Origin of the sequence: Micromonospora sp. NPDC049107, assembly GCF_040648595.1 — a bacterium.
In the GTDB taxonomy this organism is placed as follows: domain Bacteria; phylum Actinomycetota; class Actinomycetes; order Mycobacteriales; family Micromonosporaceae; genus Micromonospora.
Map to the genome: position 1 here is coordinate 1 of NZ_JBEZEC010000009.1, position 367,065 is coordinate 367,065.

At 71.9% G+C, this 367,065-nt stretch carries 360 protein-coding genes, 2 tRNA genes, 1 other RNA gene, 8 pseudogenes and 1 riboswitch; of the genes and pseudogenes, 201 read left to right on the forward strand and 170 right to left on the reverse strand.

Annotated features, from left to right (window positions below; all coding sequences use genetic code 11):
- Positions 1-91 precede the first annotated feature (91 nt).
- Positions 92-1,603 (forward strand): dGTP triphosphohydrolase, encoded by a 1,512-nt coding sequence (dgt, locus tag AB0B55_RS21950; RefSeq protein ID WP_357119931.1) that lies wholly within the window; start codon positions 92-94, stop codon positions 1,601-1,603.
- A 60-nt stretch (positions 1,604-1,663) separates the two neighbouring features.
- On the opposite strand, the gene AB0B55_RS21955 is transcribed toward dgt, so the two are convergent.
- The 7 genes from AB0B55_RS21955 to AB0B55_RS21985 all read right to left on the reverse strand — a co-directional run bounded on the left by AB0B55_RS21955 (position 1,664) and on the right by AB0B55_RS21985 (position 9,877).
- Complete coding sequence (locus AB0B55_RS21955; protein WP_357119928.1) at positions 1,664-2,809, reverse strand: MBL fold metallo-hydrolase; 1,146 nt, start codon at positions 2,807-2,809, stop codon at positions 1,664-1,666.
- A 112-nt stretch (positions 2,810-2,921) separates the two neighbouring features.
- Complete coding sequence (locus AB0B55_RS21960; protein WP_357173347.1) at positions 2,922-3,923, reverse strand: serine hydrolase; 1,002 nt, start codon at positions 3,921-3,923, stop codon at positions 2,922-2,924.
- 108 nt (positions 3,924-4,031) lie between these two features.
- On the reverse strand, positions 4,032-4,994 hold the full coding sequence (locus AB0B55_RS21965; protein ID WP_357119923.1) for an SDR family NAD(P)-dependent oxidoreductase: 963 nt from the start codon (positions 4,992-4,994) through the stop codon (positions 4,032-4,034).
- On the reverse strand, positions 4,991-6,175 hold the full coding sequence (locus AB0B55_RS21970) for a zinc-dependent alcohol dehydrogenase (protein ID WP_357119920.1): 1,185 nt from the start codon (positions 6,173-6,175) through the stop codon (positions 4,991-4,993). Before AB0B55_RS21970 ends, AB0B55_RS21965 begins: the two co-directional genes overlap by 4 nt.
- Before the next feature lie 321 nt (positions 6,176-6,496).
- Entirely contained in the window at positions 6,497-7,258 is a 762-nt protein-coding gene (locus tag AB0B55_RS21975) for a succinate dehydrogenase/fumarate reductase iron-sulfur subunit (RefSeq protein ID WP_357119917.1), read from the reverse strand.
- Entirely contained in the window at positions 7,255-9,192 is a 1,938-nt protein-coding gene (locus AB0B55_RS21980; protein ID WP_357173350.1) for a fumarate reductase/succinate dehydrogenase flavoprotein subunit, read from the reverse strand. Before AB0B55_RS21980 ends, AB0B55_RS21975 begins: the two co-directional genes overlap by 4 nt.
- Before the next feature lies 1 nt (position 9,193).
- Positions 9,194-9,877, reverse strand: coding sequence for a succinate dehydrogenase cytochrome b subunit (locus AB0B55_RS21985; protein WP_357119912.1), 684 nt, complete (start codon positions 9,875-9,877; stop codon positions 9,194-9,196).
- Between the two features lie 83 nt (positions 9,878-9,960).
- Between AB0B55_RS21985 and AB0B55_RS21990 the strand changes: the two genes are divergently transcribed.
- Positions 9,961-10,893 (forward strand): LysR family transcriptional regulator, encoded by a 933-nt coding sequence (locus AB0B55_RS21990; protein WP_357119909.1) that lies wholly within the window; start codon positions 9,961-9,963, stop codon positions 10,891-10,893.
- A 52-nt stretch (positions 10,894-10,945) separates the two neighbouring features.
- Here the strand turns inward: AB0B55_RS21990 and hrpA are convergent, their stop codons facing one another.
- Entirely contained in the window at positions 10,946-14,998 is a 4,053-nt protein-coding gene (gene hrpA, locus AB0B55_RS21995) for an ATP-dependent RNA helicase HrpA (protein WP_357173354.1), read from the reverse strand.
- 119 nt (positions 14,999-15,117) lie between these two features.
- Here hrpA and AB0B55_RS22000 point away from each other — a divergent pair, with 119 nt between their 5' ends.
- Complete coding sequence (locus AB0B55_RS22000) at positions 15,118-15,486, forward strand: cytidine deaminase (protein ID WP_357173357.1); 369 nt, start codon at positions 15,118-15,120, stop codon at positions 15,484-15,486.
- 5 nt (positions 15,487-15,491) lie between these two features.
- Here the strand turns inward: AB0B55_RS22000 and AB0B55_RS22005 are convergent, their stop codons facing one another.
- Complete coding sequence (locus AB0B55_RS22005) at positions 15,492-15,851, reverse strand: YciI family protein (RefSeq protein ID WP_357119903.1); 360 nt, start codon at positions 15,849-15,851, stop codon at positions 15,492-15,494.
- Positions 15,852-15,970: 119 nt separating this feature from the next.
- Between AB0B55_RS22005 and AB0B55_RS22010 the strand changes: the two genes are divergently transcribed.
- The 5 genes and pseudogenes from AB0B55_RS22010 to AB0B55_RS22030 all read left to right on the forward strand — a co-directional run bounded on the left by AB0B55_RS22010 (position 15,971) and on the right by AB0B55_RS22030 (position 22,363).
- A complete protein-coding gene (locus AB0B55_RS22010) occupies positions 15,971-17,914 on the forward strand; it encodes a multicopper oxidase domain-containing protein (protein ID WP_357173359.1) in 1,944 nt (647 codons plus the stop codon).
- 60 nt (positions 17,915-17,974) lie between these two features.
- Positions 17,975-19,021, forward strand: coding sequence for an iron ABC transporter permease (locus AB0B55_RS22015; RefSeq protein WP_355050266.1), 1,047 nt, complete (start codon positions 17,975-17,977; stop codon positions 19,019-19,021).
- A complete protein-coding gene (locus tag AB0B55_RS22020; RefSeq protein WP_357173362.1) occupies positions 19,018-20,244 on the forward strand; it encodes an iron ABC transporter permease in 1,227 nt (408 codons plus the stop codon). Before AB0B55_RS22015 ends, AB0B55_RS22020 begins: the two co-directional genes overlap by 4 nt.
- A 20-nt stretch (positions 20,245-20,264) precedes the next feature.
- A pseudogene (locus AB0B55_RS22025) lies at positions 20,265-21,029 on the forward strand (ABC transporter ATP-binding protein); the annotation flags it as partial.
- A gap of 386 nt (positions 21,030-21,415) precedes the next feature.
- The gene (locus AB0B55_RS22030) at positions 21,416-22,363 is read left to right on the forward strand and encodes an iron-siderophore ABC transporter substrate-binding protein (protein WP_357173365.1); all 948 of its coding nucleotides are present in this window, start codon (positions 21,416-21,418) and stop codon (positions 22,361-22,363) included.
- A 93-nt stretch (positions 22,364-22,456) separates the two neighbouring features.
- Here AB0B55_RS22030 and AB0B55_RS22035 read toward each other — a convergent pair whose 3' ends face one another.
- The 4 genes from AB0B55_RS22035 to trmB all read right to left on the reverse strand — a co-directional run bounded on the left by AB0B55_RS22035 (position 22,457) and on the right by trmB (position 27,578).
- A complete protein-coding gene (locus AB0B55_RS22035) occupies positions 22,457-23,365 on the reverse strand; it encodes a hypothetical protein (RefSeq protein WP_357173368.1) in 909 nt (302 codons plus the stop codon).
- A gap of 175 nt (positions 23,366-23,540) precedes the next feature.
- Positions 23,541-24,185, reverse strand: a complete 645-nt coding sequence (locus AB0B55_RS22040; RefSeq protein ID WP_357173371.1) for a hypothetical protein — start codon at positions 24,183-24,185, stop codon at positions 23,541-23,543.
- A gap of 140 nt (positions 24,186-24,325) precedes the next feature.
- Positions 24,326-26,839 (reverse strand): DUF3516 domain-containing protein, encoded by a 2,514-nt coding sequence (locus AB0B55_RS22045; protein ID WP_357119885.1) that lies wholly within the window; start codon positions 26,837-26,839, stop codon positions 24,326-24,328.
- 118 nt (positions 26,840-26,957) lie between these two features.
- The gene (gene trmB / locus AB0B55_RS22050; RefSeq protein ID WP_357120777.1) at positions 26,958-27,578 is read right to left on the reverse strand and encodes a tRNA (guanosine(46)-N7)-methyltransferase TrmB; all 621 of its coding nucleotides are present in this window, start codon (positions 27,576-27,578) and stop codon (positions 26,958-26,960) included.
- Between the two features lie 214 nt (positions 27,579-27,792).
- Here trmB and AB0B55_RS22055 point away from each other — a divergent pair, with 214 nt between their 5' ends.
- Together AB0B55_RS22055 and AB0B55_RS22060 are read left to right on the forward strand one after the other, a co-directional pair.
- Complete coding sequence (locus tag AB0B55_RS22055) at positions 27,793-28,539, forward strand: hypothetical protein (protein WP_357120774.1); 747 nt, start codon at positions 27,793-27,795, stop codon at positions 28,537-28,539.
- A gap of 241 nt (positions 28,540-28,780) precedes the next feature.
- Positions 28,781-29,446 carry a class F sortase gene (locus tag AB0B55_RS22060; protein WP_357120771.1) on the forward strand — a complete coding sequence of 222 codons (666 nt, stop codon included), beginning with the start codon at positions 28,781-28,783 and terminating at the stop codon, positions 29,444-29,446.
- 202 nt (positions 29,447-29,648) lie between these two features.
- Here the strand turns inward: AB0B55_RS22060 and AB0B55_RS22065 are convergent, their stop codons facing one another.
- The 4 genes from AB0B55_RS22065 to AB0B55_RS22080 form a co-directional block, all read right to left on the reverse strand.
- Positions 29,649-30,524, reverse strand: a complete 876-nt coding sequence (locus AB0B55_RS22065) for an alpha/beta hydrolase (protein WP_357119881.1) — start codon at positions 30,522-30,524, stop codon at positions 29,649-29,651.
- A 69-nt stretch (positions 30,525-30,593) separates the two neighbouring features.
- Entirely contained in the window at positions 30,594-30,911 is a 318-nt protein-coding gene (locus tag AB0B55_RS22070; protein ID WP_355050256.1) for an antibiotic biosynthesis monooxygenase, read from the reverse strand.
- 49 nt (positions 30,912-30,960) lie between these two features.
- Positions 30,961-31,758 (reverse strand): exodeoxyribonuclease III, encoded by a 798-nt coding sequence (locus tag AB0B55_RS22075; protein WP_357119878.1) that lies wholly within the window; start codon positions 31,756-31,758, stop codon positions 30,961-30,963.
- Positions 31,759-31,830: 72 nt separating this feature from the next.
- The gene (locus AB0B55_RS22080; RefSeq protein WP_355050254.1) at positions 31,831-32,751 is read right to left on the reverse strand and encodes a PAC2 family protein; all 921 of its coding nucleotides are present in this window, start codon (positions 32,749-32,751) and stop codon (positions 31,831-31,833) included.
- Between the two features lie 401 nt (positions 32,752-33,152).
- Between AB0B55_RS22080 and AB0B55_RS22085 the strand changes: the two genes are divergently transcribed.
- The 3 genes from AB0B55_RS22085 (at position 33,153) to AB0B55_RS22095 (ending at position 35,056) form a co-directional block, all read left to right on the forward strand.
- Complete coding sequence (locus tag AB0B55_RS22085; protein ID WP_357119875.1) at positions 33,153-34,001, forward strand: peptidase M23; 849 nt, start codon at positions 33,153-33,155, stop codon at positions 33,999-34,001.
- 106 nt (positions 34,002-34,107) lie between these two features.
- Positions 34,108-34,254 (forward strand): hypothetical protein, encoded by a 147-nt coding sequence (locus AB0B55_RS22090; RefSeq protein WP_355237852.1) that lies wholly within the window; start codon positions 34,108-34,110, stop codon positions 34,252-34,254.
- A gap of 46 nt (positions 34,255-34,300) precedes the next feature.
- On the forward strand, positions 34,301-35,056 hold the full coding sequence (locus AB0B55_RS22095) for an EcsC family protein (RefSeq protein ID WP_357173374.1): 756 nt from the start codon (positions 34,301-34,303) through the stop codon (positions 35,054-35,056).
- A gap of 23 nt (positions 35,057-35,079) precedes the next feature.
- On the opposite strand, the gene AB0B55_RS22100 is transcribed toward AB0B55_RS22095, so the two are convergent.
- Positions 35,080-35,931, reverse strand: a complete 852-nt coding sequence (locus tag AB0B55_RS22100; protein ID WP_357173377.1) for a GDSL-type esterase/lipase family protein — start codon at positions 35,929-35,931, stop codon at positions 35,080-35,082.
- A gap of 190 nt (positions 35,932-36,121) precedes the next feature.
- Between AB0B55_RS22100 and AB0B55_RS22105 the strand changes: the two genes are divergently transcribed.
- The 5 genes from AB0B55_RS22105 to AB0B55_RS22125 all read left to right on the forward strand — a co-directional run bounded on the left by AB0B55_RS22105 (position 36,122) and on the right by AB0B55_RS22125 (position 40,750).
- Positions 36,122-36,385: a DUF6343 family protein gene (locus tag AB0B55_RS22105; protein ID WP_357119866.1), complete on the forward strand. Its 264-nt coding sequence runs from the start codon at positions 36,122-36,124 to the stop codon at positions 36,383-36,385.
- Positions 36,386-36,398: 13 nt separating this feature from the next.
- Positions 36,399-37,814, forward strand: coding sequence for an NADP-dependent succinic semialdehyde dehydrogenase (locus AB0B55_RS22110; protein WP_357119863.1), 1,416 nt, complete (start codon positions 36,399-36,401; stop codon positions 37,812-37,814).
- Between the two features lie 104 nt (positions 37,815-37,918).
- Entirely contained in the window at positions 37,919-38,884 is a 966-nt protein-coding gene (locus AB0B55_RS22115; protein WP_357119860.1) for a TIGR03885 family FMN-dependent LLM class oxidoreductase, read from the forward strand.
- Between the two features lie 37 nt (positions 38,885-38,921).
- Positions 38,922-40,496 (forward strand): Na+/H+ antiporter, encoded by a 1,575-nt coding sequence (locus AB0B55_RS22120; protein WP_357173380.1) that lies wholly within the window; start codon positions 38,922-38,924, stop codon positions 40,494-40,496.
- Positions 40,493-40,750 (forward strand): UBP-type zinc finger domain-containing protein, encoded by a 258-nt coding sequence (locus AB0B55_RS22125; protein ID WP_357119854.1) that lies wholly within the window; start codon positions 40,493-40,495, stop codon positions 40,748-40,750. The genes AB0B55_RS22120 and AB0B55_RS22125 overlap by 4 nt, the downstream gene beginning before the upstream one ends.
- Positions 40,751-40,753: 3 nt before the next feature.
- Here the strand turns inward: AB0B55_RS22125 and AB0B55_RS22130 are convergent, their stop codons facing one another.
- From AB0B55_RS22130 to AB0B55_RS22140, 3 genes are all read right to left on the reverse strand, one after another.
- On the reverse strand, positions 40,754-41,284 hold the full coding sequence (locus tag AB0B55_RS22130) for a GNAT family N-acetyltransferase (RefSeq protein WP_357119851.1): 531 nt from the start codon (positions 41,282-41,284) through the stop codon (positions 40,754-40,756).
- Between the two features lie 13 nt (positions 41,285-41,297).
- On the reverse strand, positions 41,298-42,527 hold the full coding sequence (locus AB0B55_RS22135; protein WP_357119848.1) for an MFS transporter: 1,230 nt from the start codon (positions 42,525-42,527) through the stop codon (positions 41,298-41,300).
- Positions 42,528-42,610: 83 nt separating this feature from the next.
- Positions 42,611-43,087: a DUF222 domain-containing protein gene (locus AB0B55_RS22140; protein ID WP_357173383.1), complete on the reverse strand. Its 477-nt coding sequence runs from the start codon at positions 43,085-43,087 to the stop codon at positions 42,611-42,613.
- Positions 43,088-43,244: 157 nt separating this feature from the next.
- Here AB0B55_RS22140 and AB0B55_RS22145 point away from each other — a divergent pair, with 157 nt between their 5' ends.
- Both AB0B55_RS22145 and AB0B55_RS22150 read left to right on the forward strand, forming a co-directional pair.
- Positions 43,245-43,901 carry an HAD family hydrolase gene (locus tag AB0B55_RS22145; RefSeq protein ID WP_357119842.1) on the forward strand — a complete coding sequence of 219 codons (657 nt, stop codon included), beginning with the start codon at positions 43,245-43,247 and terminating at the stop codon, positions 43,899-43,901.
- Positions 43,902-44,138: 237 nt separating this feature from the next.
- On the forward strand, positions 44,139-45,020 hold the full coding sequence (locus AB0B55_RS22150) for an aminoglycoside phosphotransferase family protein (protein ID WP_357173386.1): 882 nt from the start codon (positions 44,139-44,141) through the stop codon (positions 45,018-45,020).
- Positions 45,021-45,081: 61 nt separating this feature from the next.
- Here AB0B55_RS22150 and AB0B55_RS22155 read toward each other — a convergent pair whose 3' ends face one another.
- Positions 45,082-47,691, reverse strand: a complete 2,610-nt coding sequence (locus AB0B55_RS22155) for a glycoside hydrolase family 9 protein (protein ID WP_357173389.1) — start codon at positions 47,689-47,691, stop codon at positions 45,082-45,084.
- Positions 47,692-47,940: 249 nt separating this feature from the next.
- Between AB0B55_RS22155 and AB0B55_RS22160 the strand changes: the two genes are divergently transcribed.
- Positions 47,941-48,666 carry a protein phosphatase 2C domain-containing protein gene (locus tag AB0B55_RS22160; RefSeq protein WP_357119833.1) on the forward strand — a complete coding sequence of 242 codons (726 nt, stop codon included), beginning with the start codon at positions 47,941-47,943 and terminating at the stop codon, positions 48,664-48,666.
- Between the two features lie 7 nt (positions 48,667-48,673).
- Here AB0B55_RS22160 and AB0B55_RS22165 read toward each other — a convergent pair whose 3' ends face one another.
- Complete coding sequence (locus tag AB0B55_RS22165; protein WP_357173858.1) at positions 48,674-51,307, reverse strand: ATP-dependent helicase C-terminal domain-containing protein; 2,634 nt, start codon at positions 51,305-51,307, stop codon at positions 48,674-48,676.
- Positions 51,308-51,457: 150 nt separating this feature from the next.
- The gene (locus AB0B55_RS22170; protein ID WP_357119831.1) at positions 51,458-52,291 is read right to left on the reverse strand and encodes a SigB/SigF/SigG family RNA polymerase sigma factor; all 834 of its coding nucleotides are present in this window, start codon (positions 52,289-52,291) and stop codon (positions 51,458-51,460) included.
- A 379-nt stretch (positions 52,292-52,670) separates the two neighbouring features.
- On the opposite strand from AB0B55_RS22170, the gene AB0B55_RS22175 reads away from it, so the two are divergent.
- Positions 52,671-53,426: a hypothetical protein gene (locus AB0B55_RS22175; protein WP_357119828.1), complete on the forward strand. Its 756-nt coding sequence runs from the start codon at positions 52,671-52,673 to the stop codon at positions 53,424-53,426.
- Here AB0B55_RS22175 and AB0B55_RS22180 read toward each other — a convergent pair.
- Complete coding sequence (locus AB0B55_RS22180; protein ID WP_357173861.1) at positions 53,375-54,964, reverse strand: phospholipase D-like domain-containing protein; 1,590 nt, start codon at positions 54,962-54,964, stop codon at positions 53,375-53,377. The genes AB0B55_RS22175 and AB0B55_RS22180 overlap by 52 nt on opposite strands.
- A gap of 328 nt (positions 54,965-55,292) precedes the next feature.
- On the opposite strand from AB0B55_RS22180, the gene AB0B55_RS22185 reads away from it, so the two are divergent.
- On the forward strand, positions 55,293-56,150 hold the full coding sequence (locus tag AB0B55_RS22185; RefSeq protein ID WP_357173392.1) for an MBL fold metallo-hydrolase: 858 nt from the start codon (positions 55,293-55,295) through the stop codon (positions 56,148-56,150).
- A gap of 2 nt (positions 56,151-56,152) precedes the next feature.
- Entirely contained in the window at positions 56,153-56,662 is a 510-nt protein-coding gene (locus AB0B55_RS22190; RefSeq protein WP_357173395.1) for a MarR family winged helix-turn-helix transcriptional regulator, read from the forward strand.
- A gap of 220 nt (positions 56,663-56,882) precedes the next feature.
- On the opposite strand, the gene AB0B55_RS22195 is transcribed toward AB0B55_RS22190, so the two are convergent.
- The 3 genes from AB0B55_RS22195 to AB0B55_RS22205 form a co-directional block, all read right to left on the reverse strand.
- Positions 56,883-57,263 (reverse strand): hypothetical protein, encoded by a 381-nt coding sequence (locus AB0B55_RS22195; RefSeq protein ID WP_357119819.1) that lies wholly within the window; start codon positions 57,261-57,263, stop codon positions 56,883-56,885.
- Positions 57,264-57,483: 220 nt separating this feature from the next.
- The gene (locus AB0B55_RS22200) at positions 57,484-58,470 is read right to left on the reverse strand and encodes a pirin family protein (protein WP_357173398.1); all 987 of its coding nucleotides are present in this window, start codon (positions 58,468-58,470) and stop codon (positions 57,484-57,486) included.
- A gap of 11 nt (positions 58,471-58,481) precedes the next feature.
- Entirely contained in the window at positions 58,482-58,964 is a 483-nt protein-coding gene (locus tag AB0B55_RS22205) for a MarR family transcriptional regulator (protein ID WP_357119813.1), read from the reverse strand.
- Positions 58,965-59,121: 157 nt separating this feature from the next.
- Between AB0B55_RS22205 and AB0B55_RS22210 the strand changes: the two genes are divergently transcribed.
- Entirely contained in the window at positions 59,122-59,655 is a 534-nt protein-coding gene (locus AB0B55_RS22210; protein ID WP_357173401.1) for a GNAT family protein, read from the forward strand.
- A 65-nt stretch (positions 59,656-59,720) separates the two neighbouring features.
- The gene (locus AB0B55_RS22215) at positions 59,721-60,161 is read left to right on the forward strand and encodes a carboxymuconolactone decarboxylase family protein (RefSeq protein WP_357119807.1); all 441 of its coding nucleotides are present in this window, start codon (positions 59,721-59,723) and stop codon (positions 60,159-60,161) included.
- Positions 60,162-60,228: 67 nt separating this feature from the next.
- Here the strand turns inward: AB0B55_RS22215 and AB0B55_RS22220 are convergent, their stop codons facing one another.
- Entirely contained in the window at positions 60,229-61,116 is an 888-nt protein-coding gene (locus AB0B55_RS22220; protein ID WP_357173404.1) for a VOC family protein, read from the reverse strand.
- Between AB0B55_RS22220 and AB0B55_RS22225 the strand changes: the two genes are divergently transcribed.
- Positions 61,083-61,799, forward strand: a complete 717-nt coding sequence (locus AB0B55_RS22225) for a hypothetical protein (RefSeq protein WP_357173407.1) — start codon at positions 61,083-61,085, stop codon at positions 61,797-61,799. The genes AB0B55_RS22220 and AB0B55_RS22225 overlap by 34 nt on opposite strands.
- 11 nt (positions 61,800-61,810) lie before the next feature.
- Here AB0B55_RS22225 and AB0B55_RS22230 read toward each other — a convergent pair whose 3' ends face one another.
- The gene (locus AB0B55_RS22230) at positions 61,811-62,299 is read right to left on the reverse strand and encodes an FBP domain-containing protein (protein WP_357119799.1); all 489 of its coding nucleotides are present in this window, start codon (positions 62,297-62,299) and stop codon (positions 61,811-61,813) included.
- Positions 62,300-62,360: 61 nt separating this feature from the next.
- On the opposite strand from AB0B55_RS22230, the gene AB0B55_RS22235 reads away from it, so the two are divergent.
- Entirely contained in the window at positions 62,361-62,930 is a 570-nt protein-coding gene (locus tag AB0B55_RS22235; protein ID WP_357119796.1) for a WHG domain-containing protein, read from the forward strand.
- A gap of 67 nt (positions 62,931-62,997) precedes the next feature.
- Here the strand turns inward: AB0B55_RS22235 and AB0B55_RS22240 are convergent, their stop codons facing one another.
- Positions 62,998-63,414, reverse strand: coding sequence for a VOC family protein (locus AB0B55_RS22240; RefSeq protein ID WP_357173410.1), 417 nt, complete (start codon positions 63,412-63,414; stop codon positions 62,998-63,000).
- Positions 63,411-64,418, reverse strand: coding sequence for a hypothetical protein (locus tag AB0B55_RS22245; protein WP_357173413.1), 1,008 nt, complete (start codon positions 64,416-64,418; stop codon positions 63,411-63,413). Before AB0B55_RS22245 ends, AB0B55_RS22240 begins: the two co-directional genes overlap by 4 nt.
- Before the next feature lie 61 nt (positions 64,419-64,479).
- Here AB0B55_RS22245 and AB0B55_RS22250 point away from each other — a divergent pair, with 61 nt between their 5' ends.
- The 3 genes from AB0B55_RS22250 (at position 64,480) to AB0B55_RS22260 (ending at position 66,166) form a co-directional block, all read left to right on the forward strand.
- Positions 64,480-64,917 carry a helix-turn-helix domain-containing protein gene (locus tag AB0B55_RS22250; protein WP_357119787.1) on the forward strand — a complete coding sequence of 146 codons (438 nt, stop codon included), beginning with the start codon at positions 64,480-64,482 and terminating at the stop codon, positions 64,915-64,917.
- Positions 64,914-65,501, forward strand: coding sequence for a DUF1684 domain-containing protein (locus tag AB0B55_RS22255; protein ID WP_357120762.1), 588 nt, complete (start codon positions 64,914-64,916; stop codon positions 65,499-65,501). Before AB0B55_RS22250 ends, AB0B55_RS22255 begins: the two co-directional genes overlap by 4 nt.
- 104 nt (positions 65,502-65,605) lie before the next feature.
- Complete coding sequence (locus AB0B55_RS22260) at positions 65,606-66,166, forward strand: hypothetical protein (RefSeq protein WP_357173416.1); 561 nt, start codon at positions 65,606-65,608, stop codon at positions 66,164-66,166.
- Between the two features lie 119 nt (positions 66,167-66,285).
- On the opposite strand, the gene AB0B55_RS22265 is transcribed toward AB0B55_RS22260, so the two are convergent.
- Positions 66,286-66,876 (reverse strand): general stress protein, encoded by a 591-nt coding sequence (locus tag AB0B55_RS22265; RefSeq protein WP_357119781.1) that lies wholly within the window; start codon positions 66,874-66,876, stop codon positions 66,286-66,288.
- A gap of 119 nt (positions 66,877-66,995) precedes the next feature.
- On the opposite strand from AB0B55_RS22265, the gene AB0B55_RS22270 reads away from it, so the two are divergent.
- Together AB0B55_RS22270 and AB0B55_RS22275 are read left to right on the forward strand one after the other, a co-directional pair.
- Positions 66,996-68,828, forward strand: coding sequence for a glycoside hydrolase family 15 protein (locus AB0B55_RS22270; RefSeq protein WP_357173418.1), 1,833 nt, complete (start codon positions 66,996-66,998; stop codon positions 68,826-68,828).
- Between the two features lie 33 nt (positions 68,829-68,861).
- Complete coding sequence (locus tag AB0B55_RS22275) at positions 68,862-69,362, forward strand: metallophosphoesterase (RefSeq protein ID WP_357173421.1); 501 nt, start codon at positions 68,862-68,864, stop codon at positions 69,360-69,362.
- A gap of 9 nt (positions 69,363-69,371) precedes the next feature.
- Here AB0B55_RS22275 and AB0B55_RS22280 read toward each other — a convergent pair whose 3' ends face one another.
- Positions 69,372-69,596 (reverse strand): DUF3072 domain-containing protein, encoded by a 225-nt coding sequence (locus tag AB0B55_RS22280; RefSeq protein WP_357173423.1) that lies wholly within the window; start codon positions 69,594-69,596, stop codon positions 69,372-69,374.
- 96 nt (positions 69,597-69,692) lie between these two features.
- On the opposite strand from AB0B55_RS22280, the gene AB0B55_RS22285 reads away from it, so the two are divergent.
- Entirely contained in the window at positions 69,693-70,631 is a 939-nt protein-coding gene (locus AB0B55_RS22285; RefSeq protein WP_357173864.1) for an FAD-dependent oxidoreductase, read from the forward strand.
- A 15-nt stretch (positions 70,632-70,646) separates the two neighbouring features.
- Here the strand turns inward: AB0B55_RS22285 and AB0B55_RS22290 are convergent, their stop codons facing one another.
- From AB0B55_RS22290 to AB0B55_RS22300, 3 genes are all read right to left on the reverse strand, one after another.
- Complete coding sequence (locus tag AB0B55_RS22290) at positions 70,647-71,936, reverse strand: cation:proton antiporter (protein WP_357173426.1); 1,290 nt, start codon at positions 71,934-71,936, stop codon at positions 70,647-70,649.
- A gap of 107 nt (positions 71,937-72,043) precedes the next feature.
- On the reverse strand, positions 72,044-72,721 hold the full coding sequence (locus AB0B55_RS22295) for an HAD family hydrolase (protein WP_355053431.1): 678 nt from the start codon (positions 72,719-72,721) through the stop codon (positions 72,044-72,046).
- A 62-nt stretch (positions 72,722-72,783) separates the two neighbouring features.
- Entirely contained in the window at positions 72,784-74,916 is a 2,133-nt protein-coding gene (locus tag AB0B55_RS22300; RefSeq protein WP_357119765.1) for a SpoIIE family protein phosphatase, read from the reverse strand.
- A 198-nt stretch (positions 74,917-75,114) separates the two neighbouring features.
- Here AB0B55_RS22300 and AB0B55_RS22305 point away from each other — a divergent pair, with 198 nt between their 5' ends.
- Positions 75,115-75,978 (forward strand): hypothetical protein, encoded by an 864-nt coding sequence (locus tag AB0B55_RS22305; RefSeq protein ID WP_357119761.1) that lies wholly within the window; start codon positions 75,115-75,117, stop codon positions 75,976-75,978.
- A gap of 60 nt (positions 75,979-76,038) precedes the next feature.
- On the opposite strand, the gene AB0B55_RS22310 is transcribed toward AB0B55_RS22305, so the two are convergent.
- On the reverse strand, positions 76,039-76,392 hold the full coding sequence (locus AB0B55_RS22310) for a DUF6401 family natural product biosynthesis protein (RefSeq protein ID WP_357119758.1): 354 nt from the start codon (positions 76,390-76,392) through the stop codon (positions 76,039-76,041).
- 160 nt (positions 76,393-76,552) lie between these two features.
- On the opposite strand from AB0B55_RS22310, the gene AB0B55_RS22315 reads away from it, so the two are divergent.
- Together AB0B55_RS22315 and AB0B55_RS22320 are read left to right on the forward strand one after the other, a co-directional pair.
- The gene (locus AB0B55_RS22315; RefSeq protein ID WP_357119755.1) at positions 76,553-76,993 is read left to right on the forward strand and encodes a hypothetical protein; all 441 of its coding nucleotides are present in this window, start codon (positions 76,553-76,555) and stop codon (positions 76,991-76,993) included.
- Positions 76,994-77,092: 99 nt separating this feature from the next.
- Positions 77,093-77,290, forward strand: a pseudogene (locus AB0B55_RS22320) (hypothetical protein); the annotation flags it as partial.
- Between the two features lie 222 nt (positions 77,291-77,512).
- Here AB0B55_RS22320 and AB0B55_RS22325 read toward each other — a convergent pair.
- Positions 77,513-78,163, reverse strand: a complete 651-nt coding sequence (locus AB0B55_RS22325) for a TetR/AcrR family transcriptional regulator (protein ID WP_357173429.1) — start codon at positions 78,161-78,163, stop codon at positions 77,513-77,515.
- 58 nt (positions 78,164-78,221) lie between these two features.
- Between AB0B55_RS22325 and AB0B55_RS22330 the strand changes: the two genes are divergently transcribed.
- A complete protein-coding gene (locus tag AB0B55_RS22330) occupies positions 78,222-79,052 on the forward strand; it encodes an SDR family NAD(P)-dependent oxidoreductase (RefSeq protein WP_357173432.1) in 831 nt (276 codons plus the stop codon).
- A gap of 59 nt (positions 79,053-79,111) precedes the next feature.
- Positions 79,112-79,435, forward strand: a complete 324-nt coding sequence (locus tag AB0B55_RS22335) for a nuclear transport factor 2 family protein (protein ID WP_357173434.1) — start codon at positions 79,112-79,114, stop codon at positions 79,433-79,435.
- Positions 79,436-79,541: 106 nt separating this feature from the next.
- Here the strand turns inward: AB0B55_RS22335 and AB0B55_RS22340 are convergent, their stop codons facing one another.
- Positions 79,542-79,751 (reverse strand): hypothetical protein, encoded by a 210-nt coding sequence (locus tag AB0B55_RS22340; RefSeq protein WP_357119743.1) that lies wholly within the window; start codon positions 79,749-79,751, stop codon positions 79,542-79,544.
- Positions 79,752-79,908: 157 nt separating this feature from the next.
- Here AB0B55_RS22340 and AB0B55_RS22345 point away from each other — a divergent pair, with 157 nt between their 5' ends.
- Complete coding sequence (locus AB0B55_RS22345; RefSeq protein ID WP_357119740.1) at positions 79,909-81,180, forward strand: MFS transporter; 1,272 nt, start codon at positions 79,909-79,911, stop codon at positions 81,178-81,180.
- On the opposite strand, the gene AB0B55_RS22350 is transcribed toward AB0B55_RS22345, so the two are convergent.
- The 4 genes from AB0B55_RS22350 to AB0B55_RS22365 all read right to left on the reverse strand — a co-directional run bounded on the left by AB0B55_RS22350 (position 81,135) and on the right by AB0B55_RS22365 (position 83,480).
- Positions 81,135-81,386, reverse strand: a complete 252-nt coding sequence (locus AB0B55_RS22350) for a hypothetical protein (protein WP_355053421.1) — start codon at positions 81,384-81,386, stop codon at positions 81,135-81,137. The two genes, AB0B55_RS22345 and AB0B55_RS22350, sit on opposite strands and share 46 nt — an antisense overlap.
- 108 nt (positions 81,387-81,494) lie before the next feature.
- Complete coding sequence (locus tag AB0B55_RS22355; RefSeq protein WP_357119737.1) at positions 81,495-81,956, reverse strand: SRPBCC family protein; 462 nt, start codon at positions 81,954-81,956, stop codon at positions 81,495-81,497.
- Positions 81,957-82,003: 47 nt separating this feature from the next.
- Positions 82,004-82,420, reverse strand: coding sequence for a DUF2795 domain-containing protein (locus AB0B55_RS22360; RefSeq protein ID WP_007458076.1), 417 nt, complete (start codon positions 82,418-82,420; stop codon positions 82,004-82,006).
- 82 nt (positions 82,421-82,502) lie between these two features.
- On the reverse strand, positions 82,503-83,480 hold the full coding sequence (locus AB0B55_RS22365; RefSeq protein ID WP_357119734.1) for a YihY/virulence factor BrkB family protein: 978 nt from the start codon (positions 83,478-83,480) through the stop codon (positions 82,503-82,505).
- Between the two features lie 178 nt (positions 83,481-83,658).
- On the opposite strand from AB0B55_RS22365, the gene AB0B55_RS22370 reads away from it, so the two are divergent.
- The gene (locus tag AB0B55_RS22370) at positions 83,659-84,060 is read left to right on the forward strand and encodes a ChaB family protein (RefSeq protein ID WP_357119731.1); all 402 of its coding nucleotides are present in this window, start codon (positions 83,659-83,661) and stop codon (positions 84,058-84,060) included.
- A 66-nt stretch (positions 84,061-84,126) separates the two neighbouring features.
- Here the strand turns inward: AB0B55_RS22370 and AB0B55_RS22375 are convergent, their stop codons facing one another.
- Entirely contained in the window at positions 84,127-85,560 is a 1,434-nt protein-coding gene (locus tag AB0B55_RS22375) for an aldehyde dehydrogenase family protein (protein ID WP_357119728.1), read from the reverse strand.
- Between the two features lie 72 nt (positions 85,561-85,632).
- On the opposite strand from AB0B55_RS22375, the gene AB0B55_RS22380 reads away from it, so the two are divergent.
- Positions 85,633-87,243, forward strand: coding sequence for an NAD(P)/FAD-dependent oxidoreductase (locus AB0B55_RS22380; protein WP_357119725.1), 1,611 nt, complete (start codon positions 85,633-85,635; stop codon positions 87,241-87,243).
- A gap of 121 nt (positions 87,244-87,364) precedes the next feature.
- Here AB0B55_RS22380 and AB0B55_RS22385 read toward each other — a convergent pair whose 3' ends face one another.
- Complete coding sequence (locus AB0B55_RS22385) at positions 87,365-88,132, reverse strand: polyprenol monophosphomannose synthase (protein WP_355053415.1); 768 nt, start codon at positions 88,130-88,132, stop codon at positions 87,365-87,367.
- A 141-nt stretch (positions 88,133-88,273) separates the two neighbouring features.
- Complete coding sequence (locus AB0B55_RS22390; RefSeq protein WP_357119722.1) at positions 88,274-88,720, reverse strand: SRPBCC family protein; 447 nt, start codon at positions 88,718-88,720, stop codon at positions 88,274-88,276.
- Between the two features lie 200 nt (positions 88,721-88,920).
- Here AB0B55_RS22390 and AB0B55_RS22395 point away from each other — a divergent pair, with 200 nt between their 5' ends.
- Genes AB0B55_RS22395 through AB0B55_RS22430 form a run of 8 tightly spaced genes read left to right on the forward strand, consistent with a single transcriptional unit; the run spans position 88,921 to position 97,536 of the window.
- Positions 88,921-90,549 (forward strand): HAD-IIIA family hydrolase, encoded by a 1,629-nt coding sequence (locus AB0B55_RS22395; protein ID WP_357119719.1) that lies wholly within the window; start codon positions 88,921-88,923, stop codon positions 90,547-90,549.
- Positions 90,546-91,520, forward strand: a complete 975-nt coding sequence (locus AB0B55_RS22400) for a glycosyltransferase (RefSeq protein WP_357173438.1) — start codon at positions 90,546-90,548, stop codon at positions 91,518-91,520. The genes AB0B55_RS22395 and AB0B55_RS22400 overlap by 4 nt, the downstream gene beginning before the upstream one ends.
- Positions 91,505-92,722 carry a glycosyltransferase gene (locus tag AB0B55_RS22405; RefSeq protein WP_357119713.1) on the forward strand — a complete coding sequence of 406 codons (1,218 nt, stop codon included), beginning with the start codon at positions 91,505-91,507 and terminating at the stop codon, positions 92,720-92,722. Before AB0B55_RS22400 ends, AB0B55_RS22405 begins: the two co-directional genes overlap by 16 nt.
- Positions 92,722-93,402, forward strand: a complete 681-nt coding sequence (locus tag AB0B55_RS22410) for an SIS domain-containing protein (protein ID WP_357173441.1) — start codon at positions 92,722-92,724, stop codon at positions 93,400-93,402. Before AB0B55_RS22405 ends, AB0B55_RS22410 begins: the two co-directional genes overlap by 1 nt.
- Before the next feature lie 16 nt (positions 93,403-93,418).
- Positions 93,419-94,921: a PfkB family carbohydrate kinase gene (locus AB0B55_RS22415; RefSeq protein WP_357173444.1), complete on the forward strand. Its 1,503-nt coding sequence runs from the start codon at positions 93,419-93,421 to the stop codon at positions 94,919-94,921.
- Positions 94,918-95,619 carry an SDR family oxidoreductase gene (locus tag AB0B55_RS22420; protein WP_357119707.1) on the forward strand — a complete coding sequence of 234 codons (702 nt, stop codon included), beginning with the start codon at positions 94,918-94,920 and terminating at the stop codon, positions 95,617-95,619. Before AB0B55_RS22415 ends, AB0B55_RS22420 begins: the two co-directional genes overlap by 4 nt.
- Complete coding sequence (locus AB0B55_RS22425; RefSeq protein ID WP_357173868.1) at positions 95,616-96,569, forward strand: glycosyltransferase family 9 protein; 954 nt, start codon at positions 95,616-95,618, stop codon at positions 96,567-96,569. The genes AB0B55_RS22420 and AB0B55_RS22425 overlap by 4 nt, the downstream gene beginning before the upstream one ends.
- Entirely contained in the window at positions 96,553-97,536 is a 984-nt protein-coding gene (locus tag AB0B55_RS22430; RefSeq protein ID WP_357119704.1) for a DNA topoisomerase IB, read from the forward strand. The genes AB0B55_RS22425 and AB0B55_RS22430 overlap by 17 nt, the downstream gene beginning before the upstream one ends.
- Before the next feature lie 169 nt (positions 97,537-97,705).
- Here the strand turns inward: AB0B55_RS22430 and AB0B55_RS22435 are convergent, their stop codons facing one another.
- Together AB0B55_RS22435 and AB0B55_RS22440 are read right to left on the reverse strand one after the other, a co-directional pair.
- Positions 97,706-98,734, reverse strand: coding sequence for a helix-turn-helix domain-containing protein (locus tag AB0B55_RS22435; protein ID WP_357173447.1), 1,029 nt, complete (start codon positions 98,732-98,734; stop codon positions 97,706-97,708).
- A 10-nt stretch (positions 98,735-98,744) separates the two neighbouring features.
- Complete coding sequence (locus AB0B55_RS22440; protein ID WP_357173450.1) at positions 98,745-99,506, reverse strand: TetR/AcrR family transcriptional regulator; 762 nt, start codon at positions 99,504-99,506, stop codon at positions 98,745-98,747.
- 79 nt (positions 99,507-99,585) lie between these two features.
- Between AB0B55_RS22440 and AB0B55_RS22445 the strand changes: the two genes are divergently transcribed.
- Positions 99,586-101,175 carry an MFS transporter gene (locus AB0B55_RS22445; protein WP_357173453.1) on the forward strand — a complete coding sequence of 530 codons (1,590 nt, stop codon included), beginning with the start codon at positions 99,586-99,588 and terminating at the stop codon, positions 101,173-101,175.
- Here the strand turns inward: AB0B55_RS22445 and AB0B55_RS22450 are convergent.
- The 4 genes from AB0B55_RS22450 to AB0B55_RS22465 all read right to left on the reverse strand — a co-directional run bounded on the left by AB0B55_RS22450 (position 101,165) and on the right by AB0B55_RS22465 (position 104,625).
- The gene (locus tag AB0B55_RS22450; protein WP_355053404.1) at positions 101,165-101,668 is read right to left on the reverse strand and encodes a hypothetical protein; all 504 of its coding nucleotides are present in this window, start codon (positions 101,666-101,668) and stop codon (positions 101,165-101,167) included. The two genes, AB0B55_RS22445 and AB0B55_RS22450, sit on opposite strands and share 11 nt — an antisense overlap.
- Positions 101,669-101,753: 85 nt before the next feature.
- Positions 101,754-103,385 carry an ATP-dependent DNA helicase RecQ gene (locus tag AB0B55_RS22455; protein ID WP_357173456.1) on the reverse strand — a complete coding sequence of 544 codons (1,632 nt, stop codon included), beginning with the start codon at positions 103,383-103,385 and terminating at the stop codon, positions 101,754-101,756.
- 74 nt (positions 103,386-103,459) lie between these two features.
- The gene (locus tag AB0B55_RS22460; protein WP_357173459.1) at positions 103,460-104,410 is read right to left on the reverse strand and encodes a TIGR03557 family F420-dependent LLM class oxidoreductase; all 951 of its coding nucleotides are present in this window, start codon (positions 104,408-104,410) and stop codon (positions 103,460-103,462) included.
- A gap of 89 nt (positions 104,411-104,499) precedes the next feature.
- The gene (locus tag AB0B55_RS22465) at positions 104,500-104,625 is read right to left on the reverse strand and encodes a hypothetical protein (RefSeq protein ID WP_355053401.1); all 126 of its coding nucleotides are present in this window, start codon (positions 104,623-104,625) and stop codon (positions 104,500-104,502) included.
- A gap of 210 nt (positions 104,626-104,835) precedes the next feature.
- On the opposite strand from AB0B55_RS22465, the gene AB0B55_RS22470 reads away from it, so the two are divergent.
- Positions 104,836-106,329, forward strand: a complete 1,494-nt coding sequence (locus AB0B55_RS22470) for a glycoside hydrolase family 3 N-terminal domain-containing protein (protein ID WP_357119684.1) — start codon at positions 104,836-104,838, stop codon at positions 106,327-106,329.
- Between the two features lie 2 nt (positions 106,330-106,331).
- Here the strand turns inward: AB0B55_RS22470 and AB0B55_RS22475 are convergent, their stop codons facing one another.
- Together AB0B55_RS22475 and AB0B55_RS22480 are read right to left on the reverse strand one after the other, a co-directional pair.
- A complete protein-coding gene (locus tag AB0B55_RS22475) occupies positions 106,332-106,622 on the reverse strand; it encodes a GNAT family N-acetyltransferase (RefSeq protein WP_357119681.1) in 291 nt (96 codons plus the stop codon).
- Entirely contained in the window at positions 106,619-107,845 is a 1,227-nt protein-coding gene (locus tag AB0B55_RS22480; protein ID WP_357119678.1) for a cysteine desulfurase-like protein, read from the reverse strand. The genes AB0B55_RS22475 and AB0B55_RS22480 overlap by 4 nt, the downstream gene beginning before the upstream one ends.
- 75 nt (positions 107,846-107,920) lie before the next feature.
- Between AB0B55_RS22480 and AB0B55_RS22485 the strand changes: the two genes are divergently transcribed.
- The 7 genes from AB0B55_RS22485 to AB0B55_RS22515 all read left to right on the forward strand — a co-directional run bounded on the left by AB0B55_RS22485 (position 107,921) and on the right by AB0B55_RS22515 (position 112,278).
- Entirely contained in the window at positions 107,921-108,286 is a 366-nt protein-coding gene (locus tag AB0B55_RS22485; RefSeq protein ID WP_357119675.1) for a hypothetical protein, read from the forward strand.
- A 59-nt stretch (positions 108,287-108,345) separates the two neighbouring features.
- Positions 108,346-109,167, forward strand: a complete 822-nt coding sequence (locus AB0B55_RS22490; RefSeq protein ID WP_357173462.1) for a DUF1206 domain-containing protein — start codon at positions 108,346-108,348, stop codon at positions 109,165-109,167.
- Positions 109,168-109,249: 82 nt separating this feature from the next.
- A complete protein-coding gene (locus tag AB0B55_RS22495) occupies positions 109,250-110,437 on the forward strand; it encodes a mechanosensitive ion channel family protein (protein WP_357119669.1) in 1,188 nt (395 codons plus the stop codon).
- Positions 110,438-110,723: 286 nt separating this feature from the next.
- Positions 110,724-111,158 carry a phage holin family protein gene (locus AB0B55_RS22500; protein ID WP_357119666.1) on the forward strand — a complete coding sequence of 145 codons (435 nt, stop codon included), beginning with the start codon at positions 110,724-110,726 and terminating at the stop codon, positions 111,156-111,158.
- Complete coding sequence (locus AB0B55_RS22505) at positions 111,155-111,517, forward strand: DUF3618 domain-containing protein (RefSeq protein WP_357119663.1); 363 nt, start codon at positions 111,155-111,157, stop codon at positions 111,515-111,517. Before AB0B55_RS22500 ends, AB0B55_RS22505 begins: the two co-directional genes overlap by 4 nt.
- Positions 111,514-111,786 (forward strand): DUF4235 domain-containing protein, encoded by a 273-nt coding sequence (locus AB0B55_RS22510; RefSeq protein ID WP_007458126.1) that lies wholly within the window; start codon positions 111,514-111,516, stop codon positions 111,784-111,786. The genes AB0B55_RS22505 and AB0B55_RS22510 overlap by 4 nt, the downstream gene beginning before the upstream one ends.
- A 288-nt stretch (positions 111,787-112,074) precedes the next feature.
- The gene (locus AB0B55_RS22515) at positions 112,075-112,278 is read left to right on the forward strand and encodes a cold-shock protein (RefSeq protein WP_011905669.1); all 204 of its coding nucleotides are present in this window, start codon (positions 112,075-112,077) and stop codon (positions 112,276-112,278) included.
- A gap of 118 nt (positions 112,279-112,396) precedes the next feature.
- Here AB0B55_RS22515 and AB0B55_RS22520 read toward each other — a convergent pair whose 3' ends face one another.
- Entirely contained in the window at positions 112,397-112,591 is a 195-nt protein-coding gene (locus tag AB0B55_RS22520; RefSeq protein ID WP_357173465.1) for a hypothetical protein, read from the reverse strand.
- Between the two features lie 94 nt (positions 112,592-112,685).
- Positions 112,686-113,669, reverse strand: coding sequence for an aldo/keto reductase (locus AB0B55_RS22525; protein WP_357173468.1), 984 nt, complete (start codon positions 113,667-113,669; stop codon positions 112,686-112,688).
- An 82-nt stretch (positions 113,670-113,751) separates the two neighbouring features.
- Here AB0B55_RS22525 and AB0B55_RS22530 point away from each other — a divergent pair, with 82 nt between their 5' ends.
- The gene (locus tag AB0B55_RS22530) at positions 113,752-114,546 is read left to right on the forward strand and encodes a trans-aconitate 2-methyltransferase (RefSeq protein WP_357173471.1); all 795 of its coding nucleotides are present in this window, start codon (positions 113,752-113,754) and stop codon (positions 114,544-114,546) included.
- Positions 114,543-115,565 carry an adenosine deaminase gene (locus AB0B55_RS22535; RefSeq protein ID WP_357119649.1) on the forward strand — a complete coding sequence of 341 codons (1,023 nt, stop codon included), beginning with the start codon at positions 114,543-114,545 and terminating at the stop codon, positions 115,563-115,565. The genes AB0B55_RS22530 and AB0B55_RS22535 overlap by 4 nt, the downstream gene beginning before the upstream one ends.
- 321 nt (positions 115,566-115,886) lie before the next feature.
- Here AB0B55_RS22535 and AB0B55_RS22540 read toward each other — a convergent pair whose 3' ends face one another.
- Positions 115,887-117,290, reverse strand: a complete 1,404-nt coding sequence (locus AB0B55_RS22540; protein WP_357119646.1) for a HAMP domain-containing sensor histidine kinase — start codon at positions 117,288-117,290, stop codon at positions 115,887-115,889.
- A 29-nt stretch (positions 117,291-117,319) separates the two neighbouring features.
- Positions 117,320-118,009: a response regulator transcription factor gene (locus AB0B55_RS22545; protein ID WP_074318485.1), complete on the reverse strand. Its 690-nt coding sequence runs from the start codon at positions 118,007-118,009 to the stop codon at positions 117,320-117,322.
- A gap of 73 nt (positions 118,010-118,082) precedes the next feature.
- On the opposite strand from AB0B55_RS22545, the gene AB0B55_RS22550 reads away from it, so the two are divergent.
- Entirely contained in the window at positions 118,083-119,051 is a 969-nt protein-coding gene (locus AB0B55_RS22550; RefSeq protein ID WP_357173473.1) for an ADP-ribosylglycohydrolase family protein, read from the forward strand.
- Positions 119,052-119,147: 96 nt separating this feature from the next.
- Here AB0B55_RS22550 and AB0B55_RS22555 read toward each other — a convergent pair whose 3' ends face one another.
- The gene (locus AB0B55_RS22555) at positions 119,148-120,008 is read right to left on the reverse strand and encodes a DUF1775 domain-containing protein (RefSeq protein ID WP_357173476.1); all 861 of its coding nucleotides are present in this window, start codon (positions 120,006-120,008) and stop codon (positions 119,148-119,150) included.
- Between the two features lie 206 nt (positions 120,009-120,214).
- Between AB0B55_RS22555 and thrS the strand changes: the two genes are divergently transcribed.
- On the forward strand, positions 120,215-122,224 hold the full coding sequence (thrS, locus tag AB0B55_RS22560) for a threonine--tRNA ligase (RefSeq protein ID WP_357173479.1): 2,010 nt from the start codon (positions 120,215-120,217) through the stop codon (positions 122,222-122,224).
- A 24-nt stretch (positions 122,225-122,248) separates the two neighbouring features.
- Here thrS and AB0B55_RS22565 read toward each other — a convergent pair whose 3' ends face one another.
- Positions 122,249-123,079, reverse strand: a complete 831-nt coding sequence (locus AB0B55_RS22565) for a D-Ala-D-Ala carboxypeptidase family metallohydrolase (protein ID WP_357173482.1) — start codon at positions 123,077-123,079, stop codon at positions 122,249-122,251.
- A 176-nt stretch (positions 123,080-123,255) separates the two neighbouring features.
- Between AB0B55_RS22565 and AB0B55_RS22570 the strand changes: the two genes are divergently transcribed.
- Positions 123,256-123,768, forward strand: coding sequence for an HIT domain-containing protein (locus AB0B55_RS22570; protein WP_357120750.1), 513 nt, complete (start codon positions 123,256-123,258; stop codon positions 123,766-123,768).
- A gap of 34 nt (positions 123,769-123,802) precedes the next feature.
- Here AB0B55_RS22570 and AB0B55_RS22575 read toward each other — a convergent pair whose 3' ends face one another.
- Positions 123,803-124,285: a hypothetical protein gene (locus tag AB0B55_RS22575; RefSeq protein ID WP_357173485.1), complete on the reverse strand. Its 483-nt coding sequence runs from the start codon at positions 124,283-124,285 to the stop codon at positions 123,803-123,805.
- A gap of 97 nt (positions 124,286-124,382) precedes the next feature.
- On the opposite strand from AB0B55_RS22575, the gene AB0B55_RS22580 reads away from it, so the two are divergent.
- Positions 124,383-125,441, forward strand: a complete 1,059-nt coding sequence (locus AB0B55_RS22580) for an aldo/keto reductase (protein ID WP_357173488.1) — start codon at positions 124,383-124,385, stop codon at positions 125,439-125,441.
- A gap of 602 nt (positions 125,442-126,043) precedes the next feature.
- Here AB0B55_RS22580 and AB0B55_RS22585 read toward each other — a convergent pair.
- Positions 126,044-128,200, reverse strand: a complete 2,157-nt coding sequence (locus AB0B55_RS22585) for an elongation factor G-like protein EF-G2 (RefSeq protein ID WP_357173491.1) — start codon at positions 128,198-128,200, stop codon at positions 126,044-126,046.
- Between the two features lie 251 nt (positions 128,201-128,451).
- Between AB0B55_RS22585 and pgsA the strand changes: the two genes are divergently transcribed.
- From pgsA to AB0B55_RS22620, 7 genes are all read left to right on the forward strand, one after another.
- Positions 128,452-129,081, forward strand: a complete 630-nt coding sequence (gene pgsA / locus AB0B55_RS22590) for a phosphatidylinositol phosphate synthase (RefSeq protein ID WP_355053455.1) — start codon at positions 128,452-128,454, stop codon at positions 129,079-129,081.
- Positions 129,082-129,103: 22 nt separating this feature from the next.
- On the forward strand, positions 129,104-130,033 hold the full coding sequence (locus AB0B55_RS22595; protein ID WP_357120747.1) for a phosphatidylinositol mannoside acyltransferase: 930 nt from the start codon (positions 129,104-129,106) through the stop codon (positions 130,031-130,033).
- Positions 130,034-130,049: 16 nt separating this feature from the next.
- Positions 130,050-131,210, forward strand: a complete 1,161-nt coding sequence (locus AB0B55_RS22600; RefSeq protein WP_357119619.1) for a glycosyltransferase family 4 protein — start codon at positions 130,050-130,052, stop codon at positions 131,208-131,210.
- 83 nt (positions 131,211-131,293) lie between these two features.
- Positions 131,294-131,797 (forward strand): hypothetical protein, encoded by a 504-nt coding sequence (locus AB0B55_RS22605; RefSeq protein WP_357119615.1) that lies wholly within the window; start codon positions 131,294-131,296, stop codon positions 131,795-131,797.
- Between the two features lie 143 nt (positions 131,798-131,940).
- The gene (gene pdxS, locus AB0B55_RS22610) at positions 131,941-132,858 is read left to right on the forward strand and encodes a pyridoxal 5'-phosphate synthase lyase subunit PdxS (protein ID WP_357173494.1); all 918 of its coding nucleotides are present in this window, start codon (positions 131,941-131,943) and stop codon (positions 132,856-132,858) included.
- A 116-nt stretch (positions 132,859-132,974) separates the two neighbouring features.
- Positions 132,975-133,613, forward strand: coding sequence for a pyridoxal 5'-phosphate synthase glutaminase subunit PdxT (pdxT, locus tag AB0B55_RS22615; protein WP_357173496.1), 639 nt, complete (start codon positions 132,975-132,977; stop codon positions 133,611-133,613).
- A 258-nt stretch (positions 133,614-133,871) separates the two neighbouring features.
- Positions 133,872-134,624, forward strand: coding sequence for a YebC/PmpR family DNA-binding transcriptional regulator (locus AB0B55_RS22620; RefSeq protein WP_139587604.1), 753 nt, complete (start codon positions 133,872-133,874; stop codon positions 134,622-134,624).
- Positions 134,625-134,745: 121 nt separating this feature from the next.
- Here AB0B55_RS22620 and AB0B55_RS22625 read toward each other — a convergent pair whose 3' ends face one another.
- Entirely contained in the window at positions 134,746-135,762 is a 1,017-nt protein-coding gene (locus AB0B55_RS22625) for a helix-turn-helix domain-containing protein (protein ID WP_357119605.1), read from the reverse strand.
- A 252-nt stretch (positions 135,763-136,014) separates the two neighbouring features.
- Here AB0B55_RS22625 and AB0B55_RS22630 point away from each other — a divergent pair, with 252 nt between their 5' ends.
- Complete coding sequence (locus AB0B55_RS22630) at positions 136,015-137,055, forward strand: peptidoglycan-binding protein (protein WP_357119602.1); 1,041 nt, start codon at positions 136,015-136,017, stop codon at positions 137,053-137,055.
- A gap of 93 nt (positions 137,056-137,148) precedes the next feature.
- On the opposite strand, the gene AB0B55_RS22635 is transcribed toward AB0B55_RS22630, so the two are convergent.
- From AB0B55_RS22635 to AB0B55_RS22650, 4 genes are all read right to left on the reverse strand, one after another.
- Complete coding sequence (locus AB0B55_RS22635; RefSeq protein ID WP_357119599.1) at positions 137,149-138,096, reverse strand: permease prefix domain 1-containing protein; 948 nt, start codon at positions 138,094-138,096, stop codon at positions 137,149-137,151.
- Entirely contained in the window at positions 138,093-138,434 is a 342-nt protein-coding gene (locus AB0B55_RS22640; RefSeq protein ID WP_110564981.1) for a PadR family transcriptional regulator, read from the reverse strand. The genes AB0B55_RS22635 and AB0B55_RS22640 overlap by 4 nt, the downstream gene beginning before the upstream one ends.
- A 593-nt stretch (positions 138,435-139,027) precedes the next feature.
- The gene (locus tag AB0B55_RS22645) at positions 139,028-139,756 is read right to left on the reverse strand and encodes an RNA polymerase sigma factor (protein ID WP_357173499.1); all 729 of its coding nucleotides are present in this window, start codon (positions 139,754-139,756) and stop codon (positions 139,028-139,030) included.
- Positions 139,663-140,283 (reverse strand): L-threonylcarbamoyladenylate synthase, encoded by a 621-nt coding sequence (locus AB0B55_RS22650; protein WP_357173502.1) that lies wholly within the window; start codon positions 140,281-140,283, stop codon positions 139,663-139,665. Before AB0B55_RS22650 ends, AB0B55_RS22645 begins: the two co-directional genes overlap by 94 nt.
- Positions 140,284-140,426: 143 nt before the next feature.
- Between AB0B55_RS22650 and dnaE the strand changes: the two genes are divergently transcribed.
- Positions 140,427-143,957, forward strand: coding sequence for a DNA polymerase III subunit alpha (gene dnaE / locus AB0B55_RS22655; protein ID WP_357119591.1), 3,531 nt, complete (start codon positions 140,427-140,429; stop codon positions 143,955-143,957).
- A gap of 212 nt (positions 143,958-144,169) precedes the next feature.
- On the opposite strand, the gene abc-f is transcribed toward dnaE, so the two are convergent.
- The 5 genes from abc-f to AB0B55_RS22680 form a co-directional block, all read right to left on the reverse strand.
- Positions 144,170-145,807 (reverse strand): ribosomal protection-like ABC-F family protein, encoded by a 1,638-nt coding sequence (abc-f, locus tag AB0B55_RS22660; RefSeq protein WP_357119588.1) that lies wholly within the window; start codon positions 145,805-145,807, stop codon positions 144,170-144,172.
- 337 nt (positions 145,808-146,144) lie between these two features.
- On the reverse strand, positions 146,145-146,528 hold the full coding sequence (locus AB0B55_RS22665; protein ID WP_357119585.1) for a hypothetical protein: 384 nt from the start codon (positions 146,526-146,528) through the stop codon (positions 146,145-146,147).
- Positions 146,525-146,956 carry a hypothetical protein gene (locus AB0B55_RS22670; protein ID WP_357119582.1) on the reverse strand — a complete coding sequence of 144 codons (432 nt, stop codon included), beginning with the start codon at positions 146,954-146,956 and terminating at the stop codon, positions 146,525-146,527. The genes AB0B55_RS22665 and AB0B55_RS22670 overlap by 4 nt, the downstream gene beginning before the upstream one ends.
- Before the next feature lie 103 nt (positions 146,957-147,059).
- Complete coding sequence (locus AB0B55_RS22675; RefSeq protein ID WP_357173505.1) at positions 147,060-147,755, reverse strand: response regulator; 696 nt, start codon at positions 147,753-147,755, stop codon at positions 147,060-147,062.
- A complete protein-coding gene (locus AB0B55_RS22680) occupies positions 147,752-149,332 on the reverse strand; it encodes a sensor histidine kinase (RefSeq protein WP_357173508.1) in 1,581 nt (526 codons plus the stop codon). Before AB0B55_RS22680 ends, AB0B55_RS22675 begins: the two co-directional genes overlap by 4 nt.
- 90 nt (positions 149,333-149,422) lie before the next feature.
- On the opposite strand from AB0B55_RS22680, the gene AB0B55_RS22685 reads away from it, so the two are divergent.
- Positions 149,423-150,811, forward strand: coding sequence for a cation:dicarboxylase symporter family transporter (locus tag AB0B55_RS22685; RefSeq protein ID WP_357173511.1), 1,389 nt, complete (start codon positions 149,423-149,425; stop codon positions 150,809-150,811).
- 108 nt (positions 150,812-150,919) lie between these two features.
- Here AB0B55_RS22685 and AB0B55_RS22690 read toward each other — a convergent pair whose 3' ends face one another.
- Complete coding sequence (locus AB0B55_RS22690; RefSeq protein ID WP_357119570.1) at positions 150,920-154,093, reverse strand: hypothetical protein; 3,174 nt, start codon at positions 154,091-154,093, stop codon at positions 150,920-150,922.
- A 431-nt stretch (positions 154,094-154,524) separates the two neighbouring features.
- Here AB0B55_RS22690 and AB0B55_RS22695 point away from each other — a divergent pair.
- The 3 genes and pseudogenes from AB0B55_RS22695 to AB0B55_RS22705 form a co-directional block, all read left to right on the forward strand.
- Positions 154,525-155,655, forward strand: a pseudogene (locus tag AB0B55_RS22695) (serine/threonine-protein kinase); the annotation flags it as partial.
- A 591-nt stretch (positions 155,656-156,246) separates the two neighbouring features.
- Positions 156,247-156,744 carry an RICIN domain-containing protein gene (locus AB0B55_RS22700; RefSeq protein WP_357173871.1) on the forward strand — a complete coding sequence of 166 codons (498 nt, stop codon included), beginning with the start codon at positions 156,247-156,249 and terminating at the stop codon, positions 156,742-156,744.
- Positions 156,745-156,857: 113 nt separating this feature from the next.
- Complete coding sequence (locus AB0B55_RS22705; protein ID WP_357173514.1) at positions 156,858-159,005, forward strand: FUSC family protein; 2,148 nt, start codon at positions 156,858-156,860, stop codon at positions 159,003-159,005.
- A gap of 10 nt (positions 159,006-159,015) precedes the next feature.
- On the opposite strand, the gene AB0B55_RS22710 is transcribed toward AB0B55_RS22705, so the two are convergent.
- Positions 159,016-162,903: a COR domain-containing protein gene (locus AB0B55_RS22710; protein ID WP_357119561.1), complete on the reverse strand. Its 3,888-nt coding sequence runs from the start codon at positions 162,901-162,903 to the stop codon at positions 159,016-159,018.
- Between the two features lie 149 nt (positions 162,904-163,052).
- On the opposite strand from AB0B55_RS22710, the gene AB0B55_RS22715 reads away from it, so the two are divergent.
- Positions 163,053-164,090 (forward strand): aminotransferase class V-fold PLP-dependent enzyme, encoded by a 1,038-nt coding sequence (locus tag AB0B55_RS22715; RefSeq protein WP_357119558.1) that lies wholly within the window; start codon positions 163,053-163,055, stop codon positions 164,088-164,090.
- A 75-nt stretch (positions 164,091-164,165) separates the two neighbouring features.
- Here AB0B55_RS22715 and AB0B55_RS22720 read toward each other — a convergent pair whose 3' ends face one another.
- Positions 164,166-165,338 (reverse strand): acyl-CoA dehydrogenase family protein, encoded by a 1,173-nt coding sequence (locus AB0B55_RS22720; RefSeq protein ID WP_357119555.1) that lies wholly within the window; start codon positions 165,336-165,338, stop codon positions 164,166-164,168.
- A gap of 84 nt (positions 165,339-165,422) precedes the next feature.
- Here AB0B55_RS22720 and AB0B55_RS22725 point away from each other — a divergent pair, with 84 nt between their 5' ends.
- The 3 genes from AB0B55_RS22725 to AB0B55_RS22735 all read left to right on the forward strand — a co-directional run bounded on the left by AB0B55_RS22725 (position 165,423) and on the right by AB0B55_RS22735 (position 168,759).
- A complete protein-coding gene (locus AB0B55_RS22725; protein WP_357119552.1) occupies positions 165,423-166,088 on the forward strand; it encodes a TetR/AcrR family transcriptional regulator C-terminal domain-containing protein in 666 nt (221 codons plus the stop codon).
- Between the two features lie 77 nt (positions 166,089-166,165).
- Positions 166,166-167,620, forward strand: coding sequence for an aldehyde dehydrogenase family protein (locus tag AB0B55_RS22730; RefSeq protein ID WP_357119549.1), 1,455 nt, complete (start codon positions 166,166-166,168; stop codon positions 167,618-167,620).
- Positions 167,617-168,759 carry a zinc-binding dehydrogenase gene (locus AB0B55_RS22735; protein WP_357173517.1) on the forward strand — a complete coding sequence of 381 codons (1,143 nt, stop codon included), beginning with the start codon at positions 167,617-167,619 and terminating at the stop codon, positions 168,757-168,759. Before AB0B55_RS22730 ends, AB0B55_RS22735 begins: the two co-directional genes overlap by 4 nt.
- A gap of 62 nt (positions 168,760-168,821) precedes the next feature.
- Here the strand turns inward: AB0B55_RS22735 and AB0B55_RS22740 are convergent, their stop codons facing one another.
- Together AB0B55_RS22740 and AB0B55_RS22745 are read right to left on the reverse strand one after the other, a co-directional pair.
- Entirely contained in the window at positions 168,822-169,109 is a 288-nt protein-coding gene (locus tag AB0B55_RS22740) for a hypothetical protein (protein ID WP_355053485.1), read from the reverse strand.
- Positions 169,110-169,218: 109 nt separating this feature from the next.
- Complete coding sequence (locus AB0B55_RS22745) at positions 169,219-170,211, reverse strand: aldo/keto reductase (RefSeq protein ID WP_357119541.1); 993 nt, start codon at positions 170,209-170,211, stop codon at positions 169,219-169,221.
- A 180-nt stretch (positions 170,212-170,391) separates the two neighbouring features.
- Here AB0B55_RS22745 and AB0B55_RS22750 point away from each other — a divergent pair, with 180 nt between their 5' ends.
- Together AB0B55_RS22750 and AB0B55_RS22755 are read left to right on the forward strand one after the other, a co-directional pair.
- Entirely contained in the window at positions 170,392-171,060 is a 669-nt protein-coding gene (locus tag AB0B55_RS22750) for a TetR/AcrR family transcriptional regulator (protein WP_357120743.1), read from the forward strand.
- Positions 171,061-171,087: 27 nt separating this feature from the next.
- Positions 171,088-171,624 carry an alpha/beta hydrolase gene (locus AB0B55_RS22755; RefSeq protein ID WP_357173520.1) on the forward strand — a complete coding sequence of 179 codons (537 nt, stop codon included), beginning with the start codon at positions 171,088-171,090 and terminating at the stop codon, positions 171,622-171,624.
- A gap of 6 nt (positions 171,625-171,630) precedes the next feature.
- Here AB0B55_RS22755 and AB0B55_RS22760 read toward each other — a convergent pair whose 3' ends face one another.
- Positions 171,631-172,377 carry an aminoglycoside phosphotransferase family protein gene (locus AB0B55_RS22760; RefSeq protein WP_357173523.1) on the reverse strand — a complete coding sequence of 249 codons (747 nt, stop codon included), beginning with the start codon at positions 172,375-172,377 and terminating at the stop codon, positions 171,631-171,633.
- A gap of 112 nt (positions 172,378-172,489) precedes the next feature.
- Here AB0B55_RS22760 and AB0B55_RS22765 point away from each other — a divergent pair, with 112 nt between their 5' ends.
- Both AB0B55_RS22765 and AB0B55_RS22770 read left to right on the forward strand, forming a co-directional pair.
- On the forward strand, positions 172,490-172,855 hold the full coding sequence (locus AB0B55_RS22765) for a PadR family transcriptional regulator (RefSeq protein WP_357119532.1): 366 nt from the start codon (positions 172,490-172,492) through the stop codon (positions 172,853-172,855).
- Entirely contained in the window at positions 172,852-174,246 is a 1,395-nt protein-coding gene (locus AB0B55_RS22770; RefSeq protein WP_357119529.1) for a permease prefix domain 1-containing protein, read from the forward strand. Before AB0B55_RS22765 ends, AB0B55_RS22770 begins: the two co-directional genes overlap by 4 nt.
- A 237-nt stretch (positions 174,247-174,483) precedes the next feature.
- Here AB0B55_RS22770 and AB0B55_RS22775 read toward each other — a convergent pair whose 3' ends face one another.
- Positions 174,484-175,341: an SPFH domain-containing protein gene (locus AB0B55_RS22775; RefSeq protein WP_357173526.1), complete on the reverse strand. Its 858-nt coding sequence runs from the start codon at positions 175,339-175,341 to the stop codon at positions 174,484-174,486.
- 186 nt (positions 175,342-175,527) lie between these two features.
- On the opposite strand from AB0B55_RS22775, the gene AB0B55_RS22780 reads away from it, so the two are divergent.
- The 3 genes from AB0B55_RS22780 to AB0B55_RS22790 all read left to right on the forward strand — a co-directional run bounded on the left by AB0B55_RS22780 (position 175,528) and on the right by AB0B55_RS22790 (position 178,501).
- Complete coding sequence (locus AB0B55_RS22780) at positions 175,528-176,190, forward strand: transcriptional regulator (protein WP_357120740.1); 663 nt, start codon at positions 175,528-175,530, stop codon at positions 176,188-176,190.
- Positions 176,191-176,312: 122 nt separating this feature from the next.
- Positions 176,313-177,881 (forward strand): MFS transporter, encoded by a 1,569-nt coding sequence (locus AB0B55_RS22785; protein ID WP_357119522.1) that lies wholly within the window; start codon positions 176,313-176,315, stop codon positions 177,879-177,881.
- An 11-nt stretch (positions 177,882-177,892) separates the two neighbouring features.
- Positions 177,893-178,501, forward strand: a complete 609-nt coding sequence (locus AB0B55_RS22790) for a TetR/AcrR family transcriptional regulator (RefSeq protein WP_357119519.1) — start codon at positions 177,893-177,895, stop codon at positions 178,499-178,501.
- A 103-nt stretch (positions 178,502-178,604) separates the two neighbouring features.
- Here the strand turns inward: AB0B55_RS22790 and AB0B55_RS22795 are convergent, their stop codons facing one another.
- Both AB0B55_RS22795 and AB0B55_RS22800 read right to left on the reverse strand, forming a co-directional pair.
- Positions 178,605-180,524 carry a helix-turn-helix domain-containing protein gene (locus AB0B55_RS22795; protein ID WP_357119516.1) on the reverse strand — a complete coding sequence of 640 codons (1,920 nt, stop codon included), beginning with the start codon at positions 180,522-180,524 and terminating at the stop codon, positions 178,605-178,607.
- A 14-nt stretch (positions 180,525-180,538) separates the two neighbouring features.
- Entirely contained in the window at positions 180,539-181,321 is a 783-nt protein-coding gene (locus tag AB0B55_RS22800; protein ID WP_357119513.1) for a 3-hydroxybutyrate dehydrogenase, read from the reverse strand.
- 713 nt (positions 181,322-182,034) lie between these two features.
- On the opposite strand from AB0B55_RS22800, the gene AB0B55_RS22805 reads away from it, so the two are divergent.
- From AB0B55_RS22805 to AB0B55_RS22825, 5 genes are all read left to right on the forward strand, one after another.
- Positions 182,035-184,158, forward strand: coding sequence for an MMPL family transporter (locus AB0B55_RS22805; RefSeq protein ID WP_357132286.1), 2,124 nt, complete (start codon positions 182,035-182,037; stop codon positions 184,156-184,158).
- A complete protein-coding gene (locus AB0B55_RS22810) occupies positions 184,148-185,386 on the forward strand; it encodes an FAD-dependent oxidoreductase (protein WP_357132289.1) in 1,239 nt (412 codons plus the stop codon). The genes AB0B55_RS22805 and AB0B55_RS22810 overlap by 11 nt, the downstream gene beginning before the upstream one ends.
- A gap of 56 nt (positions 185,387-185,442) precedes the next feature.
- The gene (locus AB0B55_RS22815; RefSeq protein WP_357132292.1) at positions 185,443-186,390 is read left to right on the forward strand and encodes a hypothetical protein; all 948 of its coding nucleotides are present in this window, start codon (positions 185,443-185,445) and stop codon (positions 186,388-186,390) included.
- Positions 186,387-188,072: an insulinase family protein gene (locus tag AB0B55_RS22820; protein ID WP_357132295.1), complete on the forward strand. Its 1,686-nt coding sequence runs from the start codon at positions 186,387-186,389 to the stop codon at positions 188,070-188,072. The genes AB0B55_RS22815 and AB0B55_RS22820 overlap by 4 nt, the downstream gene beginning before the upstream one ends.
- 64 nt (positions 188,073-188,136) lie before the next feature.
- Positions 188,137-188,213 (forward strand) — tRNA-Ile (locus tag AB0B55_RS22825).
- A 90-nt stretch (positions 188,214-188,303) separates the two neighbouring features.
- On the opposite strand, the gene AB0B55_RS22830 is transcribed toward AB0B55_RS22825, so the two are convergent.
- Positions 188,304-188,765, reverse strand: coding sequence for a hypothetical protein (locus AB0B55_RS22830; protein ID WP_357173530.1), 462 nt, complete (start codon positions 188,763-188,765; stop codon positions 188,304-188,306).
- A gap of 291 nt (positions 188,766-189,056) precedes the next feature.
- Between AB0B55_RS22830 and AB0B55_RS22835 the strand changes: the two genes are divergently transcribed.
- Entirely contained in the window at positions 189,057-189,581 is a 525-nt protein-coding gene (locus AB0B55_RS22835; RefSeq protein WP_357173533.1) for a hypothetical protein, read from the forward strand.
- Between the two features lie 154 nt (positions 189,582-189,735).
- Here the strand turns inward: AB0B55_RS22835 and AB0B55_RS22840 are convergent, their stop codons facing one another.
- The 4 genes from AB0B55_RS22840 to AB0B55_RS22855 form a co-directional block, all read right to left on the reverse strand.
- The gene (locus AB0B55_RS22840; protein WP_357173535.1) at positions 189,736-190,557 is read right to left on the reverse strand and encodes a hypothetical protein; all 822 of its coding nucleotides are present in this window, start codon (positions 190,555-190,557) and stop codon (positions 189,736-189,738) included.
- Between the two features lie 187 nt (positions 190,558-190,744).
- Positions 190,745-191,311 carry a hypothetical protein gene (locus AB0B55_RS22845; protein WP_357173538.1) on the reverse strand — a complete coding sequence of 189 codons (567 nt, stop codon included), beginning with the start codon at positions 191,309-191,311 and terminating at the stop codon, positions 190,745-190,747.
- 5 nt (positions 191,312-191,316) lie between these two features.
- A complete protein-coding gene (locus AB0B55_RS22850) occupies positions 191,317-191,970 on the reverse strand; it encodes a hypothetical protein (protein WP_357173541.1) in 654 nt (217 codons plus the stop codon).
- Between the two features lie 131 nt (positions 191,971-192,101).
- Entirely contained in the window at positions 192,102-192,527 is a 426-nt protein-coding gene (locus tag AB0B55_RS22855) for a hypothetical protein (RefSeq protein ID WP_357132314.1), read from the reverse strand.
- 70 nt (positions 192,528-192,597) lie between these two features.
- On the opposite strand from AB0B55_RS22855, the gene AB0B55_RS22860 reads away from it, so the two are divergent.
- Positions 192,598-192,735: a DUF397 domain-containing protein gene (locus AB0B55_RS22860; RefSeq protein ID WP_357173543.1), complete on the forward strand. Its 138-nt coding sequence runs from the start codon at positions 192,598-192,600 to the stop codon at positions 192,733-192,735.
- A gap of 10 nt (positions 192,736-192,745) precedes the next feature.
- On the opposite strand, the gene AB0B55_RS22865 is transcribed toward AB0B55_RS22860, so the two are convergent.
- The 6 genes from AB0B55_RS22865 to AB0B55_RS22890 all read right to left on the reverse strand — a co-directional run bounded on the left by AB0B55_RS22865 (position 192,746) and on the right by AB0B55_RS22890 (position 195,427).
- A complete protein-coding gene (locus AB0B55_RS22865) occupies positions 192,746-193,198 on the reverse strand; it encodes an SUKH-3 domain-containing protein (RefSeq protein ID WP_357173546.1) in 453 nt (150 codons plus the stop codon).
- Positions 193,198-193,716: a hypothetical protein gene (locus AB0B55_RS22870; RefSeq protein WP_357173549.1), complete on the reverse strand. Its 519-nt coding sequence runs from the start codon at positions 193,714-193,716 to the stop codon at positions 193,198-193,200. The genes AB0B55_RS22865 and AB0B55_RS22870 overlap by 1 nt, the downstream gene beginning before the upstream one ends.
- Positions 193,709-194,203: a hypothetical protein gene (locus AB0B55_RS22875; protein ID WP_357173552.1), complete on the reverse strand. Its 495-nt coding sequence runs from the start codon at positions 194,201-194,203 to the stop codon at positions 193,709-193,711. The genes AB0B55_RS22870 and AB0B55_RS22875 overlap by 8 nt, the downstream gene beginning before the upstream one ends.
- A 3-nt stretch (positions 194,204-194,206) precedes the next feature.
- The gene (locus AB0B55_RS22880) at positions 194,207-194,473 is read right to left on the reverse strand and encodes a hypothetical protein (protein WP_357173555.1); all 267 of its coding nucleotides are present in this window, start codon (positions 194,471-194,473) and stop codon (positions 194,207-194,209) included.
- A gap of 58 nt (positions 194,474-194,531) precedes the next feature.
- Positions 194,532-194,951 (reverse strand): YbaB/EbfC family nucleoid-associated protein, encoded by a 420-nt coding sequence (locus AB0B55_RS22885; RefSeq protein ID WP_357173558.1) that lies wholly within the window; start codon positions 194,949-194,951, stop codon positions 194,532-194,534.
- 119 nt (positions 194,952-195,070) lie between these two features.
- On the reverse strand, positions 195,071-195,427 hold the full coding sequence (locus AB0B55_RS22890; RefSeq protein WP_357173561.1) for a hypothetical protein: 357 nt from the start codon (positions 195,425-195,427) through the stop codon (positions 195,071-195,073).
- Between the two features lie 174 nt (positions 195,428-195,601).
- Between AB0B55_RS22890 and AB0B55_RS22895 the strand changes: the two genes are divergently transcribed.
- From AB0B55_RS22895 to AB0B55_RS22905, 3 genes are all read left to right on the forward strand, one after another.
- A complete protein-coding gene (locus AB0B55_RS22895; protein ID WP_357173564.1) occupies positions 195,602-196,579 on the forward strand; it encodes a DUF6461 domain-containing protein in 978 nt (325 codons plus the stop codon).
- A 242-nt stretch (positions 196,580-196,821) separates the two neighbouring features.
- Positions 196,822-197,196: a YciI family protein gene (locus AB0B55_RS22900; protein ID WP_357132338.1), complete on the forward strand. Its 375-nt coding sequence runs from the start codon at positions 196,822-196,824 to the stop codon at positions 197,194-197,196.
- A 299-nt stretch (positions 197,197-197,495) separates the two neighbouring features.
- The gene (locus AB0B55_RS22905; RefSeq protein ID WP_357173567.1) at positions 197,496-198,704 is read left to right on the forward strand and encodes a serine hydrolase domain-containing protein; all 1,209 of its coding nucleotides are present in this window, start codon (positions 197,496-197,498) and stop codon (positions 198,702-198,704) included.
- Positions 198,705-198,740: 36 nt separating this feature from the next.
- Here the strand turns inward: AB0B55_RS22905 and AB0B55_RS22910 are convergent, their stop codons facing one another.
- Entirely contained in the window at positions 198,741-199,190 is a 450-nt protein-coding gene (locus AB0B55_RS22910) for a hypothetical protein (RefSeq protein WP_357173569.1), read from the reverse strand.
- 99 nt (positions 199,191-199,289) lie between these two features.
- Complete coding sequence (locus AB0B55_RS22915) at positions 199,290-199,829, reverse strand: helix-turn-helix domain-containing protein (RefSeq protein WP_357173572.1); 540 nt, start codon at positions 199,827-199,829, stop codon at positions 199,290-199,292.
- An 83-nt stretch (positions 199,830-199,912) separates the two neighbouring features.
- Here AB0B55_RS22915 and AB0B55_RS22920 point away from each other — a divergent pair, with 83 nt between their 5' ends.
- Complete coding sequence (locus AB0B55_RS22920; protein WP_357173575.1) at positions 199,913-200,803, forward strand: NmrA/HSCARG family protein; 891 nt, start codon at positions 199,913-199,915, stop codon at positions 200,801-200,803.
- Between the two features lie 4 nt (positions 200,804-200,807).
- On the opposite strand, the gene AB0B55_RS22925 is transcribed toward AB0B55_RS22920, so the two are convergent.
- Both AB0B55_RS22925 and AB0B55_RS22930 read right to left on the reverse strand, forming a co-directional pair.
- Positions 200,808-201,992, reverse strand: a complete 1,185-nt coding sequence (locus tag AB0B55_RS22925; protein WP_357173578.1) for an FAD-dependent oxidoreductase — start codon at positions 201,990-201,992, stop codon at positions 200,808-200,810.
- Positions 201,993-202,074: 82 nt separating this feature from the next.
- Positions 202,075-203,022: an RNA polymerase sigma-70 factor gene (locus AB0B55_RS22930; RefSeq protein ID WP_357132353.1), complete on the reverse strand. Its 948-nt coding sequence runs from the start codon at positions 203,020-203,022 to the stop codon at positions 202,075-202,077.
- A 129-nt stretch (positions 203,023-203,151) separates the two neighbouring features.
- Here AB0B55_RS22930 and AB0B55_RS22935 point away from each other — a divergent pair, with 129 nt between their 5' ends.
- On the forward strand, positions 203,152-203,715 hold the full coding sequence (locus AB0B55_RS22935; protein WP_357173581.1) for a Uma2 family endonuclease: 564 nt from the start codon (positions 203,152-203,154) through the stop codon (positions 203,713-203,715).
- Positions 203,716-203,724: 9 nt separating this feature from the next.
- Here the strand turns inward: AB0B55_RS22935 and AB0B55_RS22940 are convergent, their stop codons facing one another.
- The gene (locus tag AB0B55_RS22940; protein WP_357132359.1) at positions 203,725-204,927 is read right to left on the reverse strand and encodes a hypothetical protein; all 1,203 of its coding nucleotides are present in this window, start codon (positions 204,925-204,927) and stop codon (positions 203,725-203,727) included.
- 580 nt (positions 204,928-205,507) lie between these two features.
- Between AB0B55_RS22940 and AB0B55_RS22945 the strand changes: the two genes are divergently transcribed.
- Positions 205,508-205,777, forward strand: coding sequence for a hypothetical protein (locus tag AB0B55_RS22945; protein ID WP_355051350.1), 270 nt, complete (start codon positions 205,508-205,510; stop codon positions 205,775-205,777).
- Positions 205,777-206,814 (forward strand): hypothetical protein, encoded by a 1,038-nt coding sequence (locus tag AB0B55_RS22950; RefSeq protein WP_357132362.1) that lies wholly within the window; start codon positions 205,777-205,779, stop codon positions 206,812-206,814. The genes AB0B55_RS22945 and AB0B55_RS22950 overlap by 1 nt, the downstream gene beginning before the upstream one ends.
- Positions 206,815-206,823: 9 nt before the next feature.
- On the opposite strand, the gene AB0B55_RS22955 is transcribed toward AB0B55_RS22950, so the two are convergent.
- Positions 206,824-207,354 (reverse strand): SRPBCC family protein, encoded by a 531-nt coding sequence (locus tag AB0B55_RS22955; protein WP_357132366.1) that lies wholly within the window; start codon positions 207,352-207,354, stop codon positions 206,824-206,826.
- A 1-nt stretch (position 207,355) separates the two neighbouring features.
- Positions 207,356-207,667: a metalloregulator ArsR/SmtB family transcription factor gene (locus AB0B55_RS22960; RefSeq protein ID WP_357132369.1), complete on the reverse strand. Its 312-nt coding sequence runs from the start codon at positions 207,665-207,667 to the stop codon at positions 207,356-207,358.
- A gap of 97 nt (positions 207,668-207,764) precedes the next feature.
- On the opposite strand from AB0B55_RS22960, the gene AB0B55_RS22965 reads away from it, so the two are divergent.
- Positions 207,765-208,694: an LLM class F420-dependent oxidoreductase gene (locus AB0B55_RS22965; RefSeq protein ID WP_357132371.1), complete on the forward strand. Its 930-nt coding sequence runs from the start codon at positions 207,765-207,767 to the stop codon at positions 208,692-208,694.
- Positions 208,695-208,698: 4 nt separating this feature from the next.
- Here the strand turns inward: AB0B55_RS22965 and AB0B55_RS22970 are convergent, their stop codons facing one another.
- Complete coding sequence (locus AB0B55_RS22970; protein WP_357132374.1) at positions 208,699-209,121, reverse strand: hypothetical protein; 423 nt, start codon at positions 209,119-209,121, stop codon at positions 208,699-208,701.
- Between the two features lie 120 nt (positions 209,122-209,241).
- On the opposite strand from AB0B55_RS22970, the gene AB0B55_RS22975 reads away from it, so the two are divergent.
- Complete coding sequence (locus AB0B55_RS22975) at positions 209,242-209,994, forward strand: hypothetical protein (protein ID WP_357132377.1); 753 nt, start codon at positions 209,242-209,244, stop codon at positions 209,992-209,994.
- On the forward strand, positions 209,991-211,268 hold the full coding sequence (locus AB0B55_RS22980) for an FAD-binding protein (protein WP_357132381.1): 1,278 nt from the start codon (positions 209,991-209,993) through the stop codon (positions 211,266-211,268). The genes AB0B55_RS22975 and AB0B55_RS22980 overlap by 4 nt, the downstream gene beginning before the upstream one ends.
- Before the next feature lie 124 nt (positions 211,269-211,392).
- Here the strand turns inward: AB0B55_RS22980 and AB0B55_RS22985 are convergent, their stop codons facing one another.
- The 5 genes from AB0B55_RS22985 to AB0B55_RS23005 form a co-directional block, all read right to left on the reverse strand.
- Positions 211,393-212,544, reverse strand: a complete 1,152-nt coding sequence (locus AB0B55_RS22985) for a site-2 protease family protein (RefSeq protein ID WP_357173584.1) — start codon at positions 212,542-212,544, stop codon at positions 211,393-211,395.
- Positions 212,545-212,674: 130 nt separating this feature from the next.
- Positions 212,675-213,184: a hypothetical protein gene (locus tag AB0B55_RS22990; RefSeq protein ID WP_357173587.1), complete on the reverse strand. Its 510-nt coding sequence runs from the start codon at positions 213,182-213,184 to the stop codon at positions 212,675-212,677.
- Complete coding sequence (locus AB0B55_RS22995) at positions 213,181-213,441, reverse strand: hypothetical protein (RefSeq protein ID WP_357173589.1); 261 nt, start codon at positions 213,439-213,441, stop codon at positions 213,181-213,183. The genes AB0B55_RS22990 and AB0B55_RS22995 overlap by 4 nt, the downstream gene beginning before the upstream one ends.
- Before the next feature lie 2 nt (positions 213,442-213,443).
- Positions 213,444-213,623, reverse strand: coding sequence for a hypothetical protein (locus AB0B55_RS23000; RefSeq protein WP_357173592.1), 180 nt, complete (start codon positions 213,621-213,623; stop codon positions 213,444-213,446).
- A 137-nt stretch (positions 213,624-213,760) separates the two neighbouring features.
- On the reverse strand, positions 213,761-214,615 hold the full coding sequence (locus AB0B55_RS23005) for an alpha/beta fold hydrolase (RefSeq protein ID WP_357173595.1): 855 nt from the start codon (positions 214,613-214,615) through the stop codon (positions 213,761-213,763).
- 275 nt (positions 214,616-214,890) lie between these two features.
- On the opposite strand from AB0B55_RS23005, the gene AB0B55_RS23010 reads away from it, so the two are divergent.
- Genes AB0B55_RS23010 through AB0B55_RS23025 form a run of 4 tightly spaced genes read left to right on the forward strand, consistent with a single transcriptional unit; the run spans position 214,891 to position 218,329 of the window.
- The gene (locus AB0B55_RS23010; RefSeq protein ID WP_357173598.1) at positions 214,891-215,790 is read left to right on the forward strand and encodes an ABC transporter ATP-binding protein; all 900 of its coding nucleotides are present in this window, start codon (positions 214,891-214,893) and stop codon (positions 215,788-215,790) included.
- A gap of 3 nt (positions 215,791-215,793) precedes the next feature.
- Complete coding sequence (locus AB0B55_RS23015) at positions 215,794-216,537, forward strand: ABC transporter permease (protein WP_357132399.1); 744 nt, start codon at positions 215,794-215,796, stop codon at positions 216,535-216,537.
- A gap of 26 nt (positions 216,538-216,563) precedes the next feature.
- Complete coding sequence (locus AB0B55_RS23020; protein ID WP_357173601.1) at positions 216,564-217,700, forward strand: histidine kinase; 1,137 nt, start codon at positions 216,564-216,566, stop codon at positions 217,698-217,700.
- Positions 217,697-218,329, forward strand: coding sequence for a response regulator transcription factor (locus AB0B55_RS23025; protein WP_357132405.1), 633 nt, complete (start codon positions 217,697-217,699; stop codon positions 218,327-218,329). Before AB0B55_RS23020 ends, AB0B55_RS23025 begins: the two co-directional genes overlap by 4 nt.
- 10 nt (positions 218,330-218,339) lie before the next feature.
- Here the strand turns inward: AB0B55_RS23025 and AB0B55_RS23030 are convergent, their stop codons facing one another.
- Together AB0B55_RS23030 and AB0B55_RS23035 are read right to left on the reverse strand one after the other, a co-directional pair.
- Positions 218,340-219,251: a L,D-transpeptidase gene (locus tag AB0B55_RS23030; protein ID WP_357173603.1), complete on the reverse strand. Its 912-nt coding sequence runs from the start codon at positions 219,249-219,251 to the stop codon at positions 218,340-218,342.
- 76 nt (positions 219,252-219,327) lie between these two features.
- Complete coding sequence (locus AB0B55_RS23035; protein WP_357173605.1) at positions 219,328-220,773, reverse strand: alpha-amylase family glycosyl hydrolase; 1,446 nt, start codon at positions 220,771-220,773, stop codon at positions 219,328-219,330.
- A 275-nt stretch (positions 220,774-221,048) separates the two neighbouring features.
- Between AB0B55_RS23035 and AB0B55_RS23040 the strand changes: the two genes are divergently transcribed.
- The 5 genes from AB0B55_RS23040 (at position 221,049) to AB0B55_RS23060 (ending at position 228,940) form a co-directional block, all read left to right on the forward strand.
- Complete coding sequence (locus tag AB0B55_RS23040; RefSeq protein ID WP_357173607.1) at positions 221,049-222,683, forward strand: hypothetical protein; 1,635 nt, start codon at positions 221,049-221,051, stop codon at positions 222,681-222,683.
- Positions 222,683-224,146 (forward strand): NADH-ubiquinone oxidoreductase-F iron-sulfur binding region domain-containing protein, encoded by a 1,464-nt coding sequence (locus AB0B55_RS23045; RefSeq protein ID WP_357173610.1) that lies wholly within the window; start codon positions 222,683-222,685, stop codon positions 224,144-224,146. Before AB0B55_RS23040 ends, AB0B55_RS23045 begins: the two co-directional genes overlap by 1 nt.
- A 68-nt stretch (positions 224,147-224,214) precedes the next feature.
- Positions 224,215-224,793, forward strand: a complete 579-nt coding sequence (locus AB0B55_RS23050) for a thioredoxin-like domain-containing protein (protein WP_357132421.1) — start codon at positions 224,215-224,217, stop codon at positions 224,791-224,793.
- Positions 224,790-225,704, forward strand: coding sequence for a cytochrome c biogenesis protein CcdA (locus tag AB0B55_RS23055; RefSeq protein ID WP_357132424.1), 915 nt, complete (start codon positions 224,790-224,792; stop codon positions 225,702-225,704). Before AB0B55_RS23050 ends, AB0B55_RS23055 begins: the two co-directional genes overlap by 4 nt.
- A 92-nt stretch (positions 225,705-225,796) precedes the next feature.
- A complete protein-coding gene (locus tag AB0B55_RS23060; RefSeq protein WP_357173613.1) occupies positions 225,797-228,940 on the forward strand; it encodes a discoidin domain-containing protein in 3,144 nt (1,047 codons plus the stop codon).
- 60 nt (positions 228,941-229,000) lie between these two features.
- On the opposite strand, the gene serS is transcribed toward AB0B55_RS23060, so the two are convergent.
- The 5 genes from serS to AB0B55_RS23085 all read right to left on the reverse strand — a co-directional run bounded on the left by serS (position 229,001) and on the right by AB0B55_RS23085 (position 234,421).
- Positions 229,001-230,287 (reverse strand): serine--tRNA ligase, encoded by a 1,287-nt coding sequence (gene serS / locus AB0B55_RS23065; protein WP_357132430.1) that lies wholly within the window; start codon positions 230,285-230,287, stop codon positions 229,001-229,003.
- 96 nt (positions 230,288-230,383) lie between these two features.
- Complete coding sequence (locus tag AB0B55_RS23070) at positions 230,384-231,484, reverse strand: MerR family transcriptional regulator (RefSeq protein ID WP_357173616.1); 1,101 nt, start codon at positions 231,482-231,484, stop codon at positions 230,384-230,386.
- Between the two features lie 25 nt (positions 231,485-231,509).
- Entirely contained in the window at positions 231,510-232,784 is a 1,275-nt protein-coding gene (locus AB0B55_RS23075) for a saccharopine dehydrogenase NADP-binding domain-containing protein (protein ID WP_357173619.1), read from the reverse strand.
- 51 nt (positions 232,785-232,835) lie between these two features.
- Positions 232,836-233,978, reverse strand: a complete 1,143-nt coding sequence (locus AB0B55_RS23080) for an alcohol dehydrogenase catalytic domain-containing protein (protein WP_357173622.1) — start codon at positions 233,976-233,978, stop codon at positions 232,836-232,838.
- Positions 233,975-234,421, reverse strand: a complete 447-nt coding sequence (locus tag AB0B55_RS23085) for a hypothetical protein (RefSeq protein ID WP_357132442.1) — start codon at positions 234,419-234,421, stop codon at positions 233,975-233,977. The genes AB0B55_RS23080 and AB0B55_RS23085 overlap by 4 nt, the downstream gene beginning before the upstream one ends.
- A 181-nt stretch (positions 234,422-234,602) precedes the next feature.
- Here AB0B55_RS23085 and AB0B55_RS23090 point away from each other — a divergent pair, with 181 nt between their 5' ends.
- Positions 234,603-237,317, forward strand: a complete 2,715-nt coding sequence (locus tag AB0B55_RS23090) for a LuxR C-terminal-related transcriptional regulator (protein ID WP_357132738.1) — start codon at positions 234,603-234,605, stop codon at positions 237,315-237,317.
- A gap of 13 nt (positions 237,318-237,330) precedes the next feature.
- On the opposite strand, the gene AB0B55_RS23095 is transcribed toward AB0B55_RS23090, so the two are convergent.
- From AB0B55_RS23095 to AB0B55_RS23105, 3 genes are all read right to left on the reverse strand, one after another.
- The gene (locus tag AB0B55_RS23095; protein WP_355051378.1) at positions 237,331-237,879 is read right to left on the reverse strand and encodes a thioredoxin domain-containing protein; all 549 of its coding nucleotides are present in this window, start codon (positions 237,877-237,879) and stop codon (positions 237,331-237,333) included.
- Entirely contained in the window at positions 237,876-238,373 is a 498-nt protein-coding gene (locus tag AB0B55_RS23100) for a redoxin domain-containing protein (RefSeq protein WP_357132446.1), read from the reverse strand. The genes AB0B55_RS23095 and AB0B55_RS23100 overlap by 4 nt, the downstream gene beginning before the upstream one ends.
- Before the next feature lie 61 nt (positions 238,374-238,434).
- Complete coding sequence (locus AB0B55_RS23105; protein WP_357132449.1) at positions 238,435-239,121, reverse strand: BON domain-containing protein; 687 nt, start codon at positions 239,119-239,121, stop codon at positions 238,435-238,437.
- A 407-nt stretch (positions 239,122-239,528) separates the two neighbouring features.
- On the opposite strand from AB0B55_RS23105, the gene AB0B55_RS23110 reads away from it, so the two are divergent.
- Positions 239,529-242,279, forward strand: coding sequence for a cellulose binding domain-containing protein (locus AB0B55_RS23110; RefSeq protein WP_357173625.1), 2,751 nt, complete (start codon positions 239,529-239,531; stop codon positions 242,277-242,279).
- 170 nt (positions 242,280-242,449) lie between these two features.
- Here AB0B55_RS23110 and AB0B55_RS23115 read toward each other — a convergent pair whose 3' ends face one another.
- Together AB0B55_RS23115 and AB0B55_RS23120 are read right to left on the reverse strand one after the other, a co-directional pair.
- The gene (locus tag AB0B55_RS23115; protein WP_357132455.1) at positions 242,450-242,857 is read right to left on the reverse strand and encodes a hypothetical protein; all 408 of its coding nucleotides are present in this window, start codon (positions 242,855-242,857) and stop codon (positions 242,450-242,452) included.
- Between the two features lie 140 nt (positions 242,858-242,997).
- Positions 242,998-243,138, reverse strand: coding sequence for a hypothetical protein (locus AB0B55_RS23120; RefSeq protein WP_355051383.1), 141 nt, complete (start codon positions 243,136-243,138; stop codon positions 242,998-243,000).
- A 389-nt stretch (positions 243,139-243,527) separates the two neighbouring features.
- On the opposite strand from AB0B55_RS23120, the gene AB0B55_RS23125 reads away from it, so the two are divergent.
- Entirely contained in the window at positions 243,528-243,890 is a 363-nt protein-coding gene (locus AB0B55_RS23125; RefSeq protein WP_007463546.1) for an STAS domain-containing protein, read from the forward strand.
- Between the two features lie 17 nt (positions 243,891-243,907).
- On the opposite strand, the gene AB0B55_RS23130 is transcribed toward AB0B55_RS23125, so the two are convergent.
- Complete coding sequence (locus tag AB0B55_RS23130; RefSeq protein WP_357132460.1) at positions 243,908-244,087, reverse strand: hypothetical protein; 180 nt, start codon at positions 244,085-244,087, stop codon at positions 243,908-243,910.
- 73 nt (positions 244,088-244,160) lie between these two features.
- Here AB0B55_RS23130 and AB0B55_RS23135 point away from each other — a divergent pair, with 73 nt between their 5' ends.
- The gene (locus tag AB0B55_RS23135) at positions 244,161-244,613 is read left to right on the forward strand and encodes an SRPBCC family protein (RefSeq protein ID WP_357132463.1); all 453 of its coding nucleotides are present in this window, start codon (positions 244,161-244,163) and stop codon (positions 244,611-244,613) included.
- 19 nt (positions 244,614-244,632) lie between these two features.
- Here AB0B55_RS23135 and AB0B55_RS23140 read toward each other — a convergent pair whose 3' ends face one another.
- From AB0B55_RS23140 to AB0B55_RS23160, 5 genes and pseudogenes are all read right to left on the reverse strand, one after another.
- Positions 244,633-245,160 (reverse strand): hypothetical protein, encoded by a 528-nt coding sequence (locus AB0B55_RS23140; RefSeq protein ID WP_357132466.1) that lies wholly within the window; start codon positions 245,158-245,160, stop codon positions 244,633-244,635.
- A gap of 93 nt (positions 245,161-245,253) precedes the next feature.
- Positions 245,254-246,282 carry a hypothetical protein gene (locus AB0B55_RS23145; protein ID WP_357132740.1) on the reverse strand — a complete coding sequence of 343 codons (1,029 nt, stop codon included), beginning with the start codon at positions 246,280-246,282 and terminating at the stop codon, positions 245,254-245,256.
- Between the two features lie 53 nt (positions 246,283-246,335).
- Positions 246,336-246,467, reverse strand: a riboswitch (cyclic di-AMP (ydaO/yuaA leader).
- A 112-nt stretch (positions 246,468-246,579) separates the two neighbouring features.
- On the reverse strand, positions 246,580-247,497 hold the full coding sequence (locus tag AB0B55_RS23150; protein WP_357132469.1) for a cation diffusion facilitator family transporter: 918 nt from the start codon (positions 247,495-247,497) through the stop codon (positions 246,580-246,582).
- A 107-nt stretch (positions 247,498-247,604) separates the two neighbouring features.
- Positions 247,605-249,722, reverse strand: coding sequence for an AAA family ATPase (locus AB0B55_RS23155; protein WP_357173628.1), 2,118 nt, complete (start codon positions 249,720-249,722; stop codon positions 247,605-247,607).
- A gap of 215 nt (positions 249,723-249,937) precedes the next feature.
- A pseudogene (locus AB0B55_RS23160) lies at positions 249,938-250,840 on the reverse strand (alpha/beta hydrolase); the annotation flags it as partial.
- 150 nt (positions 250,841-250,990) lie between these two features.
- Between AB0B55_RS23160 and AB0B55_RS23165 the strand changes: the two are divergent.
- Entirely contained in the window at positions 250,991-251,650 is a 660-nt protein-coding gene (locus AB0B55_RS23165) for a carbonic anhydrase (protein WP_357132478.1), read from the forward strand.
- Between the two features lie 62 nt (positions 251,651-251,712).
- Here AB0B55_RS23165 and AB0B55_RS23170 read toward each other — a convergent pair whose 3' ends face one another.
- On the reverse strand, positions 251,713-252,042 hold the full coding sequence (locus AB0B55_RS23170; RefSeq protein ID WP_355051393.1) for a hypothetical protein: 330 nt from the start codon (positions 252,040-252,042) through the stop codon (positions 251,713-251,715).
- A 307-nt stretch (positions 252,043-252,349) separates the two neighbouring features.
- On the opposite strand from AB0B55_RS23170, the gene AB0B55_RS23175 reads away from it, so the two are divergent.
- Both AB0B55_RS23175 and AB0B55_RS23180 read left to right on the forward strand, forming a co-directional pair.
- Positions 252,350-252,841, forward strand: coding sequence for a DUF3145 domain-containing protein (locus AB0B55_RS23175; RefSeq protein WP_357132482.1), 492 nt, complete (start codon positions 252,350-252,352; stop codon positions 252,839-252,841).
- Positions 252,842-252,937: 96 nt separating this feature from the next.
- The gene (locus AB0B55_RS23180) at positions 252,938-254,671 is read left to right on the forward strand and encodes a glycoside hydrolase family 3 N-terminal domain-containing protein (RefSeq protein ID WP_357173631.1); all 1,734 of its coding nucleotides are present in this window, start codon (positions 252,938-252,940) and stop codon (positions 254,669-254,671) included.
- A 32-nt stretch (positions 254,672-254,703) separates the two neighbouring features.
- On the opposite strand, the gene AB0B55_RS23185 is transcribed toward AB0B55_RS23180, so the two are convergent.
- From AB0B55_RS23185 to AB0B55_RS23195, 3 genes are read right to left on the reverse strand one after another with little or no spacing between them, the layout of a single operon-like run.
- Complete coding sequence (locus tag AB0B55_RS23185) at positions 254,704-254,997, reverse strand: DUF1330 domain-containing protein (protein ID WP_357173634.1); 294 nt, start codon at positions 254,995-254,997, stop codon at positions 254,704-254,706.
- Positions 254,998-255,029: 32 nt separating this feature from the next.
- Entirely contained in the window at positions 255,030-256,463 is a 1,434-nt protein-coding gene (locus tag AB0B55_RS23190) for an MFS transporter (RefSeq protein WP_357173637.1), read from the reverse strand.
- Positions 256,460-256,918 carry a MarR family transcriptional regulator gene (locus AB0B55_RS23195; protein WP_357173640.1) on the reverse strand — a complete coding sequence of 153 codons (459 nt, stop codon included), beginning with the start codon at positions 256,916-256,918 and terminating at the stop codon, positions 256,460-256,462. Before AB0B55_RS23195 ends, AB0B55_RS23190 begins: the two co-directional genes overlap by 4 nt.
- Positions 256,919-257,017: 99 nt before the next feature.
- On the opposite strand from AB0B55_RS23195, the gene AB0B55_RS23200 reads away from it, so the two are divergent.
- On the forward strand, positions 257,018-257,236 hold the full coding sequence (locus tag AB0B55_RS23200; RefSeq protein ID WP_355051399.1) for a hypothetical protein: 219 nt from the start codon (positions 257,018-257,020) through the stop codon (positions 257,234-257,236).
- Between the two features lie 88 nt (positions 257,237-257,324).
- Here the strand turns inward: AB0B55_RS23200 and fabF are convergent, their stop codons facing one another.
- From fabF to AB0B55_RS23230, 6 genes and pseudogenes are all read right to left on the reverse strand, one after another.
- A complete protein-coding gene (gene fabF, locus AB0B55_RS23205) occupies positions 257,325-258,551 on the reverse strand; it encodes a beta-ketoacyl-ACP synthase II (RefSeq protein WP_357132496.1) in 1,227 nt (408 codons plus the stop codon).
- A 2-nt stretch (positions 258,552-258,553) separates the two neighbouring features.
- The gene (locus tag AB0B55_RS23210; RefSeq protein WP_007463517.1) at positions 258,554-258,793 is read right to left on the reverse strand and encodes an acyl carrier protein; all 240 of its coding nucleotides are present in this window, start codon (positions 258,791-258,793) and stop codon (positions 258,554-258,556) included.
- Positions 258,794-258,880: 87 nt separating this feature from the next.
- Positions 258,881-259,825, reverse strand: coding sequence for a beta-ketoacyl-ACP synthase III (locus tag AB0B55_RS23215; protein ID WP_357132499.1), 945 nt, complete (start codon positions 259,823-259,825; stop codon positions 258,881-258,883).
- Between the two features lie 38 nt (positions 259,826-259,863).
- Positions 259,864-260,778, reverse strand: a pseudogene (locus tag AB0B55_RS23220) (ACP S-malonyltransferase); the annotation flags it as partial.
- Positions 260,779-260,856: 78 nt separating this feature from the next.
- Positions 260,857-262,149, reverse strand: a complete 1,293-nt coding sequence (locus tag AB0B55_RS23225; protein ID WP_357132742.1) for a helix-turn-helix domain-containing protein — start codon at positions 262,147-262,149, stop codon at positions 260,857-260,859.
- Between the two features lie 20 nt (positions 262,150-262,169).
- A complete protein-coding gene (locus AB0B55_RS23230) occupies positions 262,170-263,009 on the reverse strand; it encodes a septum formation family protein (protein ID WP_357173643.1) in 840 nt (279 codons plus the stop codon).
- A 190-nt stretch (positions 263,010-263,199) separates the two neighbouring features.
- On the opposite strand from AB0B55_RS23230, the pseudogene AB0B55_RS23235 reads away from it, so the two are divergent.
- Together AB0B55_RS23235 and AB0B55_RS23240 are read left to right on the forward strand one after the other, a co-directional pair.
- Positions 263,200-263,735: pseudogene (locus AB0B55_RS23235) on the forward strand (hypothetical protein).
- A gap of 104 nt (positions 263,736-263,839) precedes the next feature.
- Positions 263,840-264,163, forward strand: a complete 324-nt coding sequence (locus tag AB0B55_RS23240; RefSeq protein ID WP_357173645.1) for a hypothetical protein — start codon at positions 263,840-263,842, stop codon at positions 264,161-264,163.
- A gap of 150 nt (positions 264,164-264,313) precedes the next feature.
- Here AB0B55_RS23240 and AB0B55_RS23245 read toward each other — a convergent pair whose 3' ends face one another.
- The gene (locus AB0B55_RS23245; protein WP_357173648.1) at positions 264,314-264,964 is read right to left on the reverse strand and encodes a hypothetical protein; all 651 of its coding nucleotides are present in this window, start codon (positions 264,962-264,964) and stop codon (positions 264,314-264,316) included.
- A gap of 238 nt (positions 264,965-265,202) precedes the next feature.
- Between AB0B55_RS23245 and AB0B55_RS23250 the strand changes: the two genes are divergently transcribed.
- Complete coding sequence (locus AB0B55_RS23250) at positions 265,203-265,829, forward strand: copper resistance protein CopC (RefSeq protein ID WP_357173651.1); 627 nt, start codon at positions 265,203-265,205, stop codon at positions 265,827-265,829.
- Between the two features lie 316 nt (positions 265,830-266,145).
- Here the strand turns inward: AB0B55_RS23250 and gltX are convergent, their stop codons facing one another.
- The 3 genes from gltX to AB0B55_RS23265 all read right to left on the reverse strand — a co-directional run bounded on the left by gltX (position 266,146) and on the right by AB0B55_RS23265 (position 270,266).
- Positions 266,146-267,555 (reverse strand): glutamate--tRNA ligase, encoded by a 1,410-nt coding sequence (gltX, locus tag AB0B55_RS23255; RefSeq protein ID WP_357132514.1) that lies wholly within the window; start codon positions 267,553-267,555, stop codon positions 266,146-266,148.
- An 87-nt stretch (positions 267,556-267,642) separates the two neighbouring features.
- Positions 267,643-268,920, reverse strand: a complete 1,278-nt coding sequence (locus tag AB0B55_RS23260; protein WP_357132517.1) for an MFS transporter — start codon at positions 268,918-268,920, stop codon at positions 267,643-267,645.
- A complete protein-coding gene (locus AB0B55_RS23265; RefSeq protein WP_357132520.1) occupies positions 268,917-270,266 on the reverse strand; it encodes a GH1 family beta-glucosidase in 1,350 nt (449 codons plus the stop codon). Before AB0B55_RS23265 ends, AB0B55_RS23260 begins: the two co-directional genes overlap by 4 nt.
- Before the next feature lie 188 nt (positions 270,267-270,454).
- Here AB0B55_RS23265 and AB0B55_RS23270 point away from each other — a divergent pair, with 188 nt between their 5' ends.
- Positions 270,455-270,898 carry an SRPBCC family protein gene (locus AB0B55_RS23270; protein ID WP_355051413.1) on the forward strand — a complete coding sequence of 148 codons (444 nt, stop codon included), beginning with the start codon at positions 270,455-270,457 and terminating at the stop codon, positions 270,896-270,898.
- 311 nt (positions 270,899-271,209) lie between these two features.
- Here the strand turns inward: AB0B55_RS23270 and aceE are convergent, their stop codons facing one another.
- Positions 271,210-273,948, reverse strand: coding sequence for a pyruvate dehydrogenase (acetyl-transferring), homodimeric type (gene aceE / locus AB0B55_RS23275; protein ID WP_357173654.1), 2,739 nt, complete (start codon positions 273,946-273,948; stop codon positions 271,210-271,212).
- Positions 273,949-274,123: 175 nt separating this feature from the next.
- Here aceE and AB0B55_RS23280 point away from each other — a divergent pair, with 175 nt between their 5' ends.
- Entirely contained in the window at positions 274,124-274,546 is a 423-nt protein-coding gene (locus AB0B55_RS23280) for a hypothetical protein (protein ID WP_357132527.1), read from the forward strand.
- Positions 274,547-274,572: 26 nt separating this feature from the next.
- Entirely contained in the window at positions 274,573-274,977 is a 405-nt protein-coding gene (locus AB0B55_RS23285; protein ID WP_355051416.1) for a secondary thiamine-phosphate synthase enzyme YjbQ, read from the forward strand.
- 51 nt (positions 274,978-275,028) lie between these two features.
- Here AB0B55_RS23285 and AB0B55_RS23290 read toward each other — a convergent pair whose 3' ends face one another.
- Positions 275,029-275,811, reverse strand: a complete 783-nt coding sequence (locus tag AB0B55_RS23290) for a helix-turn-helix domain-containing protein (protein WP_357173657.1) — start codon at positions 275,809-275,811, stop codon at positions 275,029-275,031.
- A 111-nt stretch (positions 275,812-275,922) separates the two neighbouring features.
- Between AB0B55_RS23290 and AB0B55_RS23295 the strand changes: the two genes are divergently transcribed.
- The 7 genes from AB0B55_RS23295 (at position 275,923) to AB0B55_RS23325 (ending at position 282,540) form a co-directional block, all read left to right on the forward strand.
- Positions 275,923-277,383 carry an MFS transporter gene (locus AB0B55_RS23295; RefSeq protein ID WP_357173660.1) on the forward strand — a complete coding sequence of 487 codons (1,461 nt, stop codon included), beginning with the start codon at positions 275,923-275,925 and terminating at the stop codon, positions 277,381-277,383.
- 96 nt (positions 277,384-277,479) lie between these two features.
- Positions 277,480-277,884 carry a MarR family transcriptional regulator gene (locus AB0B55_RS23300; RefSeq protein ID WP_357132744.1) on the forward strand — a complete coding sequence of 135 codons (405 nt, stop codon included), beginning with the start codon at positions 277,480-277,482 and terminating at the stop codon, positions 277,882-277,884.
- Between the two features lie 51 nt (positions 277,885-277,935).
- Complete coding sequence (locus tag AB0B55_RS23305; protein ID WP_357173663.1) at positions 277,936-280,386, forward strand: thiamine pyrophosphate-dependent enzyme; 2,451 nt, start codon at positions 277,936-277,938, stop codon at positions 280,384-280,386.
- Positions 280,387-280,498: 112 nt separating this feature from the next.
- A complete protein-coding gene (locus AB0B55_RS23310; RefSeq protein ID WP_132237238.1) occupies positions 280,499-280,936 on the forward strand; it encodes a DUF3052 domain-containing protein in 438 nt (145 codons plus the stop codon).
- An 86-nt stretch (positions 280,937-281,022) separates the two neighbouring features.
- Complete coding sequence (locus AB0B55_RS23315) at positions 281,023-281,487, forward strand: peroxiredoxin (protein WP_357132541.1); 465 nt, start codon at positions 281,023-281,025, stop codon at positions 281,485-281,487.
- Positions 281,488-281,554: 67 nt separating this feature from the next.
- A tRNA-Val gene (locus tag AB0B55_RS23320) sits at positions 281,555-281,626 on the forward strand.
- Positions 281,627-281,778: 152 nt separating this feature from the next.
- The gene (locus AB0B55_RS23325; RefSeq protein ID WP_357173666.1) at positions 281,779-282,540 is read left to right on the forward strand and encodes a hypothetical protein; all 762 of its coding nucleotides are present in this window, start codon (positions 281,779-281,781) and stop codon (positions 282,538-282,540) included.
- Positions 282,541-282,653: 113 nt separating this feature from the next.
- Here the strand turns inward: AB0B55_RS23325 and AB0B55_RS23330 are convergent, their stop codons facing one another.
- The 8 genes from AB0B55_RS23330 to AB0B55_RS23365 form a co-directional block, all read right to left on the reverse strand.
- The gene (locus AB0B55_RS23330) at positions 282,654-282,992 is read right to left on the reverse strand and encodes an immunity 53 family protein (RefSeq protein WP_357132547.1); all 339 of its coding nucleotides are present in this window, start codon (positions 282,990-282,992) and stop codon (positions 282,654-282,656) included.
- Between the two features lie 108 nt (positions 282,993-283,100).
- Positions 283,101-283,508: a hypothetical protein gene (locus AB0B55_RS23335; RefSeq protein ID WP_357173668.1), complete on the reverse strand. Its 408-nt coding sequence runs from the start codon at positions 283,506-283,508 to the stop codon at positions 283,101-283,103.
- A 286-nt stretch (positions 283,509-283,794) separates the two neighbouring features.
- Complete coding sequence (locus AB0B55_RS23340) at positions 283,795-284,190, reverse strand: hypothetical protein (protein WP_357173671.1); 396 nt, start codon at positions 284,188-284,190, stop codon at positions 283,795-283,797.
- A 168-nt stretch (positions 284,191-284,358) separates the two neighbouring features.
- Complete coding sequence (locus AB0B55_RS23345) at positions 284,359-284,571, reverse strand: hypothetical protein (RefSeq protein ID WP_357132556.1); 213 nt, start codon at positions 284,569-284,571, stop codon at positions 284,359-284,361.
- Between the two features lie 149 nt (positions 284,572-284,720).
- A complete protein-coding gene (locus AB0B55_RS23350) occupies positions 284,721-284,981 on the reverse strand; it encodes a hypothetical protein (protein ID WP_357173674.1) in 261 nt (86 codons plus the stop codon).
- A gap of 109 nt (positions 284,982-285,090) precedes the next feature.
- Positions 285,091-285,483: a VOC family protein gene (locus AB0B55_RS23355; protein WP_357173677.1), complete on the reverse strand. Its 393-nt coding sequence runs from the start codon at positions 285,481-285,483 to the stop codon at positions 285,091-285,093.
- A gap of 503 nt (positions 285,484-285,986) precedes the next feature.
- Positions 285,987-286,358 (reverse strand): hypothetical protein, encoded by a 372-nt coding sequence (locus AB0B55_RS23360; RefSeq protein ID WP_357132565.1) that lies wholly within the window; start codon positions 286,356-286,358, stop codon positions 285,987-285,989.
- Between the two features lie 48 nt (positions 286,359-286,406).
- On the reverse strand, positions 286,407-287,852 hold the full coding sequence (locus tag AB0B55_RS23365) for an RICIN domain-containing protein (RefSeq protein WP_357173680.1): 1,446 nt from the start codon (positions 287,850-287,852) through the stop codon (positions 286,407-286,409).
- A gap of 106 nt (positions 287,853-287,958) precedes the next feature.
- On the opposite strand from AB0B55_RS23365, the gene AB0B55_RS23370 reads away from it, so the two are divergent.
- Positions 287,959-288,798 carry an alpha/beta hydrolase gene (locus AB0B55_RS23370; RefSeq protein ID WP_357173683.1) on the forward strand — a complete coding sequence of 280 codons (840 nt, stop codon included), beginning with the start codon at positions 287,959-287,961 and terminating at the stop codon, positions 288,796-288,798.
- 13 nt (positions 288,799-288,811) lie between these two features.
- Here the strand turns inward: AB0B55_RS23370 and AB0B55_RS23375 are convergent, their stop codons facing one another.
- Positions 288,812-289,684, reverse strand: a complete 873-nt coding sequence (locus AB0B55_RS23375) for a class I SAM-dependent methyltransferase (protein ID WP_357132575.1) — start codon at positions 289,682-289,684, stop codon at positions 288,812-288,814.
- Positions 289,685-289,949: 265 nt separating this feature from the next.
- Here AB0B55_RS23375 and AB0B55_RS23380 point away from each other — a divergent pair, with 265 nt between their 5' ends.
- The 4 genes from AB0B55_RS23380 (at position 289,950) to AB0B55_RS23395 (ending at position 292,069) form a co-directional block, all read left to right on the forward strand.
- Positions 289,950-290,174 (forward strand): hypothetical protein, encoded by a 225-nt coding sequence (locus AB0B55_RS23380; protein ID WP_357132578.1) that lies wholly within the window; start codon positions 289,950-289,952, stop codon positions 290,172-290,174.
- 99 nt (positions 290,175-290,273) lie between these two features.
- Positions 290,274-290,825 (forward strand): DinB family protein, encoded by a 552-nt coding sequence (locus tag AB0B55_RS23385; RefSeq protein WP_357173685.1) that lies wholly within the window; start codon positions 290,274-290,276, stop codon positions 290,823-290,825.
- Between the two features lie 28 nt (positions 290,826-290,853).
- Positions 290,854-291,402, forward strand: coding sequence for a hypothetical protein (locus AB0B55_RS23390; protein ID WP_357173688.1), 549 nt, complete (start codon positions 290,854-290,856; stop codon positions 291,400-291,402).
- Between the two features lie 37 nt (positions 291,403-291,439).
- The gene (locus tag AB0B55_RS23395; protein ID WP_357173691.1) at positions 291,440-292,069 is read left to right on the forward strand and encodes an HAD-IA family hydrolase; all 630 of its coding nucleotides are present in this window, start codon (positions 291,440-291,442) and stop codon (positions 292,067-292,069) included.
- An 11-nt stretch (positions 292,070-292,080) separates the two neighbouring features.
- Here the strand turns inward: AB0B55_RS23395 and AB0B55_RS23400 are convergent, their stop codons facing one another.
- The gene (locus AB0B55_RS23400; protein WP_357173694.1) at positions 292,081-293,016 is read right to left on the reverse strand and encodes a phosphotransferase; all 936 of its coding nucleotides are present in this window, start codon (positions 293,014-293,016) and stop codon (positions 292,081-292,083) included.
- 120 nt (positions 293,017-293,136) lie between these two features.
- Here AB0B55_RS23400 and AB0B55_RS23405 point away from each other — a divergent pair, with 120 nt between their 5' ends.
- Both AB0B55_RS23405 and AB0B55_RS23410 read left to right on the forward strand, forming a co-directional pair.
- Positions 293,137-293,616, forward strand: a complete 480-nt coding sequence (locus AB0B55_RS23405) for an N-acetyltransferase (protein WP_357173697.1) — start codon at positions 293,137-293,139, stop codon at positions 293,614-293,616.
- A 63-nt stretch (positions 293,617-293,679) separates the two neighbouring features.
- Positions 293,680-294,822 (forward strand): polysaccharide pyruvyl transferase family protein, encoded by a 1,143-nt coding sequence (locus tag AB0B55_RS23410; RefSeq protein WP_357132596.1) that lies wholly within the window; start codon positions 293,680-293,682, stop codon positions 294,820-294,822.
- A gap of 7 nt (positions 294,823-294,829) precedes the next feature.
- On the opposite strand, the gene AB0B55_RS23415 is transcribed toward AB0B55_RS23410, so the two are convergent.
- Complete coding sequence (locus tag AB0B55_RS23415; protein ID WP_355051431.1) at positions 294,830-295,036, reverse strand: hypothetical protein; 207 nt, start codon at positions 295,034-295,036, stop codon at positions 294,830-294,832.
- Between the two features lie 82 nt (positions 295,037-295,118).
- On the opposite strand from AB0B55_RS23415, the gene AB0B55_RS23420 reads away from it, so the two are divergent.
- On the forward strand, positions 295,119-295,640 hold the full coding sequence (locus tag AB0B55_RS23420; RefSeq protein WP_357132600.1) for a DinB family protein: 522 nt from the start codon (positions 295,119-295,121) through the stop codon (positions 295,638-295,640).
- A 10-nt stretch (positions 295,641-295,650) separates the two neighbouring features.
- On the opposite strand, the gene AB0B55_RS23425 is transcribed toward AB0B55_RS23420, so the two are convergent.
- Positions 295,651-296,526, reverse strand: coding sequence for a PfkB family carbohydrate kinase (locus tag AB0B55_RS23425; RefSeq protein ID WP_357173700.1), 876 nt, complete (start codon positions 296,524-296,526; stop codon positions 295,651-295,653).
- Positions 296,527-296,681: 155 nt separating this feature from the next.
- Between AB0B55_RS23425 and AB0B55_RS23430 the strand changes: the two genes are divergently transcribed.
- Complete coding sequence (locus tag AB0B55_RS23430; RefSeq protein WP_357173703.1) at positions 296,682-299,969, forward strand: DEAD/DEAH box helicase; 3,288 nt, start codon at positions 296,682-296,684, stop codon at positions 299,967-299,969.
- On the forward strand, positions 299,966-300,856 hold the full coding sequence (locus AB0B55_RS23435; RefSeq protein ID WP_357173706.1) for an SWIM zinc finger family protein: 891 nt from the start codon (positions 299,966-299,968) through the stop codon (positions 300,854-300,856). Before AB0B55_RS23430 ends, AB0B55_RS23435 begins: the two co-directional genes overlap by 4 nt.
- A 4-nt stretch (positions 300,857-300,860) precedes the next feature.
- Here AB0B55_RS23435 and AB0B55_RS23440 read toward each other — a convergent pair whose 3' ends face one another.
- Positions 300,861-301,118: a DUF3040 domain-containing protein gene (locus AB0B55_RS23440; protein ID WP_234586377.1), complete on the reverse strand. Its 258-nt coding sequence runs from the start codon at positions 301,116-301,118 to the stop codon at positions 300,861-300,863.
- 430 nt (positions 301,119-301,548) lie between these two features.
- Between AB0B55_RS23440 and AB0B55_RS23445 the strand changes: the two genes are divergently transcribed.
- From AB0B55_RS23445 to AB0B55_RS23465, 5 genes are read left to right on the forward strand one after another with little or no spacing between them, the layout of a single operon-like run.
- Positions 301,549-303,672 carry a DUF1800 domain-containing protein gene (locus tag AB0B55_RS23445; RefSeq protein WP_357173708.1) on the forward strand — a complete coding sequence of 708 codons (2,124 nt, stop codon included), beginning with the start codon at positions 301,549-301,551 and terminating at the stop codon, positions 303,670-303,672.
- 8 nt (positions 303,673-303,680) lie between these two features.
- Positions 303,681-305,063, forward strand: a complete 1,383-nt coding sequence (locus AB0B55_RS23450; protein WP_357173711.1) for a DUF1501 domain-containing protein — start codon at positions 303,681-303,683, stop codon at positions 305,061-305,063.
- Positions 305,060-306,478 carry a ferredoxin reductase family protein gene (locus AB0B55_RS23455; protein ID WP_357173713.1) on the forward strand — a complete coding sequence of 473 codons (1,419 nt, stop codon included), beginning with the start codon at positions 305,060-305,062 and terminating at the stop codon, positions 306,476-306,478. The genes AB0B55_RS23450 and AB0B55_RS23455 overlap by 4 nt, the downstream gene beginning before the upstream one ends.
- 11 nt (positions 306,479-306,489) lie before the next feature.
- Positions 306,490-307,092 carry an FMN-binding protein gene (locus AB0B55_RS23460; protein ID WP_357173715.1) on the forward strand — a complete coding sequence of 201 codons (603 nt, stop codon included), beginning with the start codon at positions 306,490-306,492 and terminating at the stop codon, positions 307,090-307,092.
- A gap of 49 nt (positions 307,093-307,141) precedes the next feature.
- On the forward strand, positions 307,142-307,864 hold the full coding sequence (locus tag AB0B55_RS23465) for an FAD:protein FMN transferase (RefSeq protein WP_357173718.1): 723 nt from the start codon (positions 307,142-307,144) through the stop codon (positions 307,862-307,864).
- Positions 307,865-308,287: 423 nt separating this feature from the next.
- Here AB0B55_RS23465 and AB0B55_RS23470 read toward each other — a convergent pair whose 3' ends face one another.
- Entirely contained in the window at positions 308,288-308,959 is a 672-nt protein-coding gene (locus tag AB0B55_RS23470; RefSeq protein ID WP_355051440.1) for a bifunctional DNA primase/polymerase, read from the reverse strand.
- Between the two features lie 245 nt (positions 308,960-309,204).
- On the opposite strand from AB0B55_RS23470, the gene AB0B55_RS23475 reads away from it, so the two are divergent.
- The 7 genes from AB0B55_RS23475 to mctP all read left to right on the forward strand — a co-directional run bounded on the left by AB0B55_RS23475 (position 309,205) and on the right by mctP (position 316,088).
- Positions 309,205-310,434, forward strand: coding sequence for a helix-turn-helix domain-containing protein (locus AB0B55_RS23475; RefSeq protein WP_357173721.1), 1,230 nt, complete (start codon positions 309,205-309,207; stop codon positions 310,432-310,434).
- Positions 310,435-310,447: 13 nt separating this feature from the next.
- Positions 310,448-311,023 (forward strand): flavoprotein, encoded by a 576-nt coding sequence (locus AB0B55_RS23480; protein ID WP_357132629.1) that lies wholly within the window; start codon positions 310,448-310,450, stop codon positions 311,021-311,023.
- A 214-nt stretch (positions 311,024-311,237) separates the two neighbouring features.
- Positions 311,238-312,110, forward strand: coding sequence for a Nif3-like dinuclear metal center hexameric protein (locus tag AB0B55_RS23485; protein WP_357173724.1), 873 nt, complete (start codon positions 311,238-311,240; stop codon positions 312,108-312,110).
- The gene (locus tag AB0B55_RS23490; protein ID WP_357132632.1) at positions 312,100-312,837 is read left to right on the forward strand and encodes a C4-type zinc ribbon domain-containing protein; all 738 of its coding nucleotides are present in this window, start codon (positions 312,100-312,102) and stop codon (positions 312,835-312,837) included. The genes AB0B55_RS23485 and AB0B55_RS23490 overlap by 11 nt, the downstream gene beginning before the upstream one ends.
- 3 nt (positions 312,838-312,840) lie before the next feature.
- The gene (locus AB0B55_RS23495; protein WP_357132635.1) at positions 312,841-313,998 is read left to right on the forward strand and encodes a bifunctional RNase H/acid phosphatase; all 1,158 of its coding nucleotides are present in this window, start codon (positions 312,841-312,843) and stop codon (positions 313,996-313,998) included.
- A gap of 139 nt (positions 313,999-314,137) precedes the next feature.
- Positions 314,138-314,380, forward strand: a complete 243-nt coding sequence (locus AB0B55_RS23500) for a DUF3311 domain-containing protein (protein WP_357132638.1) — start codon at positions 314,138-314,140, stop codon at positions 314,378-314,380.
- A gap of 58 nt (positions 314,381-314,438) precedes the next feature.
- Complete coding sequence (gene mctP, locus AB0B55_RS23505; protein ID WP_357173727.1) at positions 314,439-316,088, forward strand: monocarboxylate uptake permease MctP; 1,650 nt, start codon at positions 314,439-314,441, stop codon at positions 316,086-316,088.
- Between the two features lie 863 nt (positions 316,089-316,951).
- Here mctP and AB0B55_RS23510 read toward each other — a convergent pair.
- The gene (locus AB0B55_RS23510) at positions 316,952-317,410 is read right to left on the reverse strand and encodes a MarR family transcriptional regulator (protein ID WP_357173730.1); all 459 of its coding nucleotides are present in this window, start codon (positions 317,408-317,410) and stop codon (positions 316,952-316,954) included.
- Between the two features lie 54 nt (positions 317,411-317,464).
- On the opposite strand from AB0B55_RS23510, the gene AB0B55_RS23515 reads away from it, so the two are divergent.
- A complete protein-coding gene (locus AB0B55_RS23515) occupies positions 317,465-318,697 on the forward strand; it encodes an MFS transporter (protein ID WP_357132647.1) in 1,233 nt (410 codons plus the stop codon).
- 18 nt (positions 318,698-318,715) lie between these two features.
- On the opposite strand, the gene AB0B55_RS23520 is transcribed toward AB0B55_RS23515, so the two are convergent.
- Positions 318,716-319,477 carry a sulfite exporter TauE/SafE family protein gene (locus tag AB0B55_RS23520; protein WP_357173733.1) on the reverse strand — a complete coding sequence of 254 codons (762 nt, stop codon included), beginning with the start codon at positions 319,475-319,477 and terminating at the stop codon, positions 318,716-318,718.
- Positions 319,478-319,651: 174 nt separating this feature from the next.
- Here AB0B55_RS23520 and AB0B55_RS23525 point away from each other — a divergent pair, with 174 nt between their 5' ends.
- The 4 genes from AB0B55_RS23525 to AB0B55_RS23540 all read left to right on the forward strand — a co-directional run bounded on the left by AB0B55_RS23525 (position 319,652) and on the right by AB0B55_RS23540 (position 324,312).
- Entirely contained in the window at positions 319,652-320,608 is a 957-nt protein-coding gene (locus AB0B55_RS23525; protein ID WP_357132653.1) for a threonine/serine dehydratase, read from the forward strand.
- A 108-nt stretch (positions 320,609-320,716) separates the two neighbouring features.
- Positions 320,717-321,133: RNase P RNA component class A (gene rnpB / locus AB0B55_RS23530), an RNA gene on the forward strand.
- 82 nt (positions 321,134-321,215) lie between these two features.
- A complete protein-coding gene (locus AB0B55_RS23535) occupies positions 321,216-322,874 on the forward strand; it encodes a DUF3883 domain-containing protein (RefSeq protein ID WP_357173736.1) in 1,659 nt (552 codons plus the stop codon).
- A gap of 898 nt (positions 322,875-323,772) precedes the next feature.
- A complete protein-coding gene (locus AB0B55_RS23540; protein ID WP_357173739.1) occupies positions 323,773-324,312 on the forward strand; it encodes a hypothetical protein in 540 nt (179 codons plus the stop codon).
- 176 nt (positions 324,313-324,488) lie between these two features.
- On the opposite strand, the gene AB0B55_RS23545 is transcribed toward AB0B55_RS23540, so the two are convergent.
- Positions 324,489-325,517 (reverse strand): hypothetical protein, encoded by a 1,029-nt coding sequence (locus AB0B55_RS23545; RefSeq protein WP_357173742.1) that lies wholly within the window; start codon positions 325,515-325,517, stop codon positions 324,489-324,491.
- 4 nt (positions 325,518-325,521) lie between these two features.
- On the opposite strand from AB0B55_RS23545, the gene AB0B55_RS23550 reads away from it, so the two are divergent.
- A complete protein-coding gene (locus tag AB0B55_RS23550; protein ID WP_357173874.1) occupies positions 325,522-325,815 on the forward strand; it encodes a hypothetical protein in 294 nt (97 codons plus the stop codon).
- A 54-nt stretch (positions 325,816-325,869) separates the two neighbouring features.
- On the opposite strand, the pseudogene AB0B55_RS23555 reads toward AB0B55_RS23550, so the two are convergent.
- A pseudogene (locus AB0B55_RS23555) lies at positions 325,870-326,412 on the reverse strand (GntR family transcriptional regulator); the annotation flags it as partial.
- Between the two features lie 212 nt (positions 326,413-326,624).
- Here AB0B55_RS23555 and AB0B55_RS23560 point away from each other — a divergent pair.
- The 4 genes from AB0B55_RS23560 (at position 326,625) to AB0B55_RS23575 (ending at position 329,010) form a co-directional block, all read left to right on the forward strand.
- Complete coding sequence (locus AB0B55_RS23560; RefSeq protein ID WP_357173745.1) at positions 326,625-326,954, forward strand: hypothetical protein; 330 nt, start codon at positions 326,625-326,627, stop codon at positions 326,952-326,954.
- Between the two features lie 91 nt (positions 326,955-327,045).
- The gene (locus AB0B55_RS23565) at positions 327,046-327,291 is read left to right on the forward strand and encodes a precorrin-4 C11-methyltransferase (RefSeq protein WP_357173748.1); all 246 of its coding nucleotides are present in this window, start codon (positions 327,046-327,048) and stop codon (positions 327,289-327,291) included.
- A 133-nt stretch (positions 327,292-327,424) separates the two neighbouring features.
- Positions 327,425-328,246, forward strand: a complete 822-nt coding sequence (locus AB0B55_RS23570) for a GntR family transcriptional regulator (RefSeq protein WP_357173751.1) — start codon at positions 327,425-327,427, stop codon at positions 328,244-328,246.
- Positions 328,234-329,010, forward strand: a complete 777-nt coding sequence (locus AB0B55_RS23575; protein WP_357173754.1) for a glycosyltransferase — start codon at positions 328,234-328,236, stop codon at positions 329,008-329,010. Before AB0B55_RS23570 ends, AB0B55_RS23575 begins: the two co-directional genes overlap by 13 nt.
- On the opposite strand, the gene AB0B55_RS23580 is transcribed toward AB0B55_RS23575, so the two are convergent.
- Together AB0B55_RS23580 and AB0B55_RS23585 are read right to left on the reverse strand one after the other, a co-directional pair.
- Positions 328,994-329,437 carry a hypothetical protein gene (locus AB0B55_RS23580; RefSeq protein WP_357173757.1) on the reverse strand — a complete coding sequence of 148 codons (444 nt, stop codon included), beginning with the start codon at positions 329,435-329,437 and terminating at the stop codon, positions 328,994-328,996. The two genes, AB0B55_RS23575 and AB0B55_RS23580, sit on opposite strands and share 17 nt — an antisense overlap.
- 49 nt (positions 329,438-329,486) lie before the next feature.
- Entirely contained in the window at positions 329,487-330,368 is an 882-nt protein-coding gene (locus AB0B55_RS23585; protein ID WP_357173760.1) for a DUF4231 domain-containing protein, read from the reverse strand.
- Between the two features lie 231 nt (positions 330,369-330,599).
- Here AB0B55_RS23585 and AB0B55_RS23590 point away from each other — a divergent pair, with 231 nt between their 5' ends.
- The 8 genes from AB0B55_RS23590 (at position 330,600) to AB0B55_RS23625 (ending at position 336,892) form a co-directional block, all read left to right on the forward strand.
- A complete protein-coding gene (locus AB0B55_RS23590; RefSeq protein ID WP_357173763.1) occupies positions 330,600-330,995 on the forward strand; it encodes a transcriptional regulator in 396 nt (131 codons plus the stop codon).
- A gap of 209 nt (positions 330,996-331,204) precedes the next feature.
- On the forward strand, positions 331,205-332,797 hold the full coding sequence (locus AB0B55_RS23595; RefSeq protein WP_357173766.1) for a cell division protein FtsK: 1,593 nt from the start codon (positions 331,205-331,207) through the stop codon (positions 332,795-332,797).
- Positions 332,794-333,036 carry a hypothetical protein gene (locus AB0B55_RS23600; RefSeq protein WP_357173769.1) on the forward strand — a complete coding sequence of 81 codons (243 nt, stop codon included), beginning with the start codon at positions 332,794-332,796 and terminating at the stop codon, positions 333,034-333,036. The genes AB0B55_RS23595 and AB0B55_RS23600 overlap by 4 nt, the downstream gene beginning before the upstream one ends.
- 5 nt (positions 333,037-333,041) lie before the next feature.
- Complete coding sequence (locus AB0B55_RS23605; protein WP_357173772.1) at positions 333,042-333,233, forward strand: hypothetical protein; 192 nt, start codon at positions 333,042-333,044, stop codon at positions 333,231-333,233.
- Entirely contained in the window at positions 333,230-333,769 is a 540-nt protein-coding gene (locus tag AB0B55_RS23610) for a DUF2637 domain-containing protein (protein ID WP_357173775.1), read from the forward strand. The genes AB0B55_RS23605 and AB0B55_RS23610 overlap by 4 nt, the downstream gene beginning before the upstream one ends.
- Complete coding sequence (locus AB0B55_RS23615) at positions 333,766-335,514, forward strand: replication initiator (protein WP_357173778.1); 1,749 nt, start codon at positions 333,766-333,768, stop codon at positions 335,512-335,514. The genes AB0B55_RS23610 and AB0B55_RS23615 overlap by 4 nt, the downstream gene beginning before the upstream one ends.
- The gene (locus AB0B55_RS23620) at positions 335,514-335,696 is read left to right on the forward strand and encodes a helix-turn-helix domain-containing protein (RefSeq protein ID WP_279519016.1); all 183 of its coding nucleotides are present in this window, start codon (positions 335,514-335,516) and stop codon (positions 335,694-335,696) included. The genes AB0B55_RS23615 and AB0B55_RS23620 overlap by 1 nt, the downstream gene beginning before the upstream one ends.
- Positions 335,696-336,892, forward strand: a complete 1,197-nt coding sequence (locus AB0B55_RS23625) for a tyrosine-type recombinase/integrase (protein WP_357173782.1) — start codon at positions 335,696-335,698, stop codon at positions 336,890-336,892. Before AB0B55_RS23620 ends, AB0B55_RS23625 begins: the two co-directional genes overlap by 1 nt.
- Positions 336,893-338,239: 1,347 nt before the next feature.
- Here the strand turns inward: AB0B55_RS23625 and AB0B55_RS23630 are convergent.
- Entirely contained in the window at positions 338,240-338,431 is a 192-nt protein-coding gene (locus AB0B55_RS23630; RefSeq protein WP_357132656.1) for a hypothetical protein, read from the reverse strand.
- 426 nt (positions 338,432-338,857) lie between these two features.
- Here AB0B55_RS23630 and AB0B55_RS23635 point away from each other — a divergent pair, with 426 nt between their 5' ends.
- The 4 genes from AB0B55_RS23635 to AB0B55_RS23650 all read left to right on the forward strand — a co-directional run bounded on the left by AB0B55_RS23635 (position 338,858) and on the right by AB0B55_RS23650 (position 341,601).
- Positions 338,858-339,259, forward strand: a complete 402-nt coding sequence (locus AB0B55_RS23635) for a hypothetical protein (RefSeq protein WP_357173785.1) — start codon at positions 338,858-338,860, stop codon at positions 339,257-339,259.
- Positions 339,260-339,421: 162 nt separating this feature from the next.
- Positions 339,422-339,979: an HNH endonuclease gene (locus AB0B55_RS23640; RefSeq protein WP_357173788.1), complete on the forward strand. Its 558-nt coding sequence runs from the start codon at positions 339,422-339,424 to the stop codon at positions 339,977-339,979.
- 225 nt (positions 339,980-340,204) lie between these two features.
- A complete protein-coding gene (locus AB0B55_RS23645) occupies positions 340,205-340,879 on the forward strand; it encodes a hypothetical protein (RefSeq protein WP_357173791.1) in 675 nt (224 codons plus the stop codon).
- Positions 340,880-340,920: 41 nt separating this feature from the next.
- Entirely contained in the window at positions 340,921-341,601 is a 681-nt protein-coding gene (locus tag AB0B55_RS23650; protein ID WP_357132668.1) for a hypothetical protein, read from the forward strand.
- On the opposite strand, the pseudogene AB0B55_RS23655 reads toward AB0B55_RS23650, so the two are convergent.
- Positions 341,580-341,693, reverse strand: a pseudogene (locus AB0B55_RS23655) (DUF397 domain-containing protein); the annotation flags it as partial. The gene AB0B55_RS23650 and the pseudogene AB0B55_RS23655 overlap by 22 nt on opposite strands.
- Before the next feature lie 5 nt (positions 341,694-341,698).
- On the opposite strand from AB0B55_RS23655, the gene AB0B55_RS23660 reads away from it, so the two are divergent.
- Together AB0B55_RS23660 and AB0B55_RS23665 are read left to right on the forward strand one after the other, a co-directional pair.
- Positions 341,699-341,875 (forward strand): hypothetical protein, encoded by a 177-nt coding sequence (locus AB0B55_RS23660; protein WP_357173794.1) that lies wholly within the window; start codon positions 341,699-341,701, stop codon positions 341,873-341,875.
- Positions 341,872-342,147, forward strand: coding sequence for a hypothetical protein (locus AB0B55_RS23665; protein WP_357173797.1), 276 nt, complete (start codon positions 341,872-341,874; stop codon positions 342,145-342,147). The genes AB0B55_RS23660 and AB0B55_RS23665 overlap by 4 nt, the downstream gene beginning before the upstream one ends.
- Positions 342,148-342,176: 29 nt before the next feature.
- Here the strand turns inward: AB0B55_RS23665 and AB0B55_RS23670 are convergent, their stop codons facing one another.
- Positions 342,177-342,971: a helix-turn-helix transcriptional regulator gene (locus AB0B55_RS23670; RefSeq protein WP_357173800.1), complete on the reverse strand. Its 795-nt coding sequence runs from the start codon at positions 342,969-342,971 to the stop codon at positions 342,177-342,179.
- A gap of 68 nt (positions 342,972-343,039) precedes the next feature.
- Between AB0B55_RS23670 and AB0B55_RS23675 the strand changes: the two genes are divergently transcribed.
- Both AB0B55_RS23675 and AB0B55_RS23680 read left to right on the forward strand, forming a co-directional pair.
- On the forward strand, positions 343,040-344,092 hold the full coding sequence (locus tag AB0B55_RS23675; RefSeq protein ID WP_357132680.1) for a zinc-binding dehydrogenase: 1,053 nt from the start codon (positions 343,040-343,042) through the stop codon (positions 344,090-344,092).
- 105 nt (positions 344,093-344,197) lie between these two features.
- Positions 344,198-344,800, forward strand: coding sequence for a hypothetical protein (locus AB0B55_RS23680; RefSeq protein WP_357173803.1), 603 nt, complete (start codon positions 344,198-344,200; stop codon positions 344,798-344,800).
- Between the two features lie 128 nt (positions 344,801-344,928).
- On the opposite strand, the gene AB0B55_RS23685 is transcribed toward AB0B55_RS23680, so the two are convergent.
- Positions 344,929-345,285 (reverse strand): hypothetical protein, encoded by a 357-nt coding sequence (locus tag AB0B55_RS23685; protein WP_357173806.1) that lies wholly within the window; start codon positions 345,283-345,285, stop codon positions 344,929-344,931.
- A 172-nt stretch (positions 345,286-345,457) separates the two neighbouring features.
- Here AB0B55_RS23685 and AB0B55_RS23690 point away from each other — a divergent pair, with 172 nt between their 5' ends.
- A complete protein-coding gene (locus AB0B55_RS23690) occupies positions 345,458-345,922 on the forward strand; it encodes a hypothetical protein (protein WP_357173809.1) in 465 nt (154 codons plus the stop codon).
- Between the two features lie 64 nt (positions 345,923-345,986).
- Here AB0B55_RS23690 and AB0B55_RS23695 read toward each other — a convergent pair whose 3' ends face one another.
- Positions 345,987-348,782 carry a TIM-barrel domain-containing protein gene (locus AB0B55_RS23695; protein ID WP_357173812.1) on the reverse strand — a complete coding sequence of 932 codons (2,796 nt, stop codon included), beginning with the start codon at positions 348,780-348,782 and terminating at the stop codon, positions 345,987-345,989.
- Between the two features lie 302 nt (positions 348,783-349,084).
- Between AB0B55_RS23695 and AB0B55_RS23700 the strand changes: the two genes are divergently transcribed.
- Positions 349,085-349,258, forward strand: coding sequence for a hypothetical protein (locus AB0B55_RS23700; RefSeq protein ID WP_357132695.1), 174 nt, complete (start codon positions 349,085-349,087; stop codon positions 349,256-349,258).
- Between the two features lie 214 nt (positions 349,259-349,472).
- Here the strand turns inward: AB0B55_RS23700 and AB0B55_RS23705 are convergent, their stop codons facing one another.
- A complete protein-coding gene (locus tag AB0B55_RS23705) occupies positions 349,473-350,312 on the reverse strand; it encodes an expansin EXLX1 family cellulose-binding protein (protein WP_357173815.1) in 840 nt (279 codons plus the stop codon).
- A 330-nt stretch (positions 350,313-350,642) separates the two neighbouring features.
- Between AB0B55_RS23705 and AB0B55_RS23710 the strand changes: the two genes are divergently transcribed.
- The 5 genes from AB0B55_RS23710 (at position 350,643) to AB0B55_RS23730 (ending at position 354,921) form a co-directional block, all read left to right on the forward strand.
- Entirely contained in the window at positions 350,643-351,089 is a 447-nt protein-coding gene (locus AB0B55_RS23710; protein ID WP_357173818.1) for a DUF3592 domain-containing protein, read from the forward strand.
- 191 nt (positions 351,090-351,280) lie between these two features.
- A complete protein-coding gene (locus tag AB0B55_RS23715) occupies positions 351,281-351,682 on the forward strand; it encodes a hypothetical protein (RefSeq protein WP_357173822.1) in 402 nt (133 codons plus the stop codon).
- A 1-nt stretch (position 351,683) separates the two neighbouring features.
- The gene (locus tag AB0B55_RS23720; RefSeq protein WP_357173825.1) at positions 351,684-352,352 is read left to right on the forward strand and encodes a haloacid dehalogenase-like hydrolase; all 669 of its coding nucleotides are present in this window, start codon (positions 351,684-351,686) and stop codon (positions 352,350-352,352) included.
- Positions 352,353-352,740: 388 nt separating this feature from the next.
- Positions 352,741-353,967, forward strand: coding sequence for an epoxide hydrolase family protein (locus tag AB0B55_RS23725; protein WP_357173828.1), 1,227 nt, complete (start codon positions 352,741-352,743; stop codon positions 353,965-353,967).
- On the forward strand, positions 353,968-354,921 hold the full coding sequence (locus AB0B55_RS23730) for a redoxin family protein (RefSeq protein WP_357173831.1): 954 nt from the start codon (positions 353,968-353,970) through the stop codon (positions 354,919-354,921). It abuts the gene before it with no gap.
- On the opposite strand, the gene AB0B55_RS23735 is transcribed toward AB0B55_RS23730, so the two are convergent.
- The gene (locus AB0B55_RS23735) at positions 354,908-355,792 is read right to left on the reverse strand and encodes a transglutaminase domain-containing protein (RefSeq protein ID WP_357132711.1); all 885 of its coding nucleotides are present in this window, start codon (positions 355,790-355,792) and stop codon (positions 354,908-354,910) included. The genes AB0B55_RS23730 and AB0B55_RS23735 overlap by 14 nt on opposite strands.
- A 66-nt stretch (positions 355,793-355,858) precedes the next feature.
- Here AB0B55_RS23735 and AB0B55_RS23740 point away from each other — a divergent pair, with 66 nt between their 5' ends.
- The gene (locus AB0B55_RS23740; RefSeq protein WP_357173834.1) at positions 355,859-356,470 is read left to right on the forward strand and encodes a GNAT family N-acetyltransferase; all 612 of its coding nucleotides are present in this window, start codon (positions 355,859-355,861) and stop codon (positions 356,468-356,470) included.
- Between the two features lie 118 nt (positions 356,471-356,588).
- On the forward strand, positions 356,589-357,455 hold the full coding sequence (locus tag AB0B55_RS23745) for an AraC family transcriptional regulator (RefSeq protein ID WP_357173837.1): 867 nt from the start codon (positions 356,589-356,591) through the stop codon (positions 357,453-357,455).
- Between the two features lie 19 nt (positions 357,456-357,474).
- Here AB0B55_RS23745 and AB0B55_RS23750 read toward each other — a convergent pair whose 3' ends face one another.
- A complete protein-coding gene (locus AB0B55_RS23750) occupies positions 357,475-357,972 on the reverse strand; it encodes an NUDIX domain-containing protein (protein WP_357132717.1) in 498 nt (165 codons plus the stop codon).
- A 59-nt stretch (positions 357,973-358,031) separates the two neighbouring features.
- On the reverse strand, positions 358,032-359,306 hold the full coding sequence (locus AB0B55_RS23755) for a M48 family metallopeptidase (protein ID WP_357173840.1): 1,275 nt from the start codon (positions 359,304-359,306) through the stop codon (positions 358,032-358,034).
- Between the two features lie 200 nt (positions 359,307-359,506).
- Here AB0B55_RS23755 and AB0B55_RS23760 point away from each other — a divergent pair, with 200 nt between their 5' ends.
- The 5 genes from AB0B55_RS23760 to AB0B55_RS23780 all read left to right on the forward strand — a co-directional run bounded on the left by AB0B55_RS23760 (position 359,507) and on the right by AB0B55_RS23780 (position 363,432).
- Positions 359,507-359,710, forward strand: a complete 204-nt coding sequence (locus tag AB0B55_RS23760) for a hypothetical protein (RefSeq protein ID WP_357132722.1) — start codon at positions 359,507-359,509, stop codon at positions 359,708-359,710.
- A gap of 82 nt (positions 359,711-359,792) precedes the next feature.
- Positions 359,793-360,680 carry a histone gene (locus AB0B55_RS23765; RefSeq protein ID WP_357173843.1) on the forward strand — a complete coding sequence of 296 codons (888 nt, stop codon included), beginning with the start codon at positions 359,793-359,795 and terminating at the stop codon, positions 360,678-360,680.
- Between the two features lie 167 nt (positions 360,681-360,847).
- Positions 360,848-362,278, forward strand: a complete 1,431-nt coding sequence (locus AB0B55_RS23770; protein WP_357173846.1) for an RNB domain-containing ribonuclease — start codon at positions 360,848-360,850, stop codon at positions 362,276-362,278.
- Between the two features lie 89 nt (positions 362,279-362,367).
- On the forward strand, positions 362,368-363,066 hold the full coding sequence (gene npdG, locus AB0B55_RS23775) for an NADPH-dependent F420 reductase (RefSeq protein ID WP_357132728.1): 699 nt from the start codon (positions 362,368-362,370) through the stop codon (positions 363,064-363,066).
- Positions 363,067-363,090: 24 nt separating this feature from the next.
- Positions 363,091-363,432, forward strand: coding sequence for a hypothetical protein (locus AB0B55_RS23780; protein WP_357173849.1), 342 nt, complete (start codon positions 363,091-363,093; stop codon positions 363,430-363,432).
- Between the two features lie 183 nt (positions 363,433-363,615).
- Here the strand turns inward: AB0B55_RS23780 and AB0B55_RS23785 are convergent, their stop codons facing one another.
- The gene (locus tag AB0B55_RS23785) at positions 363,616-364,866 is read right to left on the reverse strand and encodes a DUF222 domain-containing protein (RefSeq protein ID WP_357173852.1); all 1,251 of its coding nucleotides are present in this window, start codon (positions 364,864-364,866) and stop codon (positions 363,616-363,618) included.
- Between the two features lie 170 nt (positions 364,867-365,036).
- On the opposite strand from AB0B55_RS23785, the gene AB0B55_RS23790 reads away from it, so the two are divergent.
- Genes AB0B55_RS23790 through AB0B55_RS23800 form a run of 3 tightly spaced genes read left to right on the forward strand, consistent with a single transcriptional unit; the run spans position 365,037 to position 366,660 of the window.
- Positions 365,037-365,465, forward strand: coding sequence for a hypothetical protein (locus tag AB0B55_RS23790; RefSeq protein ID WP_357132734.1), 429 nt, complete (start codon positions 365,037-365,039; stop codon positions 365,463-365,465).
- Positions 365,466-365,488: 23 nt separating this feature from the next.
- Positions 365,489-365,686 (forward strand): helix-turn-helix transcriptional regulator, encoded by a 198-nt coding sequence (locus tag AB0B55_RS23795; protein WP_355051501.1) that lies wholly within the window; start codon positions 365,489-365,491, stop codon positions 365,684-365,686.
- Positions 365,683-366,660, forward strand: a complete 978-nt coding sequence (locus tag AB0B55_RS23800; RefSeq protein ID WP_357173855.1) for an NAD(P)-dependent alcohol dehydrogenase — start codon at positions 365,683-365,685, stop codon at positions 366,658-366,660. The genes AB0B55_RS23795 and AB0B55_RS23800 overlap by 4 nt, the downstream gene beginning before the upstream one ends.
- Positions 366,661-367,065: the final 405 nt, after the last annotated feature.

The window sequence follows — 367,065 nt, forward strand, 5'->3', positions numbered from 1 at the left end:
CCCCCCCGCGTCACCGCGCCGTCCTGCCTCCGCGCCCGGGCCGGGTCGATCCCTCGACCGCCCCGGCCGGGCCTGCGCTAGCGTGGCGATCATGGAATCACCTGCGGAGCCGCGCGCCCGACGGCTCTTCGGCGGCAGCGCCCGGGCCCTCGGCGACCTCACGGCCAACCCGTTCCGTGCCGACCGGGACCGGATCGTCGGGTCGCCGTTCTTCGCCCGGCTCGGCGGGGTCACCCAGGTGATCAGCCCGGTCGGCTCCGGGCTGCTGGTGCACAACCGGCTCACCCACAGCCTCAAGGTCGCCCAGGTGGCCCGGGCCATCGCCGAGCGGTTGACGGCCGACGGCAGGTGGCGTGACCTGCTGGACAAGCTCGGCGGCTGTGACCCCGACGTGGTGGAGGCCGCCGCGCTCGCGCACGACCTCGGCCACCCGCCGTTCGGCCACCTGGGGGAGCGGGTGCTCGACCGGCTGGCCCGCCAGCGTCTCGGCCTCGCCGACGGCTTCGAGGGCAACGCGCAGTCGTACCGGATCGTCACGAGCACCGAGATCCGGGGCGCCGCCACCACCGGGTTGGACCTGACCGCCGCCGTCCGCGCGGCGATGCTGAAGTACCCGTGGACCCGGCTGGACTACCCCGACCCGCACCCGCGCCTGCTGGACCCGCCGCCGCGGGGCGCCACCCCGCCGCCGGACGACCCGGAGAGCGGCTCGTTGAAGTTCGGGGCGTACCGCACCGAGCTGGACGACCTGCGGCAGGCCCGGGAGCCGTTCGTCGGCCGCATTCCGGACTGGCAGCAGACCGTCGAGGCGTCCGTCATGGACACCGCCGACGACATCGCGTACGCCATCCACGACGTGGAGGACTTCTACCGGGTCGGGGTGCTCCAGCAGGGCGCGGTGTCCGCCGAGCTGATGGCCTGGCAGCGCGAGAGCGGGCACTTCCGGGCGATCACCGACGCGGCGCTGGCCACCTCCGCCCGACGACCCGGCGCGGCCATCGAGCGGCTGCGCCGGCAACTGCACCGCAAGGACGCCTGGGTCGCGGACGACGACGCGTTCGCCGCCGCCGTCGAGCATGTCCGCGAGGAGTTGGTGGACGGGCTGCTCGCGATGCCGTTCGACGGTTCGATCGAGGCGGAGCAGTACGTGGCGCGGTTCTCCGCCCGCTGGTCCACCCGCTTCGTCGAGGCCGTCACCGTGACCGACCAGCCGTCGGTGCGCTCCGGGCACGTGCTGCTCGGCTGCGCGCAGTGGCACGAGGTGCAGGTGCTCAAGTTCGTCCACCACCGGTTCGTGCTGGCCCGCCCCGACCTGGCCCTGCACCAGCGTGGTCAGGCCCGACTGCTGGGCACCCTGGTGGAGGCGCTGTGGGAGTGGCTGCTCGACCCGGAGGAGGAGTCCCGCCTACCTCGCCGGCTGCACGACCTGGTCGAGTTGGCCGAGGCCGAGCTGCACCCGCGTACGCCGCACCGGATCGGCCGCGCCCGGGGACGCGCGATCGTGGACTTCGTCGCGCAGCTCACCGACGGCCAGGCGGTCGCCATGCTGGACGCGCTCTCCGGTCGCTCCGGCGCGCTCTGGACCGACGCCTTCGTGCTCTGAGATGTAAGGAAGGGCACCTTGTTATACGCCAGGCGTTAACAAGGTGCCCTTCCTTACATCTCAGGCGACGGACTGCCACCAGCCGTCGACCGCCGGTGGGTCGTCGACGACCACCCGCTCGCCGGGGCGGGGTACGGCGAGCCGCACGTCCCGGGCCTTCGCCTCGGCCCACAGTCGGTTCACCGGCTCCGACCAGTCGTGCAGGGCCAGGTTGAACGTCGCCCAGTGCACCGGGATGAACAGCCCGCCGCGCAGGTCGAGGTGGGCGTCGACCGCCTCCTCGGGGAACATGTGGATGGTCGGCCAGGCCCGGTCGTACGCGCCGATCTGCATCAGCGTGACGTCGAAGGGCCCGTGCTCGGCGCCGATCGCCGCGTACCCGGCGAAGTAGCCGGAGTCACCGGTGTAGAAGACCTTGCGTCGTGCCCCGGCCACCACCCAGGAGCTCCAGAGCGTGCCGTCGCGGCGCAGCCCGCGGCCGGAGAAGTGCTGGGCGGCGGTGGCGGTGATCTTCAACCCGTCGACCCGGTGCGACTCGGACCAGTCCAGCTCGATGATCCGCTCGGCGGGCACCCCCCAGCGATCCAGGTGGGCGCCCACCCCGAGCGGCACCACGAACGGCGCCGACTGCCCGGCGACCAGCGCCCGCACGGTGGGCATGTCCAGGTGGTCGTAGTGGTCGTGGGAGATCAGGATGGCGTCGAGCGGAGGCAGCTCGTCGATGCCCACCGGCGGCTCGTGCAGCCGACGCGGGCCGACCGCGCCGGACGGCGAGCAGCGGTCACTCCACACCGGGTCGAGCAGGACCCGCCGCCCCTCGATCTCGATCAGCGCCGAGGCATGGCCGTACCAGACGATGTTCAGCTCGTCGGCGGTGTCGGCGGCCGGCGACGCGCCGGGCCGCAGCAGCGGCACGGGCGCGGTGGGGCGGCGCTTCTGCTTGCCGAAGATCAGTTCCCGGACCAGGTTCCGACCCGGTTCGGCGGCGACCATCGTGCGGACGTCGGCCTGGTTGTGGAACGTGCCGTCGCGGAACTGCGGCGAGCGGGCCGCCCGCTCGGCCCGGGCCCCGGCGAGTCGCCCGCCCAGTGCCGCCGGGACGTCCCGTGCCATCCAGGCCAGGCCGGCCAGCGCGGCCAGTCCCGCCGTCGCCCGCATCCGTCGCCCGAGCGACCTCTGCCCGTCCGTGCGTTCCGTTGGCGTCATCGCCGTCCCTCCGCCGTGTCCCGCACTACACGGTAGTTCCCCCGTGCGGCTTCCGCCCCGGCGGTCGCCCGCACCGGGCCGGTCGTCCCCGACGACCGGCCCGGCAGCGGAGTCAGCCGCCGTTGCTGGGCCGCTGGAAGGTCGTCCGGTACGCGGTGCCCGCGCCCCCGAGGCGGTCCACCGCGGCGAGGACCTTCGGACCCATGGCGGCGCGCGCCCGCACCGCCGGATGGGTCGCACCGAAGTTGTCCGGGTCGGCCTGCCCGTCGGCGAACAGCGCGTAGGTGAGCACCGCAGCGCCGGACCGGTCGAAGATCACGCCGGCCTCGTGCCGGGCGTCGGCGAACCAGCCGGCCTTCGTGGCGATGCGGGCCCGATCGTCGGAGGACATGGTGCGACGGATCCCGTCGGTGAAGGCCACCGGGGAGCGCAGCAGCCCGAGCAGGTGCGCCGTCGAGGCCGGCGAGAGCAGCGTGCCGGCGACCAGGGCCCGCAGCAGGTCGTGCGTCTCCCGGGGAGTGCTGGTGCCGAGGAAGAACCGATTCGGGTTGGCGACCGGCTCGACCTGGGTGTTCGGGAAGCCCTTGGCGACCAGGATCGAGTTGATCTCGGCGGCCGGGGCGACCAGACCGCACAGTCGTACGGCGGTGTCGTCCGAGACGGTCAGCAGGTTCGCCAGCACGTGTCCCAGCGTCACGCTGCTCGGGTACGCGCCGTCCCGGCTGAAGATGCCGTCCCCACCCGGCACCACGATCGTCTCGGTCACCTCGACCCGCTGGTCCAGCGTCAGCAGCCCGCGGTCGACCTTGTCCAACACCGCCGTGGCCACCGCGATCTTGTTGACGCTGTACGCCTCGATCGTCCGGTCCTCGTCCGCCGCCACCGCGACGACCGGCGTGCCCGCCGGGTCGGCCACGCTGACGTAGGCCTGCCAGTTGCCGCCGGCCTCGGCGCTGTGACGCCCGAAGACCGTGGCGACCCGCCGGGCCGCCTGCGCGGGGTTGGTGGGTGTCGCCTCGGCGGCGCTGGCCGGAGTGGTCGCGGCGAGCACCGTACCGGCGGTGGCCACCGTACCCAGTCCGAGGGCGGTCCTGCGGTTCAGTCGGATGGTCAATCGTCTCTCCCGTCGTGGGGCGCCGGAGCGCCTGCCGGCCCCCCACGCTAGGCGAGTTGATCTATTCATAATGCCCCCGGAGAGAGTCCCGAACAGTCCCGAACAGTCTTACCCGGGCCGTCGGCGCAGCGCGGCGCCGATCGCGCCGGCCGCCGTCCCACGGAGCTGTGCCGCCGGCCCGGACACGGCCCGGGCGAGCTGCCGCAGGTCGGGCAGGTGACCGCCACGGACCGCCTCGCCGGCCGGGTTCGGGGCGAAGACCGAGCCGTCGTGCGCCGCGACCGGCCGGCCACTGAGGCCCGCGAGCCGCATCAACGGGCCGACGAGGACGTCGTAGACGCCGGGCAGCAGCGTGAAGCCGGCTCGCAGCAGCACGTTCAGCCGCCCCACCGACACCTCCCGACGCGGACTGTCCACACAGTCGACGATGGCCCGGGCCACCCGCTGCGGCCCGGCGACCGGCGGTGGAGGGCGGCCGACGCGACCCAGGTAGTTGGCCGCCTGCTGGTAGACGGGTGTGTCCACACTGCCCGGGTTGACCAGGCACAGCCGGATTCCCGGGCTGTCCCGCAGCTCCTGCTGGAGCGTCCGGGCCAGCCCCTGCAAACCCCACTTGCTGGTCACGTACGCGCTCATGTAGGGGGCGGTGATGTGCCCGAGCACCGACCCGGTGAGGATCAACGTCCCGGCGCCGGTGGCCCGGAAGTGCCGCAGCGCCACCCGGGCCGCGCCGGCGGCGGCCAGCAGGTCCGTCCGCACCACGTGGTCGAACACCCGCTCCGGCAGCTCGTCGAAGCGCCCGTAGGCCATCACCGCCGCGGTGTGCACCCAGACGTCGATGCGGCCGAACCGTTCGATCGCCGCCTGCGCCAGCGCGTCCAGCGCGCCCGCCTCGGTGACGTCGGTCGCCACGGTCAGCACCTCGACGTCCGCGCACTCCTCGCGTACCTCGGCGAGGGTCTGCGGCGCACGGGCCGCGAGGACCAGGCGGTCGCCGCGCTCGGCGAACGCCCGCGCCGTCGCCCGACCGATCCCGCTGGTCGCGCCCGCGACCACCACGACCCGACTCATGGAGCGAGCACGACCTTGATGCAGCCGTCCTCCTTCTGCTGGAACATCTCGTACGCGCGCGGCGCGTCGCTCAGCGGCAGCCGGTGGGTACGCAGATCCTCCACGCCCAGCGGGTCGTCGTCGCCGGAGAGCAGCGGCATGATCTCGTCGACCCAGCGGCGAACGTGACACTGCCCCATCCGCAGCTGGACACCCCGGTCGAACATCTCCATCATCGGCATCGGGTCGGCCTCGCCGCCGTAGACGCCGGAGATCGAGACGGTGCCGCCGCGCCGGACCGCCTTGAGCGCGGCGTGCAGGACGGCGAGCCGGTCGATGGCGACCCGGTCCGTCATCGTCTGGGCGAGCTTGTCCGGCAGCAGGCCGACGGCCGCGTGGGCGAGCTTGCCGACCGGCGAGCCGTGCGCCTCCATGCCGACCGCGTCGATGACCGCGTCCGGGCCACGCCCGTCGACCAGGTCGATCAACGCGCCCGGTACGTCGGACAGCTCGCGTACGTCGAGCACCTCGATGCCGTGCCGGCGGGCCAGCTCCAGCCGCTCGGGCACCAGGTCCAGCCCGATGACCCGCCCCGCGCCGAGGTGGCGGCCGATCCGGGCGCAGAACTGGCCGACCGGGCCCAGCCCGAAGACGGCGAGCGTGCCGCCGGGCGGGGTGTCCGCGTACTTCACCGCCTGCCAGGCGGTGGGCAGGATGTCGGAGAGGTAGAGGTAGCGCTCGTCCGCGCCGGTCTGCGGGATCTTGATCGGCCCGAAGTGGGCCTGGGGAACGCGCAGGTACTCGGCCTGGCCGCCGGGCACCGACCCGTAGAGGGACGTGTAGCCGAACAGCGCCGCGCCCTTGCCCTCGCTGGTCACCTGGGTCGTCTCGCACTGGGCGTAGAGCTGGCGTCGGCACATCCAGCAGTCGCCGCAGGAGATGTTGAACGGCACCACCACCCGGTCGCCGGGCTTCAGGCCGGTCACCTCCGGGCCGACCTCCTCGACGATGCCCATCGGCTCGTGTCCCAGGATGTCCCCGGGCTTCAGGTACGGCCCCAGCACCTCGTACAGGTGCAGATCCGAGCCGCAGATCGCCGTCGATGTGATCTTGACGATCGCGTCGGTCGGCTCCTCGATCCGGGGGTCGGGTACCTCCTCGACCCGTACGTCCCGCTTGCCCTGCCAGGTCAACGCCTTCATGTCCGGTTGCCCTCCCTCGGTCCTGTCTGACTGCTACCCCGGGAGAGGGGGTTGAACCGGCTTGCCGAGGGGTGTGCCTGCTTGCCGGCTCGCCGAGCCCGTCGTGGTGCCGTGATCGACTCGGGTTCCAGGAAGTCGCGGTGTGGTGGGCGCCCGGACCAGCCGACTTCCGGTATGCCGAGTTGATCTTCCCCGGGCCAGTCGCGGACCGGGCCGGGCCAGTCGCGGGCCGGGCCGGACTAGCGCGTTCGGTGGACGCCCTCAACGCCGGACCGCCGCGCCCGACGATCGGGGGCGCAGCGGTCCGGGTGGCGGGGAGGCTCAGGAGCCGGGGGTGTTGCCGCCCTTGGTGGTGGCCGACAGGTAGTCGCGGTTGAGCCGGCCGATGGTGTTCAGCGGGATGCCCTTCGGGCAGGCCACCGTGCACTCACCGGCGTTGGTGCAGCCGCCGAAGCCGGCCTCGTCGTGCGCGTCGACCATGCCGATCACCCGGGTGTAGCGCTCCGGCTGGCCTTGGGGCAGCAGCGAGAGCTGGGTGAGCTTGGCGGCGGTGAAGAGCATGCCGGAGCCGTTCGGGCAGGCCGCCACGCACGCGCCGCAGCCGATGCAGGCCGCCGACTCGAAGGCGGCGTCCGCGTTGGCCTTGGCGACCGGGGTGGAGTGCGCCTCGGGCGCGCTGCCGGTCGGCGCGGTGATGTAGCCGCCGGCGGCGATGATCTTGTCGAAGGCGCTCCGGTTGACCACCAGGTCCTTGACGACCGGGAAGGCGCTGGCCCGCCACGGCTCGATGTCGATCGTGTCGCCGTCCTTGAACTGCCGCATGTGCAGCTGGCACGCCGTGGTGCCGCGCTGCGGCCCGTGCGCGTCGCCGTTGATCATGAGGCCGCACATGCCGCAGATGCCCTCGCGGCAGTCGTGGTCGAACGCCACCGGGTCCTCGCCGGAGAGGATCAGCCGCTCGTTGAGCACGTCGAGCATCTCCAGGAACGACATGTCCGGGGACACGTCGTCGACCGGGTAGGTCACCATCCGACCCTTGTCCTCAGGGCCCTTCTGGCGCCAGATGCGCAGGGTCAGGTTCACTTGTAACTCCGCTGCGTGGGGTGGACGTATTCGAACTTCAGGTCTTCCTTGTGCAGCACCGAGGGCTCACCGGTGGCGGTGAACTCCCAGGCCGCCACGTACGCGAACTTCTCGTCGTCGCGCTGCGCCTCCCCGTCGGGGGTCTGGTGCTCAGCCCGGAAGTGACCGCCGCAGGACTCCTCGCGGTGCAGGGCGTCGATGCACATCAGCTCGGCCAGCTCGAAGAAGTCGGCCACCCGGCCGGCCTTCTCCAGCGACTGGTTCAGCTCCTCACCGGTGCCGGACACCTTGACCCGCTGCCAGAACTGCTCGCGCAGGTCGCGGATCTCGCCGATCGCCTTGCGCAGTCCGGCCTCGGAGCGCTCCATGCCGCAGTGCTCCCACATGATCTGGCCCAGCTCCCGGTGGAACGAGTCCACGGTCCGGTCGCCGTCGACCGCCAGCAGCCGCTGGATCCGGTCCTCGACATCGGTACGCGCCTCGACCGCCGCCGGGTGGCTGGCGTCGACCTTCTCGAGGGGCCCCGAGGCCAGGTAGTTGGCGATGGTGGTGGGCAGCACGAAGTAGCCGTCGGCGAGGCCCTGCATCAGCGCCGAGGCGCCGAGGCGGTTCGCGCCGTGGTCGGAGAAGTTCGCCTCGCCGATCACGAACAGGCCCGGGATGCTGGACTGGAGGTCGTAGTCGACCCAGAGCCCGCCCATCGTGTAGTGCACGGCGGGGTAGATCCGCATCGGCACCTCGTACGGGTCCTCGCCGGTGATCCGCTCGTACATCTCGAAGAGGTTGCCGTACTTGGCCTCGATGGCCTTGCGGCCCAACCGGTCGATCGCGTCGCCGAAGTCGAGGTAGACGCCGAGCTTGGTCGGACCGACGCCGCGGCCCTCGTCGCAGACGTTCTTGGTGGCGCGGGAGGCGATGTCGCGGGGGACCAGGTTGCCGAAGGACGGGTAGATCCGCTCCAGGTAGTAGTCCCGCTCGTCCTCGGGGATGTCCTTCGGGCTGCGGTCGTCGCCCTTGCGCTTGGGCACCCACACCCGGCCGTCGTTGCGCAGCGACTCGCTCATCAGGGTCAGCTTCGACTGGTGGTCGCCGGAGACTGGGATGCAGGTCGGGTGGATCTGCGTGTAGCAGGGGTTGGCGAAGTACGCCCCCTTGCGGTGCGCCCGCCAGGTGGCGGTGACGTTGCAGCCCTTGGCGTTGGTGGAGAGGTAGAAGACGTTGCCGTAACCGCCGGAGGCGAGCACGACGGCGTCGGCCATCTCGGTGGTGATCTCGCCGGTGACCAGGTCCCGGACCACGATGCCGCGGGCCTTGCCGTCGACGATGACCAGCTCCAGCATCTCGTGCCGGGCGTTCATCTCCACGTTGCCGAGGCCGATCTGCCGCTCCAGGGCCTGGTACGCGCCGAGCAGCAGCTGCTGGCCCGTCTGGCCCCGGGCGTAGAAGGTGCGCTGCACCTGCGCGCCGCCGAAGGAGCGGGTGTCCAGCAGGCCGCCGTACTCGCGGGCGAACGGCACGCCCTGGGCGACGCACTGGTCGATGATGTTGACCGAGACCTCGGCGAGCCGGTGCACGTTCGACTCCCGGGAGCGGAAGTCGCCGCCCTTGACGGTGTCGTAGAACAGCCGGTGCACGGAGTCGCCGTCGTTGCGGTAGTTCTTCGCGGCGTTGATGCCGCCCTGCGCCGCGATGGAGTGGGCCCGGCGCGGGCTGTCCTGGTAGCAGTAGGACTTGACGTGGTAGCCCTGCTCGGCCAGCGTCGCCGCGGCGGAGCCGCCGGCCAGGCCGGTGCCGACCACGATCACCGTCATCTTGCGGCGGTTGGCCGGGTTGACCAGCTTGGCCTCGAAGCGCCGCGTCTCCCAGCGCTTCTCGACCGGGCCGGCGGGCGCCTTCGTGTCGGCGATCGGGTCGCCCTCGGTGAAGAGTTCCATGTCAGGACACCAATCCGGTGAGTACGGCGAACGGGACCACCAGGTATCCGGCGCAGAGCGCCACGGCGAAGACCAGCGCGGCGGCGCGCGCCCGGCGCTCGCCCCGGGGCGTCTGCTGCCCGAGGCTGCGGAACGCGCTGAAGGCGCCGTGGCGCAGGTGGAAGCCGAGCGTGACGATCGCCAGGGTGTAGAAGAGGGTGACGTACCAGCGCTCCGGCGCGAAGTCGGCGACGACGTTGCCGTACGGCTTGCCCTCGGTCCCGACCGGGTTGAGCGTGCCGGTGGTCAGGTCCAGCAGGTGGTAGATCACGAAGAGCAGGATGATCACGCCACCCCAGCGCATGGTGCGCGCCGCGTAGCTGCCCCGGACCTTCTTGCGGTGGGCGTACTTCACCGGGCGGGCGGCGCGGGCGCGCAGCGCCAGCACGGTGGCGGCCACGATGTGGGCGACGACGGCGACCGTGAGGACGGTGCGCAGGATCCACAGGAACCAGACACCGGGCAGCAGTGGCTTGCCGATGTCGCGCAGCCAGTGCGCGTAGTGGTCGAACGAGGTCTCCCCCGTGAACACCTTCAGGTTCCCGAGCATGTGCGCGATCAGGAAGAGCACCAGCAGGATGCCCGTCACCGCCATGACGGCCTTGAGGCCGACGTTCGAGCGGATGGGCGACCGAGTTTTCGTCATTACCACGGGATCGACGCTAGGAGCACTTTGATCAGTCGTCCAATGCATCGAACTCGCAGCGTTGATAGCCATAAGCTATGTAGATGCAGCTCCATCAGCTCCGGTACTTCGTCGCGGTGGCCGAAGTACGACATTTCACCCAAGCCGCCGACATCGTTGGCATAACCCAGCCTTCGTTGAGTAAGCAAATTCACGCCCTCGAGACCGACCTCGGGGCCCCGCTGTTCGAGCGGGTAAGGGGCAACATCGCCCTCACCGCGGCCGGGGAGGTGCTCCTGCCGTTGGCGACCCGGATCCTCGCCGACGTGGAGACCGCGACCCGGGAGGTGCAGGAGCTGGTCGGCCTGCGCCGAGGGCGCGTACGCCTGGGCGCGACCCCGAGCCTGGCCACCTCGCTCGCCCCGCCGGTGCTGCGCCGGTTCCGCGACGCGCACCCCACCGTCGACCTCCGCGTCGAGGAGAGCGGTTCCCAGGACCTCGTCCGTGACCTGCTGCGCGGCGACCTGGACCTGGCGCTGATCATCATGCCGTCGCAGGGCGCCGACCCGGGCCTGCGCGTCGACCCGATCCTGCGCGAGAGCCTGGTGGTGGCCTCGGTGGACGAGGTGCCGACGGGCTCGGGGACGGGCGAGCTGCGCATCACCGACCTGCGTGACCAGCCGATGGTGATGTTCCGGGAGGGCTACGACCTGCGTGACGCCACCATCGCGGCGTGTCGGGAGGCGGGCTTCGAGCCCACGTTCGCGGTGGACGGCGGCGAGATGGACGCCGTCCTCAGCTTCGTCGAGGCGGGACTCGGCATCGCGCTGGTGCCGGGGATCGTGCTGGCCCGCCGGCCCGGGGTGCGCGGCACGCCGCTGGCGTCTCCCGGGGTGACGCGGACCATCGCGGTGGCCCGTCGCCGTGACGTGGTGCCGACGCACGCCGGCCGCGAGCTGCGGCGGATCCTGCTCGACTACGTCCAGTCCGCGATCGACCGGGGCGAGCTGCCGCCGGGTGTCGAGCCGCTGGGCTGACCCGGCCGGGGCCGCCGCCGCGAAGGGGCCGGCGGCGGCCGGGCCGGCGGGCTCAGCGGCCCTCGGCGTCGTCCATCGCGCGGTAGATCCGCTGCTCCGAGACGGGGTACGGGGTGCCCAGCGCCTGGGCGAACACGTTCACCCGCAACTCCTCGATCATCCAGCGGATCTGCCGGACAGCCGCCTCCTGCCGGCGCGCGGGCGGCAGAGCGGCGAGCAGGTCGTCGTACTCCTTGCGCACCGCCGCGATCCGGTCCTGCTGTTGGCGGTCGCGCTGCGGGTTGCCGCCGAGCCGGTCCAGCCGACGTTCGATGGCGGTGAGGTAGCGCAGCAAATCGGGCAGGCGGGCGTACCCGGTCTCGGTGATGAAGCCGGCGTGCACCAGCCCGGCGAGCTGCTTGCGGATGTCGGCCAGCGCCGCCACCACGGCCAGGTTGCGGGTCGCGCCGAGCCGCTGCTCGACCGCGTACGCGGCGGCGAGCACCTTGCGGACCCGGTCCATCACCTCGACGACGGTGTCGACCAGGTCGGCGCGGACCTTCTCGCGCAGGGCGGTGAAGCCCTCGGCGTCCCACGCCGGACCACCGGCGGCGTCGATCAGCCGGTCGATGGCCGCGCCGGCCGCGTCCTCGATCAGCTCCTGCACGCCGCCGTGCGGGTTGCGGCTCAACGCCAGCTTCGCCTCGTTGCTCAACCGACCCTGCAGGAACCGGGCCGGGGACGGCACGGTGAGCCGCAGCAGCCGGCGGGTGCCGGCCCAGTGCGCGGCCTCCGCCTCGGCGGGGGAGTCGAACACCTTCACCCCGACCGTCGTGCCCTCGTCGACCAGGGCCGGGTACGCGGTCACCGCGTAGCCGGCGCGGACCTGCTCGATGGTCCGGGGCAGCGTGCCGAGGCTCCACTCGCGCAGGCCGGTCCGGGCGACCTCCGGCGCGGCGGCCGCCACGACCTGGCGTACCTCCTGGCGCAGTTGACGTTGCAGGGCCGGCAGGTCCTTGCCCTCGGCGACCGGCTTGTCGTCGTCGCCGAGCACCCGGAACGTCACCCGCAGGTGGTCGGGGAGCTTGCCGGGCTCCCAGGCGTCGCGGGGCACGGTGACACCGGTCATCCGGCGCAGCTCACGGGTGAGCGCGTCCAGCAGCGACGTCTCGCCGGGGGTGATCGCCGCGAGGGCGGCGCGGGCGTAGTCCGGCACCGGCACGAAGTTGCGCCGGATCGCCTTGGGCAGCGAGCGGATCAGCGCGATCACCGTCTCCTCGCGCAGCCCCGGCACCTGCCAGTCGAAGCTCTCCGCCGGCACCTGGTTCAGCAGCGGCAGCGGGATGTCCACGGTGACGCCGTCGGTCGCCGTGCCCGGCTCGAACCGGTAGGTCAGCGGCAGGGTCACCCCCTGGGTCTGCCACTCGTCGGGGTAGTCGCTCTCGTCGACACCGCCGCGACCGTCGTTGACCAGCAGGTCGCGGGTGAAGGTCAGCAGATCGGGACGCTCGTGGCGGGTCTTCTTCCACCAGGTGTCGAAGTGCCGGCCGGAGACGACGTCGGCGGGGATCCGCTGGTCGTAGAAGCCGAAGATGGTCTCGTCGTCGACCAGGATGTCCCGGCGGCGGGCCCGGCTCTCCAACTCCTCGATCTCGCCCAGCAGTCGCTTGTTGTCGGCCCAGAACCGGTGGTGGGTCTGCCAGTCGCCCTCGACGAGCGCGTGCCGGATGAACAGCTCCCGGCTCAACGTCGGGTCGATCCGCCCGAAGTTGACCTTGCGGGAGGCGACCAGCGGCATGCCGTACAGGGTGACCTTCTCGTAGGCCATCACCGCGGCCTGCTTCTTCTCCCAGTGCGGCTCGCTGTAGCTGCGCTTGACCAGGTGCTGCGCCAGCGGCTCGACCCACTCCGGCTCGACCCGCCCGGCGATGCGCCCCCACAGCCGGGACGTCTCCACCAACTCGGCGGCCATCACCCAGCGCGGCGGCTTCCTGAACAGCGCCGAGCCGGGGAACAGCGCGAACTTCGCGCCCCGCGCCCCCAGGTACTCGTGTTTCTGGGCGTCCTTGAGGCCGATGTGCGACAGCAGGCCGGGCAGCAGCGACTGGTGCACCTTCGGGGTGTCGATCTCCTCCGGCAGGTCCGCGCCGCCCCGGCGGCCCGCGCCCCGGCCGGCGTCCGCCTCGGCCGGGGTGTCCCGCGCCGCCCGCCCGCCGCGCCGGTCGTTCTCGGCGGGGGTACGCAGCACCTGGCGCAACTGGCTGACGATGTCCTGCCACTCGCGGATCCGCAGGTAGTTCAGGTACTCCGCCTTGCACATCCGGCGGAACGCGCTGGACGACAGCTCCCGCTGCTGCTCACGCAGGTACCGCCACAGGTTCAGGTACGCCACGAAGTCGGACTCTTTGTCGGCGAACCGGGCGTGTGCCTGGTCGGCCTGGGCCTGCTTCTCGGCCGGGCGCTCGCGGGGGTCCTGAATGGAGAGCGCGGCGGCGATCACCAGGATCTCGGTGGCACAGCCGTTGCGCTCGCCCTCGACCACCATCCGGGCCAGCCGCGGGTCGACCGGGAGCTGGGCGAGCCGGCGGCCCAGCGCGGTGAGCCGCTTCGCCGGGTCGGTCTCGGTCGGGTCCAACGCGCCCAGCTCGTGCAGCAGGTTGACGCCGTCGGTGATGTTGCGCTTGTCCGGCGGGTCGATGAACGGAAACGCGGCCAGGTCGCCCAGCCCGATCGCGGTCATCTGGAGGATGACCGACGCCAGGTTGGTGCGCAGGATCTCCGGGTCGGTGAACTCGGGGCGGGACAGGAAGTCCTGCTCGTCGTAGAGGCGGATGCAGATACCGTCCGACGTCCGACCGCAGCGGCCCTTGCGCTGGTTGGCCGACGCCTGCGAGACGGGCTCGATCGGCAGCCGCTGCACCTTGAGCCGGCTGGAGTAACGGGAGATGCGGGCGGTGCCCGGGTCCACCACGTACTTGATTCCCGGCACGGTCAGCGAGGTCTCCGCGACGTTGGTGGCGAGCACCACGCGTCGTGAGCTGTGCGCGGCGAAGACGCGGTGCTGCTCGGCGGCGGAGAGCCGGGCGTACAGCGGCAGGATCTCGGTGCCCAGCAGGGACCGCTTCTTCTGCACCAGCTTGCCCAGCGCGTCGGCGGTGTCGCGGATCTCCCGTTCGCCGCTGAGGAAGACCAGGATGTCGCCCGGACCCTCGGCGGCCAGCTCCTCGACGGCGTCGCCGATCGCCTGGATCTGGTCGCGGACGTTCTCCTCGTCGGCGTCGCCCTCCTCGTCGCTCTCGGCGACCTCGACCAGCGGCCGGTAGCGGACCTCCACAGGATAGGTGCGTCCGGAGACCTCGACGACCGGCGCCGGACTGCCCTGGGCGTCGGCGAAATGCTTGGCGAAGCGGTCGGTCTCGATGGTCGCCGAGGTGATGATCACCTTGAGGTCGGGCCGGCGGGGCAGCAGTTCGCGCAGGTAGCCGAGGATGAAGTCGATGTTGAGGCTGCGCTCGTGCGCCTCGTCGATGATCAACGTGTCGTACTGGCGCAGCATCCGGTCGGTCTGCAACTCGGCCAGCAGGATGCCGTCGGTCATCAGCTTGACCAGACTGCGGTCGCTGACCTGGTCGGTGAAGCGCACCTTGTAGCCGACCACGTCGCCCAGCTCGGTACCCAGCTCGTCGGCGATCCGGTCGGCCACCGTCCGGGCGGCCAGCCGCCGGGGCTGGGTGTGCCCGATCAGGCCGTTGATGCCGCGCCCCAGCTCCAGACAGATCTTCGGCAGCTGGGTCGTCTTACCGGAGCCGGTCTCGCCGGCCACGATCACCACCTGGTGATCGCGGATGGCGGCGGCGATGTCGTCCTTGCGCTCGCTGACCGGCAACCCCACGGGGTACGCGATCGTCGGCACCGCCGCCCGCCGGTCGGCCAGCCGCTGCTCGGCCCGCGCCAGCTCGGCGGTGATCTCGGTCAGGGCCGCCTCCCGGCGCTGCGGGTCGCGCAGCTTGCGGGCGCCGTCCAGGCGTCGCTGGAGCCGGCGCTGGTCGCGGAACATCAGGGGACTGAGGCGGCGGTGCAGGTCGCGGACGGGATCGGTCGCGGCGGAGGAGGCTGGATTCTGCATGTCGTGCCCAAGGATAGGCAGCCCGGCGGCGGACCGCCCCTGGGTTACCGCGCGTGGGTGCTTCGGCGCGGGGACGGCGGTCTACAGTTGCGGCCGACGTCGAGCGCTGGGGGGCCGGGATGGAGCTGCGGGACACCGATCGAGCGCTGGTGCAGGCCGCCACGGCGGTCGCCAAACTTCGGTGCCGCAGCCGCCACCACACCGGCGCGTCGGCCGCCCGTACCGCCGACGGGCGGGTGTTCTCCGGGGTGAACCTGCACCACGACAGCGGGGACACCTGCGGGGAGTTGGTCGTCATCGGCACCGCCGCCACGCAGGGCGTGACCGAGCTGGAGACCATCGTCTCGGTCGCCGACCGGGGTCGTACGGTCGTCGGGCCCTGCGACAGGTGCCGGCCGGTGCTCAGCGCGTACTTCCCGGCGCTGCGGGTCATCGTGGGCGAGCCGGACGACCTGCGGGTGCTGCCGATCGCGGACCTGCCCGGCTGACCGCGTCAGTCGCCCGCCGCCGCCTCCAGCATCGACGCGGGGATCGGCACGCCCTCGTACCGGACGTTGCCCTCGGGCACCATCCAGCTCGCCACCCGCGCGACGAGCAGGCCGGCACGGACGGCCGGGTCGTCGGCGTAGAGCCCGCGTACCTCGTCCGGGGCGATGGAGAAGACGACGAAGCCCCGCATCCGGTCGTCGTCGGCGTGCAGGAGCGGGCCGGCCGCGAGCACCAGTCCCTGCTCCACGAGCCCTGCCTGGTGGGCCAGATGGGCGTCGCGTAGCCGGTCGATCGCCTCCGGTGGCAGCTCCGGCGGATCCGACGGTCGGGTCAGCAGGACGACCGTGTGCTGGTCGAATCGCATGCCCCACACCCTATGGTGCTCGCTGTCCCTCTTACGGGTGTTATCCGCCATCCGCCCCACTTGCCCCCGTCCGCGAAACTCATTCTCTTATCGAGGTCCGATACGAGTGGAGGTGCGGCATGGTCAGCAGACGACAGGTGCTCGTGGCCGGTGCCGCCGGGGGCGCCGCGGTTCTGGTCCCGGCCGGCTCGACGGCCGCGGGCCGCACGCTCGCCGCGGCGATGGTGCTGCGCGCCGCCGACATCCCGAAGTACGTCGCGCCGCTGCGCATCCCCCTGGCCATGCCCCGGGTGGCGAACGACCCCGAGCGGGACACCTACGTCGTCGGGGTGCGGCAGTTCCGCCAGCAGATCCTGCCGCTGTCCTGGCCGCGTACGACCGTGTGGGGTTACGGCTCCACCGCCCACCCCGACAGCTTCGGCTACCCGGCGCACAGCATCGTCGCGCGGGTGAACCGCCCGGTACGGGTGACCTGGGTCAACGAACTCGTCGACCACCGGGGCGACTACCTGCCCCACCTGCTGCCCGTCGATGAGACCCTGCACTGGGCCAACCCGGCCGGTGGCCGGAACGGCCGGGACGGGCACGGCCGCTCGGACGGCAGCCGCCGTGGCTACCGGGGGCCGGTGCCCCAGGTGGTCCACCTGCACGGCGGGCACAGCACGCAGGAGAGCGACGGGCACGCCGAGGCGTGGTACCTGCCGGTGGCCCGCGACCTGCCGGCCGACTTCGCCGTCACGGGCAGCGCGTACGGCGAGTTCCGGTCCCGCTTCGCCGAGGGGTCCGGCCTGCGCTGGGCGGCGGGTTCGGCCACCTTCGAGTACGCCAACGACCAGCGGCCCTGCACCCTCTGGTACCACGACCACACGCTGGGCCTCACCAGGGAGAACGTCTACGCCGGGCCGGCCGGTTTCTACCTGCTGGGCGGCGACGACCTGCCCGACGGGGTGCTGCCCGGCCCGACGCCGGGTCACGACGATCCGCCGGACACCGACTACCACGACATCCCGCTGCTCATCCAGGACCGCAGTTTCAGCGCCGACGGCGAGCTGGTCTACCCCGGGGGTCACCACGAGGGTCCGGCGTGGACGTCGGCGTTCTCCGGCACCACCATCGTGGTCAACGGCCGGACCTGGCCCAGCCTTACCGTGCAGCGTCGGCGCTACCGGTTCCGGTTGCTCAACGGCTGCAACAGCCGCTTCCTGATGCTCAGCGTCGCCGCCCACGCCACCGCACGGCCGGCCCGTCCGGTGCTGCCGGTCTGGCAGATCGGCAGCGACAGCGGCTTCCTGCCCGAGCCGGTGGCGCACGACCGCGTCATTCTCGGCCCCGCCCAACGGGCCGACGTGATCGTCGACTTCACCGGCGTGCCCGCCGGCACCGAGCTCTTCCTCGTCAACGAGGGGCCCGAGTGGGCGTACCGGGGCGGCCGGCCCGGGGTGGACTTCGCGCCGTCCGACCCGCGGACCACCGGGCAGGTGATGCGGTTCGTGGTCACCGAGGCCACCGGCGCGGACTCCAGCGTGCCGCCGGAGCACCTGCAACTGCCCGCCCACCCCCGGCTCGGTGCGGCGGAGCGGGTCCGGCGGCTGTCGCTCAACGAGCGGATGTCCGGCCGGTCGATGGTGATGCTGCTCGGCACCCTCGACGAGCGCGGCCGGGGTCGGCCGATGCGCTGGAGCGATCCCGCGACCGAACAGCCCCTCGTCGGCGCGACCGAGGTGTGGGAGGTGCGCAACTTCACCCGCAACGTCCACCCCGTCCACCTGCACCAGGCCCAGTTCGAGCTGCTGGGCCGTGGACGGTCGGGCCGGGCGGAGCCGGAGCCGGGGGAGCGGGGATGGATGGACACCGTGCTCGCGTACCCGTGGGAGGTGACCCGGATCAAGGCCCGCTTCGACCTGCCGGGCCGCTTCTCCTGGCACTGCCACCTGCTTGAGCACGAGGACAACGAGATGATGCGGCCCCTCAACGTGCTGCCGCGCGGCGCGGCGGCGGCCGGGGACGGCGGCTCGGTGCAGGTGCCGCACGCTGAGTCGGCGGCATCGACCGACGCCAGTTAGGTCACTTTCCGCAGGTCGGCTAAGGTTAGGCGAACCTAAGCTCGAACGTGCAGGAGTTTCGTGACCACCCTCGCCGCCCGGCCGACGCCGGCCCGCAACTCCTCCGGTGCCCGCACCGGTCGGCGGGTCGCCGTCACCGTCGGCGCCGCGCTGGTGTTGCTGCTCGCCGTACTGGCCAGCTTCGCGCTGGGCAGCCGGCAACTCGGAGTCGGCGCGGTCTGGCACGCCCTCGTCGCGCCGGACGGCAGCGACGCGAGCACCATCGTCCGGGAACTACGTATGCCGCGTACCGCGCTCGGGCTCGCCGTCGGGCTGGCCCTCGCCGTGGCCGGCGTGCTGTTCCAGGCGCTCACCCGCAACCCGCTCGCCGAGCCGCGCATCCTCGGCATCAGCGCCGGCGCGTCGTTCGGCGTGGTCCTCGCCATCTCCGTCTTCGGCATCGGCACGCTCGCCGGGTACGTCTGGTTCGGCATCGCCGGCGCGCTCGCCGCCGGCCTGCTGGTCTTCGCCATCGCCAGCCGGGCCCGCGAGGGCGCGAGCCCGGTCACCCTCGCGCTGGTCGGCGCGGCGCTCGACGCCAGTCTCGCCTCCGGGGTGTACGCGCTGCTCAGCATCGACGCCCGCACCTTCGAGGAGTACCGGTTCTGGGTGGTGGGCGGACTGGCCGGGCGGGACCTCGGCGTCACCGCCCAGGTGCTGCCGTTCGTCCTCGTCGGGCTGCTGCTCGCCGCGCTGGTGGCCCGGGGCCTGGACGCCCTCGCTCTCGGCGACGACGTGGCCCGTGGCCTGGGCCACCGCATCGGCCTGGTCCGCCTCGGCGGTGGAATCGCCGCCGTGCTGCTCACCGGCGCCGCGGTGGCCGCCGCCGGCCCGGTCGCCTTCGTCGGGCTGGCCGTGCCGCACCTCGCCCGTGCCCTGGTCGGCGCGGACCACCGCTGGACCCTCGCCGTCTCCGCCCTGCTCGGGCCCGCGCTGCTGCTCGGGGCCGACGTCGTCGGCCGACTCGTCGCCCCGCCCGGCGAGATACCCGCCGGCATCGTCACCGCCCTGATCGGCGCGCCGCTGCTGGCCGTGCTGGTCCGCCGCGCCCGGGTGGTGACCGCGTGACCGCCGGTCGTCCCGCCGAAGCGTCCGGCACCGCCGGCCCGGACCCTGCCGCTGACCCGGTCGCTGGTCCGACCCGCGCCGCGTCCGGCGCTGCTGGTCCGGCCCGCGCTGCTGCCCCGGCCGCTGGTCCGGCCCGCGTCGCGTCCGGCGCTGCTGGTCCGGCCCGCGCCGCCGATGCGCCCGGCGGCACGTCCCGGCTGCCCGGCCGGTCGTTGCTGCGGGTCGGTCCGGTCAGCCTGCTGATCCGTCGCCGCGCGACGCTGGTCGCCGCCGTGCTGACCGTGCTGCTCCTGCTGGCCGTCGTGCTCAGCCTCTCGCTGGGCACCCCGTACGTCGCCCCGGCCGACGTGCTCCGGGCGCTCTCCGGCGCGGGCACCCCGTACGACCTCGTGGTTCTTGATCTTCGCCTGCCCCGGGTCGTGCTGGCGGCGGTGGCCGGCGCGGCCTTCGGCGTGGCCGGCACGCTGATCCAGAGCGTGGCGCGCAACCCGCTCGCCAGCCCGGACGTCATCGGCATCACCCAGGGCGCCGGCCTCGCCGCGACCGTGGCGTTGACCAGCGGCGCGGCGGCGGTGCTGGTGGCGCCCAGCGCGCTGGTCGGCGGTCTGCTGGCGGCGGTGCTGCTGTTCGCCCTCGGTGCCCGGCACGGGCTGGCCGCGCAACGGTTCGTCCTCGCCGGGGTGGCGGTCGCGTTCGCCTTCCGGGCGCTGACCGAGGTGGTCATGCTCACCGCCGACCCGATCGACGGCCTGCGGGCGCAGATCTGGCTGATCGGCACCCTCGCCGGCAAGGGCTGGACCGAGGCGGCCTGGATCGCCGGCACACTCGCGGTGCTGCTGCCGGTGCTGGCGTGGGCCGGCTGGGCCCTGAACAGCACCGCCCTCGACGACGACACCGCGCGCGGCGTCGGGCTACGCCCGGTGGCCCGCCGGATCGGGCTCGCCGGCACCGGCGTGCTCGTCGCCGCGATGGTCACCGCCCAGGTCGGCGCCGTCGACTTCGTGGCGCTCGTCGCACCGCAGTTGGCCCGCCGGCTGGTCCGCGCCGAACGGCCCCCGCTCGTCTGCGCCGCGCTGCTCGGCGCGCTCCTGCTCGTCCTCGCCGACCTGGCCGGCCGTCGACTGTTCGCGCCCACCCAACTGCCGGCGGGCGTGCTGACCGCCGCGATCGGCGGCCCGTACCTGATCTTCCTGTTGCTTCGTGGACGGCCACGGTCGTCGTGACGCCTGTGAGGAGTCGTGTGATGCTCTCCACCCGCGACCTGGTCGTCGGCTACGACGAGCGGACCGTGCTCGACGGGCTGACCCTGGACCTGCCCACCGACGCGTTCACGGTGATCGTCGGCCCCAACGCGTGCGGCAAGTCCACCCTGCTGCGCACGATGGCCCGACTGCTCGCCCCGCGACAGGGCACCGTCCTGCTGGACGGCACCGCCATCCGTGACCTGCCCACCCGCGACGTGGCCCGCCGGCTCGGCGTCCTGCCGCAGAGCCCGCTGGTGCCCGAGGGCGTCACCGTGGCCGACCTGGTCGGACGCGGCCGGCAGCCGTACCAGCGGTGGTGGCGGCAGTGGTCGTCGTCCGACGCCGCGGCGGTCGACGAGGCGATGGCCCTGGCCGACGTGGCCGACCTCGCCGACCGGCCGGTGGACAGCCTCTCCGGTGGCCAGCGGCAACGGGTGTGGATCGCCATGACGCTCGCCCAGGACACCGAGGCGCTGCTGCTGGACGAGCCGACGACCTTCCTCGACCTGGCCCACCAGGTGGAGGTGCTGGACCTGCTGCACCGGCTCCGCGCCGAGCGTGGCCGCACCGTGGTCGCCGTCCTGCACGACCTCAACCAGGCCGCCCGCTACGCCGACCACCTGGTCGCGATGCGCGCCGGCGCGGTGGTGGCCGCCGGCCCACCCCGGGAGATCCTCACCGCCGAGCTGGTCCGGGACGTCTTCGGGCTGGCCTGCGTCGTCGTGCCCTGCCCGGTTACCGGCGCACCCCTGGTGGTTCCCGCGCGCACCGGCGGCCCGGCCCTTCCCACCGGCTCTACTGGCGTGGGCAACTCTGCCGGCTCTGTTGCGGCCGCCGGGTCTGCTGGCGTGGGCGGCCCGGAGGCCCCTGCCGCTGTCGGGTCCGCTGCGCCGGCCGCTGACGCTGCGCCGGCCGCTGACGCTGCGCCGGCCGCTGACACTGCGCCGGCCGCTGACACTGCGCCAGCCGCTGACGCTGCGCCGGCCGCTGCTGCTGGGCCTGCTGCGCCGGCCGCTGCTGCCGGGTTCGCTGCGCCGGCCGCTGGCCCTGGCGGCGCTGATTCGTCGACGGCGTCCGTACCGGACGCCCGATCCGCCGATGGCGACGCGGCCACCCCGCTCGCCGGCACGTACCCCTCGAAAGGACACTGATGCGTCGTCTCGTCGCCGCTCTCGCCGCGGCCGTCGCCCTCGGGGTCGGCCTCACCGCCTGCGGTGAGAGCGACCCGGTCGCCGGCTCCGCTACCGGGGAGACCCGGGAGATCACCCACGCCATGGGCACCACCAAGGTCCCGGCCGAACCCAAGCGCGTCGTCGTGCTCGACACCGACAAGATCGACACGGCGCTCTCGTTGGGCATCACGCCCGTCGGCGCGGCCACCGCCGGCGAGGCCAAGAGTTGGCCCACGTACTTCGGCGCGGACAAGCTCGCCGGCATCAAGGAGGTCGGGGTGCTCACCGAGCCCGACCTGGAGGCGATCAACGCCCTCAAGCCGGACCTGATCCTCGGTAGCAAGTTCCGCCAGGAGAAGTTCTACGACGAGCTGGCCGCCATCGCGCCGACCGTGTTCACCGACAAGGTGGGCATCACCTGGAAGGAGAACTTCCTCCTCGACGGCAAGGCGCTCGGCCGCGAACAGCAGGCCAAGGACCTGCTCGGCGCGTACGAGAAGCGGGCCAAGGACTTCGGCGCGACCCTCGGCGACGCCGCCGCCCGCAAGGTGTCCATCGTGCGGTTCATCCCGGGCAACATCCGGGTGTACGGCCCGGACTCCTTCTCCGGCATCGTCATCGGTGACACCGGCCTGGGCCGCCCCGAGCGGCAGTTGCTCGCCAACAAGGAGGACAAGCGCTTCGACCTGGTCAGCCCCGAGCGGATCAACGAGGTCGACGGCGACGTCATCTTCGTGACCGCGTACGGCGACAAGGCCGCCGCCGAGCAGAGCAAGGTGGCCGGCGGAACCCTCTGGAAGGGCCTCGGCGCGGTCAAGGCCGGCAAGGCGTACCCGGTCTCCGACGAGATCTGGATGACCGGCATCGGCGTCGGCGCCGCCAACAAGATCCTCGACGACCTGGCCAAGTACCTCCCCGCCACCTGACCCACCCGGGCCGCACGCCCATGATCGCGCTCGATGCAGGATGTAGTGGCTTCCCACACGAAGGGAGGCCACTACATCCATGTTCGAGCGCGATCATCGGGGCTCGCGGGAGCCTGAGCGTGATCGTAGGGCGGCCCGGACCTCAGCGAGGAACCCGTCGAAGTCGTCCCGGAGGCGCTTGGCGGTCACGTGCAGCACGATCCAGTCGCCGCCGAGCAGTCGGTTGAGCCGTCGACGGTCCCGGTGGAACTGCTCCGGGTCGTCGTGCCACAGCCCGTCGTACTCCACGGCCACCTTGAACTGCGGCCAGGCCAGGTCCAGCCGGGCCACGAACCGGCCCTGATCGGCCACGACCCACTGCGTCTCCGGCCGGGGCAGGCCGGCGAGCACCAGCCGCACCCGGGTGCGCGACTCCTGCGGGGACTCCGCGCCCGCGTCGACCAGGTCGATCGACCGTAGCAGGGATCGCCAGCCGCGTCGCCCTGCTCGACTCAACGCGTACTCGCGCAGAGCCGGCACGGTGGTCAGCCGCAGGGCCAGCAGAGCGTCGATGACGACCACCGCCTCCACCACGTCGAGCCAACGGGCCACGTCCCAGCAGGTCCGCGCCGGGCTGGTCACCGTTATCCCGGCCCGGTCCAGGATGTCGCCGGGGTCGATCTGCCCGTGGTGGACGCGGATGCCGTTGGTTGGACCGATTCGGGAGTCGGTGGACACCAGGACGTCGATTGGCGCGCCCGCGCTCGTGCTCGGACAGCCGTACAGGACCGCGGCGGCCAGTCCGGCGATGGCCGCGCCGGGCGGGACCAGCCATCGTCCGACGGCGGCGCATCTGATGGCGTGTGTGACGGTGAGCTGCGAGTCGGCGTAGACGTCGCGGAAGAGCGGTCGCCACGCCGAGATGCGCAGGTCGTTACGGGTCAGCAGACCGCGCGACACGGCGGTGGAGCCACGGAAGACCCGACCCCGCAACTGCGGCGGCCGACGAGGAGTTCTGGGCATGGTTTCAGGCTGGCCGAAGCCCGTGGCGTCACGCTGCCCCTGTGGAAAACCACCGTCACCACGGCGGCGTCGGTGCGCGCGGTTGTCCCCATGATCGTGCTCGAACATGGATGTAGTGGCCTCCCGAGAAGCGGAGACCACTACATCTTGGATCGAGTGCGATCTTGCGGTGTGGTTAGGCGGCGGTGGACCAGATGGCGCGGAAGGCGGCGGCTTCGCCGGCCAGCCAGCGTTCGATCTGTTCGGGCTTGGCGTCGGTGGGCATGCGGTGGGTCTGACCGCGCCGGACGTCGACCAGGACGGGCTCGGCGTGCGGGAGGACCGCGTCCATGTGGCGGGCCATCAGGTGCAGGGTGGCGAGCATCGATTCCTCGCTCGGCGGCGCCTCGTCGAAGTGCAGTCGGACCGCGTCGGCGTGACCGTCGGGGTAACGTACGCCGAAGTGAGGGTTGATCTTGACGGGTAGGTCGCCGAGCATGGCCAGGGCGTCGCGGGTCTGGGTCAGGTCGAGGGTGGCCGGATCGCCGAGGGAGTGCAGCCAGGCCGTCGCGCCGGGCACCAGCGCCTGGTAGAGCGGGCGCCAGCGCGGCTTGACGACGTCGACCACACCGGCCAGGTGGGTGCCGCCGGTGTGGAAGGCGATGTCGGCCTTGAGCGCCTTGACGAACTGGCCGTGCGGGTTGAAGCCGGAGCGGCTGGCGCGCTGCTTGCGCAGACCGCCCACGAAGGTCGCCTTGGTGGGGCCGGTGCGGTCGACGTAGCGGGTGAAGCCGAGCAGGGTGGTGTAGGGCGTCAGGGGCATGGAGGTGGGCGCGGTCACGGGCGTCCTCCCAGTTCAGAAGCGCTATTAGTACATACATTCTAATCGACACCCCTGACATCGCCCAGTGAAAACGGGGCGGCGGAAGACGCGACAAAGGGGGCCGTCCGGCAACCCGGACGACCCCCTCGCGGCGACCGCTAAAGCTGACCGACGTCCGTGATCCGGACGACCGCCGCGCCGACCTCGTCCGAGGCGGCGAGGTCGACCTCGGCGCTGATGCCCCAGTCGTGGTCGCCGTCCGGGTCGTCGAAGATCTGCCGGACGGTCCACTTCTCCCGGCCCTGCTCGATCATGAGCAGCGCCGGGCCGCGGGCGTCCGGACCCACCCCGATCGAGTCGTACGCCTCGAAGTACGGCGTCAGCGCGTCGGCCCACGCGTCGTAGTCCCAGCCGTCGCCGGAGTCCAGCTCGGCGAGCAGGTCCCAGCGGCGCAGCGCGGCCAGCTCCACCCGCCGGAACAGCGCGTTGCGCACCAGCACCCGGAACGCCCGCGCGTTGCGGGTCACCGCCGGTGGTCGGTCGGTCAGGGCGGCGTGCGCCTGGGCCACCTCGGCCACGTCGGACGGGTTGCGCAGCCGCTCCCACTCGTCGATGAGGCTGGAGTCGACCTGGCGGACCAGCTCGCCCAGCCACTCGATGAGGTCGATCAGCTCCTCGGTCTTGGCGTCCTCGGGGACGGTCTGGCGCAGCGTCTTGTACGCGTCGGCCAGGTAGCGCAGGACCAGGCCCTCCGAGCGGGTCAGCCCGTAGAACTGCACGTACTCGGTGAAGGTCATGGCCCGCTCGTACATGTCGCGGACGACGGCCTTGGGGGAGAGCTGGTGGTCGGCGACCCACGGGTGGCCCTGCCGGTACATCTCGTACGCGGCCTCCAGCAGCTCGGCGAGCGGCTTCGGGTGGGTCACCTCGTCCAGTAGTTCGAGGCGGGCCTCGTACTCGATGCCCTCGGCCTTCATCGCGGCGACCGCCTCGCCGCGCGCCTTGAACTGCTGCGCGGACAGGATCTGGCGGGGGTCGTCGAGGATCGACTCGATCACGCTCAACACGTCGAGGGCGTACGACGGGGACTCGGCGTCGAGCAGCTCGATGGTGGCCAGGGCGAGGGGGGAGAGCGGCTGGTTGAGCGCGAAGTCGAGCTGGAGGTCGACGGTGAGCCGGATCCGGCGACCGGTTTCGTCCGGCTCGGGCAGCTCCTCGACGACCCCACCGGCCCGCAGCGCCCGGTAGATGGCGATGGCCCGGCGGATGTGCCGGCGCTGGGCGGCGGGCTCCTCGTGGTTGTCGGTGAGCAGGTGCCGCATCGCCGCGAACGCGTCCCCGGGGCGGCCGATGACGTTCAGCAGCATCGAGTGGCTGACCTGGAAGCTCGACGTTAGCGGCTCCGGCTCGGCCTCGACGAGGCGGTCGAAGGTGGGCTGCCCCCAGCCGATCGAGCCCTCCGGCGGCTTCTTGCGGACGACCTTGCGGCGTTTCTTCGGGTCGTCGCCGGCCTTGGCGAGGGCCTTCTCGTTGTCGATGACGTGCTCGGGGGCCTGCACGACGACCCGGCCGATGGTGTCGTACCCGGCCCGGCCGGCCCGCCCGGCGATCTGGTGGAACTCCCGGTTCTTGAGCAGGCGGGTACGGACCCCGTCGTACTTGCTCAGGCCGGTGAACAGCACCGTGCGGATCGGCACGTTGATGCCGACGCCGAGCGTGTCGGTGCCACAGATGACCTTGAGCAGACCGGCCTGGGCCAGGGTCTCGACCAGGCGGCGGTACTTGGGCAGCATGCCGGCGTGGTGCACGCCGATGCCGTGCCGGACCAGCCGGGACAGCGTCTTGCCGAAGCCCGAGGTGAACCGGAAGCCGCCGATCGCCTGGGCGATCATGTCCTTCTCGGCGCGGGTGCAGACGTTGACGCTCATCAGCGCCTGGGCGCGTTCCAGCGCGGCGGCCTGGGTGAAGTGCACGACGTACACCGGAGCCTGTTTGGTCTCCAGCAGCTCCTCGAGCGTCTCGTGCAGCGGCGTCATCGCGTACGAGAAGATCAGCGGGACCGGCCGCTCGGCCGAGCGCACGACGGCGGTCGGCCGCCCGGTACGCCGGGTCAGGTCGTCGACGAAGCGGGTGGTGTCCCCCAGGGTGGCGGACATCAGGATGAACTGGGCCTGCGGTAGCTCGATGATCGGCACCTGCCACGCCCAACCACGGTCGGGTTCGGCGTAGAAGTGGAACTCATCCATGATCACCTGGCCGACGTCGGCCTTGGCGCCCTCGCGCAGCGCCAGGTTGGCCAGGATCTCCGCCGTGCAGCAGATGATCGGGGCGTCGGCGTTGACGCTGGCGTCGCCGGTGAGCATGCCGACGTTCTCGGCGCCGAAGACCTCGCAGAGCGCGAAGAACTTCTCCGACACCAGCGCCTTGATCGGCGCGGTGTAGAACGTCGTCCGGCTGTCGGCCAGGGCCGCGAAGTGCGCGGCGACGGCCACCAGGCTCTTACCCGAGCCGGTGGGCGTGTTCATGATCAGGTTGGCGCCGGAGACGATCTCGATGACCGCCTCCTCCTGATGGGGGTAGAGGTCGAGGCCGCGCTCCTTCGCCCAACCGGCGAACGCGTCGAAGAGGGTGTCGGGGTCGGCGCTTCTCGGCAGCGCGGCGGTGAGCGTCATAGCGTGTCCATGGTGCCTGGATCATGCCCTCCGGCGCCAACCAGGTTGTCGCGCGACCCGCTCAAGGCGTTAGGAAGGGCCCCTTTTACAACGCCAGGCGTTAACAGGGGGCCCTTCCTTACCGTCGGCGGTAGATGAGATCAGCGACCGGACGGCCCGCCGTGATCGCCCGCCGCTCGAACTTCGTCACCGGGCGGTGCGCCGGACGGGGCGCGTAGCCGCCGTACGCGTCGACCAACTCCGGATCCGCGTCCAGGGTCTCCCGCATCGCCTCGGCGTACTCGGCCCAGTCCGTCGCGCAGTGCAGCACGCCGCCGGGGGCCAACCGGGACCGCAGCAGGGCCACGTGCGACGGCTGGATGATCCGCCGCTTGTGGTGCCGGGCCTTCGGCCACGGATCCGGAAAGAACACGTGTACGGCGTCCAGCGCGCCCTCCGGCAGGCCGCCGACCAACTCCAGTGCGTCACCGCGAGCAACCCGGACATTCCCCAGGTCAGCGCGGTCCACCAGGTCGAGCAGGTTGGCGATTCCCGGCGTGTGCACCTCGACCGCCAGATAATCTCGGTCCGGGTCGGCGGCGGCCATCGCGGCCGTACTGTCGCCCATGCCCGAGCCGATCTCCAGCACCACCGGGGCCCGGCGGCCGAAGATGGCGGCCAGGTCGACGGGCTCGCCCGACACGTCCAGACCGTACGAGGACCAGAGCCGGTCCAACGCGTCGGTCTGCCGGCCGCTCATCCGTCCCCGGCGGGGGTGGAAGGTGCGGATCATCCGGCCCGTGGGCGGGACGGTGGCGGGGTCAGGGTCGTCGGTGATGGTCACAGCGACCCGAGCGTACGCGACTTCGTCTGCGGATCGGATGTGATGTGCGACCGGGAATGAGAGGATCCGATTGGTACGGCAGGCCGGGCGGTCCGCTGCCCGGCGCGGTTCGACGGCGTCGAGAGGGGGCATCGTGACAGTGACCCGCGGCGGCGTGCTCCTGTCGGTGGCGGCCATGCTCGCCATCCCCCTGCTCAGCACCGCTCCCGCGCTCGCCGCCCCGGCGACGCTGGCCACGCCGCCGGCCCTCGCCACTGCGCCCGGCGGGCCGTCCGACGCCCTGTCGACCGCCTCCGACTGGCCGCTCGATCCTCTGTCGGCCGTCGCCGCACCCGCCCGGCCGCTCGACGTCCTGCCGGTTGCCGCGTCCGCGCCGCTCGACGTCCTGCCGGCTGCCGCGCCCGCGCCGCAGCCCGGAGGCGTGCCGGGTGGCGCGCCACAGCCCGCTCCCGTGGTGGACGTCTTCGTCGAGGTGAGCCCCAGCACGGTGCAGCCCGGCTACCTGGTCGGCATTCGGGCCAGTTGCCGGGACAACTCGATCGGCGCCACCGTCGTCTCGGACGCGTTCGGCGCCGTCGGCGTGCAACCGCAGGGCGGCGTGCTCACCGCCGCGCCGATGGTGCGCGAGCGCACCCGCCCCGGCAACTACCGGGTCAAGCTGGAGTGCCGCGACGGCGAGACGGCGTCGACCATGTTGCAGGTGGTGAAGACGGTGCCCTCCCCCCACCCCAGTCGAGGCCCGGCGACCGGCTTCGGTGGCAGTGCCGGGGGAGTTACCGGCAAGCTGCTGCTGCCCGGCGGTGCCGCCTTCACGGTCGCCGGCCTGGTCCTCGCCGTGGTGGCCCTGCGCCGGCCCCGTAGCGTCGCGCGCCGCTGAGCCCGCCATGGAAATCTTCCGCCCCACACCGCCGCCGGCCGGATCCCGTCCGCCCACGGGTTCGCGCCCGTCCGCCGGCTCGTGGCTGCCCGGCGATGCCCGCCCACCCGCTGTCGCACGCCCGTCCGGCGATGCCCGGCAATCCGCTGCTGCCCAGCAGGCCGGCAGTTCGCGCCCGTCCGATGGCGCGAAGCCCTCGCCGGTGTCCCGCGCGTCGCATGTCTCCGGCGAGCGGCCGGCGGTGGCCGCCCGTCCGCCGACCGTCGTCGCTCCCCGGCGCAGCCGTCCGACGGGGCGTAGCCCCTGGTCGGTGCCGCTGGCCGTGATGCTGGTGCTGGTGGGCGTCTTCGCCACCGGCGCGGGACTGGGTCGTTCGGTCGGCCCGCTCGACCTGACCCCGGCCGGCGGCGAACGCCCGCCGCGCAGCGAGACGGTCGGGTTGTCGGCGAGCCGCCCGGTGCGCCTCACCGTCCCGGCGATCAAGGTGGAGGCGCCGGTGGCTCCGGTCGGGCAGGCGTCGGACGGCACGATCGCCGTACCGCCGCTGGAGAAGCACAACGAGACCGGCTGGTACGACCGGGGGCCGACACCCGGTGAGCCCGGTCCCGCCGTCATCGTCGGGCACGTGGACACCAAGAGCGGCCCGTCGGTCTTCTACGACCTGGGCAAGCTGAAGCCCGGTGACCTGATCGAGGTGGCCCGCGCGGACCGGTCGACGGTGGTGTTCAAGGTCGACACGGTCGAGCGCTTCCCGAAGGACCAACTGCCCGCCGAGCGCATCTACGGGCACGAGGGCCCCGCCGGACTCCGGCTCATTACCTGCGGCGGCCAGTTCATCGGCGGTCGCGCCGGCTACGCCGACAACGTGATCGCGTTCGCCACCCTCCAGTCGTCCCGCAAGCCCTGAGCCCGGCCGGGCTCGGCTTGATCCACACGACGTCGGTGATGTCGGGGTGTCCAGGTGGCGCTGACACCCCGATTTCGCCGAAGTCGAGTCGATCAAGCCCGGCGGTCAGGGCGTCAGGGGAACCCGCCTGGCGCGGATCGTGCGGGCGGGCGCTGGTCACCGCCCCGGCCCGACCCGGGCGAGCTGGTAGCCCGGCCGGGCGTCAGCGCAGGAAGTCCAGAAGTCGGTGGGCCGTCTCGTCGGGCGCTTCCTCGGGGATGAAGTGCCCGGCCGGTACGGGGCCGCCTCGTACGTCGTCGGCCCACTGCCGCCAGATCGCCATCGGGTCGTCGTAGAGCTTGGCGACCTGGCCGTGTTGGCTCCAGAGGAACAACAGCGGGCAGGCGATCTTCCGGCTCCCACGGTCTGCCCGGTCCTGGTCGTAGTCCAGGCTGGCCGCCGCGCGGAACTCCTCGCAGATCGCGTGCACGGTCTCGGGGTGCGTGAACTGCTCGACGTAGGCCGCCCGTACCTCGGGTGGGAAGGAGTCCTTCACCTCCGGCCAGTTCTCCAGCATGTAGTCGACGAGCACCTCGGGCGCGGCGGCGATGAACCGCTCGGGCACCGGCTCCGGCGCGGCCAGGAAGGACCAGACCCAGTAGGACAGGCTGAACGCCTTGTCGGCGCGGTCGTACACGTCGCCGATCGGCACGACGTCCAGGACGGCCAACCGGGTGACGACGTCCGGCGCGTCGAGCGCGAGTCGGTACGCGCACCGCGCCCCGCGATCGTGGCCGACCAGGTGGAACCGGTCGTACCCGAGGCTCCGCATCACCTCGATCTGGTCGCGGGCGATGGCGCGCATGCTGTACGGCTCGTGGTCGGCGCTGCTCGGCGGTGTGCCGCTGTCTCCCCAGCCCCGCAGGTCGGTGGCGACGACGGTGAAGTGCTCGGCGAGCCGGGGCGCGACCCGGTGCCACATGAGGTGCGTCTCGGGTATGCCGTGCAGCAGCAGAACGGGCGGCCCGTCACCGCCACGCCGTCCGTGGATCGTCGCGCCGGACGTGGCGATGTCGAACTCTTCGAAGCCGTCGAACATGGCCGGACGCTATCAGCGCAGATCGCCGTCGGGGCGGGGTTACGTCGAGCCCGGCAGGCCGGCAGGTGGTCAGGGCTGGGGGACCCGCAACGCCACCTCGAACTCCAGCAGGGTCGCGCCGCTGGAGACCGGCGGGCGGGGCGTCTCCCCGGGGGCGGTGGCGTGGGCGGCGCGGGCGGACCCCGAAGCCCAGGCCTGGTACGCCTCCTCGCTCTCCCACCGCGTATAGACGAAGTAGCGGGTCTCGCCGGCCACCGGGCGCAGCAGTTCGAAGCCGAGGAAGCCGGGGGAGCCCTCCACCGCGCCGGCCCGTGCCGCGAACCGCTTCTCCAGCTCGGGGCCGGCGTTCGGGGGAACCTCGATTGCGTTGATCTTCACGACTGCCATCTGCCCACCCTAGCCAGCCCCGGCGGCCGTGCGGCGGGAGCGCCGGAGGTCAGAGCCCCTCGACCGCCGGAACGAGGTCCGCGTCGACCACGATCGGCGCGTGGTCGGAGGGGCCCTTGCCCTTGCGGGCCTCCCGGTCGACGTACGCCGAGCGGACCGCGCGGCTGAACGGCGCGGAGGCGTACACCAGGTCGATTCTCATGCCCTTGTTCTGGTGGAACATCCCGGCGCGGTAGTCCCAGTACGTGAAGGGGTGCGGCCCCTTCATGGGCGTCGGCACCACGTCGTTGAGGCCCAGGTCGCGCAGCGCGGCGAGGGCGGCCCGTTCGGCCGGGGTGACGTGCGTGGAGTGGGTGAACACCGCCGGGTCCCAGACGTCGGCGTCGGTCGGGGCGACGTTGAAGTCACCGCAGACGGCCAGCGGCCGGCCGCCGGCCAGCTCCGCCTCCAGCGCGTCGCGCAGCGCCGCGAACCAGGCGAGCTTGTACGCGTAGTGCGGGTCGTCGGGCGCGCGCCCGTTGGGGACGTACACCGACCAGACCCGCACCCCGTCGCAGGTGGCGGAGATGGCCCGAGCCTCCGGCTCGGGAAAGCCCGGCTCGCCCGCGAAGCCGACGCGGACGTCGTCGAGGCCGACCCGGGACAGGATCGCGACCCCGTTCCAGCGGCCGTCACTGTGGCTGGCCACCGTGTAGCCCAGCTCGCCCACCTCGGCCACCGGGAACGCGCCGTCGGGGCACTTCGTCTCCTGCAGGCAGACGACGTCGGGACCGGTGTCAGCCAGCCATTCCAGCAGCCGGGGGAGCCGGGCCTTCACCGAGTTCACGTTCCAGGTCGCCAGGCGCATACGTCCACCCTGCCGTATCCGCCGCCCCGACGCCGCCTCACACAGGTGCCGGGTCGCCGGCACGCCGCCGGATCAGCTCCCGGGAGTGTCGCCGGGGCGGGTCTGTTCGGCCAGGAACCGTTCCAGCTCCGCGCCGAGTTCGTCGGCGGTGGGTAGCGGGCCGGCGTCCGGGGCGAGAAGGCTCCGCTCGCCGCGTCCTCGGGCGAACGCGTCGTACTGCTCCTCCAGGGCCTGGACCAGCGCGGCGGCGTCCTCGGTCTGGGCGACCTGCCGGTCGATCTCCACCCGGACCACCTCGGCGGCCGAGCGCAGGCCGTCGCCGGGCAGCAGCAGCCCGGTGCTGCGGGACACGGCGCTCAGCAGCACCTCGGCGGCGGCCGGGTACTCGGTCTGCGCCACGTAGTGCGGCACGTGGGCGGCGAAGCCGAGCGCGTCGCGGCCCTGCTCGCCGAGGCGGAACTCCAGCAGATGGCCGACGCTGCCGGGCACCTGAACCCGTTGCAGCCACGGCTCGTACCCGCTGATCAGCTCGGGACGGGTGGCGTGGGCCGTCACCCCGGTCGGCCGGGTGTGCGGGACCGCCATCGGGATCGAGTTGAGCCCGACGGTGAGCCGTACGTCGAGCCGGGCGGCGAGCCCCGCGACGGCGGCGGTGAACCGCTCCCACTGCAGGTCCGGCTCGGGGCCGGTGAGCAGCAGGAAGGGCGTCTCGTCGTCGTCGTGCAGCAGGTGCAGCTCCAGCTCCGGCGCGTCGAAGCTCTCCCAGTGGTCCTCGTTGAAGGTCATCACCGGTCGCCGGGAGCGGTAGTCGAAGAGCTGGTCCACGTCGAAGGTGGCGATCGGCCGACCCTCGAGCGAGGTGAGCAGTTGCTCGCGGGCCAGCCGGCTGGCGTTGCCGGCGTCCACGAACCCGGTGAGGGCCTGAATCAGGACCGGCTGCCCGAGGTCGGGCAGATCGTCGGTGAGCTGGTAGAGCTCGTGTGGGTCGAGCACCGGTGCGGACCTCCCTGGAATGTGCCTGTTCGGGTGCCGTCGCGACGGACAGCACTCGGTTCGGGCAACGTACCCGCCATCCTGGCGCATTCCTGCGTCGGGCGATCCGTCGCCCGCCCGGTGGGCACGATCGGACGAACCACCCGATTCCGCCGATCGGCCGATGGGCGGTTCGGCCCAAAGGCCGAGTTTGTCGATCATGTCGGGTCGCGCGGACCGATGTCCATCTCTGTCGCGGTCCGTGCCGGCCTGTACGCCCCGCCGCTTTCCTCCGGTACGCGAGGTTCGTTCCTCGGGCGGGTCGAGCGGCATCGCTCGTCCACCGGTGGCGCCTGTTTGTGTGGCGATGACCACGTGATCACCGTGCGTGATCGGGGCTTCGGTCTGCCTAGCCTCGGCTGATGCGTGACGACGGCACCCTCGACGACCCGTACGCCCCGAGTAGCCCCACTGCCGAAACAGCGGAAGGCACCTCAGCCGAACGGACAACCGCCGCGAGTCGGCTTCGGGCGTACGCCCGCGACCTGAGCGGCCGACGCCGCGCCCAGGTGGCGCTCGCCACCGGCGTGGTCTGCTGCCTCGGTCTGGCCACCGCCGTGCAGGTCCGGGACCAGGACGCCGGCGCGCAGTCGCGCGAGAAGACCGCCGGCGTCGAGCTGGCGGAGCGCGCCGAGCAGCAGACCGCATCCCGCGGGCTCGACCGATCGGCGGCCCCGTCCGCCACCCCGTCGACGTCCACCACCCCGGCCGACCCGGACGCCACCCCCCGCGCCCGCAAGGTCGCCCCGGCGAAGCCGACCCGCCCGGCGCCGGTCGCCGGTCTGGACGAGGACCAGATGGAGAACGCCGAGGCGATCGTCCGCGCCGGCCGCAAGATGGGCATCCCGCGCCGTGGCCTGGTCATCGCGGTGGCGACCGCCATGCAGGAGAGCAACCTCTACAACGTCGCCAGCGGCGTCCTGCCGGAGTCGCAGGACTACCCGCACCAGGGCGTCGGCTGGGACCACGACTCGGTCGGGTTGTTCCAGCAGCGCTCCAGCAGCGGCTGGGGTCCGGTCGGTCGGTTGATGGACCCGGAGTTCGCGACCCGGCAGTTCCTCACGGCACTCGAACAGGTGCCCGGCTGGCAGCAGATGCGCCTCACCGATGCCGCGCAGGCGGTGCAGGTCTCCGCGTACCCGGAATACTACCAGCAGCACGAATGGCGGGCCACCCGGGTCGTCGACGCCATCGTGCCGACGGGGCGGTAGCCTACCGACCACTATGGACGGTGAGGGTTGAGCCTGTCGCGTCCCGGGTACATCCGTTGCGGGTTCGGGGTACACATGACTGAGGGATCACCGACAGGAGGACGTTATGTCTCTGATGCAGCGGATCAGCACTTTCCTGAGATCGCCCAAGGGTCAGCAACTGGTGGACCGGGGCCGGCGCGAGCTGGCCAAGCCGGAGAACCAGCAGAAGCTCAAGGGGTTGGCCACCCGCCTGTCCAACCGCCGTCGCTGACCGCGCCACCGGCCGTCCTGCCCGTACCCACCCCTGGGGAGACCCGGTGACCGACACCCCGCCCACCGGCGGTCAACCCGCCGCGCCCACCCCCGAGCCGTCGGCCGACCTGCCGGTCGCGCCGCCGGCCACGCCCGAAGGCCCGCCTGCGCGGCTGTGGGACCGGATGCGTGACGATCCGCAGTACGCCCCGGAGCACCTCGCGCTGGAGGCGGTACGCCGACTCGGGCCGGAGGCCGCGCAGTGGGCCGCCCGGGCCCGCAACGACCACCCCGGTGTCTCGTCCGACGTCCTGGCCGACCAGGCGGTCCGCAAGTTCGTCAACCTGGCCCGCCTGTCCGGGGCGGTCTCCGGCGCGGCCGGGCTGCCCGGCGCGGTCCTCGACGTCGGCGTGCTGGCCTGGACCCAGGCGCGGATGGTCCTGCACGTCGCCGCCGCGTACGAGGTCGACCCGCTGCACAGCGACCGGGCCACCGATCTGCTCGTGCTCCAGCGGGTGCACAAGGTCGCCGAGAGCGCCCGCCTGGCGCTCGGGGTGGCCGCCGGCCGGGAACGCGCCGACGCGCTCTTCGGCCTGGGCGGTCAGCGTCCGCTGGGCCGGGTCATGTTGCAGCTCGGCGTCCGGCTCGCCCAGATGGCCGGTGTGCGGGCGGTCAAACGCGTCATCGCGAAGATCGTCCCCGGGGCGGCAATCGTGCTCGGCACCTGGGCCAACTCGTCCGCCACGAAGGACCTGGCCGAGCGCTCGCGGGCGCTCTACGGTCGCCGCGGCACCGCCGTTCCGGAGCCCCGCCACCCCTGATCGGTCCGCTCGCGCGGGCGGACTCAGTCGGCCAGTCCGGAGGCGCGCCAGGTCACCTCGGCCAGGCGGTCCTGACCGCTGGCGTTGGGGTGGAACCAGTCCAGCGGGTTGAGCAGGTCCAGGGTGAAGCGCACCCGGTGCGCCGCGCCGCCGTCGTGCCGGCAGCGCGAGCCGTACGCCCGGCAGGCCGCCACCAACTGCACGTTGTACGCGTCGATCCGTTCCCGGACGGCGGCCCGGCGGGCCTTGTCGGCGGCCGCGTTCGACGTCGCGTTGGCCAGCAGCGCCGGACAGATGCCCCGCTTCCACGCACGCGTCGCCCGACCGTCGGTGTGCCCGACCTCCCAGAGTCGGTACAGGTCGGGGATGCTCACCACCAGCACCCGGGCCTTCGGTCGACCGGTGCGCAACGCCCGCAGGCCCCGGTCGACGTCGGTACGGAACGTGGTCACCGGGGTCATCGCGTCCACCCCGCCCCGGCAGATGTCGTTGGCGCCGATCAGCACGGTGACGTAGTCGGCGCGGTCGCGTACCGCTGCCTGGGCCTGGCCTTCCAGGGCGTCGGCGCGGGCGCCGGGCCGTGCGTGGTTGTACGCCCGGCCACGGATCGCGGAGTCCTGGTCGAGCAGTCGCCGGTAGTGACTGTGTACCCGCAGACCGTCCCCGGTGGACCACGAGTTGCGTTCGCAGGAAGTGAGGACCAGGCAGGAGGCGAAGCCGGTGCTGATCGAGTCGCCGAGCGCGGCGATGCCGCCGGGGCCGCCGGACGACGGCGCGCTCTTGGTGGGGCGCGGCGCCGCCGATGTGCCACCCTCACAGGCCAGCGCCACCAGTGCGGCGAGGCAGGCCAGGGCAGCGATCCAGCGTCGAGGCATGACATCCCCTGTCTCGCAGCACAGAGCGACAGCGCGGTAACTCTATGCGCTGGACCCGGTTGGGCGGGAAGTTGCTGTCGGGTATGCGGCGAAGAGGCCTCGGACCTGCCGTCGGGATGCTATAAGTGCCGCCGCGCGTGGAGTCGTCGGCCACCGGTTAACACCCCCGATCGCGGGTAGATCGTGGGGTATGACGAGATCGCAGCCCCGGCGCGCCCGTGGCACGGTCGGGCACGCGTACAGCGCCCTCAACCTGCGGCTCACCCTCGCCAGCTTCGGACTGGTGATCATGGTGATCTTCGCGGTGCTGGCGTTCTGGGTCGGGATCGCCTGGCTCGGCGTGCTCTGCGCGATCCTCGCGGTGGTCGCCGTGGTCGATCTGGTCGTGATCCAACGCCGCCGCGCCGCCCGCCGCCGCGAGGAGCCGGGCGTACGACACTCGCTGTTCGAGTGACAGGAGAAGCGAAATGCCGCACATCGCCACCACCAACCCCGCCACCGGTCAGGTGCTCAAGACCTACGAGGCGATGTCCACCGAACAGCTCGACGCCGCCATCGAGCGCACCGATCTCGCGTACCGGCAGCTGCGCGGCACAGGCGTCGAGGAGCGCGCCCGGTGGATGAACGCCGCCGCCGACCTCCTCGACGCCGAACGGGACGAGATCGCCCGGATCATGACCACGGAGATGGGCAAGACGTACGCCGCCGCGCAGGCCGAGGTGACCAAGTGCGCCACGGCCGCCCGCTTCTACGCCGACAGGGCCCCGGCGTTCCTCGCCGACGAGCCGGCCGACGCCGCCGCCGTGAAGGCGACCAGGGCGTTCATCCGCTACCAGCCGATCGGCGTGGTGCTCGCCGTGATGCCGTGGAACTTCCCGCTCTGGCAGGTGATGCGCTTCGCCGCCCCGGCGTTGATGGCGGGCAACACCGGCCTGCTCAAGCACGCCTCGAACGTGCCGCAGACCGCGCTGCTGCTGGAGGACGTGTTCCGCCGCGCCGGCTTCCCGGAGGGCGCGTTCACCACCCTGCTGGTCGGCTCGGACGCCGTCGAGCGCATCCTCGCCGACCCCCGGGTACGCGCCGCGACGCTCACCGGCAGTGAGGCGGCCGGGCGGTCGATCGCGCAGATCGCCGGGCGGGAACTCAAGAAGACGGTGCTGGAGCTGGGCGGCAGCGACCCGTTCGTGGTGATGCCCTCGGCGGACCTGGACCGTGCCGCCGAGGTCGCCACCACCGCCCGCTGTCAGAACAACGGCCAGTCCTGCATCGCCGCCAAGCGTTTCATCGTGCACACCGACGTCTTCGACGCGTTCGCCGAGAAGTTCGCCGCGAACATGGCCGCGCTGCGCGTCGGCGACCCGATGGACGGCGACACCGACGTCGGGCCGCTGGCCAGCGAACACGGCCGCGACGAGGTGCACGCCCAGGTGCGCGACGCGGCGGAGAACGGCGCGACGGTGCTCTGCGGCGGTGAGCTGCCCACCGGCGACGGATGGTTCTATCCGCCGACCGTCGTCACCGACCTGACGCCGCAGATGCGGATGTGGTCCGAGGAGGTGTTCGGGCCGGTCGCCGGCCTGTACCGGGTGTCGTCCTACGACGAGGCCATCGAGGTGGCCAACGGCACGAGCTTCGGGCTCGGGTCGAACGCCTGGACCAGGGACGCGGCCGAGCAGGAGCGCTTCGCCACCGACCTGGACGCCGGCAACGTCTTCGTCAACGGCATGACCACCTCGTACCCCGAGCTGCCCTTCGGCGGCGTGAAGAACTCCGGCTACGGACGGGAGCTGTCCGAGCTGGGCATGCGGGAGTTCTGCAACACCAAGACGGTGTGGGTGGGCGAGGGGGCGGCGTCGGCCGGCGCCGGCGCGCACGCCGAGTAACACCTCCGCTTGAAAGGAAGGGCCCCTTATTAGACGCGGAGCGTTAATAAGGGGCCCTTCCTTTCAAGCATCAGAGGGCGTCGTCGTGGGTAGGAGATGCGCCCATGACGACGTTCGGGTTCCACGCCTCGCACGAGCAGATCAACCCCCGCGCCCTGCTGGAAGCGGTGATGCACGCCGAGCGGGCCGGCTTCGACGCCGCCATGTGCTCCGACCACTTCTCGCCGTGGAGCGAGCGGCAGGGTGAGTCCGGCTTCGCCTGGTCCTGGTTGGGCGCGGCCCTGCAGGCCACCGGCATGCCGTTCGGCGTCGTCAACGCCCCCGGCCAGCGGTACCACCCGGCGATCATCGCGCAGGCGATCGGCACCCTCGGCGCGATGTACCCGGGCCGGTTCTGGGCGGCCCTCGGCACCGGCGAGGCCAGCAACGAGCACATCACCGGTGACGTGTGGCCCCGCAAGGACGTCCGTTCCGCCCGGCTGCGCGAGTGCGTGGACGTGATCCGGGCACTGCTGGCCGGTGAGGAGGTCAGCCACGACGGCCTCGTCCGGGTCGACCGGGCCCGGCTGTGGACCCGTCCCGAGGAGCCGCCCGCGCTGGTCGGCGCCGCCGTCAGCGTCGCCACCGCCCGCTGGTGCGCCGAGTGGGCCGACGGCCTGATCACCGTGAACGCGCCCGTTGAGCACCTGCGGGCGATGATCGACGCGTACCGGGACGCCGGTGGCCGGGGACCGCTGCACCTCCAGGTGCACGTCTCCTGGGCGCGGGAGCAGGCACAGGCCGAGGCGATCGCGTACGACCAGTGGCGCAGCAACGTCTTCGCCCCTCCGGTCTGCTGGGACCTGGAGACCGTGGAGCACTTCGACGAGGTGTCCGCCGACGTACCCGCCCAGCGGGTCGCCCAGGTGGTGAACGTCTCGGCGGACCTGGGCCGGCACGTCGGCTGGTTGGAGGAGTACGTGGCGCTCGGCTTCGACCAGATCGCTCTGCACCACGTCGGGCAGGAGCAGCGCGGTTTCATCGACGCGTTCGGCGCCGAGGTGCTGCCGAAGTTGCGTCCGGCCGGCTGATCGGGCGTCGACCACCCGCCCCCTAGGCTCGTACCCCATGGAAAGCCTGTTTCCGGTCGTCGTCTTCCTGGCGATCGCCACCCTGGGCGCGGCCTTGGCCCGCCGGCTGGGCCTGCTCGCGCCGATCCTGCTTGTCGTACTCGGATTGGCCCTGTCCTTCCTTCCGGGCTTCCCGCAGATCCACCTCGAGCCGGAGTTGGTGCTGATCGGCATCCTGCCGCCGTTGCTGTACGTCGCGGCGCTGGAGACGTCGGTGCCGGCGTTCAAGAACAACATCCGGCCGATCCTGCTGCTCGCCGTGGGCCTGGTGCTGTTCACCGCGTTCGCGGTGGGCGTCGTGCTGCATCTGCTGCTGCCGCAGGTGCCGTTCGCGATCTGCCTGGCCCTCGGCGCGGTGGTCGCGCCGCCGGACGCGGTGGCCGCCACCGCGGTCGCCCGCCGCGTCGGGCTGCCCCGCCGGGTGGTCACCATCCTGGAGGGGGAGAGCCTCGTCAACGACGCGACCGCGCTGGTGCTGCTGCGGGTCGCGACCATGGCCACCATCGGTTCGACCGTCGGCACGGCGGACGTGGCCGTGGAGGTGCTGCGCGCGACCGGCGGCGGCATCCTGATCGGCGCGCTCGGGGCGGTCGTCTTCGGCTTCCTGCACCGGCGGATCAGCGACCCGCTGCTGGACAACGCGCTGTCGTTGATCATCCCGTTCGCGGTGGTGTTCACCGCCGAGCACGTGCACGCCTCAGGTGTGGTCGCCGTGGTCGTCACCGGGCTGGCCCTCGGCCACAAGCTGCCGCAACTGCTGTCGGCAGCGTCCCGGTTGCAGACCGGGGCGTTCTGGCGGCTGGTGCGGTTTCTTCTCGAAGGGCTGGTCTTCCTCCTGGTCGGGCTGCAACTGCGGGACGTGCTGCGGAACCTCGACGAGCCGGCCGGCTCCCTCGTCCTGATCACCGTGGCGGTGTTGGCCACCGTCTTCCTGACCCGCTTCGTCTGGCTCTTCCCGGCCACCTACCTGGCCCGGCTGGTCCCTCGGATCCGCCGCCGCGACGCGGCCCCCTCCCCGAAGATCCCGATCATCATCGGCTGGGCCGGGATGCGCGGCGTGGTGACGCTCGCTGCCGCCCTGGCCCTGCCGTTGACGCTGGCCGAGGAGGAGCCGTACCCGCGGGCCCTGTTCATCTGGCTGGCCTTCGCGGTGATCGTGGTCACCCTGGTCGGGCAGGGGGCCACCCTCCCGCTGGTCGCCCGCCGCCTGAAACTGCCCCAGGATGACCCCATGCAGGACGCGTTGTCCGCCGCTGGCGTACAGCAGCAGGCCAGCCGGGCAGCGCGGGACCGCCTGGAGGAGCTGGCCGACAGCGCGCCCGCCCCCGTGGTGGACCGGCTGCGCCGGGTGCTGGAGGACCGCACCAACATGGCCTGGGAACGGCTCGGCGGCGACGAGCGGGAAACCCCTTCACAGGCGTACGGTCGGCTGCGACAAGAGATGATCGACGCCGAGCGGGACGTCTTCCGAGCTGCCCGGGACTCCGGTCGCATTCCCGAGGAGGTACTGGTGCAGGCCTACCGTGACCTGGACCTGGAAGAGTCGCTGCTGCGGCAGGAGGTGGAACAGTGAGCTGTCAGCATCTGACCGAGGCCGGCACCGCCGAGCCGCTAACCCCCGACGAGTGCGCCGACTGCGTCGCCATCGGCAACACCTACTGGGTGCACCTGCGTACCTGCCTGAGCTGCGGGCAGGTCGGCTGCTGCGACTCGTCGCCGAACCAGCACGCGAGCAAGCACTTCGCGTCCACCGGTCACCCGGTGATCCGCTCGGCGCAGCCGGGCGAGGCGTGGCGCTGGTGCTTCGTCGACGAGGAGATCGGCTGACGTTCAGTCGAGCCGGCGCACGAGCAACTGCCCCGGCCACGGCTCACGCCCCGACCGGACCACGGTGAACGGTTCGGTCGGGGTGAAGCCGCAGCCCTCGTAGAACCGGACGAGTGCCCGGTCGTCGCCGCCATAGCAGTCCACCCGCAACAATCCCAGCCCGCGTGCCCGCGCCACCTCGGCGGCGTGCTCCAGCAGTCGGGCCCCGATCCTCAGCCCGGCGTGCGCCCGGTCGGTGACCAGCAGCCGGACGTACAGCTCCGGCTCGGTGGCCGGGGGCACGTGTTCGGTGGCGTCACCCACCACCAGCGCGCCGACGACACGGTTGCCCCGCATCGCCAGGTGCAGGCCGCCACTCGTGGCCCACTGATCGGCCCGGGCGATCTGGCCGGGATCGGTGGAGGGCTGCCGCGTGCCCCACTGCCCGGTCCGGCCGCGCTCCACCAGCCAGGCGGTGGCCACGTCGAGCAGCCGCAGCACGGCCGGGGCGTCGTCGGGGCCGCCGGGGCGGATGGTGATCGACTGATCGTTCATGCCCGGCATCCTGCTACACCCGGCGGGTGTTCAGCGCCCACCGGGTCAGCGCCGGGATGATCAGACCCGTCACGGCGAACAGCCCGGCGACGGCCAGCCAGCCGGCCGCCCCGCCGTCGATGATGACCAGGGTCAGCAGGGCCGGGGCGACGGCTCGGGCCAGGCCGGCGAGCATCCCGTCCACCCCCTGGTACGCGCCGACGGCTCCCGATGGGGCGAGATCGTAGGCCAGCCCGGCTCCCGCAGCGGCGTGCCACAGGTCTCCGGCGGTGTAGACGGCCGTGGCGAGCAGGAGGAGTGCGACCGCCGCCGTGGTGGGCAGGGCGACCGTGGTGGCGTACAGCAGCATCGCGGACGCCAGTACCAGGCCGGCGCGGCGCATCGTCGCCGCCGCGGGGACGGCGGTGTCCGCGCCCCGGCTCAGCCGCACCGCCAGCACGACGGTCAGCAGCGTGTTGGTCAGCAGCACCGCCGACACGACGGGCGGCGGCGCTCCGGCCACGGTCACCGCCCACAGTGGCACGACGAGCGTGAGAACTGTCTGGTGCATAGCGAGCAGCGCCGACGCGCCGCTCACCACGAGGAACCGGCCGTCGCGCAGCGCTCCTCCCCGGCCCAGGACAGCACCGGTCGCGACACGTGGCATCGGCGGGTAGGCCGGCAGTCGCAGCAACAGCGCCGCCGACACCAGGTAGGTGACCGCGTTGCCGACCACCAACAGTTGGTACGCCCGGTGCGTGTCGACGGCCAACGCGAACCCGGCCAGCCCGGCCCCGACGGCGATGCCCAGGTTCGCCACGGCGCGCAGCGTGGCGAAGGCGTGTACCCGCCGCTGCGGACCAGCGACGGCCGCGACCAACGCGGCGCGGACCGCGAGGTTGCCCGAGGCCAACAGCAGTTCGAGCACCGCGACGGCCAGGAAGACCGTGAACGAGTCGACCAGCAGGTACGTCGCCCCCACCGCCGCCTGGAGGACCTGCAGCGCGGCTCGCAGCGTGCGCGGGTCGCGCCGATCCGCCAGGGCGCCGAGCGGCACGCTGGCGGTCAGCCCGACCAGTCCGGCGACGCTGAGCCCGGCACCCACCTGGACGGGGGACAGCCCCACATCCCGGGTGAGATAGAGAGCCGCCCCGGTCAGCCACAGGCCCGCGCCGACCGAGTTCGCCAGGGTCGCGAGCGCGAGAGTGCGCAGTCGCCCCGCCGGTGGTGACGGCGCGACGCCGGTGTCGCCGATGACCGTCATGGTGGCGACGTTAGGCAGGACCTGCGGAGTCGGCAGTCCCGGACGACGCGAGGCTGGTCACACCAGCAGCCCGAGAGCACTTGTCACCACGGCCTGCCGCGGTCGGCCCGGCGCGCCTCGGCCTCCAGGGCTGCCCTGGCGGCAGCTTCGGCAAGCTCCGGGGCGACCTGGTCGAGGACCCGGGTGCCCAGCTTGCGCAGCACGGTCGGCTCGAACTTGCCGGCCCACTCGATGAGGACGCCGACCGCCTTGTCGGCCGTCTCGGCGTCAGCGGCCGTGTGCACCGGCAGGACGGTCTCGCCGATGACCCGCGCCTGCTCGACAGTGATGTCTCCGTGCGCTCCGGCATCGAGCGCCCCAGTGACATTGACCAGTCGGCGCGCGGTGGAACCGTCGAGCCGCAGCCGGTCCCGCAACCACACTGCCGTCGACGACGCGCCCTGGGGCGTGCCCCGGCCGTCCACCTCAGGCACCAGCGCCAGTTGCACGGCCGCCAAGCGTTGCGCGAGCCGGTGCGCGGCGTCGACGGCCGCGACGAGATCGTGCTCGGGAGGGCCCACACCGCCGCGTCGCGGCAGTCGGCAACCGCCGCCTCCGCCCGCGCCAACCCTTCCACCATGGACCGAGATTAGAACAGGTGTACGACAATCCAGGGCTGGGTCGGGCGTCGAATGCGCCTATGATCATCGATGATCGCAGCGGGACGGGAGAGATGGGTTGATCAAGGCGGTCTTCTTCGATGTGGGCGGGGTGATTCTCGACGAGTCCCGCGAGTTCGCGGCCTGGGCGGACTGGTTCGGCGTCCCGCGGCACACGTTGTCTGCCGTCTTCGGCGCGGTCGTCGCGAGGGGCCTGGACTACCGGGAGACGTTCCGGACCTTCCGGCCCGACTTCGACCTGGAGGTCGAGCTTGCCCGTCGAGCCGCCGCCGGGCAGCCGGAGACGTTCGGCGCGGAGGATCTCTATCCGGACGCGCAAGGGTGCCTCGCCGCCCTGCGCGATCAGGGTCTGCTGGTGGGCCTGGCCGGTAACCAGCCGGCCCATGCCGAGGCGACCCTTCGCTCTCTCGACCTCGAGGTGGACGTGATCGGCACGTCGCACTCCTGGGGCGTGGCGAAGCCGGCGCCGGCCTTCTTCGACCGGGTGGTGGCCGAAGGCGGCGGCGATCCGGCCTCGATCCTGTACGTCGGCGACCGGCCCGACAACGACGCCCGTCCGGCTCAGGAGGCCGGTATGAAGACGTGCCTGATCCGGCGCTCCCCGTGGGGGCACATCCTCGACATGCCAGCCGTGGCCGACCGGTGCCTGTTCCGCATCGACTCGCTGCACGAGCTGCCGGCCCTGATCGCCGCACACAACAGCCGAGCCGACTAGCCGCGCCCGACAGCCGAGCCGACTAGCCGGGCACACCGAGCCGCGCACACCGAGCCGCGCACACCGAGCCGCGCACACCAAGCCGCGCACACCGAGCCATGCACACCGAGCCATGCACACCAAGCCGGAAACAGCAGGCCGAGAACAACAAGCCGAGCATGCCAGGTCGAGCGGATCAGGCACCCGCCTCGCGCCGCTCGGCGCACGCCCACCGGGGCGCGGCCGTAGGGTTTTGCGGTGACCGTCAAGCGGATGCCCGCCGCGGAGATTCCCGTCTCTGTCGAACTGGTGCGCGGTCTGCTCGACCAGCAGCACCCCGATCTGGCGGACCTGCCGATCGAGATCCTCGCCAACGGCTGGGACAACCTCGTGTGTCGTCTTGGTGCGGAGTTGCTGGTCCGGTTGCCGCGCCGTGCCGTGGCCGCCGAGCTCATCGCGCACGAGCAGCGCTGGTTGCCGGAGCTGGCCGGTCGCCTGCCGTTGCCGGTGCCAGCGCCGGTGCGCGTCGGGCAGCCGACGACCCGCTACCCCTGGTCGTGGAGTGTCGTACCGTTCTTCCCGGGCCGGATCGTGGCGCTTTCGGCGCCCGGCGACCCCGGGGCGGCCGCGGCGACGCTGGGCGCCTTCCTGGACGCGCTGCACACCCCGGCTCCGCCGGAGGCTCCCGTCAACCCGATGCGTGGGATTCCCCTGCTCGGCCGCGCCCCGGGGGTCCTGAACGGGCTCGCGCATGTCGATCCGGCCGATCGTGCCGCCGCGCTGCGGGTCTGGGAGGTGGCCGTCGCCGCACCCGCGTGGGGTGGTCCACCGCTGTGGCTGCACGGGGACCTGCATCCCGCCAACATCCTCGTCGACCGGGGCCGGCTCAGCGCCGTGATCGACTTCGGCGACATCACCTCGGGCGATCCCGCGACCGACTTGTCCGTGGCCTGGATGCTGTTCACGGCTGAGCAGCGTGCTGCTCTTCGACGGGAGTACGGCCGTGCGGACGACGCGACCTGGGAGCGGGCGCGCGGCTGGGCGCTGGCCCTGTCCCTGGTGTTCCTGACGCACTCGCAGGACAACCCGCTGATGCGCGGCATCGGCGAGCGCGCCTTCCGCCTGGTGCTGGATTCGTGATGGCGGACGGGTGGTCCTGGTGGCCGCCCCCGGGGGGAAGGGCGGCCACCAGGGGTCGCGCTCAGGACAGCGAGCAGGCGTTCCCGTTGACGGTGACCAGCCCCGGGTTGGGGTTGGCGCCGCCGTTGGTCGTCGCGTTGAAGCCGAACGTCACCGTGCCACCGGGGACGATCTTGGCGTTGTACGACTCGTTCTTCGCGGTGACCGTCGCGCCGGACTGGGTGACCTTCGCCAGCCAGGCCTCCCGGACGCGCTGGTCACCCGTGAACGCGAACCGGGTGGTCCAGCCGTTGACGGCCGTGGACCCGGTGTTGCGGATGGTCAACTGCGCGGTGAACCCGGTGTTGCCCTGCCAAGCGCCGTAGTTGGCGTAGCTCACCGAGCAGGTGACGGCCGGTACGGCGCCCGCCTCGCCCTGGTCGGCCAGGAACGAGGAGATCCAGGCCAGCGCCGAGTTCCAGTTGATCGCCACCTCGTTCGTGGAGTACGAGTTGATGTCGTCGACGTAGCAGAACATCGGCTTGCAGCCGGCGAGCAACTGCGCCACGAAGGGGTCCTGCAACGCCGCGTTCGCGCCACCGGCGAGGGAGCCGGCGGGCGGACGGGGCAGGTTGGCGTCGAGCTGGTGGCCGAAGATCCGGCTGTGCTGGTTCTGCGCGGCGTGCTCGCCCCAGCCGGTGACGTACGAGATGTTCAGGGCGTTGCGGCCCAGGATGTAGTCCATCGCCTGCACGGCGCCGTCGCGGTAACGGGCGTCGCGGGTCAGGTCGAAGGCGGTGGCCAGGACGATCGCGTTGTTGATGATGCTGCTGTTCGCGCCCCAGAAGTAGCTGTCGGCGTCCCCGGGCATCGGCAGCCCGTACGCCTGCCGGCGCAGCTCGGCGAGGTACGCGTCGGCGGCGGCGGTGACCGAGGCGCGAACCCGGGTCAGGTCGGCGGCGGGCAGCCCGTTCGGCACGGTGGCCAGATCGAGTCGACCCAGCGCGGCGACGCTCTGCCAGCCGAAGCCACGCGGCTCGAACACGTTGCCGGTGTGGTGCGGCGACGCGGTCAGGTCGGTCAGGTAGGTCTGCGAACCGGTGGTGAGGTACAGCTCGACCGCCGCCCAGTAGAACTCGTCGGTGACGTTCGAGTCGTCGTACGCGCCGCCGCCGGTGCCGTCGGTCGGGCTGGCGTACACCGCGGGGTGTGCCTTCGCGGCGGCGTAGGCCGTCTTCGCGGCGGTGCCGCAGCGGGACGCGAACGCCGCGTCGTACGGGGCGAAGAGTCGCGCGCACTGGGCGGCGGTCGCGGCCATGTTGAGGGTGGCGGCGGTCGACGGCGGGTGCAGCTCGCGTGGCTGCGGGTCGTCCTGCGGGGCGAGCGGCAGGCCGGTCCAGTTCTTGTCGTGGATCTTGTGGTGGACCATGCCGGCGAGCGGCTTGCCGGCCGGCACCTGCATGCGCAGCAGGAACTCCAGCTCCCAGCGGGCCTCGTCGAGGATGTCCGGGACGCCGTTGCCGCGCTCGGGCACCCGCAGGGTGCTGTCGGCCAGTCCGGCGCCGCCGTTGGCGGTGGCGGCCGTCTTGGTCCGCTCGAAGGTGTTGAGGAGCTGGTAGGTGGCGATGCCGCCGTTGACCACGTACTTGCCGTGGTCGCCGGCGTCGTACCAGCCGCCGCGCACGTCGAGGGAGTAGTCGCAGACGCCCGGCTGGCAGGGCACGCTGGTGTCGCCCTGGTTGGGGGCGACGCCGAGGTGGCCGGCCGGGCGGGCGTACTCGTCGCCGATCAGGTCACCGTCGATGGCGATGCCGCTGCGCTGGGCGTAGAAGAACTGCATCGAGTCGGAGCGCAGTTGGTTGTAGAGGGTGCCGGAGATGTCGAACGGGTGACTGGTCTCGCCGTCGACGGTGAGCGTCAGCCCCGCGCCCGGGGTGCGGTAGCTGGAGAAGTCGACGGTCTGCACGTTCTGCCCGGAGGCGGCGTCCACACCACGCGTGGTGGTGGTGCCGCTGGCCAGGACGGCCCCGGCGGCCGAGTGGAGCTGCCAGGGCAGCGGCGTGGTCGCCTCGGTGACCACCGTGGCGTTCTTCGGCCCGCCGGGCAGGTAGCCGGCCTGGTTGACGCGGACGCGGGGCCCGGTGTCCGGCTCGTACGGCGCGGGGGGTTCGCCGCCGCGCAGCGACACGTCGTCGAGGCAGATGGTCTGCGCCTGCGCGCTGCCACCGACCTGGAAGATGAGCTGGGCGTTCTGGTTGTCGTCCGGGACGGTGAAGGTCGACTCGACGCGCTGGACGGTGCCGGTGGCGGCGGCGTCCACGGCCGCGTACGTGGTGTACGGGGCGCTGCCGAGCTGGAGCACGGCCTTGACGGCGGTGCCGGGGGTGGCGGTGATGTCGAAGCCGAGCGTGTACTCGGCGCCCGCGATCAGCGGCACGCCGTCCTGACCGATGCCGGCGTCCCACGGGTTGGCGAGTCCACCGGGGACGGCGGCGCAGAGCTGGCCGTCGGTGACCCCGAGTGAGTCGGTGCCGTAGGAGAACCACGGGCTCACGCCCGCGCTGAAGTCCCCGTTGTCGATCTGCTCGGGGGCGTCCGGTGGAGGGGCGGCGTAGGCCGCTCCGGCGCCCGCGCCGGTGAGGGCCAGGGCGGTCGCCGCGGCCAGGAGGAGGCGACGTTTGGATGGCGTCACGGGGTAGTCCTTCCGGGACGGGAGGTGAGGCAGGTGGCGGTGGCGACCTGGGAGCGCTCCCAGGTCGAAGCTCGATGTTTCCAGTGGTGGATCGTCCTGTCAATTGATCCGACTGGATGGGATCTGCCGTCCGACAAGGGCGGAGACGCGCGCCGCGGCCGAACGCGAGACGTGAGATTGGCCGCGCCACGCGCCGTCGTCCTGATCTCCTAGAGACAACTGCGCCCTTCGCCTGGCAGGCTGCCTCCCATGACCCTGAAGCTGCGCTCCGTGGGAACGAGCGACCGTGGGCTGATCCGCAGCGGAAACCAGGACGCCCTGCACGCCGGCACCTGGCTCGTCGCGGTCGCCGACGGCATGGGCGGAATGGCCGCCGGTGACCTCGCCAGCTCGCTCACCATCGACGCGGTCGCCCCGCTGGACGTGGAGACACCCGAGGACGCCCTGGTGGCCGCCCTCCAGGACGGCATCGCGTTGGCCACCGCCCGCATCCGGCAGGCGGTCGCCGACGACCCCGAGCGCCAGGGCATGGGCACCACGTTGACCGCCCTGCTCTTCGCCCGTACCGGTAGCTGCCTGGCCCTCGCCCACGTCGGTGACTCGCGGGCCTACCTGTTCCGCGAGGGTGTGCTCAAGCAGATCACCCGCGACGACACCTTCGTGCAGATGCTCGTCGACCAGGGCGTGATCACCCCGGACCAGGCCAGCAGCCATCCGCGCCGGGCCGTCGTGACCCAGGCGTTGCAGGGCGAGGACGTCTCCCCGTCGTACGCGACGATGGTGCCCCGGTCCGGCGACCGGTGGCTGCTGTGCAGCGACGGCCTCTCCAACGTCGTCCGCCCGGACACCCTGGCCGAGGTGCTCGCCGCCTACCCCGACCGGTCCGCCTGCGCCGGCAAGCTGATCGACCTGGCGCTGCACGCGGGCGCTCCGGACAATGTCACCGTCGTGGTGGCCGACGTCGTGGAGGAGTAACCCCTGCTCAGCGTCGTCGCGGCGCGGCCCGCCGGGTGGGCGTCGCCGTGTCCGGGTCTTCGGGCCACGGATGACGCGGATAGCGACCGCGTAGCTCGGCGCGGACCTGCGGATAGCCGGTACGCCAGAACGACGCGAGGTCCGCGGTGACCGCCACCGGCCGGCCGGCGGGGGAGAGCAGGTGCAGCAGCACCGGCACCCGGCCACCGGCGATGCGTGGGGCCGCCGGCCAGCCGAACGTCTCCTGGAGCTTGACCGCGAGCACCGGCGCGGCCGGGTCGGCGTAGTCGACGCGGATACGTGAGCCGCTGGGCACCTCGATGCGCTCGGGCGCGAACTCGTCCAGGCGCGCGGCCTGCGCCCAGGGCAGCAGCCGACGCAGGGCCGAGGTCACGTCGACCCGGCTCAGGTCGGCCCGCCGCCGGCCGGCGGCCAGCTCCGGCCCCAGCCAGGTCGGGGCGGCGGCGAGCAGCGCCTCGTCGTCGACGTCGGGCCACTCGGCGTCGAGGTGCAGCCGGCAGAACGCCATCCGCTCGCGCAGCCCCCGCGCCGCCGGGGTCCACGGCAGCAGTCCCAGGCCCTCCTGACGCAGGCCGGTGAGCAGCGCCGCCGTGATCTCCGCCGGGTCCGGACGGTCCAGCCGCCGCGTCACCAGTTCGATCGCGCCCAGTCGGGTCACCTCCCGGGCCACCACGTCCCCGTCGGACCAGCCGACCTCCCGGCGCGTGGACAGCAGGGGGCCCGCCGCCTCCCGGGCGGTCGCCTCGTCCAGGCCGGTGGCGCGGCGGATCCGCGCCGAGGGCGCGCCGGGGCGGCGGTCCGCGACCGCCACCGCCAGCCAGTCGGCGCCGGCCAGGCCCGAACCGGCCGCCAGCTCCGCGGCGGTCCCGCCCGTCATGAGGTACGACGATCCGCCCGGCCGCCGCACCCGGGCCAACCGCTCGGGGTACGCCAGACCGACGACCAGCCCGGCGGCGAGGTCATCGGTCAGCCGCTCGCGGTCAGCGGGTACGCCGGGCCGAGAAGTCGCGGCGGCACCGGTCGGTGACGCGCTACCGGTCGGCGGTGCGGTGCCGGGCGCGGCGGTTGCCCGGACACGTCCAGAACCGGCATGGTCGCCGTCGGGGGAGCCGGCGGGCAGGGCGGCGCGCAGGCGGCGTACCTCGGCCCGCCAGCGGGCGGTGGCCCCCGCGTCGACGCCGGCGCGCAACCGACGCCAGCCGGCCACCAGGTCGTCGCCGGGGCCGGCCGCGCTCTCCTCGGCGAGGAGGGCGACCACCTCGGCCGCCCGGTCGCCGCCGACCCGGTCGGCGGCGTCGAGCAGCGCCCGGGCCAGCCGGGGGTGCGCACCGGCGGAGGCGATCGCCCGTCCCCGCCCGGTGATCCGACCCGTCGCGTCGACCGCGCCAAGTGTTTCGAGGGTGTCCCGGGCGACGGTCATCGCCGCGGCCGGTGGCGCGTCGGGCAGCGCGAGTCCGACGCCATCCGGGCTGCCCCAGGCGGCCAGCTCCAACGCGAACCCGGTCAGGTCGGCGGTGGCGATCTCCGGCTCCGGCCGGGCGGGCAGCCGCTCGTGGGTGGCCTCCGACCAGCAGCGGTAGACGCATCCGGGCGCCTCGCGGCCGGCCCGGCCGGCCCGCTGGGTGGCGGCGGCCCGGGAGACCGGCACGGTGACCAACGCGCCCAGTCCCCGGGCCAGGTCGATGCGGGGCACCCGGGACAGCCCGGCGTCCACCACCGTCCGTACGCCCGGCACGGTGAGGCTGGTCTCGGCGAGCGCGGTGGACAGCACCACGCGACGCCGGTCGTCGGTCCGGGGGCGCAGCGCCGCGTCCTGCTCGGCCCCGCGCTGACGGCCGTGCAACGGCAGCAGCGCGACGGTGTCCCGCAGGTCGGCGAGCCGCCCGGCGACCGACGCGATCTCACCGGCCCCGGGCAGGAAGACCAGCACGTCGCCGGCCTGCTCGCGCAGCGCCCGGCGGACGGTGGCGGCCACCTGGTCGAGCAGCGCGCGGTCGACCGGGCCGGCCCCGGGCGGCGCGACGGGCCGGGGCGGCGGCGTCCAGATCCGCCGCACCGGGTGCAGCGCCGACTCGGCCCGGACCACCGGGGCGGGGGTGGCCCCGCCGAGTAGCGCGGCGAACCGGTCGGTGTCCGGCGTGGCGGACATGGCGAGGAGCCACAGGTCGGGCCGGAGCGTGGCCCGGGCCTCCACCGTGAAGGCGAGCGCCAGGTCGGCGTCGAGCTGCCGCTCGTGGCACTCGTCGAGCAGTACCGCGCCCGTGCCGGGCAACTCCGGGTCGTGGTGCAGCCGGCGGACCAGCAGGCCGGTGGTGACCACCTCGATCCGGGTGGCCGGGGAGACCCGCCGCTCGCCGCGTACGGCGTAACCGACCCGGTCGCCGACGCGCTCGCCCAGCAGGTCGGCCATCCGCCGGGCCGCGGCGCGCGCCGCCACCCGGCGGGGCTGGGCGATCACCACCCGGCCGTCGACCCGGTCGGCCACCGCCAGCGGCGCGAGGGTGGTCTTGCCGGTGCCCGGCGGCGCGACCAGAACCGCCGCGCCGGCCGCGTCGAGCGCGGTGAGCACCGCCGGCAGGGTGGGACGGACCGGCAGGTCCAGGGTCACGTCGGAGAGCACGGCCCAGTCTCGCACCGGGCCCCGGCGGGCTCGACGGGCCCGCCACCAACGCGAACGGCCGGGTCGCCGCCCCGAAGGGAAACGACCCGGCCGGTGTTCACACGATCGAGGACCGGGGCAACGCTGACCCGACCCTCGATCGTGAAGCCCCTAGTAGGTGCCGTCGAGCTGGCCCCGCAGCTTGGTCAGCGCCCGAGCGAGCAGTCGGGAGACGTGCATCTGCGAGACGCCGATCTGGTCGGCGATCTGCGACTGGGTCAGGTTGCCGTAGAACCGCAGGGTCAGGATCTTCTGCTCCCGCTCGTCGAGCGTGGCGAGCGCCGGGCCGAGGGCGACCCGCAGCTCGGCCAGCTCGAACTCGTTGTCCTCGCCGCCGAGCATGTCGCCCAGCTCGGTGGCCCGGTCACCGTCGCCGGTCGGCGTGGACAGCGACACCGCGTTGTACGCGCGGGCGCCTTCCAGGCCCTCCAGGACCTCTTCCTCGGTGATCTTGAGGTGGGCGGCGATGTCGGCGACCGTCGGCGAACGGCCGAGGGTCTGCAGCAGCGAGCTGTTGGCGTCGGAGATGGCGAGCCGCAGCTCCTGGAGACGACGGGGAACCCGGATGTCCCAGGTGCGGTCGCGGAAGTGGCGCTTGAGCTCGCCGATGATGGTGGGGATCGCGTAACCGGCGAAGTCGACGCCGCGCGACGGGTCGAACTTGTCGATGGCCTTGATCAGGCCGACGGCGGCGGTCTGCGCCAGGTCGTCGGTCGGCTCGCCCCGCCCGCTGTAGCGGTGGGCCAGGTGGTTGGCCAGCGGCAGCCAGGCCTCGATCGCGCGGTCCCGCAGAGCGGCGCGCGACGGGTGGTTGGCGGGCAGCGCGGCCATCGCGTTGAGGAGATCGGCGGCGCTGTCGGTGAGTGCGCGCGGGTCCAGCTTGGTGGTGCTCTTCTGCTCGGTAACCGTGGTGCTCGCCTGCTCGGTGATCGTTGACGCGGTCATGGTGGTCCTCCCTGCACCTCGTCCGCGGACAAAAATAAGGTGGCGCTTTGGTTTAGCTTCAGTTGGGCCGTTCGGGAGTCACCTTAACCTGATCGGCTCCCGGAAAGCTAGCCGAAAGGTTGATGTACTTAAGGTGTGTCGACCCACAAAACGCCCATAAGCGGCGACGATCGCGCAGGTGGCGAAGTCCCTTACCCGTTTTCGGGGCGATCCTGCGGTGTCCGATCAACCCGGCGGGTCCGACCGGTCGGTCCAGGAGCCTCCACCGACCGGTCAACATGAAATCCGACAACCGGGCAGGTGTGTCGACTATCCGTCGTTGTCCCGTCGGCGGGACCGGCCGTAGCGTCGCGGAGTAGACACCCGGTTCGGAGGCACCGTGCTAGATCCAACCGCTCCCCAGCTCGTCGTGAACAGCCACACCCTCTACTTCAGCTGGTTGCCGGCGGACCCCGACGCGGTCGCCGCCCTGGTGCCCACCGGGCTGTGCCCCCGTGCCGACCGACAGGTGTTCCTCAACCAGTACGTCGTCGAGGACGAGACGCAGACCTCCGGCTTCGGCGCTTACTCGCTGACGTACATCGGTGTCTCGCTGGCCGGCGTGGACGCTCCCGGCGGGCTCAGCCCCGGCGGCTGGTGGACCCACTACGTGGCCTCCAGTCGAATCGTCCGCGAGTACGCCACCGCGCGCGGCGCTCCCGTGCTGGCCGGCCTGACCACGATCAAGCTCAACGGCGAGGCGCTGCAATCCGAGACCGAGGCGGACGGGGTGCCGCTGATCCGCGCCCGGTGTCGGGTCGGGCAGACTGGGCACGTGATCAGCAGCGGGCACCACCGCTACTTCACCCAGCGTGACGGTCAACTGCTCAGCTCGGTCTACCCGTACGTGGCCGAGCCGGTCACGCCGTTCGAGATCGAGTCGGTGGAGTTCCTGCAGCCCCGACACCCGATGTACGCGCTGCGCCCCGCCAACCCGCTGATCATCGGCTTCGGCTACTTCTCACCGCGCTCGTCGTTCGCCTACCCGGGAGGGCTCAGCGTGCACCCGGGCGGGGCTGGCCTGCCCGAGCCGGCCCGGCCGGCTCACCAGGTGCCGGCCAGCCTCGCGCGCAGCGGCCTGCCGTCGGGGTCGTAGACCAGCCGGTACACCGGCAGCGCCCAGGCTCGCGTGAACCAGGGCAGCCGCTCCGGGCGGTGCGGGCGCAGCCGGCCGGGCGGACGCTCGCCGACCTGGCCGCCGTCGTACCACCGTTGCAGTTCGTCGGCCGCGGCCGTGATGGCCGCGACGGCGTCGGCCGGGTCGATCAGGTCGGCGTCGTCGGCGCCGTCGGGGTCGCGGTCCAGGTGCTCGCGCCAGAGCCGCAGCCGCAGGTCCCGGGCGTAGGCGCGGGCCCCGTCGCCGAGGCCCGCCGGGTCGGTGGGCGTCCGCTCGTCGCGCGTGTCGTCGAGTACGGCGCAGGACAGCTCGCTGTCGTGGGTCCAGGAGCGGCGGTTGAAGTTGTCGCTGCCGACGCTGGCCCACACGTCGTCGACCACGCAGACCTTCGCGTGGACGTACACCGGGGTCCCGGCGTGGTTCTCCACGTCGAACACGTGCACCCGATCGGGCGCGGCGCGCTCGCACAGCGACAGGGCCTGCTCGCGGCCGACCATGTTGGGCGGCAGGGCGAGCCGGCCGTCCACGTCCGGGTGCCGGGGCACCACGGCGACCAGGTGCAGCTCCGGGTTCTCCCGCAGCGCCTGGGCGAACAGGTTCGCCACCTCGGTGGACCAGAGGTACTGGTCCTCCAGGTAGATGAGGCGGCGGGCCCGCTGTACCGCCTTGGTGTAGCCCCGGGCCACGGTCCGCTCGCCGTCCGGGGCGAACGAGTAGCGCGGCCGCACGGCGGGGTAGGTGCGCAGCACCTGGATCTGGTGCGGCCCGCACTCGGGCGGGTCGGCGGGCTGGTCGGGCAGCGGGTCCGGTCGCAGGTCCGCGCCGCGCAGCCGGTCCCGGGCGTACGCCACCGGGTTCTCCGAGTCCAACGGCATCGGGTCGGTCCAGCGCTCCCGGAAGAGGGTGTCCAGCGCGCCGACCACCGGCCCGCGCACCGCGAGCTGCACGTCGTGCCAGGGCGGGTTCGGGCCGTACCGGGAGGACATCTGCACCGGCTGGGGGTCGCCGCCGTGCGCGGCGTCGTCGCGGCGGCTGTGGCACAGGTCGATGCCACCGGCGAAGGCGATGTCCCGCTCCGGCGCGTTGAAGTGCCGCAGCACCACCAGCTTCTGGTGGTGCGAGCCGCCCCGGCGCACCCGCTGGTCCAGCAGCACCTCACCGCCGGCCGCCGAGACCGTCTCGCTGAGGTTGCGGTTCTCCGCCTCGCTGTAGGCCAGCACGTCCAGGTGTGAGCGCCAGATCAGGCCCTTGACCACCACGCCGCGCTGGGCGGCCTGGGCGAAGAGCTGCGCCACGGTGGGGCCGTCCGGGCGCAGCCGCTGGTCCGGGTCACCCCGCCAGTCGGTGAAGAAGAGGTGGTCACCGGCGGTCAACGCCTCCACCTCCTCGACCAGCCGGTCGAAGTACGCCGCGCCGTGAATCAACGGCTCGGCGAGGTTTCCCCTGGTCCAGACGGGTAACCCAGAGACCGGGTTGGCGCGTTCCTGCGCGGTGAGGAACCACTCCTGCAACGGCACGTCCAGCCCTCCGGAGGTCGACAACGTCCTCACGGTAGGACCCCCGACGCGGGTCCGCATGCCAGGCCGCCCGACCGGTGACCTGGATGACGCCACGCGAGCAGCGACAACAGCCAGGGAGGCCACACCATGCCCCGCGAAACGACGAACCCCGTGAACGAGTACCGCGAGCCGGCGGTGGAGAGCGAACGGGGGGCGCTGGTAGCGGTCTTGGTGATGGTGATCCTGGGCGTCGCGGGAATCTTCGCGGTCTCGTAGGACGGCGCTGCGGGTCCTCCTAGCTCGGACGTTCTTGACTCGGATGTTCCTGGGTCGTACGGTTTCGGGCGTGGTCATCTCACCTTCCTCGTACTGGACCGGCCCGCTGCCCGAGGCGACTCCGCCAGCGGACCTGGCGCTGTACCGTCTGCCCACCGGCACCTACACGACGCGAGCGGCGTTCGCCGTGACCGGAGGGTCCATCCGGGACAAGCGGGATTTCGCGGCCACCGCCGTGCTTATCGCTCACCCGAAGGGCGACCTGCTCATCGACGCCGGGTTCGGCGAGCACGTGGCGGAGCACATCACGATGCTCGCGCGCGTGGAGCGTGCTCCCCACCGGCTCGGCCGGACCGTGGCGCAGCAACTCGACGCGGCGGGCTATGACCGGTCCCGGCTGCTGGGCGTGCTCGTCACGCACGTGCACTGGGATCACGTCAGCGGCCTGGACTCCCTGCGGGTGCCGGTGTGGATCAACGAGGCCGAGATCCGCTACGGCGCCGACGACTCGCACGGCAGGGTCTTCCGCGCGGTGTCGCAAGGCCTGGAGATCCGGGAGTACGCCTTCGACGGCCCGGAGTATCTCGGCTTCCCGGCGAGCTTCGACGTCTACGGAGACGGCTCGGTGATCGTGGCCCTCGCCGCGGGGCACACCTCGGGTTCCGTCGTCGTGTTCGTCACGCTGCCCGCCGGGAAGCGGTATGCGTTCATCGGCGACCTCACCTGGCAGCTGGACGGCATCTCCCGTGGTGCGGAGCGCCCGTGGTTGCTGCGCCGCGTCGCCGACGTCGACGCCAAGACGGTCCGGGTCGACCTGCGGCGCAGCATCGCCCTCAGCCGCGTGTTGCAGGTCGTTCCGGCACACGATGTCGCCGCCTACGACACCATCCCGCTCCTGCCGTCCCGGTTCCCGGCCGGGACACTGTGACCATGCCTGCCTCACCCGCGAGCCGCCCCGGTCCGACGATCGACGACGAGGCACCGCAGCGCCCCACTCTGGGGCCGGGGCCCGACTCCGAGCTCACGTGGCTGCTGCACCGGGCGGCCCAGCGGATGCACGCACTCGTCGGCGCGGAAGCAGAACGCCACGGACTGACGCTGCGCGACCACATCGTCCTCAGCGCTCTGCACAAGAGCGCCGATCTCACCCAGGTCGAACTCGGGCAAGCCCTCGGGATGGACAAGACGACTCTCACCGCTGAGATCGACCGGCTCGAGCGCATGGAACTCGTCTCACGACGCGTCAACCCGCGAGACCGGCGGGCCCGCATCGTCGCCATCACCCCGAAGGGCGACGCGGTGCGGGCGGCCATCGCCGCCGGCACCGAGGCCGGGGAGGCCGACGCGGTCCGGCCCATCCCGGCGGCCGAGGTCGCACAGCTACGACGGGCCCTCTACTTGATCATCGGCTCGGCCGAAGACCCGGGATCGTGCATCTGAACGCTTCCCCAGACGTGGCCGGCCGCAGCACCGCCGGCCGCCTCGGGTACGCCCGCAACCTCGCCGGGCCGGAGGACGAAGCCCAGAGCATGGTGGCGGCGCGAGCCGGCGCGGTCACCGCCGTCTGGCAGCAGTCCGGCCCCGATATGCCGGGCATGGCGTCACCTCACTGGCGGGCTCCACCAAAGCGCCGGTGGCCAAGTCCTGGCTTCTTCAGCGATCAGCCGGGCACCTCAACCCAGCGAGCGGCCGCGTCGAATGTGTCCGTCGGGGTGGCGTTGAATGCGATCGCCGCCTCGGGCGCATGGCGATGCACCAGGTTGACCACCAGCTCGAACAGTTCCGGCTGATTGCGAACCCCGCCACCAATGACGACGCATTCCCACGGCCGGGCGCGAAGGGCAGTGGTGACGACCGCCTTCACATCGTCGCTGCCGTCGAGGCCGAACAGGCAGAACTCCGCCCCCACGTTGTGCTCGACAAATCGGGCCCGCCCGGCCTCGATCCCGTCCGCGACCGGCTTGGGGTCCCACGGTCCCGGCACCCGATACGGATCCAACCCGATCACCAGCACGCGGGGTGTGAGGGCCGTTGTGTCCACTGTCGAAGACTACGTGGCGTGCTGCGGCGTCCTGCGGAGGCATGTCCGGGCGGTGATCCACACGAGATCGCCGAAGTCGGGGTATCTGAGGCCGGTTGATACCCCCAGATCGGCGAAGTCGAGTCGATCATGCCGCAGGAAACGGTCCAAGATCTCGCTGGTGGCTGCATCCAGCAAACGCGAAAGGCCCCCGGCGCGAACCGGGGGCCTTTCGCGTGGGTCAGGGACGCGGGCCCTGGCCGTTGGTGTGCGGGATGCGCTCGGTGGGGATGACGCCGAGTCGGCCGGCCTTGAAGTCCTCGAAGGCCTGGAGCAGTTCGTCGCGGGTGTTCATGACGAACGGGCCGTACTGCGCCACCGGCTCGCGGATGGGCTGACCGCCCATGATGTAGAGGTCGAGCGCCGGGGTGTTGCTGTCCTGCGTGGCGTTCGCGCTGAAGCGCAGCGCGTTGCCCGGCCCGTGCACCGCGAGCTGGCCGGTGTGGACCGGCCGGCGCTCGGCGCCGACGGTGCCGCGCCCGCCGAGGACGTACACCAGGGCGTTGAAGTTGGGGTTCCAGGGCAGGTCGACCTGCGCGCCGGGCTGAACGGTGACGTGGCTGATGGTGATCGGCGTGAACGTGGAGCCCGGCCCCTTGTGCCCGGCGATCTCACCGGCGATGACCCGGACGAGCGCGCCGCCGTCCTCGGTGGTGAGCAGCGCCGACTCGCGGCCCCGGATGTCCTGGTACTGGGGCGGGTTCATCTTGGCCTTGCGGGGCAGGTTCACCCAGAGCTGCGTGCCGTGGAAGAGGCCGCCGCTCATCACCAGGTGCTCCGGCGGGGCCTCGATGTGCAGCAGGCCACTGCCGGCCGTCATCCACTGGGTGTCGCCGTCGGTGATGGTGCCGCCGCCGCCCTGCGAGTCCTGGTGGTCGAAGACGCCGTCGATGATGTACGTGACGGTCTCGAAGCCGCGGTGCGGATGCCACGGGGTGCCCTTCGGCTCACCCGGCGCGTAGTCGACCTCGCCCATCTGGTCGAGGTGGATGAACGGGTCCAGGTCGGTCGTCGACACCCCGGCGAAGGCCCGGCGGACCGGGAAGCCCTCGCCCTCGAAGCCGCTGGGCGCGGTGGTCACCTTGCGGACCTTGCGGACCGTGGTGGCCTTGTGAAGCTTGGGCAGGCGGGGCAGAACGAGGACGTTGTCAACGGTGATCGCGGGCATCGCGGGGCTCCTTAGCGTGTGGCGTGGGTGTCCGACGTGGTCCCGGCCGCCCGCAGGCGGCGGCCGAGCCGGTCGAAGATCCGGGTGAGGCAGGCGACCTCGGCGTCATCGAGGTCGTCCATCAGATGGGTACGCACCGACGCCAGGTGGTGGGGTGCGGCCTCGGTCAGGGTGAGCAGCCCGGCGGCGGTGAGCACGGCTTCGCTGCCGCGCCGATCGTCCGGGCAGGGCTCCTTGCTGACCAGGCCGCGCCGCTGCATCGAGGAGATCTGGTACGTGAGGCGGCTGGGGGAGAAGACCAAACGGCCGGCCAGCTCGCCCATCCGCAGCCGTTGCCCCGGCGCTTCGGAGAGCAGGACCAGCACGTGGTAGTCGGCGAAGCTGAGATCGCTGTCGGCCCGCAGGTCGTCTTCCATCCGGGTGAACAGGCGCTGACTGGCCTCGATGTAGGCGCGCCAGGCGGCCGCTCGGGTGCTGTCCAGGCTCTCTGTCACGACCACGACACTAGCACTAGTTAAAAATTTAACTAGTGGTGTTCAGGGTTGCCTGCGTCACGTCTGTCTGGTTGCAGGCTCGCTTCGTACAGCTTTGAAGAAGGTCGTGGGTAAGCCGGCAGCGGGACCGGCGCGGAGTGTGTCAGACTCCGGCCTCGTGGAACACGTGGAGCTCGCCGCCGACGACCTGCTGTTGCGTCCCTGGCGGGACGCGGACGCCCCGGCGGTGCTCGACGCCCTGCGCGACCCGGCCATCGCCCAGTGGAACCCGCAGGGCGACGGCCCGATCGACGACCAGGTGGCCCTGCTCTGGGTACGTCGCCGGGCTGACTGGTCGGCCGGTGACCACGCCTCGCTGGCGGTGACCGACGCCGGTGACGGCGAACTGCTCGGCTCGGTGTCGCTACACCACATCCGGCACGGCGACGCCTCGATCGGGTACTGGACGATGCCGGCGGCGCGCGGGCGCGGTGTCGCGACGCGGGCCGTCGCCCGGCTCACCGCGTGGGCGTTCGACGACCTCCGGCTGCACCGGATCGAGCTGTGCCATGCCGTCGCGAACCCGGCGTCCTGCCGGGTCGCCGACCGGGCCGGCTATCGCGCCGAGGGGACGCTACGCGAGTCGTACCGCTACGGCGACGGCCGCCGCTACGACGAGCACCTGCACGCCCGCCTGGCCACCGACCGCTGACAGCCTGGTGTAGAAGGGGCTTCGAAACGCCGAATCTCGCCTGCTTCGTCCTGGTGGGTGAAAGAGTGAACATCGTGACGACGAACCATCCGCCATCTGCGGCGGCAGACTCGGGGTACGCCGCCGCGCTGGACACGGCTGAGCGTCTGCTGGGCTTCCGCTTGGAGCGTTTTCTTGGCGCCACGCCTGGTGAGCCAGCCAACGGCGCAGACTTCAAACGGATCGCGACGGTGCACGCATTTGGCGACGTCTGGCCGCGCACCGAGCACCTGGATACACGGACGCGGGCACTGGTGTCCGTCACCATCGCGGCGACACTCGGCGTCCTGGAGCCCCTCCGTGGTCAGCTCCGCATCGCGCTCAACGCCGGCGCCACCAACGAAGAGATCGTCGAAGTCTTTCTTCAGGTCGCGGCCTACGCTGGCGTAGCACGCGCGTTCGACGGCTACCAGGTCGCGGCCCAGGTCTTCGCAGAAAACGCCGAGCGCTCAGACCCCGGTAAGTGAGGCATTCAGAGGTTGGTGGCGCCGAGACCTTGTTTACCAGGGTCTAAGACTGGCCGGTCAGCCCGAACTACGAGCCGTCTCGGCCCTGCCAGGTCGTCACGCAAGCCTCGTTGCCCTCGATGTCGGCGAGAATCCAGAAGGCGGGAGCGCGGGACGCGGACACGAGTCGGCCGCCGGCCGCCAGCGCGGCCTCGATCCGCCGGGGTGCCTCGTCGTGTGGGACGCAGACATCGAAGTGGATGCGATTCCGGTCCGTGCGTGGCCGATCCATCTGCTGGAACCACATCGCCGGACCCTGCCCCACCGGGTCGACGATCGGATCCTCGGGACCGTCGGCTCCCGCCTCGTCCGCGTAGCCCAGGACGGCCTTCCAGAACGGCCGCACCGCCGCGATGTCGAGCGCGTCGACAGCGATCTCCACGAGCTGGACCGAACGCGGTGCTCCCGTACCGATCTCAGGCTCGGTCCGGTGCCCGAGGTTACGCACGGTGGCGGAGATCCGATGCGCGAGGTCGATGTCGCGGGCGGTGAGCGCCGCCTGATCCATCGACTGGAGGGTCAAAACGACCCGTTCCGACCGCAGATCAGCGCGCAGGTGCCCATCCGCGTCGTCACCGCACTCCGCGACCAGGCGCCCCACCACCTCGACCGCCTCGGCCAGCGAGCCAACGGGCACCGACGTGCGGAGCGCGCCCAGCAAATACCGCCATCCCTGGTCGCTGATCGCGTCCGAGGCCGCCCGCCGGCTCAGCACCTGCTCCATATAGGCATCCTTGCACGCGGCGGCGGTGCCGGTTTGCGGACTGCGGGCCCAGTACGAATATCGTTTACGCCAGCGCGGCCGGTAAATTGACCCCATCGCCGATAGTGGAATTCTCGATATTCTGGCGACGAGCGTTGAGATCGTATGGGGGATATGGGGTGAACGAGGAAGAGGCTCAGAAAAGTACTTCACCTGACAGTTCAGCTGATGTCCCCGACGAAGTCATGTCGCCCCCGGCCGCAGGCGGCAGCGAAGGCCGGCAACCCCGCTCTGCGTCGCGGCCGTGGGAGGCCGTGGCCGCAGTCTCTGCCGCTGCCGGGGTGATCGTGGCGCTCGCCGTCGGCCTGCCGAGTGTTCTGTCGGACAGGTCTGCCGAGTCCGATCGCCCCCCGGCCGCTGTGTTCCCGACGTCGGCCCCGGCGCAGGCGCCGTCGCCCAGCCCTGCACCGCCCGTCACGATCCTCACGCCGACGTCGACAGAGGGCGCCACCGTGGAGTGTGTGAAAGACGCCTGCGCCATCGAGGTGCGCGGCAGGACGCGCGCTGCGGCCGGGCTGCATTCGTATGTGCTGATCGCGCGCGAATGTTGCCCAGGAGACACGCCGCGGTTTTACGTGCAGTGGGATTCCACGAAAGAGGTCCCCGGTGGGGACTGGGTCGCTCTGGCCTATGTTCAAAAGCCGCCCGTCAACGCCACGTTTCAGATCAAGGCGATTCTCACGACCTCCGCCGTCCGGGCGACGCCCGGAGCCGATGACCTCATTGTCTGGTCCGACGACATGGCGGAGGCCGCCGGACTCGTCGCGGAGACCCCGACGGTCACCGTGAAAGTCGCGGACGTCGTCCAGGCGACCGCGTTCTGCGACTGCTCATAGCGGGACGCCAGTTACTCGGTGACCCGGCGCAGGAACGCGGCCAGGTGGCCGGTGGTGCGGTCGATCTTCTCGGTCAGGGTGATGGTCTCGTCGATTCGCCGCCCGGCCTCCTTCTTGCCCCGTACATAGAGCGAGCAGGCCAGGTCGGAGCAGACGTACGCGCCCACGGAGTTGCCCTGCCGGCCCTCGCGGCCCGCCTTGCGCGCGGTCATCAGCGACACGCCGTCGCCGGTGTGGGTGGTCAGGCAGAAGGAGCACATGCTGCGCCGTGTCCGCCCGGTCTGCTGCGGCGCCACCCGCAGCGCGACCCCGACGGGGCCGTCGTCGGTCTCGGCGACCAGGTACGCCCGCTGCGGCGCGGCGGGGTCCCGCCAACCGAGGAAGTCGAGGTCGTCCCAGGGGTACGTCTCCAGATCGACCGGTACGGCCATCCGCTTCGCCTCGCCCTGCGTGACGTTGACGAAGGAGGCGCGGATGGCGGGTTCGGTGATGGCTAGCATAGGTTGTAGCCTAGCTCTCCTAGGCAACCGATTAACAAGGCTAGTTTGAGGGGTGTGGCGAGTGGCACGTGCCGGCGTGACGGTCGAGCGGTTGACCCAGGTGGCGGCCGACCTGGCCGACGAGGTGGGCGTCGAGAACGTGACAGTCGCCGCCCTCGCGCGGCACTTCGGGGTGAAGGACGCGAGCCTCTACTTCCACCTCAAGAACGCGCACGACCTGCGCGTCCGAATCGCCCTGCTGGCGCTCGCCGAGCTGGCCGACCACGTCTCCGACGCGCTCGCCGGCCGGGCCGGCAAGGACGCGCTGGTGGCCTTCGCGAACGCGTACCGGGACTATGCGAGGCGGCACCCGGGCCGGTACGCGGCCATGCAGATCGACCTCGATCCCGAGACGGCCGCCGCGAGCGCGGGTATCCGGCACGCGGAGATGACCCGGGCGATTCTGCGCGGCTACCGGCTCGCCGAGCCGGACCAGACCGACGCCATCCGGATGATGCACAGCACGTTCCACGGATTTGTGAGCCTGGAGCGTACCGGCGGTTTCCGCCACACGCCGCGCCCGACGGACGACTCCTGGGCCCGTACCCTCGATGCTCTTGATGCCCTGCTGCGCAACTGGCCGCAACCGTGACGGGCGGGCATGGCCGCCAATGGCCGCCATGCCCGCCCGCCCGCGCCTGCCCGACTCCGCGCCCCGGTCAGGACGTCGAGGGCGGCGTGACGTTCACCAGCCAGTCGGTCCCGAACCTGTCGGTGCACCGGCCGTAGCGGGCGCCCCAGGGTGACCGCGCGAACGGCACCGTGACGCTGCCGCCCACGCAGAGCCGCTCCCAGTACCCGGTGAGTTCCGCTTCGTCGTCACCGCCCAGGGTGATCGACGGCGGGCTACCGGTCCCGTCGTCGCCGGGCTTGCGGTCCGAGCCCATCAGCACGATCCCGGACGCTCCCCGGAGAATCACGTGCGCGACCAGATCGTCGGTCGCCGCGTCGTCGGGTCCGTGCAGGTCGCCGAAAGTGGTGATCTGGAGACCGCCGCCGAACACGGACTGGTAGAACCCCATGGCTTCCCGGGCGTTGCCGGCGAAGCTGAGGTACGGGCTCACCCGGGCGGTCATCGGCCGGCCTCGGCGGCGAGCGGACGTCGCGGTGCGGTCCGCTGTCGGAGCAGGACGAACCCGAGCCCCGCCAGGAACCAGGCGGCGAGCACCGCGAGCGGCACCAGCGTGTGCGAGCCGCCGAAGTAGCCGAAGTTGTTCACCGCGCGGACGGCCGCGCCCGGCGGAAGCTTCGCCGAGATCGCCTGCGCCCAGCCCGGCAGCAGGTCGACGCCGATCGTCGCACCGCTCGTCGCGTTACCGATGGTGGTGAGGGTGAGCACGGCGAGCGCGATACCGATCGGCCCGAGCCATGCGCCGAGGGCCTTCGTGGTGAAGGCGCTGGCCGCCGACAGCAGGATGAGCGACAGGGCGAGCAGGGGGAACGGCGCCGTCAGTGAGCCGTACACCGGGCCGGCGACCGTGGCCGCGACCACGCCGATCACGACCGCGAACCCGCCCATCGCGTAGAGCCGGTGGCGCAGGCGCACCTTCGCGGTGGCGGCGGTGAGCCCCTGCGCGAGGACGAACGACGAGAGGGTGACCCCGAAGACCACGTAGAAGGCGGACAGCCCGCGACTGTCGTAGCCCGCCAGCGGGACGATGTCGTTCTCCTGGACGGTCATGCCCGCCTGCTTGCCGAGACCGGCGACGAGTTGCCGGGCGGCACCGCTCTCGCTGAACCCGCTCGCGCCGGCGTAGTCGAGGCGCAGGCTGTCGGGCGCGGCCGCGCTGAGAACCGCGACGGCGTCCCCGTCGTGGACCAGGGCGGCACCGTCGTCGACGCTGGTGACCTGGGTTACGGCGACGGCGTCGCCGAACCCGCCGTGGGCGGCGGTGGCCAGTTGCTCGCCGACGACCGCGATCGGCAGGCGGCTCGGTGCGGGATCACGTTGCAGCCCGACGTAGACGGCGATGAACGCCGTACCGATGATCAGCCCGGTGATCACCAGAGAGAGCCAGGCGGCACGCTGGGTGGTGACGGGCGTTTCCCGCTCGGTGGGTGACTCGGATGGCGACGTCATGGGTGCTTCCTCGGGTAGTGTGGTTTGAATGTCCAACCAGATGAACCGTAGCACCCCCGGTTTGAATTCCAAACCAGAGCGGGACACTCTCGCGGTGGCGCTCGACGCGGTCAACGACAGGTGGTCGCTGCACATCGTGCGCGCCCTCGCCTTCGGCGCGTCGCGGTACACCGAGATCCTGCGAGCGGTCGGCGCACCCCGGGACGTCCTCGCCGCCCGGCTGCGGAAACTGGCCGAAACCGGAATCCTGCAGGCCCGTGCCGCCGAGGACGGCAAGGTCGCCGGGTACGAACTCACCCAGAAGGGCCGGGACCTCGGTCAGGTCATCCTCGTGCTCAAGCGCTGGGGCGACACCTACAGCGATGCCGACGTGCCCCAGGTCGACTTCATCCACGACGTCTGTGGCGAGGTGTTCGTCGCCGAGGTCCGTTGCCAGGCGTGCGGCCGGCCCCTGAAGTCCGGAGAGCTGTCCCTCGACAAGGAGTCCCCCGCATGCTGACCGACCTCGAACTGGCCGACTGGCGGGAGCGGGTGGCCCGGCTCTACCTGTCCGACGTCGACCTGGCGGGCTTCCGCGCCGGCCGCGACGACCTCTTCGCCACCCACCCGCAGAGCCCCATCCCGCCCGACGAACGGCCCGCCTTCCGGGGCGTGCGGTACTTCCCACCCAACCCGGAGGCCGTGGTCGAAGCGCCGCTACGGCCGGCCAGCGGTGAGCTGAGCATCGACACCGGAGGCCCGGACGGCGTCGTAACGTACCGGCGGGTGGCGGTGGCCGAGACGTCGTGGGGGCCGCTCACGCTGTGGTGGATCGAGGCGTACGGGGGCGGACTGTTCGTGCCGCTGCGCGACGGCACCTGCGGACAGCAGACGTACGGCGGGGGCCGCTACCTCACCGACACGGTGAAGGGCACCTTCGGCCGGGGCGTCGAGCTGCTGCCCGGCGACCGCGTCCGCCTCGACGCTAACTACCTCTACAACCCGAGCTGCGCGTACGACGACCGCTGGGCCTGCCCCCTCGCGCCGTCGGAAAACCGGGTCGACGTCCCGCTGCGTGCCGGCGAGTTGGCGTACCACGACTGACCGGCGAGCGGGAGAACCGGTTACGAACACCGAGCTGACAGCTTCCTGACATGCCTGCGCCAGGGTGGGGCCGAATCGGTCACACGACGGGAAAGAGGCACAGCATGGCGAGGCAGCGCATGGCGTTCCTGGTGTTCGCGGCCGTCATCGTGGCGGCGACCGCCGGATGCGACCCCGGCGGCGCGAAGACCGGTGAAGAACAGCCCGACGTCGCCACCCTCCAGACGGCGACCGCCGCGTCGCCGTCGCGGAGCGCGTCGCCGACCGTGGAGGCGCCGAGGTTCCGCCTCGACGACACCGACGCGGACCGGGCCGCGAAGATGAAGCCCTACGACGACTGCCTCAAGCAGCACGGGCTCGACGTCATCGCCATCCGGCAGAAGCGCAAGCCCCCGCTCGGCGACGCCGCCCGGGAGGCCGCCAACAAGGCGTGCGAACCCCTCAACCCGCTCCCACCCTGGGAGGAGGACCCCGCCAACCCGAAGGCCCGCGACTTCACGTACGCCGTGGTCAAGTGCCTGAGGGCGAAGGGCGTGGACGTCGAGCTGTCACCCGACGGAGCGAGCTACGGCTACCGGGGAACACCCGACGACCCGGGCGACGTCGAGAAGGGCATGAGCCTCGCCCTCGTCTGTCGCCGCGAGGTCGCCAAGACCGACTACTAGCTGACCCCCGCCCGGCGCGCGCCGATCTTGCACTTTCGGTCACTGATATGCCCGCTCTGCGCCAATGTGGTAGCGCAGAAAGTGCAAGATCGGCGGCGGGGTGTCGACGGGTCAGCGGGTCAGCGGGTCGTTGCCGGGCGTGAGCCGGGCATCTGCATGCGGCCCAGGAGCTGCCTCGCCTGGTCGGCTAGCTGCGCGTCGACAGTTACCGCGTACTGGCCGGCGCGGAGCGAGCTGGCTGAGGTGAAGTCGCGCTGCCCGCCGGTCATGGCGTGCGCGACCGCGCCGAACACGGCGCCCCAGATCGCGCCGATGACCAGTCCGACCAGGATCACCGCCAGCCAGTTGCCGACGGTGAAGATGCCGAACAGCAGGCCGATGAAGAGCCCGAACCAGGCGCCGGTGCCGGCGCCGAGCAGGGCCGCGCGGCCCGTCGTCATCCGTCCCAGCACCGTCTCGACAAGCGTCAGGTTCGTGCCGACGATGGCGGTGTGCTCCACCGGGAAGCGGTTGTCCGCCAGGTAGTCGACCACCTTCTGCGCGGACGGATAGTCCGGATACGAGCCGATCGTCACGGTGGGTGGGCCACCTTCCGGCCCGTGCCCGTCCGCGCCGGGTGTCGACGGGCGGCCTGCCGGGCCGGACGGAAGCACGTCACCACTGGTTGCGCCGGGCCGCCAGGCGGCGGTCGGCTCCGGGGCTGAGGTCATCAGCATCCTCCCTCGTCAGCCGCCCGGTTTCCCGCAAGTGCCGAGTGGTAACGCCGGGCCGGCGGGCGGGTGCCGCGGCTCGGGAGGCATGCGTGGGGACGGCCCGGGTAGGCAGCCGGGTGCAGACCGCAAAGATCAGCGACCACGGCTTCCTCGCGGACGGCCGCAGCGCGGCTCTGGTGGACCACGCGGGGTCGGTGAACTGGTGGTGCCCGGGTCGGTTCGACGCCCCGTCGGTGTTCGCGCGGCTGATCGGCGAGGACGCCGGGCACTGGTCGATCCGGCCGGAGACCGACGACTTCACCGTCGAACGCAGCTACCTCGACGACACCCTGGTCCTGCGGACCGTCTTCCGCACCGCTGCGGGCGAGGTGGAGTTGACCGACGCGCTCGCCCTGGAACCCGGCGCGCGCGAGCACGACATCGGTTACCGCTCGCCACAGGTGCTGGTCCGCAGCGTGCGGGGCCTCTCCGGCGAGGTGCCGATGCGGGTGCACTACCGGCCCCGGTTCGAGTACGGCCGCACCACGCCGTTCCTCGTCGAGCAGGACGGCGCCCTGGATGCGGTCGGCGGGGCGAGCCGGCTCACCCTGGTCGGCAGCGTGCGGCTGACCTGCGGCGACGGCGAGGCCGCCGCCGCGTTCACCGTCCGCGCCGGCACGACGAACAACTTCACCCTCGGGTACGCCCCGACCTACGACTCGCCCCGGCCGCAGGTGCCCGACGCCGACCGGACCATCGCCGACACGGCCGAGGGGTGGCGCTCCTGGGTCCGCAAGCACGAGTACCAGGGGATCTACGCCGAGCATGTGCGACGCAGCGCGCTGATCGTGCAGGGCATGACGTACCGACCCAGCGGCGCGGTGGTCGCCGCCGTGACGACGTCGCTGCCGGAGGAGCTCGGCGGGGACCGGAACTACGACTACCGGTACGTCTGGGTGCGTGATTTCAGCCTGACCCTGCGGGCGCTCTGGCGGACGGCCTGCTTCGACGAGGTGCAGCGGCAGTTCACCTGGCTCGGCCGGGCGATGGGCCGGATCGACGAGGAGCCGGTGCCCATCATGTACGGGGTGCTGGGGGAGCGGGACCTCACCGAACACCGCCTCGACCAGCTCGCCGGCTACCGCGACAGCCCGCCCGTGATGATCGGTAACGACGCGTGGCGGCAGCGCCAGACCGACGTCTTCGGCGAGGCGATGGACGCGGCCTGGCTCATGCGTGACCGGCTGGAACCGTTGGAGCCGGACGTCTACCACCTGCTGCGGTCCCTCGCCGACAAGGCGGCCCGGGACTGGCCGCTGCCGGACGCGGGGATGTGGGAGGAGCGCGGGGTCGAACACCACCACGTGTCCTCGAAGGTGCACTGCTGGTCGGCGCTGGACCGGGCGGTCCGCTTCGGCGCCCGACTCGGGGAGCCGCAGGACGTGGCCCGCTGGGCGGCCGCCCGCGACAAGGTCCGTGCCGAGGTGCTGGAACGAGGATGGAGCGAGCGGGTCGGGGCGTACACCGGAAGTTATGAATCCGACGACCTGGACGCGTCGGTGCTGGTGATGCCCCTGGTGGGGTTCCTGCCGGCCGACGACGAGCGGATGCGCTCGACGATCCGTGCCGTGGAGGACAAGCTGTCCCACGACGGCCTGCTGCGACGCTGGGACGGCGACCCGGCGGGGTTCCTCATCTGCTCGTTCTGGCTGGTCTGCTGCCTGGCGCTGGCCGGCGAACGGGACCGGGCGCGCGAGTTGTTCGAGACGCTACTGGCGCGACTCAACGATCTGGGACTGTTCGCCGAGCAGATCGACCCGCTGACCGGGGAGCAGTTGGGCAACTTTCCCCAGGCGTTCTCGCACATCGGTCTGATCAACGCCGCTGGTGTGCTCAGCGACGTCGAAGAGGACTCGGCGCTGCGCAGCCTGGGCATGCCGCCCTCCTTCTTCACCCCGGCGTCGCGCTGAGCACGCGGCCCACGTCCGGGAGATGATGCCGGCATGAGGCTGGTGCTCACGGCGGACACGCATCTCCCCAAGCGGGCCCGGGACCTCCCGGAGCAGTTGTGGACGGCGGTCGAGGCGGCGGACGTCGTGCTGCACGCCGGCGACTGGGTCGACGAGTCGCTGCTCGACGCGATGACCGCCCGCGCGCGACGGCTCGTCGCGGTGTACGGCAACAACGACGGGCCGGCGCTGCGCGCCCGGCTGCCCGAGGTGGCCCGCGTGGACCTCGACGGGCTACGGGTGGCCGTGGTGCACGAGACGGGTCCGCGCACCGGCCGCGAACAGCGGTGCGCGGCCCGTTTCCCCGACGTCGACCTGCTGGTCTTCGGGCACTCGCACATCCCCTGGGACACCGTGGCCCCCAACGGGCTGCGCCTGCTCAACCCCGGGTCGCCCACCGACCGCCGCTCTCAGCCACACGCCACCTACATCGAGGCCGAGACGACCCGGGGGAGCCTTACGTCCGTACGCCTGCATATCCTGCCGCGTCGCTGACCAGCGCGCCTACTGGCCCCGGCCCGTCTCGGCCTGGAGCTCGTCGATCCGCTTGGAGGCCTCGGCCTTGGTCAGGTCGTCCGGGAGCGTCGCGTCCGCCTCCCGGGCCAGCGTGGCCAGGTACGACTCCTGGGCCGCCGTGGGCGGCTCGTCGCCGGTGACCCACTCGTCCGGGTCCTTGATCGCGCCGCGCGGGTCGGCCTGATCGTTGCTACGGTCCGTCATCCTCATCATCCTTTCTTCGAACAGGTGTGCCAGTACCCCGATTACCGCCGGTTCATGCCCCCGGACGACGCCTACGATCATCGGATGAGCGTTGACTCGGCGGGCGTGCTGGTGGTCGGGGCGGGCATCGCCGGGGTGGCGTGCGCCGTGGAGCTGACCCGCGCCGGGCTGCCGGTGCGGGTGCGCGAGCGGGGGCACGTCAGTGGCGGCCGGATGGCCAGCAAACGCTTCGACGGTCGCCCCGCCGACATCGGCGCCGCGTACTTCACGGCCAGCGACCCGGACTTCGCCGCCGTGGTCGACGAGTGGCGTGCCGCCGGCCTGGTCCGCGAGTGGACCGACACCTTCTGGGCGTACGACACGAACGGCCGGCACGAGGTGCCCGGCCCGCTGCGCTACGCCGCCCCACGCGGGCTGCGGTCGCTCGTCGAACACCTGGCCCGTCCGATGCCGGTGACCGTCGACCGGTTGGTGCTCGCCGTGGAACCCGGGCCGACGGTCGACGGCGAGGCGTACGACGCGGTCGCCCTGGCGATGCCGGGACCACAGGCGGCCCTGCTGCTCGATCCGGCCCTGGCCGACGCCACCCGCGTCGTGCAGGCGCAGACCTGGTCGCCGACCCTCGCCGCGGTGCTGCGCTTCGGTTCCCGGCGCTGGCCGACCTTCCGTGGCGCGTTCGTCAACGACCATCCGGTGCTCAGTCTCGTCTGCGACGACGGCGACCGGCGGGGCGACGACGCGCCGGTGCTGGTCGCGCACACCGTGCCGGAGTTCGCCGCCGGGCACCTGGCCCAGCCCAGCGCCGCCGGGCCGGCGATCGAGCAGGCCGTCCGGGACCTGCTCGGTCTGCCCGACGAGGCCGCCGACGTGCACGTGCACCGCTGGACGTACGCCAAGCCGACCGGCGAACCCACCGACGTCACCCACCACCTCGACGCCGACGGGATCGGCCTGGCCGGCGACGCGTTCGGCGCACCCCGTGTGCAGAGCGCCTGGCGCTCCGGCCGGGACCTCGGTCACGCGCTCGTCTCCCGCCTCGGCTGAGGAGTCCCGGCGCGCTCAGGAGTGCCCGGCGACGGCCACCGGCTGGGCCTCGGACTCGGACGGGTCCTCGGTGCGCTCGCCCTCGCGGTCCAGCAGCTGCATCACCGGGGTCGCGGCGACGCCGTGCACCACCACGGACACGAGCACCACCAGTCCGACGGTGGCCCACAGCAGCTCTGCCTGCGGGAAGTCCGCCTTCGTGGTGGCGTACGCCAGGTAGTAGAACGAGCCCACCCCACGGATGCCGAACAGCGAGATCACCCAGTGCTCCGCCGGACGACCGGGCGCGCCGCGCAGCGACAACCAGCCGACGACCGGCCGGATCAGGAAGACCAGCGCCAGCCCGACGGCCGCCGCCGGCCAGGTCAGCGGCGCGAGCAGGCCGCCCACGATCGCGCCGCCGAGCAGCAGCAACAGCACCAGGGTGAGCAGCCGCTCGACCTGCTCGGCGAAGTCGTGCAGCACCGAGTGGAACTCGTGGGTCCGCTCGGCGGCCCGGATGGCCCGCGCGGCCACGAACACCGCCAGGAAGCCGTACCCGCCGGCCACCTCCACCAGCCCGTACGCGAGGAACGTGGCGGCCAGCGCCAGGAACCCCTCGGCGTGCCGGGCCAGCCGCAACTCGCTGGGCGCCCGGAAGAACAGCTTGCCGAGCAGCCAGCCGATGAGCAGGCCGCCGCCCACCCCGACGCCGACCTTCCAGAGCACGTCGACGGTGAACCACTCGGCCATCCACGCGCGCGGGGCGAGGCTGGTCGAGGCGATGGCGATGGCCGCGTAGACGAAGGGGAACGCCAGCCCGTCGTTGAGGCCGGCCTCCGAGGTCAGGGCGAAGCGGACCTCGTCCTCGGAGTCCTCCACATCGGTCGGCTCGCCGACCTGCACGTCGGCGGCGAGCACCGGGTCGGTCGGGGCCAGCGCGGCGGCCAGCAGCAGCGCCGCCGCCGGCACCAGACCGGCCCACCACCAGCCGAGCAGCGCCACCGCCGCGATGCACACCGGCATCGCGATGGCCAGCAGTCGCCAGGTGGAGGACCACCGGGCCCAGCTCAACGGTCGGTCGATCTTCAACCCGGCGCCCATCAGGGCGACGATCACGCCGATCTCGGTGAGGTGGGTGGCCAGCTCGGGATGGGCCAGCGGGTCCGGCGTGGGCAGTTCGATCGGAAGGAGGAAGACCAGCATGCCGAGGGCGAGGAACGCGATCGGCATGGACAGCGGTCGGCGCTCCAACACCCGGGGCAGAATGCCCGCGAGCAGGGCGCCCACGCCCACCAACGCGAACGCCACATCTACCGGCTCCACGGACACCACCCTCTCGCCGCACCCGCACGGTGCGGGCAGGTGGCCACAGACCATGCCCCGCGAGACTGGTGGCTATGCGTGTCGACCCGGACGAACCGGAGTGGGGCTCACCTCGGGCGGGTGAGGGGGGAGTCCGCCAGCTCGGCCAGCAGCGCGGCCGGGTCGTCGTACACCGCCACCGCGCCGGCGCCGGCGAGTTCGCCGCGGCTCGTGCCGCCGCAGGTCAACCCGACGCACGGGATGTCGAGCTTGCCGGCCGCCGCGACGTCCCACACCGAGTCGCCGACGAAGACGACCCGCTCGGCGGCCAGCCCCGACTGATCGAGCGCCGCTTCGAGAATGTCCGGCGCGGGCTTGCTCTCCTTGGCGTCGGCCGACGACGTGACGGTGTCCACCACGTCGTCCGCGTTCAGTGCCCGGCGCAGCGCGCCCACCTCGTGCTCGGCGGCGGAGGTGGCGAGCACCACCCGCAACCCGCGCTCGGCGCAGGCGCGCAGCAGGTCCGCCGCCCGGGGCAGCGGCGTCAGCCGTTCCCAGTACTCGGTGTAGAGGGTGTCGTGCGCCTCGCGCAGCTTCGGATCCTCGTCGCGGTCCCGCTCCGGGCCGAGCAGGTGATCCAGCAGCTTGTCCGAGCCCATGCCGATCGAGCGGTGCACGGTCGCCATCGGTACCGGCCGGTCGGCTTGGCGCAGCGCCTCCCACCAGCTCACCGTGTGCAGGTACGTGGTGTCGACGAGCGTTCCGTCGACGTCGAAGAGCACCCCTTGGGGTTGTTCGTTGGCCATGGCCGCACTCCTACCCCTTCGGCGATCGGCTGACTCGCCCCGCACGGGTCGGTGGGTACGACTCAGTGTGGTTCGGCCGGTGGGACGAGGATCTCGAACCAGACCGTCGAACCGCGCACCGACGGATCGGTGCCCCAAGCGTCACTCAGCTCCTCGATCAGGCCCAGTCCACGCCCGCGACTGCTCAACGTGTCGGTACGGGCCCGGGTCACGGTGCCCCGGGTGCCGGAATCGGCGACCGAGACCAGCAGCCGCTCGGGGCTCAGGTCGATCTCCACCCGGGCGGCCGTGCCGGCGTGCAGCAACGCGTTGGTCGTCAGCTCGCTGGTGCACAATACCGCCGCCCCGATCACCGACTCGGGCACCTGCCACTCGGTGAGCTGACCGGTCATCCAGTGCCGGACCCGGCTCGGCGCGGTCGGCTCCGCCGGCATCTCCATCGCCGTCGACCGGCTCGGCTTGAGGGCGTGCTCGACCGCCAGCACCGCCACGTCGTCCTCGGTACCGCCGGCCACCGCCGCGGTCGCCACCGCGCAGAGGGCACGAGGGTCGCTGGTACCGGCCTTGGCCACCGCGTCGCCGAGGGCGTCCATCCCGGCGCTCAGGCTCTGCCTGCGCCGCTCCACCACGCCGTCGCTGAACAGCAGCAGGGTGTCGCCGGGCGGGAACGCGACGGTGACGGTGGTCGGTCGTCCGCCCAGTCCCAGCGGGGGAGCGGCCGGCACCTGCACGTACTCGGCGTGCGTGCGGCCGTCGGGCGCGCACCGGCGGATCAGGGGAGCGGGATGACCGGCGCTGGCCAGGGTCAGTTCCCGCCGCTCGGCGTCGATGACCCCGAACGCCACGGTGACGAACAGTTCGTGGCTGCCGGCCTCCGCGCCGAGGCTGGTCACCAACCGGTCCAGACCGGTCAGCACCGCGTCCGGCGCCGGATCGGCCAGGGCCAGCGCGCGCAGGGCCGCCCGCACCTGCCCCATCCGTGCCGCCGCCTGGACGTCGTGCCCGGCGACGTCGCCCAACACCACGCCGAGCGCGCCGGTGGGCAGCAGGAACGCGTCGTAGAAGTCGCCGCCGGCAGCGTTGCCGTCGACCCCGGGGTCGTAGCGGGCCGCGATCCGCAGCCGGGGCAGGTCGGGCAGGTGCTCGGGCAGCATGCTGCGTTGCAGCAACTGGGCGGTGCCGTGCTGGGTCTCGAACCGCCGCGCCCGCTCGGCGGCCTGGCCGATCAGCTCCGCCGCCGCGGCGAGCAGCGCGCGCTCGGCGGCCGACCAGGAGTGTGCGCCCTGGTAGCCGACCGTCAGCCCGCCCTGAACCACCGACGTGCCCAGCGGGAGCGTGGCCATCGAGCGGATCTTCTCGTCATGCCGGTCCACGGCGGTCTCGCGCAGCGGCTGGCCGTCGCGGATGAACCGGGCCTCGCCCGACCGGGCGGCCAGCGCGACGGGACCTTCCCAGTCGGCCGGCGCCCGCCGCCACAGCGGAGGCAGCCGCTCGTCTGCCTCGTCCATCAACTCGCCGCGCACCCGACGCACCATCCGCCAGCCGCCGCCACCCTCGTCGACCACGAACGCCACCCGGTCGGCGTCGAACATTCCGATGGTGTGGCGCAGCGCGACCCGGGCCACGTCGTCGAGGGTGAGGGTGCCGGCGAGCGCGGCGGCCACCTCGCTGAGACTCTGCAACTGCTCGGTGACGTGAGTGGTTTCGGCGGCCACCGTCAGGATTCCGACGATCTGCCCGTCGCTGTCGCGTACGGCCGAGTGACTGCGGGTGAAGACCACCTGTTCGGCGCCGCCGTTCTCCCCGATCAGGGGGAGCGTGGACTCCTTCTCCAGGAACGGCACACCCTGGCGGTAGGCGCGCTCGATCGCGTCACCGAAGCCGGGCAGGTCCCAGACCTCGGCGTGGACCTCGGCGGCGGGTCGACCGAGGGCGGTCGGATGCTTGCTCCCCAGCAACTCGGCGTAGCCGTCGTTGTAGAGCAGGACCAGGTCGTCGCCGTACGCCAGCGCCATCGGCATCGGCGAGGCGAGGATCAGCCCCACCACGGCCCGGACCGCCGCGTCCCACCCCTCAGGTGGGCCGAGCGCGGTGGCGGACCAGTCGTGGGCGAGCACGGCTGCCGCGCCGGGGCCGGTGGATGCGCCGGGGGCCGGAATTGATGGCGTGGGGACTCGCCCGACCGTTCCTGGCATGTTCGCAGCCTAGCCGGCCGTCGCTCAGCCGCATCCGATCATGCGCGCGGGTCGCCGACACCCCCGGCGCGGTTGCTGTTCGGGCAGGTCAAGGCCCCTGTTTGTCGACTTGTCGGAAAAATGGCAGTGAGCCGCCCGGACTGCCGTACCGGTGGCCGGGTATGCGCCCGGCGCAGTCCACGCGACAGGAGGGACATCATGCTGAAAACCCTCGCGGTGCGGCAGGCCGACATCGGCGACGCCATCGCCGACACCTGGAGGTCGGTGCTGCTCTTCATCCCGAAGGCAGTGGCCTTCATCGTCATCCTCGTGGTCGGCTGGCTTATCGCCAGAGCGGTCCTCAAGATCGTGGATGCGGTGCTGGAACGGGTGCGCTTCGACGAAGCGGTAGAACGCGGAGGCATCAAACGGGCACTTGAGAGAACGAAGTACGACGCCAGCGACATCCTGGCCAGGTTGGCGTACTACGCCGTCCTGCTGTTCACCCTGCAGTTCGCCTTCGGAGTCTGGGGGCCCAACGCGATCAGTGACCTGATCCGCGGTGTGGTGGCCTGGCTGCCGCGCGCGTTCATCGCGATCGTCATCGTGGTGGTCGCGGCCGCCATCGCCAACGCCGTCCGGGATCTGGTCACCGGGGCGCTGGGCGGACTCTCGTACGGCAAGGTCCTGGCGGACCTGACGGCGATCTTCATCATCGCGCTCGGCGTGATCGCCGCCCTGAACCAGGTGGGTATCGCCACCACGGTCACCACTCCGGTGTTGATCGCGGTCCTCGCAACGGTCGCCGGCATCCTGATCGTCGGCGTCGGCGGTGGCCTGGTCAAGCCGATGCAGAACCGCTGGGACGGCTGGCTGGACCGGGCCGCCCGGGAAGCCCAGGCGGTGCAGGAGCACCGGCGGGCCGCCTCGGCGGGGCGCGGCGACATGGAGCGGCAGATGGCCGACCGTGGCGGCGACCGGACCCAGGCCATGCCCCGGGTCGACGAGCAGTCGACGGTGGCCGGCGGACGTGGTACGTACCAGTCCGGAGCGGCCGACGAAACCCAGCAGTACCGCCCGTAACGGGGCGTGATCGTGCGAGGGAGGGCGTCCACGCGGCTCGCGTGGGCGCCCTCCGCGTGCTCAGGAACGGTCGAGCGAGCGGGCCAGCGCGCAGACGGCGACCAGCCGGGCCAGCGGCCACTCCGGCGCGCTCCAGTCCACCGACCCGCGCGGTGGGGCCCACCCGTGCTCCAGGGCGGCGTCGCGTACCCCCTCGGCGTAGCCGGCGAGCGCCGCGGCCGTCAACGGCCGGCGGTCACCGTCCAGGCTGTCGCGGACGGCGGCGGCGTGCTGGTCGACCAGCGCCAGCAGCCCGGGACGCGCGGCGGCGGCCGCGAGGCCGGCGGTGCCCACGGTGACGGTGAGGGCGGCCAGGGTGGACCGCGCCGACTCGACGGCGGTCGGGGAGGCGACCCGGTTGAACGGCACACGCATGGTGACCGAGGCTAACCGACCGGTGATCGACCGACCTCGGCCGCTCGGTGCTTGTGGGTTGTGCCACCGGACGAGCGACGCTGGCCGCGAGGGTTGATCCGGCACAGACGGGGCACCAGGCACTGGACGACGCAGGACGGCGCAGAGTGTGGGAGCGGCGATGGGGCAGCGGGCGGATGGGCCGGACGAGCAGCACCGGCGGCCGGCCGGGGTGAGCGACGAGACGGTCGCCGCGCTGGGCAAGCTCAGCGAGGCGTTGGAGTGCGTCGAACGGGCCCGCGGACACCTCTACTCGCTGCACCAGCTCATCGGGCACGCCGACCTGATGCTCGACGACGCGATCGAGACGTTCCGCGCGGCCGGGCACCACCGGATCGCCGAGCGGATCGACACCGAGCTGCTGGGCCGCAACGTGATCGCCGGCCGGTGGACCTTCCAGATCGTCGAGGACTTCGACGACGGCTACCACGCGCTGTTCCGGGAGCTGGACCAGCAGGCCCGCGACGAACTGGTGGGCGGGCGGCGACACCTCTACGAGGCGGAGATGAAGGAGCGCCGCCGCACCCGGGGCCAGCCGGGGCACGAGGCCCGCCCGGACTGACACTGGACTGGCGGACGCGAATGATGGGGCCTGATGGGCCGGTCCCCGTCATTCACAAGGAGCGTTCGTGGCCCTGGCCGCCGGACTGTTGCGCCGCTTCGGCTGGTGATCGACCGGGCCAGCCAGGACCTGGGCTGGGAGGGCGCGACCCACGGCACCAGCCTTACCCCCGACCGCACGCTGAAGATCGAGCCGGGCGAGACCGAGGTGGTCGCGAGGCTGTTCGTCGCCGTCCCGGCGACGACGTTCGCCGGCACGGTGGGGGCGTTGGAGCCGTGGTTGGCCCGCGTCGAGCCGCCGGCGGTCGGGGTGGACGGTCGGGGCCGGGGCGCTGAGCGGCGGCGGTCGTGCTGGTGAGCGTGATGCCGGTGAGTCATCTAGATGACTCACCGGCATCACACTCACCGGGGTGTTGTCACCGTCGGTCGCATGGCGTGGCGGTCGGAACGCCAGAGTTCGTCCCAGGCCATCGAAGGCCGCCCTACATCATTCTCCACCAAGATCCTTCGAAGACACGGCCTAACGGGCCAGGCGGTCCAGGAGCTCGCCGAGCAGCGCGTGTTCGCCGGGGGTGAGGTCGCCCGGGTCGTCGCCGACCAGCGCACGTAGCGTCAGCGCGGCGCTCGCACGAGTCGCGGGGGCGTCGGTGGGGGCCATGCGCAGGACTCCGGCCAGCGCGGTCTCGCGGACACGTCCGGACAGCTCGAGATCCGGCTCTGGCTGGCTGATCAAGGTGAGCGTGATGCCGACGTTGGCGGCCAACACCTGTTCGGCGGCATCGGCCGCCGGCACCTTGAGTCGGCCCCGGGCGGCGGTCAACCGGTCGCGCAACGCGGCGTGCGCGGGAGCGGTGACGGCGCAGGGCCTTCCCGGCTCTGCGCGGCCGTAGAGCAGCCCGTAGAACGACGGGTGCTCCAGCCCGAACTGTACGTGTCTGTCCCAGCCCTCGCGCAGGTCGTTCAGCGGGTCGCCAGAGTTCTCGATCGCCGTGTACTGGGTGAAGCCGTGGCTCGCCACGGCGTCGATCAGGCCCTGCTTGCTGCCGAAGTGGTGGTACAGCGTCGGGGCCTGCACGCCGGCGCGGTCGCACACCGCCCTGGTGGACACCGTGCCGCCGCTCTCCAGCAGTTCCGCCGCGGCGAGCAGGAGTCGATCTCGTGCGTTCTGCATAGTTGCTACATTAGCTCATGTAGCGCTACATTGCTCGCTATAGCGAAAGGAGAAGTCCATGGGGACTTGGTTCATCACGGGTGGGACGCCCGGCGGGTTCGGCCTCGTCTATGCCGAGGCTGCCCTGGAGCAGGGCGATCAGGTGGTGGTGACCGCGCGTCGGCCTGCTGAGCTGCGGGAGTGGGCTGAGTCCTACGGCGACCGGGTGCTGGTCCTGCAGCTCGACGTCACCGATGCCGACCAGGTGCGTGCGGCGGTCAGGGCGGCCGAGGAGCGGTTCGGCGGGATCGACGTGCTCGTCAACAGCGCGGGCCGTGGCTGGTACGGCTCGATCGAGGGTGCCCCCGACGAGACGATCCGCCGCACGTTCGACCTCAACCTGTTCGCCGTGGTCGAGGTGGTACGCGCCGTCCTGCCCGGTATGCGGGCACGCGGCGACGGTTGGATCGTGAACATGTCGTCGGTGGCAGGCCTCGTCGGCGCGCTGGGGTTCGGCTACTACGCGGCGGCGAAGTTCGCGATCGAAGGACTGTCGGAGACACTGCGCCAGGAAGTCGAGCCGTTCGGCGTGCGCGTGCTCGTCGTGGAGCCGGGAGCGTTCCGCACCAAGGCCTTCGCCTACTTCCAGAACGAGGACGTCAACGAGACCGTCGACGCCTACCTGCCGATGGTCGAGGGCGTCCGGGCGGCGTTCGTGGACCACAACGGAAAGCAGGCGGGAGACCCCGTTCGTGGAGTGCAGGCCGTGATCAGCGCCTTGAACGCACCCGTCCCGCCGAAGCGGATCGTGCTCGGCAACTCCGGCTACGACGCCGTTGTCGCGATGCACGAGAACGCGCTCGCGGAGCTGCGCGCGAACGAGAAGCTCTCCCGTGGAGCGGACTTCTGAGCCTGTCACACACCAGGACGCGCCCGCGTCCTGGCACCCGAGAAGACTGGAGAGAAGAAATGAACGACATCACTCTGCCCAAGGCCGTCGATCACTTCATCACGGCGACCAACGCGCACGATGCGAACGATCTGGCCGCGGTCTTCGGCGACGGGGCCACCGTGCGCGATGACGGGCAGACCTGGACCGGCGAGGCCGAGATCCGCGAGTGGATCCAGGGGCACCTGATCGACCCCAGGGTCGTGCTCACGCCGACCTCGTTCGCCCACGACCGGCTGGTGGCCTCCGGGGACGGTGATTTCCCTGGCGGGCCCCTGTCCTTCGCCCTCGTGTTCGACATCAAGGACGACCAGATCAGCGGCCTTGCGATCGAGCCCGTCTGATTCGTCGCCGGCCGGAACTGCCACAGGGCGGCTCCGGCCGGTGACCAGGAACGGGCAGCCAGCGGCACCAGCAGAGCGCCCCTGGCCGGAAGTGCGGTTGGCCGCTCTACTCGCTGGGGGCGTTGGCGGGCCGACGACGGGCGGCGTCGTCGGCGATGATCACGGTGGCCACCATCAGCGCGACGCAGACGCTGAACAGCCACGAGTCGTCGGAGACGAGCCGGGCCGACACCGGCGCCTGGAGCGCGGCGAGCAGGAAGCCGAGCCAGGCGATGCGGCGCTGACGCGTGGAGAGGATTCCGGAGCCTTGATGCATCCCGAAATTCTTACGCGAACACGCGCGTTTGCCGTCCCCCGATCGGCCGATTCTGACTGAGCTGTCCGCTTTCTCGACCGTCCGGACACCACTTCTTGTCGCAGCGGGCGGGCGCCTTCCGACGACGGTACGGTGCGCTGCGGCAGGATGCTGTCCCATGTCCACCTCGCCCCCGCCACCCCGCGCCGCGCTGCTCCTGCTGGCCTACCTCGCGTTCGTCAGCCTCGGCCTGCCGGACGGCCTGCTCGGCGTCGGCTGGCCGTCGATCCGGGCGGACTTCGGCATCCCGACCGAGGCCGTCGGGTTGCTGCTCACCGCGGGCACCGTCGGCTACCTCACCTCCAGCGTGCTGGCCGGGTTCACGCTGGCCCGCATCGGCGTGGGCGCGCTGCTCGCCGGAAGCACCCTGCTCGCCAGCCTGGCGCTGACCGGATACGCCCTGAGCCCCGGGCTGGCGGTGATCGTGGGCTGCGCGCTGCTGCTCGGGCTGGGCTCCGGCGCTGTCGACTCCGGGCTCAACGCGTACGCCGCCGGCGCGTTCGGTCCGCGCCACATGAACTGGCTGCACGCCTTCTTCGGCCTGGGCGTGGCGATCGGTCCACTGATCATGACAGCGGCGCTGAGCGCCGGACTGGCCTGGCGGTGGGGGTACGGCATCGTGGCCGCCGCCCAGCTCGCCCTCGCCACGGCGTTCGCGCTGACCGTACGCGCGTGGCGACGCCGCGATCCCGCTCCCGGGGCGGACGCGGAAACGTCCGACACCGCCGCGCCGGTCCGGGTGCCGGTCCTGGCCACCCTGCGGCTGCCGGTCGTCTGGTCGGGGACACTGGCCTTCGCGCTGTACGTCGCCATCGAGGTGTCCGCCGGGCTGTGGGCGTTCCTGCTGCTCACCCAGGGGCGCGGCCTGACCGGCGCGGTGGCGGGCGGCTGCGTCTCCGCGTACTGGGGGAGTCTCTTCGTCGGCCGGGTGGTGCAGGGGGTGGTGGCCGAACGGCTCGGGCCCCGGCTGGTGTTGCGGGTGAGCCTGGCGGGCATGGCCGTCGGCGCGGCGCTGATCGCCGTCCCCGGCTCGGCCGTGTTGGCCGTGCTCGGCCTGGTCGTGCTCGGTTTCGCCGCCGCGCCGGTGTTCCCGCTGCTCACCCTCACCACCGCCGAGCGGGTCGGCGCGGCGCACGCGGACCGCGCCATCGGGTTGCAGATCGGTGCCGCCGGTCTGGGCGCGGCGCTCGTTCCGGCGGGCCTCGGCGTGCTGATCAGCAACGTGTCGGTACAGGCGCTCGGCCCGTCCCTGGTGGTGCTCGCGCTGGCGCTGATCGTGCTCTACGAGCTGGGCGCCCGCCGGTCGTCCGGGGACGCCGGGCGGACCGGGCCGCCCGGCGTGGACTATCCGTTGTCCGGTCCGGTACGGCCGGTCGTGGAGGGACGGTAGGCGCGCTCCGGGTCGGTCGGCTCCCGCCCCGGCGCCTCGCCGCCCCGGTCGGCCGCAGCCGGCCCGTGCCCGAAGGCGGCCTCCTCGCCGGCGTCGTTGCCGGTCACGTCGTCAGCCTGCCCGTCGATGCTGGAACCCGCCACGGCGCGCTCCAACTCCTCCAGCGGCAGCCGCTCCTCGTCCCGCCACACCCTGTCGTCCGTCATGCCATCAGCGGTACCCGGGCGCGATGATCGCAAACAGGTGCGCCGCGGCCCGGAACACGACGATGGCCGCCGGGAAACCGGCGGCCATCGTTGATCGCGTACGCCCGATCACGGCTGCGGGCGGTCCACCGAGCCACGCCAGGCGCCGGTCTCCTGACCGCGCCGCTCGATGAACGTCTTGAACCGCTCCAGGTCGCCCTTGGCGCGCCGGTCGACGATGCCGAGCTTGTCGCCAGCCTGCTCGACCACACCGTGCGGCTCGAACTCGAGCTGGAGGGTGACCCGGGTCTTGCTCTCGTCCAGGCGGTGGAAGGTCACCACACCCGCCTGCTGGGTGCCGCCGGTCGAACGCCACGCGACCCGCTCGTCGGGAAGCTGCTCGGTGATCTCGGCGTCGAACTCGCGCTTGACACCGGCGATGTCCACCGTCCAGTGGGTCATCGTCTCGGAGAGCTGCCGGACCTCCTGCACGCCCTCCATGAACTGGGGGAACTCCTCGAACTGCGTCCACTGGTCGTACGCGGTCCGCACGGGTACGGAAACCTCGACGTGTTCGGTAACGCCACTCATCGGTCAATCCTCCTTCGGCCGCTGTCTGTCGGATCGGGGGGCGATCACTACCAGCGGGTTGTCTCGTTCTTGTGGCCGAGCGCGGCCCACACCTCGGAGACCGTCTGGTACTCGGTGCCCTCGGGCAGCCGTTCCAGCGCCGCCACGATGTCGTCGGGCGCCTCGTTCTCCCGCGCGCTGGCGATGAGCACCAACCGGTCGCCGGGCAGCGCGCTCATCGAGATGAACCGGCCGAGCCGGCTGCGCTGCTCCACGTCCGTGGAACTCATCCCCTGCGGGGTGCCGGTGCGCAGGTCGCCCGCCGGGGCCGTGGTGGTCTCCGGCTGGTCCTCACCGGCCGGCTCGGGCACCCGGGACTCGTCGACCCGTGAGCCGCCGGTGCCCGGCCCCTGCACGAGGCCGCTGACCTCCTGGCTCATCTGCTCGTCGATCCTCGGTCCGTGCTTGCTGTTGCCACGCTCCATGCCTTCTGCGCTACCCGGCACCCCGCCCGGTAAACCGGCACCCGGTCACGAACCGGCCCTCGGGCCGGACATCCGGTCCCTTTCAGTCCTCGGCCGGCCTGCGTGGCGGCAGCACCGGATCGTCCGCGTCCCGCTCGCCCGCCTGCAACTGCCGGCCGCGCTGCACCTCGGCGTTGATCTGCACGCCGAGCATCAGGGCGCAGTTGGACAGGTAGAGCCAGACCAGGAACGCGATGGCCGCGCCCAGGCTGCCGTAGGTCGTCTGATAGGTGGCGAAGTTCGCGACGTAGAAGCCGAAACCGAAGGACACCACCGCCCAGGAGAGCAGGGCCACCGCGCCGCCGGGGGTGAGCCAGCGGAAACGGGGTTGGCGCACGTTCGGGGCGATCCAGAACAGCAGGGACAGCAGCACCATCATCACCAGGGCGAGCACCGGCCACTTCGCGACGCTCCACACCGTTCGCGCCAGACCACCGGCGTTGATCAGGTCGCCGACCGCGTCGGTGACCGGGCCGCTGACGATCAGAGCGAGGGCGACCACCGCGAGCAGCACCAGCGTCACGGCGGCCAGGCCGATCTGCAACGGCCGCAGCCGCCAGACCGGCCTGCCCTCGGTCACCCCGTAGATGGCGTTGGAGGCGCGGGTGAACGCACCGATGAAGCCCGACGCGGACCACAGCGCGCCGAGCAGACCGAAGCTCAGCAGCACCTTGGCGTTGCTCTGCTGGACGACCACCGAGCGGATCACCCCGACCACGCCGCCGTCGTCGTCGGCCACCACCGAACCGGCACCCACCTGCTTGGCCAGGTCGACAACCGTGTCGAGGGTCCGCTCGCCCGAGGAGACCAGGCCGACCAGGGCCACCACCACGATGGCGGACGGAAAGAGCGCCAGCACCCCGTAGTAGGTGAGCGCGGCGGCCCAGTCCGAGCAGTTGTCGTTCACGAAGTTCTGCACGCTGCGGACCAGCACCCCGCGCCACGTCCGCCAGCTCAGTTGCCGGATCCGCCGGGGAATCCCCGAACCGGTGAGTGTCGTGCCGGGATCCGTGGTCGTCATGCCCGCTCCCTGTGCCCCGGCCACCGGATGACCGGTCGTCCGGTCTGGCCTGGACCGGCCGGTACCCAGGGCGGGAAATCGACAAACCCGCTCGGCGGCCCGCCGACGCCGCTAGGGTTTGCCGCCGCGCTCGCGGGGAACGGACACAGTGACTCTGTCGATGCATCAGGAGGACGAGATGCCCGCGCGCGAGGACATGCCCAGCACGCTGCGACGCTCCTCGGACAAGGCGCAGCGCACCTGGGAGAAGACCCACGACTCGGCGGTGGAGACCTACGGCGAGGGCGAGCGGTCGCACCGTACCGCCTTCGCGGCGGTGAAGCACCAGTTCGAGAAGGTGGGCGACCACTGGGAGCCCAAGGGTCGTAAGGGCCCGAGCGACCGCCAGGCCGCCGGTGGAGGCCCCGAGCGGCGTGCCCCTACCGCCGGTGGGGTGGACGCCAACGCCAGCAAGGACCACCTGATGTCGGTGGCCCGCAAGCTGGACGTGCCGGGCCGGTCCAGCATGACCAAGTCGGAGCTGGTCACGGCCATCGAGAAGGCCAACGACCGGGCGACCCGCAAGGCTCGCGGCGACTGACCCACGCGCAGCGTGGCACGGGGCGGACGCGCCACCCCTGCGTCCGCCCCGTGCCGCTTTGACCGCTCACCACCGCCCGCCGCCGGGCGCCTCGATGTGCACCGCCTTCGTGGCCGTGAACTCGTCCAGCAGCTCCGGGCCGTAGCCGAAGCCCTGCCCGCTGGACCGGCGCGGATGCGCGGCTCCGCCCGGCGCCCCACCGAACACCGCGTTGACCTTCACGGTGCCCACCGGCAGCTCCCGCCAGGCCCGCTGCGCGTGGCTCATCGACGCGGTCAGCACCGTGGCCGCCAGCCCGTACGGGGAGTCCGCCGCACAGGTCAGCGCCTCGTCGAACGAATCGACCACCACCACCGGGGCGACCGGCCCGAACGTCTCCTCGCGTACCAACGCCATGTCGTGCCGGCAGTCGGCGACCACGGTGGCCGGGTAGTACGCGCCCGGTCCGTCCGGCAGCTCCCCGCCGGTGCGTACCCGCGCGCCGGCCGCCACCGCCGCCGTCACCTGTCCGTGCACGTGGTCGCGGTGCCGCCGGTCGACGAGCGGGCCCAACTCGGTGCCCGGGTCGCGCCCCGGCCCGACCCGCAACGCGTCGGCCCGGCGCACCAGCGCCGCCACGAAGTCGTCGGCCAGGTCGCGATGTACGTAGATCCGCTCCACCGCGACGCAGATCTGCCCGGCGTTGGCGAACGCGCCGAGCGCGGCCTGTTCCGCCGCCCACTCGGGGTCGACACCCGCATCGACGATGAGCGGGTCGCTGCCGCCGTTCTCCAGCAGCACCTTCGCGCCGGTGCCGGCAGCGGCGGCGGCGATCTTGCGCCCGGTGGCGGTGGACCCGACGTGCGCGATCACGTCCACGTCCTGCGCGGCCAGCGCCGCGCCGACCTCCGGGCCGCCGGTGAGCAGGGACAGCACGCCCGCCGGCAACGCCCCGTCCAGGGCCCGGGCCAGCAGCCAACCCGTCGCGGGCGTCCGCTCGCTCGGCTTGTAGAGCACCACGTTGCCGGTGACCAGGGCCGCGCCGAGCAGCCCGCACGAGACCGCCACCGGGTCGTTCCAGGGGGTGATCGCGGCGACCACGCCGCGCGGCTGTGGAGTCATGAAGTCCACCGCGTCGGTCGCGCCGTGCAACGTCCGTCCGCCGCGCAGCGGCGCGAGTTCCGCGTACTGTCGCAGGGTGCCGATGCCCGCCTCGACGCCGCCGCGGGCGTCCGCGAGTGGCTTGCCCATCTCCGCGGTGACCGCCGCCGCCAGCTCGTCGGTGAGCGCCGCGACCGCGTCCGCGGCCCGGTGCAGGGTCGCCGCCCGCTCGGCCGGCGCGGTCGCCGCCCACTCGTCGGCCGCCTCGCGTGCCGCCTGGGCCGCCTTGCCGACCTCGTCGGCCGTGGCGACCGGCGCCGAGGTGACCGGTTCGCCGTCCGCCGGATCACACACGACCAGCTCGCCGCCGGACCCGCCCGCGCCCCACACCCCGCCCACCAGCTGCGCAACCGTGTACATGCGGCGCTGGATGCCCGGGTCCCGGCGAGACAAACGCGTTTCGCCCGGTTGCGCCCCGGGTAGGCGGGTCGGATGACTACCACCGGCGCGCAGGGCGCGGACGCCGTCGTCATCGGCGCCGGGCACAACGGCCTGGTCGCGGCGAACCTGCTGGCCGACGCCGGGTGGGACGTGGTCGTGCTGGAAGCGACCGCCGTACCCGGCGGCGCCGTCCAGTCGGCCGAGGTGACCGCGCCGGGCTATCTGAGCGACCTCTACAGCTCGTTCTACCCCCTCGGGTACGCCTCGCCCGTGCTCAACGGCCTCGACCTGGGCCGCCACGGGTTGTCCTGGCGGCACGCCCCGGACGTGCTGGCGCACCTGCTGCCCGACGGGCGGGCCGCGGTGATCAACCGGGACCCGGACGCCACGGCCGCCTCGTTGGAACAGTTCGCCCCCGGGGACGGGAAGCGCTGGCTGAACGCGTACACGGACTGGCTCGAGGTGGCCGAGCCGATGTTGACCGCGATCACCACGCCGTTCCCGCCGGTACGCGGCGGACTGGGTCTGCTGCGCCGGCTGCGGGTCGCGGGAGCGCTGCGGCTGGCCCGCCGACTCGTGGTGCCGGTGCGCAAACTCGGCGACGAGCTGTTCGACGGCGAGGGGGGCCCGGCGCTGCTCGCCGGATGCGCCCTGCACACCGACCTGTCCCCCGAGGAGGCCGGCTCCGGCGTGTACGGCTGGCTGCTGGCCATGCTCGGCCAGCAGGTCGGCTGGCCGGTGCCCGACGGCGGCGCGCGGCGGATCACCGACGCGTTGGTGGACCGCCTCGCCGAACGCGGCGGCCGCATCCTGTACGGCGCGCGCGTCGACCGGGTGCTCACCGCGCGCGGCCGGGCGATGGGCGTACGCACCGAGGGCGGCACGCTGTGGCGGGCCCGGCGGGCGGTCCTCGCCGACGTGCCGGCGCCCGCCCTCTACCTCGACCTCGTCGGTGCGGCGGTCCTGCCGTCGCGGCTCGTGGAGGACCTGGCGCACTTCCGGTGGGACGGCTCGACGCTGAAGGTGGACTGGGCGCTCTCCGCCCCCGTCCCGTGGACCAACCGGGCGATCGCCGGGGCCGGCACGGTGCACCTCGGCGCGGACCTCGACGGGCTGACCCGCTACGCCGGCGAGCTGGCCCGGGGTGAACTGCCCCGCGACCCGTTCCTGCTGGTCGGGCAGATGTCCGTGGCCGACCCCAGCCACTCGCCGCCGGGCACCGAGTCGCTCTGGTCGTACACCCACCTGCCGTTCCGGCGGAACTGGCGGGCCGAGGACATCGCCGAACACGTGCAGCGTATGGAGGACGTGCTCGAAGCGGCGGCCCCGGGTTTCCGGCAGCTCATCGTGGGCCGGCACGTGGCCGGACCGGCCGACCTGGAGAAGGGCGATCCGAGCCTGGTCGGTGGCGCGCTGGGCGGGGGCACCGCCGCCGCGTACCAACAGTTGTTCCTGCGCCCGATCCCCGGCCTGGGCCGCGCGGACACCCCGGTGGACCGGCTCTTCCTGGCCAGTTCGTCGGCGCACCCGGGCGGTGGGGTGCACGGCGCGCCGGGCGCGAACGCGGCCCGCGCGGCCCTGGCCCGCGACCGCGCCCTAACCGGCACCGCCTACAAGGCGGCCGTAACCACAGCCCACCGAGCGATCTACCCCCCCACCTGACGCGGTGATCAAGAGGTTTGCGTCACCGGCGGGCCGGATTCTGACGCAAACCTCTTGATCGACGCGGGGGGAGAGGGGGGGAGGGGGAGGGGGAGGGGGAGGGGGAGGGGGTTAGGGGGGGTCAGGGGGTGATGTTGCGGTGCTTGCTGCGTAGGCGGAACGGCATCAGGGCGCTCTCGACCTTGGTCGCGGTGGTCATCTTGGAGACGCCGTCACGCCGCTCCTCGAAGCGGATCGGGACCTCCAGGATGGTGTGCCCCAGCTTGGTGGCCAGGTAGTGCATCTCCACCTGGAAGCTGTAGCCGTTGGACTGCACCCGGTGCAGGCCGATGTCCTTCAGCGCGTCGGCCCGCCAGATCTTGAAGCCGGCGGTCAGGTCGCGGATGCGCACCCGCAGCAGCGTGTGCACGTAGAGGTTCGCCCAGCCGCTGAGCGCGCGGCGGTACAGCGGCCAGTTCTCGTCCAGCTCGCCGCCCGGCACGTACCGGGAACCGATCACCACGCCCGCCTGGGTGGAGAGCAGCGCGCCCAGCATCCCGGGCAGCGCCTCCGGCGGGTGCGACAGGTCGGCGTCCATCTGCGCCACGAACTCGGCCCCGCCCTCGAGCGCCCGGGTCATCCCGTCGACGTACGCCCGACCCAGGCCCTCCTTGCCGGCCCGGTGCATCACCTCGATCCGCTCCGGGTACTCGATGGCCAGCTTGTCGGCCACCTCGCCGGTGCCATCGGGGGAGTTGTCGTCGGCGACGAGGATGCGCAGCCCCGGCAGCGGCAGCGCGAGCAGCCGCTCGACCAGCGCCGGCAGGTTGCCCGCCTCGTTGTAGGTGGGCACGACGACTGTCAGGTGTACGTCTCGCCACGGCGACGGCAGCTGGACGGGCTCGATCATGTCGGACATCCTCGGTTTGCGGACACGGCTACCCCAGAGGGTAGCCAGTTGCCCGACCCGGATTGAAAAGGCTCCCCGTGGGTCCGGCCCCCCGCAGGTGGCGGCGCGCTCAGCGCGGGCGGCGGCGCACCACCGTCCGCGTCACTGCGGGCCCCTCTGCCGGGTGGCGATGTCGGAGAGCCGGGCCAGCGTCTCCCGGTTGCGCAGGTGCAGCACGAGGTCGTTGGCCTTGTTCCGGACCCAGCGCAGCGGACCGGCCGCGAAGTCCTCACCGAGCCGGACGCGGGTGGCGCTCCCGTCGACCGGTTCCAGGGTGAACGCGACGATCGCCTCCCCGGCCGGCCACAGCCCGGCGCGCAGCACCAGCCGGTGCGGCGGCTCGCACACCAGCACCGTCGAGGCGTCCTGCAACGAGAACGGCCACGGGCCGGCCCGGTGGTGCAGTTGGCTGCCCACCCGGGGCCACGCGTCGTCCACGTCGCGCACGTGCGCCGTACCGACCACCCAGTCGCTGTACGTCCACCCGTCGGCCAGCACGTCGAACACCTGCTGCGGGGGAGCGTCGATCACTTTCTCCACTATCGCCACTGGACTCCCATACCCCTGCGGTGACGGAGGCTAACGAGCCGGCGGGTTAGCTTCTTCCGGGCGGCGGGTAAGGCCGACCGGGGCACCGCCGGTGGCGTTGGCCCACGGCGCCGACGACGACGTTTACTCCTTCGGGCGCCGGGAACCCGCCGGCTGTGCGACAGGACCAGGAGGATCCGTATCAGCGCAGGTCAGCCCGGGTGTACGCCGGTGCTGGCCGGGTTGGTCGCGGGCCTGCCGCACCGCACGGTGGCGTCCTGTACGACGCGGTGCTGCTCGACCGCGACGGCACCCTGATCGAGGACGTGCCGTACAACGGCGACCCGGAGAAGGTACGCCCGCTGCCGGGCGTCCGCGCGGCGCTGGACCGACTGCGGGCCGCCGGTCTGCGCCTCGCGGTGGTGACCAACCAGTCCGGCCTGGCCCGGGGCTACTTCGACGAGGCGCAGATGCGGGCGGTACACGCCCGCGTCGAGGAGCTGCTGGGCGGCTTCGACGCCTGGCTGGTCTGCCCGCACGACGACGCCGACGGCTGCGACTGCCGCAAGCCGTCGCCCGGCCTGGTGCACGCCGCCGCCCGGCAGTTGGGCACGAGCGCGTCGCGCTGCGTGCTGGTGGGCGACATCGGCCGTGACGTGGGCGCGGCGCTGGCCGCCGGAGCGGCCGGGGTGCTGGTGCCCACGCCGGTGACCCGCCCGGAGGAGATCGCCGCCGCCGGCTGGGTGGCGCCGGACCTGCCGTCCGCGGTCGACGAGATCCTGCGCCGCCAGCGGGCCATGCAGCCCGCGCGAACCGCCGACGCAGTGGGCACCGCGCTGGTGGTGCGCTCCGACTCGGCCGGGGACGTGCTCGTCACCGGGCCGGCGATCCGGGCCGTCGCGGCCGGCGCGCGACGGGTGGTGCTGCTCTGCGGACCACGTGGGCGTGCCGCCGCCGAGCTGCTGCCCGGCGTCGACGAGATCATCGAGCACCCACTGCCGTGGATCGACCCCGCGCCGACGCCCGTCGACCCGGACGACATGCGACGCCTGACCGCCCGGCTCGCCGCCGTCGGCGCGGACGAGGCGGTGGTGTTCACCTCGTTCCACCAGTCGGCCCTGCCGCTGGCGTTGCTGCTGCGGATGGCCGGGATCACCCGGATCGCCGCGATCAGCGACGACTACCCGGGCGCGCTGGTGGACATCCGCCACCGGGTGCCGGCGGGTGTCCCCGAACCCGAGCGGGCGCTCTCCCTCGCCGCCGCAGCCGGTCACCGGTTGCCGGCCGGCGACGAACCCGTGCTGCGGCTCCGCGACGACGCCGTGGCGTCCCGCCCGGCCGCTGTCGGTGACCCCGGCTACGTGGTGCTGCACCCGGGCTCGGCCGCGTCGAGCCGGGCCTGCCCGACCGAGCTGGCCGCCCGCATCGCCGGGGCGCTCAGCGCGGCCGGGCATCGCGTGCTGGTCACCGGCGGGCCCGACGAGCGGACGGTGACCGCCCGGGTCGCGGCGGCGGGCGGCACCGACCTGGGCGGTACGACCGACCTGGCCGGACTGGCCGCGCTCGTCGCCGACGCCGCCGCCGTGGTGGTCGGCAACACCGGGCCCGCGCACCTGGCCGCTGCCGCCGGCGTACCGGTGGTGAGCCTGTTCGCGCCGACCGTCCCCTTCGGGCAGTGGGGTCCCTACCGGGTGCCCACCGTCCGGCTCGGCGACGCGAGCGCGCCCTGCCGTGACACCCGGGCGGCGGCCTGCCCGGTCCCCGGCCACCCGTGCCTGAGCGGCGTCGACCCGGCCGAGGTGGTCGAGGCGGTACGGACCCTGACCGCCAGCGGTGGTGGCGTCCGATGAACATCCTGCTCTGGCACGTGCACGGCTCCTGGACGACGTCCTTCGTGCACGGCAGTCACCGCTACCTGATCCCCACCACGCCCGACCGGGGTCCGTACGGCCTCGGCCGGGCGCGGACGTATCCGTGGCCGGACAGCGCCGTCGAGGTGGCCCCCGACGACCTGCCGGACGCCGACGTCGACGTGGTCGTCCTGCAACGCCCCGAGGAGATCGACCTGGCCGAGCAGTGGCTGGGCCGGCGTCCGGGTCGCGACCTGCCCGCCATCTACGTGGAGCACAACACGCCCAAGGGCGACGTCCCGCACAGCCGGCACCCGATGGCCGACCGTGACGACCTGCTCGTCGCCCACGTCACCGGGTTCAACCAGATCTTCTGGGACACCGGCGCGACCCGCACCGGCGTCGTCGACCACGGCATCGTCGCGCCGGCCGTGTCGTACACGGGTGAACTGGACCGGCTCGCCGTCGTGATCAACGAGCCGGTGCGGCGGGGACGGGTCACCGGCACCGACCTGCTGCCGCAGTTCGCCGAGATCGCGCCCCTGGACGTGTTCGGCATGGGCGTCGCGGGCCTCGCCGACCACCTCGGACTGCCCGCCGACCGGCTCACCAGCCACGACGACGTCCCGCAGGACCGGATGCACGCCGAACTGGCCCGCCGGCGGGCGTACCTGCACCTGTGCCGCTGGACCAGCCTGGGGCTCAGCCTCATCGAGGCGATGGCGATCGGCATGCCGGTCGTCGCGCTCGCCACCACCGAGGCGGTCACCGCCGTGCCCCCGGAGGCGGGGGCCCTCGCCACCCGGATGGACGTCCTGCTCGACGCCGCCCGCCGGTTCATCGCCGAGCCGGCGGCCGCACGTCAGGCCGGCGTGGCGGCCCAGGCCGCCGCGCGCGACAGGTACGGCCTCGACCGTTTCCTCGCTGACTGGGACCGGCTGCTGGAGGAGGAAGTATGCGGATCGCGATGATCTCGGAGCACGCCAGCCCGCTCGCCATCCTCGGAGGGGAGGACGCCGGCGGCCAGAACACGCACGTGGCCGAGTTGTCCGCCGCGCTCGTCGCCGCCGGGCACGACGTACGGGTCTACACCCGCCGCGACGCCCTCGACCTGCCGGTGACCGTCCGCGCCCCGGACGGGTACGACGTGGTGCACGTGCCCGCCGGCCCGGCCGAGCCGCTCGCGAAGGACGCGCTGCTGCCGCACATGCGCGAGTTCAGCCGGTGGCTCGTCGAGCGGTGGCGGGGCGGGGACTGGACGCCCGAGGTGATCCACGCGCACTTCTGGATGAGCGGCCTCGCCGCGTTGACCGCCGGCCGGCAGGCCGGCGTGCCGGTGGTGCAGACGTACCACGCGCTGGGCACGGTCAAGCGCCGCCACCAGGGCGTGCAGGACACCAGCCCGGCCCGGCGCATCGCCTACGAGCGGGAGCTGGGCCGCTCGGTGGACCGGGTGGTCGCCCAGTGCCGCGACGAGGTCGGCGAGCTGGTCCGGATGGGGGTGCCCCGGAACCGCATGGTGGTCGTGCCCTCCGGCGTCAACCTCGCCTCGTTCGCCCCGCTCGGGCCGGCCGCCGACCGGGAGCCGGGCCGCGCCCGCATCCTCACCGTGGGCCGGCTGGTCGAGCGCAAGGGCTTCCAGACGGTCGTCCGCGCGATGGCGCTGGTGCCCGACGCGGAGTGCGTCGTGGTGGGTGGACCGCCCGAGGGGCTGCTGGAGACCGACCCGTACGCCCGGCGGCTGCGGGCCCTCGCCGAGTCGTGCGGGGTCGCCGACCGGGTGCACCTGGTCGGCGCGGTGCCCCGCGAGGAGATGGGCCGCTGGTACCGCTCCGCGGACCTGCTGGTCGCCGCCCCCTGGTACGAGCCGTTCGGCCTGACCCCGCTGGAGGCGATGGCGTGCGGCGTGCCGGTCGTCGGCACCGCCGTGGGCGGCATCCGCGACACCGTCGTCGACGGTACGACCGGTGACCTCGTGCCGGCCCGCGACCCCAACGCCCTCGCCGCCGCGATCCGGGGACTGCTCGACGACCGGATCCGCCGCTTCCGGTACGCCACGGCGGCCCGCGAGCGGGCCCGGTCGCGCTACTCCTGGGAGGCCACCGCCGAACGCCTCGCCGAGGTCTACAACGAGGTCGCCGCCGTACGCCGGCCGACCCGGGTGGTGGCCTGATGGCGACGGTCAGCCCGCTCGAGGAGCACCTGACCAACCTCGCCGCCGCACTGGACCCGTACCGCCGGTGTGAACCGCAGTTGGCGCGCTGGGGCGCACACCTGGCGCACCGGCTGGCCGGCGGCGGACGACTGCTCGTCGCCGGCAACGGCGGCAGCGCCGCCGAGGCCCAGCACCTCACCGCCGAGCTGGTGGGCAAGCTGCGCGACGACCGCCAGCCCCTGTCGGCGATCGCCCTGCACGCCGAGACCAGCGCGGTGACCGCCATCGCGAACGACTACGGCTACGCCGACGTCTACGCCCGTCAGGTCCGCGCCCACGGCCGACCCGGCGACGTGCTGCTGCTGCTCAGCACCAGCGGCGTCAGCGGCAACCTGCTCAGCGCCGCGCACGCGGCGCGCGACGCCGGGCTCACCTCCTGGGCGCTCACCGGACCCGCGCCCAATCCCCTCGCGGACGCCTGCGACGAGGCGCTCGCCGTGTCGTCGGCCGACACCCAGGTCGTCCAGGAGCTGCATCTCGTCACCAGTCACCTGATCTGCGAGTACCTCGAGAAGGAACTGCCCGCGGCGCTGGCCGCCGTGGAGCCCGCGACGACCGGTCGGCTCGCGTCCGAGCCGGTACGCACCGGGGTCGAGGTCGTGCTCGACGGCCCGACCGCACAGCAGATCGACGCGTGAGCATGAGGAGGTAGGCGTGAGGGGACCCGTGGTGGTCGTCGGGGACACCCTGCTCGACCGGGACGTGGAAGGGGTGGTGAACCGCCTCTGCCCGGACTCCCCGGTGCCGGTGCTCGACGAGACCTCGGCCGTCGACCGGCCCGGCGGCGCGGGCCTCGCGGCGGTCTTCGCCGCCGCGCAGGGCGCCGACGTGGTGCTGGTCACCGCGCTCGCCGACGACGCCGGGGGCGCGCGGCTCAGCGCGCTGCTGGCCGCCGCCGGCGTGCGGGTCTACCCGCTGGCCCTGGCCGGCGCGACGCCGGAGAAGATCCGGCTGCGGGCCCGGGGTCGAGTGCTGCTGCGCCACGACCGGGGCGGCCCCTCCGGTGAGCCGGGCCAGCCCTCCGACGAGGTGCTGCGGGTGCTCGCCGCCGCGTCGGCGGTGCTGGTCAGCGACTACGGCCGGGGCGTCGCCCGCCAGCCCGCGCTGCGCGCCGCGCTGGCCGCCACCCGCGCGCCGGTCGTCTGGGACCCGCACCCGCGCGGGCCGGCCGCGGTACCCGGCGTGCACCTGGCCACGCCGAACGAGTCGGAGGTGCGCGAACTGGTCCCGACACTGCCCGGCGCGTCCCGGATCGCCGCCGCCTCCCAGGGTGCGCAGGGGCTGCGTCGCCGGTGGCGGGCGGGCGCCGTCGCGGTGACGTTGGGCGGGGACGGCGCGTTGCTCTGCCACGCCGGATCGACGCCGCTGGTGGTGCCCACATCGGGCAGCGCCGAGGGCGACACCTGCGGGGCGGGCGACCGCTTCGCCGCCGCCGCGAGCCTCGCGCTGGCCCAGGGCGCGCTCGTCTCCGAGGCGGTGCAGGCGGCCGTCGCCGAGGCCGCCACGTACGTGGCGGGTGGGGGAGTGGCCACGGCCCTGCCGCCCCCCACCGACGTGGTGAGCGTGCGCGGCGCCCGCCGGCCCGGCGTCGGCGCCGAGCGGGTGGGTGTCGCGGCCGTCGCCGCGCTCCTTTCCGAGGTACGCAGCGCGGGCGGCACGGTGGTGGCCACCGGAGGCTGCTTCGACCTGTTGCACGCCGGGCACCTGGCCACCCTGCAGGCCGCCCGGCAGCTCGGCGACTGCCTGATCGTCTGCGTGAACTCCGACGCCAGCGTCGCCGGGTTGAAGGGGCCGCAGCGACCCGTGCTGCCCGAGGGCGACCGCGCCCGGCTGCTGGCCGCTCTGAGCTGCGTCGACGCCGTCCTCATCTTCGACGAGCCGACGCCCGAGGCGGTGCTGTCCTGGGTACGCCCGGACGTCTGGGTCAAGGGCGGCGACTACGCGAGCGGTGTCGGCGACGAGGCCACGCTGCCCGAGGCGGAAGTGCTGCGTCGGTGGGGCGGGAACACGGTGGTGGTGCCGTACCTGGACGGCCGCTCCACCAGCGACCTCATCGCGCGCGCCGCCGCCGGACCGGCCCTCGGCACCGACAGCGGGCCGCCACAGCCGGTCGGCATCGCCGTCCCGGTCGCGACCACAGGGGAGCGGACCCGATGACCGCCACACGACCCGACGCCGGACCCGCCGTCCTGGTCACCGGCGGTTCCAGCGGGCTCGGCGCGGCGGTGGTCGCGGCGGTGGCCGCCGCTGGTGGCCGTCCACTCGTGCTGGACCGGCAGCCGCCGGTCGACGGCGTGGACTGGACCGAGTGCGACCTCGCCGACACCCGCGCCGCCGAGGTGGCCACCCGGCACCTCGCCGAGCAGGCCGGTGGCCTGGACGCCGTGGTGACGGCCGCCGGTGTGGACGTGCCGGGCCGGCTCGCCGACGTGCCGGGGGAGACGTGGGACCGGATCGTCATGGTGGACCTGCTGGCCACGGCCGCGGTGATCCGGGCCGCGCTCCCGTTCCTGCAGACCTCCGCCGGGCGCATCGTCACGGTCGCCTCGACCCTGGGCGTGAAGGCGGTCAGCGATGCCACCGCGTACTGCGCGGCGAAGTTCGGCGTCGTCGGGTTCACCCGTGCGCTGGCCGCCGAGCTGGCCGGTCAGGTCGGTGTCACCCTGCTCATCCCCGGTGGCATGCGCACCGCGTTCTTCGACGAACGCGATCCGCAGTACAGGCCGGGTCCGGACGCCATCCTCAACGACCCCGCCGACACGGCCGCGGCGATCATGTTCGCGCTCCAACAGCCGCCCGGCTGCGCGGTGCGGGAGATGGTGGTGTGCGCCGAGCAGGAGACGTCGTACCCGTGATCCTCGTGCTGCGCGCCCTCGGCGTCGGCGACCTGGTCACCGCGGTGCCCGCGCTGCGGGCGCTGCGGGCCGCGTACCCGGATCACGAGCTGGCGCTCGCCGCGCCCGGCGGCCTGGCCCCGCTGGTCGACCTGGTCGGCGGCGTCGACGAGCTGGTGGACACCACCGGGCTGGACGGGCCGCTGCGGCCGGGCCGTGCGCCGGAGATCGCGGTGAACCTGCACGGGCGTGGGCCGCAGTCGCACCGACTGCTGGCCGCCGCCCGTCCCGGGCGGCTCGTCGCCTTCGCCAACGCCGACGCCGGGTTCGGCGACGGTCCGCGCTGGCGCGACGACGAGCACGAGGTGGACCGTTGGTGCCGGCTGCTCTCCTGGTACGACATCCCGGCCGACCGCCGTGACCTGGGCCTGCGTCGGCCCGACCCGGCCGGCCTGCCGGTCGGCGCGACCCTGCTGCATCCGGGCAGCAACGTCCCCGCCAAGCGGTGGCCGGCCGAGCGGTTCGCGGCGTTGGCCCGGACGCTGCGGGAGCGGGGGCACCGCGTGCTGGTCACCGGCTCGACCGACGAACGCGGGTTGGCCGAGCGGGTGGCCGAGGCGTCCGGTCTGCCGCCGGCCGCCGTGCTGGCGGGCCGGACCGACCTCGGCGCGCTGGCCGCGCTGGTCGCCGACGCGCGGCTGGTGGTCAGCGGGGACACCGGTGTGGCGCACCTGGCGACCGCGTACGGGACCGCCTCGGTGGTGCTCTTCGGCCCGGTGCCCCCGGCGGCGTGGGGGCCGCCGCCGGACCGGCCCCGCCACCGGGCGCTCTGGGCCGGCGAGGGGGATTGGCCCAGGTGGGACGGGGTAGGAACCCACCCGACACTGACGGCTCTGCCGCTGGACGAGGTGCTGGCTGCGGTGAACGAGGTGGAGAGAGCGGTGCGGGTCTCCGGTGCGGTTACGGCGTAGCGACCCGGCTCGGCCCGGCTACGGGCGACGCCGGCGCGGCAAGGGCTGGACCTTCGTCGATCCCAGCGGCGCCGTCGTGCGCGATCCGGCCATCCGGGCGCGGCTGAACGACCTGGTGATCCCGCCGGCCTGGCAGGACGTGTGGATCGCGCCGCACGCGAACGGACACATCCTGGCCACCGGCGTCGACGCGGCCGGACGCAAGCAGTACCTCTACCACCCGGTGTGGCGGGAGAAGCAGGACGCGGCGAAGTTCGACCACATGCTGGAGGTGGCCCGACGGCTGCCGACGTTGCGCGAGCGGGTGGGGCAGGACCTCGTCGGGCGGGGACTGAACCGCGATCGGGTGCTGGCCACCGTGGCCCGCCTGCTCGACATGGGGATGTTCCGGGTCGGCAGTGACCAGTACGCGGCCGGTGACGATCCGACGTTCGGGGTGTCGACCCTGCGCCCGGAGCACGCGCGACGCCGGGGCGACTGCGTGGTCTTCGAGTTCCCCGCCAAGGGCGGTATCGAGCAGGTGCGCCGGATCGAGGACCCACAGCTGTGCGAGGTGCTGGTCAACCTGCGTCGGCGTCGCCGCAGGGCGGACCGGCTGTTCGGCTACTGGGACGGCCTCCAGTGGCGGGACGTGCGCAGCGACGAGGTCAACGGCTACCTGCGCGACGCCAGCGGCGGCGAGATGACCGCCAAGGACTTCCGCACCTGGCACGCCACGGTGCGCGCGGCGGCGGAGTTGGCCGCCGCCGACCCGGCCCGCTCGGTCACCGCCCGCCGCAGGGCGGTGGCCGCGGTGATGCGGGCGGTGGCGGAGCTGCTGGGCAACACCCCGACCGTGGCGCGCACGTCCTACGTGGACCCGAGGGTCGTCGACCTCTACCACGACGGGGTGGTGGTGCCGGTCGACCCGAGCGCCCCCCGCGAGGAGATCGAGCGGGTCGTGTTGGAGCTGCTGGAGAAGGCCTGACCGGCCCCGCCGACGATCCTGGGGGGGAAGCGACGGGGCCGGAGCCTCGGCCGGGGGCGACACCGGGCGGCCGCCCGCCGCGCGCCACGGCGGGCGCCTCGCCACGGCCCCCGTTCGCGGCCAATGCGGGCCCCGGGGTACGCGGGCGCCGCCTCTGCCGCGTCGGTTGTCAGTCTGCCTGGCCCGAGTTGACTCTGGACGCCAGGTCGTTGACGTCCCGTGCCGTAACCGGATCGCCGTCGCGGCACGCCTGCGGGCTCACCCCGTACGCCGCCCGGAACGCCCGGCTGAAGTGGGCCTTGTCGCCGAACCCCCAGCGTGCCGCGATGACCTGCACCGGCTGGGCCCGCAGCGCCGGGTCGGTGAGGTCGCGCCGGCACCGGGCCAGCCGAAGGTCGCGGATGTACGCCGCCACGGTGGTGTTCTCGGCCTCGAACAGGCGGTGCAGCGTCCGCAGCGAGATGTGGTGGGCGTCCGCGATGGTCTGCGGGCCCAGCGTGGCGTCGCCCAGGTGACGGTGGACGTACGCCTGCACCTGGGTGATCAGCGCACGGCGGCGGACCTCGGTCGGCACCGCGTCCTCGGCGACCAGGTTCCGGCCGAGCAGGGTGGTGGCCAGGTCGAGGCCCACCGCGCCGAGCCGGCCGGCGTCGGCGGCGTGGTACTGCTCGGGGTGGCCGGTCACCTGGATCAGGAACTGCGCCAGCAGCGCACCGAGCCCTTCGCTGCCGGACATCCGCCCGCCGTAGAGCGCGGCCATCCGCTTCGGCGGCAGCGGGAGCGCGGAGTGCGGGATCACCGTCGTGATCGAGGTGGCCCGGGTCCGTCCCGGCTCGCTCGCGTGGTGGCAGACGTCGTGCGGGCGCGAGGCGTCGTAGAAGGTGAACTCGCCGGCCAGGATGTCGCTGCGCCGACCGTCCTGGCTGGACGCGCCGACCCCGCTGGTGGTGAAGGCGAGGATGTACAGCTCCGGGTCCGACTGTCGGATCAGCTTGCGGGTGGCATCGAGTGAGGGGTACTGGTAGCTGACCAGTTGGATCGCGCCGAGGTCGATGAATTCGGCCCGGGCGGCGAAGTCGTCGGCGTACGGGGACTCCATCCGCAACGGCACGGACGTGCGCGCCACCAGGTCCAGCCACATCCCGAAGCGCTCGGCGGGCGGCAGGACGGTCGTGTCGATGGTGTTCCTGGCCAGCACCCGCGCCCCCTCACGCCGTCCGGCGGGCGATCAGGGCCTCGACGCCGTCGAGGATCCGGTCGAGGCCGAACGTGAACTCGTCGTCCGGATCATCGTCCTGGTCGAGGACGCCGGCGTCGAGCACCCGGGTCAGCGCGGGGAAGCGGGCCGGGTCGATCAGTCGCGCCAGCATCGCGCCGTACGCCGGCATCATGTCGCCCGGCTCGACACCGGCGGCCCGGCTGCCCTCGGCGATCTGGTTGGTGAGCATCGCCTCGTTGCGCACGTATCCGGTGACCAGCAGAAGGATCGACATCTTCGCGCCCTCCGGCAGCGGGGTGCCGTCGAGACAACCCAGCCCGTCCTCCATCCAGCCGAGCTGCTGGGGTGTGACGGGCGGCCCGGCGATCGGAATGTGCAGCAGCCACGGGCGCTGTCGCAGGACGTCGTGTTCGGCCCAGGCCCAGCGGGTCAGGCTGGCGCGCCAGTCGCCGTCCGGCGCGGCCGGGCCCGGTGAGGGGCCGTAGCCGGCGTCCACCATGAGCGTCAGCAGGTCGTCCTTCGAGCCGACGTGCCGGTAGAGGGCCATGGTGGCGGCGCCCAGCTCTTTGGCCACCCGGCTCATCGACACGGCGGCCAGCCCGTCGGCGTCGGCGACCCGGATGGCCGCGTCGACGATGCCGGGCACGGTGAGGCCCGGCCGGGGGCCCTTGGGTGGTCGCTCCCGCAGCCCCCAGGCGCTCTCGATGGCCGGCGGGAGCGCCGGGCCGCTGTCGTCTTTCGTCTCCGCCACTTTTCCTCCTTGCCCCGCCATCCTAGTTCTGCGTATGGTCTACGCATTAAAGCGTACGGCATACGCAGAAGGAGTTCTCATGACAGCGACGACCGCACCGGCGCCCCGAGCGGGCCGGCGGGAATGGATCGGATTCGCGGTGCTGATGCTGCCGCTGCTCCTCGTCTCGATGGACGTGTCGGTGCTCTACTTCGCCGTCCCGTTCATCAGCGAGGAGCTGCGGCCCAGCGCCACCCAGCAACTCTGGATCTTCGACATCTACGGCTTCGTGCTGGCCGGGCTGCTGATCACCATGGGCGCCCTGGGTGACCGGATCGGCCGGCGTCGGCTGCTGCTGCTGGGCGCGACCGCCTTCGGGGCGGCGTCCCTGCTGGCCGCGTACGCCGACAGCGCCGCGACCCTGATCGCCGCGCGCGCCGTGCTCGGCGTCGGCGGGGCCACCCTGATGCCCTCCACGCTCGCCCTGGTGCGCAACATGTTCCACGACGCCAAGCAGCGCGGCACCGCGATCGGCATCTGGACCGCCACGCTCACCGGCGGCATCGCCATCGGCCCGGTGCTCAGCGGCGTCCTGCTGGAGCACTTCTGGTGGGGCTCCATCTTCCTGATCAACATCCCGGCGATGCTGCTCCTGCTCCTGCTCGCCCCGGTCCTGGTGCCCGAGTTCCGCAACCCGGCGCGCGGCCGCTTCGACCTGGTCAGCGCGGCGCTGTCGCTCGGCACGCTGCTGCCGGTGATCTACGGCATCAAGGAGATGGCCCGCGACGGCGTCAGCGCGGCGCGGGGGCTGGCCGTCGTCGCCGGCCTGCTGGTCGGGGCGCTCTTCCTGCACCGGCAACGGACCCGGGCGTACCCCATGATCGACCTGGCGCTGTTCCGCCGGCACGGCTTCGCGGGATCGCTGGCGGTCAACCTGCTCGCGATGTTCGCCCTGGTCGGGTTCGCCATCTTCACCACCCAGCACCTCCAACTGGTGCTCGGGCTGAGTCCACTGCGGGCGGCACTGTGGAGCCTCGTACCGTCGCTCGCGGTCGGCGGCGTCGCCCCGGCCGCCGCCGCGCTCGCCCAGCGGGTCGAGCGGGCGTACCTGATCGGGGCCGGCTTCGTGATCGCCGTCGTCGGCTTCGCGGTGCTGACCCGGGTCACCCCCGAGACGCCGCTCTGGCTGCTGCTCGTCGGCGCGAGCGTGTACGCCGGCGGCCTGGTGATGGTGATGTCGCTCGTCACCGAGCTGGTGCTCGGCGCGGCCCCGCCGGAGCAGGCCGGTGTCGCCTCCGCGCTGACCGAGTCCAGCAGCGAACTGGGTGGCGCGCTGGGAATGGCCATCCTGGGCAGCGTGGGCGCCGCGATCTACCACCGGGAGGTTCTGGACGAGCTGCCGGCCGGGCTGCCGACGGGCGTCCGCGACGCGGCCGGCGAGACCCTGGGCGGCGCGCTCGCCGTGACCCGGGGACTGCCGACGGAGGTCGGCGAAGCGGTGCTGCACGCGGCCCGGTTCGCCTTCACCGACGGGCTGCACCTCGCCGCCCTCGCCGCCATGGTGGCGATGGCGCTCGGCGCGGTGACCGCGCTGCTGACGCTGCGCGGCGTCCGGCCGGCCGACCCCGCGGCGCTGGCCGCCGAGCCGACCGAACCGTCGCTGTCGGACGCCGCCCCGGTCAGTCGTTGAGCACCTGGGCGAGTCGGTCGCGGAACCGCCGCTCGGAGTCGCTGACCGACTCGCCGCCCAGGCCCAGCAGACCGCCGCTGGACGCCGCGCCCACGACCTGGTCGGCGATGGTCACCAGCCAGTGCTTGTACGCGCCGGCCTCGCCCTCGTCCACCCGGGCGGCCAGCAGCACGGCCGCCTCACGGGCCCGCACCAGCACGTCGTCGATGTACGCCTGCGGGTCGGCGGGCGCGATGACCGGCAGCTCCTCGCCGGCCTCGGGGTCGCCGACCCGGGTCACGATCTCCCCGGCCACGGCGGCGACGAGGGGGTTGGCCGACTCCCGGCCCGCCCCGATGGACTCCAGACCGGCCGCGTTCTCCGCCATGGTCCGGCGGGTGCCGTCGGACTCGGCGGCGCTCGCCGCGGTCAGCACCGACTGCGGCAGGCCGACCAGCAGCCCCCACTCCTCGTCGGAGAAACCGAAACCGGTGTACGCCGGCTGCTCGATCACGGCAATGCCCCTTCCGCCCTGCGCTGTGTGGTCAATCGGTGCTGCTTGAGTCGATCCACCGGGCCCGTGTGGTGCCCGGGTCAGGCTAGTCGAGGGTCAGCAGACCCTGCTCGGACACCACGCGCACCGAGAGGGTCTTGTACCCGACCTCGTCGAAGAGGACCGTCATCTTGTCGTCCTCGTAGCTGAGCACCAGGCCGCGCCCCCACTCGCCGTGCCGCACCTGACTGTGCACCGGGAACGGGCCGACCGCGCCCTCGTCGGCGGTGCTGGTACCCCGGTGGCAGTTGTCGCAGTGCGCGCAGACCTCGGTCATCTGCTCGCCGAAGTAGGCCAGCAGGGTCTGCCCCCGGCAGGCGGTGGTCTCGGCGAACGCCCGCATCATGTCGGTACGCGAACGCGTCACCGTCTGCTGGCGTTCCGCCTCGGCCAGGGCGGCCGCCGCCGCGTCGACCGGCGCGGGGGAGTAGCGCGGGGCCCCGATGCGCTGGCGGGCGCGGGGCTCGGCGGCCCCCACCTGCTCCAGCAGCGCCAGGTACTGGCCCAGCTTGCGCGGTCCCAGGCCGGTGGCCTCCCGCAGTTCGGTCTTGGTGGCCGGCTTGCGGCGCAGCAGCGCGGCCAGGTCCCGCAGCTCGTTCTCGTCCGGCAGGCCGCCGCTGAAGAACCGTTGCAGGCCCACGTCCTCGGCCCGCCAGAGCAGCAGCACCCGGGCCGGTTGCCCGTCCCGCCCGGCCCGGCCGATCTCCTGGAAGTAGCTGTCCGGCGAGTCGGGCAGCGCCGTGTGCACCACCCAGGCGATGTTCGGCTTGTCGATGCCCATGCCGAACGCCGAGGTGGCGACCATGATGGGCACCTGGTCGGCGAGGAACGCCTCGTGCAGGTCGTTGCGCGCGCCGGTGGGCATCCCACCGTGGTAGAACTGCGCCGGGAAGCCCGCCTTGGTCAACTTCTCGGCCAACTCCTCGGCCGAGCGGCGGGTCGGCACGTAGATGATCCCGGGCCGTTCGTCGTCGCGCAGCAGGGCGATCAGCCGCCGCCACCGGTAGTCCTCGGTCGGGCAGTGCGCCACCTCGAGGAAGAGGTTGGGCCGGTCCAGCCCGGAGACCACCACCTCCGGATCGCGCAGCCGCAGCCGGGCGATGATGTCGTCGCGTACGGGCGGGGACGCGGTGGCGGTCAGCGCGACCACCGGCGGTCGGCCGATGCCCTCGATGAGGTGGCCCAGCGCCAGGTAGTCGGGCCGGAAGTCGTGCCCCCAGGCGGAGATGCAGTGCGCCTCGTCGATCGCGACCAGCGCCGGCTTCAGCGCGGCGACCTCAGCCATCCGGTCCGGGTTGCTCAACTGCTCCGGGGTGATGAACAGGAACTCGGCCCGCCCGGCCTGGATCTCGGCGATCGCCTCGGCCTGCTGGCCGGCCGACTCGTTCGAGCTGATCCGTACCGCCCGCAGCTCGGGACGTTGCCGCTCGTTGAGCGCCGCGATCTGGTCCTGCTGGAGGGCCAGCAGCGGAGAGATCACCACGGTCGGGCCGGGGATCAGGCTGGCCGGGATCTGGTAGATCGCCGACTTGCCGGCCCCGGTGGGCAACACCACCAGGGCGTCGTGTCGCTTCATCACCGCGCGCATGGCGGCGAGCTGGTTGGGCCGGAGCGCTTTCCAGCCGAAGAGGCTCTTCGCGGCGCGGCGCAACGTCATCGAGTGCGTGGACAGTTTCATCGAGGGCCGGAGGTACCCGAGCCCATGACCACCGAAACACTCCGTTGCGATCATGGGCTCGGGTGCGTCAGGTCTCACCGTAGGCGGGGCAGGACCTCGCGCTGGTAGAGGTCGAACAGGCCCTGGAAGTGCGGGCCGGTGTTGGCCACGTACAGCTCGTCGAAGCCGGCCTTGGCGTACTTGTCGATCATCTCCAGGTGCGCGTCGGCGCTGTTGCCGCAGACGAACGACTCCCGCACCATGTCCTGCGTGACCAACTCGGCGGCCTGTTCGAAGTGGCGCGGCGAGGGCAGCACCTGCGACAGCTCGCCCGGCACGCCCGCGTTGGGCCAGCGCTCGTACGCGATCCGCGCGCCCTCTTCCTCGCTGGCCGCGTACGCCGCCTTGAACCCGGCCTGGCACGGCTTGTCGCCGCCGCCGTTCTCCCGGAAGCGCCGGACCAGGTCGCCGTCGGGCATGGTGCTCACGTAGCCGTCGCCGATGCGGGCGGCCAGGTCGACGGCCTTCGGCCCGAACCCGGAGACGTAGATCGACGGCGGGGTGTCCGGCAGCGTGTAGACCCGGGCGTTCTCCACCGTGTAGTGCGTGCCCCGGTGGTTGACGAAGTCGCCCCGCCACAGCTCGCGGATGACCTCGACGGACTCTTCGAGCATCTCCAGCCGCACGTCGGCGGAGGGCCAGGCGTCGCCGAAGATGTGCTCGTTGAGCGCCTCGCCGGTGCCGACGCCGAGCACGAACCGGCCGCCGTGCAGCACCGCGCTGGTCGCCGCCGCCTGGGCGATCACGGCCGGGTGGATCCGTACGGTCGGGCAGGTCACCGCCGTGGTCACCGGCAGCGCGCAGACCTGGCTGAGCGCGCCGATCATCGACCAGACGAAGGGGCTCTGCCCCTGCGCGTCGACCCAGGGATGGTAGTGGTCGGAGATCCACAGTGCCTCGAAGCCGGCCGCCTCGGCGCCGCGGGCCTGCGCCAGCAACTCGGCCGGCGGGTACTCCTCACTGGACAGAAAATATCCGATCTTCATGGCTTCCCCTTCGGCGCGCGGTCCTGCTGTCGGGGAGAGCCGTACCCCGGTCGCGGCGGGCCACACCGGCGGGTCGGGGCCCGATCGCCTCAGCGTCGACCGAACATGGCCCGGATCGCGGCGAGCAGCAGCAGAGCGCCGACCACCAGGCCGAGCAGGCGTACGCCGGGGATGTCGGCCGGGCTCGTGGCGTCGGCCAGCGGGGCGGTGTCCATCCCCGCACTCTTCCGGGGAAGGGTCCCGTCGGGCAACTGTAAGGTTTATTGACTATTGAATCGCTCGGTGTGACCATGGCAGCACCGCCTGCCCAGGGCGGTGCGCCGAGGGCGCGCGAGAGATGGGGTACGGGGCCGCATGAGCGAGCGCAACCAGCGGGTCGGCGTCACCGCGCCGGCGGGAAACGTCGACCGTTCCGAGGCGACGGCGTGACCGCGCCGGCCGGGCACCTTCCGACGTTGGCAGCCGCCGTCCTGCAACCCGGTTTCGTCGGCACCACGCCGCCGCCCTGGGTGTGCCGCTGGCTCGGCGAAGGGCTCGGCTCGGTGGTGCTGTTCGCCCGCAACGTCGTCGACACCGCCCAGGTGGCGGCGCTCACCGCGACGCTGCGCGCCGAACGGCCGGACGTCATCGTGGCGATCGACGAGGAAGCCGGCGACGTCACCCGGATCGAGTCCGCCCGGGGCAGCTCCCGGCCGGGTAACTACGCCCTCGGCGCGGTCGACGACCCGGCGCTGACCGAGGCCGTCGCCCTCGACCTCGGCATCGAGCTGGCGGCGGCCGGGGTGACCCTCGACTACGCCCCGGACGCCGACGTCAACTCCAACCCGGCCAACCCGGTGATCGGCGTCCGCTCGTTCGGGGCCGACCCGGCGCTCGTCGCGCGGCACACCGCCGCCTGGATCCGTGGCCTCCAGGGTGGCGGCGTGGCCGCCTGCGCCAAGCACTTCCCCGGGCACGGCGACACCCGCGTCGACTCCCACCACGACCTGCCGCGCATCACCGCCGACCGGGCCCGCCTGGACGCCTGCGAGCTGGCCCCGTTCCGGGCGGCGGTGGCGGCCGGCGCGCAGGCGGTGATGACCGGCCACCTGCTCGTGCCCGCGCTCGACGCGGACCTGCCGGCCACGCTGAGCCAGCGCATCCTGGGCGGGCTGCTCCGCGACGAGTTGGGCTTCTCCGGCGTGGTCGTGACCGACGCCGTGGAGATGCGCGCGGTCGCCGACCGGTACGGCTTCGCGGGCGCGGCCGTGCGGGCGCTCGCGGCCGGGGCCGACGCCATCTGCGTCGGTGGCGAGCGCAGCGACGAGGACGCCGCCCGGGAACTGCGCGACGCCATCGTGGCCGCCGTCGTCTCCGGTGAGCTGCCCGAGGAACGCCTCGCCGAGGCCGCCAAGCGGGTCGGCCAGCTCGCCGCCTGGACGGTGGCCGCCCGCGCCGCCCGCCCGAGCCTCACCCACCGGGCCACCGACGTCGGGCTGGTCGCCGCCCGCCGGGCCGTCCGGATCAGCACCGGCCCGGACGCCCCGGTCGCGCTGCCCCTGACCCGCGCCGCCCATGTGGTCGAGTTCGAGCCGCCGCGCAACATCGCCATCGGCGCGGAGACCCCGTGGGGCATCGGCGAGCCGTTGGGCGAACTGCTGCCCGGCACGACGACGGTCCGCCACGCCGAGCCCGACGTGCCCGCCGACCCGGGAGCCGACGCCGGGGACCGCCCGCTGGTGCTGGTCGTGCGTGACCTGCACCGGCACGACTGGATGCAGGCGGCGGTGCGGCGAGCGCTCGCCAATCGGCCGGACGCGGTCGTGGTCGAGCTGGGTGTGCCCGAGCTGGTCGTCGGGGCGGTGCACCTGGCCACCCACGGCGCCACCCGGGCCAGCGGGCGGGCCGCCGCCGAGGTGCTGACCGGCCGGGCCCGCTGACGCTACGGTTGCTCGGCGACCAGGTCGGCGTACTCGGGATGCTTGTCGATGAACGCCGCCACGAACGGGCACTGCGGCACCACCCGCCCACCCCGGGCCCGCACCTGGTCGAGGGTGCCGCGGATCAGCGCGCCGCCGACGCCCTTGCCCTGGAAGCCCGGGTCCACCTGGGTGTGCGTGAAGACCAGCACGTCGTCGCCACGCTGCAGGTAGGCGGTGAAGCCGGCCAACGCGTCGTCGACCAGGATCTCGAATCGGTTCTTGGCGGGATTGTCCTCGACGAGGGTGCTCACCGGGCCATTGTCCCAGCCCCGGCGGCAAGCACGTCGAGTTCGGCGAGCAACCGGTCCACCTCGTCCACCGTGTTGTAGTGGTAGATGCTGGCCCGCACCGCGCCGCCGCTGTCGCGCAGACCCATCGTCTGGAAGTACTCGTAGGCGTAGTAGTCGCCGGCCGACAGGCAGAACCCGGCATCGCCCAGCGCCTGCTGGGTCTGCTGCGGCGACAGCCCGGCGACCCGGAAGGAGACGGTCGGGCAGCGCCGGGCCGGCGAGCCGTAGACCGTGACGGCGGGCCGCGCGGCGAGACCGGCGAGCAGCCGATCCAGCAGCGCCTCCTCGTGGGCCTGGGCGGCGGCCAACCCGGACCGCAGCCGCGCCCGGCGGTCGCCGGTCGCGTCCGGGTCCAGGGCGGCCAGGTGATCCACGGCGGCCGTCACGCCGGCCAGCAGCGGGAAGCTCGGTGTGCCGTACTCGAAACGGTCCGGCGCGGCGTCGGCGGACGGCACCAGCTTCGCCGGGCGCAACGCCGCCCACCGGCTCGGGTCGGCCACCATCGCGGCCAGGTGCGGCCCGGACCACTTGTACGCGCTGGTGACCAGCACGTCCGCGCCGAGCGACGTCAGGTCGGTCGGACCGTGCGGCACGGAATGCACGCCGTCCACGCAGACCAACGCCCCGACCGAGTGTGCGATCTTGGCGATCGCCGGCACGTCCGGCACGGTGCCGATGGCGTTGCTGCCGGCGGTCACCGCCACCAGCCGGGTCCGCTCGCCCACCAGGTCGGCGTACTGGCCGCTGGGCAGCTCGCCGGTGTGCCGGTCGAACTCGGCCCAGCGCACCGTCGCGCCGGCCGCCTCGGCGGCCTGCACCCACGGGCGCACGTTGGCGTCGTGGTCGAGCCGGGACACCACCACCTGGTCGCCGGGCCGCCAGGTCGCGCCGAGGGTACGGGCCAGGGTGTACGTCAGCGCGGTGGCGCTCGGCCCGAGCACCACCCCGTCCGGCTCGGCCCCGAGCAGGTCGGCGACCGCCGATCGGGCCTGCGCCACCATCTCCAGCGACCGACGACCGGGCGTGAAGGCGGCGCTGCGATTGCCGACGGCGGCGCGCATGGCGTCGGTGACCGCGTCGATCACGCCGGCCGCGGTCTGCGTGCCCCCGGCGCCGTCGAAGTGGACGAAGCCCTCGGTCAGGGCGGGATAGGCGGCCCGGGTACGGGCGATGTCGAAGGCCATGCCCGGACCCTAGCCGGGACGCCGGCCACGCTCGCCCCCGCCCGGTCGTCGCGGACGTCTCGTACCCTTGGCGGGGTGACGAACCGACCCACCACCATCGGCCTGCCCCCCGTCCGCCGTGCTGCCGGCCTGGTTGCCGCCGTGGCGCTCGGCCTCGCCCTGCTCGCCGGCTGCAGCTCCCAGGGCGCCTCCACCGACTGCGGGCTGGACGCCTGCACGGTCACCTTCGAGCGGGGCGTCGAGGCGAGCGCCACCATCCTCGGCGTCGAGGCGAAGCTGGTCGGCGCCGAGGGCGACCAGGTGACCGTCGAGGTCGCCGGCGAGCAGCTCACCCTCACCACCGGCCAGCAGGCCACCGAGGCCGGCGGGTTCGCGGTCACCGTCGACAGCGTCACCGACCAGCAGGTCAAGATCCGCGTTTCCCGCAACCCGGGTAACTGACCCGCGCGGGCGGCGATGGCCGACGTTTGGGAATCGTCGGAATCGGAGATTGTGACGCCATGTCACTCACCCGTAGCGCCGAAGCCACCGCCTCCCGGACGGCGGACAGCCGGTGGCTGGAACTTCTCGCCCGGGCCGGCTTCATCGGCTACGGCATCGTCCACCTGCTCTTCGCCTGGTTGGCGTTGCAGATCGCGTTCGGCACGTCGTCCGACGACGGCGACCAGTCCGGCGCGCTGCGTACCCTCTCGGAACAGCCGCTCGGCAAGTTCCTCGTCATCGCCGTCGCGGTCGGCCTGCTCGCCATGGCGATCTGGCAGGGCCTCGAGGCGGCGGGCGGGCACCGCGCCGAGCGGGGCAAGGAGCGGGTCATGGAGCGGCTGGCCTCGGCCGGCCGGACCATCGTCTACCTCTACTTCGCCTGGACCGCCTTCAAGGTGTTCTCCGAGGCCGGGTCGAACAGCGCCGACAACCAGGAGGCGCTGAGCGGCAAGCTGATGACCTCCACCGGTGGCCGCTGGCTGGTCGGCCTGGCCGGTCTGGTGGTCGCGGCGATCGGCATCGGCCTGGTCATCTACGGCATCCGCAAGACGTTCGAGAAGCACCTCAAGACCGGCGAGATGAGCCCGAAGACCCGCCAGCTGGCCCGCCGCCTCGGCATCGCCGGGTACGTCGCCAAGGGTGTCGCGTACGGCATCGCCGGCCTGCTGGTCATCGTCGCCGCGGTGAAGTACGACCCGGAGAAGGCCCGGGGTCTGGACGCCGCCCTGCACACGCTGCGCGAGCAGTCGTACGGCTCGTTCCTGCTGGCCCTGGTCGCCCTCGGCATCGCCGCCTTCGGCGTCTACTGCTTCCTCCAGTCCCGGTACCGCAAGGTCTGAACTGGTCGATACCGAGGACGTCGGGCACTATTGGGCTTTTGCCCGAAGTTCCGCCGCTCGGTCGAAGGGAAGCGCCCCACTCGTGCAGAGCTATCTCGAAACGACCGTCGCCGCGCTCGCCGCGGCGGCGGTCGCCCTCTTCCTGGTCGAGGTCGTCCACCGGATCACCCGGCGGTTCGGCCGCCGGTCCCTGTTGTTGACCGAGTTGACCGACCACGCGCACCGTCCGTTCCAGGTCGCCGCCACCGTCCTCGCGGTGCAGTTCGCCGCCCGCTTCACCACCGGGTACGCCGTCGGCGAGAGCTGGCGGCGGCTCCTGCTGCACCTGCTGGTGCTCTGTGTGATCGCCAGCGCCGCCTGGCTGGTGGCGGCGCTGTTGATCGTCGTCGAGGACACCGCGCTCGCCCGCTTCCGGGTCGACGTGCCCAACAACCGGCACGCCCGGCGGGTGCGTACCCAGGTGGTGATGCTGCGCCGGCTGACCGTCGCGGTGATCGTCATCCTGACCGTCGGCGTGATGCTGATGACGTTCCCGAGCGTGCGCGGCATCGGCGCCGGCGTGCTGACCTCCGCCGGTGTCGTCGGCGTGGTGGCCGCCCTGGCCGCCCAGAGCCTGCTCGGCAACGTCTTCGCCGGGCTGCAACTCGCCTTCAGCGACGCGGTCCGCCTCGACGACGTGGTGGTTGTCGAGGGGGAGTGGGGTCGGATCGAGGAGCTGACCCTCAGCTACGTGGTGGTCCAGATCTGGGACGACCGGCGGCTGATCCTGCCCACCTCGTACTTCACCAGCAAGCCGTTCCAGAACTGGACCCGCACCGAGGCGGCGGTGCTCGGCACCGCCGAGTTCGACGTCGACTGGGCCGTGCCGGTGCAGACCATGCGCGAGGAGCTGCGCCGGCTCGTCGAGGGCACCGAGTTGTGGGACGGTCGGGTCTGCGTCCTCCAGGTCACCGACGCCACCGGCGGGATGGTGCGGCTGCGCGCGCTGGTCAGCGCCGCCGACGCGGGCAGTCTGTGGGACCTGCGCGCCCTCGTCCGCGAGCACCTGGTGGCCTGGATCCGGGACAACCGGCCCACCGCCATGCCCCGCGTCCGCACCGAACTGGGCGACGCCACCAGCAACCTGTCCTGGCAGTGGGTGCAGCCCAGGCGGCCGACCCGACGCCTCTCCGACACCGAGGCCCCCGACGACGCCCGCGTCTTCGGCGGCAGCGACGACGGCGACGCCCGCAGCGAAGCCTTCGTAGGCCCAGAGGAAACCCGCCCCTGACCCCCGTACTCACCCCGTTGTTCATGAAAGTTATTGCCTCTTGCTTCGGCGTGTCCTGGCAATAACTTCATGATCGCCGCGAATGGGTGGGGTGGGGTCTGGGGAGGTTTGGTTGGGGTTGCGCGGGGGATGTGCTGCCGGACGTCTCTGCCGTGATCGGGGTGACCCACGCCAGCTTGTCGGCGCGGCATCCCGACAACGGCGACAGGTCGCCGCACGTCGAGTTTTAGGATTGACAGGCGACGACTCCGGGCATACAGCGCGGTGATGAGGAAAGGAGGACAGCATGGCTGACGTGGCGAATGCCCGCACATCCCGCAATGGGAGCGAGCCCTCCACCGCCGAGCTGGTGCAGCGGGCCACCGAACAGGTATCCCGTCTGGTACGGGACGAACTGGCGCTGGCCCGGGCGGAGTTGACCCAGAAGGGCAAGCACGCCGGCATCGGGATCGGCCTGTTCGGCGGCGGCGGGGCGCTGGCGTTCTACGGCCTGGGCGCGCTCGTCGCCACCGCCATCCTGCTGCTGGATCTGGTGCTGCCCGCCTGGGCCGCCGCGCTGATCGTGGCGGTGGCCCTCTTCCTGGTGGCCGGCATCCTCGCGCTGGTGGGCAAGAAGCAGGTCAGTCGTGCGGTCCCACCGGTGCCGGCGGCGACGGTCCGCAGCCTCCGTGCCGACGTGGACACCGTGGCCGCCGCCGTGAAGGACAGGGGACGGGCATGACGGGCAACGGAACGGGCGACACCGAGGCCCTACGCGAGGAGATCCGCCGTACCCGGGTGGAGCTGGGCGAGACGATGGAGGCGTTGGCCGCCAAGGCGGACGTCAAGGCCCGCCTGAAGGAGTCCGCCGAACAGGCGAAGGAGCGGATGCGCGAGCAGGCGGCGCAGACCGTGGCCCGGGTCCGCGGGCAGGCCGCGCGCGGTGCCGGGATGGCCCGCGCCCAGGCGTACGACAAGGGCGGCCTGGTCCGTGAAAAGGGCGAGCTGGTTCGACGCAACCCGGTGCCGTGGGCGGCGCTCGCCGCCAGCGCGGTGGCCACCGTGGTGGTGCTGATGATCGTGCGGGGGAGGCGTAGGTGAGCAGGAGCATCGGCAAGGTCGCGTACCGGCCGGTCGGCGTGTTGTTGGGTATCGCCGCGGGTACGGTGGCCGGCGCGATCTTCCGGCAGGTCTGGAAGGTCACGGCGGGCGACGGCGAGGCGCCGAACGCCACCGACGAGGACCGTGGTTGGGGCGAGATCCTGGCCGCCGCGGCGTTGCAGGGGGCCATCTTCGCGGTGGTCCGTGCCGCCGTGGACCGGGGCGGGGCGGTCGGCGTCCGCCGGATGACCGGCCACTGGCCGGACTGACCGACGCATAGACGTCAGGCCCTCTTCCCCATCGACGGGAAGGGGGCCTTTCGCACGACTCGCAACGCCGCCCAGCGACCTGAGTCATCCGTCAGGTCACATGTCGGAGAAATTCGTCGGACAGGTCGTGCAGACTTTTTGCGTACGTGATTTGCTGTTCCACGCTGTTGCGAGATGGCGTGGGTTGAGAGAAGTCTCCTTCGTGGGGGCCGCCTCAGACGCCGCTGCTCGAAAACGGCCAATCGGCCGCACGGCGTGCACGGCCGCCAGTTTTAGAAGGAGATACACATGGCGCAGGGAACCGTGAAGTGGTTCAACGCTGACAAGGGCTTCGGCTTCATCACCGTCGACGGCGGGGGTGCTGACGTGTTCGTCCACTTCTCGGCCATCCAGACCAGCGGCTACCGCACGCTGGAGGAGAACCAGCGGGTGGAGTTCGAGATCGCCCAGGGTCAGAAGGGCCCGCAGGCCGAGCAGGTCCGTCCCCTCTGACACATCTGGCCGGCCCCCGCCGGTCAGGGCTCGTTGAAGTGAAGCCCCGTATCCCGTCCTGGGATGCGGGGCTTTCCACGTCCACCGCTCACCCGCTCGCGCCGGCGACCAGGCTGGCTCACAGTCGGCGTCGCGAGCGCAGTCCCCACCAGAGCGCCGCCAGCCCGGCGGCGGCCACGATCGGGCCCACCACCACCCAGAGCGACTCGTCGGTCATCGGGCTGCCGCTGACGTAGCCGAGGCCCTGCACCGTCCACACCGCACCGATCACCACGGCCAGCAGGCCGAGGGTGAGTGTCAGCCAACCCCTCATCGCGCACCCTCCTCGCCGCCTCGGGCGGCACGCCGCCCCGGGCGTCCAGCATCGTCGTCTCGGAGGCGCGACGCGAGCACCCGGGGTCGGCGGCTCACCACCGGTCGTGCACCTGCGGGCGGATCAGCTCGTCGTAGACCTCGCGTACGCCGGCCAGCTGGGCGGTCGTGAGTGGCGGCAGGTCCGCCGCGGCGGCGTTGCGTCGCGCCTGTTCGGCGTCGCGCGCGCCCGGGATGACGACGGTGACGCCGGCCTGGTCCAGCACCCACCGCAGCGCGAACTGCGCCATGGTGCGGTCGGCGTCGACAAGCGGCGCGAGCCGGCGTACGGCGGCGAGCCCCTGCGTGTAGTCCACGCCGGAGAACGTCTCGCCCACGTCGAACGCCGCACCGTGCCGGTTGTAGTTGCGGTGGTCGTCGGCGGGGAACTCGGTGTGCTCGTCGTACCGGCCGGAGAGCAGGCCACTGGCCAGCGGCACCCGGGCGATGATCCCGACGCCGGCCTCGGCGGCCGCCGGCAGCACCTGCTCCAGCGGCTTGTGCCGGACGGCGTTGAGGATGATCTGCACGCTGGCCACGCCGGGCCGGGCGATGGCGGTCAGCGCCTGGTCGCAGGTCTCCACGCTGACGCCGTACCCCGCGATGGCCTTCTCCGCGACGAGGGTGTCCAGGGCGTCGAAGACCGCGTCGTCGGCGAAGACGGCGGTCGGCGGGCAGTGCAGTTGGACCAGGTCCAGGGTGTCCATCCCGAGGTTGGCCCGGGACCGGTCGGTCCACTGCCGGAAGTTGGCCATGGTGTACGCCTCGGGCCGCTGCTCGACGCGCCGCCCCATCTTGGTGGCGACGGTCAGCCCGGCGTCCGGTCGGGAGCGCAGGAAGCGGCCGATCAGCTGCTCGCTGCGGCCGTCGCCGTACACGTCGGCGGTGTCCAGGAAGGTGACTCCGGCGTCCGCGGCGGCGCTGAGCACGGCCATGGCGTCGGTCTCGCTGACGGTCCCCCAGTCGGCGCCGAGTTGCCAGGCGCCCAGGCCGACGACCCCGACGGTCCGGCCGAGCCGGTTGAAGCTGCGCTGTTCCATGCCCCGAGCCTAGTGATCGGGTTGCCGGGCTGCCACGCGAGTCGTACCGTCAACAAGACGGACGTACGGTTTGGAGGCTGCGATGTGGGATCCGACGACGTACCTGCGCTACTCCGACGAGCGCTCCCGCCCCTTTCACGACCTGCTCAGCCGGATCCCCGCCGCCCGGCCCCGAACGGTGGTCGACCTCGGCTGCGGTCCCGGCCACCTCACCGCCATCCTGGCCGAACGCTGGCCGGACGCGCGGGTCGTCGGCCTCGACTCCGCGCCCGAGATGATCGACCGCGCGCGGGCGCTGCCGACCCCGGTCGAGTTCGCCGTCGCCGACCTGCGCGACTGGCGTCCAACCGGTGACGAGGACGTGGTGGTCACGACCGCGGCCCTGCAGTGGGTGCCCGGCCACCAGGAGTTGCTGCGCCGCTGGGCCTTCGAACTGCCCGCCGGCGCCTGGCTCGCCATGCAGGTCCCCGGCAACTTCGACGCCCCGTCGCACCGGGCACTGCGCGAGGTCGCCGGTCTCCCGGCCTGGCGGGCCGAGCTGGCCCCGCTCCAGCGGGCCGACCCCGTCGACGACCCGGCCGACTACGCGGACCTGCTGACCACCGCCGGCTGCGCGGTGGACGCCTGGGAGACTACCTACGTGCACCTGCTGCCGGCCGATCCCGCCGCCGACCACCCGGTACTGGCCTGGATGGAGGGCACCGCGCTGCGACCCGTCCGGGCCGCGCTGGACGCCGCCGGCTGGTCGGCCTTCCGGGCCGAGCTGGGGGTACGCCTCAGCGCCGCCTACCCGGTGCGGCACGGTCAGGTGTCCTTCCCGTTCCGCCGTGTCTTCGTCGTCGCCCGTACCGGCGCCCGCGCACAGGAGAATCCGTGACCGATCTGACCACCTTCATCGCCGGTCTGCCCAAGGTGGAGCTGCACGTGCACCACGTCGGCTCCGCCTCGCCCCGGATCGTCGCCGAGCTGGCCGCCCGCCACGAGGGCAACACCCCCGTCCCGGCCGACCCGGACGCGCTTGCCAGCTACTTCGAGTTCCGCGACTTCGCGCACTTCATCGAGGTCTACCTGAGCGTCGTCGACCTCATCCGGGACCCGGAGGACGTCTGGCTCCTCACCCACGAGGTGGCCCGGGAGCTGGCCCGCCAGCAGGTCCGGTACGCCGAGCTGACCATCACCCCGTACTCGCACGTGCGGCGGGGCATTCCCGCGCCCGCGTTCTGCGAGGCGATCGAGGACGCCCGCAAGCGCGCCGCCGCCGACTTCGGCCTCGACCTGCGCTGGTGCTTCGACATCCCCGGCGAGGCCGGCCTGCCGGCCGCCGAGGAGACGCTGCGGATCGCCCTCGACGAGCGGCCGGACTCGCTGATCAGCTTCGGTCTGGGCGGCCCGGAGATCGGCGTACCCCGGCCGCAGTTCCGGCCCTACTTCGACCAGGCCCGCGCCGCCGGCCTGCGCTCGGTGCCGCACGCCGGCGAGACCACCGGCCCGCAGACCATCTGGGACGCCCTGCACGAGCTGGGCGCGGAGCGGATCGGGCACGGCATCTCCGCCGCACAGGATCCGGAACTGCTCACCTACCTCGCCGAACGGCAGATCGGGATGGAGATCTGCCCGACCTCGAACGTGCGGACCCGGGCCGTGGCCACCCTCGACGAGCACCCGCTGCCCCGGCTGGTCGAGGCCGGGCTGCTGGTCACCATCAACTCCGACGACCCGCCGATGTTCGGCACCACCCTCAACGACGAGTACGCGGTGGCGGCCCGACTGCTCGGTGCGGGCCCGGGGGAGCTGGCCGCGCTGGCCCGCAACGCGGTGACCGCGTCCTTCCTCGACCCGGCCGGCAAGCAGCGGATCATCGAGGAGATCGACGCGTACGTGGCCGACGCCCGCTGAGGTACGGGGTGAGCGGGGCGCGCGGCGGGAGCGTGGGTGTGGGGGGACCTGAGACTCCCGCCGCGCGCACGGCTCCACCGGCCGGTGGGTGCGCGGTGCGCTGGCCGGTGGAACTGGTGGGTTCGTGCACTGATCCTGTCAGCCCGCAAGCGGCTGACCGCGCTCGTTAACCTCGATCTAAGGAAGACTTGTGCCGCCGCACAGCCCCGGCCCGCCCGGCCGATCGGAGCGTGCCCATCAACCGATCGGCCGGGCGGACCTCGGCCGTCGGTCGACAGTGCTCGGTCGCCGGTCGGGCGGTCCTCACCCGCCGGTGGACGCTCAGTCGTCGGTGGGGCGCTGGCGGGGCCAGCGACGACCGCTGCTCTTCTGATCCCGGGCGTCGCGGGCCATCCGGCCCACCAGGCCGAACCTGCTGACCTGCCGGGGCGTCGCCTCGGGGTCGGCGAGCAGCATCACCACGCTGGCGCCGCCCAACCGGGCCCGGTCGATGCTGACCGAGCCGTTCGCCTGCAACGCCACCCGCTTGGCGATGTCCAGGCCGAGCCCCGTCGAGCCCTGGTCGCTGGTGCCCCGCCGCAGCGCCCGGTCCGGGTTGGCGATACCCGGGCCGGCGTCGTCGATCCGGATCGCCACGTACCCGTCGCGGCGGGACACGGCCACCTCGAACGCCGTACCCTGCGGCGTGTAACGGAAGACGTTGCCGATCACCGCGTCCAACGCGGCGGCCAGTTCGGCCCGCGGCACGGGCGCGGGGATGCGCAGTTGGGCGCCGGTCACCCGCTGCGGCCGGTTCTGGTCACCGGCCAGCGCCGCCCAGAACACCATCCGGTCCCGGACCACCTCGCTGACGTCGCACTCGGCCGGGCCGGCCTCGTGCGCCACCGCCTTGCGGGTGGTCTTGATCAGCACGTCGATCTCGCCCTCGAGCGTGACGATCGCCTGCCGGATGCGCCGGATACCCCGCAGCCGGTCCAGCTCCGCCGGGCTGAACGAGCCCACGCTGGTGTCGTCGGACTCCAGCGCCTCCGCGTCGAGCCGGAGCACGGTCAACGGCGTCCGCAGCCGGTGCGACAGGTCGGCCACCAGCTCTCGCTCGTCGGTGCGGGCCGCGTCCAGCCGGTCGGCCATCCGGTTGAAGGCGTACCCGGCCTCCGCCAGCTCGCGCGGGCCGGTCGGCTCCACGCGTACGCCCAGGTCGCCGTCACCGATCGACAGGGCGGCCTTGACCAGACCCTGGGTGGCGTCCACCGCCCGGGCGGCCACCCGGTCGACCACCAGCACCGCCGCGCCGACCATCGCCGCGCCCACCGCGAACAGGAGCAACCAGGTGCCACCGGCGCCCTCGCCCAGCGTCGAGTCCGGCACGAACACCTCGACCACGGCCGTCCGGTCACCCAGGACCACCGGGTCGAGCCGGACCACCCCGCCGTCGACGTCGGTGACCAGCGAGCGGCGGTCGGCGCGGGCCCGGTCCAGGTCGGCGCCACCGGCGCGGCCCGCGGACTCGTCCAGCCCCAACCCGTACACCACCGGCCGGACGGCGGCATCGTCGCCGCTGGCCACGACGGCCCGTTCGACCACCGCGCGGTCCGTGCTCACCGCCAACGCGCCGGTGACCAGCGCGCTGCGTCGGGCCGCCTCGGCGATCGCCTCGTCCCGTGTCTGCCCCCGCAGGCTCAACCCGAGCGGGATCAGGAACGCGAGCGCGACGAGGCTGCACATGCCGGCCGTGAGCAGGGCCAGCGCGGTCCTCAGTCCGGTGCCACCAGCCGGAACCCGACCCCCCGCACGGTGCGCAGGTAGCGCGGCTTCGCCGCGGACTCGCCCATCTTTCGGCGAAGCCAGTACAGGTGTACGTCGATGGTCTGATCCTCGCCGACCGATGGCTGCCGCCATACCTCCTCCAAGAGTTCCCGGCGGGACACTACCCGCCCGGGTCGTGCGGCGAGATACGCCAGCAGGTCGAATTCCTTACGGGTCAGCGCCAGCGGCTCCCCGTCGAGATGGGCGCTGCGCTCACCGACGTCCACCCGCAGCCCGCCGACGGTGTGCACCGCCGGCTGCACCGTCCGGCTGGCCCGTCCGGCGCGCCGCAGGACCGTGGTGATGCGGGCGTCCAGGTGCGCGCCGGTGAACGGCTTGACCATGTAGTCGTCGGCCCCGGCGCGCAGCAGCTTGACCACCGACTGCTCGTCGTCGCGGGCGGTGGCGATGATGATCGGGATGTCGGTGATGCCGCGCAGCATCCGCAGCGCGTCCGAGCCGTCCAGGTCGGGCAGGCCCAGGTCCAACACCACCAGGTCGGGCGTCTCCGCGGCGACCCGGCGCAGCGCGTCCAGGGCGGTGCCCACGGCGTGCACGGCGTGCCCCCGGTCAGCGAGGGACCGCAGCATCGCGCCGCGTACGACGTGATCGTCTTCGACCAGGAGCACGGAGGCCACGACAAGACGGTACTTGGCCTGGCAAGTTGATCGCGTTGCGACGTACCCGGGAAGCGGGCAAGCTGGTACGACGATGTCCTTCACCCTGTTCGCCGACGCTCGGCTGGCGCTCGCCCGAGACAGTCTCGCCGGCCTCTCCACCGGTGACGCGCTCGGCGAGCGGTACGCCCCGCCGGCCACGGCCGTCATTCCCGGCGACGACGTGCCCGGCGCGTGGGCCGGCCCGCCGGGCGTGGCCGATCCCGGCGCGGGCAGCCTGCCACCGGCACCGTGGTCCTGGACCGACGACACCGAGATGGCCTGCTCGGTCGTCGCCGAACTGGCCGCGGCGGGCGCCATCGACCGGGACCGGCTGGCGCTGGCGTTCGCCGAGCGCTGCGACGCGCGACGCGGCTACGGCGCGGGCGCGATGCTGACCCTACGGCTGATCCGCAGCGGTACCCCGTGGCCGGTGGCCGCCGCGTCCGCCTTCGACGGGCAGGGCTCCTGCGGCAACGGGGCAGCCATGCGGGTGGGTCCGCTGGGCGCGTACTTCGCCGACTCCACGGCCCGCGCGGCCGCGCAGGCCCGCGCCTCGGCCGAGGTGACCCACGCGCACCCCGAGGGGATCGCCGGCGCGGTCGCCGTGGCGGTGGCCGCCGCGCTCGCCGCCCAGGCCCGCCTCGACGGCCACCGACCGGCCCCGGCCCGGCTCCTCGCCGGGGTCGCCGCCGTGGTCGACGCGGGCACCGAGGTGCACCGTGGCGTACACACCGCTGTCGGGCTGCTCGGCCGCCCGCTGTCCCGCGTGGTGGCCGCGCTCGGCAACGGCGCCCGGGTGACCGCCCAGGACACCGTCGCGTTCACGCTCTGGGTTGCCGCGACACACCTCGACGACTACCCGACGGCGATCCGGACCTGCGTACGCGCCGGCGGCGACGTGGACACCACGGCCGCCATCGCGGGGGCGGTGGTGGCCGCGTACACCGGGGTCGGCACCCCGGGCGGCGTCCCCGACGCGTGGCTGGCCGCCCGCGAGCCGCTACCCGCCTGGCTGCCCTGACGGCCCTGGTCCGCCCCAGGCTTGATCGACTCGGGCTCCCGGACATTGGGCTGTCCGCGCGGCTCGGATGGCGCGGTTTGCAGGAACCCGGGTGGATCAACGGGAGGCGGACACCGGCTCGTCCGCGCGGCCGGTGATCTCGGCGAGGGAAGGTGGCTCGTCGGCGCTGCCGGTCGCCTCGGCGAGCGGGGCGGCCTGGACCGGGTCGCGCCGCCGCCAACGACTGATCACCCAGCCGATCGCCGCGCCGCCGCCCAGCCCGGCCAGCAGTCCGGCGGCCAGCATTCCGTCGGCGTTGCCGGAATCCTCGTCGCCCTCCCGGCCGACCGGTGCGGGATTCACACCGCTGTCCCCGGCGGCGGGTCCGCCGGCCGCCGGCGCGCCGTGGCCGCCGTGCGCGGCCGGTCCGGCGGCGCCCGGGACCGCCGGCAGCAGCGTCAGCACCGGCGCGCGGTGGTCGCCGCCGGCATCCGCCCACCGGACGACCGTGCCGTCGGCGTACGTCTGGACGACCTCGAACGTGAGCCGCTCGGCCTGCGGCAACGGGCCCATGGACAGGGCCAGTTTGGCCGGGCCGGTCGCACCCTGGCCGACGCGGACCCACGTCACCGCCGTGGTCACGGTGCTCACCCCGGAGGAGTGGATGCCCGCGACCGGCTTGTCCAGGGTCTTGGAGTCGATCCTGGGCGCCCAGCCGTCGACCGACATCGGGTAGACCTCGGCCACCGGCGCGCCGGCCGGCAACCGGATTTCGACCTGCTTGGTCGTCGTGCCGGCGCGCTCCTCGGGCACGCTGAACTCCAGCCGTACGGCGTCGCCCTGCCGCGCCTCCGTCGGGGTGGTCGTCACGTCCGCGGCCTGCGCCGCCGCAGCGGGCCAGAGCAGCAGCCCGACCGCGGTCAGCGCGGTCACCGCCACGATCCGCCGCGGACGGCCACCGCCGTGCGTGCTCGCCATCTCGTGCCCCCATCCCTCTCGGCGCGACCGGCACCGGTTTCCGGCCACACCACGTAGTTCGGATTCGAGACGCGAAAGGTTCAACGCCGACCGTTAGGAAGGGCACCTTGCTCTACCGGAGGCGTTACTAAAGTGCCCTTCCTTACCCGATAGCATCGGCAGGAGCCGACTGCCGGCACCGTTTCGTACTGCTTGGAGGAATCACCGTGTCCGCACCCCGTACCCCCGCCGTGGCCGACCCCGTCGTCGTCGCCGCCGGGACGACGGCGGCCGACGCGGTGGCCGCGGCCGGACTGCCCGCGAACGGCCCCAAGGCGATCGTCGTGGTCCGTGACCCGCAGGGCCAGCTCCGCGACCTGGACTGGTCACCGGCCGAGGAGACCGTCGTCGAGCCGGTCAGCCTGGACTCGCCGGACGGGCTGAACGTGCTGCGGCACTCCACCGCGCACGTGCTCGCGCAGGCCGTGCAGGACGTCTTCCCCGAGGCCAAGCTGGGCATCGGGCCGCCCATCGAGAACGGCTTCTACTACGACTTCGACGTCGACAAGCCGTTCCAGCCCGATGACCTCAGCAAGCTCGAGAAGCGCATGCAGGAGATCATCAAGTCCGGGCAGCGGTTCCGTCGCCGCCGCTTCGGCAGCCTCGACGAGGCGCGCGCCGAGCTGGCCGACGAGCCGTTCAAGCTGGAGTTGATCGAGGTCAAGGGCGAGGGCCTGGACACCGACGAGGTGATGGAGGTCGGCGGCGGCGAGCTGACGATCTACGACAACCTCGACGCCAAGGAGGACAAGGTCTGCTGGTCGGACCTGTGCCGGGGCCCGCACCTGCCGACCACCCGACTGATCGGCGCGTTCAAGCTGATGCGCTCGGCCGCCGCGTACTGGCGCGGGTCGGAGAAGAACCCCCAACTGCAGCGGGTGTACGGCACCGCGTGGCCGACCCGGGACGAGCTGAAGGCGTACCTGAAGCTGTTGGAGGAGGCCGCCCGGCGCGACCACCGCAAACTCGGCGCGGACCTGGACCTGTTCAGCTTCCCCGACGAGATCGGCTCGGGCCTCGCGGTCTTCCACCCCAAGGGCGGCATCATCCGCCGCGAGATGGAGCAGTACTCGCGGCGGCGGCACGAGGAGGCGGGGTACGAGTTCGTCAACACCCCGCACATCACCAAGGCGCAGCTCTTCCAGACCTCCGGTCACCTGCCGTACTACGCGGACACCATGTTCCCGCCCATGCAGTTGGAGGGCGCGGACTACTACCTCAAGGCGATGAACTGCCCGATGCACAACCTGATCTTCAGGGCGCGCGGGCGGTCGTACCGGGAGCTGCCGCTGCGGATGTTCGAGTTCGGCACGGTCTACCGGTACGAGAAGTCCGGCGTCGTGCACGGCCTCACCCGGGTCCGGGGCCTGACCCAGGACGACTCGCACATCTACTGCACCCGCGAGCAGATGGCCGGCGAGCTGACCACGCTGCTCAGCTTCGTGCTGGACCTGCTGCGCGACTACGGCCTGGACGACTTCTACCTGGAGCTGTCGACCCGGGACGACTCGCCCAAGTTCATCGGGGCCGAGGAAGACTGGGCCGAGGCCACCGAGGCGCTGCGGACCGCCGCCGAGACCTCCGGCCTCGACCTGGTGCCCGACCCGGGTGGCGCGGCGTTCTACGGGCCGAAGATCTCCGTGCAGGCCCGCGACGCGATCGGCCGGACCTGGCAGCTGTCCACCCTCCAGGTCGACTTCAACCAGCCGGAGCGGTTCGGGTTGGAGTACCAGGCCGCCGACGGCACCCGGCAGCGGCCCGTGATGATCCACCGGGCGCTGTTCGGGTCGATCGAGCGGTTCTTCGGGGTGCTCACCGAGCACTACGCTGGCGCGTTCCCGGCCTGGCTGGCTCCGGTGCAGGTGGTGGGCATCCCGATCCGCGAGGACCACACCGACTACCTGCACGGCTTCGTCGCGGCGCTGCGCGCCGAGGGCACCCGGGCCCAGGTGGACGCGGGTGACGACCGGATGCAGAAGAAGATCCGTACGGCGCAGCAGCAGAAGATCCCGTTCATGGTGATCGCCGGTGACGACGACGTGGCCGCCGGTACGGTCTCCTTCCGCTACCGCGACGGCTCGCAGCGCAACGGCGTGCCGATCGCCGAGGCGGTGACCCACATCCTTGACGTGGTCAGCTCCCGCACCAACATCGGCCCGTCCGCCGCCGCGGAGTAGCGCCCGCTTGTCGCACGCCGCGCGTCATGATCGTGCTCGATCCAGGATGTAGTGGCCTCCCGCGCCAGGGAGGCCACTACATCCATGGTCGAGCGCGATCTTCAGCCGGGAGGCGGGCTTCCCGTCGTCAGATGCCGCAGTTCGGCGCTGACCAGCCGCCGACCGCCGCCACGTGGGTGTGGTCGTTGTGGTCCGGTAGCCGGGGCCGAGGATCTGGCCGAAGCCGTGGTAGCGGGCCTGCTGGGCGAGCCGGCAGAACGAGGGTGAGCCGACCAGGTCGACCGCGTCGCCGTACAGGTGCCGGCTGTTCGACGCCCCGCCGACCGCGCTGTTGCAGGCGTAGCTGCGGAAGCTGCTGCTGATCGCGATGGGTACGTCGCCGAGGGCGTGCCGCAGCGCCTGGAGCTTCCACATCGAGACGAGCGCGTTGGCGCGGGCGGTGCTGGCCGAGACCGCGCCGCCGGACCAGGTGCTGTTGCAGTTGTTCAGCTCGGCATAGCTGAAGTTGGCGGGTGTGCAGTCGTCGTCCTGGAGCGCGTAGAGCCGGTTGAAGGTCTGCGGGCCGGCGATCCCGTCCGCGCCCAGCCCGTACGCCTGCTGGAAGCGGATCACCGCCGATCGCGTGGCCGGGCCGAACGCGCCGTCGATGGTGAGCACGGCGGCGTAACCGGGGTAGCCGGCGACGCGGATCTGCAGTTGCCGGACGTCCTCGCCGGACATCCCCTGGGACAGCGTGCGACCCCAGGTGTAGCAGCCGTCGGCGTGCGCGGCGCTGGAGGTGAGGGTGACCCCGGGAACCGTGGTGACGGCGGCCAGCGCGAGCGCCGCGAGGATTCTGCCGAGCTGACGGATCATGAAGCTCACCTTCCATCGATCTAATGAAATGGATGAATGGAAGTTTCACGGCTGAGTCTCGACTCCGTCAAGAAGTTGCAGCAGCGAGTTTCCGGTCACGGGTGTCGCGGCCCGCCGGCCCGGCTCCGTAGGATCGGCTCGTGACAGGGGCGGAGCGACACACGGAAAGCGGCGGCATGGCGGACGGCCTGGAACGGCTCTGGACGCCGCACCGGATGACCTACATCTCGGGTGAGGACCGCCCCGCCGAGGGCTACGAGAAGCCGACCGGCTGCCCGTTCTGTCTCGCCCCCGGGCTGCCCGCCGAGGAGAGCCTCGTGGTGGCCCGGGGCGAGCACGTCTTCGTCGTGCTCAACCTCTACCCGTACAACCCGGGACACCTGCTGGTCTGCCCGTACCGGCACGTCGCCGACTACACCGACCTCGACGAGGCGGAGACCGTCGAGCTGGCGTCCCACACGCAGACCGCGATGCGGGTGATCCGCAAGGTGAGCAACGCGCACGGCTTCAACCTCGGCATGAACCAGGGCGGCGTCGCCGGCGCCGGCATCGCCGCCCACCTGCACCAGCACGTGGTGCCGCGTTGGGGCGGCGACGCGAACTTCATGCCGGTGATCGGCCGCACCAAGGTGCTGCCGCAGCTGCTGCACGACACCCGCGACCTGTTCGCCCGCGCCTGGCCGTCCTGACCGCGCCGCCCACGCGGCGTCCGCGCCGGTCCGGCTAGTCGGCGCGCAGCAGCGGCAGCAGCTCCGGCCAGCTCTCCACCCGGTGTACGAGCGGCAGCAGCGCGGCGTACTCGGCTACCTGCGCCGGGCGGGGTCGGAATAGGAACCGGTGCGGCACCGAGTCGAGGTAGCCGAGCACCTCGAGCTTGTCGTCCACGAAGTGGGTCAGGCCGAGCCGCCGGGCGATCGGCGCCTTGGCCGGACGGGTCCGGCAGAAGTGCATCCGCTCGACCGGGATCCCGGTGCGGGCCGTGAAGTCGTGGTGCGCCAACCACTGGAGGGTCCGCCGCTCGGTGGACTCGCCGCACTTGGAGACCAGGTGCACCTCGTCGAACGCCGGCCCGAGCGCCGCGAGCGCGTCGAACGCGCCGTCGACCATGGGCGTACGCAGGTAGTGCGCGCCGAAGAAGGAGGTGTCGGCGTCGTCGTCGGCCGGCTCGATGAGCACCCCGCCGATGTCCACGCCCAGTCGTCGCATGGCGACGATCATGCCGTACGCCGTCGGCGCAGGCGTACCGCGTTTCCGCGTCCGTGGTTGCTACACCCCGGCCCGTGGAAGGTGGCACGATCGGCCGATGGCAGTCACGACACGGATGTTGGGGCGCAGCGGCATCGAGGTCAGCGCCCTCGGCATGGGGTGCTGGGCGATCGCCGGCCCCTGGGCGGAGGGCAGCCAGCCGCTGGGCTGGGGCGCGGTCGACGACGACGAATCGGTGCGGGCCGTACGCCGCGCGCTTGAGCTGGGCGTGACCCTCTTCGACACCGCCGACACGTACGGCGCGGGGCACGGCGAGCGGGTGCTGGGCCGGGCGCTCGCCGGCCACCGGGACGACGCCGTGATCGCCACCAAGTGGGGTTACACGTTCGACGAGGCGACCCGGCAGGCCACCGGCGAGGACGCGTCACCGGCGTACCTGCGGCGGGCCGTTATCGCCTCGCTGCGCCGGTTGGGCACCGACCGGATCGACCTCTACCAGCTCCACCTGGCCGACCTGCCCGTGCACCGGGCGGAGGCGTTGTTCGCCGCCTGCGAGGACCTCGTCGCCGAGGGCCTGATCCGGGCGTACGGGTGGAGCACCGACCGCGCCGACCGGGCCGCCGCGCTCGGGCCGGCCGCCCCGGGCGCCGCCGCCGTGCAGCACGCCCTGTCGGTGCTGCGTGACGCCCCCGAGGTGCTCGCCGTCTGCGACAAGTACGACCTGGCCAGCATCGACCAGGGGCCCCTCGGGATGGGACTGCTCACCGGCAAGTACACCGCCGCGTCCACGCTGCCCCGCGACGACGTACGCGGGTTGACGCCGGGCTGGCTGGAGTGGTTCCGCGGCGGCCGGCCGGCGCCGGAGTGGCTGCGCCGGGTCGGAGCGGTCCGTGCCGCGCTGACCGCCGACGGTCGTACCCTCGCCCAGGGCGCGTTGGGCTGGATCTGGGCCCGCAGCGGGCGGGCCATCCCGATCCCGGGTTGCCGTACCGTCGCCCAGGTCGAAGAGAACGCGGCGGCACTGCACCGCGGCCCGCTACCGGCGGAGCAGTTCGTCGAGGTGGAACGCCAACTCGCCGCCCTGCGCACCGCCGCCCTCCGCGACGCCGACCGCCCCCACTGGCCCCGCCCCACCCACCCCCAGACCCACCCCTGACCCACCCACCGAGCCCAGAGCGCACACCTGCCCAGCCTTCGCGGCGTGCCGCCACGTGCCGCCATGTGCCGCCGCCTGCGGCGTCGTGACGGCCCGCGCCGGCCTGGTCTGGTCCTGTACTGGTCGGGTCTGGTGCTGGTCGGGTCTGGTGCCGGCCTGGCTCTGTGCCGGCCTGGCTCTGTGTTGGCTTGGTCTTGTGTTGGCCCGGCTCTGTGTTGGCCTGGCCCTGTGCTGGTGTCGTCCTGTCGAGCTGCCCCGAATATGGGACAACCGAACAGCTCCTCGGCCCACCGCGGCCCACCCGCCATGTGCGCGCGGATGCGCGCGTCTTTGGCCGCCCTCCTCGGCTGCGATGCCCCGAATATGGGGCAGCTCGACAGGACGCGAACACCTAGGGCGCCCCTCCGCCCGGGCCCGCGGCCGCGCAGCAGTCAGGGACGGCCCGCGGCCGCGCAGCAGTCAGGGACGGCCCGTGGCCGCGCAGCAGTCAGGGACGGCCCGCGGCCGCGCAGCCGTCAGGGACGGCCCGCGGCCGCGCAGCCGTCAGGGACGGAGCGCGGGCGATCGGGCCAGCCGAAACGCGGGTCGGCGGGAGCGGAGTGTTACGGGGTTTGCTCCTTGCGGGTCTGGTCGGCCAGGTGGGTGGGCATCGGGTCGTGGCGGACGAAGTGGCGGCGGAAGGTGCCGGTGCCACCGGTCATCGAACGCAGCTCGACGGCGTAGCGCAGCAGTTCCAGGGCCGGCACCTCGGCGCGGACCAGGGTGCGGCCGTCGGCGTCCGGGTCCGGCTCGGTGCCGAGCACCCGGCCGCGCCGGCCGGACAGGTCGCCCAGCACAGCGCCCACCGAGCCGTCCGGCACCCGGATGGTCACCTCGTCGATGGGCTCCAGGAGGGCCGGCTGGCCGCGCTCGGCCGCGTCGCGCAGCGCCAGCGCTCCGGCGGTCTGGAAGGCCGCGTCGGAGGAGTCGACGCTGTGCGCCTTGCCGTCGACCAGGGTGACCCGCAGGTCGACCACCGGGTGGCCGGCGACCAGTCCGCGTTCCAGCTGGGCGCGGACGCCCTTCTCCACCGACGGGATGTAGTTGTGCGGGACGGCGCCGCCGACGACCCGGTCGACGAACTCGAAGCCGGCGCCCCGGGGTAGTGGCTCGACCTCGATGTCGCAGACCGCGTACTGGCCGTGGCCGCCGGACTGCTTGACGTGCCGGCCGTGCCCCCGTGCCGGGGCGGTCAGCGTCTCGCGCAGCGACACCCGCACCGGTTCGGTGTCCAGCTCGACGCCCCCGGAGCGCAGCCGGTCCAGCAGGACGTCCGCGTGCGCCTCGCCCATGCACCAGAGCACCAGTTGGTGGGTCTCCGGGTTGCGGTCCAGCCGCAGGGTGGGGTCGCCGGCGACCAGCCGGGCCAGGTTGCGGGCGAGGGCGTCCTCGTCGGCACGGCTGCGGGCGACGATCGCCACCGGCAGCAGCGGCTCCGGCATCTCCCACGGCGCGATCAGCAGCGGGTCGTCCTTGGCCGACACGGTGTCGCCGGTCTCCGCGCTGGGCGACTTGGTGATCGCGCAGATGTCGCCGGCGACGCAGTGCGGCACCTCGCGCAGGGTGGCGCCCAGCGGGGTGTAGAGGTGCCCGACCCGCTCGTCGGCGTCGTGGTCGGGGTGCCCGCGCTCGGCCATGCCGTGCCCGCAGACGTGCACCGTGTCGTCGGGACGCAGCGTGCCGGAGAAGACCCGCACCAGCGAGACGCGGCCGACGTGCCGGTCGACGGTGGTCTTGACGACCTCGGCCACGAGCGGGCCGTCCGGATCGCAGGTCAGCGGCGGGCGGGGCGAGCCGTCCACCCCGGTGACCGCCGGCAGCTCGTGCTCCAACGGTGACGGGAACGCCGCGGTCAGCACCTCCAGCAGCGCGTCCAGGCCGACGCCGGTCTCGGCGCAGACCGGCACCGCCGGATAGAAGTGGCCCCGCGCGACCGCCTTCTCCAGGTCGTCGACGAGCACCTCGGTGCTGATCTCCTCGCCGTCGAGGTAGCGGTCCATGAGGGTCTCGTCCTCGCTCTCGGCGATGATCCCCTCGATCAACTCGTCGCGGGACTCGTCGATGGCCCGCTGGTGCTCCGGGTCCGGGTCGCGGACGTCCGCGGGCAGCCCGGTGGTGTAGTCGAAGACCCGGCAAGTGATCAGCCCGAGCAGACCCTCGGTGGAGACCCCGTCGTCGCCGAGCATCGGCAGGTAGAGCGGCATCACGTTGTCGCCGAAGACCCGCTGGCAGAGCGCGACCGTCTCGTCGAAGTCGGCGCGGGGCGCGTCCAGGCGGGTCACCGCGACGGCGCGCGGCATGTCGACCGCCGCGCACTCCTCCCACAGGGCGACGGTGGCCGCGTCCATGCCGCCGGCGGCGGAGACCACGAACAGCGCGGCGTCGGCGGCCCGCAGACCGGCCCGCAGCTCGCCCACGAAGTCGGCGTACCCGGGCGTGTCCAGCAGGTTGACCTTGATGCCGTCGTGCAGCAGGGGCGCGCACGACAGGCTCACCGAGCGCTGCTGGCGTACCGCCGCGGGGTCGTGGTCGCCCACGGTCGTGCCGTCGACGACGCTGCCGGCCCGGCCGATCGTGCCGGTCGCGGCGAGCAGGGCCTCGACGAGCGTGGTCTTGCCCGCGCCGGAGTGCCCGACGAGCGCCACGTTGCGAACCCGCGCGGGTTCGGTCACCACCGGCGTGCCGCCGGCGGCCCCCTTGTCCTGATGTTTCTGCGCCATGGGGCGCACCTCCCTCAGCCGGTGGTGGGTGGCGACCGCCGCGCGAGGTGGAAGCGGCCCGGGGCGAGTGCGCGGCGATATCCTCCGGTGGTCTGCTGCCCGGTGAGAACTCAACGGGTGGACGGGTGAGCTGGCTCACCTCCCGGCTCGATCTCACACCCGTTGCCGGACACGCACAAGCCTGCCCCGGGCGGGTCGTCCGGACCGGCGTTATGGCCGGAGCTGCGCGGACCGTTATCGTGGGGACCGCCATGGCGAAGATCTTCCAAGTGTCGGCCCGCGCGGGGATGACCCGCGTCGTCGAGCCGATTGCCCGCGCCCTGCTGCGCGCGGGCGTCACCCCTAATGTCGTCACCGTCGCGGGCACCGTTGGTGTGCTCGTCGGCGCGCTCGGCTTCGGTGCCCGCGGCCATCTGGTCGCGGGCGCGTTGATCGTGACTCTGTTCGCGTTGACCGACCTGCTCGACGGGACGATGGCCCGGATGAGCGGCGGCTCCACCCGGTTCGGCGCGTTCCTCGACTCAAGCATGGACCGGGTCGCCGACAGCGCCGTCTTCGGCGCGGTGGCGTACTGGCTGGCCACCCGGGGCGACCACTCGGGCGTCGCCGCCGCGCTGCTCTGCCTGGCCGCCGGCGGGCTCGTCTCGTACGTGAAGGCCCGTGCCGAAGGGCTGGGCATGACCTGCAACGTGGGCATCGCCGAGCGCACCGAGCGACTGCTGATCGTCGGTGTCGGTGGGATCCTCACCGGCGTGGGCGTGAAGCCCGCGTTGGAGATCGCGCTCTGGCTGCTGGCCGCCATCTCGATCTTCACGGTGGGGCAGCGGATGGCGCACGTCTACCGCCAGGCCCAGCAGCTCCAGCCGGATGGCCAGGCGTGAGCGCGACCGGCGGCCGGGCCGCGTGAACCTCACCGAGCTGGGCTACCTCGCCGGCTGGCGGCTGGTCCGCGCGCTGCCCCGGTCGCTGGCGGCGGCGGCCTTCGCGGCGGGCGCGGACCGCGCGTACCGCCGGGGCGGCGGGGGTACGGCCCGACTGCGCGCCAACCTGCGCCGGGTGGTCGGCCCGGAGGTGCCCGAGGCCGAGCTGGACGATCTCGTGCGGCGTGGCATGCGCTCGTACGCCCGGTACTGGATGGAGGCGTTCCGCCTGCCGTCGTTGAGCCGGGCGCAGATCCTGTCCGGCTTCCGGCTCGACGGCGCGGAGCTGCTGGCCGCCGACGTCGCCGCCGGCCGGGGCGCGGTGGTGGCGCTGCCGCACGCCGGCAACTGGGACGCGGCGGGCGCCTGGGTGGCGGCCACCGGCTGGCCGATCAGCACGGTCATGGAACGGCTCAAGCCGGAGGGCGTGTACAAGCGGTTCCTGGCGTTCCGCGGGAAGCTGGGCATGGAGATCCTGCCCACCCACGGCGGCCCGCGTCCGGCGTTCGACGTGCTGCTGGACCGGCTGCGCTCAGGCGCGGTCGTGCCGCTGCTGGCCGACCGGGACCTGTCGGCCCGTGGCGTCGAGGTGGACTTCTTCGGCGCGAAGACGCGCATGCCCGCCGGCCCCGCGCTGCTCGCGATACACACCGGTGCGCCGCTCTACGTGGCCTCGATGTGGTACGAGCAGGACCGGGCGTGCGCGTCGCTCGCCGGCCCGCTGCCGGTGCCCGGCCCGGAGGCGGGGCCACTGGACGCGCGGGTCCGGTCGCTGACCCAGATGATCGCCGACCGTCTGGCGACGGGCATCGCCCGGCATCCGCAAGACTGGCACATGTTGCAGCGGATGTGGCTGGACCAGCGCGGCGCGGGGGGCACGGACCTGCCGGCGTCGACCTCGGGTCGGTCCTGAAGGGGGTGGCTGACGCATGCGGATCGGTATCGTCTGCCCGTACTCCTTCGACGTGCCCGGCGGCGTGCAGAACCACGTCGTGGACCTCGCCGAGACGCTGATCACCCTCGGGCACGAGGTCAGCGTGCTCGCGCCGGCCGACGAGGACGCCGACCTGCCGGGGTACGTGGTGTCCGCCGGTCGGGCGGTGCCGCTGCCGTACAACGGGTCGGTGGCCCGGATCGCGTTCGGCCCGGTCTCCACGGCCCGCGTCCGGCGTTGGCTCACCAACGGTGACTTCGACGTGCTGCACGTACACGAGCCGCTGACGTTGAGCCTGTCGCTGCTGGCGGTGCTGTCGGCGCGCGGGCCGGTGGTGGCCACCTTCCACACGGCGATGACCCGCTCGCGGGTGCTGGCGGCCGCCCAGGGCGTGCTGCAGATCGTGTTGGAGCGGATCACCGCCCGGATCGCGGTGAGCGCGCTGGCCCGCAAGGTGCAGGTCGAGCACATGGACGGCGGCGCGGTGGAGATCCCCAACGGGGTGGCGGTGGCGAAGTTCGCCGACGCCGAGCCGCTGCCGGAGTGGCCGGGGGAGTGTGGGCCGGGCACCGGCGGCACGCTGGGCTTCCTGGGGCGGTTCACGGAGGCGCGCAAGGGCTTCCCGGTGCTGCGGGACGCCTTCGTGGCGCTGGCGGCGACCCGTCCGGGCCTGCGGCTGCTGGTCGCCGGCCCGGGTGACCCGGACGACCTGTACGACCAGTTCCCGGCCGAGCTGCGGGATCGGGTGACGTTCCTCGGTCTGGTCTCCGAGCCGGACAAGGCGCGGATGCTGCGCAGCGTGCACCTGTACGTGGCGCCGAACACCGGCGGCGAGTCGTTCGGCATGATCCTCACCGAGGCGTTGGCCGCCGGCACCACGGTCGTGGCGAGCGACCTGGACGCGTTCCGGCGGGTGCTCGACGGTGGGCGGGCGGGGCGGTTGTTCCCGACCGGCGACGCGGTCGGGCTGCGGGACGCGCTGTCCGAGTTGCTCGACGATCCGGGAGCACGGGCCGCGCTGACGGCCTGCGGTGATCAGGTGGTGGCGAATTTCGACTGGCCTATGGTTGCCCGCCGTGTTCTGGAGGTATACGCAGCGGCGATCGAGGCGACCGACGGGCGGGTCATCGACCAGGAATGGGTGGGGCTGGGCTGAGCCGGAGTGACCGATGGTGCGCCTGGTGACGCCGGTGACGAGCGGCGACGCGCGCGATGGAGGAGAAACGGAGCAGCACTACGATGCCGCACATGTGGTGGGTGGTGGCCGCGAGTGTGCTCGTGGGGGTGCTTGCGGCGTACCTCATCTGGACCGCCGGCCGGGTCGAGCGGCTGCAGGCCCGCGCGGAGCTTGCGGCGCGGGCCCTCGACGCCCACCTGTTGCGCCGGGCGGCGGCCGCCGCGGTGCTGGCCGAGCGGCGGTTCGGCGTCGAGCTGTACGCGGCGGCCCGGATCGCGCTCGACGCCGTGCCGGACGAGCGGGAGGCGGCGGAGAACGACCTGACCCGGCAGCTACGCACGGTGCGGTTGGACCCGGCCGACGCGGACTGCACGGCGGTCATCGCGGCGAGCCGCCGGCTCGCGTTGTCCCGGCAGGTACACACCGACCTGGTCCGCGACGCCCGGTCGGCGCGTAGCCGTCCGCTGGTGCGGTTGTTGCGGATGGGGCGGGGTCGTCAGTGGCCGCGCTACTTCGACATCGACGATCCGACGCTCGTCGTGCCGGCGGACGTGCCGGCGGGCTGACCAGGTCGGCAGCGGTGCCGGCGGACCGTGAGCGGGGCCACAGAGCAGGCCACCGGGGGCCTGATTGGCTGTCGAAGCGGCGTTGCGCCGTGCGTAGCATTTCCGCTGCCACCGCCCGCCGCACGTTCTAGGAGCGCCGATCCGTGTCCGACACCAACGCCTCGACCACCGGTACCGCCCCCGTCGTCGGCACGGCCCGCGTGAAGCGGGGCATGGCCGAGATGCTCAAGGGCGGCGTGATCATGGACGTCGTCAACGCCGAGCAGGCCAAGATCGCCGAGGACGCCGGCGCGGTCGCGGTGATGGCGTTGGAGCGGGTGCCCGCCGACATCCGCGCGCAGGGCGGGGTGTCCCGGATGAGCGACCCCGACATGATCGACGGCATCATCTCCGCCGTGTCGATCCCGGTGATGGCCAAGGCCCGCATCGGCCACTTCGTCGAGGCGCAGATCCTCCAGTCGCTGGGCGTGGACTACGTCGACGAGTCCGAGGTGCTGACCCCGGCCGACTACGCGAACCACATCGACAAGTGGGCGTTCACGGTGCCCTTCGTCTGCGGCGCGACCAACCTGGGCGAGGCGCTGCGCCGGATCACCGAGGGCGCGGCCATGATCCGCTCCAAGGGCGAGGCCGGCACCGGTGACGTCTCGAACGCCACCACCCACATGCGGAAGATCCGCCAGGAGATCCGCCGGCTGTCGTCGCTGCCGGCCGACGAGCTGTACGTGGCGGCCAAGGAGTTGCAGGCCCCGTACGAGCTGGTCAAGGAGGTCGCCGAGAGCGGCAAGCTGCCGGTCGTGCTGTTCACCGCCGGTGGGATCGCCACGCCGGCCGACGCCGCGATGATGATGCAGCTCGGCGCGGAGGGCGTCTTCGTCGGCTCCGGCATCTTCAAGGCCGGTAACCCGGCGCAGCGGGCCGCCGCGATCGTCAAGGCCACCACCTTCCACGATGACCCGGACGTGCTGGCGAAGGTCTCCCGTGGTCTGGGTGAGGCGATGGTCGGCATCAACGTCGACGAGATTCCCCAGCCGCACCGCCTGGCCGAGCGCGGCTGGTGAGCAAAACGCGGCTGGTGTGCAAAACGCGGCTGGTGTGCAAGGAAGGGCACCTTGTTAACGCCTGACGTATAGGAAGGGCACCTTCCTAACGCGGGATCGAGAGGAACGGTGCAAACGTGGCGACACCAGCGATCGGTGTCCTCGCCCTGCAGGGTGACGTCCGCGAGCATGTGGCGGCACTGACCGCGGCGGGTGCGGACGCCCGTCCGGTCCGCCGGCCGGGCGAGCTGGACGCGGTGGACGGTCTGGTGATCCCCGGCGGCGAGTCCACCACCATCAGCAAGCTCGTCGACATCTTCGAGATGCGCGAGCCGATCGACAAGCGGATCGCTGACGGCATGCCCGTCTACGGCTCCTGCGCCGGCATGATCATGTTGGCCACCGAGGTGCTGGACGGCCGCGCCGACCAGCGCGGTTTCGCCGGCATCGACATGACGGTACGGCGTAACGCGTTCGGGCGGCAGGTTGACTCGTTCGAGGCACCGGTGGAGATCACCGGCGTGCCGGGCGACCCCTTCTACGCGGTGTTCATCCGCGCGCCATGGGTCGAGCGGGTCGGCCCGGCCGTCGAGGTGATCGGCACGGTGAGCGGCGGCCCGGCCGTCGAGGTGATCGGCACGGTGAGCGGCGGCCCGGCCGCCGAGCGGATTGTGGCGGTCCGGCAGGGCAACCTGCTGGCCACCTCCTTCCACCCCGAGCTGACGGGCGACCTGCGCCTGCACGCGTACTTCGTCGAGCTGGCACGGACCGCCTGAGCGGCCGACACCGCCGCGCGGGCATGGATCGGGCCCCCGGGCCGTTGGTCTGATGGCCCCCCGACGCCGCGCCGCTGCCCGGGCGGGTCCCGGGTGTGACATGGCGGGGCGTGACCTCGGTAAGATTGCCGCGGTTCGGCAGGGCCGTCGCCCGGCGCGGCACTTCCCGCGGGGCCGACCGGCCGCCGGACCGCCGGATGCGGCGCGGAATCGGTGCGGCAGTCGACGCAGGCGTGCAATGACAGACGGAGGTAGAAGATGTCCGGCCACTCAAAGTGGGCGACCACCAAGCACAAGAAGGCCGTCATCGACGCCAAGCGCGGCAAGATGTTCGCCAAGCTGATCAAGAACGTCGAGGTGGCCGCCCGGACCGGCGGCGGCGACCCGTCCGGTAACCCGACGCTGTTCGACGCCATCCAGAAGGCGAAGAAGAGCTCGGTTCCCAACGACAACATCGACCGCGCCGTCAAGCGCGGCTCCGGCCTGGAAGCCGGCGGCGCCGACTGGCAGACCATCATGTACGAGGGGTACGGCCCGAACGGCGTGGCGATGCTGATCGAGTGCCTCACCGACAACCGCAACCGGGCGGCCACCGAGGTGCGCACCGCGCTGACCCGCAACGGCGGCTCGCTCGCCGACGCCGGCTCGGTGTCGTACATGTTCTCCCGCAAGGGCGTGGTGATCGTGCCCAAGGAGGGCACCAGCGAGGACGACGTCATGATGGCCGTCCTCGACGCCGGCGCGGAGGAGGTCAACGACCTCGGTGAGGCGTTCGAGGTGGTCTCCGAGCCGACCGACCTGATCCCGGTGCGGACGGCGTTGCAGGACGCCGGCATCGAGTACGAGTCGGCCGAGTCCTCCCTGATCCCCAGCATGAACGTCCCGCTGGACGAAGAGGGCGCCCGCAAGATCTTCAAGCTGATCGACGTCCTGGAGGACTGCGACGACGTGCAGAACGTCTACGCCAACTTCGACGTCTCCGACGACGTGATGGCGGCCGTCGACGCCTGAGGTCCGGCCCGGCCCTTGATCGACTCGACTTCATGAAAAGCGGGGTGTCCGCCGCGTGCGGACACCCCGCTTTCCGTGAACCGGAGTCGATCAAGCACCAAGCGTCCCGCCCACGCTGGCGTCAGCCCTCCGCCACCAGATCGATCAGGAACACCTGGTCGGGTTGGCCTGTGCACGGCTCGGCGGCGGCCTCGGCCGGTACCTCCGTGTCGTCGTCGCGGATGCCCACGCACAGGTCACCGCCCGCCGGTCGCAGGCGGTACGCGTTCGGTGCCGACCCGGTCGGTTCGAAGCGGAACAGTTGGTCCCAGGAGTCGGTGCGGCACTCGTGCTGAGGCTCGATGAGGTTCTGCCCGGGATCCTCGCGGCGCACCGTGAGGCAGCCGATCCCCTTGACCGGGTGCTCCCACCTGACGAAGTACATGCCGTCGGTCACCGGCACCAGGTAGGTCTCCGGCGGTGTGGCGCCCACGCAGGGGCGCTGGACCGCCACCTCGTTCTCGTATCGGGCGCTGCGATCGCGACCCTCGCTGATACAGAGCTGCGGGTCACGGGCGGGATGAATCCGGCTCCGACCGCTGGCCGGCGATCCCTGGCCGGTGCCGGACGCCGTTCCGTTGGCCGAGGCGCTGCCGGTCGGCGACGCGCCGACAGCGGTACGGTCCGACGTCCTGGGCCCGTCGTCGTCCGGCCACCAGAACCAGACGCCGAGACCGACCAGCAGGGTGGCCACGACGAGCAGCGCCAGCGGCCCGGGTCGGGTGAACAAGCCCGATCGCGTCTCGTCTGGGCCGACGGTCAGCACGTCGTCCGCGCGCGCTCCGAACGACGCTTCCACGGGCGGCTCGGCAGAGGCGTACGCGCCCGCGGCCAATCTGTCCCGCGCCCGCAGCCACTCGTCGACCTCGTCAGCGGCGCCGCAGGCGCGCACGAAGGCCGCCAGAACCTCGGGTCGCGGCAGTGTCGACCGGCGCAGGACGTCGGCGGCGGTGCTGCGGGCCAGCACGTCGCCCGCCGCGACCGCGCGCTGTTCCAGTTGCCGGAACGTCAGCCGTGACCGGTCCTTGAGCTGGCGCAGCAGGTCGACGAACTCGGCCGGGTCTGCCGCAGCACGCGGTCGGAGGTCCCCCGTGGTCATCGCCTGATTCTGCTGACCCCGCACGCCTTCGGGCAAGTCGTCGCGGGGTCTGTCCGAGATGGTCGGACACAACCCGGACAGACGGCTCTGAGCTGCGCGGACACCGCATTACCCTGACCAGGGCATTGTCCGCCACGACGCGACTATCTAGCGTTTTCGACGATGACCGCGACGCTCTGCGTCGTGCGAGCCGTCGGGTGGGACCGGGGATCGGTCCAAGCCCGGCCACATCAACGACACGGGGGAGATCCGATGATTGACGCTGTCCGGGATCCGGTGCCGCAGGCGGCCACGGCGGGGGAGTACCTGGTGTCACTTCGGAACGTGCGGAGGCGTTCCGGCCTGACGTACCGGGAGATCTCCCGTCGGGCCTCGGCGGCCGGGCACTGGCTCCCGCCGAGCACACTCGCCACCATGCTGGGGCGGAACACGCTGCCCCGGGAACGGACCGTCGTGGCGTTGCTCGCCGCGTGCGGCACGTCCGCGGCCGAGATCGAACGGTGGCTCGACCTACGCCGTGACATCGAAGCGCAGCTCGGCGAGCCGATGCGCCCCACCGGCCAACCGGCGCCCGACGAGCCGGCATACCCGGCGCCGCTGCCTTCCGCTCCGGTGTCCGCCGAGGCGGCCGGTCCCCGCCGGTCCACCGACCGACCACGGCCGGCGCGTCGCCGGCTGTCACTGGGCGCGCTGGCGCTGGTGGGCGCGCTGATCGTGGGCGCGCTGCTGCCCGGCGGCGACGGAATGATCCCCAGGTCGAGCGGCGCCGAATCGAGCGGCGCGTGCCCCGTCGTCCTCCGCCAGGGCATGTACGGCCCCTGCGTGCTGGATGTCCAGGAGCGGCTGGTGGCGGGTGGGTTGGGCGTACCCGTCGACGGGTGGTTCGGACCCGACACCACCAGCCGGGTGATCGCCTTTCAGGCGCTGGCCGCCCTGGAGGTCAGCGGCACGGTGGACGGGCAGGTGCTCGACGCGCTCCAGGACGGTCCGGTGTCGCCTGTCCGGTGGACGGAGAACCGGATCAGCAAGTACCTCCGGGCGAGGTTCCCGGAAGACCCGTCCGAGGCCGTGTGGCTGGCGCGGTGTCTGTCCGGGCTGGATCCGCTACGGGTGGAGGTGACCACCGACGGGTCGCGGCGCTGGGGCCTGTTCCAGTTCAGCGACATGGAGCTGTCACGGCTCGGTGTTGACCGCCGGACCGCGCTGGATCCTGGTTGGAACATCAGTGCGGCGCGCGACGTCTGGTCGCGTACCGGCGACTTCCGCCACTGGCGGTGTCTCCCGTCGTCCTGAGCGGGCGTCGCCGATGCCGTACGGGCAGGCGGGCTCGCGCAGAACGCCGGCCCGGCGCGGACATCCGCGCCGGGCCGCCGTCCCGGGTGCCGCTCAGGTGGTCCGGCGGCGGGTCTTCAGTGCGGTGTCGATCAGTTCCCACACCGCGATCCCGGCGGTGCTCAGCGCGATGATGACCGCGAGGATCTCGCGATTGTCGGCGACCGCCAGCCAGTCGAGCCGCTCACCGAGGGCCGGATTGAGCAGCCGGTCGGAGAGCGCCAGCCACACCACCGGCACCGTGAACGCCAGGTTGAGCAGCGCCTTGGTCGCGAAGAGCCGCCAGCTCCAGCGCCCGATCCGGTACTTGACGATCTCGAACACCACGTCGAGGACCAGCACGCCGATCAGCGCCGGCAGCCAGAACGACCAGAGAGCCGGGTCGAGGAGCGGGATGTTGTCGCCGTCGGTGTCGCGCACCCAGGACTGGTAGTGCTGCCACGGCAGGTAGCCGATGAACACCACCAGCATCGTCACCGTCGCGATGGTGTCGACGAGCGAGATGTCCCGGTGCGCGGGGACGTCGGGGAGCTGGTCGACGGTCCAGTCGGGCAGGTCGACGGTGGGCTGCGACCGCTCGATGAGGACGAACGTCAGGGTGAGCCAGAAGCAGATGTGCACCGCCACGTGCAGGGCGACGACGAGGCCCGGGCCGATGGCGCCGAAGCCCTTGCCCTCGACGACCGCGACGATCGCGACGACCGTGCCGGCGAGCGCCGGGATGAAGCTGAGCAGCAGCTTCAGCAGCCGCAGCCAGATCAGGTAGTAGGTCGGGCCGAGGAGTTGGAGCCGGCGGTCGGCGTAGCGGGCGGCCAACCGGTCGGGGTTGCCCAACTCGGTGAGCACCTCCCGCTCGGCGGCTGCCGCGTTCGCGCCGCCGCCCGTCCGGTCCTCGATCATGTCCTCGATGGAGGCGCGCAACTCGGTGGCGATCTCGTCGCGGCGCGGGGCGGGCACCGAGCGCAGGGTGGCGGCGAGGTAGCGATCGGTCAGGGTGTTCATCGGTCGACTCCTTGGATCAGCCCGGTGATGGAGGTCTGTACGGCGGCGAGGTCGTCCAGGAGCCGGCTCAGCATCGACTCGCCCTCGTCGCTGGTCCGGTAGAACTTGCGCGGCCGGCTCTCCTCGGTGTTCCACTCGCTGGTCAGCAGGCCCTGGTCCTCCAGGCGGCGCAGCAGCGGGTAGAGCGTGTTGGCGTCCACCGGGAAGCCGTGGTCGGTGAGCCGTTGCAGCAGTGCGTAGCCGTAGTCCGGTCGCCGGAGCGCGACCAGGCTGGCCACCACGACGGTGCCTCGACGCAACTCCTGCAGATGCGTCCGTAGAACGTCCTCGCTAACCATGTGTCACACCATACTGTGTTCCACACAGTGTTGTCTACTGAGACATCATCGTGTGTGCCAAGCCCCGCTCGGGCCGCTGGGACGTGCGGGGCGCCCGGTCGACACCGGACGCCCCGCCACCTGGTCCGACTCAGCAGGACGCGCCCTGGCGGAAGTTCCGCTCGACGAAGCTGGCCGGGCCGACCTGGAAGTAGCCGACGTCCACCGTGACGAGCCCGGGCCCGATGCCCTGGATCCCCAGCACCGCACCGGTCGCGAAGCAGAGCGATCGCAGCAGCTCGATCTCGGTCTCGGCGAGTGGCAGGTCGTAGCGGACCGCGCCCTGGCAGGCCGGTGTCGCGCCGGTCGACCGGGGGAGTCGTTCGGGGCGTACCCCTTGGTGTGGGTGGTGCGGGCGGACGCCCGCTGGTCGGCGGCGGTCGGGACGGCGACGCGGTGGGCGCGGGGGCTCGCGGAGATCGCCGGGGGTGCCGGCGTCGAACGGGTCGGGCCGGGCGGCTGGACGGGCGGCGGCGAGACGGCGTCGGCGCCGCAGGCGGCGACCCCCACGGTGGCCGCGAGGACGACGGTGAGCCGGCGGAACGATGACGGGATCATCCGGCGCCGAGCCGTTGCCGGACCTGCCGCCGGGCCAGGTGCAACCGGGACTTCACCGTGCCCACCGGAAGGTCGAGCAGGGTGGCGATCTCGGGGTAGCTCAGCCCGAGCACGTCGCGCAGGGCCACCACCTCGGCGTGGTCGGGTGGACCGAGTCGAACGCGTCGAGCAGATCGAGGTGGGTGCCCGCGACCACGCTGGTCCGCCGCGGATCGGCCTGATCGGGCACCGGAACACCGCCGGCCTCCAGTCGACAGCGGCGACGCAACCTGCGGTACGTGGAGCGGACCCGATTGGCGGCCAGCCGGTGCAGCCAGGTACGGAACGAGGAGCGACCCTCGAACCGGGTGATGCCGCCGGCCAGCGCCAGGAGCGTGGTCCTGGCAGGCTTCCTCGGCGTCCTGGCGGTTGGGCAGGAATCGGGCGCACAGCCGCAGCGCCTCCGGACGCACCGCGACCAGCAGAGCGTCCAGCGCCGCCGGGTCGCCCTGCGCGGCGGAGCGGGCCAGGGCGTCGAGGTCAGCGGGGTCGGGGATGCCGGCCGGGTGTCCAATGCTCGCCGGTGGTCGATCCTCAAGCGTGCGGCCGTCGGCGCTGGTCCGTCCTCGTCCGGTCCGGCACCCGACCCGGGCTACTCGAAGCGGGACACGTCCCCGGCGCCCCGGCGCAGGATCTCCGGCTCCGGCCCGGACAGGTCGATCACCGTCGTCGGCTCCATGCCGCACTCGCCGGCGTCCAGCACCGCGTCGAGCTGGTGGTCGAGCTGTTCCTTGATTTCCCACCCCTGGGTCATCGGCTCGTCCTCGCCGGGCAGCGTCAGGGTGCTGGACACCAGCGGTTCGCCCAGCTCGGCGAGCAGCGCCTGGGTCACCGTGTGCCGGGGTACGCGGACACCGACGGTCCGCTTCTTCGGGTGCAGCATCCGGCGGGGCACCTCCTTGGTGGCCGGCAGGATGAACGTGTAGCTGCCCGGCGTGGACGCCTTCACCAGGCGGAACACCGCATTGCTGATCTGGACGAACTGGCCGAGCTGCGCGAAGTCCCGGCAGACCAGGGTGAAGTGGTGCCGGTCGTCGAGGTGGCGGATCTGCCGGATCCGGTCCAGCCCGTCCTGGTTACCGAGCTGGATGCCGAGCGCGTAGCAGGAGTCCGTCGGATAGGCGACCAGGCCGCCGCCGCGGACCAGGTCGGCAACCTGCCCGATCACGCGGGGCTGCGGGTTTTCCGGGTGTACGTCGTAGTACCTCGCCATCCGTCGAGCCTAGGCCTGTCGGGTGCGAACAGGAGACGCGGACCACCCTCGGCGCGGACGGTGGAGCCGCCGAGATCACCTCGGTAGGGTAGGTGCCGGTCGGCTCCGACCACCTAGATCCACACCGCCGGGGGGCGCCACGCATGGCTGATTCGTTCGCGCATCTGCACGTGCACACCGAGTACTCGATGCTCGACGGAGCGGCCCGGTTGAAGGACCTGTTCGCCGAGGCCAACCGGCTGGGCATGCCGGCGGTGGCGATCACCGACCACGGCAACATGCACGGCGCGAACGACTTCTACAACCAGGCGATGGCCGCCGGGATCACCCCGATCCTGGGCGTCGAGGCGTACGTGGCGCCGGAGTCGCGCTACCACAAGGCGCGGGTCAAGTGGGGTCGGCCGGAGCAGAAGAGCGACGACGTCTCGGGTAACGGCGCGATCACCCACAAGACCATGTGGGCGAAGAACGCGCAGGGTCTGAAGAACCTGTTCACCCTCAACTCGCGCGCCTCCATGGAGGGGCACTACGTCAAGTGGCCCCGGATGGACATGGAGCTGATCGCCGAGCACGCCGAGGGGATCATGGCCACCACGGGCTGCCCGTCGGGGGCGGTGCAGACCCGACTGCGGCTGGGGCAGTTCGACGAGGCGCTCAAGGTCGCCGCGAGCTACCAGGACATCTTCGGCAAGGACAATTACTTCCTGGAGATCATGGATCACGGCCTCTCCATCGAGAGCCGGGTCCGCGAGGGGCTCACCGAGATCGCCCGCAAGCTGGACATCCCGCCGGTGGTTACCAACGACTCGCACTACACGCACGAGGCGCAGGCCACCGCGCACGACGTGCTGCTGTGTGTGCAGACCGGCAGCAACATCGACGACCCGAACCGGTTCCGGTTCGAGGGCGGCGGCTACTTCGTCAAGAGCGCCGACCAGATGCGCGCGGTCGACTCGTCCGAGTTGTGGCAGCAGGGCTGCCGCAACACCCTGTTGGTCGCCGAGAAGGTCGATCCGAAGGGCATGTTCGAGTTCCACAACCTGATGCCACGCTTCCCGGTGCCCGACGGCGAGACCGAGGAGTCCTGGTTCCGCAAGGAGACCTTCGCCGGGCTGGGCCGTCGCTACCCGAACGGCATCCCCGAGGGGCACGTCGTCCAGGCGGAGTACGAGCTGGGCGTCATCAACCAGATGGGCTTCCCGTCGTACTTCCTCGTGGTCGCCGACTTCATCCAGTGGGCGAAGAAGCAGGGCATCGCGGTGGGCCCGGGCCGTGGTTCGGCCGCCGGCTCGCTGGTGGCGTACGCGCTGGGCATCACCGACCTGGATCCGATCCAGCACGGCCTGATCTTCGAGCGGTTCCTCAACCCCGAGCGGGTCTCGATGCCGGATGTCGACATCGACTTCGACGAGCGTCGGCGCGGTGAGGTGATCAAGTACGTCACCGACAAGTGGGGTGAGGACAAGGTCGCCCAGATCGCCACCTTCGGCACGATCAAGGCGAAGGCCGCGATCAAGGACTCGGCCCGGGTGCTGGGCTTCCCGTACGCGGTCGGTGACCGGATCACCAAGGCCATGCCGCCGGCCGTGATGGGCAAGGACATCCCGCTCACCGGCATCTTCGACTCGAAGCACCCCCGGTACGCCGAGGCGGGCGAGATCCGGGGCCTGTACGACTCCGACCCGGACGTGCGCAAGGTGATCGACACGGCCAAGGGCATCGAGGGGCTGATCCGGCAGACCGGTGTGCACGCGGCCGGCGTCATCATGTCCGCCGAGCCGATCATCGAGCACATCCCGTTGATGCGCCGCGACGCGGACGGGGCGATCATCACGCAGTTCGACTACCCGACCTGCGAGTCGCTCGGGCTGCTGAAGATGGACTTCCTCGGCCTGCGCAACCTGACGATCATCGACGACGCGGTCAAGAACATCGAGCTGAACCACGGCCTCAAGCTCGACCTGCTGGGTCTGCCGCTGGACGACAAGGCCGCGTACGAGCTGCTGGCCCGCGGCGACACCCTCGGCGTCTTCCAGCTCGACGGTGGGCCGATGCGCTCGCTGCTGCGGTTGATGAAGCCGGACAACTTCGAGGACATCTCCGCCGTCCTGGCGCTGTACCGGCCCGGACCGATGGGCGTCGACTCGCACACCAACTACGCGCTGCGCAAGAACAACCTCCAGGAGATCACGCCGATCCACCCGGAGCTGGAGGAGCCGCTGCGGGAGATCCTGGCGCCGACGCACGGCCTGATCGTCTACCAGGAGCAGGTGCAGCGCGCCGCGCAGATCCTCGCCGGCTACACCCTCGGCCAGGCGGACCTGCTGCGCCGGGCGATGGGTAAGAAGAAGAAGGAGATCCTCGACAAGGAGTTCATCCCGTTCCGGGACGGCTGCCGCGAGCGCGGCTACTCCGACGAGGCGATCCAGGCCGTGTGGGACGTGCTGGTGCCGTTCGCCGGGTACGCCTTCAACAAGGCGCACTCCGCCGCGTACGGCCTGGTCTCCTACTGGACGGCCTACCTGAAGGCGCACTACCCGGCCGAGTACATGGCCGGTCTTCTCACGTCGGTCGGCGACGACAAGGACAAGATGGCGCTGTACCTGTCCGAGTGCCGCCGGATGCGCATCCAGGTGCTGCCGCCGGACGTGAACACCTCGGCGGGCCCGTTCACCCCGGTCGGCAAGGACATCCGCTTCGGCCTGGCGGCGGTCCGCAACGTCGGCGCGAACGTCGTCGCCTCGATCATGCGGTGCCGCGCGGAGAAGGGCGAGTACACCGACTTCTACGATTTCCTGTCCAAGGTGGACGCGGTGGTCTGCAACAAGAAGACCATCGAATCGCTGATCAAGGCGGGCGCGTTCGACTCCATGGAGCACCCCCGCAAGGGCCTGCTCGCGGTGCACGCCGACGCCATCGACGCGTACGCCGACGTCAAGCGCAAGGAGGCCGTCGGCCAGTACGACCTGTTCGGCGCCGGCTTCGGCGACGCGGACACCGGCAGCACGACGGTGATGCCGGTGATCGGCGACAGCGAGTGGGAGAAGCGCGACAAGCTGGCCTTCGAGCGCGAGATGCTCGGTCTGTACGTCTCCGACCACCCGCTGTTCGGCCTGGAACACATCCTGGGCGCGGCGGCCGACACCACGATCGCGTCCCTGGCCGAGGACGGCGCGGTGCCCGACGGGGCGGTCGTCACCCTCGCCGGCATCCTCTCCGGCGTCCAACGGCGGGTCACCAAGCAGGGCCGGGCCTGGGCCTCGGCCACCCTGGAGGACCTGGCCGGCGGTGTGGAGACGCTGTTCTTCCCGAACACCTACGAGGTGATCGGGCAGTACATCGCCGAGGACGCCATCGTGGTGGTCAAGGGCCGGGTGGACCGCCGCGACGACACCCCGCGCATCATGGCGATGGACATGTCCATGCCGGACGTGAGCACCAGCGCCACCAACAAGCCGGTCACCCTCACCATCCCGGTGCACCGGTGCACCCCGCCGCTGGTGGAACGGCTCAAGGAGACCCTGGTGCTGCACCCCGGCGACACCGAGGTGCACGTGAAGCTGCTCAACGGCGGCCGTACCACCACCCTGCGGCTGGGACCGTTCCGGGTGGCGGCGACGACCGCGCTGATGGGTGACCTCAAGAGCGTCCTCGGCCCAGCCAACGTGAGCTGACCCGCCCTCGGCCCGCCCTCGGCCCGTCCTCGGCCCGCCCTCGGCCCGCCCTCGGCCCGCCCTCGGCCCGGCCTCGGTCCGCCCCGCCGATCAAGGAGTTGTGGTGGGTGGCAAAGCGCCCATAACCGCGCTTTGTGGGCACCACCACTCCATGATCGACGGGGCGGTCGGGCCAGGGTCGGGCCAGGGTCGGGCCAGGGTCGGGCCAGGGCTCAGCCCTGGTCGGGGGCGGCGATCTCGCGTAGCTGGCCGTCGGTCAGGCGAAGCCAGCGCTGCACGCCGATCTCGGCCAGGAACCGTTCGTCGTGGCTGACCACCACGAACGCCCCCTGGTACGCGGTCAGCGCGCTCTCCAACTGGGCGACGCTGACCAGGTCCAGGTTGTTCGTCGGCTCGTCGAGCAGCAGCAGTTGCGGCGCCGGCTCCGCGCAGAGCACACAGGCCAGGGTGGCGCGCAGCCGCTCACCGCCGGAGAGCACCCCGACGGGCAGGTTCACCCGGGCGCCCCGGAACAGGAACCGGGCCAGCAGGTTCATCCGCTTGGCGTCCGGCAGGCTCGGCGCGTACGCGGCGAAGTTCTCCGCCACCGTCCGGTCGGGGTCCAGCAGGTCGAGCCGCTGCGACAGGTACGCGATCCGCCCGTCGGCCCGGCGGATCTCGCCGCCGGCCGGTTCGAGGTCGCCGTTGACGAGGCGCAGCAGCGTCGACTTGCCCACGCCGTTCGCCCCGGTGAGCGCGATCCGCTCCGGACCCCGGATCACCAGGTCCGCGCCGTCGCCGCCGAACAGGTCCCGGTCGTCGAAGCGGGCCCGCATCCCCGTACCCGTGAAGACCGTCCGTCCGGCCGGGACGGTGGTGTCCGGCAGGTCCACGACGATCCGGTCCTCCTCGCGGACGGCCCGGCCGGCCTCGTCCAGTCGGGCCTTGGCCTGACCGAGGCGGGCGGAGTGTGTGTCCTGGGCCCTGCCCGCCGACTCCTGCGCGCTGCGCTTCAGCCCACCGGCGACGATCCGGGCCAGGCCGGCGTTCTTCAGGTTCTTCGAGGCGTTGCTGGCCCGCCGGTCGGCCCGTTCCCGGGCCTGCTGCATCTCCCGCTTCTCCCGCTTGACCTCCTGCTCGGCGTTGCGCAGGTTGCTCTCGGCCACCTCGCGCGCCGCCCGCACCGCCTCCGTGTACGCGGTGAAGTTGCCCCCGTACCAGTGGATCTCGCCGCGTTCCAGCTCGGCGATGCGGTCCATCCGGTCCAGCAGCTCCCGGTCGTGGCTGACCAGCAGCAGACACCCGGTGAAGTCGGTGAGCACGTCGTAGAGCTGGTGCCGGGCCGCCAGGTCCAGGTTGTTGGTCGGCTCGTCGAGCAGCAGCACGTCCGGGCGGCGCAGCAACTGCGCCGCCAGCCCGAGGGAGACCACCTGGCCGCCGCTGAGCGTGTGCAGCGGCCGGTCGAGCGACAGGTCGCCCAGGCCGAGCCGATCCAGCTCGGCGCGGGTGCGCTCCTCGATGTCCCAGTCGTCGCCGATGGTGGCGAAGTGCGTCTCGCTGGCGTCGCCGGCCTCGATGGCGTGCAGCGCCGCGATGCGTTCGGCGACGCCGAGCACCTGCGACACGGCCAGGTTCCCGGCCAGCGGCAGGGTCTGCGGCAGGTACCCGAGCAGACCGTCGACCGTGACGCTACCGCCGCTGGGCCGCAGCTCCCCGGCGATCAGCCGCAGCAGGGTGCTCTTGCCGGCGCCGTTGGGCGCGACCAGACCGGTGCGACCGCCGGGGACGCTGAAGGACAGGTCGGAGAAGACCGGAGTGTCGTCCGGCCAGGAAAAGGACAGGTTCGAGCAGACGATGAAAGCGTCAGACATGGTGAGTGACCTCGGAGGGTGGGTTGGGCGCGCCTGAGCGGCCCGACGACGAACGGGACCGGTGGAGCGACGGCATGGCCACGACGGCTGCGCCTACGCGCGCCGAACCGATGGCCGAACATGTCCGGTCTCACCCGGAGATGTCGTCGTCACCCGCCATGTCTGGTCTCCCTGGTCGTGTCACTGACCCAACTCGGCCAAGTCTAACAACGGATCTTCCGTCCGCCACCGGGTTCCGACCCCACACCGCCGCACGGCGTCGCCAGTCGACGAGCTCTGACGACGGCCTTGATCACGGTCGGGTTGATGATCCAGGCCAGGGTCTGGCCGACCGGAGTCACCGAGCCCGCCACGCCCCGAGCATCGCCACGACCCCCGTGGCCGCGGCAAACACCAGCCCGAGCGACATCACCACATTGCCCGCGACAGTCCCCGCGTTCTCCGATCGGAAATTCGGCGTCAGCTGGCCGGCCGCCCACCCGCCGAGGACGATCCACAATGAGATCAGCACCGAGAACACCGGTGCCCACCAGCGCGGAACGGTGAACACCACCAAGGCACCGCACACCACGATGAAGACGATCCCCGGTGGGAACGGGGGGAACTTGCCGGGATCCGCGATCCATTGGATGAGCAGTCCCAAGATGCCCACCACCAGTCCCCACAGCGACAACCTTGTGCTTCTGCGGGCCGCCGTCACTCTCGCCACGATCGCGCTCACCGTCGAGGTCCCTCCGTCTCAGTGTCCTGTCGTCTGTCTGCATCCGCTGTCCGGGCCGGCCCGGAACCATGCACCCAGACGGCGGCGATCCCGAACGCCACAGCCGCGGCGAATCCGGCCATCTGAAGCCATCCCGCGTAGAACTGGACGGGTTCCGTCGGGGTACCGAGCCGACCCACGAAGGAGGCGTCGGAGAACCCGCCGAAGAGAAACAAGACGCCCGTCACCACCGCCAACAACGGCGTGAAGCGCCACCTGAAGGCCGCCACCATGGCGGCCACTCCGAGGTAGATCAGCGGCCCCGGCCCGTCGTAACCGGCGACCAGGCTGCGGGACTCGATAATCTCGGGACCAGCGTCGCCGATCGCCGCCACGACAAGCGCTACGCAGGTCGCGATGGCCCAGCGGCGCCGTTCCGCCTTCACCATGGATTGATCCGTCACGGCTCGACTATCCGCAGTCCAGCCGGGATTGGCGTCAGCCCACGGAAGGCTCTGGCTCTACGCAAATCTGCGTAGAGCGGCGCCCCGCTCACCGGGGCCGGTATTCAACCTCCGGGCGGCCGGGGGTGCCGTAGCGGGGGTGGCGGACGGCGCTGTCGATCGTCACCAGGTACTCCAGGTAGCGGCGGGCGGTCACCCGCGAGATGCCGGTCGCCGCGCTCACCTCGGTCGCGGACAGCCCCGCCCCGGGAGTGGACCCGTCGGCCAGCGCGGCGCGTACCCGGGTGAGGGTCTGCGCGTCGAGCCCCTTGGGCAGGCTGTGCCCGGTCGCGCCGCGCAGCGTGGCGAACATCCGGTCCACGTCGTGCTGGGCGGCCACCTCGCCGTCGGCGAGCGCCTGTGCCCGGTAGTCCGCGTAGCGGTCCAGCTTGTCGCGGAACGCCGCGAACGTGAACGGCTTGAGCAGGTAGTGCGTCACCCCGAGGGAGACCGCGGTGCGCACCACCGCGAGGTCCCGCGCGGACGTCACCGCGAGGACGTCGACGCTGCTGCCGGCCGCGCGCAGCGCCCGGCAGACGTCCAGGCCGTGCAGGTCGGGCAGCCGAAAATCCAGGAGTACGAGGTCCACGTCGCCGCCGTCGTTGGCGCGCAGGGCCGCCATCGCCGCCCGTGCGGTGTGTGCCACCCCGACCACCGCGAAACCGGGCACCCGCTCGGTGTACTCGGCGTGCGCCTCGGCCAGCAGCGGCTCGTCCTCGACCACGAGCACCCGGATGTCGTTCACGGCCGGGTCCCCGGGAGTCGCACGGTGAACAGGCTGCCGCCGGCGTCCGAGCGGGTCACCTCGGCGCTGCCGCCGTGCCGGCGGACCACCTGCCCGATCAGGGCCAGCCCGAGCCCCCGCCCGGTGCTCTTGGTGGACCAGCCGCGCCGGAAGGCGTCCGCCACCCGCTCCTTCGCCAGCCCGGGTCCGCTGTCGGCGACCCGAACCACGAGTTCGTCGTCGACGGTGCCGACGAAGACCCGCACGGTGCGCGGCGGGGGCGTACCGGCGACGGCCTCCAGGGCGTTGTCGACCAGGTTGCCGACGACGGTGAGCAGGTCGTTGGTCGGCAGCGGGCTGTCGTCGAGGTGGCAGTCCGGCTCGATCACCAGGTCCACGCCGCGCTCTCCGGCCTGCGCGGACTTGCCGAGCAGCAGGGCGGCCAGGGCCGGCTCGGTGACCGCGTCGACCACCCGGTCGGTCAGTTGCTGGGCGAGGGCGAGGTCCCGGGTGCCGAGCCGGACCGCCTCGTCGGCGCGGCCCAGCTCCACCAGCGTGAGGACGGTGTGCAGCCGGTTGGCCGACTCGTGCGTCTGCGCCTGCAACGCCTGGGTGAGCGCGCGCACCGAGTCCAGCTCGCTGGCCAGGGTCCGTAGCTCGGTCTGGTCGCGCAGGGTCAGCACGGTGCCGAGCGCCGCCCCCTCGAAGCGGGCGGTCCGCTGGTTGGCCACCAGCACCCGGTCACCGGCCAGCAGGGGCTCGTCGAGGGCGTCGCGACCGGCCGCGAGCAGCTCGGCCACCGCCGGTGGCAGGTCGACCTCGGCCACCGCCTGGTCGGTGACCGGCTCGTCGGCGTCGAGGCCCAGCAGTCGCCGGCCCTCGTCATTGATCAACGCCACCCGCCGGTCAGTGGTCAGCACCACCAGACCCTCGCGCACCGAGTGCAGGACCGCGTCGTAGTACTCGTACATCCGGGTCATCTGTGTCGGTCCCAGGCCGTGGGTCTGGCGGCGCAGGCGGCGGCTGAGCAGCCACGAACCGGTCGCGGCGAGCGCGAGCGCCGGTACCGCGACGCCGAGCAGCACGGGGAGCTGGCGCAGCAGCTTCCGGTTGATCGCGCGGGTGGTGATGCCCACCGAGACCAGGCCGACGATGCGCCCCTGCTGGTCGTACACCGGGACGACCGCGCGCACCGACTCGCCGAGCGTTCCGACGTTGGTGGTGGTGAACGCGTGGCCCGCCAGGGCGGGCCCGATCTCCCCGACGAACGGCTCGCCGATCTGCTCCGGCGTGGGATGGGAGAAGCGGGTGCGGTCGGGGGCCATCACGACCACGAAGTCCGTCCCCGTGGCCTTGCGGGTCGACTCGGCGTACGGCTGCAGGGTGCGGGCGGGGTCGGCGGTCGTGAGGGCCGCGCGGACGTCGGGGGAGCCGGCGACGGTCTGGGCGACCGCGAGCACCTCCTCCTGCGCGGCCTGGCGGGAGTCGACGCGGGCCAGCCAGACGGCGCCCGCCGCCCCGGCCAGCACGAGCAGGGTGACCACCACCGCCTGGAGGGCGAAGAGCTGCCCCGCGATGCTCCACTGCCGTCGGGCCACCTCCGGCACCTCCTCGGACTTCTCCCGGTGAGCGGTGAACAGAATGACCGCAAGGCTGTCAACGGGTGAGACGCGCTTCACATTGTCGACATGGACACCACCGCATCCACCACCACGGCGGAACCGTCGGCCCGTCGGGACCGTACCCGTTACCTGTACCTGGCCGTCATCGTGGCCGTGCTCGCCGGCATCGTCGTCGGCCTGGTCGCCCCCGATTTCGGCAAGGAACTCAAGCCCATCGGCACGGGCTTCGTCAACCTCATCAAGATGATGATCAGCCCGGTCATCTTCTGCACGATCGTGCTCGGCGTCGGCTCGGTCCGGCAGGCCGCGAAGGTCGGCAAGGTCGGCGGCCTGGCCCTCGGCTACTTCCTGACCATGTCGACCGTGGCGCTCGCCATCGGCCTGGTCGTCGGCAACCTCATCCACCCCGGCTCCGGCCTCGACCTGGGTCAGGACCTCGCGGGCGCCGGCAAGGCCGCCGCCGGAGACGAGGCCGGCGGTACGACGGAGTTCCTCCTCGGGATCATCCCGACGACGCTGCTCTCCGCGCTCACCGAGGGCGAGGTGCTCCAGACGCTGCTGGTCGCGCTGCTCGTCGGCTTCGCCGTCCAGGCGCTGGGCCGACGCGGTGAGCCCGTGCTCGGCGCGATCGCCGTCATCCAACGGGTCGTCTTCAAGGTCCTCGCGATGATCATGTGGCTGGCGCCGGTCGGCGCGTTCGGCGCGATGGCCGCCGTGGTCGGCGCGACCGGCGTGGACGCCCTCAAGAGCCTCGCCCAGATCATGGTCGGCTTCTACGTCACCTGTCTGATCTTCGTGCTGGTGGTGCTGGGCGCGCTGCTCTGGTTCATCGCCCGGATCTCGATCTTCTCGCTGCTGCGCTACCTGGGTCGCGAGTTCCTGCTGATCCTCTCGACGTCGTCGTCGGAGTCGGCGCTGCCCCGCCTGATCGCCAAGATGGAGCACTTCGGCGTCAGCAAGCCGGTCGTCGGCATCACCGTGCCGACCGGCTACTCGTTCAACCTCGACGGCACGGCCATCTACCTGACCATGGCGTCGCTGTTCATCGCCGACGCGCTGGGCAAGCCCCTCGCGGTCGGGGAGCAGATCTCGCTGCTGCTGTTCATGGTGATCGCGTCCAAGGGCGCGGCCGGCGTCACCGGCGCCGGGCTGGCCACGCTGGCCGGTGGCCTCCAGTCGCACCGCCCGGACCTCGTCGACGGGGTCGGCCTGATCGTCGGCATCGACCGCTTCATGTCCGAGGCGCGGGCGCTGACCAACTTCGCCGGCAACGCGGTGGCGACCGTGCTGGTAGGCACCTGGACCGGCGAGTTCGACCGGGAGCGGGCGGCCGAGGTCCTGCGCGGCGACGATCCGTTCGACGAGGCGACCATGCTCGACCACCACGACGACGAGGAGTCCGAGCCGCGGCGGTCCGAAGACGACGAGGCGGTTACCGCAGGTGTGAGAACCTGATCCGGAGCTTGGGAGCCCTCTGCGGTCGCCTGCTCATCGCTGACGAGGACGTGACCGCGTTGCGAGGCGAGCGGCGCGACCGCAGGGGGTTCCACCGAAGCCGACCATCTATCGGGAGGGCCGGTCCGGGAGCGCGAACGGATCCGCCAGGCCGAGCATCCGGTGCAGGTGAGTGACCTGCTCACGGGCGGGCCCGATCGGTTCGGTAGGTACGCCGCGCTGAACAGCGCGCAGCAGTCCTTCCGCGAGCGTTAGCCCGTCATCCTCGCGCGCCGCCACTGTGGTCACGATCCGTTCGCTCTCCGTCGGGTTGCTCACGAGGTCGTCCATCCTGAGGCGTCCGAAGATCTTCCTCAGGTTCGCCGCGGAGAATCCCGGAGCATCGTCGACCAGTTGCCGGATGAGCAGGCTCCGCTGCCGTGGCAGGGGCGTGAGCGCGAAGGCCCAGGCGTACTGCTCGGCCCGCATGTCGCGCCGCTGCGGATCCTGTGGCGACAGCAGTAGTTGCAGAAAGAGTGCCGCTTCGGACACCAGGAACGGCTCGCCGTCGATCTGGTGCAGACCGGGAACGCCAGCTTCTTGCCAGTACGGCATCAGGTCGTAGAGGCATTCCCGAACGTCGTGTCCGGTCTGCACGAACGCCGACCGACGCAGGGACCGCCCGATGCGGCTGTCCGCCGCGACGAACACGTCCGGCGCCATGGCAGCTACCCGACGATCAAGCGGCTGGGTGTCCGGACGGGTATCCGGTGGCCAGGGCAGCGACTCGTAGACGCTGATCTCGGCGCCGTCCTCGGGGCGTACCTCCAGGCGGGTGGGAGACACATCCAGCCGCCAGGCCACCCGAAGCGTCTGCCATATCCGCTTGCGGTCCTCGGCGTCGAGTTGGCTCTGCCACAGCAGCGCCTGCCGTCGCCAGTTGTCGACAACCGGCTCCCCGACCAACTCGACCGCGTCCACGGGGCCGTCCGACAACAGCAGCACGAAGCAGGCCAGGTTCGCCGAGAACGCCGCCTGCCGCACGGCGGCCGGTGTCCGCCGAGGTTCGTATTCGCCTCTCGTCCAGGTGGGGTGGGGGTATCCGACGTCAGGCAGGAGCTCCAGGGCCAGCTCGCGGCAGATCCCACGCCGCCGTGGGTCCAGTCGCCCGAGCATTCCCCGGCAGAACTCCCACAGCGGAGTTCGCCGGGTGATGGTGACGAATGATGTCGCCCCGTACAACGGGCCGGGATCGATCACACCCTGACGCCGTCGCTGATGGACGCGTTCTTCGGCGAGATCGACAAGGGCGGCGACAATCTGTCGGGCGGCCAGAAAATCGCCGAAGGTGGCGTGCAGGAATTCGAAGCTGCGTTCCGGTCCGCTGGTGTCCCGGGACGCTCGCGACTCGTGGATGAAGAAGAACCGACCGACCATCAGCTGGCTCATGGTGAGCGCCCGGTCGGCAGACTCGGCCGACGGCGAGCGCAGGTCTTCTTTCCACAGCAGGTGCGGGATGTCAGCATCCAGTTCGGCTTCCAGGATCACCTCACCGCTTCGGTTCAGGATGGCGATGGCGACCGCCATCAGACGGCGCCATTCCGCAGCGATCTCGTGGGCGCGTTGGTCGTCGGTGTGGCCGCGCTCCTGTTTGTCGACCTCGCGTTCGACGAAATCAGCGAAGAGTCGTTCGTAGAGTTCCACGCGGCGCATGTCGCCCTCGGCGTTCTGCAGGCCGTTGTCACCCGCGTCATAGAGCGCCAGCAGGAGAAGCAGCAGTGGCTGACTCGCCAACTCGCCATGTGCGAGGGCTGTTTCGGCGGACAACGGCCGCAACCCCCGGGCGGTGAGGCTGGCACCGTTGTGGTCGTTCCACACGTCGAGCCACGCCCGGATCTGCGGTTCTCCGAACGGTTCGAGTCGCAGCACCACGGACTTGTCCGGGAACCGCGCTCGGTCGGCGACGACGGTACGGCTGGTGACGAGCACGGCGACCGGACGGTCAAGTTCCTCCTCGCGCTGTTGGAACAGCCGGATCTGGTCGAGGTAGTCCGCGTGGTTGATCCCGGTGGCTTGCAGCAACTCGTCGAAGCCGTCCAGGATGACGACGGGCAGCGCGTCGCCCGCGCGGCGGGCGAGGTCGGGCCAGGAGACCCGTTCGCCGAGCATCTGCACGAGCGCCTCCTCAATCTGCCCCTGGATCGAGGAGTCAGCGGGAACGTTGCGTAGTTCGACTCGGATGACCAGGAAGTCGGCCGGAGGAAGCCGGGCGGCGAGAACCCTCGTCATCGCGGACTTGCCTGAGCCGGGTTGGCCCAGTACGACGAGCGGGCTCTCGACGGCGTTCGGTCCGGTCAGGTGCGCCAGCAGGAAGGCGTGGACGTCATCGAGGCGGGTGGACCGTGACCACCACGTCTCGGTGGCGGGAAGATCGTAGGGCCCGGCCACCGCGACCCGGCCGTGCGGGTTGACGTAGCCCTTGCCCAGGCTGGGAAGCACGACGTGGCGAGGCGCATGCGCGGAGGCCAGGATGGCTCGGTCCAATCCGGCCCGGTACCGCCGGCCGAGACCGGCCAGGACGGCGTCGACGGCGGTCGCAGCCGACACGGCGCGCAGATCGGCAAGCTGTCTGGACAGGTCGGCGACCGAGTCCCGCAGCAGCGCGCGGGTGGCCTCGGTGTCGACCATGCTCGCCCAGACCCCGAACTCGGGGGCCTGCGTGATGAGTGCCCGGTACGCCTGCGTATACCGGTCAATCGCGATCCGCCGTACGTCTCCTTCGATGGCCGCGATGGTCTCGGTGACCCGGTCGTCGCGTGCCTCGAAGGCGCTGAGACCGTGCAGGAAGTCCCGCAAGGCTGCCGCCGCTGATCCGAAGTAACCGCCGAGCGCGGCGATCGTCGCCTCGAAGGGTTGGTGCGGCGCGGGCATCGGAGGCGGTGTGTCGATGAGCACCCGCACCAGGTCGGCGTAGCGGTCGACGACCGCCGTCGAGGTGGTGATGGCGACCTGTTCGCCGGCGGTCAGTGCGGCATCGGCCAGGTCGACCTCCGGATGGTCGGCCAGGGCGATCTCAAGCGCCTCGTAGAAGGCGGTGACGACGATGATCGCGTGGGCGGCTACGAGACGTTGCGTGCGGTCGAAACGCCGTAGGCCAGCGATCCGCTCGTGCAGGCCGGCCATTGCCGAGTTGCCCCAGAGGATCAGTTCGCGGCCCAGGGAAAGGAGGTCGGCTCCGCCGAGGCCAGCCGCGGTCAGGCCGGCGGCAGCTACGCCGCTCGTCGCGCCGACGGCTCGTATCACGGGATTTTCCGGGCTGCCAAGCAGACGAGCCGCATCGGCATAGCACAGCGGGCGGGAGCGCATGTGCCGCACCGTAGTGCAGCGACTACGGGCGGGCAACGCCTGCCTTTCCCGCTTTGGGATGTTCCCATATCTTTTGGGAGTTGGTTGAGGGGCCGAATCCTTCAGCGGCAATCGATGCCCGATGCCTCATCTCCACTCCCGCGGTAGTTGGGCGCTCGGCCTAGCTGAATTTGAATTCATGACTAATTCGCGGCACTGCCGATATACGTGTCGGTAACGTTGCTCTGGGCGACTGGGCCAGGTCAACGGCGCATATGTATCGAATGGCGGATGGTTGTCACCGGAAGCCTTATGTGAAAAAGCCAACTGCCGCTTATTGACGGTCCCGAGAAATTGGGTGTGTAAACAACGCCCGGTACCTTCCTGACGTGCCCGATGCCCCTCGACAGGTGATCGCCGATCGTTACCGGCTGGTCCGTCCCCTCGGCCAGGGCGGGATGGGCCGCGTGTGGCAGGCCCGCGACGAGATGCTTCAGCGCGACGTCGCCATCAAGGAACTGGTGGCACCGCCCGGCCTGCGCGACGACGAACGTCGGGAGATGCGCGAACGGTCCATGCGCGAGGCGCGGGCCGTCGCCCGCCTGGGCCACCCCAACGTGGTACGCGTCTTCGATGTTCTGCACTCGGGCGGCGACCCCCTGATCGTGATGGAACTCGTCCCGTCCCGGTCGCTGCACCAGGTGCTCGAAGCCGACGGGCCGCTGCCGGTGGACCGCGCCGCGCGGATCGGGCTGGGCCTCCTGGGCGCGCTGCGGGCCGCACATCGGGCCGGCGTGCTGCACCGCGACGTCAAGCCGGCCAACGTGCTGCTCGGCGACGACGGCAGGGTGGTGCTGACCGACTTCGGTCTGGCCACCCTTCCGGGCGACCCACGGATGACCCAGACCGGGATGGTGCTCGGCTCGCCGGCGTTCCTCGCGCCCGAGCGGGCCACCGACGGCGACGTGGGGCCGGCCGCCGACCTGTGGTCACTCGGCGCCACCCTCTACGCGGCCGTCGAGGGGCGCACCCCGTACCACCGCTCGTCGCCGCTCGCCACGCTGGCGGCCCTGGCCACCGAGCCGCCACCGCCGGCCCAGCGAGCCGGTCGGCTGACCCCGCTCCTGGAAGGACTGCTGCGGCGGGAGCCGGACCAACGGATCGGCGCGGACGAAGCCGAGCGACTGCTGCGTCAGGCCGCCGCCCCCGAGACGCACTCCACCCCGGCAATGCCCGCCGTGGCCGTGCCTGCCGTGGCGGTGCCCGCGGTAGCCGTGCCTGCCGTCCCGGTGTCGGCTGCCGGCGCCCCCACCGTGCCGGTGGTCAGCGCCGATGACATGGCCGGCAACGACGCCACCGACCCGGTGTCCCGTCCGGCGATCGTGCCCGAGTTCGTCACCGCCGACGGCCCGGCCGCGTCGTCGACGGTCCACGACGAGCCGTCGCCAGGACCAGCGCGCCGTCGTCGGGCTCGGTTGATCGGGTCGCTGGCCGCCGCGCTGCTGCTCGTCCTGGTGGTGACGACGTCGCTGCGGTACGGCGGAATGCTGGGCGGTGCGGGCGTCCTCGGATCGTCGGACCCGAGCGACAACCCGAACATCGCGGAGATGCCGGTGTCCCGGGTGCTGCCGCCCGCGCCCGCCGGATGGCGCTACTACCGCGACGACCCCCGCTTCCTCGTGCCGGTTCCGGACGGTTGGCAGGCGCGCCGCGACGGCGAGCGCGTCGTCTTCCGCGAGCAGGACGGCAGCCGGGTGCTCGTCATCAACGAGCTTCGGGCCGTCCCGGCGGACCTGGTCGCCGCCCTGCGGCAGCGCGAGGACGCGGAACGCGGGCGGTACACCCAGTACCGGCCGGTCCGGCTCGCTGCGCTGCGCTACCAGGCGCGGGCCGCCGAATGGGAGTGGACGTACACCGACCGGGACGACACACCGACCCGCATGGCGAGCCGGCTGTTCGTCGGCCACAACGGGCACGCGTACTCCATCGACTGGACCACCTCCGCCGCCGAATGGTCCGCCAGCGCGCCCGTGTTCGCGCTGATCACGGATGGTTTCCAGGGCCTGCCGGCGGCGACGGCTCCGCCCCGGTCCCCCGGCCCGCCACCGTCGATGAGCGTCGGGCCGCCGGCGTCCACCGGGACCGGCAGCGGCACGACCACCGCACCGCGGAACCAGGCGCAGCAGCCGTCCGCTCCGCCGTCCCCGACGAAGTCCAGCGCGCCCGCCGGCAAGCAGATCTCCAGCTTCGCCAGTGACCGCTGCATCGACATCCAGGACGGCAACCCCTACGCCGGCGCGCGACCGCAGATCTGGGACTGCCGGCGCACCGCCAAGCAGCTGTGGACCTTCCCGTCGGACGGCACGGTCCGGTCCATGGGTATGTGCCTGGACGTCGCGGGCCACTCCACCCAGGACGGGGCCGCCGTCATCCTGGCCGAATGCTCCGGAGCGTCATCGCAGAAGTTCACCCTCAACAAGGCGTACGACCTGGTGAACACCAAGGCGGACAGATGCGTCGACGTGGTCGAATCGAACCCGGACAACGGCGCCCAGTTGCAGATCTGGCAGTGCACCGGCAACGCCAACCAGAAGTGGCGGGCCATCTAGCCTCTGGATCCTGAGCACGGCGGTGAATTGCCGCGAAACCCATCGCCCCGGGCGGGTCGCGGCGGAGAATGGTGGACCGGACAGGGGCGCTGCGACGAACCGGGGGAGCGGTCGTGCTCGGAACCAGCCTCCTCGGTCGGCTTCGCCGCCGTGACCCGGGTGACGCCGTCCTGCGGCGCGCGGCCCGGCTGACCCTGGTCGCGTCCGTCCTCTTCTACGCCTGCCGCTACGGCGTGGGCAGCCCGCTGCTCGCCACGTACGCGCTGTTCGGCACGATCGCCGCCGGGGCGTTCGCGCAACTGCCCGGCCCGGCGTCACAACGGGCGCGGATCCTCGTCACGTCGCTGCCGGCGGTCTGGGCGTTGATCGCCGCCGGCACGCTCCTGGCGTGGAACACCTGGGCGGCGGCCGGCGGGATGCTGGTCATCGGGTTCGTCGTGGCGTTCGCCGGGGTCGGTAACCCGCGACTGGTGGGTCTGGCCAGCGCGTTCCAACTCTTCTACATCCTGGCGTCGTTCCCGCCGTACCAGCCGGACAGCCTGCCGCAGCGCCTCGGCGGGGTCACCCTCGCGATCGTGCTGCTCGCCGCGGCCGAGGTGGTGCTCTGGCCCGACCCGGTGCCCGTCTCCTACCGGCAACTGCTCGCCCGAGCGGCGGACAGCGTCGCGGCCTTCGTCGACGCCATCGCCGACGCGCTGACGGCCCCCGGCCACGGTGCTCCGGACGGGCGGCGCGAGCGGGCGTACGACCTGGTTGCCGTGCTCGGCTTGGCCCGCAACCCCCGGGAGTCGGCGCCCACGGCGGCCGGAGCGCAGGATCGGGCGCTGCGGATCTCCGCGGCGGCGCTGCGGGAGGTGCTGGCCACGGCGGACCGGCTCGCCACGGACGCCCCCTCGACGCCGATCCCGGACCTGGCGGCGGCGCGGCTGCTGCGCCCGTGCGCCGACGCGATCCGGGCTGCCAGCCGTAGCCTGCTTTCCGACGCGCCCCAGGCGGGCCTGCGCGACCTGGACGCCGCGATCGGCGCGGCTGAGCCGTCGGTGGGATCGGGCCCGCCGGACGTACCCCGGATGTGCCGGGACGCGACGGCGCTGGCCCTCGCCGACCAGGTACGGATCTTCGCCCTCGGCACCCGGATCGCCGCCGGGGCGCGCGTCGACGTCGACGCCTACCCCCGGCTCTTCGAGTACGCGCGACACGGCGCGTGGACGCTGTACTGGCGACAGTTCGGCGCCCACCTCGCGCCCCGCTCCGCGCACCTGCACAGCGCGCTGCGACTGGCGGTGGCGCTGGCGGTCGCCCGGGTGGCGGCCGGGGTGCTGCACCTCAACCACGGCTTCTGGGTGCTCCTGGCGACTCTCACCGTCCTGCGCACCTCGGCCGCCGACACCCGCACCGCGCTGCGACCCGCCGTGCTCGGCACCATCGCGGGCGTGGTCGCGAGCGGCCTGCTGGTGCTCGTCGTGCAGGAGCCGGTCGTGTACGCCGTCGTACTGCCGGTCTCGTTGCTGCTGGCGTTCGGAGTCGGTCGCCTGCTCGGCCCGGTGTGGCAGCAGGCGCTGTTCACCCTGCTGCTGACCGTCGTGTTCACCCAGCTCAGCCCCGAGGGGTGGCGACTCGCCGAGGCACGGCTGGTCGACGTCGGGCTCGGCGCGGTGATCGGCGTGCTCGCCGGTGTGGCCATGTGGCCGCGCGGCGCCGGCCACGACCTACGGCACAACGCCGCCCGCTATCTGGTGGCCAGTGGGACGGCGGTCGAGCGGACCGTCGAGGCGGTGCTCGGCGACGCCCGGCCACCCGAGCACGACTTCGACCGGGTCGGCCGGCGGATGATCCTGGTCGACTCGTCCTACTGCCAGTACCACTCCGAGCGCCACGACCCACGGCGCGCTCAGCTGAACTGGGACGCCGCCCTGAGCGCCGGGCACCACCTGGTGCCCGGCGCCGAGTCGTTGCTGCGCCGGAACCCGCCCGGCTGCCTGGCCGCCTGGCCGGCGGCCGCGGCACTGCTGCGGGACACGGCCGGGCACCTGCGGTCGGCGTACGACGACCTGGCCGGCGAGGTGACGCACGGTCGGGCGGCCGGGCCGATGCCCGTACCGATCGACTGCGTCGACGAGGTGGACCGGCTCCGCCCGCTGCTCGGCGACGTCGACTCCGCTGCGGTGCGGCACCTGGTGGAGGTCGACAGGTGGCTCGCCGGGCTCGCCGACAGCCTCAGCCGGATCCACCCGGACGCCGACGCGCCCCGGCGACCCTGAGCCGGCCCGGTCAGGGGATGACGGGCAGGCCGCTGTGGTACAGGTGCTCGAACTGGCGGTGTACCCAGAGGATGCGGCCGTCCGGGCGGACGACCTTGCGGAGATCGGCGATGGTGACGTCCTGGGCGCGCAGCGCGGCGTGCAGCGTCCGGAGGGTGGCGCCCTCGGCGATGACCGGCACCGGCGGTGCGCCCGGGGCCTGCTCCGCCAGACCGGCGCTGTGGTCGTCGGCGGTGAGGTGGTCGGCGGCCTCCGCCGCGGTCTTCAGTGTCTCGTTGGCCAGCGAGACCTGCTCTTCCACGGCCTTCCACTGCTCGTCGTCGAACTCGAGTTTGAGTTCGGCCACGCCCACGCCGAGCAGGGGCTTCAGGAGCATGGAGGTTGCCTTCAGGAGCGGGACGGCCCGGACCCACCACTCCCGGGAGACGTCGATCGAGTAGACGCCGGCGTCGCGTCGGGAGGGTTCCAGGACGTGCACGGGCTGGAGCGAGTGCTCGCAGTACAACGTCAGCCGCATCCGGATGGAGGTCCACTGCGGATTGCGTAGGGAGGACTCGACGGGAGTGAGGGTGAAGAGGCGCGGCCCGTCCGCGGCCTCGTCGTTGAGCTGCCACATCAGGGCCGTCAGCCGGGCGTTCACGCCCGCGAGGTTGGCCTTGACGGTGTCGCTGAGCTCGGTGACCCGCCGACTCAGGCCGCGGACCTGCCTGTCCACCAGGGCCATGCCGTCCTGCAGCACCGCGAGCGCGTCGTGCCCGGCGTGCGAGCCGCCCAACAGCGCGTCGATGGCGGGGAAGGCATCGCAGCTGGAGACGGGACACTGCGCCACGCTCTGACCGTGCGCGTCGCGCAGCTTGACGAGCTTGTCGACGTCGAACAGGCCCGCGCCCGGGGTGGGCAGGCCGCAGCCGTGCCGGCAGGCGACGAGGGCGACTGTGGTCAGGCCGGGCCAGAACCGTTCGATGCAGTAGCGGATTTCGTCGGTGACCTGTCGCAGGTAGGTGACGGCATCCGGGCCACGGACCTGGACCTGGACACCGACTCCGGTACGCACCGTGAGGAGCGCGCGGGCGCCGTACCGGCTCTGCAGGATCACACCCTGCTGCCAGTGCACGCCCTGCAACGAGTCGGGCTCCGTGTAGCGCTGATGGTGCAGACGCACGATGAGCCGGTACATCAGCGACTCGGGAATGACCACGGGACCCGCCGGGCCCTCCGAGATCCGGCACACCTCCAGGTACTCGCGGTCGCCGGAACGAAAGTCGACCCAGGCGCTGCGCAGGTCCGGCTGCGCGGCGGGGACGAGTTGCGCGATGAGGCTCACCGGCTCGGGCGAGGCGTCGAGCGAGACCTGGTACGTCAGCTCGAAGCGCCCCATGAGCGCCAGGAACAGTCGCTGTTGTTCCCTCGTGTAGAGCGTGCCGTCGGGCGCCTGCCCGGCACCCCACAGGCTGCCGAGCATACGGTGTGAAACGAGACCGAGGGCGTCGACGGCGTCTCGACTGTCGAGGACGGCGGCGATCGCGACGTTGAGCCAGTCCGGTTGGAGGATCACGAACGCGGCCAACGCGTCGTCGTCCGCGTAGTAGATCCACTTTCCCAGGTGGTGGGCGTTGCTGGCCAGCGCCCGCGCCTGGGCAACGGTCAGTCCCTGCGCCTCGGCCATCGCCTCGAAGTCGCGGTAGTCGATCACCTGCTGACCGTCGGCGGTGACGGCCTCGATCGTTCGCTGCCAGCTCGCCGGATAGTTGCGGTGCACGTGCGGGAGCGTGCCGGCGGCCACGGAGATCGCCTCCCGCAGCGCCTCCAGCCGGTCGTCCGGGACGGCGCTGTCGACCTCGTAGAAGCCGATGATCAGGTCACCGAAGCGCTGCTTGAGATGCCGTTCGTCGATGGCGTCCGCCCGCGAGGTCGGCCCGCCGTGCGACGCGACCACGAGCACCCGGGCGTCCGGGGCCCGGTGGGCGATCATGGCGATCCAGGACTCCACCATGCCGGCCGCGACACCCGGGCGTGGTTTCCAGACGACAACGTAGACGGCCGGCGCGCTGAAGAACAACTGGTGTGCCGGCTGGTAGGCCTGCTGACCGCCGAAATCCCACCCGTTCAGGGTGATCTCCCGACCGGCGTGGGTCACCACCAGCGACTTGATGTCCATGCCCTGCGTCTGGTGACGATCCCGCCACGGCTCGCCGCGCAACGCTCCGAGCAGCGAGCTCTTCCCCGCCTCGCCGGCGCCCACGAACAGGAGCTTCGCCTCCGAAATCGGTATCCCGTCGGCGGCGACGTTCCGGAGAAACGCCAGCAGCGCTTCAGTGCCCTCCGCCTCAGCGGCCAGCACCTCGGGCGGAAGTGGGTTGTCGTCGACGACGAGCGTCCGGAGCTCTGCGAGCCGACCGATGGCGTGGGGCAGGGTGGTGAGCTGATTGCTTTCCAGGTAAAGGCCGGTGAGGGAGGTCCAAGCGGCGACGGCGTCAGGTAGCGCGGTGAGCCGGTTGCCGGCTAGGTAAAGCCCGGTGAGGGAGGTCCAGGCGGTAACGGCGTCGGGTAGCGCGGTGAGGCGGTTGCTGTCGAGGTTCAGCTCGGTGAGGGCGGTCCAGGCGGCGACGGCGTCGGGTAGTGCGGTGAGCTGGTTGCCTTCCAGGTGCAGCTCGGTGAGGGAGGTCCAGGACGCGGCGTCGTCGGGCAAGGCGGTGAGCTCATTGTTCTGGAGGTAAAGGCTGGTGAGGGCGGTCCAGGCGGCGACAGCGTCGGGCAAGGCGGTGAGTTTGTTGCCGGTCAGGTGCAGCTCGGTGAGGGAGGTCCAGGCGGCGACGGCGTCGGGTAGTGCGGTGAGCTGGTTGCCTTCCAGGTACAGGACATTGAGGCAGCTCCAGGCGGCGACCGCGTCGGGTAGTGCGGTGAGCTGGTTGTGATCCATGTCGAGCCGGGTGAGGGCGGTCCAGGCGGCGACGGCGTCGGGTAGTGCGCTGATCTGATTGTTATCCAGGTTGGACTTTGTCATGGCGGTCCAAGCGGCGACGGCGTCGGGTAGTGCGGTGAGCTGGTTGTGATTCAGGTGCAGGACATCGAGGAAGGGCCAGGCGGCGACGGCTTCGGGTAGTGCGGTGAGCTGGTTGCTGTCCAGGTGCAGGTCGGTGAGGGCGGTCCAGGCGGCGACCGCGTCGGGTAGTGCGGTGAGCTGGTTGTTCTCCAGGTACAGCCCGCTGAGGGAGGTCCAGGCGGCGACGGCGTCGGGTAGCGCGGTGAGTTTGTTGCTGGCCAGGTTCAGCTCGCTGAGGGAGGTCCAGGCGGCGACGGCGTCGGGTAGTGCGGTGAGCTGGTTGCCTTCCAGGTACAGGACATTGAGGCAGCTCCAGGCGGCGACCGCGTCGGGTAGTGCGGTGAGCTGGTTGTGATCCATGTCGAGCCGGGTGAGGGCGGTCCAGGCGGCGACGGCGTCGGGTAGTGCGCTGATCTGATTGTTATCCAGGTTGAGCTTTGTCATGGCGGTCCAGGCGGCGACGGCGTCGGGTAGCGCGGTGATTCTGTTGTCGATCAGGTTCAGCTCGCTGAGGGAGGTCCAGGCGGCGACGGCGTTCGGCAGCGCGGTGAGCTGGTTGTTGTCCAGGATGAGCCGTTCCAGGGTGGTCCAGGCGGCGACGGCGTCGGGTAGCGACGAAAACCGGTTGCTACTCAGGTCCAACAGGGTGAGGGACGTCCAGGCGGCGACGGCGTCCGGCAGCGTGTCCAGCTCGTTGCTGGCGAGATCGAGGCTGACGACCTCGGCGAAAGCCCAGGTGTCGCGCAGCAGTTCGGTGAGGTCTTCTGAGGTGAGATCGAGACCGCTCAGGTCGACATGCCCAGTGGTGGCGGCATCAATGCGCTTCCGGGCCTCGACAAGCCTGCCGTCGTCCATGCCCGAGCAGCGTAGTCTCCCGTGCACAGTCGGTACGGCCGGCGCGGTCTGCCGTGCGTCCGGGTCGCGAGCAGGGATGCCCGCTGGCAGGCCGCCGATTGCCGATTGGCCGTGGCTGACCGTCGATGACCAGGCCTAACGTCGGTGGTATGGAGATCGCGCAGGCGCAGCAGTTGTGGAAGCCGGAGCCCGGCTGGTTGAACACCGCCTCGTACGGCTTGCCGCCCGAGCCGGGCTGGACGGCGTTGCAGGACTCCCTGGCCCAGTGGCGTGTCGGCAGCACCTCCTGGGAGGGCTGGGGCGACTCGGTGCAGCGGGCCCGGACGACGTTCGCCGGTCTGATCGGGGTGCCTGACGTCGACGTGGCCGTCGGCGCGACGGTCTCCCAGATGCTCGCGCCGGTGGCGGCGGCCCTGCCGGCCGGCGCCACCGTGGTCGTTCCGGACATCGAGTTCACCTCGAACCTGTTCCCCTGGCTGGTGCAGGAGGAGCGCGGCGTCACGGTCCGCACCGTGCCGGTGGACGGGCTCGTCGACGCGATCGACGCCGACACGGACGTGGTCGCGTTCAGCCTGGTGCAGTCGTCCGACGGCGCGGTCGCCGCGTACGACGAGATCGTGGCCGCCGCCCGCGCGCACGGCGCGCTGGTGGTGGTGGACGCGACCCAGGCGTGCGGGTGGCTGCCGTTCGACGGCAGCCGGGCCGACGTGGTGGCCGTGGGCGGTTACAAGTGGCTGATGAACCCGCGCGGCACCGCGTACGCCTATCTGGCCCCCGCCCTGCGCGAGCGGCTGCGCCCGGACGCGGCCGGCTGGTTCGCCGGGCAGGACCCGCACGCCTCCTATTACGGCCTGCCGTTGCGGCTGGCGGACGATGCCCGCCGGTTCGACATCTCGCCGGCCTGGTTCAGCTGGGTGGGCGCGGCCCCCGCCATGGAGCTGGTCGCCGAGATCGGCGTGCCGGCGATCCAGGCGCACAACGTGGCGCTGGCCAACCGGTTCCTGACCGGCCTGGGCCGGCCGGCGGGGGACAGCGCCATCGTCGCCGTTGACGTGCCCGACGCGGAACAGCGCCTCGCGGCGGCTGGCATCCGGGCGGCGGTCCGGGCCGGCCGGGTCCGCGCCTCGTTCCACCTCTACTCGACCGAGGCGGACGTGGACGCGGCGCTGACGGCGCTCGTCGGCTGAGGCCGGAAGGCCGGCCGCGCCCCGCAGTGGGGCACGGCCGGCCGGCGCTCAGGAGCAGAGGACTGACATTCGGGCTCAGGCCAGGTGACCGCCGATCTTCGTGTACCCGCGCAGCAGGTCCCGGGAGATGATGAGCCGCTGCATCTCGTCGGTGCCCTCGAAGATGCGGTAGAGCCGGACCTGCCGGTACCAGCGTTCGATGGGCAGCTCCCGGGTGTAGCCCATGCCGCCGTGGATCTGGAGCACCCGGTCGACGACCCGGTTGACCATCTGCGCGCCGTACAACTTGCCCATCGACGACGCGTGCCGGGGGTCGAGGCCCTGGTCGACGGTCCACGCCGAGCGCAGGATCAGCCAGCGGGCCGCCTCCAGTTCGGTCTCCGAGTCGGCGATCATCCACTGGATGGCCTGGTTGGTGCCGATCTTCGCGCCGAAGGTCTCCCGGGTGTTGGCGTACTCGATGGCCATCTGCAGGACCCGCTCGGCGATGCCGACGGCGTGCGACGGGATGGTGTAGCGGCCCTTGCCGATCCACTCCATGCCGAGGGTGAAGCCCTGCCCGATCTCGCCGAGGATGTTGCGGTGTGGCACCCGTACGCCGTCGAAGATGAGGGACGCCGGGCCGCCCTCGCCCATGGTCTGGATGAACTCCGAGCGCCAGCCCATGGCCCGGTCCACCAGGAAGGCGGTCGCGCCGCCGTTGCGGGCGCCCTTCTCCCGGTCGGTCACCGCGACGACGATGGCGAAGTCGGCGTCGTGACCGCCGGTGATGAAGGTCTTCTCGCCGTCGAGGATCCAGTCGTCGCCGTCGCGGCGGGCGGAGAGCCGGATGTTGGCGGCGTCCGAGCCGGCGCCCGGTTCGGTGATCGCGAAGCAGGACCGGCGCTCACCCTCGATCGTCGGGATGAGGAACTCCTGCTTCTGCTCCTCGGTGGCGTGGAACAGGATGTTGTCGGCCTCGCCGCCGAAGCGGAACGGCACGAACGTGTGGCCCAGCTCTGTCCAGATCAGCGACTGGAGGACGGCCGGCAGGTTCATCCCGCCGTACTCCTCGGGGGTCGCGAGACCCCAGAAGCCGAACTTGCGGGCCTTGAGTTGCAGCTCGCGGACCTCGGAATGGTCCAGACTCGGCTGGTGGGCCCGCTCCCGGCGAAGCACCTCCGCCTCCAGCGGCATCACCTCGCGTTGGATGAACGACCGGGCGGTGTCCCGCACCGCCCGCTCCTCGTCGGTGAGCGAAAAGTCCACGATGGTCCTCCTGGCGTCGGCGCGGCCGGTCACCACTAAACTAGCGGTGTAAGTTTTGCTGAGTCCAGTCCCGCGAGGAGCGTTGTGCCCCGACCCCGCCAGCCCCGGCTCACCCGGCAGCTGATCGTCGAGACAGCCACCGCGCTGATCGACGCCGAGGGCCTGCCCGCCTTCTCCACCCGCCGGCTCGCCGCCGCGTTGAGCGTCCAGGGGCCCTCGCTCTACAACCACTTCGCCACCAAGGACGAGATCCTCGACGCGGTCGCCGACGGGGTCACCGGCGCCGTCGACACCAGCGGATTCGCCAGCCGTGACTGGGCCGCCGCGCTGCGCGATTGGGCGTGGTCGTACCGGCGGGCGCTCACCGCGCACCCGAACATCGTGCCGTACCTGGCGCAGGGGCCGGGTCGACGTCCGGCCGCGCTCGCCATGGCGGACGCGGTCTACGGCGGTCTCGTCCGCGCCGGCTGGCCACCGGCCCGCGCCACCCACATCGGCGCGGCGCTGCGCTACTTCGTGGCCGGGTCGGCGCTCGGCTCGTTCGCTCGCGGCTTCGTCGAGGATCCCGAGCTGTACGCCGCGCACTACCCGCACCTGGGCCAGGCGCACCGGCTCGCCGAGCACCAGCAGAGCGTCGACGAGGGCGCCTTCGCCCTCGGCCTGGACGCGCTGCTGCACGGGCTGGCCGCCGAGTACGACCGCGCCGTCGGCCCCCTCGGCGCGGTGGAGTCCGGGCAGTCCAGCGGGTAGCGTCCAAACTCCCAGCGCTAGTTTCATCGTCCGTCCGCCGCTGAGCCGCCCGTCGCCCACCCCCCCGAAGGGACGCCATGGACCTCGCCGCACCGCCGTCGCCGCTCCCCGACACCCTGCGCCTCCGGCGTCACCTGCACATCGGCGGCGAGTGGACGCCGCCCGCCGGCGCCGACGTGCTCGACGTGGAGAATCCGAGCACCGGGGACACCGTCGGCCAGGTCCCCGCCGGCACGGCGGCCGATGTGGACGCCGCCGTCACCGCAGCCCGCGCCGCCTTCGCGGGCTGGGCGGCCACCGCGCCCGCGGAACGCTCCGCGCACCTCGACCGGCTGCACACCGCGCTCGCCGCCCGTGCCGACGACCTCGCCCGCACCATCGCCGTGGAGCAGGGCTCGCCGCTCAAGCTCGCCACCCGCGTGCAGGTCGGGCTCCCGCTGACGGTGCTGCGCGACCACGTCGCGCTCGCCGCCCGTCCGCCGGTCGAGGAGAGCATCGGCAACTCTCTCGTCGTCCGCGAGCCGATCGGCGTGGTCGGCGCGATCACCCCGTGGAACTACCCCCTGCACCAGGTGATGGCCAAGGTGGCGTCCGCGCTCGCCGCCGGCTGCACGGTCGTGCTCAAGCCGAGCGAGCTGACCCCGCTGACCGCGTACCTGCTCTTCGACGCGGTCACCGAGGCCGGCCTGCCGCCGGGCGTGCTCAACCTGGTCCCCGGCACCGGCGCGGTGGCGGGCGAGGCGCTCGCCGGGCACCCGGACGTCGACCTGGTGTCGTTCACCGGCAGCACCGCCACCGGCAGCCGGATCATGCGACTCGCCGCCGACCGGATCACCCGGGTCGCGCTGGAGCTGGGCGGCAAGTCCGCCAACGTGATCCTCGGCGACGCCGACCTGGCCACCGCGGTCAAGGTGGGCGTGGGCAACGCCCTGCTCAACTCCGGGCAGACCTGCACGGCGTGGACCAGGATGCTGGTGCACCGTGACCGGTACGACGAGGCGCTCGACCTGGTCGCGGCGGCGGTCTCCGGTTACCGCCTCGGCGACCCGTTCGACCCGGCCACCCGGCTGGGCCCGCTCGTCTCCGCTGCGCAGGCGCAGCGGGTACGCGGTCACGTCGACCGGGCGCTCGCCGACGGCGCGCGGCTGGTCGTCGGCGGCCCGGACGCCCCGGTCCCGGCGCGCGGGCACTTCGTCGCCCCGACCGTCTTCGCCGACGTGCGTCCGGACAGCGCGCTCGCCCAGGAGGAGGTCTTCGGCCCGGTCCTCGCGGTCATCCCGTTCGACGACACCGACGAGGCCGTGGCCATCGCCAACAACTCGCGGTACGGGTTGGCCGGCGCGGTCTGGTCCGCCGACACCGACGCGGCGCTCGCGGTGGCGCGACGCCTGCGGACCGGGGCCGTCGACATCAACGGCGCGCCGTTCAACCCGCTCGCTCCCTTCGGCGGCTACAAGCAGTCCGGCCTCGGCCGGGAGCTGGGCACGCACGGGCTCGCCGAGTTCTGCGAGGTAAAGGCGATCCAGCGATGACCGGCCCCGAGCTGACATCGGCCGCGCCGGGCGGCGCCGCCGAGCCGGCGTCCGCGCCGGTCGTCGTCCGCGCGCTGGTCGCCCGCGAACGCGGGGCCGAGCTGCGGGTCGAGCGGGTACGACTGCCCGCGCCCGGCCCCGGCGAGGTGCGGGTGACGATCCGGGCGGCCGGTGTCTGCCACTCCGACCTGTCCATGGTGAACGGCACGATCGCCGCGAGGTTCCCGCTGGTGCTCGGGCACGAGGCGACCGGGGTGGTGGCCGAGGTCGGGCCGGGCGGCGGGCTGACGGTCGGCACACCGGTGGTGCTCAACTGGGCGCCCGCCTGCCGGGCCTGCTGGTGGTGCCGACGCGGCGAGCCGTGGCTGTGCGCCGACACGACGGCCCCGACCGTGCCGCGGGGCGAGACCGAGGACGGGGTTCCGCTGCACCTGACCCTCGGTCTCGGCGCGCTCGCCGAGGCGGTGGTGGTCCCGGAGAGCGCTGTCGTACCGATCCCCGTCGGCCTGCCGGTCGAGCAGGCCGCGCTGCTCGGCTGCGCGGTGCTCACCGGCCTCGGCGCGGTCCGGAACACCGCCCGGGTGGCGTCCGGCGAGTCGGTCGCCGTCGTCGGGCTCGGCGGGGTCGGGCTCGCCGTGCTCAGCGCGGCACGCCGGGCGGGTGCCACGACGATCCTCGCCGTGGACGTGGCCGAGGCGAAGCGTGACCTGGCCCTGGCCGCCGGAGCCACCGACTTCCTGCTCTCCGACGATCGGCTCTCCAAGGAGGTGCGGGCTCGCACCGAGGGGCGCGGCGTCGACCACGCCTTCGAGTGCGTGGGTCGGTCCGCCACCATCCGGGCGGCCTGGCGGCTCACCCGGCGCGGGGGCTCGGTCACCGTGGTCGGCATGGGCGCGAAGGACGACATGGTCAGCCTCGGCGCGCTCGACATCTTCCACTCCGCCCGTACGCTGCGCTCCTCGGTGTACGGCTCGTCCGACCCGGACCGTGAGGTGCCGGTGCTGGCCGCCGAACTGGCCGACGGTGCACTGGACCTGCGCGTGCTGGTCAGCGGCACGGTCGCGCTGGGCGAGGCGCCCGCCGCGTTCGACCGGCTCGCCCGAGGCGAGGGTGCCCGCTGGGTGGTGACACTGGACTGAGCCGAGCAGGCTCACCCGCTGGCGATCTCCGGCCGGCGGCACCGGCCGGAGATCGGCTTCGCTCAGAAGGGTGGTGCGTCCTCGCCCATCAGCGCCAGTACGACGCCACCCCTTCCGCTCTTGAGGCTCTGGACGACGACCTTGCCGGTGCTGCCGTCGGGCAGCTCCAACGTGAAGGTCTTGCCGATCGCGTTCTTGGGACCATTTCCGGCGCTGTTGGCGGGACGGAAGTCGCCGGCCCACGGCCGGGTCCCACCTTTGCGGGCGGGCTCGGCGAAGAGGGCGGCGGTGCCAGGGGTCCTGGTGCCGTCCGAGGAGAGAAGCACTGAGGCGCTGCGATAGGTAGCCATATGCGCCAAGGCTATCCCGGAGTGCCGCGGTCGCGGCAGATGACGGCGCGGGTAAACGTCGACCGCCGCCGGCCCGGACGCCTTTGTCGCTGGCCGGCGGCCACCGGGGTCACGCGGCGGCGCCGAGCACCCACTGTCTGGTCTCGGCGATGAAATCGGCCGGGAAGCCGAGACGGAACCCGGTGGCCGTCTCCAGCCGCAGGGCCAGTTCCGGCGGCAGCGTGACCGCGGTGCAGCCCAGGTTGTCCCGGAGTTGTTCCACGGTCCGCGCGCCGATGATCGGCAGCACGCCGCTGCGGAGGCGGGTCCAGGCGAGGGCCACCTGCGCCGGGGTGACGCCCAGCTCGCCGGCGACCTCCTGCACGACCTGCGCCACAGTGAGGTCGCGGTCGCCGATCGTGTCCCGGCTCAGCCGCGTCCTCTCCTGCGGCGGGCCGGCGTTGTACTTGCCGGACAGCACGCCGCCGCCGAGCGGGCTCCAGGCCGTCACGGTCATGCCGTACGCCTCGGCCATGGGCAACAGTTCCCGCTCGGCGTCGCGGTTGACGAGGCTGTACGGCACCTGGAGGCCGGCGAACGGGCTCCAGCCGCGCCACTCGGCCAACGTGTTCGCGCGGGAGACCACCCAGGCAGGGGTGTCCGACACCCCGACATAGAGGACCTTGCCGGCGGTGACCGCGTCGTCGAGTGCCCGCATGGTCTCGTCGATGGGCGTGCGCTGGTCCCAGATGTGCACCCAGTAGACGTCGACGTGGTCGGTGCGCAGCCGGCGCAGGCTGGTCTCCAGCGACAGCCTGAGGTTCTTGCGGTGGCTGCCACCACCGTTGGGGTCGGCCGAATCACGGGTCACCGTGTACTTCGTGGCCACGACGAACCTGTCGCGCCGCCCGGCGAGCAGCTCGCCGAGCATCTCCTCGCTGGCGCCGCCGCGGTAGTTGATGGCGGTGTCAACGACGTTGCCGCCGGCCTCGGCGTAGGCGTCGAGGATGCGGCGGCACTCTTCGATCGGCGCACCGACGCCACCCTGTTCACCGAACGTCATCGCGCCGAGCACCAACTCGGACACTCGCAGCCCGGTCCGCCCGAACGTCGTGTACCTCATGCGAACTCCGTCGCAACGAACTCGGCAGCGACGTCGCTCAGGTGCCGGTGGGGTGCCCAGCGGTGCTCGGGCGGGTCGAGGAACTGCGCGGTGCGGTCGGTAACCTCGGTCATGCGCCCGACCATACGCCCTGTCTGGTCACAGTGTCCAGATGCTCTATCAGGTAGGCTGCGGCCTGTGATGGCCCGCCGTGACGACCCGCAGCAGAGCCGCGCCGAGCTGCGCGAACGTGTCTTGAACGCACTTCGTGAACTGCTGCGCGAACGCACTTTCGACACGCTCAGCGTGGCCGACATCATCACCGCCGCAGGCGTCTCGCGGGCCAGCTTCTACTTCTACTTCGCCGGCAAACAGGCGGTGCTGGCCGAGCTGGTACGTCGGGCGGTCGGTGCCGGTCACGAGGCCGCCCAACCGTGGGTGCAGGCGGCCGCCGACCCGCGCGAGACGCTGCGAGCGGGCATCGACGCCGGTGCCGAACTCTGGCTCGCCAATGCCGCCGTGCTGCGCGCGATCGTGGAGACCTGGGCGTCCGACCCGCAGTTGCGCGAGCTGTGGCTGGGCCAGATGGCGACGTTCACCGACGCGACGGTCGCACGGATCGAGGCCGATCGTCGGGCGGACCCCGCTGTCTCGGCCCGGCTCGACGGTGTCGACGTGCACGCGCTCGCCGCAACGCTGACCTGGACCGGCGAGCGGCTCTACTACCTGGCCGCGTGCGGGGTGCCGCCGTTCGACGACCGGGCGGTGCTGGTCGACACGCTCACCCGCCTGTGGGTGTCGGCGCTGTACGACCAGCCCGTACCGACGACCGGGAATCCCTCTCGTCCTGCTGGCGGTCAGGTGGTTTGATCACGACGTCGATGCGGAGGGGGCACGGTGGGACGGAACGCGATCATCTTCCACGGCACCGGCGGTAACCCGGACGTCGTCTGGTACCGCTGGCTGGCCCGGCGGCTGGAGGCCCGGGGTTACGCCGTCGAGGTGCCGCACCTGCCGGGTGTCAACGTCGAGCCGATCGCGACGTTCCTGCCGACGGTGCTGGCCGGGCACCACTTCGACGAGGAGACGGTGCTGGTGGGCCACTCCGGCGGCGCGGCCCTGCTGCTGGCGCTCCTGGAGCACGTCGAGGTGACCGTGGCCCAGGCGATCCTGGTCGCCGGCTACTGCACCAGGCCCAACACGAGCGACGAGCCCGTCCTGCAGGAGCGCTACGACTGGGCCGCGATCCGGTCGCACGTGCGGGACATCTACTTCGTCAACTCGCGCAAGGATCCGTACGGCTGCGACGACCGGCAGGGACGCGCGATGTTCGAGCGGCTCGGCGGCACCCAGATCGTGCGCGACGACGGCCACTTCGGCGACTACGACCAGTCGTACGAGCGGTTCGAGCTGCTCGACCGCCTCATCCCCTGACGCTCGTCACATCCGCGCCCGCAGCACGTCGACCTCGCAGCCGGGCGCCGACGGGTCGAAGCCGTGCTCGGTCAGCCAACGGATCACCACCAGGCTGCGCCACGACCACCACGCCCGGATCACGTCGAGGTCGACGTCGGCGCCGTAGCCGGCCAGGACATCACCGAGGCGCTCCTCGTGGCCGAGCGTCAGCGTGGCGAGGTCGAACAGGGCGTCGCCCCGGGCCGCCTCGGACCAGTCGAGGACGCCGGTGACCTCGTCACCGTCGACGAACACGTGGCCCACCTGCAGGTCGCCGTGCGTGAAGACCGGCGTCCACGGCCGGAGCGCCGCCTCGGCGATGTGCCGGTTGCGGGTGACCAGGTCGGTGGGGAGAGCGCCGTTCGCGACGAGCCAGGCGCACTCGCGGTCGAGCCGCGTGGCCAACTCGTCGAGACTCCGACCGGGCCAGGGCGGCAGCGGCGCGTCGTGCAGCCTCCGTACGGCGGCGCCCGCCGCGACCCACGCCGTGGCCGGCGCGGTCGACGGCTCGCCCAGGCGGCCGAGCGCCCGCCCGCGCAGGGCGGCGAGCGCGAGCACGGGCGGGTTGTGCCAGAGGACCTGCGGGGTCGGCACGGGCGCCAGCGCCATCGCCGCCACCTCGACGTCCGCGTGATCCGGATCAGCGTCGATCTTGAGAAACACGTCCCCGGCACGTACGGTCGCCCGCTCGGAATGGGCGACGACGACCTCGATCTCCGGCACGTCGGCCATTGTCGCGGGATCGGCCGCGACCTTCGACGGGTTTTCGGTGGCGGAGTCGTTGCGGCGGGAAAATACCTAGCAGTACTATGCATCGTACTTCTAGGGTTGGACGGGAGGTCCCGTGAAGGTCGCCAAGGATCTGGTCGCCGCGTCGGCGACGCCGATGGTGCTCGGCATCCTGGCCGAGGGGGACAGCTACGGCTACGCCATCCTCCGGCGGATCAACGAGCTGTCCGGCGGTGAGCTGGACTGGACCGAAGGGCTGCTCTATCCGTTGCTGCACCGGCTCGAACGTCTCGGCTTCGTGGAGTCGAGCTGGCAGGCGGTCGCCGGCGAGCGCAGGCGCAAGTACTACCGGATCACCGACCGGGGCCGGGCCGAGCTGGCCGAGCAGCGCCGGCAGTGGGACACGGTCGTGGGCGCGCTCAAGGCGGTCTGGCACGACCGCGCGCCGCTGACGCCGCGTCCGCTGGAGGGTCTCGCATGACGGTGTACGACGGTCCCCACGAGCACGAAGGCCCGCGCGAGTTGGAGGCGCAGGTGACGCAGTGGCGTCAGTACGTGCTGCGCCGCGGGACGCTGAGCCCGGCCGACGCCGACGAGCTGGAGGACCATCTCCGCGGTTCCGTCGACGCGCTCGTCGCGGCGGGCCTCAGCGCGGACGAGGCGTTCCTGGTCGCCGTGAAACGGATGGGCAGCCTCGACGAGTTGTCCCGGGAGTTCGCCCGGGAACACTCGGAGCGGCTCTGGAAGCAGCTCGTGCTCACCGGCGACTCCGGCGCCTCGGACGCCGGCACGCGTTCCCGACGGGACCTGTGGGTGATGCTCGGCGCGGCGGCCGGCGCGGTGGCGTCGGTGAAGGTGCCGGCGCTGTTCGGGCTGACCTTCGACGGCGACGGCTCGTTCTACACGCGTAACTTCACCCTGTTCGCGCTGCCCTGGCTGGCGGCGTTCCTCGCCTGGCGGCGCCGAGCCCGGCCGGCGGTGGTCGTGGCGCTGGTGGCGCTGTTCGTCCTCGGCGCGCTGGCGGCCAACGTCTACCCGCTGGCGGGCGACTCGCAGTCCATCGTCGTCACCAGCGTCCACCTACCGATCGCGCTGTGGCTCGTGGTCGGTCTGGCCTACGTCGCCGACGACTGGCGCTCGACACGTCGACGCATGGACTTCATCCGCTTCACCGGGGAGTGGTTCATCTACTTCGTGCTGATGGCCCTCGGTGGTGGAGTGCTCGCCGCCTTCCTGTTCAACACCTTCGCGGCCATCGGCATCGTCCCGGAGGCGTTCGTCTCGCAGTGGCTCCTACCCTGCGGCGCGGCGGCCGCGGTCGTCGTGGCCGGGTGGCTGGTCGAGGCCAAGCAGAGCGTCGTCGAGAACATCGCGCCCGTCCTCACCCGGCTGTTCACCCCGCTGTTCACGGCCGCGCTCCTGGCCTTCCTCGTCGCCGTCGTCTGGACCAGCCACGGCATCGACGTCGAGCGCGAGGCGCTGATCCTGTTCGACCTGCTGCTGGTCGTGGTGCTGGGGCTGCTGCTCTACTCGTTGTCTGCCCGCGACCCGCTGGCCCCGCCCGGCGCGTTCGACAAGCTCCAGCTGGCGCTGGTGCTCAGCGCGCTGGCCATCGACCTGCTGGTGCTGTTCGAGATCACCGGGCGGATCACCGACGACTACGGCGGTACGCCCAACCGGGCGGCGGCCCTCGGCGAGAACGTGGTCCTGCTGGTCAACCTCGCGTGGTCGGCCTGGCTCCTGCTGAGCTTCGTCCGTCGGCGTACGCCGTTCGCGGCCCTCGAACGCTGGCAGACCGGCTACCTGCCGGTGTACGCCGCCTGGGCCTGGATCGTGGTCCTCGCCTTCCCTCCGCTGTTCCGGTACGCCTAGCGAGCTGCGGGACAGGAGGCGTCCGGCCAGCGCGGCGGCGAGGCCGGCGATCCCGGCCGCCGCGAAGCCGCCGGCCGGTACGGAGAGGTCGATCGCCACGCCGACGAGAGGGGACCCCAGGGCGAACCCGGCGCTCTGCGCCGACGACTGCAGACCTGTCGCCGGCGACGGAGGGTGATCCGTTGTCGGACGCCGTGGAAGACGCGCTGCGTCGGATGGTCCGAGCCCCGCCCCGGGTCACTTGCCGGTGACGATGCCCGGGTTGATGCACAGGCCCGGGTTCGCGCCGTTCTTCTCGGCGATCTCCAGGCATCGGGTCACCTTGTCGACCTTCGCGTTGGTCTCGGTGATCTGCTTGGAGATCTCGGCGTTCTTACGGTCCTGCTCCAGGTTGCGGGTCTGCGCCAGCTTGTCCTGGAACGCCTTGATGTTGCCCTCGGTCTTGTCGTCGTGGTTGACCCGGGTGATGGTCACCGACAGGATGTCGACGTCCGTGGCCAGGCGGCTCTCCGCGCTGGTCTTGATGTTCGCCGCGAACGGTTTGAGGTCCACGTTGAGGTCGCCGGTGCGCGCGTCGATCTTCTCCAGCGGGTTGTACGCGGCGAACGCGTCGTTGACCGCGCTGTCGAGCTGCACGCCCACCCGCTGTCCCCGGAAGCTCACGAAGTCGCCCTTGTAGTCCATGAACTGCTTGGGGGCGTTCTCCGGTTTGACCTGCCACTCGATGAGCACCTCGACGCAGGCGTCGGCGAGCGTTCCGGTACGGACCCGGACGCAGTCGTCGCCGCCGATGTGGTCGTACTTCTGCCGGCCCGCGTCCCACTCGCCGACCTTCTGCCAGGGGGCCACCCACTTCAGGCCCGAGCCGGTCACCTCGCCGGTCGGCTTGCCGAAGCTGGTCACGATGCCGACCGAGCGGATCGGCACCGAGTGGGCGCTGGAGGCGATGCCGACCACCAGGCTGAGGGTGAGGAAGCCGAGCGCGGCGAGGGCGGCCACCCGCTTCAGCGAGCGGGCGGGGGCGACGAGCGCGGCGACGGCGCTGACGACCAGGGCGACGGCGAGGACGATCGCCATGGTGAAGCCGACGGGCATGGGGTGGGGGCCTTCCGCTGGGCTGTGTGGATCTTCACGCTAGGAGGTCCGGTCAAGTCGGGCCGCGCCGGTCGGCGTCGGCCCGCCGCCGGTAAATTCCGCGCCGGGCGCATCCGCCGCGCCCGGTCGCGGCGAACCCTGGGTAGCGAACACCGACCCGGGGGTACGTCTGTGCTGACCGATCCGATGCCGCCTGTGCTGACCGATCCGATGCCGGCCGACGCCGTGCAGACCGCGCTCAAGCGGGTCTCGCTGGCGGCCGAGGACCTGGACGGTAACCGGGTCGCCACGCTGATGCTGGAGTTGGCGGCCGAGTGGGGCGTGCCGGCGCTCTGGGAGCAGGTCTGCCAGCCGCTGCTGGCGCCGATGTCGGGGCGCGACGTCGGCGAGATCGCCGTGGAACACGCCCTGTCCGAGGGCGTCCGGGTCGGGCTGGACGTGTATCGCCGGGATCCCGGGCGGTCCCTGCCGACCGGCGGGGTGCTGCTGGCCGGCGCCGAGCGGGAGGCGCACTCGCTCGGTCTGCACGCCCTCGCCGCGGCCCTGCGGGAGCGGGGGCGTGGCTGCCTGCACCTGGGACCCGCGCTGCCGTGGTCCGCGCTGAGCGGCGCCGTGCGCCGCGCTCGCCCGTACACCGTCGTGGTGTGGTCGCAGACGCCGGTCACCGGGCGCGCGTACCGGCTGGTGCGTTTCGCCCGTGATTTCCCCGGCCTGCGCGTCTACGGCGCCGGGCCGGGCTGGATCGAACCGCTCGCCGCGCCCGCCGTCCACCTGAGCGCGCTGCCGGCCGCCGTGGCCGCCTGTCTGAACGTGCCGGAGCCGGGGGAGCGGCGTCGCGCCGAGACGTGACGCCGACCACTTCCGATACGAAACAGTTCCGTATCGTTAATGGCTGGTCGTAGTCTGTTCGCCGTTACGAGTCTGGCCCGTATCGTATTGCGGAACGGGTGCAACCGGGGGGAGAACCGGGCATGGAGCTGCACGAGAACACAGGACACCCGAGGAGGTGGGCGATCCTGGGGGTGCTGGTGATCAGCCTCCTCGTCGTCGTCCTCGACAACACGATCCTCAACGTCGCCCTCCGCACCCTGGCCGACCCGGTACACGGTCTCGGCGCCAGCCAGGGCGAGCTGGAGTGGGCGATCAACTCCTACACGCTGGTCTTCGCCGGCCTGCTGTTCACCTTCGGCGTGCTCGGCGACCGCGCCGGCCGCAAGCGCTTCCTGATGATCGGGCTGGCGCTGTTCGGCCTGGCGTCGCTGCTCTCGGCGTACGCCGACAGCCCCGCGCAGCTCATCGGCGCCCGCGCCCTGATGGGGGTCGGCGGCGCGGCCATCATGCCGGTGACGCTCTCGATCATCTCCAACGTCTTCGACCCCCGCGAGCGCGGCCGGGCCATCGGCGTCTGGGCCGGCGCGGTCGGCCTGGCCGTGGCGATCGGCCCGATCCTCGGCGGCACGCTGCTGGAGCACTTCTGGTGGGGCTCGGTCTTCCTGATCAACGTCCCGGTGGTCGTCGCCGGCGTGATCCTGGTGGCGCTGCTCGTCCCCGAGTCGCGTGACCCGCGCCCCGGCCGCGTCGACCTGCTCGGCGTCCTGCTCTCCGTGGTCGGCCTGGTGGCCCTCTCCTACGGCATCATCGACGGTGGCGAGCACGGCTTCGACCGTCCGGTGGCCTGGGGTTCGATTCTGGTGGGCATCGCCGTGCTGGCCTGGTTCGTACGGCACGAGCTCCGCTCCGACCACCCGTCACTGGACGTCCGCCTGTTCAAGGTGCCCCGTTTCGCCGCGCCGGTGGCCATCGTCGGCCTGGTGTTCTTCGCCGCGATGGGCGTGATGTTCTTCAGCTCCTTCTACCTGCAGCTGGTTCGCGACTACAGCCCGCTGCAGACCGGTCTGCTCTTCCTGCCCTTCGCCGGGGCCCAGCTGATCTTCGCGCCGCGCAGCGCCGCGATGGTCCGCCGCTACGGCGGCCGGGCGGTCGCCGCCGTCGGGCTGGGGCTGACCGTGGTGGCGCTGGCCGCGTTCGCCTTCATCGACGCCTCCACCCCGATCTGGATGGTGCTGGTCGTCTTCTTCCTCCAGGGCGTCGGAATGGCCAACATCATGCCGCCGGCCACCGAGTCCATCATGTCGGCGCTGCCGCGCGAGAAGGCCGGCGTCGGCTCCGCGGTGAGCAACACCGTCCGCCAGGTGGCCGGCGCGCTCGGCGTGGCGGTCCTCGGCTCGGTGCTCAGCGCGGTCTACCGCAGCGACGTGGGCGACGCGCTGACCGGCCTGCCCGCCCAGGCGCAGGACGCGGCCAACGAGTCGATCTCCGGGGCGTACGCAGCCGCCGGACAGCTCGGCCCGGCAGCGCCCACGCTGATCTCGGCGGCCAACGATGCCTTCGTCACCGCCATGCACTGGGCGGCGGCGCTGTCCGCGATCGTCGCGGCTCTCGGCATGCTGGTGGTGCTGCGGTGGATGCCGGGCCGCGACGCGCTGGCTCCGGCGTCGGCGGCCCCCGCCGCCGAGCCCGAGTTGGCCGGGACGGCCTAGGTTCGGGGACGATGTCCGACATGACCTCCACCGCAGATGCTCCGCGGTCGCCCGGGCGACCGCGGAGCATCCGCGCCGACGAGGCGATCATCGAGGCGACCCTCGACCTGCTCGCCGAGGGCAGCACCATCGAGGCGCTCTCGATCGAGGCGATCGCCACCCGCGCCGGCGTCGGCAAGGCCACCATCTACCGCCGCTGGGCCGGCAAGGACGCGTTGCTGCTGGACGCGCTGCGCCGACTCAAGGGCATCATGCCGCAGCCGGCCGGCCACTCCGTCCGCGACGACCTGCTGCTGCTGGTCGGCGCGGTCGGGCAGAACGTCGACCCCCGCGCGACGAAGATCATGCCGTGCCTGGTGCCGGCGGTGAACCGCAGCCCGGACCAGTTCCAGCTCTACCAGAACATCATCGAGCCCCGGCGGCAGCTCATGCGCGAGGTGCTGCGGCGCGGCATCGACGAGGGACTGCTCCGGCCCGACATCGACATCGAGGTCACCATGGCGCTGCTCACCGGGCCGATGCTGATCCAACGCGTACTCCAGTGGAACCCGGAGCTGGACAACCGCAAGCTGCCCGCGCAGGTCGTGGACGCTGTTCTCGAGGGCATCCGCGCCCGCTGAGCCGACCGCGCGCCCTGGCCGGGGCCTGCACCGACCGCGCGCCCTGGCCGGGGCCTGCACCGACCGCGCGCCCTGGCCGGGGCCTTCTCGACCGCGCGTCGGGTCAGCCCGCCGGGGCGCGCAGCCGGTGCAGGCGCAGCGCCAACTGCACCTCCAACGCCCGCTCGGGGCGCTGCCAGTCCGCGCCGAGCAGCTGCCCGACCCGCTCCAGCCGCTGCGTCACCGTGTTGACGTGCACGTGCAGTTGCTCGGCGGCCCGGGCCAGGCTGCCACCCACCCCGAAGTACGCCTCCAGCGTCTTCACCAGCGCCGTCCCGCGCCGGGCGTCGTAGTCGACCACCGGTCCGACCGTGGTGGTGAGGAACCGCGCCACGTCCCTGTCGCCCCGGTCACCCACCGTGCCCAGCAGCAGCCCGACGAAGCCCAACTCGGCGGTGCTCGCCCCCTGACCGGCGCGGCCCAGCGCGCCGAGGGCGGTGAGGCACCGGTCCGCCTCGTGGAACGTCCCCGCCAGCGCCCCCGGCCCCGTCGCCGGGCCGCTCGCCCCGGCGGTCACCGGCCGGCCCGTCACCCGCGACAGGTCCCGCGCCACCGCGCGGGCGCTGCCGCCGGCATCCTGGCCCGGCAGCATCAGGACCACCCGACCGTCGCGCGCCGCCGCCAGGCCACCCCGCGTCGAGGCGTACGTGGTGGCCCAGGAGAGCACCCGCTGCCGCGCCGAGCCGGTCGCCGCGATCGCGTCGTCGCCCACCGTCACCAGCACGTGCGGCGCGTCCAGGTCCACCCCGAGCCGACGGGCCCGGCTGCGCAGCGCGTCGGTGTCGCGCAGCGGCCGGGCGATCAGGTCGTCCAGCAACTCGCCACGGACCCGCCCCTCCGCCTCGGCGACCGTCCGGCGGAACAGCAGCAGCAGCGCGGTCACCAGCGCGGCCCGCTCCAGGATGCGCTGGTCCGCGTCGACCAACTCGTCGTTGGGACGCAACACCAGCGCGCCCAGGTTCTCGGCGCCCGCCACCACCGCCGCGTACCACAGTGGACCACGGCGGACGCTGCGCCCCTCGGTCCGGGAAGCGGCCACCGCCTCGACGATGTCCGCCCGCTCCGGCTCGTCGATCTCGCCGACCCGGGCCAGCAGGCGGCCCTCGGCGTCCAACGCCAGCAGCGCCCCGCCCAGCACGTCGGTCACCGCCGCCGCCACGTCCTCCACGCCGCCGCCGCGCAGCACCAGCGCCGTCATCCGGTCGTGCGCCGCCGCGGCCCGCTCCACCGAGCTGCTGTGCGCCCGGATGGTGGTGTTCGCCGCCGACAACTCGGCCAGCGCCGAACGGGTCTCGGCCAGCAGCCGGGCCGTGTCGATCGCCACCGCGGCGTGCGCGGCCAGGGAGACCAGCAACGCCACCTCCTCCCGGGCGAACGGCCGGGCCGAGCGGTTGGCCGAGTAGAGCACCCCGATCGAGGTGGACCCGAGCCGCAGCGGCACCCCGAGGATCGCCACCAGGCCCTCCTCGCCCACTCCGGCGTCGATCTCACCGGTGTGGTGAAAGCGCGCGTCCTCGCCGTAGTTGGCGGTGACGTACGGCGCGCCGGACTGGGCCACCAGACCACCGAGGCCGGCGCCCATCGGCAGCCGCAACCGCTGGAAGCGGGCCGACACGGACCCGTCGGTCACCCGCATGTACGTGTCGCCGCGCTCGTCGTCGTTCAGCGTCATGTACGCCACGTCGGCGCCGAGCAGGTTGCGCGCCCGGTGCACGATCGCCCGCAGCACGTCGTCCAGGTCGCGCAGCCCGGCCAGGTCACTGACCGTGTCGTACAGGCCGGACAGCTCGGTCTCCCGGCGACGACGGCGCTCCAGCAGCGCGCGGACCCGCAACGCCACCGTCTTGGCCTGCTCCAACTCGGCCAGCCGGGCCGGCGGCACACCCGCGGCGCGCGCGGCCACCAGCGGGCCCTCGAACTCCACCGCGGCGGCCTCGCGGGCGAGCAGTTCCAGGAACTCCACCGGCGACGACATGGTCGACATTGTGCGCGGACCCACTAGTTGGCCGTCCAGCCCCCGTCGAGCGCGATCGACGCGCCGGTGATGAAGGCCGCCGGCGGGGAGCAGAGGTACGCCAGCAACTCGGCCACCTCCTCCGGTTCGATCAGCCGTTTGACGGCCGCCCGGGCCAGCATGATCTTCTCGACGACCTCGGCCTCCTCGATACCGTGGCTGGCCGCCTGGTCGGCGATCTGGCTCTCCACCAGGGCGGTCCGCACGTACGCGGGGTTGATGCAGTTGGCGGTCACCCCGTGCGCGGCGCCCTCCAGCGCCACCACCTTCGAGAGCCCTTCGAGGGCGTGCTTCGCCGAGACGTACGCCGCCTTGTACGGCGAGGCCCGCAGACCGTGCACCGACGAGATGTTGACGATCCGACCCCAGCCCCGGGCGTACATGTGCGGCAGCGCCCGGCGGATCAGCAGGAACGGCGCCTCCACCATCACCCGCTGGATGTACTCGAAACGCTCGACGGGAAAATCCTGCACCGGCGCCACGTGCTGGAGCCCCGCGTTGTTCACCACAATGTCGACGTCCACGTCGAGCGCGTCCACGGCAGCCGGGTCGGCCAGGTCCACGCCCTCGGCGCGTCCGCCGGCCTGGGCGGCCACGGCCTTGGCCGCCTCCAGGTTGCGGTCCACTACGAGCACCTTCGCGCCGGCCGCGCCGAGACGCAGGGCGCACGCCCGCCCGATGCCGCTGCCGCCGCCGGTGACCAGGGCGGTCCGACCGGCGAGGTCGACCTGTACGACGTGGGGGACCGCCACGGGTTCTGCCGTCATGGCGCAAGAAGTTACGAGCTGTGTGTCCGTCGGCACATGGGCCGGAGCCACATACTCCCGGGCAAAGCTGTGTGCCCCGCTGGGTCGTCGCTCCGTTGGGTCGTAGGCCTGGTGGGTTGCCGCTCCGCCGGGTCGCCGCGCCCCCGCTGGGCCGTCGCGCTGCCCGCTGGGTCGTCGCGCTGCCCGCTGGGCCGTCGCGCTGCCCGCCGGGTCGCCGCGCTGCCCGCCCGGCCGCCGCGCTGCCCGCTGGGCCGCCCGCAAGATCGCGCTGCATCCAGGATGTAGTGGTGTCGGCGGTGCGAGAGGCCACTACATCCAGGATCGAGCGTGACCTTGAGCCGTGCCGGCCCGGCCCGCCCGTGCCGCTGCCCGTCGGCCCGCAGACCCGTGCCGGTCGGTGGTCGTGGCTGGCGCGCGCCGTCAAGATCCGCGCGACTTCGGGGATGTTGCTGTCTCCGGCGCGGCTGAGGCAGCAACATCCCCGATCTTGTGAGGATCTTGGGCGCGGGGCGCGGGGCGCGGGGCGCGGGGCGCGGGGCGCGGGGCGCGGGGCGCGGGGCGCGGGGCGCGGGGCGCGGGGCGCGGGGCGCGGGGCACGAGAGCACGGAATGAGAGGTTCGGCCCGCTTGGGGCTCGTGGGCCCGGCAGGATGGCGATGTCGACTTAGACTCCCGCTGCGTCGATTTATGCGTCGATTCTTGGAGTGAGCGCGAATGTCCGGACGACGGGGCTTCGGCCGGGCCACGCTGGTCGCGGTGGTGGTCGTGCTGGCCTGGTTGGTGATCGGCGCGGTGGCCGGCCCGTACGCCGGGCGGCTTGGTGAGGTCTCCACCAACGACAATGCCGCCTTCCTGCCCACCGACGCCGAGGCGACCCGCGCCCAGGATCTCGCCGGTGGGTTCGTCGACCGGCAGACCACTCCGGCGCTGGTCGTCTACGAGCGGTCGTCGGGGATCACCGACGCCGACCGGCAGCGGGTCGCCGCCGACGCGGCCCGCTTCGCCCGGGTGCCGGGCGTCGTCACTCCGCTGCCGCCGCCGATTCCCAGCGAGGACGGTCAGGCATTACAGGTCGTCGTGCCGGTGGACGACGCCGAGGGTGAGCAGATCGGCGCGGTGGTCCGACAGGTGCGCGACATCGCCGGGGGCGACCGGGACGGGCTCACCGTGGACGTCGCGGGCCCGGCCGGTCTGCTCGCCGACCTGATCGAGGTGTTCTCGGCCATCGACGGGCCGCTGCTGCTCGTCACGCTTGTCGTGGTGCTGGTCATCCTGCTGATCGTCTACCGCAGCCCGGTCCTGTGGGTCTTCCCCCTGCTCGCCGCGGGGATGTCGTACGCCCTCGCCGCGGTCTTCGTCTACCTGCTCGCCGACGCCGACATCGTCAAGCTCAACGGGCAGGCGCAGGGCATCCTCACCGTGCTGGTCTTCGGCGCGGGCACCGACTACGCGCTGCTGCTGATCGCCCGTTATCGGGAGGAGTTGCACCGGCACGACCGGCCGTGGGGCGCGATGCGTGCCGCGTGGCGGGGTGCCGCGCCGGCCATCATCGCGTCCGGCGGCACGGTCATCGTCAGCCTGCTGTGCCTGCTGCTGTCCAGCCTGAACTCCAACCGGGCGCTCGGCCCGGTCGCCGCCATCGGCATCGCCGCCACGCTGCTGGTGATGCTCACCTTCCTGCCCGCGCTGCTGGTGCTGGGCGGTCGGTGGGCGTTCTGGCCCCGGCGTCCCCGGGTGGACCAGGCCGACCCGCAGGCCGAGCATGGCATCTGGAGTCGGATCGCCGGCTTCGTGGCCCGGCACGCCCGCCCGATCTGGTTGAGCACGGCTGTCGTGCTGGCGGTGCTCACGCTCGGCCTCACCCAGCTCGGCGCGACCATTCTCGGTCAGTCCGACCTGTTCACCCAGCGCACCGACTCGGTGGACGGTCAGGAGGTGATCGCCCGGCACTACCCGGCCGGTACCGGCAGCCCGGCCGCCATCTTCACCACCGAGCAGTCCGCGCAGCGGGTGGCCGCAGTCGCGCAGGGTGTGCCCGGGGTGGCTGCCGTCCGCCCGTTCAGCGGCGGCCAGCAGGGCGGGCCGCCGGACGGCAACGCCGCCCCGAAGGTCGTCGACGGTCGGGTGCAACTGGAGGCGACCCTGACCGACCCACCGGACAGTGACGGCGCCGAGCGGACCATCCGTGACCTGCGGGAGGCCGTACACCGGGTGCCCGACGCGGACGCCGTGGTGGGCGGCTTCACCGCGATCAACGTGGACACCTCGGACGCCGCGAAGCGCGACCAGAACGTCATCATCCCGGTGGTGCTGGTGGTCATCGCGGTGATCCTGGCCCTGCTGCTGCGTGCCCTCCTCGCGCCGCTGCTGCTCATCGGCACGGTGCTGCTCAGCTTCGCGGCCACCCTCGGCCTGTGCGCGCTGCTGTTCCGCCACGTCTTCGGCTTTCCCGGCGTGGACTCGTCGTTTCCGCTGTTCGCGTTCGTGTTCCTCGTCGCGCTCGGCATCGACTACAACATCTTCCTGACGAGCCGGGTGCGTGAGGAGTCGGTCAAGCGGGGTACCCGGGCCGGTGTGCTCGCCGGTCTCTCGGTCACCGGCGGGGTGATCACGTCCGCCGGCATCGTGCTCGCGGCGACGTTCTCCGCCCTCGCCGTCCTGCCGCTGGTGGTGCTCGTCGAGTTGGGTACGGCGGTCGCGATCGGGGTACTGATCGACACGATCATCGTCCGGTCGCTGCTGGTGCCCGCGCTCGCGTACGACATCGGGCCGAAGATCTGGTGGCCGGGCCGGTTGTCCCGGACGAACGGCGAGCGGGAGGCGCGCGATGCTGGCTGAGACCGACGTGGTGGTCGTCGGCGGTGGCCTGGCGGGTCTCGCCGCCGCCCGCCGGCTGCACCGCGCGGGCGTGCCCTGGCGGCTGCTGGAGGCCGGTGGCCGGCTGGGGGGTCGGGTCGCCACCGACGTCGTCGACGGGTACCTGATCGACCGCGGTTTCCAGGTGCTCAACACCGCCTACCCGAAGCTCGGCACGCTGCTCGACACGGACCGCCTGAACCTCGGATACTTCACCTCCGGCGTGCTGGTCCGTCGGGGCGACGACCTGCTGCGGCTGGTCAACCCGCTGCGCGAGCCGACCGGCGGCCCGCGTACCGCCCTCGCCGGCGTCGGTTCGTTGCTCGACCGGATCCGCTTCGCCGCGCTCGCCACCGGCGCCGCCACCCTGCCGGCGTCCCGCCTGCTCGCCGCGTCGGAGACCACCACGGAGACGGCGCTGCGCCGGGCCGGTCTCTCCGACGCGATCATCGAGGAGTTGCTGCGGCCGTTCCTGTCCGGTGTGTTCATCGACCGGGAGTTGGCGACCTCCAGCCACGTGTTCGCGATGGTGCTGCGCTCGTTCGCCCGGGGGCGCATCGGCCTGCCCGCCGAGGGGATGGCCGCGCTGCCCCGGGCCATCGCCGAGCCGCTCCCGGTCGACCTGCTCGACCTGGACACGCCGGTAGCGCAGGTCGCGCCCGGCCTGGTCCGCACGCAGGCCGGCGACATCAGCTGCCGGGCCGTCGTGGTCGCCGTCGACCCGCCCGCCGCGGCCGCGCTGCTGCCGGCTCTGACGAGGGTACGGATGCACAGCTACACGACGTACTACCACAGCGCTCCCGAACCGCCGCTTCGCGAGCCGATCCTGCTCGTCGACGGTGACCGTCGGGAGATCGTGGCGAACACGGTGGTGCTCAGCAACGCCGTGCCGACCTACGCCCCGGCCGGCCGGCACCTCGTGGCCACCTCGGTGGTCGGCCCGACGGCCCCGCCCGAACCGACCATCCGGGCCGAGTTGACCCGGCTGTACGGACGATCCACCGCCGACTGGACGCACCTCACCACCGTGTCCGTACCGGACGCGCTGCCCGCCGCCCCACCCCCGCAGGGACGGCTGCGCAAGCCGGTCGCGCTCGGGCAGGGGCTGTTCGTGGCCGGTGACCACCGGGACAGCCCGTCGATCCAGGGCGCTCTCGCCAGCGGTTGGCGTGCCGCCGGCGCGGTCCTCGAGGCCCTGCGCGCCGGCTGACCTCGCGCCTCGAAAGGGGACACCGCAGCCGTAGTTGATCACCTATGATCGCCGCCATGCCCGCCACCCTCCCGGCGCCCACCTTCGACGTCGCCGACGCGTACCCCGAGGTCAGCGACCTGCACAAGGCGCTCGACGCCGCCGACTGGCCCGCGGTGCGGGCGGTGTTCGCGGACCGCGACCCGGACGGCCGCACGCTGCTCGTCGCCGCGGCCGGCGACAAGCCCGGGACCGAGCCGTTCCTGCGCCAGGCGTACGACGCGGACCCCACCGACCCGCTCGCCGGGACCCTGCTCGGCAACCACCTCATCCGCGCCGGCTGGCGGATCCGCAGCGGCTACCGGGCCCGGTACGTCAGCCGGGAGCAGTTCGACCAGTTCCACGACCATCTGCGTCGCGCCGAGCGGGTGCTCATCGACGTCACCGCCCGGCGCCCCGACGACGCGGCCGCCTGGACCCAGCGCATCACCATCGCCCGAGGTCTGCAACTGGGCCAGAACGAGGCGCGTCGCCGTTATGACCGACTCGCCCAGCACCACCCCCACCACGCGCCCGCCCAGGCGACGCTGCTTCAGCAGCTCTGCCCGAAGTGGAGCGGCGACTGGGACCGCGCCTTCGCCTTCGCCCGCGAGTGCGCGCAGGCCGCGCCCGCCGGCGCGCCCAACGCCGTGGTGCTCGCCGAGGCGCACCTGGAACGCTGGCTCGACTTCGACACCGAGCGGGAACGCGCCGCGTACGTGCGCAGCGCCCCCGTCGTGGACGAGATCATGCAGGCCGGGCAGCGGTCCGTGCTGCACCCGGACTTCGTCGACCGGCCCGGCTGGGTCTGGGTCCGCTCGTCGTTCGCGCTGGTGTTCAGCCTCACCGAGCAGTGGTCCGCGGCGGCCAGCCAGTTCAGAGCGCTCGGCAACCTCGGCTCGGAATTCCCCTGGACGTACGCGGACGACGCCGAGGGCTACACGAAGTACCGCGCGAAGGCGTACGCGAAGGGTGGCCAGTCGTGATCCAGCACCTGGACGTGGACGGGGTGCCCACGCTGCTCGCCCCCACCGGTGGACCGATGCGCGCCGGGCTGACCTTCCGGGTCGGCACCGCCGACGAGACCCTCGCCCGCGCCGGCACCACTCACCTCATCGAGCACCTCGCGCTCGCGCCGCTCGGCCTGGCCGACTACCACGTCAACGGCGTGACCGCGCCAGCGTTCACCATGTTCCACACGCAGGGCTCCGAGACCGACATCGCGGCGTTCCTGACCGCCGTCTGCGGGCACCTGTCCGACCTGCCGCTCGCGCGACTCGACGTCGAGAAGGACATCCTGCGTACCGAGTGGAGCAGCCGGGGCGCCGCCGCGATCGACGACATCCCGCTGTGGCGGCACGGGGCCCGCGACTTCGGGCTCAGCAGCTACCCGGAGTGGGGCCTGGGCGCGCTGACCGCCGACGACCTGCGCGAGTGGACGGCCCGCTGGTTCACCCGGGAGAACGCGGTGCTGTGGATCTGCGGCGACCGGGTGCCCGCCGGGCTCCGGCTGCCGCTGCCGACCGGGGTACGCCAGCCGGTCCCGGCGGTCTCGTCGGCGCTGCCGCAGACCCCCGCGTACTTCGTGCACGGCGCCCGAGCGGTGGTGCTCGACGCCGTGGTGCGGCGCAGCGCCGCCGCAGCCGTCTTCGCCGGTGTGCTGGAACGGGAGCTGTACCGGTCGCTGCGCCAGGAATCCGGTCTCTCCTACACCGCCACCACCGGGTACGACCCGCGCGGCGACGGCAACGCCACGCTGCGGGCGCTCGCCGACGCGCTGGCGGAGAAGCAGGACGCCGTTCTCGGCGGCTTCGTCGACGTGCTCGCCAAGCTGCGGGTCGGCCGGATCGAGCAGGCCGACCTGGACGCCACCGTGGCCAAGCGCGAGGACCTGCTCGGCACCGCCGAGGTCGATGCCGCGCGACTTCCCGGGTACGCCCTGAACGTGCTCACCGGGGAACCCAACCTCACCATCGACGAGCACCGGGCCGAGTTGAAGGCCATCAACCTCGCCGACCTGCACGAGGTCGCCGGCGAGGTGATGGGCTCCGCGCTGCTCATGGTGCCGCGAGGGCTCACCGCCGACTGGGCCGGCTTCGTCGCCGCGCCCACCCACTCGACGGAGATCCTGGAGGGCACCGGCTACTCGGCGAAGGAGGGCAACGCCGCCCTGCGGATCGGCGTCGACGGGGTGACCCTGCTCCAGAGCGACAAGCCGCTGACCGTCCGCTACGCCGACTGCGCCGCCATGCTCACCTGGCCCGACGGAGCACGGCAACTGATCGGCGCGGACGCCATCGTGCTGCACATCGAGCCGACGATGTTCCACCTGCACCCGGCGGCGCTCCCGGTCATCGACGCCCAGGTGCCGGCCGACCGGCACATCAGCATGCCGGCACGTACGCCGGACGAGATCCCGCAGCCCTCCGCGCCGGAGAAGCCGGCCCGCGCGCCCGGCGACCGCCCCTGGTGGGAGGTCGCGATGATCGTGGTCAGCGGCGTCGCCGTTCTCGTGGCGGGCGCCGTGAGCCTGCTGGTGACGTACGTCATGGTCGCCGCCGGCACCGAGCCGGGCGAAGAGTGGCTCTGGGGCGTCGTCGTGGCAGGCTGGCTGCTCACTGTTATCCTCGCGTTGCCCATCGTGCTGCTGTGGCGACGGCGGCGGTGATGGGACGGGGCCGCATCGGCGCTGGCCCGTGATCCACCGGGCGGGATAAGATCCGCGCGGTTCCGGGGCGGTAGCTCAGCCGGTTAGAGCAGGGGACTCATAATCCCTCGGTCGCGGGTTCGAGTCCCGCCCGCCCCACCACGTACCTGATGTGCGCGTCACCGTTGGTCGCTCTCAGCCGGCCTTCTGGCGGCGAGACGTGCGGACGCGCCGGTGCCCGGGGTCATGCCATTAATTGAGGCAGTGAACGTGGACGGCGATGTGCTGTGGCTGGGCGCTGCCCGTGTCTCGGTGTAGGACCTCAAGCTCGACACGGTGCCGGTCCGCTGAGGCGGGCTCGTTCTCCTTGCCGACCAGGCATGTTGGATACGTGCCGTCGTTGTGCAGTGTCCCGCGCACGTCCTGCCAGCTTTCGGCGATTACCGAGTAGATCGTGTCGCCATCGAGAGGGCCCCGCGGCGCCCCGTCTTGCGCAAACGCGATGGACCTGGTCTCGTCGTTCGACCAGGTGACCGTCCCGACGAGCAGCTCCGCCTTGGCAGTGTGCGGATCATCGCCGAGCTTGGCCGCCCCGAAGCCGCCGATCAGCCCTACGGCGACCAGCGCCAGAGAGAACGCAACCGTGGCGAGGCGGCGATGTGGTGGAGTAGGGGCCGCCGCCTCCTGCATCGTGTCGGGGAATGGCACTGGCATGGGTGCAAGGTACGCGATCGGCGCCTACCGGGCTGGCCCAGAAGTTTGTCTCCTGCCGCCATCCGCGCTGACGTCGCGGTTCGGTTGGCGGACGACTGTCGCACGACAGCCGACGGAGGGCAGCCATCGACGGCTTTGTCTAGTCTCACCTGATGCTTGACGGTTGGTCTGGACAGCCAGCCCTCCGTCGATACTGTTGGTCGCCATCGACCCCCTGATGGCTGCCGAAGGCCGCACACCGGTCGACCCTGCGGATTCGGCCGGTGTGCTCAGGCGATGCGGAGGTGCTTGATGGTGGTTCGCCGGCGCTGGCTGTTCTGGGGTGCGGCCGTGGTGGTGCTGGCTGGTTGCAGCTCGGAGGTGAACGACCCGCATGAGGGTGCACTGCCCAAGGGGGAAAGCTTGGGGGAGATGCGCCAGCAAGCGGGTGAGGCCCTGGCCCGCTATGAGCAGGCGGTTATCAACGCTGATGGTGCAGCCACCGTCACCGTGACGCCGCCGCCATGGAACTCCCCACCCGGCATCTCCATCGAATCAGCCACCAGTGCCAGGGCCAGCACCCGGTTGACTGTCACCTTCACTGGCACTCGGGAGCCGGCAACCAGACCGTGCGGTGCCGACTACCACGCTGAGGCGGTCGAGTCTGCCAACGCCGTCGTCGTCATCGTTATCGCCCAGCCTCACGCCGCCAACGAGGTATGCACGCTTGTCGGCTACCGACGAACTGCCAATCTGAACTTGGCTCAGCCTCTGGGTCAACGGGTAGTCCTCGAAGCGAGGCAAGGGCAGCGAGTTCCCCTGACCACTGCCGAGTGAGCACCGCAAGGCGGGTCGCGCCGGCACGGCCCCGGCCTCATGGCGGAGATGGCTCCAAGGCCCGCAGTGTGGCCGCAGGAGCAGGCGACCGTTTCTGATGGGGAGACGAGGCTCTGGCCGAGGGCGCCGCCTGTTCGCTCGATCGCGTCCGTGGTCAGGAGGTCGTCGCGACGTGGCCCCGAGGGGCTGCTTCCCAACGCACGCCGGGCGGAACGAGGCCGAACCAGGCTCCGATGGCGGCCATCGAGGCGACGAGGTACGCCGCCCACCACCCGAGCAGCGCCCACATACCGTGGCCGACGAGGTCGGCCAGGCCGAGCGCGAGGAACACGAGAAAAAGGTAGGCCAGACGGCCGTACGAGAGGCTCCCGCTCTTCGGCAACTCATGGGCCTTGCGGAACGGAATGAGGCTGACCCCGTAGGGACGACGGAGCAGCGTGAAACTCGCGGGCCAGAGCCGCCCGTACCCGGCCACGTCGACCACGCTGACGCCGGGCCCGTGCCGGATCGTAGCCGGACGCGACCTGGTCAGCTCGCGCAACCACGGTTCCCAGACGACACGTTGGTGTAGGACGACGCCCCTGCCCCGGCCGCCCACCGTCAGCCACACGGAGTATCCCTTGGGGCTGGTGTCGGACCCGCCGGCGGCGTTTACGGCGTGCGCCGCAGCGGTGACCCGCCCCGCGCTTCCCGGCTGCCCTCCCTGCGCCAGATGCGCGGTCACCAGGACCCGCCTCGCGGGAGCACGAGCGGCACCCCACCACTGAATTAGGCGGACGAGCCAGGACAGCACCAGAAAGGCTCCCGGAGCCAGCGCCACCCGGATGACGCCCGCTTCGTGCCCGACCCGCGGGTCGCTACTCAGCCGGTACCCCAGCGCGATGAGGGCGACCAACGCCACGACGCTGCCGATCACGAACATCGGCGCGCGAGCACGCCGATTCGCCGAGCTAGCTGTACTTCCGCTGCTGGCCATGGCGTCCGTCCTGCCTGTTCGCCCTCAGACCTAGCCACGACGCTAGCAACGCCGAGCAAGGCTCACATCGAGCGTCCGTTCCAGATCTCCACCGGTGCAGTGCGATGCAGTGCGGTCGCGGACGGGCCCTGAGCCGATCGCGTCGAGCCGATGATGAGCGGGCGGTTCGCAAGGATGCCGGTCCAGATCAATCCTGGATTGGATCGGCCGGCGTGAGTACGACGCGTCGGGTGTGATCCAGGTGGCGCGTGATCGTGTACCTGCCGGTGGCGCCAACCATCGGGGCCTCGCCGGTCCATTCCAGGGCTGATGAGCAGTCTTCGAACCGCACCACGTACTCCCTGTCCGAGGTGAAGACGTGGGTGACGGTGGCGGTGACCGCAGAGCCGATCGGGAAGCGCATCTTGAGGACCAGCCACTCCTCGTTGCTCGGGCTGGCGGGGAGGTAGGTCCGGGAGCGGAACGACGCGTCGAGTGGGAAGAGACGCACCTGGCCTGGCCGGTGCTGGAGAACCTCGAACGTCATCACTGCGCCGACCGAAGGCCACTCGGCCGGGTCATGAGGCAGGACGAGGACGTCAACGAAGCCCTCCAGCTCCTGGCCCAGGTCCACGAGCAGCCCGATCGCTCCGGGCCTCGGTACACGGACGACCTGGCCCGTGACGTGTTTACCCACGGGCAAGCGACGTCGGGCCACATCGAGCTCATCCCGCTCTGCCACGGGCGACAGCCTCCTCAGACGCCTCGGATCCATGCCTCCTACAGCCACTCCATGCCGATGTTGCCGGAGTAGACGCGCGCAACCCGATAGTCGGGACGTCCGAACAGCTCCGCTTCGCCGTTGTAGATCGCGATCAGAGAGCCTGCCCCATGCCACCAGGTGTCGACAATGCCGGCCGTCTCTGGCACGGGTCGCATATCGGAGAGGTCAAGGTCGGCAACCGCGTCGCCAGAAACCCTGGTAACCGTCTCTGCGATCTGCTCTGCCGACTGGGCGAGTGCCAGTGACTCGACCCAGCCTTCGATGCGGACGTGCAGAGGCACCCAACTGTCCATGGCGATGCCGAAGCTTCCGTCAGGTCCGATCAGGAAGGAGTACGGCAACGCCGTTCGTTGCGGTCCTGCCTCGAACCACCAGTCCGGCTCGGGGAGGTCGTTCTCCCACTCCGGTGTGTCGGCACGCAGCATTCGCGGCCCTCCGTCGTAGCTGAACGACGGAGGTAGGGCGAGTCCGCCCCAGCGAGCCTGATAGCTCTCCGCCCGGTCGACGACTTCCGACGGAATGCCGTTGGCCTCCCACTGCCCGCGCCAGTCACTGACAGAGGGCACGTCGAGCCAAACTCCATGGACCGCCACGAAGCGGCGAGCCCGGACACTCAGGTTGGACGGTGCGTCACGGACGTGTCGCGTCACGCGGGCAGCTTATTCGATCTTCCGTGCGCCGCTGGCTTGGCAGCGAACGCCTCGGATCCATGCTTGCGGCAGGCGGTGGTTTCTGCGAGCGGCCAGGCTAGGGCAGCAAGACCTCAAGGCTCTGCCCCTCCCTACTCCAGGGACGGGGGATCCACGTACTCGCCGAACGGCTCGACCGATCCGTCCCAGCCGAGCCAACCCTGCTGGGTCATCCGTCCGTCGGCGTAGGTGTAGGACCAGTGGGCACCGTCCTCACCGTCGAAGTGGACGACGCCGGAGCGAACGAACGGCGCGATCGCGACGTAGAAGGCGATGGCCTGGTGCGACCACTTGGGGTCGCCCGCGTCGTCGTGATCGAACTCGATCCAGTCCCCGTCGCGGGTGATCGAGGCCCTGGCCTCGCTCGCTATGTCGACGATCCGGTCACTCACGTCAGTCATGTCGGGCTCGTACCAACGACTCTGTTCGGCCATGGCTGCCTTGGCGGCGGCCGTTGCGGCGGCGTCGTCCGACTCCGGTAGGTGCAGACGACCGGAAGGCCACACGGAATATCCCACGGCGGGCAGTCTACGGTCGTCGATGTTCCGTACACCGACCCGAACAGCGCGCCAGCGCCGGGTCAGTCCGATGGCGGCGGCCAAGCGGGCCACGTCGGCTGTTGCCGGGGTCGACGTTCGCGATTCCACGGCACCGGATGCTGGGATGTTGAGCTTCGCGCCGGCCGCCTGGGCGGCGCTCATCAGCAGCGCCAAGCAGCCTCGCTGACTGCGGCCCGTTACCGCCCGGCCGGGGCCTCTTCGCCCTCGAGCAGTCGGCCCAGGCCGGTCAGGCCGGGGCCGATCCTCTTGATCTGGTCGTTGAAGAGCAGATAGATCGTGCCGTCCTCGTCCATGGCCAGGCTGGCGTGCCCGTCGTGTTCCTCGCCGAGCGGGTAGAGCAGACCGGCCGTGGATCCGGAGAGGCTGTCGAACCAGACCTTCTGACCGAGGCACAACAGTGGGTCGAGCCGTACACCGATGCGGGCCGAGTCCCGACCGGGACCGCTCACCGGCACGACCAGTCCACCGAACTCGGTGAGGAAGGCTCGCGCGGGAGCGTGCATGGCAAAGCCCTCCGGGGCAAGCGCCGACTCCCACTCGCCGACGTCCATCCGGCGGCGTGGTGACCAACCCGCCATCCTGAGGGCTTGCGCCGCACGGTCCGGCAGTGCGCGGTCGTCTCCCCGCATCACAGCACCTCTCTCAGGTCGAACTCGTTGCGCAACGACTTACAACTGTTGCAGCACGGGTTGTGCGCGCCGTGTCCGGGGTTACCCGGAGCGCGAATCCGTGCGGCCCCAATCGCGCCACCGCGCGGGTCGATGCCCCGGTCCAGCAGCTTTGACAACGACTGCGGTAACGCGCAGTTGCCGTGCCACGGCGCGCGAAGGTTCTGCGGCACCCGGTCGAGCGCACCGGCCACCTCGCGGTTGTGCGGATAGATCCGGTCGGGGCCGTCGCTCACCGAGACGGCGGTGTGCCGCCCATCAGCCGTGGTCACGGCCTCGGCGGTGCCATTGACCCGTCCGTTGCGCTGCTGGCGGTCGGCCTCCTGACGGGCACGGTACGAGGCCTGCCGCGCGGGAGAAGCGTTTCTGGTAGGCCGTGCGTCCGGATTTCCGCGGCGTCGCCGCTTGACCTTCTTGAGGTCCCTGACCCATTCCCGGGCGAACTTGGCGGCGATCTTGCCGGTGCGGTTCCTAACCATCGGCCAACCGCCAGAGGGCTTCCTGCATCAGGTTGCCGACGATGGTGCGGGTCAGCGTCTGGAACACCGGAATCTCCAGCAGCGAGGCGCCGAACGTCGGGCCAGCGGTGGCGATTGCCTGCGCGATCTGGATCGCCAGCAGGACCAGTTGCACAATGACCGCGATCTTCAGGGCCAGTACGATCGCGGCAGCGATCATGAGTCCGGCACCGCCGACCAGCGCGCCGGTGCTGTTGCTCTGAAGGCTGTCGACCGGGCTCTCCTGTTGGCCCCACCAGGCACGGAATGCCTCGATATCGGCACCCTCGTTGCCGCTCAGCGCGGCTTTGGCGGCCGTCTCCGCCTGCTGAATGAACTCGGCCACGTCACTGCTGAATTCGCACCAGGCCTGGCCGAGCTCAAAGAGCTTCTGCTCGTCAGAAGCTGGCCAGGTGTAGCCCAGGATGTCGAGCAGGCTGCGCAGCTCGCCCGGAATCTGCAGACCCACCCGTCAGCCTTCCATTCGTTTGAGCAGCACGCGAAACAGGTCGCCGGTGTCGGCCTCGTTGGCTTCGTGGGCACGAGCCATCCCGGTCAGGTCGTCGCCAGCGAAACCGACCTCATCGAGCGCCTCGAGCAGTGACTCGAAGACGTACGCCGCCGCTTCGTCGTATGCCACGCCGAGCAGTGACCCGGTCTCGTCGTCGCCGAACGCGGGACCGATCGATGCCAGTCGGGCCTGGAAGGCGGTCAGCTTGTCGGCGAAACCGTCCGCCAACGACCGCATGGTGGTGCCGGCAGCCGAGATGCCCTCCGGGTCGATCTGCACGGCGCCGTCACCCGCCTCGGCGGCCCAGCCGGTCCTGCGCGTCGGCGAGCCCGTCGAGGAACGTGGTGAACTGCCGGGCGGCATCCCGCTGAATCTCGGTCAACTGCCGCCCGAGGTCACTCAGGTCAACCTGTTCCGTGGTGGACGTCGTCGCCTGCTGCAGGTCTGCCATGGCGTCGTTGACGGCGGTGAGGATGTGCTCGGTCAGGGTCGTGAGGTCGAGCCGCCGGAGGCCTGGGTCGACCTCCAGTGCGGTCAGCCGGCCCGGCGGCGCAGCGGTGGCCCGCACCATCCCGTCCGCCGCCTCGCCGTGACCCTCAGGCTGGGGCACGTCCGCCCCGTCCGCCCCGCCGGACTGCTGTGCGGACAGCGCACGCAGCGTGTCGGTGAGCACTTTGTGGATCCCGTTGGGGTTCGTCGATGTCACCTCAGCCCCCCGGATCTGCGTTCAGTGCTGCCCACGAGATTTTAGAAGACAACGCCGTCGCCCGCCGTCCCCCGGGGGCGTGCGCCGGCGACGGCGAGGGCCTCGGATCACTGTGGACATCAGAAGTACCGGATGGACCAGTCGAACATGCGTACCGGCAGGAGTACGAGGACGACGGTCGCGGCGACGGCGAGCAGCACGCGCACGGTGCGAAGACCTCGCCACCACGGGATGATCCATAGCAGCAGCCACATGGTGCCCGCGATCGCCACATGTACGCCGATCACTCTGAGGCTGGTTTCCTCGCAACTGTTGTCGGCGATTGCCTCTTTGCACAGCGTCGGCGGGCCGTTGCTGTCTCCGATGTTTCCCAACACTCCGACTATGCCAGCCAGCACCGGTGCCGCCACGAGGGTGAACAGTGGCGTCACCAACCATCCGGCAAGATCGCGGCGCCGGTCCATAAGCCGCCCCATCAGCGAGACGATACAACCGGATCGACACACACCACGCCCCGTCGCCGCGGCGGACGATTGATCGACTCGGCCTCCGGGAAATCGGGGTATCAGGACGCCGTTTTCGGACCGACTTCCAGGAACCCGAGTGGATCACGCAGTCCTAGGCGTCGATGAACGTCGTACCGTGTTCCGATGGTCTCGGACGCGGTGCGGTACTACGACGACTTCCTCACCGAGCGGGACTGGCTCGCCGAGGGGTTGAGCTGGGCTGTGGTGCAGCCGACGAGTGCCGAGGCCACCGTCGACGGGATCATCAAGCGGCTGCGGGCCAGGCGTGTCGAGCCGGGTGACGACCAGTCGGGCGAGCTTGCCGACCTGGCCCAGATCGGCCCGAACGTGCTGGTGTTCCAGGACAATGGCTGCGCGTTGAGCCGGCCCGAGGTGCTGCGCTGGCTCAGCGACGGCACGCGGGTGCACACCGTCGAGTGGACCGTGAACGGCAACGGCGGCCTCACGTACGCGGTGTACGGCCGGGTGCTCGCCTGGATGGACCTGAACGACCCGGAGCGGCGGCACGGCGACGACCCGTCCGCGTTCGCCGACGACCTGGACGACGTACGCGCCGCGCGCGGAACCGGGTACGTGCGGTCGGCGGCGATGGCGTTCGTCGAACGGCGGACCGGGGTGCGGCTGCCGGCCGAGTGGATGAGCGACGAGGGGGTCGACCCGCAGGCCGGGCCGTGGGTGACGGTGCGGCTGCCGCACATCCCGGCCGACCCGAGGCCGCCGTCGAACTTCGGTCACTACGAGCCCGACCTGGACGCTCGGCTGCGGTCCGCGCCGGATGAGGTACGGCGGGCGGCGGTGGCGCACGCCGTACGGGCGGTGACCATGCGGCTCCGGTTCAGCGACGACGAGCTGGCGAGGCAGGCGGTCGACGCCGTCGAGCGGGGGCTGACCGTGGACGAGGAGACCCGGTGGAGGATCGTCCGCCTCACGGCGCAGGGCGGTGATGTCCGGGCCGGCGCCGATGCCGTGCATGCCCTGCACGCGGCGCTGGGCGCGGGAATGGCCGGCGTCGACGCGCTGGGCGCCGCGCGGCACGCGCTCGGCGAGGAGTGGCCGGCGGTGCGCCAGGACCTGTACCGCCTCGTGCGGGAGACCGGCTGACGGGGTCGGATCGACGCCAAGATCTGCACAACATCCCCGATGTTGCTGCCTCAGCCGCGCCGGAGACAGCAACATCCCCGAAGTTGCTGTCACACCACACCACACCACGAACACCACGCCACGAACAGCAGATCGGCGGGCGGCGGGACTTTTTCCGGCCTGGCGTCGAATCGAGGGCTGCTCGTTCGTGGTACGGGTGGAGGCGGTCGGCGAAGGCCGCCCGGGAGACGAGGAGTTCTGAGATGGCGCGGTACCTGATCTCGTTCAACGACGGCGCGATGGACCACATCCCCGCCGAGGAGTTGCCCGAGGTGGGCAAGGCGGCGCACGCCGTGCTCCAGGAGGCCGTCGACGCGGGCGTCTGGGTGTTCGGCGGCGGCCTTCAACGGCAGCGGGCCAACATCGTGGCCACGGACGGGTCGGTCACCGACGGCCTCTACCCGGAGACCAAGGAGGTCATCGGCGGGTTCGTGGTCGTCGACGTGACCACCCGCGAGGAGGCGCTCGGATGGGCTGCCAAGTTCGCCGCCGGCTGCCGCTGCGCCCAGGAGGTCCGGGAGATCATGGCCGACCCCGAGATGGAGGAGATGCTCCGCCGCGCCGACCGTCGAGGGTGACCTTCATCGGGAAGATCCTGGTGGTCTGCGTCTCGCACCACGACGGCACGACATGGAGGTGCTCGTCCCGCCCCTGAAGCGGGTGGTTCTAGGTGTGCTGAAGTGCGGTATGCCTCAGAGGTATGAACATTCCACTGAGGTATACCGCTCACCACCGCCGGTGTGGTTGGTCGAGCAGACCCGGCCGGCCGGGTAGCGCAGGCTGTACCAGCAGGAGGGCAGCTGCGGGGATCGTCCCCGGATCGGAATTCTTGAACCCTTGATGGCGTCAAGCGTTTCCGAGACTCCAGGGAGCAGTCATGCCGCCGCACGCCGTTACGTCCACGCGCCGCCCAGCCCTGCGGGCGGTCGCCGCGACACTGGCCGCCGCCACCATCCTGACCGGGTCCGCCGCGTTCGCCGCCACTGACAGTGGTCGCCCGGCCGGGCCACCCGATGCCGTGCAGCGGCAACTGGACGGCCTGGTCAGCGAGAGTGGCTTCCCCGGCGTCCTCGCCTCCGTACGGGGGGCCGACGGCCGGGTCCGCGACTACACCGCCGGGGTCGGCGACCTCCAGACGCGTCGCCCGGTTCCCCGGGACGGCCAGGTCCGCATCGGCAGCAACACGAAGACCTTCACCGCGGTGGTCGTCCTGCAGTTGGTGGGGGAGGGGCGCATCGACCTGGATGCCACGGTCGAGCACTACCTGCCCGGAGTCGTGCGAGGTCACGGCAACGACGGCAGCGCGATCACCGTACGTCAGCTGTTGCAGCAGACGAGCGGCCTGGCGGACTACGACGACGTGCTCTTCACCAAGGCGCAGGACCTCATCGACAAGAGCCACTCGTACTACCAGCCGAGGCGGCTGGTGGATGCCGCGCTGACGAACGCGCCGCACTTCGCGTCCGGCGCGAGGTGGGAGTACAGCAACACGAACTACGTCCTCGCCGGGCTCATCGTCGAGCAGGTCACCGAGCGTCCCATCGGCGAGGAGATCACCAACCGGATCATCAGGCCGCTCGGCCTGCGCGACACCTACTGGCCGGGAGTGGGGGAGCAGTCTCTTCGGGGTACGCACCCGCACGGCTACGTCGCAGTGGGCCCCGGCGCACCGTGGGTGGACGTCACCGACATGGACCCGTCGCTGGGCTGGGCCGCCGGCCAACTGGTCTCCACCCCGGACGAGCTGCGGACCTTCTTCCAGGCGCTCGTCGACGGCCGGCTGCTCAAGCCCGCGCAGCAGAAGGCGATGATGACCACCGTGCCCGCGCCCGGCTTCGAGCCGACCGGCGAGTACGCGTACGGGCTCGGCATCGCCAGCCACGAGTTGCCCTGCGGCGTCGAAGCCTGGGGTCACGGCGGGGACATCCAGGGGTTCGAGACCCGCAACCTGGTCACCCGCGACGGCCGCGGCGCCGTGGTCGCCGTGACCGGCCTGCCGACCGGTGAGCAGATGCTCGCCGAGGTGAACGAGAGCGTCGAGACGGCGCTGTGCGGCACCGACCACCGAGCATCGTCGGCCCGGTGACATCGCACGCGGACCTGCGCGGCTACCTTCCGGCCGCTACGGCGAGCCGACGCCGTAGGAAGGCGGCTCCCAGCGGGTACCGGTAATCCCGGCCGCCTGTTCGTGCGCGCGGTTGAGGATCGACTCCGCCTCCCGCCGCGCGGCGGTCACGATGCTCTCCGCCTCGAGTCGCGCGACGGCGCGGTGGTCCTCGGCCTGCTTCTCGGCGAGGTCGAGGATCTGCTCCACCCGGGTGCCCAGGCCGCTGAGGGTCGGCGTCTCCCGCTTGCGCCGTCGCGGAGCGGCGGCGGCCTGGTCGTCCTCCCCCCGGTCGGCCAGGCCGTCCTCGACGAGGTGGGACTCGCCGGTGCCGATCAGGGAGAGCGCGACTCCGATCGCGGCGACCGCGACACCGGACCAGACGGCGGCCGGCCCGAGGGCCGGACCGACCGCGCCGCCGACGCCGAGCCCGACGAGGACGGCTGCGGTCCTGGCTGGCTTGCGCACGGGTCCTCCAACGACGGTACAGGCGCGGGCATCGGGTTCCAGCATGACGATCGAGTCAAGCTCGCCGGCCCCGAACACTCCATCGTGGAGCGAGGTCGGTCACCGTGCGGGGGGCTGGATTCCCGCCAGGGAGAGGGCCAGGAGTCGTTCCGCCTTCGTGGCGTCGGCCGGCTGGGCGGCGAGTGAGATGGCGTTGGCGAGGGTCATCACGTCCGCCATGACGACATCCGCGCGTACGGTTCCCTGCTCGACGGCCCGACGCAACAGCTTCTCGCCCGCCGCGCAGAGCGTCGCGCCGCAGGTCTCGTTCTCCTCAGGTGGCGCGTTCAGCAGTGTCACCGCGAGCCCACGGGTCGTCGTGGCGTACACGGTGACCTCCCGCAACCAGGTGGTGAAGGCGGCGAGAGCGTCCGGCTCGGCCAGCAGGTCCTCGGCGCGACCGGCGAGGTTCTGCACGCAGGTCCGGAAGACGGCCTGGAGCAGGGACCACCGGGACGGGAAGCGCCGGTGCAGGGTCGCCGAGCCGACCCCGGCGGAGCGGGCGATCTCCTCCAGCGAGGCGTACGCGCCATCGCGGGCGATCGCCTCGGCGGCCGCCTTCACGATGAGGTCGTAGTTGCGTTGTGCGTCGGCTCTCATGGCCCGCCCTTGCCAAAGTGGGGTGGTCCCCCATATCGTAGCCGGCGACAAGTGGGGGGACGCCCCACTTATTTGGAGGCATCATGGCTGTCCTCGTCATCGGCGCGACCGGCAAGCAGGGAGGGGCTACCGCCCGAGCACTGCTCGACCGTGGCGTCGTGGTCCGTGCCCTGGTCCGCGACGTCGCCACCGACAGCGCACAGGCTCTGGCCGCGCGCGGCGCCGAACTGGTCAAGGGCGACCTGGACGATCCCGCGTCGCTGCTCGCCGCGGCCCAGGGGATGGACGGCCTCTTCTCGATCCCGTTTCCCGACGTGGCGAACCTGCAGGGCGACGCCGAGCTGACTCGCGGTCGGAACGTCGTCGAGGCCGCCCGCCGGGCCGGCGTGGCACACGTCGTACACAGCAGCGTGTCCGGCGCGGGCGACTTCCACCGCAGCCAGCCCGGCTGGGCCGAGGGCCGCTGGGACCGGCACTACTGGGAGAGCAAGGCGGCGATCGACGAGATGGTCCGCACCGGTGGCTTCGCGCACTGGACCGTCCTGGCGCCCTCGACGTTCATGGAGAACCTGGTCGGCTGGTCGTACCTCTTCGGCGACTGGTCCAGCGGCACGATCATCACCGGCTTCGCGGCGGACGCCCAGCTCCCCTGGGTCGCCGTCGACGACATCGGAGAGGCCGCGGCGATCGCGTTCACGGACCCGGGACGGCTCGACGGCCTGGACGTCGAACTCGCCGGCGACCTGCTCACCATGACCGAGGTGGCCGCGATCCTCAGCGAGGTCACCGGCCGGACGATCTCCGCGCCCGTGCTCACTCCGCGGGAAGCCGTCGAACGCGGACTGCTTCCCGCCATGGTCAATTCGGTCGAGCGGATCAACGAGAATGGCAGTCCCGCCCGTCCCGAGATCACCCGGGCGCTCGGCCTGCCCACGACCGACTTCCGGACGTGGGCACGCCGCACATTCTCCTGAGGGGTCACATCGAGGCGGTGGCCCGCGTCCGGGTCGCGACGACCCGGCGGCGGCGCACCGGGTACGGGATCGGGTGGGAGATCCCCCAGGCGGCGCCCTTGCAGACGACCTCCTTGTAGCGGGCCGCCAGCCGCCCGGTCAGCTGGGACGGCTTGGCCCGGTCGTCGGCGGTCACGTACTGAATGATGCCGTCGCGGCGGCCGAGACTGATGCACTGGTTGAAGTAGCGCAGCGGGGCATTCGGCATCTTCGTCCGGCCGGTCAGGCGCGCGGCGATGGCGTCGGCCGCCTGCCAGGCCATCGGAGTTCCCGAGGCGCAGGACATCCGTAGCGGCTTGCCGCCCGGCCCGGCGGCGAGTCCGGCGTCGCCGACCGCGTACACGTCCGGGTGCGAGACGGACCGCATGGTGTCGTCGACGATGATCTGCCCGGTGGCCGCGACGGTCAGACCGGTGGCGGCGGCGATGGGGTGGACGGCGAAGCCGGCCGTCCACACGGTCACCGTGGCCGGGATCGTGCCACCGTCGGCGTTGACCACGCCGGCCGGCTCGACCCGAACGACGTCGGTGTGCTCGTGCACCGAGATGCCGAGCCGGTTCGTGACGCCCCGCAGGTGCTGTCGCGCCCTGCCGTTCAGCCAGTCACCGAGACCGCCGCGGACGGCGATCGCGACGTCGAGGTCGGGCCGGGCCTCGGCGATTTCGGTGACGGCCTCGAGGCCGGTGAGACCCCCGCCGACCACGAGCACCTGCTGCCCGGCGGCGAGGTGGGCGAGACGGTCCCGCAGCCGCAGCGCCGACGGTCGGCCCGCGAGGTCGTACGCGTGCTCGGCGACGCCGGGAACGCCGTGGTCGGCCGAGGCGCTGCCGAGGGCGTAGACGAGCGTGTCGTACGCGATCTCGTCGTTGCCGTGCGCGTCGGTGAGCGCGACGGTGCGGCGGTCGACGTCGACGGCGGTGACCCGGGCGACGCGGACCCGCACGCCGGTGCCCGCGTACACCCGGCTCAGCTCGCGGCGCGTGAGGTCCTGGCCGGCGGCGAGCTGGTGCATGCGGACCCGCTCGACGAAGTCGGCCTCGGCGTTGACAACGGTGATCTCGATGTCGTCGGGGTGCAACCGGCGGGCGAGGCGGCCGGCGGCGGTCGCTCCGGCGTAGCCGGCTCCGAGGACGACGATGCGGTGCTTCATGGCGGCGCTCCTGTCTCGGCGATGGTCGCTACCTGAACCGGGCAGCGACGCCGTTGCTGACAGGAGGCGGCTATGACCTGGGTCACCAGACGTGCAGGAGCGGCTCCGAGTGTGCGGTGACGGACCACTGGCGGGTGACGCGTTCGAGCTTGTCGGGGTTGACCTGGACGCGGATCGCCGCGACTCCCTCGGGGGTCATCTCCAGGGACATGACACCGACGACCTGCTCGCCGGTCACGACGACGACCGCGGGCCCGCCGTTGACGACCTCGGCGTAGAGGGCGGGGCTGCTGCCGCCCACCAGGTTCCGTTTCACGTCGCTGGGCCGGAAGAGGCCGCGCAGGAACTTCGCCACCGCCAGCGCGCCGACGACCGGCGTGGTGCGGGCCGGGATCTTGCCGCCGCCGTCACCGACGCTCGTCACGTCCCCGGTCAACAACTCCACCAGCCGCTGGATCTGGCCGCTGTTGGCCGCCGTGAGGAACTCGCTGACGATCTGCCGGGCGGCGGCGTCGTCCACCTCGCCGCGCGCCCGGCCGGCGGCGACGTGCTGCTTGGCACGCCGGTAGATCTGCTGGCAGTTCGACTCGGTGAGGTCGAGGATCTCGGCGATCTCGCTGTGCGGGTAGCCGAAGGCCTCGCGCAGCACGTACACCGCGCGCTCGTTGGGCGACAGCCGCTCCATGAGGGTGAGCACCGCCATCGAGACCGATTCGCGCTGCTCGACGGTGTCGACCGGCCCGAGCATCCGGTCCCCGGCGAGGACGGGCTCGGGCAGCCAGGTGCCCACGTAGGTCTCGCGCCGGGCGCGCGCCGAGGTGAGCTGGTTGAGGCACAGGTTGGTGAGTACCCTCGTCAGCCAGGCCTCGGGCGTCTCGACGCGCTCCCGGTCGGTGGCCTGCCAGCGCAGGAACGTGTCCTGGACCGCGTCCTCGGCGTCGCTGGCCGAGCCCAGCAGTCGATAGGCGATCGCCTCCAGGCGGGGCCGGGAGCGCTCGAACACCTCGATCTCGTCGGAACGCAGTGGCATGGCTCGACAGTAACCGCGCCTGTCGCGCGGCTCGGCGAGCCGGTTGCGCGGTGATTCGGCGCGCTCGGTAGGCGCAAACCGGGACGTCAGCGGCCGCAGATCCCACTACTGGCCATTAGGATGTGGGCCATGAGCGCCGAGGCCGTAGGCATGTACATGCCCGCCGTCGTGACGCTCGACGACGTCGCGGCGATGAACTCCGCCGATCCGAATGGCCACCGCTACGAGACCAGCCCCGAGGGGGTCCTGTCGGTCATGCCGCCGCCCGATTCGGAGCACGCCACGATCGCGAGTCGGCTCTTCGCCTGGCTGATTATGGCTGGTTGGCCCGCCGAGCAGGTGCTTCAAGCCGTCGGTGTGCGGATCTCCGGCCCGGGTGGTGACGGTGGCCGAATTCCCGATCTCAGCGTCTGGCGCAAGCCGCCGGGCCGCAGTGTCTGGGCGTCGGTGACCGAAATCGCGCTTGTAGTGGAGATCGTCTCGCCGGGTTCGGAGGCGATGGACTCGGTGACCAAGGTCCGTGAGTACGCGTCGGCCGGCATCTCGCAGTACTGGGTCGTGGACCGCGACGGGGCGCAGACGGTCACCCTCTACCGGCTGGGTGGAAACGGGTCGTACGAGGAGCACGCGAAGATGCCGTTGGCGTGGCTGCTCCAGTCGGTCCCCGCCGACCACCTCGACCAGAGCCTCTGACACACGTCCCTACTGGTCGACGAGCGCCGTCAGGGCCGCGCGTTGTGGCCAGGCCTCGTCGGTCATGCAGTCGGTGAGGCAGGAGAGACCGAAGGCAAGCGGCCACGAGGCGCTGTGCCGATTCTCGGCGGGCAGCAGCGCGAGAGGGTCGTCGGGATCCCACTGTGCGGTGGTCGGAACGGGTACGGCGAGCACCTCACCCACGTACGGCCGTTCCGTCCAGAGGACGGCCCGCCGCAGCACCTCGTCGGCAGTGACCTTGAGCAGGGTGACCGTGCAGAACTCCGGCACGCCGCCCCGACTGATCCACCGCCCGAAGCCGAGGACCACGCTCTCGGCTATCTCGTGTGGTTCGAGGTGGCACTCCTCGCGCAGTTCGCGCAGCGCGCCAGCGACGATGACCTCCTGAAGGCTGGGCGCGGTAACCGTCGCCGCCGCGTCCCCGGGCTCCAACGAACCCGATCCGGAGGGTGCGATGAGCCCGGGGCTGCCCACGTTGTCCCGGGTCTGTGCGACGAGCAGCAGCCGTCCGTCGAGGGTGAACGCCAGGGTGGAGATGCCCACCACGTTTGCCAGCCGACTGTCGGCGAACCGTCGCAGCCGGTCCCGGTGGTCGAGGATCAGGTCACGGCCACGCATCGGTCGGGTGTCCCGACCTGCCTCGTAGACGTCGTACGGCGCGAGCAGGTTGCTGCAGAAGAAGTCGAAGTAGTGCGCCGGCCGCAGCGTGACGACCGGGTCGTCGGCACCGGTCGGCAGGTCGTCGGCGAGGCCCAACACCGCTCCGTTGTACATGGCGGCCGTCCGGGCGTGCCGGGCCAGGAAGTCGAACGACCAGCGCCGCAGGTCCCGGCCGAGGACGTAGCTCGTCGGCGAGACGGCGCAGCGGATGCGCTGGCCCCGCAGCCGGGAACTCTCGTCGGTGGGGATGATGCCGGTGCTGTGGGCACTGGTGAGGACCCGCCTCGGGTACCGGACCTGTTCGACGATGTCCCGATAGTCGTCGCCGTCGCGGGGATGGAAGCGGAACTGTCGAGTCCGTCGACGGTTGGCGAGGATCTCCAGGGTCGAGACCAGGAGACCCGCCGTGGCCGCCGCGACGCTGAGCGCCAGCGGTGGGCTCTGGGTGGCGGTCGCCGCGCTCAGGATCGCCAGGCCAACGCCGGCGGCGGTCAGGCGGTACCGCCACAGGCCCTGCCGCCAGATGCTCATCGTCGTGCTGACTCTTCTCGCCGTCCTGAGCACTCGGCACCTTTTCGGTCGCACCTGACGGAGACGACCGCATGGTATCCGCAGTAGAAACCACCACATTTACGCCGATTTGCCGTCCAAGTTTACGAATGTGTCAGCGCTCGCGGCGTGCGCCGCGCCGCGGTGGCCAGCGGCGGCGCAGGTGAGCAATCCGTCCGTCGAGGACAGATGTCGCTAACCGGACAAGACGGTAAAGCCCCTGGTAGAGGACCCTTAAGGCAGGCGAGAGGGCGAGGGATGTCGGGCCACATCCCCACCCGCGGGCCCGGTACGGACAGCATCGTCCGCTCCGGTGCCGCCCTCGCCGGCCCGGCCCCGCCGGTGCGGGCCCGGCACCGCCGCCGGCCCCGACGAGGCGCACGGCTCGGCCGTCCCACACCGCTGGAGGCGCCCGCAGCGGTGTCACCGTCCACCGCCGGCGACGTCGCCCACCGGCACGTCGCCCACGTGCCCTGTCGACCACACGCATCGTGGATCCCGCCCTGTTCGGCGTCGCTCACCCGCGCGCCGGGCCGGGCGACCGAATCAGAGAGGCCCTGTCATGGCGGCTCCCACCGCGACCGCAGCCCTGAACGCATCCGTCTTCTCGCCGGGTGACCAGATGCTGCTGACCGTCACGTACTCCGACGCCGACACCAAACCGCTGACCGTCACCATCGTGGTCACCGACGCGCAGGGCAACAGCAGCGCGCCGGTCAAGGTCACCGCGGTCATCGACCCGCTCACCGTGACCGTCTCCGACAACTCCGGGCGTACCTGGACCCGGGTCTCCGACAACGGCTCCGTCGCCGTGTACCGGGCGGTGGCGTGATGCCCCGGGTCACCGTCCAGGTCCGCGACGCCGCCGGACACACGGCGACGGCCGGGGTCGACTACACCGTGCGCCAACCGGTGCTCGGCGGCTACTACCTGTCCGGCGGGGCCGACCCCACCGCCGACATGGCCGGTGGCAACTTCCGCTCGTTGACCCAGTACCGCAGCTTCGCCGACGGGTACATCTTTCCCGGCTACAACCGGCCATGGCTGGTCAACCTGGGCAAGGCCGGCGTGCAGATGAACATGGTCCTGGAGCTGAAGCACTACGGCGCGGGCGACGCCGGGCCGCAGACCTTCACCGTGGACGGCGTCACCTACACCGTGCCCGCGCCGTCGATGACGATCCAGCAGCGTCCGGGCACCAGCTGGCCGAAGGCGTACGGCTACACCCAGGTGCTCAACGGCCAGTGCGACGGGTTGTTCGCGCGGGCCCTGTCCCAGTACCGGACGCTCGGCTTCGGGGTGAACATCCAACTCGCGTCCGAGTTGGACACCGACCACGAGTTCGGTACGACCGAGGCCGGCAAGGCGTACACCTGGGCCGAGTCCGACGCGCGGGCGGTGCAGGCCGTGTCGTACATCGTCACCTGGTTCAAGGCCCGGACCTTGCCCACCGGCACGACCTTCTCCGTGGGGGTGGGCGGCTTCGACCGGGCGTGCTTCCAGCGCACCCACACCGAGGCGCTGATGTCCCGACTGGACTACCTCCAGTGGAACGCCTACGCGACCGCCTCCGGCCAGACCGCGCTGGCCCGCTTCCGCCGGACCAAGGACTGGGCGGTGGCGGACCTCGGCCCGGTGGCGCTGTCCCGGCCGGTGATCATCGCGGAGTACGGGGTGCGGTCCGCCGAGATCCCCGACCAGGCCGCCTGGATCGCCACCGTTCCGGCGGCGATCGCCCAGCTCAACGCCGAGCGGGGTCCCCTCATCGCGCGGACCAACTACTTCAACTCCGGGTGGGGCACCCTGTCGCCGAAGGCGGCCGGGCTGGCCGCGCTGCGCACCGCGTACGCCACCCGACCGTACGTCTGATCGACGCGGTCACTCCGCTTCGAGCCGCTCGGCGTACGCGTCGCGCAGTGCGGGCCAGCCGAAGTCCTTGGCCTCGGCGCCGCGGATCGGGCCGACCGGGTCTCCGTCGAGCAGCCGGTCGGCCACGTCGAGGCAGAGGTGCCAGCCCGCGGCGACCATCGGCAGCGCGCCCGGCTCGGCGACGGTGTGTCGCAGGGTGAGCCGGGTGCCGCTACCCGAGGCCGTCAGCTCCCACCGCAGCAGGTCGTCGCCCCAGGTGTACTCGAGCAGGTGAGGCGGCTCGGCTCGGCGTACGGCCGCGGTCTGCTGCACCGACGTCTCGCCGTCGACGAGGGTGAGCACGGCGGCGCCGGGGCTGCCGAGGTCCCGGTCGGCGAGGAACGGCGCCCACTGCGCGAGCTGTGCCGGATCGGTCAGCGCCGCCCAGACCGCGCCGGGTGGGTGCCGCAGGTCGCGGACGAACACCAGGGTCGCACCGCCGTCGGCGTGTTCGGCGCGCGCCTCGGCGGGTGGGCTCGGGCGGAACGTGTCGCGGTCCATGTCACTGCTCCTGACTGTCGAGGTGCCGTTGCAGGGCGTCCAGGTGACGACTCCACAGCTGGCGGTACGGGTCGAGCCAGCCGTCGACCGCTCGCAGCGGACCCGGGTCGAGGCGGTAGATCCGCCGCCGGGCGGCGACCCGGCAGGAGACGAAGCCGGCCTCGCGCAACACCCGCAGGTGTTTGGAGACGGCCGGCTGGCTGACACCGAGCCCGTCGACCAGCTCGTTCACGCTGCGGTCGGCGTCGCGGAGGGCGTCGAGGATCCGGCGTCGGGTGGGCTCGGCGAGGACGGTGAAGGCGTCGCTGGACACCCGCTCAATATGCCCCTGCCGTCATATGTCTGTCAAAGTATATGACGGTGGCGGCCGTCCCGGAGCGGCATCGGGGACGGCTACCTATGCTCGGAGCATGGAACTGCGGATCTTCACCGAACCCCAGCAGGGTGCCACCTACGACCAGTTGCTCGCGGTCGCCCGCCGCGCCGAGGACGCCGGCTTCGGCGCGTTCTTCCGCTCCGACCACTACCTGAAGATGGGCTCGGTGAGCGGCGACCCGGGCCCCACCGACGCGTGGACGACGCTGGCCGGTCTGGCCCGCGACACCAGCAGCATCCGGCTGGGCACGCTGATGACCGCCGCCACGTTCCGGCTGCCCGGCCCGCTGGCGATCACGGTGGCGCAGGTCGACCAGATGAGCGGCGGTCGGGTGGAGCTGGGCATCGGCACCGGTTGGTACGGCGACGAGCACACCGCGTACGGCATCCCGTTCCCGGCCCTGGGTGAACGGTTCGACCGGCTGGAGGAGCAGCTCGCGGTCATCACCGGCCTCTGGTCCACCCCGGCGGGCGAGACGTTCAGCCACCCGGGCCGGTACTACCCGGTCACCGACTCGCCCGCCCTGCCCAAGCCGGTGCAGCAGCCCCGCCCGCCGATCCTGCTCGGCGGGATGGGGCCGAAGCGGACGCCCCGGCTGGCCGCCCGCTACGCCGACGAGTTCAACCTGCCGTTCGCCTCGCCGGAGGACTCGGCGGCGCAGTTCGAGCGCGTCCGCGCGGCGTGCGCCGAGATCGGCCGCGACCCGGCGGAACTGGTCTGGTCCAACGCCCTGGTGCTCTGCTGCGGACGCGACGACGCCGAGGTGGCCCGCCGGGCCGCCGCCATCGGCCGGGACCCGGACGAGCTGCGGGCCAACGGCATCGCCGGCACGCCCGACGAGGTCCTGAACACCATCGACCGGTACGCCAAGATCGGCAGCCAGCGGATCTACCTCCAGGTGCTGGACCTGGCCGACCTCGACCACCTCGACCTGGTAGCGAGCGAGGTGCTGGCGAACCTGTGACCCGTCAGGCGCGGTGCTGCGCGTGCCGGCCCGGCTCGCGCAGCACCGTGTCCAACCGGCCGTCACGGTCGCTGTCCACATAGGTGATGTCCGGTACGCCGTCACCGTCCACGTCGATCTGGACGACGTCGGCCACGCCGTCACCGTTGAGGTCGGTGACGATCTCGACCGACCCGTCCAGGTGGCGCGTCACGATCGACCGCGACTCGCCGGCGGGCTCGCGGGGCGGTGGCCCCGGCGACGGTACGGGCGTCGGCGCGGGAGCGGGAGCGGGCGTCGGCCGGGGACCGGGTGTGGGCGCCGGGTGGTTCGGCAACCGGACGTTTGGCGGCGCACTGGCCGGCTCGACCGCGCTGCCGGTCGGGTCCAGCTCCTCCTCCGACGGGAAGACGTCGCCCCGCGCGGCCGGATCACGGTAGCTGCTCATGGGCGTAGGGTTCCCCGCCGACGGCGAGAACAACCGTGCCCGATCGTCCGGTGTCCTCGGTGCCCGGTCTGGCGGAAGATGTCGGGACCGACGCCACGGTCATGAAACGGGGGTCCGCGGGTGGAATTGCGCCGGAATCGGGGGGCCCGTGCGCTCGCCCTGGCCTGCGTACTCGGTGGGGTAATCCTGCTGGCCTATCCCAGCGACCGCGCCCTGCTACGGACGATCATCGCGGTGGGTGTCATCGCGCTCGGCACGGTGGCGCTGGTCAGCGCGTTGCGGCCGTTCCGGTTCGGGATCCACGCGGACGGGCTGAGCATCCGGCGGCCGGGCCTGCGCCGGGAGTTCCGGTGGGCCGAGGTCGACACGGTGGTCCTCGACGAGCCGCCTCGACAGGATGGCTACCCGACCCCGCCGAGGCTGTTGCTGGTGCCTGTGCAGGGTATGCCGCGTGAGCTGGTGACCGCCCGCCACCCGCTCGACGGCCGGCCGGCCATCGAGCTGCTCGTTCTCGACCAGGTCCGCGAGCAACCCGAGCAGGTGTCCGAAGCGCTCACCCGGCATGCCGGAGACCGCTTCGTCGACCTGCTCGCTCTGCGGCGCGCCGCCTTCGCCGTCCCGGACATCGCGGTGGGCCTGCGCGGCTACGCCATGGACCGGGTCGATCGGCTGATCCGGCGCGGCCAGGACGCCCTGCTGTCCGGCGACGCGGCGGCCCGGCAGGCAGCCCGCGTCGAGATCGAACGCGCCAGCGCGGCCGGTCTGCCGCGCGCCCAACGTGGTTACCACACGTTCCAGGTGGATACGGTTCTAGACGCCCTCATCGCCGCTCTGAGCGACCAGCAGTCCACCGATCGGGAGACCGCCACGTGACCACCCCGGGACCGAACGCCACGTCGACCGCAGCTTCCGAGGTGCCACGCCGCAACTGGGCCGGCAACGTCCGGTACGCGGCGCGGGCGTTCCACCGACCGACCTCCCTCGACGAGGTGCGTCGCCTCGTCGCCGGCAGTCGGCGCGTCCGCGCCCTCGGCACGGGGCACTCCTTCAACCGCTTCGGCGACACCGCCGGCGACCTCGTGAGCCTGGCCGGTCTGCCGCCGACCGTCGAGGTGGACCGCGAACGGGGCCAGGTCACCGTGAGCGGCGCGATGCGCTACGGCGACCTCGCCGGACACCTGCACACCCAGGGGTACGCGCTGGCCAACATGGCCTCGCTGCCGCACATCTCGGTCGCCGGCGCGGTGGCCACCGCAACCCACGGCTCCGGCCCCACCCACGGCAACCTGGCCAGCGCCGTCGCCGGCCTGGAGCTGGTCACCGCCGACGGCGACCTGCTGCGGGTCGACCGCGACGACGACACGTTCGCCGGCATGGTGGTGGGGCTCGGCGCGCTCGGCCTGGTCACCCGGGTCACCCTGGACCTGGTGCCGGCCTTCGAGCTGCGCCAGTACGTACGGCTCGACCTCGACCCGGCCGCGCTGGACGAGGCGCTCGACTCGGCGTACAGCGTGAGTGTCTTCACCGACTGGCGTAGGCCGCGACTGCGGGAGGTGTGGCGCAAGCAGCTCGCGGACCAGCCGCCGCCGGAGGCGGACTGGCTCGGCACCACCCCGGCCGACCAGCCACGGCACCCGGTGCTCGGCATGCCGCCGGAGAACTGCACCCCGCAACTCGGCGAGCCGGGCCCGTGGCACGAGCGCCTGCCGCACTTCAAGCTCGGCTTCACCCCGAGCAGCGGTGACGAGTTGCAGTCCGAGTACCACCTGCCACGTACCGCCGTCGCCGACGCGCTCGCCGCCCTGGCCGACGTGGCGCACCTGATCGCCCCGGTCCTGCACGTGTGCGAGCTGCGGACGGTGGCGGCCGACGAGCTGTGGCTGAGCCCCAACCACCAGCGGGACAGCTTCGTCGTCCACTTCACCTGGGTCGACGACACCGACGCGGTGCTACCCGTGCTGGCCGAGGTGGAGGCGCGACTGGCCCCGTTCGCTCCGCGCCCGCACTGGGGCAAGGTCTTCGTCACCGACCCGGAGGACCTGTCGGGCCGCTACCCGAGGTACGCCGACTTCACGTCCCTGCTGACGAAGCTGGACCCCAAAAACAAGTTCGGAACCGACCAGCTGAACCACTACTTCCCCCGCTAGCTCCCCGCGCCGCCCTACCCACGTCGATCATGGAGTTGTGGTGCCCGTTCAGGGGGCTTCGAAGACGTTTTGATCCCACCGCAACTCCATGATCGACGCGGCGTGGGCGGGCGGGAGAGGGGCGTTAGCCGGAAGGGGTGGGGGTGGGGGTGGGGGTGCGTAGGGTGGCGCGTTGGACTGCGCGGCTGATGTCGCTGGGGGAGACTATTCCGGTCAGGCGGCCGTCCTCGGCTACCACCAGGGCTCGGCCGTCGGCGCACTCGGTGAGCCGGGGGAGCAGGTCGTTGAGCTGTTCACCCGGCTGGGCGAGCACCAGCTCGTCGGCCCGGCAGGCCACCTCGGCCAGCGTGGTCGACGCGCGCCGCTCGGCCGGTACGCCCCGCACCCGGTCCACGGTGACCAGGCCGGTCGGCCGCCCCTGGTCGGTCAGCGGCAGCGCCGAGTGCCGGTACGCGAAGAGGTAGTGGTCGACGAAGTCGGCGACCGTCATGTCCGCCGACGCGGTCTGCGGCTGCGGTGTCATCACGTCGCCGACCCGGATTCCGCGCAGCGCGGTTCCGGTGCGGGCCTGTCGCTCCTCCACCCCGGCGGCCCCGATCAGGAACCAGCCGATCAGCGCCAGCCACAGCCCGCCGAAGCCGACGCCGGACAGGAACTGCCACAGCCCGAGGCCGATGAGCAGCGCGCCGAGCACCCAGCCGGCCCGCGCGGCGACCACTGACGCCCGGGTGCGGTCGCCGGTGGCCTTCCACACCGCCGCACGTAGCAGCCGACCGCCGTCCAGCGGCGCGGCCGGCAGCACGTTGAAGATCGCCAGCAGCACGTTGATGCCGGCCAGCCAGGCGATCGCCCCGAAGAGCAGCCCGCCCTGCCCGGCCAGCGCGAACAGCAGCGCGATGACGCCGAAGAACGCCCCGAGCAGCAGACTGACCAGCGGGCCGACGCCCGCGATGCGCAACTCCGCGCCCGGGTCACGCGGCTCGCCCTTCAGCTCGGCCACGCCGCCGAACAGCCACAGCGTGATGCCGTCGACCTCCAGCCCGTTGCGTTTGGCCACCACCGCGTGCGACACCTCGTGGGCGAGCAGGCCGACGAAGAAGACCACCGCCGCGGCCAGGCCGGCGAGGGTGTACGCCACGGCGGAGCGATCCGGGTACGAGCGGGGAAACTGGTTGGCGGCCAGCCCCCACGCGATCAGCGCGAAGATGACCAGCACGCTCCAGTTGACGCCGACCGGCACTCCCGCGATCCGACCGATCCGGAAACTCGCCCTCATCCCGGGCTCATACCCACGGTCAGCCGAGCCATGCGACACGCGGCGCTCAGGTCGTCGCTGCGGAAGGTGCAGCAGCTGAGATCGGGCGCGGATGCGCCTTGGTGACAGAAGGTCGATCAGGCTGTCGGCGTCACCGACCGGTGGTGGAGGTCGCGGTGCCGCCGGGGCCGCTCTTGATCTGATGCATCAACTCACGAAGCCCGGCCGTGGTGGCCTGCTCGGCGTCCTGAAGGTTGCCCTCGGTCTCGTCCGCCTTCTTCACGTGACGCCGGAGGAAGGCTTCGGCTCGGTTGCCCCTGGCTTCTGCCTCTGCGACCACCCGTTCACCCGTTGGTGATCCGCGGTCTTCGTCGAGGCGGGTGGGGGCAGATCCAGGGGCGATCACGTTGACGTAGTTGGCGAGATGTTGTGCGGCGTTGCTACTCAGTCGGCCGAGCCGGCCGGCCTTGTCGACAGCGCTGCCGCTCTTGCTGATCGCCAGGCCGAGCTTCGGGTTCTCGCTTCCGCTAGCGAGTTGGTGGAGATTTCGCCGAGCCTCGGCGACGTCCTGCTGGGCGTGGCCCGCTCTCACGGCGAGGGCGTCCAACTTGTCGATCGCGGCGTTAAGCTGCGCCACGACCTGGGCCAGAAGCCCAGTCATCCGAGTGACTCCCGATAGCTGTCGGCGTTGTCCTTGACCACTGTGATCACGCGGAGGGTCAGTTCCACCTCGTGTTGGGCCGAAATGAGGTCAGCACGGACCTTGTTGGCCTCGGCGTGCTGGCTGTCATGCAGGGTGGCGAGGGCGAGGCCGGTCGCCTCGTCGAGCTGAGTGCCGATTTCCCTGACTGTGGCGGCGGCTTCGCTGAGCGAGCGGTCGGCTTCGTAGAGGATCGCTTTGATCTCGCCGATGCTCACGGTCAGCCCAGCACGCTCATTTTCTGTCGCGCTGCTTGACTGCTGCCCTGCAGGGTGGTTGCCGCTTCGACCAGCCGCTGTTTGCTCTGCTCGGCGCGAGCGATGGCTTCGGCGAGCGTCGGGTGGCCGGTGCCGGCGGCGACGGCGCGCAGCCGGACCAATACCTGTTCGATGCTGGCCATGCTGTCCTCCCCGCTCGACCACGCGCGACGCGAGCCATCTTCGTACGTTCCGTGGAGGGACGAACACTAACCGACATCACGCGCCGTTCGCAGCCCCGGACGTAGATGCCGGCGAGCGGATTACCTCTGGCCGGGCGTCAGCGGCGGGGGGTCTCGCTGGCGATGGTCGCCTCGCGGGGCAGCGCCGCCGCCCGCATCGCCCAGTCCAGCGCGTAGTCGGCGATCTCCTCCCAGCCGGGCGCTCCGACCGTGAAGTGCGACCGGCCGGGAAACTCCTCGTACGCGGTGAGCGCGCGGGACTTCTGGTAGAGCCCCGCGTTGGCGCGGACCACCGACGCCGGCACCACGTGGTCCTGCCCGCCGGCCATCAGCAGCAGCGGCGCCCGGTCGACGCGTCCGGTGTCGACGCGGGCGGGCGAGCGCGGGTCGACGTTGGCGAACGCGCCCTCGAAGAACACCCGGCCCGCTCCGGGGACCGCGTACCGCTGCCAGGCCCGGTCGGACTCCTCCCGGCTCAAGGTGTTGCCGAAGGTGTAGGCGAAGTCGTCCGGGGTGAACGGGACGGCCTTGCTCCGGTTGGCGGGGCTGCGCAGGATCGGGAAGCCGGCGCGCAACTGGCTCAACGGCACCTTGAGCACCCCCTTGATCGCCGCCGGATGTACCCCCACCACCGCCGCGCCGAGTCCCCGGTCGGCGAGGACCTGGGCGAACAGTCCACCGAACGAGTGGCCCATGATGATCGGCGGACGCGGGAGCGCCCGGATGATCCGGTCGTAGTGGGCGACGATCGTCGCCATGCTCTGCTCGGCGATCGGGCTGGGGTCGTCGCGCAACTGCTCGACGGAGCGGTCCATGCCGGGCCACGCGGGAGCGATGACGTGCATGCCGCGCTCGGTGAATCGTTGGGCCCACCCCTCCCAGCTCCGTGGGGTCATCCAGAGCCCGTGGATCAGCACGATCGTGTCGACCTGGCCCTGCGGTGTGGCACCCATCGCGTCCTCCCGGTGTCGCGGCGTCCGGCGGCGCGCTTACCCGCTGCCGGACCCGGAATGCCTGTGTCGGGGGCGGATGTGCCGGTGGGCGTGATGACTCAGGGGCATCTTGATGACTGGGTGGCATCACGCTCGTCGGGGTCCTCGCCCGCCGGCCCGTCACGCTGCGTGCCCGCCGGGCTCTGAGCCGTGCCGTCCGGCCCTGACAAATGTCACGGCCGGAACGTGACGGCCGCTTCAGGAGTCGAGGTCCGCGACACCCCAGCATCAATGCCATGACGAGTACGCATCCGGCCGTCGAGCTGAACGGCCTCACCAAGACCTTCGGTACGGTCACCGCGGTCGACGGACTGAGCCTGCGGGTGCAGCCCGGCGAGGTGGTGGCGTTCCTCGGCCCCAACGGGGCGGGTAAGACCACCACGATCGACATGCTGCTCGGCCTGGCCCGCCCGGACGCGGGCACCGTGCGCGTTCTCGGCGGCACCGCCGACGAGGCGGTTGCCCGGGGGCGGATCGCCGCCGTGCTCCAGACCGGCGGCCTGCTCAAGGACCTCACCGTGGGCGAGACGGTACGGATGACCGCGCACTTCTACCGGCGCACCCGACCGGCGGCCGAGGTGCTGGCGCGCGCCGGTATCGCCGACATCGCCGACCGGCTCGTCGGGCGGTGCTCGGGCGGTCAGCAGCAGCGGCTGCGCTTCGCGTTGGCGCTGCTGCCGGACCCGGACCTGATGGTCCTCGACGAGCCGACCACCGGCATGGACGTCGAGGGTCGGCGGGACTTCTGGCAGGCCCTGCGCCGCGACGCCCGCGACGGCAGGACCGTCATCTTCGCCACCCACTACCTGGACGAGGCGGACGCGTACGCCGACCGGATCGTGCTGGTCCGCCAGGGCCGCGTCGTCGCGGACGGCACCACCGCCGAGATCAAGAACCTGGCCGCCGGCCGTACGGTGCGGGCCACCCTGCCCGGCGCGGACCAGGCCGCGCTCGCCGCGCTGCCCGGCGTCGACGCCGTGGAGGTACGCGGCGACAGCGTGCTGGTGCGTACCGGCGACTCGGACGCGATCGCCCGGCACCTGCTCACCCGGACCGCCGCCCGGGACGTGGAGATCACCTCCCGCAACCTCGAGGACGCCTTCCTCGCCCTGACCACCGAACGTATCGGAGCCTGACCCATGACCACCCTGCCCGCACCGGCTGTCCTCGGCATCGAGCTGCGCCGGGTGCTGCGCAACCGCCGCACCCTCGCCTTCACGCTGATCATGCCGGGCGTCTTCTTCCTCATCTTCGGTCTGCCGCAGCGGGGGCAGACGCTCGACAACGGCCGGCCCGTCACGGCGTACGTCATGATCAGCCTCGCCGTGTACGCGGCGATGGTGGCGACGACCAGCGCGGGTGGCGCGGTCGCCACCGAGCGGGCGTTGGGGTGGAGCCGGCAGCTACGGCTCACTCCGCTGCGGCCGACCGCGTACGTGGCGACGAAGCTGGCCACCGCGATGACGCTCGGCCTGATCGCGGTCGTCATCGAGTTCGTGGTGGGCGCCGCGGCCGGCGTCCGCCTCCCGCTGGACGTCTGGCTGCTGTCCGGGCTGGCCGCCTGGGTCGGCTCACTGGTGTTCGCCGCGTTCGGCCTGTTCATCGGCTACCTGGTGCCGGCCGAGAACGTCATGCAGTTCATCGGGCCGATCCTGGCGGTGCTGGCCATGTTCGGCGGGCTGTTCGTGCCGGTCGACGTGCTGCCGCACGTGCTCCAGCAGGTCGCGAAGTTCACCCCGGTGTACGGCATGGGTGAGCTGGCCCGCTCGCCACTGACCGGCGACGGCGTGAGCATGGCGGCGGTGGCCAACATCGTCCTCTGGACCCTGGCCTTCGGTGTCGGCGCGACCCGGCTGTTCCGCCGGGACACCGCTCGGGTCTGACCGGTCCGACCGCTAGCGTGAACCCGATGGACCTCCCGACGGGGCAGCCCCAGCCGATGAACCGCCACTGGCGGTACATCGGCTGGCTGCTGGCCGCCGTGTGGCTGTTCTTCCTCAACGTGCCGATCTCCACCGCGCTGCACCAGTCGGAGCCGTGGCGGCGGTTCGTCGGAGTGACCGCCCTCGTCGTCTTCGGACTGGGTTACGTGCTGCTGTTCCAGTGGGCCCGTCGGCTGCGTCGGCTGCTGCTGCCGATTCCGGCGGGGCGAGCACGTCTGGGCCTGCTGGTGCTGCTCGCGGTGGGCCTGGCCAGCATCCCGGGCACCGGCGGCGACTGGCTGGCGACCCTGGTCTACGTGGCCGCGGCGGGGGTGTTCCTGCTGCCGCTGTCGGAGGCGCTGGCCACCGTGGCGCTCTGCGCCGTGACCCCCGCGCTGGCGTCCCGGCTGGTGCCGGGGTGGGAGGCGGAGAACGGCATCGTCTTCGCGGTGCTGCTCGCCTCGTTCGCAATGTTCGGCGTGTCCGGGCTGGCCCAGCGCAACAGCGAGTTGCAGGCCGCGCAGCAGGAGATCGGCCGGCTCGCGGTCGCCGAGGAGCGGGCCCGCGCCGCGCGCGACCTGCACGACATCCTCGGGCACTCGCTGACCGTGGTGGCGATCAAGGCCGAGCTGGCCGGGCGGCTGATCGAGGTCGACACCGTCCGGGCGGCCGCCGAGATCGCCGAGGTGGAGAAGCTGGCGCGGGCGGCGCTGGCCGACGTGCGGCAGACCGTCGGGGCGTACCGGGAGGTCACCTTCGCCGGGGAGTTGGCCGGCGCGCGATCCGCCCTCGCCGCGGCGGGCATCGCGGCGGAGTTGCCGGCCGAGATGCCGGAGCTGCCGCCCGAGTGGGACCGGCTGTTCGGGTGGACGGTACGCGAAGGGGTGACAAATGTGGTCCGGCACAGCGGGGCGCGGTGTTGCACGATCCGGGTCCGCCCGGACGGGGTCGAGGTGAGCGACGACGGTCGGGGACCGTCCACGCCGGACGTCGACGCCGCCGGGTACGGGCTGGTGGGCCTGCGGGAGCGGGCCCGCCGGTTGGATGCCGTGGTGACCGTGGGTCGGCGGCGGGACGGCACCGGTTTCCTGCTGCGGGTGCACGCCCCGGCGGAGGCCCGGTGAGCGGCCCGTCCACGCCGATCCGGCTGCTGCTCGCCGACGACCAGGCGCTCGTGCGTGGCGCGCTGGCCGCGCTGCTCTCGCTGGAGCCGGACCTGACCGTCGTGGCCGAGGTGGGCCGGGGCGACGAGGTGGTGTCCGAGGCCCTGCGGCACACGCCCGACGTGGCCCTGCTGGACGTGGAGATGCCCGGCCTGGACGGGATCGCCGCCACCGCCGCGTTGCGGGCCGCGCTGCCGGCCTGCCGGGTGCTGGTGGTGACCACGTTCGGTCGGCCCGGCTACCTGCGTCGCGCCATGGAGGCCGGCGCGAACGGCTTCGTGGTCAAGGACACCCCGGCCCGGCAGCTCGCCGACGCCGTCCGCCGGGTGCACGCCGGACTGCGGGTGGTGGATCCGACGCTGGCCGCGGAGACCCTGGCCACCGGGACGAGCCCGTTGACCGAGCGCGAGACCGAGGTGCTGCGCGCGGCGCGGGGCGGCGGCGCGGTCGCCGAACTGGCGAAGACGCTGCACCTGTCCGAGGGGACGGTGCGTAACCACCTGTCGGCGGCGATCGGCAAGACCGGTGCCCGCAACCGCGCCGCGGCCGTGCACATCGCCGAGCAGAACGGGTGGCTGCTCGGCGACTGAGCGGCCCGGCTCAGGCGGTCGACGGCGGGGTGGGGAGCTGGTCGACGACCACCAGGCTGCTGCCGGGCCGAACCTCGGCGAGCAGTTCCCGCTGACCACTGCGGGTCACCCGGATGCAGCCGTTGGTGGTGTTCTCGCCCAGTTCGTCGTCGTTCTGCCAGGTGTGCAGGCCGATGTGCGCGCCCCTGAGCCCGGTCGGCACCGCCTCCGGGTCGTCCGGCACCGAGCCGAGGGCGTAGATGTCCACGCCGCCGTAGACCTCCTCGGGTGGCGGGGTGCGGCCCAGGATGAAGGTGCGCCCGAGCGGCGTCTCCTGCCCCGACTGGCCGAGGCTCGTCTTCCAGGAGCGCACCGCCTTGCCGGCCCGGTACCAGGTCAGCCGGTGTGCCCTGCGCTCCACCACGATCTGGTCGCGCAGCGCCACGGTGTCGAACCCGCCCGGCGGCAGCCAGGCGAGCTGCCGGTTCGCCGACGGCAGCAGGACGGCCGTCCAGCCGGCCCGCCGCTGGGCGATCGGCACGGTCAGCTCGGCCCCCGCGAGCGTCGGCTCGACGAAGGCCAGCGGCCGGCCACCGGGAGCGTCGTACGCGGCGATCCGCCGGGTCGGGTGCACGCCCTCGGCCAGCGGCGTGGTGTCCATCGTGGCCGGGTCGGCGGGGAAGCCCCTGGGCGCGGGGTCGTAGTCGAGCACCGGCAGCCCGTCCGGAGCGGGCGCGGCCGGCGGGACCGACTCCTGGAGGCTCTGCTCGACGCTGCTCGGCGTCGGGTCGGCGATCGCCGCGTTCTGGTCGTCGGGGGCCGTCGAGCGTGGGGTGAGAGCCTGGCCGATCAGCAGCGCGGCGACCAGCAGCACGGGTACGGCGACCGCGCCGACGATCCAGCCGGCGCGACGACGGTACGGGGACATTCGGTCAAACGGCACTAAACCACTCTAGGGCGGTGAACGGTCCGGGGCCCCCGGTTCGGCGATACCCGCCAACCGGAGGCCCCGGAGTCGGTCAGAGCCGCGCGCCGATGTGGATGGCCACCGCGTCGTGCGCCAGCACGTTCGCGGCGAACCAACCGTTGCCGTCCACGGTGATCACCGGGCCGCTGCACGATCCGTTCGCGTACGTGCCGTGGATGACGTCGCAGTACCGGCCGGCGGGTAGTCCGGTGTAGTACGAGCGGCCGTTCACCGCGGCGTCCTCGTCGTTGACGGTGACGTAGCCCTTACCGCTGCGGCTGAACGCGATGTGGTTGTTGCCGTTGTCGTACCAGTTGGCCACGCCGGCGCCCTCGGTGGCGTTGCGGAAGCCGACCATGTTGGCGATCACCGGCCAACGGTGCTCGCACTCCCAGCCCGAGTAGCAGGTGGTGTTGAGAGTCTTGTTGCTGCCGTCCGAGGGCGGGCCGGCGTCCCGGTCGCTGAAGGTGTAGCTGGACATGACGGTCGGCGACCCGTACGGCCAGGCCAGCATGAAGGCGTTCGCGAGGGCGTAGATCCCCCGGTCGCGGTAGGTCAGCACGCCGCTGGAGTCGCGCTGGGTGTCGTGGTTGTCCACGAACACCGAGGCCGAGCCGGAGGGCAGGTGCCCCCAGCCCTCGCCGAAGTTCTTCAGGTAGGCGAGCCGCTCGGAGCGGAACACCCGGGCCAGGTCCTTGCCGTAGCGGAACTCGTGCACGTCGCCGTTGCCGGTGTACTCGGTCGGCTGGACCGGCTCGCCGGCACCGTAGATGACCTCCTGCACCACGTACGCCGAGCGGGACAGCTTGCTCCTGATGGCGGCGATGTCGGCGGCCGGCATGTGCTTGCTGGCGTCCATCCGGAAGCCGTCCACACCGAGGGACAGCAGGTCGTTGAGGTACGACGCGATCTTCGTACGGACGTAGTCCGACTCGGTCTTCAGGTCGGACAGGTTGACCAGCTCGCAGTTCTGCACCTCGTACCGGTCGTTGTAGTTGGCGATGTCGTCGCCGCCGTTGCGTCCGCAGTGGTGGAAGTCCTGGGTCTGGTAGATGCCCGGGTAGTCGTAGTGCGCGTACGACGAGCCGGCCCAACCGGTGCCGCCGTTGTCCTGGCCGGACATGTGGTTGATCACGGCGTCGACGATCACCTTGACGCCGGCCGCGTGGCAGGTGTTCACCATCGACTGGAACTGCGCCCGGGTGCCCTTGCGGGACTCGATCCGGTAGCTGACCGGCTGGTACGCCATGTACCACTGGTTGCCCCGCACGTGCTCTTGCGGGGGCGAGACCTGCACGTAGCCGTAGCCCTTGGGGCCGAGGGTGCTCTGGCACTCGCTGGCGACCGACGGCCAGTTCCACTCGAAGAGCTGGACGATGACCTTCTTGGCGCCGGACGGGCTGGCGGCGGCCGGGGACGCCGTCGCGGTGAGGGGAACCAACAGGCTGGCGACCAGGCCGAGGGCGAGGATCGCCGAGCCGCGTCGACGTTGGCGCATCGGGACTCCTGACGGGAGCGGGGGTGGGGGTGGTGGTGCCGGGGGAGCACAGGGCTGCTCGGATCTTGCAATACGTGCTGAAAATTTGCCGAAAGGTTACAAGCGTGTTGCAAGGACTGTCAATGCATGGACCTGCGTCACTGCCTGCCACGCGGGGGGAGCGTGCACAACGCACCGGGACGTCACTTGGTTCGATGGCGGCCCAGAATTTTTTCCCCCCGGGTGATCCGCGCGCGCCGCCGGTCCGTACTGGATGGGGGAGCAGGGGTCGGCCGGTGGTACGCCGCCGCGAGACGATCGAGGAGCAGATGGCCCGGGCAAAGCAGAACCAGAAGGCCGCCGAGGTCCGGACCAGCACCAGCAGTCGGGGGGTGCGGACGCGATCCCGCTCGGCGACGACGATGCTGATCGCCTCGTTGCTCGCCGCCTTCTGGGCGGCGACCATGCTGACCGGCGCCGGTCAGATGGCGTACGCGTACGGCTTCTTCTTCACCGAGTTCTTCGCGGGCGTGATCGCCCTGGTGTCGCTGAGTCTCACCGTGATGCTGGGACTGCTCGCCACCGACCGGCTGGTGCTGAACATCTCGCACCGCGTGCTGATGCAGTCCGCGCACCGCGCCACCGGCGTCCTGGGTACGGCCGGACTGGTCTTCCACGTGCTCACCAAGATCGCCACCGGTCGGGCCGCGGCGACCGACTCACTCGTGCCGTTCATCGGTGGCCGAGGGCTCTACGTCGGCCTCGGCACCGTGGCCGCCCTGCTCATGGTCAGCGTGATCTGGACCGGCATCATCCGGGCCCGCTTCGCCGGCGTCGGTCCGAAGTGGCTGTGGCGCACGCTGCACTCCGCCGCCTACCTCGCCTGGCCGTTCGCGATCTTCCACGGCCTCAACGCCGGTCGGGCCGCGGCGTCCTGGGTGGTCCTGAGCTACTTCGCGTGCGTCCTGCTCGTCGTGTTGGCGCTGCTGGTGCGGCTCTCGGTCACCATCGGCCGGCGCAGTCGCGAGCAGCAGCAGGCCGCCGTGCGCAACGCGGCGATGGCCGGACGGGCCACCGACGAGGGCCGTGGACGCTCGCTGCTGGCCGGCCTGGGTCGCCGCCGCGAGAAGAGTGAGGACAAGCGTCCGGCCTGGGCGGAGGCCACCACCGCCACGTGGACGGCGCCGACCGGTCCGCGGCGGCGGGACCCTGAGCGGTTCACCGTTCCGGTGGTGCCCGAGCCCGGTTCGCTGGTCGAGCCGGTCCGGCCGAGTCGCCGTCGCCGCGACGAGGAGCCCGCCGCCCGGCAGGACCGCCGCGAAGAGATGGAGACGACGGCGACCCGCCGCTCCGCCCGCCGCAGCGACGAGGAGGAGATGGAGCCCGTGACCCGGCGGCGCGCGTCGCGCAGCCGCGACCGGGACGAGGAGACCGCCCCCACCCGGCGGCGGCGGGCCGAGGAGCCGGCGGCCGAGCGGAGCGGACGACGGTCCCGCACCGAGGACGAGGGCACCCGGTACTCCGCCCCGCCCCGGCGGGCCACCGACGAGCCGGAAGAGCCGTGGGACAGCCCGCGCCGTTGGCAGGCCGCCGAGCCGATCTCGGCCGGTCCGGTCTCGGTCGAGCCGATCTCGGCCGGCCCGATCTCGAGCAGCCCGATCTCGGCCGGTCCGATCTCGGCGGCGCCGCGCAGCGGCAGCGGCCGGCACAGCGCGGAGGACGACCTGCCGGAGGAGCCGGACTACTGGCGCCCGCCGGCCCGGTACGTCCCCGACGAGGTTCCGCCGCCCGTCGACGACACCCCGACCCTGGTCGACCTGGCATCTCGTCGCGCGCGGCGGGCCGAGGGCCGGTCCGCCAAGCGCCGCAAGGCCAGCGCGGACGCCGTGGACGGGGCGTACTGGGCGGGTCTGCGGGGTGAGGCCAAGTGATGCGGACGACCGTGCCTCCGGTGGCCTGTGTCGGTGAGCCTCGACTGACCGCCGGGTTCGCCGAGTTCGGACGCCTCGACCTGGCCGCGCACGAGGAGGTGCACGGACCGATCGGCCCGATGGAGCCGGCGCAACTGTTGCGGCTCGCCGAGGGCATGCAGCTCAAGGGCAAGGGCGGCGCGGGCTTCCCGTTCGCCCGCAAGATGCGCGCCGTGCTGGAGTCGTGCGAGCGGCAGGACCTCGCCGCGGTGGTGGTGGTAAACGCCACCGAGGGCGAGCCGGCGAGCTGGAAGGACAAGGTGCTGCTGACCCGCGCCCCGCACCTGGTCCTCGACGGCGCGGCGCTGGCCGCGTACGCGCTGGACGCCGACGAGATCGTCATCGGCGTGGCGGACGACGGGGTCGGCCGGGACTCGCTGATGGAGGCCCTCGACGAGCGCCGGATGCCGGTGCCGACCACCATCGTCACCGTGCCGCACCGGTTCATCTCCGGCGAGGGCGGCGCCCTGGTCAACGGGATCAACGGGCTGCCGCACATTCCGCCCGGCACCAAGAAGCGCTCCAGCGACTCCGGGGTCAGTGGCCTGCCCACCCTGCTGTCCAACGCCGAGACGTACGCCCAGCTCGCGGTCGGCGCGCGACTCGGCCCGTACGAGTACGCGGCCCTCGGCACCGACGACGAGCCGGGCACCGTGCTGCTCACGGTGACCGGCGCGGCGGCCCGGCCGGCCGTGGTGGAGTGCACCGCCGGCATGCCGCTGCGCGACGTCCTCGACCTGTGCGAGGTCCCGGACGTGCAGGGCATCCTGATGGGCGGCTACCACGGCAAGTGGATCACCGCCGAGGCGGCCGAGAAGGCCGAGGTCTCCCGCCAGGGCCTCGCCGCGGTCGGCGGCACCCTGGGCGCGGGCATCATCATTCCGATCGGCGTGGACACCTGCCCGCTCGGGGAGGCCGCGCAGGTGGTGCGCTACCTGGCCGGCGAGTCCGCCGGCCAGTGCGGCCCGTGCAAGATGGGCCTGCCGGACCTGGCCCGCGCGGTCGACCTGGCCGTGGCCGGCAGCCAACCGGCCGACGTCGTCCGCGCGGCCGCGGGCGAGGTCAAGGGCCGGGGAGCATGCAGCCACCCCGACGGTACGGCCCGGTTCGCGCTCTCGGCGATCGAGGTCTTCGCCGAGGACCTGCGGCTGCACAGCACCGGCGACGGCTGCGGTCGGCGGGTCAAGGGCGTCATGGGGCTGCCCGGCGCACCCGACCCGAACCCGCAGAAGCTCACCCTGGACTGGTCCCGCTGTGACGGGCACGGCCTCTGCGCGCACGTGGTGCCGGACTTCATCCGGCTCGACGCCAACGGCTACCCCGCCTTCCCCGCCACGCCCGTGCCGACGTGGCTGCGCGAGGGCGCCCTCAAGGCGGTCAAGGTCTGCCCGGAACTCGCCCTGCGCCTCGCCAAGGCCGAGTAAGGAACGGCACCTTTTTACCGCCTCGTGTATAGCAAGGGGCCCTTCCTTACGACTGTGGAGGAGCACGGATGCGCAAGCGGATCGGGCCGGCGGCGGCAGCAGTACTCGTCGCCGCCCTGCTCGCCACGACGGCCTGTACCGGCACGGTGCCGCCCGACGCTGCCGCCGCCGGGACCGCGCCGGCCCCGACCAGTTCCCCGACCCCCTCGGCCGGGGCGTCGTCGGCCCCGGCGGCCCCGGTCCCGGACACCCTGCGCTTCACCGGCACGACCCTCGCCGGCAGCGCCTTCGACGCGACGCGACTGGCCGGCCGACCGGTGGTGCTCTGGTTCTGGGCGCCGTGGTGCGCCACCTGCGCCAGCCAGGCCTGGACGGTGGCCGAGATCGCCCCGAAGTATCGGGACACCGTGCCGATCGTCGGCGTCGCCGGGCTGGGCGAGCAGCGCGACATGAAGAACTTCGTCACCGAGTTCGACCTCGGCGACATGCCCCAGATCGACGACCGCAAGGGCGTGCTCTGGAAGCGGTTCAAGGTCACCGAACAGAGCATCTTCGTGATCATCGACCGCGACGGCAAGGTCGTCCACCAGGGCTTCCTTGACGGTGAGTCACTCACCGCCCGGGTTAGCGCGTTGGCCGGGGCGTGACCGGCCCGCTGCTGCTCGCGTTGACCGCCGGCATGCTCGGCGCGGTCAACCCGTGCGGGTTCGCGTTGCTGCCCGCGTACCTCTCACTGTTGGTCGCCGGAGCGTCGGACGCCCGCGGCGCGGTCGGCCGCGCGCTCACCGCGGCGGCCGGGCTCACCCTGGGGTACGTGGTGGTCTTCGGCGCCTTCGGTCTGGCGCTCGCGCCGCTGGCCGGCTGGCTGCGACCCCGGCTGCCGTGGCTGACGGTGGTGCTCGGGCTGCTGCTGGTGGCGGCCGGTTGCTGGCTGCTCGCCGGCCGGCGACTGCCCGCGCCGGGCTGGACCGCTCGGGCGCCCCGGCTGACCAGGTCGTGGCCGTCGATGGCGCTGTTCGGGGCGGCGTACGCGCTGGCCTCGCTGGGGTGCGCCATCGCGCCCTTTCTGGCCATCGTGGTGACGAGCCTCCAGGCCGGCTCGACCGGGCGTGGGCTGGCGCTGTTCGGCGCGTACGCCCTCGGGATGGGTCTGGTGGTCGCGGTCGCCGCGGTCGGGGTGGCGCTGCTGCGCGATTCGCTGGTGGCCCGGCTGCGCGTCGCGGGCGCGCTGGTGCCCCGGCTCAGCGGCCTGGTTCTGCTGCTGGCGGGCGGCTACGTCGCCTGGTACGGCTGGTACGAGCTACGGCTCGCCGCCGGCCGGCGAGAAGCCCTCGAAGACCCGGTCATCCAAGCAGCCGCGCAGGTGCAGCACGCCCTGTCGAACACCGTCGACACCCTGGGCCCGGCGGTGCTCCTGGCCACCCTGGCAGCGCTGCTCCTCCTGGCAGCCCGCACCGCGCGCTCCCGCCGTCATGCCCGCGATCTTGCACTTTCTGTCGCCCCAAAAGACGCGGATCGGGGCATCGAGACGACAGCAAGTGCAAGATCGGCGGGGTGAGCTGGTCTAGCGCGCGGGGGGGTATGGGTCTTGACATCCGGAAGTGATCGTCGGAGCCTGGCTGACAACGTTGTCACCACCGAAGGGCCACCATGCGTATCTCCGAATTCGAGCTGAGCAGGCGGCGGCTGCTCATCCTCGGCGGCGCCATCGGCGCTGGACTCGCCATCGCCCGACCCGCCGCCGCCCAGGCCGCGTCGGCCGCCCCCACGCCACCGGCTGCGGCCACCGGCCCGGTTGCCCACACCTACCACTCGCTGCTGCTCGCCCACACCCGGTGGGCCGAGGAGCAGTGGGATCCGGCGATCAACGCGTACCGCCTCGCGGACTTCAGGTTCGCGGTCGTCCTCGGTAACGCGGTCCTGCTCATCTCGCCCGGGTACGACCCGGCGGTGACCGGCGTCGACCGGGACACGCTGCATGCCCGTACCATCGCCACCATCCGCCGGTTCGCGGCCACCAACCGGCTCGCCGGCGGCACCGAGTGGGGCCGACAGCTCTTCTGGGACAGCACCTTCGAGCTGTACTTCGTCCTGGCCGCCCGACTGCTCTGGTCCGACCTGGACGAGGTGACCCGCACCAACGTCGACCGCATCGCCCGGGGACAGGCCGCGTACGCCCACTCCCTCGGCACCGGTAACGACCCACTGAGTGGCAGTTGGACGCCGAACGGCCGCACCGGTGGCTGGATCGGTGACACCAAGCTCGAGGAGATGGGGGTCTACGCACAGGCGATCGCTCCCGGCCTGGCCTGGGCGCCGGACGACCCCGCAGCCGCGGCGTGGCGCGAGCGGTTCTCGATGTGGACGCTCAACGCGACCGGACTACCGGCGGCCGACCGCGCCAACCCCGCCGTCGTCGACGGGCGGGCGATCGCGGACTGGAACACCGCCCACAACATCCACGACACGTTCCTCGTCGAGAACCACGGCTCCTTCGGCCCGCACTACCAGGAAGAACTGTGGCGCACCGCGGGTCGTACCGCGGCGCACTTCCTGACCGCCGGCAAACCGCTTCCCGAGGCACTCACCCGGCAGCCCAGCGGCGACCAACTGTGGCGGACCATGCGGCTGCTGGCCAGCGACGCCGGCGAACCCTTCATGCCGATGGTCGCGGACCGCTACCACCTGTACGGCCGTGATGTCCTGCCGCTCGCCTTCCTCGCGCAGGTCCAGGGCGACCGGCACGCCGCCCGGGCCGAGGCGGACCTCGCCGACCGGCTCATGCCCTACCTGAACTACCCACCCGAGAATCGGCTCACCAAGTTCAGCGGCGAGCCGAAGTACGAGCCCGAGGCCCGGGCCGAGATCGCGATCAGTTACCTGTTCCACTCCTGGCGGGCAGCCAACGGCGGCGTGGTCCAGCCGGTCGCCAGCACCACGTTCTTCGCGGCGGCTGCGGGCACCCGGGACTTCGGGGAGCAGGCCGGGCTGACCGCCCAACAAACCCCGGCCGCGTTCGCCGCGGCGGTCAGCAAGACCGGATTCGTCTCGTTCCAGTGGGCGCCCGCCCACGACAACTGGTTGTTCGACACCCGGGCCGCCTCGCTGCTGCCGAGGCAGTCCGCGCCGGTCCTCGGCCGTACCTCCGCCGCGTACACCGTGGCCCGGGACGGTGTCGACGCCACGGCGACCGTTCTGCGCGTCGCCGACGGCACCGCCGGATACGTCACGCTACCCACCGGTACGGTCGTGTACGCCACCACCGGCATCAGTGCCGACGAGGGCACGCTCACCCTGTTCAACCTGGACATGCCCGGCGTACCCGGGCTCACCGGCACCCGTACCTTCACCGGCGAACAGGGATCCGTCACCCTGGCCGGACAATCGGGCGTCGGCGACGGTGGAACCGACCAGATCAGCTTCGCGTCTCGTTCCGCCCGGTACGTGCGGATGCTCGGCCGTTCCCCCGCCACCCAGTACGGCTACTCGCTGTTCACCTTCGCCGTGCTCGACGCCGGTGGGGTCGACCGCGCCGCCGGCCGGACCGCCACGGCCTCGTCCGCCGACCCCGCCTACCCCGCGGCGCGGGCGACCGACGGCAATCCCGGCACCCGCTGGGCGGTCGCCCGGGAGGAACGCGCCCGCGTGGACAGTTGGCTCGCCGTCGACCTCGGCGAGCCGATCGACATCAGCGGCGTACGTCTGGACTGGGAGGCCGCGTACGGCACCCGCTACGTCATCCAGACCTCTCTCGACGGCTCCGACTGGAGCGACGCGGCGGTGGTGCCGGACAGCCCCACCATCGCCGGCTCCTGGCTGGACATCGACGGACGAGCGGGTCTGGTGGTCCACAACGCCCAGAATCCGATCACCGTGACCGCCACCACCGTCACCCTGTCCAGCGGGCCGGCCACCGGCAGCACCCGGCTGATCATCGAGGGGTACGCGGGCGCGAGCCGGCCGGCGCTGGCCGCCGCGGCGTCCCGAACCCTGCCCGGCGGCGGTCCGGAGGCGTTGCGGGTGAGTGACGCGGACGGATACCTGAGCCTGTTCAACCTGTCCGACAGCGCCATCACGGCGGCGGCCGTCACGCTTGCGCAGCCCGCCACGTTGCGGCTGTACCACGGAAGCCAGGTCACCGGATCGGGGACCACGACCTACCAGGTCGACCTTGCCGCCGCGACCGCACGCGTCGAGCCGCCCCGCTTCACCGTGACCGCGGCACAGCCGGAGAAGGCGATTCCCGCCGGTACCCGGTTCGACGTCACCGGCTCGCACCAGGTCCGAGTCACCGCGCCCGCCGGCCACATCGTGAAGGTGCAGGTGGAGTCCGCGGCCGGCGGCGCCCGCCAGCGGGTGACGGTTCCCGCCGGACACAGCAAGGACGTCGCGTTCGCGGGCGCAACGGTGACGCCGACCAGCGACCTGGCCCGGTCTCGGACGACCTACCCGACGTCACCGCTGCCGGCCGGCATGACCGACCCGTCGGCCGCCGTCGACGGCGACCCGGGGACCGCCTGGCAACCCGGCCCGAACGGCCGAATGGTGATCGACCTCGGATCGTCGCGGGAACTGGCCTCGGTCCGCCTGACCTGGACGCCCGGTCGGCGGCGGCCGATCACCGTGGCCACCTCGGCCGACGGACTCGGCTACAAGACGGTCGCCTCGGTGCCGAAGCCGAAGCCCGAGACCACCGTCACGACCACGTCCTCCGCGCGGTACCTGGCGGTCGCGGTCGCCGACTGGCAGCCCGGTGACGCCCGGCTGACCTCCGTGGAGGTGTTCGCCGCCTGAAAGTTCGAACAAACGACGGCGGGGCTGGTGCGGATCGCACCAGCCCCGCCGCCGACTGACTCAGCGCAGGGGGGTCAGCCGGTCGGTGCCCAGACGGTCCTGGAGGACCTTGGGGACCAGGACGCTGCCGTCGGCCTGCTGGTACTGCTCCAGGATGGCCGGGAAGAGGCGGCTCGTGGCCAGGGCGGAGCCGTTGAGGGTGTGCACGAAGCGGGTCTGCTTGCCACCCGGCTCGCGGTAGCGGATGGCCGCCCGACGCGCCTGGTAGTCGCCGGCCCAGGAGACCGACGAGACCTCCTTGTACTTGCCCGTGCTCGGCATCCACACCTCGATGTCGAGGGTCTTCTTCATCGAGGCGCTGGCGTCGCCGGCCGAGAGCAGCGTGCGCTGGTAGTGCAGGCCCAGCCCTTCAACCAGGCTCTCGGCGTGGGCGAGCATCTCCTCCAGCGCCGAGTCCGCCTGCTCTGGCAGGGTGAACTGGAAGATCTCCACCTTGTTGAACTGGTGCCCGCGCACCGTGCCGCGCTCGTCCGAGTGCGACCCGGCCGACTCGCGGCGGTAGCACGGCGTGTACGCGAACGCCTTCAACGGCAGCTTCGTGGTCTCCAGGATCTCGTCCTGGTACGCGCCCAGGATCGCCGTCTCCGAGGTGGGCAGCAGGAACTGCCCACGCGGCGCGGAGGCGGCGTCCAGGTGATAGACGTCGTCGTAGAACTTGGGGAACTGGCCGGCGGCGAACCCGGCCGAGTCGAGCAGCAGGTGCGGCGGGAGCAGGAACTCGTACCCGGCTTTGATGTGCTGGTCGACGAAGTAGTTGAGCAGCGCCCACTCCAGCCGGGCACCGACACCCGTGTAGATCCAGAAGCCGGAGCCGCCGAGCTTGACGCCGCGCTCGTAGTCGACCAGACCGAGCGCCCGGGACAGCTCCACGTGGTCGCGGACCTTCTCGATCACCGGTGGCTCACCGAAGGTCTTGACGACCCGGTTGGCCTCCTTGCCGCCGGGGAGGATGTCGTCGGCGGGCAGGTTCGGCAGCTCGCTCATCGCGTCGCGCAGCCGGGCCTGCACCTCGTCCAACTGGGACTCCAGGTCGGCGAGCTGCTTGCGCTCCGCCTCGGGGGCGGAGACCTGCGGCTCGGTGCCGGCGCGCTTGGCCTGCGCGTACGCCCGGGCCTCGGCCTTGCGGCGTTGCCGCTCGGCGTCGATCTCCGTGATCAGGGCGCGGCGTTCCTGGTCGAGCCGCTGGATCTCGTCCAGGGATCGGGTGACCTCGGCGGGATCCAGTCGCTTCGCCAGCGCGGTCGCCACCGCCTCGCGATCCTTCCGGATCAACTCCATGTCGAGCATGCTGCTCCGTACGCCTCCGTCCGGGGTTCACTGGTGAACCATCAGATGTTACCGTCGCGCACGTTTCCACCCGGGGACGGGGAGCGCGAGGGGTTTCTACAACCGGATCGGCATCAGGACGGAGAAGGTGTCCTCGTCGTCCGGGCGGCGTACGGCCAGCGGGGCGATCGGCCCGTCCAGCTCCAGCACCAGTTGCGGGCCGCCGGCCGCGTCCAGCGCGTCGAGCAGGTACGCGCCGTTCACCCCGAACCGCAGCTCGCCGTTCGGATCGGCGGGCAGCCCGGTCAGCTCGGTGGGGTGCAGCAGCCGCAGGCCACCCGCCTCGTCGAGGCCCAGGACGGAGACCGCCAGCGGCGTGCCCGCGTACTCGCGGGCGAGCGTGGGTGCGGCCGGGTCGCGCAGCGCGGCGCGCAGGGCCACCACGTCCACCGGGATGCGGTACGCGGCCGGCCGCACGCCGACCGCCTCGCGCAGCAGCCGCCGGTAGTCCGGGAAGTCGTACGGCAGGGCGACGCCCGTGAGCGTCCGGCCGGCCGCCATGACCCGCAGCTCAGGCCCGGCCACCGTCATTCGTACCGGCCCGTCGTCGGTGTCCAGCAGCCGGCGCAGCCGGTCGACGAGGTCCACCGGCAGCAGCACCCGCACCGGCGGCCCGTCGACGGCGGCCCCGGCCCGGGCCAGCGCGAGGCGGTGCCGGTCGGTGGCGACCAACCGCACCGCGTCCGGCTCGACGTCGAGCAGCACCCCGGACAGGGCCGGCAGCTCCGGGTCGACGCCGACGGCGAAGCGCACCGCGTCGAGCGCGGCGGTGAGCTCGGCGTGGGAGAGCAGCAGCGTGGTCACCACGGCCGGGCCCGGATCGACCAGGGTACGCAGCCGCGTGATCTCACGGCGTGCGTCGGCGAGCCCGTCGGTCAGCCGGCGCAGGTGCGCGTCGAGCAGCCGGTGCACCTCGGCCGGCTCGGCGCGGACGGCGGCGGCGATGTCGGGCACCGGCATACCGACCCGGCGCAGCCCGGCGACCAGCCGGGCCGGGGCGACCTGCGCGTCGGTGTACCAGCGGTAGCCGGTCACCGGGTCGACCAGGGCCGGCGTCAGCACGCCCGCCGAGTCGTAGAAGCGCAGCGCGCTGACGGTCAGGCCGCTGGCGCGGGCCAACTCGCCGATGCTGTGCAGGTCGCTCACCACGTCGGGCATCCTGCCCCCTCGACCTGGTTGAGGGTCAAGCGGCCGGCCCGGTCCCACGCGCCGCCGTGTCGCGTGTCGCTCCGGCCGCCGCATCGCGTGTCGCTCCCGCCGCCGACGAGCCGGCTGCGACCTCGTCCCGTTTCAGCACCCGGAAGGTGAGCCCGGCGCGGACCAGCCGGTCGAGCAGCGCGTCGCCCATCGCGGTGACCGGGGTGAGCTGGCCGGCGGTCGGCGGCAGGTCGTCGAGCGCCAGACAGAGCGCCGACTCGGCGAGCATCTTGGCTGTCTCGTCGTAGCCCGGGTCGCCGCCGGCGACCTCGGTGACCACGCGCTGCCCGCCCCCGGTGCCGACGAACCGGACCCGGAACCAGGACGACGCCCGCTGCTGCGCGCTGGGCCCCTGCCCGGAGGCGAGCCGCCCGAGCAGCCACCGCCGGGTGGGCGGCACCTTCACCAGGCCGAGCAGCGCGCCGAGCCCCACCGCGCCGACGAGCACCGTCGGCAGCCGCTTCAGCGCCGCGAAGTGCCGGTAGCGGAAGTCCGGCCCGTACTCCGGGCGGGCCGCGGCCGACCGGCGGACCACCTGCGGATCGATGGTGGGCAGCGGCACGGTCCAGCTGCCCAGCTCCGCCGAGCGGGCCAGCCGGCCGGGCACCGCGCGGACCCGGCGGTCGGTGGGACGCGGCTCGACCGCCCGGCGGGCGCGGGCGGCCCGGCTGGCCTGCCCGGTCCGGGCGAAGGCGGTGAGCGCGGAATGGTAGGTGCCACCGGAGAACCGGGCGCCGGCGCGCACGTAACCGTCCACGGTGATCGGTTCGCCGGCCGGCAGGTGCTTGACGGTGAACCAGACGCCCAGGTCGTGCGGGACGGAGTCGAACCCGCAGGCGTGCACCAGCCGGGCGCCCGTGCGGGTCGCCTCGGCGTGGTGGCGGACGTACATCAGGTCGACGAACTCCGGCTCGCCGGTGATGTCCAGGTAGTCGGTGCCGGCGCGGGCGCAGGCCGCGACCAGCGGCTCGCCGTGGTGGACGTACGGCCCGACGGTGCTGGCGACCACCCGGGCGCTCTCGGCCACCACCCGCAGCGACCCGGCGTCGCCCACGTCGGCGTGCAGCAGCGGCAGGTCGACCAGCGCGGGTTCGATCGCGGCGAGCCGGTCCCGCACGGCGGCCAGGCGAGCGGGGTCCCGCCCGGCCAGGGCCCAGCGCAACCCGGGCGGCGCGTGCCGGGCCAGGTACTCGGCCGTCAGCCCGCCCGTGAAGCCGGTCGCGCCGAACAGCACCACGTCGTACGCCCGCTCGCCAGTCATCCTCCGAGTCTGCCACCGGTCATCGTCGCGCGCCGATCCGGCGAGGGCGGGTCACGGCGTGAACACGACCCGGATGCAGCCGTCGGCGCGGTCGGCGAACAGCGCGTACCCCGAGGGGCCGTCCGCGAGCGGCAACCGGTGGGTGGCCAGGTGCTCGGTCCGCAGCTCGTCGCGGGCCATCCGGTGCAGCAGCATCGGTACGTCCCGCAGGTCCGGCCGGCGGGCCCCGCGCACTGTGAGCCGCTTGTCGGTGACCGTGCCCAGGGCGAACCCGTCGACGGACCCGTCGGTGCCGCCGAGCACCACCACCACGCCGTCCTTGCGGCAGGCGTGCACCGCCTCGCGCACCGGGTCCGGGCGGCCACCGCCGGCCAACCGGTCGACGACCGAGCGGGGCGGCGGCGGACCGACCGCGACCACGCACACGTCCGGGCCCCGCCCACCGCTGCGCTCGCGCAGCTCGGCCGTCACATCGGCCCGGCGGTAGTCCAGCGGCTCCGCCCCGGCGTGCCGTTCGGCCATCCGCAGGCGCTCCTCGTACCGGTCGACGACGAGCACCCGGGCCGCGCCCCGCAGCACGGCGGCGTGGGCGGTCAACTGGCCCACCGCGCCGGCCCCCCAGACCGCCACCACGTCGCCGGGTCGTACCTCACCCAGTTCGGCCGCGAGCCAACCGGTCGGCGCCGCGTCGGCGGCGAAGAGCGCCCGGTCGTCGTCGACCGCGTCCGGCACCCGGAACGCGCCGACGTCGGCGTACGGCACCCGCACGTACTCGGCGTGTCCACCGGCGAAGCCGCCCGCCGCCCGGGGCCGGCCGAAGCAGCCGGCGTCCGGACGTTCCCGGCCCGGATCGACGCTCGGCACGTCGACGGCGGAGTTGTCGCAGCACGAGTGCCGCCCCTGGCGGCAGTACCAGCAGCCGCCGCACGCCACGCCCGCGCCGACCACCACCCGGTCGCCGATCCGGTGCCGCCGGATCGCCGGCCCGGCCTCGACCACCTCGCCCACGAACTCGGCCCCCAGCACGTCACCGGCGCGCAGCAGCGGGTCCCGCCCCGCCAGCAGGGGCAGGTCACCCCCGCAGGTGGCGCTGCGGCGGACGCGGACGATGACGTCCCGCTCGTTGCGCAACTCCGGGTCGGGCACCTCGCGTACCGCCAGCTCGTCGGCGGCCACCCAGCACAGCGCCCTCACCCGGGGACCCTCAGGCGGTCCAGCGCCGAACGGTCCGCGCGCAGCACCTCGCCGGCCTCGGCGCGCTGCTTCACCTGGCGCAGGGTCCGCCGGACCAGCAGGCGCGGATCGTCGCCGACGAGGTGGGCGGCGAGGCCTGCCGTCGCGGCGGCACGGGCCAGTGGCCGGGCGGCCAGCTCGGTGCCCCGCTCACCCGGCGCCTGCCGCACCCGCACCTCCACCACGCCGTCCAGGCGGCGCAACGGCTCCGGCCACCGGCCGTCGGGAAGCACCTGCTCCGGGGGGCGGTCCACGGTCACCACCTCCCACCCGGCCGCGGTGAGGTCGCGGTCCGCGCCGGACCGGCCACGCCACCGGGGTACGCGCAGCAGCCGTGCCGCCCCGGCCAACGCGCCGCCGCCGAGGGCCGATCCCGCCCGTGCCAGCCGTCTCCTGCGTCCCATCGGTCCTCCCGGTCCACGTCCCCCGATCGTCGGTCGGGCCCGGGTGAAGCGGGCTCGCCCGGAAGGGGTGAACCGGCCCCCGCCGGGTAACCGCTCGCCGACCGGGGGGCGGAACGCGGGCGGTGGGGGTGGGGGCCGGGTGCCGGAACAGCAGGATTCCGCACGGGTCGGCACGGCGGCGGTGCGGCCGGGGGAGCAGCGTCCGCTGCTGTCGTCGCGGCTGACGCCGACCGTGCCGCCCGAGCCGGTGGTGGCCCGGCCGCGCCTGCTGCGCCGCCTCGACGAGGGCAGCGCCGGGCCGGTCACCCTGGTTGTCGCGCCCGCCGGGTGGGGCAAGACGACCCTGCTCGCCTCCTGGGTACGGCTGACCGAACCCGAGGACGCCCCAGCGCCGGCGTGGGTCTCGGTGGAGGTCGGCGACGACGGCGACCGGCTGTGGGCGTACCTGGCGGCGGCCCTGCGCACGGCCACCGGCGCGGCGGACGACGACCTGGTCGCCCCCCTGCCGACCGGCCCGCCGCGCCCCGACCAGCTGGAACTGCTGGCGGCCGGGCTGGCCGCCGCCGAACGACCCGTACTGCTGGTCCTGGACGATCTGCACCGGATCACCGACCCGGCCGCGCTGAGCGGGTTGGAGTTCCTGCTGCGGCACTCCGAGCAGCGGCTGCGCCTGGTGGTCGGCGCGCGGGCCGGGCTGCCACTGGCCCTGCACCGCCTACGCCTCGCCGGCGAGCTGACCGAGGTCGGCACGGACGAGCTGGCCTTCACCGACGACGAGGTGGCCGACCTGCTGACCGCGCACGGTGCGCCGCTGCCGGCCGCCGCCGTACACCGGCTTCGCGAGCGCGCCGGAGGCTGGCCGGCCGCGCTGCGGATCGCCGCGCTGGCGTTGCGCGGCCAGCCCGACCCGGAACGGTGGGTGGGGCAGTTCGGCGGCGACCAGCCGGAGATCGCCGGCTACCTGCACGAGGAGGTGCTGGCCGCGATCGACCCGGCCGATCGGGACCTGCTGCGTCGTACGGCCCTCGCCGAGAGCGTCTGCGCCGAGCTGGCCGAGGCGTTGACCGGCCGCGCGGACGCCGAGCAGGCGCTGGCAAACCTGGCCGGGGCCGGCGGCCTGTTACGCCGGGAGGACAGCCGACCACCCTGGTACCGCTGCGACCCGCTGCTCGCCGACCTGCTCCGCGCCGAGCTGGCCCGGCTGCCCGCCGACGAGGTGCGGGAGCTGCACGCGCGGGCGTCCGACTGGTACGCCGGCGCGGGCCGACCCGCCGACGGCCTCCGGCACGCCCTCGCCGCCGGCCGCTGGGACCTGGCCGCCGACCTGTTCGTCGCGCACTGGCCGGAGCTGACCCGCTACGACCACGACCCGGTCGGAGGCCCGCCGCCGCCGTCCGCGCCCCCGGAGGCGGTCGAGGCCGATCCGGAGGTGGCCCTCGCCAGTGCCGCCGAGCGGGCGTACGCCGGCGACCTGAGCGCCGCCACCGCCCACCTGCGCACCGCCGCGTCGTACGCGGACGCGCTGCCGACGCCACGGCGGGACCGGTTCCTGCGGTTGGCGACCGCGCTGGAGCTGACCCTGGCCCGGCTCGCCGGTGACCTGCCGCAGACCCGTGCGGCCGCAGCCCGACTGCTGCGCACCCGCCCGACGGCCGCCCCGACCGCCGGCTCACCCGACGGCCCGCCCGCCGGGCCGCTGACCGACGCCCCGCGGCCCGGGGACGCCGACCTGCGGGCGTTCACCGGGACCGCGCTGGGCCTGGTCGGGATGTCCGCCGGCGGGCTGCCCGACGCCCGGTTCGTCCGGGCCCGGGCGGCGGCCCGGGAGGCCGGCCGGCCGCGTACCGAGCTGGTCGCCGCCAGCCGCACCGCGCTACTACTCGCCGTGCGCGGTGACCTGCGTGCGGCGGAGCAGGCGGCGCACGACGCGCTGGGCATGCCGCCCTGCCGGGGCTGGTCCTGCCGGCTCGACTGCGGCTACGCGTACCTGGCCCTGGCGGCGGTGGCCCTGCACCGCGACCAGCCCGAGGAGGCCGCCGCGAACCTCGCGCTGGCCGCACCGGCCACCGACGAGCCCGGCGACGAGCCGGTGGCGGCGGCGGTCCTCGCGCTGTGCCGCGCGGGTCTGGCCCGGGACGCCGGTGACCCGGCCGCCGCCCAGCGGCTGCTCGTGGGCGCGCGCGAGGCACTGCCCGACGAGCCGGCCGCCGCCGAACTGTCGAGTCTGCTCCGGGCCGCCGAGGCCGACGCCCGCGCCGAGCGGGGCGACCTGGACGCCGCCCGGGACCTGCTCGCGGACGTCGCCGGCGACCCGGCCACCCCGGCGCTCGACGTGGTTCTGGCCCGGGTCGAGCTGCGGGCCGGCGACCTCGGCGCCGCCGGGCGGGCCCTACCGGACTGGCAGGGGCCGCCGGCCGCAGCCTGGCCCCTGTCGGTACGCCTGGACGCCGGGCTGCTGGAGGCGGTGCTCGCCGAACGGGCCGGGGACGGACGACGGGCCAGGCGGGTCCTCGAACAGGTGCTCGACCTGGCCGGCCCGCAGGGCTCCCGTCGGGCGTTCACCCGGGCACAACCGTCGGTCCGGGACCTGCTGGCCGCCCACCTCGACGCGGGCACCGCGCACTTCCCGCTGGTCGGCGACCTGGTCCGGGGCGTCGAGGAGGGCGCCGCCCGGCCGGCGGTCGAGCCGGGCGGCCTGCTCGACGAGCCGCTCACCGAGCGGGAGCTGACCATCCTGCGGTACCTGCAGAGCATCCTGTCCAACGTGGAGATCGCCGGCGAGCTGTCGCTGTCGGTCAACACGGTCAAGACGCACGTGCGCAACATCTACCGCAAACTCGGCGCGACCCGCCGGCGCGAGGCGGTCCGGCGGGCGCGCGAGCTGCGGCTGATCTGAGCGGCGGAGCGGGTCAGGCGTTCGCCGCCGCGTCCACGGCGGCCAGCAGGTCGGGCAGGTCGTACCCGCCGTCGTGCCGGACGTCGTTGACGAACAGGGTCGGCGTGCCGTTGACCCCGCTGCGGATCCCGCCCACGAAGTCCCGGCGTACGCGGTCGGCGTACGTCCGGCGGTCCACCTCGCCGTTCACCTCGTCCGTCGGCAGCCCGAGCTGCTCGACGCCGAGCGAGAGGTGCACCGGGTCCAACTGGTCCTGGTGCTCGTACAGCCAGTCGTGCATCTCCCAGAACTTGCCGCGCGCCGCGGCGGCCTCCGCCGTCTCGGCGGCCCGCTCGGCGTACGGGTGGACATTGGCGATGGGGAAGTAGCGGTAGACCAGCCGTACCGTGTCGGCGCGCTGGCGCAGCAGCTCGTGCAGGTTCGGGTACGCGGCACCGCAGAACCGGCACTGGAAGTCGCCGTACTCGATGATGGTCACCGCGGCGTCGGACGGCCCGCGGACGTGGTCCTCGACGGTCAGCGGCTCGCGCAGCCGCGCGGTGACCTGCAGTGGCGTGGTCATCGGGCCATCACCTTCCGCTCGTTGGTCAGGTTGTCCAGCGCGTCGAAGATCCCGTCCGCGCCCGGGTTGACGTCGGGAGCCGACAGGTAGCTCCACGCCACCGTCCCGGCCTGGTCGAGCACCACCAGCGCGCGGGCCGACTCACCCCGCGAGGTGTACGCGCCGTACCGGCGGGACACCTCACCCTTGGGCTCGAAGTCGGACAGCAGCGGGAAGGTGATGCCCTGGTTCTCGGCGAACGCCCGGTGCGACCAGATGCTGTCCACCGAGATGCCCAGCACCATGGCCTGGTACTGCTCGAACACCGGCGCCGCCGCCTGGTAGAGCGACATCTGGTCACCGCAGACGGGGCTCCAGTCGGCGGGATAGAAGACCAGGACGACCGGCCGACCCCGGAACTGCTCGGGGCCGGTCTGACGCCCGTCCGGAGTGCTTGCCAGGGTGAAGCCGGGGGCGGGGTGCCCGGGTTGGATCAGCCCGTTCGGATCACTCATGCCACCAGCCTGCCGACGGGACGGGTGAGACGGACTCACCCGTCCCGGGTGGTACCCGCGCTCAGCGCAGCACCGGGGCGACCGCGATGTGGTTCTGGACCTCCCGGATGCCCGGCGCGGACCAGGCCACCTGCTCGACCTCGGCGCGTTCGGGCATGGAGTGCACCAACCCGGCGAGCACCGCCGTGTCGCCGTGCACCCGGACGGTGATCCGCTCGGCCTCGGTGGCGCCGGCCCGGGCCAGCGCGTCCACGATCTTCCCGGCCAGGTTCACGCCGTCCGGCGTCGCGTTCGGCTGGACGGTGATGCCGTTGCTGACCCCACGGACGCCGGTCAGCCGGCACACCGCTCGTTCGGCGGCCCGGCGCTGGTACTCCCACTCGACCTCACCGTGCAGCGTCACCCACCCGGCCGAGACGGTGACCTGGAGCTTCTCGATGGGTACGAACGCGTCCCACTCCAGGGCGTCGCTGGCCGCGCCGGCCAGGTCCGGGTCGGCGCGTTCGTCGCTGCCGGCCAGTTGCACGGTCAGGTCGTTGGCGACCGCCCGGACACCGGCGACGCGGTGCGCGGCCCGTTCGCCGGCCCACTTCTTCGCGTAGCTGTCCACCCGTCCGCTCAGCGTGACGACGCCTTCGGCCACGGTCACGCCGATCTCGTGTGGCTGCACCCGGGGTTCCCAGGTCAACTCGTCGAGGACGGCGGACTGGATGTCCTGGTCGGTGCGCGTGATCGTCGCGATGGCCATCTGCCCCTCCCATCCGCTCGCGTGCCTGGCGGACCGGGTGTTGGCCGTGACCGGCCCGCCGAGGTCCGATCCTGCCGGCCGGGCGGGTTACCCGTCCTCACCCGATGCGGGTGGGGCCACCCTGCGGACCTGCGTGCGTGGCGGGCTCGCCAGCAGTGTTGGGAGCGCTTCCATAGCGGCGTCGGATCGGTTAGGGTGAGTGCGTTCCTCGATCGCGGGAGCCTCGCGTCGGGTGGTTGGAGCCAGGGCAGCTCCGATCCGTCCCCCCGCGTCGTCGTCCGTCCCCCGGGCCCCGACGCGCCACTTCTGGTCGACCCGTCCCCGCGCCGCCGTGCTCGTCCCCCGGGCCGCGACGCCACCCCGGTCGATCCCGACTCCCGGGCCCCCACCCCCGGAGAGGAACGCAGATGCCCAGATCACTGACCAGCGTGGTCGTGGCGGCGCTGACCGTCGCCACGGCCGTCGTGGCGGTCCCGATCACCGCCGCGGGATCGGCGCCGGCACCGGCCGCCGCCGAGGCGTACACCTGGCGCAACGTCCCGGTCGGCGGCGGTGGCTTCGTGCCCGGCATCGTCTTCAACCCGACCGAGAAGAACCTGATCTACGCCCGGACCGACATCGGCGGGGCCTACCGCTGGGAGCAGTCCAGCCAGTCGTGGACGCCGCTGCTCGACTGGGTCGGCGCGGACCGCTGGGGCTACAACGGCGTGGTCAGCATCGCCACCGACCCGGTGCAGACCAACCGGGTGTACGCGGCGGTCGGCATGTACACCAACGGCTGGGATCCGAACAACGGCGCGATCCTGCGCTCGGCCGACAAGGGCGCCACCTGGCAGGTCACCGAGCTGCCGTTCAAGAACGGCGGCAACATGCCGGGCCGGGGCATGGGCGAGCGGCTGGCCGTGGACCCCAACCGCAACAGCACCCTCTACTACGCCGCCGAGGGCGGGAACGGGCTGTGGCGCAGCACCGACTTCGGGGCGACCTGGGCCAAGGTCACCGCCTTCCCGAACGTCGGCAACTACCGGGCCGACCCCAGCGACCCGAACGGCTACAACGGGCAGAACCAGGGCCTCACCTGGGTCAGCTTCGACAAGAGCACCGGCGCCGCCGGCACCACCACGCAGACGATCTATGTGGGTGTGGCGGACAAGGACAACCCGGTCTACCGCAGCACCGACGGTGGTGTCACCTGGGCGCGGATTCCCGGGCAACCCACCGGCTACCTGGCGCACAAGGGCGTCGTCGACCCGGTCGGCGGTCACCTCTACATCGCCACCAGCGACACCGGCGGCCCGTACGACGGCGGCAAGGGCGACGTCTGGAAGTTCACCCGGTCCACCGGGGCCTGGACGCGGATCAGCCCGATCCCCTCCACCAGCGGCGACGACTACTTCGGCTACAGCGGGCTGACCATCGACCGGCAGCACCCGAACACGCTGATGGTGGGCACCCAGGTCTCCTGGTGGCCGGACGCGATCTTCTTCCGCAGCACTGACGGCGGGGCGAGCTGGACCCGCATCTGGGACTTCACCAGCTACCCGCAGCGGTCCAAGCGCTACACCATGGACATCAGCTCGGTGCCCTGGCTGACCTTCGGCACCAACCCGGCGCCCCCCGAGGAGACCCCCAAGCTGGGCTGGATGAACGAGTCGGTGGAGATCGACCCGCACGACTCCAACCGCATGATGTACGGCACCGGGGCCACCATCTACGGCACCACCGACCTCACCAAGTGGGACACCGGCGGTCAGTTCACGATCCGGCCGATGGTCCGGGGCCTGGAGGAGACGGCCGTCCTCGACCTGGTCAGCCCACCCAGCGGCGCACCCCTGATCAGCGCGCTCGGCGACGTCGGCGGCTTCCGGCACACCGACCTGGACACCATTCCGTCGATGCTCTTCACCCAGCCGGTCTTCACCAGCACCACGAGCCTGGACTACGCCGAGAGCAAGCCCGCCGTGCTGGTGCGGGCCGGCAACTTCACCGACTCCGACCGGCCCAACGACAGCCACGTCGCCTTCTCCACCGACGGCGGGGCCACCTGGTTCCAGGGCACCGAGCCGTCCGGCGTCAACGCCGGCGGCACGGTCGCCGCGGCGGCCGACGGCAGCCGGTTCGTCTGGTCGCCCGGCGACGCGGGCCAACGCGTCGTCTACGCGGTCGGCTTCGGCAACTCGTGGGCGCCGTCCACGGGCATCCCGGCGAACGCGACGATCGAATCCGACCGGGTCGACCCCAACCGGTTCTACGGCTTCAGCGGCGGCCGGCTCTACCTGAGCACCAACGGCGGCGCGAGCTTCACCGCGACGGCGGCGACCGGCCTGCCCACCTCCGACGTGCGCTTCAAGGCGTTGCCCGGCAAGTCGGGCGAGCTGTGGCTGGCCGGTCCGGGCGGGCTCTGGCGGTCCACCGACTCCGGGGCCAGCTTCACCAAGCTGGGCGGCGTCAGCGCCTCCGGCAACGTCGGGTTCGGCAAGGCCGCGCCGGGGCGGACCAACCCCGCCGTCTTCCTCTACGGCACGGTGGACGGCCAGCCCGGTGTACACCGCTCCGACGACGGCGGCACGACGTGGGTACGCATCAACGACGACCGTCACCAGTACGGCAACCCGACCGAGGCGCTGACCGGCGATCCCCGGGTCTACGGGCGGGTCTACCTGGGCACCAACGGTCGCGGCATCCTGGTGGCCGACCGCACCGGCGGCACGCCGACGACGCCGCCTCCCACCACGCCGCCTCCGACCACGCCGCCTCCGACCACGCCCCCTCCGACCACGCCCCCTCCCACCACGCCCCCTCCGACCACGCCCCCTCCGACCACGCCCCCTCCGACGACGCCGCCTCCGGTTGGTGGGTGCGCGGCGACCTACCGGGTGACCGGCTCGTGGACGGGCGGTTTCCAGGCCGAGGTCGTGGTCAGCAACCCCGGCACCAGGCCCATCGCGGGCTGGACGCTCGGCTGGACGTTCCCCAACGGCCAGCGCGTCAGCCAGCTCTGGGGCGGCACCCACACCCAGACCGGGGCGGTCGTCTCGGTTGTGGACAGCGGCTGGAACGGCGCGCTCGCCCCCGGGGCCAGCACCACGATCGGCTTCCTCGGTTCCTGGACCGGCACCAACTCGCCGCCGGCCTCGGTGAGCTGCACGAGTCGCTGACCCGGTGGCCCGGCGTCGTCCGGGCCACCCGAGAACACCGGTCCGCCGGGGTTGCCTGAGGGGTCCGGCACCCCGGCGGACCGGGCGCACATTCCGCCCAGCACCGCCACCGGTACGCGAGCGGGCCCCGCCGACGCGATGTCGACGGGGCCCGCTCGGTGTACCGGTGGCTAGTCGTCCAGGCCGACGGGGGAGTTGGGGCGGTCGACGTCGACGAACTCGACGTCGTCCACCGCGCGGTCGTCTCGACTGCCGGCGGCGCGAGCGGCGGAGCCGACGGCCCAGCCGACCGCCGCGCCGACCAGCGCGGCGCCGATCAGCAGCGTCCACGGCAGCGCCGGCTGGCGTCCGGCGAGCGCGTCGAAGGCGCGCGCCGCGCGACGCCGTGCCTCCTCCGCCGCCGAGCCCACCAGGTCACCGGCGCCGTCGGCGAGGTCGCCGCTGCTGCGACGGGCCGACCGCGCGGTGTCCCGGACGCTGTCGCCCGCGGAGCTGACGGCGGAGAGCAGCTGCTCCCACGCCTGGTCCGCGATCCGCTCCGGCTTACTTCGCCGGTCCAGTAGGTTGGTTCCGAACATCGTGGTTACCTCCTCAGGTGCCGAAGCCGCCGGCCACTTCGGACCTCGGCGTCCGTCCAGCGCGACACGGTTCGCTGACTGCGCAGTGCCCCGGGCCGGTGGCGCGCAAACCCGGCCCCGAGTGGCGCACCCGTCGGGGGTCAGCGCACCGCCACCGCGGCCACGCCGCGTGCGAAATCGTCGTCATCGTCATCGTCGTCGTCTCCGCCGCCGAAACCGCAGGCCAGTACGAGGGCGAGCAGCAGACCGACGCCGGCCAACCCGGCCAGTCGCTTGATCATCGAAGGTCCTCTCCGTCACGGTGGGTGTTCCGGGCCGATGCTAGGAAGCGTCGGCAACCACGCTGGCGGGTCGGGCCGGGACCGCTGGCGCGACACGCCGGTCCCACGCGGGGCGGGCGTACGGGACGGCACGGATGTCGGGCCTGCCGGACCGCGACCGCTACCCTGGTCCGGCGACGCGTCGGTTCCGACCGATCGTCGACTGATCAGATAACGAAAAGTATTGAATGATCAGATGCCGAAAAGTGGGGATATGGGCGACTTTGTCCGCTCGGATCCGTGAATTGCTCATCCCGAGGGGTGGCGACCGAGGCCGTTGGAGGAATACTCTCGGTCGCGGCCCGCGTACTGATGAGGCGCCCGGGGGACGGGCGGGTGGAGGTGCTCGCGTGAGCCTGTCGATCGTGAAGTCGGTCCTGTCCGGTGGTGTCGTCGAGATCGCCCCGCGGGGTGAGATCGACGTCGACACAGCGTACGAGGTGCGAGAGGCGATTGCGGAGGTGCTGGCCAAGAGCCGTCCGCTGCGCATCGAGCTGAACATGAGGCTGGTCACCTTCATCGACTCCGTGGGCATCAGCGCCATGGTCGCCGGCTTCCAGACCGCCGAGGTCAGTGGCGTCAAGCTGGTCGTCACCGAGCCGAGCCGGTTCGTGCACCGTCAGCTCTGGGTGACCGGCCTGCTCGGTCTCTTCGGCGCACCGGAGCCCTACTTCGCCGGGGCCGCCACCCCCGAGGTGCTTCCCGGCGCCTGAGGCGCGGGCGGCCACCGTCAGGCCTGCGCGTCCGGACCGGTCAGGTCCACGTCGGTCACCTCGGTGACTGCCCGGATCGCCGTGACCGACGCGTAGCCGGCGGCCAGCAACGCCACGTCGGTGCCGGGCTGCGCGGCCTGCCCGGGCTCCTGCAACGAGGCGGCGCAGAGCACCACGTCGACCCCGAGGGACAGCACCAGTCCGTCCGGCCGTTGCCAGCCCAGGGCGGCGTACGGGACGATCGTGCGACCAGCGACGTCGGGAGACGGTGTGTTCGGCAGCGATACCTTCAGCTACACCGTCCAGGCCCGCTGCTCAGTCGCCGAGGCGGCGGCGCTGTTGAGCGACCTGACCCGTCAGGGTGAACTGCATCCCCTGATCGTGCGGGTGCGCGAGGTGCCGCCCCGCCCGGGGGCCCGCGCCAGCTACACGATCAACGACAGGCTGGTCGCCGGCCCGCTGCGCTTTCGCACCACGTACCACGCGGACGTGCTGGTCAGCGAGCCCGACGAGATCGTCACCGTGGCCCGCCAGTGGCCCGCCACCACGGTTCGCAACCACACCCGGCTGCGCGCCGAGCCGGACGGTCTGGTCCGCATCGACGTCGACATCACCCTGCGCGCGCCGACACCCCTGTTCCGGTACGCCTTCGGTCAGGCCCGCGCCGCCCACCTCGCCCTGGCCGCGCGCCTCGGCGCGGCCCTCGACGACCCCGCGCCGTGAGCCCTCGGTCCCGCGCCCACTACTTCCTTATTGGTGCGTGACGTGGCGTCACGGGGCGCGCAGGGCGATCCCGCGTCGTGCCGCCGGCGGGTCGGCGTCCCCAGGGCTTGTACGTCGACAGGACCGTCGCGATGATCATGAGGCTGGTCGACACCGCGGGCGCGATCACCAGGTCGGCGCGGTCCCGCGTCGGTAGCGCGGCGCCCAGCGCGGCGGCGTGCCGCAGGTTCGGCGTGAGCAGGAACAGCACCAGCCCGACCATCACTGTGGTGATCACGAGCTTGATCACCACCCAGCGGTAGCGCAGCAGGCCCCAGGGGGTGAGCAGCGCGCTGGCGACACCGACGAGCCACACGAGCACGCTCAGCGGCGCGAAGAGCACGGTGCCGACGAGCCCGGCGACCGGGTAGACCACGGCCGGGTCGGCGCCGCGCTGTGCCGCGATGCCGAGGGTGAGTAGCACCAGGTCGGCCCCGAGCCAGCCGAGGGAGGTGACCAGGTGCAGGGTGAGCAGGGCCTTGCGCGTGCGGGGCGCGATTCGCGGCATACCCGAATGCTCCCGGCCCGACCCCGCGTGGTCGTCCGACCAGCGACGACGTCCGGGGTACGCCCGCTGACGTACCCCGGACGGCGTCGGTGGTCAGTACACCGACAGGTGCACGTGGTTGGTGTGGTCGCTGGAGGGGTCGCCGTTCCCCCCGCTGTACGACTTCCAGCCGCTGCTGGGTAGCCAGATCTGCTTGAACCAGATCACGTAGAGCACCGCGAGCCGGTCGGCGTTGCGGATGAAGTACGCGGCCAGGTTGTTGCCGTACGTCTTGTCGCCGCCGGTGGCGATGCCGCCGAAGCCACCCTTCTGCGCGGCGAAGTCGCAGGCCCGGCCCTTGGGGTGCTCGCCCGAGCCGCCGTTGCGGTGACAGGAGACGTACCGGGTGAAGCCGGCGGCCTTGGCCTGGTTGAGCGCGTGCAGGGTGCGGGGGGTGATGCAGCCGCTGGCCGGGGTGGGGTCGTTGATGCTGCACGACTCGGATGGCCAGGAGCCGTCGGAGTTGCGCGGTGCGGGCTGGGCGTTGGCGGTGGAGGTGCCACGGTTGGAGCCGGTGTCGGTGTCGGCGGCGGCGCTGGCGCGTGCCTTGTCGTTGGCGACCGTCAGGGCCCGCTCGGCCTGCTCCTTGCGCTTGGCCATCACCTCGACCTGCTTACGCTGCTCCCGGATCTCGCCGTCGAGGGCGACGCGGGTGCGGTTCGCCTCGTCCCGGGTGGCGTGCAGGTCGCGCAGCACCCGGTCCTCGTTGGCGGCCACCACGTCGAGGGCGGCCGCCCGGTCCATGAAGCCCTCGGGGGTGTTGCTGTTGAGCAGGGCCGAGACGGTGCTGAGTCGGCCGGTGCGGTACGCGACGCCGGCGATCTCGCCGACCTTGCCGTTGCGTACGGTCATCTCGGCCTCGGTGTCCTTCAGCTTGACCGCGAGCTGCTGTTGCCGCTGGATGGAGGTGTCCAGCGCGCGCTTCGCGTCCAGGTAGCCCTTGCTGGCCGCCTCGAGCTGGGCCCGTAGCGCCGGGGTGCCGCCCTCCTCGTCGCCGTCGGGCGCGGCGGCGGCCCGCAGGCCGGCGGGGGGAGCGGCGGTGGCGGCGCCGACCGGAAGCGCGACGCCGAGGGTGACCATCATGACGATCAGTGCCGCAAGCCGGGCGGCGGGTGGTCGTGCTGGTGCCACTACGCATGTCCTTCCGTCAGCCGCCGACCGGGTTAGCTGACGGGTTCGGGACGGAAGATCCCTACCGCTGACGCGGATGCACCCCAGGAACATGGTTCCCCGGTTCGCCCTGTCGGGCGATTAGGCGACGGCCGCCACCGGCGCCGGGAGGCGCCGCCGGGTGGTGGCCGGGACAGAGCCTACCGGTGCTGGTGGGGTCTGTGCAGCCGATGTGACGGAAGGTGCCGGCACCATCGCGAAGGATGACGGTCACCACTCGACGGAACCGCAGGCGCCCGGGGCGGCACCGGGTTCGGTCTGCAGCGTGGCGTGCTCGATGCGGAAGTCGTCCCGCAGGGCGGTACGCGCCGCGGTGAGCACCGCGCCGACCTCCGCGCCGGGCGCCATGGTCAGGTGCGCGGAGGCCACCTCCATGCCCGAGGTGAGCGTCCAGACGTGCAGGTCGTGCACCTCGACCACGCCGGGCACCGCGGCCAGTCGGTCGTGCACGGCGGTGACCTGGAGGTGTTCCGGGGCGGCCTGCACGAGGATGCGTACGGCGGCCCGCCCCAGCCGCCAGGTGCGCGGCAGGATGAACACGCCGATCGCGACCGCGACCAGCGGATCGGCCCACCACCAGTCGGTGACGGCGATGAGCAGCGCAGCGCCGATCACGCCGAGCGAGCCGAGCAGGTCGCCCAGCACCTCCAGGTAGGCGCCCTGGAGGTTGATGCTCTCCCGGGCGCCGGCGCGCAGCAGCCCGAAGGCGACCACGTTCGCGAGCAGGCCGAGGATGGCCACCGTGAGCATCGGACCGCTGAGCACCCGGTGCGGGTCGCCGAACCGGCCGATCGCCTCGATCACCACGTAGACCGCCACGCCGGAGAGCAGGACGGCGTTGGCCAGCGCGGCGAGAACTTCGAGGCGGTAGAGCCCGAAGGTGCGTTGCGGGTCGCCGGTGGCCCGCCGCGTGGCGGTGATCGCGGCGAGCGCCATCCCGATGCCGAGTACGTCGGTGAACATGTGCCCGGCGTCGGAGAGCAGCGCCAGCGAGCCGGTGTGGAAGGCGGTCACCGCCTCGACCACCATCAGGGCAGCGAGCAGTCCGAAGGCCGCCCAGAGCCGTCCGCGATGCTGGTGGGCGGCGTTGGCGACCGACCCGTGGTGGTGGTCATGTCCTGCTCCCACGAGACCCACCCTCCGACGTCGCCCGGGACCCGGTCAAATGTATGCTCACATCGCTATGTGTGCAAGTGTAGGGCGAGGGCCGGCCCCTGGGCGCGCCAACCCGACGGTCAGCCGGTCGGGTCGACGGTGGTGAGCCGCTGGGTTGCCCGGGAGAGCGCCACGTAGAGCGTGCGTACACCCGAGCCCGGATCGGCCCGGATCTCGCTGGGGGCGACCAGCACGACCCCGTCGTACTCCATGCCCTTGGCCTCCAGGCTGGTCACCACCTGCAAGCGCGTCGCGCCGAGCGCGTCGAGCCAGCCGGCGACCTCGTCGCGGCGGGTGACCGGCGTGATCACCCCGACCGTGCCGTCGACCTCGCCCAGCAGGCCGGTGGCCGCCTGTACGGCCGCGGCCTGGAGCCCGGCGGGCGGCACCACCAGCTCGACCGGGTCGACGCCGGTGGAGCGGACGGCCCTCGGCAGGGGCAGGTCCGGATAGAGCCGGCGGATCTCCGCCGCCGCCACCGCGAAGATCTCCGCCGAGTTGCGGTAGTTGGTGGTGAGCGTGAACTCGTGCCGTTTGCGCCGGCCCAGCGCCTGGTCGCGGGAGCGGGTCAGCTCCTCGGGGTCACCGGTCCAGGCGGTCTGCGCCGGGTCGCCCACCACCGTCCACGAGGCCAACCGCCCACGCCGACCGATCATCCGCCACTGCATCGGCGAGACGTCCTGCGCCTCGTCGACGACCACGTGCGCGTACTCCCGGTAGTCCTCCGGCCGCTCCCGGGCCGCCGCGCGGGCGGCCCGCTGCCGGTCGGCCGCGGTGCTCAGCTCACGAACGCCGCCCGCGAGCTGGAACGGGTCGCGCCGGGCCCGCGCCGGTTTCACCGGCTTGCCGAGCAGCGCGTCCAGCTCGTCGAGCAGCGCCACGTCCGCGATGGTCAGGCCCGCACTGTCCAGACTCTGGTACGCCGTGCCGAGCAGCCGGATCTCCGCGCCGGAGAGGATCCCGCCGGCGTACCGGCGCAGCCGATCCGGTCGAGCCAGCCAGCCCAGCACGTGCCGGGGGTGCAGGCGCGGCCACCAGGCCTTGAGGAACTCCCGGAACTCCGGCCGCTCCGCGATCTCGTCCTCGAAGGCCCGCTGCTCGGGCAGCCGGCCGATGTTCACGCGCCGGGCCTGCGCCCACAGCGCGGCGAAGACACCGTCGAAGCCGGCGCGGCGAACCTCGTTGCGCCGGGCGCCCCGGTGCAGCGCGCGGTCCCGGATCGCGTCCAGCTCGCGGCGGTCCAACCGCAGCAGCCCGCCCCGGTAGAGCAGGCGCAGCTCGCCAGGAGCCCCCGGCACCGCGTCGCGGGCCGCCCGTTCCAGCACCCGGCGCATGCGCAGCGAGCCCTTCACCGCCGCCACCTCGGGCGGGTCGGTTCGGGTGGCCGTCATCCCCGGGAACAGGGTGCCCAGCGAGTGCAGGGTCGCGGTGTCCTCGCCGAGCGACGGCAGCACCGAGGCGATGTACTCGACGAAGACGGTCGACGGCCCGACCACCAGGATGCCGCCACCGGCGTACCGGCTGCGGTCGGAGTAGAGCAGGAAGGCCGCCCGGTGCAGGGCGACCGCCGTCTTGCCGGTCCCCGGGCCGCCCGCGACGATCGTCACCCCGGAGCCGGGCGACCGGATCGCCTCGTCCTGCTCCCGCTGAATCGTCGCCACGATGTCGCGCATGCCGCGACCGGTGGCCCGGGAGAGGGTGGCCAGCAGCGCGCCGTCACCGACGACCGTCATCCCCTCCGGGGCCGCCTCCGGATCGAGCAGGTCGTCCTCGATGCGGGTGACCCGCTCCCGCTGGGACTGGATGGTGCGGCGACGCACCACGCCCAGCGGCTGCGCGGGGGTGGCCTGGTAGAACGCCGACGCGGCCGGCGCCCGCCAGTCGACGACGAGGGTGCTGGCGTCCTCGTCACGGATGCCGAGCCGCCCGACGTGCAGCACCTGCCGGTCGCGCAGGTCCAGCCGGCCGAAGACCAGGCCCTCGTGTTCGGCGTCGAGGGTGTGCCGCCGCTGAGCCGCGTGGAAGACCATCGCGTCGCGTTCGACGAGCGCGCCGAACGTGCCCACCCGCGCCATCCGGTAGCCGTCCCGCTCGGCGCGCACCGCCGACTGCCGTAGCTCGGCCAGTCGGGCGTACACCCGGTCGAGGTGCCGTTGCTCGACGGCGATCTCCTGCTCCAGGGCGGTCTGGTCGGTCAACGCACGCTCCTTCGATGTCGCCGGCAAGCGGCGCGAACCGCGCGGGCCAACCGCAGAAGGGTACGGCCCCCGACCCGACCCGCCGCGCCCGAGGTGCGCGAACGTGCTCAGCGACCCGCCGCGACGGCGCTCACGACCGGCCCGTGCGGCGGGGGTGCGCCGTTCGGGCCGGGCCCGTGCGGCGAGGGTGCGGCGCTGGGGCCGGGCCCGTGCGGCGAGGGTGCGGCGAGCACCCGGCCCAGGACGCCGGTCAGGGCCGCGTTCACCTCAATCGGACGCTCCATCATCAGCATGTGGCCGGCGCCCGGGCAGACGGTCAGCTCGGTGGCCGGCAGGACGGCGGCGATCGACTCGGCGCACGGCGGCGGGGTCAGCCGGTCCCGGTCACCGACCAGGGCGGCGGCCGGCAGGTGCGCCAGGGCGGCGAGGGTGTCCAGCCGGCGCTGAGCGCCGATCGAGGCGCGGAAACCGCCGATCGAGCGCAGCGAGGCGCGGGCCACCGCCGACGTGACCAACCGGATGTCGGAGGGATCGCAGCGGTCGCCGAAGAGCATCCACCGGATGCTCGGCTGCAGCGCGTTGAGCAGCGCCCGGGGCGCTCGCCACGAGCCGCAGCGGGCCAGCACGCCGGCACCGGTCGTCTCGGCGAGCCGGATCAGCCGGGCGATGCGTGGCGAGAGCCCGTACACGGTGTGCGTGTGCCCCTCGGCGGTGGTCGAGACGAAGACCAGTCCGGCCGTACGCGCGGCGAAGTGCTCCCGGTGGCGGTGCGCGTACTCCATGATCGTCATTCCGCCCATCGAGTGCCCGACCAGAACCACCCGACCGCTCGGCGCGACCGCGTCGAGGACGGCGGCCAGGTCGTCGCCGAGCTGGGCCAGGGTGGCCGTGGGCAGCGCCATGCAGCTCGACCGGCCGTGACCCCGCGCGTCGTAGGTGACCACCCGCACCGAGTCGCCGAAGGACGACGTGAGCGCGTCGAGCTGCCGGTGCCAGCTGCGCCCGTCCAGCGTCCAGCCGTGCAGGAGGACCGCCGTCACCGAGGCGTGCACGGGACCGGTGGTCTCGACGTGCAGCCGTACGCCGTCGGGCATACCGACTTCGAGTCGCTCCGGCATCGCCACCTCCCAGGCTCGCCCCGGCATCACCCGTACCTCCGATACCCGGCGGTAACACCGGCTACCCGTCGGGACGCCACGCCAATCGCGGTCGGGCGAACATTCCCGACCCCGCCCCTGGCCGTGCGCCGGCGGGCCAAGCTGAACGGCATGGAGTCGGCGCGGGCGACGCCGGTTCCGCCGACGGGCGGGTCCGGGGGGCGGGGACGGCAGGCCGGCGGCACGCCCCGGGCCGCGTTGGCCGACCTGCTCGGCGGCAACCGGAGGTTCGTCAGCGGCCAGCCGATCCACGGGCACGACGTCACCGCCGCCGCGGCGGCCGCCTCCGGAGACCAGCAGCCGTACGCGGTGGTCCTCGGCTGCATCGACTCGCGGGTGCCGCTGGAGGCGATCTTCGACCAGACCTTCGGGGCGATCTGCGTGATCCGCACCGGCGGGCACGTGCTCGACCGGGCGGTGTGCGGCTCCATCGAGTACGTGGTGGGGCAGCTCGGCGTGCCGTTGGTCATGGTGCTCGGGCACGAGCGCTGCGGTGCGGTCGGCGCGACCGTGGACGCCCTGCGCACCGGCGAGCGCCCCGGTGGGTCGCTGGCCCACCTGGTCGACGAGATCGCCCCGGCGGTCGTCGAGGTGGGGCTCGACGATCCGGCGGTGCTCGCGCTCACGGTCCGCCGACACGTCCGGCGCACCGTGGACGCGCTGCGCGTCGACGACCTGTTGGCCGGGCCGGTGGCCACCGGCCGGGTGGCCGTGGTGGGCGGCCTCTACGACCTGAGCACCGGCGAGGTTGCTCTGCTCGAAGCGTCCTGACAAACGAACGACCGCCCGCCGGGAACTCCCGGCGGGCGGTCGGTGGTGCGGTGGGGGAGGGCTCAGCCCTCGAAGACGCCGGCCGCGACCAGACGCTTCTCGGTGGCCTCCCAGCCGTCGTTCGGGTGAACGGTGGCCAGGTTGTTGATCTCCGCCCGGATCTTGGCGGCGTGGCCGGCGGCGGCCAGCGCCCGGATCTCCTCGACGAACGCGTCGGAGTCGGTACGCAGGTGCGCGGTCTTGCCGTTGGTCAGGTTACGCACGTAGGCGTGCTTGCCGCCGTTGAGCGGGATGAGGTACTTGAACTCGCCCAGCACGCTGAGGGCGCCACCCTGGCCAGCCTGGCCGGCCCGGACGGACGCGCGCGCGGTCTTAGAGGTGTTGCTCGCCACGGAGGTACTCCTTGCAAGACGTACGGGAGGACTGGACGTCCGGGGGCTGTGTGCGGGTGACACTGCGTCGGCCCGCAGAGGTGGAACGCGGCAGAAGCCGCCGATGGAACTGTACATGACCACGACATCAGGCTGGTCGTCGCGGTGTCCTGAGAGGCAACGGAGACCACCCGTCCGGCTATTCCGGGTGGCGTTTTTTCCGATTCTCTGGCGCACCATCCGTCACACGAGTCATCATGTGTTGCAGCAACCACTCGGGTGGACGAGGTCGTAGGGGAAGACGCACCTCGCTCTCCGGGAGGTCACCGTGCCAACGCGTGGCGTCGTATACGTCCACTCGACCCCGCTCGCCGTGTGCTCGCACGTCGAGTGGGCGATCGCGCGCGTCCTAGCCGCGCCGGTCAACCTGCAGTGGACGGCTCAGCCCGTCGACCCCGGCGCCCGCCGGGCCGAGTGTGGGTGGACCGGCCGTCCGGGAACGGGCGCCGAGCTGGCTGCTGCCCTCCGGCAGTGGCCCATGATCCGTTTCGAGGTCACCGAGGAGCCGAGTCCCGGCGTCGACGGTGAGCGTTTCATGTACGTGCCGGCCCGTGGCCTGTTCCGGGCCACCGTCGGGGCGGCCGGTGACATCCAGCTCGGCGAGGACCGGCTGCGGACCCTGATGGCCTCCGCCCGTGCCCCGGAGGCGTTGTCGCACGCCCTTGACAAGGCGCTCGGCACCGCGTGGGACGCGGACCTGGAGCCCTACCGGTACGCCGGTGACGGCGCACCGGTGACGTTGCTCACCCGAGTCGGCTGACGGCGGGGCCGCACGCGCTGCGGACCTGGGTGTTGCGTCACCCTCACGCTGGCGACCGGTAAGGTCAAGTTGCCCCGATAAGGGGGAACTGGTGGGATGGTCGGCGTGCCGATTCGCCCGCGACACGCAGGTGTCGCCGTCGCCGCCCTGACCGCCCTGATCGTCTCCGGCTGCTCGGGTACCCCGGATCGTCCCGACCCGACGCCCGGCCCGACCGGCGCGTCGGCGGCCCCGAGCGCACCCGCCTCGCCGCCGACCGACGACCCGGCCGCGCGGGCCGCCGCGCTGGTCGCGACGCTCTCCGACGAGGACCTGGTCGGGCAGGTGCTGATGCCCTACGCGTACGGCGACTCGGCCACCAAGGTCTCCACCGGCTCGGCGGCCGGCAACCAGGCGCTCGCCGGCGTCGACACCCCCGCCGAGATGATCGCCAAGTACCGGCTCGGCGGGCTCATCCTGGTCGGCTTCAGCGCCGACGACCCGACCAAGGGCAACCAGGAGACGACAAACGTCGACAACCCGAAGCAGGTCCACGACCTGACCACCGGGCTGCGGGGGGCCGCCGGACGGCTGGCCGCCGGCCCGGCGCCCTTCCTGATCGGCACCGACCAGGAGTACGGCGTGGTCACCCGCGTCACCGACGGCGTCACCATCCTGCCCAGCGCCCTCGCGGCGGGTGCCGCCGGTGACCCGAAGCTGACCGAGGCCGCCTGGCAGGCCGCCGGCGCCGAACTCGCCGCGATGGGCATCAACATCGACTTCGCCCCGGTCGCCGACGTGCTGGCAACCCGCAGCACGGTCATCGGCTCCCGGTCGTTCGGCGCCGACCCGAAGATCGCCGCCGCGCAGGTCGGCGGCGCGGTCCGGGGCCTACAGGCCAGCGGCGTCGCGGCCACCCTGAAGCACTTCCCGGGGCACGGCCACAGCGCGGACGACTCGCACAAGGACCTGCCGGTGCTCACCCAGTCCGCGGCGACGCTGCAGAGCGGCGCGTGGCCGCCGTTCAGCGCCGGTTTTGACGCGGGCGCGATGGCCGTGATGTCCGGCCACCTGGACGTGCAGGCCATCGACCCCGGCACCCCGGCGACCTTCTCCCACAAGCTGCTCACCGACGTGCTGCGTGGTCAGCTCGGCTTCAAGGGCGTGGTGATCACCGACGGGATGAACATGCCGCCGGCGAAGCGGTGGGCACCCGGCGAGGCCGCCGTCCGCGCGCTGAACGCCGGCAACGACCTGATCCTCATGACCCCGAACGTCGGTCAGGCGTACGACGGGCTGCTCGCCGCCCTGCGTGGCGGGTCGCTGCCCCGGGCCCGGCTCGTCGACGCGGTCACCCGGATCCTGACCATGAAGTTCCGGCTGGCGGCGGGACCCGCCGAGCCGATGTCCACGCTCAACACCCCGGCGCACCGGGCGGCGGCGGACGCGCTGGCCGCCGGAGCGGTCACCGTGTTGCGGGGGGCCTGCGGCGGCGCGGTGCACGGCCCCGTCGCCGTCACCTCCTCCGGCGGCCGGGACGGCACCCGGGCGGCGCTCACCGCCGCGCTGACCGCGGCCGGCGTGACGGTGAAGCCGAGCGGCGGGACGGTGGTGCACCTGGTCGGCTACGGCGACGGGGAGAAGGACCTGAGCGCCAGTGCGGCGGTCACCGTCGCCATGGACACGCCGTACGTGCTGGCCAAGGCCAAGTCGCCGACGCTGCTGGCCACGTACTCCTCCAGCCGGGCGTCGATGACCGCGCTCGCCGCCGTACTGGCCGGCAAGGCCCGCCCGGGTGGCCGGTCACCGGTGGTGGTGCCCGGACTGCCGGCCACCACCTGCAAGAGCTGACGGCACCGGCAGGAGATCCGACCGCGACTCGGTCAGTCGATGCCCTCGACGATGCGGAAGTCGCGCTCGACGCCGTCGGAGAGTGCGGCCAGCGCCTCCTGGTAGGCCGCACTCTCGTGCGCCGCGACGGCCTGCTCGAAGCTGTCGAACTCGATCAGGACCGTACGCTCGGCGATTCCGGCGTCGTACGCGGCGATCCGACCGCCACGGACGAGGACCCGACCGCCCCCGGCCCGGACAGCGGGACCGGCCAGCTCGTTGTAGGCGGCCAGCTTCTCGGGGTCGGAAATGGTGCGGTAGGCGCTGACCCAGTAGCCCTTAAGCATGGAACCTCCTGTGGTGGGGGAGTGCGTCCGACTCACGTGTTGGTCGTGGCCGAGCGTCGCCGGGCGAGAGCGAGGCTCGTCAGCGTCGCGATCGCCATGGCGCCGATCCCGACCATCGCCGCGGTGCGGTAGGCGCGGTCGTCGGGAAAGAGGTGGCCGGGGCGGGTGCCCGCGGCGAGGACCAGGCCGCCGACAGCGCTGCCCAGGGAGTACCCGACGCTGCGGACGACGTAGTTGAAGCTCATGGCGCTCGACGTCTCGCTCCTGACAGTGGCGGCCAGGATGACACCGGGCATCGCGGCCGAGAAGCCGCCGACGCCGAAGCCGAGCACGCCCATCGCCGCGAACAGTTCGGCCAGGTTCGACCGGGCCGCCGCGAACAGGGTGAACCCGACGCCGACCACGACAGCGCTGCCGGCCAGGAGCAGGGGGTCGGCGACCCGCGTGCGGATCCGCGGCGTGAGCTTGCCGGCGACGAACCCCAGCACCGAGAACGGGATCAGGACCAGCCCGGCGACGAAGGTCGTCAGCCCGAAGCCGTAGCCGACGCCGGGCGGCGTCTGCGCGTACCGGGTGATGAGCGTGAGCAGGAGGTACATGCCGATCCCGGCGACGAACATGGCGAGATTCGCCCCGGCGACCGCCGGGTGCCGTACCGCCCGCACATCGACCAGGGGCGTCGGGCTGCGCAGCTCGATGACGGCCCAGACGCAGAGCAGCACCACCGCGACGACGGCGAGGCCCGCCGCCACGGCGAGGTGCCTGCTCCACAGGTTCCGCTCACCGGCGAGGAACAGCACCAGGAGCAGCGCAGCGCTCAGGACGACCGCGCCTGCCACGTCCACGTGGGCGGACCGGCCTTCGGGAGCTTCGGGCATGGCGCGCCACGCGGTCAGGAGGGCGGCGGCGGTGACGACCAGGCCGAGGCCGTAGGCGGCCCGTACTCCGCCGAGCTCGGCGAGCAGGGCGGCCAGCGGGTAGCCGACGCCCGCGCCGATGATCGAGACCACCGAGATCAGAGCGATCACGGCCGCGCCGCGCTCCTCGGGGAGGTGGTCCCGGGCCACGCCCATCATCAGCGCCGTGAGCCCGAGCCCGACGCCCTGGGCCGCCCGGCCGGTCAGTAGCCACGCGAACGGCAGTGGCAGCACGGTGAGCGCGCTGCCGGCGACGACGACGGCCAACGTGGCGAGGATCGTGGCCCGTCGGTGTGGACCGGCTCCGAGCCGGCCCAGGACCGGCGTGGCGACGGCGCCGCTGAGCAGCGCGACGGTCAGCGTCCACTGCGCGCTGCCGAGCGAGACGTGGAACGACGTCGCCACGCTGGTGATGAGCGGCGTACCGAGGCTGGCGACCGCCGCCACGACCAGGGCGATGAACATCAGGGCGGGGACCAGCAGCCGCGTCTCGGAGCGGGGCACCGGGAATGCCTTCGGCGCGCCCCCGCCGATCGGTTGCCCGGTCACCGCTTCGGCCCTTCGCGGTCCTGTCCTTCGAGCGCTGCCAGATGCTCCAGCGCCGGCAGGGCCGCCACCAGCGCCTCGACCTCGTCGCCGGTGAGCCGGCCGATCAACCGCTCGAACGCGTGGATCCCCGCCTGGCGGCGCGTCCGGACATAGGAGGCGCCGGCTTCGGTCAGGCACACCAGCGTGACCCGCTTGTCGGACGCGTCGCCCCGCCGCTCGACCAGGCCGGATTCCTCCATCACCCGGACCAGGGTGGTCATCGCGGGCTGGGTGACGCCCTCGACCGTGGCCAGATCGGTGATGCGCCGCGGACCCGTCCGGTCCAGGGTCGCCAGGGTGGCGGCAGAGGTCAGGCTCATGTCCCGGGGTAGGCGTCTCGCGGCCCTGGTGGCCAGGCCGTAGAGGGCCGCCCCGATGGCGGCGGACGTGCCAGGAGGAGTGTCTGGACGACTCACGCCAAAAGCATAGCGCTTTTATATTCACGGTCTATGCAATAGGCCGCCGGCCCGGGAATCCGGTCGCGCCGGCACGGCCACCCTGGCAGCGTGTCGCCCATGGGTCAGGCGCAGGGCTTCCGGTACGACCAGCGGGCCGACGGCACGGTGGTGATCACCCACCACGGCCGGGTGGCGGGCACGCTGCGGGGCGCCCGCGCGGCGGAGTTCCTCGCCGAGGTCGACGACGACCCGCAACTGGTGATGGCCCGCTGGACCGGCAACTACCGCCACGGCAACGAGCGCACCGCCCGGCAACACCCCCGCAACCGACGCTGAACACGCGAAAGGGCCCCCTCGCGAGAGGGGACCCTTTCGGTGATCCGCAGATCGGCCAGCTCACGGCCGCTGTCTCACGGCCGCTGTCTCACGGCCGCGCGAAGACCAGCGCCACGTTGTGACCGCCGAAGCCGAACGCGTTGTTCAGCGCGGCGGGGATGTCCATGTGGCGTGCCTTGTGCGCGGCGACCTCCAGGCTGAGCCCGGGCTCCGGGTCGTCCAGGTTGATCGTCGGAGGCACGACGCTGTCGCGGATCGCCAGGATCGTGGCGATCGACTCCAACGCTCCGGCCGCGCCCAGCAGGTGACCGGTCATCGACTTCGTCGCGGCCAGCACCGGGTGGTCGCCGAGCGCCTTGTGCAGCGCGCCGATCTCCAGCATGTCGCCGACCGGGGTCGACGTCGCGTGCGCGTTGACGTGCACGATGTCCTGCTTGGCGATGTCCGCGTCCGCGATCGCCTTGGCGATGGCCCGGATGGCGCCCTCACCCTCGGCGTGCGGTTGCACGATGTCGTACGCGTCAGAGGTGATGCCGGCGCCCGCCAGGCGCGCGTACACCCGGGCGCCCCGGGCCGCGGCGTGGTCGGCCCGCTCCAGCACCACGATGCCGGCACCCTCACCGAGGACGAAGCCGTCGCGGCCGGTGTCCCACGGGCGGGAGGCACGTTCCGGGTCGTCGTTGCGGGTCGACATGGCCCGCATCGAGCTGAAGCCGGCGATCGGCAGCGGGTGGATCACGGCCTCGGTGCCGCCGGCCACCACCACGTCGGCCCGGCCGGCGCGGATGATGTCCAGGCCGAGCGCGATCGCCTCCGCGCCGGTCGCGCAGGCGCTGGCCACCGTGTGCACGCCGGCCTTGGCGCCCAACTCCAACCCGACCCAGGCGGCCGGCCCGTTGGGCATCAACATCGGGATCGTGTGCGGGGACACCCGCCGCGGCCCGGACGCCTCCAGGATGTCGTCCTGGGCGAGCAGGGTGGTGGCGCCACCGATGCCGGAGCCGACGCTGACGGCGAGCCGCTCGGCGTCCAGGCCGGCGTCCGCCAGACCGGCGTCCGCCCAGGCCTGCTGCGCCGCGATGAGCGCGATCGCCTCGGACCGGTCCAGGCGGCGCAGCTTCACCCGGTCCAGCACCTCGGACGGCTCCACGGCCAACTGGGCGGCGATCCGCACCGGCAGTTGCGCGGCCCACTCCTGGGTGAGGGCACTCACCCCGGAGCGGCCGGCGAGCATGGCGTCCCAGGTCGACGCGACGTCCCCGCCAAGCGGGGTCGTCGCGCCGAGCCCGGTGACGACGACGTCAGGACGACTCATGATCAGGACTGCGCCTCGATGAAGCTGACGGCGTCCCCGACGGTCTTGAGGTTCTGCACCTCGTTGTCCGGGATCTTGACGCCGAACTTCTCCTCGGCGGCCACCACGACCTCCACCATGGAGAGCGAGTCGACATCGAGGTCGTCGGTGAAGGACTTCCCCTCGGCCACGTCGTCCGGGTTCACCCCGGCAACCTCTTCGAGGATCTCGGCGAGGCCGGTGGTGATCTCGTCACGGGTCATTGCGGTTGGTTCCTCTCATAGGGGGTTCTCTGGCGGCCGGCGTCGCCGGGCGCCGCTCCTGGAGCGCGTACGCGCCTCAAGGGGGCTTCAGGGGCAGCGGACGACCTGACCGGCGTAGGTCAGGCCACCGCCGAAGCCGAACAGCAGGACCGGGGCGCCCGAGGGCACCTCCCGCCGCTCGACGAGCTTCGACAGGGCCAGCGGGACGCTCGCCGCCGAGGTGTTGCCGGACTCGACGATGTCCTTCGCGATGATCGCGTTGGGGATGTTGAGCCGCTTGGCGATGCCGTCGATGATCCGGGCGTTGGCCTGGTGCGGCACGAACGCGGCCAGCTCCGACGGGTCGACCCCGGCCCGCTCGCACGCCTGCAGGGCCAGCGGCGCGAGCGCGGTGGTGGCCCAGCGGAACACCGACTGGCCCTCCTGCTGGATGTACGGGCGCCAGCCCTCGATGCGTACCGCGTCGCTCTTCTCCGGCGCCGAGCCCCACACCACCGGGCCGATGCCGGCGGGCTCGTCGTCGGCGGTGGCGGTGACCACCGCGGCGCCGGCGCCGTCGCCGAAGATGATGCAGGTGGAGCGGTCGGTCCAGTCGGTGAAGTCGGACAGCTTCTCCGCGCCGATCACGATCGCGTTGCGCGACGCGCCGGCCCGGATGGCGTGGTCGACGGTGCCCAGCGCGTACGCGAAGCCCGAGCAGGCGGTGTTGACGTCGAACGCGCCCGGTGCGGCGATGCCCAGCTTGGCGGCGACCCGGCAGGCCACGTTGGGGCTCCGGTCGATCGAGGAGCAGGTGGCGACCACGACCAGGTCGATGTCGGCGGCGCTGAGCCCGGAGTTGGCCAGCGCCTTACCGGCGGCTGCGGCGGCCATGTCGGCCACCGTCTCGCTGTCGGCGATCCGCCGGGTGGCGATGCCCACCCGGTCGCGGATCCACTCGTCGTTGGTGTCCACCAGTTGGGCGATGTCGTCGTTGGTCACCACCCGGGAGGGCTGGTAGTGCCCCATCGAGACGATGCGACTGCCAGTCATGAGTGTCCTCCGATGGGGGCGAGCGGTTGGCCCGGCGTGGCGTGGCGGGCGATCAGGTCCCGTGCGGCCGGCAGGTCGTCCGGGGTGTTCAGGGTGACGATCTCCGGGGCGCCCTCGCCCCGGAGTTCCCGCTTGACCAGACCGGCGAGGGTGCCGGCCGGGGGCAGCTCGATCACGCCGGTCACGCCGTGCTCGGCAAGGGCGCGCATGCACAGGTCCCAGCGCACCGGCGCGGTGACCTGGCGGACCAGGCGTCGCACGAGCTCGTGCCCGTCGGTGACGGCGGTGCCGTCAAGGTTCGACAGCAGGATCCGCGCCGGGTCGACGGGGGCGATCCCGGCGGCGACGGCGGCCAGCGCGGCCTCGGCCGGGGCCATGTACGGGGTGTGGAAGGCCCCGGCCACCTGGAGGCGGATGACCCGGGTCTTCGCCGGCGGCGCGGCGGCGAACTTGTCCAGGCCGTCCAGCGAGCCGGCGGCGACGATCTGGCCGGCGCCGTTGCGGTTGGCGGGGTGCAGCCCGGCGGCGCTGATCGCGGCCAGCACCTCGTCCGGGTCGCCGCCGAGCACGGCCGCCATCCCGGTCGGCTCCAGCGCGCAGGCGGCGGCCATCTCGCGGCCACGGATGCCGGCGAGGGTGATCGCGGCCTCGGCCGACAGCACCCCGGCCACCGCCGCGGCCCCCAGCTCGCCGACGCTGTGCCCGGCGGTGAGCGCCACGCCGTCCAGCGGCAGGTGCTCGGCGGCGAGCAGCGCCGCCGCGACGAGCAGCGGCTGGGTACGGGCGGTGTCCTTGATCTCGTCCGCGTCGGCGGCGGTGCCCAGGTGCACCAGGTCCACGCCGGCCAGCGCGGACCACCAGCGCAGACGCGCCTCGGTGCCGGTCAGGTCGAGCCAGGGAGTCAGAAAGCCGGGTTTCTGGGAACCCTGGCCGGGACTAAGTACGGCGAGCACGCCTATGACTCTCCCGGATACGCGTGGGTAGCGCTGTGCCGGGGCCGACCAAACCGCACTAGAACCTTTGGAGGTTTCTTACAAAGATCGGCGGGGATCATCGCTGGTTTGGGCGGATTTCCGGGCGGCCGGGGTCAATGTCTGGGTCGGGACCGCCGAGGCCACCGGGACCACCGGGTCCAGCCGACCGACAGTCAACGCCACCTGGAGGGCGAACGCGTCCCGGGGCGACAGCGGCGAGAAACCGGTCACCTCCGCGATCCGGCGCAACCGGTACCGCACCGTGTTCGGGTGGACGAACAGCGCCCGCGCCGCGCTCTCCAGCGTGCCACCGGCGGCCAGGAATGCGTCCAGGGTCTCCAGCAGCTCGCCACCGGCGCGGACCAGCGTCGCGTACACGTCGTGCCGCAGCCGCCGGCGGGCCTCCGCGTCGCCGGCGAGGGCCCGCTCCGGCAACAGGTCGGCAGCGGCCACCGGCCGGGGGGCGGCCGGCCACGCTGGCGCCGCCCGGAAGCCGGACAGCGCCGACCGCGCCGACTCCGTCGCCTCGTCCAGACTGGGTACGGCCGGACCGACCACCACCGGGCCGTCACCGAACGCGTCCAGCAGCTTGCCGGTGGCGCTCAGCGGGTCCGCCGCGCCACCCAGCACGATCACCAACCGATCGCCGTGCACCCCGCCGATCACCTCGACACCGATCCGCCGTGCCAGCCGGTACACCACGTGCAGCACGGCGGAGACCTCCCCGCCCGGGGAGTGGCCGACCGCCACCGCGACCGGTGGCGCGTCCGCCCAGCCCAACGCGGCGGCCCGGCTCGCCAGGACGTCCGGCGAGTCACCCCGCAGCAGCGCGTCGACCAGCAGCGCCTGCAACCGGGCGTCCCACGCGCCGCGCGACTCGGCGGCCCGCGCGTACACCCGGGCGGCGGCGAACGCGATCTCCCGGGAGAAGCGCAGCACCGCCTCGCGTAGCAACTGCTCCTCGCCCTCGGCGGCGAGCTGCGACACCTGTTCCTCGACGACGTCGATGGTCACCTTGATCAGCGCCACGGTCTGCTGGAGGGTGATCGACCGGGCCAGCGCCTGGGGCGCCGCGTCGAACACGTCGTCGGAGACCTCCTGCGTGCTGTCCGCCGTGCCGCCGCCCTCGCGCAGCCACTGCACCAGCGAGCGGGCGCCGGCCTGGGCCACCAGCATCACCCAGGAGCGCTGGTCGGCCGGCAGAGCCCGGAACCACGGCAGCGTCTCGTCCATCCGGGCCACGCTGGCAGTGGCCAACGCTCCCGCCGAACGCTCGATCCGGCGCAGCGTGGCCGCCAGCTCCCCACCCTCGGCCGTGCTCACCCCTCTAGCCTGACACGTCGTGAGCAGGCCACGAACGCCGGCACCGATCAGCGGGGCGGCAGGCCGGTATTCCTGAGGGACCCGTCGAGATGCCGGTTCGGGCTGTGCAGGAAGCAGATGGCGCTGAGTCGGCCAGCGAGCCATTCCGGCTCACTTTCCAGGACGTACGCCAACACCTCCAGCCGGCCCTCCAGGGCGGCCTCTGGCGCACCGACGTACCGGGCGACCGTCGATCGGCATCCCGCCTGCATGACCTCCTCGGTGAGCTCCTCCACCTCCGGGCCGGCCGGCCAGATGCCGGCGAACTCGGTGCCGTGCGGCCCGGTGCAGGAGGCCGGTGGCAGGTCGACCAGGTCGTCGGCGTTCTCCTCGGGCGCGGTGAAGCACGTCAGCCGCAGCGGTGAGTCACCCGTCAGGCCGGCCCGCAGGCTGTTCGCCCGGGGGTTCGGCACCCACCGGTCCAGCGCGAGCATCTCCACCAGGTCACAGCGGTACCACCGTTCGCCCGCCTGCCAACGCGCCGTCGACGGGGTCAGCGTCCGCATCGCCAGTCGTGACTCGCGCCACTCCCCGCCCAGGAAGCGGGCCGCCGCACTGTCGCAGGCATCGTGGAGACGCCACATCGCCTCGGTGTCCGCCGCCGGAGGCGCCGACGCGACACCGTCCGTGCCACGGATGACGCCGACCAGGAACGTCTCCGCCTCGTGCTTGGAGGAGCAGGGGATCGGCGCGTACGTCTCGGGGCTGCGATCGTCGGAGGCGGTGGCATGGCACACTCCCGACGCGGGGGCGAAGGTCGAGCCCTCCGCCTCGGTGGGACCGCTGTCACAGCCGCTCACCCCCACGATCAGCGCCACCAGGACCGTCGTTTCCCACAGGCGTCGCATGTCGTCTCCGTCGGGCAGTGATCATCGGTACCGCTGGCGGGCAGCGTACGACAGGGCAGTCCGGCAGGGTGTCCCCTGTGGAGCAGCCGACTCAGGGTCGCGGCGGCGCGGACAGGCCCAGCCCCCCGGGCCAGGATCGCGGCCCGCACCCGGCTGCGCAGGCTGCCGTCAGGCGACGAGGGGAGCGGCCATGCTGGTCGCGGTGATCATCGGTGGTGAGATCGCGTTCCGGGTGCTGATCGCCGCCGGGCTGGTGGCCCGCTATCCGCTGCGCCGGCCACGGCTCGGCGGGGCGCTGCCGGTCCGCGTACCGCTTGTCGATCTGGCACTGCTCGCCGCGTCGGTGCTCGACCTGCGCGCGGCGCGACCGCGGACCTCGGTCACGGCCCCGCCGCCTACCTCGGCTTCGCGGTGGCCTTCGGGCGCTCGATCGTCCGGTGGCCGGACGAGTGCTTCGCCCACCGGTTCGCCGGTGGCCGGCCGCCCGTGCGGCCTCCTCGCGCCGGCTGGGCCCACGCCCGCCACGGGTGGCGGGAGTGGGCCAGGGCACTCCTCGGCTGGGCCGTCGCGTGCGGCCAGCTCGGTGCGGCGATCCTCTGGGTGAACGACGCGGAAAGAACCCGTGAACTGGGCAACTGGATCCGCAGCCTGACCACCGTGATCCTCATCTGGCTGGTCGCCTTCCCGGTCTGGGCGCCCCTGTTCCCCGGTCGCCCGAAGCGCTGACCCCGGGGTACGCCGTGCACAGGCCGTCGGTCCCGGCCAGTACGGTGACAGGGCACGTACGGGGGGAGCACCTGCGCGTGAGTGCGAGCGTGAGGAGACCGGGGATGGCGCACGGGGAGGCCGAGCACGGCTGCGCCCAGGGCGAGCCCTGCCGCCTGGGGCACCACGACCCGCAGGTGGCAGGCAAGCCTCGCCGGCCCGTCGGCCCGGCGGCTGCGCACCCGAGCGAGGCGTCCACCGGGCGGCCGGACGAGGAGATCCCGCGCCAGCGGGCCGCCGAGCCGGTGGCCCTGGGCGAGCCGGAGCCGGGTGACCCCGCTGGTTGCCTCAGTGAACTTCCTGGATGGGCGGGTGCCCACCGGCACGGCCCGGTCCGGCCACGTCAGCGGGGCACTCGACGGGAGCGCCCGCCGCGCCGCTGGTGCTGACCCTACGGGGGCCGATTGCTGTGGCCCGCTGAACCCGTGCTTTTCGGCGTGCCCGTGCTTTTCGGCGTGCCCGTGCCTTCCGGCGTGCCCGTGCCTTCCGGCGTGCCCGTGCCTTCCGGCGGCCGTCAGCGGGTCCGGCGGATGGCCGCGTCAGCGGGTCCGGCGGCGGATCAGCAGGGCGATCCCGGCGAGGCCGACCGTGATGGTCAGCATCACCCCGACGTTGAGCAGCAGCAGCCGCTGCAACTCACCGAGTGCTTCGTCGATGTCCCGCACCGGATCCATCGTGTCCTCCGGCAGCACCCGCTCGCCGCCGCCCACGCCGCCACTGACCGTGTCGAACTGTCGCTCCAGCGGCACCCCGGCGGTACGCAGCGTCTCGGACATGCTGAGCCGTCCCAGGAACCAGCCAGCGCTGGTCCGGCGACCGTCCGGCTGTTTGGCCGGGCGGTAGACGCGCGGGCCGCCGGCCGCCTTGGGGTAGAGGTCGAAGATCTGCTTCGGGGTCTCCCCGGCGAGCACCACGACCGTGTACTTCGGACCGAGGTCAGCCGCCTTGGGACCGGTCGGCATTCCGGTACGACCGAAGAAGTTGATCTGGTCGATGACCGCGAGGACGTGCGCGGGCTGGGTCTCGGACCGTAGCCGCAGCGGCTCGGTGAGCCCTTCGCCGGTGACGTCCACACCGGCGGGCGCAGGCTTGGGCGCCGCGCTCGCCGGGCCGGCCATGCCAAGCACCAGCACTGCCGCAGCCAGCGTGCCCGCCAGCACGGCGAGCCGGCGCCTCATCTGTCGGACCATCCCGCCTCCTCGCCCCGTTCGATGGATGGCTTCGCCGTGACGTCCGGGTCGGTCGGCCGGTGACGGCACCGACCGGGTCGGTCCCACTCTCACAGACTCCGCAGAACGTCGATGGATTGCAGCTTGTGGAACAGTATTTGGAACTATCTGCGATCTCTGCTCGACTAACGAGGAGCTGTTTGATCAGCGGGCGGATCGTACCCTTACGGAGGGGTTCATGGGGGGCAGGGTTACACGGATGGCACGGCTCGTGCCAGTGGTACTCGGCGTGGCGTTCGGTGTGTCGTTACTGGCCCCGGCGACGCCGGCCGCCGCGCACAACTCGCTGACCGGCAGCGATCCGCCCGACGGCGCCCGGGTGGCCACCGCGCCCACCCGGATCGAGCTACGTTTCCTGGCCAAGCCGCCGCCGGCTACGACGAAGATCACAATAACCGGACCGGACAATGTGGTCGCCGGCGGGCGGCCCACGTTCGACGGCACCCGGGTACGCGTGCCGTTCACGCCCGGCGCGGCGGGGCTCTACGCCGTCGCCTACCAGCTGCCGTCGAACGACGGCCACCCGATCAAGGGCGAGGTGCGGTTCACCCTCACCACCGGCACGGCTGCGGACCCGTCCGCCAGCCCTTCAGCCCTCGGCCCGTCCGGCAGTCCGTCAGTGGCCAGCACCGGCCCGTCAGCGCCCGGCTCGCCCACGGCATCCCCCGCCGGACCCGTGTCGCCGTCGGCCGACACCGTGTCTGCCGTACCGGCCGCCGAGGAACGATCCGACTCGGGGGGCCGCTGGTGGCCCTGGGCACTCGGCGGCGCGCTACTGCTAGCCGCCCTGACGGCCGCCCTGCTGCTCCGCCGCCGAACCCGCTAACCGCCCCGCGTCCCCGCGTCCGCCGATCTTGCACTTCCTGTGGCGACGTAACGGGCATCCAACCCCATACCAACAACCGAAACTGCAAGATCGGCGCGGCGGGGTGCGCAGACGCGACACCGCCTAAAGCGAACCGGCCCCTCGCCGCCCCCGTCCCGCCGCCCCGTCCCCGCCGCCCGCCCAGTCTGGGTCGATCATGGACTTGTGGTGGAGGACAAAGCCGTCATAAGGGTGCCCAACCCGGCACCACAACTCCATGATCGGCGGGGCGGGGCGGGGCGGGGCCGCGAAGCGGCGGAGGCGGCGGCGCAGGGGGTTAGGGGAGGCGGAGGCGGGCTGCGCGCATTCTGGTCAGGGTGCGTTCGCGGCCTAGTACCTCGAGGGACTCGAACAGCGGCAGGCCCACGGTGCGGCCGGTGACCGCGACGCGTACGGGCGCCTGCGTCTTGCCGAGCTTGAGGCCGCGCTCGGCGCCGACGGCCTCCAGCGTCGACTTCAGCGCCTCGGCGTCCCAGGACTCCAGCGCCTCGAAGGCCGCGACCGCGTCGTCCAGCAGTTCGGCGGAGCCGTCCTTCATCGTCTTCGTCCAGGCGGCCTCGTCGATCGTGGGCGAGGCCAGGAAGAGGAAGTCGACGTTCGGCACGATCTCGCTGAGCACCGCGATCCGGGTCTGGGCCAGCGACGCCACGGCGGCGAACGCGTCGGCGTCAAACTCCTCGGGCTGCCATGGCGGCGGCGCGATGGTCCCGGTGCCGGTCAGCCACGGCTGGCAGGCGTCGACGAACTCGGCCACCGGCAGCGCGCGGATGTACTCGCCGTTGAACGCGCGCAGCTTCTTCTCGTCGAAGAACGCGGGGGAGGGGTTGACCTCCTCTAGGCGGAACTCGTCCTCGATGACCGACCAGGGCACGATCTCCCGGTCGCCCGAGGGCGCCCAGCCGAGCAGCATGAGGTAGTTGCGCATCGCGCCGGCGAGGTAGCCCTCGTCGCGGTACGCCTCCAGGGCGACCTTGTCGCGGCGCTTGGAGAGCTTCTGCCGCTTTTCGTTGACGACCACCGGCACGTGCGCCCAGACCGGCGGCTTGACCCCGAGGGCGTCCCACAGGAGCTGCTGCTTGGGCGTGTTGGGCAGGTGCTCCTCGGCACGGATCACGTGGGTGATGCCCATGGTCATGTCGTCCACGACGTTGGCCAGCAGGAACACCGGCGATCCGTCGCCCCGGGCGATGACGAAGTCCTCGATGAGCTTGTTTTCGAAGGTGGGCTCGCCCCGGATCAGGTCGACGACCACGGTCGTGCCCTCGTCGGGCGTACGGAAGCGCAGCGCGTGGCCCGGCCCCGGCCCGAGGCCACGGTCGCGGTGGTAGCCGTCGTAGCCCTGGTACTGCGAGCCGGTGCGGGCCTGTACGTCCTCGCGGGTGCAGTCGCAGTAGTAGGCGCGGCCCGACTCGTAGAGCCGGGTGGCGGCGGCCCGGTGCTCGCCAGCGTTCTCGGACTGGAAGTACGGCCCCTCGTAGCTGCCCCGGGAGATGCCGATCCAGTCCAGCGCGGAGAGGATGCCCTCGGTCCATTCGGGCTTGTTGCGCGCCGCGTCCGTGTCCTCGATGCGGAGCACGAACACCCCGCCCTGCTGCTTGGCGTAGATCCAGTTCTGCAGCGCCGAGCGGGCGCCGCCGACGTGGAACATACCGGTCGGGGAGGGGGCGAAGCGCACACGTACCGTCACGTCCTCCAGCCTACGGCGGCCGTCGACCCGGTAAGGAAGGGCCCCTTCTTATCGCCTCGTGTTGTACAAGGTGCCCTTCCTTACACCTCAGGCGACTGAGCGGATCTTGACCACCAGGGCGCTGCCCACCACGGTGACCACGGCGGTGACCGCGTAGAGCGTCGGATAGCCGCCCAGGTGGACCACGAGCGGGGCGGAGAGCGCCGGACCGAGCACCTGCGGCGCCGAGTTGGCGATGTTGATCACGCCAAGGTCCTTGGCCCGATCGGTGGCGCGTGGCAGCACCTGCGTGATCAACGCGGCATCCACCGAGAGGTAGACGCCGTAACCCGCGCCCAGCAGCAGCGCGGCGACGATCGCCATCGGCCAGGTGGGTGCGACCGCGAGCAACAGCGCGGCCACGGCCATGATCAGCCCGGAGACGATCACGTAGATCTTGCGCCGCCCGGAGCGGTCGGACAGCCGGCCGGAGACCACGGCGGTCAGCATCATGCCCAACGTGTAGAGCAGGATCAGCACCAGCAGGCCGCCCTCGGGGTCGGGATAGTGAACCCCGTCGGTGAGGAAGTACAGCAGGTAGAGGGTGCCCAGCGCGTTGCCGAGCTGGACCAGGAACCGGGTGATCCACGCCCAGGCGAAGTCCGGGTGCCGGCGCGGGCTGATCCACATCGAGGCGAACAGCGTACGGACGCGCAGTGCCGGGCGGTTCGCGCGGGGCAGTGGGTCGTCGGGGGTGAGCAGCGCGAACGGCAGCGACAGCAGCAGGATGGCCACCGCGATCGCCAGGTAGCCGGCGGCGTTCCCGGTGACCACGGCGGTGACCAGCACCGCCCCGAGGACCAGCCCGAGCGCCTGCGGGATGCCCACCCAGCCCGAGACGCTGCCGCGCTGCGTCACCGGCACCCGGTCCGGGATGGCGGCGGTGAGGCTGGCCAGCATCGCGTTGAAGCAGACCTGCGCGGCGACCCAGCCGACGGCGACCCCGAGAATGGTCCGCTGCTGGGCCAGCAGCACCAGCGCCGCCGCGCCGAGCACCGCCCCGCCGGCGGTCCAGACGTGCCGCCGACCGAACTCCCGACCGCCGACCCGCAGGCAGGTCCGGTCGGACAACGCGCCGGCCAGGGGGTTGGCCAGCACCGCCGCCAACGCGCCCAGGCCGGTGACCACGGCCAGCATGGTCTCCTTGTCGCCGGGCGCGATCCGCTCGATCTGCTGCGGCAGCAGCACCTGGATCGGGGTGAAGAACGCCATCCACACGCCCAGGTTGGCGGCGAAGACCAGGCCGATCCAGCCGCGCCGGACCGGCACGGTCGGCTCGGCGAGCGCCGCCGGCAGCGCCGCCGCCGCCGGGTCGACGGTGGTCACCGCGCCGCCCCCGGCGCGCTGCCCGCGATCACGTCCCGCAGCCAGGTGTACGACGACTTCGGCGTACGCCTCTGCGTGGCGTAGTCGACGTGCACCAGACCGAAGCGCTTGGTGAATCCCTCGGCCCACTCCCAGTTGTCCAGCAGCGACCAGACGAAGTACCCGCGGACGTCCACCCCGTCGTCGATGGCGGCCCGGACCGCCCGCAGGTGCCCGTCGAGGTACGCGATCCGTTCCGGGTCGGCCACCTGCCCGTGCGCGTCCGGCTCGTCGTCGTACGCGCAGCCGCCCTCGGTGATCTCGATGGGTGGCAGCGCCTCGCCGTACGTGTTCCGTAGCCAGCGGAGCAGCTCGTGCAGCCCGTCCGGGGCGACCGGCCAGTCGAAGGCGGTACGCGGGTAACCGTCCAGCGGCACCAGGTCGAACGGCAGCGGCGAGCCCTCCTCGGCTGCCCGTACTCCGGTGGGGTTGTAGTAGTTGACCCCGAGCACGTCGATGGGCGCGGCGATGGTGTCCAGGTCGCCGGCGCGGATGACGGTCGGGTCGAGGCCGGGCAGGTCGGGGTACCCGCGTCCGAGCAGCGGGTCGGTGAAGAGCCGGTTGTGCAACGTCTCGTACGCGGCCCCGGCGGCCCGGTCGGCGTCGCTGTCGCCGAGCACCCGCACCGGCGAGTAGTTGTTGGCGATCGCGACGGGGCTGTCGGTGTGCGCCCGCAGCGCCTGTACCGCGAGCCCGTGGCCGAGCAGTTGGTGATGGGCGACCGGGAAGGCGCCGAAGAGGAGCATCTGGCCGGGGGCGTGCACGCCCATGCCGTAGCCGAGGCTCATCTGGATGAACGGCTCGTTGAGGGTGATCCAGAGCCGGACGCGGTCGCCGAGGCGGGCTGCGGTCCGCTCGGCGTACTCGGCGAAGTGGGCGGCGGTGTCCCGGTGCAGCCAGCCGCCGGCGTCCTCGAGGGGTTGCGGCAGGTCCCAGTGGTACAGGGTGGCCACCGGGTCGATGCCGGCGGCGAGCAGGTCGTCGACCAGCCGGTCGTAGAAGTCCAGGCCGGCGGCGTTGGTCGCGCCGCTGCCGTCCGGCTGCACGCGGGGCCAGGCGATCGAGAACCGGTACGCCCCGACGCCCAGCCCGGCCATCAGCGCGACGTCCTCGGCGTACCGGTGGTAGTGGTCGCAGGCGACCGCGCCGCTGCTGCCGTCGCTGATCCGGCCCGGCTCGCGCGCGTAGGTGTCCCAGATGGACGTTCCGCGTCCGTCGGCCGTGGTGGCGCCCTCGATCTGGTGGGCCGAGGTGGAGACGCCCCAGCGGAAGCCGTCGGGGAACTCGGGCATCGGTGCGGTCGACATGCGCTCTCCCGGTGAACGTGAAACGTGTTCGGGACTCTAGGACGCTGTCGATGAATGCGCCATAGGTCGGGCTGGCGTAATCCGCAATGGTTGATCGGCGTGTCTTTTTCCGAACCCGTCCAGGTAAGTCCGATTTGACGCATAGAGTGCCGATATCGTGGGATGTCCTCACTGGAGGCAAGACGGAAATGATCCTCGTGGAACGTAGTGCGCACGTGGCGGCGCCGATGGAAGTGGTCTGGGACGTCGTCCAGCGGGCCGAGCAGTTGCCGGCCTGGCTGGCGGGGGTTCGCGCGGCCGAAGTGCTCTCGGGGGAGGGCTTCGGGCGGCGACAACTGGTCCAGGCGGGGCGCTCGGCGCATGAGGCCGAGGTAATCGCCTATCAGGAGCCGACACTGATCGGCTGGCGGGAGCGGGCCAAGGGGGCCGGTGCCCGTGCGGAGGCGCGCACCGAAATCTACGTCCAGCTCACCGAGGACGAGGAGGAGGGCGGGACGGTCGTGCGGCTCATCGTGGTCCGCTGGCCGGCCGGCCCCGTCAAGGCGGCTCTGCTGCGCCTGGGCCTGCGCCGGGTCGGCGCCGACCTGGAGGACTCGTTGGCCCGGCTCACCGACCTGGCCGCCGTCGGCTGACCAGCCGCGTCCTCCCGGCGTCACCCGCCCCGGCGGTGGCCCGGCGTCCCCACCAGGAACGTCGGCCCACCGCCGCCCCATCCCTGCCGCCCCCGCTCCGCCCCGCTCCCGCCCCGTCGATCATGAACTCGTGGTGCCCGGAACGAGGCGACTTCACCGCTTCGTCCCCCACCACAACTCCATGATCGACGGGGCGGGGTGGGGCGGGGCGGGGCGGGGCGGGGCGGGGTCCGGGCGGGGTCCGGGCGGGGGAGGGGACAACGCGGAAGGGCCCGGCGCGACGCGCCGGGCCCTTCTCTGGTCGTGCGGTTCTAGCTGTCGCCGCCGGTCTCGCCGACCGGGGCGGCGTTGACGTCGTCGATCGCGTACTTCTTGGCGGCCTCGGCCGGCACGGTGGCCTCGACCGCGCCGCTGCGGGCGAGCTGCCGCAGCGTGGCGACCACGATCGACTCGGCGTCGACGTGGAAGTGCCGGCGCAGCGCGTGCCGGGTGTCCGACATCCCGAAGCCGTCGGTGCCGAGCGAGGTGTAGTCGCCGGGTACCCAGCGGGCGATCAGGTCCGGTACGGCACGCATCCAGTCGCTGACCGCGACCTTCGGCCCGTCCGCGTCGGCCAGCTTCTGCGCGATGTACGGCACCTTGGCCTCGGCGCCCGGGTTGAGCAGGTTGTACTCCTCGGTCTCCACCGCGTCGCGGCGCAGCTCGGTCCAGGAGGTCACCGACCAGACGTCGGCGGCCACGCCCCAGTCCTGGGCGAGCAGCTGCTGGGCCTTGAGCGCCCACTGCATGCCCGTGCCGGAGGCGAGGACGTTGGCCTTCGGGCCGTCGACCTGCGGCGCCGGCGAGTAGCGGTAGATGCCCTTGAGCAGGCCCTCGGTGTCCACCCCTTCCGGCTCGGCCGGCTGCAGGATCGGCTCGTTGTAGACCGTCAGGTAGTAGAAGACGTTCTCCTGCGCGTCCCCGTACATCCGGTGCAGGCCGGCTTCCATGATGTGCGCGATCTCGAAGGAGAACGCCGGGTCGTACGCGACCACCGCCGGGTTGGTGGCGGCGATCAGCATCGAGTGCCCGTCCTCGTGCTGCAGGCCCTCACCGTTGAGCGTGGTGCGCCCGGCGGTCGCGCCGAGCAGGAAGCCCCGCGCCATCTGGTCGGCCGCGGCCCACAGCCCGTCGGCGGTCCGCTGGAACCCGAACATTGAGTAGAAGATGTACATCGGGATCATCGGCTCGTCGTGGGTGGCGTACGCCGAGCCCGCGGCGGTGAACGAGGCGACCGAGCCGGCCTCGTTGATGCCCTCGTGCAGGATCTGCCCGGTCGTCGACTCCTTGTACGACAGGAACAGCTCCCGGTCGACGGAGGTGTACCGCTGACCGTGCGGGGAGTAGATCTTCGCGGTCGGGAAGATCGAGTCGAGACCGAAGGTGCGTGCCTCGTCCGGGATGATCGGCACCCAGCGCTTGCCGAACTCCTTGTCCTTCATGATGTCCTTGAGCAGGCGGACGAAGGCCATCGTGGTGGCCACCTTCTGCTTGCCCGAGCCGCGCTTGACGTCGGCGAACCGCTCCGGACCGGGGATGGTCAGCCGCTTGGTGCTGGTCCGTCGCGACGGCAGGTAGCCGCCGAGCTGCTCCCGACGCTCCTGCAGGTACGCCAGCTCCTCGGACTTCTCGCCCGGGTGGTAGTACGGCGGCAGGTAGGGGTTGTCCTCCAGCGCCTTGTCCGGGATGTCCAGGTAGAGCCGGTCGCGGAAGGTCTTCAGGTCCTCCAGCGTCAGCTTCTTCATCTGGTGGGTCGCGTTGCGGCCCTCGAAGTGCGAGCCGAGCGTCCAGCCCTTGATCGTCTTGGCCAGGATGACCGTCGGCTGACCGGTGTGCTCGGTGGCCGCCTTGTAGGCCGCGTAGAGCTTGCGGTAGTCGTGCCCACCCCGCTTGAGGTTCCAGATCTCGTCGTCGCTCAGCGGATCGACCATCTTGCGGGTACGCGGGTCACGGCCGAAGAAGTGCTCCCGCACGTACGCGCCGGACTCCGCCTTGTAGGTCTGGTAGTCGCCGTCGGTCGTGGTGTTCATGAGGTTGACCAGCGCGCCGTCGGTGTCCGCGGCGAGCAGCGGGTCCCACTCGCGGCCCCAGACCACCTTGATGACGTTCCAGCCGGCGCCCCGGAAGAACGCCTCCAGCTCCTGCATGACCTTGCCGTTGCCCCGGACCGGGCCGTCCAGCCGCTGCAGGTTGCAGTTGATCACGAAGGTGAGGTTGTCCAGCTCCTCGCGGGCGGCCACACCGATCGCGCCCAGCGTCTCCGGCTCGTCCATCTCGCCGTCGCCGAGGAACGCCCACACGTGCTGCTGCGAGGTGTCCTTGATGCCGCGGTGCTGGAGGTACCGGTTGAACCGCGCCTGGTAGATCGCGTTCAGGCCGCCGAGACCCATCGAGACGGTGGGGAACTCCCAGAAGTCCGGCATGAGCCGCGGGTGCGGGTACGACGGGAGACCGCCGCCCGGGTGCGACAGCTCCTGGCGGAACCCGTCGAGTTCGTGCTCGTTGAGCCGCCCCTCCAGGAACGCCCGCGCGTACATGCCGGGCGAGGCGTGGCCCTGGTAGAAGATCTGGTCGCCGCCGCCCGGGTGGTTCTTGCCCCGGAAGAAGTGGTTGAAGCCCACCTCGTAGAGCGACGCCGAGCTGGCGAAGGTGGAGATGTGTCCGCCGACGCCGATCTCCGGGCGCTGCGCCCGGTGTACGAGCATCGCGGCGTTCCACCGCACGTACGCCCGGATGCGCCGCTCGACGTGCTCGTCTCCCGGGAACCACGGCTCGCGCTCGGACGGGATGGTGTTGATGTAGTCGGTGGTGGTCAGGGGCGGAACCCCGACCTGGCGCTCACGGGCCCGCTCCAGCAGGCGCAGCATGACGTAGCGGGCGCGTTTGGCTCCCCGCTCGTCGATGACACCGTCAAGCGACTCGACCCATTCGCTGGTCTCTTCAGGGTCGATGTCCGGAAGCTGGCTCGGTAGGCCGTCGCTGATCACCGGGCGCTTGCGTTCCGTAGCCACAGGCGTTCCCTCGGTTGTGTGTGGGATAGGTCTCTAGCGCCATCCTGCCCCCTGGTGGCACCCGTCGTCACGTCTAGGTCCCCCGGACGCGATGCTGAACACAGGTACTCGCCGGTAACTTAGCGCTACGGCGGCCGGGCCCGCCCGCTTGCCCCGGCTCGCTACGGTCCCGAATATGAACGGGCGGCGGGTGATGAGCGGCGGCGTGATCGTCCTGGTCGGCGCGCTCGGGGCGCTGTTCTCCGTGCCGGCGCTCCGGGCCGGGGAGACTGCCGTGCTGCCGATCACGATTCTCGGCGTCGTGGCGATGGCGCTCGGCGCGGTCCAGCTCCGCGCCGGTCTGCGCGCGTCGGCGCCCCGACGGGGGCCCCGTCGGGTGCCCGGTCCGCGCCGACGGCACGCCGACACCAGCGTGCCCCTGATGTACTACGGCGACTCGGGCGGCGGGGACCGGTCCGACGGCGGCGGGGGCGGCGACTCCGGCGGTGGCGGCTTCTTCGGCGGCGACTCCGGTGGCGGCTTCTTCGGCGGCGGGGACTCCGGCGGTGGCTTCTCCGGCGGTGGTGGTGACTCCGGTGGCGGTGGCGGCGGTTCCTGATCGTCGACTGCGGCAGAATGCGATGTATGCGCAGTGACGTGATCACCGTCCAGACCGGGTCCCGGCCGGCCGTCCGGGACATCACCGCCGAGGCCCAGAGCTTCGTCTCCGGCGAGGGGGACGGTCTGCTGCACGTCTTCGTGCCGCACGCCACCGCCGGCCTGGCGATCATCGAGACCGGGTCGGGCTCCGACGACGACCTGCTCACCGCGATCGACGCGCTGCTGCCCACCGACAACCGCTGGCGACACCGGCACGGCTCGGCGGGCCACGGACGGGACCACGTCCTGCCGGCGTTCGTCCCGCCGTACGCCACGCTGCCGGTACTCGACGGCCGGCTGGCCCTGGGCACCTGGCAGTCGATCTGCCTCGTCGACACCAACGGCGACAACCCCACCCGCCAGGTCCGCTTCTCGTTCCTGCCCGCCTGACGCCCGGCCCGCCCCCGAGATCGCGCCCGGTCGTCGTCCGGCCCGCTGGGATCAGACCTCAGCCAGCATTCGACGTAGCTGCCCTGGCGGGTGGCCCAGGTGGGCGTGCAGCGTCCGGGTCAGGTGTGCCTGGTCGGCGAAGCCCAGCTCGACCGCCAGTACGGCGAGGCTCGGCACCCCTTCGGTCAGCCGGTCGAGCGCACGCCCCACCCGCAGCCGGTTGCGGTAGCGGGTCAGCGGCACACCGACCAGCGCCTGGAAGGACCGGCTCAGCCGGTACGGCGACACGCCGAGCGAGCGGGCCAGCGGGACGAGGCCGTCGGTGTGCGGCCCACCGTCGTGCAGCGCCGAACGGGCCGCCTCCACCATCGCCCGGTCCCGGGGCGGCGCGTCGACCGCCGGACCGGTAGCGGCGCCGACCAGTCGAACCAGGCGCTCGGCGGCGGCGAAGCCCGCGTCGCCGAGGCGCGCCGCCCGCAGCAGTCGCCGGTGTGCCAGGTCGATGCGGGCGTCCAGGTGCAGCACCGACACGGCGGACCGGTCGGCGAGCAGTTCCCGCCACAGCCGGGGCGAGAGATGCACGGAGGTGCAGTCGTCGCCGCCGGCCGGATGGGCGAACCGTTCCTCCTCGCCCGGCACCGTCAGGTAGCCCACGGTCGGGTCGACGAACTCCTCCCCGCCCCGACCGCGCCGCCGGAAGCCGCCCCGGCGGGCCAACACGATGCCGTGCGCCGTGGCGGGCTCCGGGCGCGACCAGCCGGTGTGGTCGTCCCGGCAGCGCACCGCGTGGACCACGAAGTCGGGCTGGCGCACGAGGGGGTGGCTGCTGCGCATGCCGTCAGGCTAGGCCCACCCGCCGACACGACACCCGACGTCGTACGTCGGATCCGGCGGCCGCAAGGATCGTCAAGACACCCGCCCGCCCAGGTCGGCAGGGTGGCCGGCATGTCTTCCACCACGACCACTCAGGGACGCCGCGCCCCGCTCGTCGTCCTGCTCACCGGGCAGGCGATGGCCTCGATGGACACCTCGATCGCGGCGGTCGCCGCCCCGACGATCCGGCTCGACCTGGCTGGGCCGCCGGCACTGGCCCAGCTGGTGTTGGCCGGATACACCCTGGCCTTCGCCGTGCTGGTCGTCACCGGCGCCCGGCTCGGCTCCCGACACGGGCCGGCCCGGGTCTTCCTGCTCGGCCTCACCGGGTTCACCGTGGCGTCGCTGGCCTGCGGCCTCGCGCCGGGTCCGGTGATGCTGGTCGGCGCGCGCGTCGTGCAGGGCGCCATGGCGGCGCTCATGGTGCCGCAGGTCCTCGCCCTCATCCAGGCCACGTACCTGGGCGCTGCCCGAGGTCGGGCGATCGGGGCGTACTCGCTGATCCTGGCGCTCGGGGTCGCGACCGGGCAGGTGGCCGGCGGCCTGCTCGTCACCCTGGATGCCGGCGGGCTGGCCTGGCGTACCGCGTTCCTGGTCAACGTGCCGGTCGGCGCGGTGCTGCTGGTGGCCGGTCGGCGGACGCTGGCAGCCGTGCCGACGGCGGCCGTCCGGCCGGCGGCGCTCGACCTGCCGGGGGTGCTGTTGCTGGCCGCCGCGATGCTGGCCCTGGTGACGCCGGCGGTGCTCGGTCGGGACCTCGGTTGGCCGGACTGGTCGACGCCGGCGGGGGTGGCGGCGGGCGTGATCGGCGTCGGCGTGTTCCTGCGCCACGAGAACCGCGTGATCCGGGGCGGTGGCACCCCACTGTTGGACGTGGCGGTGCTGACCCGTGCCGGCGTGCCGGCCGGGCTGCTCGCCGCGTGCCTGGTGATGGGCTGCTACGCCGGCTTCCTGTTCACCCTCACCCTGCGGTTGCAGGAGGGGCTCGGATTCACCGCCCTCGCCGCCGGGCTGGCCTTCCTGCCCTACGCCGCCGGGTTCGCGCTCTGCGGCCTCGCGGTGTCCCGCCTGCCCGCGCGACTGCGCGACGCGCTGCCGCTGCTCGGCCCGCCGCTGCTGGCGGCCGTCGTGCTGCTGGTCGCGATGCTGACCCGGCATGGTTGGCCCTGGCTGCCCGGAAGCCTGTTGCTGCTCGTGGGCGGCGCCGCACACGCCGCCGGGTTCACCCCGCTGGTCGACCGGCTCGCCACCGCCCTGCCGACCGGCGCGGCGACCGCGTTCTCCGCGTTGATCTCCACCGGCACCCTGCTGGCTGCGGTGCTCGGCGTGGCCGTCATCGGTGGCCTGCACCTGGCACGGCCCGACACACCTGCCGCCGCCCTGGTGACGGCCGTCCTGCTGGCGACCGCCCCGGTGGCTGCCGGGCGGTGCGCCCGCGCCCTGCGCCAGCCCACGGGACCGTCGTGCGCCGCGACCGATCCGGCGTCATCGTCCGTCGCCGCGCCGGCCGCGGTCACCGACCTCGAACGCTGAGTCGGCCGGGGCGGACCCGGTGCGTACGATGTCACCGTGACGCCAGCGGACGGGCAGGTGGACCGCGCCGGGTTGGCCGCCGACGTGGTGCGTCGGATGGCGCACCTGACGGCGTCCCTGCGGCATCGGCAGGGCACGGCCTTCGCCGAGTTGGGGCTCACCCCGGCGGCGGCGCGGGCGTTGCACGAGCTGGACCCGGACCGTCCCCTGCCGGCACGTGACCTCGCCGACCGGCTGAGCTGTGACCGGTCGAACGTGACCGCGTTGGTCGACAAGCTGGAGCAGGCCGGCCTGGTCGAGCGTCGGACCGATCCGGCCGACCGCCGGCAGAAGACGCTCGTGGTGACCGGGGACGGTCGCGTCGTACGGGACCGGGTGGCCGAGGTGATGTCCGACTCCCGACTCCTCGCCGGCCTGCGCGACGAAGAGCTGTCCACCCTGCGTGACCTGGTGTGGAAGGTGTCCGACGGCGGTTGTCCGGAGCCGTGCGACCCGCAGTGAGTCGAGCCGTGCCGGCCGTGTCCCACTGGGCGACGGTGGCCCGCGTCGGTAATGCTGTCGGACGTGACCACCCCGCAAGATCTCGACGACCGGTTCCGCGAGACGCTGGCGGCGCTGCCCGCCGCACCGCAACGGCGTGACCTCGCCGATCCGGTCACCGACGACGCCCCGCTGACCGGTGCCCAACTGCTCGACCTGTTCGACGCGCAGGTGGCCAGCCGGCAGCTCGACCTGGCCGGGCGCTGGCTGCGCAGCTTCGGGGAGGGCTTCTACACCATCGGCTCGTCCGGGCACGAGGGCAACGCGGCGGTCGCCGCCGCGCTGCGCCCCACCGATCCGGCGCTGCTGCACTACCGCTCCGGGGCGTTCTACTGCCTGCGGGCGGCCCAGGTCGCCGCCGCCGCTCCGGCGTCCGCCGCCGACACCCCGACGCCCGCCGTGGACGATCCGGAGCCCGCCGCCGAGGCCCCGGAGCCGGCCTCCGACGCCGAGGTGGCCGGGTCCGCGACCCCCACCGGTGGGTTCGTGGGGTACGCGGAGGCGGCCCGGGACGTGCTGCGGGGCATGGTCGCCTCCAGCGAGGAGCCGATCGCCGGTGGCCGGCACAAGGTGTTCGGCCGGGCCGACCTGGCCGTCGTGCCGACCACCTCCACCATCGCCTCGCACCTGCCCCGCGCGGTCGGGATGGGACTGGCCGTGGAGCGGCTGCGCCGGCTGGACACCGCCGGGCGGCGCACCGGGACAGGGGTACGGGTCGGCAGCGGCGCCGGTGCGGCGCACGTCCCGTGGCCGCCGGACGCCATCGTGGTCTGCTCGTTCGGCGACGCGTCGGTCAACCACGCCAGCGCCACCGCCGCCTTCAACACCGCCGGCTGGTACGACCACGCCGGCCTGCGCATCCCGGTGCTCTTCGTCTGCGAGGACAACGGGCTGGGGATCAGCGTCCGCTCGCCGGAGGGCTGGGTGGAGGCGACGCTGCGCGCGAAGCCGGGCATCCGCTACTTCAGCGCCGACGGCGCCGACCCGGTGCGCACGTACGCGGTGGCGCGGGAGGCGGCGGCCTGGGTGCGGCGGTACCGGCGGCCCGCCGTGCTGCACCTGAGCACCGTCCGGCTGATGGGGCACGCCGGGGCCGACGCGGAGTCGGCGTACCGCAGCCCGGCCGAGCTGGCCGAGGACCTGGACCGGGACCCGGTGGTCGCCACCGCGCGGCTGCTCGTCGACGCCGGCGTGGCGACCGCCGACGAGCTGCTGGCCCGGTACGACGAGACGGGCTGGCAGGTACGCCGGCTCGCCGAGGAGGTGCTGGGCGAGCCCAAGCTGGCCTCCGCGGCCGACGTGGTGTCGGCGTTGGCGCCCCGCCGCCCGGTGCGGGTCGCGCGGGCCGTGGCCGACGCGGCGGCCCGGGCCAGCGGGCCGGGCGCGGCGGCCCGGGAGGAGGCGTTCGGCGGCAAGCCGCCCGAGCTGGTCGGCCCGATGACCCTGGCGCAGAGCATCAACGCCGCGCTCGCCGACGGGCTGCTCGACCATCCCCAGATGGCCGTCTTCGGCGAGGACGTGGCCGCCAAGGGCGGGGTGTACGGCGTGACGAAGGGCCTGCGCGACCGGTTCGGGGCGGCCCGCGTCTTCGACACCCTGCTGGACGAGACGTCGGTGCTGGGCCTGGGACTCGGCGCCGGGCTGGCCGGGATGCTGCCGGTGCCGGAGATCCAGTACCTGGCGTACCTGCACAACGCCGAGGACCAGCTCCGTGGCGAGGCCGCCACCATGCAGTTCTTCTCGCGGGGCGCGTTCCGCAACCCGATGGTGGTGCGGGTGGCCGGGTTGGCGTACCAGGAGGGGTTCGGCGGGCACTTCCACAACGACAACTCGGTGGCCGTACTCCGGGATGTTCCCGGTCTGGTGGTGGCGGTGCCGGCGCGGCCGGACGACGCCGCGCCCATGCTGCGGACCTGTCTGGCGAGCGCGGCGGTGGACGGCAGCGTCTGCGTGTTCCTGGAGCCGATCGCGCTCTACCACACCCGCGACCTGTACGCCGATGGCGACGGTGAGTGGCTCGCCGGCTATCCCGAGCCGGGCTCGTGGGTGGCCGGGCACGTGCCGATCGGCCGGGCCCGGGTCTACCGGGTCGGCTCGGCCGACGACCTGACCATCATCACCTTCGGTAACGGCGTGCGGATGTCGCTGCGGGCCGCGGCCGTGCTGGCCGAGGAGGGCGTCGGCACCCGCGTGGTGGACCTGCGCTGGCTGGCGCCCCTGCCCGTGGCCGACATCATCCGGGAGTCCTCGGCGACCGGCCGGGTGCTGGTGGTGGACGAGACACGCCGGTCAGGCGGGGTTGGCGAGGGCGTCATCGCCGCGCTGGTTGACGGCGGATATGTGGGCGCAGCGCGGCGGGTGGCCGGAGTTGACTCGTTTGTACCATTAGGTCCGGCGGCACGTCATGTTCTGGTCTCCCCGGAAGCCATTACCGACGGTGCCCGTACGCTGCTGGCACGGTAAATTCCGTTCCACCCGGTGCGCCACTTGCGCGCAGACGCACAACTGTGTGGACTTTGCCTGACGGCGTCGGTCCGACGCCGCGAGCAGGGACGAGATGAGGAGGCACGCGACAGTGAGCGCGACCGCTGGTCAGGCCGCCGACGGGGTACGCAGCCTGGCGGACCGGTTCGGCATCGAACCGGGGATGGTCGTCATGGAGATGGGGTACGACGACGACGTCGACCAGGATCTCCGCGACGCCCTGACCGACCGCTGTGGAGATCTGGTCGACGAGGACACCGACGAGGTGGTCGACGCGGTGCTCGTGTGGTACCGCGACGGCGACGGTGACCTCTTCGAGCTGCTCGTCGACGCCCTCGGGCCGCTGGCCGACAACGGGGTCGTGTGGCTGCTCACCCCGAAGGCGGGGCGCGAGGGGCACGTCGAGCCGAGCGAGGTCGCGGAGTCCGCGCCCACCGCCGGCCTCCAGCAGACCTCGACCGTCAACGCCGGCCGGGACTGGAGCGGCGCCCGCCTGGTGCTGCGCCGAGGGGCCAAGGGCAAGAAGTAACCCACCCTCGTCCCCTCGCGCCCCGGCGGTCCGCCGTCGGGCGTGCTGGGCTGACCTCGTCCCCCGAGTCGACCCGAGGAGTTCGCATGCTGATCGAGGTTGGCGCCGAGGCGCCGGACTTCGCGCTCAAGGACCAGAACAACCAGCAGGTCCGGCTCTCGGACTTCCGCGGCAAGCGCGCCGTGCTGCTGGTCTTCTACCCGCTCGCGTTCACCGGCACCTGCCAGGGCGAGCTGGCCGAGGTGCGGGACAACCTCGACGAGTACGCCAACGACGACGTCCAGGTGCTGACGGTCAGCGTCGACTCGGTCTACAGCCACAAGATCTGGGCCGACCGGGAGGGCTACCAGTTCCCGCTGCTGGCCGACTTCTGGCCGCACGGTGGCGTCGCTGCGGCGTACGGGGTCTTCAACGACGTGGCCGGCATCGCCAACCGGGGCACCTTCGTCATCGACAAGGCCGGCGTGGTCCGCTTCGCCGAGATGAACGGCCCCGGCGAGGCCCGCGACCAGCAGGGCTGGCGCAAAGCCATCGCCGACCTGACGGCCTGATGCGGTCGGGCCGGCGGCGAACAGGTAGGCTTGCCAGCCACCGGCCCGCCGCACACGGGGCGTTCCGGGGCGCGTAGCTCAGCGGGAGAGCACTCGCCTTACAAGCGAGGGGTCGCAGGTTCGAAACCTGCCGCGCCCACCCATCACCAACAGCCAAAACCGCCCGGATCACGGCCCGGCGACCTTGGTTGCAGATCGGTCTCCAGGACGTCGGTGACCCCTTTGGCTAGATGATCATGTCCGCCAGGTGGCGTGCGAAAGGTGGCCTGCCGCAGAACTGGAGGAAGCGACGTGGGCGCGAAGACAGCCCTTCTGGCGTTCGCCGACGGCGACATCCGTCCGGCGCTGCGCGGCGCGACGCGGTCGGAGCGAGCCGAGACCGAGGCGTTGGTACGTCAAGTCCACCCCGGCTACGTGGTCGAACCCGCTGATGACAACACCTTGCTCGAGGGCACCTACCCGCCAGATGACTTCATGTACGCGACGGTCGTGGCCGGGGCAGAGTTGTACTGCGACCGGCGGCTCATGCTCGATCGCCCGTCTGAGCTACCGGAGCACCTGCGCCGAACTGGAGCAGGCCGTCGAATCATCGTCCACGGGATGCACTCGGTCGTGGACTGGCTCGGCTTCGCGGTGTGGGAGGACGGCGTGCTGATCCGATCGCTGAGCCTGTCGCCCGATAGTGGCATCCAGGAGGACATCGGCAAGCCCTACGACTTCGAGTTGCCGTACTGGGCCGGCGAACATCCCGTCGAGCCCGTACCAGGCTGGCACAACCAGGACCCCTACCCGCTGCCGTTCCATCCCCTCGACCTCGGCGAGGAAGCGTTACGCGCGCTGTTCGGTTTCATCATCGAGGGCCATCGTTCCCCCGACGACATCGACGCTGACGCCGTTCATCTGCACGGCTTTCGCGTGACCGACCCGTCCAACGAGGACCAGGCAGCCCGTGAGGCCGCATACGCGGGGGCACTACAGGCCATGGGACCGCCTCGGAGGTACCGCTTGGGACCAGACGGAGCGGTGCACGAGATCAGCGCCGACAGCTACTGATTTGCCTACCCGCGGACCAGCACGAGCGTCATGCAGGTTCTGATACCGATCTGTCACGCACGTCCTGAGCCCCCGACACCGGGCTACCGGCGAAGTGGACGCTCCTATTCCTGTCAGGCCTGCGGCCGGGCCACGCGGGTCGTAGTCTCGACCCACTGCCGAAACAGGTGTAGCGCCTCGCCGAGGTTGAGTGGCCCACACGCTGCCCTGAACTGGTCTTCCTCGACCCGGGTCAGCACCCAATCGTGCTCGCCTCTACGGAGTTCCTGCCGCTCGTAGGCCATTCCCGACAGTGCCGTATCGCCCAGGTCGATGCGGACCGACCACCCGGGGTTGTCGAGCGTCTCGATCCGAATGCCGTACTCGTGTTCCCACTCGCCATCGCACTGAGTCGCGTACCAGGCCTGGAGCCAGGACCAGACCCCGGGCGCTAGCTCGTCGTGATCATGCATCCCGTAGTCCTGATCTCGCTGTGGTCGTCAGCGTCAGGCAAGGGTAGGTCTCGCGGGCGATGTAGCGCAGCGTCAGGATGACGAGTCGCTCCACGCGCGAGCCGAGGATCATCCTGTGTCGGTGATTGCCCACCGGATCTGACGAGCGGCGAGGTAGAGGTGGGAGCGCTCTGCCATCTCATCGACTGTGCGCTCCTCGCCGGGGTTGTCCAAGTCGAGGTGAAGGAGTCCGGCTTCGTCCTGAACGAGCTGGGGTTTGTCGTCGAGCACCCAGGAGAAGGTGCCGAGGTCCACGACCTTCCAACGGGCAAGGCGCGAGAACTCGATGTGGAGCTGTACCCATCGAGTCTGACCGACCCGCCGGACGTCCAGAAGTGCGACCGCAGACTGCTGAGCGCCTTCCCCACAGCTTGACCTGAAGGTCAACTCTCTGAGGCAACCGTCGCCAAACTCCACCCCGTCCAGAAGATCGTCGGCCGTTGCCGGGAGGAGTGGTCGCCAATGCACCTGAACCACCCGGCGAAGATTACCTGCGTCCCATCCGAACGGGGGGTACCGGCCAGGCGGGCGCGGGTGACATTCCACCGTGCCCGTTGCGTGCCCGATCTCGCGGTCGGTGACGAGTGCCTGGCCAGCGGTGACGGCAGGTAGCGAGGCTGCTCTTCCTTGCGGCGCCGAGAATTCCTAACCGTGTGGCCATGCCACCTGGGCGTCTTAGGTGCGGCGCCGGCGCGGACAAGAACATGCCGTCTCCAGCCGTCGAAGGGCAACCTGTAGTGCCTAGTCGAGCGACGTCAGCCAGCTATCGGGGCCGCTTGTCCTCGACGTGTACGACGTCGAGCTCATGGCCGTCCTGGTCGCGCTTGTGGCGTCCATAGAGACCAACGGCCAGGTCGCTGCTGTCCTGGACTTCGTCGGGCCCCACGTAGGTCAGCACGTCGTTGTGGTGGCCGTAGACCACCCATCCGGGACCGGGATCGAGAGTGATGGTGCTGAAGTCTCCGGCAGATGAGCCGACGTGAACAGGGCCGTACTCGCGCAGGATCTCGATGGCCTGAGCGGCGAGGTCGGCGCTGGGTCCGGGAGTGGGTAGTACGACGCACGTGCCGTGGGCGAACACGACCCAGGATTTGCCATCCCCTTGGATGATGCGACGCCAAACTCCGGCCAGATCCTGTTCCGACATGACGTTGATCATCCCTGAGTTGATGCACCAGCGCTAGCCGTGAAGGGCTTCACCCGGGTGACCCGGGGGTGGGATTCCTCGCCGGAGATCGTCGACGATCGGCTCGGCCCACGCCGCTTGGACGAAATCCCAGGTCCAGGTGATGCCGTCCCACCCGCCCGTAGCCCGAGCAGGTCCTACTCACGTGCTGCTGGAGTTCTGGCCCCGCCGCCACACGTCGCCCTGTGCGCCATGTCGCTCGGCCGCGTGCCGCTCCTGGGCCGATCTCGCATCGCGCCCCGCGGCCGAGTCCTCAGGCGACGAGAGGCGCTTCCGATCGCGCCAACCCACAAAGACGAACGCCGCCACCAGCAACACGACGAGCGCTCCGAGAGACACCACCAGACTCGTCATGCCATCGAAGCTACCGGGCGCGCGCCAGAGTCCGAGCTGTTGGCCGAACAGGTCGACGACCGGCTGAGATATCGCACGCTCGGACGCTACCGTCGACGCTGGCGGTGCGTCCGGGCTGGCATGCGGGGTCCGCAACCTGCCGCGAATTGTCAGACGGCACCATCAAGAAGATGATCAGTGGGGCTGTAGTTGATCTTCCAGTCGGCGTAGACGCCCATCGTGCCGTCCTGGACACAATGCAGTCCGACACTGATCCAGCGAACCTCACCGTCGGCGTACCGGGCGAAGCCGACGGCGACGTGGAAGACTTCGCCGCCACATGGGCACGCACAGTCGCCCGGCTCGGCGTCCCCCCAGTAGTCGGCGCTGTCCGCGACGAAGGCAGGCGCACCGCAGGCCGTGCAGCTCACCTCGGCGCAGCCGTCTGACGGCAGCGAAGTACCGCAACCGGCCAGCCGAGCCTCGATCCCGTTGTTTGCCTAGGGTTGACAGCGGGATTCCTTCGTCTGCGCGGCTCGATCAGCCGAGCTGCGTTGGTGTGGTCGTGGCCTCCCAGGTGGTCAGGCAGAACGGGTGGCCCGCCGGGTCGGCGTAGACATAACACTGTTCGCTGTTGGGCTGGAAGTCGTACTTTGTTGCTCCGGCAGCGAGCACTCGGGCCTCGGCGGCGTCTCGGTCCACGACCATGAAGTCGAGATGCATCATGATCGACGAGGTGGGGTCGGGCCAGGTGGGTGGCGTGTATCCGGGCACAGTCTGGAAGTTGATCCGCCCGGTCGGGCTCAGCACGCATGCCCAGCCGCCCCCGGCGTGTGTCAGGGTTCCACCGGTGATGCTGGCGTAGAACTCCGCCAAGGCGACGGCGTCCGGGCAGTCCAGGGTGACCGCGCTGAGCCTGATCTCGTCGGACATGCCGCCTCCTGTGGCTCGCGCCGGCCGCTTGCAAGGCGCGCCTGTACCGATACGACGACCAGCACGATGGCACGCTCGACAGATTGAACGACGTAACCTAGCGCACACGTTGGTCGAGCACACTGATCTAGCCGCGACGCGCACTCTCGGCTGACCCAGAGCACCTGGCGGACGACTGTCGCACCTCACTCGACGGAGGTCAGGCCGACTGCCGGCGTGTCTAGTCCCACCACATGCTTGATGAATCCGTCCCACGACATGCTTGACAGTTGGTCTAGGTTCTGTGAAAGCTCGGGCCGGTCGCTGTGTGGGCGTGACTGCTGGATGTGGTCCTCCGGGGTGAGTCCCTGTAGGGGCTGTGCCTCAAATCGTGCCCATGAGCGATCTATGCGTTCTCCGCGTTCGCCTGCTCTTCCTCGGTTGTTTGTGGCAGTAGGCGGGCAACCGCCTCACGGATCCTTTCATCATCTGGGTTCCCGTGCCAGGTGACGATTGTGAAAGAATCAGTTGATGCGGTAAGTTCGGCAGCTTCCTTCGTATTTGGCACCGATTCTACGACTATCAGTAATCCGATGGTTACCGGCGAGTCCTAGACGTCGAGTGACAATTACATTCAGCGTTAGAGAGTCAATGACGAGGATGCCATCAATTCCCCGGTCCTGCTGGAGGGGGAAGAAGCTCCAGCCAAGCCTCGCAATTGCTCGTCGTACTGCTTCCTGATAACTGCGCTCTGCAAAAGACTCTCTCTGATCGGGTAAGGTGCGATCGCTCGCCACTATCGATCGCTGCATCTCCCGTGCGCGCTCAAGCAACTCTCGCATCATGTCGTCAACGCTGCGGCTTGGCGGCTTCTCAATCGGAGTGGCCTGCGGCACTAGCGCCAACTCCTCCTCAAAGTCCGTCCAGCGGTGTCGAGAGCAGCGTCAGGACTGGGTGCGGGTCCACTGCTGGTTGGCGCCGCTTCCGCAGGTGTACTGGGTGATGTCGGTGCCGTCTGCCGTGCCGCTGCTCACCACGTCCAGGCACTTGCCGCTGTGTCGGGCGCGCAACTGGTAATAGCTGCCGGTGGCGACCCACTGCCACTGCTGGTTGGCGCCCCCGCCACAGGTGTACTGGACGACGTTGGCGTTGTTGGCGGTGGAGGCGTTGGCGACGTCGAGGCATTTGCCGCTGTTCTGGTTGACGATCCGGAAGTAGCCGCTACCGGCGTCGCGGAACTCCCACTTCTGGTTCGCGCCCCCGTTCCAGGACCATTGTCTGACTTCGGCGTTGTCGGTGACGGCATGGTCCAGCACGTCGACCACCTTGCCGCTGTTGCGGTTGGTGATGCGGTAGGAGAGTGGCGCCTCTCCGGTGACGGTGCCCGCGGCGGCGTCGATGGTGATGGTGGGATACCAGGTCAGGCTCATGGTCGTGGCGGTGGGGAAGGCGATCGGCAACCACACGTACTGGGAGTCGTTGACCGGCCCGCCCCAGGCCCCGGCCCAGCGGTCGCCGAGGTAGAGGTAGCTCGTCGTCGACGTGCCCTGGATGGGGAGCACGAAGGCCGACTGGGAGCGGAAGGTGGTCGAGTCCCCGACGTTGGTCATGCCGGTCCACGGACCGGAAATGCTGGACGCCGTGGCGTACCTGGCCTGGTTCGGGCTCCAACCGGTGAGGCCCGAGGTGAGCAGGAAGTAGGTGCTGCCGCGCTTGAACAGGGCCGGTGCCTCGCGGTTGCCGTCGTTCCAGAAGTTACCGACCAGCGTGGCCGGACTGAGGTAGTCGGCGCTGAGGCGGTAGATGAGCAGGTCGCGGTTCTCGTCGCCGGCCGAGGCCATGTAGGCGGTACCGCCGTCGTTGTAGAGCGTGATGTCCCGCGACATGTTGCCCAGCGGCCGGAAGCTGCCGTGGTAGGTGTAGGTGCCGTCCACGGTGGCCGAGGAGGCGACGGCGGCCCTGGCCTCGCCGTAGTCGGTGCCGTTCTCCTTGTGCATCCACATCACGTACCGGTTGGTGCTGGCGTTGTAGATGACCTTCGGCCGCTCGATGTTGGCCGACTGCAGTTCCGCCGCCGACGACTGGGTCAGCACGTTGTTGCGGAACTCCCAGTCGCGCAGGTTGGTGGAGCGGTAGACCGAGACCGCCCGGAACGTGTTGTTGGCGTTGCGGTTCTCACCGAACCAGTAGTAGTAGTCGCCGACCTTGAGTACCCCACCACCGTGCGCGTGCAGCAGGTTGCCGGCGGTGTCGGTGAACTGCGTGCCGTTGGGGATCGTGACCGGCGCGGCCTGGGCCGGGGCGGCGGCCAGGGTGGTGACCGCGACGATCGCCGCTCCGACCAGGGTGAGCGCCGCCACCAGGGATGGAAGCAGTCTGTTGCGTCTCACTACGTTCGTCCTTCCGTGGGCGGGCGGCGACCGTCCATCAATGTACATCGATTGTCGTTGGTGCAGGTCGAGAACGATCACCGGTAGCGTGGTGCAGGATGCAGCGGTGACGTCCATCTACCGCACCCCCGCGGGCAGGGACACCATCCGCCGGTGGTGTGCGCAGCAGCTCAACGGGTGGTCGACCCCGCACGAGCGACGCATCATCCGGGCCCACGGCCACGACACGCACCTCCTCAGCACCGGCGCGGGGACGGTGACGGTCGTCTTCGTCGCCGGTGACCGCTTCAGCACGGCGGCCTACCTGCCGCTGCTCACGGCCCTGGCCCGGCAGTACCGGGTGGTGGCCGCCGACATCCCGGGCCAGCCCGGCCTCAGCGCCGACGCGGCGGACGTCGCCGACGGCGGGCTCGCCTGGTACGGCAGGTGGCTTGCCGAGGTCGTCGAGGAGGCCACCAGCGGGCCGGTCGTGACGTTCGGGCACTCGTTCGGTGGCGCGGTGACGCTCGCCGCCGAGCACCCCCGGGTCAGCGGCACGGTCGCGGTGGCACCGGGTGGACTGTGCCGGCTCAGGGTCACCCCTGGTGTCCTGCTGGCGTTCCTGGGCTGGCTCGCGCGGCCCCGGCCGGCGTCGAGCCTCCGGTTGCTGCGCCTGCTGTCCGCGCCCGGCCGCACGCCGCGCGCCGAGCTGGTGGAGTGGATGACGCTCGTCGCCCGACACGCCCGTCCGGTGAGTACCGACGAGTTCCTGTCGGCGGCGACGCGCAGGACGCCGGTCGTGCTCGCGAGCGGCGACCACGACGTGTTCCTGCCCCCGGACCGGCTGCGCGCGGCGGCGGAACAGCGGCTACAGGCCGGCGTCGACATCGTCCCCGCCGCCGGTCACCTCGTCACCGACGAACACCCCGACACGCTCACCGCGCTGGTGGCTCGGCTGGTGGATTGACCCGGGACGGGCGTCACGCGCGATCGGCGACCATCACCCGGCTGTGTGCCAGGGACGTGGTCCGACGGATCGGCAGGGACAGCTCTCGCGCCGTCTCGAGCAGGTCGTGGTCGCCGGTGACCGTGAAGCCGTACCGGGAGAGCAACGCGGCCATGGCGGCCGGCGTCCAGGTCGAGCGCCACGGCTCGGTCGCCCAGAAGCTGCGCCGGCCGGTGGACGCCATCAGCACCCGTGCGACGAGCCGACCCAGCGTCAGGGTCGTCCCGGGTAGCTGAAAGTTGACAACGAGGCGGCTCGTCGGGGCCGAGCAGGCGGCGAGCGCGGCGACCGTCGTAGACACCTCCGTCGTGGTCAGGTACGGCACGACGCCCTCCCAGATCCACGTCGTCGGCTCGTCGGGGCGATGACCGGCGACGGCCAGCGCCTCGGCTAGCCGGTCACGGGCGAAGTCCACCGTCACGAACGTCGGGGGAGTGCCGGCCAGTACCTCGGCGCGTTCGCGTTTGTCGCGTTGGCTGCTCGGCTGGTCGACCTCGAAGATCGTCCTGCCCACGAGTTCCGGCATCCGCCAGGCCCGACCGTCGAGCCCGGCCCCGAGGATCACCACCTGCGCGCTGTGGTGGGCGCGTACGGCGTCGTCGATCGCCACCGTGCGCGGCACGATCATGTCGGCGCAGGCCCGTACCGTCTCGTAGTCGACCCGTTGCCGCCACGACTGGGGCACGGCACCGTCGCGTACCCAATCCACGGCCTCCCGCTCGGCGGCGCGGAGCAGGCGCATGGCCGTCGGGTCGGCGAACCGGCCGGGAGCGACCAGGCCATCCGCCGCCGCGCGGCCCTGGCAGACGAGAACCGCCGTACGGCTCGCGGCCGGCGTCTTCGACATCGCTCGCGCTCCTGTCCGTGTGGGCTTCGCGCACAGGCCATGCCGCCGCGCGGAGCCATTTGACCGCACCCGATAGCCTTCGCGGCTATGGGCGCGATCAAACCATGGCATCTTGCGGTCCTCAGCCTTTGTTGCCTGCTGCCGTTCACGGCCGCAGTCGCGGGCGGAGTTTGGGCCGTCCTCCGCAAGCGCAACCGACGCTGACTCCCGGTCGTACGGTGGTTCGGCCTCCCGCCGCCCAGTGCGCCGCGCGCACAATTGTCCCGTGCTGACCGAGCCCGTCTCCGCGCGCCGACTGCAACTCATCGACGACCTGGAAGGGCTGCCCGGCAGCTCAGACGGCTGTCTCCTCGCCTTGACGTTGGACGCTCCGGTTTTTGTCCAGGTCGGTGACTTCTGGTGGGTTGAGGACGACGCGCTGTGCGTCGCGCGAGGTGAAGGCGCGCCGATGTTGTATCGAGGTCGTCTCGAATGGCGCCGGAAGCGGTAATCGGCGGAACGGTCCTCGCCCTCGCCACCTGGCGCGGCGCTGAGCTGAACATACCCACGGGTGGCGCACGTACCCCGTCCGCCGTTAGCCTCGGTCCCCATGACCAGCGGCGACGAGCACGGTCACCCCGAGCCGCCGATCGCGGGCGACGAGACCGCCACCCTGCTCGGCTCTCTCGACCGGCAGCGCGCCACCCTGGCCTGGAAGACCGGCGGGCTCGACGCGGCCGGCCTGCGGGCAACGCTCGGCCCGTCGTCGATCACTCTGGGCGGGCTGCTCAAGCACCTGGCCCTGGTCGAGGACCTCTACTTCTCCTTCAAGCTGGCCGGGCGTTCACCGGGACCCCCGTGGGACACCGTCGACTGGGACGCCAACCCGGGCTGGGAGTGGCGCTCGGCCGCCGAGGACACCCCGGAACAGCTCTACACGCTGTGGCAGGGGGCAGTGGCGCGGTCCCGGGCCACCGTCGCCGAGTTGCTGGCCGACGGCGGCCCGGAGCAGTTGGCCCGGGGCGAGTGGCCCGACGGCCAGGTGCCCAGCCTCCGGCGGGTCCTGGTCGACCTCATCGAGGAGTACGCGCGGCACGCCGGGCACGCCGACCTGATCCGCGAGTCGGTGGACGGGCTCACCGGCGAGGACCCGCCCCGCTGACCGCCCCGCGTACCGCCAGAATGGGCGCGTGCAGGATACCGTCGCCGTCGCGCTGATCACGTCACTGTCCACGTTGACCGCCGCCGCCCTGACCGGGCTGATCGCCGCCCGCAGCACCCGCCGGCAGCTCGCCCACCAGCTCACCGTCGCCCGCGAGGAGAGCGCCGACCGGGCCGCGCTCCGGCGCGAGGAGCTGCGGCGCGACGCGTACGTCGGGTTCCTCGGCGCCTGCGACGCGGCGTACCGGCGGCTGGACCGGCGGTGGGTCGAGCCGGGCGCGGACGCGGTCACGCCCGGCTACGACGAGACGTACGCGGCGATGCGCGGCGTGGACGAGGCGTACAACCTGGTGTTGCTGCAGGGCCCGGCGGACGTCGCGGCGGCGGGCCGGTCGGTGGTGGCCAGCCTGACGACGGAGTACGCCGAGCAGCGCCGGCTCGCCGACGAGCCGGGCGACGCGGCGGTGTCGCTGCGCGACCGGCACCGGGAGCGGTGGCTCGCGGCCATCGAGGTACGCACGGACCGCCGCGTCGCGTTCGTCGACGTCGCGCGTCCCGCCGTCGACCGCGAGGGGTGACCGCGTCCCGCCTATGCTCGGGCGGGGAGGTGATCAGGTGGATCTGTCCGGCATCGGCGCGGTGCTCTTCGACATGGACGGCACGCTGGTGGACTCCGACGCCGCCGTCGAGCGGGCCTGGGAGCGGTGGGCTTCCGAGTACGCCGTCGAACCGGCGGCGGCCCTCGCGATCGCGCACGGCAGGCCCGCCGACCAGACGATCCGTCGGCTCCTTCCCGCCCTCGACGACACGGCGGTTGCCGTGGCGGCGGCACGGCAGTTGGCGTTGCAGTACGACGACCTGTCCGACGTGACCGCCACCCCGGGCGCCCATGAGCTGCTGTCGACGTTGGCCCGGTCGGGGGTGCCGTGGGCGGTGGTGACCAGCGCCGACGTGCGGCTGGCCGAGGCCCGGCTCGGTGCCGCCGGCATCGCGCCACCGGTGTTGGTGACGGTCCAGGACGTCCGCGAGGGCAAGCCGGCGCCGGAGGGTTACCTCCGCGCCGCCGCGCTGCTCGACGTGCCACCGGCGCGCTGCCTGGTCGTCGAGGACGCCGAGGTCGGGTTGCGGGCCGGGCGCGCGGCCGGCGCGGTGACCGCCGCGCTCAAGGGACTCGACGGCGACGTACGCCTGGACGACCTGGGGCAGTTGGCCCGCCAGTTCGAGGCGGCGACCACCGGGAGCTGACCGATCGGGCGTCAGCCGAGGCGGGCTGCCAGCCAGGGCAGCAGGGCGTCGGCCTGGGCCTGCTGGAACGCCCGTAGGGCGGGGATGCCGGGCGGTGGCGGGCGGCGGGCGCGGTCGGCCAGGAAGCCGGCCAGCCCGGCGTACACGCCGGTGATCGAGGCCGGGTCGACGTCGGCGGTGAGCGGCAGCCGGCGCAGCATCGCCTCGGTGTCGTGCCCGCCGTGCAGCCGGACGTTCACCAGCAGCAGCGCCGTGTCCAGCCAGGCGGGCCCCCGGCAGGCCCACGGCCAGTCGACCACGGTCACCGTGCCGGCGGCGTCGAACAGCAGGTTGTCGGCCCGTACGTCGACGTGGCAGAGCGTGTCCCCGGCGAGCGCGGCGACGCCCTCGTCGGCGGCCGCGCGCAGCTCGTCCAGGTGGGCGCGGGCCCACGGATCGAGTCGTGGCGGCGGGTCGGCGGCGACTCGGTGCCAGCCCGCGAAGTCGTCCGCCAGCAGCTCGGCGGCGGTCGGCACGTGCGCGACGGGGCTCGGGGTGAGCGCGACGGCCATCGCCTCCAGGGCGTCCATGACCCGGGTCAGCTCGTCGGCCCGCCACGGGGTGTGCGGGTGGTCTCCGGCCACGTCGGAGAAGACCAACGCCACCCAGTCGCCGTCGTCGTGGCAACCCAGCAGGCGGGGCGTCGGCGCGGTCGCCGGGAGCGCGCCGGCGATGCGGGCTTCGGCGCGGTGCATGACCGGACTGTCCGGGTTCAACGCCGGGTTGACCGCCTTCACGAACGCCCGCCGGCCGGTCGCGGTACGGACCCGGTCGGCGGTGCCCGGCGAGTAACCACCCGACTGGGAGACCGCCTCGACCACCCGATCGCCGATGATCTCCTCGACCGCGGACCGTACCGTTGCCGGCAGATCACCCCAGCCGATCCGCCTCGCCGCCACCTGTGCCATCCCGCCACGGTGCACCCGCCGGTCGCGACGAACAACTCAATTCCGCCGCCGGAACGAGGCGCGGCCGGAGTGGACATGATGGACTTGTCGCCGCGATTGATCGAGAAGAAGGAGGCCGCGGTGGAGTTGACTCTGACGCCGATGACCGAGCAGGAACTGGCCCGGCTGCGGGAACCCCTGGAGGTCGGGTACGCCGAGGATCTCGTCGCGCACCGCGGCCTGACCCCGCAGGCGGCCCGGGAGCGGTCGGACGAGCAGCTCCGGGAGCTGCTGCCGGCGGGCGCGGCCACCGAGCGGGCGCTGTTGCGGGTGGGGCGGGTCGACGACACCGAGGTCGGCTGGATCTGGGTCAACCTGCCGGCGAGCGCCGAGACCCGACAGGCCTGGATCTACAACATCGAGGTACATCCGGCGCACCGGGGACGGGGACACGCACGACGGATGATCCAGCTCATCGAGGCCGAACTGGCCGAACTGGGCGTACCCGAGCTGGGGTTGAACGTCTTCGGCACGAACACCGTGGCGATCGGCCTCTACCGGAGCCTGGGTTTCGAGGTCACCGCCCAGCAGATGGCGAAGCGGATCGACCCACCGAGCTGAACCGGGACTGTTCACCTGCCCAGCGGGAAACCCGCGCGGACCGCACCTGGGGAGGAGCGACGGATGACGCACGGCGCCGGACTGACCATCGGTGTGCTCGGCTCGTACGGTGGCCGGAACCTCGGCGACGAGGCGATCCTCACCGGCCTGCTCACCGATCTGCGCACGCAGGAGCCGAATGCTCGGATCATCGTCTTTTCCCGCCACCCGGAGCACACCCGGGCCGCGCACCCGGACGTCGAGGCGGTGCCGTGGGAGGGCGTCAGCCGTACCGACTCGGCGTTGGTGCTGGCCCAGCTCGACCTGCTGATCCTGGGCGGCGGCGGGATTCTCTACGACCGGGAGGCCCGCCGCTACCTGCGGGTCGTCCGGGTCGCCCAGGAACGCGGCCTACCGCTGATCACGTACGCGGTGGGGGTCGGACCGCTCAGCGACGCGGTCGACACCGGCATGGTCCGCGAGACGTTGGCCGGCGCCACCCAGGTGACCGTCCGGGACCAGGAGTCCCGGATGGTCCTGGAGGAGGCCGGACTGCTCAACCCGATCACGGTCACCGCCGACCCGGCGTTCCTGTTGCAGCCGGCCGACTTCCCCGCGCACCTGCTCAGCGAGGAGGGGGTGCCGGTCGGCAAGAGGCTGGTCGGGATCAGCGTCCGGGAGCCGGGACGGGCCGCCGAACGCCTCGACGTCGACGGCTACCACCGGCTGCTGGCCCAGATCGGTGACTTCCTGGTGCACCGCATCGACGCGTACGTGCTGTTCGTGCCGATGGAACGCGACGACATCCGGCACTCGCACGGGGTGCTGTCGCACATGGTCGCCGCGGATCGGGGGCGGATCCTGCACGGCACCTACTCGCCGGAGCAGGTGCTCGGGCTGATGCGCCACTTCGACCTGGCCGTCGGCATGCGCCTGCACTTCCTGATCTTCGCGGCGATGGTGGGTACGCCGTTCCTGCCGCTGCCGTACGCCGGAAAGGTCTTCGACCTGGCCCAACGGCTCGGTGTGCCGGCGCTGCGGGGGGTGGAACGGGAGGTGGAGGGACCGCTGTTGGCCGAGGTCGACCGTCTGTGGGACGAACGCGAGCAGCGCGCCGAGGCCACCGCCCGCCGGGTCGCCGAGGTCTGCGAGCAGGCCCGGGGCACCTCCGAGGTCACCCGTGGCGTGCTGGACCAGCTGCGCAGCCAGACCCTCACCCGGGCCTGACCGACGCTCACACCGCTGGGCCGGTCCAGCGGTAGCGCCACTCGCGGGCCTCCTCGCGGGCGGATTCCAACTCGTAGATCTGCGCCTCGGCCAGCCCACCGGACCCGAGGTGGTGGTGGGTGAGCGGCGGGCGGCCGTTGGTGTCCAGCTCGACGGTCACGGTCTGCCCGTCCGCCGCGCCGCCGACGAGAAGAATCTGCACGGATGAGGCCATGCGCCCATCCTGCCCGTCGTGCGGCCACCTCGCAGCGGGATGCGGGGCAGCGCGGAGCCGGCCGCGTGGTTAGTGTCGGCGGATGGCAGAGCAGACCATCGATCCGACGCTCGGCCCGGTGCTCGCCCGCGTCGGCGACGAGCGCGCCGTGCTGGAATCGTTCCTCGACTTCCACCGCGCGATGGTGGTGCGCAAGGTGCGCGGTCTGTCCGACGACGAGGCCGCCCGCCGGCTGGTGCCCTCCGCGACCACGCTCGCCGGGCTGGTCAAGCACCTGACCCTGGTCGAGCGGAACTGGTTCCCGGTGCTGCTGGCCCCCGAGCCCGGCGACGTCTACCTCCGCTCGGAGCAGGACGCGGTAGCGAGCTTCACCCTCGACGAGCGGGACACGGTCGACGGGCTCGTCGAGGCGTACGAGCGGGCCTGTGACCGGTCCCGGACGGTCGTCGCGCGTTTCGACCTCGACCACGTGGTGCCGCACCCACAGCTCGGTGAGGTGTCGGTGCGCTGGATCCTGGTCCACCTCATCGAGGAGACCGCCCGGCACGCCGGCCACGCGGACATCCTTCGCGAACTGACCGACGGGTCGACCGGAGCCCTCTGACCCCGGCCGTTCATCGGGGAGGTAGCCGGCCCGACGGGTATTCCATGCCGTCGTGGGTGCAGGCCGCCGCGGCGACCCGTGCCGCGTACCGGGCCGCCTCCGTCAGCGGCTCGCCCCGCAGCCGCCCGGCGATCAGCCCGGCGGCGAAGGCGTCGCCCGCCCCGTTGCTGTCCACCACCGGCGCGGGCGCTGCGGCGGCGGGCACCGGCACCCGCGTGCCGTCGCCGGGGAACAGCTCGGCGCCGTCCGCGCCCCGGGTCACGACCACGGTCCGGGGCGTCAGCGTCTCGGCGAGCGTCCCGGCCCGGTCGGCGAGCCGTACCCCGCTGACCAGGACCAAGTCGGCGATCTCGGCGAACGGCCGGTGGTACGGGTTGACGCCGTCCCAGTCGTGCAGGTCGGTGGAGAGCGACACACCCGGCGCGAGCGCGGCCCGGACGGCGGGCAGCAACGGCACCGTCCAATCCATGATCGAGAGGTGGACGTGCCGGGCGTCGGCCACCAGCTCGGCCACCTGCGTCAGGGAGAACGGCGGGCCCGCGCCCCGCCACGGGCGCGGGTCGTACAGCGAGGTGCGTGCTCCGCCCGGGTCCACCAGGTTCACCGATCGCCGGGTGCCGCCCCGGTCCTCGGCCAGCGTCGCCGGCACCCCGGCCCGGGTCAGCGCCGCCCGCACCACGTCGCCGGCCGGGTCAGCGCCGAGGGTGTCGACCACCCGCACCCGCAGCCCCAGCGCCCGAGCGGCCAACGCCACCCCGGCTCCGGTGTTGCCGATCCGCAGCTCGATCGGCTCGACGGTGTGCGAGTCGGCGGCCGGCAGCGGAAGCGCGGGCACCCGAACCCGCACGTCCACCCCCAACCCGCCCAGAACCAGGAGATCGACCACGAAGCGACGCTAGCCCTCGGCCCCGCGATCTTGCACTTTCTGTCCCGGCACAAGGGGCATTACCACCCACGTCGGCGACAGAAACCGCAAGATCGGCGCGAGCTTTCCGCGCGGGGCCGCCTATCCTGGGCGCGGGCGGCGACAAGGGGGAGTACGTGCTGGTCATCCACGGGCTGTGGCTGCCCGGCTCCGGGCTCGCCGTGTGGGCCGAGGACACCGCCGCGCCGGTACCCATCGCGCGCTCCGGCCGCCCTCCCCGGGACCGCCCGCACCCGTTCGCCGCCGGGCACGCCGATCTGGTCGCGGCCCTCACCGACGTCGCCGCGCCGGCCCGCCCGGCCACCGCGCTGCTCACCCTGCCCACCCGGGCGGGCACGCCGACCGACTCGCCCGAGCTGATCCGCACCACCGTCGCACCCCCGACCCGCGGCCGGCTCGCCCTCGCCGCGTGGCGGGTGCCCACCCTGGTGTACGCCCCGGACGACGCCCTGCCCCTGCTCCGCGCCCTGGACGACCTCCCCGTGGTGTGCGGGGCGACCCTGCGGCACCTCGGCGAGCTGGCCGACTTCGCCGCCGACCTGGTGGCCCGGGGCCGCGTCCTGCCGACCGTTGACACGCGAATCGACACGACCGCCCTGGCTGATGCCGGCCCGGCTGACGCCGCTGATGCCGGCGCGGCTGATGTCGCCCTGGCTGATGCCGCTGATGCCGGCGCGGCTGATGTCGCCCTGGCTGATGCCGCTGATGCCGGCGCGGCTGATGTCGCCCTGGCTGATGCCGGCCCGGCTGATGCCGCTGATGCCGGCGCGGCCCGCTCGACGGCGGACCGGGTGGTCGCCCGGGCGGTGTGGCGTCCGCTGCTGACCGGCACCGACGCCGGCTGGGCCCGCTCGCTGGCGCTGGCCCTACCGCCGGCCGCCCGCGCCGCCGCCGTCGACACCGAGGGCGGCGACGGCGAGCTGACCGCCACCGAGCTGGTGGCGGACGCGCTCGACGGGCTCACCGACGCCGCCGCCCGGGCCGCTCTCGCGAACACCACCCTGGCCCGGGGAGTACGCCCGGCCGGGCCCGCGCCGGCCTGGCTGGCCGCGCTGGCCGGGCCCCGCCGCGACTTCTCCGTCGACGAGGCGGCGCTGGACGTGCTGCGTACCGAGCTGGACGACTGGCAGCGCGACGCCGCCGGCGGGGCCGTGCGGGCCAGCTTCCGACTGGTCGAGCCGGCCCCCGACGAGGTCACCGAACCGATCCTGGCCACCCGCCCGTCCGGCGACAGCACACCCGTAACCTCGACCGACACCGCGCGGTGGCGGTTGGAGTTCGGGTTGCAGGCCGCCGACGAGCCGGGCCTGCACGTCGACGCCGCCGAGGTCTGGCGGGCGCACCCGGCCGGCCGTACGGGCAGCCCGCAGGAGACCCTGCTGGCCGAGTTGGGCCGGGCCAGCCGGCTCTGGCCCGACCTGGACGCCGCGCTGCGCACGGCCGCCCCCGAGGCGATGGAGTTGGACGTCGAGGGCGCGCACCGGTTCCTCAGCGAAGGCGCGCCGGTGCTGCACGCCGCCGGCTTCGGGGTGCTGCTGCCCTCGTGGTGGCAGCGCCGGTCGGCGCGGCTCGGCGCTCGGCTGCGCGCGCGCAGCCGTACCGCGCCCGGCACGGTCGCCAGCACCGAGGCCGGCGTCGGGTTGGACGCGCTCGTCGACTACCGCTGGGAGATCGCGCTGGGCGACCAGCCGCTGTCGGCGGAGGAGTTGGCGGCGCTGACCGAGCTGAAGACCCCGCTGGTACGGCTGCGCGGCCGGTGGGTGGAGCTGGACCCGGGACGGCTCGCCGCCGGTCTGCGGCTGCTCCGCTCGGCCGGCGAGCTGACCGTCGCCGACCTGCTCCGCCTGGGGCTCACCGACGGCGAGGACACCGGCGCGCTGCCGGTGCTGGAGGTGAGCGCCGATGGCGCGCTGGGCGACCTGCTGGCCGGGGCGGTCGAACACCGGCTCACCCCGCTCGACCCGCCGCCGGGATTCGTCGGGACGCTGCGGCCGTACCAGCAGCGGGGGTTGGCCTGGCTGGCCTTCCTGCGGTCGCTGGGGCTCGGCGGGGTGCTCGCCGACGACATGGGGCTGGGCAAGACCGTGCAGTTGCTCGCGCTGCTCGCCGGAGATCCGCCGGACGCCGGGCCGACGCTGCTGGTCTGTCCGATGTCGCTGGTCGGCAACTGGCAGCGGGAGGCGGCGAAGTTCACCCCGGGGCTGCGGGTGCACGTACACCATGGCGCGGAGCGCGCGCGGGGGGCGGAGTTCACGACGGCCGCGCACGGCGCGGACCTGGTCCTCACCACCTACTCGGTGGCCGCCCGCGACGCCGTCGACCTGGCCGGCATCGACTGGCACCGGGTGGTGGTGGACGAGGCGCAGGCGATCAAGAACGCCTCCACCCGGCAGGCCGAGGCGGTCCGCGCGCTGCCCGCCCGACAGCGGGTGGCGGTGACGGGTACGCCGGTGGAGAACCGGCTCGCCGACCTCTGGTCGATCATGCAGTTCGCCAATCCGGGGCTGCTCGGTCCGGCCGCGACGTTCCGGAAGCGGTTCGCCGAGCCGATCGAGCGCAACGGCGACGCCGAGGCCGCCGAGCGGCTGCGCCGGATCACCGGCCCGTTCGTGCTGCGCCGGCTCAAGACCGACTCGTCGATCATTTCGGACCTGCCGGAGAAGCTGGAGATGGAGGTGGTCTGCAACCTCACCGCGGAGCAGGCGGCCCTCTACCAGGTGGTGGTCGACGACATGCTCGCCCGGATCGAGACCAGCGACGGCATCGAGCGACGCGGGTTGGTGCTGGCCACCATGACCCGACTCAAGCAGGTCTGCAACCATCCGGCCCAGTTGCTGCGCGACGGCTCCCCGCTGGACGGGCGCTCGGGCAAGCTGGCCCGGCTCACCGAGATCCTGGAGGAGGTGCTGGCGGCGGGGGAGCGGGCGCTGCTGTTCACCCAGTACGCCGAGTTCGGCGCGATGTTGCGCGGTCACCTGTCGGCGCGGTTCGGCCGGGAGGTGCTGTTCCTGCACGGTGGGCTCGGCAAGGCCGAGCGGGACGCCCTGGTGCAGCGCTTCCAGTCCGCCGACGGTCCACCGCTGTTCGTGCTGTCCCTCAAGGCCGGCGGCACCGGCCTCACCCTGACCGCCGCCAACCACGTGGTGCACGTGGACCGGTGGTGGAACCCGGCCGTGGAGGACCAGGCGACCGACCGGGCGTTCCGGATCGGGCAGCGGCGACGCGTGCAGGTCCGCAAGTTCGTGTGCGCGGGCACCGTGGAGGAGAAGGTGGCCGCGCTGATCGCCGACAAGCGCAGCCTCGCCGAGCGGGTGGTCGGCACCGGCGAGCAGTGGATCACCGAGCTGTCCACGGGTCAGCTCCGGGACCTGTTCGCCCTTGAGGCCGGGGCGGTGGTGGAGTGACCGACCGATTCGCCGACTACGGCCGCCCCCGCAAGGTCGACGGAGGGCTGAAGGCGCGCAGCGCCCGAGGCGCGATCGGACGGTCCTGGTGGTCCCGGCGCTTCCTGGAGGTGCTGGAGTCGTTCGCGCTCGGCACCCGGCTGACCCGGGGCCGGTCGTACGCGCGGGCCGGTCAGGTGCTCCGGCTCGACGTCACGCCCGGCCGGGTCACCGCCCAGGTGCAGGGCTCCCGGCCCCGCCCGTACGAGGTCTCCATCGCGCTGGCGGCGTTCCCGGAGGCGCTCTGGTCCCGGATCGAGGACGAGTTGGCCGGTCAGGCGTTCTTCAGCGCCCGACTGCTCGCCGGGGACCTGCCCGACGAGTTGGAGGAGTTGTTCGCCACGGCGGGCGCCCCACTCTTTCCCGCCGCCGTCGACGAGCTGACGCAGCGCTGCAACTGCCCCGACTTCGCGGTCCCGTGCAAGCACCTGGCGGCCACGTTCTACCTGCTCGCCGAGGCGTTCGACGCGGACCCGTTCGAGCTGCTGCACTGGCGTGGCCGATCCCGGACGGACCTGCTGGACCGGCTGCGCGCCCGCCGCGCCGAGGCGACCGGCACACCGGCGTCGCCCGCGCCGGCCTCCATCGTGGACCCGAGCCCGTCGGCGGTCGACGTGCTGCCACCGGCCGGCGCGTCCCGCGCGCTCGCCGGGTTGGCCGCCACGCCCGTCGCGGACGCGGTGGACCGTTTCTGGACGGCGCCCGTGCCGCTGCCCGACCGGCCACCCCGGCTGGCGACCGGGCCGGACCTCCTGCTGCGCCAGCTCGGTCCGCCGGCACCGGCCATCGGTGGGCCGGGCCTGCTGGAGCGGCTGCGCCGCGCGTACCGGGCCTTCGGCCCGGGGTGAGTCGTCACGTCCAGCGGCGGCGGAACCGCCACATGATCGCCGCGTTGGCGACCAGCACCACCGCGCAGATCGCGCCGGCCAGCCGGCCGGCGAACACGGCCATCGCCGGGAGCGACGCCCACAGCACGATGGTCAACAACATCAGATAACGGCCCCGACGGGCCCGGACCCGATGGTCGAGCCGGGCGAAGAACGCCGGGTCACTCTCCCGGAGCTGACGGGTGATCTGGTCGAACCTGCGCTGATCCTCTTTGCTGAGCATGGCGCTGCCTTCCCCTCACGCGTTCAGCGGTTCGGCGGCATACCCGCTGCGACGGCGGCTCACGCTCCTGCTCTTCCTACTTTTCCCCAGCGTGAGAGCACTTCACGTCCGGCTTATCCGAACCTTAAGTTTGCCTGTGGTGGTGAACAGCGGTGAACGTGGCGCGTACGGCCGCGTGGTCCGATCCGTACCCGGCTGACGCGCGTCCGCCCTGCTGGGAAGGTTGGAACCCGCCCGCGCCAACCCGTCGGCCTTGAATGCCGTGGTGAGGGCTGTCTTAAGTGCCCTCACGGGCGTGTTCGGCCCACCTTGAAGGCACCTGAGCGCTTGGTTACCTTGCCGTAGCAACCCCCTCAGGCAACAGTCGCCGCACCTGCCGCACCTGCCCGGTCGCAGCTTTCCGGCGCTCATCAGAAATCGGGATTGGTACATGGCCGACCAGAATGTGCCACCACGTCGACCGCGGGACGACCGCGGCTGGGACGGACGCCAGCACCACACCTCGGACACGTACGGCGACTCCACCGCGCCCGCGTCGTACGGATACGACTCGCCCCACCCCTACCAGGGCGGCTACCCGGCGCAGGGCGACCCGCGCGAGCAGTACGTCGACGGGTACGCGTACAACGGGCAGCCCGCCCCCGCCCCGCGTGGGCCGCAGTGGGTCGGCCCCGAGGGCCTCGGTCGGCCCGCCCCGTCCGGCCCGGCCGGCGTCGGACTGCCCACTCTGGACGACGACAGCGAGCCGGGCCGCAAGGTCGGCCGGCGTAAGGCCATGGCCGCGCTCGGTGGCACCGCCGCCGTCGTGGCCGGTGGCGCGGCGCTCGCCATGACCCCGCAGTTCCGCGACCTCTTCGGTGACGAGGCGGCGGCCGACGCGACCGGCAGCACGGTGACCGATGGGACCGCGGCGCGCCCCAGCGGCCAGCAGCCCAGCACGGTGCGTACCTACACCGAGCAGAACGAGAGCTACATGGGCTCGCGCGCCGGTGAGGCGCTGAAGAAGAACGCGCCCGCCGGTGGCCGTACCTTCTCCGGCCCGGCGGCGGCCGCCGCGGCGACCGAGGTGACCGTCAAGACGGTGCTCGCCAAGGACCCGATCCTGCACCTGGCCCGGCGGGCCACCTTCGGGGCGACGCCCGCCGTCGTCGCCGACATCAAGAAGCAGGGCATCGACGCCTGGATCCGGACGCAGCTCGACCCGGACAAGATCGAGCCGAGCAAGGCCGAGCTGAAGCTCGCCGAGCTGCCCACCCAGTCGCTCTCCGTGCAGCAGCTCCGTGACCAGCGGGACAAGCTCAACGACCAGGGCGCCCAGCCGGAGCGGGAGGTGGTCGACGCCACCCTGGCCCGGCAGATCTGGTCGAAGCGTCAGCTCTTCGAGGTGATGGTCGACTTCTGGAACGACTTCCTGCACGTCGCCGCGGACTTCGACGGCGGGGAGGTCTACCGGACCTCGTTCGACAAGGACGTCGTGCGCAAGCACGCGCTGGGCAGCTACCCCGAGATGCTGGTCGCGGCGAACAAGCACCCCGCGCTGCTGATCTACCTGAACCAGAAGGACTCCCGCAAGGACGCCATCAACGAGAACCTCGCCCGGGAGAACCTCGAGCTGTACTCGGTCGGCGTCGACGGCGGCTACAAGGAGGGTGACGTCCGGCAGGCCGCCATGCTCCAGACCGGCCGTGCCGTCGACGACAAGGGCCAGTACGTCCTGCGCGTCAACCAGCACTACATGGGCAAGGTGAAGATCCTCGGCTTCACCCACGCCAACACGTTCAGCATCAAGGACGTCAACAACCCGACGGCCAAGGAGATCGCCGCCGTCGACGCGGCGATCGACAAGTACATCACCTACATCGCGCTGCACCCCTCGACCGCGAAGTACGTGGCGCAGAGCCTGGCGACCCGGTTCGTCTCGGACACCCCGCCGAAGTCCCTCGTGGACCGGTTGGCCAAGACGTACAGCAGCAACAACGGCATGATCAAGCCGGTGCTGATGACGCTGTTCAGCTCGTCGGAGTTCTGGGCGGCCGTGGGTCAGAAGGTCCGCCGGCCGATGGAGTACCTGGTCGCCACGTACCGCACGCTGGGCGTCTCGCCCGAGGCGTCGCCGAAGAACAACAACGGCGACAACAAGCGCACCCCGTTCGCCCGGGGCCTGCGGCAGATCCACGACAAGCTGCGCGAGCTGGGCCAGTATCCGATGGGTCAGCCCACCCCGGACGGCTACCCCGACGTCTACGTGGCGTGGACCTCGGCGGGCACGATGGTCAACGGCTGGAACGAGGCCGGCGAGATCGTGGCCGGTTACCGCACCGTCTTCACGTACACCGCGCCGGAGAAGCTGGTCAAGGCGCCGGCCACCGCCGGGGCGTACGTGGACGCGCTGTCCCTGCGGCTCGTGGGCCAGAAGCTGAGCACCCGGGAGAAGAACCTGATCCTCGGCGTGGCCGGTGTGGCGGCGACCGCCAAGGTCGACGCCACGTTCAACGGGGCCATCACCGCCGTCGCGCGGGCGATCCTCGCTTCCCCCCAGCACCACCTCCGGTGAGGCACCCGATGGAGAAGACTGTGTACAACTCTTTCCCCCTGCACCCCGAATGCCCCGACGTACGACGGCTGGCCGACAACCCGGCCGAGGCGCTGCTGCGCGCCGAGGCCGACCTCGTGGCCGCCGAGAACGCCGCCGAGGCCGACCGCTACCGCCGGCTGGAGGACCTGGAGGAGGCCCAGCAGGACGGGCGCGGCGTCACCCGACGGACGTTCGTCGCCGGCGCGGCGGCGACCGCCACCGCGCTGGCCACCTCCCAGTTCGTCACCACCTCGGCGTCGTTCGCGGCCACCAAGACCGGCACGCTGATCCACGTCTTCCTCTACGGCGGTCTCGACGGGCTGAGCCTCGTCGCGCCGGACGGCGACGCGGTGCTCGCCAAGGCCCGGCCCGACCTGCTGCTCGGCAACGACTCGCTGGCCCTGAGCCGCGGCTTCAAGCTGACCAGCGCGTTCAAGCCGCTGGAGAGCTTCCTCAAGGCCGGCCAGCTCGGCTTCATCCCGGCGGTCTCCGACGAGCGGCTGTCCCGCAGCCACTTCCAGGCCGCCGACGCCTGCAACCTGGGTGGCCTGCCCAACGAGACCGGCGGCCGGGGCTGGCTCGACGGCCTCGTCGACAACCTCGGCAAGGGCACCGCGTTCCGCAGCGTCGGCATCGGCAGCACGCTGCCCCGCTCGCTGGTCGGCAACAACGGCGCGCTCTCGCTCAACAGCGTCGGCTCGCTGCGCCTCAACGGCGACGACAAGTTCCGGGCCGCCACCGAGAAGGCCATCAAGGGGCTCTTCACCGGGATCAACCACCCGGTGGAGGAGGCCGTGCAGGAGGGCATGGGCGCGCTCGCCACCGCCCAGAAGCTCGCCGCCAAGCCGTACCAGCCCGCCGCGGGCGTCAAGTACGAGGGCGTCGGCAACGCGTTCCAGCAGCTCGCTCAGCTCATCAAGGGCGGCGCCAACGTCCGGGTCGCCACCGTCGGCATGGGCGGCTACGACACCCACGAGAACCAGGGCACCCAGAGCGGTGGTCAGCTGCACCGCCGACTGAACGAGCTGGCCAGCGCGATGGCGGCGTTCTTCACCGACCTCGGCCCGCAGGCCGCCGACGTGACGGTCATGGTGTCCAGCGAGTTCGGCCGCCGGGTCGGCTCGAACACCGGCGGCACCGACCACGGCCACGGCGGCGTGGTCACCGTGCTGTCCGGCAAGAAGCTGGCCGGTTCGCTGCTCGGCACCTGGAACGGGCTCAGCAAGTTGGACTCCGGCGACGTGCCGGAATACAACAACATGTTCAACGTTTACGGCTCCCTGGCGCAGGGCCGCTTCGGGCTCACCAACGCCGAGGTGCAGAAGGTGTTCCCGCGCATGAAGTACGCCCCCATGAAGCTGTACGCGTGACCTACCCGGGCACCCACGCCGCCGGCCGCCGCACCGGGACCTCGTCCCGGCACGGCGGCCGGTCGGCTGCTCCCGTACCCCCGCAGGTCCCGGACCGGCGCGGACCCGGCGGCCGACGGCTGCTGGCCGCGCTGCTGCTGGTCGGGCTGCTGGCCAGCGTGCTGCCGTGGTGGCTGGGCACCCCCGCCGGGTCGCTGCGCAGCAGCGCCGCGACCCTCACCTCGGCGGGCCGGATCACCGGCCTGATCGCCGGTTACCTGCTGCTCGTGCAGGTGCTGATGATGAGTCGCCTGCCGGCGCTGGAACGGTGGATCGGCGGCGAGCAGATCGGCCGCTGGCACCGCGACATCGGCGCGACGCTGCTGGTCACCGTGCTGGCGCACCTGTCGTTGATCCTCGTCGGGTACGCCGACCTGCGGAACCACTCGGTGTTCGCCGAGGTGGGCACGCTGCTCGGCAGCTACGAGGACATGCTCTCGGCCTTCGTCGCCACCGGCATCATGATGGTGGTCGGGTTCAGCAGCGTCCGGGCCATCCGGCGCGCGCTGCCCTACGAGCTGTGGCACCTGCTGCACCGGTCCAGCTACCTGGTGCTGCTGCTGGGCTACGGGCACCAGTTCAGCCACGGCGCGCAGCTCTACAAGCCGGGCCCGGTACGCACCGGCTGGATCGCGCTCTACCTGCTGGTGGTCGCCGCGCTGCTCTGGGGACGGGTGATCGCGCCGCTGGCGTTCAACCTGCGCTACAAGCTGCGCGTCGCCGACGTGGTCGCCGAGAGCCCCGACACGATCTCCATCTACCTCACGGGCGAGCGGCTGGGCCGGCTCGCGATGCTCGGCGGGCAGTACTTCCGCTGGCGTTTCCTCGCCCCCGGCTGCTGGTGGCAGTCGCACCCGTTCTCCGTCTCCGCCGCCGGGAACGGCCGCTGGCTGCGGCTCACCGTCAAGGTCGTCGGCCGGCACACCGCCGACCTGCGCGACCTCGAACCGGGCACCCGGGTGTGGGCGCAGGGCCCGTCGGGCACCTTCACCGCCGCGCACCGGGTGCGCGAACGGGCGCTGCTGATCGCCGGTGGCAGCGGAATCACGCCCATCCGGGCCATGCTCGAGGAGCTGCCGCCGGGCGCGGCCCTGATCTACCGGGCCCGCACCCCCGCCGACGTGCTGCTCAGCCGCGAGCTGGACTGGCTGGCCCAGGAACGCGACACGTCGATCTGGTACGTCATCGGCTCCCGCGACGACCCCGGCCCCCGCCAGCTCATGAGCCCCGACGGGCTGCGCCAACTGGTGCCCGACGTGGCCCGACGGGACGTCTACCTGTGCGGACCGTCCGGGCTCGTCGAGCAGTCGGTGCGCGCGCTGCGCCGCGCCGGCGTGCCCCGCCGGCAGATCCACCTGGCCACCTTCGAACTGTAGGAAGGCATCGCATGCGTCGCGCGTTGCTCGCGATCACCGGTCTGGCCGCCAGCACCACCGCCCTGGTGGTGCTCAAGGGCTCGCCGGGCACCACCCAGGTCGCCCAGAACCTGCCGACCGCGCAACCGGTCAACCCCAGCGGACCGGGGATCGACCCGAGCGTCGCCCCGGCCGCCGACCCGTCGGGCGCGGCGCCGAAGCCGTCGGAGACCGCCGACGCGTCGGTGTCGCCCAAGCCCGGCAAGACGACCGCCAAGCCGTCCGGCACGAAGACCACCGCGAAGGCGCCGACCGCGCCGAAGACCACCACCAAGGCGCCGCAGTCGACCACCCGCCGGATCACCGGCCCTCCGGTGGACACGGCCAGTGACTACGGGACCGTGACGGTGCAGATCGTGGTCTCCGGCAACAAGATCATTGACGCGACCACGCTGGAACTGCCGAGCGGCGGCGAGTCCGACATCCACAGCGGCGACGTCCGCAGCAAGTACAACGGCACGGGCGGCGAGGTGGTGCAGAAGCAGAGCGCCAACCTGAACACCGTCTCCGGCGCCACCGCGACCAGCAACGCGTACAAGTCGTCGCTGCGGGCCGCGATCGAGCAGGCGTTCTGACGTGCCGGCCGCGATGACCCGGCCTGGGTTGTGCCGGGTCGAGCACATCATGGGTACGACGATCACCCTGGACCTCGCCGACGACCTGCCTCCGGCGCGACTGCGGGAGCTGGCCGACGACGTCTTCACCTGGATGCACGAGGTCGACGCCCGGTTCAGCACGTACCAGTCGGACAGCGAGGTGTGCCGGTTCGACCGGGGCGAGGTGCTGCTCTCCGAGGCGTCGGCGGACCTACGCTTCGTGCTGGAGGCCTGCGCCGACCTGTGGGGCGTCACCGACGGGTTCTTCGACGCGTACGCCACCGGCGGGCTCGACCCGTCCGGGTACGTGAAGGGCTGGGCAGCGCAGGTCGCCTCCGACCGGCTCCTCGCCGCCGGCGCGGCGAACCACTGCGTCAACGCCGGCGGCGACGTCCGTGTACGCGGCTTCTCGCCCACCGGCGAGCCGTGGCGCATCGGCATCCGGCACCCGTGGGACGAGATGGCGACCTGCCTGGTGCTCGCCGGCACCGACCTGGCGGTGGCCACCTCCGGCGTCTACGAGCGGGGCCGGCACGTGCGGGACCCTCGCCGGGGCGCGCCGGCCACCGGACTGCGCTCGGTGACCGTGGTCGGCAGCGACCTGGGTGTCGCGGACGCCTACGCCACCGCCGCCCTGGCCATGGGCGCGGCCGGGATCGGCTGGCTGGACCGGCTGACCGACCACACCTACGCGGTGGTCACCGACGACGCCCGCCAGTTCCACTCCGCCGCCCTCCCGCAAACGGCCTGACCGGACCCCGCCCCGCACCGCTCTCCGCGATCTTGCGCCCTGCCCCCGCGATCTTGCAGTTTCGGTTGCCGATCCGCCCCTTGTGATGGGGAATGCCGCGACACAAAGTGCAAGATCGACGAGGTTGGGTGGGGCGGGGGTGGGGGGGTGACGGGTCTAGCGGAGGGGGCGGTGGGTGGTGGCGGGGCGGGTGCCGGTGGGGCGGGGGCGGCCGGGGCGCGAGCTGGTTGGGCGGGTGCCGGCCCAGCGGTGCCCTCGTTGGCCGCGCCGGGGCGGCTCGGTGCCGCCGGGATACGGCGACCGGTCGTGTGTGGACATCGTTCCCCCGTTCGTGGCGCGCGTTCGCGCGGTCACCTGCTCAACGAGGACCGGTGGCCCGGCGACGCTGTCGGTCACCGGATCGGATCGTCGGCCGGCCCCGGCTCACCTTCCCCGGCGGGGCAGCGGCAGGTGCCCGGGGAGCAGGTCGTGGGTGAGCGTCACCCCGCTGGCGCGCAGCGCCTCGATCAGGGTGTTCTGCACCAGGTACGAGTCGGGGAGCTGCCAGCGGGCCTGCTCCGGCGCGACCGCCCAGCGGACGGTCCCCTCCGGCAGCCGGGTCGGCGGCGCGGGGATCCACGAGCCCGGCCCGTGCCGGACCACGTGGAAGCAGTGCTCCAACTCGGGCCGCAGCGGGTCACCGGGACGCACCAGGAACATCCACCGGCCGGTGGGGGTCACCAGCACGGGCCCGCGTACGCCGGTGCCGGCGGGGTGGGTCTGCACGGCGTCGAGCACGTGCCGGCCGAGGTGCGCCGGCACCTCCAGCACGTCGAAGGTCCGCCCGGTGGGCAGCAGCACACCGTGTGGGCGGGTCCGCCACCAGGTGGCCACCCGGGCCGGGTCGGTGGTGGCCGCCAGCTCCCAGTTCTCCAGCGCCGGGTGGCAACCCACGGTGGGACAGCCGGCCCGACCGCACACGAACCTGCTGCGGGCGAGGCAGGCGCCGGGCGTCACCTCCCACCCGTGTACGGCGTACCGGATGGCGACCCGGCGCAGCCGGACGCGTTCCAGCGGCGACAGTTCGGCGACGCGTGGTCCGACGTTCCCCCACATGTGTGCCATCTCCCCTCGGTCGGGCCCGGCGGACGCCAGGTCGCAGTTCGAGCGCCGTCACTGCCGTAACCCACGATCGTTGAGGTTGACGAACGGCTCATGCAACTTGCACGAAAAGTACGAGGACTGGCTGTCCGGCTGACGTACAGGCTGTGCGACCAGCGAAAACTGCAAGACGAACGACTGATCGCCGCACCCGCGGACAGCGCCCCGCCCTTCGGCGGTGGCAGGGGAGGGATGGGGAGATGGACGAGCTACCCATTGGCCGGCGAGTGGCCTACTGGCGGGGGCGACGCAAGATGTCGCAGCAGGTCTTCGCGGACCGCCTGGGCAAGTCGAAGAGCTGGGTCGACAAGGTCGAGCGGGGCGTCCGCCGGCTGGACAAGTTCTCGGTCCTCTACGAGATCGCCGACATCCTGCAGATGGACGTGCAGCTTCTGCTGGGCCGCGACCCGGAGCGGCGTACGGACGCCGTGAACTGCATCGACCAGATCGAGGTGCAGGAGATCCGGGCCGCCCTGGAGCGGTACGACTCGATGAGCGCGTACTTCGACGCCGTGCCGTACCCGCCGCCGCTGGACGACATGCGCAAGGCCGTCAACCACGCCTGGCTCACCTACCAGTACGGCCGCTACGGGATGCTCACCCGCGCGCTGCCCAAGCTGCTGCGGGACGCGCAGGCCGCCGACGCCGCCTACAGCGGGGCGCAGGCGCCGGAGGCGGCGCACCTGCTCGGGCAGGTCTACCAGATCGCCTCCTCGGTGCTGCGCAAGCTCGGCGAGTTCGAGCTGGCCTGGCTGGCCGCCGACCGGTCGATGGCGGTCGCCCAGCGCGCCGACGACCCGCTGCTGGCCGGCATCGCCACCACCCGCGTCTGCAACGCCCTGGTCGCCATGGGTCGGGCCCGGCCGGCGCTGGAGCTGAATGTCCAGATCGCCAACCGGTTGGCCCCGGGCGGCAGCAACGAGGTGTCGCCGGCCCGGCTGTCCGTCTACGGGATGCTGCTGTTGCAGGGTGCGATGGCCGCGTCCCGGATCGGCGACTCGGCCAGCGTCGACGACCTGATCAACTGTGCGCAGGAGGCCGCCACCCTGCTCGGCGGCGACCACAACCACTACTGGACGTCGTTCGGCCCGACAAACGTCGAGCTGCACCGGGCCGCCGCCGCCGTCGAGCTGGGCGACGGGGGCCGCGCCGTGGAGGTCCACCAACTGCGCATCGCCGAGCCCGACTTCAACGCGCTGCTGCCCGAACGCCGGGCCCACCACCTGCTCGACATCGCCCGCGGGTACGCCCAGATCGGCGACGTGGCCAACGCCGGCGAGATGCTGCTGCTCGGCGACCGGCTCGCGCCGTCGGAGATCCGCTGCCGGCCGATCGCCCACGAGGTGATGTCCGACGTCCTTCGTCGCACACGGGGTGCGCCGCCTTCTCCGGTAGCGGAGTTGGCTGAGCAGATGGGAGTAGGGGTATGAGCGCGGAGCCGGTGTGACGACCGGCCAACCACACACCAGCGAGCACCGTGCGGTGCTCTACGTCATCGCCTGCGGTTCGCCGTTGGCCCGTCACGTCGGCCGCCTGGTCGAGTTGGCCCAGGCCGACGGCTGGGACGTCTGCGTGGTCACCACGCCGGACGGCGCGAAGTTCGTCGACCAGGCGGCACTTCACCGACAGACCGGCCACCCGGTACGGACGCACTACAAGAACCCCGGCGACCCGGACGTGCTGCCGCCCGCCGACGCCATGGTCGTCTGCCCGGCGACCGTGAACACGGTCAACAAGTGGGCGGCCGGCATCGCCGACACCCTCGCGCTCGGCCTCCTCGTCGAGGCACAGGGCAAGGGCATCCCGATCGTCGCCGTGCCGTACACCAACGTCGCGATGGCCGCCCACCCGGCGTTCCGGGCCGGCGTGGCCCGGCTGGCGGACTGGGGGATCACCGTGCTCTTCGGTGACCACGTGGTGGCCCTGCACCCACCCGGTACGGGGGAGCAGCACATGCACGCCTTCCCCTGGGCGATGCCGCTCGCCGCGCTGCGGACCGTCGCGTACCGCGCCGCCTGAGCCCGCCCGGCGCGTTGGCGGCGGGTCGACGGCGCTGTCGCACCGCCAGCCGGCGCGGTGTCGCCCAACCGGCGGTGCGCGCCGCGCGGTCAGACCTGCGGCTCGCGCGGCGTCGCCAGCTCGCGGCCGGCGAGGGGCGGCCGGACCGTCGGCCGGCGCGGCCGGGGCCGGGTGTCACCGCCTGCGGGCCTCCGCGCCGGTAAGCTGGCCCGCCGTGAGCACAAGCCGATCCGCCGCCACGGTGAGCGACGTGGTGGCCGAGATGGAGCGCCGCTATCCGCCCGTCTGGGCGCAAGAGTGGGATCGTGTCGGCCTGGTGCTCGGTGAGCCGACCGCCCCGGTCCGCCGGGTGCTGTGCGTGGTCGACGTGGTGCCCGAGACGGTCGCCGAGGCGCTCGCCGTCGAGGCCGACATGATCGTCGCGCACCATCCGCTGCTGCTGCGCGGGGTGTCGTCGGTCGCGCCGACCACCGTCAAGGGGCGGATCGTCCACGACCTGATCCGGGCCGGCGTGGCGCTCTACGCGGCGCACACCAACGCCGACGTGGCCTCCCCGGGCGTCTCCGACGCGCTCGCCGCCCGGTTCGGCCTGACCGGGCTGCGCCCGCTGCAACGGCCCGCGCCCGGCTCTCCCGCCCACGGTGACGACCGTGGATTCGGCCGGATCGGCGACCTGCCCCACCCGATGACCCTCGCCGAGCTGACCCGGCACGCCGCCGCCGTGCTTCCCGTCACGTCCTGGGGAGTTCGCGCCGCAGGCGATCCCCGGCGTATGGTTCGTACCCTCGCCGTCAGCGGCGGGTCGGGAGACAGCTTCCTCGGCGCCGCGACCGCCGCCGGGGTGGACGCGTTTCTCACCTCCGACCTGCGGCACCACCCGGCCAGCGAGCACGTCGCCGCCGATGGTCCCGCCCTGATCGAGGCCGCCCACTGGGCGACCGAACGACCGTGGCTGGACGACCTGGCCGCCTTCCTGCGGGAGGCGCCGGGCGTCGAGACGCTGGTGTCCGACCTGGACACCGACCCGTGGACCGTGCACGCCGCCGCACCCGTTGTGGACGACAAGGAGCCCGACCGTGAAGGCTGACCCCCAGGTCCAGCGCCGCCTGCTCGACCTTCAGGCGCTCGACACCAACCTCGCCCAGCTCGCGCACCGCCGCCGGTCGCTGCCGGAGCGGGCCGAACTGGAGGCACTGGCCCGGGAACTGTCGTCGCTGGAGGACGAGCGGGTACGCGCCCAGGTGGCGGTCGACGACCTGGACCGGGACATCGCCCGCTTGGAGAAGGACGTCGAGCAGGTCCGCGCCCGCAAGGAGAAGGACCAGAACCGGCTCGCCGCCGGCACCGGTCCGGCCCGGGAACTGGAGGCGCTCCAGCACGAGCTGGCCTCACTGAACCGGCGTCAGGGTGACCTGGAGGACGCCGAGCTGGAGTTGATGGAGCAGCGGGAGACCGCCCAGGGCGTCCTCGACGGTGTGGAGCAGCGGCTGGCTGACGCCCGGGAGAAGCGGGCCGCCACCGAGCAGCGCCGGGACGACGCGCTGGCCGAGATCGCCAAGGACGAGGAGTTCAAGCGGGGCGCCCGGCAGCCGCTCGCGGCCGACCTCCCCGCCGAGCTGGTCACCCTCTACGACAAGATCCGCGAGGACACCGGGCTGGGCGCGGCGCTGCTCACCGCCGGCCGCTGCGGCGGCTGCCGACTGGACCTCTCCGGCGCCGACCTGGCCCGCATCCGCAAGGCCGCCCCGGACGACGTGGTCCGCTGCGAGGACTGCCGGCGGATCATGGTCCGTACCAACGAGTCGGGCCTGTAGGTCGTGGCGCCGCGCGTGGTCGTCGTCGAGGCCGACGGCGGGTCCCGGGGCAACCCCGGGCCGGCCGGCTACGGCGCGGTGGTGCGCGACCCGGAGACCGGCGAGGTGCTCGCCGAGCGCGCCGAGTCGTTGGGTACGGCGACCAACAACGTCGCCGAGTACCAGGGCCTGATCGCCGGTCTGCGGGCCGCCGCCGAGCTGGCCGCCACCGAGGTGGACGTCCGGATGGACTCCAAGCTGGTGGTCGAGCAGATGTGCGGCCGGTGGCAGATCAAGCACCCCGGCCTGCGTCCGCTCGCCGCGCAGGCGGCCGCGCTGGTGGGCCGCTTCGGCGCGGTCCGCTTCACCTGGATCCCCCGCGAGGAGAACCGGCACGCCGACGCGCTCGCCAACGCCGCGATGGACGCCGCCGCCGGCCGACCCACCCCAACGGCGTCCCCGAGCGCACCGGCCTCGGCCAGCGCACCGGCCGGAGGCACGTCGACGGGCAGCGACCCGGCGACCGCGCCGGCCTCCTGGGAGCCCCGTCCGAGCTTCACCGCCACCCGGCTGATCCTCGTGCGGCACGGCGAGACCGCGTACACCGAGCAGGGCCGCTACTCCGGCCGCGGCGACGTGCCGCTCTCGGAGCGCGGCCGGGCCCAGGCCGCCGCCACCGGCACGCGCGTGGCCGCGCTGGCCCCGTCCGTCGCGGCCGTGCTCAGCTCACCCCTTTCCCGGTGTACGGCCACCGCGGCGGCGATCGCCGACGCGATCGGCGACGTGCCGGTCCGCACCGAGGCCGACCTGATCGAGTGCGACTTCGGGCAGTGGGAGGGGCGTACCTTCGCCGAGGTACGCCAGCAGTGGCCGGGGGAGATGGACGCCTGGCTCGCGTCGGCGCGGATCGCCCCGCCGGGCGGCGAGTCGTTCACCCAGGTGGCCGAACGGGTGCGTCGGGTCGTCGAGGCGCTGCCGAAGGCGTACCCCGGAGAGACCGTGGTGGTCGTCTCGCACGTCTCGCCGATCAAGCTGGCGCTGCGCGACGCCCTCGCCGCCACCGACGGCTTCCTGCACCGGCTCTTCCTGGACGCGGCCGGCATCTCGGTGCTCGACCTGTGGCCCGACGGCGGCATCGCCGTCCGCACGGTCAACGACACCGCGCACCTGCCCGCCGCCTGAGCAGCGCGCCCCCCGCCGTTCGGCGCAGCCGATGCGCCGTTCGGCGCAGAGCCGTCCGCGCCCTGATCGTGACGGCGGTCACAGAGTCGTAGCCTCCGGCCGTTACATCGAGTGCCTCGACTCCCCGGAGGTGTGTCAGATGGCTGCACCCGAACCGGAGGCGCCTACCACGGCGTCATCCAGGGCGAAGGACCACAGCCCCTGGAACTGGTTGCTCCTGATCCCCATCGTGGTGCCGCTGGTCCCGGCGTTCTTCAACAGTGACGCGCCCCGGATCTTCGGATTCCCGCGCTACTACTGGCTGCAACTGGCCTGGATCCTGCTCGGCGTCGCCACCACGACGCTCGTCTACCAGATGACGAAGAAGCGGGGTGTGCGGTGAGCGCGAGGAGTGAGCCGGTTTTGCGAGCCCCGCAGTCGCGAACGAAGGGGGTTTGCTGATGTGGCGCGACCATCTCACCGAGATCATCGTTTTCTCGTTGCTGTTCCTGCTGGTCAGCGCGATGGGCTTCGTGGCCGCCCGCTGGCGCGCGCCAAAGGACATGGCGCACCTCGACGAGTGGGGCCTGGGCGGGCGCAGCTTCGGCGGCTGGATCACCTGGTTCCTGGTCGGCGGTGACCTCTACACGGCGTACACCTTCGTGGCGGTGCCGGCCCTGATGTTCGGGGCCGGGGCGGCCGGGTTCTTCGCCGTGCCGTACACGATCGTCATCTACCCGCTGGTCTTCCTGGTGCTGATCCGGCTCTGGTCCGTCTCGCACCGGCACGGCTTCGTCACCCCGGCCGACTTCGTCCGCCGGCGGTTCGACTCGCCCGTGCTGGCGCTGCTCATCGCGATCACCGGGATCGTCGCCACCATGCCGTACATCGCGCTGCAACTGGTGGGCATCGAGGCCGTGCTCAAGACGATGGGCGTGACGGGTGACAGCACCCTGGCCCGGCACCTGCCGATCATCATCGCGTTCGCCATCCTCGCCGCGTACACCTACCAGTCGGGGCTGCGCGCGCCCGCGCTGATCGCGTTCGTCAAGGACAGCCTGATCTACATCGTGATCCTGGTGGCGGTCATCTACCTGCCGTACAAGCTCGGCGGTTGGGGCGACATCTTCGACGCGGCGGACGCGAAGTTCCAGGCGTCACCGAACCCGAACGACGGCATCCTGCTCAACGGCAACAACCAGTTGCAGTACGTCACGTTGGCGCTCGGTTCGGCGCTGGCCCTGTTCCTCTACCCGCACAGCATCACCGGCGTCCTGGCCAGCCGGAACCGTGACGTGATCAAGCGCAACATGTCGGCGCTGCCCGCGTACAGCCTGCTGCTCGGGTTGATCGCGCTGCTCGGCTACATGGCCATCGCGGCCGGCGTGAAGCCGCTGCCGGGGGCTTCGGCCGGCAGCGTGGACAACAACACGATCGTGCCGCTGCTGTTCGACCAGCAGTTCCCGGACTGGTTCGCCGGCGTCGCGTACGCGGCCATCGGCATCGGCGCGCTGGTGCCGGCGGCCATCATGTCGATCGCGGCGGCGAACCTGTTCACCCGCAACATCTACAAGGAGTACCTGAAGAAGGACGCCTCCCCGGCTCAGGAAGCGAACGTCTCGAAGATCACCTCACTGGTGGTCAAGGTCGGCGCGGTCGCCTGCATCGTCTTCCTCGACCCGCAGTTCTCGATCGATCTCCAGCTCATCGGCGGCGTCATCATTCTCCAGACGCTGCCGGCGGTGGCCCTGGGCCTCTACACCCGCTGGTTCCACCGGACCGCCCTGATCGCCGGCTGGGTCGCCGGCATGGGCCTCGGCATGTGGATGCTGTACCAGGTCGCCAGCCCGACGAAGAAGCACTTCGGTGGCTCGGCGTTCCCGCTGGAGAAGTTCGGCTTCGACACACCCAAGACGATCTACGTGGGCATCGTGGCGGTGCTGGTCAACCTTGCCGTCGCGGCGCTGGTGACGCTGATCCTGCGGGCTCTGAAGACGCCCGAGGGAGTCGACGGCACCGAACCGGACGACTACTTCGCCGACGAGGGCGACCCGCGCGTCACCCCCGACGCCGACCGCGACGCCGACGCCGCCCGCGAACCGGTCGCCTGACCGCGTTCCCTGTTCCCGTTCCCCGGGCGCCCGCCGCGAGGCCGGCGCCCGGGGCCGTTCAGCAGTCCCGCCCGCCGCCCGTCGCCCCTCGCCTGCCGCCCCTCGCCCGTCGCCCCTCGCCTGCCGCCCCTTGCCCGTCGCCCCTCGCCTGCCGCCCCTTGCCCGCCGCCCGCCGCCCGTCGCCCCTTGCCCGCCGCCCGTCGCCCCTTGCCCGTCGCCCCTTGCCCATCGCCCCTCGCCGGTCGCGGGTCGCACTTGCCCGTCGCCTGTTGTGTGCGCCGGTCGCGCGTTACCACCATCAAGATCGTGCTCGATCCTTGTTGTAGTGGTGTCGGGTGGCGGGGATGCCACTACATCCAGGATGTTGCGCGATCTTGGCGGCGAATGGGTGCGGCGCAGCGCCCGCGGCCGGGCGGTGGCGGTGAAAGGGGCCGCGCCCCGACCTCCCGCGTCGATCATGGAGTTCTGGTGCCCGGATGATGACTAACTGCGCCGGTTCGTACTCCATCACAACTCCATGATCGACAGGGCCGGGCCGGGGCCGGGCCGGGCCGGGGCCGGGCCGGGCCGGGCTGGGTCTGGTCGGGCCGGGTCTGGTCTGGTCTGGCCGGGTCGGGCTGGGCCGGGCGGGGCGGGGCGGGGCCGGACCGGGCCGGGCAGGGCAGGGCAGGGGCGGGCTCGGACGGGCAGGGCAGGGGCGGGCTGGGCAGGGCAGGGCTGGGTTGGAGGGGCAGGGCAGGGAGGGGTGGGCCGGGGTCCCGCCCAGGTCAGGCCGGGGTGGGATGTGCGCAACATCAGGGATGTTGCTGCCTCAACTGCGTCGGAGACCCCAGTATCGGTGATGTTGCGCGGATCTTGGCGGGTTAGCGGGGGCGGTTGCGGTTTACCAGGGCCTGGTTGAGGCGGCCCAGCAGGGCTGCCAGGGTGGAGCGGTCCTCGGGGCTCCAGTCGGAGAGCATGTCGCCGTAGAGCCGGGTGCGGGCGGCCTGCACGGCGGCCATCCGTTGGAGGCCGGCGGTCGTGGGGGAGATGACCGTGCCGCGCCCGTCGGTGGGGTCGGGGGCGCGGGCGATGAGGCCGTCGCGTTGCAGGGCGGAGACCTGCCGGGTCACCGTCGAGCCGTCCAGGTTGAGCCGCGCGGCGAGCGCGGAGACGTTCTGCGGGCCGGCGGCGTCGAGGTGCCGCAGGATGACGTACGCCGCGCGGTCGAGCACCCGGTGCTCGGCGGACCCGGTGGCCCGCCGGGTGGCCTCGCCGAAGCGCATCAGCAGGGCCACCTCGGTCTCGATCAGTCCGAGGGTGCTCTCGTCGTCGTCGCTCATAGCTGTAGGATACAGGGTAAATACCTGTACGATACAGCTAATTGGGGAGTCGGAGTGGATCGGTCATCCGAACCAAACCGCAGTGCCATCTACGCCACCACGCTGGTGGCGTTCCTCGCCATCGCCGGCATCGCCGTCGTCGACCCGATCCTGCCCGCCATCGGCGAGGCGATCGGGGTCACCGCCTGGCAGGTCGAGTTGCTGTTCACCGCGTACATCGCGGTCATGGCCCTGGGCATGATCCCGGCGACGCTCGCCAGCGGCCGGTTCGGTTTCAAGCCGGTGCTGGTCGCCGGTGTCTCGGTGGTCGGCCTGGCCGCCATCCTCGCCTCGTTCAGCGGCAACATCGTGCAGCTCTCCGTGCTGCGCGGCGTGTGGGGCCTCGGCAACGCGATGTTCTTCGCCACCGCCATGGTGGTGCTGGTCAACCTGGCCGTCGACCGGGAGTGGGTGGTCGGCCTCTTCGAGACCGCCCTCGGCCTCGGGTTCGCCGTCGGCCCGCTGATCGGCGGCCTGCTCGGCCAGGTCTCCTGGCGGCTGCCGTTCTTCGTCTGCGGCGTGTTCATGGTCCTGGCCCTCGGGGTGGCCGCCCGCAAGCTGCGCGAGCCCACCAACCGCCAGGCCCCGGTACGCGTCGGCCAGATCTTCGCCACCTACCGCCGACCGGCGTTCATCGCGCTCTGCGTGGTCACCGCCGCGTACAACTTCGTGTTCTTCGTCGTGCTCGGCTACACGCCGCTCTTCCTCGGCCTGGACGTCGTCCCGCTGGGGCTCGCCTTCACCGGCTGGGGCCTCGGCCTGGCCACCGGCATCCTGGTGATCGGCCACCGGCTCGCCCACCGGATCGGCGCGGTGCAGACCGTCGGCGTGGCCATCGCCGGGCTGCTGGTCTGCATGGTCCTCTTCGCGACGTCCACCAGCACCGCCGAGGCGCTCGTGGTGCTGGTGCTCGCCGGCCTGTGCATGGGCCTCGCCAACGCCAACCTCACCGACCTGGCGCTCGGCCTCGGCTCCAGCGACCGCCGGCTCGCCACCGGCGCGTTCAACCTGGTCCGCTGGGGTGCCGCCGCGCCCGCCCCGATCATCTCCGGCAAGCTCGCCGAGCAGTCCCTGGCGCTGCCGTTCTGGGTCGGGTTCGGGGTGCTCGCCGTCGGCGTGCTGGTGTACCTGGCGTTCGCGCACATGATGGCCGCCGGCTACGGCGAGCGGGTCCTCTGGTCCCGCTGGAACCGCGCCGCCGTCGACACCGAGCACGCCCCCGAGGAGCCGGTGGGCGAGGCGTACTGAGGGCTGGCGTCCGGCGGGTCAGCGCAGGGCGCGGTAGAGCAGGTAGAGGCCGATCGTCGTACCGAACACCACGATCAGCGTCTTGAGCACCACCGCCGGCAGCCGGCGGACCAGCCGGGCGCCCACGTACCCCCCAAAGAGGGTGGCGGGCGCGACCACCGCGACCACCGCCCAGTTCAGCGGGCCGAACAGGGCGAAAATCACGAGTGTGGTCAACCCCACCACGGCCGAGAGCAGATTCTTGATCGCGCTCACCCGCGCCAGGGTCGCGTCGAGCACCAGCGCCAGGCCGGCGACCAGCATCACCCCGAGCGCCGCGCCGAAGTACCCGCCGTACACCGCACCGAGCGCGACCATCGTCTGGACCGCGACCGTCCGCTGGCGTGGCGACAGGTCCCGGGGGTGACCGACCAGCCGGCGTAGCGGGTCCTGGAAGGCCAGGACCGCGGTCGCGCCGAGAACCAGAAAGGGTACGACCAGCTCGAACGCACGGGCCGGGGTCGCCAGCAACAGCAGCGCCCCGACGATCGTGCCGACGATCGTGGTGGGCACCAACGTGGCGAGCGCGCGGGGGCGCGGCAGGTCCTGGCGGCTGCCCGCCACACTGGCGACGTACCCGGGAAAGACGGCGACGGAGTTGCTGACGTTCGCCGGCACCGGCGGCAACCCGACCGCGATCATCGCCGGAAACGTGATCAACGAACCACCGCCGGCCACCGCGTTGACAGTGCCCGCGGCGAGACCGGCGGCGAGCAGCAGCGCGGCGTGGGAGAGATCCATAGCCCCACGAGGCTAGCCCGGCCGACTGAACCCCCGCACGATCGGCTGGCTAATCGCCCGCTCGCCGACGCCAAACCTCACTGGGTTGGCCGTCGTGACCCCGTTCAGCAGGTCAGCCCGGCGCGCACCCCGGGCGACCGGGGTAGCGTGCCGCCGCTGTGGCACGCTTCAGCGATGATCGAACTCGCGGACATCGAGGCGGCCGCCGGCCGGATCGCCGGCCACGTGATTCACACACCCACCGTTCCCAGCCCCGGCCTGTCCGAGCTGCTCGGCGTGCCTGTCACCGCCAAGCTGGAGCTGCTGCAACGTACCGGGTCGTTCAAGGCGCGCGGCGCGGCGGCGAAGCTGCTCGTCCTGGACGATGCCGAGCGGGCGGCGGGCGTGCTGGCGGTCAGTGGTGGCAACCACGGCATCGCGGTCGCCGTGATGGCCGGCGCCCTGGGTGTGGCGGCGACCGTCGTGATGCCCCGGACGGCGCCGGCGCGTGCCATCGAGGTGGCCCGCGCGGCCGGTGCCGACGTCCATCTGACCGACGGCATGTCCGCCGCGTTCGCGCTCATGTCCCGGCTGCGGGAGGACGGACTGACCCTGCTGCACCCGTTCGACGACCCGGTGGTGCTCGCCGGGCAGGGCACGGTCGGACTGGAGTTCGCCGACGACGCCGGTGAGTTGACCGACGTGCTGGTCAGCGTCGGCGGTGGGGCGCTGATCTCCGGAGTGGCTGCTGCGCTACGGGCACGCCGACCGGGGGTACGCGTCTGGGGCGTGGAGACCGAGGGCGCGCAGGCGATGTCGCTGGCCCTGGCCAAGGGTGGGCCGGTCGAGGTGCCGCTGTCGTCGATCGTCACCACGCTCAGCGCGCCGACCGTCTCGCCGCTCACCTACGACCACGTGGTCGCCCTGGTCAGCGACGTGCTCGTGGTCTCCGACGCCGAGGCGGTACGGGGGACGGTGGAGTTGGCCGAGCATGCGAAGGTCTGGGCCGAGCCGGCCGCCGGATGCCTTCTGCCGGCCGCCCGCCAGGTACGGGAGCGGGTAGGTGACGACGCCCGGTTGGGTCTCGTGCTCTGCGGCGGCAACTCGACGGTCGCCGACGTGGTGTCATGGACGGCGCGCCTGGGGGCCTGAGCGCCGCCGTCTCGCCCTCGTCGGCCGCACCGGCCCGCCAGCGTCATCGGCTGAGCCGGGGCGGAACAGGGTATCCCCGCCACGCCGTTAGGATGGGGGCGCGACGGACGAGTCGACCGGGCGGTCGCGTCGGCGGGCTTCGGCCCGCCGCCGAGGAACGTCCGGACTCCACAGGGCAGGGTGGTTGTTAATGGCAACCCGGGGCGACCCGCGGGACAGTGCCACAGAAAACAGACCGCCGACCCCATTGGGGACGGTAAGGGTGAAACGGTGGGGTAAGAGCCCACCAGCACCCCGGGCGACCGGGGTGGCTCGGTAAACCCCACCCGGAGCAAGGCCAAGCAAGGGCCGTCACCGCAAGATGACGACCCGGCGCAGACGCTTGAGGGCTGCCCGCCCAATGTCTGCGGGTAGGCCGCTAGAGCCTGCCGGCAACGGCAGGCCGAGATGGATGGCCGCCGCCGGCGTGAAACCCCTCGGGGTACGCGCCGCGCACAAAATCCGGCGTACAGGTCGACTCGTCCGTCGCCCACCAACTCAGAGCCGTGATCATGGCCCTGAGCTGGTCGTTCATTGGGTGTGGTTGGTTGGCCTTGGTCATCGTTGGGTGGCGTTTGACGGCCTGGCCACGGCCTGGGACGGCCTGGAGACGGCCTGGAGGATCTTGGCCGCGGCTGTGTCGCACGTCGATGGCAGGCTGTATGCCGTGCGGATGACCGATGACGACGGGCGCGTGTTGAACGCCGAATTCGTGGTGGAGGCGGACGGCCAGGGACTGGCGCTCGTCCTGGAGAGCGCGGGCGGGCAGAGCGCCGCGGGGCTGACGCGGAACTCGGACTACACCCCGGCTCTAGAACTGCTCCTCGCCCGGCTGCGGTCGCGTGGCGCGGTGCTCGTTGATGCCCTGGTCGACTCGAAACGGACCGCTCACCTATCCGAGGCTGACCGGCGCGTGCTGGACGGGCGGATGTCCTTGGTGGCTGTTGACGACCTGGCTGCGCTGCGACTCCAGCTGACGAGCAGACAGGGTCGGATCGGCCAGTCGCCGGACGCGCCCAAGGCAGGCAACAACCGCAAGAGGCTGCGCCTGCGGCTCCAGGTGCCCGGGTACGGCCCGGGTGACGCCCGCCGGCTCTCCGCCGACCTTGCCGGTGGCTCGTCCCTTCCGCACACTCCCCGCGGTCGATCGTCCACGGTGCCTCCGCAGCCTCGCCGTCACGCCGTGTCGGGCGCGATACGACTCAACGAGTGGTGGCGCGATGATCCGGCGGAGTGCTACTGGCTGGAGATCACCGACCGGGATGACCTTGGGGCCAACGTCCAAGCGCTTCAGCGGGACGGCAGCGGGCGCGAGAACTGGTCGTATGTCCTGGTGACTGCTCTGCGGCCGGGTGATGTAGTCGTGCACTGGCACAAGACGCAGCGTCAGATGCCGGGGATCGTCGGCTACTCCTTCGCCGCGGAGGGGCCGTTCGAGGACGAGCTGGTGTGGCAGGCCCGTGGCACATACGGGCAGGCGCGGCCCACCGTAGAAGCTCCTCAGCCGTCTTGGCGTTACGAGCTGGCTGACTACACCGCGCTGCCGACGCCGGTCGACCAGCTGGCCTTTCAGCGGTCGGAGAAAGCGCTGCGGGAGATCAAGCAGAAACTGGAAGCGGAGCACTCCGGGCCGCTCTACTTCCCGTTCGCCTTCTACGACAGCCGGCCGGCTCGGGTGATGCAGGCATACCTAGTGAAATTTCCTGCGGCCATCCTGGACGCGGTGCCGGAGCTGGCGGGGATTCCGCGGCGTCGTGTACCGCAGGAGCCGGGTCCCGCTGGTGGCACTGGCAGGCGTCGGGCGCAGCGGGCGAGCGGTTCGGGGTACATCGCCGATCCGTTGCTTCGTCGAGCGCTGGAGCGGCATGCAGTGCGAGAGGCGAGCGCCCTGTACAAGGGGTGGACTGTCGAGGACGTGGGGGACCGAGAGTCTTACGACCTCCGAGTCATCAGGGACGCCGAGGAGATCCATATTGAGGTGAAGGGTTCCTCGGGCACCGCGGACGCTGTGGAACTGACCCGTAACGAGGTGCGGCACGCGCTTGGCGCTGTGACACATCTGGTCGTCGTGGATCAGATCAAGTGGTCACGATCGCAGACTGGTGAGATCACGACGAGCGGCGGGAGAGTGCGACGCTGGGGAGCCTGGGTGCCTGAGGATGAGGACCTGGTGCCCACGCGGTACCGGTACCGGCTGCCGGACTCGGGTGCGGACCTGGTGATCTGACCGGCCGTGCATCGTGGGGGCGTGGCGTTAGCCCGGTGGCAAGCCAGTCCTGCTCTTGGACTGGCGCGGCAGTCGGAAGCCGGGCCATGCGACTCAGGCTGACCTGCCCGGCTTCCGTCACGCCTTGCTGGGCTCGCTTAGTCATCGTGGGCGGTGCCCCGGCGGCCATCGGCGGCTCACCGCCCCGGCGCCGTAGGCGGCCGGGGCGGCTTGCCGCCGGCCGGGCTTGCCGCCCCGCACCGCGCGGAGCGCGGTGCCTTGATCCAAAACAGAGAAATTCGGCAGTAGAAGACAAGCACAGTGATCTACAGCAGTGAGCATGCCTGACCGGGCGATCCGATCGAGGATCTGTACAGCACGTCGGTCGAGACCTGGCAAAAAGCTCTGTCGATGCTCTGTCGTCTCTGCGAGCAGCGGCGCTGCGCTGCAGCCCGTGCGATTGCTCTTGCGAGCGCTGGCGTCCAGCCCAATCGGTGCTGTCGACGCCGGAAACCCTACATGTGATGCCGGGCCTGCTGATCCTTGCGGAAGGACCATTTCAGCTGTCCGAGGAGGACGCATTAGCATCAATTCACGCAGATTTCTGCTTCGCATCCAGTAGACGGTGCCGTATCATACGGCTGACATCATCTCGGCGATTTCATCTCGTGTATTTGTTTACAACTACAGCCAATGGCCACCTCTGCTCCTAGCCGGCTGGTAATTATTGCAGCGGCCGAGGAGAGTCCGCTGCGGCTAGTTGTAGATGGCCGATGCCTACGTCTATTGATGCCGCGACACGGCCCGAGCTGCAGACCGCTCCGTGGAAGGACCTCCCTTGTCAGAAGAGTCCGTTGTCATCATCGCTTGGCTAGCTGTGGACGCCAGCGGTGGAGCGGGTCCCTGGTGGGTTTCGCCGATGATCGCGTTGACGTCCGGGTTGCTGGGAGGGATTCTCGGCAACGGGTTTATCGAGTGGTACCGAGGGCGGGCGCAAGACAAGAGAGAGACGGGTAAACGATCACGGGACGCGGGTGACGTTTTAACGCGCGCCGCTGTCGACTACGAGTCGGCTGTTATCTATGGCAGTAGTGACGATGTGGGTCAGAGGCTGAGCGAGCTGATGCGAGAGGTGGCACCCCACCTTCCTGATCTACCCCGACGGTTCGCAGCTTTGCTGATTGAGGTGGAACAGGCATCTCGGTACGCAGTGGTCGTCCGGCAAGAAATTGGTGCCCAAGAGGGCTCGCCTGAGCTGTTGGCAGCTCTGGATGATCAGGTGCTGCAACTTGCCCTTCTACTGCGGACGGAGGTATTCAAGTGGCGAGTCGGACGAACGGAAGAACAAATTCAGAGTGCACGGCACGACGTCTTCGAGCGCATGAAAAAGATCGCCAACCTCACCGGTTTGGATCTTGTGGCGGAGGAGGGAAAGTCCTTCGGGCCCCCAGAGCTGTAGGCGTCTAACCACCGGTCGAGAAGGTGTCGGTCTCTGCTGCCTGGCATGTCAACGCGGCGGAACTCGCTGGACAGTCGTGGACTTGCCGTCAATTGCACCCCTTCGTCCCGCATGCCGGAGGCAACAATCTTCGACCTGTCCGCACTCTTGAGCCCCCACGTGCGCCAGTTGACTTCTTAAACGATTCCGATCTCTGCCGTTCCCTCATAGTCGCGCAGCCTCCCAATCGGCCGGTATACGGCTAGCGGGACGATTGAGAATCCGGGATGTCGGGGAAAGTCGGCCATTCCCAACGAGCCCAATTCCCGCATCACATCGTTGATCGTCCGCAAGGTTTCGGATCGACTAATCTTCGACGTCCGTTCGTCGATGAATGAGGGATCTTGTTCGGGATTTACTTCCTGAGCGAAAGTTCCGATGGTTCCGACGACAGTCCAGTCTTGCGCTTCGGTTCCATATCTGGCGAAAAGTATCTCGGAATCACTGTCCAGGAATCGTCTTCCTTCTTGGAGGCGGGCGGTTACGGCAATGCGGTCGTCAAGTCCCGCGTTTATATGCATGTGTAATCCAGAATTGAACATGCCTCGGGAAATTTGAACGATCGCTCGTAAGTGTTCTGCGGTAGTGCCAGAGAGAGCTGCAATTTCAGGATAGTCTGGAATAGCGTCTTCCAGTTGATTGGTGGCGGCCTCTGTCTGTGTCCCGCTTTTGTTTGGCCGCGAGGGTCGTTGCTGCCCACGGCCCCTACCTGCCTGTCCAGGCTGTGAAGTCAGGAGACTTGGATCAAAGGTCACTAGACCCTTGACGACGGCGCTGATCCCTGCGAGGACCTGAGTCACGTACCGCGCGTCGAATAGCCTGCCCGGAGCGGTAAGGCGCACGATGGATCCTGGTGGATAGGAGTCCATAAAGCTTCCGAATTCTTCCTCAGGAAGCGAGGCAAGGTCATCAGATATGTCGGCCAGATACCCTTGAGAATAGAGTTCGTCCTCAAGTGTCGGAAAGACGGCGTCTGCCGCCGACTTGCTGGTGCTCTCCTCCTTGCTCCAGACACCCTCCCGGGTCGCGAAACCTTTTATCCCTACCCCACCCTTGCCCTCCTTCTTCTGAGTCTCCTTAACTTCTTCGGCTACGCCCCCATTCATTTGAGCTACCAGGGATCTCACTTTATCGGTATCAACGTATAGGAATTCGCGCAGGATCACAGCAGTGTCCTCTCTGGAAACTGGAAGGTATTGCATCCGCAGCGCTGGGTTTAATAATCGCTCCACCTGGAAGGGGGGTGAGTCCGGTGGCTGGCTCGGTGCAAGCTGCATCAACGAATATGGAGGGTGTGTCATTTCATCGTTCTGGCCGGCGCATGCTGTACGTTATGACAACAGATTCGACAACCCCGTTCCGTCGGTTAACGCGCTGATGCGCGATCAGGGTTGCTCCCGCCTCAATGCTGAAGAGCCTCGCGAGCTCTGGCTCGGCAGCGATTTGGCGCTGCTGGGTCTCTGATTCGGGGCTCGGTTCTGCGCTGCGTACATCGGGGGTCTGCGTCACGGAGGTGCCACGTCCGTGTTCGGTCGTGACCAAGCCTTCCTCGCGTAGGACAGCTATGGCTTGGCGGACGGTGCCACGACTTGCCCGAAATTCGGAGGTGAGGGCGCTTTCCGTCGGCAGAAGCGCGCCTGGCGGGATACTGCCGCTCTCGATGCGTTTCCTGAGTTGGTCCGCAATGGTGCGGTAACGGGGCTGTCCGTAGTGCGGGGTGGGCACCCGGCCACCGTACCTGGCACTTGTCTTATCAAGTGTCAACCTGGGGCCGTTTCCATGTCTAGACAACTCATCCACTTGTAGGTACGTTTCCCGGTGTGCGGGCAGGATGACAGCTTGTATCAGGGGTGGTGCCGCGTTGCTCCTGGTCGCACGTAACGCGCGGCATCCTGTCGGACCGGTTGCGGTAGCTGCGCGTACAAGCTGGCTCGGCGATACCCGACCCGTCTGCGTCGGACGGTGCGCCGTGCCCTCATCCGGGACCGGCGGCGGACTGCGTACCGCGTGGCTGACCGCCGGTCCCGGCCTACCCGTGGAGGTGCGATGTCTGGCTCTCATCGTCGGCGGCGTTGGTATTCGATCTGGAGATCCCGCAAACGTCCGCTGTCGGATCCCGGCAGGTACGCGGTCACCTCGGGTCGCTGCACGCCTTGCCGGACCCCAATGCAGGCGTGGGCCAACGCGCCAACCCGGATACTGCCGCTTCTGAGGAGTGCGCCCCTGATGACGCCAGCCCAGATCTACCGGGGCAACGGTGGGCGGTGGGTGCGGTGAGCAACGCGGGCAAGCCGGCCAGTGGCAGTCACCCGGCCTGGTGTGCACCCGACCGATGCGGCCACCTGGTGCCGCCGTTGATGGCCCACATGCCGCGTCGTCACCGTGGCGCGATGCACCGCCTCGGCGACAGCCGGCAGAGCGGCCAGGTTGTCACGTACCTCGTCGGCTCCGACGCTCGCGTGCCCCTCGTTGCGGTGCACATGACGAGCCGGGCCGGGATCGCCTGGGTGGAACTCTCCCCGTCACAGGCTGTCGAACTGGCCGAGCGACTGTGCTCCTTGTCGGCACAGGCGATCGACCGCCCGGAGGCCACCGGTGACTGAATCCGAGGCCACGAACGAGCACGGACCGACTCCGTCCACGAATCCCGCCGACTGCCCGAGCTGGTGCCGAGGTTGCGGCCCGAACGATCCGATGCACCGGGGCCTGCTGCGGACCATCGGCCGGGAGCGAACCGGCTGGATCAGCGTGCAACTGCTGACCGACCGATTCTTTCGCCGCGACCTGGCCGTGAAGCTCGACGCCAGCCGCAGCGGTGCCACCGAATCGGTCTTGCTCTCCCGAACCCAGCTCGACCGGCTCATCTACGAGTTGACCTACGCCCGCCTGGTGATGATGACCAAGGGGCAACCTCTGGAAGGGTGCCATGAACACCTCTGAGCGTCGGCCCATCGGTCGGATGCCGTCGACGAGCACCCGGCCCGTGAAGCGCCCGGCGGCCGTCGTGCTCCCGGTGCCTGAGCGGCCCGCAGGCGGGACCGCCTGGCAGACGTTGGAACGTCTAGGGGGTACGGTGACCGGTGTGCAAGGCCGGGACTGGCGCCCTCGTTACCTGCAACTCGCAGAAGAGTTGCGGGCAAAGATCGTGGCCGGAGAACTGGCCCCTGGCACGCTGATGCCGAGTGAGACGGAGCTGGCCGACTCGTCCGGTCTGTCGCGCACCAGCGTCCGCAACGCCATCCGGCAGCTCCGCGAATGGGGCCTGGTCCGCGCGGAGCAGGGGCGCGGCACCTACGTACGGGCACCACGTCAGCGGGTACGGCGTCGCAACGCCGAGCGCTACCAGTGGGAGAAGGACCGGGCGCTGCTCGACGAGTCGGAGCGGCTGAAGACCGGGGCCACAGAGCACGACACCGGCCTGACCGTCGATGATCTGAAGTTCCACGCCGAGTACGCCCGCGTGGAAGCGGATTCGGACATGGCGGCGGCCTTGCAGGTCGAACCGGGTACGCCGTTGCTGCGCCGGGTTTACTGGACGACCTCGCGGCATGAGAACGGCCCGCTGACCATGTCGTACTCCTATCTGCCGTATGACCTGGTGGCGGCGAACCCGGACCTGCTCGACGCGGGTAAGGAGCCCTGGCCGGGCGGCACGCAGCACCAGCTTCACACCCTCGGTATCGAGGTGGACCGGATCGACGACGAGATCCGTGCGCGCCCGCCGTCGCCCGACGAGGCCGAGTTGCTGGACATCGATCCGGGCGTCTCGGTGCTCACGGTGCGCAAGACTTCGATCGACACCAAGGGGCGCGTCGTCGAGGTGGCCGACGTGGTGATGCCGGGGGACCGGACGGAGTTGATCTACTCCCACAAACTGCAACGGTGGAAAACTTGACGCAGCTCGTCTCGGTCATCACGCCAGTTCACGCGCCCAGCATCGAGCACCTATCCGGCGCGTACGACTCGCTCGTCAAGCAGGAGATGCCGGACGGGTGGGACTGGCAGTGGCTCGTCCAGGAGGACGGGCAGACCGGCGCGCTGAACGGCGTCCTGCCGGACGACCCTCGCATCAGCATCGGCGGCGGTCGTCCCGGCGGGCCAGGTGTTGCCCGTACCCTCGCTCTTTCCCGAGTCACCGGGCAACACGTCAAAGTCCTGGACGCGGACGACCAGCTCACCCCCGGCGCCCTCTCCCGGGACATCGCCGCTTTCGAGGCGCATCCGCAGATCGGCTGGACGACATCTCGCGTCCTGGACCTGATGCCCGACGGATCTACGCTCGGCTGGGACAAGGACCCGGAAGGCGGAACCATCGCCCGCGGTGCCGTCCTGGCCTTCTGGCAGGCGAACGGTTACCGGTCCCAGGTCCACCCCGCCACCCTGTGCATCCGCCGGGATCTGCTCCTGGCTCTCGGCGGCTGGATGGCGCTTCCCGCTTCCGAGGACACCGGCCTACTCCTGGCCGCGAGCGCGATCAGCGACGGCTATTTCACCCGCGAACACGGCCTGCTCTACCGCAAGTGGCCCGGCCAGGTCACCAGCCAAGCCGCACACCGCGAACCCGTCGAGTACGAAGGTCGCATGAAGATCATCGAGGCCAGAGCCGTAGCCCTGGCCTCGATGCTCCCGAACGGGTTGCCGCTCATTCCTGCGGCGTAGCCTCGTGCCCCGGCATTCCGTGGGTACGCCGCCGCTCCTTCATTTCCGCCTCGTAGATGTGCCGTCGACCGCCGGCTAGCTTCTCCCGCGCAGCTCGCTCGATCTCCTGGAACGCGGCGTAGTACCCATCGTCGAACTCTTCCACGATCTGGAACGTCCACCGTCCCGGGAGGACGTTGCGGCCCACCAGCTCGTGCTCGACCCGCTCGGCGACCTCGTCGTGTCCCGCCTCGCGGAGCAGCCGCACTGCTCGGTCAAGAGTCAGGTCCGCGCCGCCGACGAGCTGGTGCGCCGAATACAGGTGGCCGCGTACACGGTGGATCGTCTCCATGGCTTTGCTCAGCTCACCTAACGCCTCGACCGTAGCGTCATCAAGGGAGTTCGGTCTTGAATGCAATTCATCGACAGATGTGCGTGTTGCCTCCATGGGTATCCTCCACCCTGTCAAGGTCCTGCTAACCCGGCCTCGGTCGATGCTAGCGCTCTTCACGTTGGCCGGGTGATTGTTCGAGCTGCAACTCGCGCTTGCGTTGCTCATCGCGCAAACGTTCGACATTCTCGGCAAATAGCCGTAGGCGTGCCGCTTCCGCTTCGGTGTTCGCATCTGATTCCGTGCCTCCGGTTTCAGTGCTGGCTGTTCCGTATTCTCCCAGGCGGAACTGAGTTGCGTTGTAGTGCTTCTCGATTTCGTCTGCGGTGGATTGCAGGTTGTATCCGCGCTCCCGGAACTTGAAGTAGGCCGCGAGTCCTGCCGTAATACTGATGAAGGCCGTAAGGCCAGTAGAAACCCAGCTCAGCGGGTGCTCGCCGGCCATGAGGGCGGTTGTGGTCGAAGCGCCGATAGAGCCGATGATAATGATTGCCTGGACCGTGTTGTGTGCTCGCAGGTTCCGCGTCGCTCGCCCGCGAAATTGTGTGACGATGTCTTGGGAGGCTTCGCGATAGATTCGAAGTGACTCAAGTGAGTCGGAGGGTATTCTCGCGGCCGCACTCTGGCGGTCGTGGTTAAGGTTCCTTACCTCCACGTCGAATTCAATGATCCGTCGACGGTTCTTGACTGCGAGATTTCCTGCCGCAATGCATAGTACGAGAAGTGCTATGAGTCCGACGTATCTGGTCACGACAGGTTGATCACGCCAAAGTCCGATAACCACAGAATAGGCGAGGAGTGCTACTAACGTGAACGCGGAGAGTAAGACCAGCAAGTAGGCGAACTGCGCGGATCTGGCCGAGCGCAGTCGATCGACAGCTAACTCGTAGTCCTTACCGAGTTGTCGGTACTCCTCTTGAGTGCCGGCAGGGCTTTCGTGGTACTCCCTGCTTGCCTGGTCGTGCGAGTCGCCTTGAGGGGTGGTCACGGGCTCTCCGTACTCTCTGCGTTGCCAACCGTGATGAGCCAGGCAGTATCGCTCGGTCCAATGTGGCCTACCAAGACTTTGTCGCCTTCACGTCGATGCGTTGCTGGGCATCGGGGCGCTCCGAGGCGGCCCGACCTTCCCCGCTTCAACCAACCTGTTGACTTGTCTGCCAAGTGCCGTCTACCTTCAATCGCAACTTGGCAGACAAGTTAACAAGCTGGAGGTTGAGCGATGGCTCTGCGAGGCGGAACGCGGTTCGCCGTGCGGTTCGAGGACGTGTTCCCGGCTGGGTGCGCGCTGGTGCCCGAGTCCCTGGGCGAGGTGGAGGACTACGACGAGAAGACGGGTCGACGGTCGCCGGCCAAGGACAAGGTGACCGGCCAGCGGGTGTGGCAGGTCCGGGTCATGGATCTCGACCCTGAGCTTGGCAAGCGGTCCCGGGAGACGACGGTGAAGATCTCGGCCGACTACCAGCCGGTGCCGCCCACGGGCGGGCTGTTCGAGGCGGTCGAGTTCGACGGGATGACCGTCACGCCGTACGTGGCGCAGAACGGTCGGATGGCGTACTCGCTGCGGGCAACCGGGCTGCGTGCCCCGGCGGGCGTCAACCAGAAGGCGTCGGCGTAGCCGCATTTGGTCAGGGCGGGGCTGTCAGGTCTTGGCGGACGGCAGCCCCGCCCCGGTGTCTCTTCCCCCTGCTCTGTCGAGAGAGGTACAGACGTGTCCAAGGGTAGGCGTCGGGCTGGCCGTGGCTGGCCTCGGTGCGGTGTGTGTCAGGCCCGGTTCAACTTGGCCGGAGGTGCCAAGTGATCGGGCGGCCTCGCGGTGAGGTGTTGATGACCTCGGCCGGGGATCTGCTGGTGATTCGGCCGAAGAAGCTCAAGCTGCCGCTCTGGATGGTGCTGCTCGGCCTGCTGCTCAGGTGGTCCGGGCGGGTCCTCTGGTGGTGCCTGCGGCACCCGGTGTCCACGGCTTCGATGCTGCTGGCGCTCTGGCTCTACGTCGAGTTCGACTGGCCCGGCCTGGTAGTGCCGCTCGTGCTGTCGGCTGCGGTGTCGGCGGTGTGGCGTTGGCGTGACGAGTCGTCCTGGTGGACCTGGCTGGCGGGTCCGCTGCTCGGCTCCTGGCGGCGGGTGTTCGTCTACCGGCGGGCCTGGCGCGAAGCCGTCACCCTGTGCGGACTAGCCGAGATGTACGACCATCGTCCCGTCCTGCCCGAGCTGCTGCGGGTGCGTTCGGATCAGGCGCTCGACGTGCTGACCGTCCGCATGGTTCGAGGACAGACGCCGGAGCAGTTCCAGGCGGTCAGCGCCAACCTGGCGTACGCGTTCGGCCGGCGGCACGCACGGGTCTACTCCGAGCGTCCCGGCGACCCGCCGACCCGGACCGGCCGGGGCGCCTGGTTGCTGCGGCTCGTCGACCGGGTCCGGTATCGGGACCGCCCGACGCTGGTCTACCTGGCGTTGGTCCGTACCGATGCGCTGCGGACTGTGGTTCCGCCGTTCGCGGTGCCGGCGGTGCCGGACTTCACCGCGCTTCCGCTGGCGCGGCGGGAAGACCTGCGTACGTGGTCGCTACACCTGCTCGCCACGCATGTCCTGGTGGGTGGTGCGACCCGGTCCGGTAAGGGGTCGGTGTTGTGGTCGCTGGTCCGGGTGCTCGGTGGTGGGATCGCCTCCGGCCTCGTCCGGCTGTGGGTGATCGACCCCAAGGGCGGGATGGAGTTCGCGCTTGGCCGTCCGATGTTCGCCCGGTTCGCCGGCAGGTCGTTCGAGGCCATGGCCGATTTGCTCGACGAAGCGGTGGAGGTGCTGCGGGAGCGGCAGAACCGGCTTGCCGGCCGGGTTCGCGTCCACACCCCGACCGAGGCTGACCCCCTGGTCGTGGTCGTCATCGACGAGATGGCCGCGCTCACCGCGTACCTGCAAGACGTCGAGCTACGCAAGCGCATCGCGTCGTCGCTGGGGCTGCTGCTGTCCCAGGGGGCCGGGGTCGGCGTCCTGGTGGTGGCCGCGTTGCAGGACCCGCGCAAGGACGTACTGCCGTTCCGGGATCTCTTCCCGACCCGGATCGCGCTGGGCCTGACCGAGGCGTCACAGGTCGACATGGTTCTCGGTGACGGTGCCCGCAAGCGGGGCGCGCTCGCGGACCAGATGCCCCGGTGGGCCAAGGGCGTCGGGTACGTGATCCTCGACGGCACCCCCGACCCGATGCGGGTCCGGTTCTCGTACGTCAGCGACGACGACATCCGCGACATGGCCCGGCAGTATCCGGCCCCGGCCGACGCGTCGGACATCCTCGCCCAGGTCGGCCGGGAAACCGCCACCGAACCGGTCCGGCTGCCGCTGCCTCGTAAGCCGTCCGGGCCGCTGCTCCCCGAATCCCTGCGCAACCTGCTCGACCGGGACACCGGAGGCGACGCCCGATGACCGGCCGGCGCTTCTACCGGCTGCGTACCCCCGAACCGGTCACCGCCGTCTCCGTCCGCGTCGACCCGGAGCGACCCGACCCGTACCCCGTCTATCTGGCGGTCGGTGCCGGCCGGCGACGGATGGCCCTGACCCCCGACGAGGCGTGGGCGCTGTGGCGCTGCCTCTCCGAAGCGGTCGCCGCGCTCGGCACCCCACCCGACTACATCCGCACCGACATCCGACCGGCCCGGAGGTAACCACCGTGAACCCCCTCACCCGCCTCATCGACCGGCTCCGGCGACCGCTGCGCATCCGGCTCGTCGGCCCCTCCGACCAGACCGCCGCCGCCCTGCACGGCGTGGCGCACATGGTCAACCGCCGCCCCGACATGAACGGCCGGCGCATCCGCATCGACCTGACCATCCGCGAAAAGCCGCTGGAGGAATGGCGATGAGCAACAGCACCGAATCGGCGGTACGCCTGCTGATCCTGCTCGCCATCGGCACCATGGCCGGTGCCGCCGCCTTCACCCACGTACACGACCTGTCCGTCGCCCACGGCCAACCCGACTGGATCGGCTGGGCCAACGCGGTAGCGGTCGAACTGATGGCGATCTACCTCGGGCTGGAGATCCGTGCCCGGCGGCGCGCCGGCCGCCCGGTCGGCCTGGTCGGCTCACTCCTGGTGGCGTTCGCGCTGCTGTCCCTCGCCGCCCAGGTCGCAGAAGCCGAACCGTCGGTCTGGGGCTGGACCGTGGCGGCGGTGCCGTCGCTGGCGTTCCTCGCACTGGTCAAGGTCGTCCTGTCCAACGCCCCGGCCACCCCGCCGGTCGACGAGCCGGACCAGCCGACCGCGTACCAGTACGAGGAAGCCGCCCCCGTTGAGCCGGGCCGCCCGGCAGAGCCGATGCCGTCGACCGCCCCGGCCGTGGTGCCACCGCGCGCTGTCGTCCCGTCCAACCGGCCGCACGTCGTCGGGATCATTCAGTGACCGCTCCGACCCTGCCCGGCCTCGAACCCGCCCCGACCCCGGTTGCGCCTCGGCCGGGGTCGCGGGCGGCCCGCATGGCGCTACCCCGCTCGGTCGACGTGCTCAAGGAGATCGCGGCCGAGTACGGCGTCTGCGTCCGGCCACTCGCCATGCGCCGCACGGATCTCGCCACCGGCCTGACCGAGGTCATCGACCTGCCCTGTGGGGCGACCCGGGAGGACAAGTGCGCGCCGTGCGCCAAGAAGAACCGCCGGCTGCGGCAGGCCCAGATCCGCGAGGGCTGGCACCGCGACGACGAGCCACTACCGCCGCCCGAGCCGGCGACCGAGGAACAGAAGGCGCTTGTCCTGCTGCGCGGGCACCTGGAGTTCTCCCGTGACGAGGCGTCCCGGGCGAGCCAGTGGGACCAGGTCACCGACCTCGACGAAGCGATCCGCGAGGTGGAAGAGGCGATCACGGCCGAAGGACTCCGGGGCCGGATCGCGCCGCCACACTCGGCCGGCGACGAGGACCAGGACGACGAGGACAACGGGCGGCGCCGCAAGCGCTCGACCCGGCGACGGCAGGATGCCCCGGACCTGCCTCGCCGCAAGGTCGAGCGCCGCACGGTCGGCAAGACCTACACCGCGCCGGACGGCTCGACCTACCGGCCGTCGATGTGGCTGACGCTCACCCTCGACTCGTACGGCCCGGTCCGCCCGGACGGCACCCCGCTCAACCCGGACAGGTACGACTATCGCCGCGCTGCCTGGGACGCGGTGCACTTCCCCCGGCTGCTGGACCGGTTCTGGCAGAACCTTCGACGATGCGAGGGCTGGAACGTCCAGTACGCCGGCTGCGTCGAGCCGCAACGCCGCCTCGCCCCACACGCCCACTTCGCCATCCGAGGCACCATCCCGCGCGACGTACTGCGGACGGTGGCGGCGGCGACCTATCACCAGGTGTGGTGGCCCTCGGTCGACGTGCAGCGCTACACCCTCGACCGGCTCCCGGTCTGGGACGAGCAGGCGTCGGCGTGGGTCGACCCGGACACCCGCGAGCCGCTGACCACCTGGACGGAAGCGCTCGACGCGATCGACGAGAACCCCGACGCCGAACCGGTGCACGTCGTGCGCTTCGGCGCCCAGGTCGACGCCCGCGGCGTCATGCCCGGCACCGAGGACGCCGAGCGGACCATCCGGTACGTCACGAAGTACATCACCAAGCACACCGGCGACGTCCATACGACGACCAGCGGCCGGCAGCGGGCGCACCTGGACCGGCTGTGGCAGGAACTCCAGCTGACCCCATGCACCGACCGCTGCGCGAACTGGCTGCTCTACGGCGTACAGCCTCGCAAGGCACACGCGAAGCTCAAGCCGGGCCGCTGCAAGGGCAAGGTCCACCAGCGGGACACCCTCGGCATCGGCGGCCGGCGCATCCTCATCTCCCGCGACTGGTCCGGCAAGACGCTCTCGGACCACAAGCACGACGCGCGGGCCTGGGTGCGGACGCTGCTCGGCGTGAGCGTCGGCCTGGATGGCGTCGACGACCAGGGCGCGACCGTCGAACCGGTCCGGCACGCCTGGGAACTCGCCCGGCCCGACGACCCCGACGTGGGTCCGCTCGCGCACCGGCTCCTGCGCTCGATCAGCGAACGCGCCCGCTGGCGCTCCGAACTCCTCGCGGCAAAGGACCGGGCCGCGCAGCTCCCCGACGCCGCACCGAGAACAGGAACGGACAACACAACGGGGGAGAGGCTTTGATGGCGGCGAACGATGGGCTCTGGACGGTCGCGGACGTGGCGGCGTACCTGCGAGTGCCAACCGAGACGCTGTACCGCTGGCGAAAGGTCAAGTACGGCCCGCCGGCGGCCCGAGTCGGCCGACACCTGCGGTACGAGCCAGAGACGGTCCGGTCCTGGGTACGTGAGCAGGCGGCGGCCTGATGGGACACGTAGAGGACCGTTGGTACAAGGTGATCCGGCACGAGGGTGGCCGGAAGGAGCGGATCAAGTCGGATCTGTTCGGCAAGGGGATGCGCTACCGGGTTCGGTACATCGGCCCGGACGGCCGCGAACGTAGCCAGTCCTTCCCCGACCGGGCGAAGCGCGAGGCAGACGCGTTCCTCGTCTCCACCGAGACGGACAAGCTTCGGGGCTCCTACGTCGACCCGTCCGCCGGTCGGATGGCCTTCGCCGAGTACGCCGAGAACTGGTTGCGCACGCGCGCTTTCGACGAGTCGACCCGGGAAAGTACAGAGTTTCGGGTACGCAAGCACCTGCTGCCGTTCTTCGGCTCGCGGCAACTGGCCGCGATCAAGCCGGGACATATCCGTGAGTGGGATGCCGGGATGGTCGGCAAGCTGGCCCCGGCGACCCGGGCGGTCGTCTTCGCCCACCTGCGGACTATCCTCGGCGCGGCCGTCGACGACGAGCGCATCGCCAAGAACCCGTGTTCGGCAAAGTCGGTCAAGCCGCCGCGACCGGTACAGCGTCGGGTAGTGCCCTGGCGGTACGACCAGGTTTCGGCAATCCGCGGTGGCCTCGCCCAGCGGTACCGCCCGATGGTCGACCTGGGGGCCGGCTGCGGGCTGCGGCAGGGGGAAATCCTCGGTCTCGGGGTCGATGACATCGACTTCGACGCGGGCTGGGTGCACGTCTCCCGTCAGGTCAAGCTCGTCCGGTCGCGGCTCGTCTTCGGGCTGCCCAAGAACGACCGGGACCGCCGGATTCCGCTGCCTGACTCCGTCGCCCGGGTGCTGCGGCAGCATATCGACGACTTCGCGCCGCTGTCGCTCACCCTGCCTTGGGAGGACCCAGCCACCGACGATCGGGTCACGGTGCCGTTGCTGTTCACCAGCACTCGCAGGGGTGCGATCAACCGGCGCACCTTCGACAACAAGAGTTGGCGACCGGCTGTCGTGGCGGCCGGCATCACGCCGACACGTGCCACCGGGATGCACGCGCTACGCCACTTCTACGCCTCGTCACTGCTGGACGCGGGGGAGAGCATCAAGGCCCTCGCGTCATACCTCGGCCACGCCGATCCGGGCTTCACGCTCCGGGTTTACACCCACCTGATGCCGGCCAGCGAGCAACGAACCCGCACGGTAATCGACAACTTGTTTGACCAGGCAAGCTAGATGGCGCGTATCAGCCGATCGCGTCACGAGATCACGCTCCTACTCGGAGTTACAATCGCTGGGCAAGGACATTCACGGTGAGTGTCCCTACCAGAGCTAGGCATCCGTCGTTACGCGTCTGCCAGGTTGTGGTCGGGACAGTCATGTCCCTGAGCAAAAGGAGAACCGATGGAGAACATCGACCGCCACTGCGATGGGTGACGCCGGATGATCGAGGGATCATGGGACTTGTAGAGGGTGAGGTGAGCACCGGGCCTAAGAGCGCGTCGCGATATCGCAGTGGTGACAGCATTGCCGCGATATCGATGACCCTCGGTGCGCTCGGTGGGATCACTTGTTGCCTACCTGGCTACGGCACCGGTCGTGGCCGCAGTCTGTCTTCTCGGCCGAGAGGTCGTCCGGACGGTTGCTGATCACAAAAAGCGCCGCATGGAGTTCCGTGAGCCGGCCGCACAGTTTAATGCTGTGCTACAGCATCTGATCCAGTCGGGGCTGCCAGCGGTTGATGCGGTTGATCTTACTAGGCAGATCACTCGCGACTGGTGGAGCGGAGGATGGGGCTCCGACTCGACCATCTTGGATCACGGATCTCGCGGGAGAGCACGTAGCGTGGCTCCGTCTATGGGTGACTCTCCCCGCTCCAGTCGCCGTAGATCGCGACGACCCCGGGGCCTCAAGCCCTAACCCGTACGGTGGACGGCCTGGTGACGGCCCGCAGCGGCCGTCGCCGGCTCCCGCCCCAGGTCAGCGGGCATCTCGCCGTCAGAATCCGGCGTACAGGTCGACTCGTCCGTCGCCCACCAGCTCAGAGGCCTGATCAAGGCTCTGAGCTGGTTCTATGTTCGGGCGTCGATGGTCATTCATGGTCAACATCGGGCGGCGTTTGACGCCCTGGAGACGCCCTGAGCGCGAGCTCAGTTGACCCCCTTTCGCGTTGGGCTGGCTGTGCCGCTGTGGGGCCTCGCGGGGGCGGGCCGCGCCCCTGCGGGTCGACGGCGGACGGCGCTGACGGCCGAGGGCGGACACCACATTGAGCGTGATGCCTGTGAGTCATCAAGATGACTCACAGGCATCACGCTCAATGGAGCGGGTGGCTCCGATCCGGCCGGACCACGGGCCCGCGAGCGGCGCGCCACCAGCGGCCGAAGCGGCCGGCGCTCGGTGGTCCTGAAGTTGGGGCCGGCGGCTGTGGGGGAGGGGCGGGCACGTCTTGGCGGTGGAGCCGGTGCCGCGACCCGGTGATGCGGTGGCAAGCCTGTCCCGGGGTTGGACTGGCGCGGCAGTCGGAAGCCCTGCCCCCGATGGCAGTCGAGGTGCCGGCTTCCGTACCGCTCGCTGGCAAACCGGCTACGCGAATCTCCCGGTGCCGCCCAACCGAATGTCCAGGTCTCGCAGGAGGGCGCCGAGCCGTCTGCTGGTCTCGGCGTCCATGGAGGGGATCGGTCTGCCTGCGGCCTGATGCTCGCCCAGGTCGTAGAGCGCGATGCGAAGGTCCTCGGCGGTGGCGAGGTCGAGACGCAGCTCGATCGGGTCGTCCATGCTGTGACCGTAGGACTCTGCCGGGCCACATCCGTGAGTGGGACGCGAACATGGTCGGCAAGCTGGCCCCGGCGACCCGGGCCGTGGTCTTCGCCCACCTGCGGACCATCCTTGGCGCGGCCGTCGACGACGAGCGGATCGTCAAGAATCCGTGTTCGGCAAAGTCGGTCAAGCCTCCGCGACCGGTGCAGCGCCGGGTGGTGCCGTGGACGTACGACGAGGTTTCGGCAATCCGCGGTGGCCTTGTCCAGCGGTATCGCGCGATGGTTGACCTGGGCGCCGGCTGCGGGCTGCGGCAGGGCGAGATTCTGGGGCTCGGTGTCGACGACATCGACCTCGACGCGGGATGGGTACACGTCTCACATCAGGTCAAGCGGCCGCTCCCGGCTCGTCCTCGGCCTACCCAAGAACGACCGGGACCGCCGGGTGCCGCTGCCGGACTCCGTCGCCCAGGTGCTGCGGCAGCACATCAAGGACTGCGAGCCGGTGACGCTCACCCTGCCGTGGGAGAACCCAGCCGACGACGAGCGGGTCAGCGGCCGCTTCTGTTTACCAGCACCCGGCGAGGTGCGATCAACCGGCGCACCTTCGACAACAAGAGTTGGCGCCCCGCCGTGGTGTCGGCCAGCATCACGCCGACCCGGGCCAGCGGCATGCACGCGCTACGCCTCGTCGCTGCTCGACGCAGGGGAGAGCATCAAGGCGCTCGCGTCGTACCTCGGCCACGCTGATCCCGGGTTCACCCTCCGGGTCTACACGCACCTGATGCCGGTCAGCGAGGAACGCACCCGAAACGCGATCGACACTCTGTTCGGTAAGGGATTGTGAGCAGGCGCGCTCCCGCCGGCCACTGCCACAGGATGTTCGCTGGCCGAATTTCGTCGTAGGCGTGGGCTAACCTCCCGCCGGGCGATGGACGCACATGGGGAGGACTGGATGGGGCAGAGTCGCGGAGTGATGCCCAGCCTTTACCGGGTAGCGGAGTACTGGATGTCGCGATACGAGGTCGTCTTCCCTGATCTCTACGCCACCTACATCGGTTGGGGTGAGCCGTTCTGCTTCAGGTGCAGCTGGCTAGCACCCGTTGACGACACGCAGGGGAGCCTTGCTGCGGTATGGGGTTCGGCAGGTGGATGGCTGGAGAGAGCGCATCTGCACGACTGGGCGCTCGGTGGATCAAATGAGCCGGACAACTTGGTGCCACTGTGCCGGCAATGCCACGACATCATGCCGGAGTTCTCGTGCAGGCAGTCGGCGATCTCCTATGTTCGCGATGGTGTGCGGAAGAATAGTTGGTGGCAGTTCTATACCGATGGGGCATTTGGGGCAAGCGCCGGTTTCCCTAACCCTCCCTTCAAGGCCAAGCTGATGCGTGATGCCTACGTGCGTTTTATCGAGATTGAGAGGCTGATCGCGGCGGCCACCAAGGGTGATGAGCGCGCCGTGGCGCGGGTGCGAGGGCTGCTGGGCGACGAGTCCTGGCCGGCCCTTCCCCCGGGATTGCGCGATCGTCCGGCCATCGACTCGGACGCCCTGGCCACGCCCTAACGAGGTGTCAGGCGAACGAAGCGCCTGCTCAGGGCACGTTTCGCGTTCATAAACCGGCGTACAGGGTCGACTCGTCCGTCGCCCACCAGCTCAGGGCCGTGATCGAGGCTCTGAGCTCAACGCTCCAGGGAAAAAGGTCGCCCGGCCGGTGAACCATAACGCCGCTCGTCCCGTTGGAGTGCCGACAGGCATCTGCATCGGTAGTCTCCGGGAGGGCCAGCGCTGATGAACAACTCGGGAACTGTCGGCCTTGAATACATGTCAAATGCCGACTCGTACAACGGGCCTTCTGATTTTGTTTCGAACCCCAGCACGTTCTATCGTCCCGTCGAGATGGGCGCGGCCATCCGATTCTCGGCCCCGCCCATCAAATCGCGTGAGTACCGGAAAGCCCTGAAAGAGTTGAAGGACGCGGTCAAGAGGGGTTCGGATCCAGGGCTGCAAGAATATCAACGGAATGATCTGGGCAGGCTAGTGGGAAAGATGGATGCGGGAACGCCTCCACGGAATGCTGATCATGCATTCAACATGATGTGGTACCTTCGCGTCAACGTGCGTGATTACCCGACGAGTGGGCCAACGTTCCAGAAGATTGAAGCGTTCTATAAACTGCACTCTCCACAACTCGTCCACGACAAATATCACCGACCGTCGGCGCGGCACGATATCGAGCCGTCGCGGTCGCAAGGTGAGGCTGCCGCCAGCGGAGACCTCGGCCGTAGGGTCGGCTTGCGCGAGAAGGCCAAGATCGGAACATCCGCCTTCGTGGAATTGGCCTCGATGCAAATGACTGGGACGGCCCATTTGTCCTACGACGGCGATGAAAAGTTTGGAACCCGACTCCGGGACAGGTTTAACAACAACGTCGACGAAACTAGAAGAGCACCTGGTCGGAAGTAGTGATGTCGGCGTATTCGACGTGAGGGCGGTAGCGTCCCGGGGTGAGCTTCGGCACCTACGCCCGCCGCGTGCGCGACGCTGCGCTGCCGTACCGGCACCGGGTTGGCGCGTTGAGGTCGTGCGTGCAGTTGTACCGACCGATCGGCTTCCACGCCACGCTGAGTTTTCTCGAGGAGATCGCTGGACCGTTTCACCGCGACGAGGCCGCGTTGCTGCGCGCGTTGGACGCTCTCGTGGCGAGCCGTGCGGGCTGGCATGCCGATCTCCGCGACTACACCGCCGAACGGAAGCTCGCCAAGCACCGGGGCCAGCGGAGCCTTCGTCCGACTGAGCCGAACCCGAACGGCTCTCCTCGCTGTTGGTACGGCGCCCCCGGACCGGCTGCCCTGCACGCCGTGCGGTACTGGCAACGTCATGAGGCACCTGCGCTGCTGGCAGAGCCGGATTCGACCACCTTGGAGCTGGCCGCCTGCGTCACCGCGTCCCTGGAAGCCGGCGGCGCACTGCTTCCCGCCCAACGAGAAATGTTGAGCGCAATCGTCGAAGCGCTACGGCAGCGGATGGGACCTGAGACGTGGCGCGATGACTCGCGCGCCTACTACCGGGCTTTCAACCTGCTGACGGTCGCACGGCACCTTGAGACGGCGGCCGATGCGGCGCCCACATCCGTCGGCATCGCGCGACCTGAAACGGTCGCGGGTTACGGCCGCGCGGCGACCTGAGCGACGAACGCCCGCCAAGCCGACGGACCGAAGGTCAGTGCCGGACCAGCAGGGTCTTTGCTGTCCCGTACGCCGACGATGCCAGGCAGATTTATGCGTGATCCGCGAGTTGCCCGAGCGGCACACGTACGACGGGTGGGTCTGGATCGAGGGTTACCAGCTCAACGCGGCGGGCGACGCGGTCGCGCGGCGCGAGTTGTACGTGCGACGGGCGGGCGTGTGGGCGCAGGCCCTGCCGGCCGGACATCGGCGAGGCACGGTGCGGATCGGATGAACGCCCGCCCCCGCCCGCACCTGCCGATGCGTCCGAGGCGGCTGTGCCGCAACTGCGCCGCACCCTGGCCGTGCGGCCCGGCCCAGCTCACTCTCACGGCCGAGTTCTACGGCCACTCCGTCGCCTTGGCGTTCTACCTGGCCGCGTCGATGCACGATGCGGTCGACGACGCGTACGGCCTGGGGTTGCGCCCGAACCTGCCGGCGATGCACGCCAGGTTCCTCGGGTGGTTGTCCCAGGCCCGGCGGCCTCGCCGGTCCGGTCGGGCTTGAAGTCCTGTCGGCGGCCTACACATGACGGCTCACGCGGGAACTGTCGCTCCCGCAGAGAGGTCGGTGCTGTCCGGCAGGTGGTAGACCACCAGCGTCTGTTCGGGTCGCTCGGCGACGTGGAACGCGGCGTGCGATACGGCGATCACACCCAGTCGGGGATGCCGGAGGCGTTTGCGGCCCGCGTGGCTGAACTGGATGTCGTACTGCGGCCACCACTGGCGTACCTCGGGGCTGATCTCGGTGAGTTCGGCCACGAGCCGGGTTACCCGCGGGTGACCGGGATGCTGTCCGGCGATCGCCCGCAGCCGGGCCAGGATGCTGCGCGCCTCCTGTTCCCAGTCGACCAGCACCTGGCGGGCGACGGGCTCGGTGAATACCCAGCGTACGACGTTGCCACCCGGCCCCACGCCCTGGAACAGCTCCGCTGCGGCGTGGTTGGTCGCGAGTACGTCGTAGCAGATGCCGGTGACGTACGCGGGGTTGTTGCCGAGCAACGCCGGAACACCGGCGATCTCGGGTGTCGCCTCCTCGGAGACGTCCTGCTCCGGCGCGGCTCCTGCGCCGGCGAGGTGGTGCAGGTGTTCCTGCTCGGCGTCGGTCAACCGCAGCGCTCGGGCGAGGGCGTCGAGCACCTGGCCGGAGGGGCGGACATCGCGGCCCTGCTCGAGATAGGTGAGCCAGGTGGCACTGATACCGGCCAGCAGGGCCAGTTCCTCCCGGCGTAACCCTGGTGTGCGGCGGCGCCGCGTGACCGGCAGACCCGCATCGGCTGGGGCTATCCGCTCGCGCCGGCTGCGAAGGAACGTGCCCAGCTCCTTGCTCACCCTGGGACCTCCAATACCAGAATAAAGCGGCTCTGGATACCACTCTAACGAGTCGTCAGGCTTGTCCCATGCGTGCTTGGACTGTTGCTTCAGAAGACGACGACGTACAGCTTTCCGATGTTGCCTCGCCGACCCTTCAGGGCGGTGGCGTGCTCGTGGAGGTGCTCGCCGCGCACCTGCCGGCGTACACGAAAATGGTGGTGAAGGGCAACCGCGGCGGCCTGCCCGTGCCGCTCATCCTGGGTCCCTCCTGCGTCGGCCGGGTGACTGACGTTGCGCCCGACGTGTTCCACGTCGCCCCGGGCGACGTCGTGCTGGACACGGCGCTGCTCGACGCGGGCGGCGGAGACGAGATCCTGGTGGGCTGGGTCGGCCTTGGCGGTTCCGGGGCCGGCAGCGAGCGGACGGATCGCATGCGTACGGTGTGGCGCGACGGTGTCTTCGCGGAAACGGCGCTGTGCGCCAAGGAAACGCTCGTCAAGCTGCCCGGCGCGGAGAACTACCCGGACCCGGCCCGTCTGTCGTTTGTGCCGTGGCTCTGCATCGCCGCCACGGGCCTGCACGCGGCGGGTCCGCTGACCGGCCGCGACGTCGCGGTGATCGGTGCGACGGGCCAACTCGGCGGCGCGGCGGTGCTGATGGCGCTCGCTGAGGGCGCCGCGACGGTGACAGCGGTGGGCCGCAACAAGGGGGCGCTCGACCGGCTGGCCGAGCTCGACCCCCGCATGCGTATCCACCGGCTGACCGGCGACCGTACGACGGATGCGGTGGGTATCGGCCCGGTCGACATCGCCCTCGACGCCCTCGGCGCTACGCCAACGGCGGACGCGACCATGGCCGCCTACGACAGCTTGCGGGGGCGCGGCACTCTTGTGCTCATCGGCGGCGTACGCCAAGACCTCACCATCGGGTACGGCGACCTGATGCGCCGCAGGCTCACCCTGCGCGGCTCCTGGATGAGCAACGACGAGACCGTGACCAACGTGTGGAACCTGGTCCGCTCCGGACTGCTGGACCTCTCCGCGATCGAGATGCGGACGGTCGGCCTGGACGACCCGGCGGCCGCCCTCGACCTGGCGGAGCACACCACGGGCCTCAGCTTCGTAGCCCTCGTCCCCTGACCGTCTGAGGGTCGGCACCTGGACCTGCCCGTCGGCAGGGCGGCGCAGGTCAACCCCGGGTGCCCGCATCCGGGGTTGACCACGCGGTGTACGTTCGCCGCCGTTATGACCAGCGACCGCGACGCGACGCCCAGCGAGGTGGCTACGCCGACGTGGCGAGGCAACGTCGGCTGCCTCGCGGTCGTCGTGATGCTGTGCGCCGTCTGGGCCGGAGCGACGTTTGTGCTCGGCTCGGCGATCGACTTCCGGCAACGCTTCGTCCCGTGGTTCGCCGAGCTGGCTTGCCAGGCCTCCGGCTGCGGCCGGCTCCCTATGGTCACGATCGGCTGGGGTGTGCGGGCGACTGCTGTCGTTGTCGTGGCCGTGCTTGCGTTCGCGTTTCGGCCGCGTCGACGGCTCTTCTACGTTCTCCTGCTCCCAGCTGTGGGGCTGGTTGTTTCAGGTCTGTTGCTCTCGGATGTCACGTACAAGACTGGCCACGAGCCGTGGATGAGAGACCTCGTGGTCGGGGTGCCGAACGGAGACGCCCTCGTGGTCGGGATTCACTGCGGGACGTGGGCCGGATGGTTGGCGCTCTTGACTATGTGGCTCGCGAGCGGCCGCGTGAAGCACGGTTCACCCCGCAACGTCTGGGCGTGGCAGCTCGTCCGCCTTGCGGCGCCCCTCCTGATGCTGCCTGCCCTGGTGATCGCGCTGGTCCTAGCGTAGTTCCGAGCCGAGACCGGAAAGCATTGGCGAGGCATGTTGTCAGGTGTCCGGCCATCTGACCGGACCGCTGAGGCGCAGCAGAGCCGCTACCTCTGGCCGATCGTCCCGACTGCACCACAGGGTGAGGCTCAGGACCGAGGGTCTTCGGCGTCCCAGCCGAGATCGGCGAGTTTACGCAGGACCGCGCCAACGCGCGGAGTCCAGAAGAGCAGAACCTGGTCGCGTCCCTCGACCTGGAAGGAGACGGCGGTCGCCGGCAGCGGAAACCGTCCGTGCAGAGGTCGGTGCGGCAGTGCCTCCACCTGGACGTGCCGCAAGGTGTCCGAGCTGGTACGTGACGACAGGGTCAATGTGCTGTCGTCAACGTGCAGCTTGACCGTTGGCCAGGCCATCCGGCGGACAGCCCTGAGCGGGCTGCCTCGGGTGAAGTCGAGGCGGTCGACGTAGGTGAGCCCACCGCGCGTATCGAAGGCATTCGAGATCACTGAGGGATGGTAAGGGGGCGAGCACCGGGTGGGCGGGGTCGGCTCACCGTCCCGTGCCGCGGGGATGACGGTGGGGCAGTGCCGTTGGGCTTGCATCTGTTACCCGGGTACAGGCTTACCGTCGGGGCTATGAGCGATCGCCACGTCACGGCGGACGAGGCCTGGGTGCCGGATGCCTGCACCCTCCCGACGGCCCGAACGGCCGCTGCGGCTCGCCGAGTTCGATCGGTTCTTCACCACCGAGGTACGAGGCGTCGACCGACTGTCGGCGCGGCATCTGCGGTTGCGCCTCGACGGTGCCGCCCGGGTCGAGGAGTTGGCGCGGGACCTGGCGGCCCGAGAGTCGTCCTGCTGCGCGTTCTTCACCTTCGGCTTCTCCCGGCCGGACCCCGACCTGCTCGACGCCGGCAGACACCAGCACCGGGGCCGGTCCGACACCGGCCTCCAGGTGCGTGCCAGGGAGAAGCTTGTGGAGATCGAGCAGAAGTTGGCCGACCTGACGGTCATCCGCGACACGTTGCGGGACGCCATCTCGGCCGGCTGTGACGACCTGGTCACCTGCGCCGCAAGCACCTGCTGCCCCCTGCCCTTCGCCGAACTGGCGGAGCAACGTCAAGAGGGGAGCCGCGCCCGCTGAGTCCAGCCAAGCGACGAACCGGCCGGGTGGGTTGCCCCACCCGGCCGGTGTCAGGAACGCCGTCTCAGTGCTTCTTGAACACCGGCATGGTGTCCAGGGTGGTGGTGATGTTCTGCGTGGTGCCGCCCCGGTACGTCTTGCCGGTGAAGATGTCCGTCCAGGTGTTGCCCGGCGGGAACCACACCGACGTGGTGGCGGTGTCGCCCGGTGTCGTCACCGGTGCCACCAGGTAGTCCGGACCGTAGAGGTACTGCGAGCCGGCGGTGGCGTACGCGGCCTGCTCGTTCGGGTACGCCAGGTACATCGAGCGGACGATGGGCGTACCCGTGCGGGTGGCCTCCTTGGCGGCGGCGTAGGTGTACGGCTGCAGTTCCTTGCGCAGGTTCAGGAACTTCTTGGCCGACGCGTTGGCTGCCGGGCCGTACTGCCAGGGCAGCCGGTCGCTGTGGTTGGAGTGCAGCCGGTCGATCGGCTGGAACGTGCCGAACTGCACCCAGCGGGCGTACAGGTCGTCGGGCAGCTTGGTGCTGCCCGGTTCGCTGCCCGGCTCCCGCAGGCCACCGGTGTGCCCGCCGATGTCGTGGCTGACGGCGGCCAGCCCGGTCGCGGCCGACTCGCCCGGCGTGTAGCCGACCTCCATCTGCAGGGTCGACCAGTCGCTGGTGGTGTCGCCGGTGAAGTGCAGCGTGGTGCGCTTGTCGGCCCACGGTCCGGTCGCCACCGGGGTCGGGCTGCTGTAGCCGCCGGCCTGCAACGACCCGTACGCCCGGGAGAACGCGAAGCCGGTCTTGTCGGCGTACTGCTGGTTGATCCACGCGTCACCGGTCACGCCGGCGAGCGACGACGTGGTGTTGTCGCAGCACCAGTCCAGCCACCACAGGTCCGGGCCCTTGCTGCCCTTCGGGATCATCCCGTCGTGCAGCTGCATATACGCCTTGAGCTGGTCCGGGTCGCCGAAGTCGAACGTGTAGCAGTCCGGGCCGCCGTTGCAGCCGACGCGCTGGAGCTTGCCCTTCGCGGTGGCCTGCGCCTGGGCGAACTTCGGGTCCGAGCCGAGGATGCTCGGGTGGATATTGATGCCGGTGTGCAGGCCCTGCTTCTTCGCCCAGTCGAAGAACGCCTTCGGGTCGGGAATGCGGGTGGGGTCGATGCTCCAGCCGTTCCACTTGCCCGGCGCCTTGATGTCGGTGTCAAGGACAAGAACATCCATGGGTACGCCCTCAGCCCTGGCCCGGTCCACCAGTGCCTGGAACTCGGCGGCGGTGCGGTCGTAGTACTCGGAGTACCACACCCCGTACGCCCACTTGGGCAGCAGCTTCGTGGGGCCGGTCAGGGTCGACAGGTCCGCCAGGCCACGGGTGAAGTCCTGCCCGTACGCGAAGACGTAGCCGTCCTGCTCGGGAGCGGGCCGGGGCTTGGTGGTGCGCAGGGCCGAGGCCGAGTCGTCGAGCAGGTACCAGCCGTCCTGGTAGAGCAGGCCCGGTGCGGTGAGCGCGGAGCCGGTCACGCCGTCCAGCCCCCGGCGGTAGCCGCCGAGCGGCGCGTGCGGGGCGAGCAGCGGGGAGTCCTTGCCCGTGACGGCGACCGTGTCGACGTTGATGTTGCAGCTGGCGTCGGTGGGGCAGCCCAGCGTCACGGTGTTGGTGCCACCGTCCAGGTGGACCGGGACGGCCACCGTGTTCCAGTAGTCCCATCCGCTGGTCGGCGGCAGGGTCGCCGTGACCGGTGCCGCCGTCCCCGGCGTCACCGACATGGTGCGCGTCTGGCTCGGCTGGGCGCCGGCCTGGCCGTTGGCGTAGCGGATCTGCACCTGGTAGTCACCGGCGGCGGGTACGTCCGTCACGGTGAGCGCCACGGCGGCGCTGGTGTTCTCCAGGCCGGCCAGGAAACCCGTACCCGAAGCGCCGTTGTGGTCGTTCGCAGGCCGCGCGCCGCCGGCGAGCGCGCCGGTCTCGGCCTCTCCCAGGGTGCCGAAGCGCAGGGGCTGCGGCCGGGGTGCGGACGGCGCGGGGAACGGGTCACCCGGGTTGACCACCGCGAGGCTGTCGATGTTCACGTTGCCGGAGTCGTTGGGACCCCGCACGACGCTGATCTCGTGCCGGCCGGGGGTGAGGTCGACCGGCACGGTGGCCAGGCCCCAGGTGTCCCAGTTCGCGGTCGGCGGCAGGGTCAGCGTGCGGCCGGCGTCGCCGTCGACCTGCACGGTCAGGGTGCGGTCCACGTTCTGGCCGTCGCCGCCGGTGCTGTTGGCGTAGCGGACGGCGAGCTGCCTGGTGCCGCCCTCCGGCGCGTCGAGCGCGAACGTCACCGAGTCGCCGGACGCGGAGAAGCCCGCCGCGAAGCCGCGTCCGGTGTATCCCCGGTGGTCGGTGGCCACGCCGGGACCGTTGAGTTGCAGCGACTCGGCCTCGCAGAGCGCGCCGAACGCGCAGGCCGGCGCGGTGTGGCCGGCCCAGGGCTGGCCCTGCACGGTCTGCTTGCCGGTCTTGAGCCGCACGGTCAGGTTGTCGGCGGTGAACGCGCCCGAGCCGACCTGGTAGCGCAGCGTCATCGCGCCGGTGTCGATGGTGAGCCAGCCGTGCTCGACGCGTTTGGTGAAACGCGTACGGGTGAAGTCGTCGCGCCCGATGGCGTTGAACGTGGCGGCGTCGGTGAACCGGCCGTCCTTCTGGTACTCGGTGCGGATCAGGGTCGGGGAGAGCACTTCGAACCGTGCGTTGCCCGACCGTACGGCCTCGTCCTGCGCGCCGTGAGGTTTGGCCTGGGCGGGCGCGGAGGGGGCGAGCGCCAGGCCCGTGACGAGAATGCCGACCGCGGCGGCTGCTGTCGCCCGGCGGCGGGGTGAGTTCCGATAGAGCAAGATGCGCTCCTCGTCTCATATGGAGGAAATGAGTCGATGACAACGCTGTCACTCGCCTGAAACGCATGTCAACGGGCGGCAGCGGGTGTCTCTTCTCTCTTTCCGGCGCGATGTGCGGGCGGCCGGTACGCGATGTGGGCACGGCCGGTACGCGATGTGCGGGCGGCCGGTATGCGATGTGCGGGCGGCCGGTACGCGACGTGCGGGCGATGTGCGGGCGGCCTGCCTACGGCCGTCCGCTCGCCCGACAGCACGCCTTCTGATCGGTTTGCCGTCGCCGGAGCGCGGGGATGGTCTGACGCATGTCTTTCTGGAACCGGTTGAAGCAGAGGCGTAACGAGCAGATCGAGCAACGGCGTCAGGAGGCCATGGCCAAGGCGATGGCCCGTGGCGCCACCCCGGAAGAGGTGGTGGCCGCCGGCGAGCGTGCCGCCCGTGGCAACACCGCCGCCGTGCTGGGCGCCATCAGCACCTGACGCGCCACCGGTGGTCGTGATCCACTCCAGGTCGGTGACGTGGGGGTGTCACGCCGCCCGGATGCCGCCACTTCGGCGATCTGGAGTCGATCACGCCGCAGGCGCAGGCGCAGGCGCACGCCGAGCGCCGCACGCCGGTGGCAGCCGCACGACGGCCGCACTCGCACGCCGGTCGCACCCGCGCGCATGACAAGCGCCGCAGCGGGGCGCGGGGTCAGCAGCGGGCGGCGGCCAGCGGAGCTGCGCCTGCCAGGGCCTCGACCGTCGTCGTGGGCGCGGCTGACTCCGCCGTTGGCGTCGGCGAGGTGGAGGGTGACGGCGAGGGCGACGCGGGCGTTGGGGAGGCGCTGGGCGGGGCGGCGACGAGGGACGCCGTGGTGCGTTGGACCTTCCTCGGCGTCATGCGGATGCCGGTGCCGGTGCTCTGGTGGCCGTACACGTCGGTGACCTGGATCGTGTACGGGCCGGGACCGATTCCGTCGTCGACGGTCCAGTAGTTGTCGGCCTGGCGGGTCGTCTTGCGGAAGCCGCCGGTCGGGCCCTTGGCCTCGACCGAGCGCAGCGGGTTGCCGTGGTTGCCGACCTGGACCGCGAACCACCACTGCGACGCCCCGCCCTTGATCCGGAAGGTGAGACCGCCGTCGAGCGGCGGGTCGACCACCGCCCGGTACGCCACGGAGGCGATGCCCTGCGAGCGGTCGGCGATCCGGGCGAACGCCTCCTCGGACAGGTCGATCTTGCTGCTTCCGCAGCCGGCGCACTGGTCCATGACGAGCACCCGGACCGTGCCCTTCGGGCCGGTGACGTCCAGGTAGCTGCCGCAGGCGGCCGCGTTGGCGTACTGCGACGAGCCGACAGCCGCGTAGAGCCGGTCGGCCGGCGGGCCCGGGAAGGAACAGGTGCCGCCCGAGCGGCCCCCGTCGTAGAAGCTGGCTGTTCCCCTGTGGACGGTGCCGCCGCTGGGCGGCGCGGCGCAGGCCGGGGCGGCGCCGCCGCGTACGGCGAGGGTGACGCCGAGGGCGGCGGCCAGAGCGGCGACTCCAGTGCCGGCCATCCAGCGTCGGACCCGCCGACTCGACCGGGGTGTTCTGGCCGGGCTGTCGCTTGCGGGTTCCGTGCCTGGTGCCGTCACGCCGCCTGATGTTGCCGCATGATCCGCGGCCAGCGCAAAGCCGGTAAGCATTCCGTCACGCGCCGGATCGACGGGCGCGCAGTCCGTCGTGGGCTCGCCGTAGATCTACTCGACTTCGCTGACGTTGGGGTGTCCGGGGGCCTGGGATAGGCCGGTTTCACGGAAGACGAGTGGATCAAGCCTGCCCGCGCGAGATTCACCCGGCCGCTCGCGGCAACTGGCGCCTTGCGGACCCCTTCTAGAGTCCCGGCCATGAACCGTCGACGCCCGAGTCGGACCTTCCTGCGGGTGTTCTCTGCGTTCTACCTCATCTTCGCGATGACGCTCACAGGCCTGGTGATCGGGTCGATCGTGGCGGACGATCGGGCATCGGAGGCGTCGGCCGTGGTGCGCGAGGTCGAGCATCGCGGTGCGCGAACACTCGTCGCGATTCAATTCACGACCAGCCGCGGCGAGACGTGTGACGCGCACTTTCGGGTGGCGGTCAAGGCGAACCGGACCGTGACCACCGGCGATCGCATCCGCGTCCACTACGCCGAGAGTGATCCCTGCTTCGGGGTGCAGGAGGTTGGCGACCGATCGGCATGGTTCATCGCCCTCATCGGTGTGGTGCTCCTGACCGTCGCCGCCATCCTGGCGTACGTCGTCTGGCGTCGGCCGCGACCTCCGCTCCCGCTCCGGTACGCGGGCATGCCCTGAGGAGCCGGCGGCCGCGTGGCGCTGGTGCGCCTCGGCAGGCCCGCGGTCCGTCGCTCGCGCTAGATCCACTCGACTTCGCTGACATTGGGGTGTCCGGGGGACTGGGATAGGCCGGTTTCACGGAAGACGAGTGGATCTTGGCCCTCCGTGTTGCTCCGCGTCCGTACCGTGTCGTTGAGGGAGGTACGGGGATGATTGATCTGGTGACGGTCGGTGCGGTCGTGGGCGTACTGGTCGTCGGTGTCGGTGTCGTGGTCCGCAAGCCGGTCGACGCCCGGCGGGTGCTGCGGTGGTCGGCCCTGGCGATCACCGTGCTGGTGGCCGTCGCGCTGACGCCCTTCACCGTGGACGACTCCGGTTCTGCCGCCAGCTACCTGCTCGGCGTTCCGGTCGTCGCCGCGGTGCTGCCGGTTCTTGCGCAGCGATTCGGCCGGCTGGCCGGCGTCGTCGACCTGGTGGCCGCGCTGGTCATCGGCGGGTGGGGTCTGCTGCTCGGGCTGGGCATCGGTGCCGCGTTCCTGCCGGCGACGGTGCTCCTGATCGCCAGCGCCGTTGTCGGCACCAGGCCAGCTCGACCGTCCAACGCCATCTGAGATGGGGCAGGACCGCGAGGAAACGACCCCGACCGTCGTCTTCGATCTCGACGGCGTGCTGCTGCGCGGGGACGCGTTCGGGCTCTTCATGCGTCGCGTCGTCTTCACGGGTGCCCGGCTGCCGCTGGCCGTCGGTCTGCTCGTCCTCCTCGCGCCCATGATCGCCGTTCCCGCCTACCGCGTGCGGGCGGCGCAATGGATGAGCCGGATCGGCCTGTGCGGCCGGAACGCGGATCGGTTGCAGGCCGAGCTGGGGCGTTTCGGCGCCGACCTCGGCGCCGAGCCAGGTCGGCTCATCGCACCGGGTCTGCGGATGATCCGTGCTCACCTCGCGGCGGGCGACCGCGTCGTCGTGGTGACCGCGTGTGAGCACACCCTGGCACGCGCGTTGCTCGACGCCATCGGCCTCGCCGAGGTCGACCTGGTGGCGTCGCACATCCGTGGCCCGAAGCTGATCGTGCACAACTACGGCCCGACGAAGATGGTGCAACTGGCCGCCCGCAGGGTGACGCCACCCTGGCGGGTGGCCTACAGCGACTCGCTGTCGGATCTTCCCATTCTCGCCGCCGCGGAGCAGGCGGTGCTGGTCAACGCGAGCGCCCGTCAGGTCTCCCGGGCGCGGCGGCTGCTCGGTGCCCGGCTGACCACCGTGACCTGGACGGGCAGCTAGGTCCTGTTCCATAAGAACTGGTCGGCCTGCGGCGGGCCCGGACGACGACCGGCGGCGTTGCGGTGGTGTCCGGATACAACACCGTTATCCGGACGCCACCGCGCCTTGCCGGATCGCCGCCCGGACTCCGCCTCGGCCCGACCGCCTTATGAAACCGGACCTAGGGCGTGGGTCAAGGCCCTCGGCTCGACCGAGGACTTTGACACCCGCTAGAAAATCTCCGCCGACCGCGTGACTGCTCGTATCGCCACGACCGCGAGGTGCCGCGTTCTAGGCTCCGAGACAGGGGGCGGCGTGCCTTTCTCGAATTGGCGCACACATCCGGGTAGTGCCCTCACCCCATGATTCCCCTCGCGAGGCGTGAACTGGTGACAGAGAGGACGAAAGCATGGCGGTCAAGACGAAGACGCGGCCCGGCATCACGGAGATCCGGCCATTCACGGTGGAAATTCCCCAGGCGGACCTCGACGACCTGAAACGGCGGATCGCCGCCACCCGTTGGCCGGAGAAGGAAATCGTCGACGACCAGTCGCAGGGCGTGCCACTCGCGACCATCCAGGCCGTCGCGCGTTACTGGGAAAACGAGTACGACTGGCGCAAGGTCGAGTCACGGCTGAATGCCGTACCGCAGTTCATGACCACCATCGACGGGGTGGACATCCACTTCATCCACGTGCGCTCGAAGCACGAGGACGCGCTCCCGCTCATCGTCACGCACGGGTGGCCCGGGTCGGTGATCGAGCAGATGAAGATCATCGAGCCGTTGACCGACCCGACGGCCCACGGCGCGAGCGCGTCGGACGCCTTCCACCTGGTGATCCCGTCCCTGCCCGGCCACGGCTTCTCGGGCAAGCCCACCGCGACGGGCTGGAACCCGCAGAAGATCGCCACCGCCTGGACCGAGCTGATGAAGCGCCTCGGGTACGACCGGTTCGTCGCCCAGGGCGGCGACTGGGGAGCGGTCGTCGTGGACCAGATGGGCGTGCAGGCCCCGCCGGAGCTGCTCGGGATCCACACCAACATGCCCGGCGCGGTCCCGCCCGAGATCGACCTGCTGTTCCAGGGCGACACCACCGGAGCGAACAACGCCATGGGATCGCTGCCCTCGGGCCTGTCCGACGACGAGATGCGCGCGGCCACCGAGCTGGACTACGTCTGGAAGCACGTCGCGTACGCCCTGATGATGGCGACGCGCCCGCAGACGCTGACCGCCCTGGCGGACTCTCCGGTGGGCCTGGCGTCGTTCCTGCTCGACCACGACGCGAAGAGCCTCGCCCTGATCGCGAAGGTCTTCGAGGGCGCCCAGGCGGGCCTGACCCGCGACGACATCCTGGACAACATCTCGCTCTACTGGTTGACGAACACCGCGGTCTCCGCGTCCCGCCTCTACGCGGAGAACAAGCTCTCGTTCTTCGCCACCAAGGGCGTCAACGTCCCCGTCGCGGTGAGCGTCTTCCCCGACGAGCTGTACGAGGCCCCGCAGAGCTGGGCGGAGCAGGCGTACCCGAACCTCATCTACTACAACAAGCTCGACGTCGGTGGGCACTTCGCGGCGTGGGAGCAGCCGAAGATCTTCTCCGAGGAGCTGCGGACCGCCTTCCGGTCGCTGCGGTAGATGGCCGCGTTCGGTCGGGTGCACCTGCCGCCGCTCGGCGGGGCGGTCGAGTGGCTCAACTCCGAGCCGCTCGGCCCCGCCGAGCTGCGCGGACGCGTCGTACTCGTGAACTTCTGGACGCTGACCTGCATCAACTGGCTGCGCCAGGAGCCGTACGTCCGGGCCTGGTCGCGGGCGTACCGCAACGACGGCCTGGTCGTCGTCGGGGTGCACACGCCGGAGTTCGGCTTCGAGCATCAGGTGGATTGGGTACGCGCCGCGGTGGCGGCGCGCGACATCGACTACCCGGTCGCGGTCGACAGCGACTACGCGATCTGGCGCGCCTTCGCCAACCAGTACTGGCCGGCGCTCTACTTCGTCGACACCGACGGCGTGATCAGCGACGAGCACTTCGGTGAGGGTCGCTACGAGCAGTCCGAGCGGACCATCCAGCGTCTGCTCGGTGTCGAGCGGGACCTCGTACCCGTCGCCGGGATCGGCCCGGAGGTGGCGGCCGACTGGGACAGTCTGCGGACGCCCGAGACGTACCTCGGGTTCAGTCGCGGCGAACACTTCGCGTCGCCGAACGGCCCCGCGCTCGACGAACGCCGCGCCTACGACCTCCCCGAGAGCCTGGCACTCAACCAGTGGGCCCTGTCGGGCGAGTGGACGATCGGGTCGGAGAACGTCGCGGTCGGTCGAGCCGGCGCCAGCATCGCCGTCCGGTTCCACGCCCGCGACGCGCATCTCGTGCTGGCCCCCGGAACGGGACGGCCGGTCCCGTTCCGGGTGCTCCTCGACGGCGAGGCCCCCGGCCCGTCCCACGGCGTCGACGTCGACGAGGCCGGCAACGGCGTGCTGGAGGACGGCCGCCTCTACCAGCTCGTCCGCCAGGACGGCGCGGTCCGCGAGCGGACCCTGGAGGTCACGTTCGGCGACCCCGGCGGCGAGGCGTACGCCCTCACCTTCGGCTGACGCGCAGATCGACAGTGCTCACCGTGCCGGAGACCGGTGAGAAGCTGCGTACCTGAGCGCCGGGACGCAGACGGCTGTCGGTGGCGTACCGGTCGGCGAGCGCCTTCTCCGCGGCCTCGTCGCCGTCGTCGGCCTTGAGCAGCAGCGCGGCGATCTCGTCGGCGAGCGTGAGGTCGGCGTCGGCGAGGTCGTCGGTCATCGCGCCGAAGCTGTCCCACAGCAGCAGCTCGTCCTTCTGCCGATGGGCCAGCTCGTGCAGGAGGTAGTCGTAGATGAACCAGGCGCCGTGGACCGGCAGGTCGGGGGCCACGCCGTAGACGTCGGGATCGATCGTTCCGGCCCGGTACGCCGACCAGACCCGCGCCGCCGAATCGAAGAGCCCCGCCGTCGGATCGATGTCGTAGCCGTCGAACCGCCGGTCGCCGGCCGGGTCGGCCTCCGGGTCGGCCCAGACCCAGCGGTGGCCGTTCCAGTACTCCACCAGCACGTGATCGTGGTGCCAGTCGGGCGTGAAATAGGAGGCGAAGCCGACCCGGCTGCGGCTCGGGACGCCGTGTTGACGCAGCAGCGCGACCGAGAGCAGCGTGTGGTCCCGGCAGCAGCCGGCCACCCGGTCGACGGCCGGGCGCTCGGTGCGCAGGGGCAGGGCGAAGCGGGACTGGTCGGTGTCGAGAATGCGCTCCACCCAGCGGCTGTTCACCTCCTCCAGCCGGTCGCCGGGCAACTCGACGCCGCCGGCGCGGTAGTGGACTATCAGGTTGCGGGCGGTCGCCGCCACGGTGGCGATGTCGGCGGGCACGGCGTCGAGCAGTGCGGCATGCCGGCCCGGGTCGCTGTACGGGGAGTGCTGTCGGTAGCTGTCGACGTCCATGAGGCGAGTCTTCGTCCTGCCACCGTGTCAGGGTCAAGGCGCTTTTCCCGGCTAGTGTCGACTGCTGTGACAGCGCCCGAGATCACCATCGCCACCCCAGCCGACCGCGATGCGGTGGTCGGTTCACTGGTCGCCGCGTTCGTCAAGGATCCCATCCTGCGGTTCCTGTTCCCCGACGAGGAGACCTACCCGCGCCACGCCGCCACCTTCTTCGGGGACCTCTTCGACAAGCGGGTGCACCTGTCGTCGATCTGGACGACAGGTGGCGGTGCGTCCGTCGCCATCTGGGAGCCGCCGGCCAAGCAACCGACTGCCGGGCCGGCCGACGTGCGGACTGCCGGGCCGGCAGCCGTGCACAGGTCGCCGAAGGAAGGTTCCTACCCGGCCGACGTGCTGGCCCGGGTGCAGGGCTACGACCACACCGTGCACGCCGCACTGCCGACATACCCGTTCTGGTATCTCGGTGTCCTGGGCACCCACCCCGACAGCGCCGGACGCGGCTGGGGCCGCGCCGTCATGCGGGCCGGGCTGGCCCGTGCCGCCGCCGACGGACTGCCGGCGATCCTGGAGACCAGCAACCCGGGCAACGTCGACCTGTACCGCCGGGCCGGCTGGGAGGTGGTGGGCACCCTGTCGGAGCCGGTGCCCACCTGGATCATGCAGCAGCCGCCCCGCTGAGATGTCCCGGTTGGCGGTTCAACCCCGGACCGCGGCCCGACCGATGCGGGCACCGGATGTCGGGTGGACCACCTGGCCCGCCGCCTAGCGTTGCTGCTCGTAAGGGAAGGAGGCCCGGGTGCTGGAGCGGCTCAACGAGGCCATGGCGCACATCGAGCGGCACCTCGACCAGCAGATCGAGGTGACCGACCTGGCGCGGATCGCGCTCACGTCGGAGTACCACTTCCGGCGGCTGTTCTCCGCGCTGGCCGGCATGCCGCTGTCGGAGTACGTCCGCCGCCGTCGGCTCACCGTCGCCGGCGCGCACGTGCTGGCCGGGGAGCGGACGCTGCTCGACATCGCGGTGCGCTACGGCTACGGCTCGGCCGAGGCGTTCGCCCGTGCGTTCCACGCCGTGCACGGCGTGGGGCCCGGAGAAGCCCGGCGTACGGGGGCGGCGTTGCGTTCCCAGCCCCGGATGTCCTTCCGACTCACCGTGGAAGGGAGCGGCAGCATGGAGTACCGAATCGTCACCAAGGACGCGTTCGCGCTGGTGGGGCGCAAGGCCCGGGTTCCGCTGGTGCACGAGGGGATGAACCCGTCGATCGTCGCGTTCGTCAGGAGCATCGACAAGGAGACGACCGCCCGGATCGAGGCGCTCTCCGACCAGGAGCCGGCCGGGATCGTCAACGTCAGCGACAACCTGGCCGACACCCGGGCCGAGGGCAGCGAGCTGGACTACTGGCATGGGGCCGTCACCGGGGCCACGCCCCCGGACGACCTGGACGCGCTGCCGGTGGCGGCCGGGTCGTGGGCGGTGTTCACCACCTCCGGCGCGTTCCCGCAGGCGGTGCAGTTCCTGTGGCGGGACGTGTTCACCCAGTGGTTCCCGTCGAACCCGTACCGCAGCCGGCCCGGACCGGAGATCTCCCGGGTGCGGGTGTCCGCGGACGGGAGCACGGCGGACGCGGAGCTGTGGATCCCCGTCGAACGGGTCGCGGTCTGAGGACGTCGCGGCCGGAGGCTCAGTCGGGTACGTCGTCCCAGGTGGTGCCCGGCGGCAGATAGCCGGCCGACGGGTTGTCGCGCAACGCGTAGGCGATGACCAGCAGCGCGTGCCGGTCCAACTCGGGCAGCCGGTCCAGCGCGAACCACCGCACGTCCAGCGACTCGTCGTCGTTGACCCGCGCGGTGCCGGACACCACCTGGCAGACGAAGCCCAGGTTGAGGTATTCGCAGCGGTCGCCGTTGGGGTAGGTGTGCGGGTGGGAGACGGCACTGGTCAGGCGCAGCGGCGTCACGTCCAGGCCGGTCTCCTCCCGCACCTCCCGGACCAGCGCGGTGGCCGGCTGCTCGCCCGGCTCGACGAAGCCGCTGATCACCGACCACCGCCCGTCGTCCGAGCGTTGGCCGAGCAGCAGCTCACCGGCGTCGTTGCGGATGACCGCGCTGACGCTGGGCAGCCACAGCAGGTCGTGGCCGACGTGCTTTCGCATCCGCACGATGTAGTCCGGTACCGCCATCGGGCGATCATAGGCCGCGCGTCGGCGGCCACCGCCGTCGCGTCGAGGTCGCGTCGTGCTCAGCCCGACCATTCGACGGTACGACGAAAGCGCTTGTACTCCGCGGTCAGCTCGGCGTCGATGCGCTCCAGCCGGGCGGGGGTGAGCACCACCGACGGGTCCTGCCACGGCCGTCCGGCGAGCAGTTGGCGACGCAGCCCGAGCGGCGGGTGGGCGGCGAAGAGCGAGGCCTCGTCACGGACCGACAGTTGGCGCAGCAGCGGCAGCCGGTGACTGTTCGCCGCGCGGGCCTCGGCGAACGCCGACCGCCAACGGTCCGGGCCGTGCCCCGCTCGTGCGTGGACACGTACCGCCAACGCCATCGACTCGCCGGCCAGCAGGGCGTCGAGCAGATCGGTGGCGGCCGTCGTGCCGGCGACCCGGGCGGCCAGGTCGTCGGCGAGGTACTCGGCGCGCTGGCTGTCCCGCAGCGCCACGCTCACCAGCACGAGGTGCGCGCCGAACAGCACCCGGGACACCACCCACTGGAACGCGCGGCCCAGCGCGTCACCCACCATCTCCAGCAGCCCGGCCCCGACGGTGGTCTGCACCGGCCGGAACAGGTCGGCGGCCGAGGCGAGCGTGGTGAACGCGGGTTGGGTGAGCAGACCCCGACGCGGGTCGCCGTTGACGAAATGGCCGAGTTCGTGCCCGAGCAGCGCCACCCGTTCACCGGCGGGCAGCGAGCCCCACAGTGGCAGCCCGAGCGCCAACACCCGGCGGCGTCGCACCCCGACCGCGCCCGCGTACGCGTTGATGGCGTTGTCGACGCCGACCACGTCCGGCACCGGCGCGCCGATCGCCGCGGCCACCTCGTCGATCAGCCCGAACAGCTCCGGCGCACGGTCGCGGGACAGGACCTCCAGATTCGGGTCGACTAGGCCGAAGCGGGGCCGCAGGGCGACCGCCAGGGCGACCATCGCCACACCCAGCACGATCGCCAGGTTGGGAAAGGGGAACGCCACGATCAGCCAACCGCCGACGACCGCGAGGGCGAGCACGGCCGCGATCAGCAGCAGGGACACCACCGCGGTCAGCGTCCGTGCCGCACTCGACCCGCCGTCGCCGAGCGGACGGCCGAGCAACTGGCGGAACTGCTGCCCGGTCGCCTGAAACGCCAACCGGTGGGTCCACCGGTCGACCCAGGTCCAGCCGAACTCGCGCTCGCGCCGCCCGGGGTCGTACGCCTCCAGGTTCCACTCGCAGCCGGGGCACCACGGCGCCGCGTCCCTCAGCGACGCGGTGGTCGTTCCGCATCGCGGGCACGCCCCCGCGCCCGTCACCGTGTTGATCACGGCCACGAATCCTGCCCCGGAGCGTCGTGCCGGGGAATCGACCGTTCGGCCACCGGTGTTCCCGCGCCTTCCAACGCCCCCACCTGCACTTCTTTCGGCGTTTTCGCCCGCGGTGCGGTAAGCGTCTCTACTGTGGAGAGGGTTAGGCGACTTGCGTGATCCGGTGGCGGGCAACCGGTTCGCGGTGCACAGTGTTTCCCATGAGCGACAGCGAACGTAGTGGGCAGTTCTACTGGTGCACCCGACACCACCGGGTCGAGACGGACGCCGACGTGTGTCCGGCGAAGCACGTCCTCGGCCCGTACGACTCGGCGGCCGACGCGGAGAACGCCCTGCAGCGAGTGCAGGAGCGGAATGAGGCGTGGGAGGCCGAGGACGCGCGTTGGGCCGGGGAGGACAGGTAGACGGCGCGGGACGGCCCGCGTCGCGGTAGTTCGTGCTCCGCGAGGACGCACGCGAGAGCACGTCCCCAAGGAGGGAACCACGATGGCCGTTACACAGCAGGCCACCACCCGCCCGGCCGCCCGCAAGACCACCGCGAAGAAGACCGCCGCGGCGGAGCGTGGCACGTCGGCGAGCCGGACCACCCCCGTGCGCAAGTCCACCACGGGCGCGGCGAAGGCGCCGGCCCGCAAGGCGGCCGGCGGCGCGGGGCGTGCCCCGGCGACGAAGACGACCACCGCGGCGAAGAAGGCCCCCGCCAAGAAGGCAACGGCGACGAAGACGACGAAGACCACGGCGGCGGCCAAGAGGACCACGGCGGCCAAGAAGGCGCCCGCGAAGAAGACCGCGACCACGGCCAGGACCACGGCGGCCAAGAACACGGCGGCGGCCAGGAAGGCGCCCGCGAAGACCGCGTCCGCCCGCGGGACGGCCACCGCCGCGAAGCGGAGCCCGGCAGCCACGGCGCGCAAGAGCGGCACCGCGACCAAGGCGACGAGCGCGGCGAAGAAGACCACCAGCGCGGCGAAGAAGACCACCGCCTCGGCGGCCAAGAGGACCACGGCCGCGACGAAGGCGCCCGCCCGCAAGGTCGCGACCAAGGCGTCGGCGGTGAAGAAGACGGCCGCGAAGAAGGCTCCCGCCAAGAAGGCGCCCGCGAAGAAGACCACGGCGGCGAAGAAGACGGCGACCCGTCCGGCCGGCGGCGCGCGCAAGGCGGCGGCGAAGAAGGCCCCGGCCTCGAAGGTGACCGGCACGTCGTCGACGACCGCCCGTAAGGCGGCGGCGAAGAAGGCCCCGGCGAAGAAGACCACCGCCGCCAAGGCGCCGGCCCGCAAGGTGACCGCCCGCAAGTCGCCGTCGCAGCCGGTCGCCGCACGGGCAACCGCCCCCCGGGGTACGCGGACCACGGCGCGGAGGGCGACCGGCTGACGCTGGTCGTCCCCGGGCTGGCCGCCCCGCCTCGGCCGGGGTCGCCCCGCCTCGGCCGGGGTCGCCCCGGCTGGCGCTGGTCGTCGCCCCGGGCTGGCCGGGCGGCGCGGCGTGGACTCGGCCGGTCACCGGAAGCGGATCACCGGCGGCGCTGTCAGGATTGACCCGTGGTCATCCGACGCGTACTCGCCCCCCGCATCGACTTCGGCGCGCTGCGCCGCGAGCTCGGCCTGCCCGAGAGCTTCCCCACGGCCGCCCAGCGGGAGGCCGACGCGGCGGCCGCCGCGCCGCCCCGGCCGGCCGTCGACCGCACCGACATACCGTTCGTCACCGTCGACCCGGCCACCTCCCGTGACCTGGACCAGGCGATGCACCTGGCCCGCCGGACGGGAGGTGGCTACCGCGTGCGGTACGCGATCGCGGACGTCGCCGCGCACGTCGAGCCGGGCGGCGCGCTGGAGGAGGAGACCTGGCGGCGCGGGCAGACGGTCTACCTGCCCGACGGCAACGTGCCGCTGCACCCGGTGACGCTCAGCGAGGGTGCGGCCAGCCTGCTGCCCGACGACGACCGCGCCGCCGTGGTGTGGACCATCGACCTGGACGCCGACGGCGCCACGGTGGCCGTCGAGCTGGAGCGCGCCCTGGTCCGCAGTCGGGCCAAGCTCGACTACACCGGCGTGCAGGCGGCGGCCGACGCCGGTCGGCTGCCCGAGCCGATCGCGCTGCTGCCCGAGATCGGCGACCGGCTGACCGCCCGTGGGCTGCGCCGGGGGGCCATCAACCTGCCGCTGCCCGAGCAGGACGTGGAGCCCGACGGCGACGGGTGGCGGCTGGTGCTGCGCGGGCCGGCGCCCATGGAGGAGCACAACGCGCAGATCTCGCTGCTGACCGGGATGGCCGCCGCCGACATCATGCTGGCCGGCGGGATCGGCCTGCTGCGGACGATGCCCCCACCGAAGCCGGAGGCGGTGCAACGCCTGCGGGCGGCCGCCGCCCCGCTGGGCGTGCGCTGGCCGGACGGCGCGAGCCCCGGCGAGGTCATCGCCGGTCTGGACGCCGCGCAGCCACGTGCCGCCGCGTTCATCGACCAGGCCGCCGAGTTGATGCGCGGCGCCGCGTACACCGCCTTCGACGGCAGCCGCCCGGAGCAGCCGGAGCACGGCGGGGTCGCGGCCGCGTACGCCCATGTCACGGCGCCGTTGCGGCGCCTGGCCGACCGGTACGCCACCGAGGTCTGCCTGGCCCTGCACGCGGGCCGGGAGGTGCCCGACTGGGCCCGCGCCGCGCTGCCCCGGCTGCCCGAGGTGATGGCCAGCACCGACCGCACCGCCTCGGCGGCCAGCCGGGGCGCGGTTGAACTGGCCGAGGCGGTGCTGCTGGAACACCGGGTGGGGGAGACCTTCGACGCGGCGGTGCTCGACGTCGACGCCCCTGCCAACGGCAAGTCCCGGCCGCGGCCGCCCGGCGGAACCGTGGCCCTGGACGCCCCGCCGGTCCGCAGCCGCTGCCTCGGTGAACTTCCGCTCGGCGAACGGGTCCGCGTCCGCCTGGTCACCGCCGACCCGGCGGCCCGTACGGTGCTGTTCGAGCTGGCCTGAGTCGCCGCGCGGTCGGGTCGCGCGGGCAGCGGGGATTGTCACAGTGGCTGGCGACTCTGGCGCGCCGAGCGGTTTGCGAGGATGAGCCCATGGCATACGACGCGAGCACGCTGCCCGACGTTTCCGGGCTGACGGTCGGCATCATCGGCGGCACCGGCGACCAGGGCCGTGGCCTTGCCTATCGACTCGCCCGGGCCGGCCAGACGGTGCTGATCGGCTCCCGGTCCGCCGAGCGGGCCACCGAGTCCGCCGCCGAGATCGCCGCGCTGCCCCGGATGCCGGCCGAGGTGCGGATCACCGGCGCGGCCAACGACGAGGTGGCCCGCCGCAGCGACGTGGTGATCATCGCGGTGCCGTGGGACGGCCACGCGGCCACCGTCGCCGCCCTGGCGGAGCCGTTGGCCGGCACGATCGTCGTCGACTGCGTCAACCCGCTGGGCTTCGACAAGCAGGGTCCGTACGCGCTCACCGTCGCCGAGGGCAGCGCCGTCCAGCAGGCTGCCGCGCTGCTGCCCGACTCCCGCGTCTGCGCCGCGTTCAACCACGTGAGCGCACCACTGCTGGCCGACCCCGAGGTCGACCGGATCGACCTCGACGTGCTGATCTGCACCGAGGACCGGGAACTCGTCGACATCGTCGGGGCGCTCGCCGCGCGGATCCCCGGCATGCGCGGCATCTACGCCGGTCGGCTGCGCAACGCCCACCAGATCGAGGCGTTCACCGCGAACCTGATCGCCATCAACAAGCGCTACAAAGCCCACGCCGGCATCCGCGTCACCGACCTCTGACAGTGCCCTGAGGGATCCTGGGGCATGACCGATGCTGACGGGGTGTTGCGGATCGCGGATCTGCGCCGAGCGTGCTCGATGTTGTTGGATGCGGCGGAGAGCCGATTCGGTCCGGAGATCCAGCTGTCACAGCTTGGCGTCGACCACTACTGGAACATGGACCTGGGTGCGGCGTTCGGGATGGTCCAGCGCCCCGAGTTGGAGATCGACTGCGGGCAGAGTAGCGACGATGTCGCCGAGCTGACGAGCCTCCTGCGGCGGGGTGGTCCAGACGGCTTCGTGTCGCTGTGGCACGACCTTTCGCATGTCAGCGTGCTGCTGCGGCTGCTGGCGTACCTCGATCTGCCCGACAATCGCGAGAGCTAGCCTGCGCGGGGGACGGGCCGACCGCTGGGCACACCGGGCGCCAAGCCGAGGCCCTGCTCGCCGCCCCGCGCCCCGTGCAGGCCGTGCCCACGGCACGCTCGCCAGCTCCGGAACGCGCGGCGCAGCCACGAATCGGAGAGGTCGAACGGCACCGTCATCGGGTGCGTGGCTGACCCGCTGCCGTCATGTTCGCCGGTGGTAGTGGTTGCGGCGGGGGACCTGTTCCGGGTCGAGCCAGGCGGGCGGGATGAATTCGGGGTGGCCGTCGCCGCCCAACTGGACGGCCCACTCGCCATGGTGGAGGTGGCGGTGGTGGTGGCCGCAGAGCAGCACCGCGTTGGCCAGGTTGGTGTTGCCGCCGTCGGCCCAGTGTCGGAGGTGGTGGGCGTCGCACCAGCGGGGTGGTCGGTCGCAGCCGGGGAAGGCGCAGCCTCGGTCGCGCAGGATCAGGGCGCGGCGCAGGGGGCCGGTGACGAGTCGGCGCTGGCGGCCGACGTCGAGTGTCTGGCCGGCGCTGCCGAGCACGGCGGGCAGGATGGCGGCGTCGCAGGCGAGGCGACGTACCGTCTCCGGGGTGAGCCCGAAGCCAGCGTCGAGGGTGCCGGCACCGAGCTGCCGGACCAGGCCGTCGAAGCTGGTGGTGACGACGAGCTGGGCCGGCTCGCCGCCGTGCTCGGGCAGCTCCTTGGTGCGCAGGGCGAGTCGGCAGAGGTCGCCGAGGGCGTCGTGCCGCCGTTGCCCCGGTGACCGGTGGTCGTCCTGACCGGAGGGTGCGGTCAGTGGGTCGAGGGCGGCGCGGAGCAGGCCGGCGGTCTCCGCGTCGAGGGTGCCGCTCAACCGCAGCCGGCCGTCGGTCAGCTCGGACAGGGTGAGGTGACGATCCCGGGTGGCCCGGCGGGCTTCGGCGTCGAGGGCGGCCTTGGCGGCGGCGTCGGCGACCTCGGGTGCGACGTGGTCGAGGATGCGGGTGGCGAGCTTGCGCAGCAGCGTGGGGTCGAACTGGCCGGCCCAGTCGACGAGGACGCCGACCGCTCTGGTGGCGACGTCGGTGCCGGCGGCGGCCCGCACGGTGTCGACGGTGTCGGCGATGACGCGGGCCTGCTCCAGGCTGACGTCTCCGTCGGCCAGCGCCCGGCGGACCTCGGGAGCGCCCGTGTCGAGGGCGTGAGCGAACTCGACCAACCGGCGGGCTGCGGGAACTGTCAACCGTAGGCGGTCGCGCAACCAGACCGCCGTCGACGAAGCGCCCTGCGCCAGGGCCGTGCCCCGGCCGTCCAGCTCGCGCACGAGGGTCAGCTTGACGGCCGCGAGCTGCTGCTCGAGCCGGTGCGCGGCGTCGAGCGCAGCCACCAGGTCATGCTCCGCGAGGGCCCAGGCCGGCGCGGCGGCGGCATCCGCCACCGCGCCCCGCGCCTGCGCCAACTCTTCGATCACACCCCGAACCTAGAACAGGTGTACGACAAAACCAGTCACCATGATCAATGAGGGTGACCTCGCGGCCCGATCGGGGGCGGCGCACGACGCCGATGTAAAGCTTTCTAGACATGATGTCAAAGACGCCATACTATGAGCATGTCAAGAATTCTTTACAGCAGGAGGCGGTCGTGACGCACGAGGAGAAACGCGCCTGGATCATGCTGGTGGTCAGTGTGGTGGGCTACGCCGCCTACGCGGCCGTGGTCCTGAACCGGGCCGACGGTGGTCCGCTCACCGCCACGCCGTACGCCGGGGTGCTGTTGTGGACCATCGGCGGGGCCGTCGTCGCGAGCATCGTGGCCGAGATCGGGATGGGTGTGCTGAACCCGGGCGCCTCCCGTGCCAAGGACGTCCGGGACCGGGAGATCGGACGGCTCGGTGACCACGTCGGTCAGGCGTTCGTGGCCATCGGCGCGGTGTCGGCGATGCTGATGGCGTTGGCCGAATGGGACTGGTTCTGGATCGCGAACGTCATCTACCTGTGCTTCGTCCTGTCGGCGGCGGTTGGCGCCCTGGCGAAGGTGATCGTCTACCGCAAGGGTGTCCCGCAGTGGTGAAGCCGACCCGCGTCACGAACAACATCCGCGCGCTGCGCTTCGCGCACGGCGAGATGACCCAGGCCGAGCTCGCCGAGCGGATCGGCGTGACCCGACAGACCGTCATCGCCATCGAGCAGAGTCGTTACTCGCCGTCGCTGGAGATGGCGTTCAAGATCGCGCGCTTGTTCGACGCACGTCTCGACGACGTGTTCCAGTACCCCGAGGAGGCGACACCGTGAAGGCCATCGTCCAGGACAGCTACGGCCCGCCCGACGTGCTCCACCTTCGCGACATCGACCAACCCGCCGTGAACGACGAGGAGGTCCTCGTCCAGGTCCGCGCCGCCGGGGTCGACCCCGGGGTGTGGATCTTCATGACCGGTCGCCCCTACCTGGCGCGGCTGGCCGCAGGGCCGCGCCGGCCCCGGGCGCCGGTGCGCGGGCGGGACCTGGCCGGGGTGGTGGTCGCGGTCGGTGCTCGGGTGACCCGGTTCCGGCCCGGCGACGAGGTGTTCGGCACCTGTCCGCGTGGCTCGTACGCCGAGTTCGCGAGCGCGCCGGAGCGGCGGCTGGCCCGCAAACCGGCCAACCTGTCGTTCGCGCAGGCCGCCGCCGCGCCGGTCTCCGGGATGACGGCGCTGCGTGCGGTCCGCGACAGCGGCGCGGTACGCCCAGGGCAGCGCGTGCTGGTCATCGGCGCATCCGGCGGCGTCGGGTCGCACGCCGTACAGATCGCCAAGGCGTACGGGGCGACGGTCACCGCCGTCTGCGCGCCGGCCAGGGCCGCGTTCGTACGCGGCCTCGGCGCCGACGACACCCTCGACTACACCAGCGAGGAGGTCGACAGCCGTGGCCCGATCTACGACGTGGTCATCGACACCGGCGGCGATCGGCCGGTCTCCCTGCTGCGCCGCGCCCTCACCCCACACGGGACACTGGCGCTGGTCGGCGGCACGTACACCAAGGGCCCCGTGCTCAGCGGCTACGACCGGCAGATGTTCCGCGCGCCGCTGCTGTCCCTGTTCGTCGGTCAACGCCTGCGTAGCGTGAGCGCCGTCGAGCGCACCAGGGACCTGAGCGAGCTGGGGACCCTCATCGAATCGGGGGCGCTCACCCCGGCGGTCGACCGCACCTATCCGCTGGCCCAGGCGGCGGACGCGATCCGCCACCTCCGGCACGGGCACCCGGCGGGGAAGGTCGTCGTCACCGTGTGACGCGGTGGCCGCCGCGACCGCCAACCGGGGCCCGCACCGACCGTGACTCGCGCTCGGACCGTCGTTCTCGGCTGGGCGGACAGCGGCCGGATGACGGGGGTGGGCGCAACCCACCCCCGCCAACCCAGGCCACTAAACGGCTAGGGCCTGTTTCATAAGAGCTGGCCGGCCTGCGGCGGGCCCGGACGACGACCGGCGGCGTTGCGGTGGCGTCCGGATATAACACCGGTATCCGGACGCCACCGCGTCTTGCCGGATCGCCGCCCGGACTCCGCCTCGGCTCGACCGCCCTTATGAAACAGCCCCTAGATGTGCTGTCCAGGGAGGTTGGTCGAGGTTGTGTGACGACACGATCTGATGTCGTAGGTAGGTGAAGGCCTCCGGTTGTGGAGTGGAGCTGTCTAG

Bases quoted from the DNA above. Each gene is read 5' to 3' on its own strand.
- dgt (WP_357119931.1), top strand. From the start codon at position 92: ATGGAATCACCTGCGGAGCCGCGCGCCCGACGGCTCTTCGGCGGCAGC.
- AB0B55_RS21955 (WP_357119928.1), bottom strand. From the start codon at position 2,809: ATGACGCCAACGGAACGCACGGACGGGCAGAGGTCGCTCGGGCGACGG.
- AB0B55_RS21965 (WP_357119923.1), bottom strand. From the start codon at position 4,994: ATGAGTCGGGTCGTGGTGGTCGCGGGCGCGACCAGCGGGATCGGTCGG.
- AB0B55_RS21970 (WP_357119920.1), bottom strand. From the start codon at position 6,175: ATGAAGGCGTTGACCTGGCAGGGCAAGCGGGACGTACGGGTCGAGGAG.
- AB0B55_RS21980 (WP_357173350.1), bottom strand. From the start codon at position 9,192: ATGGAACTCTTCACCGAGGGCGACCCGATCGCCGACACGAAGGCGCCC.
- AB0B55_RS21985 (WP_357119912.1), bottom strand. From the start codon at position 9,877: ATGACGAAAACTCGGTCGCCCATCCGCTCGAACGTCGGCCTCAAGGCC.
- AB0B55_RS21990 (WP_357119909.1), top strand. From the start codon at position 9,961: ATGCAGCTCCATCAGCTCCGGTACTTCGTCGCGGTGGCCGAAGTACGA.
- hrpA (WP_357173354.1), bottom strand. From the start codon at position 14,998: ATGCAGAATCCAGCCTCCTCCGCCGCGACCGATCCCGTCCGCGACCTG.
- AB0B55_RS22000 (WP_357173357.1), top strand. From the start codon at position 15,118: ATGGAGCTGCGGGACACCGATCGAGCGCTGGTGCAGGCCGCCACGGCG.
- AB0B55_RS22005 (WP_357119903.1), bottom strand. From the start codon at position 15,851: ATGCGATTCGACCAGCACACGGTCGTCCTGCTGACCCGACCGTCGGAT.
- AB0B55_RS22010 (WP_357173359.1), top strand. From the start codon at position 15,971: ATGGTCAGCAGACGACAGGTGCTCGTGGCCGGTGCCGCCGGGGGCGCC.
- AB0B55_RS22030 (WP_357173365.1), top strand. From the start codon at position 21,416: ATGCGTCGTCTCGTCGCCGCTCTCGCCGCGGCCGTCGCCCTCGGGGTC.
- AB0B55_RS22035 (WP_357173368.1), bottom strand. From the start codon at position 23,365: ATGCCCAGAACTCCTCGTCGGCCGCCGCAGTTGCGGGGTCGGGTCTTC.
- AB0B55_RS22045 (WP_357119885.1), bottom strand. From the start codon at position 26,839: ATGACGCTCACCGCCGCGCTGCCGAGAAGCGCCGACCCCGACACCCTC.
- trmB (WP_357120777.1), bottom strand. From the start codon at position 27,578: ATGAGCGGCCGGCAGACCGACGCGTTGGACCGGCTCTGGTCCTCGTAC.
- AB0B55_RS22065 (WP_357119881.1), bottom strand. From the start codon at position 30,524: ATGTTCGACGGCTTCGAAGAGTTCGACATCGCCACGTCCGGCGCGACG.
- AB0B55_RS22070 (WP_355050256.1), bottom strand. From the start codon at position 30,911: ATGGCAGTCGTGAAGATCAACGCAATCGAGGTTCCCCCGAACGCCGGC.
- AB0B55_RS22075 (WP_357119878.1), bottom strand. From the start codon at position 31,758: ATGCGCCTGGCGACCTGGAACGTGAACTCGGTGAAGGCCCGGCTCCCC.
- AB0B55_RS22085 (WP_357119875.1), top strand. From the start codon at position 33,153: ATGCGTGACGACGGCACCCTCGACGACCCGTACGCCCCGAGTAGCCCC.
- AB0B55_RS22090 (WP_355237852.1), top strand. From the start codon at position 34,108: ATGTCTCTGATGCAGCGGATCAGCACTTTCCTGAGATCGCCCAAGGGT.
- AB0B55_RS22100 (WP_357173377.1), bottom strand. From the start codon at position 35,931: ATGCCTCGACGCTGGATCGCTGCCCTGGCCTGCCTCGCCGCACTGGTG.
- AB0B55_RS22105 (WP_357119866.1), top strand. From the start codon at position 36,122: ATGACGAGATCGCAGCCCCGGCGCGCCCGTGGCACGGTCGGGCACGCG.
- AB0B55_RS22110 (WP_357119863.1), top strand. From the start codon at position 36,399: ATGCCGCACATCGCCACCACCAACCCCGCCACCGGTCAGGTGCTCAAG.
- AB0B55_RS22115 (WP_357119860.1), top strand. From the start codon at position 37,919: ATGACGACGTTCGGGTTCCACGCCTCGCACGAGCAGATCAACCCCCGC.
- AB0B55_RS22120 (WP_357173380.1), top strand. From the start codon at position 38,922: ATGGAAAGCCTGTTTCCGGTCGTCGTCTTCCTGGCGATCGCCACCCTG.
- AB0B55_RS22130 (WP_357119851.1), bottom strand. From the start codon at position 41,284: ATGAACGATCAGTCGATCACCATCCGCCCCGGCGGCCCCGACGACGCC.
- AB0B55_RS22135 (WP_357119848.1), bottom strand. From the start codon at position 42,527: ATGACGGTCATCGGCGACACCGGCGTCGCGCCGTCACCACCGGCGGGG.
- AB0B55_RS22160 (WP_357119833.1), top strand. From the start codon at position 47,941: ATGACCCTGAAGCTGCGCTCCGTGGGAACGAGCGACCGTGGGCTGATC.
- AB0B55_RS22170 (WP_357119831.1), bottom strand. From the start codon at position 52,291: ATGACCGCGTCAACGATCACCGAGCAGGCGAGCACCACGGTTACCGAG.
- AB0B55_RS22190 (WP_357173395.1), top strand. From the start codon at position 56,153: ATGCCTGCCTCACCCGCGAGCCGCCCCGGTCCGACGATCGACGACGAG.
- AB0B55_RS22200 (WP_357173398.1), bottom strand. From the start codon at position 58,470: ATGCCCGCGATCACCGTTGACAACGTCCTCGTTCTGCCCCGCCTGCCC.
- AB0B55_RS22230 (WP_357119799.1), bottom strand. From the start codon at position 62,299: ATGCTAGCCATCACCGAACCCGCCATCCGCGCCTCCTTCGTCAACGTC.
- AB0B55_RS22240 (WP_357173410.1), bottom strand. From the start codon at position 63,414: ATGACCGCCCGGGTGAGCCCGTACCTCAGCTTCGCCGGCAACGCCCGG.
- AB0B55_RS22245 (WP_357173413.1), bottom strand. From the start codon at position 64,418: ATGACGTCGCCATCCGAGTCACCCACCGAGCGGGAAACGCCCGTCACC.
- AB0B55_RS22260 (WP_357173416.1), top strand. From the start codon at position 65,606: ATGGCGAGGCAGCGCATGGCGTTCCTGGTGTTCGCGGCCGTCATCGTG.
- AB0B55_RS22265 (WP_357119781.1), bottom strand. From the start codon at position 66,876: ATGACCTCAGCCCCGGAGCCGACCGCCGCCTGGCGGCCCGGCGCAACC.
- AB0B55_RS22275 (WP_357173421.1), top strand. From the start codon at position 68,862: ATGAGGCTGGTGCTCACGGCGGACACGCATCTCCCCAAGCGGGCCCGG.
- AB0B55_RS22280 (WP_357173423.1), bottom strand. From the start codon at position 69,596: ATGATGAGGATGACGGACCGTAGCAACGATCAGGCCGACCCGCGCGGC.
- AB0B55_RS22295 (WP_355053431.1), bottom strand. From the start codon at position 72,721: ATGGCCAACGAACAACCCCAAGGGGTGCTCTTCGACGTCGACGGAACG.
- AB0B55_RS22300 (WP_357119765.1), bottom strand. From the start codon at position 74,916: ATGCCAGGAACGGTCGGGCGAGTCCCCACGCCATCAATTCCGGCCCCC.
- AB0B55_RS22305 (WP_357119761.1), top strand. From the start codon at position 75,115: ATGCTGAAAACCCTCGCGGTGCGGCAGGCCGACATCGGCGACGCCATC.
- AB0B55_RS22310 (WP_357119758.1), bottom strand. From the start codon at position 76,392: ATGCGTGTGCCGTTCAACCGGGTCGCCTCCCCGACCGCCGTCGAGTCG.
- AB0B55_RS22315 (WP_357119755.1), top strand. From the start codon at position 76,553: ATGGGGCAGCGGGCGGATGGGCCGGACGAGCAGCACCGGCGGCCGGCC.
- AB0B55_RS22325 (WP_357173429.1), bottom strand. From the start codon at position 78,163: ATGCAGAACGCACGAGATCGACTCCTGCTCGCCGCGGCGGAACTGCTG.
- AB0B55_RS22330 (WP_357173432.1), top strand. From the start codon at position 78,222: ATGGGGACTTGGTTCATCACGGGTGGGACGCCCGGCGGGTTCGGCCTC.
- AB0B55_RS22335 (WP_357173434.1), top strand. From the start codon at position 79,112: ATGAACGACATCACTCTGCCCAAGGCCGTCGATCACTTCATCACGGCG.
- AB0B55_RS22340 (WP_357119743.1), bottom strand. From the start codon at position 79,751: ATGCATCAAGGCTCCGGAATCCTCTCCACGCGTCAGCGCCGCATCGCC.
- AB0B55_RS22345 (WP_357119740.1), top strand. From the start codon at position 79,909: ATGTCCACCTCGCCCCCGCCACCCCGCGCCGCGCTGCTCCTGCTGGCC.
- AB0B55_RS22350 (WP_355053421.1), bottom strand. From the start codon at position 81,386: ATGACGGACGACAGGGTGTGGCGGGACGAGGAGCGGCTGCCGCTGGAG.
- AB0B55_RS22355 (WP_357119737.1), bottom strand. From the start codon at position 81,956: ATGAGTGGCGTTACCGAACACGTCGAGGTTTCCGTACCCGTGCGGACC.
- AB0B55_RS22360 (WP_007458076.1), bottom strand. From the start codon at position 82,420: ATGGAGCGTGGCAACAGCAAGCACGGACCGAGGATCGACGAGCAGATG.
- AB0B55_RS22365 (WP_357119734.1), bottom strand. From the start codon at position 83,480: ATGACGACCACGGATCCCGGCACGACACTCACCGGTTCGGGGATTCCC.
- AB0B55_RS22370 (WP_357119731.1), top strand. From the start codon at position 83,659: ATGCCCGCGCGCGAGGACATGCCCAGCACGCTGCGACGCTCCTCGGAC.
- AB0B55_RS22375 (WP_357119728.1), bottom strand. From the start codon at position 85,560: ATGTACACGGTTGCGCAGCTGGTGGGCGGGGTGTGGGGCGCGGGCGGG.
- AB0B55_RS22380 (WP_357119725.1), top strand. From the start codon at position 85,633: ATGACTACCACCGGCGCGCAGGGCGCGGACGCCGTCGTCATCGGCGCC.
- AB0B55_RS22385 (WP_355053415.1), bottom strand. From the start codon at position 88,132: ATGATCGAGCCCGTCCAGCTGCCGTCGCCGTGGCGAGACGTACACCTG.
- AB0B55_RS22400 (WP_357173438.1), top strand. From the start codon at position 90,546: ATGAACATCCTGCTCTGGCACGTGCACGGCTCCTGGACGACGTCCTTC.
- AB0B55_RS22405 (WP_357119713.1), top strand. From the start codon at position 91,505: ATGCGGATCGCGATGATCTCGGAGCACGCCAGCCCGCTCGCCATCCTC.
- AB0B55_RS22410 (WP_357173441.1), top strand. From the start codon at position 92,722: ATGGCGACGGTCAGCCCGCTCGAGGAGCACCTGACCAACCTCGCCGCC.
- AB0B55_RS22420 (WP_357119707.1), top strand. From the start codon at position 94,918: ATGACCGCCACACGACCCGACGCCGGACCCGCCGTCCTGGTCACCGGC.
- AB0B55_RS22445 (WP_357173453.1), top strand. From the start codon at position 99,586: ATGACAGCGACGACCGCACCGGCGCCCCGAGCGGGCCGGCGGGAATGG.
- AB0B55_RS22455 (WP_357173456.1), bottom strand. From the start codon at position 103,385: ATGAAACTGTCCACGCACTCGATGACGTTGCGCCGCGCCGCGAAGAGC.
- AB0B55_RS22460 (WP_357173459.1), bottom strand. From the start codon at position 104,410: ATGAAGATCGGATATTTTCTGTCCAGTGAGGAGTACCCGCCGGCCGAG.
- AB0B55_RS22465 (WP_355053401.1), bottom strand. From the start codon at position 104,625: ATGGACACCGCCCCGCTGGCCGACGCCACGAGCCCGGCCGACATCCCC.
- AB0B55_RS22480 (WP_357119678.1), bottom strand. From the start codon at position 107,845: ATGGCCTTCGACATCGCCCGTACCCGGGCCGCCTATCCCGCCCTGACC.
- AB0B55_RS22490 (WP_357173462.1), top strand. From the start codon at position 108,346: ATGTCACTCACCCGTAGCGCCGAAGCCACCGCCTCCCGGACGGCGGAC.
- AB0B55_RS22500 (WP_357119666.1), top strand. From the start codon at position 110,724: ATGGCTGACGTGGCGAATGCCCGCACATCCCGCAATGGGAGCGAGCCC.
- AB0B55_RS22505 (WP_357119663.1), top strand. From the start codon at position 111,155: ATGACGGGCAACGGAACGGGCGACACCGAGGCCCTACGCGAGGAGATC.
- AB0B55_RS22515 (WP_011905669.1), top strand. From the start codon at position 112,075: ATGGCGCAGGGAACCGTGAAGTGGTTCAACGCTGACAAGGGCTTCGGC.
- AB0B55_RS22520 (WP_357173465.1), bottom strand. From the start codon at position 112,591: ATGAGGGGTTGGCTGACACTCACCCTCGGCCTGCTGGCCGTGGTGATC.
- AB0B55_RS22525 (WP_357173468.1), bottom strand. From the start codon at position 113,669: ATGGAACAGCGCAGCTTCAACCGGCTCGGCCGGACCGTCGGGGTCGTC.
- AB0B55_RS22530 (WP_357173471.1), top strand. From the start codon at position 113,752: ATGTGGGATCCGACGACGTACCTGCGCTACTCCGACGAGCGCTCCCGC.
- AB0B55_RS22540 (WP_357119646.1), bottom strand. From the start codon at position 117,290: ATGTGCAGCCTCGTCGCGCTCGCGTTCCTGATCCCGCTCGGGTTGAGC.
- AB0B55_RS22550 (WP_357173473.1), top strand. From the start codon at position 118,083: ATGTCCTTCACCCTGTTCGCCGACGCTCGGCTGGCGCTCGCCCGAGAC.
- AB0B55_RS22555 (WP_357173476.1), bottom strand. From the start codon at position 120,008: ATGGCGAGCACGCACGGCGGTGGCCGTCCGCGGCGGATCGTGGCGGTG.
- AB0B55_RS22565 (WP_357173482.1), bottom strand. From the start codon at position 123,079: ATGATCCGTCAGCTCGGCAGAATCCTCGCGGCGCTCGCGCTGGCCGCC.
- AB0B55_RS22570 (WP_357120750.1), top strand. From the start codon at position 123,256: ATGGCGGACGGCCTGGAACGGCTCTGGACGCCGCACCGGATGACCTAC.
- AB0B55_RS22575 (WP_357173485.1), bottom strand. From the start codon at position 124,285: ATGCGACGACTGGGCGTGGACATCGGCGGGGTGCTCATCGAGCCGGCC.
- AB0B55_RS22580 (WP_357173488.1), top strand. From the start codon at position 124,383: ATGGCAGTCACGACACGGATGTTGGGGCGCAGCGGCATCGAGGTCAGC.
- AB0B55_RS22585 (WP_357173491.1), bottom strand. From the start codon at position 128,200: ATGGCGCAGAAACATCAGGACAAGGGGGCCGCCGGCGGCACGCCGGTG.
- pgsA (WP_355053455.1), top strand. From the start codon at position 128,452: ATGGCGAAGATCTTCCAAGTGTCGGCCCGCGCGGGGATGACCCGCGTC.
- AB0B55_RS22600 (WP_357119619.1), top strand. From the start codon at position 130,050: ATGCGGATCGGTATCGTCTGCCCGTACTCCTTCGACGTGCCCGGCGGC.
- AB0B55_RS22605 (WP_357119615.1), top strand. From the start codon at position 131,294: ATGCCGCACATGTGGTGGGTGGTGGCCGCGAGTGTGCTCGTGGGGGTG.
- AB0B55_RS22620 (WP_139587604.1), top strand. From the start codon at position 133,872: ATGTCCGGCCACTCAAAGTGGGCGACCACCAAGCACAAGAAGGCCGTC.
- AB0B55_RS22625 (WP_357119605.1), bottom strand. From the start codon at position 135,762: ATGACCACGGGGGACCTCCGACCGCGTGCTGCGGCAGACCCGGCCGAG.
- AB0B55_RS22630 (WP_357119602.1), top strand. From the start codon at position 136,015: ATGATTGACGCTGTCCGGGATCCGGTGCCGCAGGCGGCCACGGCGGGG.
- AB0B55_RS22635 (WP_357119599.1), bottom strand. From the start codon at position 138,096: ATGAACACCCTGACCGATCGCTACCTCGCCGCCACCCTGCGCTCGGTG.
- AB0B55_RS22640 (WP_110564981.1), bottom strand. From the start codon at position 138,434: ATGGTTAGCGAGGACGTTCTACGGACGCATCTGCAGGAGTTGCGTCGA.
- AB0B55_RS22650 (WP_357173502.1), bottom strand. From the start codon at position 140,283: ATGGCGAGGTACTACGACGTACACCCGGAAAACCCGCAGCCCCGCGTG.
- dnaE (WP_357119591.1), top strand. From the start codon at position 140,427: ATGGCTGATTCGTTCGCGCATCTGCACGTGCACACCGAGTACTCGATG.
- abc-f (WP_357119588.1), bottom strand. From the start codon at position 145,807: ATGTCTGACGCTTTCATCGTCTGCTCGAACCTGTCCTTTTCCTGGCCG.
- AB0B55_RS22670 (WP_357119582.1), bottom strand. From the start codon at position 146,956: ATGGTGAAGGCGGAACGGCGCCGCTGGGCCATCGCGACCTGCGTAGCG.
- AB0B55_RS22685 (WP_357173511.1), top strand. From the start codon at position 149,423: ATGGACACCACCGCATCCACCACCACGGCGGAACCGTCGGCCCGTCGG.
- AB0B55_RS22700 (WP_357173871.1), top strand. From the start codon at position 156,247: ATGAGCGTCGGGCCGCCGGCGTCCACCGGGACCGGCAGCGGCACGACC.
- AB0B55_RS22710 (WP_357119561.1), bottom strand. From the start codon at position 162,903: ATGGACGACGGCAGGCTTGTCGAGGCCCGGAAGCGCATTGATGCCGCC.
- AB0B55_RS22715 (WP_357119558.1), top strand. From the start codon at position 163,053: ATGGAGATCGCGCAGGCGCAGCAGTTGTGGAAGCCGGAGCCCGGCTGG.
- AB0B55_RS22730 (WP_357119549.1), top strand. From the start codon at position 166,166: ATGGACCTCGCCGCACCGCCGTCGCCGCTCCCCGACACCCTGCGCCTC.
- AB0B55_RS22735 (WP_357173517.1), top strand. From the start codon at position 167,617: ATGACCGGCCCCGAGCTGACATCGGCCGCGCCGGGCGGCGCCGCCGAG.
- AB0B55_RS22740 (WP_355053485.1), bottom strand. From the start codon at position 169,109: ATGGCTACCTATCGCAGCGCCTCAGTGCTTCTCTCCTCGGACGGCACC.
- AB0B55_RS22745 (WP_357119541.1), bottom strand. From the start codon at position 170,211: ATGAGGTACACGACGTTCGGGCGGACCGGGCTGCGAGTGTCCGAGTTG.
- AB0B55_RS22750 (WP_357120743.1), top strand. From the start codon at position 170,392: ATGGCCCGCCGTGACGACCCGCAGCAGAGCCGCGCCGAGCTGCGCGAA.
- AB0B55_RS22760 (WP_357173523.1), bottom strand. From the start codon at position 172,377: ATGGCCGACGTGCCGGAGATCGAGGTCGTCGTCGCCCATTCCGAGCGG.
- AB0B55_RS22770 (WP_357119529.1), top strand. From the start codon at position 172,852: ATGACGGTGTACGACGGTCCCCACGAGCACGAAGGCCCGCGCGAGTTG.
- AB0B55_RS22775 (WP_357173526.1), bottom strand. From the start codon at position 175,341: ATGCCCGTCGGCTTCACCATGGCGATCGTCCTCGCCGTCGCCCTGGTC.
- AB0B55_RS22780 (WP_357120740.1), top strand. From the start codon at position 175,528: ATGCCGCCTGTGCTGACCGATCCGATGCCGGCCGACGCCGTGCAGACC.
- AB0B55_RS22785 (WP_357119522.1), top strand. From the start codon at position 176,313: ATGGAGCTGCACGAGAACACAGGACACCCGAGGAGGTGGGCGATCCTG.
- AB0B55_RS22790 (WP_357119519.1), top strand. From the start codon at position 177,893: ATGTCCGACATGACCTCCACCGCAGATGCTCCGCGGTCGCCCGGGCGA.
- AB0B55_RS22795 (WP_357119516.1), bottom strand. From the start codon at position 180,524: ATGTCGACCATGTCGTCGCCGGTGGAGTTCCTGGAACTGCTCGCCCGC.
- AB0B55_RS22800 (WP_357119513.1), bottom strand. From the start codon at position 181,321: ATGACGGCAGAACCCGTGGCGGTCCCCCACGTCGTACAGGTCGACCTC.
- AB0B55_RS22805 (WP_357132286.1), top strand. From the start codon at position 182,035: ATGTCCGGACGACGGGGCTTCGGCCGGGCCACGCTGGTCGCGGTGGTG.
- AB0B55_RS22810 (WP_357132289.1), top strand. From the start codon at position 184,148: ATGCTGGCTGAGACCGACGTGGTGGTCGTCGGCGGTGGCCTGGCGGGT.
- AB0B55_RS22815 (WP_357132292.1), top strand. From the start codon at position 185,443: ATGCCCGCCACCCTCCCGGCGCCCACCTTCGACGTCGCCGACGCGTAC.
- AB0B55_RS22830 (WP_357173530.1), bottom strand. From the start codon at position 188,765: ATGCCAGTGCCATTCCCCGACACGATGCAGGAGGCGGCGGCCCCTACT.
- AB0B55_RS22835 (WP_357173533.1), top strand. From the start codon at position 189,057: ATGGTGGTTCGCCGGCGCTGGCTGTTCTGGGGTGCGGCCGTGGTGGTG.
- AB0B55_RS22840 (WP_357173535.1), bottom strand. From the start codon at position 190,557: ATGGCCAGCAGCGGAAGTACAGCTAGCTCGGCGAATCGGCGTGCTCGC.
- AB0B55_RS22845 (WP_357173538.1), bottom strand. From the start codon at position 191,311: ATGGATCCGAGGCGTCTGAGGAGGCTGTCGCCCGTGGCAGAGCGGGAT.
- AB0B55_RS22860 (WP_357173543.1), top strand. From the start codon at position 192,598: ATGGCGGCGGCCAAGCGGGCCACGTCGGCTGTTGCCGGGGTCGACGTT.
- AB0B55_RS22865 (WP_357173546.1), bottom strand. From the start codon at position 193,198: ATGCGGGGAGACGACCGCGCACTGCCGGACCGTGCGGCGCAAGCCCTC.
- AB0B55_RS22870 (WP_357173549.1), bottom strand. From the start codon at position 193,716: ATGGTTAGGAACCGCACCGGCAAGATCGCCGCCAAGTTCGCCCGGGAA.
- AB0B55_RS22890 (WP_357173561.1), bottom strand. From the start codon at position 195,427: ATGGGGCGGCTTATGGACCGGCGCCGCGATCTTGCCGGATGGTTGGTG.
- AB0B55_RS22895 (WP_357173564.1), top strand. From the start codon at position 195,602: ATGGTCTCGGACGCGGTGCGGTACTACGACGACTTCCTCACCGAGCGG.
- AB0B55_RS22900 (WP_357132338.1), top strand. From the start codon at position 196,822: ATGGCGCGGTACCTGATCTCGTTCAACGACGGCGCGATGGACCACATC.
- AB0B55_RS22905 (WP_357173567.1), top strand. From the start codon at position 197,496: ATGCCGCCGCACGCCGTTACGTCCACGCGCCGCCCAGCCCTGCGGGCG.
- AB0B55_RS22915 (WP_357173572.1), bottom strand. From the start codon at position 199,829: ATGAGAGCCGACGCACAACGCAACTACGACCTCATCGTGAAGGCGGCC.
- AB0B55_RS22920 (WP_357173575.1), top strand. From the start codon at position 199,913: ATGGCTGTCCTCGTCATCGGCGCGACCGGCAAGCAGGGAGGGGCTACC.
- AB0B55_RS22925 (WP_357173578.1), bottom strand. From the start codon at position 201,992: ATGAAGCACCGCATCGTCGTCCTCGGAGCCGGCTACGCCGGAGCGACC.
- AB0B55_RS22930 (WP_357132353.1), bottom strand. From the start codon at position 203,022: ATGCCACTGCGTTCCGACGAGATCGAGGTGTTCGAGCGCTCCCGGCCC.
- AB0B55_RS22935 (WP_357173581.1), top strand. From the start codon at position 203,152: ATGAGCGCCGAGGCCGTAGGCATGTACATGCCCGCCGTCGTGACGCTC.
- AB0B55_RS22940 (WP_357132359.1), bottom strand. From the start codon at position 204,927: ATGAGCATCTGGCGGCAGGGCCTGTGGCGGTACCGCCTGACCGCCGCC.
- AB0B55_RS22945 (WP_355051350.1), top strand. From the start codon at position 205,508: ATGGCGGCTCCCACCGCGACCGCAGCCCTGAACGCATCCGTCTTCTCG.
- AB0B55_RS22950 (WP_357132362.1), top strand. From the start codon at position 205,777: ATGCCCCGGGTCACCGTCCAGGTCCGCGACGCCGCCGGACACACGGCG.
- AB0B55_RS22955 (WP_357132366.1), bottom strand. From the start codon at position 207,354: ATGGACCGCGACACGTTCCGCCCGAGCCCACCCGCCGAGGCGCGCGCC.
- AB0B55_RS22965 (WP_357132371.1), top strand. From the start codon at position 207,765: ATGGAACTGCGGATCTTCACCGAACCCCAGCAGGGTGCCACCTACGAC.
- AB0B55_RS22970 (WP_357132374.1), bottom strand. From the start codon at position 209,121: ATGAGCAGCTACCGTGATCCGGCCGCGCGGGGCGACGTCTTCCCGTCG.
- AB0B55_RS22985 (WP_357173584.1), bottom strand. From the start codon at position 212,544: ATGAGGGCGAGTTTCCGGATCGGTCGGATCGCGGGAGTGCCGGTCGGC.
- AB0B55_RS22990 (WP_357173587.1), bottom strand. From the start codon at position 213,184: ATGACTGGGCTTCTGGCCCAGGTCGTGGCGCAGCTTAACGCCGCGATC.
- AB0B55_RS23000 (WP_357173592.1), bottom strand. From the start codon at position 213,623: ATGGCCAGCATCGAACAGGTATTGGTCCGGCTGCGCGCCGTCGCCGCC.
- AB0B55_RS23005 (WP_357173595.1), bottom strand. From the start codon at position 214,615: ATGGGTGCCACACCGCAGGGCCAGGTCGACACGATCGTGCTGATCCAC.
- AB0B55_RS23010 (WP_357173598.1), top strand. From the start codon at position 214,891: ATGACGAGTACGCATCCGGCCGTCGAGCTGAACGGCCTCACCAAGACC.
- AB0B55_RS23015 (WP_357132399.1), top strand. From the start codon at position 215,794: ATGACCACCCTGCCCGCACCGGCTGTCCTCGGCATCGAGCTGCGCCGG.
- AB0B55_RS23020 (WP_357173601.1), top strand. From the start codon at position 216,564: ATGGACCTCCCGACGGGGCAGCCCCAGCCGATGAACCGCCACTGGCGG.
- AB0B55_RS23035 (WP_357173605.1), bottom strand. From the start codon at position 220,773: ATGCGCCAACGTCGACGCGGCTCGGCGATCCTCGCCCTCGGCCTGGTC.
- AB0B55_RS23045 (WP_357173610.1), top strand. From the start codon at position 222,683: ATGCGGACGACCGTGCCTCCGGTGGCCTGTGTCGGTGAGCCTCGACTG.
- AB0B55_RS23050 (WP_357132421.1), top strand. From the start codon at position 224,215: ATGCGCAAGCGGATCGGGCCGGCGGCGGCAGCAGTACTCGTCGCCGCC.
- AB0B55_RS23060 (WP_357173613.1), top strand. From the start codon at position 225,797: ATGCGTATCTCCGAATTCGAGCTGAGCAGGCGGCGGCTGCTCATCCTC.
- serS (WP_357132430.1), bottom strand. From the start codon at position 230,287: ATGCTCGACATGGAGTTGATCCGGAAGGATCGCGAGGCGGTGGCGACC.
- AB0B55_RS23070 (WP_357173616.1), bottom strand. From the start codon at position 231,484: ATGCCCGACGTGGTGAGCGACCTGCACAGCATCGGCGAGTTGGCCCGC.
- AB0B55_RS23075 (WP_357173619.1), bottom strand. From the start codon at position 232,784: ATGACTGGCGAGCGGGCGTACGACGTGGTGCTGTTCGGCGCGACCGGC.
- AB0B55_RS23085 (WP_357132442.1), bottom strand. From the start codon at position 234,421: ATGGGACGCAGGAGACGGCTGGCACGGGCGGGATCGGCCCTCGGCGGC.
- AB0B55_RS23095 (WP_355051378.1), bottom strand. From the start codon at position 237,879: ATGACCACGCCACTGCAGGTCACCGCGCGGCTGCGCGAGCCGCTGACC.
- AB0B55_RS23100 (WP_357132446.1), bottom strand. From the start codon at position 238,373: ATGAGTGATCCGAACGGGCTGATCCAACCCGGGCACCCCGCCCCCGGC.
- AB0B55_RS23105 (WP_357132449.1), bottom strand. From the start codon at position 239,121: ATGGCCATCGCGACGATCACGCGCACCGACCAGGACATCCAGTCCGCC.
- AB0B55_RS23110 (WP_357173625.1), top strand. From the start codon at position 239,529: ATGCCCAGATCACTGACCAGCGTGGTCGTGGCGGCGCTGACCGTCGCC.
- AB0B55_RS23115 (WP_357132455.1), bottom strand. From the start codon at position 242,857: ATGTTCGGAACCAACCTACTGGACCGGCGAAGTAAGCCGGAGCGGATC.
- AB0B55_RS23120 (WP_355051383.1), bottom strand. From the start codon at position 243,138: ATGATCAAGCGACTGGCCGGGTTGGCCGGCGTCGGTCTGCTGCTCGCC.
- AB0B55_RS23140 (WP_357132466.1), bottom strand. From the start codon at position 245,160: ATGCCGCGAATCGCGCCCCGCACGCGCAAGGCCCTGCTCACCCTGCAC.
- AB0B55_RS23145 (WP_357132740.1), bottom strand. From the start codon at position 246,282: ATGATGGTCACCCTCGGCGTCGCGCTTCCGGTCGGCGCCGCCACCGCC.
- AB0B55_RS23165 (WP_357132478.1), top strand. From the start codon at position 250,991: ATGGAGTCGGCGCGGGCGACGCCGGTTCCGCCGACGGGCGGGTCCGGG.
- AB0B55_RS23180 (WP_357173631.1), top strand. From the start codon at position 252,938: ATGGTCGGCGTGCCGATTCGCCCGCGACACGCAGGTGTCGCCGTCGCC.
- AB0B55_RS23185 (WP_357173634.1), bottom strand. From the start codon at position 254,997: ATGCTTAAGGGCTACTGGGTCAGCGCCTACCGCACCATTTCCGACCCC.
- AB0B55_RS23200 (WP_355051399.1), top strand. From the start codon at position 257,018: ATGGGTCAGGCGCAGGGCTTCCGGTACGACCAGCGGGCCGACGGCACG.
- fabF (WP_357132496.1), bottom strand. From the start codon at position 258,551: ATGAGTCGTCCTGACGTCGTCGTCACCGGGCTCGGCGCGACGACCCCG.
- AB0B55_RS23210 (WP_007463517.1), bottom strand. From the start codon at position 258,793: ATGACCCGTGACGAGATCACCACCGGCCTCGCCGAGATCCTCGAAGAG.
- AB0B55_RS23215 (WP_357132499.1), bottom strand. From the start codon at position 259,825: ATGACTGGCAGTCGCATCGTCTCGATGGGGCACTACCAGCCCTCCCGG.
- AB0B55_RS23230 (WP_357173643.1), bottom strand. From the start codon at position 263,009: ATGCGACGCCTGTGGGAAACGACGGTCCTGGTGGCGCTGATCGTGGGG.
- AB0B55_RS23240 (WP_357173645.1), top strand. From the start codon at position 263,840: ATGGCGCACGGGGAGGCCGAGCACGGCTGCGCCCAGGGCGAGCCCTGC.
- AB0B55_RS23245 (WP_357173648.1), bottom strand. From the start codon at position 264,964: ATGGTCCGACAGATGAGGCGCCGGCTCGCCGTGCTGGCGGGCACGCTG.
- AB0B55_RS23250 (WP_357173651.1), top strand. From the start codon at position 265,203: ATGGCACGGCTCGTGCCAGTGGTACTCGGCGTGGCGTTCGGTGTGTCG.
- AB0B55_RS23265 (WP_357132520.1), bottom strand. From the start codon at position 270,266: ATGTCGACCGCACCGATGCCCGAGTTCCCCGACGGCTTCCGCTGGGGC.
- AB0B55_RS23270 (WP_355051413.1), top strand. From the start codon at position 270,455: ATGATCCTCGTGGAACGTAGTGCGCACGTGGCGGCGCCGATGGAAGTG.
- AB0B55_RS23280 (WP_357132527.1), top strand. From the start codon at position 274,124: ATGAACGGGCGGCGGGTGATGAGCGGCGGCGTGATCGTCCTGGTCGGC.
- AB0B55_RS23285 (WP_355051416.1), top strand. From the start codon at position 274,573: ATGCGCAGTGACGTGATCACCGTCCAGACCGGGTCCCGGCCGGCCGTC.
- AB0B55_RS23290 (WP_357173657.1), bottom strand. From the start codon at position 275,811: ATGCGCAGCAGCCACCCCCTCGTGCGCCAGCCCGACTTCGTGGTCCAC.
- AB0B55_RS23295 (WP_357173660.1), top strand. From the start codon at position 275,923: ATGTCTTCCACCACGACCACTCAGGGACGCCGCGCCCCGCTCGTCGTC.
- AB0B55_RS23300 (WP_357132744.1), top strand. From the start codon at position 277,480: ATGGCGCACCTGACGGCGTCCCTGCGGCATCGGCAGGGCACGGCCTTC.
- AB0B55_RS23305 (WP_357173663.1), top strand. From the start codon at position 277,936: ATGCTGTCGGACGTGACCACCCCGCAAGATCTCGACGACCGGTTCCGC.
- AB0B55_RS23315 (WP_357132541.1), top strand. From the start codon at position 281,023: ATGCTGATCGAGGTTGGCGCCGAGGCGCCGGACTTCGCGCTCAAGGAC.
- AB0B55_RS23330 (WP_357132547.1), bottom strand. From the start codon at position 282,992: ATGCATGATCACGACGAGCTAGCGCCCGGGGTCTGGTCCTGGCTCCAG.
- AB0B55_RS23340 (WP_357173671.1), bottom strand. From the start codon at position 284,190: ATGATCAACGTCATGTCGGAACAGGATCTGGCCGGAGTTTGGCGTCGC.
- AB0B55_RS23345 (WP_357132556.1), bottom strand. From the start codon at position 284,571: ATGACGAGTCTGGTGGTGTCTCTCGGAGCGCTCGTCGTGTTGCTGGTG.
- AB0B55_RS23355 (WP_357173677.1), bottom strand. From the start codon at position 285,483: ATGTCCGACGAGATCAGGCTCAGCGCGGTCACCCTGGACTGCCCGGAC.
- AB0B55_RS23375 (WP_357132575.1), bottom strand. From the start codon at position 289,684: ATGTCGAAGACGCCGGCCGCGAGCCGTACGGCGGTTCTCGTCTGCCAG.
- AB0B55_RS23385 (WP_357173685.1), top strand. From the start codon at position 290,274: ATGACCAGCGGCGACGAGCACGGTCACCCCGAGCCGCCGATCGCGGGC.
- AB0B55_RS23400 (WP_357173694.1), bottom strand. From the start codon at position 293,016: ATGGCACAGGTGGCGGCGAGGCGGATCGGCTGGGGTGATCTGCCGGCA.
- AB0B55_RS23410 (WP_357132596.1), top strand. From the start codon at position 293,680: ATGACGCACGGCGCCGGACTGACCATCGGTGTGCTCGGCTCGTACGGT.
- AB0B55_RS23415 (WP_355051431.1), bottom strand. From the start codon at position 295,036: ATGGCCTCATCCGTGCAGATTCTTCTCGTCGGCGGCGCGGCGGACGGG.
- AB0B55_RS23420 (WP_357132600.1), top strand. From the start codon at position 295,119: ATGGCAGAGCAGACCATCGATCCGACGCTCGGCCCGGTGCTCGCCCGC.
- AB0B55_RS23440 (WP_234586377.1), bottom strand. From the start codon at position 301,118: ATGCTCAGCAAAGAGGATCAGCGCAGGTTCGACCAGATCACCCGTCAG.
- AB0B55_RS23445 (WP_357173708.1), top strand. From the start codon at position 301,549: ATGGCCGACCAGAATGTGCCACCACGTCGACCGCGGGACGACCGCGGC.
- AB0B55_RS23450 (WP_357173711.1), top strand. From the start codon at position 303,681: ATGGAGAAGACTGTGTACAACTCTTTCCCCCTGCACCCCGAATGCCCC.
- AB0B55_RS23460 (WP_357173715.1), top strand. From the start codon at position 306,490: ATGCGTCGCGCGTTGCTCGCGATCACCGGTCTGGCCGCCAGCACCACC.
- AB0B55_RS23465 (WP_357173718.1), top strand. From the start codon at position 307,142: ATGGGTACGACGATCACCCTGGACCTCGCCGACGACCTGCCTCCGGCG.
- AB0B55_RS23470 (WP_355051440.1), bottom strand. From the start codon at position 308,959: ATGTGGGGGAACGTCGGACCACGCGTCGCCGAACTGTCGCCGCTGGAA.
- AB0B55_RS23475 (WP_357173721.1), top strand. From the start codon at position 309,205: ATGGACGAGCTACCCATTGGCCGGCGAGTGGCCTACTGGCGGGGGCGA.
- AB0B55_RS23500 (WP_357132638.1), top strand. From the start codon at position 314,138: ATGGCTGCACCCGAACCGGAGGCGCCTACCACGGCGTCATCCAGGGCG.
- mctP (WP_357173727.1), top strand. From the start codon at position 314,439: ATGTGGCGCGACCATCTCACCGAGATCATCGTTTTCTCGTTGCTGTTC.
- AB0B55_RS23510 (WP_357173730.1), bottom strand. From the start codon at position 317,410: ATGAGCGACGACGACGAGAGCACCCTCGGACTGATCGAGACCGAGGTG.
- AB0B55_RS23520 (WP_357173733.1), bottom strand. From the start codon at position 319,477: ATGGATCTCTCCCACGCCGCGCTGCTGCTCGCCGCCGGTCTCGCCGCG.
- AB0B55_RS23525 (WP_357132653.1), top strand. From the start codon at position 319,652: ATGATCGAACTCGCGGACATCGAGGCGGCCGCCGGCCGGATCGCCGGC.
- AB0B55_RS23540 (WP_357173739.1), top strand. From the start codon at position 323,773: ATGATCGCGTTGACGTCCGGGTTGCTGGGAGGGATTCTCGGCAACGGG.
- AB0B55_RS23565 (WP_357173748.1), top strand. From the start codon at position 327,046: ATGCACCGGGGCCTGCTGCGGACCATCGGCCGGGAGCGAACCGGCTGG.
- AB0B55_RS23580 (WP_357173757.1), bottom strand. From the start codon at position 329,437: ATGGAGGCAACACGCACATCTGTCGATGAATTGCATTCAAGACCGAAC.
- AB0B55_RS23590 (WP_357173763.1), top strand. From the start codon at position 330,600: ATGGCTCTGCGAGGCGGAACGCGGTTCGCCGTGCGGTTCGAGGACGTG.
- AB0B55_RS23595 (WP_357173766.1), top strand. From the start codon at position 331,205: ATGACCTCGGCCGGGGATCTGCTGGTGATTCGGCCGAAGAAGCTCAAG.
- AB0B55_RS23600 (WP_357173769.1), top strand. From the start codon at position 332,794: ATGACCGGCCGGCGCTTCTACCGGCTGCGTACCCCCGAACCGGTCACC.
- AB0B55_RS23610 (WP_357173775.1), top strand. From the start codon at position 333,230: ATGAGCAACAGCACCGAATCGGCGGTACGCCTGCTGATCCTGCTCGCC.
- AB0B55_RS23620 (WP_279519016.1), top strand. From the start codon at position 335,514: ATGGCGGCGAACGATGGGCTCTGGACGGTCGCGGACGTGGCGGCGTAC.
- AB0B55_RS23625 (WP_357173782.1), top strand. From the start codon at position 335,696: ATGGGACACGTAGAGGACCGTTGGTACAAGGTGATCCGGCACGAGGGT.
- AB0B55_RS23630 (WP_357132656.1), bottom strand. From the start codon at position 338,431: ATGGACGACCCGATCGAGCTGCGTCTCGACCTCGCCACCGCCGAGGAC.
- AB0B55_RS23640 (WP_357173788.1), top strand. From the start codon at position 339,422: ATGTCGCGATACGAGGTCGTCTTCCCTGATCTCTACGCCACCTACATC.
- AB0B55_RS23645 (WP_357173791.1), top strand. From the start codon at position 340,205: ATGAACAACTCGGGAACTGTCGGCCTTGAATACATGTCAAATGCCGAC.
- AB0B55_RS23665 (WP_357173797.1), top strand. From the start codon at position 341,872: ATGAACGCCCGCCCCCGCCCGCACCTGCCGATGCGTCCGAGGCGGCTG.
- AB0B55_RS23675 (WP_357132680.1), top strand. From the start codon at position 343,040: ATGCGTGCTTGGACTGTTGCTTCAGAAGACGACGACGTACAGCTTTCC.
- AB0B55_RS23680 (WP_357173803.1), top strand. From the start codon at position 344,198: ATGACCAGCGACCGCGACGCGACGCCCAGCGAGGTGGCTACGCCGACG.
- AB0B55_RS23690 (WP_357173809.1), top strand. From the start codon at position 345,458: ATGCCTGCACCCTCCCGACGGCCCGAACGGCCGCTGCGGCTCGCCGAG.
- AB0B55_RS23700 (WP_357132695.1), top strand. From the start codon at position 349,085: ATGTCTTTCTGGAACCGGTTGAAGCAGAGGCGTAACGAGCAGATCGAG.
- AB0B55_RS23705 (WP_357173815.1), bottom strand. From the start codon at position 350,312: ATGGCCGGCACTGGAGTCGCCGCTCTGGCCGCCGCCCTCGGCGTCACC.
- AB0B55_RS23710 (WP_357173818.1), top strand. From the start codon at position 350,643: ATGAACCGTCGACGCCCGAGTCGGACCTTCCTGCGGGTGTTCTCTGCG.
- AB0B55_RS23715 (WP_357173822.1), top strand. From the start codon at position 351,281: ATGATTGATCTGGTGACGGTCGGTGCGGTCGTGGGCGTACTGGTCGTC.
- AB0B55_RS23720 (WP_357173825.1), top strand. From the start codon at position 351,684: ATGGGGCAGGACCGCGAGGAAACGACCCCGACCGTCGTCTTCGATCTC.
- AB0B55_RS23725 (WP_357173828.1), top strand. From the start codon at position 352,741: ATGGCGGTCAAGACGAAGACGCGGCCCGGCATCACGGAGATCCGGCCA.
- AB0B55_RS23730 (WP_357173831.1), top strand. From the start codon at position 353,968: ATGGCCGCGTTCGGTCGGGTGCACCTGCCGCCGCTCGGCGGGGCGGTC.
- AB0B55_RS23735 (WP_357132711.1), bottom strand. From the start codon at position 355,792: ATGGACGTCGACAGCTACCGACAGCACTCCCCGTACAGCGACCCGGGC.
- AB0B55_RS23750 (WP_357132717.1), bottom strand. From the start codon at position 357,972: ATGGCGGTACCGGACTACATCGTGCGGATGCGAAAGCACGTCGGCCAC.
- AB0B55_RS23760 (WP_357132722.1), top strand. From the start codon at position 359,507: ATGAGCGACAGCGAACGTAGTGGGCAGTTCTACTGGTGCACCCGACAC.
- AB0B55_RS23765 (WP_357173843.1), top strand. From the start codon at position 359,793: ATGGCCGTTACACAGCAGGCCACCACCCGCCCGGCCGCCCGCAAGACC.
- npdG (WP_357132728.1), top strand. From the start codon at position 362,368: ATGGCATACGACGCGAGCACGCTGCCCGACGTTTCCGGGCTGACGGTC.
- AB0B55_RS23780 (WP_357173849.1), top strand. From the start codon at position 363,091: ATGACCGATGCTGACGGGGTGTTGCGGATCGCGGATCTGCGCCGAGCG.